Here is a 461,373-nt window from a genome sequence, read left to right on the forward strand (position 1 = left end):
CACGTCGCGGGCCGGCGGCCAGTGGGGCGACAGCTGCTCCCAGAGCGCCAGCGCGGCGCACTGCTCCCCCACGATGGACGACGACCGCCGTCCGTGGACGCGCGCCATCTCGGCGAAGGCGGCGACGGCCTGGGCGCGGCGGCCCGGATCGGCCAGCGGGATGACCGGCACCAGGTTGGCGCCTGCCCAGCAGACCGCCTCGAGCCGCCCGACGCCGGGAAAGCCCCATGCCTGGCCCGCGGCGGCGCCGAAGCCGGCGCGCGCCGCGATCTCCAGGCGAGCGGTGGCGAGCACGGACGAGACCGGGTCGACGGCGCAGACCGCGAGCGCCTGTGCCAGGTCCGCGCGAGTCAGTGCCCGTGCGGCGTCGGGCCGTCCGTCCGGCACCCGATTGTCCTGTTCGTCCGGTTGCGGCGGCCCGTCGGGGCGCGCTCCGGCAGGTACCGGGGTGCGCCAGCGGGCCATGCTCTGCTCCGTTCGAATCAGACTCTTCAGTAGTTCCTGAGCCTGCTGTTCCGCTCCGGCTCAGCTCACCGAGACGACCGGCGGACCGGCCTGCACATCATTCTCCGGCGAAGGCATCGCATCCGCGATCCGCATGGCCTCCTCGATGAGGGTCTCGACGATCATCGCCTCGGGGACGGTCTTGATGACCTCTCCACGCACGAAGATCTGGCCCTTGCCGTTGCCGGACGCGACACCCAGGTCGGCCTCGCGAGCCTCGCCCGGGCCGTTCACGACGCAGCCCATGACGGCGACGCGCAGCGGGACGGTCATGCCCTCGAGGCCTGCGGTGACCTTCTCGGCGAGCGTGTACACGTCCACCTGGGCGCGGCCGCAGGAGGGGCAGGACACGATCTCGAGCTTGCGGGGACGCAGGTTGAGGCTCTGCAGGATCTGGTTGCCGACCTTGACCTCCTCGACCGGCGGGGCGGAGAGGGAGACGCGGATCGTGTCGCCGATGCCCCTGCTGAGCAGCGCGCCGAACGCGGTGGCCGACTTGATCGTGCCCTGGAACGCCGGGCCCGCCTCGGTGACGCCGAGGTGCAGGGGCCAGTCGCCGCGCTCGGAGAGCAGCTCGTAGGCGCGGACCATGATGACCGGGTCGTTGTGCTTGACCGAGATCTTGAAGTCGTGGAAGTCGTGCTCCTCGAAGAGGCTCGCCTCCCACACCGCGGACTCCACGAGTGCCTCCGGCGTCGCCTTGCCGTACTTCTCGAGGATGCGCTTGTCGAGCGACCCGGCGTTGACGCCGATGCGCAGCGAGACGCCGGCGTCCTTGGCCGCCTGGGCGATCGCGCCCACCTGGTCGTCGAACTTGCGGATGTTGCCTGGGTTCACCCGGACGGCGGCACAGCCGGCGTCGATCGCCTGGAAGACGTACTTCGGCTGGAAGTGGATGTCCGCGATCACGGGGATCTGGGACTTCTTCGCGATGATCGGCAGCGCCTCGGCGTCGTCGGAGGTCGGGACGGCGACGCGCACGATGTCGCAGCCTGCCGTCGTGAGCTCCGCGATCTGCTGGAGGGTCGCGTTGATGTCGGTGGTGGGCGTGGTGGTCATGGACTGCACGCTCACGGGTGCGTCACCACCCACCTCCACCTTCCCGACCTTGATCTTCCGAGTCTTGCGGCGGGGGGCGAGGACCGGCGGAGGGGCTGCGGGCATGCCGAGGCTGATTGCGCTCACGGGTTCAGTATCCCTGCTTCAGGAGGTGCGAAACGTACATCGTGTCCGGCGTCACGTGATCCGCACCGGATCCACCAGGTCCGCCACGATGAGGACGCCACCCACCCCGAGCAGGATGAGGAAGACCACATAGGCCACTGGCGTCATGCGGGCGACGTCGGCCGGGCCGGGCAGGACTGCCGCCCCGCGCACCCGGGCGAGCGTGCGCTTTCCGCCCTCGTAGAGGGCGTTGACCAGGTGCCCGCCGTCGAGCGGCAGGAACGGGATCAGGTTGAAGACGAAGAGCGCGATGTTGAGGCTCGCGAGCAGGCTGAGGAAGAACATCACCCGGTCGAGGATCGCCTCGTCCAGCGCCATGATCTCGCCGCTGATCCGCGCGACGCCCACCATCGACTGGATGGAGTCCTGCGAGCGCTCCTCCGACGTGAACGCCTGGGTGGCTGCGTCCGCCACACGAACGGGGAGCGTCGCCACCATGGTCATGGTCTGCCAGGTCTGGTCGCCCACTGCAGGCAGGACGCTGGAGATCGGCTGCGGCTCCCGCACCTGGAGCGGGGAGAAGCCCACGAAGCCGCCCTCCGCCACCACCGGCTCACCGCCGGCGTCGAGGACCGGCGCGCCCCGCTCGTCCACGACGGGGCGGTCGGCAGGCGCCGGGGTGACCTCGAGGGTGGTGCGCTCGCCGTCACGCAGCACCAGCACCTCGGACTCGCGCCCGGCGGAGTCGTTGATGAGGCCGACCAGCTGCTGCCAGCTGTGCACCTCGGCGCCGCCGAACGACACGATCTCGTCGCCCGGCTCCAGCCCGGCAGCGACGGCGGGTGCGGCGGGCTGCCCCTCGCAGTCGTCACCGGAGGCGGTCGACGTGACCGACGCCGGCACGCACTCCGAGAGCTGCGCGACCGTGGTGGAGACGGTCATCGCCCCGTACCCGACGAGGATCACGCCGATCAGGACGGTCGCGATCACCAGGTTCATGAACGGCCCGCCGAACATCACGATCAGCTTCTTGGGCGTCGAGAGGTTGTAGAAGGCCCGGTGCTCCTCGCCGGGGCGCACCTCAGCGACCGAGGCGTCGCGGGCGTCGGCGACGAGCTCGCTCCAGAACCCGGTGCCGCGGCGCGTGCCGGCCGGCGCCGGCGGCATCATGCCGACGAGGCGCACGAACCCGCCCAGCGGGATCGCCTTGATGCCGTACTCCGTCTCCCCCTTGGTCCGCGACCAGAGGGTGGGTCCGAAGCCGACGAAGTACTGGCTCACCCGCACGCCGAACTTCTTGGCGGGGATCATGTGGCCCAGCTCGTGCAGGCCGACGGAGACGATGACGCCCAGCAAGAGGACGAGCACACCAACAATGTGCGGAACGATGCTCACCGCACTGAGACTACGGCACCTGTAGCTGCCCTCGGAAGGCAGCGCACGTCTCCCCCGCGACGGCCACCCGACGTTCACCTCCTTTCGGATTCATGGTGATTCGTTGAAACATTGGTTACTGATCATTAACCTGACGCTCATGTCGGTTTCGTCGATCCCTGGGTCCCGGGAGCTGCACCCCCACGGCCCGCACGCCCTGGCGGAGAGCCTCACGTCGATGTTCCAGACCGACGCCTGGCCGGCCGCCGACGGCGACTCCCGCGTCGCCAGACAGCTCCGTGAGATCGGGGTCGACGTCAGCGCGATCTGGGCGGCGTCCCGCTGGAACATGGGCGAGGACGGCGAGGCGCCGAACCGCCGGCACCCGCTGCCCGGCGACCCCCGCGGCCCTCAGACCGCCGCCGCCCTGACCGCCGTCGTGCACAGACCCCGCGCCGCCGCCCTGCTCGGGGTCTACCTGTGGTCGCAGGCGAGCGACGCCCTGCAGTACACGTTCCGGCACGGCCGGATCATCGTCCCGCTCCGCGCCTTCGTCGAGACCTGGGCAATGTGCCGCGACCGCGCGCCCGACGACGTCTGCCGTGCCGAGGGCGACGCCGTCGCCGTGCTGCTCCGCACCCTGATCACCCAGATGCACACGTCGGCCGCCCGGAGCGCGGGCGACCTCGGGCGGGTGGCCGACGCCGCGACCCAGGCGGGCGAGCGGTGCACCGACCTGCTCAGGGCCGCCCGCGCGATCCCCGACCCGGCCTCCCCGTTCCGGCTCGCCCTCGTACCGCAGGCCGTGACCCGCATCCGGTACTTCCGCGCCCTGGCCGCCGCCGCCCGGGCCGCCGACGAAGCGATGGCCGGCGAACCGGCCCGGCTCGCCTCGGCGCTCGACGGTCTGCGCGCCGCCGAGACCGACCGGCACCTCAACTACATCCTGGCCAGCGAGCTGCGCTCCTACCGGATGCACCTGACCGAGCTGCAGCGCAACCTCGACGCGACCTGGCTCACGCTCGACCGCCTGCGGACCGTCTACATCTACCCGTTCGGGCTGCGGGACATCAGGCCCGCCGCGGCCGTCGCGGCGATCCGCACCCTCGCCGAACGCGACGAGCGGCCCCGGCTGCTCGGCGTCCAGGCGCTCGCGGTGCGCGGCCGGCTCAAGATGGACGACGTGTGGGCGAGCGTCGACCGGGCCGCGCGCCCGTACGGCGGGGTGTCGCTGTCGATGCCGAACGTGCAGCTGGAGCAGCCCGACGGGTCGTTCATCGCCGAGCTGTCCTGCGACGTGCGCTTCACCGAGTTCGGCAACCACTACGTCCGGTTCCGCTACTCGGCCCGCGACCAGTCGCCGCAGCAGGTCCGGGACGCCCGGTTCCGGCTGTCCAACCTGCACGCCGACATCCGGGTGCGCTGGATGACGCCGGACGGGTCGCCCGTCGACGTCGACCACGGCGACGGTCCCCCGCCGGAGCGGCTGTTCGACCTGGCCGACCTGCTCCAGCGCGCCACCGCGGACCTGGTCCGCGCGGGCACAGAGATCGCCCAGGGACGCGCGCACGTGGTGACCACCGTCTACGAGGCGAGCCGGGGACGCGGGCCCGCCACGTCCCCGGCGGAGCGCACCCCCGTCACGATGGGCGACGAGCTGCTGGCCGCGTTCGGCTCCCAGGTGCTGCTCCAGCCCGTCCCCTACGGCACGGCGACGCTCTGCGACTGGACGCTGCGCCAACGCAACCCGGTGCTCCTTGAGGGGGTGCGCCACCTTGGCGACGTCGTGGCGGTGGCCACCAACTCGACCACCGTCGCGCTGGTCGGCACCGCGCACTTCAAGATCTCCCAGTACGGCTCGCTCGCCGAGTTCGTCGCCAGCCTCAACGGACTGTTCAGCGCGTGGAACGCCACGCTCGCGGACCACCTGCGGCTCGTCGCGGCCATGCTCGCCGACCACGACGTGAACAACGGCGCCGATCTCGCGGAGCGCAAGGAGCGGCTCACGCGCGAGCAGCTGCGCCTGCACGAGTTCGCCTCGGAGGTCCGCACCACGCTGACGACCATCACCTCGCCCACGTTCCTCGCCTCCGCCCTGGAGTCCAGGATGCTGAACCAGCTGCTGCAGGCGTCGCACTTCGAGCAGCAGGCCGCCGTCGTCACCGAGCGGCTGCGTGAGCTGCTGCAGGAGCCCATCGCCGCGCGCCTCGCGGCCCTGGAGCGCCTGCACGGTGACCGGGAGCGGGCGGCGGAGGCGAAACGCGAGCGCGGGCGCCGTCGGCTGATGGACGGCACGCTCTCGGCCATCACGGTGTTCGCCGGCGTCTACGCGCTGATCGGCACCGTCCAGGTCGCCCTGGACGCCGAGCTGATCAGCGGCCTCCAGGCGGTCGCGGCGACGGCCCTGGTCACCGTGGGGGCCCTGGTGACGGGCATAGCGGTGTTCAACTGGACGAGAGGCCGCTGAGCCGGCGGCCCGCCCACCCAGCGATCGGGCCCGAAACATCGGAGACTCTCGGGCCGAATGGCGGGTAGAGCAATCCGGCCAGAGCCGCTACCGCGCCAGCAGGCGCTCGCTCAGAGCCCACAGCCGTTCGGCCGAACTCGGGTCGATCGAGTGCGACACGACGTCGGCCGTGATCTCCTGCGCCGTGGGCGGCGGCTGGTTATCGTCGAGCTGCGAGACGTCGCTGTTGTTCAGGTAGACACCCCCGATACCGGCCAGCAGCGGGCTGGTGGCTCCGAACACGATGGTCGCCGCGCCCTGGGCCTCCGTCTTCTTGCCGTGCTCCGGGTCGATGACCGGCCGGCCGGCGTCGTCGATCAGGCCCTGGGCCCGCTGCGCCTGAACACCCGTCGCGCTGTTGAACGACGTCGTGGCGATGACACCGGGGTGCGGCGCGAAGGCGCGGATGCCGTCCCCGGACCACCGGCGGTCCAGCTCGACCGTGAACAGCACGTTCGCCGTCTTGGACTGGGCATAGGCAAGGCCCGGGTCGTAGCCGCCGCGCGTGAAGTTCGGGTCGTCCCACAGGATGTCCGACATCCGCTGCGCGCCCGACGTCGTGGTGACCACCCTGGCGCCGCCGGCGGCACGCAGTGCGGGGTGCAGCCCCAGGGTCAGCTGGAAATGACCGAGGTGGTTGGTGGCGAACTGGGCCTCGTAGCCACGCGCGTCCCGCACGATCTCGGCGGGAGCCGGATAGCCGGCGTTGTTGATCAGGACGTGCAGCGGCCGGCCTGAATCGAGGTACCGCGCGACGAATGCGTCGATCGACGCCTGGTCCATGAGGTCGAGCCTGCTGACCTCGACCCGGTCGATCCCTGCGACCGCCGCAGCGGCGCGATCGAGGTCGCGCGAGCCGACGGTGACCGACGCCCCGGCCTTGGTCAGTTCCCGGGTAGCCACAAGGCCGAGGCCGGAGTGGCCGCCCGTGATGATGACGTTCTTGCCGGTCAGGTCGACGCCGGCCAGCACGTCGGCGGCGGTAGAGGCGGCCGTGAAGCCGGTTCCGATGGGCTGTTGCTTGGTCGTCATGGCGAAATCCTTCGTTCGGCGGTTCGGCGGTTCGGCGGTTCCCGGTCAGGCCGCCGCACGCTGGTCGGCCGGCCGACGGCGCAGGGGTGCCTGCTGGAGGGCCGGCGGGTCGTAGGCCATGTCGAGGCGCCCTACGTCGGTGCCTGGCGGGACGATGGCGTCGATCCGGTCGAGGACCTCGTCGGTCAGGGCCACCTCGACGCCCGCGAGCGCGCTGTCGAGGTGCTCCATGGTGCGGGGGCCGATGATCGCCGACGTGACGCCCGGGTGCGCGATGGCGAAGGCCATCGCGAGGTGGTTCAGCGGGATGCCGACATCCTGGGCGACGGGGACGAGCTGCTCGACGACGTCGAGACGGCGCTCGTCACGCAGGTGCTCGAACCCGTACCGGCCGCGGTGCGTGTCGTTGGCCTGGCCCTTGCGGTAGCGGCCGGTGAGCAGGCCCCCGGCGAGCGGGCTCCAGACGAGGGCGCCCATGCCGTACTGCTGGGCGACCGGCAGCACGTCGCGCTCGATACCCCGGTTCAGGATGGAGTACGGCGGCTGCTCGGACCGGAAGCGCTCCAGCCCGCGCCGTTCGGCGACCCACTGCGCCTCGACGATGTCGGCGGCGGGCATGGTGGACGAGCCGATGGCCCGCACCTTGCCCGAGTTGATCAGGTAGGTCAGCGCCGCCAGCGTGTCCTCGACGTCCGTCTCGGGGTCGGGGCGGTGGATCTGGTAGAGGTCGATGTGGTCGGTGCCCAGGCGGCGCAAGGAGTTCTCGACCTCGGCGATGATCCAGCGCCGGGAGTTGCCGCGGTGGTTCGGGTCGTCGCTCATGGGCAGGTGCACCTTGGTGGCGAGCACGACCTCGTCGCGTCGGCCCTTGAGGGCCTTGCCCACGATCTCCTCCGACTCGCCGTGCGAGTAGGCGTCGGCCGTGTCGATGACGTTGATCCCTGCGTCGAGGGCCTTGTGGATGATCTTGATCGAGTCGTCGTGGTCGGTGTTGCCAACGGCTCCGAACATCATCGCGCCGAGCGCGTAGGGGCTGACCTTGATGCCGGTCCGCCCGAGGGTGCGGTACTGCATGGCGTCCTCCTGGGGCTCCTGATCTGGTGAGCGCTCCTGCGATGCCGTAGTCTCGGACTAAGCGGAACGCTCTTCCAGAACTATATGGAAAGCCATTCCGGATAGCAAGAGATCGGAGCGAAGTGACCCAGAACACAGCGCCGCGTGCACTGCGCGCCGACGCGCAGCGCAACGTCGACGCCCTGCTCGAGGCAGCCAAGACCGCCTTCGGCACGTCGGGTGTCGACGCGCCGGCGAAGGAGATCGCCGACCTGGCCGGCGTCGGCGTCGGGACCCTGTACCGGCACTTCCCCAAGCGCTCGGACCTGGTCAAGGCCGTGTTCCAGCACGAGGTCGACGCCTGCGCCGCCGCCGCCCCCGCCCTCGCCGAGGGGCACGAGCCGGTCGAGGCGCTCGAGAAGTGGCTCCACCGGTACACGGAGTTCCTGGTCACCAAGCGCGGGCTCGCGTCGTCCCTGCACTCGGGCGACCCCGCGTTCGACGCCCTGCCCGCCTACTTCCTCGGGCGACTGGGCCCGGCGCTCGGCTCGCTGCTCGACGCAGCGACCGAGTCCGGCGAGATCCGCGCCGTCGCCAGCCCGAAGGACCTCCTGTACGCCGTCTCGAAGCTGTCCCTGCCCATGGAGGACGAGGGGCCGGACCACGGCCGGCGCATGCTCGACCTGCTGGTCGACGGGCTGCAGTACGGGGCCAAACCCGTCTAAGGTGGGCCGACATGGCGCGGGGCGCCAGGGCGAGAGCCCGGCTGAGAAGCACCCGTGAACCTGCTCTAGGTAATTCTAGCGAAGGAACGCCTCATGGGTCCTGGTCCTGCTCTGCCCGACTCCGTCGCGCGTACCCGTCCGCCCGGCCATCCGGTCGTCGCGCTGACGATCGCCGGCTCCGACCCCTCCGGCGGGGCCGGGATCCAGGCCGACCTGAAGACTTTCGCGGCCCTCGGCGGCTACGGCTGCGCCGTGCTCACGGGGCTGACGGCGCAGTCCACGACCGGCGTGACCCGGGTGCTGCCAGTGCCCGGCGACATGGTGACCGCGCAGCTCGAGACGCTGTTCGCCGACGTAGCCGTGGACGCCGTGAAGATCGGCATGACGACGGACGCCGACGTCGCCCGGTCGATCGCCGCGGTGCTGCGCGAGCTGCGGTCCGCCGGACCAGCGCCGTACGTGGTGCTCGACCCGGTGATGGTCTCGACGTCGGGCCACCGGCTCCTCGCGCCCGAAGCCGAGGCGGTGCTGCGCGACGAGCTGCTCCCCCTGGCCGACCTGATCACGCCCAACCTGCCCGAGGCCGCTGTGCTGCTCGGTGTCGAGCTGGCCGGGGACGCCACCGAGGCCGCTGACCAGGCCCGCATGCTGCTCAAGCTCGGCGCCCAGCTCGCCCTGGTCAAGGGCGGGCACCTCGACACCGCCGAGTCGGTGGACCACCTCGCGGGGCCGAACGGTGTCGTCGCCCTGGCCGCCCCGCGGATCGCCACCCGGAACACCCACGGCACCGGCTGCACGCTCAGCTCGGCGTGCGCCGTGCTGCGGCCGCTGCACGACGGGTGGGAACCGGCGGCACGCGCCGCGAAGGACTACCTGACGGGGACGCTCAGTGCGGCTGACGACCTGGTCATCGGCGGTACCGGCACGGCGCCGGGCCCCTGGCGCGGGCACGGTCCGGTCGACCACGCCTTCGCCGGCAGGAGCGCCTGACCGCTCGCCCACGCCATTGTCTGCGGGCCACGCCATCCTCCGCGTCTGATCGGCTCAAGCGCAGAAGATGGCGTGGGCCGCCGAAGATGGCGTGGCAGGACGGCGGCGGGCGCCGACGACGCTATGCCGACGTGAGGATCTCCTGGGCGCGGACACGGGCCCAGGCGTCTGCCTCGAGGACTCCCTCGACCGACGCAGCGGAGCCCGCCCCGGTCGTTGCGTGCGCCTCCACGACGGCGGCCACCGTGTCGACGATGTCGAGGAACCCGATGGCACCGTCGTGGAACGCGTCCACGCACACCTCGTTGGCCGCGTTGTAGACCGCTGGGAAGGTCCCGCCCGCCTCGCCGACCTGCCGGGCCAGGCGCACGGCGGGGAAGGCGTCGTCGTCCAGCGGCGCGAACTCCCACGTGGCGGCCTTGGTCCAGTCGATGGCGACATCGACGTCGGCCAGGCGCTCCGGCCAGGACAGACCGAGGGCGATCGGCACGAGCATCCGCGGCGGCCCGGCCTGGGCGATGGTGGAGCCGTCAGCGAACTCGACCATCGAGTGGATCATCTGCTGCGGGTGCACCACGACGTCGATCGCACTGAACGGCAGGTCGAAGAGCAGGTGCGCCTCGATCACCTCGAGCCCCTTGTTCACCAGGGTCGCCGAGTTGGTGGTCACCACCCGGCCCATCGAGAAGTTGGGGTGCCGCAGGGCCTGCTCGGGCGTGACGTCCCGCAGCTCGGCCCGCGACATGCCCCGGAACGGCCCCCCGCTCGCGGTCACGACGAGCTTGCGGACCTCGGACGCGGCACCTGAACGCAGCGACTGGGCGATGGCGGAGTGCTCCGAGTCCACGGGCACGATCTGGCCCTCGTGCCGCACGGCGGCCTTGACCAGGGCGCCCCCGACCACCAGCGACTCCTTGTTCGCGAGCGCCAGCGTCGATCCGGCGGCGAGCGCGGCGAGCGTGGGGCGCAGACCGACCGACCCGGTGATCCCGTTGAGCACGACGTCGCTCCCCCGGCCGGCCAGCTCCGTCGCTGCGTCGGGCCCGGCGAGCACCTCGACGCCGTCGGCCCCGGCGTCGCGGAGCAGCACGGTCAGCGCGGGACGCGCGGCGGCGTCGGCCACGGCGACGGCGCGGACACCGAGGGTGGCCGCCTGCCGGGCGAGCGCCGGCAGGTCCGAGCCGCCTGCGGACAGGGCGTCCACGCGGAACCGGTCGGGGTTGCGCCCGATGACGTCGATGGCCTGTGTACCGATGGAGCCCGTGGAGCCGAGGAGGGTGACGCTTCGCATGGGCCTCATCCTGTCAGCCTTCGTGCGGCTGCTCGGCACGCCCCCGGCCGAACATCCGCCAGCCGCGGACCACGCCGCGCGGGTCGGGAACAGCGGCGTCAGCGGCCTCGAAGCCCGCGTCGTCGTCGAGCGGGACGACGTGCAGGCCGAAGTCCGCGAGGATGACCGGGATCGCGCGGATCGCCGCGCGGTCCTTCTCGCGGTCGCTCTCCGACAGGTCGTCCCAGGGCCGCAGGTCCGGGTGCAGACGACGGACGTCGTCCCGCTCGGGCCCGTAGGCCCAGCCGGCGGCGAGCTTCTCCGCCGTCCATCGTGCGTGCTCGTCGACCGCCCGCGCGTCCACCACGGGCTCGGGGATCCGGCCGTGCTCGGCGTCGCCGGCGGGCGCGACGGTGCAGCCCATCTGGCGCAGCCGGTCGGGGATGGCCCGCACCTGGGCCCGGTTCGCGGCCCGCAGGTCGTCGGACAGGTCCGCCCACGAGACCATCGCAGGGGTGCTCTGCCAGGCGACGCCCCGCGCACGCTGGTTGCGCAGGTAGGTCAGGTGCGCGGACACGGCCATCAGGTCGTAGACGTCGTCGTGCACCAGCGCACCGGGCGCGGTCGCCTTGCGCAGCAGCGTGCCCGGCTCGACGACGTCGAGCCGCCCCCCGAGGTCGTCGAGGATCGCCCCGTCGTGGGTGCCGAACAACCCGCCCAGCCCCGCGAGCCGGTTGAGACGGAGCACCACAGCGCCCTTGCCGGCCCGCCAGAGGTCGCTGTCCCGCAGCGCGTTCCGGAGCGCGTCGCCGTCGTCGTCGTGGCACACGTAGACCCGCTGGGGCGCGCCGAGGGCCCGCACCTCGGCGAACGTCTCGACAGGGACGAGCCGGCACGCTGCGCGCACGCCGGGCCAGCGCGCCCGCAGCGCGCGGGCGGCCTCCTGCGCGCCGGGCCCGACGAGGCTCACCGTGAGGGGCTCTCCGCCGGAGGCGATCTCGACGCTCCGCAGGCGCGCGAACGCGACGACGAGCGCCCGGCCGAACGTCCCGTGCCCGACCACCGAGATGTGCGGGGCGGCACCGCGGGCGACCGTCTGGTCCCGCCGGGCCAGCGAGCGGGCGACCAGCTCGCCCAGCGTGAAGAAGTCGACGCCCGGCTGCGGGTGGCTCAGATGGCGGGCCTGCAGCGCCAGCGCGAGCTCCGGGTCGCTGACATGGGCGTTCAGGCGCAGCCCTGGCAGGGCAGGGTCCCGCTCCGCGCGGCTGGCGACCGCCACCGTGAGCACGTTGACGCCTGGCTCGTCGTCCTCGCCCTCGCACGCGTACAGCACGGCGGCACCGGACACTCCTGCGTTGCGCAACGACTCGGCGTCCCCCGCCGCCGTGCGCGCGACGAGGGTGCCCCGCGCCGCGAGCGCCGCTGCGATGACGCCGGCCGTCGGCGTCCGCCCGACGACTATCGCGTGCCCGCGCAGCCGGCGGGTGCGCATCAGCGCGAACTGGTCGGCGAACAGGGAGCGCACGGCCTCGAAGACCGCGGAGCCGGTGGCGACAGGGGCGAGGAAGCGTGCCGCCTGCAGCTGCCAGGGCAGGTCGCCGCCCTCGTTCGTGGCCTCGGCGCCGAGCACGAAGAGCTGGACGGAGTAGTAGACGACGTCCCACCCGGTGGTGCCCCAGGCGAAGCCCGGAGAGGTCCGGTAGATCCAGAAGCCCCACAGGCCCAGCCCGAAGGCCACCCCGAACAGCACGGCGAAGCTCGCGCGCACCCACGACCGGCGCACGCGCAGCCGGCGAGGTCCGCCGCGGGGAAACACCAGCTCCGGAGCCGCCATCTCGTGCCTCCCTCATCCGACCCGCCAGGGCACCTGACGGTGCATTTCAGGCTGAAGGTCGCTAGCGTCATGACCAGCGGCGACACTACACACCGGGGGTACATTTCTCTCCGGTCCGCAACATTCGCCGAGGAAAGGCTGCGGGGGCAAGGATGACCGACCGGAGAGCCCGCGGCCTGCTGCCCACCGCCCGAGCGTCCGTGGCACCGCGCACCGACCGGTACGACGGGTTCCTGTCCTACAGCCGCGACTCCGACGGCGAGTTCGCCCCGGACTTTCACGCGCAGCTCCTGGAGTTCGACAAGCGCGACGGCGTGCCCGACCTCAACATCTTCCTGGACCGGACCGGCCTGGCGAACAACCCCAGCCTGTGGGACGCCATCGAGCGGAAGCTCGAGCGCTCGGACTTCCTCATCCTGTTCGCCTCGGAGGGCGCCGCCAGCTCCCACTACGTGGCCAAGGAGGTCGCCTGGTGGCTCGACCACCGGGAACCCGAGACCCTCTTGGTGGCGTTGACCAGCGGCAAGATCGTCTGGAACCAGACGGCGAACGAGATCGACACGATCAGCACCACGGCGTTGCCTGCGCCGCTCGCCGAGCGGATCGACCACGAACCCAAGTGGACCGACCTGACCCGGCTGCGCCAGCGGCGCAAGTTCGGGCGGCAGCACCCGGACCGGGCCACGGCGCTCGCAGAGCTCGTCGCCCCGCTGCGCGGCCCGGACGTCAGCACCGAGGAGATCCTCAGCGCCCATATCGCTCGGCAGAGCTCGGCCGGTCTGCGCAGCCGTCTCGCGATCACGGCCCTCGGCGCCATGCTGGCCGTGTCCGTCGCCGCGTTCGGGTATGCCGCGCAGGAGGCGTCCCGCGCGAACGATGCGGTGAACGCCAACGCCGCCCACCTGCTCGGCGCGACGTCGCACGTCGTGCACCAGGACGACCCTGCGACGGCGCAGCTGCTGGCGGTCGAGGCGGTCGGGCGGCTCCGGGACGGGCAGACCCGCACCGCGCTGTTCAACGCGGTCACGGCGAACGAGCCCGCCGACCCGTACCTGCTGCGCACCGTGGACGTGCCGGAGGAGACCGAGCTCGCCGACGTCGCGCCGACCAGCACCGGCGTCGTCGGGCGGACGGACACGGGCGACCTCGTGCGGTGGAACCCCGACGACGGCGAACCCGCCGTCCTGCGCGGCGACCGCACCCCGTTCCGCACGGTGACCGGCTCGGGCCACCCTGGACCCTTCGTCGCAGGGAGCGCGGACGGCATGGTCGTGGCCGCTGTGGACGACCTGGGGGTGACCGTCGGCCGGTTCGGGCCGCTGCCCGATGGCAGCACCAGCCGCCAGACGCACCTCGACCTGCCGGGCGCGACGGCGGTGGCGGTCACGCCGGAGGGCGACATGCTCCTCATCGCGTGGCACGACGCCACGACCGGCGCGAACCGGATCGGCAGCATCAAGCTGGCCGGACGCGACCTCACGGTGCTGGAGTCCGACGCCGGGTCGCAGCGCCCCCACGAGCAGCGCCTGGCGTTCCACGCCAAGGCGGACACGGACCTGGCGGTCACGTCCCTCGCCGTCGGCTCCAGCCGCACCCTCGCCGTGGCGGACGCCGCGGCGGGCACCCTCGAGGTGCGCAGCCTCGACACCCTGGAGCCGACCGACGAGAGGACCGTCGACCTGCCCGACGGCGCCGTCCCGTCGCCGTCCCTGCAGGACTGGGCGACCCTCCGCTCGGACGCGAAGGGCACGACGGTCACGGTGCACCGCTGGGCCGACGGTTCCGTGCGCACTGCCGACTGCCCGGTGCCGCGCGTCTGGTCCGACCCGGAGGTGGTCGCGATCGACGACGAGGCCACGCGCGCCCTGGTGGCGACCGACAGCGGGCTGGTCGCGTGCGAGATCTCCGGGGACACCGACCTGCGGCGGACCTGGCACCTGTCCGGCATCCGGCGGACCGGCCCGCCGGTCCTGATCGGGACGGACCGCGTCGTGGCGGCGTCGGACGGCCGGATCGCGCTGTGGTCCACCGCCGGCACGCACGGTGACGTGCCGCTGCCGAGCGCGGCCGGCGCTGCAGCGGCCGCGCGGACCACGACCGCCGGGGAAGCCGGCACCGACGGCCCGGCGGCGGTCCTGGCCACCTACCGGGACGGCTCGACGGGGCCTGCGAGCAGCGCGGCGTCCTGGTCGGACGGCACCGTCACCATCCACGGCCACGGCACGGTGACGCTGCCCGCTGGGAGCCACGACGCCGGCCGGCCGCTCCTGCCCGTCTGGCTCGACCAGGACCGGCTTCTGCTCGTCACCCCCGACGGCAACGCCTACCGGACCGACGGGGGCACCACCGCAGGGTACGAGGCGGGGTTCCGCGACCTGGTCGCGCCGGGTCTCGACGGGGGTGACCCGGCCTGCGCCACCATCGTCAGCGCCGAGCGAGCGCGCCAGGACATCCTCCTGGTCGACGCGTGCTCGGGCCTGCACCTGCTCGACGCCGGGCTCCAGGAGCGCGCCGTGCACGTCCCGGGGCCCCTCGGCACCACGCCGCGCCTCGAACCCGAGTGGGCGGCGCCCGGCCGCGTGGCGATCGCCGACGACGGGAGCCAGGTGGCGGTAGCGCCGCGCGACTTCTCGCTACGCGTGGCCGACCTCGACGCAGCGGTCCGGGGCGAGACGGACGTGTGGACGGTGCGCGGCAGCAGCGTCGCCCAGGTGCACATGATCGGCGGCACCGAGGAGGAGGCACTGCCGGTCCAGGACACCGCGCAGGCGCCCGGGCCGGACCAGCTGGTCACGCTGGGTGTGGACTCGGCGGTGCGCCTGCGGTCGGTGACCGGTCCGGGTGATCCGGAGGTGCTCGACCTCACCGGCACCTACGGCGACGTCATGGCGGTGCTGCCAGGGCCGAACCTCGTGGCGCGCAACCGCGGCCCGGCGCTGGCGTTCTTCGACATCGAGACCGGCCAGAAGGTCGGCGAGCTCGCCACCAGGCTGTATGCGCCAGGCGGCGAGGTGGCGCCGAGCGACGTGCACGCCGCCGACGGCCAGCTCCTCGTGGTCCAGGACCACGGTGTCACCACCGGCTGGACCTTCTCGGACGACCAGATGATCGCGCGGGCGTGCGCGATGGCGGGGCGGGAGGCGACGACGGCGGACATGCCGGACGGCGTCACCCTGGACGACGCCCCGGCCTGCGCCACCTGACAACGCCGTCGAGTGCTGGATATCTGCTCCTCGATGATGCACAGAGGCGCAGACAACCAGCACTCAACGGGGGGTCAGGACTCGAGACGCTTGGCCTCGTTCTCCGTCTCGTCCGCCTCCTCGTCGCGGCCCTCCTTGCGCAGCACGCTGGTGAGCGAGCGCATCGAGACGGCGGCGTCGGACTTCGCGAGGTCCGACGACGTCCCGCGCAGCTTGCCCCACAGGTTCATCGCCTCCTCGGCGACCTCCAGCACCTGCGAACGCTCCTTGCCGCCGATCGCCGACGTCGTGAACGTCTCCAGCGCGTGCTCGAGCACCTCGCGCTGCTTGGTCGGGTCGTCGTCGTCCAGGCTCTTGTACAGCTGGACGGCTTCGCCGAAGAGCTTCGTCGTCGGCTTGTCCTGCTCCTTCGTCGCGGCCTGGCTGCCGAACGACAGCAGCGCCACGGCGAGCTTCGACACGGTGCTCCCGGCCTCGCCGGGCAGCTTCTCCGCGCCCGAGGCCACGAGCTGGTGCAGCCTGGCGGCCGTGCGCGTCTCGAGGTTCTCCTCGCGCTCCGGGGTCTCGTCCTGCTCAGGGGCTTTGTCCTGCTCGGAGGCCTTGTCCTGCTCGAGAGCTGCTGCCGGCTCGGAAACCGCCACCTGCTCGGTTGCCGCCACCTGCTCCGGGCCCCCGTCACGCTCGACGACGTCCAGCGCCGTCTGCGGCGTCACCTCGGGCGTCGTCTCCCCTGCTGCGGTGACCTCTGCTGCGGTGACCTGCGCCGCCTGTGCCTGCTGCGGCATTGCGTCCGTGCTCACTCGTTCCTCCTGTCCACGGTGCGACGAAACTACCAGAACGAGCGTTCAGTCCGGTATGCACCGCAACGCGGCCACGACGGCGTGTACGCCTACCTCGCGACGGCGCGCACCCAGTACCGTCAGCCGCCATGGAGACCTGGTCCCGCGCCGCCGCCCGCGACCTCCTCGGGGAGGCCCGTACGCGGCATGCCCTGGGCACGGACGCGCTGACCGAGCGCGGTGCCGCCCCTGAACGCGTACGGGTCGCGTACCGCGCCGTCCGGGACGCCCGGGTGCTGGCAGAGCTCGCCGAGGTTCCCGTCGACCGGATCCGCGAGGTCAGCACCGGGCGGGTGCGGGTGGGGCCGGTCGAGGCAGCGGGGTTCCGCACGGTCGCCCATCTGCTGGGAGCGACCACCCAGGAGCTCGACGCGATCGGCGGCGTCGGGCCGAAGACCGCCCGCCTGCTCCGCGAGGCCGCCCGGCAGATCTTCGACGCCGTCGACGAGGCCCTCACCTTCCGGATCGAGCCGGACCCGGACGATCCGCTCGTCACCGACCTGGTACGCGCTCTGCACACCCACGAGCAGGTCGCCCGGTTCTTCGACGCCTGGGGCGAACGGACCGACGTCGACGTCCCGAAGCTGGCCCGCCTGGCCGAGGTGGGAGCCGTGCGCGCCACGCTGGTCAAGCGTCTCTTCGCGGGCCGCGAGCGCACAGCGGCGGCAGACACCGCGCTGGCCGTGCTCCGCGAGACGGTGGACGGGCTGGACGCCTCCGGGGTCACCGACGCCCTGCGACGCCTTGACCGCACGCTGACCGGCACGTCGGACGCGGAGGTCTGGCGGGACTACGAGGCCCGTGCCGCCGCCTACTACACAGCGCTCGGCGAGCTCGTCGACCTCGGTATCGACGTGGAGGCGGCAGAGGGCTACCTGCCGGAGGAGGTGGTGGACCAGGTCACGGCACAGGACCTGGACACCTCGCTCCTGACGGTCTCGCTGCGCGGGTACCAGGCGTTCGGCGCCCGGTACGCCCTCGTGCAGCGGCGCACCATCCTTGGCGACGAGATGGGGCTGGGCAAGACCGTCCAGGCCATCGCTGCGATGGCGCACCTCGCCGCGCGCGGCCGGCGGCACTTCCTGGTGATCTGCCCCGCGAGCGTCGCCGCGAACTGGGCCCGTGAGGTGGCCGCGCACTCCCGGCTCCCGGTCCGGGTGCTGCACAGCGACGAGCGCGACGCCGGCATCCGCACCTGGGTGGCCGACGGCGGCGTCGGTGTCGTCACGTTCCCGCAGCTCGGCCACCTGCGCGCCGAGGGACTGCCCCGGCCGGCCCTGCTCGTGGTGGACGAGGCGCACTACGTGAAGAACCCGCAGGCCCAGCGTTCGGAGCGGACCGCGGACTGGGCCGGGGCGGCCGAACGGGTGCTGTTCATGTCCGGCACGCCCATGGAGAACACCGTCGACGAGTTCCGCAACCTGGTGCACTACCTCAAGCCCGACGTCGCGGAGTCGATCGACCCGGCGGCCGGCCTGGCGGGCGCCGCGGCGTTCCGCCGGTCGGTCTCCACGGTGTACCTGCGGCGCAACCAGGAGGACGTGCTCACCGAGCTGCCCGAGCTGGTCCAGGTCGACGAGTGGGAGCGGTTCGGCAAGCACGACGGAGCCGCCTACCGGCGGGCGGTGCTGAAGCGGTCGTTCGCGGACATGCGCCGGGCCGCGTTCGTCCAGGCCCCCGAACCGACGGCGAAGCTGGTGCGGCTGCGCGAGATCGTCGCCGAGGCGATGGACAACAACCGCAAGGTGGTCGTCTTCTCGTTCTTCCGCGACGTGATCGAGACGGTGCTGGCCGAGCTCGGCCCGCTCGCGATCGGGCCCATCACCGGTTCCGTGCCTGCCGGACGGCGGCAGGAGCTGGTCGACGAGTTCACCCGGGCGCCGGAGCCGAAGGTACTGGTGAGCCAGATCGAGGCCGGCGGCGTCGGGCTCAACATCCAGGCGGCCTCCGTCGTGATCCTGTGCGAGCCGCAGGTCAAGCCCACCGTCGAGGCGCAGGCCATCGCGCGAGCGCACCGGATGGGCCAGGTCCGCACCGTGCAGGTGCACCGGCTGCTCGTGGAGAACAGCGTGGACGAGCGCCTCCTGGAGATCCTCGGCACCAAGGCGGAGCTGTTCGCCGAGTACGCCGGCCGCTCCACGGTGGCCGTGACACCGGGCGCGACCGACGTCGCCGACGCCGAGCTCGCGCGGCGCATCGTCGAGGAGGAGCGCGTCCGGCTGGCCGGGCAGGCCGCATAGGACCGGTTTTGCTCGCGGCCGGCGCCGCGACCTGTTGGGATGGACCCATGCCCACCACTGCCCTGAACCGGGGCCCCGTCCAGGCCGCTGAGCGATCCCCCGCGCCAGACCTCGCGCGCGGCTTCATGCTCCTGCTGATCGCCGTCGCCAACACTCCGTTCTACCTGTGGGCCGGCGAGACGGCGGGGCTCACGTCCCACCCCGTCGACGGCTCGATGGCCGACAAGGTGGCCGCCTTTCTGATCATCGTTCTCGTGGATCTGCGGACCTACCCCATGTTCGCGTTCCTGTTCGGTTACGGGATGATGCAGCTCTACAACCGGCAGGTGTCGTCGGGCACCTCCGAGGACGCTGCCCGTGGGCTCCTGCAGAAGCGCAACTGGCTGCTGCTCGCGTTCGGGTTCGTGCACGCGGCGCTGCTCTGGATGGGTGACGTGCTCGGCGCGTACGGCATCGCAGGGCTGCTCATGGTCTGGCTGTTCTTCCAGGTGAAGGACCGCACGCTGATCGTGTGGACGGGGGTGTTCGGCGGCCTGTTGACGGTCGGCACGCTGCTCGCCGTCGTCGGGGCGTGGTTCACCGCACAGCTCCCCGCCGACGACCCGGTGGCCGAGGAGCTCGCTTCCGGCCTCGCGTCGTCCACCGGGGCGATGACGTCGACGTCGTACCTCGCTTCCATCCCTGAGCGTGTGCTGTTCTGGGCAGCGGGAAGCGTCGGCCAGGGCGTGCTCATGCTCGTGGTGCCGATGATGCTGCTGCTCGCGTTCTGGGCCGGGCGCCGCCGCATCCTGGAGAACCCGGGCGAGCACCTGCCGCTGCTGCGCCGCGTGGCGGTCGTCGGTATCGCCGTCGGTTGGCTCGGCCCGCTGCCGTCGGCTCTCGACCACGTCGGCGCCCTCTCGGTTCCCGACCATGCCGCCTGGGTCTTCATGCCCGTGCAGATCCTGACGGGCTTCTTCGGCGGCCTCGGCTACGTCGCGCTGTTCGGCCTGATCGGCCACCGGGTCGCCCGGCGCCGCAGCGGCGTGCCGTCCCGCAACCTGCTGGTGACGGACGGGCCGTTCGCGGGCGCGGTCGAGGCGGTGGGCAAGCGGTCACTGACCTCCTACCTGCTGCAGTCCGTGCTGTGCGCGCCGGTCCTCGCCGCGTGGGGGCTCGGGCTCGGGGAGCACCTCAGCTCGTGGAGCATGATGCTGTACGCCGTGGCCGTCTGGGCGCTCACGGTCGGGTTCGCCGTCTGGCAGGAGCGCACGGGCCGCCGCGGGCCGGCCGAGGTCGCACTGCGCAGGCTGACCTACGGCCGTCCGCGGCCGGCTCCCGTGCAGGTCTGACGGCGGACGGGCCCGCACGGGAGGCAGGGTTACGCGCGGAACGAGTCCACGGCGTCGTCCTCGCCGTCGCCGTCGGTGTCCACGGAGATCGTCTGCGTTCCGCCGGCGGTCTCCAGGACGACGTCGGGCCGCCCGTCACCAGTGGTGTCGTACAGCTCGACGTCGGGGACTCCGTCGGCGTCGTAGTCCTCGAACTGGGCGTCCACCACGCCGTCGCCGTCGGTATCTGCGGTCTCGACGTCCGTGATGCCGTCGCCGTCGAGGTCGTGCTTGCCGGGCTTGTCGGCCAGGAACTCGGACACGTGGGACTCCTTGCTCGGAAGTGCTGCTCTGGGTGCTTCCCCGATCATGCACCACGCGGGGCGATGCCCTGGCGACGCCCGGCTGCCGGACACCGAGATTTCACCTCTTTCCCCTCGCGGGTGAAATACCCGGAAGCATAGATTCAGCACATGCCGATCCAGGTACGCGAGACGCGCCATCGCGCCGTGCTCCTCACCGCCACAGCCGCCGCCACCGCATGTGCTCTCGCCCTCGCTCCGGGGACCGCCGTCGCGGGGGTCGCACCCGGCGCCGGCACCGACCCGGGAGCTCCCGCGCAGGCCTGGTCGGTCGACCTCACGACCCTCGACGCCGACGACGCGGGGGTGCGTCACCAGAGCGGGGCGCTACGCCTCGAGCCGTCCGGAGCGGGTGCCTCGGTCTCGGCATCCGCGGAAGCCGGAGCTGAAGCCGGCGCCGGGGCCGGCCCTGGCACGCACCGGGAGGTGTCGGGCCAGCTCGTCGCCGAGCCGATGGCCCTCACCTCCCCCGCGAGCGCCGTCGCGGCCGACGTCGACGCCACCGCGCCGGAAGGGACCTCCGTGCTGGTCGACGTCCGCGGGCGGCTCACTTCCCAGGGACCCGACTCCTGGACCGAGTGGGTCCCGGCCGGCTCCCCGCTCCCTGCGCCGGCCGAGACGGTCCAGGCCCGCGTGACGCTCGTCGGCGAGGCCCACGTGAGCCCGGCAGTGCGGGCCGTGACGCTCACGCCCGCCGTCTCCCGGTCGCGGTCCCTGCAGGAGGCGGAGACCGAGGCAGCGCCTGCGTCCGGAGAGGACACGTACCGCGTCTTCGCCACCCGCGAGGGCCTGGTGGGCGGGACCACGGCGAACGGGCACGTCATCAAGCCACGGGACCACTTCGTCGCGCTCCCGTCGCGGCGCGGCCTGTCGGCGAAGAACTCGGGGAGCTACTCGGTGCGGGTCTGTGCCGCCAGCACCGGGCGGTGCGCGTACGCGCCGGTCTGGGACGTCGGCCCGTGGAACACCACCGACGACTACTGGAACCCTGCGGGGACCCGTCAGTCCTGGGCCGATCTGCCGCAGGGCCGGCCACAGTCGCAGGCCGCCTACGAGGACGGCTACAACGGCGGGCTCGACGGGTTCGGCCGCCGGGTCGCCAACCCTGCAGGGATCGATCTCGGGGACGGCACGTTCTGGGACGGCCTCGGGCTGACCGACAACGCCTGGACCACCGTGACCTATCTCTGGACCGGCTCAGGGCCCAAGGGGATCGTCCGCACCAGCGGTGGGCCGCTGACCGTGCGGTCCGGTCCCGGCACCGGCCGCGCCGCCGTCGGGCACGCGGGCAACCACGCGAACGTGGTGATCGAGTGCACCGCACGCGGCACCACCGTGACCGGCACGTTCGGCACCACCAATCTGTGGAACCGGATCGGACCGGGCAACTGGGTCTCGGACGCCTACGTCAGCACCGGTTCGGATGCGCCGGTGGCGCCTGCCTGCTGACCTGCGTGTTTTCCTTCCGCGCAGACGTCGGGGCATGGAAGACTGCCGCCGGAGCGAGCCACGCAGGTCCCGGGTGGCCGCGAGATTCGATGGAGGATGCTCGTCTCGTGAACGCGACCGGAGAGTTCGTCGCAGACTTCGCCGTTGCGATGATCGCGGGCCTGCTCGTGGTCATGATCGTGGCCATCTGTGCCACGATCTGGCGGCCGGGCCGTGGCCCGGGCCCCACCGTGGTGATCGTGGCCAGCGCAGCGCTCGGCCTGGTGCTGGCGGTCGTCTCGCTCGTCCTGCACGACAACGTCTGGCTGATCGGTACGGCCGCGGTGCTCGCCACCGGGCTGCTCGGCGCCTGGCTCATCGCGCTCCGGTCGGACGGCAGCAGGAGCCGCTGAGCGGCGCGGTCCGCCGACGGGTCACTGGTAGCCGCGGATCTCCTTGAACGCCGCGCGGATCGAGGTCTGCGCCGCGTCGAAGACCCGCCCGCCCGTCAGCGTCGCCACCGACTCCATCTCGCGGACGTACCGCTCGTCGTCCCCGAGCATGACGATGAATGTCGGCGTGCCGAGGGACCCGCTGCTGCTGGCGCCGAAGTCCGCCTCGAACGCGTCGAGGCCGAGGCTCGGGTCGTTGTTCTCCCCGTCCGTGATCAGCACGATCGACGTGTAGTAGCCCTCTTCCTCCGCCTGCGAGCGTTCGACCAGTGCGTACGCCTCCGCCAACGCGGCGTAGATGGCCGTCCCGTCGCCCGCGGGCACGAGGTCGGACACGTGGTCGCGGAGCGGGCTGAGCTCCTGGGGGTCAAGCTCCGGGTCGGCGAGGCTGAACTGCGCAGGATCCCCTGGGGTGGTGTCGTACGGCAGGATCGTCACGCGCTCCCCCTGCCGGAACCGCGCGAACTCCCCGGTGATCGACGTGTCGTTGCCCGTGAGGTCGCCGAACGCCTGCCGGAGCTGGTTCATGGGCGCTCCCGACATGGAGCGCGACGTGTCCAGCAGGTAGATGGTGTGCGCGGGGTCGCGGTAGTCGCGCAGGTAGTTGTCGATCAGCCCGTTGGCGGTGTTCAGGTCTTCCGGCAGCGGCACGGGGACGGGGTCCATCGACGGGACCGAGTCGTCGTCGGGCACCCCGCTGTCCGTCGCCGTGCGGCGGTGGGTCGTCCCGGAGATGCGCTCCTGGGTGTCCTGGGCCGTGAGCCACTCGGTCATCAGGTCGTAGGCGTCCTGCTGGTCCGGGGACAGCAGCTGGACGGGGTAGTCCGCGTACACCGTCCGCTCCGGGTAGATGATCACCAGGTCCTCGGCGAGCGCTCCGGACCCCGCCAGGGCGATCAGCTCGGACTCGTAGTTGACTATCGCGTCCGCCTCGTCCTGGTCCGCGACGAACTGCTCGGTGAGCCACTGGGAGCTCCCTGCGGTCCGGACGAGGCCGGAGAACAGGTCGCCTGCTCGGGCGGGATCGACGTCCTCGAGGTTCAGGTCGTCGCCGTTCCGGTCGAACCCTGACGCGACCCCCACGAGTGCCGAGAAGCCCGAGTTCGACGTCGCCGGATCGGTCATGAAGAAGGACACGGAGCCTTCGGCGGCGCGGTCCGCGATCTCGTTCCAGGACACCGTGCGGTCCTGGGTCCAGCCGAGCCGCTGGGCGACCGAGCTCTTCACGCCGAGCACGACCGGCGAGCGCATGGTCTCACCGCTCTGCGTCACCCACGGCTCCTCGGACGCCTCCGCGAGGGCTCGCTTCTCGTCCCAGAGGAGCTCCATGTAGTCGTTCGACGAGAACCACGCCAGGTCGCAGTCGGTACCGCCGGCTGTCCCGCACCGCGCGCCCCCGTTGACGATGGCGTCGGCACCCTGCAGGGTGCCGACGTACGTCGGTTCGAGGGTGATGCCCGTAGCGGCCTCGAGGTCCGACATGAGCTCGTCGTCACCCATGACGTCCGCGAGCTCCGAGCCGGCGAGGACCCGGAGCGTCACCGGGTTCCGTGGCTGCTGGTTGATCCAGAACACGATGATCGCCACCACCGCGACCAGCCCCACCGCGAGCCCTGCCATGAGCGGTGTGATGCGGACGCCATCCTTGCGAGCGTCCCGCTTCGGCTCCGTCTCCACGTCGTGCCCTTCCCGACCAGACCGGCGGGCCCGCCGGAGCTCCGGCTACGCCCTGACGGCACGATCGTGGCATATGGGGCGGAAGGTGCACTCCGGATGCGCGGCCGGCACCAACCGTTCATCCGATCTTCATGTGGTGCTTGCCCGGCCTCGCCGCAGCGTCAGCGCCAGCCCCACCGCCGCGACGCCGACGACCGCGGCCGCCAGCGGGGGCACCGCCGTCACGCCCGAGCCGGCCACGACCAGCGACCCGAGCCCGGCACCGACGGCGATACCTCCGTTGAACAGCACCGGGATCAGCGCACCGGCGAACGAGCGTCGCTCCGGTCCGGCGAGCCGCAGGATCAGCGTCTGGGCGAAGGGCGGCATGCCGCCCGAGACGACTCCCCACGCCACGACCACCGCGATCCCGACCGCCGGGTGCACGCCCACCACGCCGAGCCCCAGCACGGTGAGTGCGGTTGCCGTCACGCTCACCACGAGTGCCGGCCCGCTCCGGTCGCCGAGCCGCCCCGCCAGGACCACCCCCGCCGCCGAGGCGAGCCCGAAGACGAGCAGCAGCGTGCTCATCCCGCCCGGCAGCGCGTCTGCGGGCGGCTCCGTCAGCCGGGTGATGTAGGTGTACGCGCCGTAGTGGCCCACCAGCACCAGGGCGACCAGCGCGGTCACCGCCAGCAAAGGCCCCATGCCCCCTCGGGGCGCACCGGCGAGGGCTCCGGCAGGGGTCGCAGCGCCGTCCGGCGGCGCGTCCGGTGGGGTCGCACGCGCGACGACCAGCCGGACGGCGACCGCACCCAGCAGGCCGAGCACCGCGAGCGCCCAGAAGGCGGCCCGCCAGCCGGCGGCGTCGGCGACGAGCCGCGCCAGCGGCGTCCCCACCACCATCCCGAGGGTCGCCCCGCCGAGCACCACGGCCACCGCGCGCCCGAGGAGGCGGTCGGAGACCAGGTCTGCGACGTGCGCGTTCGTGGTGGCCCACAGCAGCCCGACGGCGGAGGCCCCCAGGATGCGCGCACCGACCGCCAGCTGGAACGTCGGGGCGAGCGCCGTCAGGGCCGACGAGAGTGCGAGGACGGCCAGCCCGCCTGCGATCACGGCACGCCGGTCCCGTCCGCGCGTCAGCCGGACGAGCGGGAAGCTCAGGACCACCACGACCGCTGCCCACACGGAGACCAGCAGCCCGGTGCTCGACTCGGCGACGCCCAGACCGGTGCTCATCTGCTCGAGGACGGCGGTCGGCAGCATCTCGGCCGTGACCATGAGGAGCGTCCCGCCGCCCAGCACCAGCAGGGAGGGCCAGGGCAGGACGTCGGCGGATGACGACGGACGGGTGCTCTGGGGCGGGTCCGCCGCGACCGGCTGGGCTGGGGTAATACCTGTTGTCTCCATGTCGGCAACGCTAAAGTTTGACACTGGTGTCAATGTCAAGCGCTACCCGGAGGCAACCATGAAGATCGGTGAGCTCGCCGCGCGGACCGGCGTGACGACGCGGCTGATCCGGTACTACGAGCAGCAGGACCTGCTCGAGGCGGACCGCGCGCCCAACGGCTACCGCACCTACACCGAGGCCCACGTGGAGCGGGTGTCCCGCGTGGCGGGCCTGGTCCAGGCCGGTATCCCGACGCGGCTGGTCAAGGTGCTGCTCGACGCCGAGCTCGCTGCCGCGTGCGACGAGCCGACCTGCCCGCGCGAGGTGGCCGAGCAGCTCGCCACGGAGCTCGTCGGCGTCCAGGCGCGCATCGACTGCCTGACCCGGAGCCGGGACTCGATCCGCTCGTTCCTGAAGGCGACCCAGAACGAGGTGCTGCTCCGGGAAGCAGAAGAGCCCGCGGTCGCCGTCTGACCTGTAGGCAGGCAGACCGCGACCGCGGGCTTCTCGGAACCGGAGGAATCATTCCACCCCGAGCAGGACCTCCACCGCACGGCTCAGGAACGCGTCCACCGAGGCCTCGTCGTAGGCGTCCGCACCGCGCGCCCGTCCGAACGTCGCCGACCGGATGTCGCCGGCCGTCAGCGGCTCCTGCCGGTCGAAGTACCCGATGAGCCGGTCGCACAGGTCGTCGACGTCGTCCTTGTCGTAACCCTGCGAACCCCGGTCGGCCGGCGCGAACTTCTCGCCGTCGGGCCGCCCCAGGCGCCCGTACAGGGAACGCGCGCGCTCGGCGAGCGCGTTCATCCACGCCTGCTGACCGTGCGCCGCCGCATACTCGGCGCGCTGCCGGGCGATGAACGCCGCCTCGAGCCGGTCGAGCGCCGCGTCGACCTCGTGGGTGTTGTACCCACCACGCGTCAGGTCGAACGTGGACGCCTGGATGTCGGCGCTGGTCAGCCGGTCCATGGTGCGTCCTTCGTACGCCTGTCGGGCGTGCTCGAAGAACTCGTCGACCTCGTCCTTGTCGTACCCGGTGCGCATCGCGGGAACGCTGTTGAACATCCCACTCACTCGTCGTCCTCCTCAGCCGCAAGCTGCCCGCAGGCCCCGTCGATATCGCTCCCGCGGGTATCACGGATCGTGGTCGGGATCCCGTGACCGCGCAATCGTGCCACAAACTCGTCCTCGACCTCACGGTCGCTTGCCGTCCAGATCGAACCCGGCGTGGGGTTGAGCGGGATCGGGTTCACGTGCACCCAGCCGCGGCCGCGAGCGTTGAGCTTCTCGCCGAGCAGGTCCGCCCGCCATCCGTGGTCGTTCATGTCCTTGATCAGCGCGTACTCGATGGACACGCGACGCCCGGTGACCTCGAAGTAGTTCCGCGCGGTGTCCAGGGTCTCGTCCACGCTCCAGCGGGTGTTGATCGGCACCAGCTCGGAGCGCAGGTCGTCGTCGGGCGCGTGCAGCGACAGCGCGAGCGTCACCGGGATGCCCTCCTTGGTGAGCTTCTGCATGGCCGGCACCAGGCCGACCGTCGAGACCGTGATGTTGCGGGCCGACATGCCGAAGCCCTCCGGCTGCGGCGCCACCAGGGCCCGCACCGTCTCGATCACTGCCTTGTAGTTGGCCAGCGGCTCGCCCATGCCCATGAACACGAGGTTGTTCAGCCGGGTGACACCGCCCGGGATCTCGCCGTCGGCCAGGGACCGGAACGCCGCGCGGACCTGCTCGAGGATCTCCGCGGTCGAGAGGTTGCGGGTCAGGCCGAGCTGGCCGGTGGCGCAGAACGGGCAGGCCATGCCGCAGCCCGCCTGGCTGGAGACGCACAGCGTGGTGCGCTGCGGGTAGCGCATGAGGACCGACTCGACCTTGGCCTCGTCGAACAGGTGCCACAGGGTCTTGACCGTGGTGCCGCCGTCGGCCTCGAGCTTGCGGGTGGGCCGCATCAGCTCGGGGAACATCGTGGTCGCGAGCGCCTCCCGGGACTTCGCCGGGAGGTCCGTCATCTTCGTCGCGTCGCTCGTGTAGTGCGTGAAGTAGTGCGTGGCGAGCTGCTTGGCGCGGAACGCCGGCTCGCCCGCCTCGACGACGGACGCCACCCGCTCCTCGGGAGTCAGGTCGGCGAAGTGCTTCGGCGGCTTGCCGCGGCGCTTCGGTGCCATCTGCAGCGGGATGGCAGGGGTCTCGTCCGAGGGTCGGACGACAGGCTGGGCAAGGGGAGTTTTCATCAGGCAACCACCGAGAGCACGAGATAGACGAAGGGCGCTGTGATAATCATCGAATCGAGGCGATCCAGCACGCCCCCGTGCCCCGGGAGCAATGAGCCCATGTCCTTCAATTCTAGGTCACGCTTGAGCAGCGATTCCGCGAGATCGCCCACAGTCGCAGTGATGGCGGTCATGACGCCGAGCGCGATGCCGAGCACAGGGCTCTCGCCGAGCCCGTACACCGCTCCCAGCACCCCGACCGCCGTAGCCAGCACGATCGAGCCGGCCAGGCCCTCCCACGACTTCTTGGGGCTTACGGTCGGCGCCAGCGGATGCCGGCCCAGCATGACTCCGGCGATGTAGCCGCCCGTGTCGTTGGCGACCGCCAGGAGGATGAACAGCACCACCCGGATCTCGCCGTCGGGCTGCGCCAGCATCAGGACCACGAAGCCGGCCAGGAACGGCAGGTACGCGGCGGCGAAGACGGAGGCGGCGGAGTCCCGCACCGCGCTGAGGCCGGAGCCGTCGAGCGCCCGCCAGACCACGGTCGCCGCCACCGTCAGGACGAAGGCGACGAACAGCGCCTCGGCGCCGCCGCGGTACGCCGAGACGATCATGCCGGCGGCCCCCACGAACAGGGGCACCATCGGCAGCCGCAGCTCCCGGCGCGCGAACGCCTGACGCAGCTCCCACAGCCCTGCCCACATCAGGAGGACGACGAGGAGCACGAACGGCTCGGGCCGCCAGTACAGCGACGCACCGACGATCCCGAGCAGGCCGACGCCGACCAGGATCGCGGCAGGCAGGTTACGGCCGGCACGCGACTGCTTCGGGACCGGCGCGGACTCGGGCTCGGGCTCAGGGCTCACAGCGATGTGCGCATTGTCTCGCTCTGTTCTGTCTCGAGGCGGTGCGGACATCAGACCTCGAGCAGCTCGCTCTCCTTGCTGGAGAGCAGCTGGTCGATGATGTCGACGTGGCTCTTGGTGAGCTTGTCCAGCTCCTTCTCCGCGCGCGTGACCTCATCCTCGCCGGCCTCGCCGTCCTTGACGATGCGGTCCAGCGTCTCCTTGGCCTTGCGCCGGATGTTGCGCACCGACACGCGCGACTCCTCGGCCTTCGCCTTGGCGAGCTTCACGTAGTCGCGGCGGCGCTCCTCGGTCAGGGAGGGCAGCACGATGCGGATGGCGTTGCCGTCGGTCGCCGGGTTCACGCCCAGGTCGGAGTCGCGCAGCGCCTTCTCGACAGCGGGCACCGAGCTCTTGTCGAACGGCGCGACCAACACGGTCCGCGCGTCCGGGATGTTGAACGACGCCAGCTGCTGCAGCGGCGTGGGCGCGCCGTAGTAGTCGACGGTGATCTTGCTGAACATCCCCGCGTTGGCGCGACCGGTGCGGATACCCGCGAAGTCCTCCTTGGCGACCTCGATCGCCTTCTCCATCTTTTCCTCGGCTTCGAGGAGGGTCTCGTCGATCACCACTGCTCCTGTCATTCGTCTACGGGTGGTGCCGGGGCCACTCTACGGACACTTTGCCCGGCTACCGAAAGGATCGCGCGCTTCGCGGACCGTGCCGACCCGCGGGAGTGAATCAGCGTGAGGTGATCAGCGTGCCGATGGGCTCGCCGGCCAGCGCACGGGTGACATTACCTTCGCCCTCCATGCCGAACACGCGCATCTGGACGTTGTTGTCGCGGCACATGGCCAGCGCCGTGTCGTCCATGACGCCGAGCCGGTTGACGAGGGCGTCGGTGTACGTGAGGTGGTCGAGCTTCTTCGCGTCCGGGTTGCGGCGCGGGTCGGAGTCGTACACGCCGTCGACCCCGTTCTTGCCCATGACCACCTGCTCGCAGTGCGTCTCCAGCGCGCGCTGCACCGAGACGGTGTCGGTGGAGAAGTACGGCATGCCTGCTCCCGCACCGAAGATGACCACGCGGCCCTTCTCCATGTGCCGGATCGCGCGCAGCGGGATGTACGGCTCCGCGACCTGGCCCATGGTGATGGCGGTCTGCACGCGCGTCTTGACGCCGGCCTGCTCCAGGAAGTCCTGGAGTGCCAGGCAGTTCATGACGGTGCCGAGCATGCCCATGTAGTCGGCGCGGGCCCGGTCCATGCCTGCCACGCTCAGCTCGGCGCCACGGAAGAAGTTCCCGCCACCGACGACGATGGCGACCTGCACGCCGTCTCGCACGGCCACGCCGATCTCCTTCGCGATGCGCCGGACCACGTCGGCGTCGAGCCCTACGCTGCCGCCGCCGAATGCCTCGCCCGACAGCTTGAGGAGCACACGCCGAGCCGGCCTGCCCTCCATGTCCACCGCGAAGTCCTGGGTCGCCTCGTCGCTCACTGGTCCGTCACCCTTCGGTCGTCACTACCGGGACACTGGCTCTTCCGGAATACTGCCCGACTCGCGGGCAACACACCTCTGCGCGGGGCAGAAGCGTCCGGACCGGCCTCGAGCCCCCTGGTGCGAAGTGGAGCCGAACCGGCTCTACACCGCACCAAAAGTATCGAAGTCGCACCGGGCTCCCGAGGAGCCCTGTGTGCGGGCCGGCCCGTGAGGGACCGGCCCGCGTATGCGTCGGCCCGGCCCGCGCCGAAGCGCGGACCGGGCCGACCAAGCTGCGTCAGGAACCGACGCGGAAACGCACGAACGCGGTCAGGGAGCCGTTCACGGCGGCGACGTGCTTGCCGACCGTGGTCTTCGGGTCCTTGGCCAGCGGCTGGTCGATGAGCACGACCTCCTTGAAGAAGCCGTTCAGACGACCCTCGACGATCTTGGGCAGCGCGGCCTCCGGCTTGCCCTCGTTCTTCGAGGTCTCCAGAGCGATCGCCCGCTCCTTCTCGACGACGTCCGCCGGGACGTCCTCACGCGTGAGGTACTTCGGGGCCATCGCGGCGACGTGCTGCGCGACGTCCTTGGCGACCGAGGCGCCTGCCTCGTCGGTGACGACGAGGACACCGATCGACGGCGGCAGGTCCTTGGCCGTCTTGTGCAGGTAGGTCGTGACCTTGGGGCCCTCGACCCGCGCGACGCGGCGCAGGACGATCTTCTCGCCCAGCGTGGCGCCCTGGGCGGCGATGAGGTCGGCGACGGTGCCCTCGGCGGAGGGAGCGGCGGCGGCCGCGACCTCGTCGGTGGCGCCGGCGGCGGCGGCAGCCTCGAGAACGGCCTCGGCCAGCGAGATGAACTTCTCGTTCTTCACGACGAAGTCGGTCTCGGCGTTCAGCTCGATCATCGTGGCGACCTGACCGGCCGCCGTGTCCTCGACCTTGACGGCCACGAGGCCCTCTGAGGCGGTGTTGCCCTCGCGCTTGGCGGCGCGGGCGAGGCCCTTGGTGCGGATGATCTCGATGGCCTTCTCGGCGTCGCCGTCGGCGGTGTCAAGGGCCTTCTTGACGTCGAGCATGCCTGCGCCGGTCCGCTCACGCAGCGCCTTGATGTCAGCGGCGGTGTAGTTCGCCATTGTTCTGGTCCTCCGTGCAGTCGTGTTGTTCGTGGGAGGTCTAGCGACCCGAGGGGCGGTGCGCTGACCGGGCCCGGACGAACCGGGCCCGGTCAGCGCAGCACGTCACTTCTCGGTCTCGGCAGCCTCGGCGGCCTCAGCAGCCTCGGGAGCGGCCTCGGCGGCCTCGGGAGCAACCGCTGCGACAGCCTCGGTGGCCTCGGGGGCGGCGGCCGGGGCGTCCTCGACGGGCGCGGTGACCTCGGGGGCCGGAGCCGGAGCGGCCTCGGCGGCCTCGGCGGCTTCGACGACCTCGGCGGGAGCAGCCGGGGTGGCGGCGTCAGCAGCCTCGGCGGAGGCCTCGGCGACGGTGCCCTCGTCGGTCGCGGCCGGGGTCTCGACGGTGCCCTCGGTGCCGGCCAGGAGCTCGCGCTCCCACTCGGCCAGCGGCTCGGCGGCGGCCTCGGCCTCGGCACCGGTCTTGCTGCCACCGGAGTGGCGCTGCATGAGGCCCTCGGCCACGGCGTCCGCGATCACGCGGGTGAGCAGCGTGACGGAGCGGATCGCGTCGTCGTTGCCCGGGATCGCGTAGTCGACCATGTCGGGGTCGCAGTTGGTGTCGAGGATCGCGACGACGGGGATGTTCAGCTTGCGCGCCTCGTCCACCGCGAGGTGCTCCTTGTTCGTGTCGACGATCCACACGGCCGAGGGAACCTTGGCCATGTCACGGATACCGCCGAGCGTGCGCGCGAGCTTGTCCTTCTCGCGGCGCAGGACCAGGAGCTCCTTCTTCGTGAGGCCCGAGGCCGCCACGTCGTCGAAGTCGATCTCCTCGAGCTCCTTCATCCGCTGAAGGCGCTTGTGCACGGTGGTGAAGTTCGTGAGCATGCCACCGAGCCAGCGGTGGTTCACGTAGGGCATGCCGACGCGGGCAGCCTGCTCGGCCACCGGCTCCTGTGCCTGCTTCTTGGTGCCGACGAAGAGGATCGAGCCGCCGTGGGCGACCGTCTCCTTGACGAAGTCGTAGGCGGTGTCGATGAAGCCCAGCGACTGCCGGAGGTCGACGATGTAGATGCCGTTGCGCTCCGTGAAGATGAAGCGCTTCATCTTCGGGTTCCAACGGCGGGTCTGGTGTCCGAAGTGGACACCGCTCTCGAGGAGCTGGCGCATGGACACGACGGCCATGACACGTCCTTTCGGTGCGGCCCGAGATCAACTCGGGTCCTCCGCACACATTTCTGGGCGACCCCGGGTGATACTCCCCCTGGGCCGCGGTTGGGTTGGTCTGGCACCGTCGTTACCTCGGTGCCCCTGACGCCACGCCGTGCCCGACGCCGACCCTGAGGGCCGGACCGCTGCCGGACGCGACTTGCTGTGACGCGCGTTGTCGATCGGGTGCTCTCCCAGCTGGGCAGACTGTCAGCGAAGCTGTCCGTGTGCCCGACGGGAGTTCATGCCGGTCGCGGGTGGAAGTCTACCCGACCAGCCCTTGCAACGAGGACCTGGCCACCGCACCGTGACTGTGACGTCGCGCGCTGCCCCCGTCGCACCGGTTCCGGCGAGCTCTCGGGGGCCGGCCGGGACGACGTCGGAAGCTCGACCGGGCGATGCAGAGCCCCTCGTCACGGCACCAGTACGCGGCGAGCGCGACCACAGGAGGCACCTGGGCTCACCCGTGCACAGCCGGCCGTCGCACCCCTTTCGGCACATGCCGGCCCCGGTGATGCTCGCTGCATGACGCCTCCTCCCACCCCGGCCCCCGGGCGGGTCCTCGGCCGGGCCCTCTCCACCCTCCTGACCGTGCTGCTCACGGTCATCCTCTCGGCCCCCTTCGCCGTGACCGCACCCGCCGCCGCCGTGCGCTCCGGGCCCGACGTCGCGCTCCGCGCGGGTGTCGACATCGGGCCGGCCGGTGGCAGCGGCAGCGGTGTTGGCGCCGGCTCTACCGGCTACGTGCCGCCCGTCGCGGGTGTTGTTCCGCCGTCCGGCGTGGAGCGCAGGTTCGACCCGCCCGCTGAGGACTGGGGAGCGGGGCACCGCGGAGTCGACCTGACCGCCCCGCACGGCTCGCCCGTGCTGTCCCCCGGCCCGGGTGTCGTGACGTTCGCCGGGCAGGTGGCGCGGCGCGGGGTCATGGTGGTCACCCATCCGGACGGGCTGCGCACCAGCCTGGAGCCGGTCGCCGCGTCGGTCCCCGTCGGGACCGCCGTCGCCGCCGGCACGACGATCGCCGTGGTGGAGGGTGGCGCGGCAAAGGGCGGGCGCCCCGGCGAGGACGGGCACGCGGAGGGCGAGCACCCGAGCGGCGGCACGACGCCGAGCCACTGCGCGCCCCGGTCCTGCCTGCACTGGGGTGTGCGACGGGGCGAGCGCTATATCGACCCGCTGTCCCTGCTGTACCGACCGCCGATCGTGCTCCTACCGGACCGCTGACGCCGGGCGCGGACGCCGGCAGCCGACGCCGGGCGCTGACACCGACCGCCCAGCGGCGTCGGCGGGTCCGGCCGCTCCACCGCGTCCGCCGAACCGCAAGTGTTCACCCGCCACGCTCAGGCGCGCGGGAACGCCTGGGCGTAGACGCTGCGCAGCCGCTCGGCGTCCACGTGCGTGTAGCGCTGGGTGGTCGCGAGATTGGCGTGGCCCAGCACCTCCTGCACGGCGCGCAGATCCGATCCGCCCTGCAGCAGGTGCGTGGCGGCGGAGTGCCGGAGCGCGTGCGGTGCGACGTCGTCAACCCCTGCCTGCGCCGCGAGCCGGTGCACGGCCTCGCGCACCTGACGCTGGCCCCAGCGCCCGCCGCGCTCCCCCACCAGCAGGGCGTCGCCGGTCGCGGCCGTCGCCAGTGCGGGCCGCCCGTCGGCGAGCCAGGCCTCCACGGCGCGCGCCGCCGGGATGCCGAACGGCACCACCCGCTCCTTGCCACCTTTGCCGAGCACGCGCACGAGCCGGTCCCTCGAGTCCACGTGGCCGACGTCGACGGACACCAGCTCTCCCACGCGGATCCCCGCGCCGTACAACAGCTCCGCTGCGACCCACGAGCGGAGGGCCACCGGGCGGTTCGCCTCGTCGGCGTCGTCGGCTGCGGCCCTTGCGCCGTCGAGCAGGGAGCTGGCCGCGTCCACGTCGAGCACCGTGGGGAGGGTGCGCGGCACCTTGGGGCTCGCCAGGCGGGCCGAGGGGTCCACAGGGACGAGCTCGGAGCGGTGCGCCCAGCGCAGGAACGCGCGGGCGGAGGCGCCTCGGCGGGCGAGGGTGGAGCGGGCGAGCCCTCGGTCGGACTGGGACGCGAGCCACCCGCGCAGCAGTGCGAGGTCGATGGCATCGAGCCGCGTCGTGCCGTGCCGCATCGCGTACCGGAGCAGGTCGGTCACGTCCGCCACGTAGGCACGCCGCGTGTGGGCGGAGTGCCCACGCTGCGCGTCGAGGTACCGGGCGAACCGCGACACGGCGTCGGACAGCTGCTCGGGCAGCCGCGGCAAGCCGGACAGGTCGGTTAGGTCCACGTTTGCCAGTGTGCAGCTCGGATGCCGCCCGACGAGGAAGGCGCGCCGCCGTTCTCGCCCGTGCCTCCTGGCTCTGCGAGGATATCCGGGCGGACGAGCACAGGAGGGGCGCGACGATGCGTGCTGTACAGGTGACCGAGTTCGGCGGGCCCGAGGTACTGAAGGCCGTCGATCTGCCCGAACCGACGGCGGGGCCAGGGCAGGTGCTGATCGACGTCACGCGCGTCGGCGTGAACTACGCCGACACCCATCAGGTCGAGAACTCCTACCAGACGCCGACCAGGCTGCCGCACGTCCCAGGTGGCGAGGTCGTCGGGCGCACGCAGGACGGCAGGCGGGTCGCCGCACTGCTGACCGGCGGCGGGTACGCCCAACGCGCGGTCGCCGACGAGGCCATGACCTTCCCCGTGCCCGACGACGTCGACGACCTCACCGCGCTGTCCATGCTCGTGCAGGGCACGACCGCCTGGATCCTGCTGCGCAAGAACGCGCACCTCGAGCCCGGCGAGTCGGTGGTCGTACACGCTGCAGCGGGCGGCGTCGGCACCATCGCCGTGCAGCTGGCCAAGACGTGGGGTGCTGGCCGGGTCATCGCCACGGCGAGCAGTGACAACAAGCGCACCCTGGCCCTCGAGCTCGGCGCCGACGTCGCCGTCGAGTCCCGCGCGGCCGACATGACCGCGACCCTGCTCGACGCCAACGGGCGCCGCGTCGACATCGTGCTCGACATGGTCGGCGGCACCACCACAGACCAGAGCGTCGCGGCGCTCGCGCCCTTCGGCCGCCTGGTCTTCTATGGCATGGCCGGGCGCACGCCGCCCAAGCCCATCGAGCTGCGCAACCTGCTCGGCCACAGCAGCACCGTTGCGGGCATGTGGCTGCCCCACGTGTTCAGCCTGCCCGGCGACATCTATCGCACCGCCCTGAACGAGCTGTTCGACCTTGCCCGAACGGGCCGGATCCGAGCCGTCGCGGGCGGTGAGTACGCCCTGTCCGACGCCCGTGCCGCACACGAGGCGCTGCGCTCGCGCGGCACCGTCGGCAAGCTCCTGCTCGACCCCGCAGGCTGACCGCAGGCTGGACGCCGAGCCCGGCTCACCGCTTGCGCCAGCCACCGTCCTTCTGCTCGGCCAACCCCATGAGCTCCAGCAGCCCGAGCGCGCCCGTCGTGTCACCGAGCGCGAGCCCCGCCGCACGGGCGATCGAGCGCTCGTGCGCCGCCTTCCGCACGGGCAGCGCGTCAAGGACCGCCTTGCCGGCGGCGTCGAGATCGTCGCCCGGCCGGGCCTCGCCACGGCGCTCCGGCGCACTCTCGCCCAGGTCCCCGACCAGCTCGGCGGCCTCCGCGGCGTCCGTCACGCACACGGCGGCACCGCGACGCAGCAGCTCGTGGCAGCCGGCGGAGGCCATGGACGTGACCGGTCCAGGCACCGCACCCAGGGGCCGCAGCAGCGACACCGCGTGGTTGGCCGTGGACAGCGCACCGGAGCGGACCGACGCCTCGACCACCACCGTGCCCGACGTGAGCGCTGCGATCAGCCGGTTGCGCTTGAGGAACCGCTGCTTGCCAGGCACCGACCCGGGCGGCACCTCGCTCACCACAGCGCCCCGCTCCATGGTCCGCCGCAGCAGGTCGGTGTTGCTCGCGGGGTAGAGCCGGTCGACACCACCCGCCAGAAAGGCAACGGTCGGCGCCCCGGAGACCAGCGCGCCGCGGTGCGCCTCCGCGTCGATCCCGTTGGCGCCGCCGGACACCACCGTGAACCCACGGTCCGCCAGGCCACAGGCCAGGGCCCGGGTCACCCGGATGCCGTAGTCGGTGCACGCGCGGGATCCGACGAGCGACACCGAGCGCACCCCCAGCCGCGTGAGGTCCGGGTCGCCGCGAACCCACAGGGCCAGCGGCGCGCCGGCCCCCAGCCCGGCGAACCCGGTCGGCCAACGAGGGTCGTCGGGGGTCAGGAACGTGCCGCCGTACCGGCCGAGCATCATGAGCTCGCCGGCGGGGTCGAGCCGCTCGAGCCGGGGCGCCCAGCGTCGGACGGCCGCCACCACCAGACCGGCAGCTCGCACCCCGGACGTCGGCGTCCCTGCCGCCGGGCCCTCGGCGGCCGGCCCGAGCAGGCGGCCGGGAACGTCGGCCCGGCCTGCCCGGCCCACGCCGTGACCGGGTCCTGGCGCCGCACCCAGCGAGCCGACCCCGAGCCGCCGGAGCGCGGCGCCGGCCTGGTCAGGTGCCTGGGCGGCGCCGACCAGCCAGTCGAGCGCGCCGACCGGCCCGAGGTTGCTCACCAGGGCTCCGGCGACCGCATCGCCCGGTTCGGCGATCCTGCTCCACGCGGCCCGCGCCAGCACCGGATCGTCCACGTCGAACCCGAGGCCGGCCCGGGGCAGGTCGAAGAGCGGTTCACCCATGGTCGCCTCCCGTGCGCAGCAGCAGCGCGTTCCCGACGTCGGACACCGAGGGCGCGCCGCGCCCCGCGAGGTCCGCGATGGTCCAGGCCATCCGCAGCACCCGGTCGACGCCCCGCAGGCTGAGCCGTCCGTCGGTCATCGCCCGTTCGATGGGGCCGAGCAGGCCCGGGTGCGGCCTGAGCAGGTCACGCAGGAACCGCCCGGGCATCTCGGCGTTCGTGGACCATGGCGTGTCGGCCAGCCGCGCCCGTGCGGCCTCCCGCGCCCCGAGCACCCGAGCGGCCACCGACGACGTCGCCTCGGACGTACCCTCGAGCCGCTCGACCCGGTCGACGGGCTGTACCTCGACCTGCACGTCCACCCGGTCCAGCAGCGGACCGGACAGACGCGCGAAGTACCGGCGTCGCACCGTGGGTGAGCAGCTGCAGTCCAGGCCCTTGCCCACTGCCAGCCCGCAGGGGCAGGGGTTGGCCGCCAGCACGAGCTGGAACCGAGCCGGGTAGCGCGCCGCACCGCCCGACCGGTGGATCACGAGCTCGCCCTGTTCCAGCGGCTGGCGCAGGGTCTCCAGGACCTTGCTGCCGAACTCGGGCGCCTCGTCCAGGAAGAGAACCCCTCGATGCGCCCGGGACACCGCCCCGGGACGCGGGATGCCGGAACCGCCGCCCACCACGGCCGCCTGGGTGGCCGTGTGGTGCGGGTCCTCGAACGGCGGCCTGCGGATCAGACCGCCACCCGGGTCGAACGTCCCCGCCACGGAGTGCACGGCGGTGACCTCGACGGCCTCCCGGTCCGTGAGGTCCGGAAGGATCCCCGGAAGGCGAGACGCCAGCATGGTCTTGCCTGCTCCCGGCGGCCCGACGAGCAGCAGGTGGTGGCCGCCGGCGGCCGCCACCTCGAGGGCCGCGCGCGGGCGCTCCTGCCCCATGACGTCGGCCAGGTCGCCGGGCAGCCGCGCGGGCAACGCGGAGCGGGCCGGCTGCACGGTCACCACGTCGCGCACCAGCTCGGGCGGCCCACCGTGCAGCGCGACCACCTCGGCCAGGCTCGCGGCGCCCACCACCCGCGCGCCCGGGACCAGCCGCGCCTCGTCGAGATCCCCCGCCGCGACCACCACGTCCGTGTACCCCGCGTCCACGGCCGCCGCCACGGCGGGCAGCACCCCGCGCACCGGCTGGAGACGTCCGTCGAGGCCGAGCTCGCCCAGGTGCACCACCCGGTCAAGACCCGTCCGGCGCAGCCCTGCCGACGAGGGCCCTTCCGCGCCGGCAAGGACCGCCACGGCGATCGCGAGGTCGTACGCGCTGCCCTGCTTGCGCAGGGACGCGGGCGACAGATTGACCGTTATCTTCTTGACGGGCCACGACAGGCCCGTGCTGGTCACCGCTGCACGGACGCGGTCACGGGACTCGCTCAGGGCGGCGTCCGGCAGGCCCACCAGCGTGAACCCCGGGACCGACGCCGCGAGGTGCGCCTGCACCTCCACCACGTGGCCCTGCATCCCGACGAGCGAGACGGCCCGCGTGGTAGCCGTCCCCATCAGGCCACCGACTCGAGATGCTCGACGACGGGGCGCCCCTTGGCCTGCAACGTCACCGCCACCACGTCGATCCGGACGGCACCGAACCGGGTGCGCACGTCCGGCAGCACCGGCACCGCGCTGCCAGGTCCTGCCTCCTCCACCAGCCGCGCCGCGGCGAGCTGCTCCCGGAAGCCGGTGAGCCACTGCCCTGTCAGCCGCTTGATGCGGGCGAGCTTGCGGGGGGTCACCGCCTCGGCGGGGTGCCCGAACCCGTGGCCCGACCGGGTCTTGACCTCGATCACCACGAGCACGTCGTCGTCGAGCGCGACGATGTCGAGCTCCCCGTCCTTGCCGCGCCAGTTGGTGTCGAGCACCTGCCAGCCGCGTTCTTCAACGTGCCGCAGCGCTACGCGCTCGCCGTACCGGCCCACGCCGTCCTTCTTCGCCATCGCGTCCACCTCCGTGACCAGCCTTGGTCACGGCAGGGGCGTTCGACGGCGCCGCCGGCTCATCTGTGCACAGCTCGACCGTCCACAGGTCCGAGGTCGTGGTCGAACCCTTGGCGTCCCGTCACGGGGGTCTGCACCGGCCCTCGACGAGTTTCAGACGGACGGCCTCAGAGCGACAGCTCTGCCTTGGCGAGCTCCTCGACGTTCACGTCCTTGAACGTCACGACGCGCACCGACTTCACGAAGCGCGCCGAGCGGTAGACGTCCCACACCCAGGCATCGCCGAGCCGCAGCTCGAAGTACACCTCGCCCGCGGCCGACCGCACCTGGAGGTCCACCTGGTTGGCCAGGTAGAACCGGCGTTCGGTCTCCACCACATAGGCGAACAGGCCCACCACATCGCGGTACTCGCGATAGAGCGCGAGCTCCATCTCCGTCTCGTAGTTCTCGAGGTCTTCGGCGCTCACGACGACATCATCCCACCGACGCCGCGGTTCCGGGCAGGTTCCACGATCTGCGGTGCTGCGGCGTCGGCCCGTGCAGCCCGAGGGCGTCCATGTGGGCCTTCGCGCTGTAGCCCTTGTTCTGGTCCCACGCGTACTCAGGGTGCCGCTGTGCCAGCTCCACCAGGATCGCGTCGCGCTCCACCTTGGCCAGCACGCTGGCGGCCGCCACCGACGTGCAGGTCATGTCGGCCTTGATCAACGTCCGCACCGCAGGGTCAAGGACTCCGTCGTCCGGCGCGTCCGCCGCCGCGAACAGATCGAGCGACGGGGTCGTGAGCCAGTCGTGCTTGCCGTCCAGCACGACGACGTCGACGTCGCCGCACAGCAACCGCACCTGGGCGAGGGCCCGGCGACCGGCCTTCCGGAGTGCCGCGATGATGCCGATCTCGTCGATCTCGGCCGGCCCGGCGTGGCCGACGCCCCAGGCCACCGCCCAGCTCCGCACGGCCGGCGCGATGGCCTCGCGCGCGGCCGGCGTCAGCAGCTTCGAGTCGGCGACCCCCTTCGGCCCGGTGCGGGTCGCGGCGTCGACCACCACCACACCCACGCTGACCGGGCCCGCGAGGGCGCCGCGCCCGACCTCGTCCATGCCCGCGACGAGGCGGGCTCCCGAGGCGAGGAGCGCTCTCTCCTGCCGCAGCGTCGGCACCGTGCGCACCACCTACTTCTCCGCGGGAGGAGCGTCCGGTACGCCGTCGAAGACGTCGCTCGGATGGTTGTGCCAGTTCAGCCGGTCCAGCGGCCACACGGTGGCGAACGCCGTGCCGACGACGTTGTCGATCGGCACGAACCCACCACCCGGCTTGCCCCGGTTGTAGCGCGAGTCCTGCGAGTCCTGGCGGTTGTCGCCCATGACCCACAGCATGTCCTCCGGCACGGTGACCTCGAACGGGTCCTGGCTCGGGACAGAGCCCGGCTTGATGTACGTCTCGTCGATGGGCGTGCCGTTCACCGACACCCTCCCCTCGGCGTCGCAGCACACGACCTTGTCACCGGGCAGCCCGACCAGCCGCTTGATGAGGTGGTCCCCGGTGTCCTGCGGCAGCAGGCCAACGGTGGTCAGGAACGAGGTCGCGGCGTTGCCGATCGGCCCACGGTCCGGTGCGGGGTAGGGCGGCAGCCAGTCGCCCGGGTCCACGAAGACGACGATGTCCCCGTGCTTCAGGTCGAACGGGCCGGGCGTCAGCCGCGAGGCCATCACCCGGTCGCCCTCGGTCAGCGTGTCCTCCATGGAAGCGCTGGGGATGTAGAACGGCTGCACCAGCAGGGTCTTGATCAGCCACGACAGGATCAGCGCGCTGACCACGATGATCCCGATCTCCTTGAGCATCGCGACGAAGCCCGACTGCTGCTTCCGCGGCTCGCGACCGTGCGCAGTCCCACCCCGACGATGCGCCCCGCTGTTCTCCCACGGATCTGCTGCGCTCAAGGGCGTCCCATCGATAGGGGTGGGCGGCGCCACCCGGTCGAAACTCGTCACGAGGGTAACTCTGTCACCTCGAAGCGTCCGCGGCGAAATGGTCCGCTGGCGAACCGGTGCCCCGGCAGATATCCCGCTGACCGGGGCAGTTACGACGACGGCCGCCATCCCCGATGCGAGGGTGGCGGCCGGCGTCTGCTACAGGCTGGAGCGCTCAGGCGCTTCAGCTCTCGCGCTTCTCGCGGATCTTCGCCTTCTTGCCGCGCAGCTCGCGCAGGTAGTAGAGCTTCGCACGGCGCACGACGCCGCGGGAGACGACCTCGATGGACTCGATCGAGGGCGCGTGCAGCGGGAACTTGCGCTCCACGCCGACACCGAAGCTGACCTTGCGGACAGCGAACGTCTCGCCGATCCCGCCGCCGTGGCGGGAGATCACGACGCCCTGGAACGCCTGGACACGAGAGCGGTTGCCCTCGACGACCTTGACGTTGACCTTGACCGTGTCGCCGGCGCGGAACTCCGGGATGTCGGATCGCAGCGAGGCTGCGTCGATCATGTCGAGCTTCTGCATTGTTCTCTCCGGGCCTGCCACAGGTCAGGCGCGAATATCGTGGGCCATGCACCGGCCTACTGGCCGACACGGTCCCGGAAGGGTGAGGACGGAAGGTGCGGCTTGACCCGGTCAGGGGCGGTTGCCCGCCCCGGCCGTCCCCTGTGGCAGAGACCTGACCGGCGACGCACCAACGGGCAATTCTGCCACACGAACGTGCGGACCGGCGCCCCGAGCAGGTGTGACGTCAGGCGCGCGCCCTCAGGCCCGCGCCAGCTTCCCGTCGTCGTGCGGGTCGGGCACCCAGCCGAGCTCCGCGAGGAGCGTCAGGTCGTGCTTGTCCAACGCCGCGACGGAGAGCCCGGCGATCATGTCGGGCCGCAGCCGGGCCGTCCGTTCCAGTGCGCGGTCCCTGCGCCAGCGCTCGATCTTCGCGTGGTGCCCCGACAGGAGCACCTCGGGGATCTCGAGGTCCGCCCAGGACGGCGGCTTCGTGTACACGGGGTACTCCAGCAGGCCCGCCGCACCGTGCGACTCCTCCACCAGGGAGTCCGGGTTGCCGACCATGCCGGGGATCAGCCGTGCCACGGCCTCGATCATGACCAGCGAGGCGACCTCGCCACCGTTGAGCACGTAGTCACCGATCGAGAGCTCGTGCACGGTGACCCCGGCGTCCCGGTAGTGCTGCGCCACCCGCGCGTCGATGCCCTCGTACCGCCCGCAGGCGAACACGAGCTGCTCGGCCGACGCCAGGTTCTCGGCGTGCCGCTGGGTGAACACCTCGCCCGACGGCGTCGGGACGATCAGGTGGGCACCCGTCACCTCGGCGTCCAGGACCTCGTCGAGCGCGAGGCCCCAGACATCGGGACGCATGACCATGCCGGCTCCCCCGCCGAACGGGGTGTCGTCGACGGTGCGGTGCCGGTCGGTGGTCCAGTCCCGCAGGTCGTGCACCCGCAGGTCCAGCAGGCCGCGCTGCCGCGCCTTGCCCACGAGCGACAGGTCGAGCGCCGCCAGGTAGTCGGGAAAGATGGAGATGACGTCGACGCGCACGTCAGTCGTCTTCCCGGTCGACGATCGCTGCGTCGGCGTCGCGGGCCAGCAGCCCGGCGGGCGGGGTCACCACGACGCGACCACCCTCGACGTCGACCACCGGCACCATCGCCAGGACGAACGGGACCAGCGTGCGCACGGTACCGCCGCCGGGCAGGGCCTCCTCGACCAGGAGCGACTCGTGCGCCGGCATGTACTCGAGGGAGATCACCGTGCCGACCACCGTGCCGTCCTCGAGCTCGACGCGCAGGCCCGCGAGCTCGTGCGGGTACCAGGCGTCCTCCTCATCGGAGACGTCCGCCTCGACGACGAGCTCGGTCCCGCGCAGGTTCTCGGCGGCGGTCCGGCCGCTGATCTCGGCGAACGTGACCAGCCACCGGCCCTGGTGCTCGCGCGAGTGGGTCACGGTCAAGGGGCCGGCGTCGGCCGGCACGGTCTCGAGCCGCTCGCCGACCGCGAGCCTGGTCTCCGGGTCGTCCGTGCGCAGGTCGAGGGCGACCTCGCCCTTGAGCCCGTGCGCCTTACTGACGCGAGCCACGGTCAGCTGCATGTCTCTCCTCGAAGATGAAGGGGTGGGTCTCGACAAGCTCGACCGCCGAGACCGGGCGACCACCGGACCGGGCGACCACCGACCGTCCGGCGACGAGCAAGGCCCGGTCCGCGTGCGGACCGGGCCTCGTCGTCGTACAGGCGGGATGACGATCCCGCAGCGCAATGCTTGTCAGCGCCGGTCGACGTCCACGACGTCGACCCGCACCGGACCCTCGGTGGCAAGCGCACCGATCACGGTGCGCAGTGCGCGCGCCGTGCGACCGCCCCTGCCGATGACTCGGCCGAGGTCGTCGGGGTGCACGCGGACCTCGAGCAGGTCACCACGGCGCAGCGTCTTCGCGGAGACGCGAACGTCTTCCGGATTGTCCACGATGCCGCGCACCAGGTGCTCGAGGGCCTCCGGGAGCATCAGGCCTCGTCGCCCTCGGCCGGCGCAGCCGGAGCCTCGGCGGCAGCAGCAGCAGCCTTCTCGGCAGCCTTGGCCTTGGCCTTCTCGGCATCGGCGTTGACGGCCTCGATCGCTGCGGCGGCGTCGACCTTCTCGCCCTTGACCCGCAGGGTGCCCTCGGCACCCGGCAGGCCCTTGAACTTCTGCCAGTCACCGGTCACCTTGAGCAGTGCGGCGACCTGCTCGGTCGGCTGTGCGCCGACGCCGAGCCAGTACTGTGCGCGCTCCGACTTGATCTCGATGAGCGACGGCTCCTCGGTCGGATGGTACTTGCCGATCTCCTCGATCACACGACCGTCGCGCTTGGTGCGCGAGTCGGCGATGACGACACGGTAGTACGGGGCCCGGATCTTGCCGAGGCGCTTGAGACGAATCTTGACAGCCACGAAGTGGTCTCTCCTGGTTTCTATGGGATGGTCCGAGCACCGCGACGTGGGGTGAAGCAGTGTGTGGGACCGAGACGCAGCCTGGCCGGGTGAGAGGGGCCCGGGCACGCCGAGTACCTGCATATTGTGCCAGACGGCGGGGGCGCCCACCAACCGCGTGTGCGTCACACCCACCAGCCGCTGCGGGCGGTCCTCGCCGGGGTCAGCGGGCGGTCGGGTAGACCGTGCCCCTTAGCACCACCGCGGTGGGGTGGCGCAGCACCTCGATGTCCTCGCGCGGGTCCGCCGGGTACACCACGAGGTCGGCGCTCGATCCCTCGACGACGGCCCCGAACCCCAGGTAGTCACGGGCGCGCCACGACGCCATCGCCACGACCTCCGCTGCCGGGAGACCTGCGGCGACCAGCTCGGCGCACTCGTCGGCGATCCGGCCGTGCGAGATGGTTCCGCCGGCATCCGTGCCGACCAGGAGCTGCACGCCTGCCGCGTGCAGGTCCCGCACCTGCTGGTACCGGTTGGCGTACATGGCGCGCATCCGCTCGGCGTACACGGGGTACTTGCCGTCGGCCTGCGCCGCGATGCTCTCGAACTGCCCGACCTGCAGCAGGGTCGGGGTGACGGCGATCCCACGTTCCGCTGCCACCGCCATGTGCTCGGCGGTCATGCCGGTGCCGTGCTCGATGCAGTCGACGCCCGCGGCCAGCAGCCCGTCGATGGTCTCGGTGGCGAAGGCGTGCACCGTCACCCGCGCTGCCTCGGCGTGCGCGACGGCGACGGCCTCGGCGAGCACGTCGTCGGGCCACAGGGGGCGCAGGTCGCCGTCGGCCCCCAGCGTGCGGTCGATCCAGTCGCCGACGAGCTTGACCCAGCCGTCGCCGCGGCGAGCCTGCGTACGCACGGCGTCGGGGAGCAGCTCCGGCGACTCGAGCTCGAGCCCGTAGTTGCGCAGGTACCGCTTGGGGCGCGCCAGGTGCGTCCCCGACCGCAGCAGGTGCGGCAGGTCGCTACGGTCGTGCACCCAGGCGGTGTCCAGCGGCGAGCCGGCGTCGCGGATCAGCAGCACCCCGGCGTCGCGGTCGGCCACCGCCTGCTTCTCGGCCTCTTCCACGGGCACGGCACCGTCGGCGGCCAGCCCGATGTGGCAGTGCACGTCGACCAGGCCCGGCACCGCCCAGCCCTCCAGCACCTGCATGTTCGTGCCCTGCGCCGACGGGCGGGTCAGGCTGACTCGGCCCCCGCGGACCCAGATCTCCTCGGTCTCGCGGTCGTCACCCAGCAGGATGCGTCCGCGGATCGCAGCGGTCGGACCTTCCAGCGCAGACATCCGGCTCCTTCGTTCTCACCGATTCACCCTGTGGACACGCCCTGCCCCCCGCACGACCAACGGCCTACCCCCACCCGCGGACCGACGACCACCTGCCGCACCCAGCGGCAAATGTCACCGGCCCAAGAACTTCTCCAGGCCCGGCGGCAGCTCGATGTTGCTCAGGTCGGGCGCCTCGTCCTTCTTGGCGGCGATACCGAACGACGAACCAGCCGGCGCAGACGGCGTGCTGGCGGGTCCACCGCCGAGCGCACGCTGCATGGCCTCCTTCTCCTGCTGGGCGCGCTTGGCCGGGTTCCCGGACTTGCCCTTCTTGCCCTTCTTCGGCGGCGCCGTCTTGCCACGGGACTTCTTGCCCATGCCCATACCGGGGCCGCCGGGCATCGCGGGCATGCCGCCCGGCCCCATGCCGCCGCCCTTGGACATCTGCCGCATCATCTTCTGGGCGTTGTCGAACCGCTCCAGCAGCTGGTTGATGGCAGTCGTCGTGGTGCCGGAACCCTTGGCGATCCGGGCACGCCGGGAGCCGTTGATGATCTTCGGGTTGTCGCGCTCGGCCGGCGTCATCGAGTGGATGATCGCCTCGATGCGGCCCACCTCACGCTCGTCGAACTGGTCGAGCTGGTCACGCATCTGGGCCATGCCCGGCAGCATGCCGAGCATCTTCTTCATCGAGCCCATGTTCTTCAGCTGCTGCATCTGCACCAGGAAGTCCGCGAGCGTGAAGTCCTCGCCGCTGGCGACCTTGGCCGCCATCTTCTCGGCCTCGCCGGCGTCGAACGCCTTCTCGGCCTGCTCGATCAGGGTGAGCACGTCACCCATGTCGAGGATGCGGCTCGCCATGCGGTCGGGGTGGAAGACCTCGAAGTCCGTCAGCTTCTCGCCGGTGGACGCGAACATGATCGGTCGCCCGGTCACCTTCGCGACCGACAGGGCGGCGCCACCTCGGGCGTCGCCGTCCAGCTTCGAGAGCACGACGCCGGTGAAGTCGACGCCGTCGGCGAAAGCCTTCGCGGTGTTCACCGCGTCCTGGCCGATCATCGCGTCGATGACGAACAGGACCTCGTCCGGGTTCACCGCCGCGCGGATGTCCGAGGCCTGCTGCATCAGCACCTCGTCGATGCCGAGGCGGCCGGCGGTGTCCACGATCACGACGTCGTGCTGGCGCTCCTTCGCGTAGGCGACGCCGTCCCGCGCGACGGCGACCGGGTCGCCGATCAGGGGTGCGTCGGCCGCGGGGTCGTCCGCCTCGCTCGTGTTGCCGGGGTGCGGCGCGAACACCGGGACGCCTGCGCGCTCGGCCACGACGGAGAGCTGGGTCACCGCGTTGGGACGCTGAAGGTCGGCGGCGACCAGCACCGGGGTGTGGCCCTGCCCCTTCAGGGCGTGGGCGAGCTTGCCCGCGAGGGTGGTCTTACCGGCACCCTGCAGACCCGCGAGCATGATGACGGTGGGCGGCGTCTTCGCCAGCGTCAGCGGGCGCGTCGCACCACCGAGGATGTCGACGAGCTCCTCGTTGACGATCTTGACGACCTGCTGGGCCGGGTTCAGCGCACCGGACACCTCGGACGACAGCGCGCGCTCGCGCACCGCACCGGTGAACTCGCGCACCACTGGTACCGCGACGTCGGCGTCGAGGAGGGCGCGGCGGATCTCCCGCACGGTCGCGTCGATGTCCGCCTCGGAGAGACGGCCCCGCGTGCGCAGGTTCTTGAACGTCGAGGTAAGCCGGTCGGACAGGGAATTGAACACGGACACAGCCTAATGGAGTCAGCTGACGTCGCGTTCATCCGGGCGAATCCGACGGGTGACCCGGGCGGCGACCTGGACCGTCGGATCAGACCGGTGACGGCAGCTGCGCGAGCGCCCGCTCGGTGAGCCCGTTCACGAGCTGCGCGCGCCAGTCGGTCCACGACTTCGGCCCGAGCGACGTGGTGTCCGCCTCCGTCAGGGCGCGCAGCACCTGGAGCAGGTCGGGCCGATGGTCCACCGCCTCCAAGAGCTCGGCGACCGTCGCCGGGTCGTCGGGATCGGCCCTGGTGGCCAGGTCCGCCAGGGTGAGATGGTGCCGCACGAGGCGCGTGACGTCGTCGACCACCGGGCGTGCGAAACCCGCGCGGCCCAGGATGCGCGGCACCCTGAGCGCCCCCTCCACCGAGTGGTCGGGCGCATCGCGGACCTTGCCGATGTCGTGCAGCAGCGCGGACAGCAGCAGCAGGTCGCCGGTGGCGACGCCGCCGCGCGGCCCGGATCCTGGCGGAGGGCCGGGCAGCCCGCGACGTAGCCGGGCGGCCTCTGCCGCCGTCTCCACGAGGTGCCGGTCCACGGTGTGCCGGTGGATCGCTGCACGCTGCGGGCGGTTGCGGATGTCTCCCCACTCCGGGATCCAGGTGGTGACGACCCCCGCGAGGTCGAGCACCTCCCACACCGCGACCTGCGCCTGGCCCGCCGCGAGCAGCGAGAGCAGGCTCTTGCGCGCGGGCGGCGGCCACGGCTCGGGCAGGGGCGGGCACTGCTCGAGGCTCGCGATCGTGACGGGCGACAGCACGAGGCCAGTCCGCGCCGCCGTCGCGGCGGCCCGCAGGGGCAGGAGGGGGTCCGCCGCCGGGCGCGCGCCCACGGCGAGCACCAGCTCGCCGTCGTGCTCCACCAGGCCGTCGCCCACCACCCGCAGCCGGGGAGGCGTGCGGCGGCCACGCACCATCAGCGGCTTGCCGACGCCCACCGGGCGGGTCAGCGCCTGCCGGGCCCGCCGGATCGTCAGGTCGAGCGCGTACGAGATGGTCCGGCCCGACTCCGCGAGCCCGGCCAGGAGGTCGTCGCCGTCGTCGTAGCCCGTGTGCTCGGCGACCTCCTCGAGATCCGCGAGGAGCAGGCGGCTGGTGCGCCGGCGGGTGACCACCTGCAGGGCGTCGCGCACGTCGAGCAGGTGGGTGGCCGCGGCGTCCACCGCACCGTGCGGCCGGTCCGTGAGCCAGGTCGCGGCCAACGCGGAGAGCAGGACCGCGTCCCTGATACCGCCGCGCGCCTCCTTGAGGTCCGGCTCGATGAGGTAGGCGAGCTCGCCCGCGCGCTGCGCACGGTCGCGCGTGGAGGTGATGAGCTCGGGCAAGCGGCGTCGGGCCGCGGAGCGCCAGTCCTTGAGCACCACAGAGGCCGCCCGGTGCACGACGGAGGCGTCGCCGGCCACCGCGCGCACACTGAGCCAGCCGATCACGGCGGGCAGGTCGCTGGCCGCCACCTGACGGCACTGGCTCAGGGACCGCACCGCGTGGTCGAGGTCCACACCGGAGTCCCACAGCGGGTACCAGAGGCGCTCGGCCACGCGCTGCAGGTCGTCCGCGCTGTGCGAACGGCCGTCGTGCACGAGCACGAGGTCCAGGTCGCTCAGGGGGCCGAGCTCGTCGCGCCCGAGGCTCCCGACCGCCGCGAGAGCTATGCCCGTCGGCACGACGTCCCTCGTCGCCTCCGCGAACAGCACACCGAGCCGGTCCGTGACCCGCTGCCCGACGGCGGACCGCCGGGCCTGGCCCGAGCGGCCAGGTCCGGTCAGGTCGGCCGCGATGGTGAGGAGCTGCTCGCGCAGGCCCCGCACCCCGTCCGCGGGGCGCGGAGCCTGCGTCTGCTCCCTGGCGTCCTCGGACACCGGGTCACGTGTCATGCGTCGTCGACCGCCCCCGGTCAGAGTGCTGCGTCGCCGTGCTCGCCGGTGCGCACGCGGGCCACGTCGTCGACCGACACGACCCAGACCTTGCCGTCGCCGATCTTGCCGGTCTGCGCTGCGCCGACCATCGCGTCCGTGACCGCCGTGACGTCGGCGTCGGCCACCAGGACCTCGACCCGGACCTTTGGCACGAGGTCGACGGTGTACTCGGCACCGCGGTAGACCTCCGTGTGCCCCTTCTGCCGGCCGTAGCCGCTGGCCTCGCTCACCGTCATCCCGCGGACACCGGCACTCTCCAACGCCGTCTTGACGTCGTCGAGCCGATGGGGCTGGACGATCCCCGTGACGAGCTTCATGCGCGTACCTCCCTAGCAGTCGGACGCTGCACCGTGATCACGGTCAGCGCGCCTCGGTGATGGTGGAACCCGAGTTCTCGTAGGCCGTCTCGCCGTGGACCGCGAGGTCGATCCCGCTGACCTCCGCCTCCTCGGACACGCGCCAGCCGAACGGCCTGATCGCGAGGGCCAGGACCAGCGTGACGACGGCGGAGAAGATGACGGCGATCAGAGCGATGATCACCTGGACAGCGAGCTGGCTGGCACCGCCACCGTAGAACAGACCGCTCTCCGTGGCGAAGAAGCCGATGGAGACCGTGCCCCAGAGGCCCGCCACGAGGTGCACGCCGACGACGTCGAGCGAGTCGTCGAACCCGAACCGGTACTTGAGGCTGACCGCGAAGGCGCACAGGCCACCGGCGATCGCGCCGACGACGACGGAGCCGACCGGGCTCAGCGCACCGGCGGCAGGCGTGATGGCGACGAGGCCTGCGACCACACCGGACGCGGCACCGAGCGAGGTGGCGGAGCCGTCACGCAGCTTCTCGACGACCAGCCAGCCGAGGATCGCGGCACAGGTCGCCGCGGTGGTGTTCACCCAGGCGAGGCCGGCGAACCCGTCGGCGGTGAAGGCCGAACCGCCGTTGAACCCGAACCAGCCGAACCACAGGAGCGCTGCGCCGAGCATGACGAGCGGCAGGTTGTGGGGGCGCATGGGCTCCGACCCGAAGCCCTTCCGCTTGCCGATGACCAGGGCCAGCACGAGGGCCGCCGCACCGGCGTTGATGTGCACGACCGTGCCACCAGCGAAGTCGATCGGCGTCGCGATGCTCGCGAACGGGCCGTCGGGCGAGAGCAGGCCGCCGCCCCAGACCATGTGCGCCATGGGGAAGTACGCGAGCGTGACCCACAGCCCGACGAACACGAGCCACGAGCCGAACCGCACGCGGTCCGCGATCGCCCCCGAGATCAGGGCGACGGTGATGATGGCGAACGTCGCCTGGAACCCGACTCCGACGATGGCCGGCACGCCGAAGTCGTCGATGATGAACTCACCGGCGTCGTCGTAGATCGCACCCGCGAGACCGAACTGGTCGAACGGGTTGCCGAAGATGCCCGCGACGTCGGCCCCGTACGACATCGACCAGCCCCACAGCACGTAGATGACACCGGTCACGGCAATGGCCCCGAACGACATCATCATCATGTTGAGCACGGACTTGCCCCGGACCATCCCGCCGTAGAACAGGGCAAGGCCGGGAGTCATCAGGAGCACGAGGGACGCTGACATCAGCATCCACGCTGTGGCTCCGGTGTCCAGTTCCATATGACGATCCTCTCTTGGCCAGCTCGGAGTGCTGGGCTCGCAACACAGTCGCGAAGGACCGTTTCACCGGACACACCTTGGAGTTACGGGCGCGTGAAGCAGGCCGGAGGAGGGTAAACGTCTCGTTTCACACCCGGGGTGGCAAAGGGGCGGGGCGAGACGTTCCGTGGCTCAGCCGAGGATGCCGTCCACGAACTCGTCGACGTCGAACGGCGCCAGGTCGTCAGGGCCCTCGCCGAGGCCGATGAGCTTGACAGGGACCCCGAGCTCGCGCTGCACCTGCACGACGATCCCGCCCTTCGCGGTCCCGTCCAGCTTGGTCAGCACGATGCCCGTGACGCCGGCGACCTCCGCGAAGACCCGGGCCTGCGAGAGGCCGTTCTGCCCGGTGGTCGCGTCCAGCACCAGCAGGACCTCGCTCGGCGCTGCGACCTTGCTGGAGACCCGCACGATCTTGCCGAGCTCGTCCATGAGGCCCGCCTTGTTCTGCAGGCGCCCTGCGGTGTCGACCAGCACGACGTCGATCCCCTCGTCGCGCCCTCGCGCGACCGCCTCGAACGCGACCGACGCCGGGTCGGCGCCCTCCCGGTCGGAGCGCACCGTCGGCACCCCCACGCGGTTGCCCCACGTGGTGAGCTGGTCGGCGGCGGCGGCCCGGAACGTGTCGGCGGCGCCGAGCACGACGCTGCGGCCGTCCGCGACCAGCACGCGGGCGAGCTTGCCGACCGTAGTCGTCTTACCGGTGCCGTTCACCCCCACCACGAGAGTCACGGCGGGCAGGTGCGTGCCGTCCTCCGCGGTGGTCGGCTCGGTCCGCAGCGTGCGGTCGAGCGCCGGGTCGAGGAGCGCGACGAGCTCGGAGCGCAGCAGGTCACGCACCGCAGCGGGCTCCCGCACCCCCAGGACGCGAACCTTGGTGCGCAGCGCCTCCAGCAGCTCGGTGGTGGGGCCGGCGCCCACGTCCGCGAGGAGCAGCTCCTCCTCGATCTCGTCCCAGTCGTCCTCGGTGAGCGAGTCGCGGGACAGGACGGATAGCAGCCGGGCACCGAGCGGCGAGCCCGAGCGCGCGAGCCGGTCACGGAGGCGCACCAGACGGCCGGCCGTTGGCGCGGGCTTCTCGAGGACATCGCGGGCCGCCTCAGGGGGCTCGACCGTCGTACTCGGCTCGACCGCCACCCCTGGCTCGTCCGCCGCCTCCGGCTTCGCTGCCGGCTCGCGCTCGACGGTCGCCTGACCGCCACCCTGGTCCTGGGTGCGCCTCCGGCGTCGGGCGACGAGAAGGCCGGCGATGCCGCCGCCACCCGCGAGGACGACGACGGCGGAGATGATCTCGATCCAGGGAAGCTCGTTCACGCCCCAGATTCTTTCATCCCGCGGGCGACGGTGCGGGCACTCCGGTCCGGCGTCGCGTCGGCTCGGTCAGGACACCTGGCTGGACGCCGTCGTCAGGGCCGGTTCGGGTCGGAGTGCACCACCATGAAGAACGACCAGGCGGGTGCGGCCGGGTCGTCCGGGCGGGCGGCGAACTCTTCCAGCAGATCCTTCATCCGGGTGCGGAACTCCTCCATCTGCGGCGGTGGCAGACGTAGCGCCATCCTGGTGCCCTCGGCCTCGGTCGCGGGCACGAGGGCGAGCTCCTCCAGGAACGCGTCGAGCATCGACCGGTCCAGCGCGGGCGTTTCGAGGTGCCAGCTCTTGTGCGTCGCCAGGTACGGGATCTCTCGCGCACCCCGCGCTCCGCGCCGTTCTTCCTGCGCCTCCAGGAACCCGGTGCGGACCAGCGTTCTGATGTGGTGCAGCACGCTGGCCGGGTCTCGGCCGAGGATCGCCGCGATCTCCTTGTTCGTGTGCGGCTCCCGCACGCAGATGCGCAGGATGCGCAGGCGCAGGGCGGAGGCGAGCGCCTTCGCCTCCGCGTCGGTCGCCGTCCGGCGTTCGGTCATGGACAGCAGCCTACTGAAGAGCGGGCAGCCCGTTGACGGGCCGACCCATGAGTGATTGACAAAACTCAATCACTCATGCAGGGTGCCGCTATGCGCTTCACCTACCGGGGGTCCGCGGATCTCCCGCCACGCCCACCGGGGCCCGAACAATCGAGGTCAACCATGCCGAACCGTCCCGGAACGACCGGCGGGACCGCCGCTCCCGAGAGCCCCGAGGAACATGCGGATGCCCCGCCGAACCGGCGGACGGGGTCCTGGGTCAGCCCCGTCGAGGCTCCCCCGGAGCCCGGGGAGAGGGTGAACGACTACGACAGCTTCGCCGAGGCATACACGGCAGAGAACGAGACCAGCCTCCTCAACGCCTATTACTCGCGCCCTGCGATCGTGGACCTGGCCGGCGACGTGGCGGGCCGCCGGATCCTCGACGCCGGCTGCGGCGCCGGCCCTGTGGCCGAGGCCCTGCGCGAGCGGGGCGCCGTCGTCGCAGGCTTCGACTCCAGCGCCGAGATGCTGGCCCTGGCCCGGCGGCGGCTCGGCGACGGTGTGGTGCTGGAGCGCGCCGAGCTGGGCGGCCCGCTGCCCTTCGCCGACGCCGGGTTCGACGACGTCGTCGCTTCCCTGGTCCTGCACTATCTGGAGGACTGGACGACAGCCCTGGCCGAGCTGCGGCGCGTGCTGAAGCCCGGCGGCCGCCTCATCGGGTCCGTCCACCACCCCTTCGTCAGCTATCTGACGGCACCGCCCGGAACCGACTACTTCGCGACCCGCTCCACCTCCCAGTGGTGGGAGCTCGGCGGCACCAAGAACCTGATGACCTTCTGGGACCGGCCGCTGCACGCGATCACCGACGCGTTCACCGCGGCAGGCTTCCGGATCGACGTCATCAGCGAACCGGCCCCGGGCCCCGGCGCCCGCGAACAGTTCCCCGAGATCTTCGCGCAGAAGGAGTCGGGCAAGTTCCTGTGCTTCCTGTTCTTCGTCCTCACGAAGGCATGACCTCCGCCCGTAGGCGCGGGCCGCCGGCTCAGGAGCCAGGTCACAGACCAGTTCCGAAGCACGCTTCCTAGCTCGCGGCCTGGGCCGGGCCTTCCTCGACGGCGGGCTCCTGGGCGGTGCTCGGCACGTTCTGCACCGGCCGCACGGCCCTGAGCTGCCCGGGCACCAGGTTGGTCGACTTGAGCGGCACCGTGCCGAGCGGCACGTGCAGGGTCTTCTGCGCCTGGTCCCGCGCTCGGCCCAGCACGTCGGTGAGCTCTTCGGCGTCGACATAGCCCGGCTTGGACTCGATGGTCGCCGCGAAGAACTCGGACATGCCCATGTCCACCGGCGAGGTGTCCGGCCGGACGACCGGCGGCTTGCCGACCCACACGGACGGAGCACCCACTGCATGCGTGGCGACGGCGGAAGCCCCGAGGCGGCGACCGTCCTTGCGCCGCTTGGCGTCACCGCGAAGATGCGCGATGCCGGACCAGAACCACTGGAGGAAGGAGACCTGCTCGGTCTTGTTCGAAGGCGCGTCCATCTGGCTGGCGACGACGAAGACACCGACCGCCAGAACCAGGCACACAACGAGCAGAATGACCGACCACCACATGGTCCTATTGTGTCGTGTGTTGTCCGGTCCTGCCGTGCAGACGGCTGCGACACGCCGCGCAACACGCACGCGAAGGCAGGGAGAAATCCCTCACACCTGAAAATTTCCGGCTGCGAGGTGCAGAAATTCACCCTCAGGCGGTGCCTGTCTCGCCTGAGCCTGCGGTTCCGCTCCGGGCGCGTGCCTCGTTCCTCGGCCCACACCCTGCGCTGCACGCCCGGCTCAGGCTCTATCTGTTCCGCCTGAGCCTACGGTTCCGCTCCGGGCGCGTGCCTCGTTCCTCGGCCCACACCCTGCGCTGCACCTCCGGCTCAGGCGGTGACCGTCTCGCGGTCGCCCATGCGCTGGCTGATCAGCGTCGTGACCCCGTCGCCCCGCATCGTCACGCCGTAGAGGGCGTCCGCGACCTCCATCGTGCGCTTCTGGTGCGTGATCACGATGAGCTGGCTGTCCTTCTGCAGCTCCTTGAAGATCTCGATGAGGCGGCCGAGGTTGACGTCGTCGAGCGCCGCCTCGACCTCGTCCATGATGTAGAACGGGCTGGGCCGGGCCTTGAAGATCGCCACGAGGAACGCCACAGCGGCGAGCGAGCGCTCGCCGCCCGAGAGCAGCGACAGCCGCTTGACCTTCTTGCCGGCGGGGCGGGCCTCGACCTCGATGCCGGTGGTGAGCAGGTTCTCCGGTTCGGTGAGCGTCAGCTTGCCCTCACCACCGGGGAACAGTCGCGGGAAGATCTCCAGGAACTTCGCGGCCGTGTCCTGGAACGCCTCCGCGAACACCTGCTGCACCCGCTCGTCGATGTCGTCGACGATCTGGAGCAGGTCCTCGCGCGACTTCTTCAGGTCAGCAAGCTGGTCCACGAGGAACTGGTGCCGCTCCTCCAGGGCCGCGAACTCCTCCAGCGCCAGGGGGTTCACCGCACCGATCCGCGACAGGGCCTTCTCGGCCTTGGCCAGCCGGGCCTCCTGCTCCTCGCGGACGTACGGGACCATCCGGTCCGGCTTCGGCTCGCCGGGAGCCTGCTCCTCGCCCGCGGCGTTCTCGCCGTCGGCAGGGTCTTCCTCCGGCTCGGCTCCGGCGGCCGCGACGACCACGGCCGTGGCAGCGGGGTCGTCCGGCCTCAGGCCCGCCTCGTGCAGCGCGCGCGTGCGCGCGATGAGCGCGTCCTCACGCGCCGCAGCACCGCGCGGCAGGGTGGGATCGCCCTCGTACCGGATCGGGTTGCCCTCGTCGTCCCGCTCCACGACGGCACGGCGCCGCCGTCCGCGGACCGCCGCGTCGCCCTCGTAGACCGGGACCTCCTGGTGCGGGCCGAACTCCTCCATCAGCACGTCGGGATCCATGCCCAGCTCCTCGGACGCACGCGTCTGGAGCTGCTCCAGACGCAGCACCTGCTGCGCGCGGGCGACCTCGTCCCGGTGGGCGACGTCGGTGAGCTCGCGCAGCTCGCCCGTCAGCGACTCCACGCTCCCCCGCACCGCGAGCAGCTGCTCGGAGCCCGCGGCACGGGCCTCCTCGGCCGCCGCCTTGTCGGCCACCGCCCGGTCGAGCGACCGCGCGATCGCCTCGAGCGCCACCGCCACCGCCTGCTGCACCTGCGTAGCGCGCGCCGCGTCCTGCCGCCGCAGCTCCTCGCGCTCGGCGGCGCGGGCGCGGGCCGTACGTTCCTGCTCGGCGGCCGCCGCCAGCGACTGCGCTCGGCCGGACACCGCGCGTGCGCGCTCCTCGGCGGTGCGCAGGGCGAGCCGGGCCTCGGTCTCCCGCGCCCTTGCCGCGGTGGCGGCAGCAGCGGCCGCGTCCCGCTCGGCCTGCACCGCGTCGATCGAGCCCTCCCCGTCGGAGGGCTCCTCCTCGGCGATCGTCAGGCGCTCGACGAGCGCCTCGAGCTCGATCTCGTCCTCCTCGCGGCGCGCCTGTGCCTGCTCCAGCGCGGCGCGGTGCCGGTCGGCCTCGGCCTGCGCGGCGCGCGCGGCAGCACCGAGCGAACCGAGCTGCTCGGCGGCAGCGGCACGCGCCGCGTCCGCCTCCCCGAGCCGGGCGATCGTCTCGTCGTACCGCTCCTGCGCCGCCGCCCGCTCGGCCCGCGCACGCTCCAGGTGCGCCGAGCCGTCGGTCTCCCGTGCCGCCGCGTCGTCGCGGTCCGCCTTCGCCTGGTCCAGCGCCGACTGCAGGTGCAGCACGCTGGGCGCGGCCGCCGAACCACCCCAGGCACGCGCGGTACCCAGCAGGTCACCGGCCCGGGTCACCGCGACCACCGGCTGGTCGCGCACGAGGGCACGCGCCCGCGCCAGGTCGTCCACCACGACGACGTCGCGCAGGATCGTCAGCAGCGCGGCCGACGCGGGGCCCGCCACCTGCACCACCTCGGTGGCCCATCGAGCTCCCGGGGGAAGCTCGGCGTCCGGGCGGCCTGCGTCGCGGGCGGCCGTCCGGTCCGAGCCGACCACCAGGCTGGCGCGGCCGGCGTCCTCGTCCCTGAGCAGCCGCAGCGCGTCCACCGCTTCGTCGACGCCCGCGACGGCGACGGCGTCCGCCACCGGGCCGAGCGCGGCGGCGACCGCGTCCTCGAAACCTGCCTCGATGCCCAGCAGCGCGGCGACGGAGCCGAGCACACCCGTCTGGTTGGCCGCCAGGAGCGTGCCCGCACCGTCCTTGCGGTCAAGGCTCAGCTCCAGTGCCTCGACCTTGGCGGCCGCTGAGCTGCGGTCCCGCTGTGCTGTCGTCACCTGCTCCTGGAGGTGACGGACCTCGGCCTTCGCCAGCTCGAGCACCTCGGCGGCCGCCTCGTGCGCGACGTCGAGGCCCTCCTCGCCGTCCTCACCACCGCCGACCTCGGACTCGAGCGCCCCGAGCTCGCGCGAGGTGCCTGCCACCCGCTCCTCCGCCTCGAGCAGGGCGTCTCGCAACCGGTCCAGCTCGGACTGTGCGGCCTCGACCCGGCTGCGGCGCGCCGCGACCTGGCCGGCCAGGCGGGCGAGGCCCTCGCGACGGTCCGCGGCGGCCCGCAGCAGGCCGGCGTGCGAACGCTCGGCGGCCTGCGCGGCGGCCTCGGCCTCGGCGCGTGCGTCGACGGCGGTCTCCACCACCTCGTGGGCCATCTCGACCTCGGTGACCAGCTCTTCCTCGCTCGCCCGGGCGCGTGCCGCCTGCGCCTCCAGGTCGTCCGGGTCCTGGCCCTGGTGGGCGGGTTCGGCGGTGCCGAGCAGTCGAGCGCGCTCACCGGCAAGGGACTGGAGGCTGCGCAGGCGCTCCCGCGTCTGGGACAGGGCGAACACCGTGTCGCCGGCCTGGCTGACCTGCTGCGACTCGGCCGACATCGCCGCCTCCAGGCGGGCCAGCCTGCCGCGCGCCTCGGTCAGCGCCGCCTCGGTCTCGGCCTGGCGCTCCTTGAGGGACCGCTCGTCCGCGCGCTCCTGCTCGAGCTGGGCGGTGAGCTGCGCGAGGTCGTCGGCGAGCAGGCGGGACTTCGCGTCGCGCAGGTCGCGCTGCACCGTCTGTGCCTTGCGGGCCGCCTCGGCCTGCCGGCCCAGCGGGCCGAGCTGACGCCGCAGCTCGGCGGTCAGGTCGCCCAGCCGCGCGAGGTTGCCCTGCATCGCGTCCAGCTTGCGCAGCGCCTTCTCCTTGCGCTTGCGGTGCTTGAGGACGCCGGCGGCCTCCTCGATGAAGCCGCGCCGCTCCTCCGGCGTCGCGCGCAGGACGGCGTCGAGCTGACCCTGCCCCACCACGACGTGCATCTCGCGACCGATCCCGGAGTCGCTCAGGAGCTCCTGGATGTCCAGCAGGCGGCAGCTGTTGCCGTTGATCGCGTACTCGGAGCCGCCGCTGCGGAACAGCGTGCGGGAGATCGTGACCTCTGTGTAGTCGATCGGCAGCGCGCCGTCGGTGTTGTCGATGGTCAGGGCCACCTCGGCGCGGCCGAGCGGCGCGCGCCCGGACGTGCCCGCGAAGATGACGTCGTCCATCTTGCCGCCACGCAGCGACTTGGCGCCCTGCTCGCCCATGACCCAGGAGAGCGCGTCGACCACGTTGGACTTGCCGGAGCCGTTGGGGCCCACCACGCAGGTGATGCCCGGCTCCAGCTCGAGGGTGGTCGCCGACGCGAAGGACTTGAATCCCCGGAGCGTGAGCGTCTTGAGGTGCACTCGGTGAGCCTAACTGGGTAGAGGGGCTGAACGTCGGACCTCCGACGGGTGTATGCCGAAGGAGAGCGTCCGCCCAGCCCACGCGGTGTCTACCGCGCGTGCCGGACGGACGCTCTCGTGAGGCGTGCGTCGTGAGGCGTGGGGGCGGGTCAGCCCAGCTCGGGGAACCAGAGCGCGATCTCGCGCGCCGCGGACTCCGCCGAGTCGGAGCCGTGGACGAGGTTCTGCTGCACCTTGGTGCCCCAGTCGCGGCCCAGGTCGCCCCTGATGGTGCCGGGGGCCGCGTCGGTCGGGTTGGTCGCGCCGGCCAGCGAGCGGAAGCCGGGGATGACGCCGTCGCCCTCGGCCACGACCGCCAGGACCGGGCCCGACATCATGAACTCGACCAGGGGCCCGTAGAACGGCTTGCCCTCGTGCTCGGCATAGTGGGCGGCGAGCAGCTCGGTGGTGGCGTTCTTCAGCTCCACCGCCCGCAGCGTGTAGCCCTTGGTCTCGATGCGGCGCAAGATCTCGCCGGACAGGCCGCGGCGGACGCCGTCCGGCTTGACGAGGACGAGGGTGCGCTCGGCCACGGGCTGCGTCGAGGCCTCCGTGGGCAGGGTCTTCTCTGCGACGTCGGTCATGAAGCAACCCTATCGGGGACCGGCGCATGCCCGGTCCCTGAACGCGTCAGACCCCCAGGTCACCGGGTGACCTGGGGGTCTGACGCGTCGGGCGTCCGGGTCAGCCCATGTTCGGGGCGGTCTCCGGATGGGCGGCGTCGTACTCCGCGCGTTCCCTGTCGACGCGCGCGCCGAGCCGCAGCGCGTAGATCCACAGGACCACGAAGATGCCGCCGACGAGGTACATCATCGGCACCAGCAGCCCCATGGCGAGCACCGGGATCTGCGCGACGGAGCCGGCAGCCCGGCCGGCGGCCGAGCCCTGGGCCCGCGAGAGGATCACGAGCACCAGGGCGAGGACGCTACCGAGCACCCAGATCACCGCGCTCGACTCGATGCGGAGCGGCCCGCGCCCGAAGTCGGAGTCGCGCAGCGCCCACACCGCCATCGTCGCGAACAGCACGAGGAACACCTCTAGCAGCAGCGTGGTGGACGTGAACTGCACCAGCGCGGACTTCTTGGGCTTGATGCGGTCGCCGGGGGCGGGTCGGTCCTTGCTCACCGGTCCAGGATATCCGTCTCCTTGCCCTCCACGACCGCCTCGCCGCGCGCCACCATCCCCGCCTCACCCGAGAGCTTGATCTCCTTGAGGAAGAGCGCGAGCACGAGGCCGACCGCGACCAGCGGCACGAGGTACCAGAACGCAGGCGCGAGGGAGTCAGCGAACGCGTCGACCACGCCGCTGCGCAGCGGCTCCGGGAGCTGGTCGACGATCGAAGGCGTCAGGCCAGAGGTGCCGCCCGCCGGCGCTGCGCCCTCCGGCAGCCCGCCGAAGACGCCTTCCAGGTTCTCCGAGAGTCGCGAGGTGAACACCGTGGTGAACGCGGCGGTGCCGACAGCAGCGCCGATCTCACGGAAGAAGTTGTTCGACGACGTCGCAGTGCCCAGCTCGTGCGGGTCCACCGAGTTCTGCACCGCGAGCACGATCGTCTGCATGATGAGGCCCATCCCGGCGCCGAGCACGAAGATCATCGCGCCGAACAGCCACAGGGACATGCCGCCCTCGAGACGGGTCAGCCAGATCATGCCCGCGATCGTGATGACCAGACCCGCGACGGGGTACATCTTGTAGCGGCCGGTCCTGGAGATCGCGAAGCCCGAGGCGATGGAGGTCAGCATCACGCCGGCCATCATCGGGAGCATCAGCAGGCCGGACTCCGTGACGCCGGCACCCGCCGACATCTGCAGGAACGTCGGGAGCATCGCCATCGCGGAGAACATGCCCATACCGAGCACCAGGCCGATGAGCGTGGTGATCGTGAACGTGCGGTTCTTGAAGAGCCGCAGCGGGATGAGCGGCTCGGACACGCGGTTCTCGATGAACACGAACAGGCCGACCACCACGGCGGTGCCGACCAGCAGCCCCAGGAGCATCGGGTCGGACCAGTCGTAGCCGTCGTTGCCGAGCGACTCCCAGCTCGTCAGCAGCACGATGCCGGTGGTGCCGAGCGCCATCGTCAGGATGCCGCCCCAGTCGGTCGGCCGGGTGGTGCGGTGCGAGGGCAGCTTGAGCGCGAAGTAGGCGATGAACCAGGCGGCGATGCCGATCGGCACGTTGATCCAGAACGTCCAGCGCCAGCCGGGGCCGTCGGTGAGCCACCCGCCGAGCAGCGGTCCGGCGACGGCGGAGATGCCGAACAGGGCACCCATGGGGCCCATGTACTTGCCGCGGTCGGCCGCGGGGATGATGTCGGCGATGATCGCCTGCGACAGGATCATCAGGCCACCGCCGCCGAGGCCCTGCACGGCGCGCCAGGCCACGAGCGACTCGAACGTCTGGGCCATCCCGCCGCCGATGGACGCGACGACGAAGAGGGCGACCGCCACCAGGAACGGCCAGCGGCGCCCGTACAGGTCACCGAACTTGCCGTACAGCGGCATCGCGATGGCGATCGCCAGGATGTAGGCGGTGATGACCCAGCCCTGGTGCTCGACGCCGTTCAGCTCGCCCACGATGGTCGGCATGGCGGTACCGACGATGGTCTGGTCCAGCGAGGACAGGAACATCGAGGCCATCAGGGCCCCGAAGATCAGCCAGATCGTGCGCTGGTTGAGGACTACCAGCGGCTTGTCCGGCGCCGTGGTGACGGCATGGCTCATGAAGGGTGCCTTTCTGGGGAGCAGGTCGAGCTGGGGAGATCAGTGGGGCGGGTGAGTCGGGATCAGGAGCCGAGGTCGTCCGCGACGAGGTCGGTGAGCTGCGCGACGGCGGCGGGCAGGTGGTCGGCGGGACCGCCGGTGTACCCGGTGTGCTCCCAGGCGACGAGCGCCGTGCGGATCATGAGCAGGACGAGCATCGTGAGCAGCTCGTTGTCGGCGCTGAACGGCCTGACCGCCCGGCGTGCCTCGAAGAGCTCGACGAGCTGGCTCTTGTGCCGGTCCATCCAGACCACGTGGCGCTGCAGCAGGCGTGGCTCCTGCTGCAGGAGGTCCATCGCCCGCACCGTCCTGCCATGCGTCTCCGCGTCCGGCGTGAGCAGGGAGGCGACCAGGGCCTGCAGGTCGGACAGCAGCCGGCCCGTCGGGCCACCGTCTACGAACGTCCTGACGTCGTCCTCGGACAGGCCCGCGTCCTCCGCGCCGAGCACCGCGTCGTCCTTGGTCTCGAAGTAGTTGAAGAAGGTGCGGGCGGAGACGCCCGCCTCGGCGCTGATCATCTCGACCGTCACGGCGTCCAGGCCGTGCGCCGCGACCAGCTGCTGTGCCGCGTCGATCAGCGCCGCTCGCCGGGCCTGCTTCTTGCGCTCGCGCAGGCCCTGCTCGGCAGGTGTCCCCTCGAGGGCGGCGGCAGGCTCACGCAGGTCCGGGCGCGGCGCGCCGTCGGAGGGCGCAGCTGTGTCGCGGGAGGGGGCTGGGACCATGCGCTAATTCTTGCACTGCACGCAAAAATTCATCAACTGCAAAAAGCTGAGACGGCGGTCACACCTCGCCGAAGCCTGCGTCGATCATCTCCACGACCGTCGCCACCGCTTCCGCGGCCCGGTCCCCCGTCGCCTCGACGAGCAGCTCGCGGCCCTGCGTGGCGCCGAGGGCCATGAGCTGCAGCACGCTGGAGGCGTCCACGCCGTCGATCGTCACGGTGGCGCCCAGCTCGGCCACCTTGCGCGACACCAGCGCAGCGGGCCGCGCATGCAGACCGAGCGGGTTGCGGACGGTCACGGTGCGCGAGTTCTGCGCCTCCCCGTCCGACGCGGCCTCGCTCGCCTCGGGCGCCTGCGTCGCCTCGACCGGTGCGAACATCCGGATCGACGCGTTCGCCGACTCCAGCACCGCGCCCAGGTCCGCGCCGCCGTGCGCCGTCACGGCCGCGGCGACGGCCCCCTCGACGAACGGCGCGCGCGCCAGCACCACGCGCTCGGTCAGGGACTCGTCCAGCTCCAGCACCGCCTCGACGGTGAGCACCGACGACCCGAGGTCCCCGAGCACCACGACGCCGCCGCCGTCCGCGCCACCGGAGACGTCGCCGGGGGCGTTGCCGGCCAGTGTGGTCAGCACCTCCGCGAGGGCCTTCTGTACCGCGTCGAGCGAGGTGCCCAGCCCGCCGTCGGGCCCGCCGCCCACGCCGCGGATCAGGACGTCGGGCGCCATCTGCTCCGCGAGCTCCGTCACCCCTCGCGCCAGCTCGACGGAGTGGGAGACGAGGACGAGAGCGACCCGCGCCGTCATGCTGCGCCGCGGGGGTCGGCCGGCGTCGGGCCCGACAGGGCTGCGGCCATCGCCGCCCCGAGGACCAGAGCGGTGGACCGCGCGCCGGGGTCCTCGTGCCCCGCACTGCGTTCACCGAGGTAGGAGGCGCGGCCCTTGGTCGCGATCAGTGGGATAGTGGCCGTCGCCGCCCTGTCGGCGGCCTCGGCCGCCGCCCGCAGGACGTCCAGCTCCGAGCCGCCGTCGCCCGCCGCCGCCTCGGCGGCCTCGACGGCCGCGTGCCACGCGTCGACCATGGTCTTCTCCCCCACCGTCGCCTTGCCGCGCGAGGACACGCCTTCGAGGGCGGCCTCCAGCACGGCGACGACGGCGGGCGGGTCGATCTGCGGGCGCCCGGACACCTTGGCCGCTCGCAGGTAGGCGGTGCCGTAGAGCGGACCGGAGGCACCGCCGACCGTCGACATCAGCGTGGTCGCCACCAGCTTCAGGACGTCACCGACCGTCCGCTCGTCGGCGGCCGACGATTCGGCCGCCACGTCGTCGAGCCGTACCACCACCGCCTTGAAGCCCCGGTCCAGGTTCTCGCCGTGGTCGCCGTCGCCGATCTGCCGGTCGAGCTCGGTCAGCTCGCCCTTCGCGTCCGCGATCGCATCCGCCGTGCGGCGAACCCATCGCTCCGCCCAGTCCGCGTCCAACGCCATGTCCTTCAGCCCTTCCTGTTTCACCACCGGAGTGCTGCAGTGTTCACCGGCGCGTCCCAGAGGGTCTCCAGCTCGTCGTCCAGCCGGAGGACGGTGACCGATGCCCCCTGCATCTCGAGGGACGTCACGTAGTTGCCCACCAGCGATCGGGAGACCGTCACGCCACGCTCCTCGAGAAGGCGCCGCGCTCGACCATAGACCACGTACAGCTCGGACAGCGGAGTGCCGCCCATACCGTTGACGAACAGCAACACTCGCTCGCCGCGGCCCAGGCCCAGGTCGTCGGCGACCGGTGCCACCAGCATCTCCGTGACCGCGTCGGCAGCAGCGGCAGGCACCCGACGGCGGCCCGGCTCACCGTGGATCCCGATGCCCACCTCGATCTCGTCGTCGCCCAGGTCGAAGCTCGGCCCACCCACGTGCGGCACGACCGGCGCCGCCAGCGCCACACCCATGGAGCGCACGTTCGCGATGACGCGCTCCGCGACGGCGGCGACCCCGGCGAGGTCGGTGCCCCGGTAGGCGGCAGCACCCGCGATCTTCTCGACGGCGACCGTCCCGGCCACCCCGCGCCGTCCGGCGGTGTAGAGCGAGTCCTCGACAGCGACGTCGTCGTTCACGAGCACCGACGCGACCTCGATGTCCTCCTCCACGGCGAGCTCGACGGCGGTCTCGAAGTTGAGCACGTCGCCCGTGTAGTTCTTGACGATCGTCAGCACGCCGGCGCCGCCGTCGGCCGCCTGGATGGCGGGCAGGATCTGGTCGGGCGTCGGGGACGTGAACACTGCGCCGGGGACGGCCGCGTCGAGCATGCCGTCGCCCACGAAGCCCGCGTGCAACGGCTCGTGCCCTGAGCCACCACCGCTGACCAGTCCCACCTTGCCCGTCACCGCACCCCCCGCGCGGCTGACGAACACCGGCGCCGGACTGAGCCGGACCAGGTCGGAGTGGGCCAGCGCGAAGCCGGCCAGGGAGTCGGCCACGGCATCGGCGGGATCGTTCAGCAGCTTCTTCACGGTGACCTCCTCGCGGGGCTGTTCGACCCGGCGACGGAGCCAGGCCCGCACACGAGTCCCCTGAGGTTCATGTAACACCAGAAGGTCGCCGGGAGTACAGCACCCACCCGCTTTGGTTGTGAGCGCGATCGTTGCACCTAGAACGGACAGGTAGCCGCAACCATCGCGCCCACAACCATGCTGACGATCAGCCGCGGCCGACCAGGATGCGGGTGTCAGCGACCGTGACGACAGAACCGGTGACGAGGACACCGGTGCCGACGCCGCCCCCGTGCTTGTCGTTGGCCTCGACCAGGTCGGCAGCGAGCTGCAGCGCCTCGTCCAGGCGGCCTGCCACGTGCACGCGCTCCTCACCGAAGACCTCGCGGGCCACGACGGCGAGCGTCTCCGGGTCTGCCGACCGCTCCGAGGAGTTCCGGGTCACCACGACCTCCGCGACGGTCGGCTCCAGCACGGACAGGAGACCCTCGGCGTCCTTGTCCGCCATGACGGCGACGACGGCGACGATGTGCTCCAGGTTGAACGACTCCTCCAGCGCGTCCACCACGGCTTCCGCACCGGCGGGGTTGTGCGCGACGTCGACCACGACCGTAGGGCTGGTCCGCACCACCTCGAGGCGACCGGGCGCGTCGACGTCACCGAACCCCGCCTCCACGATCTCGGCACCGAGCGCACGCCCGCCGCTGATCAGGGCTTCGGTGGCCGCGAGCGCCAGCAGCGCGTTGTGCGCCTGGTGGGCCCCGTGCAAGGGCAGGAAGATCTCGGTGTAGACGCCGGCCGGCGTGCGCAGGTCGATCAGCTGCCCGCCGACGGCGACCCGCCGGTCCACGACCTCGAGGTCGACGCCCTCCCGGATCAGGTGGGCGCCCACGCTCTGGGACCGCGCGAGGATGGGTTCGAAGGCGGCGTCCTGCTGCTCCGCGATCACCGCGACGGCGCCGTCCTTGATGATCCCCGACTTCTCCGTGGCGATCTCGTCGAGGGTGGAGCCGAGCCAGCGCTCGTGGTCCATGGCGATGGGGGTGATGACGGCGACCTCGCCGTCGACCACGTTGGTGGAGTCCCACGTGCCGCCCATGCCGACCTCGATGATCGCGACGTCGACGGGCGCGTCCGCGAAGGCGGCGAACGCCATGACGGTGAGCACCTCGAAGAAGCTCAGGGGTGGCCCGCCCCGCTCCTGCGACTCGCGGTCCGCGACGCCGATGTAGGGCGCGACGTCCTCGAACACCTCGACGAACCGCTCCTGACTGAGCGGTTCGCCGTCCACGGCGATGCGCTCGGTGACGCTCGTCAGGTGCGGGGACGTGAACCGGCCGGTGCGCAGGCCGTGCTCGCGCACCAGACGCTCGACCATGCGGGCGGTGGAGGACTTGCCGTTGGTCCCGGTGACGTGGACGGTCCGGTAGGCGCGGTGCGGGTCGCCGAGCAGCTCCAGGACACGCTCGACGCGGGCCATGGTGGGGTCGATGTCGAATTCGGGGGCTCGTGCCGCGATCTCGCGGCGTACTGCTTCAAAGGCTTCGTCCACGTGACGAGGATAGGGTTCCGGAATCAAGGTTGCCGATCTCGTGCGGGGGCTCAGCAGGTGTCGGACGAGCAGCAGACGTCGAACGTGTCGGACGACCTGGTGGCCCGGTGGCTGGGCTTCGAGGAGATCTTCAGCCGAGACAAGTACGAAGGCGGGCCCTCGCCCTGGCCGGTTTCGGCTGCCGGGAGTGTGTCGGAGCCGACACCGGGGTTGCTCGAGATCAGCGGCTCCTCGCGTCCGCAGGTCGTAGTCACCGCCCCGCATGCGACGAATCACGAGCGGAACGGCACCGGGAAGGTCGCAGATCGTGGCACGGGCGGACTCGCTGTCCTGCTCGCCCAAGTGACCGGCTGCACGGCGCTCATCGCGTTGGGCACCCCGGGGGATGCTAACTATGACCAGGACCATCCGCTGAAGGAACGGCTGGCCGAGCTCCGGCCCATGGTGGTCATCGACCTTCACGGGATGCGAAGCCGCGCTGAGTCCGATGTTGATCTGGGCACGGGCACCGGTACGGCTCCACCCGCGGTGGTCTCCGCACTGGACAACAGTGACCTGCGGGTCACGGTCAACCAGGTCTTCGACGCCATGCGCCCGACGACGGTGACGTCCTTCGCGCAGTCGCTCGGCATCCCCGCGGTGCAGGTGGAGATCGGAGCGCATCTGCGGCCGCCGTCCGGTGAGGCTCCGGCACTCGCTCGCCTTGTCGCCGCCCTGATCGCCGCCGTTGAGCGGGCCGGTTCCACGGCGTCCTGCGCCCTGACGACCGTTCCGGTCCAGATCGCCTCTGGGCTGCCAACCGCCGTCGTGCACCCCTCCATGCTGTCCGGGACGGCCGGTCCGGTTCCTGTCACGGTCACCGCCGACGGGGTTGACGCTGTGGCGTGGGCGTGGAGCGCGGCAGCCGACGGGATCCCCGAGTTCGCCAGGGCCCTTGCACCCGGTCAGATCGGGATGAGCCGACGGCTGCGTTCCGCCGTGGACGATGCCACGACAGTTTCGGTGCAGGTACCGCCGGTCGTCGTGCTGCGGACCTACTCAGCGCTGGTCGACGACATGCCCGACGCCGGCGAGGTGCAGGTCAGCCCAACCGATGTCGAGCCGGGCACGTACCTCCTGGTGCAGGGTGGAGTCACCGCCTGGGTACACGCAGTACCGCGTGACCATGTCCGGCCGGGCACCGTCCGACTCGCCTACCAGCTTCGCCTACTGACCGCCTCGGGCGGTGCGGCGGACAATGCCCGCGTAGCTCTCGTCGCCGCGGGGCCTGACGTGGTCAGGCACCGCCTCCCCGGCAGGCGTCTCCAGCAGACGAGCGAAGCTGTCGACCGCACCATGGAACGGCTGTGGCGCGCGATCTTCCGGGCACCCGCGTTCTCAGCCCGTGTGGTCCAGGCACACGCTGGTGACGACGGGGCGTCGATCGTCACCCTGCATCCAGCTGTCTTCGACCGCATCGGCATCGAGTCGGGCCAGCAGGTGCTCGTCCGATGGGGAGGGCGCGAGGTGGTCGCACTCGCCGTCGCGGACCACGATCCTCCGACGTCCGGCTCACCCACCGCGTCGATGAAGAAGGTGCAGCGGGTCAACCGGTTGTGGCCAGACCTGCCGGAAGGGATATCGCCACACGTCACCGTCCGCATGTCAACACGGTTACGCGACCAGCTCGGCGCACCGGTGGCCACGGTCGTCACGGTGCGCCGGCGAATGCGGCCGGTTCTCGTGCAGAACCTCAACTCGTTGGTCGTCCCGCTGGCGAGCCTGGTGCTCGCGGGCGCGGCACTGCCCGACCCGCACTGGCCCATCTTGGGCCTCGGCACGGCGCTGATGTCCGTGTTCGCACTCGCCCGCCTGCGCATCCCGCAACCGCGGAGCCGAGCACGCGTGGACGAGAACTGGGTGGAACGGATGCCCGGAGCGGTCGAGCCACCTGGTCCGGACCCCCGGCGGGCGGTGAGAAAGTAAGCGGGTGACCGCCCAGCACCTTCCCGGAGACACGGCCTTCTTCGAGGAGTGGAACTACCGGCAGCCCGGCACACGCCGCTCCTTACCGCGCGCGCGGGCCGTAGGCGCGGCCCTCGGCGCATGGGACGGTACGCCGCCCGTGCTCGTCATCGTGGGGTCCAAGGGCAAAGGGACGACGGCCGTCCATGCGGCCGCGACCCTGTCGGCAGCTCGTCTCGGAGGCGGCCGCCCGGCGCATGTCGGCCTGGTGACCTCGCCTGGTCTGCGAACCAACCGGGAACGGATGCGGTTCGACGGCCTGGCCATCTCTCCCGACGAGTACGAGCAGGTCGCCGGGTCGCTCGCCCGAGCTCGGGCGTCAATCCCCCAGCAAGGCGGGGGGTACCTGTCCCCAACGGGGGCGTTTACGGTCGCAGGTGCCTCCTGGGCCGCAGCCCGGGGCGCCGACGCGCTCGTGCTGGAGGAAGGACTCGGCGGGCGGTCCGACGAGGTGAGCCTGTTCGATCCTCAGGTGGCTGTGGTGACGAAGGTGTTCTACGAGCACGGCGAACAGCTCGGGCCCACGCTGGACGACGTGGCACGCGACCTGCTCGGTGTCGTCGGGCCCGCAACGCGGACGATCGTGACTGTGCCTCAGGACGACGTGGTTACGGCGATCGTCGAGGAGACCGCCGCGAGGTTCGGAGCGGAGCTCGTGACCGTGACCGCCGACTCGCCGGCCCCGGCGCCGGCGGGACTCGCGCCGATCACCCGGTTGAACGCTGTGGCCGGAGAGGCAGCGGGGCGCGCACTGGCTTCGGCTCTCGGCTGGCGCATCGACGACAGCCAGGCCCGTGCAACGCTGGCGGGCGTGCGGGTGCCAGGTCGACTGAGCCGGCATCAGGTGGGCGACGTCCACGTGATGGTCGATGGCGCGATCTCGCCGGATGGCGTGGCGGCCACGGTGGCGGCTTATCTCAGGTGGCACGGCCACCTGGACACCGTGGTGGCCAGCTTTCCCGATACGAAGGACGTCGATGCGTGCTTCGCCGAGCTGCGCGGCTTCCAACGCGTGATACCGGCGCGAGCGGACAGCTACCTGACGTTCGCCAAAGCCGAGATCCTCCATGAGGAGGTGCTGGACGCGCGGACTGCTCTCGCCCTGGGTCTGGCGACCGCACGCGCGATGACCGGCGGATGCTTGATCGTCGGCACTCAGTCGTACGTCGGCATCGCATTGGACACGCTGAACGCGGAGACCGAGACGGCTTACATCCGACCCGCGACCTGAACCCGTCGCGACAACTCCTCTGTCCCTCTGTAGGGTCATCTCAGACCTATGAGAAGGCGAGACCCCTGACGCAGGGGCTCGCCTTCTTTTGCCGTCCCACTGCTCCGAGGATTCGAACGTGCCCAAGCCTGCGCAGACTGAGGCGAACAACATTCCGCTGGGCTGCAACGCCTACGTCGACGAGACCAAAGCGCGGGGATACGTGCTTGCCGTCGTGTTCGTGCCGGCACGTGACGTACACAAGCTACGCGCCACACTGCGCAGTCTGCGGGCAGCAGGCAGCCGAAGCATCCATTTCCACAAGGCGAACAACTCTCAGCGAGCCGCCGTCATCGACGCCCTGGTGACACATGAGGTAAAGGCGCTGATCATCACGAATCGAACCCACCCAAGGACACCTCCACGCGAGGCATCGATTCGTGCTCTTGCCCGGCAAGCGGTCCAGCTCGACGTGTCGCTCATCGTCCTTGAACGAGACCAGACAGTCGAACGCAAGGACCGCCGCTGGCTGTTCGAGGAGCTGAACAAGACCACCGTGCGTTACGAGCACCGCGACCGACACGAAGACGCACTGCTCTGGGCAGCGGACGCGATCGCGTGGTGCTGGCAGCACGGCGAACCGTGGAAGCAGCGGACGAGGTCGCTCATCGCTCAGCACGTGGACGCCCAGAGCCTGCTGCCGAGCAATCCGTAGACAGCGCGAAGCCCGGGCCACCCGCCTAATCGGGCAGGCTCCCGGGCTCACTTCTCAGGGCTATTGCCCATCGCACTTCATATAGTACTAACGCCGCTGGGCTGTGCAAGCCCTCCTGAGCAGGTCGACGTCGACGCGACCGCCCTCCGCAGGCAACAGAACACTCCACCCGCTTTCCGCACATCACACACCGTGTTGCGGCATTTCACCCCCTACAGAACGATGACACCGCAGCGTCAGCAGGCGATGCTCCGGGTTCGTCGTGGGGAAGCGGCAGCATGAGGCGAAACAGCAGGGTCCAGCGCGCGATTGTCGTCGGGACCATGGCGTTGACCGCGGCATTCACCGTCCCGGCGGCAACGGCCACCACTGTTCCGGCGGCCGAGGACACCGTCGTCATCGGCCAGCCGGAGACGAACAGCACCGGGCATACTCCTGCGAAAATCCGCACAGCGACCCAGACCGCCGTCGACCGTTCGGCCGGCGCCGCCACGGCGCTCTCGGAGGTCCGCGGCTATGCCGGTGTGGCGGTGGACTACGAGGCAGCGACGGTGACGATCTCCTGGAAGGGCGCCGCGCCGCCCGCTGTCGGCGCCTTGGCCGAGCAGGTTCCAGAGGGCGTACTGGTCGAGGTCAGGCGGACAGCGCTGAGCGGGGCCGACCTGCACGCCGCCAGCACCCGCCTGCTGGACAGCCAGCGCTCGGCAACGTCAGCACCTACCGTGCTCACCGTCCTGCCGGCGGACGACTACGCAGGGCTGGTGGTCGAGGTCAGCGGCGAGCCTGCCGCCCCTGGTGCGGAGGCCCTGGAGCAGCGCCTGGAGCGGATAGCGGGCGTGCCGGTGCGGCTCCAGACGATCCACCACGTCGTCGAGACCACTGCCGGCAGCCGCCGGGACGACCGGGCGCCGTGGTACGCGGGCGGGGCGATCGCCGCCAAGGACGGTACCGACTACTGCACGACGGGCTTCTCGATCGTCACCAAGGCGGGCGACCGGCGGATCGTCACCGCCGCGCACTGCAACAAGAAGGTGGGCGACGTGGTCCGCAACGGTGCGGGTAAGCGTCTCGGCACGGTCACCCACCGGGCCCCGGAGGTCGACGCCCAGCTCATCGATCCCGTCGGCGAACCCGAGACGGCGGGCGCGGTCCTTGGCGGTCCGTGGGACGCGACCCGCGCCCATGACCGCTACCAGTTTCCGGTCGCCACCGTGCAACGGCCGGCCGTCGGGCAGCACATCTGCGGCTCCGGTGCCGTCACCGGCGAGCACTGCTCGACGATCCGCGCCACGGGCATCGCGTGGACCTGCGGCAAGAAGACCTGCCACGGGTTCCGGGCGAGCCGCGACGACGGCGGCGTCGTGGTGGGCGGAGGCGACAGCGGCGGGCCGATGTACACGGTCATCGATGGCAAGGCCCACGCCCGCGGGATGATCGACGGCGGCTCGAACCGCCGCAGCTGCGGCAAGACGTCCGTGTCGACCCAGTGCTTCTCGTACGTCTACGGCATCCCGATGGTCGACATCCTGAAGCACTGGGGCGCCCGCATCGACAGCTGAGAGGCGGCGGCCGTGTTGAGTGCTGGCTATGTGTTGGGCAGTCCCAGCTCGGGCAACGCACAGCCAGCACTCAACAGCGACGGCGGGGTCAGGCCTTGGCCACCGACACCGCGCGCTCGGCACCGGACGCCCCAGCGGTCACCGTGAACGACGTCGCCAGCGTCTCGCGCGACACCAGCTCGCGGTGCTCCTCGACGGCGGCGACCCACTCGGCAGGCACCGTCAGGTCGAGCACGATCCGGTCGGCGACCTGCAGCCCCGCGGCCTTGCGCGCGTCCTGCACGTCGCGGACGACGTCGCGGGCGTAGCCCTCGGCGCGCAGCGCGTCGTCGAGCGCGAGGTCGAGCACCACGAAGCCACCGCCCGACAGCACGGCGGCCGCGACCTCGGCAGACTCGGCAGAGTCACCGCCGACCACCGTCGTCAGCTCGTACTCGGTCGGGAGCAGCTCGACGTCGCCGCCGTCCGTCGCGACCACCACCGCGCCGACGGGGGTCTTGGACCAGGCGCCCGACTTCGCCGCCTTGATCACTGCCTGCACCCCGCGTCCGAGCCGCGGGCCGGCAGCCCGGGCGTTGACGGCGAGACGCTCCATGATGCCGAACTCGGCGGCCACCTCTGGCGAGAACGCGACCAGGCGCACCTCCTTGACGTTCAGCTCGGTCTCCAGCAGCCCGGTGAACGGCGCGACACCGTCCGGGTCCGCGACGGCCACGACGAGCGACCGCAGCGGCTGCCGCACGCGCAGCTTGTTCGCCTTGCGCAGCGCCAGCGTCTGCGACACCACGGCCCGCGCGGACTCGACGGCGGCGACGAGGGCGTCGTCGGCCACGAGGGTCTCCCCGACGTATCCCGAGGTCTCGACGGACTCGGCCAGGGTCGGCCAGTCCGCGAGGTGCACCGAGCGCTCACCGGTCAGGCCGCGCCAGACCTCCTCCGTGAGCAGCGGCGCGAGCGGCGCCATGACCCGGCACAGCACCTCGAGCGCCGTCGACAGGGTGTCGAAGGCGTCGGCGTCCTCGGCCCAGAACCGGTCGCGCTGCGTGCGCACGTACCAGTTGGTCAGGGCGTCGAGGTACTGGCGCACGGTGTCGCACGCGCCAGCGATGTCGTAGGTGTCGAGCTGCTGCGTCACGTCCGCCACCAGCCCGCGCGTACGCGCCAGCAGGTAACGGTCCATGACGGGCAGCCCGGCCACCCGCTCGGCCGTCAGCGGCTGCGCGGAGTAGCCCGCGCCGCCGTTCGCGGCGTTGGCGTACAGCGTGAAGAAGTAGTACGTGCTCCACAGCGGCAGCAGGACCTGGCGCACCGCGTCGCGGATGCCCTCCTCGGTGACCACGAGGTTGCCGCCGCGCAGGATGGGCGACGCCATGAGGAACCAGCGCATCGCGTCGGAACCGTCCCGGTCGAAGACCTCGTTCACGTCCGGGTAGTTCTTCAGCGACTTGCTCATCTTGCGGCCGTCGGAGCCCAGCACGATGCCGTGCGAGACAGCCGTCTTGAACGCGGGCCGGTCGAACAGCGCCGTGGACAGCACGTGCATCATGTAGAACCAGCCGCGCGTCTGGCCGATGTACTCGACGATGAAGTCGCCGGGGAAGTGGTGCTCGAACCAGTCCGCGTTCTCGAACGGGTAGTGCACCTGGCCGTACGGCATGGAACCGGAGTCGAACCAGACGTCCAGCACGTCCTCGACGCGACGCATCGTGGACTGCCCTGTCGGGTCGTCCGGGTTGGGGCGCGTCAGGTCGTCCACGAACGGGCGGTGCAGGTTGGGGTTGCCGTCCTTGTCGAGCGGCAGCCGCCCGAAGTCCCGCTCCAGCTCGGCGAACGACCCGTAGACGTCGATCCGCGGGTACTCCGGGTCGTCGCTCTTCCACACCGGGACGGGCGAGCCCCAGAACCGGTTGCGCGTGATGGACCAGTCGCGCGCGTTCTCCAGCCACTTGCCGAACTGGCCGTCCTTGATGTGGTCGGGCACCCAGGTGATCTCCTGGTTCAGCTCGCCCATGCGGTCCTTGATCTTGGTGACCTCGACGAACCACGAGGACACGCCCATGTAGATCAGCGGCTGCCGGCAGCGCCAGCAGTGCGGGTAGGAGTGCGCGTACTGCTCACGGCGCAGCAGCACCGTGCCCGACGACGTCCGCCCCGCCTCGTCGTCGGCCATCCCGCGCGTGCGGGCCTTGAGGTGGTCGATGATCGGCGCGTTCGCGTCGAAGACCTGCAGTCCCGCGTACTCCTCGACGGGGAAGGTGAAGCGGCCGTCCGCCCCCACGGGGATGACGGGCTCCACGCCCTCGCGGTCACTGACCTGCTTGTCCTCCTCACCGAAGGCACCGGCGTTGTGCACGAGGCCCGTACCGTCGGTGGTGGTGACGAAGTCGGCCTCGACCACGCGGTGCGCGCCCTCGTGCCCCGCGAAGTACGAGAACGGCGGGGCGTAGGCGGCGCCCAGCAGGTCGCTCCCCTTGAGCCGCCCGACGACGTTCGGCGCCAGCCGCTCACCGTCAGGGCCCTCGTCGCCGAGCTCTCGCGCGTAGGCCTCCACGCGTGCCTCGGCGAGCACGTACCGCTGCGGGGTGCCGGTGAACGACGACTCGACGATCACGTAGTCGACGTCCGGCCCCACCATGACGAGCAGGTTGGAGGGCAGGGTCCACGGCGTCGTGGTCCAGATCAGCAGGTGGTCGCCCACGCGGAGGGCCTCATCACCGGCTGCCGCGCCGTCGGGCACCTCGGTCACCCCGAACCCGACGGTCACCGCCGGGTCCTGGCGCTGCTGGTACACGTCGTCGTCCATGCGCAGCTCGTGGTTGCTCAGCGGCGTCTGGTCGTTCCAGCAGTAGGGCAGCACGCGGAAGCCCTCGTAGATGAGCCCCTTGTCGAACAGCGACTTGAAGGCCCAGACCACGCTCTCCATGAACGTCGGGTCGAGGGTCTTGTAGTCGCCCTCGAAGTCCACCCAGCGGGCCTGACGCGTCACGTACGTGCGCCACTCGTCGGTGTACTTCAGCACGCTGGAGCGGCAGGCCTCGTTGAACTTGTCGATGCCGAGCTCGACGATCTCGTCCTTGGTCTTGATCCCGAGCTGGCTCATGGCCTCCAGCTCGGCCGGCAGGCCGTGCGTGTCCCAGCCGAAGCGGCGCTCGACGCGCTGTCCGCGCATCGTCCGGTAGCGCGGTACGACGTCCTTCGCGTAGCCGGTCAGCAGGTGACCGTAGTGCGGCAGGCCGTTCGCGAACGGCGGGCCGTCGTAGAAGACGAACTCGTTGCTGCCGTTCTCGCCGGCCGGTCGGGCCTCGACGGACGCGCGGAACGTGTCGTCCTTCTCCCAGTACGCGAGGATGTCGCGCTCGAGATCGGGCAGGCTGGGCGACGCGGGGACGGTGCCCTCGGCGTCGCTGGGACGGTGCAGCGGATAGGCCATGGTTCTTCTGGCTCCTGGCGGTTCAGCGTTCGGCAGCAGGTGGACTTCGGTGTTGCTCTGCTGCGAGGACGCCGCACCTGGGTGCGCCGCGGTACCACCCCGCTTGACGCTCGCCACCGCAGTGGCGCGCATCCGCTCGTTGACGGCTGTGACGGGCCTACCCGTCCGGTTCTACTGGGGGTCCCGCTGCCCGACGGCGCTGGGGCGACCTGTTCTTCCGGAGGCTCACCGGTGATGGCCGGGTCGATGCCTGTCAGGCAATCGTACCGGGCGGCGGCAACAGGAAAAGCCCGCCGTGCAACCTGATCGCACCCGGTGTGCGTCCTGAGGTCATGAGCGAACGTGGCCCACATCACATGCCCTACGGAAATAGTATGTGCTCTACAAACGATTGACGCTGGAGGCCTGATTCGGCCACTTCACAGACCTCCAGGAGGATCGACCATGGCAACACTGCTGCACCTCGACGCGAGCATCCAGGGCGAGAGTTCCGTCAGCAGGCAGCTGACCGCGCGCGCCGCAGATGCCTGGCGCGCCGCGCACCCCGGTGGGACGGTGACCTACCGCGACCTCGGCGCCGAGCCCGTGCCGCACTTCGACAGCACGGCCAACCTCTGCCGCCAGCTCCCCCCGGAGCAGCACACTCCCGCGCAGGCGGAGGCGTGGGCCCGGATCTCGCAGCTCGTCGGTGAGGTCGCCGCCGCCGACGCCGTGCTGCTGGGACTGCCGATCTACAACTACGGCGCCCCGAGCAGCGTGAAGGCGTGGGTGGATCACCTGATGGCGCCGGGCCTCTCCATCGACGCCGAGTCGGGGAAGGGGCTGCTGGGCGGCCGGGACTTCGTCGTCATCGTCTCGCGCGGCGGCGGCTACGCCGAGGGTGCCCCGCGTCACGGCTGGGACCACGCGACCGCCTGGCTCCCCCACGGTGTGGCGATGGTCGGGCTCGAGCCGCGATTCATCACCACCGAGCTGACGCTCGCGCACGTCAACCCCGCGATGGCCGGGCTGGTGCCGCAGGCAGAGGAGAGCCGGCGTCAGGCCGAGGCCGCCGTCGACGACCTCTGGGCACGCGCCACCGCGCTCGCCTGAGCACCTGCTCAGCGCGTAATTTCCCACGTCACGGCCTCGCGCTCCCGTACGCTGGGAGTGCGAGGTCGTGCCGACGAAGGGAGCTGCCGTGGACGAGTCGCCGGTCCTGGAGCAGTCGGCACGTCGTTCGGGCGCGCTGATCGACTACCTCGCGCGCCATCTCAGCCGACGGTCCGAGTCGGCGCTGGCCCCGCTCGGTCTGCGCACCAGGCATCTCGTCGCCCTCACGGTGCTCCGCGACCGCCGCGACATCACCCAGCGCGACCTCGCCTCCGCCCTCGTGCTGGACGGCACCAACGTCGTCGGCCTGCTCAACGAGCTGGAGGGCAGGGGCCTGGTCGAGCGGCGCCGTTCGACGGAAGACCGCCGTCGGCACGTCGTCTCCCTGACGGAGGACGGCATCAGCCTGCTCTGCAGGGCGGAGACCGCGTTGACCGCCGTCGAGGACGAGGTCTTCCAGACGCTCACGGCCGAGCAGCGCGCCCAGCTCCACGAGCTGCTCGTGGCCGCCACCTCGTCCGCGTCGGCGCGGATCTGCTGACCGGCCACCGTCACGGTCGCGGGACAGCGGCAAGAGCCGACTGTCCCAGCCACCCCGGCAGCTCCCTGCGCGCCTCGACCGGCCCGTCCAGGGTCACGTCCTGCCCGCGCAGTGCGCCCTGCCACGACAGGTCCCCCCGCCACACGCGCACCAGGGTGCGCAGTGCGGCCGACACCGTCACCGTCGTCTCGAAACCGGGGTCGTAGTCGCAGATGTCGACCTCGCCGTCCCGCACCACGAGCCACCAGCGCGCGACCGGCGCGGGCACGCCGTCGAGCCGGAACGCGACGACCGTGCGCTCGCGCGGCCAGGCCGCCACGGGCACGGTGCGCCGCATGTCCCACATCAGCAGGTGCGGGTCAAGGTCGGCTTCCCCGAGCCCGCCGACCCACCGCGTGCCCCAGCTGCCCAGACCCTCCACGAGCGGGCGCAGCTCCTCACCGGCCTGCGTGAGCCGGTACCCAGGGTGGCCGTCCGCCTCGTAGCGCCGCACCACACCGGCGCGCTCCAGCGAGCGCAGGCGCTTGGCGAGCAGGGCCGGCGACATCCTCGGGTTCCCGCGCCGCAGCTCGTTGAACCGGGTGCTGCCCGCCAGCAGCTCGCGGACCACCAGGAGGGTCCACCGCTCGTCGAGCACCTCCATGGCCTTGGCCACGGGACAGAACTGGCCGTACGTCGTCATGACGCCTCCTCGCCGTGCCCCCGGCAGCTCAAGTCAACGCTCCGTCAGGCCCGTGCACCAGTACAGATCGCGAACCTCACCCGGTACAGACACAGCACTGGAGGAGGTGCCGCTCGCGGGCGGACAGTGAGAGTCCCCAGCCAGTCCAGACAAGGAGCAGTCCCATGACCGACACCGCCGTCGTCCCGCCCGACGTCCTCACCGCCGTCCGCACCAAGCACCGTGCGCTGTGGGCGCTCGGCAACTACCCGGCAGTCGCCACCGAGGTGATCCCCAGCCTCGGCGCCGTCCTGGTCGAGGCCGCGGGCGTGCGGCCGGGCGACCGCGTGCTCGACGTCGCGGCGGGCTCGGGGAACGCCGCGATCCCCGCCGTGCTCGCCGGTGCTCACGTCATCGCCTCGGACCTCACGCCGGAGCTGTTCGATGCCGGACGTGCGGCCGCAGCGGCCGCCGGCGCCGAGCTCACGTGGGCAGAGGCCGACGCCCATGCCCTGCCCTACGCAGACGCGGAGTTCGACACGGTGCTGTCCTGCGTCGGGGTCATGTTCGCCCCGTTCCATCACGTCGCCGCCGACGAGCTGCTCCGCGTGACGCGTCCCGGCGGGACGATCGGGCTCATCGCCTGGACGCCTGCCGGGTTCATCGGCCAGATGTTCGCCGCGATGAAGCCGTTCGCACCCGCCCCGCCGCCCGGCGCGGAGCCGCCACCGCTCTGGGGCGACGACGCCCACGTGCGCGCGCTGCTCGGCGACGGTGTCACCGCCGTGCACACGGAGGTGCGTTCGCTGCCCGTCTCACGGTTCGCGTCCGGCGCGGAGTTCCGGGACTTCTTCAAGGCCGCGTACGGCCCGACCATCGCGGTGTACCGCAACGTGGCCGACGACGCAGCGCGCACCGCCGCTCTCGACGGGGCGCTGCTGGACCTCGCCGCCCGGTTCCAGGACGCCGACGGCGCCATGGGCTGGGACTACCTGCTGCTCACCGCCACCCGCGGCTGAGGGCTCAGCCCACCGACACGTTCACGGTGTGCCAGCCGGTGGCCCCGTCCGGCGCGGGCGGGGCCTCCGCGTCGGTCTGGACCAGCCCGTTCGCGTCGGTGGCGCGCACCGCGACCGTGTGGTCTCCGGCGTCGAGGTCCAGCGAGACCCGCCACTGGCGCCACGTGTCGGAGCCCACCGTCTCGGCGAGCTCCGCGGGGACCCAGTCGCCGTCGTCGGCCCGGACCTCCACCGCGCTGATGCCGGTGTGGGGCGCCCACGCGACGCCGGCCACCGTCACCGCGCCCGGCGCCACCGAGCCGCGCGGCACCTCGATGCGCGACTGCACCTTGACCGGGCCCAGCGCCGACCAGCCGCGCGGCGTCCAGTAGCCCTGGTCGGCGTCGAAGGTCGTGACCTCGAGCGAGGTGACCCACTTGGTGGCCGACACGTACCCGTACAGGCCGGGCACCACGAGCCGGGCGGGGAAGCCGTGGTCCACGGGGAGCGGCTCGCCGTTCATGCCGATCGCGAGCAGGTTGGCCCGGTCCGGATCCTGCAGCACGTCCAGCGGCGTCCCTGCGGTGAAGCCGTCGTCGCTGCGGGAGAGCACCATGTCAGCGCCCGCCTGCGGCTTGGCGCGCTCGAGCAGAGCCCGCAAGGGGTACCCGAGCCACAGGGCGTTGCCGATGAGGTCGCCGCCCACGGGGTTGCTCACGCAGGAGAGGGTCACGTGGTGCTCCTCGAGCGGCAGCGCGAGCAGCTCGTCCCAGGTGATGGTGAACGGCTCGTCCACCATGCCGTGCACCTCGAGCGACCACTCCGCCGGGTCGAGCTGCGGCACCCGCAGGGCCGTGTCGATGCGGTAGAACTCCGTGTTCGGGGTGATGTACGGGGCCAGGCCGTCGAGCTCCAGGTCCGCGCCGGCGGGCACGGCCGGCGCGGTCGTGTGCGCTGCGGGCAGGCGGATCTTCTCGCGCACGACGTTCACGGCCGCCGCACCCGCCGAGACGACGCGTGAGCCCGCAAGGGCCAGCACCGTCACGCCTGCGGCGATCCCGGTGACGGCAAGGAACCCGCGCCGGTCGACCGTGCTCCCCGGGTCTGCGCGCAGGTCAGCAGCCGGCCGCAGCCGTGCCATGGCCTGCCGCAGCAGGATCATCGCGCCACCGATCCCGACGATGCTGGGCAGCGCCCACAGCGGCGTCGCGTCCGGGCGCAGCATCGCGACGATCGCCCCGACCACACCGACGGCCGCGATCAGCAGCGCCCCCGACGGCGGACGGCGCAGCTCCAGCCGGCCCGCGAGCGCCGCGCCGAGGGCCAGCACCACGCCCATCGACCCGAGCAGCACCGCCTTGTCGCTGGTGCCGAACGTCTCCACGGCGAAGTCCTTGAGCCACGGCGGCACGGCGTCGATGACGGCGGCACCGCCGGCGAACAGGGTGCTCGCGCCGGGTGCGACGAGGGCGGCGACGAGCTCCGCGACGGCCAGCCCCGCTGCGCCCGCGAGGACACCGGCCAGGGCGGCCCACCACGTGTCGTGCGGGGAGCGGTCGGCCCGCACGCTCACGGAACTCTCGGTTGCCTGGGTCATGCGCCCAGCGTGGCACGCGGCGGCGGGTTCATCGGCACCCTGGAGCCGACTGTCATGAGCCTGTAAGGACAGGCGGCACGGGACCTCGCCTGCGCATCCTGTCCAGGTGACTTCGGTCGGTTGGCCACCCCGTCCAGGTGACTTCGGTCGGTTGGCCACCCTGTCCAGGTGACTTCGGTCGGTTGGGATGAGATCGGTCGGTTGACTGACCGATCTCATCCCAACTGACCGAAGTCATGACGGGCAACCCAGCAACCGACCGAAGTCACCAGGCCAGCTCACCAGCAGACCGGCGTCGGGCGCGGGTTCAGACCCCCGTGCCGCGCACGATCTTCGAGTTGTGCGCCTGCGCGCGCGGTCGGATCGTCACGAGGTCGATGTTGACGTGGTCGGGGCGGGACAGGGTCCAGGCGATGGTGTCGGCGACGTCGTCGGCCGCCAGGGGTGTGTAGCCCTCGTAGACGGCGGCAGCCTTCTCGGCGTCGCCGCCGAACCGGACCAGCGAGAACTCCTCCGTCGCCACGGCACCCGGCGCGACCTCGATGACACGAACGGGTTCGCCCGCGATCTCCCAGCGCAGCGTCTGGGACAGCATGTGCTCCGCGTGCTTGGCGCCCGTGTAGCCGGCGCCGCCCTCGTAGGCGCCCTGGGCGGCGGTCGAGGTCACGTTCACGACGTCGGCGACGCCCTTGTCCGCGCCGGCCTCGCGCAGGAGGGGCAGCACGGCCTTGGTGACCCGCAACGTGCCGAGCACGTTGATCTCGTACATGCGCCGCCAGTCGTCGAGGTCGGCGTCCTCGACGCGATCCAGCCCGAACGCGCCGCCCGCGTTGTTCACCACGGCATCGAGCCCGCCGGTGGCGGTGAGGTGGGTCGCGAGGTCGGCCACGGCGCCGTCGTCGGTCAGGTCGATGACGTAGACCTCGCAGCCGGTCTCGGCGGCGAGCGCGTCCAGGCGGTCGGCGCGGCGCGCGGCGGCCACGACGTCCCAGCCGTCGGAGCGCAGTCGGCGCACGGTGGCGGCTCCGATGCCCGACGACGCCCCGGTCACCAGGGCGCGGCGGTTCGGCGTGGGTTCGGGGCCGGTCTTGGGGGCGGTGCTGTCGCTCATGGCCGCACTGTAGTGCTTGCCCCTCAGCGGAGCAGGCCGGCCGCGTACCCGCCGAAGAACGCTGCGACGAGCCCTGCCACGACCAGGATCGCCACGATCCACACCCACGGTACCCAGCGCGGCGGGCCGTGCTCCTCGTGGCCCTGCGGCGCGCTCACCTGGTCGGACTCCGGCGGGGTCTCGCCCGGCTGGAGGTTGCCGCTGAGCGGCATGGTGCGGCCGTCCGGCTCCGGGTCGGGGTTGTGCGCTGCCTGGTTCTCCGGGTCGTTCGTCATGGCGGACCTCCCGTGCCGTCGCGGGTCGTCTCCACCGTAGGCACGCCCGATTCCAGTCGCGCGCCGGGTAGGCCCGACAGGTCTCGGCGGGCGGTCCGGCGCCCGACGCCGAGAGCGAAATCGGCAGGGGCTGCCCGAACGCGCCGGTGTATCGTGACGACCGGGTCGCGGGCCCTGCTTTGGCCCGCCGATGCGGCTCTCACTGTGAGCCGCTTCCCGCCTGGACGCGAGATGGCGCGTCGCTGCTCACCCCATGGCCGTTCGTGGTCGTGGGCTGTTCGTCGACCCTTGGAGCCATCGCGTGCATCCCCACCGCGTCCGTCCTGCTCGCGCGTTCGCACTGCCCGCCCTTGCCGCCGTCGCGGCACTCTCGCTCGCCGCCTGCACGGCCACCGCCTCCGGCGAGACCGGCGCCGGGGGTGCGCCGCCGCCGGGCGGTTTTCCCGTCACCCTGGACAACTGCGGGTTCGAGACGGAGGTCGAGGCACCGCCGGAGCGCGTGGTGACCATCAAGTCGTCGACCACGGAGATGCTGCTGGCGCTCGGCCTCGGCGACCGGATCGTCGGGTCGGCCTTCCTCGACGGGCCGGTACCCGACTCGCTGGAGACCGTGCCCGCCGTCGAGGAGCCGTTCGCCGCCGAGGCCCCCGGCTCCGAGGCGACGCTCGCGCTGGAGCCCGACCTGGTCTACGCGGGCTGGGAGTCGAACCTGACCGCCGAGACCGCGGGCGACCGCGAGACGCTCGCAGGGCTCGGCGTCGCCACGTACGTCTCCCCCGCCGCCTGCAAGGAGGACGGGTACATGCCGGACCCGCTCACCTTCGAGACGGTGTTCGACGAGATCGAGCAGGTGGGCGCCCTGTTCGGCGCCGAGGAGGCCGCCACGCGGCTCGTGGCCGAACAGCGGGCAGGGCTCGACGCCATCGAGCCCGACGACCGTGGCCTCACGGCGCTCTGGTGGTCCTCCGGCGACGACACCCCGTACGTGGGTGCAGGCATCGGAGCGCCCCAGATGATCATGGAGGCGGCAGGGCTGACCAACGTCTCGGCCGACGTCCACGACACCTGGACGTCGCTCGGCTGGGAGAACGTGGTCGAGGCCGACCCCGACGTCCTCGTGCTGGTCGACGCCGCGTGGAACCCCGCCGACGCGAAGATCGAGGCGCTGAAGTCCAACCCCGCCACCCGCGAGATGACGGCGGTCAAGGAGGCTCGCTACGTGGTGGTGCCGTTCCCGGCCACCGAGGCAGGCGTGCGCAACGTCGACGCCGTCGCCTCCGTGGTGGACCAGCTGGCGGACCTGGACCTGTGAGCCGACGCTGGTCGAGCCCGGCGAGACCCGGGCTCGCCCTGCCCGTCGCCGCTCTGGTGCTGATCGTCAGCATCGGTGTCGCGGTGACCATCGGGCCGGCGGACCTTGCGCTGTCGGAGGTCGGCAGATCGGTCGCGACGCACCTCGGGCTCGGCGGTGTGCTCGGGCTAGAACCGCTGCCGACCCTGCGTGACGGCATGGTGTGGCAGCTGCGGATGCCCCGCATCCTCACCGCAGCCGCCGTCGGCGCGGGCCTCGCGGTGTGCGGCGCGGTGATGCAGTCGCTCACGCGCAACCCGCTCGCCGACCCCTACCTGCTGGGGCTGTCGTCGGGCGCGTCGCTCGGCGCGGTGCTCGTGCTGCTCGCGGGCGTCCCGCTGCTGCTGCCGGCCGCGGCCTTCGTCGGTGCGGTCGGGGCGCTCGCCCTCGCGCTCACCCTCGCGGGGGCGCTCGGCACGATCACGCCCACCCGCACCGTGCTGGCGGGCCTCGCGATCAGCCAGCTCTGCGCGGCGGCCGTGTCGTTCGTGATCTTCTGGTCGGCCAAGGGCGACGCGTTCCGCGAGGTGCTGTCCTGGCTGATGGGCTCGGTCGCGTCGGCGACATGGACGTCGGTGGCGGTCGCGGGTGGCGCGGTCCTGGTGCTCGGCACGCTGCTGTCGCTGACCGGCTCCGTGCTCGACGCGTTCACGTTCGGGGACACGGCGGCCGCCGCCCTCGGGGTGTCCGTCAACCGGGCGCGATGGATCCTGCTGATCGGCGTCGCGCTCCTGACGGGGGCGCTCGTGTCGCAGAGCGGGTCCATCGGCTTCGTCGGGCTGATCCTTCCGCACGCCGTACGGCTGTTCACCGGCGCGCGGCACCGGCTGCTGCTGCCCCTGTCCGCTCTGGCCGGTGGCTCGTTCCTGGTCTGGGCCGACACCCTGGCACGCACCGTGTTCGAGCCGCGTGAGCTGCCGGTCGGGATCGTCACGGCCGCGATAGGCGCCCCGGTCTTCGCCCTCCTCCTCTGGAAAGGAAACCACCGTTGAGTGCCGGCTACTCGCCCGTCCGGGCGCCCACGACCGGGCGAGACCCCGGCACTCGACCGTCGGGGCTGGGGGCCGGCCGGGTCTCCTGGGAGATCGACGGGCGGCTGGTGCTGGACGACGTCGGGGTGCTCGCCCCGGCCGGCGCAGTCACGGGGCTGCTCGGGCCGAACGGGTCGGGCAAGTCCACGCTGCTACGGGTCCTGGCCGGGGCGCAGCGCGCCGGGCACGCGGCGTCGCCGTCGGGCCCCGGGCCGGCCATGACGTTCGACGACGCGGACCTTGCTGCGCTGCCGCGCCGCGAGCGCGCGCGGGTGCTCGCGCTCGTGGAGCAGGACGCCGGCACGGATCTCCCGCTGTCCGTGCTCGACGCCGTGCTGCTGGGCCGCATACCGCACCGTTCCCTGCTGGCGGGCGACTCGGACGCCGACCGGGCCGCTGCGCACGCGGCCCTCGCGGCTGCCGGTGCCGACGAGCTGGGCGACCGTGAGGTCGGCACGCTGTCGGGCGGTGAGCGCCAGCGCGTGCACATGGCCCGCGCCCTGGCACAGCAGCCGCGGCTGATCCTGCTCGACGAGCCGACCAACCACCTGGACATCGCTGCCCAGCTCCATGCCATGCGGGTGCTGCGCGACCTCGCTGCGGACGGCGTGACCGTCGTCGCCGCCCTGCACGACCTGAACCTCGCGGCCTCGACCTGCGACCACCTGGTCCTGCTGGACCATGGCCAGGTCGTCGCGGCCGGGCCGGTCGCCGAGGTGCTCGTCCCGGAGGTGCTGGAGCCGGTGTACGGGGTGCGGGTCGACGTGCTGACGCACCCGCGCACGGGACGACCGGTGCTCTCCTTCGATCGCGCTCGGGACCAGAACGGCGCCCGAGTGCCTCCCGGGCTGACGGATCCGCAGACCTGAACCATGATGGGAGCCATGGCCGCTCCAGATCTCGTCGTCAAGGCAGGCAAGGTTCTCAACCCGTGGGTGCTCCGCATCGCCGGACGCGTCCCGCCGTGGGTCGTGCTGCACCATGTGGGCCGCAGGTCCGGCACGAGGTACACGACCCCTCTGGTCGCGTTCGCGGCCCGGCCAGAGCAGGAGATCCTCGCCGTGCTGCCGCTGCCGTGGGGCTCGGGTACCGACTGGGCCCGCAACACGATGAGCTCCGGGACGGTCCGGCTGACGCGGGCGGGCTCGGAGTTCGTCGTGAAGGACGTACGGCTCGTGCCCGCCTACGAGGCGGTCGGTTGGCTCGCATCGGTGCCCGCGAAGCTCCTGTCGGCGGCCGGCGTCGAGGAGTGCCTGGTCGGGACGCTGCACCCGGCCTGACGTCGCTGGTCGCCGCAGTGTCGTCGGAGGGTCCGGCGCGGGAGTATGTTTCGCGTCGTGAACCTGCGCACAGCCACACTGTCTGATGCCACCGCGGTCGCCCGGGTGCACCACACGACCTGGGTGACGACCTACGGGGAGATCCTCCCGCCCGAGTTCTGGGCGACGGCCACGCTCGAGCGCCGCACGTCGACGTGGGAGAGATGGCTGGCGAACGGCGCGGCGCCCCTCGTCGCCGAGGTCGACGACGAGGTCGTCGGCATCGCGATGTCCGGCGACGCCGTGGAGCAGGACGACGTGCTGCCGATCCGCGGTCGGCAGCTGTACCTGCTGTACGTCCTGGCCGCGCACCACGGGACCGGCATCGGCCAGGCGCTGCTGGACGCCGTCGTGCCGCCCGGTACCGGCGCGCAGCTGTGGGTCGCCGAGGACAACCCGCGCGCCCGCCGCTTCTACGAGCGCAACGGGTTCGTCACGGAGGGCACGCGGATCGTCGACACGAGCACCGCTGACCTCGCCGAGGTACGCATGGTCAGGTAGTCGGGTTACCGTTCCCTTCATGTCTGACTTCCACATCCGCGCCTCGACACCCGACGACGCCGTGGGCGTCGCCGCGGTGCACTGGACCACCCGGCGCGCGGCCTTCGGCGAGCTCCTGCCGCCCGAGCACTGGGAAACCGAGACGCTCGGCACCCGCACAGAGGGCTGGATGCGCATCCTGGCCGCCGGCAACAAGGCCCTGGTCGCCGAGGTGGGCGACAAGATCGTCGGCTTCGCGATGAAGAACCCGTCCGGGCCGCACCTGGGACACGGGCCCGCCCGGGCGATCGAGCTGCACGAGCTGTACGTCGACCCGAACTTCCACGGCACCAACGTGGGCCACGCCCTGCTGGAGAACGCCCTCCCGCCAGGCACGCCCGCCCAGCTCTGGACGTTCGCGTCCAACCCGCGGGCGCGCAAGTTCTTCCAGCGTGCCGGCTTCCTGCCCGACGGCATCACGGCCACCGACCCGGACACCCACGTGCTCGAGGTCCGCCTGGTGCGCTGACCGGGCGTGGCGGGGCCCAGCTGGGCGTAGGCCAGCGGTGCTTGATCGGTAGAACGTCAGGAGATCGGTTCCTTGAGGAGCCGATCTCCTGACGTTCTACCGATCATTCGATCGCTCGGCCATGTCCGGCAGAATCCGCTCGATCACGTGGGCCGGGGCGTGCCAGGATTGCGGGCATGACCAGCGCACACAGCGTCGAGCTCTTCGAAGATCCTGCCGCCGTGCTCGAGGTGGCGGGCGAGCTGCTGGCCGCGGACCCGGTCGTCTGGAGCGTCGTCGCGTCGGTGACGCATCACGCGGCCCGGTCGTTCGCCCCCGGCGCACCGCGGCCGGAGCACCCCATGTGGTGGGCGGTGGTGCGGGACCCTGCCGACTCCGTCGTCGCGGTGTCGATGCGCACGATGCCGCACCCGCCGCACACCGTGTGGGTGCCCGCTCTGCCCGACGACGCCGCACGGCTGCTGGCCAGGGCCGCCCTCGACCGGACCGCTCGGGCCGGTGACCCGCCGCTGACCGCCGCGAACGGCCCCGTCCCCGCGGTCCGGGCGTTCACCGACGAGGTGCTGCGGACAACCGGCGGGACCATCCGTGAGGGCATTCGGGACAGACTGTGGGAGGCGAGGCGCGTCACGCCGCCCGCACCCGCGCCGTCGGGCCACGCGCGCCGCGCCACGCCGGACGACCTGGACCTGGTCACCGCATGGTTCGGCGTGTTCCACGCGGAGGCCGACGTCCAGGCGGGACGGACGCCGGACGCCGAGCCCCTGCGCATCGAGGGTGCCCGGCGCTGGATCGGCGAGGGCGGCGTCTGGCTGTGGGACGTCGACGGCGAGGTGGTGCACCTGACCGGGGCACGGCCGCCGTCGTTCGGCGTGGTCCGGATCGGCCCCGTCTACACGCCGGCCGAGCATCGCGGGCGCGGGTACGCTCGCGCCCTCGTCGCGGAGGTGGCCCAGCAGGTGCTCGGCGTCGGCCACCGGGTCTGCCTGTACACGGACCGGAACAACCCGGTCTCGAACCGGGTCTACGAGTCGGTCGGGTTCGAGCCGGTGCTCGACCAGGTCAACCTGGTCGTCGAGCCGGCGGCGGCACCCGTGACGAGCTCGGCGACGGGTTCAGCGGCGGGGAGACGCTGATGGGACGCCGGGTGGTCATCTTCCACGGGACCAGGGCCGAACCTGCCTGGATCTGGTACCCGTGGCTCGCGGACCGGCTGCGCGGGCGCGGGTACGACGTCGAGACCCCGCACCACCCCGGGACCAACACGGAGCCGATCGCTACCTTCCTCCCGAAGGTGCTCGCCGCGCACTCCTTCGACGCGGACACCGTGCTGGTGGGCCACTCGGGCGGGGCGGCCCTGCTGCTGGCGCTCCTGGAGCGCCTCGAGGTGACCGTGGCCCAGGCCGTGCTCGTGGCCGGCTACTCGACGCCACCGAACGACGCGGACGAGCCCGTGCTGCAGGACCGCTACGACTGGGACGTCATCCGGTCCCGCGCCCGGGAGCTGGTGTTCGTCAACTCCGTGACCGACGAGTTCGGCTGCGACGCCGAGCAGGGCCGGGCCATGTTCGACCGCCTCGGCGGGACGCTGGTGGTGCGCGACGACGGGCACTTCGTCTCGGAGACGTTGGAGATCGTGGACCGGCTGATCCCCTGAGCACAGGTGCTGGACACCCCGGAACCGACCGAAAGCTGCTTGCGTGAACCCGATCCCGTTGCACCCGACGACCGACGCTGCCTTGGCACGACTGGACGACGCCGACCCGACCCTGCATGACCTGGTGAAGGCGGTCGCGGAAGAGCCCGGGTGGGTGGTCCGCGATCTCGTGGCCGCGGTCGAGGACGAGGACGGAGACCGCGACACCCGGACCCGGCTCCGACGGGCGGAAGTGCTGACGGCGGCCGGGCGCGAGGCAGAGGTCTTCGGGGACGACCAGGTGCGCTGCGAGTACCTGCTGCTGGGCGCGATCGCTGCGCTGGGCGACGACGACCGGTTGGCCAGAACCCGCGCGAGGTTCCACGAGCTGATGGGGGATCGGGCGTTCGCCGAGTACCTGGACCTCGTCCCTCGGCCACGACCCGCGAATGCGCCTCGTCCGCCGCTGGTGCTCCTGGCGGGGCTGCCCGGCACCGGCAAGTCCACGCTCGCCGAGTCGTTGGCGACCGTGCTGCCGGCACCGGTCTTCTCGATGGACTGGCAGCTCGGCACCCTGGTCCCGTTCGGCGTCCTGCGCCCTGACAACACCGGGCCGCTGGCGGAGCTGACGCTCATCGCGGCGGCGGCTCGTCAGCTTCAGCTCGGACTGGGTGCGGTGGTCGATGCCACGGGCCATACCCGCGCGTTCCGCGCGCGGCTCGAGTCCCTTGCCGACAGCCTCGACGCACGGTTCGTCGGCGTCGAGTGCGTGTGCTCCGACGCAACGGCCCACCAGAGCCGGGTCGAGGGTCGGGACCGTGGCATTCCCGGCTGGCCGGCGACCGTCACGTGGGCGCACCTGCAGCGGATGAAGGAGCGCTGGGAGGACTGGCACGAGCCGCACCTGGTCCTGGACACAGCAGCCGTGTCCCCGGAGACCGGGCTGCGACGGATCCTCGATCTCATCGCGCACGCCGACACGTGCACGCCAGGCAGCTGGCCAACGCATCGAGCCCGGAGGATCCTAGCCATCGAAAGCTGAACAGTCACCGCTGGGCGGCTACCCAGTGGGCCAACGGCTCACGAACCAGCGCGGGAGCCTTGACAGTGACGGCGTGTGGACACGCATTGTCACGCCAGGCCTAGCAGATTGAGTATAGAAAAATCATGTCAGATCAGAACAAGGCTGCCGTCACGCAGTTGGTGGAGGGGCTAGGAACGAATGGCAGCCCTGGCGCCTTTGATGTCCTTCACGACGATGCAATATGGACCGTCATGGCGGACGCCGACACCTTCCCGGTCTCCGGCGACATGCCAAAACTCGCATTCATTGAACACATGAGAGGGTTCCACGAATCACTCCCCAATGGCATACACGTGTCAGTGACCAGTGTGATTGCAGATGAAGCCAACGCGTCCGTCGAGGCAACTTCGAACGCTCTGCTCGCCAACGGAAATACCTTCAATCAGGTATATCATTTCGCGTTCGAACTCAAGGGTGGCAAGGTCGTGAGAGCAAGAGAATACATCGATACTGCCCGCGCGCTGTCCGCGTTTTCCCAGTAAAAGCACCCTGCCTGGCGGCACGACGACAACCGCCGTCGGTGACGATTCCGATCACCTGATATCACCAGGGTCCGCATAGACGCGCTCGGCCTCGGACCCGATGCAGACGTAGCTGCCGTCGAGCAGCTGTGCATCGACGGCGAAGCCGACGGAGGCTGGTATCACGAGGAAGGCAATGTGATACAGGGGTGGCTCGCATCCTGAAAGCAGATCGGCCGACGAGCGCTCGTCCTCAGAACGCGCGACGGGCTGCTGGGCGAATGCCGACATCCACGAGGCGCTTCTCGCAGTTGGCCCAGGTGGCTGATCACCGTCAGGATGGAGCAATGACCGAAAGACTCTGGCTGACAGGCGACCAGGAAACCGATCAGCTGCTGAGCGACGACCCGTTCGCCCTGCTGGTCGGCATGCTCCTGGACCAGCAGTATCCGATGGAGCACGCCTTCGCAGGCCCTCGCAAGATCCGCGACCGCATGGGCTCGTTCGACGTGCACACCATCGCCGACGCCGATCCGGACGAGTTCGTGACCATGGCGACCACTCCCCCGGCGATCCACCGCTACGGGCGGTCCATGGCGGGCCGCGTCCAGGACCTCGCGCGCACCGTCGTCGACGAGTACGACGGCGACGCCGCGAAGATCTGGACCGCGCCCGGCGCCGACGGCGGCGCCCCGACCGGCCGCGAGGTGCTGAAGAGGCTCAACGCCCTGCCCGGCTACGGGGAGCGCAAGGCCAAGATCTTCCTCGCGCTGCTCGGCAAGCAGCGCGAGATCCGGCCGGAGGGCTGGCGCGAGGCGGCCGGCGAGTTCGGCGAGGAGGGTTCACACCGCTCGATCGCCGATGTGACGAGCGCAGAGGCGCTGCTGGAGGTTCGCGCGTTCAAGAAGGCACAGAAGGCCGCGGCCAAGGGGGCAGGCTGAGAAGAGGCCACCGAACCGTCCAAACCCGGCGGGCTCAACCGGGCAAGACCTCGACGTAGCGTCTTGCCTCCTGATAAAAGGCCCAGTCCGACATCGCATGCAGGTGTTCGAACGCCTCGGCCAGGTCGGCCTCGTCAGCCGCACCGAAGCTGACGAGCTGAACCACGAAGCCGGGACCTTCCGCAACACATTCGAGTGCGGTCTCGCCGCTGTCGAAGGGCAGCTCGTGGCATTCCTCGAACGTGAGGCCGCTCGTGGAGCGGTCGTCGTCCACCGTTGCGGTCGAGCTGACATGAACCTCTTCGCCGTCCGGCGTCCGGTACACCGCGACGGAGGATCCTTCACCAATGGCGATGTACTGCTCCTCGTATCCCGGTCCGGCCAACGTGTACGGCACGCCGTGCGCCGCGACGCGCTCGTGGAAGTCACCGGCCGTGGCGAGAGCGAACCAGGCTGCCGGGACCAGTGCCGGGCTCAGCAGCACGGCGACCGCGACGAATCGGCCGGCCTTCCCGATTCTGGGCTGCCCGGCGGCCGCCGTCGCACCCGCTATGACCCCTGTCGCCAGCATCGCGACGCCCGGACCTACCGGCGAGGGTGACGCGGCTTGGAGGTACCACCCGGCCAGCAGTCCACCGGCAACGACTGGAGCCAACGCGCCGACCGCTGCTCGTCCGCCGGCCCTACGCACGACGGCGCCGCAGGCGAGACCCAGCAGAAGGACGCATATGCCAAAGGCAAGCACTCCTGGCAGCAACGACGATGCGCCCCAGGCCAGCAGGATCGACCACACCCCGACAGGAACCAGGACCAGCCCGCAGATCAGGCCGACGGACACGGAGGCCCATATGGCACGGGCGGCGCCCTGCCCGTCGGAGCCGAGACCAGGCGCATCAGGGCCACGCTCAACCGGGCGATCCACTTCGGGCACACGAACCTCCGCACCATGTGAGGGACGCTGAGTCTGTCAGGGACGGGCTCGCATGTCGCCGAAAGCCGGTGCCTGATCCGCACATGCGCGTCAAGCCGCAGGCACGCGCGGCGCGGTCAGGTCGCCTCTCGGACCATTGCCACGGCCTGCTGCATCCCGTACCGGGATGACAGCAGGTCGAGTAGCTCGTCGATGCTGCGGGCCGGGTTGGTGTAGCGGGTGCTGATCTGCTCCAGGGCGCGCAGGGCTGTACCAGGTGCGATGGAGACCGAGTCAGCCGCGAAGCGTGCAGCGGTCACGACGGTGATACCGCCCGGCAGCAGTTTGGCCGGCAAGTCCTTGACATTGTCACTGACGATAACGCCCGCGCCACCAACAACTGCGGCGGCGACCAGGTGTTCGTCGTCGGGATCGGGTAGACCGTAGGTACCCTCCAGCGGTTCCCAGCCAGAGATGCACGAATCGTCAAAGGCCCACCCCATCTGGTCGATCAGCCGCCGGGCCGCCGCTTCTGCCTGCTCCGGCATAGCGCCGCGGCGCACCCGCTTGTCCGCCTCAACGCGGACGAGCTCGTCGAGGATGGCCCGCGACCAGATGGGTCGGTACAAGCCCTCAGCGGCCATGCTCAGGAGGAAGTCCCGCTGCAGACTCGGCCACAGCACCGAGGTGTCCAGAAGAGCTGTGAACACGAGTCACCCCCGCCGTGCTGCCGCCGCGACCTTCCGCGCCTCACGCAATCGCTCGATCATCTCGGCAGGGTCGTCCTCGTCATCGGTGTCCACCGACGTGGCGGCCAGCATCGCGTACTGGCGCGCCCGGCGCCGCTCACGATAGGCGAGCACGTCACTCAGCAGAAGGCGACGACGGTTCCCGTTCCGCTCGGCTGCGAGCTCACCCGACTCGATCATCCGCACCACTGTGGGGCGAGAGACTCCCAGCAGGTCAGCCGCCTGCTGCGTCGTCAGTTGCGGCTCCTGCGGAGACACTGTGACCGCCTTGCCCGCCGCGAGCGCCTCGACCACTTGCACCAACGCCCGGTACACGGTTCCGGGCAGCTCGATCTGCTCACCCTCACCACCGCCTACAAGCAGGAACCGGCGAGCAGGCTCGGTTCCACGCCTGTCGGCGTGCGCGGCAAGGAAGCTGAGCACCTCGGCCGCGCCGAACTCGGACTCCTCCGGGACGTACGTCTGCGATGCCAGCTCTGCGCTCATAGTTCCTCCTCGGTGGCCGTACGAACGTATCGTACCTGGTTTCGTAACGTTCGAATAGCGGGAGAGCAGGAAGACGTGTTCAAGAAGGCACAGAAGGTCGCAGCCAAGAACCCCGGCTGACCCCAGGAGCCCGACTGGCCCGTCGGCCCGGTGCGCCACCGGGCCGACGGGCCAGCTACCGAACCCCTACTTGCCTGTGCTGTGCAGGGCCTCCTCCGGGGCCGGGGACGGAGACGGGGCCGACGACCGCTCGGTCGGCACCGGGGACGGCTCACCGGTAGGCGCGGGCGCAGGTGCGGGCTCGGACTCAGCAGGGACGCTGGGTACCGGCGTCGGCTCGGCAGGGGCAGCCGACGGCTCACCCGCCGTGGACGGCTCGGCAGGAGCGGCCGACGGCTCGTCCGACGTCGAGGGCGTCACGGACTGTTCAGCGGGAACGCTGGGCCCCGGCGACGGCTCGGCGACCACCGACGGGGCCACGGACGGCTCCCCGGACTCCGAGGCGTTGGCCGAGGTACATGCGGTGGCCAGCAGCACGACGGCGAGAGCGCTGCCCGCAGCGGCCGCGCCTCGTGCGGTGGCGCCCCAGACGCCTCGACGACGGGCCGAGCTGCTGGTCCTGGACGAGAGAGAATTCGATCGGTAGAGAGTCACAGGTCGGTCAGTGTGCGCCGGGACGGACCTCATGACAGTGCCGGGACGTGACGAGGCCGACCCGCGCGAGGTGTCATGCGTGGTTCGGTGCCGGACACAGACCGTTGAGCACGCCCACGCCCGTCACCCGCCCCCTGGAGACTGCCCTGTCCGCCCACACCGAGCCACGCGACCTCGATGCAGGCCCACTCACCCCGGCGCAGACCGAGTCGCTGTTCGTCGATCACGCACGTGCGGTGCACCGGTACGCGCGGACCCGGCTCGATACGGCCGAGGCGGAGGACGTCGTGGCGGAGGTGTTCGCGATCGCCTGGCGCAAGGGCGAGGTGCCCGACGACCCGAGGGCCTGGCTGTTCGCCATCGCCCGTCGGGTTCTCGCCAACCAGGTCCGGGCGGAGCGGCGACGCACGGCCCTGGCTGAGCGCACGCTGCGGCATCCGACGGCGCCACGTCCTGACGCCGCCCGTCTGGTGGACGAGCTCGACGTGCTGCGCCGGGCGCTGACGCTCCTGCGGCCTGCCGACCGCGAGGTGGTCGAGCTGCTGGCCGCGGCCGAGCTGAGCACCGCGGAGATTGCCGGCGTGCTCGGCTGCACCACGGCATCGGCGGCCACCCGCGTCTACCGCGCGCGACGTCGGCTGCGTGCCGCCTACCGCACCGTGACCGAAGGTCAGGAGACCTGACATGAGAAGGAAGAACGACGCCCTGACCCGCGCCAGGCAGGCCCTGAGCCAGGTCGATGCCGAGCTGGACCTCGGTCACGCCCGGTCGGCCGCGCTGGCGCGCGCCGACTCCGGCCCGGACGCTCAGGCGGACGCGGACGCGCACGCTCACGCGGACGCGGACGACGCGATGAGGTCCGGCGTGGAGATCCTCCCGCACGGACAGCGGCCGGCGCTCCCCCGCCGCCGCACGGCGGCGTGGGCGCTGGTCGCCACGGTGGCGCTGCTCGGCGGTGCCGGGCTGGGGACCGCCGTGCTCTGGCCGGAGCCGAACGGGTCAGTCCCGGGCGCACCCTCCCCCGCATCACCCTCGCCAGGGCCTGGCCTGTCGACCACCGCCCCTGGCGTCGGGCCGACCGACAGCCCGCGGGAGTGCGCATCGGTTCCGCCGGCGCCGGGCCCCACGCCGACGACACCGGGGAGCTCCGGACCGCCGAGCAGCGCGCCGGTGCCGTCGAACGGCTGCGACGCCGAACTGTCGCCCTCGCCCTCGAGCGGCCCGACCGTCGGCACGGACGACATCGGCCCGTAAGGCACCCGGGCGGACGACCCGTCACCCGAAGCCCCGATCGACACCCTCGCCGGGAGGATCGACCGGAGGCTGACGCCGGAGGCACAGAGAGCCGACGGCCGCTACCGCCGCCGGTAGGCCGTGGCGAGCACCGACACCGTGACCTGCTCCGGCAGCTCGCCGTCGACGGCCAGCTCCGCCTCCGTGACGTGGCGCGCGCTCGGCGTCATCAGCACCAGGTCGACCGCCTCCTGCCGGGTCAGCGGCGTCGTGTACTCGACCTCCAGCGTGCGCGCGGGCTCGAAGTACGGGTCCAGTGCCTGGTGCAGGCGCCGCTCCTTGTCCGGGTCCACGGTCACCATGTGCGTGACCTGGCTGCGCAGCTCGGCCAGGTGCCCGCCGAAGGGTCGCACCACGACCAGGACGCCGCCCGGACGCAGCACCCGGTGGAACTCGGCCGGGTTGCGCGGCGCGAACACGTCGAGCACCACGTCGACCTGCTCGGACGCGATCGGGAACGGCCGGAAGACGTCCCACGTCGCCGCCGCGGCCCGCTCGTGCGCCCTGGCCGCCACACGCAGCGCGTGGGCCGAGGTGTCCAGGCCCAGGCCGACGGCTTCGGGCAGCGCGTCGAGCACTCCTGCAAGGTAGTAGCCGGTACCGCAGCCGACGTCGACCACCGTGGCGGGGCGCGCGGCGTCGGTCGCGAGGTCGGCCACCGCGTCGCGGACCGGCGCGTACCGCCCGGCGGCCAGGAAGTCACGCCGCGCCCGCGCCATCGGCCCGTCGTCACCGCTGGTCGCCGGTGCCCCGGTCAGCAGGCCGACGTAGCCGTGGCGGGCGAGGTCAAAGCTGTGGCGGCGTGGGCAGCGCAGCACGCCGTCACCGGGTGACAGCCCCGCGCCGCAGGACGGGCAGCGCAGCAGCGGCAGGATCGGGACGAGGGCGGCGGGAAGGGATACGGGCACGTGCACTCCTGGCGGCGAGGTGGGGGCAGATCGGGTCAGACCCGGTCCTCCGGGACCGGGTTCGCCGCCCGGCCCTCGGTCGACAGGAGCAGGACGACGGCGTCGGGCCGCAGCCCGATCGCCTCCCGCCAGCCGGGTTGGCCCAGCACCAGGCGGGCCGCCGCGAGGGTTGCCGCACCGCAGGGTCCTGAGTCGACGCCGAGCCGCGCCAGGTCCTCGACGGCGCTGGCCGCCTGGTCGTCGGAGACGGTGACCGCGCCGTCGAGCCCGTCCCGCAGTACCGGCCACGCGAGCGCGGAGACGGTGCCGCAGTTGAGTCCGGTCATGATCGTGTCACCCGTCGGTGCAGTGACCCGCTCGCCCGCACGCAGCGACGCGACCAGGCCGGCTGCGCGGTCGGGCTCGACGGCGAGCAGCGTGCCGCCGTCGGCCCCGGCGCCGCCGTAGTGGCTCACCACTGCCTGCGCCAAGGAGCCGACCCCGACGGGCACGACCACCAGGTCTGGCGCGCCAAGGCCCAGGGCGGCCAGCTGCGTGTCGGTCTCGAGGCACAGCGTCGCGTAGCCGTCGACGATCCACTGCGGGACGTCCGTGTACCCCGGCCAGGACGTGTCCTGCACCAGGATCGACGCCGGGTCGGCGGCGGCCTCGGCCGCCGCACGCGCCACCAGGTCGTCGTAGGCACCGTCGACCTCCACCGCCTGGGCACCCTCGGTCGCTATCGCCTTCTTCGCGGCCTCGGTGATGCCCTGCGGGTAGTAGATCGTCGCGGCGGCACCGATCAGCGAGGCCATGTGCGCGACGGCGCGACCGTGGTTCCCGTCCGTGGCCGCGTACAGCCGGACGTCACGGCCCCGGACTGCCGCGCGCACCGCGTCCACGGTGAGCTCGGTGATCCCGAACCGCTCCCCGACGGCGCGCGCCGTCGCGTACGACGCGCCGAGCACCTTGAACGCGGGCAGCCCGAGCCTGCTCGACTCCTCCTTGACCAGCACGCGCCCGACGCCGAGCTCCGCCGCGAGACCGGGCAGGTCCCGCAACGGCGTCCGCTGGTATCCGGGCAGGGTGCGGTGAAAATCGATGGCGGGCATGTGGTCGATTGTCCCCGACAGCGCCACCGAGGGCCGACCGGTCAGAGCAGACCGACCGCGGCGAGCGCCGTCGCGACGATGCCGGCGAGCGTGCGCACGTGGTTCCACGCGGTCCAGGGCCGCCAGTAGGCACGCCATCCGGCGGCCTTGTCGTGGGAAGCGAGGAGCCGGTTGTTGAGCGGTACGTTCAGGGCAGCGGTCACTCCGAACGTGCCGATCAGGTAGACCGCTGCGGCCGCGAGGACCCATGCCCCGCCGTCCCGGCCCTCGACGAGGCCCCAGATGCCGGTGCCCGCCGGGACGAGGAGCGCACCGAAGAAGACCGACATGAAGGCGGGCAGCAGCGCGGTCTCGTTGATGCCGCTCATCGCGGCCCCTGCGGCTTCGTCGGAGGCGCGGCCGAGGCCGCTCATGACGAACGACGAGAAGGCGAAGAACACCCCCGCCGACAGCCCGAGGAGCAGCACTGATGCCACGGTGAAGATCGTCCAGACCATCAGAGCCTCCCGGTCGGCGCAGCAGCGCGGCGCACAGCAGCAACTCTTGCACGAGGCCCGCGCATGTTCCAGGTGTTACGGGCAGCACCCGGTGCGCCGTTCGATCGGCTCGTGAGACGGTTCGCCACGCTCCGATAACAGATCGGGCACACCGGACACTTTTGCCCCCCGGGGTGTCGGTGTGCCGTGGAACACTTCGAGTCATGCTCGAACTTGCCACCGGAACCGGACTCGCCTTGTCGGCGGGCCTCAATGCCTGGATCCCGCTCATCTTCCTCGGCGTGCTCTCCCGCTTCACGGACCTCGTGTCGCTTCCGGGCACCTGGGACTGGCTGGAGAACGGCTGGGTGCTGGCGATCCTGACCGTCCTGCTGGTGCTCGAGTTCGCCGCGGACAAGATCCCGGTGCTCGACTCCATCAACGACGTGGTGCAGACCGTCATCCGGCCCACCGCCGGCGGCATCGCGTTCGGTGCCGGGTCGATGTCGGAGACGACGACGGTTACCGATCCCAGCACGTTCGTGCAGTCCGGCCAGTGGATCCCCATCGTCTCGGGCATCGTCCTCGCCCTCGGCACGCATGCGGCGAAGGCCGGCGGCCGCGTGGTCGCCAACACCGTCTCCGGCGGCACCGCCGCCCCCGTCGTGAGCGCGGCGGAGGACGTGACGAGCATCGGCCTCGGGTTCCTGTCCGTCCTCGCCCCGCTCGCGATCATCCCGGTGATGATCCTGTTCGTGATCGGGGTGATCATGCTGATCCGGAGCCTGATGAAGCATCGCCGCGCCCGCGCGGCGGGGCATGCGGGTGGAGAAGGAGATGCCTACTACGTCTGACGTGCGCACCGTCCAGCGTGCCCGGCTCACCTCGGTGGGCCTGGGTGCTCTGCAGGCGGCCGACGGCGGTGGCGTGCCCGGCGTCGTCGCCCGGCTGGGTGCCGTCCAGTCGCAGGAGCTGCACTCGTCGGCATGGGGCGTCGCGCAGCGTCTGGCGCGGCCTGCCACGCTCGCCGAGGTACAGGCCGCTCTGGCCGACGGCACGATCCTGCGGACGCACGTTCTGCGCCCCACGTGGCACTACGTGGTGCCCGGCGACCTGGCGCCGCTCATGACCGCCACCGCGCCACGGATCCGCCGGGCGATGCTCTCTGCGGAGAAGCCGCGCGGCTTCGAGCACTCGCTGCTGCCCCGCCGGCACGCGGTACTCGCGGAGGCGCTGGCGCAGGGGCCGCTGACCCGCAAGGAGATCCGCGCCGTGCTCGCCGAGTCCGAGGGCACGCCGCTGGACAGCTGGCATCTGGGCCAGGTCATGGCGCACGCCGAGCTCGACCTGCTGGTGGCGAGCGGCCCGATGCGGGGCAAGCAGGCGACGTACCGGCTGCTGCCGGAGCAGAAGGTATGGGACGAGCACGAGGCGGTCGTCCACCTGGCCCGCTCCTACGTACGCGGGCACGGCCCGTGCCGCGCGGAGGACGTCGCCTGGTGGGGCACCCTGACCAAGACGGCGGCGCGCGCAGCGGTGGCCGACGCCGGGCTCGTGCGCCACGAGCTGGCCGGCCTGACGCTCTGGGCCGACGGCGACCTGCCCGATCCAGCACCGGCCGGCACCGTGCGGCTGCTGTCGGTGTTCGACGAGCTCTTCTGCCACGACTTCAAGGGCTGGCCCGCCCTGAGCCGGGACGGTGTGCCGAGTCGTTGGCTGTACGCCGGCATCGTGGTGGTGGACGGGATGATCGCGGGGGCCTGGTCCCGGGTTCTCAAGGCGCAGAGCGTGGAGATCACTGTCGAGCTCACCGAGGAGCCGACCCGTCAGGTCTGGGCCGCGATCGAGAGGGAGGCCGAGCGCTACGGGCAGTTCTGCGGGCTCGACCCGATCCTGACGCGCGGCCAGGTGGGCAAGGGCACGATCGGCTGACGCAGCCGAGGTCAAGGGATCGCTGAGCAGACGCGTGACGGCGCACAGGGGTGGCGCAGGTCGAGCCGTAGTCGGCAGACTCCGCGTATGACTCGTATCGCCGTCGAAGGCCAGGCCACGCGCACGCACCCCGCGGAGCGTGGCACCGTCAACCTGCACGTCGCGTTCTCGGGCACCCTCCGCAACGACGTCGTCGACCAGGTGGCCCGCACCCACACCATCCTCGTGGAGCAGGCAAGGGCGCACGTCGCGGCGGGTGCCGCCGACAAGTGGGACTCGGCCTCCGTGCACTCCTACGTCTACGACGACCGGGTCAAGAGCTCCCAGGCGGGCGGCAAGCAGCGCGTCCGGCGGTTCCGGGCCTCGGCACGCCTGTCGGTCACGTTCCGCGACTTCGAGGCGCTCTCGACGTGGCTGGGCGACATCATGGACGTCGATGGTGTCGAGATCGACCGGGTCGCCTGGACGCTGACCGACGAGACGCGCAGGACGCTCCAGGCCGAGGCCCGGATCGAGGCCGCGGAGGAGACGGTGGTGCGCGCGCAGTCGTACGCGGACGCGCTGGGCCTCGGACCGGTCGCGCCCGTCGCGATCTACGAGGCGGGCCTGCGTGGCGGCGGCAACGGTGGCGGCAACGCCCCGATGTACGCGATGCGCGCCGGGACCATGGGCGAGGCGGGCGGTAGCGCGCACGTCGAGCTCCAGCCCCGGGACATCGACGTCGACATCACGCTCTCCGCGGACTACGAGGCGGGCGTGCCCGCCGAGGGCTGAGGCAGCACGCCGGCGGCACGCAGCCGCCGAAGCACCAGGTCGTGGGGCACGGCGAGCGCCGTGCCGCGGTGCCCCACGGTGGTGGTGGCCGTCAGCAGCGAGTTCAGCAGGGCTTCCTCGACCGCGTCCATGGTCGCGGCGAAGACCGGGTCAAGGTCGCGGTCGTCCACCCGGCGCGCGGGCAGGTCCGACGTCGTGCCCGACGGCGGAGCGCCCGGCGTGCTGAACGCCAGGGCGTAGTCGCCGCTGCCGCCCGCGAAGTCCGAGCCCACCCGCGCCATCGCGAACACCGCCCGGCGTGCGACCCGGCCCAGCTGCCGAGCGTCCAGGGGCGCGTCGGTGGCGACCACGATCATGCAGGAGTTGCCGTCGGGCTCCCCCGCGGACGTCGCCGGCTCGCCGGCGGCGTCGGCCGGGATCGGCACGCCGCACACGGTCAGCGTGCCCGAGAAGTTGGACTGCACGAGGGCTCCCACCGTCCAGCCCTCGACGAGGCGCGACGACGTGCCGACCCCGCCCTTGAACCCGAGCGCCATGGTCCCCGTCCCGGCCCCGACGCAGCCCTCGTCGGGTGGACCGGACGTGGCGCCGTCGAGCGCTGCGAGCACGTGCGACTCCGCGACGGGGCGTGCGCGGATGTCGCTGAGGCGACCGTCGTTGGTCTCGCCCACCACCGGGTTGAGGGTGCGCGTCTCCTCGTGGCCAGGCCGCGCGAGCACGTGCGTGACCAGGGCGTCTGCGGCGCGAAAGGCGCTGAGGGTCGCGGTCAGGAGGATCGGGGTCTCGATCGCGCCGAGCTCGGCGACCTGGGTGGCGCCGACCAGCTTGCCGAACCCGTTGCCGACGAACAGCCCGCAGGGCAGGCTGCGCCTGTCCGGGTCGAGAGCGTCGGGGACGATCGCCGTGACCCCGGTGTGGAGGCGGGGTGCGTCGACGATGGTGGTGTGCCCCACGCGTACCCCTGGTACGTCGGTGAGGGCGTTGTGCCGCCCGGTGGGCAGCGTGCCCACGACGATGCCGAGGTCGCGCGCGCGGCGTGGGCGTTGTCCGTTGTCGCTCATACCCCCAGCATCGACGATCAGACGGACTTTCGAGTCAGCTCACGCCCGGCCAGGAAGGTGATCGGCGCGGGCACAGACGCGGGTAGGACCGACGGCGCGCCGCACCTGCACCTTGCACAATGACAAGGTGCGCCTCGACGACCACACCTGCCGCTCCCGCTTCGCCGCGGCCCGGCACGCCTACCTCGCTTCCGCCGGTAGCGACGGCGTGCCGCACCTCGTCCCTGTGACGTTTGCGCTGGTCAAGGCCCGCAGCAACACCGCGGCCGACCCGTCGACCGGTGACGAGATAGTGGTCGCCGTCGACCACAAGCCCAAGACCACGCGCGACCTGAAGCGCCTGCGCAACCTCGCGGAGAACCCGCGGGTCGCGTTCCTCGCCGACCGGTACGACGACGACTGGGCGCACCTCTGGTGGGTGCGCGCCGACGGCGTCGCCGCGATCGAGCACGACGGCGAGCCCCGCGAGGCGGCGCTGGACGCGCTCGCCGCGCGGTACCCGCAGTACCGCGAGCACCGGCCGGACGGCCCGCTGATCAGGGTGCGGGTGGCCCGGTGGTCCGGCTGGGCCCATGACTGAGCCCCGCCGGACCGTCGGTCATACCCACTGGACGAGCTGCCACACGATCCCGTTGGGGTCGGCGAACTGGCAGTAGCGCTCGCCCCACGGCTCGGTCTCCGGCGGTGTCACGACCTCCGCGCCGGCGGCGGAGATGCGGGCGAACTCGGTGTCGAGGTCGTCCACGACGAACGCGATCAGCATCCCCTGGCCGGCAGGTCCGGCGATGCGCTCGGGCTTGAACGTGCCGAGGCCGACGCGCAGGAACACGATGTTGACGCCGGCCGTGGGGTGGTCGAGCGACACGAACCCGTCGTCGGACATCGCCTCGGTGAAGCCGAGGTGGGTCTGGGCGAACTCGGCCGACGCGGCGACGTCGGACACGTTGAGGGACAGGGCGGTTCCGGTGATGATCAAGCGGGCTCCTCGCATCGGGACAATAACCTTGTACGGCGTACAACGTAGGATGATTGCAAAATGTTCCCGGCCCGTCACACCGATTCTGGAGACCCATGCCCCGAGAGCTGATCGACCTGCTCTGGCGGGACCACCCGTCCGCCCCGCAGGGCGGCACGCGCGGCCCGCGGTCGCGCATCACGACGGGGGCCGTGGTCGACGCGGCACTCGCGCTGGCCGACGCCGAGGGCCTCGCCGCAGTGACGGTCCGGCGCCTCGGCGACGCCCTTGGCATCTCGACGATGTCCGTGTACACGCACGTGAACGGGCGCGACGACCTGCTCGTGCTGATGGCCGACGCCGTCTACGCGCGCATGCCGCTGCCCGGCTACGGGACGGCGGGCTGGCGCACCCGCGTGCGCCGGGTCGCAGACGCTAGCCTGGCGCTCCACCTCGAGCACCCCTGGCTGCTGGAGATCGAGGACGACCGCACCGCGTTCGGCCCCGGCACCATCGCCAAGTACGACCACGAGCTGCACGCGCTCGACCCGTTGCACCTGGACGACGTCGCGCGGGACGCCGCGCTCACCTTCGTGCTGGATTTCGTGCGCGGCGCCGCACGCGCACGGCGGCGCGGCCCGCGAGCCGACGAGCTGCCGCAGGTCTGGGCACGGTGGGCCGGGCGGCTCGCCGAGTACCTGGGCGACGACTATCCGCTGGCCCAGCGGGTGGGTGGTGCCGCCGGCGAGGAGATGAACGCGCCCTCCAGCCCGGCGCACGCCTGGGAGTTCGGCATGGCGCGTGTGCTGGACGCGCTGGCTCGGGCAGCCGCCGAGCCGGGCGCGTAAGAAGCCGGTAACCAGGCCGTAAGGGTTGTTCGGCGAGCGACGCGCCTAGCGTCGACGCATGAGCACACTACACCGCGGTACCGTTGCCGCTATAGCCCTGACCTGCGCCTTTACCCTCGCTGCGTGCGGCTCTGCCGAGGAGCCGGGCGGCGGCGAGATGTCCGAGGACACCATGTCGGAGAGCCCGATGGACGAGATGTCGGAGTCCCCCATGGACGACGAGATGTCCGAGTCGCCGATGGACGACGAGATGTCCGAGGACGAGATGATGTCCGACGCCCTCGACTTCACGGCCTCCACGGCGAGTGGCGACACCTTCGAGGGCGCCGAGCTCGCGGGCAGCCCTGCCGTCGTCTTCTTCTGGTCCGAGATGTGTGACACGTGCGCCGACACGGCGGCAGCCCTCGCCGACGTCGACGGCGTCGAGCTGCTCTCCGTCGCCGGCGAGGACAGCGACCCCATGGACGACCCGCTGGCCGAGGTCGGCGGCGTCACCCAGCTCGAGGACGGTATGGGCGACCTCTCCTCGCACTTCGACGTGATGGCCGACGGCGACGTCGTCCTGATCGATGACGAGGGTACGGTCACCCACCACGGCCCGATGGACCCGATGGAGCTCCCGGACGAGGTCGCCTCGCTCACCATGTGACCCACCCGTTGAGTGCTGGATATCTGCGGGTTTTCAGCTCGGACCCACAGACATCCAGCACTCAACCGGCCTGGTCCTCGGAGCGGAGGCGGGGCTCCACCCGGTTGGCCGGGTTGACTCCCGACTTGTCCGCGTAGAAGGCCCTGATCACGTCCATGTCGGCACGCACGTCCCCGGTGAGCTGGATGCTCGGGCCGAGGCCTGCGACCTTGGCGACGCCGTCGACGTACCCGAGCGTCACGGGGAAGCCGCTCTTGAGCGCGATGCGGTAGAAGCCAGACTTCCAGTAGCCCGAGCCGGCGCCACGGGTGCCCTCCGGTGTCACGACGAGGTGGAACTCCTCGCCCCGTTCGACGGCCCCGAGGATCTCCTCGACGATGCTGGCCGGGTCGTTCCGGTCGACGGGGATGCCGCCCAGAGCACGCATGAGAGCGGCCAGGGGGCCCTTGAACCAGGAGTCCTTGATCAGGAACCGGATCTTGAGGTCCATGTCGAAGGCGATGGCCAGCATCAGGAAGAAGTCCGTGTTGGACGTGTGCGGCGCGCCGATGAACACCGTGGGTCTGGTCGGGGCAGGCTCCGACCGCATCCGGTAGCCGGTACCGGCCCAGATGATGCGGGCGACGGCCCGGCGGATGGTGCGTGACATCGTCGTCCTCGAATCAGGGCGGACAGGGTGAACCTCGGGCGAAAATCGCAGAAGCGCAATTCTGACAGATCCAGCGGAGGGTCACCGACCTGTCCGGGCTGCCCACGGCAGGCGCAGCAGCGGGCGCACGCTGCTGCGCACCAGGTGCAGCAGGCCTCGCGAACCCGCCGACTGCTCGTCGAACAGCATGAGCGCCACGTGCGCCATCGCCGTGTCGGACGCGGCGACGGCGCGTGTGGCGACACCCGCCCAGAGCGGGGAGCGCATGAGCTGCTGCGCCAGGTAGCACTCCCGGTAGTGGCGCCCGAACCGACGCCTGTGGGCGCTCTCGAACCCGGTCAAGGCCGCGGCGAGGTCCGCGCCCTGCCAGGACCCGCCCGCTCGGTCGAGCGCTCCGAGATGTTCGGCGAGCTGCACCCCTCCCGCCATCCCGTAGAAGATGCCCTCTCCGCTGAGCGGGTTGATCGCCGCCGCGGCATCGCCCAGCAGCACGGCGGAGCGCCCAGGGGCCGTCATCGGTGTCCGCGCGGCGGCGTGCGGGAGCTGGTGCGCGGCGACCCGCTCCACCCCGGACACGGCGAACCCGCGCCGCTCCAGGTCCTCGACGTACAGGTCGAAGAGGTCGCGCAGCGAGCGCCCGTGCCGCTTGGTCTGCCGCTTCAGATGGTCCACCGGGATGCCGACGCCGAGGTTCGCGCCGTCGTCGGGCAGCGGGAAGACCCAGCCGTAGACCGGCAGGAGCGTCTCCAGGAAGTCGAACCGGAGGGTGTCGCTCACGGGCTTGTCCGGGTGGGTGACCGTCCCGTACGCGCGCATGGCGATGTGGGTGTGCCGCATCGAGGGCCGGGCGATGCCCATCGCCCGCCGGACCCCGGAATAGGCGCCGTCCGCGCCGACGACCAGGTCGAACGTGGCCTCGCCGGAGGACAGCCTGACCCGTTCGCCGCCGCGCGCCTGGTCCTGCGCGGCGGGCGCCGGACCGGTCTGGGTCATGCCCTCGAACGACACGCCCTCGCGGACCTCCGCACCGGACTCGCGCGCCGCGTGCAGGAGCAGGTCGTCCAGGGCGAGCCGCGGGGTGACGTAGCCGGCGAGGTCCCGACCCTCCATGATCGGGCCGCGCGCAACGGCCTCGACCCCGCCCGGACCGCTGATCGCCACCGACATCGGCATGTGGAACTGCTCGAGCCGCTCCGCCAGGCCGAGCCCGTCGAGCACCCGCCTGGCCCCGGGACCGAGTCCGTCGCCGCAGGTCTTGTCACGCGGGAACGTGGCCTTGTCGACCAGCGTCACGTGCGCGTCCGGCACCTCGCGCCGCAGGGCGATCGCCGTTGCGGCACCGGTGGGACCACCGCCCACGACGAGGATCCGAGGTGCGTTGTTGCCGGCCACGCCGACGACCCTAGACCCGCTCCGAAGTGCGGGCCAGAGCAGGTGCCGACGTCAGCGCTTGGGCCTGCGGTCCGGCGTCACGTCCTCGGCGGTGCCAGGGATCGTCTTGCCCGTCGCGTAGGTGCCCGGAGCGCTGGTCGACGACGAGGCGCCCGGCGTCGCACCGCCCGGCGTCGAGGTACCGCTGCCCGAGCCACCCGACGCCGTGTCCCCCGTGGTGCCCTTCACCGGCCGGTGCTTCCGGAACCGCTGCACGGCCTTGTAGAGGGTGACGCCTGCGATGATGATCGCGATGGCGTCGTCCCCGAGGCCGAGCGGCCCCAGCACGCTCTCCGACAGGAGGTCGATCGGGCTAGCCACGTAGCCGGCGCCCGCGATGAACGTGAAGATCTCCTGCCAGGTGAACTTCCTGGGATCCTTGCCCCGCTTGCTTTCCTCGCCCATGCCCGGAACGTAACGGAGAACCGGACGACTCGCCAGGGATGTACGAGTCGTCCAATTCGTGACGTCCGACTCAGGTGCCCGGCTCTGGCCGGTCAGACGTCGATCGGGCGGCGGTCCTCCACGAGCCGCGACGTGTACCCGGCCGCCACGAGCCGGTCGAACGCGCCCATCACCTCGTCGGGCACCTCCTCCTCGTGGGCGATGAAGCCGAGGTCGGCATACAGGGTGAGGCGCTGCGTCTCACCGACGAGCATGTCGACCACCCGGACGGCATCACCGATCGTCTCGACGTACGCGTCGAGGTCCAGGGGCCGTGACACGCACAGCACGTCGACGTCCGGCCACACGACCCGGCAGGTCGCGAACGCACGCCGCTGCTGGTACGGGTGGGAGACGAGCAGCACGGAGGACGGCTCGACCTGGAGCTCGGCAAGCAGCTTGCGGCTGTACTCCAGGTTCTCGCTGGTGTTGGTGGCGGACGGCTCGACGAGCACGGCGTCCGCGGGCACGCCACGTGCGATCGCGTGGTCGCGGTAGCCGAAGGCCTCCCCCTCGGGGAAGGCGTCGACGGTGGTGGGTGCGTTGGCACCCGTGAAGACGATCTGCCGGAACAACCCTTCGAGGTAGAGGTCGGCCGTGTAGTCGGCCACACCCAGGTCGTGACCGCCCAGGCCGATACAGACGTCGACCGGTCGCGGCTCGTGCTGCAGGTCATGGAACGCCCACAGTGTCTGTACGTCCTCCCGCGCTTCGGCGGGGATCATGACGTTCGGCATATGACGACCATATTGCTCAAGGGAATCGCGGGCACAACCTGAGTTGGGATGCACGCCCGAATTCTGGGGTAATTGCGCGCAATGTCACAACCTGCGAGAGCGTTGTGACAGCGCCATCTACCTGTGCTTTCGCACCCCCCGCGCAGACCCCCCATACGGAGCCAAGGTAGTGGACGCGACGAACCACCCCTAGCGGGCAGCGTCGTCGTCACCCTCCCCCTCGCCTGCCCGCTCGGCGGCACCGACCCCGACGACGTCGTCCTCGAGCTTGCCCGAGAACAGGTCGTAGTACTGCAGGTGCAGGTGGTAGCCGGCCCCCAGCGCGATGCGGCGGATCATGCCGAGCGTCGGCTCGACCTGCCCGGACTCGATCCGGCTGATCGTCGACGTGGGTACGCCAGCCAGCACTGCCAGTGAACTCATGCTGAGCTCTCGCTCGGCTCGGATCCTGACAACGATCTGGGCTGCTGTCGTGAGCAAGGCGCCCTCCCGTCGACGCTCGGCCATCGAAACGTGCCATGACGCACGACAGGGCCCGCCGGAAAGTAGAGATCAATTTTCCGGCAAGCCCTGTAAGACAGACTCTATACGTCTATGCCCGTCGCGGCTCATCGACAGGGCATGTGTCGCATGTTTCCTCCGGGGGTGCCACACCGACACGTTGGCCTACTACCCTCAGCCCTCATGGGTACTGCGAGCTCACCGGGTGACGGCGCCGTGGCCCGGCAGGCCGCCGGGCACGGGTCGGCTCGTCGCGGCCAGGCGGCGCGCGGCGTGCGCGCCCTTCTCCAGGAGCATCCCGGGTGGGTGCTGCTGCGGTCGAGGAACGCCGCCGCCGCCGTCGTGCTGCTGGACCGCAACCTCGGCGCGTCCCGCCGCAGGCTGCCCGTCGAACAGCTCGCGACGAGGATCGACGACGATCTGCCCGAGCTGCGCCGTGCGGGCTTCGAGCTGCCGTACTCCGGCTACTTCTACGTGTCCGAGTGGATCGACGAGGGCGTGCTCGTCCGGCGACGGGCGGCGCAGACCGCCGGAGAGCCCGACACCGAGACCCTCGAGCTGTCCGACGGCGCGCTGCTCGCCATCCGCTTCGTCTCCCGGCTGAGCAAGCCCCACCCCGCTGTGACGCCGTCGCGGCTCGGCACGGTGCTCGACGGCCTGCACACGCTGGCCGCCGACGCCGACCCCGACCCGGAGGCCCGGCTGGCCGCCCTGCTGGAGCAGCGCGCGGCTCTCGACACCCGGATCGAGCGCGCCCGCCGGGGTGACGACGACCCGCTGCCGCCCGACGCCGCCGCCGAGCGTGCCCGCGAGATCCTGGCCCTGGCCGGCGACATCCCCGCCGACCTGGCCAGGGTGCGCACGGAGCTGGAGCGCACGGACCGCGAGCTGCGCCGTCGGCTCCTGGAGTCCGACGGCTCGCGCGACACGTTCCTCGACGACATCTACCGCGGCGTGGACCACCTCGCCGAGTCCGAGGCCGGGCGCGGCCTGGTCGCGTTCCGCGAGCTCCTGCGGCAGGCGGAGCACGCGGCGCAGGACGACGTCGGCCGCGTGCTCGACACCGTCCACCTGGCCCCAGCGGAGGCCTCCGCGCTGCGCCGCCTGCTGCCCACCCTGCAGGACGCCGCCGACGAGCTCACCGACACCATGGCCGTGCTGCGCCGCGCGCTGCAGCGCATGGTCCGGTCCGGCGAGCTCCCGGCAGAGCGCGCCCTGCGCCGTCTGCTCGGCGAGGCTCAGGACGCCGCCCTCGCAGCGGCCCCCGACCTCGCCCCCGGCGCCGAGCTGCGGCTCACGCTGCCGCTCGGCGCCGTCACGCCCCGGTCGGTGGGCGGCTTCCAGCCGCACAACCCCGGTGGGGAAGACGTCGAGGCACCGCACGCAGCTCCCGCCCTGCCGCCGCGGGCCGTCTCGCTCACGGCGCTGCGCGCACTGGCCCGCGACTCCGAGATCGACGTGGACGAGCTGCGCGGGCACGTGAACGAGCGCGTCGCGGCCGTCGGCCGCGCCACGATCGCGTCCGTGCTCGCCGCGCACCCCGCCACCCAGGGGGCCGCGAGCGTGGTCGGCCTCCTGACGCTCGCCGAGCAGCACGGCGTGGCCACCGGCAACGACGAAGACGTGAACTGGCGGTCGTCGCGCGGCGTCGCGCGGCGGGCCGTACTCCCCCAGAACCAGTTCGAGGAGCATGTCCCGTGACCGAACCCAACGCGACAGGGCCCGGCCCGACCCGGCCCGGATCGACAGACCTCCGCAGCGCGCGCCCCGGGCGCCCGGCCGGCAGCGGTACTGCGGCGCCGTCGGGTGCGGAGACCAGCGCGGGCGGCGACGCCGGCACGGGTGTCCACCTCTGGCCCGGCGACCACGGCACCCTGCCCGCGCCGGCCCGCCTCGCCCTCGCCCGGCTCGTGCGCGGGCCCTACCTTGCCGCCGAGTCGGACCCGGACACCTGGCGGTCGCTCCTGACGAACGAGGACGTCGTCCGCGAGCGCCTCGCCGACCAGTACCTCGATCTGGTGATCGACGCCGAGGCGCAGGTCGCGTTCGTGCGCGACGTGCCGGCCCCGGACGCGCCCCAGGTGGTGCGCGAGCTGACGCTCACGTTCCTGGACACCGCGCTGCTGCTGCACCTGCGCGCCCTGCTGCTGGACTCGGCGGACGGGCGGGTCGCGATCAGCCGTGACGAGGCGGCCGACCATCTCGGCAGGTACCGCCGGCGCGGTGGTGGTTCGCCCATGGACTTCACCAGGCAGCTGGACGCGACCTGGGCCCGGCTGATCGAGTCGGGCATGCTGGAGCCGCTCAGCGGGGACCGCTGCGTGGTCTCGCCGGTGCTCCGCACGGTGTTCGGCGCCGACCAGGTAGCGGCGCTGAGCGCCGAGTACGCACGACTGGCGAAGGAGAGCGCATGAACACGGCCCACCCCGGACAGTGGCGCCTCGCGCGCATCGAGCTGGTCAACTGGGGCACGTTCGCCGGGCACCACGTGGTGCCGGTGCCCCGCGAGGGCTTCCTGCTCACCGGCCACTCCGGCTCGGGAAAGTCGTCGCTGGTCGATGCCGTCGCAGCGGTCCTGACCCCGCCGGAGCAGCTACGGTTCAACGTGGCCGCCGCAGGCACCGGCGCAACGGAGCGCGAGGCGGGCGACCGGGACGTGGTCTCGTACGTGCGGGGCGCGTGGCGGCACCGGACCGACGAGAGCACCGGCGAGGTGGTGGCCGACCACCTACGGCCGGGCGCTACCTGGTCGGGTGTCCTGCTGCGGTACTCGAACGGCACCGACGCGGCCGACGACACGGTGACGCTGGTGCGCCTGTTCCACCTCACGCGGGGCTCGTCCACCCCGGCGACGCTGCACGTGGTGGTGCCCTCCGACGTGGGGCTGCTGGACTTCGAGCGGTACGTCCGCTCCGGACCCGACGCAGCGGGCGTGACCGCCGCCTGGCCGACCGCGACGGTGAGCGAGCGGCACGGGCCGTTCGCCGCCGCGTTCACGCAGGCGCTGGGGATCGGTTCGGAGCAGGCGCTGGTGCTGCTGCACCGCACGCAGTCCGCCAAGAACCTGGGCAGCCTGGACGACCTGTTCCGCGGGCACATGCTGGACGAGCCGAGCACGTTCGACCTGGCGGCCCAGGCGGTGGACCAGTTCGCGGACGTGGCACGTGCCTATGCCGACATCGAGACCTCGCGCCGGCAGATCGAGCACCTGGGCCGGCTGGCGACCCTGACCAAGGCGTACGACGAGGGCTCGTCGGCGGGTGTCCGCGCCGCGACGCTGCGGGGGTCCCTCGAGACCTTCAAGGACGCGTGGAAGCTCGACCTGGCGCACGGCGCCCTCGCGGAGGCGCGGGCCGCTGAGGAGCGCGCGCAGCACCACCGCCAGGCGGCCGACACCGAGGTCGACGTCGCGGCGAACACGCACCAGCAGGCGGTGAACGTGCTCGGCGCCAGGGGCGGGCAGGCCCTGGCCACCCAGGCGGACCGCCTGCAGCGCGCCGGCGAGATCGCCGCCCTGGTCCGCACGCGCCGTGGTGAGCTCGCCACGGACCTGCAGTCCGTCGGCATGACCATGCCGGAGACGTTCGGGGAGTTCGCGGCACTCAAGGAGAAGGCGCGGTGGGAGCTGGGCGGCTCGAAGCCGCTGACCACCGGCGCCGTCCCCACCCTGACGGGTGCCCTGCCCGCCGTCACGGCGGGTCAGGTGTCCGCGGTCGCCACGGGTCCGGTCCCGTCCGTCGGCGCGGGGACCACGACGGGGGCGGTGCCCTCGGTCGCGACGGGTGCCGTGTCCACCGTCGGCCGGTCGCGCGTGCCCGAGGCGCTCGACGCGACGATCCGGGAGACGCTGGCGGCGCGCTCCGCCGTCGGGCACCGGCACGAGGCCGTCGCGACACGGATCCAGGCGGTGCGGCAGACCCAGACGAACGTGCCCGCCGAGCTCGCCGCGGCCCGACGGGCCGTGGCGGAGGCCGCGGGGCTCGACATCTCCGTGCTGCCGTTCGCGGCCGAGCTGCTGCGGGTCCGGGAGGAGGACGCCGACTGGCGTCCCGTGCTCGAGGGGATCCTGCGGCCGCTGGCCACGCTCGTGCTGGTCGCCCCGGCGCACCGCGCGGCCGTCGCCGGAGCCGTCGAGGCAGGGCCCGGCCTGCGCTACCGCGTGGTCGGCGTGCGCAACGACGCGCCCCGGTCCACCGACGCGGCGTCGCTGGTGCACAAGGTCGAGGTGAAGGACGGCCCCATGTCGGGCTGGCTGCACCGGCGCCTGTCCGAGCAGTACGACTACCTGTGCGTCGACGACCCGTCGGGGCTCGACCGGCACGAGCGGGCGGTGACCCGCGAGGGCCTGGTCAAGCACGGTCCGGAAGAGATCGAGCAGCCGCTGCTGCCCGGCGTCGAGGACTGGGCGCTCGGCTGGGACGCCGACGACCGCCTCGACCAGCTCCTCGAGCTGGCTCGCGAGACCCAGGCCCGCCTCGCGGAGGCCGACGGCGCGGTCGCCGACGCCGTCGCCGAGCAGCGCGAGGCCGTGCGCCGCCAGCTCACGCTGCGGCACGTGGCCCGCAGGGAGTGGCGCGAGGTCGACATCGAGACCGCCGAGGCGGACCTGACCGACGCGCAGGCGTCGTTCGACCGCCTGCTCGACGGCACCATGGACCTGCTGCAGGCGTCCCAGGACGTCGCGGCGGCCGAGACCCGGCTGGACCAGGCCAGGACCGCCGCGGCGGAGGCTGCCGACACCCTCGCCGAGGCCCGGGCCCACCGCCGCTCGCTGGAGCGCGTGGTCGCCGAGCTCGGTGACGCCCCGCCGAACGCCATCCCGCTCGCGCACCGCGAAGAGCTGGAGAAGCGGTACGCCGCCGTCCGCACGACGGTGACGCACGAGGTGATCGACGACGTCTCGCTCACCGTGTCCCGCACGCTGGACGCGGAACGGGAGGCAGGGCTGCGCACCTCTGGTGCCGCCGAGCGGGAGATCGTCGGGCTGCTGGCCGAGTTCCGTCGCCGCTGGCCCGCCATCACCCGTGACCTCACGGCTCAGGTCGGCGACCGCTCGCGGTACCTGGAGGTGCTGGAACGGATCCGCACGTCCCGCCTGCCGGAGCAGGAGGCGCGGTTCTCCGACCTCCTCACCGACCAGGCGCGACGCGCGCTGCGGAAGCTCGCGGCCGAGATCCGGCAGGCGCCCGCCGCCATCCGCGAGCGGATCGTCGGGGTCAACACGTCCCTGCGCCGCTCCCCCTTCGACACCGACCGGTTCCTGGAGATCCGCGTCAAGGAGCGCCGCCCCGCGGCCGTCGAGGAGTTTCTCGCGACCCTGGACGCACTCACCGGGGACACCGAGCCCGAGTACGAGGTGCTGGAACGGCTGGTCCGCCGGCTCGGGTCGAGCGATCACGCCGACCGCGCCTGGCGGTCCCTGTGCCTGGACACACGGCGCCACGTGCACTTCACCGGCGTGGAGGTCACAGCGGGGGGCATCGCCCTCGCCGTGCACGACTCGTCCGCCGGCCTCTCCGGCGGTCAGCGCCAGAAGCTCGTCGTGTTCTGCCTGGCCGCTGCCCTGCGCTACCAGCTGGCCGGAGCCTCGGACTCGGGCACGCCCGCGTACGGCTCGATCCTCCTGGACGAGGCCTTCGACAAGGCCGACACCGCCTTCACCCGGACCGCCATGGACACGTTCGCGGCGTTCGGGTTTCACATGATTCTGGCCACGCCGCTCAAGCTGCTGCAGACGCTCGAGGACTACGTGGGCGGCATCGGCCTGGCGACCTGTCGCGAGATGCGGGAATCGCGCGTGGACGTGGTCCTGCTGGAGTCCCCGCTGCCCGACGTCGACCCGGTCCCCTCGGCCACCCGGGGCGGCGGTAGCGGCGCGGGCTCGCCGGGCGGGCCGGTACCGGCCGCGCCACCCGCGCCCGCGCCCGCGCCCGCGCCCACCAGGGCGACCCCGCCATCGGCCTCGACGCCTGGCACTCCTGTCCCGGCCGCCGAGGCGGGAACGACGACGCCGCCGCGCGGGCTCCCCGCGGTACCGCCGCCTCCGCTGCCTCCGACCCCTGCTCCCGCCCCGGAACCGGCCCCGGCGTCGGGCACCGGTGACGAGGGCGAGCCCGAGCCGGACTGGTCGGTGACCGTCACCGCCGAGGACCGGGACGACCCGTCGCCGGTGGCGCGGATGACGTCACGCCGCCCGTCGCTGTAGCCGGCCACGAGCCGGTCAGCTGGCCGGTCCGGCGTCCGCCCGGCCGTCGGCGAGGCCGCGGGCGTAGGCCTCTGCCGAGCCCTCGCGGAACAGGTCGTCGGCACTGCTGCGGACCAGGACACGGGCGCCCGGACCGTCGTCGGCGGTGACGTGGTGGCCCATGCCACGCACGACGGCGACGGCGCGCCCTGTCGACTTGCCCCGGACCAGCTCGGTGGCGGCGGCGATCTCGTCGACGACGGCGGTGACCGTCACGTTCAGCGGGCGGCCGTGGGCGTCGACGCTGCCGCGCAGGTCGTCGGTGGGCGCTATCCCTGCGCAGCCGATCGCGATGTCGACCAGGGCGTCGCGCCAGGGCCGGCCGGCGGTGTCGGTGACGACCACGCCGATCCGACGCAGGCCCAGGCGCTGCGCGAGCGCGGCGCGGATCGTGCGGGCCGAGACGTCCGGGTCCACGGGCAGCAGCAGGACCGTGCCCTCCGGGGTGTTGCTCGCGTCCACGCCCGCCGCGGCCATCACCAGGCCGAGCTTGTTCTCGACGATCCGCAACGGCGGCAGACCTGGACGCTGCCGCTGGGCGACCACGCGGACGGTCTCGTCGGTGATGGCCTGCTCCCGGTCGGCAGCGGCTATCACCCGCCCCTCCGCCTTGGACACGATCTTCGACGTCACGACCACCACGTCGCCGTCGCGCGGCCGGTCCGGCTCGTCCTGACCGGTCAAGAGGTCGGCGACGAGCTCGCCGAGGTCGTCGCCGGGGCTGATCTCTGGCAGCCCGTCGGGGGCCCAGATGCTGAGTCTCTCCACGGGGACCATCCTCACACCACGACAGTTCAGCCGGGTGCGGTAATCTGCCAGGCGGCCAAGCCACATATGTCCGGTTCGTGCGGTGATCTCCAGGGGGAAGCGTCCGGTGTTGCACGACCCACCCGCCCAGCGGACGGTGCCCGTACCGGAGCCGGCGGCCCTGCGGCCCGGCGAACCCCGCACCATCGGGCCGTTCCGGGTCCGGAGCCGGCTGGGCAGCGGCGGCATGGGCGACGTCTACCTCGGGACAGCGCGCCGCGGACAGCAGGTGGCCATCAAGCTGATCCGGGGCGCTCAGCTCGACGACGACGAGTTCCGCGCGCGCTTCCGCCGCGAGGTGCGTGCCGCCGCCAAGGTCCGCAGCCGGTTCATCGCGAACCTGATCGACGCCGACCCCGACGCGGAGCTCCCCTGGCTTGCCACCGAGTACGTGCCGGGGCCGACCCTCGCGCAGGCGCTGGCCGCCCAGGGGCCGCTGTCGGAGGCGGACGTGCTGCGCCTGGTCGCGGGCGTCGCGGAGGCGCTGCACGAGATGCATCGCGTCGGGCTCGTGCACCGGGACGTCAAGCCGGCCAACGTGATCCTCGGACCGGACGGTCCGCGCCTGATCGACCTGGGCGTGGTCGCCACCGTCGACGCGACGCGGCTGACGCTGACCGGGCAGCCGGTCGGCACGCCGGTGTACATGGCGCCGGAGCAGGCCTCCGGCAGCCGTGCGACGTCTGCCGCCGACGTCTGGGCGCTGGGTGCGCTGGCCTACTACGCCGCCACCGGCAACCGGCTCTTCGACGGCGACCATCCCGCTGTGGTGCTGTACCGGGTCTCGTCCGAGGAACCCACCTACGGCGACTGTCCCGCGTACCTGCGCCCGTTCCTCGACGCCTGCCTGGTCAGGGACCCGGCCGGACGCCCGTCCCTCGACACGATCCTGCGCTCGCTCGGGGTGCCCGACCCTGCCGGTACCACCCTCCTCACCCGACCGCCGAGCCCGCCGCCGGGTGTGGCACGCGGCGCCAGGCGACGGAGGCGGCGCAGCCCCCTCGTCGTCCTCGGTGCGGTGGCGGCCGCCACGGCGCTCCTGGGCGCTGCGGCGTTCGGCGCCTGGACCGTGCTCACCGGGGGCGACGAGGAGCGCAACGCCGTCGGGCAGACGCAGGTCACGGGCACGCCCGCACCGCAGGAGTCCGGCGAGACCACGCAGCCGGGCGCCGGGCCCGTGACGGACCAGGCGGACGCGGACGAGGACGGGAGCCAGGGCAGCCCCTGGGCTCTGGGGACCGAGCAACGCCTGGCCGACGACTCGTGCTGGCTCGTCAGCGTCGACCAGGTGCAGGGGCGGCTGGCCACGCTGACGCTCTCGTGCGACCAGGTGGGGACGACCACGTACCGGTATCCGACGCCGAACCGGTGGCTCCGGGTCTACGCGATCGGGCAGGACGGGACCGTCGAGCGCACCGAGCCGGCGGACGCCACCGCGCAGGACACGTTCTGGACCCTCGGCAACCTCGCCGACCGGGCGCCGGTGACCACCACCGTGACCCTGCCGGACGTCGGGCCGCTGGCCGCCGTGGCCGTGCAGAACACGGACAGCGTCGGCTGGTACTGGGCGGCAGCTCCCTGACGCACCGGTCGGTCGCCGGTCACCGCACCAGCTTGGGCAGCACCTCGCGGCCGAACGTCTCGATCCACTCGCTCTGGTTGCGGCCCACGTTGTGCAGGTAGACGCGGTCGAAGCCGAGGTCGAGGTACCGCTGGATCGACGCCCTGTGCTCGTCCGGGTCGGCGGAGATCAGCAGGCGCCCCTCGAAGTCCTCCGGGCGCACCATCCGCGCCAGCTGGGCGAAGTCGTGCGGCGAGCGGATGTCCGACCGGGGGAACCGCATGCCGCCCACCGGCCACTCGGTCAGGGCGTTGGCGACCGCTTCCTCGTGCGTCGGCGCCCAGGAGAGGTGCAGCTGCAGCGCCTTGGGCATCTGCGCCGCGTCCCGGCCGGACTCGCGGGCGCCGTCGGCGAACCTCGTCAGGAGCGACCCCATCCGCTCGAGGGGGGCCGCCTGCGTGATGAGCCCGTCGGCCGTCCGGCCGGCACGGCGGGCGGTGACCGGACCCGCCGTCGCGACCAGGATCTCGGGGGCCACCTCCGGCATCGTCCACAGGCGCGTCGACTCCAGCTTGAAGTACGTTCCCGAGTGCTTGACGTCCCGCCCGGCCAGCGATCCGGCGAACAGCTTCTTGATGATCTCGACGGCCTCGAACATCCGGTTGATCCGCTCGGCGGCCTCGGGCCAGTAGCCGCCCACCACGTGCTCGTTGAGCGCCTCGCCCGAGCCGACACCCAGCCAGTGCCGGTCAGGGTTCATCGCCGCGAGCGTCGCCGACGCCTGGGCGACCACCGCGGGGTGCCACCGGAACGTCGGCGCCGTCACCGGCCCCAGGTCGCCGGTCGTGTGCTCAGCCGCCGCGGCGAGCACGTTCCACACGAAGCCCGCCTGCCCCTGGTGAGGGGTCCATGGCTGGAAATGGTCCGCCGCCATGATGCCGGAGAAGCCGTGCGCCTCGGCGAGGGCCGCCAGCTCCACCGCCGTCCGGGGCGCGAACTGCTCGAGCATCGCGGCATAACCGATGGTCACCACGCAGACCAGCCTACGGCGTCGGGCTTCCTGGTCAGTGGCTCGCCGTGAGCACCCGCTACCGAAGCTCCGGGAGCCGGCCGTGCTGCCGAAGTGTCCGCAGGGCACCCAGCGTGACGATGCCCCGCCACTCCACGGTCTGACCGGGCGACCAGTGCTGGAAGTCGAAGTCCCAGCCGCCGTCCTCGAGCTGTTCCCCCTCCAGCCGGTCCAGCTCCGCCGAGATCTGCCCTGAGGAGAACAGCGCCCGGCTCGGCGACCCCGGCCTCGCGGACAGCTGCAGCGGCGTGAGCTTCTCGTCGCTCTCCCCGCCGTCGACGGCGATGGAGCCGTCGTCGCGCAGGGCAGGCCGCAGCCGCTCGACGGCGGTGGCCGCCCGGTCCGGCCGGGGCACCGCGTCGAGGAAGTTCAGCGCGAACAGGACGGTGTACCCGTCCACGGGGGCCTCGCCCTCCAGCTGGTCCCAGCACCAGGTCGTCGCGGCGTCGAGCCACGGATGGTTCAGGCCGAGCTCCCACAGGCGAGCGGCGATCGCGAACGTGAGGAACCCGTTCTCGTTCGGCTGCATCCACGGCGCCGCCGGGTAGTCGGCGGCGGTCGGCAGCACCTGCGGCACCCGCCCGTCCGGCAGAGCGACCGAGGCCAGCCAGTCGGCGGTCTCCCGGACCAGCCGTCCGACTGCCGGGTCGGCCGCCGTCCCCAGCTCTGCAAGCACCTCGAGCGCTGACAGCGCGCCCGAGACCTGGCTGTCGGGCCCGCGCAGGTCCGGCTCCAGGGCGTGACCCCATCCGCCGTCGTCGTTCCGGTAAGGACGCAGGGCGTCCAGGACACGGCTGCCCGGTGCCTCGTGGAAGAGCACCGCGAGGCGGTGCCGCTCCAGCAGCCGGGCGTCGTCGTAGATGAACCGCTCGGCGGCTCCGACATCGATACTCGTCGTTGTGCTCATGCCTCCGACGCTAAGCGGCGGTCAGGGCGGCGTCTTCCAGAAATCGGACGGGTGTGCGGCCGGTCAGCCGGCGCACCTCGTCGGTCATGTGGGCCTGGCTCGCGTACCCGGCGAGCGCCGCGCGGTCCGCGAGCGGGGACGGCACACCGGAGGAGAGGCCGATCAGCCGCCGCAGCCGGGCCACCCGGCCCAGCATCTTGGGCCCGTACCCGACGGCGGCGACCGTGCGGCGGTACAGGTGCCGCTCGCTCACGCCCAGGTCGTCGGCGACGCCGGCGATCCGCGAGCCGGGCGCACCGAGGCGCCGCGCGGCCGCCGCGACGAGCCCGTCCCGCTCCGCCTTGCGGTGCAGCACGGTGCGCGCGAGCAGGTCCAGCCGGCCCGCCGGGTCGGCCGTGCTGAGCGCCTCGGCGAGCGCCGGGCCGACGTCGGGCCACACGTCGGCCAGCGGCACGCGCTGGTCGCGCACCTCCGACGCCGGGAGGCCAAGGACGGCGCCCGCCGCGCCGGGCCGGAGCCGGATCCCGCTGGTGCGCGACGCCGGGGTCACGCCTGGCACGGTCACGACCGGGCCGGTGTCGGCGCCGACCACCACCAGCTCCCCGTCGAGCCGGACCAGGTCGACGCAGCCGTCGGGGATGATCAGCTGCTCGTGACCGGGTGGCACCTCGTGCTCCCACAGGCAGGCCACCACCGGCAGCAGGCCGGTCGGTGGGGCGAGCTCACGGTAGGTCACCAGAACCACGCTACGCGGACCCCCTGACACCGGCGCGTGTCGGATGCTCACGTCGCCCGGGTGGCCTGAGCTTCTGGCGTCTCGGGGTACGGCCGCAGGGCGGGCCGGATGTCAGTGGCCGGTGGCAGAGTCGTGGCGTGCCCCACGTACCGGCTCGCCCGAGCCGTCGAACCGCCTTCTCGCGCGACGAGCGCAGCACCCCGTGGCGCCGTCGTGCCCTGCGGGTCGCCGCCGTCGCGGTCCCTGCCGCGCTGCTGGCGGCCGGGGCCTCGTCGTACGCCGCCGTGGTGACAGGGCAGCTGGCCGCTCAGCCGGCCCTGGACACCCTGATCGTGCTCGCGGCGGTGAGCGCGGCAGTCATCGTGCTGGACGCCGTGACCTGGCTGGTCGTCCAGCGCGCCGTGGCCCGCGCTGAGGCCACGCTCCGGTCCGACCTGGCCGCAGCGGCCCTCGGCCAGCCCTTGGCCGCGCTCGAGGAGCAGGCGGTGGGCGAGCTCCTTGACCGGGTCAACGGCGATCCGGAACGGCTCACGCGGGCGATCAGCGGTATCGGCATCACCCTGGGACAGGCAGCGATCAGCCTGGTGGTCGGGTGGGTGGCCGCCGGCCTGGTGTGGTGGCCGGCCTGGGTGGCGTTCCCGCTGGTGGCGGCCGCCGTGCTGGTGTTCGCCCGCCGGTCGGCGCGGCCCTTGCGCGACCTGAGCCGGCGCAGCTCCGAGGCGGCCTCGGACCACATGGCCCAGCTCGAGGAGGCGGTAGCCGCCCGGGACGACCTGCGCACCGCCGACGGTCAGCGGTACGTGCTGCGTCGGTACGCCGAGCTCGCCGCACGCCAGATCCGGCTCCGCGAGGAGTGGTCGGTGGCGTTCTCCCGCGTGCGGCTGCGCACTGAGCTGCCGCTCGACGCCCTGGTCGGCGCCGTCCTCGTGGGCGGGGTGTGGGCAGTCACGGGCGGCACGCTCGACGTCGCGCGGCTGGTCGCGCTGTGGCTGCTCGTCACGGGGTTCGTCGGACGGGTCGACGTCCTTGGCCGCCTGCTGCCCCGGCTCGAGGAGGCGATCGGCACGTTCCAGCGGGTCCGCGACCTGCTGGCCCGGGCACAGGAGCCCGTTGGCGGGGCGCCCTTCCCCGGCAGCAAGGACACACCCGGGCCGGCCGCGACCGCCCGGCCCACCGGGGTGGACGTCGAGCTGCGCGATCTCACCTTCGCGTACGGCGGCGGGTTCGCCCTGGGCCCGATCTCGCTGACGATCCCCGCTGGCAGCACGTGCGCGCTGGTCGGCCGGACGGGCTCGGGCAAGACGACGCTGACCAAGATGCTGTCCCGGGCGGTCGACCCGCCCGTCGGGAGCGTCTTCCTGGACGGCCAGGACGTCACCGGCCTGGACGTGCACGAGCTGCGCACCCACGTCGGTGTCGTCGGCCAGCGCACCGAGATCCTGGCCGCGACCCTCGCCGACAACATCACGCTCTGGGCGCCGGTGCCGGCGGAGCGGGTCGAGGAGGCGGTGGACGCGCTCGGCCTGCGGGCCTGGGTGAGGTCGCTGCCGCACGGTCTGGACACCCGTCTGGGTGCCGACGGCGTGACCCTGTCGGCCGGTGAAGAGCAGCTGGTCGCCTTCGCGCGGCTCCTGGTCCGGGACGTCGAGGTGGTCGTGCTCGACGAGGCGACCGCGCGGATGGACCCGGCGACGGCAGAGCGGGTCACCCTGGCCACGCAGGCCCTCCTGGAAGGGCGGACGGCGGTGGTCGTCGCACACCGGCTGCCCACCGCGCGGCACGCCGACACGGTGGCCGTGCTCGACGGCGGGCGGCTCGTGGAGCACGGGCCGTGGGACCGGCTGGCGGCGGCGGGCGGGCACTTCTCGCGGCTGGTCGCCGCGGCCGGGCTCGGTGACGCAGACACCGGCGGGCCGACCAGGCAGACCCAGCCGGCCCGGAAGGCCGGCCGGCCCGCCGACGGCGAGCCCGGTCGACGGGCTCCGGACCCGACGAGGGACGACCCACCGGTCCGCCCGTCGATGGCGCGCGCCGTGTGGAGCACGCTGCGCGCCCGTCCCCTCGGCCTGCTGCTCCCGGCCGTCGTGTGGGAGCTCACGGACTACCTCACCTCGACCGGGCTCGTCGTCGGCTGGCTGTGGGCGTCGCTCGTCGTCGACCTGGAGGAGGGCTCGGCGCCCTGGCTGCTGGCGTGCGCCATCCTTGCGGCGGTGGTCGCCAACACGCTGCTGCCGTTCACGGTCCGTCTGACGAGCGCGCGCTGGTGGGCGGACTCGCGCCTGCGGCTGCGGCTCGCCGTCCTGCGCGGGCAGACGGCGCAGCGGCGGACGGTCCGCGACGCCCCCGGTGAGATCGCCGCGCGGGCGCAGGAGGAGTACCGGCTCACCGGCCACACCCAGGCGTGGCGCGAGCTCGTCACGGCACCGATCACGCTCGGGCTGCTCGTGGTGCTGAGCGACAGCCTGCTGGCCGGCGCGATCGGGCTCGCCATGGCGGCCGTCATGTGCGCGGCGCAGGTGCTGGGCAGCCGGTCGGTCGCGGCCGCCGCCCGGCAGGCGGGCGACGCCGCGGCGGAGCTGGGGCGCCTGCTCGGGTCGGCCCTCGACGCCGTGCGCACCGTCAAGCTCTCTGCCTCGACCGGCGGAGTCCTGGCCCAGGTGGCACGGGTGGACGGGCGCCGTGTGCTGGCGTCGCTGCGCGAGGAGCGGACCGATTTCCTCGTCGGGCTCGCGCCGTCCGTGCTCAGCCGCATCGCGACGGTCCTCGCGTGGGCCCTGCACCTGAACGGCACGTGGTCCCTTGCCACCACCCTCCTGGTCAGCACCTCGATCGGCACCTTCAGCTGGATCGGGTACGGGCTGGGCCAGCTCGTCACCAGCGCAGCCTCCGCCCGCCGCTGGGTCGAGGTCACGTCCCGGTACGCCGGCACGGAGCGGCTCGCCGACGTGCCCGACGACGTCGACCTGTTCACCGGCGCGGCGATCCCGGCAGGGAGCACCGCGCGAGCCGGGCACACCAGGACCGCACCGATGGCAGCCGCCTCCCCGGCGGCGGACGGCCTGCGCGAGCTGCGCCTCGACGGCCTCAGCGCGACACACGACGACGGCACCGTCGGCGTGGCCGGTGTGGACCTCGTCGTGCGGCGCGGCGAGCTGGTGCTGGTGGTCGGTCGCGTCGGATCCGGCAAGTCGTCCCTGCTCGGGGCTCTGTCGGGCCTCGTCGACGTCGGCGGACGGCTGACCTGGAACGGCACAGCGGTCACCGATCCGGAGACGTTCCTGCGCCCGCCCCGCGTCGCCCACGTCGCCCAGGTGCCGCACGTCGTGTCGGGGACCCTCGCGGACAACGTGCGGCTCGACCACGACCGCCCCGTAGCCGGCCCGGTCGGGGCGGCGGGGCTCGACCACGACGTCGCGGAGGCGGGCGGCACCGACACCCTGGTCGGGCACCGGGGGCTACGGCTCTCCGGCGGGCAGGTCCAGCGGCTCGGCCTGGCCCGTGCCCTGGCCACCGGCACCGACCTGCTGCTCGTCGACGACGTCTCCTCGGCCCTCGACGCCGTCACCGAGGCAGAGGTGTGGTCGGGCCTGCGGGCCGCGGGCACCACGGTCCTCGGCACGACATCGCGCGCCGCGACCCTGGCGACCGCTGACCGGGTGGTGGTGCTCGACGGCGGCCGGGTTGCCGCCGTCGGACCGTGGCGCGACCTGGCGCCACGCTGGTCCCACCTGGCCGGCTGACACCGGTGGAAAGGTGCATCTCGGCTTGCTCGAATCTGGGACACTGGTGCGCATGAGCACTCCTGCCTCCTCCAGGCCGACGGACCCGGCCGCGACCACACCCGCCCTCGACTCTCCGGCCACCTCGGTAGCCGGGGCCGACGTCGTACGCGCGGTGGTCAAGGAGGTACCGGACAAGGTCAGCGCGGACGGGCTCGAGACCAAGTTCGACGAGCGCTGGACCGCGGAGCGGACCTTCGCGTTCGACCGCACCAAGACGCGCGACGAGATCTACTCGATCGACACCCCGCCGCCCACGGCGTCGGGCTCCCTGCACGTGGGTCACGTGTTCAGCTACACGCACACCGACATCGTGGCGCGCTACAAGCGCATGCGCGGCCTCGAGGTCTTCTACCCCATGGGCTGGGACGACAACGGCCTGCCGACCGAACGGCGCGTCCAGAACTACTACGGCGTGCGCGTCGACCTGTCGCTGCCGTACGACCCGGACTTCACGCCACCGTTCGAGGGCACCGGCAAGAGCGTCAAGGCCGCCGACCAGGTCCCGATCAGCCGCCGCAACTTCGTGGAGCTGTGCGAGCGGCTGACGGCCGAGGACGAGAAGCAGTTCGAGCAGCTGTGGCGCCGCCTGGGCATCTCGGTGGACTGGGCGCAGACGTACCAGACCATCGGTGACAGCTCGCGGGCCACGGCGCAGCGCGCCTTTGTGCGCAACCTGCAGCGCGGCGAGGCCTATCAGGCCGAGGCGCCAGGGCTGTGGGACGTCACGTTCCAGACCGCGGTGGCCCAGGCCGAGCTGGAGGCCAGGGACTACCCCGGCCACTTCCACAAGGTCGCCTTCCACCAGGCCGACGGCACGCCCGTCTACATCGAGACCACGCGGCCGGAGCTGATCCCCGCCGTCGTCGCGCTCATCGCGCACCCCGACGACGAGCGCTACCAGCACCTGTTCGGCAGCACCGTGACGTCGCCGCTGTTCGGCGTCGAGGTCCCCGTGCTCGCCCACCACCTGGCCGAGCCGGACAAGGGCGCGGGCATCGCGATGTGCTGCACCTTCGGTGACCTCACCGACGTGCAGTGGTGGCGAGAGCTGCAGCTGCCCACCCGCTCGATCATCAACCGCGACGGCCGCATCACGCGCGAGGTGCCGGAGTGGCTGGCGGCGGGCCCTGGCGCCGAGCTGTTCGAGGCAGAGGTCGCCGGCAAGACGACCTTCAGCGCCCGCAAGGCGATCGTCGACGCGCTCACCGCGTCGGGCGACATGCCGGCCGAGCCCGTCGCCACGCAGCGCAAGGCGAACTTCTTCGAGAAGGGCGACAAGCCCCTCGAGATCGTGACCTCGCGCCAGTGGTACATCCGCAACGGCGGCCGGGGCAAGGAGCTGCGCGAGGAGCTGCTGGCCCGCGGCAAGGAGCTCGACTTCCACCCGGACTTCATGCGGGTGCGGTACGAGAACTGGGTCAACGGCCTCAACGGCGACTGGCTCGTGAGCCGCCAGCGCTTCTTCGGCGTCGCGATCCCGCTGTGGTACCCGGTCGACGCGAACGGCGAGGTCGACTACGACCACCCGATCGTGCCTGCCGAGGAGTCGCTGCCGGTCGACCCGACCTCGCAGGCGCCCGCCGGCTACACGGAGGACCAGCGCGGTCAGGCCGCCGGCTTCGTCGGTGACGCCGACGTCATGGACACCTGGGCCACGTCCTCCCTGACCCCGCAGATCGTGGGCGGCTGGGAGCAGGACCAGGATCTCTTCGACCGCGTGTACCCGATGGACCTGCGCCCCCAGGGCCAGGACATCATCCGCACGTGGCTGTTCTCCACCGTGGTGCGCTCGCACCTGGAGAACAAGGTGCTGCCCTGGAAGAACGCGGCGATCAGCGGCTGGATCCTCGACCCGGACCGCAAGAAGATGTCGAAGTCCAAGGGCAACGTCGTCACGCCCATGGACCTGCTGGTCGAGCACGGCTCGGACGCGGTGCGGTACTGGGCGGCCTCGGCTCGGCTCGGCACGGACGCGGCGTTCGAGGTGGGGCAGATGAAGATCGGCCGCCGTCTGGCGATCAAGGTCCTCAACGCCTCGAAGTTCGCGCTGTCGTTCGGTGGCGGCGCGGGCAGCGAGATCGCGCTCGACCCTGCGGCCGTGACTGTCGCCCTCGACCGGTCGATGCTGGCCGGCCTCGCGGATGTCGTCGAGCAGGCCACCGCTGCGCTCGAGGCCTACGACCACACGCGCGCGCTCGAGCTCACCGAGACGTACTTCTGGGCCTTCTGCGACGACTACCTCGAGCTCGTCAAGGACCGCGCCTACGGTGCGGGCGCCGATTCGGCGAACCTCTCCCCCGAGACGACGTCGGCTCGCACCAGCCTGGCGATCGCGCTCGACACCATGCTGCGGCTCCTGGCGCCCTACGTCCCGTTCGCCACGGAAGAGGTCTGGTCCTGGTGGCGCGAGGGTTCGGTGCACCGCGCGGAGTGGCCCGTCGCGGAGCCGCTGCGGGCAGCAGCCGGCAACGCCGACCCGACCGACCTCGCGGCGGCCGGTCATGCCCTTGCCGCGCTGCGCAAGGTGAAGTCCGAGGCCAAGGCGTCGATGCGCACGCCGATCGTGGCGGCGTCGCTCGCCGTGCCGGCCGGTTCGCTCACCGCCGTCGAGACCGCGGTCGACGACATCAAGGCCGCAGGCCGGGTCACCGGGGTGCTCGACCTCGTGACCGCCACCGAAGGCCAGGGTGACCAGGCGGTCCAGGGCGGGATGGTCGTGACCTCGAGCGAGCTGGGCGAGGCCCCGCCCCGTAACAAGGGCTGACCGCTGGTTCCGCCGAGGTAGTCCTGTGGCGACATAGTCGCCACCGGGCTACCTCGGCGGTCCGTTCCGGTCAGTTGAGCATCAGTACCACTGCGTCGCCCGCCTCGGCGGCCGCGCCGTAGAACGCGGTGAGCTCCCCGTAGGCCAGCGCCAGGCGCTCGGCGTCGGTCTCGGCGGCGTGCTCGCCCGGGTCCGGGCAGACCTCCTCATCGCAGACGTGGGCGGCGTCGGCGAGCGGCGCCAGGGTGTCGAACGAGGTGCCGACAAGGAACGCCGCGGCCTTCTCCACGTCCTCCGGACCCAGGTAGCGCACCGGCGTGATTCCCTCGGCCGGGCCGAGCTCAGCGCCGCCCTGCACCGGGTCGACGGGCATCTCACCATGCACCCGCAGCACCGTGTGCAGCGGGCCCCAGACGGTCCCGATGCTGAAGTACTTTGCCTCCTTTGCCGGAAGATCCATCTGCACCCATTCGCCGGCGAGCTCGTCGATGTGCTCCAGCGCCCAGGTCAGATCGGTCCGTGCCTTGTCGAAGTCGTCGGCGGCAAGCCGCGCGTACTCACAATGAATCATCCCCATGGCCCGTGACCGTACCGATAATGCGTTTCCGTGTGTATGGGCAAAACGGACACATTCCTGCGCAACATTTTCCCATACACGGTAAATCGGAAATTCCATACGGACGGCTGCCCGTTCTGGGGTTTTAGTCCCCGGAAACTGGCCGAGAGTTCACACCGAATTCACGCGCGGACTCAGGTCGGGGTTCAGGTCAGCCGTCGATCGTCTCCCGACATGCTCGCCAGTGCCTCCGTGGGCGTGCCGTCGTCGCGCCAGCGCAGCGTCGCGGCGACGCCGTCCATGAGCTCGACGGAGCCTTCGGGCGCGAACGTCAGGCCGGCGTCCTGCCCCACCGCCGCGCGCACGAGGGCCACCGACGCGGGCAGCTCCTCCATCTGCTCCGTCACGCCGACGGCCTCGAGGTCGGACCGGGACCCCGCGATGTGCATCGGGTCCGGCCCGATCCAGAGCTTGCGACCGTTCATGGGCGAGTTGCCGGTCCCGTACTCCTCAGCGAGGACCAGCTCCTTGACCTGACCGCGGGCGAGCACCGCCACGACGTCGTCCACCGACGTCACGGCGTTCGACTCACGGCCGAGCTCCTGCCGGAGCTCCGCCAGGACGCGTTCGCGACGCCGCTCCCGGTAGGAGTCGAGCGCCTCGGCGACCCGCTCGGCGAACGCGCCCTGGTGCACGCCACCGCCGCTGCGACCGCCGCCCGACACCTCGACCACCTTCTCCGCCGTCGGCGACGTCAGTGCGGCACGCGCGAGCGGCACCGCGCGCTTGTCCCCCGTGAGCAGCACGAGCTCCGGCCGCGTCTCGGCCACCTGACGCTCGATCTCGGCGGCGACGGCGGCCGCGTTGCGGTCCCACGAGTCCTCGGCGCGAGACTCGATGCGTGCACGCTTGACCTCGTTGGACCCGGACTTCTCGATCTCGTCGTGCGGAGCCTGGAACGTGCTGTGCACCTTGCCGCCCTGCCCCGCGCGAAGGAAGTCGGCGCCCTGCCGGTCGACGGCCACCTTGAGCAGCTCCACGGACTCGTCGGCGGCGAGCGCTGCCTGCAGGAGTGCGGGCACCGGCGCCCACGAGCTCGTCGTAGCGGTCGGCGGGTTGTTCACCACGCGGTCGACCAGCACGCCCGTGTCGTCCGCGATGACGACCCGACCGTGCGGTCCCGGGACCCTGGTGGGTCGTAGCACCACCTCTTCGACCGCGTCCAGCACGGCGGCCGGCGCACCTTGCTGCGCCAGGTCCTTGCGCGCCGCGTTCCAGCGGCCTTCGACGTCACGGTCGGCGGCCTGCTCGGACGGCGTCGCGTCCAGGTGCAGGGTCACAAAGGGGCCCTGGTGGCCGAGGAGGGGTTTGAGCCAGTCGATCTTCATTCGAACCTCCGCGTCTCCCGCCGAGGTCGAAGGGATGCCCTACCGCACGACCCCGCCCCGGCGTTCCCTCCAGGAAACGACGGATCGCGGGCGCGCGCCACCCCCACGCCGGAATTACCTGTGACCTCCACACCAAATACGCGCCACCCGAAGTCGACCACTTACCCAAGCAAGGTAAAGCCACGTCAAGTGATGGTCACCTTCAAGCGTATGTATCCACCTCAGGGAGGTTGTCGCCCTTGTGCAGCGCGGCGATCAGCTCGTGGTGGCGAATCACTTCGCTCACGATGAACTGGCGGAACTGGACCGCGAACTCGGGGTCCAGGCCGGACTCCTCGGCGATGGCCGTGAGCCGGGCGATCTGCTGCTGGTCGCGCGTCGGGTCTGCCGGCGGAAGGCCGCCGACCGCCTTGAGCTCCCCGACCCGTCGCGTCATCTTGAACCGCTCGGCGAGCAGATGCACGAGTGCCGCGTCGATGTTGTCGATGCTCCCGCGGAGCCGGATGATCTCGGACGGCACCGGAGCGCTGGTCGGTTCGTTGTCAGACACAGGAAAAGGCTAACCGCCCTCGGGCGCCATCGACGAAGGCCGCCGGCCACGACTGTTCCGACCTGCAACGTAGATCGGCTACAGTCTCCCGAGCAGGCACGCAACTTGGTGAAGGCCCAGAACTCTGGCTTCACCTCTTCAAGACTTCAACGGAGAGCAGAAGATGACACTCGCCACGTCGCCGGCCTTGGTGGAGGTGCCCGAGAGCACCAGCATCAACACGATCCTTGCGGACCGCGTGGCCCGCTCCGGGGACGAGGCACTCATCGAGCGGCGTGACACCCCCGACGGCCCGTGGACGGTGGTGTCGGCGCGGCAGTTCGAGGACGAGGTCCTCGCCGTCGCGCGCGGTCTCGTGGCCCGTGGCATCGAGGCAGGCGACCGCGTCGCGATCATGTCGCGGACCCGGTACGAGTGGACGCTGCTCGACTTCGCCATCTGGGCCGCCGGCGCCGTGGCCGTGCCCGTCTACGAGACCTCGTCGGCCGAGCAGGTCCAGTGGATCCTGTCCGACGCCGACGTCCGCCTCGTCGTCGTCGAGTCCCGCGCGCACGCCGACACCGTCACCAGCGTGCGGCCCGGCCTGCCCCGGCTCGAGGACATCCTGCTCATCGATGAGGCGGCCGTCCTCGACCTGCGCAAGGCGGGTACCAACCTCTCCGCAGGCATCGTCGCCGAGCGTCGTGACGCCGTCCGGCGCGACGACCTCGCGACCATCATCTACACCTCCGGCTCCACCGGTCGGCCGAAGGGCGTCGAGCTCACGCACGGCAACTTCGCGCACCTGACGATGAACGCCGCCGTCGGGATCCCGGAGCTGCTGCAGGCCGAGAACGCCCGCACGCTCCTGTTCCTGCCGCTCGCGCACGTGTTCGCGCGCTTCGTCGAGGTCGCGACCATCGCGGGCCAGGCGGTGCTGGGGCACGCTCCCGACATCAAGAACCTCGTCGCCGACCTGGGCTCGTTCCGGCCGACGTACCTCCTGGCCGTTCCGCGCGTGTTCGAGAAGGTCTACAACAGCGCGGAGCAGAAGGCGTCGTCGGCCCTCAAGGCCAAGATCTTCAACTGGTCCGCCCGGGTTGCCGAGAGCTACTCGCGAGCCATGGACGTGCCGGCAGGCCCGGGGCGCGCGCTCAAGGCGCAGCACGCGATCGCCGACAAGCTGGTCTTCAGCAAGCTCAAGGCCACCATGGGCGGCCAGCTGCAGTGGGCGGTCTCCGGCGGTGCGCCGCTCGGCGAGCGTCTCGGCCACTTCTTCCGGGGCGCGTGCGTCACCATCCTGGAGGGCTACGGCCTCACGGAGACCACCGCCCCCACGACGGTCAACAGGCCCGGCCAGATCGTGATCGGCTCCGTCGGCCCGGCGTTCTTCGGCACGGACATCCAGATCGCCGACGACGGCGAGGTGCTGCTGCGCGGCCCGCACATCTTCCGGGGCTACCGCAACCAGCCGGAGCTGACCGCCGAGGCCTTCGCCGACGGCTGGTTCCGCACCGGCGACCTCGGCCGCCTCGACGAGCACGGCCACCTGCACATCACGGGCCGCAAGAAGGAGATCATCGTGACCGCCGGCGGCAAGAACGTCGCCCCGGCAGTGCTCGAGGACCGTCTCCGTGCCCACCCGCTCGTGAGCCAGGTGGTGGCGGTCGGGGACCAGCGGCCGTTCATCGGCGCCATCATCACGCTCGACGCCGAGATGCTGCCCGGCTGGTGTGCGGCGAACGGGCTGCCGAAGCTGTCGGTCGACGAGGCCAGGGTGCACAAGCGGGTCCTGGCCGAGCTCGACAAGGCCGTCGACCACGCGAACGAGGCGGTCTCGAAGGCGGAGTCGATCCGGAAGATCGTCGTGCTCGACATCGACTTCACCGAGGCGAACGGCTACCTCACACCGTCGATCAAGGTGAAGCGCTCGAAGGTGATCGCAGACTTCGCGAACATCATCGACGCCATGTACAGCACCCGGACGCCGAACGCCCACGTGACCACGGCGCGCTGAACGGCCTGCACGCTCACCACGGTCGATAAAAGGTCAGGTGGTCGGTACCCCGGGGTACCGACCACCTGACCTTTTGCCGACCATCCACGAGAGCCCGGCTACGCGCTCTTCTCGCGCGGCTGGCGACCCCGCACGGGGTTCTTCCGCGGCACGACCGTCGGGTTCACGTTGTCGAGCACCACGTCACGCGTGATGACCACGCGCTCGACGTCGTCACGGCTCGGTACGTCGAACATGACCTGCTGGAGCACCTCTTCGAGGATGGCTCGCAGCCCGCGTGCTCCGGTTCCGCGGAGCAGGGCCTGCTCGGCGATGGCGCCGACGGCGGGCTCGTCGAACTCGAGCTCCACACCGTCGATCTCGAACATCCGCTTGTACTGCTTCACGAGCGCGTTCTTCGGCTCGGTGAGGATCCGGACCAGCGCATCGCGGTCCAGCGGCGAGACCGAGGCGATGACGGGGAGGCGACCGATGAACTCGGGGATCAGCCCGTACTTCTGCAGGTCCTCCGGCCGCACCTCGGCGAACAGGTCCTCGTCCACCGCGATGGACTCCATGGGGGCGCTGAACCCGATACCGCGCTTGCGGGACCGGGCGGCGACGATGTCGTCCAGCCCTGCGAACGCACCGGCCACGATGAACAGGACGTTCGTGGTGTCGATCTGGATGAACTCCTGGTGCGGATGCTTGCGCCCGCCCTGTGGCGGCACCGAGGCAGTGGTGCCCTCGATGATCTTCAGGAGCGCCTGCTGCACACCCTCGCCGGAGACGTCCCGCGTGATCGACGGGTTCTCGGCCTTGCGGGCCACCTTGTCGACCTCGTCGATGTAGATGATGCCCGTCTCGGCCTTCTTGACGTCGTAGTCGGCGGCCTGGATGAGCTTCAGGAGGATGTTCTCGACGTCCTCGCCCACGTAGCCGGCCTCGGTGAGGGCGGTCGCGTCAGCGATGGCGAAGGGCACGTTGAGCATCTTCGCGAGGGTCTGTGCCAGGTACGTCTTGCCCGTGCCCGTCGGGCCGATGAGCAAGATGTTGGACTTCGCGATCTCCACCGGGTCCTGGTCGTCCGGGCTGATCGACCGACCGGCCTCGCCGGCCTGGATGCGCTTGTAGTGGTTGTAGACGGCGACGGCCAGGGCGCGCTTGGCGGGGTCCTGGCCGATGATGTACTGCTCGAGGAAGTCGAAGATCTCGCGCGGCTTGGGCAGCTCTGTCAGCCCGAGCTCTGCAGCCTCACCGAGTTCTTCCTCGATGATCTCGTTGCACAGCTCGATGCACTCGTCGCAGATGTACACGCCCGGCCCGGCGATCAGCTTCTTTACCTGCTTCTGCGATTTGCCGCAGAAGTTGCACTTCAGCAGTTCCGCGCCGTCACCGATTCGCACCACTACCTGTCTCCTCGCCTTGTGCACCCTCACGGAGTCCCGCACAGGCCGGTTGACCCAGCAGATCCGCAACGTCGAGCGGTCTCAGATCCATTCCACACCACAGGTGGCCTGTTGTCAGCCCGGCGACCCGGCGGGTCGCACGACCGACTTTCACCACTTCATGACAATTTTGTCATGTTCTACGCAGCGTGTCCCACCATGCCCGACGCCGGGGCTCGTCGTCCACCGGTATTGGTGGCTTGCCCCGGCGCCGGGATGCGGTCCTGGCGAACCGACCGGAGAGGTCAGCGCGTCACGACCGCTACGGGCTTGCGCGACTCGAGCACCTCGTCGATCAGGCCGTAGTCCTTGGCCTGAGCCGCCGTGAGGATCTTGTCGCGCTCGATGTCGTCGCGTACCTGCTCCTGCGTCTTGCCCGAGTGCGTGGCAAGCGTCAGCTCGAGCCACTCGCGCATGCGGATGAGCTCGTTCGCGTGGATCTCGATGTCCGAGGCCTGCGCGTAGCCGCCACCCTCCATCGCGGGCTGGTGGATCAGCACGCGCGAGTTGGGCAGTGCGAGACGCTTGCCCGGCTGGCCGGCGGCCAGCAGGACCGCAGCGGCCGACGCCGCCTGCCCCAGGCAGACGGTCTGGATCTGCGGCTTGATGAACTGCATGGTGTCGTACAGCGCCGTCATGGCCGTGAACGAGCCACCGGGCGAGTTGATGTACATCATCACGTCGCGGTCCGGGTCCTGGGTCTCCAGGACCAGCAGCTGCGCCATGACGTCGTCCGCTGACGCGTCGTCGACCTGGACACCCAGGAAGATGATGCGGTCCTCGAACAGCTTGGTGTACGGGTCCTGGCGCTTGAAGCCGTACGGGGTGCGCTCCTCGAACTGAGGAAGCACGTACCGGGAGGACGGCATGGCACCGGCGGTAGCGAAAGGCAGCCCCGCGCCCGAACGGGCGCGTGCGCCGGCAAGGCGCTCTGCGGCTGCGACGAACTGGGCTTCAGGACTCACGATGGTCTCCTCGTCGATCAGGTCTTGATGAGTTTCCGGGCGGTCAGCTGGCCATGCCGCCGCCGCCGGCCAGCGCAGCACTCTCGACGACGTGGTCGACGAAGCCGTACTCCAGCGCCTCGGAGGCCGTGAACCAGTTGTCGCGGTCGTTGTCCTTGATGATCTTCTCGATCGGCTGCCCGGTCTGCTCGGACGTCAGCTCGGCCAGCACCTTCTTCATGTGCATGATGAGCTGCGCGCCGATCCGCACGTCGGTGGCGGTACCGCCGACACCGCCCGACGGCTGGTGCATCAGCACGCGTGCGTGCGGCGTGATGTACCGCTTGCCCTTCGTGCCGGACGACAGCAGGAACTGCCCCATGGAGGCAGCCATTCCCATCGCGACCGTCGCCACGTCCGGCTTGATGAACTGCATCGTGTCGTAGATCGCCATGCCGGCCGTGATGGAGCCGCCGGGCGAGTTGATGTAAAGCCAGATGTCCTTGTCGGGGTCCTCGGCCGCGAGAAGCATCATCTGCGCACTGATCGCGTTCGCGTTCTCGTCGCGGACCTCCGACCCCAGCCAGATGATGCGTTCCTTCAGCAGCCGGTTGTAGATGGAGTCGTTGAGCCCGAAGCCAGCACCCTCCGTCCGCGCTACCGGCCCAGCATCCATCCGCAGCAGATCGTTCACGTCCATCTCCTCGGTTCTGACTCTCGTCTTTGGACCACGTCCTACGACGTCGTGTCGCTCGACCCTAACGTGCCCCCGCCCGCCGGAACTCCTGATTCGGAGCCCTTTTCGCCTACAGCGCATCGGTGCTGCCCACAGCGAAGTCGGGGGGAACGCGGACGGCGGTCCGCACCCTCTGCGCGAGGGCGCGGACCGCCGTCCGGCGTCATGCCTCAGCCCTCTCGGGCCCGGCGTGCGTCAGGCCTTCGCGGGCTCCGACGACTCCGGTGCGGAGCCCTCTGCGTCCTCCGTCACCTCGGCGTCCTCGGCGTCGGCGACCTCCTGGGCCTGCGCCATGGCGTCGTTGAGCGCGGCCTGGGCGTCGTCGGCCTCTTCCGAGCCGATGAACTCGCTCAGGTCGACGACGTTGCCGTCGGAGTCCTTGACCTCGATCTGGCGCAGCGCGACCGCCAGCGCCTTCGAGCGTGCGACCTCGCCCACCATCGCGGGGATCTGGCCACCCTGCTCGAGGGTCTGGATGAACTCGCTCGGCTCCATGCCGTACTGCTGCGAGGCGCTCACCAGGTACTCGACGAGCTCGCCCTGGCTCACCTGCACCTTGAGCTTCTCGGCGAGGGTGTCGAGCAGGATCTGGTTCTTGATCGCCTTGGTGGCGTCCTCGGTGACCTCTGCGCGGTGCTCGTCGTCCTCCAGGCGGCTCTCGGACTCGAGGTGGCGGTGCACCTCGGCCTGGACCACGCCGGTCGGCACGGGGACCTCGACGGTCTCCAGGAGCTTCTCCATGAGCGCGTCACGGGCCGTGACGGCCTGGTTGGAGGTCTTGATGCCTGCGACCTGCGTGGTGAGGTCGGCCTTGAGCTCCTCGAGCGTGTCGAACTCGGAGGCGAGCTGGGCGAAGTCGTCGTCCACCTCGGGCAGGTCACGCTGCTTGACCGAGGTGGCGGTGACGGTGACGTCCGCCTCCTTGCCCTCGTGGTCGCCGCCGGCCAGCGGCGCCTTGAACGTGGTGGTCTCGCCGGCGGACAGGCCGGTCAGTGCCTCGTCCAGGCCCTCGAGCATGTTGCCGGAGCCGATCTGGTACGAGACGCCCGACACGGAGTCGACCTCCTCGTCGCCGATGAGGGCCTTGAGGTCGATGACGATGTAGTCGCCGTCGACGGCCGGGCGGTCCACGCCCACCAGGGTGCCGAAGCGCTCCCGCAGAGCGTCCATGCGCTCCGCGACGTCATCCTCCGTGACCTCGGTCGACTCGACGGTCAGGTCGACGTCGGACAGCTCGGGCAGCTCGATCTCCGGCCGCACCTCGACCTCGGCCGTGAACTTCAGCTGGCCCTCGCCGGCCTTGGCCGGGACGTCGGTCACGTCGATCTCGGGCTGGGCGAGCGGACGCAGGTCGGTCTCGCCGAGCGCGTCACGGTAGAAACCGGAGAGGCCGTCGTTCACGGCGTGCTCGATCACGGCGCCCCAGCCGACCCGCTGGTCGATGATGCGCGGGGGCACCTTGCCCTTGCGGAACCCGGGGATGTTCACCTGCTCCGCGATGTGCTCGTAGGCGTGATCGATGCTCGGCTTGAGCTCGTCGTAGTCCACCTCGACGGTCAGCTTGACCTTGGTGGGCTCCAAGGTCTCGACGGCGCTCTTCACTTCGATGGTCTCCAGAATGTCGGGGGTGCGCGCACGCCGGCGTACTGCGTCCCGGGGTGGCGCGGGGATGCTCATACTCTGTTGCTGCTGCTCGCTGACAGCCATGTGCGACGGACGCACGGGCAACCCGTCAATGGTACGCCCCACGACCACGGTCGCCGAATGCAAGCCGGTGGCGTGCCGCACACGTCCACCCTCCCACGGCCGCCGTCGTCCGCCGCCCGTGTTCGCCCTGGGCGTCAGCGGTCAGCGGCCCATCCCCGCGGTGAGCCCCGCGACGATCTGCCGGGTCGCCACGAGGAACAGGACCACGAGCGGCAGCGTGGCGATGACCAGGCCTGCGAACAGCGTGGACCACGACGTCTGGTACTCCCCGAAGAACGTGGTGAGGCCGACCGGCAAGGTGTACAGGTCGCGGTCCCGCACGAGGATCAGCGGGTAGAAGAAGTCGTTCCAGATGGGCACGAAGCGGAAGACCACCACGGTGGCGACCGCCGGCCGTACGAGCGGCAGGAGCACCGACCAGAAGGTGCGCAGTGGTCCTGCGCCGTCGATGCGGGCGGCGTCCTCCAGCTCGACCGGCAGCTGGCGCAGGAACGTCGCGAGCACGAAGACCGAGAACGGGATCGACACCGCCGAGTAGACCAGGATCAGGCCGGTCCGGGTCGAGGCGAGCCCGATCGTGTCGAGCAGGTAGAAGATCGGCACGATCATGAGGAAGACGGGCATCATCAGGCCCGACACGAAGACCTGCTCGATCGCCTCCATGAGCCGTGAGCGCGACCGCGCCAGCGCATAGGCGGCCAGCAGCGACACGACGGTCGACAGGGCGACGGACGCGGTGGTGACGAGCACGGAGTTGAGGAAGTAGGTCGAGAACGACGCCTCGACCCACGCCTCCCGGTAGGCGTCGAACGACGGGCTCACCGGCAGGCCGAGCGGCTCCGCCACGAGCTCCTGATCCGTCCGGAACGAGTTCCAGACCATGATCAGCAGCGGAACCAGCGCGACGGCGGCGTAGCCCCACAGGACGACGTGCACGCCTGCGCGCCTCACGTCAGCCTCCGCTCGACGCGGCGGAACCACCGGGTGAACAGGACCGACACCCCGACGATCACGACGAACAGCACGATCGCCACGGCGGACGAGATGCCTATCGCGTTGGACGCTCCCGAGTTGAAGGCCGTGCGGTAGAAGAGGAGCGACATGACGTCGGTCGCGCCGGCCGGGCTGCCGCTGGACCCGCCCAGGGCGTACGGGATGGGGAACGCCTCCATGGAGAAGATGAACGTCAGCACGCTCACCGTGCCGATCACCGGCAGCAGCATGGGCAGCGTGACGTGCCAGAACCGCTGGCGGGAGGTGGCGCCGTCGAGCATCGCTGCCTCCTCCATGGTGGGGTCGAGCGAGCCGAGCGCGGCCCCGTAGATCAGGAGCGGGAACCCGACCCACTGCCACGCGGTCACCAGCACCACCACCCACAGGGCGGTGTCCGGGTCGCCCAGCCAGGGCTGGGCCACCGCCTCCAGGCCGACCGCGCGCAGCACCGCGTTCACCGGGCCGAACAACGGCGACAGGAGCAGAGACCAGAGGTAGCCGACGACGAGGGGCGAGACCAGGTACGGCATCGTGTACAGCACCTGGAAGAGCCTGCGCAGCCGGTCCCGCTTGTGCAGCGCGTACGCCAGCAGCAGGCCCACCGAGTTCTGCACGACCATCGCGCCGGCGAACAGGAGCCCGTTGTGCGCGAACGCACGCGGCAGCTGGCTGCGGTACGGCTCGGTGGTCAGCAGTGCGACGAAGTTGTCCAGCCCCACGAACGCCTCCTGCGCGGTGCCGCGCCAGGAGAACAACGAGTAGGTCAGGGCCGTCGCCATCGGGTAGAGCACGAAGACGGCGAACAGGGCAGCAGCGGGCAGCAGGAAGAGCAGTGCTACGGGGGTGGGCAGCGCCGCTGTACGACGGCGGGTCACTCGCCCGGCGTCCACCAGGCCGACAGGCCGTCCTGGATGATCTTCGCCGCGCCCTCAGCGTCGGTGTCGCCGAGGAACAGCTTCTGCCCCGCCTCGCCCATGAGGTCGGTGCCGACGGGGTCGCCGTACCGGTAGTCCACGAGCAGCAGGTACGGCGCGGGGTTCTCCTGGTACAGGTCCCACATCTCCTGCTGGAGCGGGTCGGAGAACTCGACGCCGGGGATCGGCGAGAACTGCTTGAGCTCGTCGGCGACCAGCTGCCCGAACTCGGGCGTGGCCAGCCAGTTCAGGAGCGTCTGGGTCTCCTCGGGATGCTCGGTGGTGGCGGAGAGGCCCCAGCTGCCGTCCGCGTACCCCGCGGTGACGGGGTGGTCGACGGCCGACCCCGGCGGCGGGGGCACCTGGAACACGCCGAGCTCGAGGTCCGGGTTGGCCTCCTGGAAGAACGCCTGCTCGTACGAGCCGCCGGCGAACATCGCCGCCTGCTCGCTGGTGAACAGCACCTGTGCGTCCGTGTACGCGACGCCGGTCACATCGTCGGGCATGTACTTCTGCAGGTCCTTGAGCGTCTGGACCGAGTCGACGTACGCCGGGTCGGTGAAGTCGGTGTCTCCGTCGCGCAGGGCCTGCTGGAAGTCGGCGCCGCCGTACTGGGCGGCGGCCAGGGCGTCGTGCACCGTCGGCACGAACCACCCGTCGCGCGCGCCGACCGCGAGGGGTGTAACGGAGGCCTCCAGGAGCGTGTCGTTGATCGCCAGGAAGTCCTCCCAGGTCTCGGGCTCCGCCAGGCCGTTCTCCTCGAAGATCGCCGTGTTGTAGTAGACCTGGATCGTCTGGGACGCGAGCGGCACGCCGTAGACGGCGCCGTCCTCACGGCCGCGAGCGCCGTCCAGGATGGCGTCGTCGAAGTCGCCGAGCGCCGGGACGAGGTCCTCGAGCGGCTCGAGGTTGCCGCCCTCGACGAGCGGCTGGAGCAGGCCGTAGGACCGCACCTGGGCGATGTCCGGCCCGTCGGAGCCGGTCAGGCCGGTGCGCAGGATCTGGTCGTACTCGGTGTTGAGGTGGGCCTGGAAGGTCACCGTGATGCACGGGTTGGCCTTCTCGAAGACGTCGAAGATCTGCTCGTACGTCTTGACGTCCTCGGTGCGCCAGGACCAGACGTCGAGACCGACCGCCTCGCCGTCGCACCCCTCCCCCGCTGCCGCACCGGGCTCAGGGCTGCCCGACGACGGCGCGCAGGCCGCGAGCGTCAGCGTCACGAGGGCTGTGGTGACTCCTGCGAGGGTGGTTCGGCGGTTCATGCGCCGGACGTTTCCTCCCCGCGGTCGGGGTGTCAAGCATTTCCGCCGAATCGATATGTCGTGTCCTCACCGGAAATTGGTGCGATCGTGGCCATATCCGTGCCAGAATTCCCCCGCTACCGGCTTGTTCGACCATCTCTTCCACAGCATTGACGACGACGTCAAACCCCTGGAGATCCGAATGTCGCACCGTGCTCGCGTGTTTCTCGCTGCCACAGCCGTGACCGTCACGCTCGCCGCCTGTTCGTCGGGGGGCGCCGACGACGGCGGCGGCAGCCTCGTCGGTGAGGGCACCGGCGCCGACTGCACCATCGGGTCGCCCGTGCCGGTGGGCGCCGCGCTCAGCCTCACGGGCGGAGCAGCCAGCTACGGCGAGTCGCAGCAGAAGGGCCTCGAGCTCGCCGCGGAGCAGCTGAACGCGCAGGGCGGGGTCGAGTACGAGCTGACGGTCGAGGACGACCAGACGGACCCGCGCCAGGGCATCGCCGTGTTCGAGCAGTTCACGGCGGAGGACGGCGTAAGCGTGATCATCGGCCCCACCCTCTCCAACGGCGGCTTCCAGGCGCAGCCGGTCGCGCAGGAGGAGGGTGTCCCGGTGCTGGCGATCTCGAACACCGCCGACGGGATCACCGAGCAGGGCGACTACATCTTCCGTGACTCGCTGACCGAGGCCCAGGTGATCCCGCAGACCGTCGCCAAGGCCAAGGAGGCCTACGGGGCCGAGAGCGCTGTCGTCATGTACAGCAACGACGACGCCTTCACGGAGGCCGGGTACGAGGTGTTCGCCGAGTCGCTGGACGCCGAGGGCATCGAGGTCGCCGAGACCCTCGAGTTCTCGACGTCGGACACCGACTTCCGCGCCCTGCTGACCGAGGCCAAGTCCGCCGACGCGGACCTGCTGGTGGTCTCCGCCCTCATCGAGGCGGCGATCCCGCTGGTCACGCAGGCACGTGAGCTCGGTATCGACGTGCCGATCGTGGGCGGCAACGGCTTCAACAACCCCCAGCTCATGGCCGACGCCGGCGACGCCGCCGAGGGCGTGGTCGTCGGCGCAGCGTGGAACTCGGCGTCCGACAACCCGGAGAACACGGCGTTCCTCGCCGACTTCGAGGAGAAGCACGGCACGCAGCCCGACCAGTTCGCGGCCCAGGCCTTCGCGGGCCTCATGCTGATCGACACCGCCGTGCGGGCCTCGTGCTCGGGCGAACGGGACGCGATCAAGGAGGGTCTCGGCACGATCGACGGCGTGCCGTCGGTGCTGGGCGAGCTGACGATCAACGACGCACGGGACGCCGAGCACGAGGCAGTGGTGCAGATCGTCGAAGACGGCACGTTCGCCGTGCTCGACTGAGCGCACCGCCACCATGCAACAGCTGCTCAACGGGCTCTTCATCGGCTCGATCTACGCGCTCTTCGCCGTCGGGTTCGCGCTCGTGTTCGGCATCCTCGACCGCCTCAACCTGGCTCATCCGGCGGTGTTCGCGGCGTCGGCCTTCATCGGTATCGAGCTGGTCACCGTGGGAGGGCTGCCCTTCTGGGCGGCCCTGCCCGCCGTCGCCGTCGTGGGCGCGCTGCTCGGGCTGATCGTGGAGCGGGTGGCGTTCCGGCCGCTCAAGGGCAGGGCCGACGCGCACTTCGCCGGCCTGATCTCGTCCATCGCGGTGGCGGGCATGCTGATCGCGCTGCTGCAGTGGCGGTACGGGGCCGAGACCCGCCGCTTCCCCGCCGACACGTTCCCGGCCACCCGGTTCGACGTGCTCGGCGCCCAGGTCACGCTGCTGCAGGTGGTCATCGTCGGTATCTGCCTCACGCTCGTGGTGGGGCTGACCTGGCTGGTCGCTCGCAGCCGGCTCGGCCGCGGCATGCGAGCCGTCGCCGAGAACCCGACGGCGGCGCGCGTGCTCGGCGTGAACGTCGACCGGGTCACCGCGACGACGTTCGCGATCTCGGCCGCGCTCGGGGCGGTGGCGGGTGCACTGTTCGCGATGAACGTGAACTCGGCGCAGCTCGGCATGGGGTCGGCGATCGAGCTCAAGGGGCTCGCGGTCATCGTGGTGGGCGGCATGGGCTCCCTGCCCGGTGCGCTCGTCGGCGGGATCCTGCTCGGGGTCGCCGAGGTGTTCGCCGTGCAGTACCTGGGCTCCGCGTGGCGCGACCTGATCGCGTTCGCGCTGCTCTTCGGGATCCTGCTGCTCCGCCCGCAGGGGCTGTTCGGCGGACGTCGGGCGCGGCAGGTCTGATGTTCACCGAGTCGACGGTCACCTTCATCGCGCTCGGCGCGATCTTCGCCTTCTCGTTCTACGCCGTGCTGAACGCGGGCCAGCTCAGCCTCGGCCAGGCCGGCTTCGCGTCGGTCGCCGCCTATACCTCCGTGCTCCTCGCGCCGGACCCCGACGTCGTCGGCGACCTGGCCGCCCTCCTGATCGCGCTGGTCATCGGCATGACGGCGGGCACGGTGGCCGCCGTCGTGCTGGGGCTGCCGACCATGCACCTGCGGGGCGTGTTCCTCGCCATCGCCACCCTCGGGTTCGCCGAGGCCGTGCGCATCTTCCTGCTCAACGCCGAGTGGACGGGCGGCGCGCAGGGACTTTCCGTGCCCAAGATCGTCACGCCCGCGATCGCCTGGGTGGTGCTGGCGATCGTCGCCTACTGGTTCTGGCGGTCCGGCCCCACCCGGTACGGGCGGGCGCTCGAGGCCATCCGCGAGGACGAGCTCGCGGCCGGCGCCATGGGGATCGACGTGGGCAGGCACCGCCTCGGGGCGTTCGCGACGGCCGGTGCGGTGGCCGGGCTCTACGGCGTGCTGTGGGCCTACACCGTCCGCCTGGTCGCGCCGGCCGACTTCGGGTTCACCGCCGCCATCGACGGGCTGGTCACCGCCATGGTGGGCGGCACGACGATGTTCGTCGGACCCGTGGTGGGCAGCGCGTTCCTCACGGTCATCCCCGAGATCCAGCGCGCCCTGGGCGTCGAGGCCGGCTGGATCCGGCCGTTCGTCGCAGGCCTGCTGCTGCTCGTCGTCATCCTGTTCCTGCCCGGCGGGCTGGCCGGGCGGATCCCGCGGCGCATCCGGGTGCCCGACCTCGACGCCGGCGGGAACGACGACGCCGACAGCGCCGGGGCCAGCGGCGGCGCCAGCGCAGAGCTGCGCACCCGCGAGCACGCCCCGCTCGGCGACGTCGTCGCCCGGCTGACCGGGCTGAGCAAGGACTACGGCGGCGTGCACGCGGTGCGCGGCGTCGACCTCGAGATCCGCAGCGGCGAGCTGCTCGGTCTGATCGGGCCCAACGGCGCGGGCAAGACGACGCTCGTGAACATGCTCAGCGGACTCGTCGCGCCGTCGTCGGGCGAGGCGACCGTGCTGGGCGTGACCGCTGGACGCGCCCCGGTGCACCGCGTGGCCGCCGCCGGCGTGAGCCGCACGTTCCAGCACTCCAAGCTCTTCGACCGGCTCTCCGCACTGGAGAACGTGCTGGTCGGCGGGCACCTCGTGACCCGGCCGACCCTGCTGCGACGGATGCTCTGGCTGCCGTCGGCGCGACGCGACGAACGGGCGGCGCTCGCCCGTGCCGCAAGGTGCCTGCGCCGGGTCGGCATGCTTGAGGCTGCCGCCACCCGCGCCGGCGCCCTCTCGTACGGGGACCAGCGGCGGCTCGAGATCGCCCGGGCGCTCGCCGCCGACCCGAGCCTGCTCATCCTGGACGAGCCCGCCGCCGGCATGAACCAGGTGGAGGCCGGCGAGCTCGCCCACCTCATCCGCTCGCTGGCCGACGACGGCCTCGCCGTCCTGCTCATCGAGCACAACGTCGGGCTCGTGCGGCAGGTCTGCGACCGCGTGGTGGTGCTCGACTTCGGCGAGATCATCGCCACCGGCGCACCGGCACAGGTAGCGGCCGACCCTCGGGTCGTCGAGGCGTATCTCGGGACGGAGGCCTGACATGACCGAACCCGTGCTCGAGGTCGAGCACCTCTCGGTGCGGTACGGCCGCGTCGAGGCGGTGCGTGACGTGTCGTTCAGCGTGGCGGAGGGCTCGCTGGTGACGCTCGTGGGCGCGAACGGCGCCGGGAAGTCGACGATCATCAACGCGGTGTCCGGCATCGTGCGGCCGCACAGCGGTCGTGTCCGGTTCCGCGGGGCCGACATCACGCGCACGCCCGCCCACAAGCTGGTGGCACGCGGCCTGGTCCAGGTTCCCGAGGGCCGGCAGATCCTCGCGTCCTTGACGGTGGCCGAGAACCTCGCGATGGGCGGCTGGCACCGTGGCCGGGGTGCTGCCCGCACCATCGACGAGATGTACCAGCGGTTCGGGGTGCTGTCCGAGCGGCGCGACCTGCCCGCAGGCACGCTCTCCGGGGGCGAGCAGCAGATGCTCGCCATCGCCCGGGCGCTGGTCGCGGAGCCGGTGCTGCTGCTCCTGGACGAGCCGTCCATGGGCCTGGCACCGCTCGTGGTGAACGAGGTGTTCAGCGTCGTGGAGCAGATCCGCACGACCGGCACCACCGTGGTCCTTGTCGAGCAGAACGCCCGCCGGGCCCTGCGCGCCGCCTCCGACGGCTACGTGCTGCGCACCGGCGAGGTGGTGCGCTCGGGTCCGGCGGCAGAGCTGCTGGCCGACGACGAGGTGGTGCGGGCATACCTGGGCACTGCCTGAACCCGATGCCTGATGCTGCGCACTCCGCCTGGTGGATGTGGCTGCCGGACCGCGAGATCTCCCGGGCGCAAAGCTGGAGGATGCGCATCGGACGACGCTCCCGCAGCGCTAGCCGGGGCACGTACTGCCGTTCGGTGGATGACCGTCAACGGTCCAGCGCCAGAGCAGCGTTCACGAGGCGAGCACGGCGCGGAACGCGCCGTGCTACCTAGAAGTCGTCCGGCGTCCGGATCCGGTCCCGGATCCACGCCCCGGCTTCCTTGAGCCGGTCGGTCCCGAACGAGCCGCCCGAGCAGGTCCCCTCCCTGAAGACCGCGCCGGACCGGTGGTCGTCCGAGAAGTTCCAGTTCACCCAGCTGATCTTCTTCGACTCCGCCAGGTCGAGGTACCGCTGCGTCATCGCGAAGTCGTTGGCGCCCTCCCCCGCGCTGTTCTGCGACCCGAACTCCGTGATGAACACGGGGATCTGGTCCGCGGCCCTGGAGAGCGTGTCCAGGTACTCCTGGTCGTGCGTCGCTGCGTAGAAGTGGAACGTGTACATCACGTTCGAGGCGTCGACAGGGTTGTTCACCACCTCGGACTCGTCCGACCCGTCCGACTCGCCGAGCGAGGACCACGCGCGGGTGCCCAGCAGGACGACGGCGTCCGGGTCCTTGGCCCGGATCACGGGGACGATCTGCTCGTGGTAGCTCTTGATGGTCTGCCACGAGACGCCGTTGGGCTCGTTCGCGACCTCGTAGATGATGTTGTTCTTGCCGCTGTTCCGCTCTGCGATGGCAGTGAAGAACGTCGTGGCGCGCTGCAGGTTGAAGTGCGGGTCGCCCGGATCGAGCATGTGCCAGTCGACGATGGCGTACATCCCGCGTGCCGAGAGCATGTCGATGTAGTCGTTCACGAGGGCGGTGAACCGTGCCGGGTCGGTCTCGTAGCCGCCCTCCTGCACGTAGGTGGAGATCCGCACGACGTCCGCGTTCCAGTCGTACGCGAGAGTGTCGAGCGAGGCGTCGGTCACGCACTGGGAGTACCACTGGGTGCCGTGCGTGCTCATCCCGCGGAGCTGGATGGGGGCGCCCTGCTCGTTGCACAGGTTGACGCCGCAGACACTGAGCTGACCGTTGGCCGCGACGGGGGTCCCCGCTTCCGGTTCCGGCTCGGGATCCGGAGTCGGATCAGGTGCCGGCCCGCCGTCGCACGCGCCGTCGTGCGTCCAGAGCGTGGGTGTCGACACCGGGTCCCACCCGGCGCCCGGGTGCGCGGTGTGCCCCATGGTCGCGGTGTAGCCGCTTCCCTCGTAGGTGACCCGGTCGCCCGCTCGGTAGCTCGTGCCCTCCGCCCAGGCCGGTGCGGAGCACTCTGCGGCCACTGCAGTGGCCGACAGGACCGGCACGAGGGCGGTTCCCGTCACCAGCATCGCGGCAGTGACGAGGGCAATGATGATCGGTGCGCGGCGGAAGACCATGATGAGACCACCTCAGTTCGCGGACGGAGCCGTGGCAGGCCGTGGCGACGTCGCCCACCTGCTGGTCGCACGGACGCTAGCAAGGTGCGTGCGCGGGCGGCATCGGGGATTCCCACACCGCGCCGTGGGGAGGCGACGCCCGGGGAAGGTGTCGCGGAATGACATAGTGTCGGCCCGTCCCCTCCGGACCATCCCGATCCGGTTCCCGCACCCGAGGTGGGCCCATGACTGTTCCTCTCACCCTGCGCACGCCCCCGCGTGGCGCCGACCAGCCGCAGCCCCCGGACCGTGCGGTCCTCGACGCGGCCCTCGAGCGGCTGGAGGACGCCGGCGGCGGCGCACCCGACCGGGAAGACGCCGAGGTGCTGCTGCACGCGCGCGGCGCGGACCTGGACCGGCTCCTCGCGGTCGCCGGCGCGGTGCGCGACACTGGCCTGGCCGAGGCCGGCCGCCCCGGCGTCATCACGTACTCGCGCAAGGTGTTCGTCCCGCTGACGCACCTGTGCCAGGACCGCTGCCACTACTGCATCTTCGTCCAGTCGCCCGGCAAGCTCGCCAAGGCAGGCATCTCGCCGTACATGGACGCCGACGCCGTCTTGGAGGTCGCCCGGCAGGGCGCCGAGCTGGGCTGCAAGGAGGCGCTGCTCACGCTCGGCGACCGCCCGGAGAACCGCTGGCCGGTGGCCCGGGAGTGGCTCGACGACCACGGCTACGCCTCGACCCTCGACTACGTGGGCCACATGGCCCGCCTGATCCTCGACGAGACCGGCCTGCTGCCGCACCTCAATCCCGGCGTCATGTCGTGGGCCGAGCTGCAACGGCTCAAGCCGGTCGGCCCCTCGATGGGCATGATGCTGGAGACCACGTCCTCCCGGCTGTGGACCGAGAAGGGGCAGGCGCACTTCGGCTCCCCCGACAAGGACCCGGCCCTGCGGCTGCGTTTGATCGAGGACGCCGGCCGCTCCCGTATCCCGTTCACGTCGGGCATCCTGCTCGGCATCGGCGAGAACTACGCCGAACGCGTGGACTCGGTCCTCGCGCTCCGCGACGCGCACGCCCGGCACGGTCACGTGCAGGAGGTGATCGTCCAGAACTTCCGCGCGAAGTCGGCCACGGCGATGATGGGTGCGGCGGACCTGGACACCCAGGAGTACGCGGCCGCCGTCGCCGTGACCCGTGTGCTGCTCGGCCCGGGCATGCGCGTGCAGGCGCCGCCCAACCTGACCGACGCCGCCGAGCTCCAGCTCCTGGTGCGCGCAGGCATCGACGACTGGGGCGGCGTCAGCCCGCTGACGCCCGACCACGTGAACCCCGAGCGGCCCTGGCCGCAGATCGAGGACCTGGCCCGCCTCACCGCCGAGGGCGGGTACGCGCTGCGCGAGCGTCTCACCGCGCACCCGCACTACCTGCGCGAGGCGCGGGATGGCGCGGACTGGCTCGACGACCGCCTCCGCACCCGCGTCCTGTCCCTCGCCGACGACTACGGTCTGGCCCGCCACGACGCCCTGCTGGGCGCCTTCCCCGCCAGCTCGACGAGCGGGCCGGGGCCGGCCGGGCGGCTGGCGCGGCTGATCGAGGACGTCGCGAGCGATCCGGACGGGGTCGACGACGGCGCGTGGGTCGAGCTGCTGGGGGCCGACGGCGCCGATCTCGAAGAGCTGGCCGCCCTCGCGGACCAGGTGCGCCGCGAGCGGACCGGTGACGCCGTCACCTACGCGGTGAACCGGAACCTCGACGCGTCGCTCGGCCTCCCGCGCGAACGGGTCGTGGAGCTGGCGGCGGAGGCAGTGGCCCTCGGCGCCAGCGAGGTGTGCGTGCAGGGCCTGCCGCCGACGGCGTCGGGCGCGGACGGCTACCTCGACCTGGCCCGTGCCGTGCACGAGGGCGGGCCCGGCCTGCACCTGCACGCCTTCCGCCCCGCGGAGCTGGCCGACGGCGCCGCCCGCGCCGGCCTGTCCCTGGCGGACTGGCTGACGATGCTGCGCGAGGCCGGCGTCGACACCGTGCCGGGCACGGGCGCTCGCATCCTGGACGACCGGGTCAGGGCCCTGCTCACGGGCGGGACCGACATCCCCGCCGAACGCTGGGTCGAGCTCGTCACCGCCGCCCACACGGCGGGCCTGCGGTCCACCGCGACGATCGTGTACGGGCACGTCGAGTCCGCGCGCGACCAGGTGCGGCACCTGCGCACGCTGGCCCGTGTGCAGGACGCGACCGGCGGGTTCACCGAGCTCATCCCGATGCCCTGGCTGCCGGTCGAGTCGCCGGTCCCGGTCCCCGGCGCGCGCCGGGCGACCCCGCGCGAGAGCCGCGCGCTGCACGCCGTTGCGCGTCTGCTGCTCGCGGGGCGGATCGACCACGTCCAGGCGGCATGGACCAAGCTCGGGACGCGCGGGGCCCAGCTGGTGCTCGCCGGCGGCGCGGACGACCTGGGTGGCGTGCTGCTCGACGGCGTCCTGGACCCGGACGCCGGTCCCGAGCAGGGCCGCGAGCTCTCGGTGGCGGACGTGCAGCGGCTCGCCGCCGAGCTGGGCCGGCCCGTGCGGCAGCGCACCACCACCTACGGCCAGGTGGGGTGACGGGCACGGGCCAGCGGACGGGCGCGGCCGCGCCGACGGACGTCGAGGTCGCGGTCGTGGGCGCAGGGCTCGCCGGGATCGGCCTCGGCTCGCGGCTGCGGCGAGCCGGGCGCACCGGTTTCACGGTCCTCGAGCGGGCCGACGACGTCGGCGGCACCTGGCGCGACAACGTGTACCCGGGAGTCGCGTGCGACATCCCGAGCGCCCTGTACTCCTACTCCTTCCTGCCCCAGCCGGCCTGGTCGCGGGTGTTCGCGCCCGGCGCCGAGATCCACCGGTACGTCAAGGACGTCGCACGGACCGAGGGTCTGATCCCGCACCTGCGCCTCGGCACCGCGCTCACGGGCGCCCGCTGGCACGACGACGAGGCGGCGTGGCACCTGACGACGTCCCGTGGGCCGCTGACCGCCCGGGCGCTGGTGACGGCCGTCGGCCGGCTCAGCGAGCCGCGCGTACCCGACCTCCCGGGGCTCGGCACGTTCCCCGGCCGCGTGTTCCACTCCGCGCGGTGGGACCGGGATCTGCCCGCCGGGCTGCGGGTCGGCGTGGTCGGCACGGGCGCCAGCGCCGTCCAGCTCGTGCCGGAGCTGGCGCACCGGGCGGCGTCCGTCGTCGTGCTGCAGCGCACGCCGCCCTGGGTGCTGCCGCGCGGCGACCGGGCGTACGCACCCGGCGAGCCCCGACCGGACCGGGCAGCGCTCGCGGAGGAGGCCGACCGGCTGTTCGCCGCGCGACTGGCGGGCACCGCGGCGGAGGCCGAGCTGCGGGAGCGCGCGGAGGCGCACCTGCGCGCTCAGGTGCCGGACCCGGCGCTGCGCGCGCTGCTCACGCCCGACTACGCGGTGGGCTGCAAGCGCGCCCTGTTCAGCGACGACTGGTATCCGGCCCTGCGGGAGCAGCACGTCACGCTGGAGCCGAGCGCCCCGGTGGCCGTCGAGGGATCAACGCTGGTCGCGGCGTCCGGCGCGCGGTACGACGTGGACGTGCTGGTGCTGGCCACGGGGTTCGAGACGACGCGGCCACCGTTCGCGCACCTGGTGGCGGGCCGCGACGGGCAGACGCTCGCCGAGCACTGGGCGGACGGCATGACCAGCCACGCGTCGACCGTCGTGCACGGGTTCCCGAACCTGTTCGTGCTGGACGGCCCCAACGCAGGGCTCGGCCACCACTCCGCCCTCGAGGTGATCGAGGCGCAGATCGGCTACGTGCTCGGCGCGCTCGACCACCTGGACCAGGTCGGCGGGCCGCTGGAGGTGTCCGCGGCGGCCGAGGCCGCGTACACGCGCGAGATCGACCGGCGCGCCGCCGAGACCGTGTGGCTGCGCGGCGGGTGCCGCAGCTGGTACGTGGACGAGCGTTCGGGGCGGCTCACCCTGCTGTGGCCGGGCCGGGCGGCGGAGTTCCGCGAGCGGTTCGGCGAGTTCGACCCGACCCTGTTCCCCCGGCCCGTGTGCGCCCAGCCCGGATGAGCAGCTGGCATCACCCCGGGGCGAGCCCGTTCTGGTAGGCCCAGACCACCGTCTGCAGCCGGTCGCGCGTGCCCACCTTGGCCATCGCGCGCCCGAGGTGGGACTTGACCGTGCTGGTCTCGACCACCAGCTCCTGCGCTATCTCCGCGTTCGACAGCCCGCGGGCCAGGTGCCGGACGATCTCGGCCTCCCGGGCCGTGAGGTGTTCCGCGACGTCCGCCGCCGGGGTGGGCGGAGCCTTGCGCCGGGCGAACTCGGTGATCACGCGCTGGGTCACCGCCTGGTCGATGAGCCCGTGCCCGTCGGCGAGCCGCCGGACGGCGTCGATCAGCTCCTCGGGCTCGCTGTCCTTGAGGATGAACCCGGACGCCCCTGCCTCAAGGGCGCCGAACACGTACTCGTCGAGGTCGAAGGTGGTCACGACGAGCACCGCCGGCGTCGTCGCCCCCGGCGTGCCGGGGGCGACGATCTCGCGGGTCGCGGTGAGGCCGTCACCGCCCGGCATGCGTACGTCCATGCAGACGACGTCGGGGTGGTGCCGGCGGGCGAGCTCGACCGCCATGGTGCCGTTCGAGGCCTCGGCGACCACCTCGATGTCGTCGGCCTGCTCCAGGAGGAACCGGAACCCCGCCCGGACCACCGCCTGGTCGTCGACGAGCATGACCCTGATCATCCGTGTTCCCCTTCGGTGGGCATGGGGTGTTCTTGGCGCTCGTGGTGCTTCTGGTGCTCGTGGTGCAGCGGGAGCGTCAGCAGCACCCGCCACCCGCCGGACGGCGGAGCGCCCGTGGTGAGCGTCGCACCGACCAGCTGCGCGCGCTCCCGCATGCCGACCAGGCCCATCCCCTGCCGGGCCGAGGTGGTGACCTGTGCGCCGACGGGCGGGTTGACCACGCCGAGCGAGACCTCCCGCTCCGTGAAGCGGACGGTGATCCGCACCGGCGCCCCGGGGGCGTGCTGGCGGGCGTTGGACAGCGATTCCTGCGCCACCCGGTAGAACGCGGCGTCGGCGATGGGCGCGAGGTCTCGCGGCGGGCCCTCGCGGACGAGGTCCACCGTGTCGCCGAGCGCGCGCGCCGTCCGCACCAGCCCGTCGAGCGCACCGAGGCCGGGTGGTGGTGCGTCGTGCGCGTCGTCGCCGGGCCCGCCGGAGCCCGGACGCTCGCGGAGCACCCCGACGATCAGCCGGAGACTGTCGAGCGTCTCCTTGCCCTGCCCCCTGATCCACGCGGTGCCCTTCTTCGCGGCCTCCGGGTCGCTGTCGATCTGCCGCTCGACGGCGGCGGCCTGCACGACGAGGCCGGACAGGTGGTGGGCCGCGACATCGTGCAGCTCACGCGCCATGCGTGACCGCTCCGCGAAGATCGCCGCCCGGGTGGTCGCCTGCTGCGTGCGCTGCAGCTCGGCCGCCCGCAACCGGAGCAGCTCGATGTAGTTGCGGCGGGTCGCCACCGCACCGCCGATGAGCGCGCTGACCAGGTACACCACGATCCCCGCGGCCAGATGGTTGACGAGCGGCACCAGCAGGCTGCCGCCCGAGACGAGCGCGGACGTCCCGGCCACGACCACCCCGAGCGGCACCGCCATGCCCGTGATCGCCAGGGCACGGCGGGCCGGTACCAGCGTGCCGACGGTGTAGGCGGCGATGGCCACCGGTATGCCGCTCACCGACAGCTCCGGCGGGGAGGCCGCGATCACGACCACCTGGAAGGCGACGACGAGGCCGAGGCAGAGCAGCGGGCGGACCCGGCGCAGGGCGAGCGGCAGCGCCTGGGCGCACGCGGCGACGGTGAGCACCATGGACTGGGTCGAGGTGACGACCAGGTCCTCGGCCTCCAGCGCGGTCCGGAACAGCATCAGCAGGAGGCCGAGCGTCACGAGCAGCACGAGCACCGCCAGGAGGCTGTCCCGCGCCAGGACGCTGGTCAGGCCGATCCGGGTGAGCAGCGCGTCGAGCCGGCCGACACGCGGCGGTACGGGAGCATCGTCGAGCACGGTGTCACCGTCGGTCGTGGGCATCGGGTCAGTACGATACAGACGGCGCCAGCAGGCGGAGCTCGAAGGCGAGCCAGGCGGTCCCGGCCAGTGCCAGCACCACGAGCACGGTGCCCGTGATCCGGCGCCAGCCGTGCCGGTGCCGCACGGCGCCGACCACCTGCATGACCGCCGGGACCAGGCCGAGCACGCCGATCCCCTGCAGCACCTGGATCTGGCGCAGCGAGAACTCCGAGACGTCCTGCAGGCCCATGGCGGTCATCACCGTCACGGTCCAGCCGACGAAGGCGAGCACGGTGCTGACGGAAGCGATCTTCGTGAGGACGCGGGTGACGCGCCCGGTGCCCTGCGGCAGCGACTGCTTGCGCACCCGGCGGCGGATCGCGCCGACCGGCCAGGCGACGGCGGTCACCAGGAGGATCAGGAGCGACACCCCGAGCACCGGGAGAACCACGGCCTGGGCCCGTTCCGGCTGGGCCGGCAGCATGGCGAAGGCGCCCCCGAAGGTGATGGCCTCGACCTTGTCGTCGGTGACCCGCATCGCGAGCGTGCTCTGGCCGCCGACCTCACGCCAGACCCAGGGCTCGATCTCCTCGTACAGGGCCGGGTTGGCGCTGCCGGGGCCGGGTGTGATCAGCAGCCGGCCGTCGTCGCGGGCCGTGACCTGGGTGGTGCTGAAGACGTCGAGCGCCGCGAGGAACGTGCTGTGCATGGTGCGGGAGCCCACGTAGCTGCCCTCGGCGATGGCGGCGTGCTCTGCGGCGGTCTCGGTGGCGCTGACCGCGCCCGACGTCGTCCCCGCGGGGAAGTAGCGGTCGGTGAAGCCGTGCATCAGCGAGTCGCGCAGCGCGAGGCTCGCGTAGCCGCCGTCGGGGCCCGTGCTGTTCAGCGAGACGAAGATCCCCGCACCCTCCTGCGGGTAGATCTGCAGGTGCGAGTGGAAGTACTGCGTGTCACCGCCGTGCCCGACGATCCAGCGCCCGTTGCGGCTCTCGTCGAAGAACCCGAGGGTCATCCGAGGAGCGGCTGCGAGGTTGCCCAGGGTGCTCTCGTCGAGTGCCGGGGCATGCATCAGGTCGAGCGTCTCGGGTTCGAGCAGCGGCTTGCCCGACGTCGGCTCGCCGAGCTGGGCCAGCATGAAGCGCGCCATGTCGGGCGCAGAGGCGCTGAGCGCGCCGGCGGGCGGCGCCCCGACGATCTCGAAGGACCCGGCGGCGTCGGACGACGAGGGGTACCCCTGTGACATCCGGTCGCTCAGCCCGGGCGGCAGCGGCTGCTCGAAGGACGACGACGTCATCCCGGTGGGCTCGAGGATGTTGCGCTGGACGTACTCCTCGAACGGCACGCCGCTGACCTGCTGCACCACGTAGCCGGCGAGCGCGTTGCCGTAGTTCGAGTACGCGGGGACGGTCCCTGGCTCGTAGACCTGCTCGGGCGGGGCGGTCGCCAGGGCGTCACGGAGCACCGGTGACTCGTCGCCGAAGCCGATGAGGCCGGTGACCACCTCCTCGAAACCAGCGGTGTGGGTCAGCAGGTGCCGGAGCGTGATCGGCTCGTCGAACCTGCGCGGGACCTCGAAGTCGAGGTACTCGGCGACGTCGGTGTCCAGGTCCACGTCGCCGCTCTCGACGAGCTGCATCACGGCGGTCGCGGTGAACAGCTTCGACACGGAGCCCGGGCGGAACACCGCCTGCTCGGGGTCGACCGGCACGGCATCGCCCCCGGTCGTGCCGGTGTCGGAGTGGCCGTAGCCGCGGGTGGTGACGATCTCGCCGTCGTCCACCACGGAGACGACGGCGCCGGCGATGCCTGCACTCTCCAGCGCACCGGGCAGCATGCCGTCGAGCCAGGCCTCGACGTCGGCCTGCCCCAGGGTGTGCTCGCCGGCGGGGGCGGAGATCTGCGGGGGCGGCGCGGGCTCGTCGGCGGACGCCGTAGGGACGGCTGCCACCGCGGCGGGTGCCCCCGCCGCGAGGGTCACGGCGAACAGGCCCGCGGCGGCCAGGGCGGCGACGGCTCGTCGGCCGCGCTGCCCAGGGCGGACCGCGAGGCCGCCGTCCGGCCGCTCGGTGGTGGTGTGGTCGTCTGTCGGAGACATCGTCGCGCTCCTCGCGCTCGGCAGGTGTTCGGGCTGGTCCGGAGGCTTGTTTCCGGACGACCCAAGCCTGTCGGGACGCGACCGTCACCACATCGGGCGCGAGTGCCCACCTGGTCTACGACCTTTGGCGGAGGTGTGTGGCTGGAACGTGCTACCTCGGGAGCCCGACCACACCTGCATCATGCCGGCGCGGAGCCCGCCCCCGTCGACGGGCCCTGACCTCAGTGGGCCGCGTAGCCGCCGTCGACCAGGTGGTAGCTGCCGGAGATGAAGGACGCCTCGTCGCTGAGGAGGAAGAGCGTCAGCGCGGCGACCTCCTTGTCGGTGCCGAGCCGCTTCGTGGCGTGCTCGTTCTCGAGCGCGGTCAGTGCCTCCTCGCTGAGCGAGGACCGCACGAGCGGGGTGTCGATGAAGCCGGGGCCGACGGCGTTGGTCCGCACGCCCTGCTCCGTGTACTCGAGGGCGGCCACCTTGGTCAGCCCGACGAGCCCGTGCTTGCTGGTCACGTAGGCCGCGTTCTCCGCGATGCCCACCGAGCCGAGCACGGAGGCCATGTTCACGATGGCTCCGCCACCCGCGGCCACCATGGCGGGCAGCTGGTAGCGCAGGCCGTAGAAGACGCCGTCGAGGTCGACCGCCCGCACGCGGTCCCATGCCTCGATGTCGTAGTCGCCGATCTTGGCGGGCGGTGCGCCGATGCCCGCGTTGTTCACGGCGAGGTGCAGCGCCCCGTACTGCTGCACGGCGAGGTCCACCGCGGCGCGGGAGTCGTCGGCCTCGGCGGTGTTCTGTTCGAACGCCACCGCCGTGCCGTCGGCGGCGGTGATCTCGTCGACCACCTGCTGCGCGCTGTCGAGCTTGATGTCGGTGACGACGACGGAGGCGCCCTCGGCAGCGAGCTGCCGGGAGATCTCCGCACCGATGCCGCTGCCGCCGCCCGTCACGATCGCTGCCCTGCCCTGGAACCTGTTCCCCGTCGTCATGCTGCTCACTCCTCGGCGCTCTGGTCCGACGGCGCGCGCCGTCCCTCCAGTTCTAACCCGCAACGGGCTCGGTCACCCGCTGGCGCCGTCGGGCCGGGTCGAGACGGCTGCGGGCCCTGCACGTGGACGGCGGCGCAGCGATACCCCAGGATGGCGGCGTGACCCCGCAGACCATCGCCACCACCGACTACCACACGGCGGGCGAGCCGTTCCGGATCGTGGCGGAGCCGCCCGTGCCCCTGCCTGGCGACTCGGTCGCCGACCGCAGGGCCCGTGCCCTGGCCAGCCCCGCCGCCCAGGAGCTGCGCCGGATCCTGTGCTCGGAGCCGCGTGGGCACGCCGACATGTACGGCGGCTTCATCGTGCCTCCGGACGACGACGGCGCCCGGCTCGGCGTGCTGTTCTGGCACAAGGACGGGTTCTCGACGGCCTGCGGGCACGGCACGATCGCCCTGGGGGCCTGGGCCGTGGACACCGGCCTGGTCGCGGCGCCCGACGACGGCGCGGTCGACGTGGTGGTCGACGTCCCGTCCGGCCGGGTCACCGCACGGGTGCACAGGGCAGGGGGCCGTACGGTGGGCGTCGACTTCGTCAACGTGCCCAGCTACGTGCTCGCGCGCGACCTGGCGGTGCCCACCTCGCGCGGCGTCGCGTCCGTCACCCTCGCGTACGGCGGCGCGATCTACGCGAGCGTGGACGCGCGCAGCCTCGGCCTTTCGGTCGACCCGGAGAGCTACGCGGACCTCATCGCCGTGGGCCGCGAGATCAAGCGCGCGCTGGACGCGGACGGGCGCGCAGCCCACCCGACGGACCCCCGCCTGGGCGGCGTGTACGGCACGATCCTGCACGAGGAGCTCGGCCCCTCCGACGGCGCCCCTGCCGACGACGGCACCGACGTGGTGCGCCAGCGCAACGTCACGGTGTTCGCCGACGGCCAGGTCGACCGGTCGCCCTGCGGCTCGGGCACGTGCGCCCGGCTGGCGGTGCTGGCCGACGAGGGCCGGGTCGGCGTGGGCGGCGCGACGCTCCTGCACGAGTCGATCGTCGGCTCGACGTTCACCGGCGCCGTCGTCGGCACCACCCGGGTCGGCGACCTGGCCGCCGTGCTGCCGATGGTCACCGGGATGGCGTACCGCACGGGCGAGCACCGGTTCGTCGTGGACGACGCCGACCCCCTCGTGCCAGGGTTCGTGCTGCGATGAGCGCGCCCGTCGTCCTGGACGCCGCTGCCGTCGCCGCGGCGTGCCCGCCCGCCGGCGCCGTTGCCGCCCTCACCGCGGCGCTGCGCGGCGGGCTGGACCCCGCCGTCGACCTGCCGCGCCAGGCGGTCGGGCTGGCGGCCGGCCAGCTCCTGCTCATGCCGTCGGACGGCGGTGGCGCCCTGTCGCACGTCGGCATCAAGGTCGCCTCGGTCGCGCCCGGCAACCCCGCGCTGGGCCTCCCCCGCATCCAGGGCTCGTACCTGCTGCTCGACGCCGCGACGCTCGGCGTGGTCGCCGTGCTGGACGGCCAGGCGCTGACCACGCTCCGCACGCCGGCGGTGTCCGTGGCGGCGGTCCTCGGCCGGCTGCTGGAGGGGTCGGCCCCGCTGCGCGTCACCGTGCTCGGCTCGGGGCCCCAGGCGCACGGCCACGTCGCCACGCTCGCCGGCGCCCTGGCGGGCCGCCGCGAGCTCGCCCCCGTGACCCAGCTCGTCCGGGAGCCCTCCCGGGCCGCTGCGATCGACGGGGCGCTGGTCGCGCGGCTCGGCACCCCGGCGTCGGACGACGCGCTGCGGACCGCCGACCTCGTCGTCTGCGCGACGTCCGCGCGGGAGCCGCTGTTCGACGCCGACCTCATCGCAGGCACGGCGGTGGTCGTCGCGGTCGGCTCGCACGAGCCGGACGCCAGGGAGCTGCCGGCGGAGCTCTGTGCCCGAGGCACCGTCGTCGTCGAGGACCCCGGCGCAGCCCTGCGCGAGGCGGGCGACGTCGTCCTGGCGATCGCCGACGGCGCGCTCCGCGCGCAGGACCTGGTCCCGATGCGCGACGTCGTCACGGGCGCAGTGCGCCCCGACCCCGCGCGCCCGCTGGTGTTCAAGAGCACCGGCATGTCGTGGGAGGACCTGGTGGTGGCCGAGGCGGTGCTGGCCGGCGCGCGCTGAACGAGCGTGACATCGAGCGCCTATCCTCCGGACATGAGCCGGCGGCCACGCGCGAGCCTCGGCAGGGTGCTCGACGATCTCGGAGCCACCCTGCTCGACGTCGTGCGCGAAGGCCCCGACGCCGAGCGCGAGGTGGGCGGCCTGGTGATCCACGACCCGCTCGACGAGGCCGCGTACCCGCCGCACGCGCTCGTCCTCGGGGTGGGCCTGGCGGCACCGGACGACGTCGTGGCGCTGCTGCGCCGGATGGGCGAGCACGGCGCGACGGGGCTGGTCGTGCGGGAACCGGTCCCGGCGGCAGCCGCCGTGCTCCACGCCGCGGACGCGAGCGGCGTCGCGCTGCTGAGCCTGAGCCGCGGCGCGACGTGGGCCCAGCTCGCGGCGCTGCTGCGGACCGTCCTGGCCGTCGGCGACGTGGGCGTGGACGACGCGGAGTCCCTGGGCGGGCTGCCGTCGGGAGACCTGTTCGCCGTGGCGAACGCCGTCGCGGCGCTGCTGGACGCGCCGGTGACCATCGAGGACCGCAGCTCCCGCGTGCTCGCGTTCTCCGTGCGGCAGGACGAGGCCGACGACTCGCGTGTCGAGACCGTCCTGGGCCGACGGGTGCCCGAGCGCTACGCACGGATGCTCACCGAGCGGGGAGTGTTCCGGGACCTGTACCGCAGCCCGGACCCCGTCCGGGTGGATCCGCTGCCGATCGGGTACGCGGGCCTGACGATGCCGCGCGTGGCCATCGCGGTGCGCGCGGGCGACGAGGTGCTGGGGTCCATCTGGGCCGCGATGGACGCCCCGCTCGACGACCGCCGGATCGCCTCCCTGCGCGACGCCGCGAAGCTCACGGCACTGCACCTCCTGCGGGTGCGCGCCGGCTCCGACGTGCGTCGCCGGCTCCGCACCGATCTGCTGAGCACCGCACTGGAGGGCGGCCCCGGCGCCCGCGGGGCGCTCGAACGGCTCGGGCTGGGTAGTCAGGCGGTGGTCGTGCTCGCGGTCACGGCCCGGCCCGACGACGCCGAGCGGTCCGTCGCCGGCGACGTCGTCGAGGCGAACGAGCGCGAACGGCTCTCCGACGCGTTCGCGCTGCACCTGCAGTCCGCGCACCCGGCGTCCGCGGCGGCGCTGATCGGTGACGTCGCCTACGGGCTGCTGCCCTCCGGGCCCGACGGCGAGGAACGGGCCGAGCGCATAGCGCGGGCGTTCGTCGAGAAGGTGGGACGGCGGACCGCCGCGGTGGCGGCCGTTGGCCCCGTCGCACCGAGCGCCGGCGGTGTGGCTCGGTCCCGCGAGGTGGTCGACCGGGTGCTTCGGGTGCTGCGCGTGGCCGACCCGCGGGATACCGACGGGCCTCGGGTGGCCCGGTTCGCCGACGTCCAGGCGGCGTCGCTGGTCCTGGAGCTGCGCGATGTGGTCGCGGCCCGCGGGGACACGATCGCGGGGCCGCTCGCCAGGCTCGTCGACTACGACGCCGAGCACGGCGCCGGCCTGGTCTCGACACTGCGGGCCTGGCTGGACGCCTTCGGGGACGTGACGGCGGCGGCCGCGGCGGAGTTCGTCCACCCCAACACGTTCCGCTACCGGTTGCGCCGGGTGGCCCAGGTGGGTGGGATCGACCTCGACGACCCGGAGGCGCGGTTCGGCGTGATGCTCCAGCTCCGGGTGCTGGCACCAGGTGACGGCTCTGGGTGCTGACCCCTGACGGCCCTGGTGGTCGGGGCCCTGGTGGCCGGCCGCGCTGTCCAAGAAGGTGGTCCGGGGGCATCGGGAGCTCCTGCGCCGAACCGCACGTTGCGCGTCTACCACGGCAGGCAGCCGCCCCGAACCGCAACCTGCACGTCCACCACCCCGGGCGGCGGCGCCGAACCGCAACCTGCACGTCCATCACCCCGGGCGGCGGCGCCGAACCGCAACCTGCACGTCCTGGAGAACCTCGAACCGAGGGTTACTGGTCCATCGGGGCCCTCATGGACCAGTAACCTTCGGCTCGGCATCCGCCTGGACCTTCAGGTTGCGGTTCGGCACCCGCACATCAGCATCCGGACGCGCAAGTTGCGGTTCGACACCCGAGCACCAGCAACCAGACGCACAAGCTGCGGTTCGACACCCGAGCACCAGCAACCAGACGCACAAGCTGCGGTTCGACACCCGAGCACCAGCAACCAGACGCCCCACATCGCGAGCTAACCCAGCGGCACCCATTCCCTCGCGGTGGTGAACTCGTCGAGCAGGTCCGGGAGCGGCGTCACGCCGAGGCCCGGGCCTGTAGGCACGGCGATGTGGCCGTCGTCGAGCACGAACGGCTCGGTGATGTCGGTGCGGTAGAACCGGCCGGACCCGGAGATGTCGCCCGGCAGCGTGAACCCCGGCAGGGCCGCGAGCGCCGCGTTGGCCGCCCGGCCGAGCCCGGTCTCCAGCATGCCGCCGCACCAGACGGCGACGCCGTGCGCGACGGCGAGGTCGTGGATGCGCCGAGCCTCCAGGTACCCGCCGACGCGGCCGGGCTTGATGTTGATGATCGAGCAGGCGCCCAGCGTGATCGCGGCGGCGGCGGTCTGTGCGGAGACGATCGACTCGTCCAGGCACACCGGTGTCGTGATGCGTCGGGCGAGCTCGGCGTGGCCCAGCACGTCCTCCTCCTCGAGCGGCTGCTCGATCAGCAGCAGGTCGAACGGGTCCAGCCGCGCGAGGTGGCGGGCGTCGCCGAGGGTGTAGGCGGTGTTGGCGTCGACCTGTAGCAGCACGTCGTCGCCGAACCGCTCCCGCACGGCCCGGACGGGCTCGACGTCCCAGCCGGGCTCGATCTTCAGCTTGATCCGCACGTACCCCTCGGCGAGGTAGCCGTCGACGGCGTCGAGCAGCGCGGGGACCGTGTCGTGGATGCCGACGGACACGCCGCTCGGCACCCGGTCCGCGACGGCGCCCAGCTCGCTCGCGAACGACCGGCCCAGGGTGCGCAGCTCGGCGTCGAGCACCGCCATCTCCAGGGCTGCCTTGGCCATGCGGTGGCCCTTGATCGGCGCGAGCGCATGACCGACGTCGGTCGCGGCGATGCCGCCAGGGCCGCCTGTGCCGCCCGGCCGCGGAGCGGACTCCTGACGTCGGGCCAGCGCGGGCAGCAGGAAGCGGCGCAGCACCTCGGCGGCTGCGTCCACGAACTCCGAGGAGTACAGGGGCTCGGCCATGGCGACGCACTCCCCCCACCCCTCTGCGCCGTCGGTCACGGCGCGCAGCAGGAGGATGTCGCGCTCGTGCTCCGTGCCGAACGACGTCCGGAACGGTGACACGAGCGGCATGGTGATCCTGCGCAGCTCGACGCCCTGCAGCTTCACGGGTGTTCTCCTTCGGTCGGGGTGTGGATCAGGTAGCCGCGCTCGCGGTCGTAGCCGACGCTGTGTCCTGAGCCTGCCGCACCGGCAGACCCGGCGGCCAGGTATGGCCCCAGGCGCTCGCGTACGCGCAGCCGCCACTCGTGGGCGGCTGCCGGGTCCGCCACGCGCAGCCTCTCGATGTCCGGTGGCACCGGCACGACGGCGGCCGGCACGACGGCGGCCGGCACGACGGCGGCCGCCGCGCCGGCCCACCCGGAACCGCCGGAACCACCGGAACCACCGGAACCGCCGGAACCGCACGCGGCGACCACCGCCGGCGCCCGCAGGTCCCAGCGGACCAGCACCCGGTCGGTGTCCTCGTCGCCGTTGATGGCGTCGGACATGGGCCCGTAGAAGTTGGTCAGGTACTCGGCGGCCCGGCCCGCGAGCTTGTTGATGTTGAAGTGCGCGTTGCGCGCCACCAGCGGGTCGTACGTCCAGGCGATCTCGTCCACGCCCAGGGCGAGCGCCCACGCGCGCTGGTGCACCTTGAGCGCGAAGCCCACGCCCCTGCCGCCGGTCCCCGGCGTCACGCCGGCGATGTGGCTGTGCAGGGAGCGCTGCTGCGGCGCCGCGTGGAACGCCACGCAGGCGCCGACCAGCGCGCCGTCGCGGAATGCGCCGCCCACATAGCTCTGTGTCTTGCTGAAGGCCCGCAACAGCTCCGTCGATACCGACGGCTTGCCCCAGATCGTCGTGAACAGGTCGCCGACGGCGGCCAGCTCGGCCAGGCCCGACACCTCGCGGACCGTGACCCCGGCGGCCCGGGCGGCCGCCTCGGCGTCCCGGGCCGCCTGCGCGGTGAACGGGTCGCTCACCGCGCGGCCCCCGGCACCGACTCCGGTACCGAACCCGGCACCGAACCCGGCACCGAACCCGGCAGAGGCTCCGGCACCGACTCGGGCCCGGCCGCCTCGGGGACCTGCTCCGCGACGGCGGCCTTCGGCGTGGCCCGGGCGCCGAAGTGGAGGTACTCCTCGCCGGTCGCCAGGGAGTAGAAGGTGACGGGCGCCCACGTCTGCATCCCCTCGGGCCGCACGACGTACAGGCCTTCCGAGACCGCGAGCAGCGGGTACTCCTCGACCGGCTCCTCCTGCAGCTCCGCGAGGGGGCCGAGCAGCTCGGTGCGCAGCCGGGGTCCGGCGTCGCCGTCCAGCACGTCCATGCGCACCGACTCCCGCCGGTAGGTGCCGAGGTATGGCGTGATGTCCGTGGCGACGGGCTCCGCAGGGGGCGCCAGCGACTTCGGCATCTCGACGTCCGCGAGCTCGGCGAAGATCTCCCGGTAGAGCTCCTCGTACAGGTCGCGCGTGTTGCCGCCGTTGGTGAGCAGCGTGACGGCGAGCCCGTCCGATGGCAGCATCCGCAGGAACGCCGCCTGCCCGATCGTGTTCCCGTCGTGCCCGACCAGCCGGCGGCCGTCCCACCCGAACCGGATCCAGCCCAGGCCCCAGGAGTCCCCGAGCGAGTACTTGTCGGGCAGGTCGGCGTGCAGCTCCGCCATGTCCACCGCGCTCCGGGCGGACAGCAGGCGGGTGCCGTCTGCCGCCACGCCGCCGGTCAGGTGCAGGCGCGCGAACGCGAGGACGTCGGCGACCGGCGCCGTGATCAGCCCGGCGGGGCCCATCGGTCGCGGCAGCCCCCACACGGGTGCGACGTGCTGCACACCGCCCACCTCCACGTGGCCGACGGCGGCGGCGTGCAGCAGCGCCTCCTCCGGCAGCGTGACGGTGCGCGGCAGGCCGAGCGGGCCGAACAGCTTCTCCCGCATCGCCGCGTCCCACGTCGTGCCGGTGACCTGCTCGATGATCCGGCCCAGCACCGAGAACCCGGAGTTGCAGTAGGACCAGGTGACGCCGAGCGGGTGGTTCTGGGGGGCGTCGGCGAGCAGCGCCACGTACTTCTCGATGGCGTCGTCGCCACGGCCCGTGTCCGTGAAGATGTCGCCGTCGATGCCGCTGGTGTGCGTGAGCAGGTGTCGCACGGTCACCCCCGCCGTCACCTCCGGGCTCGACAACGCAAAGTCCGGCAGGATCGCGGCCACCGGGGTGTCGAGGGCGAACGCCCCCTCGTCCACCAGCATCATCACCACCGTCGCCGTCCACACCTTGCTGATGGACCCGATCTGGAAGATCGAGTCCACGCCGGTGGGCTGCCCCGTCGCCGCGTTGAGCACTCCGGTCGCCGCCCGGACGACCTCGTCCGGGCGGCCGCCCACGCCCACACGGAGGATGCCGAGCTGCGCGCCGGGCACGTCGTGCTTCTCGGCGAGGGCCGCCAGGCGCCGCTCCCAGTGCGCGGCGTCGATCGCCGGGCGCGCGCGGTCGCCGTCGAGCACGTGCTGGTCGAGCCAGGCGACGATGCGGCGGCCGAAGTCCAGGCGGTGCGAGGGGCGCCCGGCGAGCGGGAAGATGTGGCTGCCGCCCGGGTAGAGCACGAGCCGGGTGGCCACCCCGCGCTCGCGCAGGGCGGTGTGCCACTGCTGCGCCTGGCCCACCGGGCAGCGCAGGTCGTCACCACCGTGCAGCACGAGGGTGGGGGTGGACACCCGGTCCACCCGCGTGAACGGCGACATCTCGGCCAGGCCCGCGGCGCCGGCGCCCCAGGGGAAGGTCCCGAGCTCGTGCTCGCTCATGAAGTGCGCCTCGTCCGACGTGCCGCCCATGCTGGACAGGTCGGCCACCACCCCGCCCGCCACCGCTGCCGCGAACCGGTCGTCGTGGGCGGTGAGGTAACAGGTCATGAACCCGCCGTAGCTGTAGCCGCCGACGGCGAGCCGGTGCGGGTCCGCGATTCCCTCGGCCACCAGGGCGTCGACCGGCTCGAGGAAGTCCTTGGCGTCCGCGGTGCCCCAGCCGCCGAACACGGCGTCGTAGAACCCGGCGCCGTACCCGTCGCTGCCCCGCGGGTTGACGAGCAGCACGCCCCAGCCACGAGCCACCAGGTCGTGGTGGTACAGGTGCATCTCGTCGGCCGCACCGTTCCACGCGTTGTGCGGGCCGCCGTGGATGTCCACGTACAGCGGGCGGGGGCCAGGTCCGGCCTCGGCGTCGTCCTGCGGGGCATGGCAGAGCCACGCCTGCACGCGCGTGCCGTCCGAGATCTCGAACCAGCGCTCCTCGCGCACGTACCCGACGGCGTCACCGAGCGAGGCGCCGAGGTTCGTCACGGTGCGTTCGCCGCCGTCGGAGGCTCCGAGAGCGACGGTCACCACCTCGCCGAACGAGCCGGGCGTGGTGAGCACGACGGCGGCCGTGCCGTCCGCGACGGAGAGCCCGGAGACCACCCGCCCCGCGCCGCCGAGGACGAGCCGCGGGGTACCGCCGGCGAGCGGCACCGAGTACAGGTGGGTACACCCCTGGTCCCGCACGCAGAACAGCACGTCGTCGCCCATCACGACGGGCGCGGCGCCCGGGTAGGCGGGCGCGCCCGCCATCACGTTGCGGTCCAGCGGGGCGGCCAGGTCGACGACGTCGCCGGCTCCCGCACCGCCGCCGTCGAGCGCCACCCGCAGCAGGCCCGCGTGGCCGCGAGGTGCGCCCGGGTAGCCCACCACCAGCAGGCCTGTCCCGTCCGGGGTGAACGAGACGCTGCCGGCATGGCCCTCTGCCAGCGCGACCAGGACGGCCGACGCCTTGGGATCGGTGACGTCCACCGTGTGCACGGCGGCGACCGCGTCCAGGTCGGACGCGCCCGCCGGTCGGGCGGTGTACGCGAGCGTCACGCCGTCCGGGTGCCAGCCGACGGCGCCCACGTGGGCATCGCCGTGCGTGACCTGCCGGACGGATCCGGTACCGCCGTCCGAGCCGGCCGGGACCGCCACCATGTGCGCCTGCATCCGCAGGGTGGGCAGCAGGCCCGCGCCGTCGACGGCGTAGCCGAGCCCGTCCGTGACCAGCGGCCGGGCCGGGTCGGAACCCGCCGGGTCGACCGGTGCGACGAACGCGATCCGCGCGCCGTCCGGGCTCCACACCGGCGCGCCGGCGCCGAGCGGCAGGTCGGTCAGGGCAGTGGCCTCGCCGCCTGCCGCCGGCAGCGTCCACAGCTGGGCCGGGCCGTCCGGGTCGGTGCCCGCCCTCAGGAAGGCGAGCGTGCCGCCGTCGGGCGACCAGGCGGGCGACGTGTCGGCGCGGCCCCGGGTGAGCCGGCGCGGCTCGGCGCCGTCCGGGCCCGCCAGCCAGATGCTGTGCACGGCGGTGTCCGCCTCCGTGTCCAGGGTGCGCACCACGTACGCGAGCGCGCCGCCCGGCGCGAGCGCCGGCTGGGACGGGACGGCGATCGTGGGCAGGTCCTCGAGGGTGAGGTGACGGGTCACGTCGTTCTCCTAGTGGTCCGGGTGGAATCGATGGCGCGTGCGGTCAGGGGGCCGGCCAGCGGGCTGGTCGCGGGGCTGGTCAGCGGGCGGGGCACGGCTGCCAGCAGGCTGCGCGTGTAGTCGTGCCGCGGGTCGCCGAGCACCTGGGCGGTCTCGCCCTGCTCGACGACCCTGCCGCGATGCAGCACCGCCACCTGGGTGGCGACGTACCGCACGACGGCGAGGTTGTGGGAGATGAAGAGGATGGACAGGCCGAGGTCCCGCTGGAGCTCGCGGACCAGGTTGAGCACCGCCCCCTGGATGGAGACGTCGAGGGCGGACGTGATCTCGTCGGCGACCACGACGCGCGGCCGCGCCGCCAGGGCGCGGGCGATCGCCACGCGCTGCCGCTGACCACCGGAGAGCTGCCCCGGGTAGGCCCCGGCCCGGTCGGGGTCCAGGTGCACCTGCGTGAGCAGACGCTCCACCTCGGCCCGGACCACCGCACGGGCCGCCGCCGGCGTCCGGGCCGTTCCGCGCTGGCGGGGCACCGCCTCCGCGACGCTCTCCCCCACGGTCATGCGCGGGTCGAGCGAGGAGGCCGGGTCCTGGAAGACCAGCTGCACCGGGCTCGGGCCCGCGGCCCGACGGCGTCCGGCCACCGGCTCGCCGTCGAGCAGCACCCGGCCGCCGTGCACGGGAACCAGGCCGACCGCGGCGCGCGCGAGCGTCGACTTGCCCGAGCCGGACTCGCCGACCAGCCCGACGATCTCGCCGGGCGGCACGACCAGGCTCACCCCGTCGACGGCCGTCGTGGCCCGGCGACCGGTCCCGTAGCGCACCGTCACGTCGTCGAAGCGCAGCTCGCTCATGCGGTCGCCTCCTCGGGGACGGTGGCAGGGAGGCCCTCGTCCGGGTGCCAGCAGGCCACGCCGTCGACCAGCTCGGGGTCCTCCGCGCGGCACCGGGCGTCGGCCAGCGGGCAGCGGGGCGCGAACGGGCATCCGGCCGGCACGTCGGCGGGGTCCACCGGCCGCCCGGGGATCACGGCGAGCGGGCGGTCCAGGTCCGTCCCCAGGTGGGGGACGGCGGCGACGAGCGCCCTGGTGTAGGGGTGGCGTGCGCTGGTCGCCAGGTCGGCGGCCGGCAGGTCCTCGACCACCCGCCCGGCGTACATCACGAGGACACGGTCGCAGACGTCGGCCACCACCGACACGTCGTGACTGATCAGCAGCAGCGCGACGGCGTCGCGCTCGCGCACCTCGGCCAGCAGGTCGAGCACCTGGCGCTGCACGGTGACGTCAAGGGCCGTGGTGGGCTCGTCGGCGACGATCAGCGCGGGGCTGCCCATCAGCCCCAGCCCGATCATGGCCCGCTGACGCATCCCGCCGGAGAACTCGTGCGGGTACTGCCCGGCCCGGTGCTCCGGGTCGTCGATCCGTACGGAGCGCAGGCGCTCGACGGCGCGGTCGCGTGCCTGCCGGCGGCTCAGCCGCAGGTGGTGGCGCGCGCCCTCGGCGAGCTGGCCGCCCATGCGGCGCACCGGGTTGAACGACGACACAGGGTCCTGGAAGACCATGGCGAGCTCCGTGCCGAGGAGGGTCCGGTGGTCGCCGGAGAGCAGGTCCCTGCCCTGGAACGACAGGCGCCGCGCTGTCACGGTCGTGGGCGGCTCGAGGAGCCGGGCGACGGCGAGCGCCGTGAGCGTCTTGCCCGACCCGGACTCCCCCACCACCCCGACCGCCTCGCCCCGCGCCACCCGGAACGTCACGCCGCGCACCGGCCGCACCCGGCCGGCCGCGGTCGGCACGGTGACCACGAGGTCGGCGACGTCGAGCACGGTGTCGGTCCCTGCCTCGTGCTCGACGCCGGCGGACGGCGCGGCGTCCTGCCCCGGCACGCCCCCGCTGTCGGGCCGCCGCCGGGTGCGGAGGGCGCCGCCGGCCAGGAGCGAGACACCGCCGATCGAGTCGATGCTGAACGTGCGGGCCACGGCCTCGCCGGTGAGGTTGAACGCGAGGCCTGCCATGACGACGGCCAGCCCGGGTACGAGCGCGGCGAGCGGGTCGAGGTAGATCCGGTCGAGGCCGTCCTGCATGAGCCGGCCCCAGTCGTAGGCGGGGGCCTGGACCCCGAGCCCGAGGAAGGACAGGCCGGCGAACGAGAGCAGGGCTCCGCCGGCCCCGATGGTCGCGTTGACCACGAGCGGCCCGCCGACGTTGGGCAGCACGTGCCGCAGCAGGATCCGCAGCCGCCCGACGCCCGCGAGCCGGGCAGCGGCGAGATAGTCCCGCGTCGCGACCCCCGCGACGAGGGTCTGGCACAGCCGGGCGAAGGCCGGCGCCCCGGAGAGCCCGATGGCGAGGACCGACCCGACCTGCCCGACGCCGAAGATCACGGCGAAGGAGAGGGCGAGCAGCAGGCCGGGGAAGGCGACCGCGATGTTCACCCCCGCGGTGACGAGGCGGCCCGTGCGGGGCCCGAGCAGCAGGGAGGCCGTGCCGAGGAGCAGGCCGACGCCGACGGCGAGCGCCGTGGCGGCGAGCGCGAGCACCACTGACAGGCGGGTGGCCACCAGCGTGCGGAACAGCAGGTCGCGGCCGAGGTTGTCGGTGCCGGCCCAGTGGTCGGCGGACGGTCCCTGGAGCATGGCGGCGGTGTCGACGGCCTCGGCGGCGTCGCCCCACAGGAGCGGGGCCAGCACGGCGGTCGCGAGCACGAGCGCGAGCAGGCCGGTGCCGGTCAGCCCGAGCGGGGTGCGAAGGGTGGCCGGGACGCGGAGCCCCGGGCGGCGGAGCGGGGCGGGCAGGCGGGCGGGCATCAGCTCTCCCCGATGGTCGAGCGGGGGTCGAGGACGGCGAGCGCCACGTCGACGAGGGTGTTCACGATCAGTACGCCGACGCCGTACACGAGCACGGTGCCCTGGACCAGGGGGTAGTCCTTGGCGAGGATGGACTGGACGATGGTGCTGCCGAGGCCTGGCCAGGCGAAGACGCTCTCGACCAGGACCGTGCCCGCCACCAGCTGGCCGAGCAGCAGGCCGCCCAGGGTGAGGCTCGCGGTGACGGCGTTCGGCAGCGCGTGGCCCAGGTGGACCGCGACCGGGGGCAGGCGCTTGGCGCGTGCCGTGCGGACGTAGTCGGTCTCGAGCACCGCGAGCATCTCGACGCGCACGATGCGCGCCAGCACGGCGGCGGGCCCGGTCGCGAGCGCCAGGACGGGCAGCACGTAGGACGCGGCGCCGTCCTGTCCCGCGATCGGCAGCCAGCCCAGCGTGACGCCGAAGACCCACACGAACGCGACGGCGAGCAGGAAGTCGGGGATGGTCGCGAGGAAGACGCTGGTGCCCGCGAAGCCGAGCTCGGTGCGCGGCGCCCGGCCGCGCCGGGTGGCCACCGCCACCGCGACCCCGACCGGGACGGCGACGAGCACGGCGGCAAGGAAGGCGAGCAGGGCGAGGGTCGCCGTGGCGGGCAGGCGTTGCGCGATGGTGTCGGCGACGGGGAGCTGGGAGCCGAACGAGGTGCCGAGGTCGCCGGTCAGGAGGTCGCGCAGGTACGTGGCGTACTGCACCCACAGCGGCTGGTCCAGACCGAGCGACGCCCGCCGCGCCGCCACCAGCTCCGCCGACGCGGTGGGGCCGAGCGAGGCACGCACGGGGTCGCCGGGCACCAGGTGGATCATGAGGAACGCGGCGGTGACGAGCACCCACAGGGACACCAGCAGCCGCCCGGAGCGCCGCACGGCGAAGCGGAGCCAGCGGTGGTCGGCGAGCCTGGCGGGCAGGGCGGCTGTCGGCGTCCGGGTCGTCATCGGCGGCTCGTCCTCAGCCCAGCACGCGGATGCTGGTGGGCACGATGGACCCGGTGCTGAGGAACTCCGCGCCGTTGCCGTAGATCTTGACGAGGCTGTTGGCGAACGGCGTGACGTTCGTGGCCTCGACCAGCGCGGTCTCCGCCGCCAGCCAGGTGTCGCAGCCCTCGGCTCCCTGCATGGTCGTCGCCTCGCCGACGGCGGCCGCGTAGTCCGGGTTGTCGATGGCCGCGAAGTTGGTGCCGCCGTCGGCGACCGCCGGACCGGACAGGAAGCCGACGAGCTGGTCAGGGCTGCTGACGTTGATGGGTTCCCAGGCCACGTCCCACGCGCCGGTGCCGAACAGGATCTCGGACAGCTCGGTGGTGTTCTTGCCGGTCACCTGGACGTCGACGCCCAGGTCGGTCCACGCCGCCGTGGCCAGCTCAGCGGCCGACGCTCCGCCGGTGCCCAGCGCGGTGTCGTGCAGGAACGCGATGGTCAGGGGCGTGCCGTCCTTGGCGCGCACGCCGTCGTCGTCAAGGGTCCAGCCGGCGTCGTCGAGGGCGGCAGCCGCCGCCTCCGGGTCGTGCTCCGGCAGGGCACCCGTGATCGAGTCGCCGGTGCACGCGGCCGGGCTGACGGTGGCGAGGGTGGTCGGGGCGGTCCCCTTGCCCGAGGTGAGCACCTGCTGCAGCTCGGCCAGGTCGAGCGCCTGGGCCAGGGCGGCGCGGACCGCGGGGTCCGCCGTGACGTGGCCCTCTGCGTGGTTGTACCACTGCTCGCCGAGCACGCCCGCGGACTCGGCGGAGTAGAGCCCGGCCGCCTCGAGCCGCTCGGTGTCGGGGCCGATCACCTGCACGGCGTTGACCTCGCCGGAGAGCAGCAGGTTGGCCGACGTCGTCTCGTTGGCGACGATCCTGACGTTCACCGAGGCAGGCGTGCCCGCCTCGTTCGTGGTGGCGCCGTCCGGGCCCCACGTGTACCCCTCGCGGACCGTGTACGTGTAGTGGTCGTCCGGTGCGGCCTCCTCCAGCACGAACGGGCCGGTTCCGGCCGTGCCGGCCGCGAGCGTCGTCCGGTCCGCCAGGCCGGAGTCGCAGACCATGGCCAGGCTCGACAGCCCCTCCAGCAGGAACGGCGCGGGGGCCGCGAGCTCGAGGGTGAGCGTGTCGCCGTCGGCCGACGCCTTGACGCCCGCCGGGAGGAACGCGCCGAGGTACGGGCTCTCGTTGGCCGGGTCCGCCACATACTCGATGTTCGCCGCAGCGGTCCCGGCCGTGAACTCGGAACCGTCTGCGCAGGTGACGTCGTCCCGCACCGTGAAGCTCGCCGTCGTGCCGTCGACCGACCACTCGTCGGCCAGCGACGGCACGACCTCGGTGGACCCGGGGTCCACGGCGACGATCGTGTCGTACGCGAGCCGGCTCATCCCGATCACGGAGCTCACGGCGGACGCGTGCGGGTCCAGGCTGCCCGGGTCGGTCGCCAGGGCGAGCGTGAACGTCCCGTCGGTGGCGAAGCCTCCGTCGGACACGGCGTCGTCGCCCCCTCCGGAGCAGGCGGCGAGCACGGTCGAGGTCAGGGCGAGCGTGAGCAGCAGTGCCGCTGGACGCGCGGCCCGGCCGGACGGGGCGGTCAGGGGTTTCACGGGAGTCCCTCTCGTCGGATCAGATCTGCGCCCGCGCGACCGCGCGGCCGTAGTGGATGAACGCGGCCCTGCCGGTGCCGTCGTCGCCGAGGAAGGCGTAGACGGTGTGCACGCCGTTCGGGGCGTCGACAGCGATCAGCGCGTCGTCGGAGTAGCGCACCAGCTCCGTACGGACCGCCTCCTCCCCGATCTCGGCGAGGATGTCCTTGGGGGTGCGCTCGAGCCACACGCGGCCGTCGCCGTCCCGGCTGATCGCCAGGTCGTAGATGGTGTCGGAGTACGTGCCGACGCACCGGACATGGTCGACGGCGCCCGGCTCCGCGGGCAGCACCGGCCGCTCCGCGAGAGTGACGCCGGCGAGCTCGCTGGTGAGGTGTCGCACCACATCCCGGTAGAGCCCGAAGATGTCGCCACCGTTGGTCAGCAGGGCCACCGCGACCTTCGCGCCGGGCACCACCCGGAGGAACGCCGCCTGTCCGATCGTCCCGCCGTCGTGCGAGACGACCGTGCCGCCAGCCGTGCGGGAGATGGTCCAGCCCAGGCCCCACGCGTCGCCCATCGAGCCGAGGTCCGGCACCGTCACCTGCTGCTCCTGCATGGCGGCCACGCTCCGCTCGCTCAGCACGCGCGTGCCGTCCGGCGCCACGCCGCCGGCCAGGTGCATCCCTGCGAACGTGACCAGGTCCCGTGCACGCATCGCGAGCATCGAGCCCGCTGCCGCGTTGGACCGCGCCAGCGCCCAGACCGGCGCCGCCGTCCAGCCGCCGTCCGGGCCCTGGACGTGCCCCACCGCCGCCCGGTGCAGGATCGCCTCGTACGGGCTCGGCGCCACGTGCGTCAGCCCAAGGGGCTCGGCCAGGAGCTCGGTCAGCGCCCGGTCGTACGGCCTGCCGTGCAGCACCTCGACCAGCCGCCCCAGCGTCGCGAAGCCCACGTTGTTGTACGAGAACATCGCGCCGGGCGCGAAGAGCTGCGGCAGGTCGTGCAGCTCCGCCAGGTACTTCTCTATCGCGTCGTCGCCGCGGCCCGTGTCGGTGAACACGTCGCCCTCGAACCCCGCCGTGTGGCACAGCAGCTGACGCGTCGTGATCGCGGCGCTCGCCGCGTCGTCCCCCACCCGGAACTCCGGGAGGTACGTGCGCAGCGGGACGTCGAGGTCGAGCGTGCCGTCGTCCACCGCCCGCATCAGCAGGGACGTGGTCCAGAGCTTGGTGATCGAGCCGATCTGGAACACGGAGTCGGTGGTCGCCCCGACCCCGGTCGTGGTGCTGAGCACGCCCGCCGCTGCATCGACGACCTCGCCGTCGGACAGCACCGCGACGCTCGCGCCCGGCACCCGGTGCCGGGCCACCAGATCGGCAAAGTGTTCGTCAAGCCAGGTCGAGACCGAGTCGAGAGAAGTCATTGCGTCAGGCTATGGAACGCCCGGCACGTGGTGTTCGTCCGGCCGGACAAGGAGGCGAGGGAGCAGTTGTGCGGGCCGACGAACCGCGTGGTCACACAATCGGCGTCGCAGGAGTCGAGTCATTGTCCGCTGCATCACGCAGCGCCGAACCTGTGGAGGACACGTCATGACCTCAGCTCTCAAGAGCCTGCGCCGCGACTTCGGCGGCGACATCATCGAACCGGGCGACGCCGGGTACGAGGCGGTGAGCCGCACCAGGCTGGCCGGCGGCAGCCCCGCCTACGTCCTACGCCCGAGGACGGTCGGCGACGTGCAGGCGGCCGTCAGACATGCGGCCGGCTCGGGGCTCGCGCTCTCCGTGCGGGGCGGAGGCCACAGCTTCGCGGGCCTCGGCACCAACGACGGCGGCGTCGTGATCGACCTCGGCGAGCTCGCCGACGTCGAGGTCCTCGACGTCGACCGGCACCTCGTGCGGATCGGTGGCGGCGCGACGTGGGGCCAGGTGGCCTCGGCGCTGACGCCGCACGGCCTGGCGATCTCCTCCGGCGACACCAGGAGCGTCGGCGTCGGCGGGCTGACGCTGAGCGGCGGCATCGGCTGGAAGGTCCGGAAGTACGGCCTGGCCATGGACAACGTGGTCGCCGCCGAGCTGGTCACCGCAGACGGGTCGGTGGTGACCGCGAGCGCGCAGGAGAACCCGGAGCTGTTCTGGGCGATCCGCGGCGGCGGCGGCAACCTCGGGATCGTGACCGCGTTCGAGTTCGTGGCGCACCCGACGACCGAGGTCTACTTCGGCAAGATCACGTTCCCCGCGGCCGAGGCCGTCACCGTGCTGCAGGGCTGGGCCGACTACGTCCGCACGGCGCCGGAGGAGCTCACCTCCATCGCGAACCTGGCCAACCCGTTCGCGGGCGGCCACGAGGCGCCGGTCGAGATCCACGTCGCGTTCGACGGGGACGACCCGGAGCTCGCGGCCCGCGCGCTCGCCCCGATCCGCGGGCTCGGGACGGTCGTCGAGGACGACGTCGCGCTGCACGCCTACGCGGACGTGCTCGTGGACGGCGCCGCCGTGCCGCCAGGGATCCAGCTGCTCGCCCACGACGGTTTCGTGGACCGGGAGTCGGTGCCGGAGGTCCTGCAGATCCTTGCCGAGGTCGGGACGTCGCCGGGGTCGCCGTCGATCGCCGTCCGGAGCGTGGGCGGCGCGGTCTCGCGCGTCGCCGACGACGCCACGGCCTACGCGCACCGCCGGGCGGAGCTGTTGGTCGCCACCATCGCCGGCGGGCCGACGCCGGTCGTCGAGGCCGCGCGCCCTGGACTGGCCGCGATCTGGGACAAGCTGGCGCCGCACCTGAGCGGCGCGTACGCGAACTTCCTGCTGTCGACCAGCGACGACGACGTGGCCGCCGTCTACCCACCGGCGACGTACGCGCGGCTCGCGGCGGTCAAGGGGCAGTACGACCCGAACAACCTGTTCGCCCACAACCACAACGTGCGGCCGGAGTAGACCGGCCGGATCGACCGCCTCGGGTGCCCGCCGCCGCCCTGACCTGGGCGGCGACGGGCCGTTGTGACTTAGCCCATATCGAATGGCCGGTCAAGCGGAAGCCTGGCGAAGGGGACGGCCGTAACGCGATTGTGACTTTCCGGCCGTCGGGGGTTACTGTCGATCCCGCTCCGGGGAATTCCGCGAGCTCTCGAAGCGGACGCCGAGCCCTGTCACCGCCGCGAGATCTGCACCAGCCAGATGACAGGGACGGGGGAACCACCGTTTGCGGGCACCATCGGTGCCCTTGGGGTGAAGCCGCACAGCACGCAGTACCGCGGCCGGGTCATTCTCCGATCCGAATCCGACAGCTCACCTCGTAGGCGCCGGGAGAACTGAACGTGACCACACGCATGCCCGGGCGCCATCGTGCTGCCCGCAAAGCCATCACCCCGCTGACCCCGATCTCTCGCGCCGCAGCCCGCGGCCTTTCCGCGACCGCCCGCCGAGGTGCGGTCGTCGTCGCCGGATCGGGCCTGGTCGTCTCCCTGCTCGGCGTTCCTGCGAACGCCGCGCCGGCGGAGGAGCCCAGCACGAACACGGCAGAGCTCAAGGCCGTGCAGGACGCCGCGAAGGAAGCGGCCGCCGCCGAGGTGACAACCGCCGGGCTGACCACCGCACAGGTGGACACCGCTCCCGCCGTGAAGGTCGCCTCCGACAGCGAGTTCACGCTGGAGACCGGGACGATCGAGGTGACGCCAGCTCCGGAGCCGGAGCCGGAGCCCGAGCCCGAGCCGGAGCCCGTCGTCGAGGCAGAGCCCGTCGAGGCGGAGCCCGCCCCGGCCGAGGAGCCCGTGGAGGAAGCCGTCGAGGAGGCCGCCCCGGCCGCCGCCGCAGGCTCCGACGTGGTCGCCATCGCCAAGCAGTACCTCGGCGTGCCGTACGTCTGGGCCGGCAGCACCCCTGCCGGGTTCGACTGCTCCGGCTTCACCTCCTACGTGTACGCGCAGATCGGCATCGACCTGCCGCGCACGTCCTCGGAGCAGCGCTACGCCGGTACCGAGGTCTCGGCCGCCGAGGCGCAGCCGGGCGACCTCATCTGGAGCCCCGGCCACATCGCCATCTACGCGGGCGGCGACATGCAGATCGAGGCGCCGGTTCCCGGCCAGACCGTGCACGAGTCGCAGATCTGGCAGGACAGCCCGGTCTTCATCCGCGTCAGCTGAGCCTGAGCTTCACCCGCTCCACCACGAAGGGCCCGCACCGGCACGGTGCGGGCCCTTCGTGCTTTGTGCCACACTCTCGCCGCCAGGCCCGCGCCGGTGGCAGGATCGCCACCATGAGCGCCCCCGGTAGCGTCGAGACCAACGCCCTGAACACCATCGACGAGTCCGAGCGGCGCGGGTCACCACGCAGCCTCTTCTGGCCGTGGTTCGGGGCCAACGTATCGGTGCTGGGCCTGGGTTACGGCTCCTACCTGCTCGGGTTCGGCGTCTCGTTCTGGCAGGCGACGGCGATCGGCGCGGTCGGCATCGTGGTGTCGTTCCTGTTCTGCGGGTTCATCTCGCTGGCCGGCAAGCGTGGTTCGGCGCCCACCATGGTGCTGTCCCGTGCCGCGTTCGGCGTGCGCGGCAACAAGCTCCCCTCCCTGCTGTCGTGGATCCTCACCGTGGGCTGGGAGACCGTGCTGGTGGCGCTGGCCACCCTCGCGACCTCCACCGTGCTCGGGGCGCTCGGCTGGGGCGGCGGGACCGTCACCAAGGTCGTGGCGCTCGTGGTCGTGGCGACCATCGTGGTGGCCGCGGGCGTCTTCGGGTTCGACCTGGTGATGCGGCTGCAGGTGATCATCACGGTGCTCACGGCGGTGCTCACGGTCGTGTACATCGTCCTGGTGGCCGACCACGTCGACTGGGCGGCGGTCGCGGCCATCCCCGCGGGCGGCGCACCCCAGGTGATCGGCGGGCTCGTGTTCATGATGACCGGGTTCGGCCTGGGCTGGGTCAACATGGCCGCCGACTACTCGCGCTATCTGCCGCGCTCGGCGTCCGGCCCGCGGATCGTCGGCTGGACCACCCTCGGCGCGTCGCTGGCCCCCGTGGTGCTGCTGGTCTTCGGCCTGCTGCTCGCGGGCTCCGACCCGGTGCTGAACGAGGCCATCGGCGCCGACCCGATCGGCGCCCTCTCCACGCTCCTGCCCACCTGGTTCCTCATCCCGTTCGTCGTGGTGGCGCTCGCCGGCCTGATCGGCGGCGCGGCGCTCGACATCTACTCCTCCGGCCTGGCCCTGCTGTCCCTCGGGCTGCCCGCACCGCGCTGGGTGGCTGCCGCCATCGGCGGCGGCCTCATGATCGTCGGCGCGGTCTACGTGGTGTTCGTCGCGGACTCGTTCATCGGCCCCTTCCAGGGCTTCCTCATCACGCTGGGTGTGCCGGTCGCCGCCTGGTGCGGCGTGCTGCTCGCCGACATCCTGCTGCGCCGCCGCGACTACGCCGACGCCGACCTGTACGACCCCGCCGGCCGGTACGGCTCCGTGAACTGGCCCGCCGTGGTCCTGGTGCTGGCGGGCACCGGCATCGGCTGGGGCCTGGTGACCAACACGTACGCGCCCTGGCTGGCCTGGCAGGGCTACCTGCTCGGCCCCCTCGGCGGCGTGGAGGGCAACTGGGCCTGGGCGAACCTCGGCGTGCTGGTCGCCCTGGCCATCGGCTTCGTCGGCACGCTCCTGCTGAGCGCCGGCGCGGTGCGCCGCCAGGAGGAGCGATGACGGTGCCCGACGCCGCCGCCGTGCCGCCGGGGCCGGACGCCGCCCTGGTCGTGATCGACATGCAGGACGTCTTCGCCCGCCCGCCCAGCCCGTGGGCCTCCCCGGACTACCCGGCCGCACTCGCCGGGACCCGGCGCCTGCTCCCCGCCTTCGCCGGGCGCACGGTCCTCACGCGGTACGTCGCCCCCGCCGTACCCGACGGCGCCTGGCGCGCCTACTTCGACCGCTGGCCGTTCGCGCTCGTGCCCGAGGACGACCCGCTCTACGAGATCGCCGACCTCGCCGACGTCGCCGCCGCCGGGGCGCCCGTGGTCACCCGCACCACGTTCGGCAAGTGGGGACCCGAGCTCGACGCCGCCACCCGCGGCGCCGGCGAGCTCGTGCTCGCCGGCGTGGCCACGGACTGCTGCGTCATCTCGACCGCGTTGGCCGCCGCGGACGCGGGCCGCCGGGTCCTCGTGGTCGCGGACGCCTGCGCCGGCTCGACGCCGGAGGAGCACGAGCGCGCCCTGGGCGTCATGCGGCTGTACGCGCCGCTGATCGAGGTGACGACGGTCGCCGAGGTCCTCGCCGCCGGCTGACGGGGGCGCCGACGGACCGGCAGGGCGCACCGAGCTGTTGTGGTGGGTGCCAGGTGGGCTGAACTTCGTTCACCTGTGGCACTCGAATGCATGCTGAGGTGAACAGTTCAGCAAGCGTGAACTTGCCAGGCCCACGCCGAACAGAATTCAGCAGACCTGACACCCACCGCCTTGGTCCACCTCATCCTTCCGAACGACCCTCGTCCACCGGGTTCGTCGTGCGGGCCCGTCGGCCGGGGAGGAACCATGCGACTGCTGCCGGAACGTCGTCGGTCCGGCAGCAGCCGCATGGTGGTCACCAGTACTTGGGCAGCTCGAAGAAGTCGTCCCCGTCGAGCTCCTCCACGGACTCGTCGGCGAGGCCTTCCGCGATACCCGTGACCCCCGCCAGGACGACGGAGGTGAGCATCCCCTTCTGCTTCTGGCCCCAGTCGTCCGACTGCCCACGGACCTCGAAGAGCACCGACTTGGTGCCGTTCAGCGCGAACGCCGAACGGGCCTGGCCCGCATAGTCGCGGTCCCAGGTGTAGCCGTCCGCGACGAGCGGGTGGACGTACCGGACGACGCCGCCGAAGAACGGCGAGGTCTCGGCGTTCCCCTTGCCTGCGTGCTCCTGCATCGCGTTCGCCCCGGCCAGGGCCAGCCGGCGGGAGCCGTCCTGGTCCAGCAGCGGCCAGTCGGCATAGCGCGGGTTGCCGTCGACCTCGGAGCCGAGCGGCGGATAGTCGAGCGACACCGTGACGTACTGGCCGGTCTCGTTCTCCTGGTTGCACGAGCCCATGTGGTGCAGGTCGACGAAGCCGTCCACCTGGCCGAACTCGCCACGGAGGTCCTTGTACAGGTCACGCAGCGCGCGGGACTCGTTCGTCAGGTACATGCCCGGCTCGGTCTCGTCCGTGGGCAGCGTGGCCGGGCTGGGCTCCGCGTCGAGGTCGGCGCTGAAGTCCCTGTTGATGTCGAACCCGCCGGCCCGGTCGCTGTAGTAGTACGGCGACGCGGCGCCCTCGAGCGCCGGGTAGGTCTCCTGGACCTCGTCCCACGTGAACGTGTTCTGGCGCTGGTTGAGCTCGCCCCCGTCCGGGTTGAACGTGGGGACGGCGACCAGCGTGACCCCCTCGCGGATCGCCTGCGCCTCGGCGGACCCGCTGCTGCCGAGGGTCTTCAGCAGGCCGAGGAGAGCCTCGGTGCCGACCTTCTCGTTGCCGTGGATCTCGCTCGTGACCAGCAGGACGCGGTCGCCGGTGCCGACACGCGCCGCATAGAGGTCGCGGCCGGAACGGCTCTGGCCGAACACGTCGACGTCCACCCGGCCGTGGCTCGTGGACTCGATCTGGTCGAGGCGCTGGCCGAGCTCCGCGTAGCTGGTCCACCCGGAGGTTGCCGGGTTGCTGAGGTTGCCACACTCCGCGTTGCCGTTCTGAGCCTGGGCGGGAGCCGACAGGGCGGTGAGCCCCAGCCCCGCGACGAGAGCGGTCGCTGCGAACGATGAGATGACTGTCCGACGTGTTGACATGGATCCCCCGGTTTTCGATGGTGCGGCAGATCGTTCACGGCACCGCCAGGGCGCCGGTCCTACAATTCGGTCACTTTCGGGCGAGACATCATTACGGTAGGTAAATACCTCACATGTGACAAGCAGGGCAAACTGTTTTCACCCGTCAACAGTTGGCTGCTGCTCGGCCTCGACCGTCTCCACCACGACCCCCGCGTCCCGGTACCGCCGCAGCACCTCCTCGTCCTGCCCGTCGGTGACGAGGGTCCAGCCGGCCGGCAAGGGCGCCCACGCCGGCACAGCGCCGCGGTCGAGCTTGGTGGAGTCCGCCAGCACCACGGTGCGGCGGGCACGCCGGGCGGCGACCTCCTTGACCTGCGCCTCCAGCGCGGTGGCCTCCCCCACGCCGTCCAGGGGGTCGACGGCGTCCACCCCGAGGAAGGCGACGTCGACCATGAACCGTTCGAGGGCCACCGTGGTCAGCGGCCCCACGAGGCCGTGGCTCTTGGTCGTCACGCTGCCGCCGATCACCACGACGTCGAGGCCGGGCGAACCGGCGAGCAGCAGGGCGACCTCGAGCCCGCGGGTCAGGACCGTCAGCCCGGACCTGCCGCGGAGGTGCTCGGCGAGCTGACCCGTCGTCGAGCCGGCGTCCACGAAGACGGTCCCGTCGTCGGGCACGAGCTCTGCGGCGCGCCGGCCGATCGCCACCTTGGCAGGCATCTGCACCCGCATCCGCTCGGCCAGGGCGCGCTCGTGGAAGCTCGACTCCGGGCTGGCCCCGCCGTACGTCCTGGTGACGAGCCCCTCGGCGCCCAGCCGGGCGAGGTCGCGGCGCACCGTCGACTCGGAGATCGCGAGCGCCTCCGCCAGGTCCTCCACCCGGGTGGTGCCGCTGCGGATGAGCGCCAGCAGCTCGTCGTGGCGGGCACGGGTGCTCTGCCGCATCGACTCCGACCCCGCGGGTACGCTCACGCGTCCGGCCGGTACGCGGCGCGGATGCCGTCGACGAACGGCGCGTACTCCACCGCCGCGAGGTAGGCGGAGCGCATGGTCCCCGCGTCGGCGACGCCCTTGCCCGCGATGTCGAAGGCTGTGCCGTGGTCCACCGACGTGCGCAGGATCGGCAGGCCGACCGTGACGGAGATGGTCCCGTCGAAGTCGAACGTCTTGGCCGCGATGTGTCCCTGGTCGTGGTACTGCGACAGGACGCCGTCGTACCGGCCGGTGAGCCCGTGGTGGAACACGGAGTCGGCGGGTATGGGGCCCGCCACGTCCAGCCCCAGCCCTCGCGCGTCCTCGACGGCGGGCGCGAGGTGGACGATCTCCTCGTCGCCGAACGCCCCGTTCTCCCCGCCGTGCGGGTTGATCGCGGCGACGGCGAGCCGGGGCGACGGGACGCCGAAGATCTCCAGCGCCTGCGCGGCCCGCTGGATCGAGCCGAGCTGGGTCTCGCGCGTGATCTTGTCGAGCGCCTTGCGCAGCGACAGGTGCCGGGTGGCGAAGAAGATCCGCAGATGGTGCCCGGGCTGGTGCGTGTTGCGCACCACGAACATGGTGTCCTGCTCGGTCACGCCGGTCAGCGCGCCGAGCATCTCGGTGTGCCCGAGGTGCTCGCTGCCCGCCGCCCAGATGGCCTCCTTGTTGATGGGCCCGGTGACCACGCCTGCCACCGCGCCGTCCAGCGCGGCCTGGGTGGCGGTCTCGATGGCGACGACGGCGGCCCGGCCGGCTCGTGCGTCCACCTCTCCCCAGGCGGGCAGGTCGGCGCCGAGCACCCCGACGTCGAACACGTCGACGACGCCTGCGCCCGCCGGCTCGGTGTCCCACGAGCTCACGGACCGCAGCTCGACGTCGAGCCCGAGCGCGGCCCGCGCCCGTTCGAGCGCGCCGAGGTCACCGACGGCGATGCCGTGGTGCCCTGGGTCGCCTGCGTGCTGCGCCAGGGTGGCGAGCGTGATCTCCGGGCCGATGCCGACGGGGTCACCGACGGTGAGGGCGAGGACGGGTCGTGTCATGGCGTTCTCTCCTAGCGTGTTCATCAGATCCTGCTCTGCGGGACGGCGGTCCGTACCCAGCGGGCTCGCTGGGCAGCGGCCCGAGCGAGGTGGTCGAGACATCGCACGGCGGCGTCGGGGCCGCCGACGAGCCCACCCTTGGTCGCGATCGGCAGGCCGTCCCACGGTCCGCCGACCACCTCACCGGCCACGGCCAGCGGCACCACCTCGTCCTCGACCGCGATCCCACGGCCGCCGAGGGCGGCGAGCACCGCCGCCGTGATGTCTCCGCCGGTCGTGTACAGCCCGTTGACGGCGCGCGACTCGAGCGCGCGCCGGGCGATCCGGCCGAGCGCGGTGGACAGCGCGGCCGACTCGGCGGGGCTGAGCCCGACGACGTCGTGGTCGGCGAGCGCCGTGGCGAGCAGCACGGTCGTCCCGGTGCCTGCTCCCTCCAGCGCGTCGACGAGGCGGCCGGCCGTGGCGTCGATGTCGGGCACCGGGCCGCCCGCCGGGCGCACGACGACGACGTTCCGCTCGGCGACCAGGCGTTGCAGCTGTGCTCGCGTGAGCTCGGTGGCCGAACCGGAGACGGCGAGCAGCGGCGCTCCGGCGGCCGGGCCGACGGGCAGCAGCGCTCCGGCGAGGGCGAGCGATCCCGGGCCGGGGTCGACGCCGACCCACAGGAGGTCCGGGTCGGCGGCGGCCACCGCGGCGGCGGCCCGTGCCACGCGGGCGAGGTGGTCCGTGGTGAGCGCGTCACCGATGACGACGTCGGCGCCCGCGGCGTCACGCACCGCCGCCTCGAGCCGTTCCTCGCTGCCGGTGACCACAGAGAGCGGCACCAGCGACGTCGTCAGGCCGGTCCCCCGCCGCAGGGCGTCGGCGACGGACGACGAGCGCACCGGCGAGCGGACGTCGCGCGCGAGCTCCGTCTCCTCCAGGCGCACGCCGTCGAGGAGCTGGTTGCCCTCGACGGTGTGCCTGCCGGCCGCCGGGTGCGCGGGCAGACAGAGGCCGACGACCCGCCGGCCGGACAGCTCGCGGGTGGCGGCGAGCACGGCCTCGGTGGCCGGCCCGACGTTGCCGCGCAAGGTCGTGTCGATCCGCGAGCTGACCAGGCTGACCGGCCAGCCGGCGCGCACCACCCGGGCGGCGACGTCGGCCGCCTCGCCCGGGGACGCGTGCCGGGTGTCCGTCGTCGCGACGAGCACGTCGAACCGGCTGTGGAACTCGGCGATGGCCTCCCAGTGCTCGGACCGGCTGACCGTCACGGCCCGTCGGCCGGCGCGGGCGAACCCCGCTGCGGCCGCGTTGGCCCCGGTCAGGTCGTCGGCGACGACGAGGATGTCCGCCATCCTCAGCCCACGACCAGGCTCAGGATGAACAGCAGCGGGATCGAGCCCAGCCACACGGCGGTGGTGATGCCCGACCAGCCCTTGAGGGCGTCGGTGCCCTCGAGGCCGGTGAACCGCGTGACCACCCAGAAGTAGGAGTCGTTGAAGTAGCTGAACACCATGGATCCCGCGGTGCAGGCCATGGCGGCGAGCAGCGGGTCGATACCGAGCGGCTCCAGCAGGGGCGCCGTGACCGAGGCCGCCGTGATCATGGCGACCGTGCCGGAGCCCTGGGCGATCCGCACCAGCGAGGCGATGAGGAACGGCACGAGGAAGGCGGGCAGGCTCAGGGACGCGATGGCCTCGGCCAGGGCGTCACCGACGCCCGAGTCGCGCAGGACCAGGCCGAACCCGCCGCCCGCGCCGGTGATGAGCAGGATGAGCCCGGCCGACGCGGCCGCCTCCGAGAGCCACGTGTGGACCTTGTTGCGCGGCGTCCAGCGCGGCAGCAGCACGTAGACCGCGAGCAGGATCCCGATCACCAGGGCGATCACGGGGTTGCCGATGAACGCGAACGGGACGGTCCACGACGACACCTCGTAGTCGCCGCTCAGCGCGCCCTGCTGGTTGCGGTCGACGGCCGCCGTGACGGTGTTGGCGACGATGAGCAGCAGCGGGACCAGCAGCGGCAGCGAGCCGACGAACGCGCCGACCTTGTGGGCAGGCTGCCCGGCGGGGGGCTCGCCGAGGGCGGACGCCGTGCCGGCGTCGTCGTCCCCCGGCCGCTCGTCCCCGGGCTGCTGGTCGCCGGTCCCCTGGTCGCCCACCTGCTGGTCGATTCCCTCGGAGCTGCCGGAGCCGCCGGAGCTGCCAGAACTGCCGGAGCCGCCGGCGAGCGCCGCCGCCCGGCCGTAGACGGCCTCGCGCACGGCGGGCACGATCCTGTCCTCGAGCTGCGGGCCCACCCAGCGGGCGTACAGGATGACGACCGGCAGGAGGATCACCGTGAACACCAGGCCGGTGACGATGACGAGTCCGAGGTCGGCGCCGAGCAGGCCGGAGACGGCGAGCGGCCCCGGCGTCGGCGGGACCATGTGGTGGGTGAGCGTCATGCCGCAGCCGAGCGCGAGCGCCAGGGCGACGTAGCCGCCACGCTTGACCCGCGCGATCGACCGGGCGAGCGGGTTCATGATGACGTAGCCGGAGTCGCAGAACACGGGGATCGACACGAGCGCGCCGACGCTGCCCATCGCCCACTCCTCGCGGCCCTTGCCGAAGGCCCGGAGGAACGCGCGGGCGAGGCTGTCGGCGGCCCCGGAGACCTCGAGAATCTTGCCGATCCCGACGCCGAGGCCGATGACGAGGCCGATCGAGGCGAGGGTGTTGCCGAATCCGGTGGTGATCGAGTTGATCGTGTCGAGCAGCGGCTGCCCGGCGACGGCCCCCGTGACGACGGAGGCGAGGATGAGTGCGACGAACGCGTCCAGGCGGGTACGCAGCACCACCACGATGATCGTGGCGATGCCGAGCAGGAGCGCGAGCAAGAGTTGGAGATCCACGACAGTCCTTCCTTGGACCGAGGTCGGCGTCGTCGTTGACGCCGACAGGTGATCGAACAACGCAAGTATGCTCCGGCTCGCTGCGCGAATCAAGCAGTCAAGTTGCACAGACAACGCAGAACTGAGGCAGGCGGCATGATGTCCACGTCGCGTCCACGGGGACGGCGAACCCGAGCGCCAAGGAGCTTGACCATGACCATCACCAGGATCCGCGCCCAGTGGGAGCGGCACGACGAGCGCTTCTCGGCGGTCAACGGGGACGAGCACGTCAAGGTGCTCTTCGACGAGGGCAGCTGGCTCGAGGGACCCGCCTACTCGCCCGCCTGGCGCACCCTGCTGTTCAGCGACATCCCCGACGACAGGGTGCTGGCACTCGACGAGGCGACCGGCCAGGTCGGCGTCTGGCGCAGCCCGGGCGGATACGCCAACGGCCGCACCGTCGACCGGGCCGGACGCATGGTCCAGTGCGAACAGGGCACCCGCGCGGTCACGCGCACCGAGCCGGACGGTTCCGTGACCGTGCTGGCCGACCGGTGGCAGGGCAAGCGGTTCAACAGCCCCAACGACGTTGTCGAGCGCAGCGACGGGACGGTCTGGTTCACCGATCCGCCCTACGGGATCCTCAACGACTACGAGGGGCACCGTGCCACGCCGGAGATCGACGGCTGCCACGTCTACCGCCGCGACCTGGACGGCTCGGTCACCCGGGTCGCCGATGACTTCGAGCGCCCCAACGGCCTCGCCTTCTCCGCCGACGAGCAGACGCTCTACATCGTCGACACCCGCCACCAGCACCTGCGCCGCTTCGACGTCGGACCTGACCTGTCGCTGTCCGGCGGCGAGGTGCTCGGGACGTCCGACGCCGGCGGCTACGACGGCGTCCGGGTCGACGACGGCGGCAGGCTCTGGGTGGCCGCCCACGACGGTCTGCACTGCTTCGACCCGGACGGCACGCTGCTCGGCAAGCTGCTGCTGCCGGAGGTGTGCTCCAACCTCACCTTCGGCGGCCTCAAGCGGAACGTCCTGTACGTGACGGCGACGAACCTGCTGCTGTCGCTCCGCGTGACCGTGACGGGCGTCCGGTAGGTCGCGTCATTGGTCCTCTTCGAGAATGCGATCTGGCTTGGATAAGTGGTCTGGGCCATGCCAGATCGCATTCTCGAAGCGGACTTGCTACTCACCCACCGGCGTCGGCGTCCCGCCGGTGATCCGGACCAGTCGCGGAAGGGCTCAGCCCCAGAACACGATCTCCGGGTACGCGGCTGACGGACCGTCCAGGAGCGGGGTGTCCTTCCCCTTCAGGTGACGGTCGAGGAACGCGCCCACGTAGGCCGTGGTGACCTCGACGCCGCGGGCGCCGCCGACCGTGCCGCTGACCGGCAGGCCCAGCTGTTCGAGGAACAGCATCTGGTCGGTGAACGACCCGTGGTTCGCGTAGCGCAGCTGCAGCCACAGCTTCGGGCCGTCGAGCCGGGCGAGGTTGTCGGCCCAGTTCGGCGCGTCGCCCTCGTCCCCGCCGAGGTGGTGGTTGCCCTTGCCCAGCATGAGGAACGCGTCGTCCTCCCCCGACTCGGGGAAGTCCACCTGGAACGTGCCGTCCAGGTTGACCCCTGCGTCCACCCGGGGGTCGTCGACCAGCAGGGCCGCGGCGGTCGAGCCACCGAGCGAGTGGCCGGCGACGCCGATGTGGCGCGCGTCGATCGTCGGCCCGTGCCGCCAGGTCCGGCCGTGCGTCAGCTCGTCCAGCACGAAGCTGATGTCCAGGGCGCGCCCCCGGGTGACCTGCGCGCCGAGCTCTCTGCTCGACGGCAGCTCGCAGAGCAGGCAGCCGGCGACCCTGCCGTCGGGGAACTCCACCCCCTGGGCCTCGTACGTGTGGTCGACTCCGGCCACCACGTAGCCACGGGACGCGAGCTCCTCCGCCAGCGCCGTCAGCGACTCACGGCTGAGGCCCGCACCGGGTGACAGCACCACGAGCGGCCGCTTCCCTGGCAGCGCACGGGCCCGGTCGTAGGAGTGCGTCCGGACGGTCGTCAGGAGGTCTGGCGCCACGGGGAATCCCGAGGCCTCGATGATCGCCGCGGAGACCGGCTCCGTCGTGTACGGCGCGGGCTCGCCCTGCGGCACCGCCGGATACCAGAGGGACACCATGAGCTCGCGGTGCTCCTCGGGCCGCCACGGGTCCGCGCGCTCCTCGTCGACGAGGTGGACCGGCGCCATGCCGACGGGGAACGGTCCGGTGGGCTCGGGCAGGGCGAGCTGCTGAGCGTCGTCGGCCGACGGAACGCCGGCCGACGCCGGGCGGGCGGGAACCGTGCCGGCCGCTGCGCTGGGCGCTGCGACCGCTGCGCCGGCCACGAGGACAGCGGCGAGGAGGGCTGACGGAACCAGGCGTTGGGGCTTCTTCATGCCTGGGTTATTTCACGGCCTGACCAGCGAAGAAAGGGTTCTCGGGCGGTTCAAGGGGAAGACCAGGGAACCCCCTGAACGGAGTCGTCGGAGGAATCGGGGTTGTCGCTGATTTATCGGGCCGCCCACACCGACCGGCCCGATAAAGATGTGCGGCGCCGTCCGGGGATCGGAAAGACTCGCACGGTGAACCAGGTCCAGGAGATCGCGCGACTCGTCGACGACGCCCTGGGGGCCGAGGCCATCGGCACCTACCTCCACGGGTCGTCGCTGACCGGCGGCCTGAAGCCCGCAAGCGACGTGGACGTGCTCGTCTGCTCCCGGCGGACCCTGACCGTCCAGGAGCGGCACGCGCTCGTCCGTGCGCTCCTCGCCATCTCCGGCTCCCGGAACGCCGCGCGCCCGGTCGAGCTCGCGGTGGTGGTCCAGGACGACGTCCGGCCGTGGCGCTACCCGCCGACCTGCGACTTCATGTACGGCGAGTGGCTACGCCCCGACCACGAGGCCGGCCACGTCCCCCGGCGGGAGCCGATGCCCGACCTCGCGGTGCTGATCACGCAGGTTCTGGCCGGCGACCGTCCGCTGGCCGGGCCCGCTCCTGCGCAGGTCCTCGACCCCGTACCCCACGCCGACGTCGTGCGAGCGAGCCTCGCGGGACTACCCGGCCTGCTCGACGAGCTGACGGACGACGCGCGCAACGTCGTGCTGACCCTCGCCCGCGTCTGGGCGACCCTCGCGACCGGCCGCATCCTGTCGAAGGATGCCGCCGCAGAATGGGCCCTCCCGCACCTGCCACCCGAGCATCGCGCGGTCCTCGAGCACGCGCGCGGGCTCTACCTCGGCGCCACCTATGCCGAGGAGGCCTGGAGCAGCGCTCTGCTGGCCCGGGTACGCCCGTACGCGGACCGGGTGAGCGGCGAGATCGAGCGGCTCGCGCGGGCTCGGCAGTGACCGCAGGACGTCGGTCGGTCAGGTGCGCCGGGCGCTCGGCACCGCTCTCACCAGCCCCTGGTCCGGGCTGACCCGCAGGGTTTCCGCCAGGGTCGGGCCCTGGCCGACCCTGCCGTCGACGATGTCCTGGACGTGCGAACGGAAGTGGGGGCACGCGGTGATGTCGTGGGCGCGGCAGCCGAGGGCATGGCGCGTCATCTCGCGGGACAGCTCCATCTCGGCCATGCGCTGCTCCAGGTCGGCGATGTGCGCCTCGAGGATCACGTGCCGGTCGTAGGCGCCGCCGTCGAGCAGCACGCGGATCTGCTCCAGGCTCATGCCTGCCGCCTTGCTCCGCATGATCGTGGCGACGCGGAAGGCGTCGTCGGCGCCGTACCGGCGGCGGCCGGCGCCGTCCCGGGCGGGGCTGAGCAGGCCCATGGACTCCCAGTGACGCAGCACGTGGGTCTCCAGACCGAACCGGGCGGCCAGGTCGCCCACCGACCAGACCGGCTGGTCGCCGGAAACAGGGGTTGACTTCATGTGGACATGAAGTCACACGCTGGGCACTGGCCGCAAGCCGCCGTGGTGGCGTTCCAGTACGCGCTCAGTTCCCCGCGGACACGGCCGCGCAGGGCAGCTCGACGCGGTCCCGGGCCACGGTGGCTCCACGCCTGACCAACATCGTGCGAGCGGTCGACGTGCCGGACGCCGGTCACTGGCTCGTCGAGGAGAACCCCGAGTTCGTCACCGCCGAGCTGCTGCGATTCTTCGGCGAATGACGAGTATTCACCCGGCGGCCCGAATGGTGAACGGCTGATACCACGGGCTGTCGGCACCCTCCAATCTCCGCTTCGGGGAGGGCCGAACGCACTTTCCGTATGCTAGGGGCGTTGGGATCGGGTGGAACGCCGCAATGCCCGGGTTATTTCGGGCATATCTCGCGAAGGTTCCTCATGGCTTATTTAACCCGTATCCCCTGCCGACAGTTCGCTGTGAACTGCTGCGTTCCAGCACTTTCACGAGCGACCAGCGATGCGTAGACGGGAGGGCAGCGTGACCACGAGCGACCTGCGAGTCGACGACTGGGTCGTGCATCGTCCCAACGTCGTGCGTTCGGTCGCTGCCCGCGTGCCCGGCATCGACGCAGAGGAAGCGGCCAGCCGCGCCCTGGAGAAGATGGTCCGGCTCGTGTCCACCGGCACCACCATCGACGACCCCGCCCCCTACTGGCGGCGCGCAGCGGTCAACGAAGCCATCTCCATGACCCGCGAAGCAGGACGCACCCGCCCCGTCGAGGACGACACCCTCGACGGCCTGGCACCCCCTGTCGCCGGTGCAGAGCTCGACGCGGAACGTCAGGCCGACGTCAGCATGCTCCGCTCCGCCCTGTCCGACCTGGGCGACGACGACCGGCAGATCCTCCTGGAACGCCACGTCCACGACAAGGCCGTCACCGATATCGCGAGCGGCCTCGGCGTGCGCCCCCACGCCGTGACCATGCGGCTGCGCCGCGCCGAGGAACGCCTCGCCGGCGCGTTCGCCGCCGCGCACGCCCAGGGCGTCAACGAGCCCGAGTGCCGCACCACCCGCGCCGCGATGCACGACTACCTCAAGGGACGCCTGCTGCCCCGGCGGCAGCGGCGCCTGGAGGTCCACATGGACGGCTGCGCGGAGTGCACGCGTGCGTTCATCGACGTGCGCGAGGTCTCCTGGATGCTGCGTGACCTCGGTCAGCACCTCATCGCCGGCGGGCTGGTCACCGGGGCGGCCGGTGCCGGCGTCGTCGGCACCGCTGCCGTCGGCACCGGGACCACGGGTACTGGCACCGCTGGTGCCGGGGCCAAATCGCGGTCGTTCGGGAAGAAGGAGACCGCGGTCGCGGCCGGAGTCCTGGCCGCCCTCGCGATCGGCGGCGGGGCCATGGCCCTGATCGCCAACCAGAGCGAACCACCCGTCCAGGCCATCCAGGACACCGGAACCGTCGCCGAGCCGCCCGGTGCGCCGAACCCGCCGGAGCCGGCCCCGCAGGACAAGCCGCCGTCGATCCCGCCGGCCGACCCGCAGCCGCGCCCGGCGACGACTCCCAAGGAGGACGCCGCCCCGGCACCGGACCCCGTGCCGCCGCCCGAGCGCGAGGTGCCCGCTCCGGAGCCCGAGCCGGAGGACGCGCCCGTGGTGCCGGCGCCGGCACCGCGTCCGGACCCGGCGCCCGTCGCCGAGCGTCCGGCCCCGCAGGAGCCCGCTCCTGCCCCGGCCGCCCCAGCTCCTCGACCCGAGCCCGAGCCAGAACCAGAGCCGCCGCCCGCGACGACGCCGCCGCCGCCCGCAGCGGATTCCGGCGGCCCGCCCGGCAACCCGGACAACCCCAACGGCAAGGGGCCGACGAAGGACAACGGGCAGGGTCCTGGCAGCAACAACGGCCAGGGGCCTGGCAGCAACAACGGAAAGGGCGCCGGCAGCGACAACGGTCGCGGACCGGACCGCGGCAAGCAGTCCACGAGCTGGTTCTCCGTGCCCGGCCTGGCGAGCGTGCCGGGCGCCCTGCTGGGCAGCGTCGCACTGAAGCGGCGTCGGCGGCGACGGAGCGCCACGCCGTAGTCAGCCCGGGCTGGTCACGATCCTGCGTGCCCACGTGTCAAGGAGGTGTCTACTCAAGGAGCCGCCATGACCGCACGTACGACCACCACGACGCCACAGCGATCCTGGCGCCGCATCGCCCTCGGCGTGCTGCTCGCCTGGATGGTGCTCTCCTTCACCATGGGAGCACTGACCAAGTTCTACTGGGGCGAGACGTTCTTCGGCCCCTCGTACGCGGTGAAGTTCGACGGCTGGGGCTACCCGGACTGGTTCCGGTTCGTCGTGGCGACCGGCGAGCTGGTCGGCGCCGCGCTGCTGCTCGACCCGCGGTGGCGGTTCCTCGGCGCCGCCATGCTGTTCACGATCACCGCCGGCGGCAGCCTGACCCACCTGATCAACCAGGACCCGCTCGGCCACTCGATATCGGCACCGCTCCACATGGTGCTCGCCGCCCTCGTGGCCTACCTCGCCAACCCCGACCTCGTGAAGCAGCTCTTCTCGCCGCAGCGGACGTGAGGGCCATGCCCAGACCCTCGTCGACCTGCTGAACGACGGCTCGGACCAGCCCCACGCCGACCCGGAGGAGGCCGCCGCCCACCTGCGGCCGTACCTGGTGCGGGTCCCGGCACGGACGTATGGTCGAGACGAGCCGCGATCGACGACTCACCGCGCGACTACTACGTCAACGTGCACACGCCGACGTTCCCCGGGGGCGAGATCCGGGGGCAGCTCACGCACTGAGGCGTCGGCCGCCGCTCGCCGTGATCTCGAGGAACTCGGCCAGGAGGGGCGCTGCCGAGATGTCCTGCGCCGTCCGGCCCAGGACGAACGGCGCGCGGCGAGGGCCTGGGACCGTGTGACCGCCGCCGTGGACCGTCAGCAGACGGACCGGTGGGCGGCCTTCCTCGCGGAAGTCGGTCTGCTCGACCCACGTCCTCGCCCGGTGCTGCCCGCCCGTCGGGAGATCGGCGACGACCGGGTCGCCCAGGATCCCGTTACGACGCGCGAGGTACCGCGCCGTCTCGGGTGCCGACCTGCCCACCCCGTCCACCTTGAGGAAGCGGCGCACCCACGCAGGGAACCGGCCGCCCTCGTAGGGGACCACCGGGTCCCTCGTGCCGTGGATCAGCAGCACGGGCGTGGGCACCGGTTCCGGGTCGGACGCCGGCGCGAGGAAGCTCTCCGGCACCGGCATCGTCGCTGCGACGATCGCCACCCCCGCGAACAGCTCGGGCGCCTCGTGGAGCAGCCGGAGGACCATCTGGCCGCCGTTGGAGTAGCCCGCCGCGTACACGCGGCGCGGATCGATGTCGTGCGAGGCGACAAGGTCGGCGATGACGCGGCGGGTGAAGGAGACGTCGTCGACGTTCTCGACCCGCGCCGGGAACGCGCTCTCCTTCCGGGCGTCGTTCCAGTTCCGCTGGTACCCGTCGAGATAGGCGACCACGGCCGCGCCACTCTCGGCCAGCGCGTCGAACGAGCCGCCGGTGAAGCGACGGTGCGCGACCCCTGTCTGCTTGGAGCCGTGGAACACGAGCAGCAGGGCCCGACCGGGGGCGGCCGCGCCTTCCACCAGGCTGAGGGTGCGGCTGCGGCCGCCGACGTCGATGCTCATCGGCACGGTGGTGAGGGTCATGGTTGGCAGCGTAAACTTTGACATCATGTCAAGGTCAACCCCTCGCCAGGAGCCGCGATGATCATCGGTGAGCTCAGCGCCCGGAGCGGCGTCAGCCCTCGGTCGCTCCGCTACTACGAGGCGCAAGGGCTGGTCACGTCCACGCGCACGGCGAACGGGTACCGCCATTTCGACGAGGACGCCGTCGAGGTCGTCCGCACGGTCCGGACGATGTTCCAGCTGGGCTTCTCCCGCGAGATGGTGCTCGCGATCCTCCCGTGCGCGACCGGCCAGCACGACGAGGTCGACCGTGACGCGGTACGCGGGAGCGTGGCCGCGATGCGGGACGACATCGACGAGCGCATCCAGGAGCTCTCCACGACGCGCGAGGCGCTGACGCAGTTCCTCGATCAACGCTGAGCCGGTAGGGGCAGGAGGCCGGGACCGGCCTCGGCCTCAGGGTACGACGAAGCCCACCAGCACCGACGTGCACCGATGCTGGTGGGCGAGCTCCGTACCGGAACCGTTCAGCCGTCGTGGTCGGCCGCCGCGACCATCTTCTGCCGCTGTTCGCCGAGACGCTCGATGCCGAGCTCGACGACGTCGCCCGCACCCAGGTACGGGAACCGCCCCGACAGAGCGACCCCCTCCGGCGTACCGGTGTTGATCAGGTCGCCGGGCTCCAGCACCAGGTACTGCGAGAGGTGGTGCACGATCTGCGCGACGGAGAAGATCATGTCCGCGGTGCTCGAGTCCTGACGGTGCTCGCCGTTGACCCGTGACCAGAGACGCAGTGCCTGCGGGTCGTCGATCTCGTCGGGGGTCACGAGCGTCGGGCCGAGCGGGTTGAACGTCTCGGCGTTCTTGCCCTTTGACCACTGACCGCCGCTGTGGCGGAGCTGCCAGTCGCGCTCGGAGACGTCGTTGCTGACCACATAGCCGGCCACGTGGCGGAGCGCCTCCTGCGGCGAGCCCAGGTACCGAGCACGCTCGCCGATGACCACGCCGAGCTCGACCTCCCAGTCCACGGCCTGCGCCCCGGGTGGCACCGCGACGTCGTCGAACGGGCCCACCACCGTGTTGGGGTGCTTGAAGAACAGGATGGGCTCGGCCGGGGGCTCGGCCCCCGACTCCGCCGCGTGCGCGGCATAGTTCTGGCCGATGCACAGCACTGCCTGCGGCCGCGCGATGGGCGCTCCGATGCGCAGGCCGGCGGCGCCCTCGAGCTCGGGGAGCGTCCCCTGGGCGAGCGCGGTCCGCGCCAGCCCTGGGCCTCCCCCGGCGAGGAAGTCCCCGTCGATGTCCGTCGTCACACCGCGCAGGTCGTAGAAGCGCTCGTGGTGCAGGAGCACCGGCACCTCGGCGCCGGCGGCGCCGCGTCGCTGGAATTGCATACCGTTCCTCGTCTCAGGGATCAGTGGGTGTACGGGCGGGTTCGCTCGACCTCTGGGTTCAGCTCGACGCCGAACCCCGGTGTCTCGGGCACGCGCAGGCGGCCGTTGACCGGCACCGGCTCGTTCAGCAGGAGCGGCGAGAACATGGGTACCACCTCTTCTGCGCTCTCGTGCATCATCAGGAACTCCGCGAACGGGCTGTTCGTGCGCGTGACGACGAAGTGGTAGGAGTACACAGAGGATCCGTGGGGCACCACCAGGGTGCCGTGCGCGTCGGCGAGCGCCGAGATCTTGATCAGCTCGGTGATGCCGCCGCACCATCCGACGTCGGGCTGGATGATGTCGACGCCGGTCTCGAGCAGCTGCCGAAAGCCCCAGCGGGTGGCCTCGTGCTCGCCCGTCGTCATCAGCATGCCGGGCGGGAGCTGCTTCTTGAGCTGTGCGTACCCCCAGTAGTCGTCGGGGATGAGCGCCTCCTCGATCCACTTCAGGCCGAGGTCGGCGGCGCGGTGTGCGAGGCGGGTGGCGTACTCGACGTCGAGCGACATCCAGCAGTCGTACATCAGCCAGAAGTTCGGGCCGACCTTCTCGCGCATGTCGGCGAGCAGCGCGATGTTGCGCTCCAGCCCGTCCTCGCCCTCGGCGGGTCCGTGGTGCAGCGGCATCTTGCCGCCGATGAAGCCGAGCTGCTGGGCGATGTCGGGGCGTGCGCCGGTCGCGTAGAACTGGAGCTCGTCGCGGACCGGCCCGCCGAGGAGGGCGTAGACGGGCTCCTGTCGCAGGCGGCCGAGCAGGTCGTACAGCGCGAGGTCGATCCCGCTGATCGTGTTGAGCACGATCCCGCGGCGGCCGTAGTACAGCGTCGACCGGTACATCTGGTCCCAGATGCGCTCGATGTCGGTGACCGGGCGTCCTTCGAGGAAGCGCGCGAGGTGGTTCTCGACGATCCACGCGCCGATCTCTCCGCCGGTGGTGACGGCGAAGCCCACGGTGCCGTCGTCGGCCTCGATCTCGATGACGAGCGTACCGAGCACGTTGATGCCGAAGCTCTGCCGCGACTGCCGGTACTCGGGGTACCCCGACATGGGTGTGGCGATGTGGTCGTCGATCCAGTGCTTGCCGCCCTGGTCGTGATAGTCGGCGCCCTTGCCGCGGACGACGAAGGCGCGGACCTCTCGGATGGTGTGCTGCATCGTGATAAGTCTCCTTGACGGATGCGGCCCCTCGGGGCGGTTGACAGGGTCGGGCAGGTCAGCGGTCGAGGCGCACGATCACCTTGCCGGCGGCGCCCGTGCCGCCGGCGAGCCGCTCGAACGCGGCCGGTCCCTCCGAGAGCGGCACCTGCACCGAGATGAGAGCGGAGGCGACGTCGCCGGCGGTACCGATCCAGGCGGCGGCGTCCCGGAAGTCGGCGGCGCTGTAGGTGAAGCTGCCGACCAGGGTGCGTTCCGCGGTGCTGACGAGGAAGGCGTCGAGCGTGAGCCGGGGCGCGCCCATGCCGACCAGGCACACGGTCGCCCCGATGCGGGTGGCACGTAGGGCGGTCGCGACCGTTGGTTCGATGCCGACGGCGTCGATCGCCGCGTCGAACGGGCCTCCCGCGAGCGCCTGGGCCTGTTCGACGGCGTCGTGCGCGCTGCCGTCGACGGTGCGGGCGCCGATGCGTTCCACGAGCGCGCGGCGGCCGGGGTCGACCTCGGTGACGACGACGGGGCCGGCGTCGGCCATGCGCAGCGCCAGCACGAGGGACTGGCCGATCGGGCCGCCGCCGGTGACGAGGACGCGCTGCCCCGCCGTGACCCCGGCGCGCCGCACGGCGTGGACGGCGACGGCGAGCGGCTCGATCAGCGCCCCGTGCTCGATCGGCAGGCCGGCGGGGAGCGGCACCACGTTGCGCACGGGGACGGCGACGAGCTCCGCGAACGACGAGACCCAGGTCGGGTCGACGCCGATCACGCGCTTGTCCGGGCTCATCTGCTCGCGCCCGGCGTACTCCCCCACGTCGCTCTGCGGGATGACGACGGGGTTGAACGTCACGGGGTCACCGACCTCCAGCCCGGACTCCTCGGCACCCGCGCCGAGGGCGGCGACGACGCCGGAGCTCTCGTGCCCCATGACCTGCCCCGGGTGGCGCCGGCCGTTCTCGCCCGTGTAGCCGTGGACGTCCGACCCGCAGATGCCGGTCGCCTGCACACGGATCAGCACCTGCCCTTCTCCGGCCTGGGTGTCGGGCCGCTCCTGGACCTCCAGGTACCCGATCCGCTCCAGCACGAGTGCACGCATGTGTCGTCCCCTTCTCTCGTCTTCCGAACGGGCACGCTCAGTGCGCCGCTGTACGCTCTGCGATCTCGACGGCCCCGCGGCTGAGCCGCTTGGCCAGCAGGATCAGCACCGACCCGAGGAGCGCGATGCCGCCGAGCACGAGCATCCCCGCCCCGTCGCCGAGCCGTTCGTCGACCGCGGTCTTCAGGACCGGGGCGATGAAGCCGCCCAGGCTGCCCACCGCGTTGATCAGCGCGATCCCCGATGCCGCGGCGGCACCGATGAGGAACGACGTCGGCAGGGTCCAGAAGATCGGCTGCACCGAGATGAACCCCGCCGCACCGATCGACAGGCCGGCGAGCGCGAGGACCGGGCTCTCGAAGAGCACGGACGCGCCCATCCCGACGCCGGCGGCGGCGAGCGCGGCCGCCGCGATCTCGCGGCGGCGACCGGTGCGGTCTGCGAGCCGCGTGAGCAGGAACGTGGCGACCACCGCCGCCACCCACGGGATGGCCGTGAGCAGCCCGACGCGGAGGCCGACGTCCTGGCCGACGAGCGCCGAGACCTGGGTGGGCAGGTAGAAGCTCACGCCGTACACGCTCGCCTGGATGGTGCAGTAGATCAGGCAGAAGAACAGCACGACCGGGCTGGTGAGCGCGCGCAGCGCACCGCGGGGCGAGTGCTCCGACTTGTCGCGGTCCTCGGACTCCAGCGCGGCCACCAGCGATGCTCGGTCTTCGTCGGACAACCAGCGCGCGTCGGCGGGCCCGTCGTCGAGGAACGCGATGACGACGAAGCCGATGAGCACCGTCAGCGCCCCGGTCACCAGGAACATGAGCTGCCAGCCGTGCAGGCCGCCGAACCCGTCCAGGTCGAGCAGCAACCCTGACATCGGGCCACCGAGGATGAAGGCCAGCGGTGCGCCGAAGTAGAAGTAGCCGTTCACGCGAGCCCGGTGCTGCACGGGGATCCAGTACGTGAGGTAGAGGATCACCCCGGGGAAGAAGCCGGCCTCCGTGATGCCGAGCAGGACGCGGAGCACGTAGAACGTCGCCTCGTTGTGCGCGAACATCATCAGCGCGGAGACGATGCCCCAGCTGATCATGATGCGTGCGAGCCACGCCTTCGCGCCCACGCGTCGCATGATCAGGTTGCTGGGCACCTCGAAGACCGCGTACCCGAGGAAGAAGATTCCCGCACCGAGCGCGTACGCCGCCTCGGAGATACCCGTGTCCGCCTGGAAGGCGTCCTTCGCGAACCCGAGGTTCGAGCGGTCGAGGAAGGCCAGGATGTACATGAGCAGAAGGATCGGCAGCAGGCGTCTCGTGACCCTGCGCACGATGCGCGCAGTGGCCTGTGAGTGCGCCTGCGACTCGACTGAGGGCTGTGCCATGACGATCTCCGTTGATGTCGCGGATGGACGGTCCCGATCTAGTTCATGTGGATGAACTAGGGTTCATGTGGGTGAAAGCCGGTGGAGTATGGCATGCACCCACGGGCACGTCAAACATGCCCGACCGCTCGTGCTCAGCGGCCCGGTCCTGTGATTCAGCGTGTGGGAAGGCCGATCGCGGCGCGGATATCGATCGCGGCCTGGGCGAGCGAGGCGTAGAACGTCAACGGCCAGCCGGACGGCGTCCGCTGGGTCGGCAGCGTGATGCTGAGCGCCGCAGCGATCCCTGTCTCCCGCTCCCACGTGAGCGGCACCGCGACACAGCGACAGCCCTCGACGAACTCCTCGTCGTCGACGGCGTAGCCGACGTCGGACGTTCGCTCGAGGACCTTCATGAGCTCGTCGACGTCGGTGACGGTGTGCTGCGTGAGCCTCGGCAGCACCACCTCCGAGAGGCGACGCCGGGCGTCGTCGGGCTCGAGCGTGCTGAGCAGCGCCTTGCCGATGCCCGTCGCGTGCGCGTGGAGCCGCATGCCGACCGTCGACACCATCCGCATCGGGTTCGGCGAAGGGCTGATCGCGATGTAGACGTTCTCGACGCCGTCGAGCCGGGCGAGCTGCACCGTCTCCCCGGTCTTGCGAGTGAGCGCGTCCATGACCGGCTCCGCGGACTCGGCGAGCCCGCGATGCCCGTCGTACCGCTGCCCGAGCTGCCAGACCTTCAGGCCCAGCGCGAACCGGCGCGACACCGCCTCCTGCGAGATCCAGCCCTCGGCCTCCAGCGTGCGAAGCAGGCCGTGCGCACTCGACTTCGGCAGGCCGAGCCGGGCGACGATGTCGTTGAAGCTGACCGAGCCGGAGGCCGCGACGTACTCGACGATCTCGAGTGCCCGGGCCGCCGACTTCACGGGAGCCACATCGTTCGGGACCACGTCGCGCGCCATCTGGCGATCGTAACTGCCCGCGTGGGTCACGGTGCCGACACCAGTTCTGGCCTGGCGAACCAGAGGCTCACCAGGCCAGATGTGTCGGGCTGACTGGATTCGAACCAGCGACCCTCTGCTCCCAAAGCAGATGCGCTACCAAGCTGCGCCACAGCCCGTCGTCCACGGATGCCGTACGTCCGCGTGACCCGCGCGAACACTCCGTACGCACGTAGTACAGATCGTAACGGATCCACACAGGTAGGTCCGGCTCATTCCGCCCCCTGCGGCGGCTCGGCCCTGCACCCAGTGCCGCAGGCCGGGCCGTGACCGCCAGGCGTCAGAGATCGTCCGGCGGGATCGGGTCGGCGAGAAACGTCTCGATCGCGTCCTTGGTCGGGACCACGGTGACGTCCGAACCAGAGAACAGGTGCACCAGCGAGTAGGCGATGTCCCGGACGGCGACGTTCGACCGGTTGGACGCCTCGCGCAGCACGCTCATCGCCGCTTCGTCCTCGATCCCGTAGATCACCATGAGCACGCCCTTGGCCTGCTCGATGCCCGACCACTGCTCGGCCGACGCCTTGATGGACGCCGTCGCCTCGCGTGCTGCGGCCTCCCGCTGCACCTCCGTGACGTCGATGAAGTACCCGAACAGCTCGGTCACGCGGCCAGTCGCGAAGGCACGCCGGCCTTGACCGGTCACGGCCAGGGTGCGGGCCCTGCCCTTGGCATCCAGGATGCGGTGCACCGAGCTGAACGGCTCCCCGGTCTCGGCAGCACGCCGCAGGACGCCGTCGACCCGGTCGCGGTCGTCGGGGTGCTTGTGCGACAGGATGAGTGGCGTCGTCGGCACGATCTCGCCCGGCTCGAAGCCGTGCATCTCGTACACCTCGTGGGACCACTCCCAGCTACCCGTCGCCAGGTCCAGCTGGTATCGCCCGACCGGCGGCTTGAGGCCTCCGGCGAGCGCCTTCTCGAGCTCGTTCTCCAGCGGCGATCGGCCGGCTGAGGGTGCAGTGGTCACGAAGGTCCTCGGGGGCTAGGTCGTGCGGCCGATGCCCTGGTGCGGGACCCAGGACCTGGTGCAGCCCAGAATATCGCGCCGCAGGAGGTTGCTACGGAGCCAGGCCGTGCCGGTGCGGCGCGGCCTGGCTCCGTAGCGGCCCGCGATCAGTGCCGAGGCGCTCCCGGCGCCGCAACGCCCAGGATCTCGGCCACGTCCGCCGCGGAGCCGCCGGTCGAGGCGAGCTCGACGATCCCCCGCGCGACGTCGCGTACTGCGACGTTCGTGTGGTTGGAGGATCTGCGCAGCCGCTCGAACGCCTCGTCGACGTCGATGTCCAGGACGAACGCGATGATGCCCTTCGCCTGTTCGATGGGAGCGCGTGTCGCGGCGGATGCGCGGATGGACGCCGATGCCACCCTGTCGGCCCGTGTCTGGACCGCAGCGGTGACATCGACGAAGTAGCCCACCAGCTCGCACACATGGCGCGTCTCGGGATCGAGCCGCCCCTGCCCGACCACCGTCAGCGTCCGCTCCCTGCCACGGGCGTCCATGATGCGGTGGACGCTGCTGAACGGCGCACCCGTCACCGCGGCGCCCTCGAACATCCGCGACACGCGCGGGCGGTCGTCCGGGTGCTTGTGCGCCAGGACGAGCGTCATGGTCGGCACCACGTCACCGGGCTCGAAGCCGTGGATGCGGAACGTCTCGTCCGACCACCACCACTGCTGCGTGGCCAGGTCGTACCGGTAACGCCCCGTGAGGTGGTTCGTGCCGGGCGTGAGAGCACGCCCGGTATTCGTTGGTTCTGCGGTCATGCAGCGGCCTTCCTCGTCGCTACCTGCGCCGATGAGCCGCTGCCTGACTCCCCCTGACCGTATCCCCCAAGCGTCTCCGCCGAAAGCCCCGAGCCGAAAATCCTCTACCTGACCCGAAGCTCACCGCGAATCTGGACCTGCGGCGCTACCCGTCCCCCAGCGTCGAGGCGCGCACCACCAGCCGCGGCGCCAGCCGCTCGACGCCACGTGCCGGCTCCCCCTCGATCGCCGCGATCAGCAGCTCGGCAGCACGCTGCCCGAGCCGTTCGAGCTGCATGTCCACGGTGGTCAGCGGGGGCCGGCTCGCCAGCGACATGACCTCCCAGTCGTCGTAGCCGGTCACGGCGACCTCGTCGGGCACCCGTAGGCCGCGCTCCCGGAGGCGGTCGCAGCCGCCGCGTGCGAGCTGGTCGGAGGCGAACACGATCGCGTCCACGTCGCCTGCTCCCCCGGCTCCGCCCTCGGAACGTCCACCGGCCGAACCCCCCGCCGGCCCCAGCACCAGGTCGACGGCGCGCCGCCCCCACTGCTCCGACCAGTCGCCGTACAGCGGCGGCCCTGCGAGCTGCAGCCCGCGCGACCCGAGCTCCGCGACGAGGGTGTCGTGTCGCACCAGGGAGGCCGCCTGCTCGGCCCGTCCGCCCACGTAGGCGATCCGACGGCGGCCGCGCTCGACGAGATGGTCGACGAGGAGCCGCATGCCGGCGGCGTCGTCGGGCACCACGGAGGCGTCGTCAGGGTCGGTGGACGGCGCGAACGCGTACACCACTGGCATCGGGACCCGGATCGGCTCGCGGGGTTCGGTGGTGCGGCCGGTGACGATGATCCCGTCGACCCGCCGGGCCACGAGCGCGCGCACGTGGTGCTGCTCGCGCACCGGATCGTGGCGGGCAGTCGCGAGCAGCGCCGAGAGCTCACCGCCGACCAGGGCGTTCTCCGCGCCGAGCACCACGGGCAGCGAGAACCGGCCGGCGGAGTCGGTGCTCAGGAGGCCCACCGTGAAGCTGCGCCGGGCCGACAGCGAGCGCGCGCTGGCATCGGGCACGAAGCCGAGCCGTTCGGCGGCCTCGCGCACGCGTGCCCGGGTGCTCTCCCGCAGGGAGCCGTTGCCGTTGAGCGCCTTGGACACCGTGCTCGGCGCCACCCCCGCCAGGGCCGCCACGTCGGTGATCCGCACGACCGATCCCCGCTCCATCACGCACCAGCCTCCTGGCCTCGTTGTTTCTGAATTTTCCGTCAGTAGCGCCCGCCACGACCCGTCCAGCCGCGGAGGAACGAGCACCAGCGTACCTCGCCGCCCAGTTCAGCAGCGACTTTTGGCCTGATCTCGCCCAGACCTTTGACGCTGGCGGCGACCGGTCCGTACGATCAGGAAATCGGATTCCTGATTTCCGTCTCAAAGGAGAGCTGATGACGACCGTGACCCCCAGTGGCACCACCCGGGGCCCTGCCGAGCCCTCCAGCGACGCCCGCGTCCTGCTGCGTCCGCTCGCCGTCGGGCAGGCGACCATCGATGCGGGGCTGTGGCGCCGCACCGCCGATGTGAACCGGTCCGCCGCGATCCCCGAGGGCCTCGAACAGCTCGCCAAGGCCGGCAACCTGCGCAACCTGGAGATCGCCGCGGGCGAGGCCGAGGGCGAGGCGATCGGCCCGATCTTCGCCGACTCGGACGTCCACAAGTGGCTCGAGGCGGCCGCCTGGGAGTACGCCCGCGAACCCGACGAGCAGCTCCTCGCCGACCAGCTGCGGGTCACCGCGCTGCTCGCGGCCGCGCAGGCCGACGACGGCTATCTCGACTCCGTACCCATGCTCCGCAAGGTGCCCCGCTACAGCGACCTGCCCTGGAGCCACGAGCTGTACTGCGCGGGTCACCTGTTCCAGGCGGCGGTCGCCCAGGTGCGCGCGACGGGCCACCGTGAGCTGCTCGACGTCGCCGTGCGGCTCGCCGACCACCAGGTCGCGACCTTCGGCGACGGTGAGGGCCAGCTCCGCGAGGTGGACGGCCACCCCGTCGTCGAGATGGGCCTCGTCGAGCTGTACCGGGAGACAGGCACGCGCGCGTACCTCGACCTGGCTCGGTGGTTCGTCGAGGCACGCGGCACGGGCATCATCGAGGCCCACGGCCACGGGCCGACGTACTACTCGGACCGGGTCCGGGTGCGCGAGGCCACCACGGTCGAGGGGCACGCAGTACGTGCGGTGTACCTCAGCGCGGGCGCGGCCGACGTCGCCATCGAGACCGGCGACGCCGAGCTCCTCGCCGCGCTCGACACCCAGTACCGCTCCATGGAGCGCGAGAAGCAGTACGTCACGGGCGGCCTCGGGTCGCGCTGGGAAGGCGAGGCGTTCGGCGACCCGTACGAGCTCCCGACCGACCGCGGGTACGCCGAGACGTGCGCCGCGATCGGCGGCGTCCAGTGGGCGTGGCGCATGCTGCTCGCCACGGGCGAGGCCCGGTACGCCGACCAGATCGAGCGGATGCTCTTCAACGGGTTCCTCGCCGGCGTCTCCCTCAGCGGCACCGAGTACTTCTACGTGAACCCGCTCCAGCTGCGCAGCGACGCCCACGCCGACGAGAACCGCAGCCCGGCCCACGGCCGCCGCAGCTGGTTCGACTGCGCGTGCTGCCCGCCGAACATCATGCGCACGGTCTCCAGCCTGACCGGCTACCTCGCCACGGCGGACGGGCCGAGTCTCCAGCTCCACCAGTACGCGCCCGGCACGGTCACGGCCCCGCTCGACGGCGGCACGCTGCGCCTGCGCGTGGAGACCCGCTACCCGGACGAGGGCCGCATCGCGCTCCACGTCGAGGAGGCGCCCGACGGCGAGACGACCCTCGCGCTCCGGGTCCCCGCCTGGGCCGACGGCGCCACCGTCGACGGCGAGCCCGCGACCGCCGGCACGTACGCGCGGCTCACGCGCCGGTTCGCGGCCGGCGACACCGTGGTGCTCGACCTGCCGATGACACCGCGCCTCACCGTCGCCGACCCCCGCGTCGACGCCGTCCGGGGCTGTGTCGCGATCGAGCGCGGGCCGCTGGTGTACGCGCTGGAGCAGCCGGACCAGGAGGACGGCGCGGTCGTCGACGACCTGCGGATCGACGTCGCCGGTGCTCTGTCCGACGAGTTCCGCCCGGACCTCCTGGGCGGTGTGACGGTGGTGCGAGCCCGCGGCGCCGTCGTGCCCGGACCTGACGAGGAGGCGACGACGCCGTACCGGTCTGTCACGGAGGCGGCCCCGGCCGCCGGCCGTGAGGTGACGCTCACGGCGGTGCCGTACTACGCGTGGGCCAACCGCGGCCCGCAGGCGATGCGGGTCTGGGTCCCCACCCTCTGACCCACCGAGAGGCAAGGGAGAGGAGAGCGATGGAGCTCACCAGACGCCAGCTGCTCGCACTGGCCGGCGCGGCGACGGCGACAGCCGCGCTCGCCGGCTGCGGCGGGACGCTGCGCCCGCCCGACGTCGAGGCCGCCGGCTTCGGCGAGAACGCGAGCGGGACGCTCAACCTGTGGTGCCGGTCGGACACGGTGAACGGCACGCAGGCCGTCGTCGACGCGTTCCACCAGGCCCAGGACCGGATCCGGGTGACGCTGACCCCGATCCAGAACGGGCAGTACGTCACCAAACTCGCGACAGCGATCCGCGGCGGGCGCGTGCCCGACGTCGTCGACATCGACGACATCTACTCCACGATGTTCGCCTACCGCGACGCGTTCACGGACCTCACGCCGCTCATCGAGGACCTCGGCATCGGGGACGCGCTGAGCCCGGGCCACCTCGCGCTGAGCACCAAGGACGGGCGCCACTACGGCCTGCCGTTCATCGGGGACTTCTCGGTGCTGTTCTGCAACACCGAGCTGTTCGAGCGGGCCGGTCTCGACGTCGCGCAGTCGACGGCGGACTTCGCCGGGATCCTGGACGCGGCCCGCGCCATCACCGGTCTGGACGACGGCGTCTACGGCTGGTCGTTCCCGGGCAACGCCTCGGGCGCGCTCGGGTTCACCGTCCAGCCGCACGTCTGGGCGACCGGCCGCGACCTCATCCAGGGCGAGGTCGGCAGCCAGCGCGGCGACATCGTCGGCAACGACGCCCTGCGCCGCACGCTCGACCTCGAGCGCACGCTGTGGGCGGAGCAGCTGGTCCCGCCGGGCAGCTTCGCCGACGACGCCTCCCGCTGGTCGGCCGACTACACCGCCGGACGGCTCGGGATGTTCCCGGCCGGCTACGGCGTCGTCGTGCCGAATGCCGAGCAGGAGCTGCTGGACCGCACGCAGGTGGTGCTCCTGCCCGGCCCGGACGGCGGGCGGGCGTTCTTCGACGGTGGCGACAACCTCTGCATGCTCAACGGCGCGCGGAACCCGTCGGCGGCGTGGGAGTTCATGAGGTTCGCCGTGTCCGTCGAGCAGCAGTCGCGGATGCCGGAGGGCTTCTACTCCCCCGTCCGCTCCGACGTCGTCACGCCGGAGTTCCGGGAGAGCTACCCGTTCGTCGTCCCGCCGCTGGAGTCGTTGGACACCGGCTACGCGCCGACGACACTCGCCTACAACCTGATCTACAACCAGCAGGACGGACCGTGGTTGCGCATGTTCCGCTCTGCCGTCTTCGACGGGGAGGTCGATGCAGCGATGCAGGAGGCCCAGTCCACGTACGACCGGATCCTGAAGCAGGCCCAGGCATGAGCGGGCACGCGGCCAAGGCCCCGGGCCAGATGCGCGACCCGCGGCGCGGCACCCTCACGCACCCGCGGCGCACCGGCCTGGCGCTCATCACGCCGGCGGTCGCCCTCGTCGTCGTCTTCGTGTTCGTGCCGCTCGTGGTGGCGGGCTACATCTCGCTGACGAACTTCCCGCTCATCGGCGACTACCGCTTCATCGGGTTCGACAACTACGCCTCGGTGCTCGCCGACCCGACGTTCTGGGACGCGCTCGGCTACACCCTGCTCTACACGGCGATCGTCACGCTGCCGATCCTGCTGGTCGGGTACGGGCTCGCCGTGCTGGTCCGGTCGAACCGGCGGGGCGCGACGCTGCTGCGCACCATCTTCTTCGTCCCGTTCGTCATCGGCCTGACGACGCTCAGCTTCCTCATGCTGCTGGAGGCCCAGCCCAACAGCGGGATGGTGAACGTGGCGCTCAAGTGGCTCGGCATCACCGACGGTTCGACGGCGTGGCTCGTCAACGGGCCGCTGGCCACGGGCCTGCTGTGCGTCATGGTCGTCTGGGGCGCCTCGGGCCTGACGATGGTGCTGCTGATGTCCGGCATGCAGGGCATCCCGCGCGAGGTCTACGAGTCCGCGGAGATGGACGGCGCCTCGTGGTGGCAGCGGGAGGTGCAGATCACGGTGCCGATGCTGCGCCGGACGATCGCGATGACCGTGATCCTGTCGGTCATCGGGTCGTTCCTGGCGTTCACACAGTTCTACATCCTGACGCAGGGCGGGCCGGGTTCGGACACGACGACGATCGTCATGGCCATCTACCGGCGGGCCTTCGTCCAGCTCCAGCTGGGCGCCGCCACCGCGATGTCGCTCGTCCTGGTCGTCATCACCGGTCTGGTCACCGCGGCCCAGTTCTGGCTGCTGCGGGAGAGGAGCTGACATGGCTACCGTCACAGAGGTTTCCGCGACGCGTGGTGCGCCCGCTGTACGACGTCGTCCTGCTCGTTCCGCCGCGCCTTTGCCGGGGGCGGGCGGGCCGGAGCGGGACACGCGCGTGAAGCGCACGCTGTATGTGGTGGGCGGCACGCTCGCGGCCCTGGTGTTCCTGGTGCCGCTGGTCATCGCATTCGTGCGGGCGGGGCAGCCCGGCGACGTCATCGTCGCGGCCCCGGACGCGCGGTTCTTCGAGCTGTCGTGGGTCAACTTCCAGGCGGTCGTGGACCAGCCGGAGGTGTGGCGCGGCATCCTGAACTCGGCGATCGTCTCGGTCTCGACGGCGGTACTCACCGCCGTGCTGGCGACGCTGGCCGGGTACGGGTTCGCCAAGTTCCCCTTCCGGGGGCGCGGCGTGCTGTTCGGACTGGTGCTCGTCACGCTGATGGTCCCGTTCCAGGCGATCCTCACGCCGCTCTACCTGCAGATGAACGTCATGGGGCTGACGGACAGCCTGTTCGGGCTCGTGCTGTTCTACACGACGGTGAACCTGCCGTTCGGCATCTTCGTCATGCGCAACACGTTCGCGGCCGTGCCCGCTGAGCTCGAGGACTCGGCGCACGTGGACGGGGCCGGGACCCTGCGGATCCTGGTGTCGGTGCTGCGGCCGCTGGTGATTCCGGGGACCGCTACTGCCGCCCTGTACGCGTTCCTCGCGTCATGGACGGAGTTCCTCGGGGCGCTGACGTTCCTGACCGACTCCAGCCTGTACACGCTGCCGGTGTCGCTGGTGAACCTGCAGCAGGGTGCGTACGGGCAGGTGAACTTCGGGCTGCTCGCGGCGGGATCCGTCATCGCGATGATCCCCTGCGTGATCCTGTACGTGGCGCTGCAGCGGTACTACGTGGCGGGACTGGCGTCGGGATCGGTGAAGGGGTGAGGGCCTAGGTCCGTTGCCCGACGGCGGTGCGTGTCACGCTCGCCCATGCCACTCGGTGGGCGCGAGGTTTGCTAAGGTATCGACCGCACCGTGGTTCCAGCCTCGGTCGCGCGGGCGTAGCTCAATGGTAGAGCCTTAGTCTTCCAAACTAATTACGCGGGTTCGATTCCCGTCGCCCGCTCTCCATGCGAGAGCGCAGGTCAGAGCAGGTTTCTGGCTTGCGCTCTTCGCACTCCCGGGAGCATGGAAGGCACTCTCCGTGCCCTAACGTGCCCTTAGTTGGTAACAACTGGGGCCGGAGCGGAGCTACCCCGATGCCCACCTCATCGACCGTCATAGACACTCACCCGGGCCTTTCAGGCACACCTGCGGGTATGAAGACGCGACGACGCGGCCGCCGCGCCGCGTACGGCAACATCCGCGAGACCCGCCCCGGCCGCTGGCAGGCCCGCTACACGGGTCCCGACGGTCGTCGACGGCCGGTCGGCACCTTCGACAAGTACGAGGATGCAAACGCCGCCCTGGCCAAGGTTCTCGCCGACGTTCACCGCGGCACCTATCGTGAGCCGGAGACCGGTGATGTCCCGCTGCGCGAGTACGCTCGGACCTGGCTCTCGATCCGTGAGCTCAAGCCGTCCACCCGCGACGGCTACGTGGGCCTCCTGGATCGGTGGATCCTCACGGCGCTCGACGTCCCTGGCACAGGTCGGCAGATCAATCTCGGCGATCTCCCGCTGCGCGCGATCACACACGGTGTCGTCTCCGAGTGGTATGTCGCGCTGAAAGCGGCGACAGCCGCCTCGGCGACAGCCTGGCTTTCGAGGCAGAGGAAACTTGCCGACGCCGCCCATGTACGAGCGTGGGCGCGGCTGAGCGCGCGCCCCGTCAAAGAATCTGGCCGGATGCCCGCTGCACTGTGGCAGGCATGGCGCGATGCCGGTTCGCCACGCGTGGCGAAGAACGCCGTGCGAGCGGAGGCGGTAACCGGCCGGACACAAGCTGCGCATGCCTACGCCCTGCTGCGGACCGTCTGCAGCGACGCGGTGCGCGACCGGCTCCTCGACGCCAATCCCTGCACGATCCGTGGCGGCGCCCAGACGAACCCTGCCGAACGCGTCATCCCGGCCGGAAGCGTCGTTGATGCCATCGCCGCCGCGTGCGTCGGCGGCTCGGAGCGTTACCGCGCGGCAGTCATCGTGGCGGCTTGGTCTGGGCTGCGCGCTGGGGAGCTGTTCGCGCTGCAGCGCAAGAGCGTCGAGCGGACAGGGGCGGGCGGGGTACGACTCCGTGTGACCCGGGCACTCGTAGACGTCAAGGGAAAGCCGATCTCCTTCGGCCCGCCGAAGTCAGAGGCGGGCAAGCGTGGCGTCCACCTACCGCCGCCCGCCGCCCGGGCCCTCCTTCTCCATCTGGACAAGTTCACTGACCCGGATCCAGACGCACTTGTCTTTGCTACGAGCACCGGGCGACCGCTCCGCGGCGGTCAACGAAGCCAGATGTTCTCGCGGGCCAAGTCCCGTGCCGGGATGCCACCGGAACTGCACTGGCATGATCTGCGCCACCTGGCCGCGACCCGTGCAGCTGAGGCCGGTGCGACGCTGGCCGAGTTGATGAAGCGGCTCGGCCACTCCACGGTCGCAGCCGCCATGGTGTACCAGCACGCGACGGATGACGGGGATGCGCGCCTTGCGGAGCGAATGGCTGCACTCGATGCGGCTCAGCAGGCACCGAACGTTCTCGCGTTCCCGGCCTGACCTACGGGCGGTGCCCGGCGAAGTCGTTACCGGGCACCGCCTGTGCACCTCATAGTGACGTTCCAGACGAGTCGCTGGAGGTGCATGATGAGTTCCACCCCCATCAATTCGAGCAAAGCCGATCCGTTGGTGAGTGCCGCCCAGGCCGCTCAGGTCCTCGGTGTGTCCCGATGGTGGCTCGGCGAGTTGGTCCGCCGCGGACGGCTGGGGCCTTGCGCACGGATAGGCAATCGCATTCGCGTGCGCCAGTCTGTCCTGGATGCCTACCGGGCCGAAAAGGTCGGCGACGCTGGCGATCCATGGCTCTCGTACGAGGGGATCGCAGACTACCTCGACGTCTCGCCGTGGACTGCCGGCGAACTGGTTCGCCACGGCGAGATCGAGGCGGCGCGTATCGGTCGGCGGGTACTTGCCAAACGCTCGGCGGTCGAGGCCTACATCGAACGATGCACAACGTAGTGCGGACACCGACGGGGCGCCGATGTTCTGCTCGGGTCGGTGGCTATGGAGGCGAGAACGGGGAGCCGAAGCCGAAATGGGGACGGTGCCGAAACCTGTTCAGGCGGGTGACCGGGCGGCCCATGTGCGCTCAGTTGTAAGCGTCGTCGGATCGGTGCCGTCGTACGGAACGGCACCGATCCCGCGGTCAGTCGACAGTCGGCGGCAGGACGGCAGCGGCGATCTTCTCCGCGATTACCTCGACGCTGTCACGTGCGGTCTCGAACCCCGCGAGGTCCGGCAGGAAGCCGCTGTATTCCGCGACCTCGTCGAACGTGACGTTGTCGAGCACCGGGATCAGAGTCGGCTTGTGGAGCAACGCGCCGAGCTCCCGTTCGGTCCAGAAGCGCCCGGCCAAGTACGCCGGCGTAAGCAAGGCGATCCCACAGCGAGCTGACCGCACTCCCACGTCCATCTGGCGCGACTGGGATACACCAGGCTTGATCGCGACCTCGTCGAACCACACATCGACGCCCAGAGCGGTCAGGGCTGCGTAGAGCGCCGTCCCGACGTTGTGGCCGTCGATTCGCGCGTAGCTGAGGAACGCGTCGTGGTCACGCTCGGGGAGCGCGGCCACACGCTCTTGGACCCGGTCGGCCAGCACCCGCTCGGAAGGGGTGTAGGTCGGGCCAGACGAGCCGCCGGAGCGGAGGCGTCGGTTCAGTTCAGTGACTGCCGTGCGGTTCCGCGCGTCGGCCTGACGGTTCTGGGTGTTGACCTGCCGGTTGTGCGCGTTGACCTGCGTGATCTGGCGGTTGTGCGCGTCGACCTGTCGCCGGGCCTGCCGGTTGTACTCGTTGACCCGCCGCTGGTTCTCGCGGTCAACGCGATCGAACTCGGTCTGAACCCGACGGACAGCCTGCCGCTGAGCCGCGCGTGCCTTCTGCTCCGCTGCCCGGACCTGAGCCCGGAACTGTGCAGCGTTAAATCGAGCCACGTGAATACTGCTCCCGTCTCGCACGGCAGCCGACTGTCGCGGTGCGAGAGGTCGACGGTTGACGACCACTCGCACCCGCGACGTAGTGTCTACCTGTTCCGGCAAAGAACCTGGCGACCCCGCGTCGACCTTGACCCGAATCGGTCAACGGTTGGCCGGGGTCGTCGTGCGCTTACAGTTCAGGACGCTACACCTAGTGCCTGACACCCGCGGGGAGCACAACCTGTTGTGTTTCGCCCGTGTCGCCTGAGGGCGGGGCGCATCTTGGCGCCCATGGGCATGCTTCTGCCCGATGGTGCTGGATTACCGAGATCTGGCCCGCACGCAGCAGGTGCGGTTGGCCGAGCAAAACGGCCAAGAGAGTCTTGTCGTCAGGGTTCGTGGACCGGCGCCAGTGCTGATCCTCGGGGTCGCTCGCCTCGGCATCGGGTATTCGCTGAGACACTATTGGTGAGCCTTCCAGCGCCCGAGGCGCGCTGTCATGCGAGCGTCACAAGCCCGGCGCGTCCGCGCCGGTGGATGGTCGCGGATGCGGTGGTGCCGGCACAGCGGGCCGGACTACTCGGCTGCCCGAGCTGGTCGCGGGGTTAGCGTGGTCCGCGGTCACGTGACTGGCGGTCCAGGCATCCTCGGCCTGGCGGAGTCCGTCACGGACGGCCTCAAGGAGCCCGGGGCGCATCGGGGCAGGATTTGCCCCAGCTCGGAGGGCACCGGTGATGAGGCTCGTGAGCCGGCTCGCGGGGTCCGCGTGCTGGAGCACTCCCCACACGAGAGGTGGGTGCCACGCTGCGAGAAATGCCGCGGCGGCGGCAGTGGTCGCGAGCATGGGCCGTTGTTCGGCCGGCGCGGCACGGTAGGTGCGGACCAAGGCTTCGACGCGGTCATGGCGGGGATCTCCGTCGAGAGCGGAAGCAAGCACGGCATCGCGCACGGTGACGTCTGTGGTGACTAGATGTGCCAGCGACTGTAGATGGGCCGGGTCGTCGATGCGGCCAGCAGCAATATGGTCCAACGCGGCGACGGCAAGATCTGCGCGCGTGGCAGGCGAGACGGTGGTCAGATACTTCGCCTTAGCCCGGTCCAGCGGCCCGAAGAGCGGTTCGGGAAGGGGCGCGACTGAAGCGAACAGTTCCTCGCGTGACGCTGCCGGGGCGCGCATGCCCAGACCGACCATGTCGGGTGAGGCCTGTGGGATCGGGAGGGCCGAGCTCCACGGACCAGCCGGGTCCTCGACCGACCGCCAGGTGCCGTCGAGGACCTGAACAGGCGTCGAAGCCACCTCGAGAGCATCCTCTATCTGCTCGGCAAGGAGTTCTGCGCGGTCGTTCCCGTGGGGGCCATACCCGACGACGAACACATGCGCGACAGGCTCGGCGTCCTGCATGTTCCTGCGGAAGGAGGCGACGACGCCGCGCGTATCGATGCCGTCTTCCCACTGGAACGCGCCGTGCGCGATCGCCCGTTTGTCGGTCCCAAAGAACCCCACGACCACATGGTCGTCGGTGAGGTGGTGGCCGATCGTGAAGGGGATCTGCGCGACGTAGTGGCCGATCGATGGGACCTTGATGGTGGACATGGCTCGCTCCTTGTCGTCCTCTTGCCTGTGACTACGAGGTGCGCTCTCCGCGTCGCGGATGACATGCGTCGTGCATGCTTGCGGCCCGTGACCGCGAGGGTCACGGGCCGCTCGTTCACGCGACGGTTTCAGAATCCAGGTCCGGGAAGGTCGGGACGTGCCTCGCCTCCTGGTCCCGGTGGCTTCGACGGCGGATCGGGACTCGACTTTCCGGATTCGGCTCGTTGGGGCTTTGAGACGCGGAGGTTCCTGATCCGGCGCCGGACGGCATCTAGGTCCTCCCGGCGGGCAAGGGTGTTGTCGATCGACACGTCGGGGTCGAGACAGTGATCGGTGTTCGCGGTGAGCCCGGCGGCTCGTGCGTGGTCGGTTATCTTCGCCAGGCCTGCGGTCAGATCCCGGTCCAAGCCGAGCCCAGTCGGGTGGACCACCAGCTCCGGGGAGCCCCAGACGCTGGGACGTGCGTCGAGACGGCCCAAGACGTGGCTCGGGTTCGCCCGGAAGTACTGGTTGACCCGGACCTCCTGCCCACGAACGAGCTGGACCGACGTGGGTAGGAATGTGTGCGAACGGATGGGTGCGCCGAAGTGGCGACGCATGATCAGCAGGTCGACGACGGCGTCGTTGCCCGGGTTCTCCCGCAGCGCGCCGGACGGCATGCGCAGGGCTCCGACGAGCTCGCCCAGCTCGGTCAGGAGGCGACGACTATCGACGTCGGCGTCGTCCAGCACGTCGCGGGAGACCAGAGCGATGGTGTAGCCGCCGGGCTCGGTGTTGGCCAGGCAGCCGATGATTCCCAAGATCTGCTCGATCCGGCGATCGCTGCCAACCCCGGGCCGGTGCAGCGCGACGTCGGTGTAGGCGGGTACGGCGATAACGACGTCGAATCGGTCATGATCGGCGTTCCGATCCCAGGTGCGGAGCAGAATCCCCGGGTGTGGGGCCTGGCCCGGCAGCCCGGGCCGCTTGGGGATCGTCGCCGCCAGCCCCGACAGGGCACCTGGATCCATGCGTCGCTCGAACACCGGGACGCCGGCGAAGGTCTCAGCGTCCTGCCCGATGGTGAGCATCCGACCACCGCTGATACCAAGGTCGCGCAGCGCCGCCCAGACTCCGCGGGCGATGAGTTCGTAGGCGCGTGAAGCGTCGGTGGTGTCGTGGTCGTGCATCGCAGTGATATCCGCACGAGCAGCGGCTTTGCCATGCTCGTCGTCACCGTAGACCTGATCGAGTGCCCGCTCGAACAAGTTCGGCTTGGCGTCGTCATCGAACATCAGATTCCCCCTCGGGGCAGCGGGCGTCTACCCAGGACTTGCAGGGACGACCTGATGTGCTCCTCGACCGCACGGCGGGCAGCGACGTCCTCGGCGAGCCAGGACTCGAAGTCGGCGGCACGGTCGAGGATCGGGGTCGGTTCGGCGGCGTCTTTCCAGGCCTCCTCCTTGCCGAACCTGGGCTCTCCAGGCCACAGCGTGACCTTCGTCGGGCGGTCCTCGGTCAGCGCTGTACCGGACTGGCCGACCCAGTCGTGCAGCCGCCGCAGCGACTCGGCGAGCTCGCGGTGCCAGGCGACAGGCGCAAGCGCGGACGCCTCGGAGTCAAACGAGGCGAGCCAGGCCGTGTGCAGGGCGGAGAGCTCCCAGCGCAGCACGGCGTGCCGATGCCACAGCGGCGGGATGTGCGTGGTCCCGAGGCCGTAGTCCCGGCGCAGCCAGTCGACCCACTCGTCCAGAACCTGCCAGTAGATCTCCGCTTCGTAAGAGGTCAGCGCCCGTAAGTTCATCGGCTGCAACGGGATCGGGGCGTCCGGACCGCTGCCCGACGCCAGCGAGCCGGGCTGGTCGTCGCCATCCTCGTCGTATTCCTCGCCGGTGAGGGCCGCGACGTCGCCGGGGAGCCCGAAAGCCTTCGAGAGGTAGGCGTCCAGAAGCGATTCGGCGTCGGACGCGATCCCCTGCTGGGTGGCGTCGAAGTCCTCGCGGCCCCTGCCGTCCGGCTTCGCGCGGTACGACTCGTCGCCGCTGGAACCGTTGGTGTTCTCGTTCATGACACTCGCCGCCCTCACGCTGTCCGCGCAGCGGAGGCGCGCTCGGGCACGATCAAGCCCGCGACGATCGGCTGGTCGTCGCGCATACTCGTGGACCGTGCGGCCTTCTTCCTGGCGCGGGTCAGCCGGGTGCGGCGCAGGGTGTAGACGGCGTTGACGGCGTCGTGCCCGATCCGGCTCGCAATGAACGACGGCACGGCGGACCGGCCGTCCTTCAGCCGGCCCGACGCGATGAACCAGTCCCCGAACCGGAACCGGTTGTGCAGCACGTCGGCGATGCCTGCGAACCCGACCAGGTCGCAAGCGACCGGGTTGGTCTTGACGTACTCACCGTCCTCGGACCTGCGACGGGGTGGGAAAACGTCCACGCGGACCCGTACGTAGGCCGTGCCGTTGACGGCGCGCCGCAGACGCGGGTCTCCGGCGAGGCGGCCTACCAGGCTCATGGACATCGGAATCGGGGTCGACATGGCTACCTCCTGAGATCCGTTTGCCCACCGGTCGACGGGCATTCTCAGAACTCAGGTGCGTAGGCCATGCCAGGTCAGTCGGTGGTTGTGGAACGACCTCAGGCAAAGCCCGTGGTGAACCAGGGGCTCATGAGTGCGCGAGCTTCACCTCTCGCGGCGTCCGCGCTTGAGGTTCGCGAACGGCATGGTGTCGTACTGCCGTCGGAAGCCGGCGATGAGTTCCGACTCCAGGTTCTCGGCTCGGTCTGCGGTCGTGGTCTTCCAACAGACAAGCAGTTGGTCGCTGTCGGCGAGGTGCCAGATGTAGCGGCCTCCCCAGTGGGCAACGGGTTCGCCGGATCCGTGGCGGCGGTACTCGTCCAGACGCTTCCGCAGTGTGCGGCGGCCCTTGATGCCGCCTGTCGCCGTTCCGATGTAGACGACCGGTGTCCCGGTGACCCACTTCCGGTCCAGCTTCGTCCGGATGACGGACGGGTCGCGCCCCTTGAACCAGCCTGCGGGGTTGACCTCCAGGAACTCCGGCTCGTCGCTTGCTTCTCGAATGATGACGTAGGCGCCTGGTTCGTCCGGGACTCTGGACGTCGGAAGGTCTGGAAACGGCACGAAGCCGAGAAAGCCAGCTTCGCGCAGACCCGCTGTCGTCCACTCCACACGACCAGAATAGAGCCGACGACGCAGGTCACGAGACCGGCCGGTCGTGATCGCTGTGTGCGTCCTCGAACGCGACCCGGCCGGCCGTTAGCTGGCCGGCGTCCGACCGCCTCGTCCACGGCCGCAGAGTCGCGACGATCGGCGGGGACGAACGGAGCAGCATCAGGCCCTGCCCGAACGGCAGGGTGCGGATCACCTCGGGCGGCATGACCGGCACGCGGCGCAGGGACCGCTGGACGGAGCGGGCCCCGTCAGCTCCGATGGTCCAGGAGTCGGTGATCTCGTCCTTCTCGCCGAGGAGAGCGGACAGGTCGCGCAGGTCGGAGGCCGACGACGTCCCGCCGAGGACGACCTTGACGATCGAGGAATCCCAGATAGCCGCGGCCGACTCCGCTCCCCACTGGTCGCGCGCCTGCGCCAACGACTGGAAGACCGGGATCGTGGTGATGCCGGTTCCTCCACCGTCGGCCATCAGGAACCGCAGCGACGGTAGCGGGGTGATGTTGCCGATCTCGTCCAGCGCCAGGAGAAGGGGCGGGTCCAAGCGCTGCCCCGACGAGCGGGCGGCGAGGCGCCGGGCCGTCTCAGTCAAGTCTTCGATCAGGGCGGCGACGAGAGCCGACGAGGCGGAGGCGCCCGAACCGGTAGCCAGGAGGTAGAGCGTGCCCCGCTCGCGCAAGAACGTCTCGGGGTCGAACCGTTCGTCGGGGCCGGGCGAGACGGCGGCGAGCACGGACGGGTCCGCGAGACAGGCCAGGGCTTGCCCGACGCCCATCCAGAGGCTGTCCCGGGTGCGAGGGTCGCCGTTGATCATCCCGTCCAGGCCATCGCCCCACCCGTGTGCGGCGCCCGGGTGGCCGCGCAGGATCGCGACAGCGTCGGCCGCGGCAGCTGGCGACAGGGACCAGATGTACAGGTCCTTCGCCGTGCGCCCGGCGAGGGCCGCGGCGTGGAGCATGGCCTGGAGGGCCCCGCGTGTGGTGTTCTCCCAGAACCCGCCGTTGTCCACGCCCTTGCCGCCGAGCCCGGTCTCCTTCGCGAGGCCGGCCGCGCGGACCATGGCTCGGCGCGGGGTCTCGCAGCCGCGGATCGGTGACCAGCGCAGCCCTGCGCCGACATCGTCGGCCAGGCTCTGCGGGTCGAACACCGCGACCGGGCCGATCGTCTTGCGGGCTGCGATCGTCACTGCGAGCGTGTCAGGCCGGGTGCTGGTAGTTACGACCGCGCCCGGCGCGTCGAGGACGGCATTGATCACCAGATGCAGCCCCTTGCCCGAACGGGGTGGACCGAGCACGAGCATCGAGTCCTCCACCGACGCCCACAGTTCACGCCCGTGGGCGTGACCGAGGAGGTAGCCAACGTCGGACGCCATCGCCTTCTCGAGCGAGGGGCGCAATGTCGTCGACCGCTTCACCAGGGCGCGGCGGGAGGCGGAACGGGCCAGGTCTGAGGACGACGCCAGCCCGGCTGTGTGGTTGGTGTGGGCCGACGGCGTCCGCAATCCCTTCGCGAGCCGCCATACGAACCAGATGACGATCACGGCTGCAACGATCATCACGGTGACGGCGAACCAGTAGACGAACGAGTTCAGCCCCGCCGCGCCGAGGACGGTGCCCGGGTGTGCCGGGTCGGTGAGGACCTTCAAACCGGCCGCCGCGCCGCCGTCGGGCATGGCGTGGCCGGTGAGGAACGCAGCGACGTTCCCCGCGATCCGCAACACCGCCGACAGCATGGTCAGCGCGGCCAGGGCAATCAGAGCGAGGTTGGTCAGCTCTTCTCCGCCGTTGCGGGTGCTGTTCGTGGTGGACACGTCATCTCCCGAGGTGCGGACCTTCGGCATGACCACGGAAGCCGTGGTTGAGGTCGTCCGGGCCCGGACCGGAACGACTGGGTCTGTTGAGGGCGTCATGGATCGCTCGGAGGCTGGGTGGTTCGTGATCGGCCTGGTTGACGTAGATCTCGCGGGACTCCTCACCGATCGCGACGACGTCGCCAACCATCGCCCGCAGCGCAGCTGGCAGCGTGAACCCGACGCCGCCGCGGTCGTCGGCGGCCAGGCGTGTGATGACCACGGCGACGGCGACCTGCTCCCCCGGTGTGTACCCGCCGGCCTCGAACCAGCCCGACGACAGGCGCCCGGTCCCGGTGGGTGTCCCTGACGGTGGCTCTGTGGGTGTGAAGTCCGGTCGTGACGGCTCCGCCAACTGCGCCGGTCGTGGGCCGAGATAGGCCAGCCGGTCGCGGGTGACGACGTCGGTGAAGATGCGTCCGCCGTCGTGCAGGACGACGTGCAGGGGACCGTCGTTCGTGGTCAGGAGTTGGTCCAGCACCCACGGCACATCCGAGCGGCCCAGCCGCACCTCTGGGGCGACCCCGCCTGGGCCGGGCGGAACCCACGGCTCTTCGTCGACCGTCACGGTGATGTGCCCGTCGTTGTCGACGTCCATCACGACGCCGACCGGTCGGGCATTCATCGCCTTAGCCCATCCGTCAGTGCCGCCGAGGCAGTGCGGCCCGGGTGTGGTGCGCGACGGGTCAACCCGTCGTCTACCACCGCAGCGTGAGCCGAGGCGGCGGGCGAAGGCGTCGTCGGACCGGAGCGCCGCCCGGGCCCCTTGCGATCGAGCGTGCGGTCCAGGCCGGGCGGATCGCCGTCGGGCACCATCTGCGTGTCCAAGCCGTCGAGGATCTGCAACGCGATCATCCGCACTCTGGCCGCGGTCTGCTGAACCGCCGTGACCGGGTCGACGCCCTTGGCCCGGGACGCCCAGGTCGACACATACGGGACGGTGTAGTCCGACGAGTCGACGCCGTGCGCCGCCAGGACGAACGCAGCCACGGACTCCGCCTCGACCTCCGCGATCCCGCGATGGGCGGGCACATCCGGGTCTTTCGGGTCGTGCCCGACCAGGTGGCCAACCTCGTGACTCAGCGTCTTTGTCCTGGCCAGCGGTTCCATGTCCGCACGGACCAGGATCCTGTCAGGGCCCCACATCGTGACGCCGTTCGCGCCACCGATCTCCGCAGCGTTCGCCACATCGTCGAGTCTGAAGTCCTTTGCCCGGATCAGCGCCGCGAGCCCGTCCCACAGCCCGGGCGGTGCTTCACCGTGCAGTAACTGCGGCGCCGGCACCTCGGGCAGGTCGGGGCCGTCAGTGAACTCGGCCGGAAAGACGTGAGCCGGGCGAACGCCCACCATCCGTGTGGCGACGGCCTCCCCTGCCTCGGGCTTCTCACCCGTGGCCAGGCGGCGGACCGAGCCGTCGTCAGCGACTGCGACTCGTGCCGTGGTCGGAGCGAGGATCTGGAACGAGCGTGCGCCGCGCACCACGTTCCGCCCCAGTTGCTGCCACTGGCGGTAGCCAGCCACGAATCGCGGATACGGCTCGGGCAGCAACCCCTTCTCGTACGCGGCAAGGCTCTGCGTATACAGCAGCAGGCAGTTACCGAAGCTATACCGGCGAAACTTCGCGGCGAACACCATCGCACGCTGCCAGTCCTGCCCGCTGACGAGTGACTCGACGGCATCCGTGAGCGTCTCGTGCAGAGCGTCGAGTTTCGCGTTGCGGTCAGCGATCTTGTCGTCGGACGTCGGGTCGTTCCTGCGCATCGGTCCTCCCAGTGGGTCTCTGGGATACAGGTGCACAAGGGGTCCCGGCGCTGGCTGTTCGTGGCGGCCATATGGGTCCTGCAACAAGTTCAGAGAAGCAGGTCACCGACTGGGGCTCCCTGAACCTTCACTTGGTAGAAGCTTCAAGTCGGCCAGGAATATTCGTTCGTACTTGTGTCCACCTCAGCACCGATAGAATCAAGCGAAACGGACTGGGGATGCAGATGGGGAATCTTGGTGGTTATCAATCGATGGTCACGCTAGTGAAGTCGCTCGGAGGTCCTGCGAAGGCCGCCACCCTCGGCATAGCTGTCGTCGGCGCGGCTGGCTACGGGGTCATCCGCCTCGCGGAGGCGGGAGGCAAGAAGCTGGTAGACGCGTCCAAGAACACACTTGCGAACCGACGCGCTGGTTCGCGGCTGATCGGGCAGTCGTTCATTGTCCACACAGATGGCGCGGACGACAGCGGGCTTGAATTCTATGTTGGTTCCGAGTACATCGTTCTCGAGCACGATGACGATGCGCTCCTCATCGAGCTGATCGGAGCGCAAGACAACCCACACGCGGTCTCTGGCGCGTTTCTGTCCACAATCTCGGATTTCCCTATTTCGAGGTCGGACGGGTCGAGCTGAGCTCCCAGCGCCGCTGTCGGCCCGATCCCTGGCCACTCGCGCCGGCCGGCATGCTGGAGCACCTTCTCGTTGTCAGTTCGCGTCTGCGCGGCGTCAGCGCGGTGGATCCAGTCGCCCAGCAGGTTGTCGTCGAGAATCCTCGGCGTAGGTCCATCCACATAACCCCACCCTCTGCGCGAGCCAGGAACGACGGCGCTGGGGGCACAAGTCAGATCAGGTTGGCGATGCGTTCGCCGCCATACGCCCTGCTGTATCGAAGAGCGCGAGCTCCGCGTCATGGAGTTGCAGGGCCACGTGGTAGGCCTTGCGGCCGATCTTCCACAGACCCTCGCCAAGCCCAAGGTACGGTAGCCGCGCAGTCTCCGCGGCGGTCAGGCCCAGGGCCTTCGCCGTCGGGCCGAGCTGGTCGTCCTCCTGGCGGTAGATGATCCGGGTCTCGGCGTTCGCCAGGAGCGACGTTGCAATCGCGCGGGCCGCGGAACCTTGGTCGCCGACGTTGTCCAGGTCGCTCAGCTTGTGGAACACGAGCAGGTTCGCGATGCCGTAGTGCCGGGCCAGGCGCCAGTGCGCGTCCATCCGGCGCAAGAGCGCGGGGTATTGCATGAGACGCCAGGCCTCGTCGTAGACGACCCACCGCTGCCCACCGTCGGGGTCGGCCAGCGCGCTCTCCATCCACGCGGACGCACAGGTCATGAGAACCGACAGGGCGGTGGAGTTCTCCGCAACGCGCGACAGGTCCAGGGACAGCATCGGCAGGCTCGGATCGAACGTGACGGTCGAGGGGCCGTCGAACATGCCCGCCAGGTCGCCTGCGACGAGGCGGCGTAGGGCGTGGGCGACCGGCCGGCCGTCCTCCCGAAGGCGACCGTCAGGGTCGTCGTCTCGATGCGGTTGCAGCAGGTGACCGACGACGTGTGGGAGCACCGCGACGCGGTCGGCCGCACGGACTGCGGCGGCAAGGGCGACGTCGATCGTCGTGTGCTCGACCGGCGACAACGGATGCCCGAGGGTCGTCTCCACCAGAGCCCCGAGAAGCGCTCGGCGACGGGAAGCGACCTGGGCGCCCCATTCGTCGTCGGACACCGACGACGGGCGAACGCCCGGGTCCATCGGGTTGAGTCGGGCTGCGAGGCCCGGCCCGAGCTGGATCGCCTTCCCCCCGACGGCCTCGGCGATGGCGGTGTGCTCGCCCTTCGGGTCGCACGGGACATAAACCCGACGACCGAACGCGAGCGACCGCAGGTACAGCGCCTTCGCGAGCGCAGACTTGCCCGCGCCGACTATCCCCGCGACCACGACGTTCGGCGCCGTGATGCGGCCCTGCTGGTACAGAACCCAGGGGTCGTAGGTGAAGGAGGATCCGGAAGGGAGCATCTGCCCGACGAACACCCCACCTGCGTCGAGGGCGGACTCGGCCAGGAACGGGTAGGCGGCCTGCCAGGTCGCTGAGGTGTCCTGATGCTTCGGGACCCGCAGGCCGATCGGGCTGCGAAGCGCGGCAGGGCCTGGCTCACCGTTCTTCGGCAGGTAGCGAGCCGGCGCCTCACGGACCGACGACGGCCGTGATGTCGTGTCAGTCTGCAGAGCCTTGAGCGCCCGGCGTCGTTCGTGTCGTGCCCGGCGGGATTGGCCAGCCGGCGTGAACAACGTCGCCGTGTGGATGCGCTCCTGGTCAGGGCTCACAGGCCCGGTCCGTCCGTGGTCCGGAGCGTGATCCTCGAGGTGCCGTACGGCGCCAAGGGGTCGGTCGTGGTCGCATCGGGCGGCAGCGGACGGGCGACGCCCGATGCGGGTACAGCCGACGCGGGCGGCTGCCAGGTGATGCGGCCCGCGGCATTCATCGCAGCATTCAGATGGGAATGGACGTGCTCGAGTTCGAGAAGCGCGTCGCGAACGTGGGTGTGCACAGCCCGGACGTCGGCCTGGCCCTCCAGACCCGATCCGGCTTGGCCCTGCGCCTGCGCGACATTCCGCGTATGGACGGCCGCGATCTGCTGGGCGACCTGAGACAGGGAGCGGACGACCGCGAGGACGTCAGCCAGGACCGAGTACGCGTCCTGGGGGCGCTCGGTGCGCACGCCGTCCGGTCCGGGCGGCTCGTCCTGGTGGTCGAAGCGGACAGTCGCGTGCGCCAGGGCACGGACAGCTTCGGTAGCTGCGTCGGCGTCGGCGAGGTGGTCGCTGAAGGTCGACATGGCGTGCCTCCTTCGAGGGTCGAGACGGCTCGATCACAAGGTGTGCGGAAGGTGCCGGGCTACAGCGCAGGACCTGGCGGACGAGACCCGCGATCGCTGGCATTCGGAGGCGGAATCGCCGGCCCATGCATATTGCGGCGGCGTACGTCGGCTGCCGGCCGGTCGACCGCGGCGAACTCCTTGAGCAGGCTCGCGTGCCCGAGGCTCAGGTTGTAAACGAGGGTGTAGGGACCGCTGACGGCGGTGCGGTCGCCGTGGAACGTCACGACGTCCTCTTGCACATCACCGTTGGAGATCGCCGCGTTGACCGTCTCGTCGCCGTAGTCCCACTGGGCAAGGTGCTCTATCGCGACGTCGACGCCGTGCGCGGTGATCATGTCGCACAGGTCGTAGCCCTCGGAGTCCTGCATGAAAACGATCTCGAAGTAGCGCGCCGGCGGCCAAGCCGGCGGCGGCTCGTCGATCTCGGTCGCGACCATGAACCCGAGCTCGGGGTCGTCCTCTGGCTCGGAGATCTCTTCCCACCGCTCGATCAGCTCGGTGCGCGCCACTTGCGGCCTGGAGCCCGGTCCGAGTCCGTGGTCGAGATCGGTGGGCGACTCGTTCGGGTCAGGCTCCTCCGTCAGGAGGGCGAGCTCATCCGAGTTCTCGTACGCGGCCTCCGGGACCCATGAGGAGAACAGCCCCCGGTTGTCCGACGGCGTGCTCGGGTGCTGCATCGTGTACCAGTACGCTTCCCCGGCTGCGCCGAGGAAGGTCGCCAAGGTCCGGATCATCGCACCGACGTCCGGGTGATCGCCGACACCGGACCGCAGGTCCGAACCCTCTACGGGTTCCCTGCCGGGGTTGCTGGTGTCGGTGATCCGGTACCAGTAACGCTGCCGGAACCCGCGATCTGGCAGCGGCTCGGGCTCGCGGCCTTTGTAACGGACGTCCAGACGCAGCGTCCCAGCGTGACGAACGGCGTGGATGTGGTCGGTAGTGCTCATGCCACACAGGTGCGTCGGAGCTGTCTCGAGCCACCTCATCGAACGAGCGCTCGGCCATCAAGCAGGCGATGGGGGTGCGCTAGGGTCGCGCCGTGACCGCGACCTCAGCCCCACTCCCTGACACCGAGAGAGGGAACCTGCTGCTCGGGCACGTCCTGGCCGCTACCGGGGTCAACCCCAAGAACGTGCTGGCGATCCGCCACACGTTCACCTCCCACGGGCTTACCGGGCCAACGGCCCTGACAACCGAGAGCGTGCTTGAGTACACGCGCCGACAGGTCGTAGGACGGTTCGGGGCGACGCAGCCGCGCCTCTGGCTGACCTTCGTCCACGATGGCGGCGCCCGGTCTCGCTTCATCGGCACGTTCACCAACAACGGCGAAGCGGTGGCCGAGCGGACGGCGGATCACCTGTGCTTCGACTTGGAGCCGTCGGAGTTCCTCGGATCGCTGCGTGACCGACTCGTCGTCGAGTGGAGCGGCATGCGCAGCTGGTTCCGCCGTGGTGAGCTCGCTGCACTCTTCCCCCTCGTGGAGATCGCAGACCCCGCCGAGGTGCCATTCCCTGGCTTCGACGCAGTGCGCATCGACTTCGCTACGCTGCGGAAAGTCGTCGAGGACCGCCGCTACCGCTCCTGGCAGGTCGCCCTCGGGTCGGTTCAGGGCATCTATCTCATCGCCGATTGCCGCTCGGGCAAGACGTACGTCGGCAAGGCCGATGGTTCCGAGCGCATTCTGGGCCGCTGGGCCGCTTACGCCCGCACCGGACACGGCGGCAACATCGGGCTGACGGAGCTCCTCGGCGCCGAGCCTGACCGCAGCCACGACTTCCAGTTCAGCCTGCTGCGTGTCTTTGGTCCCAGCACCCCGACGGCCGAGATCGACGCAGCCGAGGAGCACTACAAGAGGGCACTCTTGACCCGGGAGTTCGGGTACAACCGCAATTAGGCAAGTCGGCGCAACCGGGGCGCCGGCGCGGCAAATCGGGTGGCAGGGCTCAGTAGGTGCTTCTGCGTGGTGTCCGGCGTGGTCACTGGGCCAGCGTGCGGGCGAACCGTGTCTACAGCGATGCGACAGCTGACGCCGAGAATGCTGCCGCTTGCTGCCCCCACAACCGTCGCGTCTCGCATCCGGCTTGGATCGCGGCCTGCTCGACGGCCGCGACGTCGTGCTCAAGCTCATCGACATTGGTCGCGGATACCGTGATCAGCCCGGTGGCTCGCAACACCCCGTGCCCGGCCGCGAGATCGGCTTCCTGGGTCACGACGTCGCCGTACTCCGCGGTCTGGGTGACGTCCTCGACCTGGCCAGCTTTCGCGCGCTGGGCCGCCTCGGTGACGTGGCCAGTCTTCTTGCGGCGCAGGTCCCGCGCCGCAACGTCCGCGCGGACCGGTTCGTAGCGAATCGCGAAGGTCCGCTGCACGCCGCTCGTCAGGAGCAGCGGGGCGAGGAACCCTGGGTATACGGCGCTCTGCGGCCACTGCGAGATCCACAAAGTGCAGTGCCATGCGGCGTCCGACCGCAGGGCACCCCACGTCTCGGTGACAGCGACCGGGCCCGCCGTGCTCACCTCCCGCCCGAGGTCCGGAGTCCGCTCCAGGTACGGCGCGACGGTCGGGTCGTACGCCGTGCGCAGTCGCATCGCGAGACCCGTAGGGCCGAGCGGGGCCGAAGGCGTCAGTTCCGCCGCCCGAAGGGCAGTCGCCAAGGTCTGTGTCTCCTGTCGCAGTACCGCCGCAGCGCCGCGGAGTCCACCGCCAGCGGTCCGGATCGCCCGCCCAGCGGCACGCAGGTCGAGAGTCAGGGAGACCGTCGTCTCGTGCCTTTCCGCCGTCGGCCCGGCACGGTCGATGAGCTCACCGTAGATCCGGGCGGGCAGCGACCCGTCGTCGGCCCCGTTCGCACGCCACCACTCGGTCAGAGATGCCCCGGAGCCGGCAAGCGTGCGCTCGGTGACGGTCAGCGCTGCGATCCGTCCAGACCGGCAGGTGGTCGCGAGCACACGTCCCCATGCTGCAACGCGGCGCGCCTGGTCGGCAGAGTCCAGCATCGTGAACGACGACGCGGTCACCGGCACGGTCACGGTGAGCGTCGCCGCATGCGGGTCGTGCACCAGCGCGGCCCCCGTAACTGTGTCGACGACGAGGCGCAGAGCTGCGGCGCGGCCCGGCAGCGCGAGGGTCCCCGCGGAGCGCGGGCGGTCGATCCGCGCCCGGAACTCGAGTTGCCCTGTCAGTGATCGCCACACCCACGCGAGGCCGATGGGAAGCCAGGCGACGATCGGCTGTCCACCGATCGGCACGAGCGCGATCCCGGCGCACAGAATGGCCAGCGGAAGGACGGCGACGACGGCGTCCCCGCCCAAGTAAATCGCGCCCACCAGAGGCAGCACTCCGATGGCGAGGGCCGTGAGCTGGGCGGCGGTCAGGCCCAGGAGCAGGGTTCGCTTGGAGAGTCGGGAGAACTTCACCGACGTCAGCTGGTTGTCCGACGGCGTGGTGGCGGGCGCGGTCATCGCTTCCCTCCTCGGTCAGGAAGCACAGTAGGCACGTCTCGCCCTGGTGCTGTTGGCGGAGGTCCTGCAGGGGTCGTCCGAGGTTGTCTCGTGCCCGACGAGGTCGTGGGCGTCTGGGCCGCGCCGGTCTGCTGATCGGCCGCTTGCCCGGCGGCGGACCCTGCCTTGGGCCCGGCCGTAGCGGCAGCCTTGGCGACCTGCGCTCCCGCGACAAGGGGGACCGCGACGGCTGCTGCAGGTCCTGCCGCAGCAGCGGCGCCGCCTACGGCGCTGCCGCCCGCAGCGGAACTGCCCGCACCGCTCCCGGCCGCCTTGGCGCCCATTGCCCCCATCTGGCCTGCCGATCCAGCGGCTCCCGACGGTCCATTGCCCCCGGCACCTGACGCCTTTCGACCGCTGGCGTCGCCAGCACCGCCGTCGGGCCCAAGTACCTTCTGTACGCTCCGGGCGCCGAGACCACCAGCCACAGCGGACCCGCCTGTGACGGGAACTGGCCGGTTCAGCGCCGCCTTCGCCTCCTGCTCGATCGACATCGCGTGGTACATGTCGAAGCCCATGAACGCGATCGCTTTATATGTGATGTACGGGGCGAACCCTGCCACGAGCAGCAGTGCGACCCCGGCGAGCTTGTCCGCCAACCCGGCGAGGTCCCCGGAGACGGGCGACGCCGTGAGCGTGGTCGCAAGGAGGAAGACGACGACCAGCACGAGCTTCGAGACGATCAGTGCGACGACGAACTGCGCCCACCGGGCCACCCACCCTCGGGTCGCGTCCCACGACGCCCCGGCTAGCGCGAGCGGAGCGAGCGCGACCGACAGGAGCAGCAGTGCCTTGCGCATGAGCAGGGAGAACCACACGATCAGCGCAGCCCCGGCCGCGAGCCCCGCGAGGAACAACGACAGCAGCGCGCCGGCCATGGGCGCGGCGATCGTGCCCGCCACAGAGAGTGAGCCGGCGACGGCGAGTTCGGCGCCCATGGCCTCCATCGACGTCCCGGCCGCAGTGACCATCGCGAGACAGATCTGATCGGTGATCTCCAGGAGCAGCGCGGTGAGCGTGACGACGACGAAAGATCCGAGCACGCTCTTGGCGAGCCCGCTCAGCGCCCGGGCGAGCGCACCAGGCTCGCGCCGGAGCATGCCGCTGATGAGCTGGAGCAGGAAGAACGCCAGCATGAGGAAGACCGCCACGCCGAACACGAGGTCGTAGACGCGTGTGAACTCCCCGGTGCGCAGGTCGACGAACGTCGTGGACTCCATCAGCGTCCAGACGCTCCGGATCAGGAAGGACGCGACGTCGCCGACGCCGTCGGCGAACTGACTGACGATACCGAGCGCCACGGAGCCCGCTTGGGTGGCGACGCTGTCCGCCGTCTCTTGGCAGACGGTGGAGACGATCGGAGCAGAGCAGATGTCTGTAGGAAGCCCCTCGAGTTGTCCGTTGGGCAGCGTGCTTGTCGGCCAGATGCTCGGTGTATGGCCGCTGATGGCCCAGCTCTGGTAGGCCTGCTGTAGCTGAGCGTGCATCGAAGTTGTCGCTTTCCTCGATCATGCGCGGTTCTTGTCATGTGGCCGGGAGGACTGGTGAGATCCCGAGGTGCTCCTTGGGATTGGCCGGCATAGGTCCTGTCCGATAGGTGTGAGCGGCCCGACGGGACGACGCCCGATGTCCGGGTGCGGCCGGATGCCCTGCGATCAAAGGCTGGGCGGTCCCGTATCTGGGCGTGGGGCACGAGGCGGAGCTGGGGTGACGGGCGGTAGCAATGTCCGAGAGGTTCGGGGCGCCGGGCGACCGGTGTGCGATGCCGGTCGGCCCGGCCTCTCGACGGGCGTGGACGCTTCCTTGACGGCTACGACTATTGCGTCGGTCAGCCGCCGCTCCTCGAGGCGTGCCGAGCACAGTGCCTCGGCGTTGGCGAGGCGTTCGTGGGCGTCCTCGAGCGCATCGGTGATCCGTTGGCACTCCTCCACGACGTGCAGGGCCTGGCCCACCTGCCGGATGCGCGCGATCCGTGAGGCGACGTTGCTCGCCGCGCGCGGTAGCAGGGCCAGTGCCCGGAAGATGCTGCCGCTGGGGCGCGGTTGTGTGCTGCCAGCCCAGAGCCACTTCTTGATCGGCGTCATCCACAGGGCGTCCTGCTCGTCGATCAGATCCCCGATCCGCAAGGTCAAGTAGCTCCTGGCTCGGTTTCCTGTTGCGACGACGATCGTCGGACCGTGGGCAGCGTTGAACCGGTCACGGGTGCCTTCCCACACCCCGACATGGCCGCGTTGAGCCTGCGGGTCTTTCAGGAAGTTGGCATCGAGTCCCGCGGTGCGTGCCTCCAGATCAAGGGTTCGCTCCAGGGCGTCGGCGTTGCTGCGTGCGCTGTACCGCTCGGTGGCCAAGCGCGCGACGGTCCGCATGTGACGCAGAGCCTCTGAAGCTGCCAGGAGGACCTGACCGGTCTCGCGGATCGGGAGGTACAGCACTCGTGACGCAGCGGCCATGTCCACGCTCCGCTTGCTCTTGGAAACCGACAACCGAATCCACGTCGTGTGCTCCTGGACGGACACGCGCACCACCTGGATGCTCGATGCTCCGCGCCGGGCGATCCCGATCGAGGCCACATCCCGGCCGGCCTCCGGCTCCCGCAGCTCGAACTTCTCGCTCCCGGCGATCAGCTGCCATCGCGCGTGGAAGGCGTTCAACGCTTCCTGGGCCGGGGAGTCCAGCGTCCCGGCAACGTCGATCGGGCCAGGTACGCGCGCAGGGTTGTCCGCGTCGACATCGGAGTGGGTGGGTGCGGGGTGGTTCCCGGTCGGCTGGTTCGACATCGCAGTTCTCCCTACGTGGGTCCGGCGGAAGGGGTTCGGGCGAGCGCTAGTGACTGCCGTTCGCACAGGCGCCAGGTCTCGCACCCGGCTTGGATCGCGGCCTGTTCAAGGGCGGCGACATCGTGATCGAGCGCGTCGAGGTCGGGTGCGCGGACGGTGATCAGGCCGGTGGCGCGCAGGACGCCGTGTCCGGCGGCGAGCTCTGCTTCCTGGGTCAGGACGTCGTCGTACTCGACGACCTGGTTGACGCCCTCGATCTGACCGACGCGTGCCCGTTGGGCGGCCTGCGTGATGCAGTCAGTCTTCTTCCGGCGCAGTTGGCGGGCGGCTGGACAAGTACAGCGCTCCAAGTGACACCTTCGATAGATGCCTACACAGATGTCCATGGCTCACACCTGCTGTCCGACGGTCCAGAAGAAGTTCACAGCAGCCACAGCTGCCCCGCAGAGAACGGCCGCACCGAGCGCGACGAGCACGCCCGTCTTGCCACGTCCGGCGAGCTGCGGGTTGGAACTGTTGGCGCCGAACGCCCAGACGATGGCCGAGATGATCACGCCGAGCACGGCGCAGATCAGCCCGACGGTCATCAGCGCGCCGACGATCGTCTGGAGGGCATCGATGCCGGGCAGGCCGTTGGTGTTGGGGTCGATGTCGATCATGGTCGTCCGCCTTTCAGAAGTGGTTGCCGAGCTTGAGGAGCCACCCGCCCCACGCCAGCGCGCCCCCAGTGAGGGCCGCACCGCCGAGGGCGACGAGAACTCCGGTGCGGGCCTTGGCGATGGTCTGCCACGACCCGGACGAGGCGGCGACCGCCCACACGATCGATGAGCCGATCAGTACGGCCACGGCAGTCAGGAGTGCGAAGGTGAGCAGTGCACCGACAACGTCGCCGAACGCCGTGCCTGCAACGGCCGAGAAGTCGGGAGCCACGTTCTTGTTCATCGTTCATCCCCTGTGGTGCAGGCCGCTGGCGCGGCGTCGGTGAGGTTGTCGAGGTGGTGCACTCGGGACCACCGCTCGAAGTCGACTGCAGGGTCGGCGAACCGTCCGGGATGTGTCTCCAAGTGGAGGTGAGGCCCCGTCGCTGCGCCGGTGGAGCCGACGGCGGCGATCTGTTGGCCGGCCGAAACCGGGTCGCCGTCGTGCACGAGCACCGACCCGTCCAGCAGGTGTGCGTACGCCGTCGCGACGGGTTCGCCGTCGATCACGTGGTCCAGGACGACGACGTTCCCGCCACGGGCGCTGTGGGTAACGTCGGCAACGACACCGTCGGCAAGCGCGAGGACGGGTGTCCCCGCCGGGGCTGCGTAGTCGGTACCCGCGTGCAGGAGCTCGGTGCGGTAGACCGGGTGGATGCGGTACCCGTAGCCGGACGTGCGCGTCCAAGTCCCAGCCGGCAGCGGGAACACGATCCGGCTCGTGGGATGGAGCGCCGCGACGGCCGGGCTCGGGCCGGCGGCCGCGGCAGGCTGAGTGAGTGCGTCGAGGATCGCCTCGGCGACGGGCTCGTAGGCGACGTACCGGTCCGGGTAAGCCGAGACCTCCACCGCTTGTGCGGCGGCGCCCCTAGGCAGTGACGCCCAGCCCGGGATGTCCAGGAGCCCGCGCGGCGATCCGTGGTTCGGGCCATCGGCCCCGCCGAAGAAGGCACGCGCCTGGTACTCGGGGTCCATCAGCTCCGCTACGGAGCCCCAGCCGGAGACCGGGCGCATCTGGAACAGCCCGAGGCTGTCGTGGTCGGACCCGACACCGTCGTGGGGGTAGTCCGCGGAATCCGGGTAGACAGTGTTGGCGAGCATCCGTAGCCGGGACTCGGTCAGCGCCGCCATGAGGGCGACGACTATGCCGTCTCGCCCTACGCCCTCGGTGGTGCCGCCGATTCGCACGATCGTGGCAGCGTGGCCGAGCTGTGTGGCGTCCAGCTGGACCGTGGTCCCATCGGCCATGGTCGCGGTGAGGCTCTCCGGTATGTCTGTGACGGAAGGGCCGCACGACGGCGGTCGCGCAATCGCGGTCACAACGGCAACGGCGAGCAGGATCACAGTCGGGCCGAGCAGCAGGACCGGGACGACGAGGAACGGCAGCATCTTGCGCATTGGTCGGCCCTCAGCCCAGAGCCTTGCCCGGAGCGCCCAGGCGCAGGAGCCAGCACTCGTCGTCGGGCGGGCACACGACGAACATCGTGAACGCCACCGGACTACGTGCGACCTCCGGATGGCCAGCGACCTCCCCAGATCGGTGCCGGATACCTTCGACGGTCACCGCGGTCGTCCCAGGAAGCAGGCCGGAGACCTCTCCGGTCGCGACGGCTTGCGTCCACGTGGTGGGCACAAAGGCGTTGGTCGTCTCCAGCTGCTGACGGGTCCGGTACTCCCCCAGCCGCTGCCACCACGAGCCGTCGGGCAGGTAGGCGGGGAGGTCTGCCAGAAGGCCGGGCGTCTCCTGCCCAGTCAGAACGGCCACAGCAAGGATTTCGCTGGTGATCGCCTCGGGCGTGTCGGTTGTGGTGTCCCAGTCAAAGAGCATCGAGGCGGTCCTACGGGCGAAGGCGACCGGGTCCGACGTCGCTGCCTGGCCCGTCGATGTTCTCGTCTCTCCGACGCTCTCTTCGGCGCTATCGGAGGCGGGACTTGTAGGCACTGATGCCACGGTGCTCGGGTCGGTAACGGCCGGACTGATGGTTCTTGAGTTCCCGGGTACGAGGAATAGCACCACCGCGATCAGCACCGCCGCCACGCCGAGGAAAACAAAGCCAAGGGGCATTCGATCGCGCAGGAGGTGCGTGGTCATGGCCGGGCTCCGAGCGGGATGATCTCCGCCAGCCCGCCAACGGTGTGCACTGCATCGTCCTCGTGGTCGGGCTCCGACTCGTCGACGGTCGCAGCGGCCTCGCGCGCCACGCGCATCTGCTCGACCAGCTCGGTCAGCCTCCGCTGGACGGTGCAGAGCGTCTCCCAGTCCTTCGCCAGCAGTTCCGGACCGAGGACCGCGGGGTCGTGCTCGTCCAGGAGCCGCGCAATCCCCTCCCATGCCGTGCCCCAGACGCGCAGCTTGTACAAGGAGATCCGCGTCCCCTCGCGGCGCGGCGCTGCTCCGCACGCCGCACCGGGCTCGGTCTCGTCCGGGGCCGCGTCGTCTGCGCCCACACCTCCGAGATCGCGAATGAGGGCTTGGATCTTCTCCCACTCGGGCGCGACCTGGCCGCCGTCCTCGATCCGGTCGACTGCCTCCGCAGCCAGAGCCTGGACCTCTTCGGGCCAGGTCGGGTCGATGGCGAGATCCATGAGCTTGCCGATCCGCTCCATGGCCTGCCACGACTTCTTCCCCGTCGCCAGCAGCGCCGCCTGGTCGCGCAGGTCGCCCGGCCCGCCCACTTCGCCGGGAACCGCAGGTGCCGTTGACTCAACGGCTCCCACAATGTTCGAATCGCCCGCCTCGTCCGAGCGGGCACTACCGTCCGGAGCCGTGGATACGCCGTCGACTGCGAACCGCGAAGTCTCCTGGCGACGCTGCGCTTCCTGCCGCAGCGCCTCCTTGAACTCGCGGTAGAGGGTCGCCTGCTCGGTACGTGTGTAGGCCTGACGCAGCACATTCTCGTCGTGCTCAGCGAGAAGTCTGGTCGCGCCGTCGGACAGGCCCGAACGGACCCACACACGCACCTTCGTCCACCCGAGCTGCTTGACCACCTCCAGACGCCGCCACCCGCACACCAGCACCCGCCCGGGGGTGATGGTGATCGGCTGGACCAGCCCGAGCTGTTCGATCGATGCCCGTAGCGCGTCGAGGTCGCCGAGCTCCTTGCGGTGCCGGACGCCGACGGTGATCGCGTCGACGGCGACGTCCAGGCCGCCGAGTGGCTCGTCCTCACGCATGGCGCACCGCCGGGACCGGCGCGGTCAGCGCGAGGGCCGACAGGAGGCGGGCGTCGGCGAGAAGGTCGATGGGGCGGGCACCGAGCATCGCCCGCCGCAGGAGGCCGTCGTCTCCGACGTCGCCGAGCAGGATGCGGCACAGGCGTGCCCAACTGCGGTGGTCGACGTCGAGCAGGTGCAACGGGGTCAGGTCCCGGCGCAGCGAGTCATAGGCGGCGCCCGCGTTGCCCGTCTCTCGCAGCCGGTGGCAGACGTACTCGAGCGCGACCCGCGCATCCTCGGGCGGCCACCCGGACCACGAGAGCAGGGTGCGAACTGTGATCATCCCGATCCGGACGTCACGGTCCGAGATCGTCTCGCGGGCCGACGTCTCGACCATCCGCGAACGGGGCGACTCGGCCGCCAGCTCGTCACGTTTCTCGCCCGCGAGGCGGTCGACGACGGCGGGAACTGCATAGTCGGACAGCTCGCTGAAACGTGCGGCGTCGTGGTCGCCGGAGCTCATCAGCCGCCGGGCGTGATCGATCGAGCACAGGAGCCGATCCGCGCGGTCCGCAGCCTGCAGGGTGCGCTGGACCGCGCGGGTGACCACACCCCACGGGTCGTCGGCGTCCAGGGTTGACGGGAGGCGGAGCACGTCGAACGCGGCGGTGACAGCGTCACCGGGGTCCTGTCCGTGGCGGCGCGCCAGGAGCGCGTACTTCAGCTCGCAGAACCGAAGCAGCGCGGGAACCTCGGCGTGCTTGCTCCAGCCGTCGGGACCGGCGGTGAGGATCGCGACGAGGAGGCGCCGCAGCCCCTGGGGGTGGGCGAACGACGGCAGGTCGCGGCCAGCCGTGAAGGTCTGCGCGCTCATGACAGCCCCGGGCCTTCGTGGGCTACGCCCTGGTGGGGCGCAGACGCCGGGGTACCGAGGTTCCGCAGCCGGCGGACCCCGCGGGCCGGGAGCCCGCGAGTCCAGCGGATCAGTCGCGCCTCCAGGTCCACGCCCTGCATAAGCCGTTCGGTGACCTTCGAGTCGTGGTGCAGGTCCGCCGCACGGGTCCAGCGGACTCTGCGCGCGTTCGACGAGTCCGCCGCGGTCGTGTGGTCGTGCCGGGAGGGGTCGCCGTGCACGGCGAAGGGATTAGGCCCGTCGGGGACGGATGCCTTTGCGATCCCCGTGCGAGAGACGGGCGTGTGCTGGTCGTTCATGAGATCACCGCCGTGGGAGGCTCCGGACGGCGTGCGCCGCCCGGGACTGTCGGGTGGGGCGGTCGGCCGCTGGCCGACGGTGCGACACGCGGGTGCGCGTGCCGGAACGCGGAACGGATCGCTGACTCGGCGACCCGAGCGGGGACGCCGACATGCAAGGCGGCGTTGCCGAGAGCTGCGAGGGTCGGTCCCAGATCGTGTCCTGCCTCGACGGCTCGGCACGCCGCCCAGAACAGGCGCCGTTTGCGACCGTCCTCGGGGTGCGCGGCGACCCACGCCGCCAGCCGCTCCGGATCAGAGACGCCCTCGGCGTCCGCGGTGAACGCCGGAGCCTGGCGAGGGCGAGGCGGCTCGAGAAAGGCGCGCAGGTCGGCGCCGTCGACCGGCGTCGACACGCGGCTGGCGATCGCGGCGACCAGGTAGACGCCTGCGGTCCCCTCGTCGTACACGACACGCGACGGCGGGACGACGACGTAGCCGCCGTCCGAGCGGAAGTCGACGTGAGCCCTGGCGCAGGTCCAGCACGCCTGCTCGCGCGTGTTCGGGAAGTAGGCGTGCAGGCCGCCCGACGGCGTGCGGACCGTGAACGCCCAACCGGCCGTCAGCCCTCGCGCCAGGGACGCGTCGAACGAGGGTCGCCCCGAGGCACCCTCATGCAGGTCGACGTCGACGACGTCGAAGCCCGAGGCGCGGCCGGCCGGGATCGCGAGGTTCGCGTCGGGCCACCGCTGCCACATCCGCTCCACTTCGGCCAGATCGGTCGTGGCGTCCTGGAACCCGTGCCGCGTCAGCGGACGCTTGCCGCCCGGCACGCACGGGAAGACGGGCACGCCGGCACGTACCAGCTGCGTGGCGACCTCTGGTGCCGACGACGCGCCGAACGAGGCGACCACCGCGCGGATCCGGCGGTCGAGTTCTGCGGGCTGCGATGCGTCCATGCCCACCACGCTGACACCAAGAATCGGTCAAAACCGCATGCGGGAAACCGCATGCGGAAACAGCGCCGATGGCATTAGGGCAGGTCAGAAGCGCGCCAGAGTTTCCACCGACCGACCGAATCGGGCGTACTCCGGTGGCTGGTTTCGCCGGATCCCCCGTGCATCCGCGGGATCGCTGGGCACAAGCGACCCGAGTCGGCCGCGTGGCACCGTCGGCCACCGGGAGTACGCCGGATCCGCTAAGTTGACCCCCACCAGCACATCGAAAGAGGCCAACGCATGACCACCGCGACGAACCGCCGAGCAGGGAAGGGCAGTTCCATCCGGTGCCTCACGACGTCAACCAGCGGTCGGGATTGAGTCGGTGACCAGGACGGCAACTGAGTTCGCGGACGACAAGGGGCATACCGACTACCCGCTCCTGCACCCACGGTACTCGCCGCAATCGACAGTCCCGTGCGTCGACTTCAGCCCGTGGCTGCGTGAGCAGTTGACTCTGGGCGACAGCGAGGCAGTGATTGCCTGGTACCTCCAGGTGGTCCAGGCTGACCCGCCACTGGTGATCCCTATGGAGCTCGACCTTGAAACAGGTGAGGTGCGGACCGACGATCCTTACCAGGACACGAGCCCGGAGTGGACCTCTGCCGGAATCGCCGCCGCGCGTGAGGTCCTTGATCTTCCGCTCGATGGGCTGATCGGCATTGGCCAGGCGGCCGGGTTAGACCTGCGGATCTCCCTACTGATGCACCTGCCGCATGGACAACGCCTGGGCCCGTCCGCTCTGCTCCATGCACAGCCCGACAGACTTGCTGTGATGATGGCTCCCCACGAGGTGCGGCTCGCTGACGCGTTAGGGACTGTCCACGCGGTGAACAACGTCATCCGCGAACTGGCCCGCGAAGACCAGGAGATCGGAATCGCTCCGATCGTTGCGCCTTTGTCCCTCGAGCAGATCCAGCCTCCCGAACGAGGCCCCACGCCAACATGCGTGGCTGCATTGCCACTTGCAACACGTTCTCACCTGCTCGACTTGTCGATGCGTACCCGCTCCAACCGTCCAGGCACCGAGGAGGCATACGCAACCTACTACGACACGCGACTGCTTGGATGCGACGAGGAGCAAAGCCTGAACGCGATGCTCGACGCCGGAATCGTAAGCGAGGTCGATGATCGCGACGTGATCTGGCAGACGAAAGCAACGTCATTGACTGCCGCCCAGCTACGGGAGCTGCTGGGTGCTGCGGGCATAACACACCCGAAGGGCGGCACGAAGGCCCGCCTGGCCAACCTAGCCTTGCCTATCGCCGAACGTGTGCTGGAAGTCGTCGGTCCGACACGCGTCGTGGAAATGACCTCCGAAGGCCGAGCTGCGGCCGAATGGATCGCCAAGCGCGCTGATGACACCAGATGGATGTGGGCCGCGTGGGCGGCTCTGCGCCAACCTAAAGGCTCGCAGACCGACCAAGACTGATCTACGGGTTCAGAAGCCGAACGCCCTGTCCGCGAGTAGGCGGCACGGCCGGTATCGTCACGCGCGTGATAGGTGTCTTGTATGTCGTGGTGTGCGCCGCCGGAGCCGTCCGTCAGTTGCCGGAGCGGTTCCTCCCACTGATCGCCGAGCGCGGCTGGGACGTGCACGTTCTGGCGACGGAGCGCGCCGTATCGGTGTTCCCCGAGGCAGTCAAAGAGATCGCCGACCTCACAGGCCGTCCCGTCCGCACCGACTTCCACACCACAGTCGGGTACTCGCTACCGGATCCTGACGCAGTGATCGTCGCGCCGGCGACGTACAACACGGTGACGAAGTGGGCGCTGGGTCTGGCCGACTCCTACGTCCTGACGCGGTTGGCTGAGCAGACCGGCCGAGGTGTGCCGATCGCCGTCGGCCCTTACATCAACGTCGCCTTCGCGAAGCACCCGACCTACGAGAGCTCGCTGGAGACGCTGCGCCGCTGGGGCGTCCGAGTCGTGATCGGGCCGGACGAGCCGCACCAATCGGGAGTCGGCGCGGCCGAGATTTTCCCGTGGGCCAGCCTGCTCGACGCCGTCGAGACCGGCGGCAGCTGACCGTCCCGACTGTGGGCCAGATTCCGGTTGCTCAGCTGGCGTTCATCCAGGCGCTGAACCGAGCCAATGGCTCGTTCGCGTGCCGGTGGGCGCGTACGAGCATTCGCGTCACCTCGCGAGTCGTCGGATGGTGCCGCGTCTGCTGAGGCGCGAGATCCCGGGCCCGTTGCAGGCACGCCAGGGAGGCGTCGTATCGCGCCTGCCACAGGTAGGCGCGCGCGAGGTCCATGAAGTGGTGCGCGGCACGGGTGGGCGCGAAACCGGCTGGGATGTGCAGCCCCTCTGCAAGCGTGAGTGCGCGTGGGCCGTCGCCGAGCTCGATCGCGCCGGCAACATCATGGAAGTTCGTGTTGGTCGGCCCGAACGCAAGGTTGCGCCATAGGTGGTCGGTGTCTTGTGGAAGTCGCCTGGCGATGCCGCTCGCTTCGGCGATGTGCTCGGCGGCGAGGCTCGCATCCCCGGCTCGGGCGGCAAGGATCGTTGAACGCAGGTGGAGCGATCCGGTCATCCGCAGTGCCGCGTCCTCTGCGAGGTCGGGTTCGAGTGCGGCCCGGGCTCGTTCGGTCAGGCGCAGCCCGACGTCGTACGTGCCGTACCGGAGCATCGACGACGTCCGGGTGTGGGCAGCCAGCGCGGAGACCAGCGGACTGCCCCAACGGTCGCCGATCCACGAGATCCGGTCAGCGGTGATCGTGGCCAGATCGTCGTAGCCGGTGGCGTGCAGGATCGAGAGCGTCGGGTGCAGGACCGTCGTCGCCGCGTCGAACAACCTCGCGCGCTCGCTCGGTGCGTCGGTGGCATGCAGGGCCGCGGTGATCTCCAGCAGTACGGCCGGGATCCGGGTCAGCGCCTGCACGTTCCGGTCGGCCTGCCGCAGGTGCGCGATGGCGACGGCGTCGACCATCAACTGTTCAGCGGGCCGCGGCGCGGCCTCCAGCTCGGGCGGCAGGTCCCAGTAGTTCAGCATGCTGCGCACCACCGGGATCAGCTCGTGGATCCGGTCGCGCTGAGGTCCCTCGCGGTCATAGGGCTGACCGTTCAGCACGGTGACGTCGACACCGAGCGGCTTGGCGACTGCCGCGACCAGAACAGGGGTCGCGTCCCGGGATCCCTGCTCGATCTTGCGCAACAGGGACAGCGAGACCGCCGCCTTCTGCGCGAGCGCCAGCTGCGTCAGTCCCCGCTGCTTGCGGTAGAACGCGATCCGCCGACCGATCGAGTCCTCGTCGTCCATGTCTGCCGTCCTCATCGGGTGCCTTGCTCTACGAGTCTTGGCCAGCCTGCGCCGCACGAGTGACACGGTTCGGTGTCACCAGTCGCCGTGCGCCCCACGCATTGATTTCCTCGCAGGCTAACGCGCCACCGCATCACCAAGACAGCCCCAAGCGCCGGTGTCACAGGACTGTGTCACTCCGTTTCCCGCCGCAGGCCGACTGTGGAAGCACAGGACCTCCGCGGTTGGCGGTCGTCCCACGAACCACGGCACGAGGGGAAGACCGATGGAAACGATCCACGACACCACTCTGCGACCCGGCGACCGGAGGACGCCGCCGCCGACCCTGTCCACGACCGACTTCGGATCGGGGCCGCGTCTGGTGGCGCTCGACATCGACGGGACCCTGTTGCGGACCGGGCAGCCGCCTTCGGCGCAGGTTATCGCCGCGGTCCGTGGCGTCGTCGACGCCGGGCACAACGTCGTCCTCGCGACGGGGAGGTCGCTGGCTGGCGCACTGCCTGTGGTCAAGCGGCTTGGCCTACGGGCCGGCTGGGTCGTGTGCAGCAACGGTGCAGTCGTCGCCCGCGTGACACACCGGCGCGGGCTGACCGTCGAGCAGACGCTCACGTTCGATCCGGTGCTCGTCCTGCAGCGGGCGATGGCCACGTTCCCGGACGTGTACCTGGCGGTCGAGGACGTCGGCCGCGGCTGGAACGTCAACGTCAGGTTCCCCGACGGACTGCTCAACGGACGCCAGCACGTCGTTCGCCGCGAGCGCGACCTGTGGGAGGCCCCCGTCGTCCGCGCCGCACTGCACGCGACCGACATTGGCCCGCTCGCCACAGACCTCGGGTGGCTCGCCGTCACCGCGACGCCTGCAGGACCGCACTGGGTAGACGTAACGCCCGTCGGGATCTCGAAGGCCACTTCGCTCGAGAAGATCCGCTTAGCCCTCGGACTGGCCCGCGGCGCGACGTGGGCGGTAGGCGACGGCGCCAACGATGCCGACATGCTCCGCTGGGCGGGAACAGGCATAGCGATGGGGCATGCCGGCGACGATCTCAAGGCTCTCGCCGACGACGTCACCGGCACGATCGAGGACGACGGCGTCGTGCCGATCCTGCGACAGGTCGTGGCCTGGTGATCGCGACCACGGGGATCGCGGAGTTGGCCCGCGAGGTGGAGCGGGCGTTGGTAGTTCTCCCGCGACGCGTGACCGTCGTGGTCCACGTCAAGCAGGACGACGGCGGGCCGACACTCTCGGCGTGCGACGTATGGGTCGTCCGCGACGGTCGTAGTCCCATCTGGTCTCGCCACCGAGAACTTCCGGCAGGGATCGGGCTCACCATGCGACAGGTCGAGCACGCGGTGCTCGCGGCGGGGCACGACTTCGCCCGCACCGATCTGGGACTGCGTGGGGCCTGGAGGAAGGCACGTGCGAACACGTACCTCCTGCGTCTCCGCCGGTCCTGACAGCTGGGACAGATTCGCCACATCCCGGGGCGGTCGGTTCGAGGTGACACATCTTGTGTCACAGGTGCCTGACGACGAGCATCCGATCCTGTGGCCGAATGTTCTTCCGGCGTAGTCTGTGAACTCCCCCGAACTGCGAGCGCTGGGACTCTGATGGACGACGAGCTGATCGGCAAGCGAATCGCGACCCGCCGCAAGGACCGCGGAATGACCCAGGTGGCGCTCGCCCAGGCGGCGTCGGTCAGCCTGTCGCTGCTCCGCAAGGTCGAGCAGGGCAACCGGGACTGTTCCCAGGTCACGCTGGCGACGGTTGCCCGCGCTCTCGGAGTTGACGTCGGCGCACTCTCCGGACAGCCGTACGACACGGAGGAGCCGCGACGAGACCGCGTCCATGGGCGGATCCCGGCCCTGCGACGCGCGCTCAACACTTGGGATCTTCCGCTCGACCTGGAGCACCGCCCGCGGCCGATGAGCGCCCTGGAAGCGGACGCGAAAGAGGTCGTGCGCGAACTCCAGCGCGGTCGCAACCGACAGCTCGCCGAGATCCTTCCTCCGCTACTGAGCGAAGCGTTCGCCATGGTCCATGCGACGGACGACGAACGGGAGCGCGAGTCGCTCGGCAACGTCCTCCTTGCTTACGCGCACGCCGCCCATACCGTCGCCCATCAGACGGGTTACGAGGACCTCGCGGCGCAGGTCGAGGATCGTATCCAGTGGATCGCGTCGCTCACGTCCGACCCCGCAGCCAAGGGTTTCGCTGCTTGGATGCGCACGACGTCGATCATGCGCGACGCTCTCTATGAGCCCGGACTGCGCCTGTTGGACACGGTCCGCTCCGACATCGAGCCGACCGGGCGGGACGACGATGCCGCTCTGCTGACGACTGGCTCGCTGCACCTGCGCTCGTCGCTCCTCGCGGGACGAGCGGGCAATCTCGCTCTCGCGATGGATCACGTCGAGGAGGCACGTCAGATTTCGGTCCGGCTTCCCGCCGACACCGACAACGACTGGCAGCACATGGCCTTCGGACCCTCGAACGTCGCGATCTACCGGGTCGCCTCTGCCGTCGAGGCCGGGGACGGTCCGCGGGCGCTCGCGCTGGCCGACGAGACGCGTCTGCCGGACCACATGATGACCCGCTTGCCCACGCGAGTTGCGCACCATCACACGGACCTCGCTCGTGCGTACTTCTGGCAGGGCAAGCACGACAAGTCGCTAAAGAGCCTCATGGTGGCGAAGAAGGCCGCGCCTCAGCAGACCCGGCACCACCCCGCCACGCGCGAGGTCGCCGGCCTCCTGGTCCGCGCGCACCGCCGGTCGAACGAGCCGCTCGCGCGATTCCGCGCCTGGCTTGGCCCCGATCCCGAATGGTGACCGGTCAGTTTCCCGACAGCTGAGTCGTCCGTCGTCTGATCGCATCCATGCGGTCGGAGGTTTCCTCCGGCCACTCGTCCCCCCGCTGCTCCAGGATCTCGTTGGCGAGATCCTGAGCACGCTCGGGATGGTCGTCGGCGAGCTCGAGCATCGCGATGCTGACCTTGAGGACCTCGCCAACGGGGTCGACGCCGGTGCCGATGCGGTATGCCTCCCTGGCGAGATCGAGGTCCCCGGCCACCACAGAACGGGCAATCGTCAGTTCGGTGACATCAACGATGGCTGCGGTAAGGATCGCGTCGCGGTGCTCGCCCTCGGTCGCCCACAGCCACCTCTCCGGTCTCCCGGACACCGTGAATGGTCGCCCGCGCACCAGCCGCAACGCGGTGACGAGGTCGTCGAGCCCGGCTGCCCCACGGCGGTAGGCACGGGCTCTGAGGCGCAGGAACAGGTCGGCGTCCACGAGACAACCCTCGATCCGGAACCGATGGGGTGGTCGCTTCTCGGAAGGCCGGCCACCCTGGCCCATGGGAAGCCACGGCGTGCCGTCTGGGCGGTTGCCGAGCCAGGCGCGAGCATCGCTCAGCTTGCTCCGGACGTTGGTGGTCTCCACGCCGGCCATGGCGGCGATCTGGGACGCGATGACCCCCTCAGGGTGCAAGGCGACATACCCGACTACGGCATAGATGGTGGGCACCTTGCCTGCGACCGTGGTGGTCGGCCCCGCGCCCCACACCTTGACGGGACCGAGCACCTTGACGCGCGGTCGGGTGCACTTCGCGTCGGCCCAGTCGGCAAGGTCCTGGTCGAGGGCGGGGTCGGCAACGTCCAGTCCGACGTCATCCCCGACAGTTTCATCCGACGTCGTCGCCTCTGGCAGGCGCACCACGGGCGCGAGACGTGCCAGATCCTCGCGCGTGTCCGCCGTTTTCTTCAGATAGTCCGCGTCGGAGCCCGGTAGCAGGGACCTGGACCCGGCAGGTTCGTTCGGGTCCTCCGGTCGGGCGTCGACGACTTCGGCACGTGGGGCGCCGGCCTCGTTGACGAGTGCCCGCCAGCCCCGTGCGCTCGGGTCGACAGGAACGGCGACGTCACGCGAGTCGTCCATGAGCCGTGAGAGCTGGACGGACGCGTCGAGCTCTTCCTGTCGCAGGTGTACGGCCTCGACCTCGACGGCAAGTCCCGGGACGACGAGCCACCCGTTCTCGATCGTCAGCACCGGCCCGGCCAATGGCTCGCCGTCAGGCTTCCCGACGAGGAGGATCGCCAGCCCGTTGCGCCCGGGGTCGCCCGAGATGACATTGGCCAGGTCCATCAGTTCGCCGGCGCGCGCGGCCTCGGCAACGACGGCGTGGTACCACTCGATGTCCTCACTGTTGACGTCGCTCTCGTACGCCTCGCGCAGTTCGTCGGGGAACCGAGCCAGTGCCGAGGCGTCGTCGTGCTCCTCGACCTGAAAGCCGGACAGCCCGCGAGCGCCGGGAGCTACGGGGCCGATGACGTCGGTGGTGAGGTTGATCGTCCAGGGGTTCAGGGCCAGTTCGGCGACGATGTGTCGTGCGAACCGAGCCACCGCTTCGGAGTCACCGGTGACGGTGGTGACGCGGAGTCGTTCAAGGTCGAGCAGCCAGGCGTGCCCGGCGTCGTCGGTCCCGATGGTGACGAGCATCGGATACGGCACCATCTCGCGGCATTCGTCCGGTGCACCGTCCAGTGGCGCCGACCAGCGCATGCCGTTGCCGGTCCAGGGGGCAGGGAGGTCAGCAGGTTCGGCGAGGTGCAGGATTGCGGTGTCGTCGGTGAGCTCGACGGCGATCAGCGCGGGACGCTGCGAGGTGAGCTGCTTGAGGTAGGGGCCGCCCAGCTGCCGCAGCAGCAGGTCCAGCCGATGTAGGTCGGGCACTCGTCGGGCGCCGAAGATCCGTGCCGTGGCTGCGGCCGGGACGAGTTCTTCTGGGATCGGAGGTATCACTCGGCCTGGACGCCGTTGCCGGGCCTGGCGCAGCCGCCCCCGCAGCACCACACCGGCAAGACCGGCTGCGAGGATTCCGGCACCGGATGCGATTCCTGGCACCAGCCACGATGCTGCCGCCGAGGTGGTCTCGGTCTCCGTCTCCCTCTCGGTCCCGGTCGCGTCGGGTGGCGTCTCAGAAATCGTCCCGGCTGTGTCATCCCTGGTGGACGGTTCTTCGTCAAAGGGCGCGGTGAAGTGCTCGCCGCCGGTCACCGAACCGTTCGGCTCCTGCGGCGAGGACCGGACGTCGTCGGACACGACCTTCGCCGCACTGGGCAGGGTGACGACCCACCCGGGCTCGATGTGGTCGGGGTCAGTGAGGCGGTCGCCGTCGGGTTGAACGGTGGCGTCCGATGCCGCAGCGATCTCCGGGTAGCGGTTCGCGTCGCCAAGATGGGCCTGGGCGATCTCGCTGAGCGTGTCGCCTGGCTGCACCGTGTACGACGCCTCTCCCCCGCGCACGTCTGCAACGGGCCGGGCGGGCTCGGTAGTTGGTGTGGGTAGGAGGATCGTTGCCCCGGCGGCGAGCAGTCCGGGCTTGGGCCCGATGACCTCCCGGTTGAGGTCGTAGATCTCGGGGTAGCGGCGGCCGTCGCCGAGCCGCGACAGGGCGAGTCCCCAGAGCGTGTCGTTCTCCCGCACGATGTACGGCTCGAGTCGCGACGCGGGAGGCGGGGCGGTGTCCGCGGGGACGGGAGCCTTATCGGATGGCCGCGCGCCGGCGTCGTCGCTGCCCGATTCGGTGTCGGGCATCGGCCCGCGCCCGTCGGCGTCAGGCACGCCATCTGGCACGGGATCAGCTCCGTCGACGAGCGTCGCAGCGACTGCCGCGGACGGCTGGGCGAATGCGGTCTGGACGGGCAACAGCGTCAGGAGCACCGCGACGAGCCGCCCCACCACCCCTGCCGGGACCGGCACAAGATGCGGACGTCGGAGGCTACGGGCCTGGACGACAATCTCCGTGGTCACGGCCCAGGCGAACCAGAGACAGAACACCCAGGCGCCCACATAGAAGAGCACAAGGGCAACCCGCTGGAGGTCGCCGCCGAACAGAACGATCTCGGCTCCGGTGCGCGTGAGTAGCCAGTCTGGGAAGACCACCGGGAAGGTGACGACCAGCAGAACGGGCAGCGCTGCGAGGATCGCGAGGATGACGACCGCCGCTCCGAGCGCACGCATCCGGGTGCCGGCCGTCGCCCGCGCGGGCGCGATAGGCGGTAGTTGGCTCATCCTTCGGCTCCTCCTACGACGCGAATCAAGCGGGCCGAGGCGGTGGCCTCGACGGGAAAGGGACCGAAGCCGAGCATCCCGAGGACCACCGGCGTGTAAGAGTCGTTGACGACGACGTGGACCTGATCGTCGTCGACCCACACCGTCCCGTCGACGCCGACGTCGGCGAGGTACTGATGGGCAGCGGTGACAGCCTGATCGGGGTCGACGGCGAAGCCCTGGCTCGCGACGACAGCGGCGGTGTCGAGTTGCTGACCGCCGGTGCGAGCCGCCTGGGCGGCGATCCCGAAGGCGCGTTCCTCTGCATGGAGCTGCGCGCCTCCATCGAGCACGAGCCCTACGATCACCACGAGCGCGAACGAGACTGTCGCGAACCACGCGGTCACGGACCCTTTCTCATCGTGTCGCCGCAGGTAGACGGTTCGCTGAGTCGACGGCGCGGTTCTTACGCCTCGCGATGCGGCCTCCAGGGGGTGCGATGCAGTTCTCGTGGCACTCATGGTGCTGACCTCCACGAATCGGTCGGAGACATCGCCTGGCTGCTGACCGTGGTCGACGGAGTGTCGAACGGCAGGTCCCACAGCCGCACCGTGCAGGACACCGCCACGGTGATGGACGAGGGCGTCCCCGGTTGGGTTGCGTATTCGGACAGGTCCACGGCAACGTCGGTGTCCGCGCAGGTGAGTTCTTGGTTGGCCAGGCTCGCCGTGGCGACCTGTTGCGCCCGCGCTGCGACATTGCCTTCGCGCGTCATGGACGCGGACCGGGCCGCGTCCCAGGCGGCAGTCTCGACCGCCTGCTGTGACGTCACGACCCGGGCGGCGAGCAGGACCAGAGCGAGCAACAGTGCGAACGCGGGCGCCCCAACGGCGAGCTCGACCGAGGCAGAGCCCGCTTCGGTGTAGCGGCGACGGTTGCTCATGACGCGCTCCGCTCAAGCGGCACCACGTGTTCAGCCGGCATCGACGCCTGCGCCGAGACCGTCGGGATCCAGAACGGGATCACCGAGAACGGCTGACCCTCGATCCGCACGACAGCACGCTCGCCATCCCGGTCTGCCGTCACGGTCCAGGTGGACAGCGCGACGTCGCCTGTCTGGCCCAGGAACGACCCGGCGGCGGCCTGCCCGTCTGCCGCGGTCCCGTACTCGCTGGAAGCGGCCATTGCCCCTTGGCTCGCGGCAGCGAGCACGACTTGGCGGGCGTGGTAGATCATTCCGGCCTGGACGCCGAGAAAGGTCAGGAGCAGGACCGCAGGCAGCACGATCACCAGCTCAGCGGTTGCCGAGCCCTCTTCGTCGGGCCGCTCGCGGCGCCCACAGCGTGGCCGGGCGCGCCGCGCGTGCCGTACCGGCGATCTCATCAAGTCACCCGTTGGGGCTGACGATCTTGATGACCTCGCCGTTGACGAACGTCGTGATCGCGGCGATGACGATCCCCGCGAGGAGGAGCAGGGCGACGGTAAACACGACAGTCTCCGTCGTGTACCCGCCCTCCTTCTCATCGCGCGACATCGACTGGTAGCGGTCCCGGACCGCGGTGTACGCCACCACGAGGGTGGTCCACAGGTGCAGCATGGCGGTGGTTCCTCTCACGGGCCGACGAGCGGGCTCGCCGGGTCTGGGGATGCGATGCGAGGACCTCCTTCTGGGGTTCGAGCTGTCGTCGGGTGACGAAGTTCAGGTGTGCAGGACGATCCGCAGGACGGCGGGCATGACGATCAGCGCGACGAACACCACCCCGAGCAGCGCGGCGGGGATGGACATGCGCTCGTTGTCGGCGTTGGCGCGGGTGACGTCGTCGGACAGGATCGCCGCGCGCAGCGACGTGGTGCGTGCCCGCAGGGAGCCCCAGGCAGCAGTGCCTTCCTCGCCGGCGTTGCCCAGGATGTCGGCGACGTCGTTCAGCTCGGGCAGTGCGAGCTCGTCGGCCAGGCTCTTGAGCGCATCCCACGGTGGGATGCCGGACCAGCGGGATCGGCGTAGTTCCTCGTCGAGCCGTATCCAGACCCAGTGATCGCCAAGCGCGGCGGCGTGCTCCATGGCCTGCCTAACCCCGGAGCCGGAGGCACGTTCGATGGCAACAGCATCTACCCACGAGGTCAGCTCGCTCCGGAAGACAGCCCGAGCTTCGTTGGCCATCGCGGTGATCGAGTAGTTCGGGCCGAAGAACAGCACGACGGCGAGCGCCACCGCCCCGGCGGCAGTCACAACGGCGGGTAGCCGCAGGCCGACCATCCCGAGGACCCAGGAGGCCAGCGGTGCCAGCAGCAGTCCGCAAGCGGCCTGGACCAGCTTGTCGCCGTAGAACCGGGCGACGGGAATACGCAGGAGAGCGAGCTCGCGGTATGGCGTGCGGTACCAGGCGGTGTCGGGCAGAACGCGTTGCCCCCAGAGCCCAACGCGCTCGATCGCGTCCGACGGCGTCCCGGTCGCCGCGGGTCGCCGGGTCACCGAGGTGGGTGGGGCCAGCGCGGCGAGGCTCTTGGCCGCGTCGACCCGCACCGGCGCAAACCATGCGATCGCGAGTGCCGTGATCCCGTACACGATCAGGGCGCCGGCCACGACAGAGCCGATCAGGCTGGTCATGAGATACCTCCCCAGGCGGCTGCGTGCTGGCGGGCCGCCTCACGACGGACCTGCGCGCCCAAGCTCCGTGCGTGCTTCTTGCCCGTGGCGATGCGCTTCATCCAGACCAGCGCGGCCAGGTATCCACCGACGAGCACGACCAGGAGGACCTGACCGAGAGGCGTCTGGTAAGGGGCGATGTAGTCCCCGGTGAACGCGAGGAACCCGAGCACCGTGGCGGAGATGATCGTGACCCATCGAGCCGTGGCGCGAGGCTTGGCACGGTCGGCCTCGATCTGACGTCGGGCTCGGACCTCGGCGGCGACGGTCTCAGCCAGCTCGCCGAGCACGATGGCCAGGCCGGTGCCGCGTCGGCGGGCGGCTTGCAGAAGGTAGATGGTCATGTGGTCAGCGGTGGCGTCGTCAAGGTCGTCCGCGAACGCACGCAACGCGACCTCGGTGTCCCACCGGGCGGTCAGCCGGGACACGAGCCGACGCACAGGGTCGGCGATCGCGGGTGGAGCCGAACGCTGCGACACAGTGAGGGCCTGCTCCAGTCCTTGGCCGACGGTCAGCCGGTCCGACAGCGACCGGGTCCATTCCTCGAGGGACTCGAGTCGGGCGATGGCGTCGACCTGGCCGCGGTTGGACAGCAACGCAGGCAGTCCGACGACGGCGACCGGGACGGCGACAACGGCGATCGGCCACTTCCAGATCGCCCACACCAGCAGTCCGGCGACCACACCGAACCCGAGGAGAGCCCAGGTGCGGCGGGGAACCTGCGTGAGGCGAGCCAGTCGGTGCCGGACGGACGGAGATGCGTCCGGTATGAGATCCCAGCGGCGCCACCCGGCGACGAGCAGGAAGATCCCGAATGCGAATAGTGCTCCGGCGAGCATCGAACCGACCAGGGAACCAGGCACGTCAGACCACCCCCAGATGCGGCGAACTCCCAGCTTCCTGACGGACGGTGTAGGCGGTCAGGTCGAAGCCGTGCCGGGCGAGCGGGCGGAAGCGATCTGGCAGGGTGCCGGGAGACAGCCGGTCGTCGCCGTCGGTTCGGTAGACCTGGGTGGTGGCGAAGGAGCCGATGGTGTCGCCAGGCTCGATCGCGACGATCTCGGCGACGCGGCGGCGTGGGCGGCCGTCGTCGCCCTCAGCGCCGGTGAGCTCCAGGTGCACCACGAGGTCGATGGATTCGGCGAGCTTTGCCGTCGCCAGCGTGGCGTCCCATTGCGGGCCTTCCTGCATGGCGCAGGTAACGAGCTTGCGGATCGCGGCGGTGGCGTCGCGAGAGTGGGTCGTGGCGAGGGTGCCGGTGCCGTTCTCGGTGACCTGGATCAGCGGGACAATCTCCCTGCCCCTCACCTCCCCGACGAGGACACGGGAGACGTTGAACCGGACGACGTCCCAGACGGCCTGCATGAGGCTGTACTCGCCGGCCTGGCGTCCGTCGGCGCCAGGTTCGCCGGTGCCGGGGCGGGCCTCCCACGCCCAGGTCCGAGGGCGGTACTGGTGCAGATGCAGCTCGTACTCCGACTCGACAGTCGCGATCCGCTCGCGCGGCGCGATCTCGTTCGCCAGCGCGCGGAGCAGGGTGGTCTTGCCAGCGCCGGGTGCGCCAGTGACGAGAATGGAGAGCTTGGCACGGACCGCGGCGGCGAGCAGGGTGGCGGCGGTCGGGTCGTCGAACAGCCCGCCGTCGACCAGGTCTGGGAGGGTGACGCGGACGAGTCGGTGGCGCCGGATGGTGACCTGCGGTCGCGGGGACACCCAAGCGACCGCCGCGAGACGAGACCCGTCGTCGAGCCGCAGGTGCAGCGATGGCTGGGCCTCAGAGAACGCACGGGCGTTGACCTCCGAGCGCGAGGCGAGGAAGACGAGGTAGTCGATGAGCTGCTGATCGGAGTCCGCCACGGGCGGGCCCTCGATCACCGTGCCGTCGGTGAGCTCCAGCTCGACGTCGTCGTACCCGTTGATGTTGATGTTCTCGACACGGTCGTCCTCGATCAGCGGCTGCAATCGACCCAGGCGGAACAGCGCGTCGCCCACCGCTCGGGCCAGGTCCGCTCGCTGCGGGCCGGTGAGGGTGGCGCGGCCGACATTCGCCCACTGCGTCATCGTCTCGTCTATCTGGTCCGCGGTGTGAAAGTGGGCCAGCTGTTCCTGGTCCGCGCGGGACAGGTCGCGGTTCTCCGCGACCGCGCGCGACAACCGCTCTGACACCTGGCCCCGAAGGACGTCCACGAGGGCCCAGTCGACGTCGGGGGCGTGCCGGAGCGAGCCGGACGGCGATCGGTGGTCGAAGCCAGAAGATGTGGGCAGCTTCGGGGCGACGTGGTGATCGTACGACTGCCAGCCATTCGGCAGACTGACGGGGGTTGCGTGGCCGTTCGTCGGCGGCGTGGTGGTGACGGTCCACGGGTTCGCGGGCTCCCGGCGCGATGGTGCGAGCGCCGGCGGCACGTGCTCCGCGAAGAGTGGGAGTGCGGCCGGGCTGACCTTGACCTCATCGGCGGACGTCGTGGGTTTCGGGCTGGTGCTCGGTGGTGTCGTCACGCGATCACCTCCTGTCTCGGGCGGTCGTCGGGTTCGTCGGCGGTCAGCCGAAGGCGCCCGGCCGCCGATGTGATCGTCGAGGCCGCCGCACGCAACGACCGCAGGTACGCGGAGGTCTCGAACCTCCGCGGTGGGACCCCACCCTGGTGGTAGACCGCGGCCCCATCGGGGTCCCAGGCGACATGGGTGACGACGGGCAGCCCCAGCGTCTGGGAGACCTCGCGGGGCGTGTAGGGGCGTCCCTGCCCGACGACGACCAGGCCCGCCTGCCGCCACAGCCCTTCCTTGACGACCTGCTCGGCCCAGGCCCGCGCCCCGCCGAGGGCTGGCAGATCCGATCGGACAACCAGCAGCGACAGGTCCGCAGCGGAGAGCAACGGCGTCGGCGAGCCGGGGTAACCCAGCGGGCCGGCGTCCACCAGGACGTCCGTTCCCGCATCGCCGAGCTCAGCGAGCGCTCCAGCCAGCGGCTCCCACACGCCGCGCAGCACCGGCGCCTGCGCGTAGGAGCGCAGCCCGGCGACGAAGCGGACCTCGGTCCCGTCGATCGGGCGCGCGACCTCGCGGAGAGCGTCGGCCGTGGCCAGCGGAGACAGGGCCAGTTCAACCAAGCCCGTGTCATACGGCCGAGCACCCTGGAACCACCCGGTCATCAAGGCCTGGGTGCCACGCGGGTCCGCCTCGACGAGGAGTGCCGGACGTGGCCACGCCAGGGCCAGGCCCAGGCACGTCGTGGAGACGCCCGGAGCGCCGCTCGCCGAGCAGAGTGCGATGACTGTCATTCATCCTCACCACTCTCGTCGGCAATGCTGTCCGGGTCGCTGTCGTTCCCGCCCGAGGAGGGCAGCCCGGCATCGTGCACGACCGTTGCCCGACCGTTGGCGATGGCGACGGACAGGTCGACGGCGTCTGCGTGCGGGACCAGCACGTCGACCACTCCCCCGCCGGCACTCGTGTGTACGGCCGCAACCTCCCCGGCGGAGTAGGTCGGATCGGCGTCGGACGCCGTCGGCGGGGCGACGACGACGCGGACCGTGTCACCGGGCGTCAGGGTCACGCCCCCAGCCTGCTGGGCAGTGAACGTCACCTGGACGACCGTGCGCCCCGCGGGCGGGAACTCCTCCTCGGAGACATCCGCTGGAGCGAGGACTGAGCCTCTCGGGACCGCCGAGGTCAGGCGTTGTCCGATCAGGGCTTCCGCCTCGGTGCTGGAGACCGATGCGACCGAGGAGTCCAGCGTCACAGGTACGACGCGAAGGTCGTCGGCCGTGATGACGTGATATCTGTCCAGGTCCGATGCCGCGATGAGGACCTGTTGTGTGGTGGACGCTGCCATCCACACGATGAGCCCGACCAGCGCGCCGATGACCAGGGCGCCGCCTCCGACCAGGGTGGTCCAGGCGCGCCGTCGGACCTTGGGCGGTGGCGCAGCGGGAGGCGGGGCGGACACCGGCCCTTGGCCGGGATCCGTCTTCTTGGGGGTCGTCGTTGACATTTGTTCGCCTCCCCTGGTGCCCGTCAGCTCACGAGCACCTGTCCCTCTGCGACGACGATGCGCGTCTGGGCCACCAGCGGGTCCAGCGTGATCGTCCCGGACTGACCGGCCCCGGCCCACTCCACGACCCAGGTCGTGGTGGCTGTGACCGCGTACGCGCCGTCCGGCTCGAAACCGGACTCGCGCGTGAAGGTGTGCCCGCAGTCCGGCGACGGGTCGCCGCCGTACTCGGGTGTGTACGGCGTTCCCACGCCGCACGAGATCGTCGTGCCGTCGCCGAGGTTCCAGCGCACCTTGTCCACCCGGGCCGTGGCTGTGACCGTGACGCCGCGGACCGTCGCGGATTCGGTCGCCGGCCCGAAGGTCGTGGCGCCCGGGTCATCAACCCAGAACCACACCGGCACACCGGCAACAGCGGTTGCCGGTGGCTGCGGAGCGATCCCGATCTGGACGGCCTTGAGGTTCATCTGCGCGACGGCTCGCCGGGCGACCTCCCCCGGAGTCGGAGGGGGCGGGCCTGCCGCCGGGGCGTCCGGCGAGTAGAGCAGGGAGACCTGCTCTCCCGCAGCGTCGAAGCACGGGTAGACCGCGCCCGTGTCCGGGCCCCGATCAAACATCTCTTCGAAGTGCTGCCAGACCGCGCTGCCTTCCTCAGGTTGCGGGCTGAGGGGCGTGGGACCGATGTAGCACTGGACGTCCTGCCGCCAGTAGCCGTGGTCCGACGTGCACGGGACCGGCGCGTCGCCTTTGAGGCAGGCGGGCGTGCCCTCGTCGTTCTCGCGGGGTGGCGGGCCGTCGTCCGAAGCGCCGCCGGATGGACCAGCGCCGACGGCCTTGCCCGCGCCTCCGCCGATGATCTCTGGAGTACCGGGAGCCGTGATCCAGATGTCGCACTCTCCCGTCCGTGGGTTGACGTACTTGCAATGGCCGCCGGCTTCCGGGACGTCCGCTGCTGCCGTGGAGCACACTCCGAAGACCCCCGTCAGGACGAGGGCGGCGCAGGCGTAGAGCCTCATTGCCCAGCGCACGGTTCCTGCTCCAGAGTCTGGGCGTCCGTGACTCGCCACCCGTCATCGGGGTTGGTGTCGTAGGCAGAGTTGGTGACGGTGAGCCGGTCCCAACCGCGGTCATTCCGGCCCGAGTCGACCTGAGAGGCGCCTGACTGATCGACGATGTCCAGATCCGTGACGTCGAAGCAGACATCGACTTGCGCTGACGGGACGGAGCCGTCCGAAGGCTCCAGCGTGACCGTCTGCGTGACGAGTTCGACGACCTTCAGATCACCGGTCTGGTGCCAGCTGTCGTCGGCCCACTGCTGAAACTGTGCCTTCAGACGTTGGAGTTCCCCCGTGGCGGCGATGCCATCGAGCGGAGTGAGGTCCGTGGGATTCTTCGCGACGACGTCGGTGACTCGGTAGTACTCGCGGACCAAGGCCTCGGCATTCGCGGCCGCGAGCTCGGAGTCGGTGGCTGGGCTCGGTGACCCGGCAGGCTGTGAGGCGGTGTCCGTCGGCGTGGGTGACGGTGTCGGGTCCGTGGCGCTCGTGCAGCCGGTCACAGTGAGCAGCACGCCGGCTGCTACTGCGACAAGGCGTCGCTCGATCCGCATAACGGTCTCCTTCGCCCCCTGACGCGGCCGTGCGGCTCGCGAAGGATGTTGCCCGTGTCGGGCCTTCTGTGACGCGGGCAACGGTTTCCAGGGTGCACTGAATCCGGTTCCAATGCCACCTCATCTAGCGCGACCGGGGCGAGTGGAGCGGTGCCAACCGCTCGGGCGTCCCGCCTCGGACTTGGTCCACGGTGCCACGGGCGGGGCCGGAAAAACGCATAGTGTTCGGGCCTGATCAGAACCGCATTGGGGCGTCCGCGCAGGTCAGAACCGCGCCATCGCACTCGAAAGCGACCTACGCCACGAGAACAACCTCGCCACCCGCTACCGCGACTGGCTCCTCACCGCTTGACTCGGATAGGGGCATCAGACCCTCCGTGGCGCCCATGCGTGAGTGAGTCAGCGGCGTCAGTAGATAGCGATCGCGTCGACGATGATGGCCGGTCCGACGATGTAGGTCTGCACGTCGTCGTCGGACATCTTCGGGTCGAGGGCGCAGAACCTCTGGGCGAGCTGGTCGCTGACCGTGGCCATCATCACTCGGCAGGTCGGCCGCGCTGTTCGACCACCTCGCCACACGACTAACCCCAGCGCAGTGCGCGACCGGTTCGTCGTCGACGCCGACCTGCTCGTCCTGGCCGACGACGCCACCAGCCAGGCAGGGACCTGCCGACCGACCGCATCGCCGCCCACCTGACCGACCTGGGCTACCTGACCAGCGACGACCGGCCAGTCCCCGAGCACTACCTGCACCAGTACGAGAACAACACGCACGAGGTCCTCGTGAACGTCAACCCGGACCTCGTCCGGCGCGGATACCACAGCCCGTCAGCCCCGTAGCAGCGGCCCTGGATCAGGGTGCCCTTACTCACACGCGACGACGCACGTCGAGCGGCGCTTCACCCACCGATGCGTGCAAGCGCGGGGCGCGAGGATCACAATGCAACTGCACGACAGCACCAAGGCTTCGGGGGCCGGTCGTCCGGCGGATCCGGGTGTACTTCGGGTCGTCGCCAGCCCGCGCCATCCCCGTTGAACTGCGGCAACATCGGTCCTGCACGATTGGCGTGTCAGTGTGCCGGAGTAGGCTCAGCACGCACGTCCGACGACCACCGTTGTCGGACTGGTGTGCGTTACGAGACGATCAGAACGGGAACGATGACGACGACGAACGATGTGGACGCAGGGACCGAGCGCGACGGTGCACTGGCGCCTGACTCGATGACGGAGTCGCAGGTGCATCACCTGGACGAGGGGTACATCGTCGACTTCCTGCACAACGTCCCCATCAAGGACACGGCGAAGGAACGCGTGCGGCAACGGATCCTCCGCGTGTTGTTCCACGAGTACGCCATCACGCCGGACGACATGGAACGCGACTTCCAGGTCCAAGTGAACACCGGGACTCGGAGAACGCGGAAGAAGGTCGACATCGCCGTCTTCGCTCCGGGATCGGCGCACACCGAGGCCAACCTCCGGCGGGTCGTCGTGTGCAAGCCCGAGCCAAAGCGTGGCAAGAACGTCGTCAAGCTCCGTGATCCCGAGCAGATGAAGACCGAGGAGGACGAGCTGACCGCGCTGCTCGGGGCGGAGGACTACCCCGAGCGTCTCGACGCACTCTGGACGGACAACCTCGACTTCTTCTTCCTGCACAAGAACGTCACCCGGTTCGGCGCGACCTACGAGGCCCGCACCGACTGGCCGCAGGCCGACGGCACGGTCGGCAGCCGGAACGTTGTCTCACACCAGAGGCTGCGGCGCGCCGAGCCCGAGATGCTCAAGGTGACGTTCCGCCGCTGCCACAACTACATCCACGGCAACTTCGGCATGGCCAAGGACAGGGCGTTCTGGCAATTCTTGTACCTCCTGTTCGCCAAGATGTACGACGAGCGCGTGGTGCGTGACGGAGGTACATCGCGGTTCTACGCGTCGATGACCGAGCCGTACGACGACGAGGGTCGAGCGCAGATCCGCAAGCGGGTTCTCGAACTCTTCGAGGACGTCAAGAAGCAGTACGCCTCGTCCGGCCTGTTCAGCGCCAGAGACGAGATCACACTCGACAATCGGGCGCTGGCGTTCATCGTGGGCGAGCTTTCGCCGTACGACCTGAGCGCCACTGACATCGACGCGAAAGGTCTTGCGTACCAGGAGATCGTTGGCACCAACCTACGCGGCGACAAGGGCCAGTACTTCACACCCCGGGGTGCTGTCCGACTCATGGTCGAGATCCTGGACCCGCAGGAGGACGAGACCGTACTCGACCCGACCTGCGGTACAGGAGGCTTCCTGCACGCCACCCTGACGCACCTGCACCATGCAATGCAGAAGGAGGACGGCACGCTCGGACTGCCGGACACGCCCGAGCAGAGCGAACGGTACCGGGACAAGCTCCGTCGATACGCGGAGCATCATCTCTTCGGGGCCGACTTCGACGAGGACCTGGTTCGCGCGACGTCCATGAACATCATGACTCTCGCGGACACCCCAGGGAATGTCTACTACATGGACTCGCTCGCCTTTCCCGCCGGGCCGTGGCACGGCGTGGCAGAGGCGCAGCGCCGCATCCCTCTTGCCAAAAACGGCGCCTCCGGCGTCGTCGACGTCCTACTCACCAACCCACCGTTCGGCGCAGACATCCCGGTTAGCGACGAGTCGGTACTCGGCAACTTCACCGACGGCGTAGCCAAGGTCTGGGGGCGGGACAAGGCGACGGGCGAACTGCGACCAAGCGTCAATACTCGGCCGGGATCCATGGCGCCCGAGCAGTTGTTCGTGCAGAGAGCCATCGAATGGGTCAAGCCGGGCGGCCGGCTGGGTATCGTCCTCCCGAACGGAATCTTGTCCAATCCTGGGCCCGCCGACGAGGGCATCCGAAAGTACATCCTGGAGCAATGCTGGGTGCTCGCGAGCGTTGAGCTTCCGGTCGAGACGTTCATCGTCGACGCCAACGTCAACATCCTCACTACGCTGTTGTTCCTCAAGCGCAAGACGACCGACGAGACGATGAACGAGTCCCTCAACGGACCCGTCTCCTATCCAGTCTTCATGGCGGTCGCTGAGAAGGTCGGCTTTGACCGGCGCGGCAACGAGCTCTACAAGCGGCACCCGAACGGCGACCTCGTGATGGAGGCCTTCGAGGAGTCCGAATACATCACCATCGATCATGAGCGGCGTAAGCGACGGATCAAACGCAGTCGACCTGTCGTCGACAATGACTTGCCACTGATTGCCGAACGGTATAGAGAGTTCCGCAAGGTCCACTCGATCCCAGGCTTTGACCCTCGCGGCTCGCGGGAGGCTCGCGCGTGAAGGTCACTAGCTTGACGACCCCTGTCCGCTCGGACTGGTTTGGTGATCAGGGATTCCGTCTCGATGCGACGCCGTACCTCTCGGGAGCCCTTGAGGCGCGCAAGCGCCTCGACGCACTACCCAACACGATGCGTCTCGATCGAGTGACGTCGGGGCATGACGGCGGCATCTTCAACGGTCCAAAGTTCAGCAGGATTTATCTAGACAACCCGGAGCACAGCGTTCCGTTCCTTGGAAGCACGGACATGCTAGAGGCAGACCTCAGCTTTGTGCCACGCCTCAGCAAGGTGATTGCCGAACGGCTCAACTACCTAGAGGCTTCCCCGGGCATGTCTCTAATCTCATGCTCAGGGACCATCGGTCGCATGGCCTATGTCCGGTCTGACATGGCCGGATTCTGGACGTCTCAGCACGTGATGAAGGTGCAGCCCGATTCCACGATGATTCCGTCGGGATATCTGTACACGTTCCTGCGGAGCCGGTTCGGGATCCCGATGATCGTGTCGTCCGCATACGGGGCGATCATCCAGCACATCGAACCCCACCACATTGCTGACCTCCCCGTGCCGCGGTTCGGTGGCGCTCTGGAGCAGAGGGTCCACGAGCTCGTAGAGGAGAGCGCGAGGCTTCGTGCATCTTTCCAGGCCAGGCTCGCGGCCTCCACGCAAGACTTCTTCGAGAGCGTCGGGCTGGCCAACCTTGCCGAGTACCGGTGGCATGAGCAAGAGCGTGACCTCGGTTTTGTCGTCGACGAGCTCTCGCCAGTGTCGTTGCGAGCGATCAACCACGGCAAGAGGGCGAGCGCGCTCAAGGCTCAGTTGGCGTCCGTGCCGCATCGAACCCTCGGAGAGATCTGCGCTGGCGGTGTTCTGAGTAGAGGTGAGCGCTTCACCCGGATCGAGACCGGTCCAGGCGAGGGCCTGCGCTTCGTCGGCCAACGTCAGGCATTCTGGATCCGGCCAGAAGACCGTTGGATCAAGGCACCGCCGTCCGCAAGCTTGCTTGTCGGGGACGAGACGATCGTCGCAACCGCAAGGGGTCTGCCGAGCGAGAACGGCCTCTTCGGGCGGACGATCCTGGTGACAGGTGCTTGGACGGAGTATGCCTACACGGAGGACTTCCTCCGCATCGGGAGTGGTGACCCGGGGGTGAGCGGGGCCTACCTCTACGCCTTGCTCCGCTCGCCGTTAGCCTTCCGGCTCTTCCGCAGCATGCTTTCGGGGGCGGGACCGCAGAATGTCCATCCTTCGTTTCTTGCGGGACTGCCCATCCCCATCGCATCGCGCGACGATCACGACCGCATCGCTGAGACGGTTCGCGAGGCGTACCGCGAACGCGACCGTGCGGACGAGCTGGAGGACGAGGCACTGGAGTTGTTGACGAGAGCTGTCGAGGGGGCCGAGGTCTGATGGCGAGGATCGTCCAGATCGGTCCGCCCGTGAACGACGCGGAACGGACGGTCATCGCGCACCTGCGCGACCACGGGCCGGACGACTGGACGGTAGTGCATTCCCTGGAGATCCCGGCCCGCCGGGGAGACCTGTTCGAGCTGGACCTGGTCGTCGTGACAGGCCACATGGTCTACGTGATCGACGTCAAGGGCACCCGGGGCCGTATCGAAGTGCACGGGGACAAGTGGCTTCCGGCTGGCAGGGCGGGATTCCATTCACCCCTGCCAAAGGTGCGGGCGAACGCAAAGAGGCTCAAGTCTCTGCTCGAAGAAGCCGACCCAACTCTGTCGCGTGTGTACGTCGGCGGCGCAGTCGTGCTTCCCGCGCCGGATGCTCGCCTCGTCGACCGCACCCCGCAACAACAGGACGCAGCTTCAACCGTTCACCTGGACCACCTCGTCGAGTTCCTTGCGGACGCGTCGCAGGTTCCGATTGGGCATCGACCTGTTGACGCCGACATCTCGGGTCACCACGATCGAATCGTCAGCGCCGTCGAGGGCCCGGCCCGCGCACCATCGGGCCCGTTGCAGTTCGGTAACTGGCACGTGCTGGAGACTCTGAGCGAGACCCAGCACGCACCAGGTGTCGATGTGGTCGGCGAGTATCGCGCCAAGAACGCGAACGCGGTCCAGGGCTCGGGCACCGTGCGGCTGGTGGTGCGTCAGGCTGATCCGTACGCCGAGACCGCGGTCCGCGAGAAGCAACAGAAGCAGATCGGCGTCGCATACGAGGCGCTCGGAAAGATGCCGTCCCACCCGAACATCGTGGGGGTTCGCGATTTCTTCCCTGACCAGGAAGATCGGGGCTTCGTCACGGTCTACGACGACGTGCCGGGCCATGGGCTCCGCCTGCACCTTGGTGAGCGTGCCGCCGACCCCCTCACACTCGATCAAAAGTTGCTCATCCTCCGGCAGGTACTGCAAGGCCTCGCGCACGCTCAGGCGCGCAAGATCGTGCACCGGTCGCTGAGCCCGTCCACGATCCTGGTGACGCAGGACGGGCGAGCGATGCTTACGGGATTCGACTACGCGAAGACGGCGCAGATGCGATCCCATACGGTCCGGATGGACGCGCTAGCTGCTGCTGATGTCGCCTATGTGGCTCAGGAAGCCCAGGTCGACGCGACGAAGTTGACCGCGAAGGCCGATATCTACGCCGTCGGTGTGATCGGCTTTGAACTTTTCACCGGACGCCGGCCGTTCGAGTCGACCACGGCCCAGGCTCAAGCAGCCGGAATCCTGCCTGAGCAGGACCTCATCCGTGCAGACGTCCCCGCATCGCTGCGGCACTGGCTGAGCTTGCTCTGCGCCACTCAGCCTGAGCAGCGCCCGAACGCGAGCGAGGCACTGCGACGTCTCGAACTCGTCGTTGGTGAGATGCGCAGTCCGCGGCGACGGGTCGGTGGCGGGGGAAGCCAACCGCCCGACGTGGGAAGCAGTGCGGCGTCGGACGATGACGAGCGGCGGGATGTCGGGTTCTGGAAGAATCTGCCCCGCGACTACGCGCTGGACAAGTACCTGGTCCGGGAGCGTCTTGGCAAGCCCGGCGGGTCGGGCGTTGCATACCGCGTCTTCGACACGATGCGAAACGTCGACCGAGTACTGAAGTTGATCCTCCAGGAGGAGGAGCACCCGCGAGAGCGTGCGCGCCGCGAGGCTGCGGTACTGGAGCGCCTCAGCAAGTCCGAGGACCCGCACGTCGTGAAGATGATTGATGTGAGTGTGCTGCCGCCACCGTACTCGCATCCCTATCTCGTCTTCGAGCACGAGGAGGGCAAAGACCTCGGCGAGATGACTCGGGGCGGCATGATTACCGTGGGCGACGTCCTTCGGATCGGTCGTGACGTAGCCGCTGGCCTGAGGTACTTGCACGGACTGAGTGTGTGGCACTGCGACGTGAAGCCGAGCAACCTGCTGTGGACCGAGGACGCGGTCAAGTTGATCGACTTCGGCATCGCCAAGACGCCTGACACCACCCAGGGGCACACAGCCAGCACCCCTCGCTACACACCGCCGGATCTGGCCCAGGTCCCGGCGGGACCGGATGGCTACGTCGACCGTGATCTTTACGCACTGGGCATCACCCTCTACGAGGCGCTGACGGGCGGCGCCTATCCGTGGGAGCCATTCACCAGCCCGCCACCCGGCAAGCCCGCGCCCGACCCTCGGCGGCTGTACAGCTTGCCTGAACCTGCCCCGGAGGGCCTGGTAACGGTGATCCTCAAGGCGGTATCACCGTTGCGCAGTGAGCGGTTTACCAGTGCTCACGAGCTGCTAGAGGCGCTGGACGGGGTCATCACAGCACCTCAGTCACTTGTAACTGCCAAGGCGGTCGATGGCGGGCCGACCCAGCGGGGCGAAGCGACGCCCTCAAGTGTGAACCGCTTCGTGGAGCACCTGCAGACGCTGTACAGCCAAAGCCATCGGTCCAACCGTGGCACCCGCGGTATCGACGACCGCGCATACCAGGTGTACGTCAACACGGCGCTGGATGAGGCGCTCAGGCCCGCAGTATTTGCCGGCCAGCACGGGCTCGTCATCGTCACGGGAAACGCTGGTGACGGCAAGACAGCATTCTTAGAAAGCTTGGAAGAGCACGCGCTCGACCTGGGTGCACAGTTCGATGCAAGGCTACCGAATGGCTCGGTGTTCACCCTCTCGGGTCGGCGGTTCCGCACAAACTACGACGGCAGCCAGGACGAGGAGAACGTCCGAAGCGACGACGTCCTGGTCGAGTTCTTCAGCCCGTTTGCGGGCTCGTACGACCTGAGTGTTCCGAGAGACGAGACACGGCTGATTGCCATCAACGAGGGGAGGCTGGTCGACTTCCTGACGCATCACCGTGACAGATTCGAAGCCCTCGCGCGCGAGGTGGACGCCGGACTTCGCGGCGAGCAGGCACCGGGTTCCGTCGCCATCGTGAACCTGAACCTTCGTGACGTCACCGTCCAGACCTGCGATGATGACGGCGTTCCCCAGCTGGGTTCCTCCATCCTCGAGCGGATGCTGACCCGTATGACGGACAGCCGGTTCTGGGACGCGTGCGACAGCTGCCCCCTTGTGCGGTCCTGCTATGCCCGCCACAACGCCACAACGATCGCGCACCCGGTGCTTGGGCCGCAGGTAGCGGATCGTCTGCGGCGCGTGTACGAGCTCGCGCAACTGCGAGGACGGCTCCATATCACCGTCCGGGACCTGCGTTCGGCCCTCGCCTACACGCTCACGTCCGGCCGCAACTGTGCAGAGATCCAAGACCTCCATGAGTCGGCCGACGACAGGGCCTTGCTCGACAGCTACTACTTCAACGCCTACCGAGGCGGTGACGCCACTTCTGAGAACGACCGCCTTCTGGTGCAACTTCGTAACGTCGACGTTGCAGGTCCAGCGCAGCCGGTCCTGGACCGTCGTCTGGCCAGCGAGGGACCCCTGGATCGGCTGCTCATCGACGCGAGTGATCGGCCGTCGTCGGACCGCATGCTGCTTCGCGCAGTGTACGAGCGGGTTGTCGAGACCGGCAGCCCGCGCGAGTTGATGATCCAGTTCGTCGCGACGGCGCGGCGCTTGCTCTACTTCGAAATGCGCGACGTCGACGACGCGGTCCGTATGCTCCCCTACAACTCGGCGCGTGCGTTCCTCGACCGGCTCATGGGCGGGCCGCCGGACCTCGACTGGTTCCTGCGCGCGCTCAACCGCAGCGAGGGCGTCGTCTCGCAAAACATCGCTGATGAGAGCCTCGTGGTCCGTGTTCGTGACGTCTCCCAAGGAACCGTACGCAGCCTGCGACGTTTCCCTGCGACCGGGTTCACCGTTCGCGCCGTCGGCAGCTCCGACAACCCGTACGTTGAGAGCCGTCCTACAGCGCTGCGCCTTACCTACGTTGACCCCGATCGGCCGGGCACCACGGCTGCCGGACTCCAGATCGGGCTCGACCTCTTCGAACTTCTGGGTCGCTTCGACAAGGGTTACCAGGCAACCGCAGACGACGATCAGGGTTACGCACTCGCGCTGTCCGTCTTCAAGAACCAACTCGCAGCGGTTCCGTACCAGGAGGTCGTACTCACCATCGACGGATCTGTCATGCACACCGTCCGACGCTCCGAAGACGGCGTGCTACATCTGACAAAAGAGCAGGGAACCGCTGCAGTGGTAGAGGAGCTCGAATGGCACTAGATGCGAAGGACCGTGCCTTCCGGTACGACGGGATCAGCCGCGTCGACTACAAGTCACTCAACATGGATCGAGTCCTCACTGCCTTCCTCGGTCGGCTGAACTGGAGCGGTGCACCGAGTGTCATGAGCCGGGCGTCGGACCTGAATGTCGACGACTACACATGGATCCTCTTGAACGATGTCGAACGCTTCCGCGGCTTCGGTGACGACGAAGATGTGACCCGGCGCTGGGTCTCGACTCACCTCCTCGACCTTGTGAACCGGGGTCGTTCGACTGAGCAAGTCGCCGGCCCGCGACCTCTACATGGCTACGCATACCGCCTACGCAACAGCCGGCGATCTCGACCGTACGGTGCCGATGAGCAGCTCTACGAAATGCTCTCGGCGAAGCAGCCCGCGATCGATGCCCTCCGCAACTTCTTCTTCACGGAGCAGGCCGGTGCTGACGCAGGCGGCGCAGCCGACATCGACGTCGAGTCTCAGGCTCTGTTGAGCATGGTCGAGGCCACGAAGAACCAGGCCAAGGACCGCGGGGAACCAGCAACCCGTAAGCCGCTGCAGATGCTCTGCCGTCAACCTGCGGAGACGATGGCCGATGACGTGATGCGGCTGCTCCTGCACCGACATTTCATGCCTCGAACGGTCCTTGTCGAGCATCTCAAGGTCCTGCTCTCCTTCCACCTCGCGCTCTACCACCTGCGCATGATCAAGCTCGTCCCGAGAGCCGTCCGCGAGGCTGGAGTCTCGCCCTCGTGCACTCGTGGTCATCCTCGAGGAGAAACCTGCCCGTACGCCGTGAACTTGTTCGCTGATGTCGTCGGCGACCCGATGTCACCTGTTGCCATGTTGGCGAACCGGAGCGCGTCCGTTTGGTACGGCCGAGTCCCTCAGTTCGTCCGCGGGACTTTCGCGCTACTGAAGCTCGCCGACTTCGCTGAGGACCTGCGCCGCAGGAACAAGCCACTGCCCGGAACCGGGCGTTCGGAGCTGGCCGCGGTAGACGTCGCATCGCTACTCACGAAGAAGTACGAGAGGGAGCGGGAAGGCTTCTTCGACATGCGCGTACGCCGGATCCTCGACGACGAGGAGAAGGACCAGCCTCTCGGCCCCGAGCTGAAGACGATCCTGGATCTCGGCCTGAACAGTTTCGACACCTACCTTGAGTTGATCATGCACTACCGAGGCCGGTTCCAGCGCAAATACCTCATGGAGTGCCTGGACTCCCTGCTCATGAAGGGTCGGCCAGGACAGCTTGTCGCCCAGCCGCGTGGCACACGGGCCGAGCGCCGCTTCGTCCTGGACTCGCGTCTCCTCGAGGTCTTACTCCAGGTGTCACTCGTCCGCCCCGACGAGCGGGGTGTCACACGGACACACCCGATGCGCGTCGACGAGGTCCTCGCGGTCCTTCGCAACAGATATGGGATCTTCATCGATGAGTTGCCCAGCGCCGACGGCTTCGAGGGCGCGGACCTCGCCGATCAAGCCGTTTTGCGCACCAACGGCGTCGCGTTCGTAGATCGGCTCCGGGAGATCGGCTACTACCGCGACCTCTCCGACGCCTATCTCACACAGACGGTCACCCCTCGATATGTCATCGGGAGTCCAATCGAAGGGAGTTCTCGATGACCACGGCGACGATCGGTTTCAGCGAGTCTGGCACCACCGAGGTGCGCTCCGCGCTTGAAGAGGTTCTCGTTCCGCGTCTGCTGGAACTGCTCTGTGCAAGAGAGCCGGGGCACTGCATGCGAGTGACGGAGCTCGATGCTGAGCTGTCCGCCCGGCTTGCCCGCCGGCTCCGTTCAGCGTCCGAGCCGGGGACGGTGGTCTGCGTCCTCGGAACAGAGACAGACCTGCAAGGCGACCGTGCAGACGTCGTCGTTACTAGCACAAAGCTCGTCGAGCTTCGAAATCGGCCAGTGGACGCGGCCGGCGGGCCATTGCTCGTTTTCGTGCCCCCGGGCACCAGAGCAAGCGCCGAGGACTCGTTCGGCGTAGCAACGTTCGAGGAGCATCGTGTCTCGGACGCCTACGAGTCCGTGCGCGAGGCGCTCGTCGAAAGGGTGCCCCCTCGGCTCCGCAACCCGCTCGAAGAACTCGGCGCACTCTTACGTGAGAAGGCCGACGGCAGGGCCAGCGACCGTGCCTGGGTCCAGTACCTCTTGACAATCGCGGCGAACGACTATGAGCAGACCGCCGCCGGTGCCGCGTTGTACTGCTTTGGACTCGTGCCAGACCTCGAAGCCTTTACATCCGACGCAAACCTCGCCGAGCGTATTCGTCGCAATCGGATGCATGTCGACGACCTGACAAGGCCGGAACTTGGCGAGCAGCAGCGTGTCGTCACGTTGGGACTTCCGGATGCAGCCTTTGTTGCGCGGCTCGCCCAGTTCGCAGGACACGTCGGGCTTGAGAACCGGAAGGACTGGACCCGGCGCATCATCATCGACCGCGGCAACCGAGACCTGACGTTCGACCGCTGGCCCGTACCGGCCAACCGGGAAGTCCTAGTCGACATCGACGTTCGAACCGTCGGCCTGCCAGACGCGGGTGACGATCCTCGTCACCTCGAGCAGTACCCCGTCCTCGACTCCCTCGCGGGTCAGCCGTACCTTGTAGCCGGTCCGCAGGGGGCTAAGGAGGTTGAAGTTCGTTTCACCGTCAGCCCTGCGCTTACGGCGGCTGATGGCCTCCTCCGGCTGCGCGTCGAGATGGTCTCCGACGACGGCGGCCCCGTCGGACGCTCGATCTCCGTCCAAGTCGGAGCACGCCCGAAATCTGAGTACAAGGCGACGATCAAGAATCTGCGCGCGACCTCCTTGGACGAAGGGTGGCACAAGATCACCGTTCACCCCGTGGCTGATGCAGACCGCCGCATCAGCGTGCGCACCATGCCGAACGGTAACCCAGGAGGCGTGAGCAGCCCGTTCTGGGTCGTCAATGCCGACGAGACTGAAGTGGTCCCCGAGATCCGGAGCACTCGCTACGAGAGCGTCGCTCACGCACTCGAGCAGATGGCCTTCCAGCGGTCCGTCGAAGGTCGGCTCGGCGCCGATCTCATCCCCGCCTCGATGGTGTGGTCGACAGGGGGTCGAGGCGGAATGTACGACCAGGCAACCGTCGATATCGAGCGCGGCGGGAAGGCCGAGGTCCGGTTGTCCCGCACGCTCACTTCGATCGAGCGTGCGACCCTCGGTGCGCCCCGAGAGTTAGGTCTATGGCAGGTTGCCACCAGGAGCGACGGCAGCCAGGCAACGACGCGTCGCGACGACGCCGGCTGGGTCGTCGATCTTGGGCCTGCACCTCTCGCGGCCTTCGAACGCTTCCTGGAAGCTCGCGACGATCTATTCGCGAAGGTGGCAGGATCCGCAACCGGTGACCCTGATGAGCCCATGCCGATCGTCGAGACAGTCGACGTTAATGGCGTCGCAACTGAAGCTCTAGCGTACGCAACGGCCTACTACCATCTCCTCAACGCCCAGGGAGAATGGGCCCGGCAGGCGCCTCCAACCCAACAAGGGCGGGCGCTGCGGGCGCTTGCAGGCCTGCAGCAGGTTGATGCAGTCGCAATCAGCCATGTAGATGCGCTGGGTTCGGTGAACCGCATCTTGCTCCTAGGCCCAACGCACCCTCTGCGAGTCCTGTGGTTCACGACCTGGACAGCGATGGGTGCCGAGTGGCGCGTCGATCTTGAAGGCAGGCCAGCGGCGGCAGCCGAGGAGGCTATGAGGTCGTTCTTCGGGAGGATTACCAACCTCGGCCTCCCGTTCGCGGTGCCGCGGCAGGACGGCCGGCTCCTCGCGTCAACCGGACATTTGACCCCGTTCTGGGCCGCGTACGTCCCGAGTGGCACCGGAGACTCGCGGACGCTCCTTACGCAAGTTGCTGCAGCCCTTGGCGTACCTGATGCTCCCCGCCCGCCGTCCTCGTCAGATGTCTCGGGCCCAGTGCTTGCCGACCGTGTCGAGAAGTACGTGCGCCAGCATCCGTATGTCCGGACGCTCGTCGTCAACGTCGTCAATGCGGGCGACGGTGCATTGATCGCCGAGACACTCCTGGAGCTGCAGCGGCGACCCCTCACCAGAGACCTTGCATACGACATCCGCCTGTGCGTCCACAACACCGAGACGCCTGGAGTCGGCGAGGCACTTGCGGAGCTGACCAGGACCGACAGCCGATTCACTAGCGACGAGGCTGAGGCGTTCGCCGCGCGTCGCGGGTCTCGAGGGCCGAAACTCACCTACTCGGTGACGTCGCTGGAAGAGTTCGAGAGCAAGCCCGGCGACTTCGAGGCCCACCTGTCGGTGCTGGTTGACGCATTCGACGGCGAACAGCACGAGTCGTCGGCGATGCGCGAGATAAGAGGAGCGCCCGCAAACGGCCTTGTTCAGCAGGCTGATACCGCGTTCGAGGATGACGGGACGACCGTCACCTGGCGCAAGACGCCCGTCTTCCCCCGTATCGGCGATGCGCAGCCTCGGGATCTACTCGCGGTGCTTCCGCGGTGCCTGGCGACTGCAGCCGCCACCGTCGCCACGAACGGCTCGGCAGGACGAGTTCCTAGCACCACGCTCAGCCTCGACGGCAAGCAGCGATCGCTCCTGCACCAGGCGCACGAGATGAGCGACTGGGTAGTCATCGTGGACCGGACCCTGGGCTTGGAGTACTTCGACCGTGCGCAGGAACACGGGATGCCCGACTACGTCATCGACTACGCAAGCGGCCGGACTGGTCTTGGCTACCAGGTTCTCGTGAGCTCACGGAAAGTGGATGAGCTTCGAGCCATGCTGAAACCAGTCGTGGCGGACCATGGAGTCAGCGTGGAAGACCGGCACATACAGACGTTCTTCGAACAACTTCGTCTCCTGTCCGGCACCCTTGCCTTCAAGATCGCGTCGGTCGCTCGAAACCAGCGGACAGAGGTCCTCGGACTCGCGCTAGCGCGGCTGTTCCTCGACGGACAGCAAGCTCTCGACGACCAGCTGGTAGTGCCCCTCGATGCCCACCCCGAGCTGTACGCCGAGGCCCGGCGCATGGCTCGCGGAACCGACCAGTCGCTGCGCCGCACCGACCTGGCGCTGTTCAGTTTCGACGCCATGACCCGGACGATCACGTGTCGCCTTGTCGAAGTCAAGGCCTACACATCGGTCCCGGACCTGACTACCTACCAGCGGCTGCAGACTACTATCAAGGAGCAGCTCCGGACCTCCGAGGAGGTCCTTGCTACGCAGTTCGACCCGCATCGCGCGGAGCCAGATCGGGTCGACCGCACGGTGAAGAACCTCGAACTTTCCGCGATGCTGCGCTTCTACTTTGAGCGGGCCGAGCGCTACGGGAGCGTCAACCCATCAGTCGGTACGCACGCCCGGCGGCTGCTCGAGACCCTTGACGATGGCTTCACCCTGGCATTCCGTCGGGCCGGGCTCATTTTCAACCTCACGGGAGCCGGCGGGGAACTGCACGAGGTCGACGGTGTTGAGTATCACCACGTCGGCCGAGACGAAGTCGACGAACTCCTCGGCGGGCTGGTAACCGTGCCTGTGCGGCCTGGCGATCGGCCAGCCGCCGAGCAAACAGCCGAGATGCGCGACGCCTACCTCACGCGATCCCGGCGCGATCCAGCGGCATTCCGAGCTCCAACGCTCGACCCGATGCCTGAGGGTGAGCGCGTCGAGAGTTCCCCCGCTCAGCCGACCGGAGACCGGGCGGTAGCGACGGAGTCTGTGCCTGCCGTACAGGCAGACACTGGGCAGCTCCGTGCGGAGACAGGCACACTTGGAGATGTCGTTGGCGCACTCGACGCGGCGAAGGTTGCGCAGGACGCGCCTACAGCCACGGGGCAGGGCTCTTCTGGATCCGCCGGTTCGGGCGAGGCCAAGATCGTCGTCCACGCGGCGACCTCAGGTGCGGATGGCGAGGCGGCGGCGCTACAGCCGTCGATACTCGTGGGCGTAACCGGGCCCACTCCTCAGTGGGGCATGCTCGGCGAGGCTGTCGATGGACGGAAGGTCGGCGTCGACCTCAACGAGACCCATACCATCAGCCTCTTCGGCGTCCAAGGGGGTGGCAAAAGCTACACGCTCGGTTCGATCATCGAGAGCGCCACCCTCCCGAGCCCGGGGATCAACCACCTACCACGCCCGTTGTCGACAATTGTGTTCCATTACAGCCGTACGCAGGACTACGCCCCCGAGTTCAGTTCGATGGTCGGAATGAACGATGTTGACAGCCAAGTTGCAGCGCTAAGAGAGCGCTACGGTGCCGAGCCCGCAGCGCTCGATGATGTCCTGCTCCTTGCGCCCAGCATGCAGGTGGACGAACGCCGGGCCGAGTTTCCCGGGATCCGCGTGGAGCCCCTCCTGTTCTCCTCCACCGAGCTGCAGGCCTCGCACTGGACGTTCCTGCTTGGCGCTGTCGGTAACCAGGCGATGTACATGCGACAGCTGAAGCAGATACTGAGGGCGAACCGAGCCCGATTGAGCCTCGACACCGTCCGGCAGGCCGTGGAAGCATCGTCGATGGCGGACAACCTCAAGGAGCTGGCACAGCAGCGACTCGAGCTGGCCTCGGAGTACATCGACGACACTGTCCGTATCTCCGACCATGTGCGCCCTGGCCGATTAATCATCGTCGATCTTCGTGACGAGTACATCGAAAAGGACGAGAGCCTCGGGCTCTTCGTCGTCCTCATGCAACTCTTCGCGGAGGCCAAGGACGAGGGCGGCCGATTCAACAAGCTCGTCGTGTTCGATGAGGCGCACAAGTACATCGACAGCAATGAGCTTGTCGACATCCTTGTCGAATCCGTCCGCGAGATGCGGCACAAGGGCATGAGCATCCTCGTCGCCAGCCAGGACCCGCCCTCCGTCCCAGTGTCGCTCATTGAGCTATCCGACCACATTGTCCTTCACCGGATGAACTCGCCCGCCTGGCTCAAGCACATCCAGAAGGCGAACGCCGCCCTATCTGGACTTCGCCCCGAACAACTTGCGAACCTCAAGGCGGGCGAGGCCTACGTCTGGGCGAGTAAGGCAACGGAGTCGTCGTTCACGCGCAACGCGGTTCGAGTATCTCTGCGGCCGCGGGTGACAAGGCACGGGGGTGCGACCAAGACGGCGACATCATGATCGACAGCTGCTGCTGCGGTCAGGACAAGCCGTGTCACGGTTGCACACGACACGATGTTCGGTCCTACGAACGTGGTAATCCAACGAGGAAGCGCCCGCTGGGCTCACCTCCGGACGCGCCGCTGGCTGCAGGGCTCTTGCCCTCCTGACGACGCACGAGCGTGACGACCTGGACGGCCGGCCTCTACGCGCAAGAGCACCAAAGACATCCTGCGCTGCCTCAAGCGAGCCATCGCCCGTCAGGTCTGGCACCTCTGGTCCACCCCGAACCCGTGCCCGACATCGACCAACGTCCGCTACGTCAGGACAAAGGCCTGCTCCCGCGCCACGCCGCCGATCTGTTCGGCGTCTGGCCCGCCATCATCTCCACCCTCAAACGCGGTAAGAGCCGCAACGACGGCCTTGCAACCGCCTACCGCGAATGACTCCTAGCCGCTTGACACGAGATAGGAGCATTACGCGCGCTACGGACCTACCGAGTCCAGGTGACCATGGCGAGGCCACGGTCTGCTGCACCGACGACGAGGTCGCGCCACCGGCGGAACGGGACCGACCATCTCGACGACCTCACCCTCGGACCGCTCCCAGGCTGCTGGAGCGCGCCCGAGGAGCATCTTCTGGTGCGTGCCCCATACCTCGAGATCGGGGTCGAGCTGCCGCATCCGGAAGCCGTAGAGCTCGACCTGCTTGGGGCTGGACCATCGAATCGGTCCGCCGGCGCGCTCGGTGACGTCGGGCACGTCAGTGTCGCCGTGCAGTGCTTCCATCGGGAGGCTCGAACTCATGATGACGTGCTGGAGCTCGCGCCACCATGAATCCAGGTCGATCACGTCGGGATCCTCACGTTCGTCGTCGTCCCACGCGACCTGGCACAACTCAGCGGTGCGGGCGATCATCGCATTCGGGTCAGCGAGCAGGTTCCGAACTTCGGCTTCGGCGGTCCGCCAGAAGTAGTGACTCATCCCCACGACGGCGACCGTAGCCGGGGACTCCGACAGTCACTCTACGAAGCGTGGACCGCTGCGTTGCGGCCGGCGACCTCGTACGCGGACGGTCCAGGATTTGCGAGGCCAGCCCAGTTGCCGAACTCCGGTACGTCGATCCAGTACGTGTCGCGAGCCATTCCAACGAACTCAGTGACAAGTCGGCGCATGGGCGTCGTTGACCTGTCGACCACGGCCAGGTCTCCAGTCCCGTCGGGACGCACTTCGGCCTGCACGTCAAGAACGGCCTCGTCCTCAGTAAAGGTGTCGGTGTCGTTCGGGTAGGTGTAGTCGACGGTGATCCAGCGCCAGAGGCGCCCTTCCGTCCAGTCGTAGTCGATCTGACGCCACAGGCTGTGTGCGGGGGTGTAGAAACTTGCGCGCACGCGACCGGAGGTTCCGATCCCGAGGACCCATCGCGGACGCGGGACGCCTTGCGTGTCGCGGTCCGCTGCGTCCACAACGTCGATGCCAGTGTTGGAATGGTAGCGGCCACTTGCGGTGTCGACGTCGAGCCATTCGTGTCCGAGCGCGGGACGACGGGTGATGTCGTTCCATCTTTCGGTGTAGAACACGTCCTGCGTCATGAGAGGTCTCCAACATCGGGGTGTGTCTCGTAAGTTCGGATGCGTACGCCCTTCTCAGCAGCGTACTTCGTGACCTCGGTGGGCGTCCGCTTCCCCTGCGGCGGCACGCCGAGGAACAAGCGACCACGCAACGGCCGTCCGAGTTCGCCGGTGCTCAGCTTGCGCCGGTTGCCTTCGGTGTCCGCGACGATGAGGTCCGCCCGATACGGTTCATACTTCTCGACTGCCTCGTCGATGTACTTCTTTGCAGTCTTCAACGTCACGTCTGAGAATTGAACGTGCTTGAGCGACACGACCTGCCTGTGCGCGAGCCCGTCGACGCGAAAGTCCGCAATCTTCTTTCCAGTCTTCAGATCGATGTTGCGAACGGTCACCTCGATGGCTTGGAAGTGGTGGGCCGCGGCGTGGTGGTAGGCGCAGCCTCGCAGGATGGTGCGCATGTATTCGGGCACCGACAGGTTCCGTGAAGCGTCCTTGTAGAAGTTCGCTTTGTCGATCTCAGTGCCGGTCTTCGGGTAAGTGGCCCAGATCTTCTGCCATCGCTCCTCCTCTGCGGAGCTGAGCCTCTCGATCGCCACTTGCAGGTCGTCGCTGATGGGGTCGAGCTCGTCCATCTCGCCCTGCAGGTGGGAGGGAGCCCAGCTTCGACCGCCGCTGCGCCAGTAGTCGGCCATCGCCGGTGTGAGCGCACCCGAGACGGGTCTGCCAGCCGTTGTGTCGGTGACCGCCTGCTGGGCCCAGGCAACGCCGAGGAGCTGAGCACGCCGGAGCTGCTGGGTCGCGTTGAAGAGCGTCCGCCGCGCCGCGCCGATCCCTTCGGCGGCGGTCCGTGCGTAGTTGTCCTCCGGCGCGTGGAGCATCAGCGTGTTGCTCCACCGGTCGCACTCGTCGATCCAGTGATGCAAGGTGCGCTGGTCTGTGGCGATCCCCTGGTCGAGTTCAGTGACCAGAGCTTCGGCGAGGCGTTGCAGGTCAGACTGGGCCACTGGCCACCTCCTTCGTTCCGGGTTCGTGCCCGGCGATGGCCGTGGTCACCCCAAGTGAGTGTCGTTCAGACCTGCTGAGCGAACTTCTCGCAGCGGTCCGCGGCAGCGAGCAGCGCGGCGGACGCCTGCTCGGCGGCGCGGCGTGCTTCCTCAAGAACGCCAGCGATCTCGACGTCGGCCTTGGTCGAGGTGCCGGAGATGAGACTTTCGACCTTGGCAATGTGCCCGGAGAACCTGTTCTGGAACTGGCTCAGACTCCCGCCCGCGGTCTTGGATTCGCTGGCGATCTGGGCGAGCTGGGCCTTGAGATCGGTGACTTGCGACATGACGAGGGTCCCCTTCTATCGGTTCTTGCGGCGGCCGGTACGGGCCAGGAGGATGACGCCGGTCAGCCCGGCGAGCAGGAGCAGGATCGTGGCGAGGATCGCATCCAAGGTCAGCCACATGACAAGGACGATAATGAGCCCGATGCCCGCGACGACTGCCGTCGGGACGAGGCCGCGACGTCGCGCCAGGACCCCTGCGAGGCAGACCGTGATCGTCGCTCCGAGCGTGGCGAACACGTTGGCGCCGACCGCGGAGAGCACCACCCAGGTCAGGATGGTCACGACCACCACGACCGCCACGCTGACGAGTCCGGTTCGACGCGAGGCCGCCTGCCCCCGAGCGACGGCCAGCGCGGCGGACGTGTCGGTCAGGCCGGATCGGATCTCGGTCATGACAGAACGGATCGATCCAGCATCCTCGACCTGTGCGACGAGGTCGGTGCTCCCGGCTCCCTCCGGCTGAACGTCCGCCTGCTCCAGGACTGTCCGGGCGTGCTCCTCGAGCGCGGGCAGGTCGGCGGCGAGCTCGTCGCGATCGCTCTCGGCGCTGGCGACTCGTTCTCGGGCCGCGACAAGCTGCTGGTCGCGCTCCTGGTCGCGCTGTCCGATCTCGTCCTCTGCCTGGGCGAGGGCTGCGGCGAGATCGCCGAGCCCGGACTGGTAGCTGGCCCAATCGTCAGCGACGTCAGGCGCCTGGGCCGCAGCCCACGGGTTTGAGGCGGTCATCGGACGCCACCTTCGGGATCCTCGGAGCGGATGTGACGCGCGACGTGCTCGACGTCGTCGGCCGTCAACGGCGCGAAGGGCACCACCTGGACGGGCTCTGGTCCAATGCCGTCCCAGACCAGCGCCCGCGCGGGCTCGGACGCCCAGGTCAGCAGCGGCATGCCCAGGGCGGAGCGGACGCCGTCGACGGGGTGGCGCAGGAAGAGGTACCCAGTCAGATTCGCGTGGTCGTACCCGAGCACGTCGGTCACGGCGTGCAGGCGATTCCACCAGCCGAACGTGACGATCCCCGCGGCTGGCCCGCGGCGTACGACGTCGTCCAGCGCGGCGGCCGGGGTCTCGAACAGGCCGGGCGGGGCCTCCTTGAGACCTGGCAGGGCGTGCAGACCGATCGTCACCAACAGCGTCGGCCCGTCGACTGCGTCGGAGGCGATCTGGGTGCGCAAGTCCATGATCCGGCCCGTGACGGCCTCAGGACTCTTCAGGTGCTCGACGTCAGCTCCGGCCGCCCACAGCACCTCGACCAGCGCTCTCGTGCCTTCTTCGGCCACCGCGTCACTGGCCCGACCCGCCGCGACAGGGGCCAAGAGGACGACCTTCGGCCGTGACTCCGGCGGTGCGGCCAGGATCGTGGAGAGCACCAGGCCGGTCAGGACGCCCACGCCCTCGGCCGGTCCGTCGCCGAGCACGAGCACTCCGGCACCTGGTTCGGGTCGCACGGGAATCGCAGCTGGTGTCTCGGTGACCGCCACCGGCAGGCCGGCCCACGCCGCGACGCCGTCCGGTCCGGTGACGGGCAGCTGCCGGGCCAGCGCGGTAGGCAGGTGGGCGGGCTGGGCCAGGTGGAAGACGCGCGGAGGGACGGCGTCGGAACTGCCAGCACGCTGCCACAAGTCGCCGCGCAGAGCGGCGAGGATCTCGTGGTCGGCGTAGGCGACCTGTGCGCGCAGGTTGTCGTCGGGGGCGCCGTAGTTCGCGTTGACGATGACTTGCCCGCGGAACTCCAGCTGCGCGGCGGCCAGGTTCCCAGGCCCGAGGATGACCTGGGAGTCGGCAGCCGTGGTCTTCAACGCCAGGCGCACGGGGATCTGCCCGAGGATCGCGTCGCGTTTCGCAGTCAGCCGCGCGGTCCCGTCCAGGGTCTGGGTCGCCAGGATCAGGTGCACCCCGTAGGCACGCCCGAGTCGAGCCAGCCGTTCCAACAGGGTCACCGCCTCGGTGGCCAGGTCATCGTCGCCGTCGACCAAGACCTGGAACTCGTCCAGGACCACCAGCAGACGCGGTGGTCGGTTCGGTCCGGCCGGCAGGTCGGAGATGTCAACGGCGTCATACGCCTTGAAGACCTCCGAGCGGCGCGCCAGTTCTTCGGTCAGGTGCCGCAGGACCGCGACACCGAACGTGCGGTCGGCATGGATGCCCAGGACCTTGGCGTGCGGCAGGAAGACGTCCCGGCCCGTGGCTGGGCCGAGGCGGGCGAACTCCACACCGTGCTTGAAGTCCAGCAGGTACATCTCCAGGTCGTCTGGCGAGTACCGGGCGGCCAAGCCGTGGATCACGGTCAGCAGCAGGTTCGACTTGCCCTGCCCGACCGCGCCCGCGACCAGCAGGTGCGGCAGCGGCGGGTTCGCCGACCGGAGCCGCACCACCACCGGGTCGGCGTCCGCGAACCCGATCACCGCCTCGAGGCCGTCGCCGACCGGCGTCCACCAGCGGCCACGAGGCGGAAGGGTCTCGGTGAACGGGATCGTAGGCAGCTCGGCTGCCTCGGTGCGTGCGACGACCGCGTCGCACACCGCAGTGATTTGCCGGATCGGGTCGTCGCGGAGGACCGGGACGCCCGGAAGCTGATCGGCGACGAGCAGGTCGCCGGTGGTGACGATGGCGTCCAGATGGTCCAGCAGCAGGTCCGGGTCGACGCCGGGCGCGGCGTCGGCGGAGTGGTCGAAGGTGACCAATAGTGTGATCCCGCGGCTGGCGCCGGAGGCGGCGAGCCGCAGCAGGTCCTGGTTCGACCGTTCGTCGATCCCCCGCGGGTAGTCCAGGACGACGACAACCCGGTGCGGGTCCGCCCGCCGTGACCGAGCCTGCAGTTCGGCGAACCTCGTCAAACCTGCCTGTGCCATCCGCGTCGCCCGCGCTGAAGACGTCTCGACCAGGCTCGACAACATCGGCCGCAGACCCGAGAGGTCATGCACCGCCGGGGCCACGACCTGAGGAAAGCGACGGGTGACGCCCCCGAGTACGCCGACCGTGCCAGTGACCTGCGGATCGAACGTCTCGACTCGCACGCCGAACGGCTCCGAGGCAGTGGCCAGCCGCAGCACGGCCTGCTGCACCACCTGCAGCGCCGCCTCCCGGTCCTCGGGCTGCCAGGTCTCATCATCCACGGCGGGCATCACCGCCCAGCCAGCCGTCCCGAGCAGCGGGAGCACGACCGGGACGTCAGTCGCATCCAGAACGCCGACACGGACGCTGCCCGGCCAGTGTGCTCCGGCCGGCGACCCGCCTGCGGCCCACACCTCGTCGCTCGGATCACTGCCTGCCGAACCTGGGGCGAGGCGGTCCGCGGCCAGCCGCAGGCCAGGAGCCATTGCCGTGTACGCCTCCCCCGCTGCCGCGGTCTCCGGACCAACCGATGCATCGTCGGCTCGCTCGACGTCGTTCAGCGCTCGGCGTGCCTGGGTGACTTCGGAATCCATGACGTGCTGCCCGTCGATCCCGAGCTGCCGGGCCGCGCCCGCCAGCGCACGCAGCTGCGCCTCCAGCTCGCGCACGGATCGCGCGTCCTGCACCGGGGTGACGCCTGCGGCTTCCGTGCTCGCCGGAACCTGGTGACTCACGTGCCCAACCGCCCCCTCGTGTCGTCTCCCTGCCACATGCCGGGCCAAGGGTTCCACACGACTGTTGCCCGGTCGATGCGAACCGCGCAGATTGCCGGTTGTCGTCCCTAGATTGCCCTGGCTCGGCTGGCAGTCATCGGCGGATGATCGCGGTTGCGGTCCTGTGTCGAGAAGGTGACACAACCTGTGGCACTTGCGTCGCACCTGATCACGGGATCGTTCTGTCAGGGATGGTGCTCTCGCCGGAGGCTTGGGGAGCGAATTCAAGGGGGGTTGATCCGTGCCTGGATCTCGTCGTGTGCGCCCAGCCGCTCGGCAGAACTCATGGCGCAGCTTTCTGACGCGCCTCGGTCTGATGGTCGCGCCATTCACCGTTGCCGGAGCCGTGGCGGACTCGTGGTCTGCCGTTGTCGCCGGGCGGCTGACGGCCGACCCCAGCGCTGCGCACCTCGGCGGGTTCGCGGCGCTCACTCTGGCCTCGATGGTGCTGAGCTGGGTGACGGGGCTGGTGTGGCGTCACTGGACGGCGCTCGGCGAGGCCCGCTTGCGCGGGAACCTCCTGTCTGCGGTGTTGCGCCGTCCGCTGCCTGTGCTTGAGGACGAGGCTGTCGGTGCGCTCCTGGAGCGGGTGGACTCGGACCCGGCGACGTTGTTCCGCGCCGCGCGCCGGCTGGGATCAGGAATCTTGGGCTCGGTCGTCGGCGCGGGCGTGGCATGGGTGACGGCGGGGCTGATCTGGTGGCCCTCCTGGTTCGTCTTCCCCCTGGCGGCAGCGGCCGCATGGTGGGCAGCGCGGGGACGTACCAGCCAGGTCCGTGCGGCGTCGTCGGCTGCCGAGGAGTCGTGGTCGGCAGACTCGGCACGGTTCGAGGAGTTGCTCGCGGCATCCGACGACCTTCGCACGAGCGCCGGCCAGGGTTTCGCGCTGCGGCGGTACGCCCGACAGGCGGCGGACACGCTGGGCAAGACGACCGCGGTGCGGTGGGTCGCGAGCGTCGTCGGCGTGCGGCTGGCCGTGGTGCTGGCGGGGCTGACCGGAGCGACGGTGCTGGGTGGGGTATGGGCGGTAGGTGCCGGACATCTGGACACGGCGCGGTTCGTGACGCTGTTCCTCCTGGTGTCGTCGTTCACCGGTCAGGCGCACCAGCTGCTGTCGTCGATGCCCGACGCCCAGGAGGCCCTGGGCACGTTGACGCGTGTTCGCGGGCTGCTCGCTTCCGTTCCCGAGTCGTCGGCGGGCGCCCGTCTCACCTCGACCGGTCCGTCTGGCGATGCCGCGCCTGCCGGGATCGAGGTCGCCTTCCGGGGGCTGACGTTCGCCTATGGCACGGGCGGTACCGACGAGTTCACGCTCGGGCCGGTGGACCTGACTGTCCCGGCGGGCCAGACGCTGGCGATGGTCGGTCGGACCGGCTCGGGCAAGACGACCCTGACGAAGATGCTGTCCCGTGCCGTAGAGCCTCCAGCCGGGACGGTGTACCTGGCCGGAGTAGATCTGACCACGCTGGACCTGGACCACCTGCGCGCCACGGTGGGAGTGGTCGGGCAGCGCACCGAGATCCTCGCGGCCACCCTGCGAGACAACCTGACCCTTTACCAGCCCGTCCCGGAAGACCGGATCGAGTCCGCGATCGACGTGCTGGGCCTGGGCTCGTGGGTCGCGTCGCTACCCAACGGGCTGGACACCGTTCTGGGCCACCACGGTCGGCGGCTGTCGGCCGGCGAAGAACAGCTTGTCGCGTTCGCCCGTCTGTTGATGCGTGACGTCCGGGTGATCGTGCTGGACGAGGCGACCGCCCGTATGGACGCGCACACCGCCCGCACCGTGACGACTGCGACCCGACGGCTGCTGGCCGGTCGGACCGCGATCATCGTCGCGCACCGTCTGGCCACGGCCCGGCACGCCGATGCCGTCGCGGTTCTCCACGACGGACGGGTCGTCGAGCACGGTTCCTGGGACGACGTCGAGGGACGTGGTGGACGGCTCGCGGCGCTCGTCGCTGCCGACGGTGGCCAGGACGATCCGCCGGAGAGCGTCGAGTCAAGTGCAGCACGCGACGTTCCCGAGCCGAACAGCCGAGAGCCGCAGGCCCCGACGTCGGGCACCGCCTCGACGGACGGGCCGGGGTGGGGACGTTTCCTGCGTCTCGCGATCCGCACCATGCTGGCCCGGCCGCGCTGGTGGGTGGTGTCGGAGACCGCGTGGTGGCTGCCCGAACTGATCGGGACCGGAGGCGTGCTCATGGCCGTGGTCTGGGCGCACGTGATCACCGGCCTCGAGGACGGGCAGCAGCACTGGAGCGCAGCGTCTCTCTTCGTTGTCGCCGGACTGGCGATGCCGTTCCTGCGGCTCGTCAGCGCCCGCCCGGGAAGTTTCTGGTGGAGCGAGTCCTACCTGCGCATCCGTCTGGCCGTCCTGCGCGGGCAGCTTGAGCACGGTGCAGGTTCCACGGCTCAGCGAGGTGCGTCCGGGGAGACCACCGGGCGGGCTGCCGAAGCTGGACGGCTGACGTTCTATGCCGGGCAGATGCGCGATCTCTGTCTCGACGTCCTCAACGTCGTGATCCTGGCCGCAGTCACCCGCTCGTGGCTGGCCGGAGCGATCGGTGCCGCCGTCGTGATCGGCTGCGCCGGAACCGCCTGGATCGGCAAGCGAATGCTGCGTGACACCGCGGCAAAGGCCCGCGAGACCCGGGCGGCATTCGCACGCGGCCTGGCGTCCGTCCTGGACTCGGTACGGACGGTCAAGCTGTCCGGCGCCACCCATGCCGCGCAACGGCATCTTCAGGACAGGGACCAGGAACGGGTGCAGGCCGGAGTCCGGGAGAGCTGGGCCGACTTCCTGGTCGGGCAGCTCCAGACACTCCTGGCCCGCGCGGCCACGATCGCCGCCTGGGGGCTGTACGTCGCCGGGGTCTGGCCCCTGTCCACGACGCTGATCGTCATTGCCGCGCTGGGCACCTACACCTCGCTCGGTTGGGTCGTCGCCAATCTCCTCAACCGCGCCGCACCGACCCGTGACTGGACCGACGACGCCCGCCGCTTGGCCGGCACCGACGACCTCGCTGCGATCCCCACCGACATCGACCTCATCGCGGGGACCCACGACGACACCCCGCTGGCACGACCCGTGGCACCGCTGCAGGAACTGCGGCTGGCGCAGGTCCGTGCCGTGCATCCGGACGGGACCATCGGTGTCACCGGCGTAGACCTGACTGTTCGCACCGGCGAGATGGTCGCCGTCGTGGGCGCGGTCGGCTCCGGCAAGTCGTCCCTGCTCGCCGGCCTCGCCGGGCTGTGCCGACTCTGTGGGCAGGTCACCTGGAACGACCAGCCGGTGCACGACGCGGCGATGCTGTCCGGGACCGGGATCGCCTATGTTGCACAGGTGCCAAGGGTCGTGTCCGGCACCATCGCGGAGAACGTCCACCTCGACCACGACCGCGAGGTCCACGCAGCACTGCAGGCAGCGCAGATGGAGGACGACGTCACGGCCGCAGGCGGCGTCGACACCGTCGTCGGGCACCGTGGGCTGCGCCTGTCCGGCGGGCAGACGCAACGGCTCTCGCTCGCGCGCGCCCTGGCGGCGCGCGCCGACCTGCTCGTCCTGGACGACGTCTCGTCTGCCCTGGACGCGACCACCGAAGCCGACCTCTGGAACGATCTCGACGCCGAGAATGCCACGATCATCGCTGCCACATCTCGGCATGCCACCCTCGCCCGCGCCGATCGCGTCGTCGTCTTGCACGCCGGATTCCAGGTCTCCGTCGGGCGGTGGGCCGACCTACGGCACCGGTGGGGGCACCTCGCCGGGTGACGCGACGACGGCACGAGTACCGCCCGTCGTGCTACCGGTCGATCACCGCGAGAAGCTCTTGAGCGAGACCCGGGTTGCCAGCGGCGATGAACTTGCGACGTTCGCCCATGGTCTTGTTGATCTCGGCAAGATCGTTGAGCCCGTAGTCCAGGGCGATCGGGGCGCCGTCAAGGTCGATCGTCGTGCCGCCAGCGGCGTGCAGGACGTAGTGGCCTGGCGACAGGTCCCAGGCGGCGAAGCCCTTGGCAAACTCGACGGTAGCGTCGGTGAAGCCGGCGGCGACGTGGCACAGGCTGATGGAGCCGAAGTCGACGCCGATCCGGCCACGGGCCTTGCCGTCAGATCCCGGTGCACCGAGCGCCTCGAAGAAGCGGTGCTGACCCGCGAGCGGGGCGAAACGCTCTGCTGGACGCATGAAGTAGTTCGTCACGAGAGCGGTGGTCAGATCGGCGTCCGACGGGCGGTTCAGCGGGTGCTGGTCGCCGTCGGTGGTGATCATGTAGGCCTGGTCGGTGCCGTCGTCGTGCAGCGCTGCGACGTAGAGGCGGACGTGGTGGAAGATGTCGCCGACCACCGCCACGACGGGCCGTCGGCGTGAGCGGGAGTAGACCAGGATGTGGGTGTAGCCGTGCAGTGCCCGGACTGCGAGCTCGCTGGTGTCCAGCGGGTCGACGAGCACGCACAGGTCCGGGTCGGGGTCGCCGCCGATGAGCTGGGGCTCGTCTTCCTCCGAGGCGTAGATGAACGACGGGAGGAACTCGGCAAGGCCCTCCTGGTAACGCTGGTGCGCCCACAGGTCGTGGTCGGACAGGAAGTTGCCCTGGTGGCGCAGGTTCTCGTTCTCGCCACGGTCCCTGCTCAGGGCGGCTTCGACCAGACGGGGGCGGATCTCGGACAGGAGTGCGTCGACCAGGTCGACGACCTGCCGAGCCAGGTTCGGCAGCGGGCTCTCAACGGTCATGGGTCGCCTTCTATCGCAGTTCGAGCGGGGGTTCGATCCCGGGCGGGCTCATCGTCGCAGCGATGAAGACGGCCTCGAAGTCCGCCGCGCGCATGATCGCCGCGCCGGTCAGGTCATCAAAGCTCGCCACGGCAAGGCCGCGGTCCTTCGTCATCGCGCCGAACACGGCGAAGTACAGCTCGGCGCCCGGGTAGCGGGCGCGGACCTGGCGGGCGAGGTAGCCGATCACGTCGGCATGCTTGACCTCGAAGTCGCAGATCACGATCGTCGGCGCGTCACGGGTGTCGGGGAAGAACGAGGCGTCGTCCAGGTCGATGCCGTCGCGGACCTTGTTGCAGCGCATGTAGCCGATCGGGCAGCGGGAGAACCGGGCCGATGACAGGAACGTCGCCATCACCAGGCCTGCCTCGTTCACCCCGAAGCAGATGTCCACCTCCAACCGCTTGCCGACGTTCTTGATCTGCACCGCCAGGCGCTCGACCCCGTACCCGAAGGTCGACCATTCAAGGTCCAGGAGCCGGCCCAGCTGCGGGTTCGCGAGCGGGAAGACCTGGATCTCGGGATTGCCGTACTCGATCGTGGGCACCGTCAACGTGAACTCGCGACCGACCTGGTGCGGAGTCGTCGTCCTGGACGGCTCTCCGTGTACGGTGTCAGGTCGCGGCGTGCCGTTCGTGGCGCCAGCACGTGATGGTGGCCGGCCGACTGCCACCTGCTTGAGCGCCAGCTGGTCCTCGATCGGAAGGCGCTCGTAGGCCTCCGCGATGAGCCCGGCGGGATCGAGCAGATCCTCGGCGACCCCGAGGGGTCCCTTCCCGTACGCGACGCACAGGACCAGAAGCCCCGACATCGACGGCGGAGATCCCTGTCCCCGACCCCGCGCCCAGGACTCCCACGCATTGATCGTGGTGCCGCCCAGGCTCGTCTGATGGCCCGTGACCTCGTTGTACCGCGCAGCCGCCTGGTCCTGGGACAGGCCCGCCGCATAGCGGTGCGCCTGCAGACTCGGCACGTCCGGATACTCCGCCATCAACTCGATCGCGGCGGCCCGCACGGACCCCAGCTCCGACCACAACCGCTTCCCGTGCGCGGCCAGCTCGCGGCCACGTGCCTGCGGCGAGACCTTGGCTCTCCGGGAAGGAGACGTGCTCATCGGGCCAGACGACGAACTCATAGCCTCTCCCCCGTGACGCCACCAGAACTGGCGTCACCTTACCCATCACGATGGGCAATGTCAGTGTGAACGGTGCGTTTCACCTGGTCAGCCGCACCCAACAACCCGACCGTCAGCCGATTGCTCAGCAGGTGTGCCGCTGACCCCCGCGCTGCGAAGGTTGAGCAACACCGCGTCGGACGGCGCCAGCCGACTCAGTGACACAGGAGTGTGTCACTCGAACCCTGGTGATCGATCCGAAGGTGGACCATGGCGGCCCGCAGCACCCGCGGACCGGGAACCGATGGACGGCGACGCCGCCCGCGCCTCGAAGGGGAAGCGATGACCGCACAGCACGTAGTGGGAGTTGTGCGGTGAGCGTGCCCGGGCCGGTCGCAGTTGGCTACGCCGCCGCCAGCAGCCCGGCGGAGATGTATCGCCAGCACGAGGTGATCGAGGACCACGCGCGCGCCGAGGGCCTGGCTCTGGCACAGATTGTCACCGACGCGCGCGACGCACTCACCATCGGGCAGGTGGTCGAGGCCGCCCGACACCACGACGCCTCCGTGGTCCTGGTGCCCGCTGACGCGGCCCTTGCCGACGCCCGAAAGGGCCTCAACCAGCAGCTCTCCGAGTATGGGGCCGCTTGCGTCGTCATCGGAGGCGTCAGGGCACCGACACCAGAGGGAGCCAGCGGATGAGCACACGCACAGCCGTCGCCACAAGGTCGCTCGTGGCGCTGGACATCGACGGGACCCTCTTCGACGTCCACGGCCGGTGCACGGCCACAGTCCGTGGGGCGATTGACCTTGCCCGCGCGGCCGGGCACCACCTCATTCTGGCGACCGGGCGCTCGCTGGTAGGCCTGCTGCCCGTAGCCCGAGACCTTGGGCTGACCGACGGGTTGACGGTCGTGTCGAACGGGGCGCTGCTCATCCGGCTCGATCCGAGAGCGCCCGGCGGCTACCTCGTCGAGGACTCCCACCTGTTCGAGCCGCGCCGCGCCATCCGTCGTGCCCAGGAGTTGAGGCGCGGGGTCGTCGTCGCTGTCGAGGACGTCGGCGTCGGGTGGCGAGTCTCACGGCGGCTGCCCGACGGTGCGTTCAACAGCCCGCAGCACGTCACCTCCATGGCCGACCTGTGTGCGACTCCGGCCTCCCGCGTCGCTCTGATCGGCTCGGGCATCCGCAGGTTCGTCGATGCCATCGCGACAACCGGTGTCACTGTCGCTTCGGCAGGTTCGGACTGGCTCGACGTCGTGGCCCCTGGTGTGTCCAAGGCGACCACCATGGAGGAGGCGCGGCAGCGTCTCGACGTCGCCAAGGCGGCAACGATTGCCGTCGCAGACGGGCCGAACGAAGTGCCGATGCTGCTGTGGGCGAGCACGTCCTATGCCATGGCGCATGCACCCACGTGGGCGCGGAGTGCCGCCGAGGCGACCTGCGCATCGCAGAACGACGACGGCGCTGCCGAGGTGCTCCGGCGCCTGGTCCCGGATGTCGCGCTGGACGCGGGTCTGCCGCCCCTGGCCGCGCAGTTGGCCGCCGCGGTCGCCACGGCGCCTGGCCCGACCGTCCTGCGCGTGTGGCACGGCGACTCCTCGGCGCTGCGCGCCGCCACCGCTTGGGTGCACGACGCGGGCGCCTGGCGCGCCCACGCGCCCATCCCGGCTGCCGCCGAGGTCACGATGCGCGACGTAGAGAACGCAGCTACCGCGGCCGGACTCACGTACCCGGTCACGGATCTCGGGCTGCGCGCACGTTGGCGTCGTTCGACGCTCGGCGACGGGCCATCGTCCTACGAGCTCGCCCTGTTACGCGCCTGACCTGCGCCCCAGGCCCGCAACCAGGACGGTCCCGGCCTGCGCATGCATCTGGACGCTACCGTCGCGGTGTAAGAGTTGACCCGTGACCAACGACCCGGATGTGCCGATGACCAAGGTCCACGGCGAGCGGACCCTCTACGACAATCCCTGGGTGCGACTCGTCCAGGTCGACATCGAGCCACCCGACGGCCGCCGGTTCTGGCACCACGTGATCCGCCTGCAGACGGTCGCCACCGCTATCGTGCTCGACGACACCGACCGGGTGCTCCTGTTGCGCCGGCACCGGTTCGCGACGTCCCAGATCGGCTGGGAGGCCCCGGGCGGCATCGTCGGACCGGCGGAGTCCACCCAGGGCGCTGCCCTGCGGGAGACCCTCGAGGAGACGGGCTGGCGACCGACCGGACCGGGCACGAGGATCGCCGCGTTCCAGCCCATGCCAGGGATGGTGGACACGCCCCACGAAGTGTTCGTCTTCCGGGGGGCCGATCGTGTGGGTGAGCCCACGGACCTGGAAGAAGCGGCTCTGATCGACTGGGTGCCTTTGCCGCGCGCACGCGAACTGGTTCAGACCGGCGAGATCCTGGGTTCAGCGACGATCATCGGGCTCCTCGCGGTGAACGCTGACCAGCCCGAGCCGTAGCTCGAGCGAAGCGATCCTGCGCAATTGGCGCGTCGACGACGCCCGCGTCGCGAGGTCATGGGCGACCTCGAGGACCGTCTTCGCCTCGGTCTGGTGCCCCGCAGCCAGCAGCGAGTGGCACAGGTCGACGTTCGCTTGCGCCGCCGCACGAAGATGCGTGTCTCCGAGGCCCTCCAGCGCGTACCGAAGGTTCGTGATCGCGTCCTCGTCACCGAGCCGTGCCAGCGCTGCACCACGCCACCGGGCCAGGCTCCGGTCGTCCAGCACGACGTACGGTGCGTCCGGGTCGAACCCGTCTGGGGGGAGCAACCTGGCCGCCTCGTCGAATTGAGTCAGGCTGGCACCCTCATGGTCCGTGATCGCAGCGATCTCACCCGCGACCGCATGCAGCCACGCCCGGACCGTTGGTGAGACCGACCGGGCTCCGATCTCGACGGCATGCTCGGCAAGTTGCAGCGCGTCACCGGTGCGCTCCGCGTCGACGAGCACGTACGCCTGCTGTGCGATGGCATGGACCAGGTCTGCTGACACGGCGCTCTCGCGACCCGCGTCCTTGGCCACCTCGTGAAGCCGCCAGGCACCCTCGAGATCACCGGCATCGAGGCGCACCCAGCCCGCCAGCGAGGCCGCGTCGCTGTAGACGCTCGCCAAGTCCGCCCTGACGCCTGACCGGATGCTGAACGACCGCAGTGAGGCGATCCGGTGGAGGTGCTCGCGGAGGAGCTTGCTCGTCTGTACGCCGGCCCGACCGGGGTCGTAGATCCGGATCTCGTCCGTCCTGCGTGCAAGGGCCAGCACGTCCCCCGCGTCGAGCGACGACGCTCGGGACAGCCACACGGTGAAGTCGTCGCCATCCGGTTCCTTCGCTGCGACTGACCGGCCGCGGGCGGTGGGATAGAACCCGAGCTCGGCGTCAGTCTCGATCCCGAGAACCACCCGCAGTGCGACGCGGTAGTGCTCCGAGGGCCATCGGACGACCCCGCGCTCGTACCTTGCGACCACGTCGGCATCGAAACTCGTCGACCGTCCGGAGCCCTTCCAGATGTGCTCGTTGACGAGTTCAGCAAGCTCGGTCCGGCTCATCGGTCGTCCAGAACCCGACGGCGAGGGATGCGCTTGACGGGCCGAGCGCAGCTGGAAGTTCGGCTCCGGCACACCGTCCCCCCTCGACGTTCCACCTGGTCATCAGCGCCACGTTCCAGATCGCCGGTCAGACTGCCCACCCCGGGAACGTGCCGCATCCGCGACGGTAGTTCAGGTCGTCCCGACATGCCCGGTCTGACCGGTGTGTCACGACCAGCAAGTGCACCACCCGACCGAGAGGAGGTGAGAAGCACATGACCGGTACCGCGACCCACAAGGCCGATCTGGCCATCGCGTCGGCGGACTCCCCCGCCCGCCGCGACTTCACGTGGCAGAGCACGGACAGCGACCGCAAGGCGTTGTCGATCGTCCGCACTGCGCAGTCCAGCCCCGTGTGGATCCAGGCGAACAACTGAGCCGCGCTGGTGCGGGGCCACCGGCCCCGCACCACCGTCCTGAAGAAGGAGGCGAGATGAAGTACGAACTGTCACCGACGTTCAAGGTCACGCGGCTCGACGAGAAGTCGCGGGTCTTGGTGCACGCAGGTACCGGCGACGCGCGCGTTCACCTGGCGCTCGAAGGCCCTGAGTCCCAGCCGCTCGTGCAGTGGCTCCTGGGCCAACACACCGCGCGAGCCGACGACGCACTCGCTACCGATGCCGCAGCCACACTCGGGATGAATCTGGAAGACGCCCGCGAGCTCGTCGCGCATCTCGTCGACAACGGGGTTTTGACTTCGTCGACGTCCGTAGACACCGCACGTCGGCACATCGAGGTCTGGGGCCAGTACGGGTGGCGCGACGCGGCGGACTTCCACCTGGCCACGACGGGCCTTCGCTTCATCCCCGACCAAGTCGACGGCCTGTCGTACGAGGACTACTTCTCCCGGATGGTCGATGACACTGAATCCGCAGGGGAACAGCCTCACCCGGCGATCTCCGTCGAAGGGCCTCGCGTCACCTCACCCGACGAGTGCACGTCGACCACGTCGCTCGCGGAGACCCTGACGCGTTCCAAGCCGATCAACCGTTTCGTCGGTGACCCGGTCGCACTCGCCGAGTTCCTGTCGCCGCTGCGCGAGGCGTTCGGCGTCCAGCGCACCGTCGGAGGGCTCCTCGGACCTCACCACTTGCGCAGCTACCCGTCCGGCGGTGCCCGTCATCCGTTCGAGGCGTACGTCGTGTCGAAAGGACTCGCAGACTTGCCGCAGGGCGTCTACTACTTCGACCCGATCACGAACGAGCTCGTCGTCAGGGGCACACCCGGTGACGCGGCTCAGATCGACACGGCCTGCTTCGGCAAGGGCGGCATCGTCTCTGCGGATGCCGTCATCGTCCTGACCTGCCGATGGCTGCGGCACAGCTGGAAGTACCGGTACGCCCGCTCTTACCGGATGCTCATGCTGGAGGTCGGGCACATCGTCCAGGCGGTTCACCTCGCGATGCGCTCGCACGACGTCGGCGTCTACCACTGCCCGTCGATCAACGACCTCCTCTTGCGCCAGATCCTCACCCTCGGCGACGACTGCGCAGAAGGACCCGTCTACGCCCTCGGACTCGGACACGAAGGAGTGCGCTGATGACCACGATCCACCTCGCACGGACGCTGACCGTGCGCCCGCACCACGACGACAAGAGCACGTTCGAGATCGCATGGGGCGAAGGGAGCCAACGCGAGTCGTTTGTCACCGGGTCCGCGTCGCTGGCGGCTGTCGTCGCAACTGGCCCTGTCGAAACGCGGCTCGAGGACGAGGTCCAGCGGTACGCCACCGAGCTGGGTCTCCCGACTGCCGACGCAACCGGGCTGCTGAGCCACCTCCGCGAGTACGGCCTCTACCAGGACGATCCCGACGCCCTGAGCACCGGCGAGCGCCGGTGGCTCGACGTCGCCTGGACCGACGCGCTGGACCTGCACCTGAGCAGCCACGACGCGATGTGGGTACACGACTACACGGGCAATCCCAAGGTCATGACCCGGTTCTTCGTTGACCGGCGTCTCGACCCGACAACCCCACCGCCTCCTCGCCGTGAAGTTCCCGGCGGAGAACGTGTCGTCCTGCCGCCTACCAAGTCTCTACCGGAGCGGCTCAGCGTCGTGCAGTCGGCGCGGCGCACCACGCGCCAGTTCAGCGGCACGAGTCTCGACCTCGGCGACGTGGCGACCATTCTGAGGTGGACGTTCTCGCCGCACTTCACGGACGAGGAGCCGCCGCTGCACACCACTCAGACGTACAGCCGGGGCGCCCCGTTCTTCGCGTATGTCCTCTTCGCGGGTGACGGGGCGCCGTCGGAGGTACAAGCGGACCACTCTGCCTACGTCTACGACCCGATCGGAGACGCACTTGTGCATCAGGCCGACGCACCGGTCGGCGCGTGGTCCGAGCTGCTCTGGCGCCAGAACTACGCCGACGGTGCGCCGATGCTCCTGGTCGTCTGCGTCGACTGGATCCAGTACATGTGGAAGTACCGCATGTCGCGCGCCTACCGGTGGGCGTACATGGAGTGCGGCGGGTTCATGCAGACTGCGCTGACTGTCGGGACCGGTCTGGGCCTGCGCACCTTCCAGACCCCGGCAGTCGACGATCACGCGTTCACCGAGCTGCTCTCGCTTGACGACGCCGAGGCCACGCCGCTCTACATGGCCGCCTTCGGTAGGCGGGGCCCGCAGCAGTGACGAACCGGCCCGACACCGACGCTCCTGCAGGTCGCGCTCGCACCTACCAGGACGCCAGGCCGCCGTACCCATCGCTCGTCGCGGACTTCGTTCGCCGACGCGTTGGGAGGGTCCGGACGGCTGCCGACGTCGGGTGCGGCACCGGTCTGTCCACGACCGTGGTGCGCCTGATGGCTGACGAGGTCGTCGGTGTCGAGCCGGACCATGCGATGCTCAGTGTCGCGCGGGGTCACCACGGCAGTGCCATCCGTCTACAGCTCGGCTCCGCAGAACGGACTGGGTTACCGGACTCGAGTGTTGATCTGATCGTTGCTGCATCCAGCGCCGAGTGGTTCGACCAAGTCGCTGCGCAGAAAGAGTTCGGACGTGTCCTCCGCGCGAACGGGTCGGTCTTGCTCATATGGCACCACCGGATCGTTCTCGATGCGGAGAGTCGCGGATTCGACATGCTCTGGACTCAGCTGGCCGGGCCGCGCCTCGGTCCATATCCCGAGGACATCGACGGGATAGTTGTCCCGGCGTTCCTGCAGGGGCGAGTCCATCGCTGGGAACGCTCGGACTGGCACCTGTTCGATGCCGATCGTCTGATTTCCTTCGCACGCTCATCCGTCTACTTCCAGCGCGGGCAGACGAGGTCAGGTGCTGACGCGCACCTGCGCGATTTTGTGGAGGGCGCCGGAGGTCAGATCCGGCTTCCCTTCCGCACCGTCGCCTACCTCGGTCGCCTGTGATCACCGATCGACTGACCGGTCGCGCGACCCCGCTGATAGCGTTTCCGACGACTCATCCCACCAGCACAAGGAGACGAACGTGCGTTCGCCGTTCAGAGCTGTTCCCGCCAAGGTCGACCTGCCGTCGATGGAGCGACGGATCATCAAGTGGTGGGAGTCGAGCGAGACATTCTCCAAGTCGCTCGAGCAGACGGCCGATGGTCCTCAGTGGGTCTTCTACGAGGGCCCTCCGACAGCGAACGGTACGCCCGGCACGCATCATGTCGAGGCGCGGGCCTTCAAGGACGTGTTCCCGCGGTACAAGACGATGAAGGGCTTCAATGTGCCCCGCCGTGCCGGCTGGGACTGCCACGGTCTTCCCGTCGAGCTCGCAGTCGAGAAGGAGCTCGGGATCAGCGGGAAGCCCGACATCGAACGGATCGGCATCGCCGAGTTCAACGACCGCTGCCGCGTGTCCGTCCAGCGGAACGTCGGCGAGTTCGAGGCACTCACCCAGCGCATGGGCTACTGGGTCGACATGACCCAGCCCTATCGCACCATGTCGCCGGAGTACATCGACAGCGTGTGGTGGGCCCTGAAGAAGACCTTCGACAACGGCCTGCTCTCCGAGGACTACCGTGTCGCTCCCTATTGCCCGCGATGCGGCACGACGCTCTCGGACCACGAGGTCGCCCAGGGGTACGAGACCGTGAAGGACCCCTCGGTCTACGTTCGGTTCCCCGTCAAGGGAGGGGCGGCCGGCCACGAGGGCGCTGAGCTGCTGATCTGGACGACAACGCCGTGGACCCTCGTGGCCAACACGGCAGTCGCCGTGCATCCCGAGGTGACCTACGCGCTGGCCCGCACCGAGTCCGGGACCTTCATCGTCGCCGAACCCCTCCGAACCGCGGTGCTCGGAGAGGACGCCGAAGTCCTGGCGACCTTCCCTGGCAAGGATCTGGCAGGACTGCGGTACGAGCGGCCCTTCGACCTCGTCGATATCCCCGACGCGCACGTCGTAGTGCTTGCGGACTACGTCACGACCACCGACGGTACGGGTCTGGTCCACCTGGCACCCGCCTTCGGTGCTGACGACCTTGCCGTCTGCCGCGCCAACGGATTGCCGATCGTGAATCCCATCGGCACCGACGGCGCCTTCCTGCCAGACGTCCCGCTGGTCGGTGGTGTCTTCTTCAAGGACGCCGACCCGATCCTCATCGACGCACTCACGTCCAGCGAACGGCTCTTCAGGCACAAGGAGTACGAGCACCCGTACCCGCACTGCTGGCGTTGCCACACCCCTCTGATGCATTATGCGCAGTTGTCCTGGTACATCCGCACCACGCAGATCAAGGACCAGCTCCAGGCCGAGAACCAGGCGACGAACTGGTACCCGGAGCACATCAAGAACGGCCGGTTCGGCGACTGGCTCGACAACAACATCGACTGGGCGCTCTCACGGTCCCGCTACTGGGGCACCCCACTTCCGTTGTGGCGCACCGCCAGCGGGAAGATCATCGCCGTCGGGTCCCGCGCCGAGCTTGCCGAACTGACCGGCCAGGACTTGAGCGACCTCGACCCGCACCGCCCGTTCATCGATGACATCACGATCACCCATCCCGAGACCGGCGAGACCGCCTACCGCGTCCCCGAAGTCGTCGACGCATGGTTCGACTCCGGTGCTATGCCGTTCGCCCAGCTCGGCTACCCCTACGTCGAGGGCAGTGTCGAGGAGTTCGAGAAGAACTACCCGGCTGACTACATCTGCGAGGCGATCGACCAGACGCGCGGGTGGTTCTACACGCTCATGGCGGTCGGCACGCTCGTCTTCGAGAAGTCGCCATACGAGAACGTCATGTGCCTGGGCCACATCCTGGCCGAAGACGGACGCAAGATGAGCAAGCACCTGGGCAACATCCTGCTGCCCATCCCGCTGATGGATCAGCACGGAGCCGACGCACTGCGCTGGTTCATGCTCTGCTCGGGCTCTCCGTGGTCTCCTCGTCGCGTCGGTGACACCGCACTGGAGGAGATCTCCCGCAAGTTCCTGATGACGTACTGGAACACGGCCACATTCTTCAGCCTCTACGCCAGCCTCGCCGACTGGAAGCCTGAGTCAGCGGCACCCGCACAACAGCGACCGGTCCTCGACCGCTGGGCCCTCGCCGGGGCGCACCAGCTCGCGCAGGCCGTCGGGCAGGCGATGGAGGACTACGACACAGCGGGTGCCGGCCGCGTCATCGCCCAGTACGTCGATGATCTGTCCAACTGGTACGTCCGCCGTTCACGGGCCCGATTCTGGAGCGGCGACCAGAACGCACTGACCACCCTCCACGAGTGCCTCGACATCCTGACACGGGTGGCCGCACCGTTCATCCCGTTCATGACCGAGGAGATCTGGCGCGAGATTGTTGCCCCCGGCATGCCGAACGGCCCTGAGTCCGTCCACCTCGCCACGTGGCCCGAACCGGACGCCACCCTGATCGACGACGGCCTGCTCAGCGCCGTCGAGACCGCTCGCCAGGTCACCGAATCGGGCCGCGCGGCCCGGAAGAACAGCGGCGTCAAGATCCGCCAGCCTCTCGGGCGAGCGCTCATCAGCCTCCCCGTCGGCGTCGCGCTCTCGCAAGAGCTCCTCGACGAGGTCGCGGACGAGCTCAACGTCCGCACGTTCGAACCGCTGTCGGCTGCAGACGCCGTGGTCGACTTCGCGGTCAAGGCGAACTTCCGCTCGCTCGGCAAGCGGTTCGGCAAGCAGACGCCGCAGGTGGTTGGCGTCATCAACGCAGCGGACCCCGAGAAGCTGGCCCGCAGTCTTCGGGAAACGGGCGAGGCGAGCATCGAGTTCGAGGGCAGCCCTGTGGTGCTGACGACCGACGACATCACGATCAACGAGGTCCCCCGGACCGGGTGGGTCGTCGAGACTGCCAAGGACGTCACCATCGCGCTGGACACCGAGATCACACCAGAACTGCGCCTGGCAGGCCTCTCGCGCGAGGTCATCCGCTTTATACAGGACGCCCGGAAGAAGTCTGACTTCGAGGTGGCAGACCGCATCGAGGTGCACTGGACGGCGACCAGCCCCGACGTGCGCGAGGCGATCAACGCACATCAGGACGAGATCACCAGCGCAGTCCTGGCGACGAGCTTCGTCGAGGCACCCGCCATGGATGGATTCGCGGCCCATGAGGAGTCGGAACTCGGATTCGCAGTGACGATCCGGAAGACGGCGTCCTAGCGAAGTCACGCAGCAGTTCGGCGTCCTTCGGTGCACCGGAACGATACGGCACCGGCGTGACACACGACTGTGTCAGTTCGACGTATCGCGGTCGGCCCACGGTAGTGGTGGGCCGGCCGCATCCGTCGGTCCGCACCTTGCACTGGGGAGCGACCGATGGACCGCAGCCTGCTCACGACTTCCGCGCCGCCGTTCTCTGCGCGTACCGGCCCTCGTCCGATCCCGCTGCTGCACGTCCCGGCCTGCGGCGTCCGAGTCGTCCTGGGGCTCGGCGCGAGCGTCGTGATCGACCCCGGACCGGACGAGCGGGCACGCCGGACCGGTCTGACCCGAGCGATGGCCAGTAGCGCCCTGATCGTCGTGGCGTTCCTGATCACCCTGGCAACGGCCCCGTTTGCGTCAGCGGGAGGTCACCTGTGGCTCCCGCTGGCAGCACTCGGACTCGCCGCCGTCGGCCGGGTCCTGCGCCCGCCGCACCACATCATCCCGCGCGCGATGCTCGCCCAGCTCAGGTGGCTCGACGCCGTCGAGCGGCACGACCAAGCACTCGCGCACAGGATCGTCTGGGGCGGGGTCACGAATCAGCACATGATGGCGGACCGTTCCGGCACGACTGCGGTGCGACCGGAGCCACGACGGGCTCCGAGCGCTCGACGCTGTCGACACCGCGACGTACCGTAGACGTACATACGTTCGGTCTGGCGAGAGTGGCGAGGAGGCACGGTCATGGCAATCCCGACGTGGGCCGCTCACGAGATGACGCATAACACGGGGTCGGGAGCACTGCCGGCCTCAAGCATCCCGGCCTACCTCCGCGACGGTGACGACGCCACGTACGACGACGGGCCCTCGGTCCCGATCTTCGAGACGACACCGACAACCAAGGCGGCGAAGTGGATGTGCCGCCGAGGGAACCGCGCCTGGGGGCTTCCGCTGGCGCTCCTTGCCGCAGGCGGGTACGCATTCCTGGCCACCTTCCTGTTCGGGCTCCATCACGTTGCCGTGTGGGGGCTGCTCGCACTGTTCGCCTGGAACGCCGCCAAGTTCGCATTGGTCGGTACCTGGCTACTTCTAGTCGGCCTGGCGAACGTCGCCCGCGTGGCGCATCGTGGGCTTGGCGTGGGATCGCAGCGGGTCGCTCCGCCTTCCTGGTGAAGTCCCGCGCCTACGCTGTGTCGATGAGCCAGCATCACGATCTGACGGAGCCAGCGTCAGGCAACTCGATGCCCGACGGCCCGACCGATTCCTCTCGGATGACGGGGAGCGAACTGCTCGTCGTACGCACGTCGCTCGGCATGTCCCGTGCAGAACTTTCCCGTGTGCTTTCCGTCAATGAGAACACTGTGCGGCGCTGGGAGTCCGGAAAGGGCCTGATTCCTGCGCGACTGCGCGATGAGATCAGCGCTATCGAAAACGCTGCGGACGAGGCTGTTAATTCATTGGTGGCGGAGCTCCGATCCATGGCCGCACCTCGAGTCGTGCTGCGCCGGGAGCAGGAGGCGAAAGGTGAAGATCGGCTTGATCCTGCGGGCTACGGTAGCGGGTGGTATCGCTCTGTCGTGGGCAGAGCGATTCGCGAGGTTCCCGGTACGAGAGTAGGAACCGCCGATGAATTTGCAGATTTAGATGCACAACAAATCACCAAATAGACACCCTCAACAGGCCGGGATGGATTGCGTCAATGGGTGCAATAAAATAGAATGGGATTAACGCCACGGGGAGTAGCCCCGGGCTTTCGGTTAGGAGCCGATCATGTCCCACAACACCATCGAGAAGGCAACCGAGTTCGCCAACCTCGACCCGAAGACGCTCGCCCTGGAGGTGAACGTCCGCTCGGAGGCAGGGCTCACGCCCGAGTTCATTGCTTCGGTCCACGAGCACGGTGTGCTCGTCCCGATCCTGGTCCAGCGCACCGACGACGGGCAGATGCTCGTCCGCGCCGGGCAGCGACGCACCCTGGCTGCCATTGAGGCCGGGCGCGAGACGATCCCGGCGCGGATCGTGAACGGCGACGGCGACGAGGCCCGTCGCATCATCGAGCAGGTCGTGGAAAACGACCAGCGCGCCAACCTGCGCGACAAGGACCGCGCCGCCGGGTTCCAGCAGCTCGCCCTGCTCGGCGTGCCCGCCGCGACCATCGCCAAGAAGACCGGCCACACGAAGGAGACCGTCAACACGGCGCTGACCGTGGGGAAGTCGAAGTTCGCCGTCGCCGCGCAGGGGAAGTACGACCTGACGCTCGACCAGGCCGCGACCATCGCGGAGTTCGACGCGCTGGGTGACCGTGAGGCCGTCAAGGCCCTCACTGCGACGGCGGTCAAGGAGCCCGGCCAGTTCGCCCACACCGCCCAGCGGCTGCGCGACGAGCACGAGCGGGCCGCGAAGAAGGCCGTCGTCGTCGCCTCGCTGACCGACGCGTGCGTGCGGGTGATCCCGGTCCCCACGCACGACGACAAGACCGTGAAGGTCCTCGGAGACCTGACCGACGCTGACGGGACCGTCCTGTCGGTCGAGTCGCACGCGGGCTGCCCCGGGCACGCGGCGTATGTGCGCCCGTCGTATGGGCCGGAGGTGTACACAGCGGTGTTTGTGTGCGACGCATGGAAGGCCAACAAGCACCTGACCCTGCGGGTGACGTCGTCGGGCCAGCCGATGGACGCCGAGGCCACCGCGAAGGCCAAGGCCGAGCGTGCCGAGGTCATCGCCAACAACACGGACTGGCGCTCCGGCGAGACGGTGCGCCGTCAGTGGCTGGCCGAGTTCGCGCAGCGCAAGAACGCACCAAAGGACGCCGCTGCGTTCATCTCGACTGCGCTCGTCACCGAGGCAAGCGCGATCGAGAAGACCGCGCTGTCCGGGCACGCGCTGGCCGCCGAGTGGCTGGGCGTCGGCGGTACGTTCGGCGGCCGGGACAAGGTCCGCGACCTGATCGCCAAGGCGTCGCCGGCCCGGGCACAGCAAATCGGACTTGTCGTCGTGCTGGCCGCGATCGAGGACCGCACCGGCGTGCAGACCTGGCGCAAGGCGGGCCGGGAAGCTGCCTACCTCGGCGCGCTGGAGTCGTGGGGCTACACGCTCTCGCCCGTAGAGCAGATCGCCCGAGGCCCGAAGCACGAGCCCGCCGCGCCGTCGGTCCCGGCGAAGGCGAACACCACGGCGCGCGCGAAGTTCGACAACGCCAAGCCCGCGCCCAAGGCGGCGCCGAAGCCGGTCACGAAGGAGACCACGACAGCCTGATCGCTCGCTCTCCGAAGGCCCGGGACGTGTCAGCGTCCCGGGTCTTCGGCGCGTCCGCGCTCGCTTCGCCGTCCGCCCCGCACCGTCGCTCTCACCTCAGCTCCGCACCACACCATTCCGCCCGCCCCACAGGCCGCCCCCCACTGCCTCTACTCTCACCGCCACCCGCCACTCCCTCATCCCGCCACCACACCTCCGACCCGCCACCAGCCCTTCCTCACCATCACCGGCATCACACTGTTTGCATTCAGGCACGAAGGGTGGCGAGTTCCCCGCCAGTCGTGCCTTCGGGACGACCGACAAGAACGCCGTCGACTGGGACCACCTCATAGGGCGCCCACTTCCAGCACTGTGCGGGTGGTCGATGGCTCGGCCTCCGCTCTCGTGGCGACCCGGCAGCGGATTGACACCACTACGGACGCTAGCTGATCTCGGGCGTCACATCGACGTCGAACTTGAGGAGAACCGGCCGTCCGTTGGTCATGCCCAGGCAGACCGGCCGGCCACGCGGCACACGGCCTTGCTTCCAGATGGCGGCCAGGACTTCCTGCTCGATGACCGGGTCTGTCTTGCCGTCGGCGAAACGCGCCATGATCCGACGAGCTTCGTCGCGCCCATCAACGGAGATCTCGATGCGAACAAGCGGCATGCCACGACCGTACCGACCGAGCCGGTCACGATCCGAGCCATTTTGCGCTACACCGATCGGTCTCCGCGTCGGCAAACACCTCCAGGCACAAGCTCAAGCTGGGCCGTGAGGAGCCGGTCAACAATCTCTTGGGCAGTGGACTGTGGTCTGATGACGATCTCTCCGGCGACGCGGAGACGGTCGTCCTTCGCCCACCACTGCGCCATGAGCTCGGGCGTGAACTCCGCAGCCTGGGGGCGGCCGGCGTGCCTCCGAAGTGTCTCGTCGAACGGCACATCGAGATACGCAACCACACTGATGCCCTGGTGGTCGGCGACGAGCTTCCGCAGCATGTCGCCGTACCGCGCCTCGTGCATGATGCCCTCCACGACGACGCTGTACCCCGAGTCGAGTGCGTGGCGGGAAAGGGTGTCGATCATCGAGATGTTGACGGCGCCCGGTGTGTCCTTCTCCCACAGCAGCTTCCGCCGCACGTAGTCCTGCTCGACCAGTGCTGTACCGCGGCCCATCCGCTCACGCAGATCACGCGCGATGGTGGTCTTCCCTGACCCGGAGGGGCCGCGCACGATGACAAGGCGCGTCGAATCGTGGGCGGTCACAGGATCTCGGCCCCCTGCAGCGTGTCGGTGAGAAAGTCGTACGCGGTGGTGCGGGCGCTGCAGGGAAAGTCGTGGCGCCCCGAACGGACCTCGACGCGTGCGTGCCCGACCCCACGTTGGGTGAGCCGGTCCTGGATACCCACGGCTCCGCGGCTCCACCGATCGTCGTCCGTGGCGAGGACGAGGTACCTGCACTGGTCCGCCAGGGCGATGACGTCCTCGATGTCGTGCTCGGACGCGAAACCGGGGACGACGAACTCGGCCTGGAAGCCGACGGCGCGCGCGAACGACTCCCGGTACGGGACGCACCCGCAGTTGGAGACGCTGCTCCGGATGCGCCGGTCCCAGGCGGGTGCCCAGATCGCGGCCCGACCGCCATAGGAGTGGCCGAGGAACCCGACACGGTCGGGGTCGGCCTCGGGCAGGGTCGCCACGTAGTCCAGCGCGAGGCTGATCTCCTGCAAGCAGGCGGCCAGCAGCGTGCGCCCCACGACGATCCGGCTGGACTGCTCGAACCAGGTGACATTCTGCCCGTCGGCCCAGTTGCGGTCCTCGAAGCCGATCGCGTCCGGTGCGATCGTGACGAACCCACGCTGGGCAAGCTCCACCGCATACACCTGGTCCGGGTCCCCCCGCAGCCCGCAGACCTCGCTCTTGCCGAGGTCGAACTGGCCGGCGTGCTGGTGATGGCAGAACACCACCGGCGCGGGGCGCATCAGGCCGTCCGGAACGCAGACGTAAGCAGAGGCACGTCCAGCCGGGACATCGTAGGAAACCAGGCGCCGGACGTAACCGTCGCAGGCGACCTCTTCGTCGATGACCGGGCGCAATGGTCCAGGTTCATCGACCGGTCCGAGGACCCGCCGCAGCGACGCACGTGTCAATCCATCGACAGTCACGACATACATCCTGCCCCGCACGTGTGGGTCTGCTGCGGCAACTCTCCGCCAGCCCATTGCGCTCTAGCCACCGGCTCCACCAGACCCGGACCGGTTCAGTATCGGCGTCGTGAACATCACGCCCGCCAACCAGCCAGCCACGGCCTGCCGCCGGCGTCCTGATGTCGTGAAGTAGCCGGCATTTCGGAGGTGCGAGTCGTACACTTGTTCAATGACGCTCACGACGGCCTCGCCGTTCACCGGCCGGTTCGATCAGTTCCTGGAGGGTGGTCTGAGAGGGCTCGACATCAGCCCCCAGGAGCACGACATGGTTGTGCGCCGTTACCAGGGCTTCGCGAGTGTGCTCGACGCGACCTGGGCGACGACACACAGCGCGAACAAGGTCTTCCCCCAGGGATCGTTCGCGCTTGGAACCGTTGTGCGCAACGTGAAGCGTGGCAACAACCTAGACATCGACTCGGTAGCGGTGCGCGGCATCGCCAAGACGTCGATCTCGCAGCAGGACCTGAAGGCCGAAGTCGGGGTCGCAGCGCGATCCTTTGCCGCTGCGAAGGACGACGGATCTCCGAGGGTCACTGAGGACTCCCGGTGCTGGACCATCGAGTGGCCGACCATGCACATGGATGTCCTCCCGGCAGTCCCTGACCCCGAGTGTGACGAGGGTGGCGTGCTCATCACGGACCGGACGGTCCGAACCTGGCTCGCGTCCAATCCCATCGGGTACAAGGACTGGTTCCACGACCTGATGCGCCAGGAGTACATCGAGAAGCGGGCCGAGTTCGAGGCCAAGGAGCTCGACGTCGACGAGGTTCCGCAGTGGCAGATCCGAACGACCCTGCAGCGGACGGTCCAGGCGCTCAAGCGGCATCGCGATGTCTACTTCAAGTCAGACGCAGGCTGGGCGCCCTCGTCGGTCGTCATCACCACGCTCGCGGCACGGGCCTATCGAGGCGGCGGCGATCTCAACGACGTACTTCGAGAGGTTACGAGCGGCATGCCCAACTACCTGAGCTGCATCAGCAACCAGTGGGTGCTGCCGAACCCCGCGCAGGCGGACGAGAACTTCGCGGAGTACTGGAGCAATGCCGACGCCGACAGGTTCTTCCAGTGGCACGCGGACGTGACCCGCACGTTCGGTGGGCTCAGCTCGAAGTCAGGTCTGCACGCGTCACTCTCCGAGATGGAGCGTGCCTTCGAGTGGTCGTTCGCGGAGGCAGCAAGCGACGTCGGCCGCAGGCTTCACCAGGCTGGGGCAGCCGGCTCGCTCCGCGTCGAGAACGCCGGCCGCCTGTCGGTAGTGACCGGTGTTGCAGCGAGTGCGCCCGTCCGGCCGCACACATTCGCTGGTGGCAATGGCGCGTGAGCTCAACATCGCGGCGCAGGCATTGGAGCTGCGTCGGCGGTATCCCACCAGTTCGGTGACCCTGCGCCAGCAGCGACTCACATGGACACACGTTGCCCAGCCGACGGAGTGGTGTCGTCAGTACACGGTACGGCTCGACGCTGACCCTCACGGCTGGCCGACGGTATGGGTACTGGCGCCGGACCTTGAACCTGACAGTAAGGGCCGACTTCCACACGTTTACCCCGACGGTAGCCTCTGTCTCGCGACTCCCGGACAGTGGCGCCGCGACATGTTCTTCACGAGCACGTTCGTTGCGTGGACCTTCGAGTGGCTCGCCTTCTACGAGATCTGGAGCGCGACTGGACTGTGGCACGGCGACGGAGGTGACAACCTTGATGAGAAGGCCCAGAACCGGATCCTTCACTACTACGATGTGCCAGCCCGTGCCGCGGTTGCCAGCGCGATCCAACTACCGCCGGCCCGGCGTCCGGCTGCTCGCAGGCGACGGTGACAGGGAAAGGCGATTCTCGATGACCGAGCTAGGCGCTGAGGGCGGTGACTTCCGACGTCTCGTCGTCCGAGAACTCCAGGCTCTCGAAGAGGACATCCTCTGGACTGAGAAGGCTCACTTCTCGGCCGCAGAGCTCCACAGCTGGGTGAACGTGACAGTCGGACTCGGTGCGACGATCCTTGCAGCGGTGGCCGCTGCTGCAGTCGTGGCCGAGGTCGGTCCATGGCTCCCAGGCGTGTCGGCGCTGCTCGCCGCCGTTGGATCAGGGGTGCTGACCTTTCTCAAACCGAAGGACGCCTCTGGCGCGCACCTCTACGCCGGACGCCGGCTCGGAGCCCTCCGCGTGAAGGTCCGGCAGACGGTACATCTGGACTGCGATCCTGCGATAGCACTCGCCCCTGCGGAACTCCGGCGCATCGTCGAGGACCTGGCCGCGGAGAAGGCGTCGATCGACAAGGACGCACCCGGCACCTCCGGAATGGCGTTCAAGGGCGCCAGACGAAAGATCGATGCCGGTCACTTCGAGCATGCCGTAGCGGACCCTCCCAAGTCGTAGAGGTGCATCGCGCCCAACGGCAGTGCCCGCGTACCTCCTCCCTGAGGAGGTACGCCACCGTGACGATGTCGATCCGCAAGGTCAGCGCTGGGCACGGCTACGCCTACCTCCTGAAGTCCGTGGCCCGTGGCGATGGCAACCGCACCGCCCCGGACCGGGTGACCCGCTACTACCTGGAAGCGGGCACTCCCCCGGGATACTGGATCGGCTCGGGCCTCGCCGCGCTGGGTGAGTCGACGACGGAACCCGGCCAGGGCACGCCGTCCGGCACCATCGATCTCGGCGACCCGGTCACGGAGAACCAGCTCAAGAATCTGATCGGCGCCGGCCGCCACCCCCTCACCGGGGAGCCGCTGGGCCGCGACTACCGCGAGTACAAGCCCGCCGTCCAGCGGATCGCTGAACGCGTCGCCGCCCTCGACCGCGGCCTGGACGAGCGGGAGCGGGCCGCGGAGGTCGCAAATATCGAGTCCGAGGAGCACCGAGTCGGCGACAAGCACGCCGTGGCAGGGTACGACCTGACGTTCTCCGTCCCGAAGTCGGTCAGTGTCCTGTGGGCTCTTGCGGACGCGAACACCCAGGCACGGATCGTCGAGGCCCACCACGCGGCGGTGCGTGAGACGTTCGACCTGATCGAACGCGAGGTAGCAGCCACTCGCCGGGGCACGAACGGCATCGAGCAGGCCGGAATCGACGGCGTCACCGTCGCTGCCTTCGACCACTGGGACTCGCGCAGCAACGACCCGCAACTACACACGCACGCCGTCGTCTCCAACAAGGTTCGAACCAGCGACGACGGCGTCTGGCGCACCTTGGATGCGAAGCCGCTGTTCGAGGCGACTGTCGCACTGTCCGCGCACTACAACGCACTGCTGCGCGACCGGCTCACGGCCACGTTCGGCGTCGAATGGGAACTGCGCCCACGCGGGGCAGACCGGACACCACAGTGGGAGATCGCGGGGGTCGATGAGGACCTGATCGGCGAGTTCTCTGCCCGGTCCTCGCAGATCAACGCCTGCACCGACGAACTGATCGATGACTACACCGCCCGGCACGGCCGCCGACCGTCGAGCACGATGATCGGGCGCCTGCGCGCGCAGGCCACCCTCACGACACGTCCGGAAAAGGTCCTGCACTCCCTGCATGACCTCACCGCAGGTTGGCGACGTCGGGCGGCGCGGTTCACGTCCGACGGCAGCCCGGCCGGCTTCGCCCGACGTCTCATCACAGGATCAGCCGGACGCTGTTACACGGCCGATGACGTTCCCGAGGACGCGATCACCACGGCCGCTGCGCAGACGTTCGCGACGGTATCGGACAAGAAGTCGACCTGGACCCACTGGAACTTGTGGGCCGAAGCCTCCCGGCAGGCGCTCGGCTGGCGGTTCGCCTCCGCCGCTGATCGTGGGGTCGTCACTGCGTGGATCGTCGAGATCGCCAAAGCCGGGTCGATCGAGCTCACGCCAGGTGACCTCGCGCCGACCCCAGCAACGTTGCAGCGCCCGGACGGGACTACCCGGCTGCGACCCCGGCACCACACCGTGTTTACATCCACCGAGGTATGGGAAGCGGAACAGCGGCTCCTCGACCTTGCCGAGCACCACGGCGCTCCACGCCTGTCCCGCTGGGACCTGGACGCGGCTGTTGGGCGTCCCGACCGCGGGCGGACGCTCACCGGCGAGCAGACTCGTGCCGTCACCGCTGTCGCCATGTCTGTGCGGACGGTGGACCTGCTCATCGGACCCGCCGGAGCGGGCAAGACGACCACGATGCGCGCCCTGGTTCGCGCATGGACGAGAGCACACGGGCGCGGGTCAGTGGTGGGGCTCGCGCCGTCAGCTGCAGCGGCGAAGGTCCTGGGACACGACGTCGGACTGCGAGCGGAGACAACAGCGAAGTGGCTCCACGACGCGGCCCGCGACCGGGCCGCGCTTGCGAAGGGGCAGCTGGTCATCGTCGACGAGGCCACACTGGCTGGGACCCGCACGCTTGCCGCGCTCGCCAACGCCGTCGAACAGTCTGGGGCAAAGCTGCTGCTGGTCGGTGACCCGGCCCAGCTCCAAGCGATCGATGCCGGCGGTGCGTTCTCGATGCTGGTCCGTGCTCGGACAGACGCGCCAGCGTTGATAGGACTGCACCGCTTCGTCCACGGGTGGGAGAGGACGGCGTCACTTCTGCTGCGCGACGGGCGCCCCGAGGCGGTCGCCGCCTATAACGACCACGACCGAGTGCACGAAGGCACGTCCGAACAGGTGGCCGACGCCGCCTACACCGCGTGGGCGTCCGACGCCGCCGACGGACGCGCTTCGGTACTTGTCGCCGATGCCCTCGAAACCGTCGCCGCTCTGAACCGCCGCGCCCGCGCCGAACGAATCCTTGCCGGTCAGGTGGATCCTCGTCGCGCCGTCGTCCTCGCGGACGGGACCGAGGCGTCCGTCGGCGACGTGGTGATCACGCGCCGCAACGCCCGTCGTCTCTGGACTGTTCGCGGCGGGTTCGTCCGCAACGGCGACCGCTGGCGGATCACCAGCGTGCGCCGCGATGGATCCCTCGAAGCCCGGCGTCTCTTCCAAGGGCGTGGCGGGAGGGAACGTTTCGGGCCGGCTGTCGTCCTGCCCGCGGCATACGTGGCCGAGCACGTGGACCTCGGGTACGCGGTCACCGCTCACCGGGCACAGGGCGTGACAGTCGAGACCGCGCACGTCGTCGTTACCACGAAGACCGCGCGGGAGAACTTGTACGTCGCCCTGACCCGCGGGCGCTTCGCCAACCACGCGTACGTCGCCACGGACGTGACCGATGACGACCACACGCCGCCGTCCGAGCTGACCGGACGTGCCGTGCTCTACAGGGTGCTCGCGAGGTCTGGCGCGGAGCTGTCCGCGCACGAACGACTCCGCGACGAGCAAGAACGCTGGGGCGGACGCGAGCGGATCGCCGCGGAGTACGAGCACCTGGCCGACCTCGCACAGCGACCTCGCTGGGAGCAACTCGTCCTCACAACACTCACCGGTGCGGGGAAGCTGACCACCACCGAGGCCGCTGCAGCGATCACCACCGACGCTTTCGGACCCCTCTGCCGCAGACTCCGCCATGCCGAAGCACTCGGACACGACGTCGAACGACTCCTACCGGCTGTCGCTGCCCGTGGCACGCTCCTGACCGCCAACGACATCTGCGCCGTCCTTGGCCACCGGCTCGGCCGGGCTGCGTCACGGCCCGGCAAGGGCGAGGTCCGCCTCCTGCCTGGCGGCGTGCCGGAGGCGCAAGGCGAGATGGGCGACGACGAGCGCGAAGCGCTGGATGCGCGAGCGCGGCTCCTTGAGGGGTCGGTTGAAACTGCCACCCGACTCAGCCCCGAGGCGCGGCACGCGCCGTTCTCCAGCGCCGGTCGTGGCAACGTGGCTACCGGCATCGGGCTGTAGACGCCGCGTCGCTACGTTGCGATCGAGAACGGCCGACGACGCGATCCCACCACTCGCGAAGCCCGTCGGATGGCTGCCCCTTTGATTGATCTCGTACGGGCCGCACCGGGCGGCTGTGCCTTCGGTCCCGGTGTTCAGCGGCGGCGAGGTACGGGCTCTCGTCGGGGAACAGAGTTCGCCTTCAAGACGTGCGCTGCAGCGCGCTGCTGGATCCCGAGCGCCTTGGCTCGCTCCGCTTCCCGTGCACGCATGCCGTCGTTCTCCTCCGCGAGCGCTGCCTGTGCGGCAGCGGATCGTTCCTCGGCCTTCAGTGGCTTGCGGACGGTCACACCGGCGTCGGTCAGCATCGTCAGGTCCAGCGTCCACGACCGGTTGGACCGCTCCTCCCAGACACGGAACGCCTCGGAGATGTGTGCGTGGGTCTGCGTCTCGCTCATCCCCGTCACCGCCCGGAGATGGATGAAGGCCGCGTCCGCTGTCCCGACGACCTGCGCTCGACCGTAGTGAGTCGCGTGATGGCAGTCGGTACACAAGCAGATCAGCCGGGCCAGCCGTTGCGTGCCCGTCGTCGAATCGAAGGCCCAGCGTTCGTGAGCCTCCAACCAACGTCGTGTCGCCCGATCCTCGCCGGACCCGCAGCTCTCGCACCGCATTTCCGCGCGGCGGGTGATCATCCGGCGCAGGCGCTCCCAATCCTTCTCGGACACGCACGTGCGGACGTTCGTGAACCAGCAGCTCGACGGCACGAGGTCGACGAACAGCTCTGATCCGAGCAAGCGATCCTCACCAGGAAGGAGATCGGGGACGTCGGGCAGGGCCTCCCAGCGCGCCAGTGCTGCGATTCCTGGACGTGGCGCGAACCAGCGCTTCGCGCCCGGGGACCAGCGGGCTCCGGCCTCCTTCGCCTCGTCCTTCTGTGAGTACGGGACGTCCAGCCAGATCCGTTCCATGAGCGCACCTCCGCGACGCGTCGTGGTTCCCTTGGAGCGATCGTAGGGCGGGACACCCACACGACGACCGGCTGGAGCCTCCGCCCCCTGGGGACACACTCCGGACGACCGACGCGCTTATGCGGATAGCGGGCCGCCCACGGCGTGTCTATGCCTGGCACACCGTCACACTGGGTGAGGTTTGGCCCTTCGGCGGCCGATGTCAGAGGCCCGGAGTACCGTTCGGCGCGTGACCGCCACCTCTGCGAACACGCAGGTCAGTGAACAGGACGTCGTGCTGCGCCGCCTCGCGGTCGGGCTCTTGGACTATCGCGATCGGCTCGCCGCCCCGGGAAGGGATGTCGTCCCCTACCCGGCGAACCTCCAGGGGGCCCTTGACTCGATCTCGCTCCTCGCGCTCCGAACCGGGACGCCGGCCCCGGCCAGCGTCGTAGAGCTGTTGGAATGGTCCGAGCAGCCGCTGGGTATGTGGCCCACGGTGCTCGTCGATCCGGACAGCGATGCTGCGGACGAAGCGCTGTTGTGGTTCGGCGAGCCGCAGGAGGTGTGCCTCGAACTCGGAGCCGCGCGCGGCGACGTCGTAGCCGACGCACGAGAGTCCAAGATCATCACGGCAGTCCGTGACCTCTGCAGAGCAGCCGGAGCGCCAGAGTCCTACGTCTCGTTCCGGCGCTTCCTCATCGAACACCCCGTCGTGGATGTACTTGCGCTGGAGAGAGCCAAGGCGGCACGTGAGCTCTTCCGCCTGGCGAGCCACCTCCAGGCGTCGTACGAGGCGCCACTTCCCGAGTGGGTCAGCGGCGGGAGCGTAGAGACCTGCGGCACGTGCGGCAGCGTGTTGCACGTCCGATCTCGACAGGGCGACCGGATCTGCGTCGATCCGTTGTGTTCGCACAAGACCCGCGGCGGCGCCCGGTTCGCACCGTCCGAGACCCTCGTCCTGCGGCGGGAGATGCAGAAGTACGTCGGTGGTCCGGGACGTGCCGAGGTACGCCTCGCTGAGCAACTCGGCAGGCTCCGCGTCCCCAACGATCTGTGGCCGGATTTCGACGCCTACGACCTTCGCGTGTTCAGCGACTCACCATGGGCCGTGGACGTCAAGGCATGGCGGCATCCGACGCTGCTCGCAGCGCACCTGGACGCGCGTCCCCCTGCCCGCCCCAAGGATGCGGCCGAGATGTTCATCGTCATCGCCGACGAAGTTGCCAAGGGCGGCTACGTCGGAACGCTCCGAGCGTGGCAGGAAGGCTCAGCCTGGGATGGCATCACAGTGATCTCGCAGCGGAAGTTCATCGAGAAGGTGAAGCAGAGGATCAGCCTAGGAGGCGGTCGATGAGAGACGTCCAGCGCATCCGAACGAAAATCACTGACGACGTAGTGGCGGCTGTCGGTCGCGATGGGCTCGGGATGGAGCCGCACGACTTCTTCGACGTCGAGGTCGCGCTCTTCACGCTCGTGACCGTGGCGCCGGGCCAGATTTCCGACGGAGTCCCTGCCCTCCTTGACGGGCACGGGTCGATCCGTACGCTCGGCAACCGGGCTGCCCTCGATGCCAAGGTACGAATCTCGAATGCCCGGTTAGTCGTGGGAAAGCCCGTCAGCCCCTATCGATGGGCCAAGGACCTCGCTGCGTACCGTGACCTGCCGCAGCGTGTTCGCGGGTTCAAGATCGACGAGGACGGCGTCGTCACTCGCCACGAGGCGTGTTCGGTTGCAGTAGGGCGCTTCACGGTGCTCGAGGACCTCCTGACGAAACCACTCCCGTTCGCGCTAACCCGGAACAAGGTCGCAGGTGCCGGTCGATACAAGATCGCGTCCACGACACGACGACTCTCCGTGGACATCCGCACCGACCTACCGTTCCCTGTCGCGCGGGCCTCATACCCGGACGACGAGCGTCGTCCGAGAGGGCCGCTGACGGTCACGTGGGCCGATCTTGAAGCGACTGCCAAGAACATGGACCATGCGGACGCTCTTGCAGGCCGCGTCTCCAACGACTGGCTGGGCCGCATGCAGAGGTCGGCGGTCAAGGTTCGCGGGCTCGATCACACGTTCTCGAAGGCAACGGATGTAACAGTCGACGGCGTGCTGCACATGGCTGGCATGGTCAGCGCTGGGAAGACAACGCTCATCCAGGTCCTGGCGATCTGGGCAGCACAGAACGGCTACCGGACGACAGTCGTTCTGGGAGACAACTCAGCCGTGCTGGACATGGTTGCGGACCTAAACCACTACGTTGCAGGGGCGGCCGCTCCCGTTCTCGGGCAGAGCGGGCGCGAGCGGCACTTGAAAGCTCTCCACAAGCGCAAGCCGCCCGCGACCGGCGAACTAGTGCCGCAGGATCGCGAGAGTTTCGAGTGGACGAGCACCGCCTGCGCGCTCGCGGCGCTGGTCGATACTGACAAGCCGCTCGGGGTCTCGGAGGCACCGTGCGAATCGTTGATCGAGTACGACGAGAAGAAGGACGACGGCAGCAAGCGCGCATGGCATCAGGGACCGAAGATGTTGTGCCCGCTTTGGCACGGATGCCAGCGACACGAGGCATCCCGGTCACTCGTGGATGCCCCGATATGGGTAGCCACCCATTGGGGCCTGACCTATTCCCGACTGCCAGCAGCGATGAGCAAGCAGCAGATGCGGTATCTGGAGGCCGCGTGGCGACGCAGCGACCTGTTCGTCGTCGATGAGGCTGACCGCGTGCAGACCGGACTCGACGGTACGTTTTCGCGCAGTCAGCCCCTGTTCGGACGTGGCCGAGACGCGTGGGTCGACCAGATCTCGACCGACGTCACCACCCACCTGCGCAACACGGCACGCGGTGAACGCAAGCACCTCGACGTGCGGAACTTCACGGGCGACATGCACCGGGCACAGGGCCTGGGCGACATCCTGTACAACCTCATGCAGAGAGACGCGCAGTCGGGCGGCGTAAACCTCAACGCATGGATGGGGCCGGAGTACTTCACCTCGTGGACACTGTCGGCGCGTCTGTGCTCCGATCTGACTGGCTACGATCCCCGCAAGGACGACCCCACAGAACCCACTGGTCCGCCGCCGTCGTACGAGGTTCTCCGTGCTGGCTTCAACGCGTACATCGACACACCGCATGCTGAAGCCGACGGTCACGAGGATCCGATCGCATCATCTCTGGCAGAACTGAACCACTTCCTCCTCGTCGAGACCGACGAGGAGCGGCGTTCCGCAGGCTTCCGGACCTGGGTCGAGGGGCTCGACAAGCTGCCAGGGCTCGAAGCCGGCGGGGTTGTCCTCGGCGACGCCAGAACCGTCGCGATGAGAGTCGAGTTGTGCATGGTTGCAGCTCTCTTCTCGCACTACCTCAACCAGATGCTGTACGGGTGGCCGACTGTTGCTCGACTCCTTGAGCTCGACGGCGACGCCTATCAGCAGTCGCCCCGCGACCTGCGGCCGCTGATCCCGGAATCTCCGATGGGCACCGTCCTCGGGTTCCAGTACGTCGCACCGCAGCGGACCGACGGCGATGCTGCTGGCGAGCTGCACTTCTTCGAGGCCACGGGGATCGGCCGAGCGCTGCTGCTGGAACTGCCCAACCTGTTCCCCGCCGAAGGGAGAGGGCCAAACGTCATCCTCCTTTCCGGCACGAGCTGGGCAGGGACTTCGCCGAGGTACCACATCGATCACCAGGTCGACGCGATCCTGGAACCCGAAGCGTCAATCCTTGCCGGCATCGAGCAGTCGGAATTCGAGGTGTTGCTCCAGCGTTCGAATCCGTCACAACGGCTATTGCGCGTCTCGGGCGTGCCCGGACCCGCGCGCCTGGATCTGCTGCGGCAACTCGTCGGCTGTCTCCTGCGTCCCCACAGCACCGGCAAGAGCCAGATCGAGCAGGTGATCGACCAACTGCCGGAGAAGCGGAAGAAGATTCTTCTGCTGGTCGGGTCCTATGCCGAGGCGCAAGTCGTTCATGCGGCTGTCGAGCAGCACTCCACACTGCGGGCCCGCTATCTGGTAAGCGATTCCTCCGCCGACGACGCCTGGTTGACAAACGCAGCCGGACGTCTCCCGCGGGGTGACGTCGCAACTTTCGGCCAGTCCGACGACGACGTCCTCATCGCGCCACTACTCGCCGTCGAACGCGGGCACAACATCCTCAACTCGGACCGCGTCGCGGCCATCGGAGCAGCGTTCTTCCTGGTGCGGCCACATCCCTCGCCCCAGGACATCGGCTGGGTCACCCAGAGCCTCAACCATCGCGCAATGCAACGAAGGACGAAGGACGTCTTCCATGAGTCGTTCGGTCCGAATCGGCTCGCCATGCACAGCAGGGACCGTCGCCGCCGTGACCAGGGGATGTGGCGCGGTCTGCTGCAGACGGAGATCGTCTACTCACGCCTCTACGACAAACCTCGGGTTCGAGAGGCGCTCATCTGGACGCAGATCGTCACGATGTGGCAGGTCATCGGACGTCTCGTCCGGGGCGGCCAGCCCGCACGGATCTACTTCTGCGACGCCGCGTTCACACCAGGCGCCGAACGAGGACGCAAGGACACCGCGGCCACGAGCATCCTCCTGGGCATGCGTGAAGCGCTCGGCAAGTACTGCTCCGAATCGTCGACCGAGCGCGACCGGCACCTCGTCACAGACCTCTACGGTCCGCTCTACCGAGCACTGACGAACATGAAGGGAATCTGATGCCGACGTACGACCTGCTGCGCACTACCGCATTCGAGGTGCCGGCCGACGGCCTCGGGATCGCGACGCATGTCGCGGACCTCCCGAAGGCCTGGCTCGATCCGCTTCGGGAACTCGCACGTAGGGCATCGGGAAAAGAACGAGCTAGCGTCCCGATCCGGTCTCTCAACGGAGCACTTCAAGCGCTCGTGCCCGACCTCGGTATCTGCCTCTCGTACGCCGGACACAACACCTCGGGCGACAACCCGTGGCTTGTCTCGGCCACCCCGCTGCCGGTCGAGCGTCTGATGCCCGTCGTCTGGGCATGGATCCGGTCGCTCCAGAACCCGAACGTTCCCGACTACCTCGTCGCCGAGGCCATCGAAGCTGTCAACGCCGCGCCGCTGATCTCCCGCGTTCGGGCAGTCGCGGACTTCTCCGATGCCCCGGGCACCGCACTCCTGCGAATCCTTGAGACGCAGGCAGCAACCCTTCTGACAATCCCTGGCTCAAGCCTCGACCTCGACGGTACTCGGCTCGAGTTCGTCCGCTGTGGCACCTCAGGTGGGGAGGCCGGCGAGATCATGTCGTGGCCGCCCCTGACCAGCAAGAAGGACGACGCCTACTCGATCGTGGTGCGAGCTTCAGCCCAGACCGTACCCGGCAAGGAGCAGCCACTCCTGTACGCCCACTTCGGCGTCCGCCGATGGATGCGGCGGACCCCGTTCATCGTTCCGGGCAACGCGACCAGCGTCTACCTCCGAGCAGCGGTGCCCTACATCGAGAACGCCGATGGCCGAGACAACTTCGCCATCGCGAAGGCAGAGAAGTACGCCGAGTACGTCGACGGTACCTGGGTCCGTGGTTTCCGTTGGCGCGGCTCACTGGTCAACGTCCTCGACGGCGCTGGCGTCGTCGACAAGCTGCCCGCGGTCGAGCAGCTTATGACGGACCCGGAGATGTATCGAAGTAGCGTCACGGCCCCGGCCGTCGTCCCGTACCGCCCCGGCCGAGACAGTCGGAAGGAGACCGTCAGTGCCGGCGTCAACGCCTACGACCGCAACACGCTTCTCGACTGGGTAGGCGCCCGACTCGGCACCGCGAAGCTGCTCCCGCCGCTTCCGCGGGCAGCCTTCGATCCTCAGCGGAAGCAGGTCGAGAAGAGAAACGGGAAGCTCAAGCGAGACAGCGTCGTTCCAAGCCTCGCGGCCACCGTCGGCCCTCGTCTAACGATCGAGCTCATGACGACGTCGGACACCTCGACGACGCTTGCGCTCGAAGCCCTGCGGGACCGCCTGCCAGCCGAGATCACTCTCGACGCTCCCGTCATCCTCAATTCGGACGCAGGCTTTGTCGAGGTCCTGGTTACTCAACCCGCAGCGCGGGGGCCTGTCACCTCGCCCCTGGAGGAGCCGGTCAGTCGCCGGTCGCGTCGTGCCGCAGAGGCTCGCGCCCGCGATATCGCGAGCCGCCTTCCAAACGTAGGTTCGCCAACGATCACCATCGCCGAGATCGAGGCCGCCGCAACCTTCGGCATGGGCAGCAGGATGCTCGGGCGCGACCCCAAGAACGCGATCCGCCACGGGCTGGCTCGGACTGGGCGCATCAGCCAATTCGTCAACCCCGCCAGTGAGGACCCCGAGTCGGCGCCAGCGTCCGATGCGATCAGGTTTACCAAGGCGATCGACGACGCGTTCCGGCAGCTTGGTGTGCGCCCGTCACCCTTCGTCGTGCAATCGCCCGCCGGGACGGAACTAAGGCCAAGGTGCCTGGCGCTAACGATGCTTCGGCGCAACAAGAGCAGCGCCCGCGAGCAGAAGGTCTTCCTTCCCGTGGCAGTGCTCATGGACGTCGATGGAACGAACATCCGAGTGCTCACTGGCCGCGACAAGGACCGGGCCTGGCGCCGCCTGCATGAGGCGATCCCCTTGATCGGGCGGACTGCAGGCGGGCCGAACCCGCTCATGACGGAGTTCGATGTGGAGTCCTTCTTCAAGGAGGTCATCGACGACGTCTGTACCGAGGGTGGTCCCGTCCTGCTGCTCACCCACGCGCAGAAGCTCCGGCGCTATGCCTGGCCGCACCTGCAGAATCCGCGCATCGGCATCGACGCCCTGGCGTTCGACGGTGAGACCCGGTCCATCACCGACTATCCCGGGCTTCGCCATGTCCGCGTTCGGGTCGCTGAGGGGTACGAGACTCCTCAGGCATACGGATTCAACGAGGACCAGGAGGGCGCCGAAGCCGTCGGCAAGTCCCGGGGCCTCTGGCAGTTCGGAAGCGATCGCCTCTACGCCAGCACGGCGGCCAAACCGGTTACGGACCAGACGCCCAAGGGCATCTCGAAGCTGCCACGGCCCGGGGAAGACGCAGGCATGGTGCACAAGACCGTCTTCAACCCGCAGCTCGTCGAGCTATACGTGGCTGCGATCCAGCCGGGCGACGAGCCGGTGCACTGGGCTGCCCTCGCGCACGAACTCAGGGACGCGAACCCGTACTTCGCCAGCGAGCACGTCCTGCCGTGGCCCATGCGGATCGCCGAACAACTCGGCGAATACATCTCACCGGTGCACGTGGAGGTCGAAGACGAGAGCGACAGCGGTTCGTTCGAGCAAGGAACGCTCTTCTGATCTGCGGCGGGCCACCTCCTGCTCCCGTATGCACACGAGCCGGCCCGTCGCGGACCACTGCACCTCATCCGCACGTGAATGCCACGTGCACCTGCCCCCCGATCTGGCCCAATGTCGAGTTCTGTCCGCCACGACACTCCGACCACCGGAAGGCACCGTGCCACTAACTGATGAGCAGAAGGCCGCCCGAGCCGCAAGGCGCCAGATGGCGAACGCACTCAAGGAAGAGGCTCGCGCGCACCGCGACGAAGTGCGCCGTCGCGAGTGGCGCGAGAAGAGTATGTATCTCACCCGGGAGGAGGCGGCCGCTGGTCAGCCATGCCGCGGGTGTGGTCTGCCCGTGATTGACAACCTCGGGGACTGGCCCGGGACGATGTCGCCTGAGGAGCGCGACGAGTACGCCGCCGTGAAGACTCGGTACGAAGAGACGCATCCAGACTGTGGCTCCTACAGTTGGACGATGGCAGGCTCGCGGTCGAGGCACTGCGGCTTCTGCTGCCCGCCGATCCCGTTCTCCGACTCACAGCTCGCGGATGTCGCACGCATATTCATGAGTTCGAAGCCACGCGACGAGGACCTCGACATCTGGGAGCGCACACTCACCTGCGGGCACCGCATGCGGCGACCTGTCCACCACACCAACTCCGGACCGGACTTCTCGACCGAGCGGTGCGAGGAGTGCGAAACTACGCGCGGCGTGGTGTCTTCGGAGAAGGTCGTGGAGGCTGCCGCGCGGAAGTCCGAAGCCCAGCGCAAGCGCGACGAGCAGCTCGATCGAGCCGAACTGGAGCTAGCAAAGGCAGAGCAAGCCGCGAAGGAAGCCCACCGAAAGCTCGATGAACTTCGGGCGGGTAGCACTGACGAGTAAGTTGCGAGCACGTCGCCCCCACCTCTGGTCGAGCATCATGCCCCGTCAGCCCCGAGGCGCGGCTCACACCGTTCTCCAGGTCCGGCCATGGCTCCGGGGCTACTGGCATCGGACTGTAATACACCGCGCCGATGATGCGCGGGGGTGTCCCTGACGAGCACGACTGGTTGGCTGCACACTGGGGCCATGCGCCTTGATCCCACAGAGACGTTCGCTGGCGTACCTGCCCGGCAGGTACGCGACGCGCTGCGGCGCTGCGCCCATGACGACCAGGTCAACCCGGACTGGATCGCCTGGGCCGCTCGCTGCCCGGAGGAGAAGACCCGGAACTTCGTGGACGCGCTCATCGAGCGTGGGCTGATCGTCCGAGACGCTCGCGACGAAGAATGGGTCGAGGTGACCGAAGAAGGGCTGGCGTTCGCTCAGGCGACGCTCACCACCATTACCCGCAAGACTGCAGAGCGTGTCCTGGGCGAGCTTCTCGAGCGAGTGCGAGATGTGAACCACGATGAGGACGAACCGTTCCAGGTCGCGGAAATCGTCGTGTTCGGTTCCTACCTCACTGACGTCGAACGGCTCGGAGACGTGGACGTGGCGATCGAGATCGTGCGTGTCGGGCCGCTCCCACCGGGAGCTAACGTGTTCGCACCCCACGTTCCGGTGTGGCGTCGGCTGCAGAACCGGTCCCGCACGCTGTCCCTTGTCCACTTGGGTCAGCACCGCGAATGGCTCGCAGACAAACCGCACCAGGTCGTCCTCACCGCGCCCGAAGTTGTGGAACGAAGCGAGGCGTACCTGCGCTCGCTCAGGGCATCGTCGTGAGGGTGGAGGTGCCCGAGTCGCAGTCATGACCGGGGCGAACCGCGACGATGGGAGTTGTTCGCGCTGCAGCGCAAGAACCTCGAGCGGGCGGGGGCGGGCGGAGTACGACTCCGCGTGACCCGGGCACTCGTGGACGTCAAGGGGAAACCGCTCGCCTTCGGGCCGCCGAAGTCAGAGGCGGGCAAGCGTGGCGTCCACTTCCCGCCGCCCACCGCCCGGGCACTCCTTCTCCAGTTGGACAAGTCCACTGACCCGGATCCAGACGCACTTGTCTTTGGTGCGAGCACCGGGCGACCGCTCCGCGGCGGTCAACGAAGCCAGATGTTCTCTCGGGCCAAGTCCCGTGCTTGGGATGGCGCCGGAACTTCACTGGCACGACCTGCGCCACCTCGCCGGTCGCCGTCCCTGCGAGGCCCGGCCGGGTGGTGGACTACTCCTCGGCCGGGGCGTCGCCGTCGGCGACGAACGTGGCATGCGCTGCGACGATCTTCCACCCTGCTCGGTCGTCGTACGTCCACGTCCGGGTGTAGCGCATCCGGGCGGCCAGACGCTCACCGCCGAAGGTGCCCTCGAGAGCGCCGAGGAACAAGGTGACCCCGGTGCGGGCAGTCACCAGCACTCTGAGGTCCTCTTCCTCGACGCGACTCATCACCTGATAGCCGGATGCGTGCGCATCCAGGTCGTCCCGCTTGGACAGGACGCCCCCGTCCGGCCCGGTGAACAGAGCCATGTCGTCGATCAGGCCATCCAGGGTGTCGACGTCGGACGCGAGCTGGGCGGCCTGCAGGCGCCTCTCGGCTTGACGGAGGCTTTCAGCGTGGTCGGCGGTCATCATGGACACAGCGTGCCGAGCGGACATGCCCCACACCAGGAGATTCGCTCACGGCAGACGCCGCGGACCATGATGGCTACGGAGGTGAGAACGGGGACCGTTTGGAGCCCTGTTTGAGGAACGCTAGGTGCTCGGAACTGAGATTGTGGAGCCGAGTTTCAGGAGCGATCGGCGGGGGTCCGGGATTCCGCCGTGGGGGTCGATGATGGTTCCGTCCCGGCCGCTGTCAAGGCCCTGCGGCCCCTGCGGGGTGGCCTGCGGCCAGCCTGGACTCCGTCCGTGTCGTCACGCTCGAGCAGGGAGCGGCGCAATCCCTCATCGTGCGCGTCCCGGCGGGCGTCGGGTTCAGAACGGCGGGTCGTCGGGGTCGCGGTCCTCGTCGATGGCGGTGCCGCCGGCGCCGGGCTGCCAGCGGGGGTTGATGCTGCCGTCGAGCAGGAAGAAGTCTTCGGGCCAGGGTGCGAGGAATCCGTGCTCGTCCCACCAGCCGACGTAGTAGTCGGCCGCGGCGCGCTGGTCGTCGTTCCAGTGCTCGGGCACCGGCGAGAGTGAAACCATCACCGGTCTTGGGCCGGGGTGTCAGGGCTGCGAGAGTGCGCGAGACGGTAGGAGTCGGTGCCGGTCTCGATGATGGCGCCGTTGAACGTGAGCCGGTCTACGATCGCGGCGCAGAGGCGTGGGTCGGTGAAGGTCTTGGTCCAGCCGGCGAATGACTCGTTCGAGGCGATCGCGACCGAGGCTTTCTCCTCGCGTTCGGTCAGGACCTGGAACAACAGCTCGGCGCCGCGCCGGTCGAGCTCCATGTATCCCAGCTCGTCGATGCAGAGCAGGTCGACGCGTCCGTAGCGGGCGATGGTCTTGGTCAGGACCATGTCGTCGGCGGCCTCGGCCAGCTCGTTGGCGAGCTTGGTCGCCAGGGTGTACTTGACCCGGAAGCCGTTCATCGCGGCCTCCGTGCCCAGCGCGATGAGCAGGTGGGACTTGCCGGTCCCGGAGTCCCCGATCAGGCAGAGCGGCTCGCCGCGGCGGATCCAGTCGCACTTGGCCAGGGTGTTGACCGTCGCCGGGTCGATGTTCGGGTTGGCCTCGAAGTCGAACTCCCGCAGTGTCTTGATCCGGGGGAACGCGGCGGCCTTGATACGGCGTTCGGAGCGGCGGCGGGCGCGGTCGTCGCACTCGGCCATCGAGAGTTCGGCGAGGAACCCGCGGTAGGTCATCTGCTCGCGGGCGGCGGCGTCGGAGTTGGCTTCGAAGTGGGTGCGGATCGTGGGCAGGCGCAGCATCCGGCAGGCCTGGTCGATCGCGGCGTCGGCGGCTTCCTCGGTCATGCCGCGGCGCCGGGGCGTCGCCTTCTTCTCGGCCTTGGGCGTCGTGGCAGGTGGGGTCTGGGTGGCCATCACGGGCTCTCTTCCGGGTCAGTCGCCGGCCTGGTCGCGGCGTCGTCGCCGGCTGGGTAGCAGGTCGTCGTACTTGCTCATGTCTGGCATCGGGCGGGTGTCGTCGGGCAGGGGCTGGTGGCGCAGGCGTCGTTCGGTCAGCGAGGTCACGTTGCCCACCTGCCGGGCCAGCTGTGCCCGGTCGGGAAGCGGTGTTGGTTCGCCGGTGCGATGCTCCTCGGCGGCCTTGCGCGCTTCGAGGGCGACGGCGTCGGCGGTCATCGCTCCGACGGCCAGCGCGGCGGTGAGCCCTGCGACGACGTGTTCGTGGGCCATGTGCCGGTGCAGCAGCAGGACCTCGATCAGCGCGCGGGTGCCTTCGGCGTCGCCGTGCGCGCGGCGGACCGCGTCCCACCAAGCGTCGTGGACTGCGGTGAACCTGCCTGCGGCGCGTGCCTGTTCCAGCGCGGTCGCCCCGGGCATGGCGCCGGGCTTACGGATCAGGGCTTCGAGGTAGTGGTCCAGGTCCAAGCGGGCCTCCATCTTCCCCGGCAGTCGTTCGTGCCGGGCGATCTGGGTGCGGCCGTCGTAGACGGTCAGGTCCGAGGCGCGCAGCAGGATCGAGACCTTCCGGCTGGCGAACCGCACGGGCACCGAGTACCGGTTGGTGCGCACGTTGATCTGGGCGTAGCGGTCCACCCTCTGGTGGGACCACTTTCCGGTCTCGAACTCCTCGTCCGGCAAAGGTGCGAGCAAGGGCTGTTCGATGGCGAACATCTCCCCGACGGTCCGGGCCCGTCCGCCGATGCGGCGAGCGTCGTCGGATCGGTCCCAGGCGTCGACCATCTCGTTCAGCTCGGCCAGGGTGGCGACCTTGGGGACCGGGACGAAGTGGTTGCGGCGGAACCAGCCGACCTGGCCCTCGACCCCGCCCTTCTCGTGAGCGCCCTCCAGGCCGGGCTGGCAGTAGAACGCGTCCAGGCCGTAGTGGGAGCGGAACAGGGTCCAGCGTTCGGTCTCCTTGCGTGCCCTGGAGAAGCCCAGAACCTGAGCGATGGCGGCCTTGAGGTTGTCGTAGCGGACCTTGCCGACCGGCAGACCACCGAGGACCCTGAAGGCATGGACGTGTCCTTCCAGGAACGCCTCCTGCCCGCCCGAGGCGAAGACCTGGTGCGCCGCCTTGCCGGAGAACGACAACCGGAAGGAGAACAGCGAGCAGACCACCAGCTTCCCGGCCAGCTCGATCGTGACGTCACCGAAGTCGACCTCGGCCTCCGCGCCGGGCACGTGGGTCTGCGGGACGAACAACCTCGAGGGCCCCAGGCCCGCCTCGATCCGGACCTCCTCACGACGCATCGCGACGTACTTCTTGACGATGAAGTACGAGACGTCCGCGTCGTGCTCGTCCCGCAGCCGGTCGAAGATCCGCTTGGCGGTGTGACGCTGCTTGCGCGGGGCCTTCAGGTCCGCCCGCAGCCACTGGTCGACCAAGGGTTTGAACTGGTCCAGCCGAGACCCGCGGTCCGGCAGCGGGCGCCTGGGCTGCGGGAAGGCCGAGTCCAGTGCGGCCTCGACCGTCTCGAACGCGACGTGGTATTTGCGCTTCAGCGCACGCTTGGTCGTCCCAGCCCGGTAGTCCCGCCGGATCTGGGCGAACAACTGTGCCCGCGACTGCGCGGCCATCGATCGATCCGTCCGCTGCCCGATGCCCCCGCCGTCTCATCGTCCACCCGCCGATGGCATCGCGCGCGGCCGTTCCTGAAACTCGGCTCCACGAACTTCCGTCAGGACCGACCGTTCCTCAAACTCGGCTCCAAACGCTCTCGGAACTCACCTCCGTAGCCACCATGACTACGCCGACGCCGCGCGTCAAGTCGGAGCCCAGACGATCAAGGTGCCGCGGCTGTGTGCAGAACGTCACCTCAGCGGTGAGCTCGAGGTCCTGGTCGTGCGGTTCAGCCAAGACACCCTGCACCAGGCCAAACCCGGGCAGCGACCAGGTGCTCACGATCGACGACCTCGACGTCGCCCGCGAGCACATCCCCGCGCCGACGGCCTGCAGGTCCTGACCAGCACCCACCTCGCCAAGGCGCACGATCTGTCGGCGTGGACCATCACGGACCTCGGCAACGAGCGCCACCTCGTCCAGCATCCCGACCTGGCCGCCTGGTTCGCCCACCAGAACATTGGTGTTTATCGACCATTTTCATCGCGAATCCGACCCAGAGGCCGTACACATGGTCGGCGAGGGCCTGCGGCGGGTCGATACCGGCGACTCCATGCGGGCCCGCCCCCGCCCGTGGTCTTTCTGCCGATAGGTGTCGATCAGCGCCTCGGCGCCGGGCGATGCGCGCCGAACAAGTCGGCGCGACACCGGCGACGCGGTCGTCGCCGAAATGCACCAGAGCGGGATGACACAGGCCTGGCCCCCGCATCCCAGGCAGCAGGTAGTCCACCCGGATACGCCAGTGGCATGCGCTTCAGCGAAGTGTCTGGGTACCGATGACGGACAGCAGGTGCAGCTTCTCGTAGCTCTCGCTGCCGGGGATTGCGGTGTAGACCAGCAGTGCTTGGGCCTGTTCCGGGTCGACCAGCCGCTGGCACGTGAGCTCGAGGGCACCAACCTCGGGGTGGACGAAGTGCTTGACCTCGTGGGGGCGAACCCCGATCTCGTGGTCATCCCATACCCGTCGAAACTCCTCGCTGCGATCCAGGAGCAACTCGGCCAGGTGCGCTGCCCGGGAGTCGGGACCGCGGAGAGTGACCATCTCGCGCAGCCCCGCGACGTACATCCGGGTCAGGAACGGACGCTCCGCCGGCGCGTAGATCTGCCGGGCGGCGGGATCGGTGAACCAGCGGAAGCCCGAGCTGCGGGCGGGCCCGGTGTACTGGGTCGTATCTCCGGTGAGCGCGGCGCCCATCGGAGTCTGCCGCAGGGTCTCGCCGAGCTCGGTGACGATCTCTGCCGGTGTGTCGTCCAGCCGGTCGAGCACCCGCAGCAGGCCCGGGCTGATGTGCTCGCTGTAGCCACCTCTCGCAGGCGGGTTGTGCCCAGCGAGACGGAACAGGTGGTCGCGCTCGTCGATCGACATGTGCAGCCCCTGCGCGATCGAGGCGAGCATCTGCTGCGACGGCTGCGGGCCTCGTTCCCGCTCCAGACGGGAGTAGTAGTCGGCCGACATGTTGCACAGCGACGCGACCTCCTCGCGCCGTAGCCCGCTGGTCCTGCGCCGTTGGCCGCGCGGCAGGCCGACGTCTTCCGGTTGCAGTGCCTCTCGCCGGTTGCGGAGGAACTCCGCCAGCCCGGTGCGATCGATCATGACGCTCCTCCGTCTCGAGTACTGCCTCGTTTCTAGCGCTTACGGGCAGAGGTAGCCACGGCTTCTCGATCCCCCACTCCGAGCGGAGAGGCGACCGGGCGATCCTGTGATCGAGAGGTCCTGGATAGGCCTGTGCCGTGAGCCGAGAATCGAAGCCGTAGCCCGAGCACCCAGTTAACACTCAAGGAGTGAGCCCATGGCACGCACCCGAATCGACATCACCATCCCTGACCTGTCCGGAAAGCGCGCCCTCGTCACCGGCGCGAGCGACGGGATGGGGTTGGGGATAGCCACCCGGCTGGCCGCCGCCGGAGCGGAGGTGATCATGCCCGTCCGCAACCCGCGCAAGGGCGAGGCCGCGATTGCCAAGATCACGCAGGCGACACCCGGCGCGAACGTGTCGCTGCGCGAGCTCGATCTGTCGTCGCAGGAGTCGGTCGCCGCTCTGGGCCACACCCTGCGCGACGAGGACCAGCCGATCCACCTCCTCATCAACAACGCCGGCGTCATGACCCCGCCCGACCGGCAGACGACCACCGACGGGTTCGAGCTGCAGTTCGGCACCAACCACCTCGGCCACTTCGCCCTCGTCGGGCACGTGCTGCCCCTGCTCCGTGCCGGCCGAGCCCGCGTGACCTCACAGATCAGCATCGCCGCGAACCAGGGCTCCATCAACTGGGATGACCTGAACTGGGAACGTTCCTACAACGGCGCGGGTGCGTACAGCCAGTCGAAGATCGCGTTCGGACTCTTCGGCCTCGAGCTCGACCGGCGCAGCCAGGCGAACGGCTGGGGCATCACGAGCAACCTGTCCCACCCCGGCGTCGCACCGACGAACCTGCTCGCCGCACGCCCAGAACTCGGCCGCTCCCAGGAGACACCACGGCGCAGGCTGATCAGCTTCCTCTCCGAGCACGGGATCATCATGGGCACCGTCGAGACGGCGAAGCTGCCCGCCCTCATGGCCGCGACCTCACCCGACGCCAGGCGCGGCGGGCTCTACGGGCCGAGCGGGCCCGGGCACCTCGGCGGCCCGCCGGCCGAGCAGAAGATCTACTCCCGCCTGCGCAGCGCGGACGAAGCCGCACGCATCTGGGAGGTCTCCGAGCAACTGACCAAGACCGCCATCCCAGCCACCTGACGTCCCCCGCGCCGCTCGATACCGCGGCTGGCTCTGGTGACGAGCGCGGTCTTTCCGTGCAGGTCGGTCATGCGCCGGCTCCGCCGTCGACGGGGATGATCGCGCCGGTGACCATCGCGGCGCGATCGCTCAGCAGCCACGCAGCGACCTCGGCGACCTCACGGGGCTCGGCCATACGACCCATCGGGGTCGCCGCGTTGTTCGCCTCGATGATGCCGGGGGTGGCTTCGTCCCAGGCCTGCATCATTTCGGTGGCGGTGCCGCCGGGGGTGATGCCGTTGACGCGAATGCCCTCGGGCGCCCAGGTGACGGCGGCCGTCTCGGTGATGCTGTTCAGCGCTCGCTTCATCGCCCCGTAGGCGGGAAGGAACGGGTTCGCACGACGGCTGCCGATGCTCGAGGTATTCACGATCGCCCCGCCTCCGGACTTGCGCATGAGCACGACCTCGGCGTTCATCGCGGTCCAGTGCGCACGGAAGTTCACTGCGAACTGCTCCTCGACGTCGTCGTCGCTCGTGGTGTCGAGCGGGCCTGTCTGCTGTTGCATGGTGCCGCCATTGTTGAAGGCACCGTCGAGGCGACCGTGCAGCTCCTCGACCCGGCTGACGGCCGCACGGATGCTGTCCCGGTCCGCGAGATCCACCGTGACGGCATCGGCCGTGCCGCCGTCGGCTCGGATGTCAGTCACGATGCGGTCCAGGGTGGCGGTGCTACGGGCGGCGAGGACGACGGCTGCGCCGTCGTTCGCGAAGAGGCGGGCGGCCGCCGCGCCGATGCCACGGCTGGCACCGGTAATGAAGATGACCTTGTCGGCCAGCGGGCCGACCAGCGAGGTGTCGATGTTGTGTGTCATGGCTCCAGCGTCGGCTGGTCGCCGATCCGGATGCAGGCACAATCAGTACCAGCCTCCGTCTCCGCACGGCGCGCACACTTGGGGCATGAACAAGCAAGACCTCGCTGCGTTCCTCCGCAGCCGACGCGAACGGCTGCACCCGCAGGACGTCGGCCTGCCCTCTGGTCCCCGGCGTCGCACCCCGGGTCTACGCCGCGAGGAGGTCGCAGTCCTCGCGCACATCTCCACCGAGTACTACGTCCGCCTCGAGCAGGGCCGCGCGCCGCGCCCGTCGGCCGACGTACTGGCCGGGATCGGCCGAGCCCTGCGGCTCACCGACGCCGAAGCCGACCACCTGCACACCCTCGCCGGGACCGCGCCGAACCGCACCAGCTTGCATCGGCGCGACGTGCGCCCGAGCATCCTCGCGCTCCTGGAGCGGCTCCCACATACCGCGGGATTCGTGATGTCCGCTGCATTCGACGTGCTCGCCTGGAACGATCTCGCCGCGGCGCTCATGGAGAACTTCGCCGACCGCAGCCCCGAGGACCGTAACCTCGCACGGCGGGCCTTCTTGTCCCCGCCTTCCGCTGAGGAGCCGTTGTACGGGATCTCGGACGCCACCGAGTTCCGGCAGCAGCTCGTCATGGAGTTGCGCGCCACTCTCGCCCGCTATCCCTCCGACCCTGCCATCACCGGACTCATCGACGAGCTCCGCGCTGGCAGCACCGACTTCACCCGCCTCTGGGATCGCAACGACGTGCAGCCCGCGCCCATGCTCACCAAGACGTTCCGGCACCCGATCGTTGGAGAGATTACTCTCGACTGCGACACCCTCCACCTCGCCGACCGCGACCAGCACCTCGTGCTCTACAGCACTCCCGCAGGCTCGGCTGCTGCTGAGTCCCTCGCCTTCCTGGACGCGCTCGGCACTGAAGGGATCAAGTCGCACGGGCTCTGATCTCGCTCGGCAAGAGGGCCGTCATCACAGTGGGAGCCCCGCGGTACGCCCAGCGCGGCGGGACAGTTCGGCGAAAGCGTCACGCAGCGCAGGGGGACCGGTGACTTCGATCTCCGTGTCGAACCGGGCCAGCGTGGCGGCCAGGGCGGCCCAGGACCACGACCCGATCAGCAGCCTGGTCCGGTCGGGGCCGAGCTCCTCGACGAACCCGTCGCCGGCGAACGGAGCCACCTTCGCGGCGGGCAGCTCGAGGATCGCCTCGCCCTGACATGGCCACTCGTTCGTACTCCCGGACCCTTTGAAGCGGGCGGACAAGAACGTAGCAACATCGCCGCCTGGCACCTGTCGGGGTGTGAAACGCGGCCCGTTCGGAATGCGGAGGGTCATCCGGTCGACGCGGAAGATTCGCCAGTCGCTCCGTTCCGGGACCCATCCGACGAGGTACCAACGCCCCTGATGGACCACGAGGTGGTGGGGCTGTATCCGCCGAGCCGGCTGCGGGACGTCGCCGTCCGGTCGTCCTGGCGAGCGGTAGTCGAACCGCACTTCCTCCAAGGATCGGATGGCAGCGCTCAGCGCGAGCAGCACATCGGTGCCCGCCTGGACGCTGCCCCCGTGCCCGGCTGAGTCGACCGCAGTGATCTCCAGGGCGTCGACGCGCTGCCGCAACCGCGAGGGCAGAACCTGACGAACCGTGGCCAGGGCTCGTGCGGCAGCCTCTTCGATGCCTGCTCCGGTCCCTACGGCGATCCGCAACGCCACGGCAAGCGCGACCGCTTGTTCGTCGTCGAACAGCAACGGCGGCAGCTCACTACCTGCTTCGAGCCGGTAACCGCCATCCGGCCCCCTGACCGCTTGGACGGGGTAGCCGAGCTCGCGCAGCCGGTCGACGTCGCGGCGCACGGTTCGTTCGCTGACGCCGAGGCGGTGGGCGAGCTGCTCCCCGGGCCAATCCCGGCGGGCCTGCAGCAAGGACAGCAGGGAGAGCAGGCGACCGGAGGTCGCCATCGAAGTAGCGATCGGCATGTTTACCACCCTGTCACGAGTACCGGACGTTCCCTGACCGGAACTAGTGACAGATTCAGCCTCATCGCCGGAAACCTCCAGCGACGACTCTCAGCTGAGAAGGACCACAGCACCATGGCAATCAACACAGTCGCCCACCTGAACTTCCAAGGCCAGGCCCGCGCCGCCCTCGAGTTCTACCACTCCGTCTTCGGCGGACAGCTCACCGTCACGACCTACGGCGACTTCGGCATGCCCGCCGAGCTGCCCGGCGCCACCAACGTGGTGTTCGGCCAGGTCGTCGCCGACAACGGCTTCCGAATCATGGCCTATGACGTCCCCGGCCCGGACGCACCTGTCGCCCAGGGCACGCCCACAACCCACCGCGAGAACGGCGTCACCATCACCAAGGAGCCGTTCTTCCTCTCCGTCCGCGGCGAGACAGTCGACGAGGTCGGCGCGCTGTGGGAGGGACTGGCCGAGGACGCCACCGTCATCGAGCCCTACGCGCCGGCACAGTGGGCGCCCGCCTTCGGGATGCTGACCGATCGCTTCGGCATCACCTGGATCCTCGACGTCGCGGCCGAGTACACCCCGGCCTGACGGCTCTCCCCCGACACTGCCCCGGGGTGCGGCCCAACCGGGCCGCGCCCCGCCCCCACCACCCTGGTGACCTGCCAGGGAGACGAGCACCATGCAGGAGGCAACCATGCACACTCGACCACTCGGACGCACCGGTATCCAGGCCAGTCCTTACGCACTGGGCACTATGCGGTTCGGGCAAGCAGGCAACCCGGACCATGACGAGTGCGTACGCATCATCCACCGCGCGCTCGACGCCGGGATCAACATCATCGACACCGCGGACGTCTACGGGGGTGGCGATGGTGAGTCCGAACAGATCGTCGGGAAGGCTCTTCGGGGCCATCGCCGGGACGAGGTGGTCCTGGCCACCAAGGTCAACGGCCCCATGGGGCCGGGACCCAACCAGCGTGGCAACTCCCGCCGCTGGATCGTGTCGGCCGTCGAGGCGTCCCTGCGCCGGCTCGGTGTCGACCACATCGATCTGTACCAGATCCACCACCCCGATCCAGACACCGACATCGAGGAGACCTTGAGCGCGCTGACCGACCTGCTCAGCTCGGGCAAGGTGCGGGCCATCGGTCACTCCAACCTGCCCGCCTCCGAGATCGTCCAGGCGCAGTGGGTCTCCGAGGAGCGTGGGCTGGCCAGGTTCCGTACCGAGCAGCCGCACTACTCGATCCTTAACCGAGGCGCCGAGCGGGAGATCTTCCCGGTCTGCCAGACCTACGGCCTGGGCACCCTGATATGGAGCCCGATGGCGATGGGGCTGCTCACCGGCCGCTACCGCAAGCGCGGCGGCGAGACGGCGTCCGCCGCCCACCTGCAGTGGGTGCCGGGGCACATGACCGACGAGCGCAAGCTCGACGCCGTCGAGGCACTCCTGCCGGTCGCCGAGCAGGTCGGGATCCCCCTGCCCCACCTCGCGCTGGCGTTCGTCACCGCCCACCCCGCGGTCACCTCGGCGATCATCGGGCCTCGCACGATGGACCAGCTGGACGACCTCCTTGCAGGGGCTGCCACCGTCCTCGACGACGACCTCCTCGACCGGATCGACCAGATCGTGCCACCGGGAACCGACGTAGGACCGATGGACCTCGCGTACGCGCCACCACCCCTGCAGCGTCCCGAGCTGCGCCGCCGCGCCGCCGACGACCGTGCCGTCGCCTGACCATCCGGGCGGTAGGACGAGGCCCCAGGGCATCGTCAGTGAAGGGATGAACGCATGAACGAACAACCGCTGCTGATTCCGGACGCCGCAGGCTGGCGAGCATGGCTCGACACCAACGAGCGCTCCTCGGACGGGGTGTGGCTGGTGCTCGCGAAGAAGGGTGCGGCCTCTCCGACGGCCGTCACGTACGCCCAGGCCTTGGACGAGGCGCTGTGCAGCGGCTGGATCGACGGCCAGAAGCGACGACGGGATGCCGGTACGTTCCTCCAGCGGTTCACGCCGCGGCGGCGTGATTCGATCTGGTCGCAGCGAAACGTCGGGCTGGTGACAGCCCTGGCCGAGCAGGGCCGAATGCGACCACGGGGCCAGGCAGAGGTCGAGCGGGCCCAGCTCGACGGCCGATGGGAACGGGCCTACGCGGGTTCGGCGACCGCGGAGATGCCCGAGGACCTTGCGGCCGCACTTGCCGCATCCCCGGGCGCCGCCGCGCGCTTCGCTGCCCTGACTGCGGGCGCACGCTATTCGCTGCTCCTGTCGATCATGACAGCCACGCCGGCCATACGGGACCAACGTATCTCTGCCCTCATCCGACGACTCGACAGCGCCGAACCCAACGGTCGCATCGCAGGTCGCGACAGCAACGGGCGTGGAAGAAATTGAAGCCCCCTCCGCCAGGACAGCGGTTGTGCCCCTGATAGTGGTGCAACGCGGTCGGCGTGATCGTCTCGAGGAGACGAAGTGCGGCCACCGCGTGATCCTTCGAGTGAACGTCTCAAGCACTCTCGAACGGAGCATCACGATGACCGCACCGTCTACTATCGACCCCGCCGGTCCTGACAACTGGGATGGATCCGCCACATCCCGGGTGACGGACATGGAATCCTCAGCCTGGCTGCCCCTCGGGAGTCGTGTCGAGAACGATCGTCGCCCTACCTCGTCGCAAGCCAGGGCCGCCGAGAACCGGGGACGATTTCATCGTTGTCAGAGGATCGGACGGTCGAACGGGGCGGGCTCGTCAAGTCGGTGGAGCATGAGTGCGATGGTGAGCCGTGCGCGTCCGGTCCCGGTCTTTGGGTCGTAGCCGAGGATGGTCGGTAGCCGGTTGAGGCGTTCGGTGATCGTGGAGTGGTGCAGGCCGGAGACGGCGGCAACCCTGCGCAGGCTACCGCCGTCAGCTACTGCGGCGAGCTCGTCGGTCGTCCACCGATTCTTCAGGGCGCGGCGCACGCGGTCGAGTTCATCGGCGCCAATGCCGGCGGCAGAGGGTTGCAACGGCACGAGCAGGGATCCGAGGCTGTCCGCCTCGAACGGCCGAATATTGTCGCTGAGCCGGAGAGCTACAGTGGCACGCCACCACGATTCGTGTATCCCGTAACCGTCGGTAGCGGTCCCGATGCCGCCCGCCTGATTCCACGTGAAGCCGCTCCGTGCGATGACGCCGCGCACACGGCCCCATGGAGTCTCGACCAGCGTCTGCGGCCAACCCGGTGGTGGCAAGACGTCCAGCGGGAGCGCAAGGGTTCGGAATACGCCGTTGGGCTCGAGCCTCAGCTTCCCGAGCGCGGCGGTTCGAGAGCCGAGATCCTCGCCTGGAAGCGGCGGTGAGAGCAGAATGGTCACTGCCGAGCGCGATGCACCGTCCTCGACCTGCATAGCGCTCACGGCGAGCGCGAGGGCTAGCCGATCGAGCACCATCGATGCGGTCGCTACGCTCGCCTCGTTGAGTTCCATCCAGACGATCGCTCCGTCCGCCGTCTCGGAGACGATCGCTTCCATACTCCTCGGGGTAGGCGTCCCCTCTGAGCCGGACGGCAGGAACGTACGAGCTTGACCGTCCTTCTCGTACCCGACTTTCGTTCGCGCGAGGACGGCGGCTTCCTTCAGCAGGGCAGTCGTGCCCGCACGGGCGCTCACGAGTCGGTCGAAATACTCGATCACGCGCAATGCATCGCTCGCCGCCGGATCGAGGTCGACCAATTTGCCGAACAGCTCCCTCATGGGCCCCTCCATCCCGGCGGCCGAGCGGCGCCGGAGCGACACATCCCCGTGTACCCCGCGGCTCCTCCGTGCCTTTCTCGGACGATACACCCGACAATCGTCGGGGTCTTGGCCTGGAAGTGCGTTCGAGCGTCGGTGTACCAGACCTGAAGTGACTGAGACGATGGATTCACGATCACACCGGCGTGATCATCTGAGGAGACTCGATGAGCGAGATGAAGGCGTTTGAAGCGGCGACGACGGCCCCTCGGACGAAGCGGATCCGGCCCGCAGCGCCGCAGAGCGTGAGCGAGCAGGCGCAGCGAATGCTCTCCTTGCCGGACGCGATGTCCACACCGTCGTACCCGGATCACACCGACACATCGGGTTGGCTCGCTCTGGTCGAGTCGATCGACAACGTGGTCCGTCCGTTCTACGAGGTCACGATGCCGCCTCGTGAGTCATTCACAGTGACCGAGTCGCGCGTCGGGCAGATCTCGAACTATGTGATCCGTCCGCTGCATGTCGCCGAGGAAGCGAGTACGCCGATCTTCATCGAGATCCACGGCGGCGGACTCTACGCAGGCGGCGGGGAACTGGCATGGATGGCCGGAGCTGCCCACGCGGTCGACCGAGCGGGCCTCACCTGGGCGCCCGACTACCGGATGCCTCCGCTGCATCCGTTCCCGACAGCGCTTGACGACCTGCTCGAGGTCTATCGTGCAGCACTAGAGCTGTGCCACCCATCGCAGATCCTCGTCAGCGGCGCATCCGGTGGCGGCAACCTGGCGGCCGCACTGATCTTGCGGATCAAGGATGCCGGGCTTCCAGTACCGGCAGCACTCGTGCTCCTCACGCCCGAAGTCGACCTGACAGAATCCGGCGACTCATTCCTGGTCAACGACGGCATCGATAATCTGCTCACCTCACTCATGCCGGTGAACCTGCTCTACGCGAACGGCGTCGACCTCGCTCATCCACACGTTTCTCCCCTGTTCGGAGATCTGAGCGGCTTCCCCCCGACGCTTCTGCAGAGTGGCACGCGCGACCTGTTTCTCTCGAACACGGTCCGCATGCACCGAGCGCTTCTGGCGACCGGAACCGAAGCGGAGCTTCACATCTGGGAAGCGATGCCGCACGGTGGATTCGGCGGCACCACGCCCGAGGACGACGAGCTCAGAGCTGAGGTCCGCAGGTTCGAAGCCATCCAGCTCGCACGCGCTTCCGCGACCCCTCGTGAGGACTACGAGGCGAGCTGACGCAGCGGCGAACGCGCGCAAACTCGTCCATCCGATACCCGTTCCGCGTGCACGTCCTGCACGTGTTTTAGACGGTCGCGGGGGATGTCCATATCCAGCGGTACACGCCGCCAGTTGAGGGAAGGCAGAGCATGCCCAGTTATCGCCTCACCGACAACGTCATCGACCTCGTCGGCGCGCCCAGCCGAATCGTCATCGACGGCCGAATCGCACCAACCCGAGTCCTTTCAGAACTCCGCTATCAGCTCCCGAACGCATTCACCAAGTTCATCGTTGACAACGCGGCCGGCGTGCGACTTCGGTTCCGAACAAGCGCCACGCGGCTCGAACTCACGGGCCGGGTGTACCGATCCGCCTACGTAGGCACCCCGCCGCTGCCCGCCGTATTCGAACTCGTCGAGGATGGTGATGTCCGCGCGACTCGCCAGGTGGAGGACGGCGGCATTGCGAACATCGATCACCTCGAGAACACCACCGAGTACGTCGATGCCGGCAACACCACCGTCATCTTCGACGGACTGCCCGCCAAGGACCGCGTCGTCGAGATCTGGCTGCCAAACACCGCCTCCATCGAACTCCACGAGGTCATCTCGGACGCCCCCATCCAACGGGCCGAGATCGCCGATACAGTGCGGTGGATCCACTACGGGTCATCGATCAGCCACATGACGATCCCCGGGGGACCCACACGAACGTGGCCCGCTATGGCCTCGCGCATCCTTGGTTGGGACGGTACAAACCTCGGATTTGGTGGCAACGCCATGCTCGACCCGTTCGCCGCGCGCACCATCCGCGCCCTGCCGGCCGACATCATCACCCTCAAGCTCGGAATCAACGTCGTCAACTACGACGCCATGACAGTCCGCACCTTCGCGCCCGCCGTGCACGGATTCCTCGACACGATTCGGGAGACACAGCCGCACACCCCCATTGTCGTGATCTCGCCGATCGCGTGCCCCGCAGTCGAGGATCGTCCTGGCCCGACCGGGGTGGACGCCGAGTTCCGGGTGACCGCGGCTGAGGGCGAGCCGGCGCACGGCGACGACTCCCTGACGCTCCAACGCATCCGACGGATACTGGAAGCGATCGTCGCCGATCGTTCACCTACGGACTCGGCGCTGGTCTACTTGGATGGTCCAGAGTTGTTCTCGCAGGCGGACGACATCGCAGGATTCACCGTCGACGGGATTCACCCCAACCTTGGCGGAGCAGAGTTGATCGCCCAGCGGTTCGCCAAATTCGCCGACCAAACATTTCCACAGCTGGCATTGTCGCGACCATGACGCGAGCGCGCACGTTCGCAGATGATATGGCGTGAGGCGATCTCACCCTACGGTCAAGAACGAATTCGACGTTGTTCGGACGACGTACGTGCTTTCTGCCGAGTGTGTCTCCTCATAGCAGCAGCCGGGGCGTTGGCGGCGACGTTTCCCAGGACACGGACGCAACACCGTCGAGTTGACGAACGCGCCCGAAACAGAACTCGCGCAAGAAAGATCCCAGCGTCGAGGACGCATACGTCCCGGCGAACAGGCCACCCATGCCGCCGTGGCGGGAGGACACACTGATCCCGACCACGAATGTCGCCGCCCGCGGAGCTCGGGCGGCGGACCAGTGGCGGTCGGCCAAGCACGGCGGGAATCTCCAGGTCCTGACCGGCCCGGGCAGGTATCCCGAATGGGCCTCGCCCGTGGAGCCCGGTGCCCTGTACGGACCCAGCTGACCCCGGGCACCTCGGCGACCCGCCGGCCGAGCAAGCGATGTACGGGTGACTGCGCAGCACCGAGGAGGCCAAGCGAGTCTGGCAGGTCTCGAAGGAACTCACCGGGGTTCAGATCGAGGGATAGCACAGAGCTCGACCCTGGCAGGGCTGCTCCACACCGGCCCTGCGAGCTCCCTGACGAACTCGTTCGCGTCCGTGGCACTGGGCACCAGCGCCGCAGGCGCGTTTCTTGGCTTCGGAGCCCGCCAGATACCCCCCGCCGCTATTGAATGAACGTTCATTGACACCAGTCGCTGCGCGATGCCATGATCACGCTAATGAACACTCATTTATTAGTGGAGGCGTGGTGAACCGTAGTCCTGCCTCACCGCACTGGAGCCCGGAACAGGTCGGTGACCTGAGTGACCAGGTCGCTCTGATCACCGGCGGCAACAGCGGGATCGGGCTCGAGACCGCCCGCGTGCTCGCCCGTCACGGCGCCCACGTCCTGCTCGCCGGCCGACGTCCGGACACGCTCGATCACGCTGTCGCCGAGTTGCGTGCCGACACCCCCGGTGCGCGGCTCGACACGCTAGTGGTCGATCTGGGCTCGCTGGCCTCGATCGCCGAAGCGAGTGCGCCACTGGCCGCGGGACGGACGATCGATCTGCTGATCAACAACGCCGGCGTCATGAACATCCCCGATCGCCGCACGACCGCCGACGGCTTCGAGCTGACCGTCGGCACCAATCACCTCGGGCACTTCGCTCTCACGGCCGAACTTATGCCGGCACTGCGTCGTGCCCGGGCCGCTCGCGTGGTGACCGTCAGCGCGCAGGCTGCGACGTGGCGTTCCGGGCAGCTCGACGACCTCCTGAGCGAGCAGCGTTATCGCGCTATGCACGCCTACGCCAAGTCCAAGCGCGCAAACATCGTCTTCACCCAGGAGCTTGCCCGCCGGCTCAGCGGGATGTCGATGACCGCGGTGGCCGTGCATCCCGGGGTGGCCATGACCAACCTGCAGCGGCACTCGGCCGGCCTGCTGTCCCGGGCGGTGATCGCGATGACCCGCCGCACCCTCATGGGATCACCAGCCGGTGCGGCGTGGCCTTCGCTCTATGCGGCGACCATTCCGGACATCACAAGTGGGGGCTTCTTCGGCCCGGCAGGCCGTGATCAAACCTCGGGCACACCAAAGCCGGTGAAGTTGCCCCGCGACATGGGCTCCCTAGCAGAGGGCGCCTGGCTGTGGGCCGAGAGCGAGCGACTGACGGGCATCCGCTTCGAACCTCATCCGACATGCCGGGCGGACGACCGCCGGTTGAACCCAGGAAAGACCACCGACCGATCATGACCACGTACCCGGTCCTCGACCTCCAGGTCCAGGGTATCGACGCCGCGGTGCTGGACGCTCAGCGTCGTGCCAATTTCTTGATCGCACAGATGCCGCATCCGGACATCCGCACGCCCGAGGGGCTCGCTGCACTGCGGTCCAGCACCACGAACAATCCCGGCACCACGGAGCTCAGCCCAAAGGAGCGCCAGGTCGAAGGGCCCAACGGCCCGGTCCGGCTGCGCGTCTTCGTCCCGCCGGCGCCACGCGCCGCGCTCCTTCGCGTCCACGGGGGCGGCTGGGCCGCCGGAGCACCCGAGGACGACGACGTCGTCAACGACCGCATCGCTCGAGACACGGGCACGGTCGTGGTCAGCCCCGAGTACGGGCTGGCTCCCGAGGTGACCGCCGCCGACCAGATCCAGGAGGTGGCGCACGTGGCCCGCTGGCTCGCCAAGCACGCAGCGGACGAGCTCGGAGCGAGCACCTTGCTGATCGGCGGCATCTCGGCCGGCGCTCACCTTGCCGCGACAACCCTGCTGGCCTTGCGCGAGACCGGCGACCCCGCCTTCGCCGCCTTCGCCGGCGCAATCCTGGACTCCGGTGTCTACGACCTAGGTATGTCCCCTGGCGCCGCCACCGCGACCGCGAACTCACTCGTCCTGACGCGCTCCTGGTTGGACAGCCTGGCCGACCTGGCCTTCCCAGGCTTCAGCCGTGACCAACGGCGCTCCCCGCGCTGGTCACCAGCGCTAGCCGATCTCAGGGGTTTCCCGCCGGCCCTCGTCACGGTCGGCGACCTGGACCCGTTGCGCGACGACTCGATCATCCTCGCGGCCCGCCTGCAGCTCGCGGGAGGGAGTGCTCAGCTGGACATCTGGCCCGAAGGGGCACACGCGTTCAGCAACATGGGGACACCGCTCGGCGAGCTCGCGACCGGACGCACCGTCGCCTGGATCAACGACCTCCTGACGCGTTCCACCACCTCCCCCGCCCCCGGTGCCACGACCCCCGAGGATCCGGCGACGGTTGTGCACCGGTTCGTCACCGAGGTCATCAACGGTGGAGACATCGACGCCGTCGACGAACTCTGGCACGAGAACCTCAAATGGCATGCGGGCAGCGCCGGCGACCTGGAAGGACTCGACGCCTACAAGGAGTCTCTTCGTGGGGCCGTCGGCAGCGCCTTCACCGCGATGCACCTGACCGTGCACGAGACCTTGACCATCGACGACAAGGTAGTCCTCCGCTTCACCAACAGCGGCACCCACACCGGGCCCTTCCTCGGCGTGGACGCGACCGGGCGCGATGCCGAGTGGCTCGGCATCGCCGTCTACCACGTACGCGACGGCAAGATCGCAGAGGCGTGGTTCGGCGAAGACCTGCTCGGCATGCTGCTCCAGCTCGGTGTACGCACCCTGCCGCACTGATCGAGCCCGAAGAACCTCCACCCGGTGGCTCCGGCGATCCGGCAGATCTCCAGGCGATTGAATGAAGGTTCATTAAGGTATGGACATGGCGCGCACCAGGGACCCCGAGGGCAAGCGCCGGCAGCTCCTGGATGCCGCGCTCGCCGAGTTCTCCGAGCATGGCATCGGAGGCGCTCGCGTCGATCGCATCGCCGCTCGCGCGGGAGTGAGCGCTGGGCTGGTCTACACCTTCTACGACGGAAAGGAAGGACTGTTCGAGGCGGTCTACGACACCATCGTCGAGCAGGTCGTGTCCGGCATCCCCATCGACGTCGACGACCTGGCGGAGTACGCCGGACGGCTCTACGACGGCGGTCTCGAGCATCCAGAAGTCATGCGGTTCATGACCTGGTACCAGCTCGAGCGTGGCCATCGACAGTCGGAGACCCGCGCCACCGTGGTCGAGTCCATGACCGAGAAGGTGACGGCCATCGAGGACGCGCAGCGCCGCGGTGTGGTGACCGACCGGCAGGACGCGGCCGAGCTGCTCGCGCTGCTGCTCACCATCGCGAACATGTGGCAGCTTCAAGGCGAGGACGTTCGCCGCCTCGTGCCTCGTGCGGAACGACGCCGGCTCGTCGTCGACGCTGTCCGACAATTGGTCGCCCCCGCACCAGCACGGGACAACTAGGCAGCCGACTCGTGGACCGTCGACGATGCGGCCACCGTGCCGTCTCTATGATCACCTCGCCTGGCTACGCGCCCCTCCAGCTGCGCCGCGGAGGAACTGGCCCACCGCGGTGTCGGTGAGCTCGTCGAGTCGCCCGGCAGACACCATGTTCGTGTTGACGAGCATGGTGATGCCATTGACCGTGGCGTACAGAATGAGCCCGAGCTCTTCCGGCTCGCCGGATTCAAGGACGTTCTGGGCCTGACCCTCGCGGATCAGCTCGACGATCGGCTCGAACGCCGCCTCGGCAGCGCGTGCAGTGCTCGATGCGCCCTGGCGCTTGGTCGAGTTCATCAGTTCCAGCAACGCCGGGTTCTCGATCGCGAAATGGGCGAACGCGGACACCGCGCTGCGCGTGCGCACCGCGAACCCATCGCTCGCATCCTCCACGGCGCGCCGGATGCTCTCACCCAACCGGGTGAACCCAGCCTCCGCCAACGCATCGAGCAGCTCCTGCCGATCGGCGAAGTGCCTACGCGGAGCCGCATGGCTGACTCCGACCTCCCGGGCCAGGTCTCGCAGGGACAGCTGGGCGGCACCGTGGGTGCGCACACCGTGCTCCGCCGCATCGAGCAGTGCGGCCCGAAGGTCCCCATGGTGATATCGCCGTTGCTCGGACTGGTCGTTCATAGCCGACATGCTACGCGAGTAAAGTAGCCATTGACAACACTGTTGACAGTGACTACATTTCTTGGCATGGCTTCGTTCACCTTCGCCGACGTCCCACCGATGACCGGGCGCACCGTCGTCATCACCGGAGCCAACAGCGGCATCGGCCGCGTGACCGCCTCCGCCCTGGCGCAACGGGGCGCGCGAGTCGTCCTGGCCGTACGCAACCAGGACAAGGGGCTCGCTGCGGCCGCCACGATGGCCGGACACACCGAGGTGCGCAGCCTCGACCTGGCGGACCTGTCGTCCGTCCGGGAGTTCGCGCACACCTTCACCGAGCCCATCGACCTGCTGATCAACAACGCCGGTCTCTCGCTGCCACCGCTGGAGCGCACAGCCGAGGGGTTCGAGCTGCAGTTCGGGACCAATCACCTCGGACACTTCGCTCTGACCAACCTGCTCCTGCCCCAGGTCCGCGAGCGGGTCGTAACCGTCGGCTCGCTCGCGCACCTCATCGGCTCGATCGACTTCACGGACCTGAACTGGCAGCGGCGGCGCTACCGCGCCTACCCGGCGTACGGGCAGTCAAAGCTCGCGAACCTGCTGTTCGTCCATGAGCTGCACAGGCGACTGACCGCCGCCGGCTCGTCGGTGATCTCGACCGCCGCACATCCAGGCATCGCCACCACGAACCTGATGAACGCCGACGGCCGAGGGCTGCGGTTCCGTGCGGAGAAGGCCCTGATCAGCAGGGTCTCGCACACCGCGGAGGCAGGCGCCCTGCCGACGCTCTACGCCGCGACCGCGGATGTCCCCGGCAATGCCTACGTCGGCCCTGACCGGCTGCTGGGGCTGCGCGGCGCACCGGCGCCCGCCAGGCGCACCGCGAAGGCGCGCGACACCGACACCGCCCGCCGCCTGTGGGACGCCTCGGAACAGCTGACCGACACCACCTTCCCCCTCCCCAGCGCGAGCACCGAAAGAACACCCGCACACGACACCCACCACCACTGACAAGGAAGAGAAGGCACCACTCATGACCCTGGAATCCGACCGCGCCGAGATCATCGAGCTCTTTGGCCGCTACGCCGACATCGCAGACACGAAGAGCTTCGACGAGCTGCCCCGCCTGGTCCACACCGACCCGTTCACTGTCGACTTCCAGTCCGTCGCAGACGTCCCTCCGACAGAGACAGCCCTCGACGACTACGTGCAGATCCTCCGCGGGTCCTTCGATCCGTTCATCGCAACCCACCACGCCATCACCGGCCACGTCATCGACATCGACGGCGACAGCGCGCGAGCCCACGCGCACGTGCGCGCCGAGCACTGGGTCCCGGACGAGGTCGCCGACGGCGGACCCAACCGCTGGCTCGTCGTCGGCTTCTACGACAACGAAGCAGTCCGCACCGAGAACGGCTGGCGATTCAGCAAGGTCAAGCTCACCGCCGCCTACCAGGAAAACCCACACCTGCTCGCCCAGACCTCCTGAGACCCTCGAGCCACGTAGTCGGCCCGGGCCGACCAGCAGACGTCGAATGTCCTGCGTCTGGTGGACGTCGCTCGAGGATGACGAGGGTGTCTCGGCCGGTGTCGGGATGGTCTGCACAGACCCGGTCAGGACCGGCCACCCGTCCGACGTGGAGGGTGTCGCAGTCAGCTGACCGGGTACAACACCGGCGGACGATCGGGATCGACGACCGGTGCGAAGTCGACCTCTCGGTCGCCGATCAGGAACCGGTACCGCCCCAGCCGTGTCACGTCCGGGTCGTCGTTCAGATAGTCGACGAGCGTGGCCCGTTCATCCGCGTCCAGCCACCGCGGCGGGTCCGATATGGCGATGAATCCGCAGACCCGGGCCAGATCCTGCAGGAGCTGTCGCTGATCCTGCGACAGGAGGCTGCGTCGGCTGCGGAAGTACACCACGTCCGGGTCGAGGTCGATGAGCGGCTTCTGCCAGAGCCGGTGCACCGTCGTGACCAGCGCGTTCCGGGCCAACGCGTCCGACGGGTCCGACGTGGCGTAGTGGTCCCACAGGGGTGCGACGTCCGGGCCGGTCCGGATCGCGTCGAGAACTCCCAGGGACGGGATCGGCAGCGCCCCGCTGCCGAGCAGGTAGGCGTCGTCACCGGCGACGTCCCGGATCAGCTCGAGCGCCGACCGGTACACCTGGTCGCGACCGATCCCGGCGGAGTGCCGGACCCCCGGGGCGGCCCCGGCATTGATGAAGTCGAGCTTCAGGTAGGTGAAGCCCCAGTCGTGCACGACGCGCCGGATGGTCTCGGCGACATGGTCGCGCGCGGCTTCGAGGCTGAGGTCCAGTGCCCAGTAGGGCCCACCCCAGTTGTACCCGGCCACGGCTGGGTCGCCGTCGACGTCGCGGAGGATGAGCTCCGGCCGGTCGTGCGCGAGCCGTGACTCCGGTCGGACGATGAAGGGGGCGATCCAGAGGCCTGGGCGCAGGCCGGACTCGGTGATCCGGCCCGCCAACGCGCGCATGCCCGAGGGGAAGCGGTCGTTGGGTTGCCAGTCCCCCACCATCTGCTCCCATCCGTCGTCGATCTGCGCCACGTCGAACGGGAGCTGGCTCAGGTCGGCCAGGTCCTTGGCCAGGATCTGCTCGTCGATGTCCTCGTAGTAGGCGTACCAGCTGCACCACACGCGGCCGGCGCGCTGGTGCCTGCGCCCGAACCGTGCGATCAGCTCGTCGCAATAGGCATCGAAGACCGCGCCTTCCTCCCCGTAACCGAGGAACCATCCCGCGTGAGGGCTCTCGTACCAGCCGGAGACGGTGTCGGCGTCGGCGGACAGTCGCGGCGTGTCGTGACCGAGGGCACCGAAGAGCAGCACCATGCCGTCCGCTCCCCGCAGGGCGATGACCCCGGACGAGTGGTGCCCGCTGGGGTCGTCCCACAGCGGATCGTCGGCGGTGACCCGGCGCCTCTCGTTCTCGATCCGCAACGGGGGCCCGTCGAGCGGGCTCCACCCGCAGGGACTCCACGAGTTCTGCCCGTGCCGATAGACCTCGGCGTCCGACATCCCGTGCAGGACCGCCACCCGGCCGGCAGGCAGGATCACCCCGTGCCGGGTCGGCCGGACATCGGAACCACCACTGTGCTCCACGGCGAACGTGCGTCCATCGATCGTCACAAGCTGAGCCATGCGGTCTCCTTGAAGGTGCGCTGGCGCGCCAGGGCCCGGTGCCCCGACGCGCCGGCACGTCGAATCGTCTGAGAAGGGGTGTTGAGCAGTCAGAACGAGATCAGTCGAACAAGGCGTTCACGCTCTCGTTAGCGGTCTCCAGCGTCGGCGCGGCCTCGCCCTGCCCCAGCGCGATGCTCTGCATCGCGTCCTGGACGATCTGGCTGATCTCGTTGCCGTGCTCGGTCACCGGAAGGAAGAACGTTCCGTCGGGCTCCGCCGCGGTGTCGGTGAAGACGCTCACGTCCACCCCGCTGGCCTCCCGAGCGGCGAGCGCACGCTCCGAGGACTCCTGGATGGCGGGAAACACGACGCCCTCGTCGGCAACGATGTTCTGGCACTCGGGAGAGGCCAGGAACTTGACCCACTCCCAGGCCGCCTCCGGGTGCTCCGTCCCGGCGTAGATGGCGTCGGACAAGCCGTTGATCGCGCTCTTGCGCCCCTCGGGGCCGACAGGCAACGGCGCGAACGTGAACTCGAGCTCGCTCGACGTGTACGAGTTGATCGCCCAGGAACCGAGGGTGGTGACGGCGCCGCCGGAGTCCGCCATGACGGTGTCCCGGCTCATGGTCGACTGCACGTCCAGGGAGGGTGCGTAGCCCTTCTCGATGAGCGAGCGGTACCACGCCAGGGTCTCCGCGAGCGCCGGGTCGTCGAAGTGGAACTCGCTGCCCCACATCGTCTCGTCGAGGTAGCGGAAGCCGTTGCTGACGGCCAGGTTTCCCCACCCGTTCTGGCCCTGCGAGCCGTCGGCCCACTCCGGGAGGAACCCGTGGACCTCGACGTCGTCCTTGTCGAAGTCCGGGTCGAGGCCGTTGCGGCCGCTGGAGTCGATCGTCAGCTGCGCGATGACCTCCTCGAACGTGCCGCCGTCGGTCGGCTTCCAGGTCAGGTCCTGCATCGTGGCCGGGTCGATGCCCGCGTCCTCGAGCATCTCGTTGTTGTAGACCAGCGCGATGGTGTCCCAGTCCTTGGGGAGGCCGTAGCGCGCGTCGTCCTTCACGTAGATGTCGGCCAGCCCGGCCACGTACTGCGTCGTGTCGACCCCGTCCTCGTCCACGAAGGGCTGGATGTCGAGGATCTGGTTGTTCGTCACGAACTGCGGGTAGTACGAGGCCTGGTTCGTCCAGACGTCGGGCGCGCTCCCGGAGGCCAGCTGCGTGGTGAGGTTCTGCCAGTACTCGTTCCACGCGGTCTGGGAGATCTCGATCGCGATGTCGGGGTTCTCCTCGGTGAACGCGTCGGCGCACGCCTGGTAGGCGGGCTGCTGCAGGTCGTCCCACAACCAGTACTGCAGGGTGACCTGCTCGCCTGGCCCACCGCTCGAACCGTCGCCGGTACCGCAGGCCGCCACCGACAGGGTGAGCGCCGCGGCGCTCGCCAGTCCGATGGCTCGGATGTTCTTGACCATGACTTTTCCTCTCGTCGGACGGCGGGTGCCGCGTCCGGTTGAGCTACTTGGTTCCGGTGAAGTTGAGGTTGTCGACCAGGCGTCTGCCCACGAAGACCAGCAGGATCAGGACCGGGACGACCGTGAGGGTCGACGCGGCCATGAGACCGGTCCAGTCAGGCTGTGTGTTGGGCGACTGCTGGAGGAAGATGCCGAGGGCCGCGGTCATCAGCCGGACGTCCTCGTCCCGGCCGACCAGCAGCGGCCACAAGAAGTCCTTCCACGCCCAGACCGCGGTGATGAGTCCGATCGTCGACAGCGGCCCCCGGCTCATCGGCATGATCACGCGCCAGAAGATCGTCCATTTCCCGGCGCCGTCCAGCAGCGCCGCCTCCTCGACGTCGTGCGGGATGGACAGGAAGAACTGGCGCAGGAAGAACAGCGCGAACGGGGTCATCAGCACGGTGGGTGCGACCATGCCGAAGAACGTGTCGAGCAGCCCGAGATCTCGGACCAGCACGAAGTTCGGCAGCAGGGTGAAGATCCCGGGCACCATCAGAGCGCTGATGAGCACCCCGAACAGAAGTTCTCGCCCCGGGAAGCGCAACCGCGCGAAGGCATAGCCACCCATCGCGCAGAACAGGGTCTGGAAGACGGTGATCAGCACGCAGTACACGGCCGAGTTCAACGAGTAGCGCAGGAAGTCGACGTGCACGCCCGATCCGCCCGCCGCGCGCGCCTCCTCGACCGTGGTGAGGCCGAGCACCCGGGCGAAGTTGATGAGCGTGGGATCGCTCGGGAACAGCTGGCCGGACTGGCTGAGGATGTCCGCGGCCGGTGTCAGGGCCGTGCGGATCATCCAGAAGAAGGGGAACACGGTGGCCAGGACCACGAGGCCGAGGATCGCCCAGGCCGCTATGCGTCCGATGCGGTACTGGCGAGCCGCTGGAAGAGTGACGATTGCCATGGGGTGCCCCTACACGAGCTCGGATCGTGACGCCCGCAGGAGGCGCATCTGGACGGCGGTCAGCAGGCCGAGGATCACGACGAGGACGATCGCCAGCGCCGCCGCGTAGCCCATGTCGAAGAACTCGAACGCCTGCTGGTAGATGTAGTAGTAGATGACCCGGCTCGCGTTGACCGGCCCGCCCTCGGTGGTGACGGCGACCGTGTCGAAGATCTGGAACGAGCCGATCAACGAGACCACCAGGACCAGCGCCAGGATCGGACGCAGGAGCGGGAGCGTGATCCGGGTGAACACCCGCCACTCCCCGGCCCCGTCGATCGCCGCCGCCTCGTAGAGATGCGCCGGGATCTGCAGCATTCCCGCGTAGAACAGCAGCGCCGTGTAGCCAGTGAAGGACCAGGTGTTGATCAGCGAGATGGTGGGGATCACCAGGTCCGGTGAGGTCAGGAAGCCCACGGGCCCGACGCCGAGGTTGCCCAGCAGGCTGTTGACGAATCCAAGATTCGTGTCGAGCAGCCACATCCACAGGAGCCCGACGGTCACGTTGGGCACCAGCCACGGCACGAGCAGGACCGTCCTCAGCATCACCGACCGGGTGAGGCGATGCAGAAGGGCAGCGATGAACAGTGCCGCGACCGTCTGCGTGACGATGTTCAGGACGACGTAGTAGAACGTCACCAGCATCGAGTTCCAGAACTCGGAGTCCTGGATCAGCTTGGCGTAGTTGTCCAGGCCGACAAAGGTCGGTGACCCGAGCAAGGTGTAGTCGGTCAGGGACCACCAGATGCCCCTGACCGTTGGATAGAGGTAGAAGATGGCGAAGCCCACCAGGACGGGGGCGACGAACAGGGGCGCGACCCGCCGGTCGTCCCGGTGCTTCCTCGCCGCAGGCTTGCCGGCCGGTCGAGACGGGCCCTGACCCGTCCGGTGGGTCCGGCGCGGCGCCGATCCTGCGTCGGTGTCCATACCTCGGTCACCGACTGGTTCCTGCCGCGTGGTTCTCGTTCGCACCTGCGGCCTCCATCTCTTGATTCGGTCCATGCGGGTGAAGACCGGTAGGCACAGGTCAACTACCGGAGATGACGATGCGGTCGACGTCCGGGGCCCAGCCGCCGGAGTTCGCGAACCGCACCGTGTTCGCCCCGGCGGCCAGCGTCACGGGCACCGTCCGGGTGCCGACCACGTCCCAGCCGCCCGTCGGGCCGAACGAGATGACGTTGGAGTCGGCGCCGTTGACGCTGATGCTCGCGGTTCGCTGCTCCGCCGTCGTGTAGTGGATGGTCAGCTGTCGAGCGCCACCCGGACCGCCGTCGACGCCGGTGAACGTCAGGGTGCCGCCGTTGCCGAGGTATCCGACCTTGCTGTCCCCGGAGCACGCGCCGCAGGCCGCGACCGTAGCCCCACCCTGCAGCAGGTTCCCGCTCGCCTCCGCCTCGTGCGACGCCGTGCTGCCGGCGCCCGCCTGGACGGTGACCTCATCGGAGAGGACGTTGTAGCCGGTCGCAGGGTCCCAGGTGCCGATGTTGGCGAACCGGACCGAGTAGGCCGGGTTGACCCGCAGGCCAGGCTCCTGGTCGGGCAGCCACAGCGACAGCCGGTAGCTGCCGGCCGGTACGTCTGACGGGACGGTCAGCGACGGGCTGATCCGCACCTCGCCGCCCGAGGCCCAGTCCCGGGGGTCCGCAGGCACCGGCAGCGCATAGGTGCCGCCGGCGCCATCCAGCACGGCGAAGACCGGTCTGCTGTTGTACGGCGCGGCCCAGCCGTCGTTGCGCAGGTCGATCCGCAGGTCGAGCTGTCCGCCGGGGTGGACCGTGTCGGGAAGGTCCGCGTCGAGGAGCCGGAAGCGGTAGCCGAGGTTGCGCTGCAGCGTGTCGAAGCATCCCTGATCGCGGTAGTTCTGGATCACGTTGGGCTCGTAGTCGATGTTGAGGTACGAGAAGTGCATCATCGGCATCTCGTCCAACGCCGTCTGGCAGTCCGCACGCGGGCTGTCCACGTTGCAGGTCTCGCCGCCGACGACGTGCTGCTCGCCGACCTCTGCGATGAACGCCTTGTCCTCGGCGACCGGGGTTCCGTCGCGGCCCCACGTCCCCCAGTCGTCGGGTTCGCTGGCTCCGAAGCAGTCCTGGTGGTTGCCGATGCGGTCGCCTTCGGTGGCGGTCAGCATGGGTAGCTGCTGCCGCACGTCGCTCGGATAGCGCAGTGCTACCTGCCGGTTGGCCGGGAACGTCGACAGGATGTTCTTCAGGATGCGGTTCTTGGCGTCGGGGTCGAGGTCGTACCCGTGCGTGGAGGTGTGCCACTCACCCCAGGCGCCGACGACGCCGGCCTCGAACGACGAGATCACGTCGCTGTACTCGGCGAAGACAGGCTGCAACTGGTCCAGGTGCGTCGCGATCCAGCTCTCGCTCGCGTCGGGCTCGGCGTCCGGGTACGGCCCCATGTTGTAGGCGACCCGCAGGATGATCTTCACCCCACCGGCACGCGCGACGTCGAGCCCCGCGGCGAGGTCGCCGAGGAACGACGAGGAGATCGACGACGTCCGGAAGGCGTCCAGGTGGATGTAGCTGTGCAGCACGGTGATGTCCTGGTCCCGCGCGACAGCGACGTCGGCCGCGGTGAGCCCGACGACCTCGACGCGGTGGTAGAACCCGCGCTCCGGGTTCGGGAAGACGCTGGTGTCCTCGGCGTAGGACACGGACGAGGCCGAGGGCGGTGGCCCTCCGCGTGGAGGTTGGGCCGCTGCGGCCGAACCCGCGGTGACAGCGGTGATGAGGGCAAGTGCCATGCCCAAGGCAATTCGCGCGTGCGACGGACGCATGAGGGTGTCCTCTCCATTGAGGCGGCCGCGCCGAACGGTGCAGCCAGGCGGGTCTCGGTAGTGCCTGCCGCGACCCTAGAGAGGACTGGCTTCATTCGTCAAGAGTCCACCGTAAGTTTTGGAGAAGTATTGCGTTATTACTCCCAGACCAGGTTCTCGTCGAGCGGAGCTTGATTACCTCAGGCGGGCGTCAGCCCGCGACCCGCCTCGGCGCCACCGGTTGCAGCAGCCGCTCCCCGAACGAGTGAGCGTCGACCTCGTCGATACCGAGCCGGACTGCTCCGAGCGCGACGCTCTCGTCCCCGAAGATGGAGACCCGGACCTCGGGAGGTCGCATGCTCAGCTTCTCGAGCTCGGCGTTGAACTGGTCCAGGATCACGTCCGCCGACCTCGAGACGCCACCACCGAGAACGACCACCTGCGGGTCCAGGGCGAGCACGAGGGCGGCAGCACCGACGGCAAGGTCCTTCACGTACCGCTTGACCGCAGTCTGGGCCTCCTGGTCGCCGTCACGGCAGGCCGCGAGCACCCAACCGAGCACCTCGTTCGGCTCGATGCCGGAGGGAAGCGACCCGCAGCTCTCCAGGTGAGTCACCGAACGCTGCCACCGCACCGGCAACAGCCAGCCGATCTCACCGGCAGCTCCCCCGAACCCGCGACGCACCTTTCCCTCGATGATCAACGCGGCGCCGGTGCGCATCCCGGCAAGGACGTAGACGATGTCGTCAGCGTCCTGGGCGACACCACGCCACCGCTCGGCCATCGCCGCCAGCTTGCAGTCGTTCTCGACCTGGATCGGGCACGAGAACCGGTCGCTCAGGTGCCCGATCGGGTCGACGCCGGACCAGCCGGGCATCGGGGAGAACAAGGACGTCCGACCGGTGCTGTCCACCGGGCCCGTGACACCAACGGTCAGGGCCCAGATGTCCGTGGCCGTCATGGCTGCGGTCTCGAGACATTCAGCGATCGTCGCGTCCATGGCTGCGAGCCGAATGCTGGGTTCGTCCTCGGGCTGGACCAGATGCCGCGCTGAGGCGACGACGTTGCCGTCCAGGTCGGTGATGAGCGCCAGCACCTTGTGGCCGCCTACATCCACGCCCATGACGTGGCCGACCGTGGCGTGGAACCGGTACCGGCGAGCCGGGCGGCCGACAACGCTCCCGGTCGGCTCGATGACCTCCACCCAGCCGTCGTCGACCAAGCTCCTGACGATGACGTCAGCGGAATGTCTGGACATCCCTGTTTGGGTCGCGAGCGTGCTCACAGTCACGGGCGACGACCCCCGAAGCGCATGCACGATGCTCAGCGAGTTGAGTTCACGCAGGCGGGTCAAGTCTGCGGCGGCTGGCACCCGATTACGCACTGCCGCCTCCTCTCGTCGCGCCTGGCCATCTGCGCTCAACCCTAACGCTGCACGGACGATCCGAAAGGCACGCTGGCACGGCCAAGGTCCTGGGCGCGACGCCGCACCCCACCACAAGAGCAACATCCCGACGCGGTGGGCCCGGGCTGATGGTCCCCATCGCGAGCGGAGAGGTGATCTGGCGATCCTGTGATCGGGAGGTCCTGGATACGTCTCCGCCGTCCCCCGAGGATCGATGCCATGGCCCACGTGGCCCCAAGTAGCGAATCGTCAGCCAGCCACGTCCCCCGATAACGCTACGTACCGCATTAGAAAGAAATGGGCAGGTAAGACTTCCGACCCTGGAGAAGGCCATGAACCTGACGAGGACGACCACCCACCGAGCGGTTGCCACAGCCGCAGTGGCGTTCGGCCTGGCTTTGACCATGCCAGCAACGGCAACCCTGGCCCACCCCGGCCATCCACCAACGACCGGCGTGACGGCAAATCCCGAGATTGCTCATTACGGCGGCAGCTGGGAGCAGCTCGCGTCCATCGCGGGCGGGCCACGCCAGGAGCACGGCGTCGCGGCACTGAACGGAGAGGTCTACGTGGTGGGCGGCATCCGACCGGATGACTCAGGATCGATGACCACCGTCACCGACGTCGAGGTATACCACCCGGCGCGCGACACATGGGAGCACGCCGCCCCGCTGCCCGTGGCGATGAACCACCCCAACCTGGCCGCCATTGGCGGACGGCTCTACGTGCTCGGCGGCCTGTCCGGCGGGGCATCGTGGGAAGCACTCGGCGACAGCTTCGTCTACGACCCCGCCGCCGACCGCTGGCGCGAGCTGCCCCCGATGCCGGAAGGAACGGAGCGCGGCAGCAGCGCGATCGGCGTCCGCGGCTCCACCGTGTACCTGGCCGGCGGTATGCGCACCCTGACGCCGGGCCCCGGTGGGCTCCAGGACACGGTGGACCTCGTACAGTCGTATGACGTCGTCACCGGCCGGTGGCGCACACTGCCATCGCTGCCGGAGGCGCGCGACCACGTCGGCGGTGCTGTGGTCGGGAAGATGCTCTACGTCGTCGGCGGGCGCGACCGCGGCCAGGTGAACGTCCGCGACAGCGTGTACGCGCTCAACCTGATCACCCATCGATGGTCCGCCCGAGCTCCGATGCCGACCGCTCGTGGCGGCATCGCCACCGCCGTTGTCGGTGACACGATCTATGCGTTCGGCGGCGAGGGGAACCCTGACGATTCCACGTCGATCTTCGACCAGGTCGAGGCCTACGACACGAGCCGCAACCGGTGGACCGCACTCGCCCCTATGCCTGTCCCCCGGCACGGGACCGCCGCGACCAGTATCGGCGGCACCGTCTACATCCCGGGAGGCGGCGACCACGGCGGCGGCTCCCCCATGGACGTGAACGACGCGTTCCGACCCCGACTTCGCTGACCTGGCGCCTGAGAGTGTGACGGTGCGGCCGGACGCGGCACCATCGCACAGTTCTCTTGGTGGGATCGCACAGTTTTCTTGGTGGGCAGGGAGGCGTCACGCTTTCGGGAAGACGGTCCCGGTGAGCCGCTCGGAGATCTCCCAGACGCGGGCGGCGTCCGCGGAACTACGCAGCGGGCCGTACATCTTCTGTTCGGCGGGCGGCCCGCCGAGATTGCCGGGGCCGCTAGGGCCGTAGAGAGCGCCGGGCCTGGATGCGGGATCGGTCGCGGCCACGAGCGCGGGCAGCTGGGCGGTCTCGACAGTGCCGAGCAGGATGCCGCGGGCCGAAAGCGTGCGGATGAGACGGATCCCCGCGGTGTCCTGGCCGCGATCGATCTCGGGACGGGCTGCCAAGAGGCTCGTGGGCACGACGCCGGGATGGGCGACGTTGCTGGTGATGCCCCAGCCGTGGGCCCTGCTGCGGCGCTCCAGCTCGAGGCCGAACAGACCGAGCGCGATCTTCGACTGCCGGTATGCGTGCATGCCGTGGTAGCCGCGTTCCCAGTTCAGGTCGTCCCAGTTGATGGCACCGGTGCGCACGGTGACACCAACCTGCGACGTCACGCGTGCCCGACCGGCCTGGAGCAGCGGCAGCAGGTGACCCGCCAGGGCGAAGTGGCCGAAGTGGTTGGTGCCCAGCTGCAGCTCGAACCCGTCAGTGGTGGTCTGCCGGCTGGGCGGCGTCATGACACCCGCGTTGTTGATCAAGAAATGAATGGGGCGCCCCTCCCCGCGCAGGGTCTCTCCTAGTGCTGTGACCGAGGCCAGCGAGGACAGGTCCAGGCTGCGCAGCGACACCCGTGCGCCCGGTACGGCCCGACCGATCCTGTCTGTTGCGGCCTTGCCCTTGCGCGGGTTGCGCACGGGCATGATGACCTCCGCGTTGGCCGCAGCCAGCCGGGCGGCGATCCCTAGACCGATGCCGTCGCTGGCGCCGGTGACTACGGCTCGTTTTCCGGTCAGGTCGGGGATGGTGATGTCGATGGTTCGGCGTGCCATGGTGGTTCGCTCTCTCGCGTGTCGTCGTGCGGGGTCCGGGCGATGCGGGTCGGGGTGCGCGTGCTAGGCGGGGGCGCCGCCGCTGACGAGGAGGTGCTGGCCGCTGATCCAGTGGGCAAGAGGGCCGGCGAAGTACTCGGCGGCGTCGGCGACGTCGTCGGGCGTGCCGAAGCGGCCTTCCAGGGGGCGCATGGCCGAGAACATGGCGCGCATCGGGTGCTCCTCGGGGAGCTGGGTGAAGACGCCGGCACCCTCGATCGCGGTCGGGATGATGGAGTTGACCGTGATGCCCCGCTTGCCGACCTCCTGGGCAAGGACCTCGACGGTGTACCGGGCGGCCATCTTGCTCGAGCCGTACAGACCGACACCGGGATTGGCCAGGGCGGTGGTGCTGGAGCCGACGTTGATGATCCGGCCGTGGTCGGCGACGTACCGGGCGGCCTTCTGCAGCGTGAAGAAGGTGGCCTTGGCGTTGATGGCGAAGAGCCGGTCGAACTGCTCCTCGGTCACCTCGCTGATCGGCTGGTCAACGATCTCCACCCCCGCGTTGGCGACCACGATGTCCAGCTGCCCGAAGGCCTCGACGGACTTCTGGAACAGACCCTCCAGCGCGTCCAGGTCGACGACGTCCGCCTGGACGGCGACAGCCCGTGTGCCCAGCGCCTGGATGTCCGCCACCGTCTGGAGCGCGGCCTCCTCGCTGCGTGCGTAGTTGATCACGACGTCGGCACCGCACTCCGCGTAGCGCAGAGCGATAGCACGCCCGATCCCGCGCGCCGAACCAGTCACCAGCGCTACCTTGCCCGACAGATCAGTCATCATCCGCTCCTTCATTCCTCAGGTCTTCTCTTCCTCGGATCCGATATCGGCCCTTGCTTCAATCCTCGGCGGACCGCGCTCACGTATCCAGGACCTCTCGATCACAGGCTCGGCAAGTCACCCCTCGAACCGCGATCAAGAGATCGATCTGCCGTGGATCCGCCTGGCAAGCGACAGAAACGAGAAGGAACGACAAAGGGGCATCATGTTTGATCGCACTGCACTGGCGGAGTTCCTCCGCAATCGGCGTACGGCACTGCAGCCGGAAGACGTTGCCTGATGCGGGGACTGCGCCGTCGGACGAGCGGGCTGCGGCGTGAGGAGGTGGCGTCGTTGTGCCACTACCTTGATGTCCAAGTCACTGCACGGTCCGCTTCACCGGACCGGACCGTCGCCCCTGTTCGAAGAGTCCTGCGCTACAGAGCCCTCCGTGCCGAGCAGCCCTCCGAGCACCAGGTCAGTCATCAGGTCGTGGTCGTCGGCGTCGTCCGGCCGCCCCACCCGCCGCGCCAGCGGTGGCTGGCTGTAGAGACTCGACGGCGCCGTGATCAGGAAATGGAACAGGTACCACGGCATCGGTCGTAGGTCCCCGCGCTCGACGAGCCGCGTGAAGAGCGGCTTGATCCCGTCGAGCCACGGCGCCATCAACTCGTAGAGATACGCCAGGCGCGGTGACTCCACCCGCGCCTCCTGGTCCATCAGTCCGGCGAAATGGGCGGACCGCGACAACGCGCGGTGCAGTGCCCGCACAGCGGCGACGAGGCGCTCGAGCTCGTCCTTGCCGTCGTCGACGAGCGCGGCGGCGACCTCGGGACGCACCTGGTCGAAAGCGTGCTCCACCACGACCTTCCAGAACGCCTCCTTCGAGCCGTAGCGGTCCGAGATGAACGTGTGCCCCATCCCCAGGTGGGCGTTGAGCTGCCGCAGCGACACCGCCTCATAGCCGTGCTCGGCGAAGGCTTCCAGGGCTCGATCGAGCACCTGCTCCAGCTCCGGCACCGCTTCATGGGCGCCCGGCCGGCCCGGTCCCCGCCTGCGACGTGACGTCTCCATCTGTCCTCCAAGGGAGTCTGAACAGGTTCCGACAGGAAATCCAACACCTGCCTGATTATGCTGGCAAACACGAACGCGGTCACTACACCTAGGACCGGGCATCACAAGGGAGCGGATGATGACTGATCTGTCGGGCAAGGTAGCGCTGGTGACTGGTTCGGCGCGCGGGATCGGGCGTGCTATCGCTCTGCGCTACGCGGAGTGCGGTGCCGACGTCGTGATCAACTACGCACGCAGCGAGGAGGCCGCGCTCCAGACGGTGGCGGACATCCAGGCGCTGGGCACACGGGCTGTCGCCGTCCAGGCGGACGTCGTCGACCTGGACGCGCTGGAGGGTCTGTTCCAGAAGTCCGTCGAGGCCTTCGGGCAGCTGGACATCGTGGTCGCCAACGCGGGGGTGGAGATCGTTGACCAGCCGATCAGCGAGGTGACCGAGGAGCAGTTCGACCGGCTCTTCGCCATCAACGCCAAGGCCACCTTCTTCACGCTGCAGAAGGCCGCCCGGTACGTCGCCGACCACGGCCGGATCATCAACGTCGGCTCCAGCACCACCGCCCTGGCCAATCCCGGTGTCGGTCTGTACGGCTCGAGCAAGATGGCCGCCCGGTACACCGTCGAGGTCCTTGCCCAGGAGGTCGGCAAGCGGGGCATCACGGTCAACTCCATCATCCCGACCGCGATCGAGGGTGCCGGCGTCTTCACCCAGCTCCCCGAGGAGCACCCGATGCGCGCCATGTTCTCGGCCATGCGCCCCCTGGAAGGCCGCTTCGGCACGCCCGACGACGTCGCCGACGCCGCCGAGTACTTCGCCGGCCCTCTTGCCCACTGGATCAGCGGCCAGCACCTCCTCGTCAGCGGCGGCGCCCCCGCCTAGCACGCGCACCCCGACCCGCATCGCCCGGACCCCGCACGACGACACGCGAGAGAGCGAACCACCATGGCACGCCGAACCATCGACATCACCATCCCCGACCTGACCGGAAAACGAGCCGTAGTCACCGGCGCCAGCGACGGCATGGGCCTGGTCATGGCCTCCAGGCTTGCCGCCGCAGGGGCGGAGGTCATCATGCCCGTACGCAACCCCCGAAAGGGCGAGGCCGCCGTGGCCACGATCGTGCAGAAGATCCCGAGCGCGACCGTCAAGCTACACAGTCTGGACCTGTCCTCACTGGAATCCGTCGCCACCCTCGGCGACACCCTGCGCGCGGACGGCCGCCCCATCCACCTCCTGATCAACAACGCCGGCGTCATGACCCCGCCCGACCGACAGACCACCACTGACGGGTTCGAGCTACAGCTCGGCACCAACCACCTCGGCCACTACGCCCTGGTCGCCCATCTGCTCCCGCTGCTGCGCGCCGGCTACGCCCGTGTCACCTCGCAGATCAGCATCGCCGCGAACCAGCACGCCATCAACTGGGACGACCTGAACTGGGAACGCTCGTACAACGGCGACCGCGCCTACTCCCAGTCGAAGATCGCGGTCGGACTGTTCGGCCTCGAGCTGGAGCGCCGCAGCCGGGCGGATGGCTGGGGCATCACGAGCAACCTCTCCCACCCCGGAGTAGCCCCGACCAGCCTGCTGGCACCACGACCAGAGGTCGGCCGCACCCGGCCAACGCCACGGCTCCGGCTGATCAGGGCACTGTCGGCCCGCGGCATCTTGTTCGGCACTGTCGAAAGCGCCCCGCTGCCCGCCATCATGGCCGCGACCGACCCTGCCGCCAAGCCCGGTGCCCTGTACGGACCCAGCTGGCCCGGGCACCTCGGGGGCCCGCCAGCCGAGCAAGCGATGTACGGGCGACTGCGCAGCACCGAGGAGGCCAAGCGAGTCTGGCAGGTCTCGAAGGAACTCACCGGGGTTCAGATCGAGGGATAGCACAGAGCTCGACCCTGGCAGGGCTGCTCCACACCGGCCTGCCAGTTTCCTGACCAACCGCGTCCGTGGCGCTGGGCCCTACGCCCAACGCCACGGACGCATTTCTTGGCCTCAGGACCGTCGCGGCCACGAGACGATCGGTATCCGAGTTCGGTGCGGGCGGCACTGATGTCGTAGGAGCGGTCGCGACCCATGTTGGCCATCAGCCAGTCGTCATGTACATCATCACGCCTGACCGTGAATGAGTGCTTCGACCATCTGGATCATTCAGCATCCTGACCCTTGCCGAAAGCGGTCAGGGCTGCCGGATCACGGATTCCACGACGGCGTCCAGCGGAGCCGGACGCTCGCGGGGCCGGAGCACAGCCGTCGTGGGACGGTCCGGCACGGCGTTGACGACAAGCTCGTCGACAGCATCCTCCAGGAGCTCGATCACCTCTGGCAGTGCCCTGGCGACGTCCGACGAGCTGGCTTCGGCCCGGTCGTAGGCCGCGGCGATGAGGTGCTCCGCGGCGTCCAGGAGGACTTCCTTCCGGCTGGGCTCGGCGAGGCCAAGCCTGACGGCGCCGGACATCACGGTTTCGAAGCCCGTGGCTATCTCGTCGATGCCATGGTCCTGGACCAGGCCCCGTGCCTGCATGACCGGGATGATCCGACGCAGGGCTCGCCCGGGGAACGAGTCCGGGTCGGCCGAAGGCCCGGGCAGGTCGAGCCAGTACGGCGCCAGGTCCGGGTTGTTCACGAAGGCTGAGATCTCGCGCCGCACCACATGCGCCGCGCTCAAGTACACGGCCCCGGTGCGCAGGTCGTCCGCGAGCTCGGCCAAGAGCCTGGCCTTCTCAAGGCTCAGGACGGCATTCAGCAGTCTGGTCTTGGTCGGCCAGTACAGGAAGACCGTTCCCTTGCCGACGCCGGCACGCGCGGCCACGGCATCGACCGTCGTCTGCCCCGCGCCGTCGAGTCGGAGCTGAGCCCGTGCCGCATCCAGGATCTCTTCCGCACGGTCCTGCGCCGGACGCGCCATCGTCACTCCTCTTCTCGGACTCGCATCATCGTAGCCGCGGGTTCTTGACTTCTGAAGCATTGCCAGTCAAGAATAACGGAGACATCATCGAAGGAGAGGGACTGACATGAACAAGCCGCGCGCACTCGTTGTCGGAATGGGGATCGGAGGGCTGGCCACAGCCCTACGTCTGCACGAGATCGGCTGGGAGACCGTGCTGGTCGAGCGGGCGCCCGAGCGCCGGGCCGCCGGGTACTTCATCGGGCTGTTCAACACCGGCCGCGCCGCGGCGGACCGGCTCGGGGTGCTGGATGCCATCGGCAACCGGACAAACCCTGAGGGGATCAACTACGACGTCGAACGGGACGGACGCCGCAGGCCCGGCCTCGGCTTCGGCGACCTGCCCGGCGAGCCGCGGCTCCTCATGCGTGGCGACGTCGAGAACGCCCTGTACGACACCGTCAAGCTGCTCGCCCAGATGCGGTTCGGCACCACGCCGGTAGCCATCGACGAGAAGCCTGACGGCGTCGACGTCACCCTGCGCACCACTGACACCGGAGGTGCGCAAGAGCAGAGCACGGAGACCACCGAACGATTCGACCTCGTGGTGGGCGCCGACGGGCTGCGATCCACGGTCCGCCGCCTGGCCTTCGGCCCGGACACCGACTACCTGCGACCGTTCCACCACATCATCGCCGCCACCGTCCTCAAGGAGCCCGTGCCCGGCTTCAAGGCCTCGGACGGCATAGTCGTCGCGGAGCCGGGCCGGTCGGCGTGGGTGTTCCCGTTCATCGACCACAAGCCCGCCATGATCTTCAACTACCGCACCGACGACGAGGACGCACAGTTCCGCCGCCCGCCCATCGAGTCGCTGCGCCGCGCCTTCGGACCCGAGCCGACCGGACCCGTGCTGGGCAACCTCCTGGACCAGTTCGAGGCCGCCGACGACTACCTCTTCGACTCCACCCACCAGGTCGTGATGCCGAGCTGGCACACCGACCGCGTGGTCCTGCTCGGCGACTCCGCCTGGTGCGTGACCCTCTACTCCGGGATGGGCGCCTCCAGCGCCCTGGCCGGCGCCGACTTCCTCGGCACCGCCCTGCAACGCAACCCCGGCAGCCCCGCCCGGGGCCTGCGCGAGTGGGAGAACCGGCTGCGCCCGTTCATGGCCACCCACCAGGAGATCGGACGCCGCGACCTGGTGATGTTCGTGCCCCAGACACAACGAGACAAGAACACCCGAACGATGAGCCAGACCCTGCTCGGCACGCCGGCCGGCAAGCGGCTGATGCGACGGGTGTTCGCAAGCCAGTTCCACGAGAAGTCCATCGACATCGCCGCCGCCTGAACCAACGCCGTCTCGCTCGCAACAGAGTGCGCGACCGCCCAGGAACGGCCCGGCCGCAGCCCGATCATGGAGGAACAGTGTTCGACATGGGAGATCCCACCGACCAATGGAGCCATCCAGGACCCTCCAGCCCGAGCCAAGTGCCCGGTCGGATGGCACCCATGCCACAGCGGACAGGTCAGGCCGGCGCGGAGTGCCTGGAAGAGCTGTCGGGGCTGACGAACCTGGCGAAGATCACCAGCAGTCCGGATCCGCAGGCCCACTACGCCGAGCTGCGCACGCAGTGGGGTTCGGTAGCGCCGATCGAGATCGAGCGCAAGGGCGACACCGTGATCTCGGGCTGGCTGGTCCTGGGGCACGCGGAGAACTGCCACGTGATGCGCGACGAGCTGCAGTTCAGCAGGAACGCCGCCAACTGGCGGTGGAACTACGACGACCTGCTGCCGCCCGGTACGGCGATCGGCGCCTTCACCCCGGCCGAGCCGCGTCCGACTGCTTTCTACCACGACGACACGGAACGTCAGCGGCTGCGCGAGCCGCTGGACGACGCCCTCGAGGCGCTCGACGAGCGGGCGGTACGAGACCAGACGACCTACATGTGCGAGAAGGTCATCGAGCGGATGGGCGTGTCCGGGGCGGGGGACCTGGTCAGGGCGTACTGCCAGCCGGTCGGGTTCCTCGCGATGACCACGACGCTCGGGTTCGACCTGGAGACCGGCGGTCGGCTCATGACCGACGCCGCGACCGTCGTCGACGGGGACGGTGACGAGGTGGCCGCGGCCCTGACTCGGACGCTTGACACCGTCATGGAGCACATCGGTCGGGTTCGGCAGGACGGCGGTCAGGGCTTGATCACGCACCTCGTGAGCCACAAGAACTTCGCGCACGACGTCGAGATCGCGACCAGTGCGATCGTGCCCGTGTCCGGGGCGGCGATCTTCCTGACGGCGTGGATCACGCAGACACTGCACCAGGTCCTGGCCGACCGAAAGTTCGCCGCCCGCGTCTCAGGGGGCCGTATCACCCTGGACGGCACGCTCGACGAGGTCCTGTGGCACAGGTCCCCCATCAGCCACTCCCCCGCCCCGCGCTACGCACGCAACGACGTCGAGCTCGGCGGGCGGCTGATCCGGAAGGGCGACGCCTTGGTGATGGGGATCGCCGCGGCGAACGCTGACCCCGCTGCGCACACCGACGACCAGCGGGACAAGATCGACAACCGCTCCCACCTGTCCTGGGGCACCGGACCGCACGCCTGCCCGGCACCCCGGCTTGCCCGGCTGATCGCCCGCACCGCCGTCGACCACCTCCTGCGGCACATGGACATCACGCTGCGCGTGCCCGATGGTGGCCTGCCCTGGGCGTCCTCGCCGTGGGTGCGGCACCCCACGCAGCTACCGGTGACGTGGCACCGCGCCGCCGACCATGGTGCTATCGGATAAGGCCGACCCAGTAGACGCCTACCGCACCGATCCCGAGGTACACCATCACGATCCCTGTCAGGCGGCGCGGGCCAGCACGGCATCGGCCACCACGTCCGGGGCCTGTTCCGGGATCCAGTGCGAGACACCCTCCAGCTCGACGAACCGGTACTCGCCGGTGACGTGCTCGCCGCACCGGTCCACACCGGCCCGGCCGATGGCACTGTCGCCGGTGCTCCACACGAAGGTCGTCGGGACGGGGCACGGCGGGGCGCCGTCCCTCAGGCCTCCGGCGCGGTACCAGTTCAGGGCTGAGGTGAGCGCAGCACGGTCGGACAACGGCTCCGCATACACGTCGGCCTGCTCGGCAGGCAGCATGGCCCGCAGGCGCGCCGCGCCGTCGGCCAGCAGGGCGTCCTCCGCCACACCCTCGGTGCGGAAGAAGCCCATGTACCGCGACCGCTGCTGCTGGTCGGGATCGTTGGCGATGGCCCAGCCGAACGCCGACAGGTGCGGCACTGACAGCGCGGTCAGGCTCAGGACCCGTTCGGAAGCCTTGCCGGCGAGCAGCCAGGCAACCGCCGCGCCCCAGTCGTGCCCCACGACGTGCGCACGCTCGATCCCGAGCGCGTCGAGCACGCCGACGGCGTCCGCCACGAGGTGGTGCGGTGCGTACGAGGCCACGTCGAGTGGCCGGGCACCCGGCGAGTAGCCGCGCTGGTCCGGTGCGATCGTGCGCAGCCCGGCGGCGTGCAGGCGCGGTACGACGGCGTCGAACGCCCGGCGTGACTGCGGGAACCCATGCAACAGCAGCACGGATGGGCCATCCTCGGGCCCTGAGACGTCGACGTCGAACCTCAGCCCGTCCAGCGTGATCTCCATGCCGGGGACGATACGCGCGCCCCTCCACAACGGACTGACCTGAGCCTGGGATTGATAGGGCCTGGCTCAGCACAGCCTCGGTTCTTAGCATCGAGAACTGCTGCACACACTCCGTCTCACGCCAAAGGAACACCTCATGGAACTTGGGCTCCACTACTTCACGTTCACGCACCCGGAGTGGGAGACCACCCTGGCCGACCGTCTCACCGAGACCGCACAGATCGCCGACGAGGGCGGCGTAAACCTCCTGACGGTCATGGACCACTGGTTCCAGATGCTGCAGGCAGGCGGGCCGTACGAGCCCATGCTGGAGGGATACACCTCCCTCGGGTACCTCGCCGGCGTGACGAAGAACGTCCGGCTGAGCCTCCTGGTCACCGGCGTCACCTACCGGCGCCCGGGCCTGCTGGCCAAGACGGTCTCCACGCTCGACGTGCTCTCGCGAGGCCGCGCGATGCTGGGCATCGGGGCGGCCTGGTACGACCGTGAGCACGTCGGCCTCGGCGTGCCGTTCCCGTCGACGGGCGAGCGGTTCGAACGTCTCGAGGAGACCCTGCAGATCTGCCGGCAGATGTGGTCGGACAACGACGGAGCCTACGAGGGCAAGCACTACCAGCTCGCGGAGACGATCAACCTTCCGCAGCCGCCGCGCGGCACCGTCCCGGTCATGATCGGCGGGGGCGGCGAGCAGAAGACGCTGCGGCTGGTCGCCCAGTACGGGCAGGCCTGCAACCTGTTCGGCGGGGCGGGCGACGAGGCGCTGGAGACGGTCAAGCACAAGCTGGAGGTGCTGCGTGGCCACTGCGACCGGCTCGGCACCGACTACAACGCTATCGAGAAGACGATGCTCTACCAGGGCGACGCGGTGGGCGACGTCGACGCGTTCCTCACGGACGTGGAGCGGTACAAGGCAGCGGGCATCTCGCTGGTCGGGCTGATGCCGACGGCCTACGAGAACCCGGTCCCCTGGGCGACCCGGCTCGTCCAGGACATCGTGCCGCGGCTGAAGCAAGTCTGACCGTAAGGTCCTGCACTCCCTGCGTGACCTCACCGCAGATTGGCGACGTCGAGCGGCACGGTTCATGCCCGACGGAAGCCCGGCCGGCTTCGCCCGACGTCTCATCACGGGATCGGCCGGACGCTGCAACACAGCCGACGACGTTCCCGGGGACGCGATCACCACAGCCGCCGCGCAGACGTTCGCGACGGTATCGGACAAGAAGTCGACCTGGACGCACTGGACTTGTGGGCCGAAGCCTCCCGGCAGACGCTCGGCTGGCGGTTCGCCTCGGTCGCGGAGCGCGGGGCCGTCACGGCTCGGATCGTCGAGATCGCCAAAGGCGGGTCGATCGAGCTCACGCCAGGTGACCTCGCGCCGACCCCGGCGACGTTGCAGCGCCCGGACGGGACTACCCGGCTGCGGCCCCGGCACCACACCGTGTTTACCTCCGCCGGGGCATGCGAGGCGGAGGAGCGGCTCCTCGACCTTGCCGAGTACCACGGCGCTCCACGCCTGTCCGGCTGGGACCTGGACGCAGTTGTTGGGCGGTCCGACCGCGGGCGGACGCTCACCGGCGAGCAGGCTCGTGCCGTCACCGCGGTCGCCACGTCTGGGCGGACGGTGGACCTGCTGGTCGGGCCCGCCGGAGCGGGCAAGACGATCGTCCCATCCCAGAGCGGGCACAGCTCGGGTCGCTGCCTTCCGGTCGACTCCGAACACGACATTCGGATCTTCGGGAGGTTGTGGGAAGTCGACCATGGCGTCAGTGGAGCACTCGACCCTGACAGCCAAGGTCGAGCATTGTGAGCTCATTCCTCCAACGGCCTACACGACTTCTGCCGTCGGTGTCGCCGAACTTCCCGTCTGACCGCGCTGTCGGAGTCTGCCGGTACGGTCTGCGGCGCCAGCCAGTTCGGACGGCGCCGGCAGATTGATCATCGAACGCGAGGGGGAAGCATGACGTCAGGGATGTCCTGGACGGAGATCAGGGACGTGGGGCCGCACATCGAGAAGTTTTTCGGTGTCTCGTGGGACCGGGTCCTGGCCGGGCTCGTCTACGGGCTCGCTAGCGGCTGGCTCTGGTGGGCAATGCTCACGTCGACTCGTCCGCGATCTCCCCTTGACGGCTTGAGCCGGCTACTGGAGACGCTGTCGATCACGCCTCCCGAGTGGATCAGCGATGGCGCATCGTGGTTGAGCCATCCGGCACGTGGGGGCCTCGTCGTTGTTCTCGCGGTCGGCGCGGGCCTGGTTGCCACGATCTACGCTCGGACGCAGAGCACCGGTTCAGAGATCGCATGCGTAATCCTGACCCTGGCTGCCTTCCAAGGGGGAGGCTGGACCGCGCTGATGATCGTGGTGGTGACCGTCGTGGCCCCGGTGGCGCTGTCGCTGTTGTTGGTTGCAACGCAGCACTCTTCGAAGAAATCTGCGGGCGAGCGCCCTTTCGAGGAATTGCTCGGGCACCACACCGCGTCCACGTCGGTCGCTGGGGCGCTCAGCTCATCCATTCCCTTCTGGCTAGTCCTGTTGGCACCGCTCGCTGTCGTCGCCATCGCTGTTCGGTGTCTCCGCGCAGATCGTGCCATTGACGAGGCCGGGGAGCTGTCCCAGAGCGCGCTTCACCGGCTTCGGACCGGTTCGGCTGCGGACCAGCGGGCGGCGGCACAGTCGCTGATCGTGGCGGGTGCCTTGCTGTCGGATCCACACGATCACCGGGCCCGGCAGGAGTCGGCTCTCATGCTCCGCCTGATGCTCAATGGGCCGACCGGCGCGGCGCCCGTACCTCCGCAGCGCCTTCTATGACGGGTCGCCGGCGGGTTTTGTTCCTGGGCGGTTCATGCTGGGATGCGCTGGTGACCGCAGACCCGAATGACAGGATCGAGTGCCTCGAGTGCGGGAGGTTCTTCCGGTCGGTCGCGCGGCACGTGAGCTGGGCGCACGAGATGACCGCCGACGAGTACCGCGATGCCCACGACCTGCTGCGGGGAGATCCGTTGGAGGCGCCGTCAGTGACCGAGGCGCGTAGCGAGCGGAAGAAGCAGGAGCTCGCAGAACACCCCGAGGCGCTAGCGAAGCTGCTGTCGATCGGGTTCAAGCCGGGCCACGACATTCCTCGCCCCGAGAAGCGCGTCCAGGATCGAGCCGTCGCGCACCGCAGGACGCTCTCGGAGGCGGACTGGATGGCTCGCCTGGCGCAGGTGGGCTGGTCGTCGTGGGCGGACGCGGCCGTGTGGGCGGTGGAGAACAACCAGAACTGGGACGGTGTCGCGGCCCACCTGGGGCTGGCCGCGGGAGGGCACGTCCGGGAGCGTGCGGCGACGGAGGGCGTGAGTATCCCCGCGCGAGTCACCGACAAGCAGTGGAAGATGCTGGGGCGTTGCCGCATCTGGGCGGACGAGCATGGCTCGCTGTACCGGGTCAACGACAGGGCGACGAACAACTGGCTGTCGAACGAGCGGGTTCATCTGCGCGGCGGGTACCGGTCCCGGGTGCATGACCTGCTCGACGAGATCGACCCGCATTGGGACCTGCCGCCCGCCAGACGCCCGCTTCCGGCCTGCAGCGGCGACGGCTGTTCGGCGACTGCACTGTCGGTCTCGCATGGTCTGTGCAAGACCCACTACGCGCGGCACCTCGCCAGGCGCGAGCGCGACCAGCAACGCGCCGACGGCGTTCCCCTCGTCCAGTGCCTGGAATGCGGCGATCATTTCCGTGTCCTGTCCGTCCACCTGATCACGGTGCACGCCCTGACCGTGGCGCAGTACACCGAGCGCAGCCGCCGCAGAGGTGCCCTCGGCCCTGAGGTCGAGATCCCGTCCATCTCGCCGGTGGTCGCCGAACGGCGGCGCGCTCGTTCCGAGACCTACTGGCAGTCGAGGCTCAGCGAGGCGGGCTGGTTCACGTGGCAGGACGCCGAGCGGTGGGCGCGGGAGAACAACGTCGGCTGGCGGCAGGTCGCCGAACGAGTCGGCACCAATTACGCCAACACGCTTGAGCAGGCCGCTGCGGCAGGGGTCCAGATCGACTTCCGCAAGAAGCGCCTGCATCCCACCGCGCTCCGGATGCTCGAGGAGTGCCGCCGACACGTACAGCAGCGGGGATCGCTGTGGGACATGGAGCCGGGGCCTCTGGCGTTCTGGCTCGACCGGCGCCGACGCTCCGACGCGGCCGGGCAGGCGTCCCGGATCAACGAAGAGCTGGACCTGATCGACCCGCAGTGGCGTACCGGACGCAAGAAGATCGAGGTGCCCGTCTGCTCCGAGCCGGACTGCCGCGAGCACGCCCACCGGGAGGACCTGTGTAGGCGGCACCGGCAAATGGCCCGCTACCTCGTCGTCAAGGAGAAGGAACGCGCCGCTCGTGCCGAGGCACTGGCGCGAGGCGAGGATCTGGGACCAAGCGGCGACGCGGTACGGAAGGTCGAGGCCCTGGCCGACGACGCGGACGCGGCCTGGCAGCAGCAGCTCGCCGACGCGGGCTGGGGCGGCTGGGACGACGCCGTCGCATGGGCGATCGCGCAGAACAAGGACTGGCGGGCGATCGCTGAACACCTCGGCACGGCGATCGACCTGACCCGCGTCAAGGGCCGCGCGATGGGCGCCCACCTGCCGCCCCTGCTCACCGAGCAGGGCCTCGCGATGATTCAAGCGGCGCGGGAACACGTCGCCGAGCACGGCACCGTCAGCGGCGCGACCGGCAACCTCGCACGCTGGCTGACCGTGCAACGCACCCAGGTCCGCGCCGGACGACAGATCCGCGCAGCGATACTCCTGGACCAGATCGACCCCGACTGGCTGACCGCCAAGGGCAAGTTGGGCGGCGCCCGCCCTGGAGGCGGACGCAAGAAGAAGGTACGGCCCCCGTGCACCATCGACGGCTGCGACGCCCCGGTCGTCGCGCGCGGCTGGTGCAGGACGCACTACAACCGCTTCCGCTACGCGGAGCAAGAACGCGCGAGCGCCGAATAGGCCCGCCGCTCAGGCGGGGGGCGAGCGCGCCCATCAGGCGAATCCCGCCGCGTGAGCCGCTTCGACAGCCGGGAACCCGCCATCGGGTCCGTGCCCTTAGATGCCCTATCTCCCGCCAACGGGTACCGATTCGTGCACCACGGACTCCGAATCGACCCCGCAGACTCCTACGTCCGCACTACACTAGTTGCAGGTCAGCCGGGCAAACCGGCTGGTCGCAGCACCCCAGCCGATCGTACGGCGGGTGCCTTCCAAACTAATTACGCGGGTTCGATTCCCGTCGCCCGCTCAGAGTGCGGAAGCCCAGGTCAGAGAGTGTTTCTGACCTGGGCTTCGTGCATTCTGGCGGGCTGGAAGCGGCGCCGGCTGGCCCTAAATGGCCCTAAGTCGCTCGCGGCAGGGCCAGGAGCCGGAGCCACAATGTCCGCTTCACCCGATCCGCAGGGCACTCCCCCTGGGGGCTCGCGCACACCTCGAAGCATGACCAAGCGTCCCCGCCGCAGCATCCGACGCGCCTACGGCAACATCCGGCAGCGCGGCCCGAACCGCTGGCAAGCCAGGTACACGGGGCCCGACGGCGTGCGCCGCCCGATCGGCACATTTGAGTCCGAGAAGGCCGCGAACGCCGCCCTGGCCCGCGTGCTCAGCGACGTCTACCAGGGCACCTACCGCGAGCCCGAGACGGGCGACGTGCCGCTGCGCGAATACGCGCAGCGCTGGCTCGCCACGCGGGACCTGAAGCCCTCCACCCTCGACGGCTACGAGCGGCTGCTGCGGCGCTGGATCCTGACGCCGCTGCCGAGCCCGGGCGGTGGGCGACAGCTCGACCTCGGCGCACTCCCCCTGCGGTCGCTGTCGCACACCATGGTGAGCGAGTGGTACGCGGCACTGTTGGTGGCCACGGCGGCGTCTGCTGCCGAGTGGCTGGCCCGTGGTGGCGGGCCGAGCGACGCCGCGCATGTGCGGGCGTGGGCACGTTCGACTGGCCTGCCGGTGGGCGACTCCGGGCGGATGCCGGCGGCGGTGTGGCAGGCGTGGCGGTCCGCTGGGGAGCCGCGTTCGGCGTCGGTCGAGTCGCGGCATGCCGGGACGGTGACCGGCCGCACCCAGGCGGCGCACGCCTACGCGCTGCTGCGGACGATCTGCGGTGACGCCGTGCGCGACCGGCTCATCGAGGCGAACCCGTGCAGCATCCGCGGCGCCGGCCAGACCCGGCCCGCGGAACGCGTAGTCCCCGGTGACACCGTTGTGGATGCCATCGCGGCAGCCTTCGACGGGCCGTCCGAGCGGTATCGCGCGGCCGTGATCGTCGCGGCGCACTCCGGGCTACGGGCGGGTGAGTTGTTCGCGCTCGAACGCCAGCACGTCGAGCGGACGCCGCAGGGTGGCGTGCGCCTGAACGTGCGGCAGACACTCGTGGACGTGCCGGGCAAGCCCGTCGCGTTCGGCCCGCCCAAGTCCGACGCTGGACGCCGCAAGGTGCACCTGCCGCCAGAGGCAGCGCGAGCGCTCCTGGTCCACCTGGACCGCTACACCGGGCCTAGTCCTCGGGCACTGGTGTTCGCCACGGCAGCCGGGCGGCCGGTGCGTGGCGGGAATCGCTCGTCGATGTTCTCTCGCGCCAAGAGGCGTGCTGGGGCGCCTCTTGAACTCCGCTGGCACGACCTGCGACACCTCGCGGCTACTCGTGCCGCCGAGGCAGGGGCGACGCTGGCCGAGCTACAGCGGCGGATCGGGCACTCGACGGTCGCTGCCGCGATGGTCTACCAGCACGCCACCGACGATGGCGACGAGCGGCTGGCTGCACGGATGGCCGAGATCCAGGCGGCGAGGCGGGCGTCGAATGTAGTGGAGTTCCCTGGGCTGAGCGGGTGAGGGTGCCTGCTGCTGCCCGGTGCCCTTCTATGGGGCCGGGCGGCGGCGGGTGCTTGGGGGGGGTCGTGCACACCTACCTGTCGATGACCGCGATCGGACAGGAGTCAGAGATGGATGCCCAGGGTGTGCTGCCGTTTGCCATTGACGATCCGCTGCTGACGGCGGCCGAGGCCGCCGGGGCGCTCGGAGTGTCTCGCTGGTGGTTCGGCGAGCTGGTGCGCCGGGGACGCATCGGACCATGCGCGCGGATCGGTGGCCGACTACGGGTGCGGCGATCGGTGCTGGCCCGGTACCGGGCCGAGCAAACGGGCGACCCTGAGGACCCGTACCTGACCTACGAGGGCATCGGTGCTTATCTCGGTGTCTCGTCGTGGACGGCCGGGGAGCTGGTGCGGCGTGGGCTGCTTGCCGGTACCCGGATCGGGCGGAGGATCGTGGTGCGGCGGTCGGTTGTGGACGCCTACGTCGAAGCCTGCACGCGGTGATCCCCGGGCCGGGGGCGTCTTCCCTGGTCGTATGGTCCTGCCAAATTGGCAGAACCATAATTGTTCTTTTTGTTCTCCTGTGCCGGAGCGGGCTGTAGCGAATGTGTCGTTCGGGTAGATACCCAGGTCACACGGTGGTGCCAAATTGGCACCACCGCGGCTGTCCGGATTAGCCCTGACGCTGGCGTCAGCCCGGCGCCTATCGCGTGGCAAGCCGGAGCGAACCCGCAGGTCGCGCGGTGGTGGCAATTTGCCACCACGCGCATGTCCGGGTTAGCCCGCATACGTCTGCACCTGCCTGCCCCATGCTGCCGATTGTGCACGCCACCCGTACCTGTCGATGTACCACCTGACGTCCCCCACGCTGCTCTCCCAGGTACGTCCCGGGTGGGGGGACATGGCGGTGAACACCGCGAACGCATGTCCCCCAGCTCGTGGATATTGCTCACAGGCGGAACGTGTTCGTGCGTGGGCGTCGCCCGACGGCTGGGCCAGTCGGCTCCGCACGCTGGCCTCCACCGGGCGGACTGCACGCGAGTACATATCCATGCGTCGATGGTGACAAACAAGCGCACGCTCTGCGCACACCAAGTTCGCCGCACACCAGGGTGTGCGGCCGTATCCGCGCAGGTCAGATGCGCACACCACTTCCAGCGCCCGCCGGGCGATGGGCGCGTATGGGCTGAGCCAGCACTCTGGTAATCGGGACTGACACCCGCCACTCGCTGGTGGGAGGATCCCTCCATGGCGGACCAGGAGCTACGTAGGGCACTGCACACGTTCGCGGTCTATCGCCATCGGTTCGAGGAGGGACAACCCCCCGTCCTTGAACCGGGAGGGGCACTTCTCGCCGACGAGACCGTGTGTTCGCTCGAACCCCCGTACATGCGCGCATGGTTCGCGCTTACGGTGGTGGAGAACCACGTCCAGGCACTGGATGCGCTGTGGCGTGACAACCAGTTCGCTAACGCTGGCCCGGCATTCACTCTTGCGCGCACGCCGTTCATTGGCGCCTGCACGGCCTATTGGATCTTGCAGCCCGACAGCTCCGAGGAGCGAGTGATCCGAGCCTTGCGTGTCGTGCACAAGGACCTGACGGACAGCCAGGGTCGGTTCAAGGACTTTCTCAACGATCCGACGTTGCAGGGACAGGACCACAAGGATGGACGCAGACTCGCGAACGAAGGACTCAAGGACATGCAAGAGCGTGTCTCCAGGGTGCGCTCCGCCCTAGCCGAGCTCGGAGGATCGACCAAGTTTGTCGAAACCGAACTGGTCATGGAGACGTTCGAGGCCATGGGTGAAACAGCCGGAGACCCGTGGACCAGGCTTCTTGGGTTGGACACTTGGCGTCGGGCAAGCGGCGCTGCGCACGCCCGACGGTGGGTGGTCGCCGGAATCGGTGAGCAGTACACCGATCCGTACGGCAGGAAGATCGAACGCTCCGCGTACGAGCGCAGCGACCTAGCTCGGCTTGTCGTCACCACCGCCCACATCTACGAACAGGTCTGGAAGCGCTGGGATGAGCTGAACCGTAGCGGTGGACCGCGCCCGTTCGGGTGACATGGGAGCTGGGCGCCGTACTAGGACAGCGGAGCGTCCTTGGCCTTGCGCCCTTGGCGTGCCGCCCTTGCTTGTTCGAGACGTGCGGGCGACTGGAAAAGGTCATCCAGAACCTCGTTCATGAGAACGAGCACTAGCCGCGTGTCCTCCTGCGTGTACTCGGCGTCAAGGTCGCCGTGCGCGATCTCGTTGCCGTATTCCCGAATCTCGTGGGCAACCTCTTTGATGTGTGGACGGATCTTGCCCAGCTCGGCGAGCTTCTCGATCTTGGTCGCGATCCCTTTTACCGTCACACCTTCATGTTTGGCCGAGGCCTCGATAACCGCGCGAGCAACAGCCAGTGCGCCGCGCAATGCACCTTCCGAAAAACACAGCCAAGCCTCAGTGGCTGCTGCGCCTATCGGCTTCGGGACGTCGGGGAAAGTGTGGCGTTCGGAATGTGGAGGGGACCACTTTATTCTGGAGTCTTCCGGCCACGAGCCCGATCTTTCAAAATCAACGTTGCGCATCCAGCTTCCAACGCACAGATGGCGACAGTAGTCGCACACAAATGCGGCGTTTACCCGTTGGTAGTCGACGGCGATAGCATTGTCCACTACTTCAGGACCGTGAGGCGTCATATTTGAATGGACGCCGCACCAGCCGCACACCGTTGATGTCATGGCGAAACGATACAAGTGGGTACTCGTCCGGGCGACGGGATTACGGGGTGACGACAGGACATCACCCCCCGGCAACGACGAAGCCCGCACCCTGGAGGATCCTGAGCCCCGGCTCAGGTCGGATACAGGCTCCCTGTCGTTGCGCAACGGATCGGCCCCACGGCGTTACCCACGCCAGGACTTGCCATCGTCGTACGACACTTCCCAGGTGTAGTCACGCCCGCCCGGGAGCTCCCAGGGCTTCGGCTCGGCGGTCGTCAACTCCGCCTCGGCACTGGCCGCGCGCGGCTCGTCGGCAGCAAAGACCTCTTCCCAGCTGGGCGCACTCATGCCGTCAACCCCGCCTGTGCGGACGACACCAGGAGCCCGCGGAGCGCGGTTGCCGCGCCGTCGTCGTCAATCGTGCCGGTAACGACATCGGCCACAGCCAGCACAGGCGCGGGAGCATGGCCCATCGCGTACCCCTCCCCCGCCCAAACCAACATCTCAATGTCGTTCTCACCGTCGCCAATTGCGACAGTGCGGTAGTGCTCGACGCCCAGGCGTTCACGCACCTTCTCCAGCGCCGTTGCCTTAGAGACGTTCGGTGGGGTGACGTCCACCCAATCTGGCCGTGTCAGTAGTGCTGTCAAACCGAGCGCGCTCAGGGCGGGTACCAGCCGCGCCGCGTCCGGCCCGAGGATCGCCAGCCGGGGCGATGGCGAGGCCCAGAGATCCGCCAGGCGGGCAACGCCCTCCTGCCTGCCGTTGAGTTCGCCCCTAGGGAATGCTCGGCTCACGCGATAGCCAACGCCCACAGCCTCGGCCGCGATGCGCACGTTCGGTTGCAGTCGAGCGGCCACGCGTACGGCACTCTCGGCGTGTACCGGCAAACACTCCACCACGGCGTAGGAGCCGCCCGACAGGTGCGCCGTCGTGGCCCCGTTCGACGCCACCAACCACGCATCATCGAGCCCGAGCTCCCGGGCGACAGGGAGTGCACCAGCGAGCGAGCGACCGGTAGACAGCACGACGTGATGACCAGCGCCGCGCACAGCCGATACCGCTTCGCGCACGGCTTGCGTGGCCGGTGATCCGGTGCGGACCAACGTCCCGTCAATGTCGCACGCCACGAGCAACGGCGCAGTGGCGTCGGCGGCCCGCAAGAGTTGCTGTGCAGTCATTGAAGTCACGCGCAGGACGCTAGAGGCGATCACACCATCGCGCGAGCAACTTGCTCAGAATTGCTCGGAATCGCTCCCGAGCCGCTCGGCCACGGTCTCTAGCGCCCGGTCGAGCAGCGCCCGCGCCTTCCGGTCGTAGTCGGCCGACACGGCCAAGGTCTCAAACACCTTCGTGTAGAACTCCACCTCGGGCGGCTGGGCAAGGTTGAGCTCTGCCGAGAAGGTCTCGATGGTCACCAGGTCTTTGTCTTGAACCCAGAACCCGTGCTGTGGTGCTACCGCGCAGAATGTTTCAAACGGGATGATGCCGAGGCGGACGTTGGGGAGCATTGACAACGAAATAATCCGGCCAATCTGCCCGAGCATGACGCCCGGAGGGCACAGCGTGTAGAGCAGAGTCGCCTCGGTGAGAATGAAGCGGAACTTCTTCGATGTGTCGCTCAGGACCTCCTGCCGCCGCATACGGGCCTCTACCGCAGCTCCGATGTCCTGAACGTTCCCGAACTGTCGCGCACTCTCGATGAATCGGGATCGGGCATACTCCGGGGTCTGCATCAATCCTGGAATGTACACAGGGCAGAACGCCCGGAATAGTCGGGCCTGTTCCTCAGAGCGCGCATGCTTATCCTGGAACGACGCCAGCCCACCCTTGAGCACCCGGCGCCACTCTGCGTGCCGCGTCTCAAGCGTGTGGAGGGCAGCCAGCAGACCCTCTGTCTCGTGCTCAGCATCGCAGGCGCCACACCATGCGCGGATGTCGTCGTCCGACGGCGTCTGCTTGGCGTGCTCGATCTTGGAGACCTTGGACGGCTGCCAGGACAGCGAGACAGCGAGCCCCTGACCAGTCAGGCCAGAGGCTCGCCGCAGCTCTCGCAGACGCCCGGCCAGCTCGTTCCGTGCGTCGTTGACATCACCGCTACTTGAGGTGTTGCGAGGCAAATTCGTCTCTCGTCATCGCGCGATGCCATGCGGCGTCACGCCAGTAGTTAAGTTCGACCACAACAGCCGGCTCTTCAATCAGCTCGAACCCCAGGAGGTTGTCCCGATCGCCAAAGTGCATCTTGGCAACCGTCCGAGAATCGAACAGCCAGTAGTCGAACGTGGGTAGCTCGTTGGCGTTGTCGCGGAGGAGATAACGGATGTCTTCGCCCGCGTCGTTGTTACACTTGGAGAAGGTAAGACCGAACCGGCTGTAATCCGAGAGCGGGAGCGACACGACGCGAACACGGCGGTACACCTTGCCGTCGTCGGTATCCTTGCGAATGTCAATCAGCCAATCGCTCAGCCAATCAGGGTTTGCATCACCCGCAAGGAATCGGCGCATTGGTTCACGCTCGCTCGGGACGTTGTAAGCCTCACGCACTTCCAGCCGAAATGCCGTGTGCTCGAACGTCTCGAACAGATTTCGCCACTCGGGGCCGATCAGTATTAGGTCCGTCACTGAGCCTGCTTCGCCTTGTGCTCCAAGTACATCTCCAAGATCTCGACGGGCACCTCGACGATGTCCTCGTGGCCCGGCACCGTACCGACGTCGGACAGTGCGGCGCTGTCGGTCACCTTCCAGCCCTGCACTAGGAACGTCTCACGGTCCGTGCGGTCGGTGGCGAACAGCGTAGGCGAACCGTCCTTGCCTGACTGCGGGTCCTTGCCCAGGAAGCGTGCGCGCATGGTGGTATCTCCATTGCTCGAAAACGGGGTGGACTGCCCGTCAAGGGTCGCCCGGCTCACAGTGGCCCGTCAAGGCTCCCTGTGATGTCACGCAACCCCGTTCACGCACTCGTCGAGCCGTTCAGGCAGGCGTCATCTCGCGCGGCTTGGCTCCACTGCTGCTCCAGATCTGCTCGGGCGAGTTTGTGCTCAGCCTCGCTGAGCAGAGCACCGCATACAAACAGCAGGATCAACTTGCACTCAGCACCACTGTCGCTCGGCGCGCGATAGCCACCACTCTGTCCACAGTATCCGCATTCGATAAGACGTCCGCGTACCGAAGCTGCCGCGCCGAATAGGCGAGCACCAATGCCCAAAACTCGCGCTCGCTCGCACGGGAATCCGCAGCCCATGCCAGAACCTCTCGGAACCAAACCTCGCAGGGATGACCTCTACCGAAGTCGGGCGTACCGAACGTTTCCGCAATCTCAATCGGGCCAGGCCAGGAGGCACCCCGAATCGGAGAATCGGGATGGACCAGAGTCGAGATGAGCATCGTAACCGGGTCGAGAGCAGCTCCTGCAAAGGTCGCGCTATCGAAATCGATCAGAACACCCTGGTCGTTATCGATCAGAATGTTCCCGGGGTGCAGGTCCCCGTGCCGTGCTCCCACGCGCACTGTAGCCGTCAAAGTTCCCGAAGGGACTTCGACGCCATGCTTGCGCAACAGATCCGAAAGCGAATCCCAGGCCAGGAGCGACACACAGATCTCTGAAACCGGGAGGGTCCTCGACTGATCTGCGATCCCACGTAGGGCATCCCACACGGGCCGGGCAAGATCAACAGCACGAGTCGGATCTTCGCCAAGTACCGACATTAGAGAATAGGTAGTCGGTCCTGCCACCTGCAGTACATTCAAGCACGAACCGGCCATCAGCCCAGATAGCGTCGCCGTTGTCGACGTTGTGACCCCACGAGGCAACAAGTCTGGTAGACCACCGGGCACGGTCGCCTTATTGACACGCTTGGCAATCACCGTGGCAATGTGACCCTCCGCCCTGTGGAGCTCGCACCGCCACACCTTCGCGCCCGTCAAGCCGCCTGCAAGCGGAGTAACTCGAATGGAAACCGCTCGATACTCGAACGCCAGGCGCCTTAGTGCGCGGTTGTCCAAACGGTCAGGCCCGTCAGACTCCAGAAAGATGACCTCGACATCCTCAAGATCCTGCAGCAGCTTTCGGTACTCCTCGACATGCCGCTTGAACTCCAAGGACTGATTCTTCTGCAGGACCGTGACCCGATCGATCGGATCCGAACCCTGAGCCGGCAACTGTCCGCCGCCCTGAAGCGCATCTTGCAAATGCGGAATTGTTGCGAAGCCAGTGAATACGATGAGCCGAGCGTCTGGGTATTTCGAGCGGACAATTCGGAGAAGCTCGTCACCCAGTTCATCTGAGGCGGGTTGTCCAGCTATAACCGGCAGTCGGCGATCAAGCACAAACAAGTCGACGAGTTCCGAAGAGGTATTTATGTATTCAAGAACGGGACCGATCGATTCGAAGCTACGAGCGTCAAACCGTGACGCTTCTAGAATCGAAAGCGAACTCTCTGCCTGCTGTGGATCGTCTTCCACGAGAACGGCGATGGGGTTAGGCATCAGGGCGCGCCCCGCTCAGCGAGAAAGACGCGGTTCCACTGATACCCTCGAGGCCGAACGCGAGTCCTAGGCGATCTGCCACCGTCTGGATTAGTGCCAGTCCCTGGCCTTGGTGTGCCATCTTTGATGAGTTCCCTACTTGAATCACGTCAGACAGTGAGAATCTGTTTCCTTTGAACGGGTTGGTAACTCGTATCCAATAGTTACGTTCCGTGAATCCCCAAGTCACTTGAACTCGGACTTCTCCCGCCGCATCGACCGACGCGTCAATCGCATTCTGAAAGACGTTTTGTAGAAGCACCGAGAACAACCCCTCATCGGTCTCGATATCAACGCCACCGTCAGCCACCGCAGGATCAACCGAGGGGCTCCCCTGAGCGTCCGGCCAATTCTCCAGCAATAGGTGTGGAAGGCTGAGTCGCCGCACGTTGAGTTCCTCGCCTGATTTTATTAGAGCAACCAGACCGTCGATCCGACGCTGTAGTTTACGCACAGCATCGTTCGTCCTGCTATTCCCGAAATTCGGGATCTCGCTGTCGGCCGCGAGACGTATCCAACCAACCGCTGGCGAAAGCTCGTGCCTTACGAGAGCCGCAATATCAACGTGCGACGACGTAACTACACCCGCTGTGACACCACCATCCTCTCCCCGAAATTCCTCCGCAACACCCACACCCGCCGAGGTGGACGTGCTCTGCCTCATTTCCAGAACCTGGATCAGAAGCCTGCGCACCTGTGGAACAGACTCGATCTGCAGTGCTTGCATAAGTTCTCTGGTCGTGATCGCATGCGGATGAAGTACAAGCCATCCGACAGCCCTTGCACGATCGGTCGGCGCATCCGAATTGAGCCCTATAAGCTCTTCAGGCATGTCAGCTCTCATCTATTCCGCCATGTTCAGCATAGAAGGACGAACGACGAGCAAATGCGTCGCGTCCACCTTCCATGAGACGGGTTATCTGATTGACAATATCCTCCGAGTCGAACGCACCTTGCACGTCCACCGTTGCAACAGTGCCGTCACTTTCTAAAACGATAACGTTGTCTGCCGACCCCAATACCGGAATATTCGCATTGTGTGTTGCGACAATCGTCTGAGCTCCACTAAGCCGGCGCGCATCGAGCCCGGTGACGATGTTGGTCACCAGAAATGCGTTGTCGAGATGGTCTTCGGGCTGATCCAGGATCAGGGTACGCTCTCGCTCCGACAGAATAATCGGTAGGGTGACAGCACATTTCTGCCCTGTGGACAATCTATCGACGCTCTTGTCTACCATTCCGTCTCTTAATCGGAAGTCCACTCGGTCGGAAAGACGCAATCGGGCGAGCGATTCGAGCGTCTCCTTCTCATTCAAGCCGTCAATCAGCTTTTGTGACCTCTCTTCAGTGATGCTAGCGACCACCGAAAGGCTTAGTGCGTCGCGAGACTCAATCATTTCCAGCAGCTGCCGGGGCAGCACTCGATCCGACACCGCATCGATAAGCGCCGTTCGGGTGCCGCTCCCCTTCAGCGCCTCTTGTAGGAATCCACGAAATCCGCTCGCATCGGCCAAGTGGTCGACAACAATTACCACATTATTAGCAATCTGCGCGGTGGTCGATCTTGCAACTTCGGCGCGAGTCCTGTAGAGGGTCTCTTCAGCACGCTCCACCGCATCCAGCTGCTGCCTGCGACGCTCAGCCAATGCGGCGTATCGTGCATTCAAAGCATGCATTTCACGGTCGTTTTCGTCGAGAGCCCTTAATACGGCTTCGACATTGCGCAACTGCGAGGTGATCTGGCCGAGCCCCGCCTCAGCCTCCTCAAGTTCTTCTCGGATTGGGGCTGCCGCCTCGCGAGCTCTGATGTTACTTTCGCGGACGTCAGCCTGTGTCGCGTCGATGCCTGCATGGACAACGCGCAAACCGTCGAAGACATCACGAGATGACGACAAAACTCGATCAAAGGCACCACGAGTGGCCGGATCGACAGGCAAACTTTCTATCCGGTCAGCCATCGCCGCCAGTCGGTCCGTCTGACGGTGGTTAGATTCTAACAAATCGACAATTTCGGAAAGACTAACCTCAAAACGCTCGAGCTCCTGCCCAGTCCGAATGACGCGCTCCTCAGCATGCCTAAGGACTTCACGTTGCCGAGAGAGCTGCTCCGTGCTTCCTCCGAGGATCGCGGTTTCTTGCGACAGCAACAACTCACGGTCGGCGATAAGTCGGCTTCGCTTCTTTGACTCCTCAGCGCGATCTTCCAACTCGACACGGACGTCATATAGATCACCCGTCAGAGTTCCAATCTCGCTCTGCACCGGAAGTTCAGCGACGGCGCCCGTACGGAGATCAAGGAGGTTGAGCCGGCTTGCCGCATCGGATGCAATTTCCTCAAGCTCGTTCTGTCCGAGAACGAGGGCCGTTCGAGACAGATCAGACCGCTGCCCTCCGCCTTTGGCGTCAACGACAAGATGACGCGCGCCGCCATCGCTCGATTCAATATCGAGCACCACTTCTCCCGTTCCAAGCACCGCGTCAAGAAACGCCTGACGTTGGCGTTGTGTGCCCGGACGTTGCTCAGCATGTTGAACCCCGAGGGCGTGCCGCAACAGTTCGAGGAGCGTGGTCTTACCCACCCCCCTGGGGCCGATCACGACATTCAACCCGTCGCTTAATGAGACATCCAGGCCCTTGAGAAATCCGCCGGTAACCCGGATTCGCGATATCCACATGCTTCTACGCCCTCCTCCTCTTAATGCTGAAGAGCGCCGAGCAGGACGGCCCTCGGGATCGAGATTATCGGACGGATGCCCCGATCGGGGACCGTCTGTGGTGGTCATGGGTTCGAGCTTCGCGTGTCCGTGCGGACGGAGCCTGTATCGAGGTCCGTCGTCAGGGATCTCGACGTGACACGCTTGACTCATGGCACAGGTCACCTGCCTTCACGCAGAATCTGCGTCGAGGCGATGAGGACCGGGGCGATCAGTGCCGGGGCACCAGGCTGTTGTGGTCCCTTCGAGCCGGATCAGCGCCGCGTCAACGCAGGCACCTTTACAGCGCAGGGTCACTGGAGGACGGATCGATTTATCGTAGGATCCGCGCGCTTGCATCGCTAGATGTCTGGTAGCAATCGAGCAAGCACGTCAGACAGTGCGTAGCCCAGGCACCGCAAAGCCCACCAGCCGCTCGACGTCCCACGCACAGTAGACGCCACGATCGCTTGGGAGAGCTCGACGCACTCGGCGCACGTGGGCCAGCTCCGCAGGACCACCACGGTTCCGAGCGGCACAGCGCAGGCCAGGCCGGCGATGCTGGTACCAACGTCGTAGGTCGACACGGTCCACTTCGCCGGCCGCGGCTGCTCGGGTACTGCGAGGCCCGCGATGTCGTCCTCGCGATGCCCGAGCCCAGACAGCTGCCGGACGTCCCGCCGCCGCCCTCGACCAAGACGTACACCATCAATCCGGCTGTAGTTCTTGGGCTGCTGCATCCTAGGACGTCCAGGCCGATCACGGGCGACCCCAAGTCCCCCGTCACCCCTGCACCCCACACCACCCTGGAATCGAGAAGCACCTCGGGCCCCTTCATGATCGACCAACGTCAGACATCGACGAACCCTTCGCCAGTCGATTAAGCAGTTCGGACGCCGCGTACTGCCACAATGGGTGAAGTAGTCCGAAGAAGCGACTGACCTCGTCCAAATTTCGTTACGCTCACCAGCGTGAACAGCAGCAGCGCATGGTCGGATCCGAAAATTGCCCTGGATGGATGGGCCGGCGCGGCTGGTGGCGCCATCATATCGATCGCGATCGCGCTCGTGGTGCTAATCGTGACCGTAAACCAGGAACGAAAGCATTTTCAGGTGCAGCTTGAGCGAGATCGCGATCGAGCCATCGAGGACAGGCGGCTTGAAGCGTTCGGTGGTCTGTGCGGCGCACTGAGCGACTTCGGAACGATGGATCAAAACATGACCGCGACGCGAACCAGGTTCCGCGAGGTTGCCAAGGCGTTCCATCTGTGGGCGCTCTATGTGCCGCTGGAGCACGACGACGTGGTCAGGGCAGTTGCACGAGCTCTCGGGACAATCCGCCAGGAGGCCGCACAGTCGTGGAAGCTTGGCCGCGGAACGGCCAAGTACGCCCAAGTCCAATTCGACACCGGCGACGGCTACGGCGCCATCACCTGGATCACGTCCCAAGGACGTCGATGGCACCTGGATGAGGTTCAACGGGTCAGACTTGCCACTAAGTTTATGAACCGGTTTCCTGATGTCGGCGATGACAACTTCGAAATGAGCGATGCGGGCTGGCCGACTGAGCAGTAACCCGATTAACGCATCGACCGTGTGAACCACCGATCGAACCCGGCGACTCTATGCATTCCAGTTTGCAATCGCTCTGAGGGGTGAGGGCTGCGGCACGGTTTAGTGGCACTCGCACGGTCTGAGCGCGATGCTGAGATATAAGATCGTGCATGAAGTTCTACCAAGCTGGCTTGACATATCCCGGTAGAGAGATGCGAGCCGAGGTTCGACCGCTGGACCCGATGGCACGCGCAAGAACGGCCGCGGTGTCCACCGTCGATGCCCACTTCGGGTCACGCAGACCATCCTCTGCAAGCAGTTCAGTTAGATGAGCCAGCACCTTGCGTATAGCTACGGGAGAAGCCTGCACCCGCCTGACGCACTCATCGATCCCGTGCTCGGTAGTCAGCGTCGTGACGGTCTCCACGATCTCGACGGCGATGGCCCCTGCGGCTGCGGCTCGACGCTCTTCGTACGCGGCACGCCGACACGCCTGCGAGCACCAATTCGCAGGCCTCCCCGTTGCCCTGACCGGGATCAGCCTTCCACACCGAGGACACATGCCCGAGACGCCTGCACGGTGCCCAGCCGGACCCCGCTCGGTGAGTGCACGGGACTCGATAGCCCCCAGACCTCCAGACCCTTTGTCTACCCTCACGCAGGTCACCCACTTTCGTACGGACGGAACCGCTCGCGGCTTGTGCAAGAGGTGTGTGGCCTTCGTCGGGGCGGTCCGCGGGACCCGCTGTCAATCCGCTCAACTGCCCTAGCCGCGCAGCCGTGTCAGTCGCGCCGCCGTCTCACGCGGTTAGCGTCGTCGCGTGCTCGTCCGTCTCTGTCACGGCTCGTCGGCCGTGTCCGTGCTGCCAGGTACGGCAGGAACCTGGCGGCGGGGTCCCTCCGCAGGACGCGAGCAATCTCGCCGGGCGTGCGAAAAGTCCGCCACCCCGAGGGGGATAACTCAACGGCTACTTCGGCTGAGCCTGCTCCCCCGATCTGCAAGAGGCGTGACCCGGTCTCGGGCGGTTCTGCGGGACCCGCCGTCTGTCCGCTCGCCTGCCCTTGCCCTGCGTCCGTCGCGCCGTTGTGTCCATCGCGCGCTTACGTCGTCGCGCGCGTGTCGGTCGTTACGTGCCCGTCGTTACGTGCCCGTCGACCGTGTGCCTGTGCTGCCAGGTACCCCGAGGCGAGGAAGCCGGATCCCTCCGGGTTTGCGCGCAACACCCCTGGGGCATGCGAATAGGCCGCCCTCCCCGGGGGATGACGGCATCATCGCTCTGGCGCTATGCGCCGATCTCGGGCGGCAAGCTCTGGAACGTCCGACACGGTGGCCCCGTTCATGGCCGGGCTCTCCCCCGCGGTCCACTCCCGCTTACAGCGGACTGGGATTGCCCCACGATCACCAGAACTCGATGCCGCCCACCCCGCCGACGAGGTCAGACCAGAACGCGATGCGGCGGTGGTGGGTGCGGCCCGTCGCCTCACCGAGAAACTCGTAGGCGCAGTAGCTGGCGAGATCAGTTCCGTAGTAAATGACGTCGGTCTGGTAGGCAGAGAACACCGGCGCGCCACTGGGCTCCGGTGCTGCTGGGATGTAGCGGTGGCCGTAAACCGGCACGAGCTGCGGCGCCGTGGTCAGGTGGTGCCGGGCGACCTCGATCGCAGCGGCCTTGGTCGCAGGTCGTTCGCCCCAGGCCGGCATCCAGAAGGCGCGCTCGACGTCGTACAGGACGCCTTCGATCGGCCATGCAAGGCTGTCGCGGATGGTCTGCTCGTCGCCAGTCCAGTCGATCCAGCCCTCGGGGGTAACGTGCCGCAGGACGTCTACGTGGTCGCGGTTGAACGTGAAGCCGTAGGTGGCTTGGATGTCGAGGATCTGGTCGCTGGTCAGCCCGGGGCCGAACTCGAGCCGCGATCGGCGCAGGATCCTGATGGCGAGGTCGGCGACGGGACTCACGGCGTTGATGATGCCAGCCCCAGCCATCGATCGGTGTCCCGTGCTTGAGGCATTGGCCGTGGTCGGTGCGCGAGGCCGCGCGACCAGTTCTGGCACCAGCGTAGGCCCAGCGGGCCGGCCCTTATTGGCCTTTAATTTCGCCAAGCTGGCCCTACTTAAGGCCAATAAGGGCCAGCACCCACTGCCCCACTGCAGCATTACAATAAGTTCAGGTCAGCGGCCGTTTTCGGCCGGTTGGCCCGCATCATCCGTTTGCCATCCGGCAAGGCTTCATTTCCCAACACCTGCACTCAGGATATGGAGGAACTGCTCGGTGAGCTGTGCACCCGATCCCTGCTGAATTTCGACAATGAGCCCAATCACTGCTGCCGTCAACGGCGCCAGGTACGCCAGACTCTGCCGGACGGTCTGTACCCGGTATAGCGCTCCCAGGTCGCGATAGCTCCCGCCCGCTCGGCGCACCGTCAACAGGTCGTAAGCGAGAGCGACGACGCTCAGGTATACGACGACCTGAAGCGACGCGTACACCCACAGAGCGGACGACCCGGTGCCGAGTGCCTTACCTAGCAGGCCCGCCGAAAGCGCCGATACTCCATACACGGCAGCGAGCATGCCGGATCGCGCGAGGCCGTGAGGTCCGGGCAGGAGACGGTAGACGGCACCGAACGTAAGCCCGAGCACGGTCCAGCTCGCGATCTGCAGCACCAAGCCAAGGCCGACGACATTTAGGAGGAAGCCTCCTGAGTCGGTCCCGGCCTCGTCGATAGCGTCGGACAGGAAGAAGAGCGTCGGGACGATGCCGACGATCATGCCGTAGGCAGCCGCAACTGCCGCATTCCACCGCCACGAGTCGTGCGGGCCGAGTGCGAACAAACGGACTGCGTGCGCGCGCGACTGTCGACCGAGCCGAAGAAGTTCCGTACGGTCCGCAGCATCTGTGGCCGGCCTGGGTGCCCTCTTGGCTAAGCCGATGGCTACGGAGAACGTAACCAGCCAAACAGGTAAGGAAACGTCCGAAATCGAGTAGTCCGCCGGGCCTGCCAGTGACGCGAAAATCAACGCCAGGAGCGTGAGCATAGACTTGGTTGGGACGTACTCGTCGTCTGCTCCCTTGCTTTGGTCCAGTATCAACAACCCAGCGAAGCAGCCCAGGAGTATGAGGGGAATCGACGACAACACGAATGTGTAGACACCGACGTCGAGCCCAGCGGCCAACGTTCCTGGCGTGCCCTCCGGGTCCAGGTACGCCGAGGCGCTTGCCCATCCAACCTGGACACCAAACTGCGCAACGACAGAGAGGATCGCCCACATCCCAGCCACAAGGCCCACGCGGCGCCGGAGAACAAGGGCGCGACGTCTGACCGGTAACTCCAGTTCCACAGGTAGAACTACGACGGCCGAACTCCAGATTCGCACCACCACGACCATCAAGACGACAGCAGCAAGCACGACCGCGACCAGCGTCGCCCACTCCGACGAGTGGGTCCCCCCGACGAAACTCCTGGCCACTTGAGCGCCCCCCGCAAGGCCAACGGCGACAACCGCGATACCGCTCAGCACGAGCCGCCAGGAGCGGTTCCAGCGTCCGGCCTGCATGAGGCAGATGGCGGCGCCAGCTATGGCAACGACGCTCAGCACTCGGTCCTCGACCGAATCCCACATCGCGGAGTAGAAAACGTAAGAGGCGGTCAGCAATGCAAGACCCATGAATACTGCGACGCCAACGTTCCGTGTGGCCCCACCACACCGCCTGAGCAATACCGCAAAGACGCAAGCAAGCAGCAATGACGACCAAGCCCACGCCAGCGGTCCTACCGAGATTATCCCAACCAGTAACTGGCCAGTGGACAGCTCCGTCGTCGCGCCCGGGATGACCGTCGCCCAGGACTCCAACACCTCCGCTTCAGTAAGGGGCACCCGGATGACAATGGGACCTGAATCGCTATGAGCCTCCCATGTTCGCCACCTCGTCGCGCCGTCCGTCGTAATTGCGGTGGGCAAAGGGCTGGCAACAATGCCAACGCGATCGTTCGGGACACCGACGACGACATTCGCCGCGGCAGTATCGACACACGCCCAAGCGGACACTCGGCCGCCACACAGATCGATCCGCAGAAGCAAGTCGGCACCGTCAAGCGACGTCGACACAACAGGCGGCGTCTCAGAGTCCCGAAACACACTCGCTGCCCCGGGGCTGTCCAGCTTCACCTGAGTCGACGGTGACACGACGCGCAGGGATCCATGTGCCTCGTCCCAGTCGTAATCCGACGCCGAGAAGAACCGGTCGAACGCGACCAGTCCGGGACGGTCACCCGCGCCGCCCGCAAAGATGCACCCGGTCGGATCCGCCTCCCCGAGCACCTGGCGCCACGAGCTGGGAACGTTTTCGACGGTCGCATCCATGCTCGCTGTCACCGAATTAGGGATGTCCTCGCCAATCGACACCCTTAACGGGTCGACGTCGGCGCTCGCACCTTGAGGACACACGCCATACCGCGTAGAGCTCGAGTTCTCGCCCCAAAGGTGCCAGCCCGCCGAGAAGCCGCCAACCAATCCAACGAGCGCAAAGATCGCCGCGATCACCCTAGACCTGGTCACAGTGTCCAACCGTAACGTTCCAGACAATTGGCCTCGCGGCCGCGCCAGCGCAGCGGGGTACCAGGACGCCCTGGTCCTGCTTAGCGGGCCAAGCAGCATCCTTGAGCCACGGTTGGTAACCGGTGGGGCTACTCGACTCGACCGCGATGGGGTCATCGACCGCGTCGACGAGCAGACGGCGCGCCCCTTCAAGACGAACCCCCTGACCCGCCAATCGGGCCCCCAGCCGTCACCCGCGCGAGCCGGGTTCGACGGAGGCGGCGAGGCTGGCCCTTATTGGCCCTAACTCCCGCCAAACTGGCCCTAGTTAGGGCCAATAAGGGCCAGTCCCGACCCCACACGGACCCACTCCAGCATTACAATAAGACCAGGTCAGCGACCATTTTCGGCCGGTTGGCCCGCATCATCCGATCGCCATCCGGCAAGGCTTCCAAACTAATTACGCGTGTTCGATTCCCAGCCAGCCGCCATTAGCCGAGCGTCAACCGGACTTCCCAGCCCTCGGCGCTCGGAACAACGACGGCAGTGACGTCGGACCAGCTCGGGCTTCCCTCGTTCCGCCACTCTTCGATCCACAGGGAGAGGACGCGGGCGGCGTCAGGGCTTCCCGTTGTAATCAGCTCGTCGTCGGTGAGGAACGCCGCACCGCCCTCGGTGGCCGCACCGATGCCGGCGAAGCGGTCGGAAAGCCCGGCCGTAGCCAGCTCGGCGGGGACGGTGGCATACAGCCAGGCCGTGAGATCGTCGAGATCCTCTCCCGTGACCAGCGGTGTGGCCGAGGTGTGGGGGGCAGACCTGAGCCGATCCAGTAGCAGGTCTGCCGCTCCGGGAACCCCGCGTAGTACAGCGCTGCTGAGCCACCACGGTTCGGCACCCTCAGGGACGTGTGACGCGTCGACGTACCGCAGCGGCAGCCCGAAGAGGGTGACGGGCTCAGGGTGCATCTCGATATACCCACCGCGCCGCACTGCCGTCGGGAGACCCCCAGTAACGGTGATGGCGACGATCGCGTGCGCCCGGGCAAGGCGCGCGACCTTGACCGGCGCGACGATTACGGCGTCCTCACCGATCTGGTCGATCCAGGCCGACGGGATCACGTGCGGGGTGGCCCACGCGACGAGACGGTCGTACGGCGCTCCGGCCGGGTCGCCCGCGTATCCATCGCCGTTGGTCACCGTCGCCGTCGTCACGCCGGCCGCTTCCAGGCGAACCTGGGCCCGGGGTACGAGGTCGGCGAAGACCTCGACCGATCGCACCAGCCCATCTGAGCCAGCCAGATTGGCGCGCAGCGCGGTCGTGTACCCGGACCCGGTGCCGATCTCCAGCACCCGGTGTCCAGGACGGACATCAAGGTCTTCGAGCATCTGTTGGATCGATGTGACACTGGACGACTGCGGGAGCGTCGACCCGTCAGGCTCGATCACGAAGTGGTCGTAGTCGACAGCGGCGACGGCATCGGCAACAGCGGCGGTCATAGGCGGCTCCTTCGAGGCGGGGCAGTTAGAGCCCGGGGGCTCGTCAATAATCTTGGTACCCCGTGCGCATCGATGCGCACCGAACCCGCTCACACTCGCCCGCTACGCGGCACACGCGTTGCATCAGGCTCACGCGTGGCACTTCCGTGGCACGAACTAGATCGGAATCTCGGCCGTGCAACCCTTCGGGCTACCACGCCAAGATCCAGCAGATGCATCACCCCGTCACGGTCGCGTACTCGCGCTCCGTGGCGATGCCCCTTGCACTAAGGGCACCGCCACGGACGCCTTAGCTCACGCCGACGTCGTTGCCGCTGTTGGCAGCCGGAGGAGGGTGACAAGTCCGGTCACGGCTTGTGCAGTTCCCAGCACGAGCGCCGCGATAGTTGCGCTGGTCAGGAAACCGCTGGTGCCGGTCTCATCGAAGTGCACACCAAGCACATAACCACTGTGGAGTGCCGCCGCAACCAGAGTGATCCCCGAGACGAGCAGGAACATACTCAGGCCCCGCAGACGCTTCTCAGTACCAGACATGTTGACTCCCTTTGCATCACGGGTTAACGCGGCAGCAATTGTCGCTGCCATGGTGTCCAGGCGGGAGAGTCGGTGGCGTCATATTCGACGAGGGCGACGCGCAGGCGGCACTGGCCGACCTGGAACACCTTTCGGGGCGAAGACTCGCCCGAGCAGCATGTGGGCGAAGCCAGGATTACCAGCGCTCTGGGCGGCGAACCCGGACACTCCCGACGCCCGTCCGATCGGTTGCCCTTCGATCGTGTCCTGGCCGCATCGACGCGACGAGCGTTCCCGGGGGTCACACCCCAAGTCTCCTGCTCAGCACAGGCACGCCGTCGCCCTCCAGATCCTCCAGTACCTCGCGCCGTCCCGCCATCGCCATGACCAGGGAGAGCAGCGGACCGTCGGCTGCAGGCCCGTCGCCTGTCCGGAACTCGGCGTCAGTGGCGGTCAGCCGGAGCCCTTTGACGAGCGACCTGCTGTTCACCGCGAAGTCCTTGGCCGCGAAGAACTGCGCGACCATGAGCAGGCCTTCAGCGTCCGGCTTGTGCTTCAGGCCGAGGGGCCGGCGAATATCCTCGGCGTGCACGATCAACTCGCCCAGCCCAGCCACGCTCTCCTTCCGAGGAAGCGCAATAGGCCCGACGGCGGCGTAGCGCTCCAGGGTCTGCACGGATGAGTCCCTGCGGAACTCCTCCAGCCGCCGCTGGTTATGAAGGTCAGCATCAAAGCGGGCACCAGCCATGCTGCGCAGCCAGCCCCAGAACGTCAGCCTCGAAGCAGCGCCCAGGTGCGCGACGACGTCCTCGATGTCCCAGTCGCCGCACAGCGTCGGCGAGTGCCACTGCTCCGGCGTCAGCATGCGCAGGTCTGTGATGAGCGCCGCGTGCTCCCGCTCCTGGATCTCGGACGGTCGTGTCATAGCGGGCAGCTTATGGGCGGGTGCACCTCCAGCCGCTCTGTACGCCGGGTTTCCCCGGTAGGCATTGGCCCCGGATGCCCGCCCGCCAAGAAGCGAGCACGGTGACCAGCCCGGCGAGCGAGCAGCCCACGATGAGGCCACCCAGCTACGGGCCTCAGAACGATGACTCACTCACGGTTCGGGGATCTCCAGCCCGAAGCTCACCGGATCGACGGTGTCCGGGTCAGGGCCACCGCGACGGCCGGTGTCGAGGCCGTCGATCGCCGCCAGCTCGTCGCCGGTGAGCTCGAAGTCGAAGACAGCGAAGTTCTCGGCGATGCGGTTCGGGTTGGTGGACTTCGGTATGGCAGAACGGCCCCGCTGACCGTGCCGGCGCAGCATCACCTGCGCCGGTGACTTGCCGTGCTGCTTGGCGATCGCCTGGATCGTGCCGTCCTCGAGCACGCTCTTTCGCTCCTCGCCATAGCCCGGGTAGAACGTGATGCCGCCGATCGGCGACCATGCCTGGGTCAGGATGCCGCGTGCGGCGTCGGCCGCCTGCACGTCGGGCTGCGAGAAGTACGGGTGCAGCTCGACCTGGTTGACCGCCGGAGTGACGGTCGCCGACTCCATGAGGGCATCGAGGTGGTGCGGCATGAAGTTGCTGACGCTTATCGCGCGGACGCGACCCGCGGCCAGGAGCCGCTCGAGCGCGCGATAGGCCTCACGCGTGCGCTCGTTGTCGCGGCGCTGTCCCGGCTTCTGGGACTGGTCTAGGTGGGCGGTCAGGGGACGTTGTTCGGTCGTGCACAGGTTGCGGTTCGGCGGCCGAACCGCAACTTGTGCGGCTGTGGAGCCGTTCGGGGTGCCGAACCGCAACCTGCGTGTCTGTCTCGGCGGCGAGCCGAAGGTTACGAGTCCATACGGGGTCTGGGGCACGTGTTCCTTGCGGTTCGGCACCGCCGACGACCAGTAACTTGCGGCTCGGCACCGCCGACGACCAGCAACTTGCGGCTCGGCACCACCGAGTGGCCCACGAGGCACCGAAGTCGCGGTTCGACGCCCTCACCGGGTGCCACGGGCTCACGGTCGGCGGCCCGATGGCGCCACGCGCACCAACTCCACCCGGTCCAGCCGTAGCAACCAGGAACGACCTCCCAGGACATCTCACCCGGGCTGTGAGGATCGTGCACATCTGAAACAGGTGGGGCGGGGCAGGCGCTCGCCTGGTTGACCCCAGCTGCGGTGACGACCGTCGGGTACGCGCCAGGTCGGCGACGGCAGCGTGCGCGTGGTCCCTCCCTCAGCGAAGGTATTTATCGATAAACCACGGGGCCTCGTCGAGGGGCGCCACCGGCGCGAGCCGCGGACCGTCACCATCAGGCCCCCACCACGGCTGGCAACGAGGAGGTCTTGTCGCGCCATCGACTTTAACGTTAAAGTTCGCTCGACCGGATCGCACTCGTGCAAGGGAGCACGCAGATGACTCGAAGGTTCGCACCCCCGTCGTTCAGCTGGTCCACCAAAGACGTAGGTCACCTTGAACGCCGGCTACCGGGGCAGAACGGGTAGGCGATCTGAGGCCAGACAGGTCCCCTACCGGACACCACCGTGACAGGGCTGCCCACCCGGTCACCTGTCATGCGCGAGGGACGGCGTGGTGCCGGTCCTCGTGTTCGAAGACATCGAAGTCTGAACGAGAGGCAAGTCAATGGTGATGGAATCTCAGACAAGGCCCGCCCACCTGATCCGACGAGCACGACAACGGCTCGCGGCTGCGACCGCGACCGCGGCGGTGACGGGAGCGTTGCTCGTCGCGCCGTCCGCTGCCGCGCAGGCGGTCAGCGCTGACCCGTGGGTGAGTGAGGTAGCGAACAACCCGATCTCGGATGTCTACCGCTTCACGGTGCCCCGCGCAGCGGTGGCCGAGGCGACCGGCATCGGGGACGGCCCCGTCGCGGTGCAGGGGAACTTCGGCCCCGGCAAGGCGTGGACCGACCTCAACATGGGGACCAGCGGATCGAACCTGACCGCCACGCTCGGCCCCCTCGAGCCCGGCCTGTACTACTACCAGTACGCCGCGCGCCCCGCTGTGAACCAGGACGCGGTCGCCTTCCGCAACCCCGGCGCGCCCCAGGAGGTGACGTCGAAGCCCACCTACAGCACCATGTTCGTCCCCGGACCGGGTGCGGAATGGCTCGACGACGTGGCCGGCGGCGGCGAGCTCGAGACGGTCGAGTACGGCAAGGGACCGAACCGCGAGAAGGAAGCGCTCGTGTGGACTCCCCCGGGCTACGACGCAGATCGTGCGGAGCAGTACCCGGTGCTGTACCTGCTGCAGGACGAGGGGCAGAGCTACCGCGAGTGGGTGGAGCTGGGCCGGCTCGGCCAGATCATGGACAACCTCACGCTCGACGGGGACGCCGAACCGATGGTGGTCGTCATGGGAGACGCCGACGCACCGGGCCCCGCAGGCGTGACGAAGGAGCTGCTGCCCGCCGTCGAGCGTGCGTTCAACGTCTCCGACGAAGGGTCGGGCCGCGCGATCGCGGGAATCGGCCGCGGCGGGGAGCTGGCCCTGAGCGCCGTGGTCGCCACGCCGCGAGAGTTCACCGGCGTCGGCTCGTTCTCGGGCGGCTACGACAAGGCGCTCTCGCGGGGCAAGGCCAAGCAGATCAACGGCTCGACCGACGTCATCCGCCTGTACGCGGGTAACGTCACCGACCCCGCGTACAACGACACGGTCGCACTGGCCGACACGCTGACGAACGCGGGCGTGGAGTTCCAGTCCGACGGGTCGGACCCCGTGACGGGCGGCACGTGGGACACGTGGCAGAAGAACCTGCACGACTTCGCCGGGCGCATCTTCCAGGAGGCCGACGACGAGGGCCCGAGCGAGGGCCACCTGCCGTTCGTGAAGCACGAGCTGCCTGCGGCGGGCACGACGCCGACGCCGTGGGTCGACGAGAACAGCGTCGTCACCTTCGAGCTCGGCCCCGAGCTCGCCGACGCGAACAACATCACCGTCTGGGGCAACTTCGGTCCGGCCGGAAGCTGGCCGCGCACCCACATGGTCAAGCAGGCCGACGGTTCGTGGCGGCTCTCGCTGGCCGTCGAGGGCGGCTCCTACTACTACAAGTTCGTGGTCGACGGCGTCGACCACAAGGACGCCAACAATCCCACGACGGTGCGCTCGGAGCCGATGTGGAGCACCTTCACCGCCGAGGGCGACACGATCCGCGGTCAGTACACCGCAGAGGTGCCGGCCGAGGCACGCGGCGAGGTCAGCGTCATGAGCTACCCGAGCACCGCAGGCGGCGGCGAGCAGCGCTCGGCGAACGTGTGGACTCCCCCGGGCTATGACGCGGACCGTGCCGAGGAGTACCCGGTCTTCTACCTGCAGCACGGTGGCGGGCAGACGTGGAGCGACTGGGTCGAGGTGGGGTACGTCCAGCGCATCCTGGACAACCACTACCTGCGGGGCGACATCGTGCCGATGGTGGTCGTCATGGCCAACGGAAACGGCGTGGACTTCCCCACGGAGATCACGACGCGCATCGTGCCTGCCGCCGAGGAACAGTTCAACATCAGCTCCCAGGGTGACCAGCGCGCTCTGGCGGGCCTTTCGATGGGCTCGGGCCACACGCTCAGCACGCTCTGGGCACACCCGGGCGAGTTCGGCTACATCGGCGCCATGTCGGCGTTCGGTGCGCCGCCGGCCAGTGCGGACGTCGAGGCCATCAACGAGGACACGGAGCTGCTGCGCGTCTACTCGGGTGACGTGCAGGACTTCACCTACGGTGCGACGTTGCAGCTGATCACGGCCATGGAGAACCGCGGGGTGAACCACGAGTTCGCGCCCATCGTCCCGGGTCCGCACAGCTGGGACGTCTGGCAGAAGTCGCTCATCGACTTCCTCCCCCGGCTGTTCACGGAGGGTGCCGACGCATAGCGGCGCGAGGGCGCCAAGCACGGTGCGGTCGGCGGGTCACCCCGTCGGCCGCACCACCGCAGGTCGGTACAACCGGCTGCAGACATCGCCTGTCAAGCGTGCTTTACTTGCTACACACGTCAAGCACGCTTGACACCCAGCGGAGGCGAACGATGACCGGTCAGCCCAGCACCACCCCGGCCGCGCGGCGCGCACCGGTCTCCCACTACGTCCTGGCAGGCACCTTCGCCGCCGCCGCGACCATCGCCGTCGCGCTCCTGGTCGGCGCGACCAATCCGGGCGACTTCTGGCTCGCTGCAGGCATCGGCGCGATGTGCACGGCCTATCCCGCGCTCTCGCTCGGGGCGCGGATCTTCGTCTCCGGGCACACGGTCACGGTCGACGCGCGCGGCGCGGACAGTGCCGAGTCGCTCTGGCTGAAGCAGGCGGGCGCCGGCGCCTTCCTCGACGTGCTGGTGGCGACGATCGTGGGCGCCGTCGTGCTCATGCTCGGCAGGTTCGAGGTGCCCGCGCTGCCCTTCCTGCTCGCCCTGGTCGGGCTCAGCGTGGTCGACGCCGGCCTGCGCTACGCCGTGATCCGGCACCGCTCGCTCCGGTGAAGAACGACCTGGCGGCCCGCAGGCTGGAACGCGAGTGGACCCAGGCCGACCTGGCGAGCGCTCTCGGCGTCTCACGCCAGACGGTGATCTCGATCGAGCGGGGACGGTTCGACCCGTCCCTCCCCCTCGCCTTTCTCATCGCCCGGGCCTTCGACTGTGCGATCGAGGACGTCTTCACGCCGGACTGAGCCGACACCGGACGCCCCCGTCGCGCCGGCTCCGGCGGGCGCGCGCGTCGAGGGCCACCGGGATCATGCGCATTACTCACCGAGCCCCCGCGCGGCCGCGACGCCCGCAGTTCCAGCGCTCCTCGATGCGCGGGAGGTTATAGAGCGCATCATCATCCCGATCTGCTGGTGGGTTCGATTACCCGCCTTGACCGCGGCAGGGACGACGCCGAAGGCTGGCGCTCACGACCTGGCAGCGGCGCACGCCATGTGCACCCGGCCACCTGTTCTCAAGGGAGAGAATCGTGAACCGACCCCGTATGACGGGCCGCGCCCCCTGGGCCGCTACGGCGAGCCTTCTGGCCGTCGCCCTGGCGGTGACCGCCTCCGCGTCCGCATCCGGCGCCGAGGCAGAGAGCGAGCCGTCCACCTTTCCGGAGTTCAGCTATGTCGGCACGGCGTTCGACAAGAGCGACCTGGAGTACAACCCGACGAACGAGTTCATCTTCCCCAGCGTGATCCGCGCTGCGGACTACTTCGCCGAGCCTCTCGGGACCTACTACATGTACTACGCCCCGCACGAGCGGCCCGGCGGCATCGCCCTCGCCTACGCCGACTCGATCGACGGCCCGTGGACCGAGTACGAGGGCAACCCGCTCATCACGAACAGCTGGCCGCCGCACTACGGCACTGTCAGCCACATCTCGTCGCCGCATGCCGTGTGGGTGGAAGGCGAGCAGCGACTCTTCCTGTACTTCCACGGCGAGAACACGATCACCAGGTACGCCACCTCGGTCGACGGCATCCACTTCGAGTACGGCGGCACCGCGGTCCAGCGGGACGAGACCACCGGCCGGGAGACGTCGTACGCGCGCGTCTTCGAGCAGTCGGTGCCGCGGCTCGGCACCCGCTACCTGATGCTGTTCATGGACAACCCGGCGAACGCGCTGCCCGGCCAGGACGGACCCGTTGCCCGGCGGATCCGCTGGGCGGTGTCCGACGACGCACGAAGCTGGACGATCCAGCCCGACCCCATCGTGACACCGCGGGGCATCGAGGAGCCGAACGCCTCGGGGCCGTTCTTCCTGCGCTGGGAGGGCCGGAACCTGGTCATTTTCCACGCCAGCGACGGCAACATGCACGCAGTGGACGTGGGCGAGAACTTCGACCAGGAGATCCACCTCGGCATGGTCCACGACTCGATGGCGGAGGCCCCTGACCTCGGCCGATCGGCAGCCCCGACCTTCTACTTCGACGACCGCACAGCGCACATGTACTACGAGGCCGGCGGCCGGCTGACCGCGACCATCGGCCACGCCGTCGCCGCCCTGGACGAGCCCGTTCCCGCACGGGAGCTGGACTGCACGGTCGACCGGCCGGTCCTCTGGGCGCCGAACCGGCAGCTGGTGGACGTCACCGTCGACGTCGACCTCCCTGACGGGATCCTGGGGCCGCGAGCGTTCGAGCTCGTCAAGGTCTCCGGCGGCGGCGAAGGGGACGTGTCCGGATTCGTCACCGGAACGCCGTCGGTCGCCGGGCAGCTGCGCGCCGAGCGAGAGGGCGACGGCAGCGGCCGGGACTACACGCTGACCTACGCCGGTCACGACGAGCTCGGCCGCGCCGTGGGCTGCACCGTCGACGTCACCGTTCCGCACGACCTCGGCCGCTGAGCGGACCTCGCCGTCGATGGTTCGACGGCGAGGCCGCTTGCCGCCAGGTCTCAGTACAGGATGGACGCCTGCTCGCGGGGCCAGGCGAGGGTGGCGTAGATCTGCACCATGGCCGCCTGCTCCAGCAGCTCGGTGTGCTCGTCCCCGGCGTTGAACAGCCCGGTCGCGGGTTCGCGCTCGGTGCGCCACTGGTGGTCGGCGTAGTCCGCCATGGCGTCCCGGTACGTGGTGCCGCCGGTCACGGACTCCAGGAGGAGGAGGTTCTTGAACCAGATGGAGTTGAAGAACATCGGCTGGCCGTCCAGCCGCCCCTCGGTGACGTAGAACCGGTAGGACGCCGCCGCGACCGCCTTCGCCTTCTCCAGGTAGCGCTCGTCACCCGTCGCCTCGTACAGCAGGGTGAAGGTGCCCAGGGGGACGCCCTGGTTGTACGACCACTGCGTGCGGTCGATGGACCCGTCGAGCTTGATGTTGTCCCAGTAGAGGCCGTTCGGCGCGAGCAGGTGCTCGTCGGTCCACCCCACCATCCGCTCCGCCCAGTCGAGGTAGTCCTGCTCCCCGGTGATCATGTACAGGCGGGTGGCGAGCTGAGCGCCGGGCATCGTGGAGACGGTGTTGCGGTCGGAGCTCCAGTCGGCCTGGGTCCAGAACACGCCTCCGGGCGCCGGGTGCGACGGGTCGGTGTCCCATCCGGAGACCACGAGCTCGAAGATCTCCTCTGCACGCCTCAGCGCCGCCTCGTCGCCGGTCGCCAGGTGCTGCTGCACCTTGGCGAGCGCGACCCACTCGTTGTCGTCGTAGAACATGTCGCCGCCACCGCCGTAGGGTGCGCGCGGGTACGAGTCGTAGCCGGGCAGCCCGGTGGTGCCGCCGTCGGCATTCCAGAAGTGCTCCTGCCCGCGGGCGACGTCTGCGAGGTCGTCCTCGAACGATCGCCCCAGGACCCCGGGCAGCCCGGTGAGGTCGAGCACCGCGACGTGCGCCTGGGAGTGCGGCCACTCGAACGAGTAGGTGCGGTCCTCGGCCCCGCTCGGGTACCGCTCGCGGTAGAGGCCGGAGCCGTCGCCCGCGGCCATGTGCTCCTGCATCGCGTCGTACGACGCGACCGCCCGCTGCACCTGCGTGCGCTGCGACTCCGCGGGGGCGTCGCCGTCCCGCGCGCCGGCTGGGGACGCCGCCCCCAGCGTGCAGGCCAACGCGACGACCGTAGCGGCAACTCTGGTGAACCTCATCGTTCGCTCCTTCGTTCGGTGGTGCTCGGTCCTTCGGTGGATGTCAGCGCTGTCATCCTTGCGGGCGAACGTCACGGCATCATCCTCGATTCCCTTCGTCGCACCCTGCGACCGAGGAGGCCCCGGCGATCTCGCCTGCCAGGTGCTCGGCCGTGGACAGCGTGGTGGTCAGGCGCAGCCTCGCGAAGTCTCCTTCGACTCGGGTCTCCTTCGACTCGGATCGGTCCACAGCGACCTGAACGCCTGGCGGCGATGTTATGGGATTCGGAGCGAACCGGTCAACGACGCACCAGCGGCATCCGCGTGGCCTATCTCGACTTCGGCGACACGCTCGAGTCGAGCATGGAGGTCTGGATCAACGGACGAAAGGTCGGCGGCGACGTGTCCACGAATCCGACCAAGGCCACCCCCGAGTCCGAGGCCTCCGATCGGTCCTGAGCCGCTGTGACCGCGGCACTACGATCGACCATGTGCGACTGTTCGAGAACCTGACCGCCACGCACGAACCTGCCTGGCCGGAGCTGCGCCGCCTCGTCAGCGAGGCGTCGGTCACCGCAGAGATCCTCGCACCTGACGAGACGACCAGCCGCCGCACGCTCGAACAGCTCCAGGTCACGATCGGTTCCTTCCTCGGCGCCGTCGTCGTGCACACCGGCGGACTCCTGGTCGACCACGGCTGGCTGCGTGTCTACGGAAGCCCGCGGCCGGGCGACCCTGGCCGCTTGCCTGGCCTGGCCGCGACGAACGACTTCCCACCGGAACCCGAGGCGACCTGGTTCCCGGCACACGGGCTCGTCGTCGCCCATGACGTCCTGGGCGGCACCTTCGTGCTCAACGGGAGCGCCCCTGCCGCCGTCGGCCGACCCGGAGGGCAGGGCGAGATGATCTACCTCGCACCGGACACCCTCCAGTGGGAACCGCTCGAGGCCGGCTACGCCGCCTGGCTCGCGTGGGTGCTCGACGGCGGCCTGGCCGACTTCACGGAGGGACTGCGGTGGGAAGGGTGGGACGCCGAGACCAGCAGCCTGGGTGGCGACCGCGGGCTGGGCCTCTTTCCCCCGCTCTGGTCCAGGGAGGCCCACGAGGATCTCGGCGCCACCAGCCGCGCGGCCGTACCCATGGCCGAGCTGGTCGACTTTGCCCGGTCGAGCGCCGCCCAGATCGATGGTGCCGATCTCGGACCACTGGGAACCTTCGACGGCAGCGTGACCGATTCCCGGTGACGTCCGCGCACGGCGAGGTGCCCGACCGCGCTTCACCTGACGCCGGTACGCTCGCTGCCATGGCGAACAACCCGGTCGACGTCGAGATCGTGCAGGTAGCCACGACGTTCGATGCCGTGCAAGAGGCTGAGGCTCTCGCTTCATCAGCCGTCGAGGCGCGGCTCGCGGCCTGCGCGCAGGCCGAGGGTCCCGTCACGAGCGTGTACCGCTGGGACGGCGCAGTGCAGAAGGACGAGGAGTGGCGCGTCACGTTCAAGACGACCGCCGCCCTGGCCGACCGGCTCACCGAGTACATCGTGCGCAAGCACTCCTACGATGTCCCGGAGGTCCTGGTGACGCCCGTGACCGGCGGACACCAGCAGTACCTCGAGTGGGTCCGGAGCGAGACACAGGAGTGATCCTGCGCGTGGTCGATCCGGACCAACCGCACGACCGCAGTTGTGTTCACGGGTGGAACGAGTCCGGCCCCGGTACCAGGCGCCGGAACTACAGCTCCTAGAGGCGCACCCCGGACCTGCACCGATGCTTCGACCGGCCGGTCGACGTCGGAGACGACTCGGAGGGCGCGTTGAGGCGGCCCGACCCGCCCGTGTGAACCGTTTAAGCAGGTGCGATTCCTTTGACAGTGGGCAAGCGCTTACCCTACCGTCGGTGACGCCGATTTGAACGATTCAACTCGGTTGTTCGATGACATCGTGGCGATGGAGCCCGCTTGCCGTCGCCGCGCCTCGCCAGACCCTCGGCCGTGCCCTAAACGGCCGAGCCACCTCACTGAGGAGCGAAACAATGTCACTGCGAAGAAGAACAAGAGTGGCGCTCGTCGCCGGGCTCTCCGGTCTCGCCGTCGTCGCATCCAGCGCCGTCGCGCTGAACACCGCCTATGCCGACCCGGTCCGTTACGAGGCCGAGGACACGGTGGCCGTCTGCGACGGCGTGATCGAGTCCAACCACGTCGGGCACTCGGGCAGCGGATTCTGCAACACCGACAACGCCGTCGGTGCCACGGTCGAGTTCAGGGTCGACGCCGCCGCAGCGGGCGCGATGACCCTGGTGTTCGGCTATGCCAACGGCGGGACGGACAGCAGGCCGGGAGAGGTCCTCGTGAACGGCGGCTCGGTGCGGACCGCGCAGTTCGGCGCCACCGGTGCCTGGACGAGCTGGGCGACCCAGACCGTCACGGCTCAGCTCGACCCGGGCGCCAACACCGTCCGACTACAGGCCACCGGCGCAGCCGGTCTGCCGAACGTCGACTACCTGGACGTCACGACCGGCGGCTCCGAGGAACCCGGCGGCGACGGCGTCTACGAGGTCGAGGCGCTCACCCGCGGCGTGACCGTCGTGCCGTCGGAGGGCGGCAACCTCGTCAGCTGGCGCCTGCTGGGCACCGACGACGAGAACGTGGCCTTCAACGTCTACCGCGACGGCCAGAGGCTCAACTCGTCGCCGGTGGCCGGTGCCACGAACTACCTCGACACCAGCGGCGACGGGAACTACTCCGTCGCGGCTGTCACCGGCGGCTCCGAGGGGCCGCGCTCGGGCGCCGAGGTCGAGCTCGGCTCCGGCGGCTACCTCGACATCCCGATCGACCGGCCCTCGAGCAGCTACGAGGCCAACGACGCCAGTGTCGGCGACCTGGACGGAGACGGCGACTACGAGTACGTCGTCAAGTGGTATCCCGCCAACGCCAAGGACAACTCTCAGTCCGGCTACACGGACAACACCCTCATCGACGCCTACACCCTGGAGGGCGACCGGCTGTGGCGGATCGACCTGGGGCGCAACATCCGCTCCGGGGCCCACTACACGCAGTACCAGGTGTACGACTACGACGGTGACGGCGATGCCGAGATCGCCATGAAGACCGCCGACGGCACGCGCGACGGCCGAGGCGCCTTCATCGGCAACGCCGGCGCCGATCACCGCAACAGCGGCGGCTACGTCCTGTCGGGACCGGAGTACCTGACCGTCTTCGACGGCCGCACCGGCGGCGCGGTCGACACCGTCGACTACCAGCCCCCGCGCGGCAACGTGTCGAGCTGGGGCGACAGCTACGGCAACCGGGTCGACCGCTTCCTGGCCGGCACCGCGTACCTGGACGGGGCCACGCCGTCCATGATCTTCGCGCGCGGCTACTACACGCGCTCGGTGATCTGGGCCGTGGACTTCGACGGCCAGAACCTCTCGACCCGTTGGGTCTTCGACTCCGACGTCGAGGGCTCGCAGTACCGCGGCCAGGGCGCGCACAGCCTGTCCATCGCCGACCTGAACGGCGACGGGCGCCAGGACGTGGTCTACGGGGCGATGGTGGTCGGCTCGGACGGCAACGCGCTGTGGAACTCCCGGATGGGCCACGGCGACGCGCTCCACGTCTCGGACTTCGTGCCCAGCCGCGCGGGTCAAGAGGTGTTCATGGTGCACGAGAGCAGCAGCGACCCGTCGTCCAGCCTCATCGGCTCCAACGGCTCGGTCCTGTTCCAGACCAGCCCCGACGGCGACAACGGCCGCGGCGTCGCCGCGAACGTCACGACCGCCAGCCCTGGGGGCGAGTTCTGGTCCTCGAACGTGTCGGACCTGCGGAACGCCTCAGGAAGCTCCATCGGCGCCAAGCCGAGCTCGGCGAACTTCCTGGCCTGGTGGGACGGCGACGGCGAGCGCGAGCTGCTCGACGGCACCCACATCGACGACTACCAGAGCGGGCGCCTGCTGACAGGCTCGAACGTGGCGTCGAACAACGGCACCAAGTCGAACCCGTCGCTCTCGGCGGACCTGTTCGGCGACTGGCGCGAAGAGGTGGTCTGGCGGACCGGTGACTCCTCGGCGCTGCGCGTCTACGCCACGCCGCACAGGACGAACCTGCGCATCGCGACGCTGATGCACGACGTGCAGTACCGCGTGGCGATCGCCTGGCAGAACACCGGCTACAACCAGCCGCCGCACCCGAGCTTCCACATCGGCAGCGAGGTGAGCAGCTACCCCTGGCCAGACATCCACACCCCGTAGCCGGGCCACGGCTCCAGATCCGGGCGGGCGGACCGTGCGGTCCGCCCGCCCCGACGGCCTGCGCCTGGATCCTCGAGGGAGGCGTGACTCGACTACCGTAGCCGCCGTCGGGCCGGCCCTACGGCCTCAGCACACCCCGCACCGCGTCGGCGACGGTATGGAAGACCGGGTCGGGTGCTTCCTCTGCGGTGTGACGAACAGCGCCGGTCCACGCCGTCGGCAGGTCCTCTCCGAGCGAGGTCCTGCGCTGGAGCTCGGCCGAGAAGGCGCCGATCGCGCGCCCCGTCGCCGTGTCGTCGTGCCCCGCCGCCCTGCCCGCTGCCTCGACGGCCCGCACGACGAGCTCCTGGTCGGCCTCGTGGTCGCTCTCGCACGTCTCGCTGAACGCCTTCAGGCCGGCTTCCCACGACGTGCTCTCACTCTCGACGGCGTAGGGGTACCACGCTCGGGCAGCGGCGCGCAGGGCTCCGCCCGCCCCTGCCCCGATCTCGTCGGCGACGCGAGCAGCGACGGCGGCAGCACCGGCGCCGTCGCGGAGCGAGACGGACGTCGCGTCGTCCGGTGCATCGGCGCGCTCTCCCGCCGCTGCGATCGCTTCGTACGCGGCACGCACGCAGCCCGCCTCGAGCTGCGTCGGGCCGGGCACCTCGGCCGCCCGTGCGACGTCGGCTCCCAGGGCATCCCTGCCGAGGGCATCCGGGTCGATTCCGCGCCGGAGCTCGTCCCCGTGCGCTCGTGCGGTACCTGGTTCAGTGCCCATGTCGCCTCCTGAGTTGGTGCGCCGACCGTAGGTGCCCCAACCCGCCGTGCGGTTACCGTGCGTTGTCCTGGAGATGAACGAGACGCCCCTTCCCGAGCGCGCCCCGCTCCCCTACCAGCGGCGCTTCTTCAGGTAGGCAGCGAGCTCGTCGTACGCGCCGGCGTCGTTGCGGGTGAGCGGGGCCCGTGCTTACGTCGACAGCATGAGAGAAGCCGACGGCCGGACCCGCAACGTCTTCGTGCTGGGCATGACCGACCTGCAGCGCGAAGAGCTGGAACGCATGCGGCACGCCGCGCGCTACACGTTCCGCTCGCTGCTGGACTACACCACGCTCGTCCGCGACACGGACCACGACTTCGATGCGCTGCTCGACGAGGCGCGTGCCCAGCTCGCCGACTTCTCCGGGCCGATCGACGCCATCGTGTGCCACTGGGACTTTCCGAGCTCGCTCCTGGCGCCCGTCCTGTCCCACGAGCAGGGCATCCCCGCCCCGTCCGTGACGAGCATCCTCAAGTGCGAGCACAAGTACTGGAGCCGGCTGGAGCAGCAGCAGTCGGTCCCCGAGGTGGTCCCAGGGTTCGCCGCGTTCGACCCGTTCGCGGACGACGCCCTGGACCAGGTGGACCTGCCTTATCCGTTCTGGGTGAAGCCGGTCAAGGCGCACTCGTCGAACCTCGGGTTCGAGATCCACGACGAGAAGGAGTTCGAGTCGGCCCTCGACGAGATCCGGGCGGAGATCACCGACGTCGGTGACGCCTTCAACCAGGTGCTGCGCCGGGTGGAGCTCCCGGAGAGCCTCCGGGGGGCGGACGGGAACACCTGCCTCGCCGAGGAGGTCATCACCGGCATCCAGGCCGCCCCGGAGGGCGTGGTCGCGCGGGGCAGGTTCAGCGTGCACGGCATCGTCGACATGCACAGGGACGGCTCCGGGCACAGCATCGACCATCTCGACTACCCCGCCGTGACCGTCCCTGCCGAGGTGCAGCAGCGGATGGTCGACACCGCGGAACGGTTCATGCGGCACATCGACTACGACGACGGGGCCTTCAACGTCGAGTACATGTGGAACAAGGAGGCCGACCTCCTGCGGCTCATCGAGGTGAACACCCGCATCTCCCAGTCCCACACCGAGCTCTTCCTCAAGGTCGACGGCACGTCCAACCACGAGGTCGCCATCGACGTGGCGCTGGGCGAGGACCCTGAGATGCCCCACCGGCAGGGCCGGTTCGCCGTCGCCGGCCAGTGGCACATCTTCCACGACGCCGACGACGACGCGGTCGTGCGCAGCGTCCCCGGCGAGAAGGAGCTGGCCGCTCTCGAGCGCGCCCTCCCGGACACGAAGGTCACCCTGTACGTGGCGCCAGGTGACCGGCTCTCCGACCTGCCGCACCAGGACAGCTACCGGTTCAAGCTGGGCAGCATCTACCTCGGGGCCGACGACCACGAGCAGCTCGCCGACCGGTACCGGCAGGCGGTGGACCTGTTGCCCTTCGAGCTCGACCCCGTCGCGGAGGAGGGCCCTGGATGAGGACAGTCACCGACCTGCCGTACGAGGTCGAGACCGTCGAGAACGTGTTCATCCCGCTGCGCGACGGTCAGCAGGTGGCGGCGCGGATGTGGGCCCCCGTCGACGTCGCGACGCACCCCGTCCCCGCCGTCGTGGAGTACATCCCCTATCGCACCAGGGATGCCACCCGGGGCCGGGACGCGTACAACCACCCGTACATCGCCGGGCACGGCTATGCCTGCCTGCGGGTGGACCTCCGCGGCAGCGGTAACTCCGACGGGGTACTGGTGGACGAGTACCGCACCCAGGAGCTCCAGGACGCCGAGGACGTGATCGCCTGGCTCGCGGAGCAGCCGTGGTGCGACGGCAACGTCGGGATGATGGGCATCTCCTGGGGCGGTTTCAACGGCCTCCAGCTCGCGGCCGTCGCGCCACCCGCGCTCAAGGCGGTCGTCAGCGCGTCGGCCACGGACGACCTGTACGTCGACAACATGCACTACATGGGCGGCTGCCTGCTCGCGGACAACCTGTCGGAGGCGACGGTGATGTTCGCGTTCAACAGCCTGCCGCCCGACCCCGCCGTCGTCGGCGACCGGTGGCGCGAGATGTGGCACGAACGTCTCGAGGGCAGCGGGCTGTGGCTGGAGACCTGGTTGCGGCACCAACGTCGTGACGACTACTGGAGACCGGCGTCGGTCCGCGAGGACTATTCCCGGGTGCGGTGCCCGGTGATGGCCGTCGGCGGCTGGGCCGACGGCTACACGAACGCCATCTTCCGGCTCCTGGAGAACCTCGACGTCCCCCGCAAGGGGCTGATCGGTCCCTGGGGGCACCGGTACCCGCACCTCGGCGTGCCCGGCCCGGCCATCGGATTTCTCCAGGAGCTGGTGCGCTGGTGGGACCACTGGCTCAAGGGGTTCGACACCGGCCTCGAGGACGAGCCGATGCTGCGCGCCTGGATGCAGGACAGCATCCCGCCGAGCGCCTCCTACGAGGACCGGCCCGGCCGCTGGGTCGCCGAACCGAGCTGGCCGGCTCCCGGGATCGAGGACCGGGAGTACCGGTTCACACCCCACCACCTGTCGCCGGTGGGTGGCCAGGTGGTCCCGGAGCGGGGCGACACCGACCACCAGCGGGTGAGCCTGCGCTCTCCGCTCAGTGTCGGGATGTTCGCCGGCAAGTGGGCCTCCTATTCGGCGGTGCCGGACCTGCCGTACGACCAGCGTGAGGAGGACGGTGGCGCCCTCGTGTTCGAGACGGAGGAGCTCACCGAGCCCTTGGAGATCCTGGGACTCCCCTGCGTCTCGCTCGAGGTCTCCGCCGACCGTCCGGTGGCGCAGCTCGCCGTCCGGCTGTCCGACGTCGCCCCGAACGGGGAGGCGACCCGCGTGACGTACGGCGTGCTGAACCTGACGCACCGCGACGGCAGCGAGAACCCGCAGGCGCTCGAGCCCGGCCGCACCTACCCGGTGACGGTCCAGCTCAACGGCATCGGCCAGACCCTGCCCGCCGGGCACCGGCTGCGGGTGTCGATCTCGACCTCGTACTGGCCGTTGATCTGGCCGTCCCCCGAACCGGCGACCGTGACCATCGCGATCGGCAGCAGCGCGCTGCACCTGCCGGTCCGCCGCCCCCGCCCCGAGGACGATCTGCTCCGGCCCTTCGGAGCCCCGGAGGCCACCGAGGAGGAGGAGACGACGGTGCTCGCCACCGGGGAGCACTCGTGGCGGGTCACGAGAGACCTCGCCACCGACGTCTCGACGCTGGAGATCGTCAACGACCAGGGCACCTTCCGGATCGAGGACACCGGCACGGTGATCCACCGCGACACCCGCGAGTGGTACAGCTTCCGCTGGAACGACGTCGCCTCCGTACGGGGCGAGACCCGCACCGTCCGCCGGTTGGAGAACGGCGATGACTGGCGCGTCGAGGTGGTCACCCGCACCGTCCTGACCTGCACGGCGACCGATTTCCTGATCAACGCCCAGCTCGACGCGTACGAGCTGGACGAGGAACAGGGACACCCGCGCGTGTACGCGCAGAACTGGCAACGACGGATCGCCAGGGACCTGGTCTGAGGAGACCTACCTGGACGGCACACCCAGGGAGTCGACGAACCGCGTGCTCACGGCCGAGATCTGCGACCGCGCCTCGTCGTGGGAGATCGTCGGGACGCCTTCACCCGGCTGCGGGCCGTAGTCGGCAAAGTAGGCGTGCACCGCGCCGTCCACCACCGTGGAGCTGCTGCCGTTCGGCAGGTTCGCTCGGGAGGCCTCGACCTTGTCCGGCGTCGAGAGTCCGTCCCGAGAGCCGTCGAACGCCCAGGCCTACGTTCGAGCATGAGCGTCTGGATCCGAGACGGGCATCAACGCCCTACCGCGGAAGGCCCTCGTCCTGCCCCGAGTCGGCGAGCGTCACTCCACCCACGCCCCAGTTCTCACGCGGGACCTCCTGGATGACCACCCGGATCGTGTCGGGCCTCATCCTCCAGAGATCACCCTTGCTCATGCAGGTGTTTACCTGCATATTAGAACCATGCCCACGCAGCAGGACGCACTCGACCCGGTGTTCAAGGCCTTGGCCGACCCCACCCGGCGACTGCTCCTCGACCGGCTCCGCCTGCAGAACGGGCAGACGCTCACCGAGCTCTGCAGCAGCCTCGAGATGGCACGCCAGTCGGCGACCCAGCACCTCGACCTGCTGGCGCAGGCCAACCTCGTCGTCGTCGTACGGCGCGGGCGGGAGCGCCTGCACTACCTCAATCCCGCACCGATCCATGAGATCGGAGAACGCTGGATCGCGGCGTACGACGCGCCACGACTGGCAGCCCTGAGCACCATCCGAGACCGAGCAGAGGAGTACGCCATGACCGAGACCACGAGCGTTCCGACGTACGTCTACGTCACCTACATCCAGGCGAGCGCCGAGCAGGTGTGGAAGGCGCTGACCGACGCCGACCTCACCGCGCAGTACTGGCACCACGCCAACGTGTCCGACTGGCAGGTCGGTTCGCCCTGGGAGCACCGCAGGGTCGACGGCTCGGGCACCGTCGACGTCGTCGGCACCGTGCTCGAGGCGGAGGCGCCGACGCGACTCGTGCTGACCTTCGAGGACTCCCCGGACGAGGACCGGGCCGACGGGCCGTCGGTCGTCACGTTCCAGGTCGAGCCGCAGGGCGACGTCGTCCGGCTGACCGTCACGCACGAGAACCTGCCGAACGTGGAGATGCTGAACGGCATCTCGAGCGGCTGGCCCGCGGTGCTGGCCAACCTCAAGACGCTGCTGGAGACCGGCAGCGCCATGCCCACGACGCCCTGGGTCAAGGGCTCCTGACCTGAGCCCTGCCGGAGCCGGCGACCGCACTCGACGATCTGGAGGACAGCCATGAGCGGCTTGCTGCTCGAGAACAAGAACGCCGTCATCTTTGGCGGCGGGGGTGCCATCGGCGGCGCCGTCGCACGGGTGTTCGCCAGGAAGGGGGCGCGCGTCTTCATCGCCGGCCGGACGCGGGCGAAGCTCGACGCCGTGGCGCGCGACATCACAGCCGCGGGAGGGGAGGTCGAGGTCGCGCAGGTCGACGTCTTCGACCCGGAGGCGGTCGCGGAGCACGCCGACGCGGTCGCCACGAGAGCCGGCAGCATCGACGTCGCCCTCAACGCCGTGAGCGTCATGCACGACCAGGGGACGCTGCTGGCGGACCTCACGCTGGAAGAGTTCATGCGGCCGATCGACGGGTTTCTGCGGACGCTGTTCGTCACGACCAAGGCAGTGGCACGACACATGGGCGGCGAGCGCCCTGGCGTCATCCTGAACCTGTCCGAGCCGGGCGCCAAGCTCGCCGCGGCCGGCATCCTGGGGCACGGCGTGAGCGCGGCCGGCAAGGAGGCTTTCTCGCGGCTTCTGGCGGCGGAGCTGGCCCCGAGCAACGTCCGGGTGATCGACCTCCGCCCGCATGCCGTTGCGGACGCGCCGGCAGCGGGCTCGTACACCGGACGGCTCTTCGAACCCGCTGCCGCGGCGGCCGGGCAGTCGGTCCAGGAGTTCCTGGACGACGGCGGAATGGTGCAGGGAACGCTCCTCAAGAGGCTGCCCACCCTCTCCGAGATAGCTGAGACCGCCGCGTTCCTGGCGTCGGATCGCGCTGGACCCATGACCGGAACGGTCGTCAACCTGTCGGGCGGTGCCCTGGTGGACTGAGCGCGGTAGCTATGGTCGTGGCATGGGTAGAACAGACCAGGCCAGCCTCCTCGTCCACGTCGACATGGCGACGGCGTTCGCCGCGCTGACGAGCCCCGACGCACTGCTGAGCTGGCTGCCTCCGAGAGGGATGCACGGCCGGTTCGAGCGGTTCGACATGCGCGAGGGCGGTTCCTACCGCCTCGTGCTGACGTACGACGACGCGTCCGACGCTCCCGGCAAGACCTCGACCGATGAGGACGTGTCCGACGTCCGCATCTCGCAGATCGTGCCGGGAGAGCGGGTCGTGCAGCACATCGACTTCGAGTCGGACGACCCGTCGTTCCACGGAACGATGCGGATGGAGTGGAGCCTGCGCGGCGTCGACGAGGGGACCGTGGTCGAGATCGTGGCGCGGGATGTTTCGCACGGTGTCCGCGCCCGCGACCACGCCGAAGGACTCACGTCGTCCCTGGCCAACCTCGCGGCGTACCTCGAGCCATAGGGCGGTCGAACAGGTCCCGGCGTACGGCCGTCAGTACGGGCACGTGCTGCGGCGGCGTTCCTGGCGTCAGACCGTGCCTGCCCCATGACCGGGACGGTGGTCGACCTGACCGGCGGTGCCCTGGTGGACTGAGGCTCCGGCCCTGCTCGCCGCCGCGCGGCGCGCCTTGAGGAAGCCGTCGATCGGCCAGACGGCCGAGACGGCAACGACCAGGAAGGCAAGCGTGACGGCGAGCCCACCGCCCGCGGAGAGGATCTCGGGCCACTCGTCCCACCCGGTGCGCGCGAGGAACTCGTGGTTGAACAGCCGATCGTCCGCCAGTGCCCATGCCAGGGGAATCGCGAACGCGAGGCTCAGAACGGCGGAGCCGGCGGCGAACCCGTAGCTCCAGCGCCCACGGAGCCTGATCCAGAAGCCGAGCTCGAGCACCAGCAGCGCGATCAGGTACCACTGCAGCCACGCCCACGTATCAGGCTGGAACAGCGGGGTCTTCTCGCCCTCGGCATCACGGAACGGCAGGAGGACGGGGTGGCCGAGGATCCCGAGCGCGAACAGAGCGACGAACGCGAGGTTCAGGACGACGTCGCCGCGCGTGTCGTCGCCGGGCGGCTCCGTGACGACGGGCAGGGAGTCCGGCGTCCACTCCATGATCGGCTTTCCGCCGAGAGCGCGGTCGAGCACGGCGAAGACGAGCGTGACCCAGAAGACGAGGTGCACACAGAGCGCGATCAGGACGACCACGGTCGACCCGATGATCTCGCCGATCGGCTTCTGCGCGAGGACCTGCGCGAACGGGAAGGCCAGCGCAACCACCGGGATGACGGTCAGTGCGAGGACGCGGAGGATCCGCTTCCAGACGGGAAAGAGCCGCGGACCGATGAGGTACTGCGGACGGTCCAGGTAGGTGGCGACGAGCACGTCCGGGTCACCGAGCTCGACGAGCGCGAGCCGCTCCGCGTCGGCCGGGTTCGCGCCGGCGTCGATCCGCGCGTCGACATCGTCGCCGATGCGTTCGGCAAGCTCGCGCCGGAGGCTGTCACGCTGCGACTCGGGGGCGCCTCGTGCCGCCGCGTGCAGGTACCGATCCGTCAGGGTCGGGGTGGTCATGTTGCGTCTCCTTCGTGCGAGGTCTTGCCGGTCGTGAGCTCACGGATCACTTCGTCGAGGCGGACCCAGTCGTCGGCGAGGACGCGCGCGAGCGTGTCGCCCGCGGCGCTCGTGCGGTAGAACTTGCGCGGCCTGGTCTCGCCCGTGTCCCACTCGCTGGTGAGCAGGCCCTGCTTCTCCAGGCGCCGCAGCAACGGATACAGCGTGTTCGCATCGACCGCGATCCCCCGGGCCTTCAAGGAGTCGAGGAGCGCGTACCCGTAGCTCGGCGCCCGCAGCGCCACGAGGCAGGCGAGCACCACGGTGCCCCGGCGCAGCTCCTGCAGGTGGCTCGCCGCGATTCCCTCGCCGAGTGGATCTGTCATGCGTCACACCATACTGCGTCACACACACTATAGCCACCCACACAGCCCCCGACCGGGCACCACGGAATGACGAACGTAGGCATGGTCGCTCTCCGAGGATCCGGAGAGCGACCAGGCCTACGTTCGTCTGATCTGCACCGGGCCGACAGGCCCGGCGTACGGCCGTCAGTACGGGCAGGTGCTGCGGTACTCGACGATCGCGGTGCTCGACGACGGCGCCGGGCACAGGAACTGGTCGTAACGCAGGTCGTCGTCGACGAATCGCTTGAGCCAGGACAGCGAGTACTTGGCGATCGTCGTGTTGTCCGTGTTCGGCGCGAAGTGGCTGGCGCCACGCAGCTCCAGATAGGCCTTGTCAGCAGAACCGGGCAGGGACTCGTAGAAGGGCTCGGCGTGCGACCGGACCGACGCGATCGAGTCGTTCTCCGCGCCGACGATGAGGGTCGGCGTGCTCACCTCCGGCCAGGTCTTGTCGGTGTTCCACGGGGTCAGCGGGATGGCGGCCTGGAGTGACGGGTCGTCCTTGGCCGCCTCCAGCGCTCCCCCGCCGCCCATCGAGTGGCCCATGACGGCCAGCCGGTCGGCGTCGATCCGGTCACTGACGGCGCTGCGCGTCGTCAGGTAGTCCAGCGCGCTCAGCAGCTGGTCCCCGCGGGAGGAGGGCTGGTCCGACGTGGTCCGCGTGTCGATGGTGAAGACGACGAACCCCTGCGACGCGAGCCTCGGGCCGAGCCAGGCCATGCTCGACTGGGAGGCGGTGTAGCCGGGCGCGACCGCCACCGCTCCGAACGTACCGGCCGCTGTACTGGTCGGGTAGTAGATGGTGCCGCCACCGAAGCCGGTGACCGTCCATCGCGAAACACTGCGTTCCGCGATGTCGAACGAACCGCGCCGAGCCTCGATGCTCGACACGGTCGGATCGGGACCACGTTCGTAGGGATTGTCGACGGCGTACGCGACCGGCAGGCCGACGACGGCGGTGCCGGCGAGCAGCAGCCCTGACGTGAGCGCTACACCGACCTTGCGGATCAGATGCCTCATGAATCGCCCCTTCGAGATTGGTGAGACAACAACTGACCGAACCGACGATAAAGTAGCTCTACCAAGTGGTCAAGACATTCCGGAGATTGATGCACGAGCCATTGACTAGGGTCGACCACGTGAACGACGAGCGTGTGGACGGCCGGAAGCTGCGCTTCGAGCACCGGCGCGCCGAGGTGCTGCGCGCGGCGACCGAGCACGCGCTCGACCACGGCCTGGCCAACCTGTCGCTGCGCAAGGTGGCCCAGTCGGTCGGCGTCAGCCACGCCACCCTGGTCCACCACTTCTCGACCAAGGACGAGCTGGTCGCCGAGATCGTCGACCTGGTCCTTGCCCAGTCGCTCGCACTGCCCGACCTGGCCGACGACGACCCTGAACCGCTGGAGACCATCTGGCGGCGGGCGACGTCGGACGAGGGGCGCCGCTACGTCCGGCTGTTCACCGCGATCACCGGCCATGCCATGCACGACAACCCGACGCTGCGCGACGCCGTGGCCCGGTCGATGCAGCAGCGCACGTCCCTGCTCGCCGCTGGACTGGTGCGGCACGGCTGCCCGGAGGCGGAGGCCGCAGCGCTGGCCACGTCGATGCTGGCCACCCTGCGTGGGCTGCTCGTCGACCTCCTCGCCACCGACGACGAGAAGCGCGTCCGGGCGGCGTTCGAGGACCTGGCCGGGGAGCTCGGACGGCGCAGCGCGCGCTGGCCGCCGCCGGACGTCCAGAGCTGAACACCGCTTGACCTTGACCCGAGGTCAAGGTGGAGGCTCACGGCATGACAACCTCGAGCTCCACCCCGGCGGTCAAGTCCGCCTGGACGGGCATGGTCCCCATCGACGACACGGCCCTGGCCGTCACGGACTCCGGCGGCTCCGGCATCCCCGTCGTCTACCTCAACGGCTCGTACGCCTCCCAGCGGCACTGGAAGCGCGTGATCGCCGACCTCGGCAGCGGATATCGGCACATCAGCTTCGACGAGCGGGCCCGCGGCCGGTCAGGGCAGTCGGCGGACTACTCGTTCGAGGCGTGCCTCCGCGACATCGATGCAGTCCTCGCTGCCCGGGGTGTCGACCGGGCGCTGCTGGTGGGCTGGTCGTACGGTGCGCTGCTGGGAGTGCACTGGGCGAGCCGTCACCCGGAACGCGCCTTGGGCGTGGTCGGCGTCGACGGCCCGTACCCGGTCGGCTGGACCACCGACGCCGAGCACGAGGAGATCTGGAAGGTGTTCCGCAGGATGAAGCCGATGCTGCCGCTGGCCCGCCGGCTGGGCATGGCCGCGCGCTTCTCCGGCGAGCAGCACGTGGAGGTCGCCATCGAGGCCCACCTGCTCCACGCCGCCGCCGCGCCGATCCTCGAGAAGGTCTCGGTGCCGGTCCGCTACGTCGTCGCGTCCGGGGAGGCGGTGGGCAGCCGGGACGACCTGCAGGAGCAGATGCGCAAGGCCCTCGACCCGCTGCTGCTCCGCAACCCGAACCTCGAGGTGGGCGCGAAGGTCACCAGCAACCACGGCAGCATCCTGCGCAAGGACTCCCCGGCGGTCGCCGACGTCGTGCGCGGGCTCGCAGCCTCCACCCGGACGCAGGACAGGCCCGGGCGATGAGCGGCAGGGCGAGCGGCGGCATCACGATCGGCCAGGCTGCGGCGTTCGCGGGCGTCACGATCAAGACGGTGCGGCACTACCACAAGCTCGCGCTGGTCGAGGAGCCGGAACGAGACAGCTCGGGGTACCGCCGGTACGGGTCGGACGACCTGCTGCGCCTGGTGCAGGTCCGGACGCTGGCCGCCGCCGGCGTCCAGCTCGCCGACATCAGCACGCTGCTCGACGCCGACGCCGAGGGGTTCGCCGCGGCGCTCACCGGCGTCGAGCAGCAGCTCACCGACCGGATCGAGGACCTGATCGAGCGCCGCGACACCCTGCACCGGCTCGCCGACGACCGGGCGCTGCTGCCCGACCGCGCCTGCGCGGTGCTCGACCGGATGCCCGGCCTCGGCTTCGACCCCGCCTACGTCGCCGGCCAGCGCGAGGCGCTGGTGCTGTTCCGAGCGCTGGTCCCTGAGGGCTTCGACAGCTTCGTGACCCAGCTGGAGCACCGGCTCGACGACCCCGAGTTCGTGCACCTGACCCAGCGCAGCTGGGACGCGCTGTCCTGGGACCCGGACGACCCGCGGATCGCGGAGCTCGCCTCGGCGCTGGCGGACAACCTGCTCGCCAAGCCAGACCTGCTGGCGGTACCGGCGGGATTCCAGGCCCGGACCGACACGGCCGCGCGGTACGGGATGGTCAACTCGCACGGACAGGAGGAGTGGCCGACGTCGGCCAGGCTGACCGCGCTCGTCGAGGACAAGCTCCGTGCGGCGGGCGTACCGGTCCCCGTCGACGGCGGCTGATCGCGCCGGCCGGCAGGCGTCGACCGCCGCCGGCCGACCGGGGGTCAGTGACCGGAGGTGTCCCCCGTCTCCGGCGACACGGCGAGCCGCGTGTTCCACGGGTCCGCGAAGCGGAGGGTGTCCCCGTCGTCGGCGGTCGGGATGCGGTGGAACCTGAGCCGCTCGGCGAGGGCCTCGACGTCGGCCCGGCCGGGGACGAGGATCCGCACGTCACCCAGCCCGAGGGACGCGGCGCGCGGTGCCGCGCCCGCACTGCGCCAGGTGTTCATGCCGATGTGGTGGTGGTAGCCGCCCGCCGAGACGAACAGGGCGGAGTCCCCCAGCTGCGCGGTGACGTCGAACCCGAGCGTGTCGACGTAGAACTGCCGCGCGGACGCGAGGTCACCCACCTGGAGGTGGACGTGCCCGATCGCGGCGGAGGCACCCGCGTCGGGCACCTCCGGGTCGTGCCAGCGCCGCAGGAACTGGTTCGGGTCGAGGTACTCGCTCGCCATCGCCACCGTCCCGTCCGGGTGGACGGTCCACTCCTCGCGAGGGCGGTCGCGGTAGAGCTCCACACCGTTGCCCTCCGGGTCGGTGAAGTAGAACGCCTCGCTCACCAGGTGGTCGGCGCTCCCGGTGAAGGTCTGCGGCACGCGCTGCGCCATGGACGCGAGCGACGCGGCAAGGCGCCGCTCGTCCTCGAAGAGGATCGCCGTGTGGTAGAGCCCTGCGCCGCTGGGATCCGCGCCCGGCAGGTCCCGCTCCTGGCGCAGCACCATGATCGGCACCCCGCCACGACCCAGCGTCGTCGTGGCACCGGCGTGGTCGAGGACGTCGAGCGTGACGGCCTGCTGGTAGTAGTCGGTCATCGCGTCGAGGTCGCGCACGAGCAGCTCCACGGTGTTCATCCGCGTGCCGTCGGGTGCCGCCCCCGGCGTGGCGACGTTGCTCTGCCGCCACGCCGGGACGATGTTCTGCGTGCTCATGAGATCAGGGCGAGGCCGCCGCCCCAGGAGATCTTCTCGGCACCCGCGAGGGTCATCTGCAGCAGGCCGATCGCCTCCAGCTCACGCGCCCGCTTGAGCGAGCCGGCGTCGACCCCGCGCAGCCCGGCGGCCGTGACCAGCTCGACGACGGTCTGCTTGGCGGTCTCGTCGTCGCCGGCGACGAGCACCGTCGTCGGCACGGAACCGATCTCGCCGGTGGCGAGGGTGGCGCCGAAGTTCGTGTTGAACGCCTTGACGACCTTCGCGCCGGGGGCGGCGTCCTGCAGCAGCCTGGCCGACGACGAGTCGGCGGGGACCACGAGGTCGTCGAAGGTGGCGAAGTCGACGGGGTTGGTCACGTCCACCACGATCTTGCCGTCGAACCGGTCCGGGTAGGCGTCCAGCACGTCCGCCACGGCCCCGTAGGGAACGGCGAGCACGACGACGTCGCCCGTCACCTCGTCACCGACCGTGCCGGCGGTGCCGCCGAGGGGTCCTGCGACCGCGCGGGCCTTCTCGGGGTCGCGGGCCAGCACCTGGATGCCCGTGCCGCCCTTCGCCGCGATGCCCGCGACAACACTGCCGAAGTTTCCTGCTCCGATGACGGTGACCGTGGTCATGTCCACTCCCAAGATAGTTGTTCCTACAACCAACACTGGAGAGTGTCGCACCCATTACTTGTTGCGTCAACCAAACGGTAGGATGGGCTCGTGAAGCAACGCGTACCCCGGATGAACGATCAGGAGTCGGCGGCCTGGCTGGGCCTCACCGCCACCCTCCAGCTGCTGCCGGCCGCGCTCGACCGCCAGCTCCAGCGTGACTCCGGGCTGACGCACTTCGAGTTCGTCGTGCTGTCGAGGCTGCAGCTCAGCCCGGAGCCGACGATGCGCATGACCGCGCTCGCCGAGGCCACCGTCGCGACGCTGCCGCGCCTCTCCCACGTCTGCGGGCGCCTGGAGAAGCGCGGGCTCATCGAGCGCTCCCCCTGCCCGGAGGACCGCCGCGCCACCAACGTGCGCCTGACGAGCGAGGGCCGGCGTGAGCTGATCCACTCCGTCCCCGGCCACATCGCCACCGTGCGGCGGCTCGTCATCGACGCGCTCACGCCGGAACAGCTCGACGCGCTGGCCGAGATCATGGGCACGATCAACACCCGCCTGGCGTCGGAGCCGACAGACCCGTAACGCGCCCGGACCCCGCCGACGCCGGGACGCCGGCGCCGGGCGCCGGGCGCCGGGCGTCGGGCGCCGGGGCGTTCGGACGTTCGGGCGTCGAACGTAGGTTTGGTCGCTCTTTCGACCCTCAGAGAGCGACAATGTCTACGTTCGTCCGGCGATAGAGCGACGATGTCTACGTTCGACCCTCAGAGAGAGCGACGGCGCCTACGTTCGGCAACAGCCGAGACGCTGACGGCGCGAGGGAGGCTGACAGCGCGAGGGGGTTGTGTTGCACAGAGCAGAGCGGCCCGTGGCCGAGGCCCTCGGCGGCGACGGCGCGGCGGGCCGGGCGCGCGACGTCGTCTCGGCGGTGGCACGGGAGCACGGACTGACCGGCTCATGGACCCGCGTGCCCGCCGGGGAGCAGTCCATCGCCTTCGCGCTGGACAGCGGAACCGCGCGGCACTTCGTCAAGGTCGAGGACCGGACCTCTGCCGAGCGCGTCGACGCCGCAGCCGCGCTGACGGACGTCGCCGCACGCAACGGGGTTCGCGTGGCCCGACCGCGCGCAGCGCGACACGGGGGCCATGCGATCCCGGTCGAGGGCCTGGTCGTCTCGGTGGCGGAGTGGCTCCCCGGGCGGACGCTGTCCGCACCCGTCAGCCCCAGCCAGGCCGCACAGCTCGGCACCGCTCTGGGCCGGCTGCACCAGGCCTTCGCCGCTCTCGCTCCCCCGCCCGTCGCGGTCACCGCCGTCGAGGAGGACTGGCTGCGCTGGGACGACGGGGCAGTCGTGACCGGCTGGGAACGAGCCGAGGCCCTGGTCCGCGAGCGGGGCGACGACCCGGACAGGTTCGACCGGGTCGCGCTGGCCGCGCTGGCCGAACGCCGCGGCTGGCTCCCCACCCTCGACCGGCTGCTCACGACCTGTCCGCCGCTCACCCGGCAGTGGGTGCACGGTGACTTCGCGGCACCGAACCTCCTGTTCGACGGCGACCGGCTCGTCGCGGTGGTCGACTTCGCCAACGCTGCCCCGCACCTGATCGCCTACGAGCTGGGCCGCATCGCCTTCGGCCCGGAGGTCGCGCTCTCGCCGAACGGCCAGGCGCTCTCGGCGACGGTGCTGGACGCCTACGCCACGGCGAACCCCGCGGCAACGGAGGCCGACGTCGTCCAGGCCGAGGCGTGCGCGTTCGTCCAGCTCGCCCGCAGCACCTACCCGGTGAGCGCACGCTACGCCGGAACCGGCCGGTTCCGGGCGGACCTCGACGACTTCTGGGTACGCCGCCAGGAAACGGCCCGCCTCCTCCACACCCACCTCGGCCCGGCCACCCCGGCCCGGCGTCGAACGTAGGCTTGATCGCTCCTTGAGCCCTCAGAGAGCGACCATACCTACGTTCGTCGGGCGGCAGAGCAACCAGGTCTGCATTCGGCCCCCGACCCGTGGACCAGGACGGCTCACACCGTGCGGACCGCCGCGCGACGGCGCATCTTGACGTAGTTGCCGCAGCCGGACATCGAGCACCAGCGCCTGGCGTGGTTGCGGGAGGCGTCGTAGAACGCCCAGCGGCACGTGTCGCGGGCACAGACCTTGAGCCGCTCCCAGTCGCCGGCCGCCTCGCACCGGCGGACGGCGTCGAGCACCCCCGCGATGCCCCGCTCGAACCCGGTGCCGGATCCCTCGAGCCGGATCCCGCCGTCGGCGTCGAACGTGGCGCGCAGCGGGATGCGGCCGAGCTCGGCGTCGAGCTCCCGGCGGGCGGCCGGATCGGCGTCGTGCCCGGCATGGGTCAGCAGGACGGCGCGCAGTCCTTCCCGGATACGGCGGGCGGCAGCGACGTCGTCCGCCGTCGTGCGAGCGCTCGTCGGGGCGAGGCCGCGCACCGCGAACCAGTCCCGCAGGGCCGTCGCGCTGTCGAGGCTCTCCGCGTCCTCCTGCGGCTCGTAGCTGTTGACGAAGTCGCGCACGACCGTGGCGGCAGGTGGCGCCCACGTGTCGAAGTCGTTCTCGGCAAGCTCCATGACACCAGCGTAATCACTTGACCGGTGCGGTGTCATCGACCACCATGACACCGGCTAACGTCCGACGATGGTGTACGGAGGCACGATGACGACGGCTCGCGCGGACACGGTGCGGCAGGCGGGGCTGCTGGTGGTCGTACTCGGTCTGCTCACGACGCTCGGCCCGCTGTCGATCGACCTCTATCTCCCGGCGTTCCCCGCCCTGCAGCGGCAGTTCGGCGCGGACGACGGCGCAGTCCAGCTGACCCTCGCCGGCATGACGGTCGGCCTCGCGCTCGGGAACCTGGTCACCGGGGCGTGGAGCGACCGGGTGGGCCGCCGTCGGCCGCTCCTGGTCGCGACGTCGCTGCACGTGGTGGTCACCTTCGCGTGCGCGGTGGCGCCGACGATCGAGGCCCTCACCGCCCTGCGCGTGATCCAGGGCGTTGCCGCCGCAGGCAGCTCGGTGCTCGTCCTCGCCATAGCGCGCGACGTGAGCGACGGGCCGGCGCTCGTCCGGCTCGTCTCCCGCATCACGCTCGTCACGACGACGGTCCCGCTGCTCGCGCCGGTCGCGGGGGCGGCCCTGCTCCCGCTGGTCGGCTGGCGTGGGATCTTCGCGGTTCTCGGCGTCTTCGCCGCCCTGGTCCTGGCCGTGACGGCCGCTGCCGTCCCGGAGACGCGCCGCACCCTCGGCAGCGACGACCGGTCCCCGCTCTCGCGCGCGCTCGCCGTCCTGCGCGACCCCGGGTTCCGCATCGCGACGCTGCTCGGCGCGATGACCTACGCGGGCGTCTACGCCTACGTCGCCGCGTCGCCGCTCCTGCTCCAGGGCGTCCACGGCATCTCGCCGACGCAGTTCGCTATCGTGTTCCTCGCGAACTCGCTCGGTCTTGTCGTCGGTGTCCAGACGAGCGCGGTGCTGCACCGGCGTCGGCCCCACGCACCGGTGCTCGCCGGGTTCGCCGCCCTCACCGCCGTCGCGGCGATCGCGATCGTCCCCCTTCAGCACGCCGGCGCGGGCATCGCTGGCCTGCTCGGGTGCCTGTGGCTCTTCGTCATGGGGTGCGGCGGCTGCTTCGCCGGTGCGGCCGGCCGCGCGCTGCGCGACCAGTCCGCGCAGGCCGGTACCGCAACCTCCGTCTACGGCTTCAGCACCTTCGCGGCAGCCGGTCTCGTCGCGCCCGTCGCGGGCGCGATCGGGCTCCGGGACGCCACACCGACAGCGGCCGTCCTGGCCGCCACGGCCGTCGTCGGGACGACGGCGGCAGTCCTGATGTTCGTCCGAGACCGACCGTGACCCGTCCGACCCGTCAGGAGACCCGCACCATGTTCGACCTGCCCGGACTTCGTCGCCACGTCCCGCTCGCGGTCGCGCTGGGGGTGGACTCGATCGGTACCGGGATCAGCGGGCCGCTCCTGCTGCTGTTCCTGACCCGGGTCGCCGACCTTCCCCTGGCGCAGGCCGGGCTCACGCTCTCGGCCACGTTCGCCGTCGCGCTGGTCGTGCCAGCGATCGTCGGCCAGGTGGTGACCCGGACCGGTGGCCGGAACGTCCTGCTCGCCGCGCAGGTCCTCCAGGCGGCCGGTCTCGCCGGGCTGCTCGTCGCCCGCGACCTTCCGGCGGTCGCCGCCTGCACCCTGGTCGCCGCGATCGGCCAGCGAGCCTTCTGGTCGTCCGTCTTCGCCGTCATCGCCGACGCCTCCGACTCCGGGCCTGCCGACGACAAGGACCGCTGGTTCGCGCTGACCAACATGGTGCAGAACACAGGCTACGCGCTCGGCGCGCTGACGGCGGGCGCGCTGCTCCTCATCCCGGGCGACCTGCCCTACCTGCTGGCCGTCGGCACCAACGCCGCCTGCTTCGCGGTCTCCGCGCTCCTGCTCCTGGGCTACCGGCCGAACCGTCAGGAGCACACCGAGACTCCTGCCGCGACACCGGCCGCACCGATCCGGGCCCATCGCATCCCCTCCTGGCCCTACCTCGGCCTCATCGGCGTCGGGGCACTGTTCGCCTTCTGCAGCACCATCCTCGGGTCCGGGCTCGGGGTGTACGTCGTCGACGGCCTGGCCGGGCCCGCCGCCGTCGTCGGCCCGCTGCTCGCGATCAACACGGTGCTCAGCGCGTTCGGGCAGGCACCGGCGGTGCGCCTCACCCGCCGGTACTCGCGGGTCCGCGTGATGGTCGTGGCCGGACTCATCTGGTGCGTCTGGGGGCTGTACACGGCGGCGCTCGGGATCGCTGCTCCCGCGACGCTGATCGTGCCGGGCCTGGTGCTGTCGGTCCTCGTCTACTCCGTGGCCGAGCTCCTGCACGGGCCGCGCTCGATCGCCTACGCCGCCGACGCCGCGCCGGCCGGGCAGCGCAGCACCTACCTCTCGTGGTTCCAGTACAGCTTCGCCATCGCCAACATCGCCGCCCCCGGGGTCTTCGCCGCCACCTTCACCGTGGACCCCGAGCTGCCCTGGGTCGTCACCGCGGTGGTCGCGCTCGTCGCCTGCGTGGGCCTCGTGCTCGTCGCGAAGGCCCTGCCGCCGCAGGCCAGGCGCCCGTGACCGGCGCCGGGACCCGGCAGGCTTCTCCCGACAGCAGACCGTGACGGACTCGTCCGCGAGCCCACCGTAGGCTCCGCGTGTGGTGAGGAACAGGCAGCCCCTCGGGCGGGCGTTGAGGAATGTCGTCGTGGCCAACGTCAGCTCGAGCCTCGGCGACGGCATCGCGAAGGTGGCGGCTCCCCTGCTCGCCGCACGGCTGACCGACGACCCGCTGCTCGTCTCCGGCATCGCGGCGGTATCGATGCTGCCGTGGCTGATCTTCTCCATCCCGGCCGGGATCCTGCTGGACCGGATCGACCGGCGGCGCGCCATGGCACTCGCCAACGGGGTCCGGACCCTGCTCGCGGCCCTGCTCCTGGTCCTGTTCGCCACCGACACGCTGACCGTCTGGTGGCTCTACGTCGTCATGTTCACGTACGGGGCGTTCGAGACCGTGTACGACGGCGCGCTCCGCGCCGTCCTGCCGTCGGTCGTCGACCGGCCCGACCTGCCACGGGCGAACTCGCAGGTCGAGGCGGGCGAGATCGTCGTCGAGCGGTTCCTGTCCGGTCCGCTGACGTCGGCGCTGTTCGCGGTCTCGGTGGTGGTGCCGCTCGGCATCAACGTGCTGACGTACGCCGTCGCCGGCGTCATGGCCCTGCTCCTCCCCTACGCGGCCGCCGGCGCCCACCACACCGACCCGACCGGCGAGCCACGCAGCGCCTGGTACCGGCAGTTCACCGACGGCTTTCGCTACATCGTCGGCAACCCGATGCTGCGCACGCTCTGGATCATCAGCGTGGCGATCGCCCTGTGCTTCTCCGCCGCCACGGCGACGATGGTGCTCTACGTGCTGAACCGGCTCGGGCTGCCCGAGGCCTGGTACGGGGCGTTCATCCTGGCCGGCGCCGTCGGCTCGCTCTGCGCAGCGGCGCTCGCCGACCGGCTCAAGGTGCGGTTCGGCGCCGGGCCCGTGATGGCCGTGGCCCAGACCCTGTCGCTGGCGTCGCTGGTGCTGATGGGCGCGGTCCCCGTGCTCGGCGTGGTCGCCTTCGGCTACCTGTTGTCGGCCGGCGGCACGACCGCGTGGAACATCCTGGTCATGTCGCTGCGCCAGGCCGCCGTCCCGAGCCGCCTGCTCGGCCGGGTCCACGGCACCTGGCGCACGCTGCTCTGGGGCACGATGCCGCTCGGCTCGTTGCTGGGCGGGCTGCTGGGCCGGATCGACCTGCGAGCGCCGTTCCTGATCGCCGGCGGCCTCGCGACACTGATCGCGCTCCTGTCGTTCCGGTTCCTGGCGGGGCTGCCGAACCCGGAGGACCTGGAGGAGGAGGCCTGACCCCTGCCCCGGTGGCAGGTCCTGCCTGCCGGGGAACGCTCCGTCGTCTGCTGGTCAGCCGATGGAGAACAGCGGGCCCGTGATGGTCAGGCCAGGTTCCTGGCTGAACACCCAGAAGAACGCGAGCGCCGCGCCTGCGAGCGCCATGTCCTTGTTGAACTGGATCATCTCCATCTGCTTGGCCGTCGGGTCGGTCTCGCGCCAGAACCCGTGCATCATGAACGCCGTCGGGAGGAGAAAGACGACGAGGAGCAGCGCACCCAGGTCTCCCCAGACGCCGAGCAGGACGGACAGTCCGCCGAGGAGCATCAGCACGCCGGTGACGAGCGTTGCCGGCTTGGCCATCGGTACGCCTCGGGAGGCCGCGTATCCGGCCATGCTGTCCGTCTGGGTCAGGTGGCCGAGGGCGCTTCCGAGGAAGAGTGCGACGAAGAGCACTCGGGCAATCAGCAGTACGACATCCATGGTCGCCTCCGGTCGAGGACGTATGTGCTCACGCTTTCTTCACACTTTATGACCCGACGGTCTCGCGCGTCGAGGGCGGCGGGGCCGGAGCTTCCTCGGTTCCGAGCGAGGTCGGAGCGGTGACCTTGCGCAGCGCACCCCAGAGCACGCCGCCGATCACGAGCGCTGCACCGACCGCGGTCGCCGGCTCGACGTCCTCGCCCAGCAGGACCGCCGAAGCGCTGAGTCCCACCACGGGGACCAGCATCGAGAACGGCGCGACGACGCCTGCGGGGTGCCGGGCCATGAGCCACGTCCAGATCCCGGATCCGACGAGCGTCCCGATCAGCACCGTGTAGGCCAGCCCGACCAGCGCCGGGACCAGGTGCGGTCCGGGTACGAACGCCGCGGCGATCACATCCGGCCCTTCCACCACCAGGGACAGTGCGAACATCGGCACGGGCGGCACCACCGACATCCACAGCGTGAGGTGGAGCGGGTTGGCTGCCCTGGCCCGCGCGTTGGACACGTTGCCGATCGCCCAGCCGAACCCGCCGGCCAGCACGAGCAGGAACGGTGCGAACGCGGCGGCCTGCGCCTGGGACCAGCCGACCACTGCCAGGCCCAGCGTCGCCACGCCCAGCCCCACCAGCTGCCGTGCGGACACCCGGTCCCGGAACGCGACCGCACCGAGCAGCACGGTGAACGGCGCCGACGACTGCAGCACCAGCGACGCCAGCCCGGTCGGCATCCCGACGGCCATGCCCCAGTACAGGAACAGGAACTGCAGGGTGCCGAAGCCGATGCCGTACCCGAGCAGCCAGCGCACCGACACCTGCGGACGCGGTACGAGGAGCAGGGTGGGGACGGCGATGATCGCGAACCGGAGCGCCACGAGCAGGAACGGCGGGAACTGACCGAGCGAGGCGTCGATGGCGATGAAGTTGAGACCCCACATGACCGCGACGGACACGGCGAGCAGGCGGTGCGAGATCGGCATGGCCCGAGTCTGTGCGGCGGCGGCTCTGAAGGACAAGCGAAACCTTCTACAGGTCCTTGTAGGTTGACTTCATGGATGTGGAACCTCGCCGTCGCGGTCACGACCTGTCCCGCATGGACCCTCGTCACCTCGACCTGCTCCGCGAGCTCGCCGACCGGCGCTCCGTGACGGCGGTCGCCGAGGCGACCCATCGGACGCCGTCGGCCGTGTCGCAGCAGCTCCGCACGGCGCAGCGTGAGCTGGGCGGGATCCCGCTGGTGGAGCCGCACGGCCGGGGCGTGCGGCTCACCGAGGCGGGCAGGCTCCTGGCCGACGGCGGTCGCGACCTCGCGCGGACGATCGCCCAGGTGCAGGCCCGATGGGACGCGTACCTGGGCTCGGCGTCCGGCACCGTGCGGCTGGCGGCGCTGCCGAGCGCCGCGACGGTCCTGCTGCCCGGCGTGCTGGGCCGGCTCGCGGGCACGGCGGTGGACCTGGAGTGCACCGACATCGACATCGCCGAGTCGGAGTATCCGGGGATGGTCGCCGACCACGACGTCGTCGTCGGGCACAGCTTCACCGGGCCCGTGCCCGCCGGAGCTGGACACCTGGTCACTGCGGCCCTGCTCCGCGAGCCGCTCGACATCGCCATGCGGGCCGACCACGTGCTGGCGACCAAGGCGCGGGTCACGGCTCAGGACCTGGTGCTCCACGAGTGGTACGGCGTGCCGCTCGGCTACCCGTTCGACGACCTGCGCATCGCCGTCGAGACAGCGACCGGTACTCCGGTCCGGGTGGTCCAGCGGCTGCGCGACAACCGGCTGATCGAGGCGCTCGTCGCGGCGGGCGACCGGGTGGCCGTGCTCCCCCGGTTCAGCACCACGCCCGGCGCCGGAATCGTCCTGCGGCCGGTGCACGGCATGGACGCCGCGCGGTGGATCGTCGCCATCCTGCGGCCCGACCGGGCCGAACGGCTCGCCGTCAGGACGGTGCTGGACGCGTTGCGGGCGGCGGGCCGGGCCGTCGCGGGCCGATGACGGTCCTGTGCCGGCGCCCCGAGCCGCACTCCGGGCCGCACTCCGGGCCGGCGGTCAGGACCCGAGCGGGTCGCCGGTGGGCGGCGTGTCACCGCGTTCGGTCGCACGGTCAAGCGTGCGGTCCGGGAGCCAGACCGTGAAGGTGCTGCCGCTCGCCCCGTGGTCGGTGTGCTGCAGGTGCCCGTCGTGGCTCTCGGCGACCTGCCGGGCGATCGCCAGCCCCAGCCCGGAGCCGTCCGGCCGCTCGGCGTACCCGGCAGCCGGCTCCGCGCCGTCGGCCGACCCGGCAGCGGCCCCGTTCCCGTTGTCGCCGCGGTAGAACCGGTCGAAGATCCGGTCCCGCGCCTCTGGCGGCACACCAGGGCCCTCGTCCGCCACGGCGATCCAGGCCCAGCCCTGCCTGCTGCCCACCCCCACGGTGATCGCGCTGCTCTCGGGCGCGAGCCGCACCGCGTTGGACAGCAGGTTGTCGACCGCCCGGCCCAGCGCGTTCGCGTCACCGTAGGCGACAGGGCCGGGATGGGTCCGTTCGACGATCGCCACGCCCCGCCGCTCGGCGACCGCCCGGTTCTCGCGCACGGCGCCCTCGGCCAGCGCGGCGAGGTCGACCTCCCGGTCCGCGAAGGCCTCCGACCGGAACCGCGCCGTCGCGAGCAGGTCCTCCAGGAGGCGGGACATCCGGCTGGTCGCGCCCAGCACGACGGCGGTCGCCTCGGCCCGCTGCGCCCGGTCGGCCTGCTCGTTGCCGAGCACCGCCTCGACGTTCGCCTGCACCACCATCACGGGGTTGCGCAGCTCGTGGGACACGTCCTCGATCAGGCGGCGTTCGGCGCTGAACGCCCGGTCGAGGCGGTCGAGCATCCCGTCGATCGTGTCGGCGAGGGTGCGCAGCTCGTCGCGCGGACCGGTCGCGCCGATCCGCCGGGACAGGTCGGTCGCCCCGATCTCCTGGGCGGTGCGCGTGATCGCCTCGACCGGCCGCAGCGCCCGGCCGGACACCCACCAGCCGACGACGACGCTGAGCAGGAACATCACCGCGAGCGCCACCGCGGAGTAGTCCCGAAGGGTCTGCAGCGCGCTGTAGTTCACGGCCTGCTGCACGGTGTCGAGGTCGGCCGCCTGGAAGTGCTCGCCGGACTTGTAGGCGATGCTGCCGTCGGACTTCTTCTCGAACCGTTTGACCGTGACGGGGTCGAGGGGCGCCGCGACGATGCTCTGGGACAGCGCGAAGTAGATGCCGGCAAGGATGAGCGCGGTGATCCCGAAGAGCGTCGCCGAGTAGGTCAGGGCCAGGCGCATGCGCACGGTGCGCGCCCAGCCGGGGAGGCCCCGGAAGGTCATGTGAGGACGCCCTCGACGCCGACGGGCAGCTCGCGCAGCCGGTACCCGCGGCCGATGACGGTCTCGAGCGCCGGCTCCTCGCCGTCGACGGTCAGCTTGCGCCGCAGGGTGCCGACCGTGACGCGGACGGTCTGGGTGAACGGGTCGGCGTTCTCGTCCCACACGTGCTCGAGCAGCTCCTCGGCGGGCACCACGTAGGCGGGCCGGTTCATCAGGTAGCGCAGCACGGCGAACTCCTTGCGGGTCAGCGCCAGCTCGCGGGCGCCGCGCCACGCCAGCTGCCGGGCGGCGTCGAGCCGGATGGGCCCGTGCACGAGCACCGCAGCGGTCTCCCGTGTCTCGCGGCGCAGGAGCGCACGGATGCGGGCGGACAGCTCGATGATCGCGAACGGCTTGACCAGGTAGTCGTCGGCGCCGACGTCCAGGCCGGTGACCCGGTCGGTCAGGCGGCCGCGCGCGGTCAGCATGAGGATGCGCGGCGGGTCGCCCTCCGCGAGGGGGATCTGACCGGCGCGGATCTGCCGGGTCAGGTCGAAGCCCGTCCCGTCGGGCAGGGTCACGTCGAGCAGCACGACGTCGTACGGGTTGAGGCTCAGCTTGTCCCTCGCGGCGGCGCAGGTGCGCGCCTGGTCGACGGCGTAGCCCTCGCGGCGCAGTGCCACCTGCAGGGCACTCACCAGGCCCGCCTCGTCCTCCACGATCAGCAGCCGCACAGCAGCACGGTAACCGTCCGGCGCCGGGACCGACAGGCTCTGCCAGTCCCCCTTTCGGTCGGCTTTCGCTCGGGTTTCCCGCAGTTTTCTCTCGTGTGGGCTGAAGTCTGTGTCATGGAAGAGCCGATGGAACAGCGCAGACCCGCCACCCAGGACATCCCCGCCGTCGCCACGCACCCGCCGCTCCGCCCGGCCGCCGCCTTGCTCGAACGGGCGCTGATCGAGGTCAAACGAGTGATCGTGGGCCAGGACCACATGGTCGAACGCATCATGGTCGGCCTCCTGTCCCGCGGTCACGTGCTCCTCGAAGGCGTTCCGGGTGTCGCCAAGACGCTCGCGGTGCGCACGCTGGCCACCGTGGCAGGAGGCTCCTTCGCCCGCCTGCAGTTCACGCCGGACCTCATGCCGTCCGACATCGTCGGTACCCGTGTCTGGAAGACCTCCCGCGAGGACTTCGACGTCGAGCTCGGCCCGGTGTTCGCCAACCTCGTCCTCGCCGACGAGATCAACCGCGCCCCCGCGAAGGTCCAGTCCGCGCTGCTGGAGGCCATGGCGGAGGGACAGGTCAGCATCGGCGGGCGCACCTACGCCCTGCCCGACCCCTTCCTCGTCCTCGCGACCCAGAACCCGATCGAGAGCGACGGCGTCTACGCCCTGCCGGAGGCCCAGCGCGACCGGTTCCTGCTCAAGATCGACGTCGACCATGCCGACGAGCTGGAGGAGCTGACGATCGTGCAGCGCATGAGCGCGGCTCCTCCGCGTGCCGAGCCGCTGCTCGACCCCGCGATGGTCCGCCAGCTCCAGCGGGAGGCCGACCAGGTGTTCGTCCACCACGCCGTGGCGCAGTACGCCGTCGCGGTGGTGATGGCCACCCGCAAGCCCCACCAGTACGGCCTGCACCACCTCGACGGCGTGCTGGAGTACGGCGTCAGCGCGCGCGGCAGCCTCGGCCTCATCGCCGCAGGACGGTCGCTGGCCCTCATGCGCGGGCGTGACTACGTGCTGCCGGCCGACCTGGTCGACCTGGCGGGTGACACCCTCGGCCACCGGCTCGTGCTCACGTTCGACGCGGCGGCCGACGGCGTCGACCCCCGCACGGTGATCGAGGCGGTCCTTGCGGCCGTGCCGCAGCCGCGCGTGGCGCCGGCCGAGGAGGAGGTGGTCGTTCGATGAACGAGTCCGCGCGCAGGTTCCGCCGGCTCGAGCTCACGGTCCGACGCCGCGTGGACGGGCTGCTGCAGGGCGACGTCGACGGGCACGCGCTCGGTCCCGGTTCCGACCCGGAGGAGCTCACGCAGTACCGCGCCGGCCAGGACGTGCGGCGCATCGACTGGAACGTCACCGCCCGCACCGGCGAGCCGCACCTCTGGCGCACCCGTGCCCAGCACGAGCTGGACACCTGGCTCCTGGTGGACCGCAGCCCCAGCATGGCCTTCGGCACCGCCCTGACCGAGAAGGTCGACGTCGCGGAGCAGGTCGCTGCCGCCGTCGGCCTGCTCACCGCCGCGCCGGGCAACCGGGTGGGCATCGGCCTGCTCGACGAGGCCGGCCTGCGCTGGATCTCCCCCCGCCCCGGGCGTGCCGCGGCGGCCACGCTGTCCCGGCTCGACCCGGCCGGCCGGGCGGGCAGCCCCCAGGTCCCGCTGTCCGACGCCCTGCGGGGGCTCGGCGCACGCGCCCGGCGCCGCGGACTGTGCGTCGTCGTCACCGACCTGGTCACCCCGGCCGGCGAGGTCGAGCGCCCCTTCGAGTGGGAGGCAGCCCTCCGCCGGCTGACCGCCCGGCACGACGTGATCGTCGTCGAGGTGGACGACCCGCGCGAGCGAGAGCTCCCCGACGTCGGCGAGGCAGTGTTCATCGACCCGGAGACCGGGCTGCAGCGCGAGATCTCCACCTCCGACCCCGAGCTGCGGCTCGCCTACGCCACCGTCGCCGCCCAGCACCGCGACCAGACCGCCGCAGCCGTGCGCGCCTGCCGCGCCGAGCACCTGCGCGTGAGCACCGACCAGGACTGGGCGGCGGTGCTCGCCCGGTTCGTCAGAGACCGGCGCCGCGCCGCCGCCCGCCGCACCCGGAGGACACCATGACCTTCACCGACCCCCTGTACCTGCTCGCCCTCGTCCCCGTCGCGGCCCTCGCGCTCGCCTACGTCCTGATGCAGCGCCGCCGCACCCGGTACGCCGTCCGCTTCGCCACCCTGCCGATGCTCGACCGGGTGGCCCCCGCCCGTCCGCGCTGGCGACGTCACCTGGCCACGGCCCTGGTCCTGCTCGCGCTCGGGACGTTCGCCACGGCGGCGGCAGGACCCCAGATGCGGCTGCGCGTGCCGTACGAGCGAGCGACGGTCATCGTCGCCATCGACGTGTCGGGCTCGATGGAGGCGCAGGACGTGCCCCCGGACCGGCTGACCGCCGCCAAGGAGGCCGCCGTGCAGTTCGTCAACGAGCTCCCGGAGACCGTCCAGGTGGGGGTGGTGGCGTTCTCCGGCCGGGCAGAGCTGGTCGCCCCCGTGACCGACGACCGCGTGCTCGTCGAGAGCTCCATCGACGCCCTCGAGGCCGGCGGCGGCACCGCCATCGGCGAAGCCGTGTTCTCCGCCGCAGAGGAGGTCGTGCGCCAGGCGGCCACGAGCGGCACGACGTCGGACAGCACGACCGCGCCGAACGAGACCACCGACGACGCAGGCACCGAACCGATCCCGGCCCGGCTGGTCCTGCTCTCCGACGGGTTCAACACCGCCGGACGCAGCCCCGCGGACGCGATACCGGAAGCGCTGGAGGCCCAGATGCCGATCTCCACCATCGCCTACGGCACCCCCGACGGCGTCCTCGGCAACGGGCTCGGCGCCCGGTCCGTGCCCGCCGACGACGACATCCTGCAGAGGCTCGCCGACGAGACCGACGGCCACTTCTACCGCGCCGAGAGCGGCACCGAGCTGGACCAGGTCTACGAGGACATCGGCTCCGCCATCGGCTGGCGCACCGAGACCACCCTCGTCACCACCGCCCTGGTCCTGATCGGTCTGGCGCTCGCGATCACCGCCACCGCCCTGTCCCTGCGCTGGTTCTCCCGGTTGGTCTGACACCTTTCGAAGGAGCGTTCCCTTGCAGAACCCCGACCCGTTGCTCAATGGTTCACCGACCGGGATGGGCCGGCCCGCCGGCCCGCGCCACTTCGTCGTCGGCGCGCCCGCCGCCCCACCGCCGCCGCTGCCCGAACCCGCCAGGGGCCTGCTGGCCCCGCCACCTGTCCTGCCGGCCGTCCCGACGGCCGGCCCGCAGGCTGTCCCGCAGGCTGTCCCGCAGGCTGTCCCGCTGGCAGGACGGGGACCCCTCGCCCCGGCCGGGCCGCCGTCCCTCGAGCCCGGGTCCCTGCCCCCTGCGACGGGCCGCCGGCCGCGCCCGTTGCTGACGATGGCCACGGCGCTGGCCCTTGGCGCCCTGCTCGGGTCGGCCACGACGGGCCTGGTCACCGGTCTGGGTCTCGCCCAGGAGGAGGCCGCGGCACCGGCGGTGGTGGACCAGGGCACCGGCACGACGACGACGGCGAGCGCCGCCCAGCGCGCCCTGCCCAGCGTCGTCCAGGTCCGAGCCGGATCACGCGGCGGGTCGGGCGTCGTCATCGACGGCAACCATGTGGTCACGAACGGGCACGTCGTCGTGGGCAGCGAGACGGTCGAGCTCCTGCTCGACGACGGGAGCTCGGTGACCGGCCGCGTGCTCGGTTCCGACGAGCGCAACGACATCGCCGTGGTCGAGGCGGACCTCGGCAGCGTCCCCGCAGCCGCCCTCGGCCGCAGTGCCGGGCTGCAGATCGGCCAGCCGGTCATCGCCGTCGGATCGCCGCTCGGGCTCACGGGCAGCGTCACGGCGGGCGTGGTCAGCGCCGTCGACCGCAGCTCCGGCAACTATCCCGGACCGATGATCCAGACCGACGCGTCGATCAACCAGGGCAACTCGGGCGGGCCGCTGGTCGACCTGCGCGGCCAGGTGGTCGGCATCAACACCGCCATCGCCACCGTTGGCAGCTCGGGGAACATCGGGATCGGCTTCGCCGTGCCGATCGACCGTGCGGCGGAGGTCGCCGGCCGCATCATCGCGAGGGCGTGACCCGAGGTCGGGTCGGCAGTCTGGCGCGAGGTCGGCAGCCTGCTGCCGACCTCACGTCGCCACCAGACGGGTCAGAAGGTCGCGTGCTCCACGGTGACCGACGACGCGCCGCGGAGCGGCGCCACCTGCTCGGCCTCGGCGTGCAGCGCCCGGCGGTGCGGCTCGGCGAGCGAGGCGAACGTCGTGACGGCGAGAGCGAGCCGCCGGCCGCTCTTGCGAGGGCGCCAGATCCCGGCGATCACGCCGTCGACGAGCAGCGTGCCCGGCTCGCCGACGGTCTTCCACACCTCGCGGTGCCACCGCTGGTCGAGGATCGACTCGCGGTCGTGCAGCTGGGTGTAGGGGTCGCGGGGCGGGAGCAGGCGCACGCCCGTCGGGGACGGCGGCGACCGCAGCGTGTCGAGATCGGCCGTCCGGATCCATGCCGTGCTGCCCCGGTCGCTGTCCGCGTCCGTGAGCCGTACCGGCGTCAGCTCGCCCTCGACCGCGTCCCACCACGAGTCGGTGTCGCGGACCTGGAGGCCGGTCCACGCCGCGAAGCCCGCACGGGTCGACGGTCCGTAGCAGTGCAGGTAGCGGCGCAGCAGCTCCGCGCGTGCGGTCGTGGGGTCGACGTCCGGCAGCGGGTGGCCCAGCCACTCGTCGACCAGGACGAACGGCGCCTTGTTGCCGGAGCGCGGCGCGAAGCACACGACGCCCTGCAGCGTCAGGACCCGCAGGCAGAAGTGGACCACCCCCTCCCCCAGCGGCTGCCCTGCGGCGTAGGGGCCTTCCGCCGTCCACCGGCGGCGCTGCTTCGCGGTGAGCCGGCCCGCGACCCGCCCGGCGAGCTCCGCGCCCAGCTCCTGGACGGCGAGCCGGCGTCCGGCCAGGACCTCGCGAATCTCCGTGCGGGTCAGCTCGGCTGCCTCGGTCAGGCTCAGGCCGAGCGCATCGAGCGCCGGCGCCACCCCGGGCAGGAAGCGGCGCAGCGCCTCATCGGACGGCGGCAGCACGCCCGTGGTGAAGGTCGCCGCGTCCGCAGTGGGGACGTAGAACGGCGCACCCCGCACGGACCAGGTCTGCAGCAGGCTCTTCCGCTCGGCGACGGCGTGGTCGACCGCCTCCCGGGTCGCTCCCCGCACCCTGGCGTGCAGGGCCAGCAGAGCCGACCCGGGCGGACTGTTCTGGATGCCGCAGTCCGCAGCGGCGTCGGGCAGCGCGTCCTCGCCCAGCCGCTCGGTGAGGTGCTGGGCGGCCAGGCGACGGGCGACGACGTCGGACACCGGGACCCGCTCGGTCACCGTCCCAGGCTAAGGCGAGGCCCGGCCCCACGTCCGGCGGCCCGACGTCAGCCGGCCCAGGTCTCCGTGAACAGGCCGCTGTACGCGTTCAGGGCCGGCTGGCCGCCCAGGTGGGCGTAGAGCACCTGGGCGTCGGCGGGGATCTCGCCGCTGGTGACGAGGTCGATCAGCCCGGCCATCGACTTGCCCTCGTAGACGGGGTCGATGATGACGCCCTCGAGCCGGCCCGTGAGCCGGATCGCGTCGAGCGTCGACTCCACCGGGATCCCGTACTTGTCCCCGGCCCAGCCGGGCAGCACCGTGATCTCGTCGTCGCGCAGCGGCCGCCCGACGCCGATGAGCTCTGCCGTGGCGCGCGCGATCCGGGCCACCTGGTCGCGGGTGTCGTCCAGCTTCGCGCTGGCGTCGATCCCGATCACCCGGCGGGGCCGGCCGCCGGCCTCCTCCAGTGCGGCGAAGCCGGCGATCATGCCGGCGAGGGTCGATCCGGTGACCGCGCACACGACGATCGTGTCGAAGAAGACCCCCAGGTCACGCTCCTGCTGCTGGACCTCGTACGCCCAGTGCGCGAACCCGAGACCGCCGAGGCGGTGGTCGGAAGCACCCGCAGGGATCGCATAGGGCGTGCCACCGCGCTCCTTGACGTCGTCGATCGCCCGCGTCCAGGAGTCCTTGAACCCGATGCCGAAGCCCGCCGGGTCGAGCCGGACCTCCGCGCCCATGATCCGGCTGAGCATGATGTTGCCGACGCGGTCGGCGACGGAGTCCGGCCAGTCGACCCAGTTCTCCTGAACCAGCACCGCCTTCAGGCCCAGCGACGCGGCCACCGCGGCGACCTGGCGCGTGTGGTTGGACTGGTACCCGCCGATCGACACGAGCGTGTCGGCGCCCTGCGCGAGGGCGTCGGGGACGATGTACTCCAGCTTGCGGGTCTTGTTGCCGCCGTAGGCGAGGCCCGCATTGCAGTCCTCGCGCTTGGCCCAGACCGCGGCACCGCCGAGGTGGGCGGTCAGCCGCGGCAGCGGATGGACGGGGCTCGGCCCGAAGGTCAGGGGGTGGCGGGGGAAGTCGGACAGGGCCATGGTTACTCCTCGTCGACCGGCTGGTCGGTGGGCTCGTCGGTGGGCTCGTCGGTGGGCTCGTCGGTGGGCTCGTCGGTGGGCAGGGTGTACCAGGTGTCGAAGGCGACAGCCGCCGCCTGGTCCGCGTCCCCGGCGGCACACAGCCGGATCAGCTCGTCGTGCCGGGCGAACGACGCGCGACCGCCCAGCGAGGAGAACCGCAGACGTTCCGCGCGGCGCAGCACCGGCGTGAACTGGTCGAGCACCGACGCCAGGGCCCGGTTCGCCGCCACGGCCACCGGTACGTCGTGCAGCGCGTCGTCGGCACGCAGCGCCGCCTCGACGTCGCCCGCCTCGATCGCCGCGCGGAACTCGCGGTTGGCCGCGCGCATCGCATCGAGGTCGGCCTCCGTGAGGCTCCGCACCGCCTCCCGTACGGCGACCTCGTGCATCGCCGCGACGACGTCGCGGGCGCCGCGCACGTCCCGCAGGTCCAGCGAGCTCACCGTCGTCGAGCTGCCGGGTCGGGCCACGACCAGGCCGGCCTCGGCCAGACGCAGCAGCGCCTCGCGCACCGGCGTGCGGCTGACGCCGAGCCAGGCCGCGAGATCGCCGTCGCGCAGCTGCTCGCCCGGCGCGAAGCTGCCGTCGACGATGGCGTCGCGGAGGCGGGCGTAGACGTCGTCACGCAGAAGACGGCGGCCGATCGGGGGCGCGCTCAGGGGAATGGGCATGCAATATATTACATAGAGTGTGCGGTGTTCTGGCAAGCGGCAGGCCCACACGGGCGGGCTCCGCCGTCAGCGCGACCGCGACCTGTGCCGCAGCGCCCCGCCGGGCCGCGAGCCGGTGCGCTCGCCGTCCTCGATCACGGGGGTCCCACCCACCAGGACCCACGGGATGCCCGCGGCCGTCAGCCGCGGCTCGTCCGGCGTCGCGCGGTCGGCGACGGTCGCGGGATCGAGGACGACGACGTCGGCCACGAAGCCCTCGGCGATCCGGCCCCGGTCGTGCAGGCCGAGCCGTGCGGCGGGCCGGGCGGCGAGGTGGACGATCATCTCCGCGAGCGACAGCACGCCCTCCTCACGGACGTAGCGCCCGAGGTAGCGCGGGAAGGTGCCGTGGGCGCGGGGATGGGGCTTGGCGCCGACGAGGATCCCGTCGCTGCCCCCGGTGTGCCGACGGTGGCGCATGATCTCGCGGACGTTCTGCTCGTCGCCGACGTGCTGCAGGATGCTCGTGCCGAGCCGGTCGTCGACCAGCAGGTCGAAGAAGACCTCGGCGGGCCGCCGCCGTTCGTCCGTCGCGATCCGGGCCACGGTGCGGCCCACCCGGTCGCCGAGCGCCGGGTCGCGCACCCCGGCGATCTCGATGGTGGCCCAGTCGACGGGCACGCCGTGGCAGCCGTCACTGCCGACCACCTCGACCTGGTGCGCGATCCGTTCCCGCTCCCCCGCGTCGCGCAGCCGCGCGAGCGTCGCCTCGGGCCCGCCGACCGCCGCGCGGCTCGGGAGCAGCGCCGACAGCGTCGTCGAGCCGGGCAGGTACGGGTAGGAGTCGAGGGTGATGTCGACGCCGTCGGCGAGCGCCCGGTCGACCAGTGCCAGCAGCTCGCCGGCCCGTCCACGGTTCTCAGGAAAGTTCATGGTCGCGTGCGTGAGGTGCAGCGCGCACCGGGCCCGCCGCGCGACGTCGACCATCTCGGCGTAGGCGTCCAGCGCGCCCGCGCCGTAGGACCGCTGGTGCGGCGCGTAGAAGCCGCCGTGCCGCGCGACCACCTCGGCCAGCGCGACGAGCTCGTCGGTGCTCGCGAACGCGCCGGGCACGTAGGTGAGCCCCGACGACAGACCGAACGCGCCCTCCCGCATACCCTGGTCCACCTGCGCACGCATGGCGACGAGGTCGGTCGCGGAGGCCGGCCGGTCGCCCGTGCCGATGACGTTCATCCGGATGGTCCCCTGCGGCAGCAGGTAGGCGACGTTCGTCGCGCTGCCGCGGCGGTCGATCTCCGCGAGGTACCCGGCCACCGACCGCCAGGCGAGGTCGACCTCTGCCGGGGTGCCGTTCCAGCCCGCGATCTGCTCGCGCACCGTGGCCATCGTCGCGTCGGTGACGGGCGCGTACGAGAGCCCGTCCTGCCCCACCACCTCGGTGGTCACGCCCTGCGAGACCTTGGCGCGGTGGTCGCCGTCGGCGAGGACCGCGAGGTCGGAGTGGGCGTGCATGTCGACGAAGCCGGGCGCGACGGCCAGCCCGTCGGCGTCGACCACCCGCGCGCCGGCCGCGTCGATCCGCCCGCCCACGCCGACGATCCGCCCTGCACGCACCAGCACGTCGCCCAGCACGGGATCCTGCCCGCTGCCGTCGACGATCAGGCCGCCGCGCAGCAGCAGCTCGTCGCTCATCCGGGCCTCAGCGCGGGTCGACACGGACGAGCTCGCGGATGCCGCGAGCCTCGAGCGCCGCCGGGTCCGCTGCGGTCGCGCTCGTCACGACGGCGAGGGCGACCCCGTCCTCGCGCAGCGCGTGCCAGCGCTCGAAGACCGCCCCACCCGGCCCCAGTGCGGCCCGGGAGCGCGGCACGTCGTCCGCGTCGACGTCGACCACGACGGCGACGTCGCGGACCGGCACGCTCGCGCGCCCGGCGTCGCGCCGCGCCGCTGCGACCACCTCGGCGAAGCGCCGGCCGAGTGGCTTGACCTGGTTGTCGACGTCGAGCAGGCCGAGCGAGTACTCGAGGTCCTTGTAGTCACCGAGGTCGCGCGTCACGTCGTGCGAGCACCACCAGGTGATCGCGAACAGGTCCTCGGTGGTGAGCGCCGCCTCGATGGTGCGCTCGCAGAACTCGGGCATCTCCGCCTCCGCGAGGTTCATCGAGGGCGCGCCGACCTCTTGCAGCCAGACCGGCCGCCGGAGGTCCGTCGCGAAGGCCTTCGACAGCTCCATCAGCCACTCGGCGTGCCGCACCGACTGCGGCGACAGCGCCCCGTAGGTCGCGGCCGTGCCGTTGAAGATCCAGGAGTGCGCGGTGGTCATGTCACCGAGCCGCGAGGCGTGCACCGGCTGGAACGGGTGCTCGTCCCGGTACCAGAGGTGGTCGTTCTCGCTGTGCACGATCACGTGCAGCGGGTCGCGGTCGCGCGGGGCGTCGAGCAGCGAGCGGAGCCAGTGGGTGACCTCGGCGGGCTTGGCGGGCATGGCCGCCGGGTTCGGCCGCTGGAACTGGTTGAGCTCGTTGCCGAGCGTCAGTCCCATGAAGTTGGGCCGGTCGCGTACGGCGTCGTAGACCGCAGCGACGAGCGCCGCCTGCGCGTCGATCGCCGGCTGGTCGGTGAACATGTTCCCGGCGTGCCAGTTCACGAGCCAGGCGGGCACGAAGTCGAACCCCGACATGTGCCCCTGGATGACGTCGACGGCGACGTCGAGCCCGAACTCGCCGGCGAGGTCGGTCACCAGGGCGATGTCGTCGAGGGCCCGGCGCCGGACGAGGGTGCGGTTGGGCTGCAGCACGGGCCAGAGCGGGAAGACGCGGACGTGGTCGACGCCGAGGCCCGCGATCGCCTCGAAGTCCGCACGCACGGCGTCGGGCTCGATCGCCATCCACTGGAACATCCAGTCCTTCGACGGCGTGTAGTTGACGCCGAAGCGCGGTGAGTTCGTGTTCAAGTCGCTCTCAATTCCGTGTGCAGTGCTCAGTCTTGGCCGTGGACGACCGATGGGGCCGTCGAGGTCGAGTCGCGGATCATGAGGCGGCGGCCGCCTACCGTCTGCGACGTGACGCCATCGCCGCGCACCAGGCGCTCCAGGAGGCCGACGGCGGTGCGCGCGCTCTCCTCGACCGGCGCGTCGAGCGCGGTCAGGCGGGGACGCACGAGGGTCGAGACCCAGGAGTCCTCCCAGGCGACCACCGAGAGCCGCTCCGGGATGCTGACCCCGATCTCGGGGGCGTGGGCGACGATCTCCGCCGCCATGACCTCGCTGTCGACGATGATCGCCGTCACGGGGCCGATCCGACCCAGGAGGTCGGCCACGGGGTCCTCCGCCTCGGCGTCCCACACGGCGTAGGACGGCTCGATGCCGTGCCCGGCGGCGGCCGTCGCGAAGCGCGCGTCACGGGCACGGGTGTGGGCGAGGTTGGGCGCGTCGTTGACGCGGGCGACGCGGCGGTGGCCGAGCTCGGCGAGGTGAGCGAGCACTGCCTCGAAGGCGGCGTCGTCGCGCACCGTCACGGCGGGCACCGTCGCGTCGATGGGCGCGCCGAGCACCACGGCGGGCGCGGCGAGCCGGCCGATCAGGTCGAGCCGCGGGTCGTCCGCCCGGACGTCGACGAGCAGGAACGCGTCGACCCGCTGTTCCGCCCACCACTCGCGGTAGACGCGGGCCTCGTCGTCGACCCGCACGAGCGTGAGCGAGAGCGACCAGCCGATCTCCGCGAGCGGCTCGGTGAGCCCAGCGACCAGCCGCATGAAGAAGGGGTCGCGGCCGAAGGTGTCGCTCGCGCGGGCGATCACCAGGCCGAGGCTCCGGCCGCCACGACCCGAGACCTTGCGGCTCGCGTAGTTGGGGCGCCAGTTGAGCTCGTCGGCCGCCTGCCGGATCCGCGCGGCGGTGGCCGCCGAGACGTTCGGCCGACCGTTGAAGACGTGCGACACCGCAGAGGGGGACACGCCTGCGCGGCGCGCGACGGCGGCGATCGTTGCTCGTTTCGGGGGCGTTTCGGTCACGGCCATGAGACTAGGGGGTTGACCCCCCAAAGTAAAGCGGTATACATTCACCGCCAGTCACATTGTGTACCGCTTTACAAGGCTCGGCACGCGGACGTGCCCCGCCGCCTCGATCGACACACCGTCGTTCCAGATCGACAGTTCCAGGAGGCCCCGTGACAGACGGCATCAGCAGGCGCACGTTGCTGGCCGCAGCACTCAGCGGCGGGATCGTCACGCCTCTCCTCGCGGGCTGCGGGGCGCTCGTGCCCGCGTCCAGCGGCCCGAGCGCGCTGACCGTGCACACCCAGATCAGCGGCGCGGTCGCCGGGGCCCAGACGTTCTCGGACGTCGTCGCGGCGTACCAGCGGGACACCGCCCGCAAGGTCGCCCTGCTGAAGAACGGGTCCGACCTGCCCATCGTCTTCGAGACGAGCACCCTCGCGGGCAAGGAGGCGGACGTCGCGATCGTCAACATGATGGGCCGGACGCTCGCCTGGACGCCGGAGGGCGCCACGGTGCCCGTCGGCGACTACGTCGACGACTGGGGCCTGCGCGACCTCATCATTCCCGAGGCGCTCCAGGAGTGGACGGACGAGGAGGGCCGGCTGCGGGCCTTCCCGTTCACGCGGACGAACTGGCCCGTCTCGTTCAACACCAGGCTGCTCGAGGAGGCAGGCGTCGGCATCCCGACGACGTCGGACGAGCTCATCGCCGCCGCGGACGCCCTGCGTTCCCAGGGCATCGGCCCGGTCACCGTCGGCGGCTCGGACTGGAGCGGCCAGAAGATGTTCCTGCAGATCCTGCAGGGCTTCCTCACGCAGGACGAGGCGCGCACCGTCTTCTCGACGGGGAAGATCTCCGAGAGCCCCGGCGCGATCGCGGGCGTCGAGCACTTCGTCGAGCTGCGCGACGCCGGGGTCTTCGTGGACAACGTCCAGGGCTACACGTCCGACTCGGAGCTCACCCAGTTCAACACCCGGAAGGCCGCCATCGTGCCCGCGATGTCGTCGGCCCTCGCCCTCGTCCCCGCCGAGCGTGCGGCAGAGGTCACCGTGGGCGGCTGGCCCCGGCCGTCGAGCGGCGGCGTGCTCGACCACCCGAGCGTCATCAAGAGCTACAACGGCCACGGGATCTGGATCAGCCGCAACGGCCTCGAGAAGCTCGACCTCATCAAGCCGTTCGTGCAGCACCTGTACAGCGAGCAGGTCACGGACAGATTCATCCTCGAGTCCGGGCGCGACATGAGCCGCGTCACCGACACCGTCAGCACGGACTTCCCGCTCGTCGCCCAGGCGTCGCAGCTGACGGACACCGAGGTGTCCGCCGTGATGCTGCCGGACCTGCTCATCCCCGACGCCGTGTTCGAGCCGATGATCCAGGCGACGGCGCTGGCCTACGGGTCGGCGTCGGCAGAGCGGATCATCGACGCGTTCGAGCACTCCTACCAGGCGGCCTGACCGTTCGAGCTGGGAAAGGACCCACCACCATGACCGCCCTCCTCGACGCAGGCCCCCGCGACGCCCCCGACGCCGGCCCGCCCGACGCCGTGGCCAGGCCCCGCCGTCACGGGTCGGTGCGCGACCGCTTCCCCGGCCTCGCCCTGCCCGCCCTCATCTGGTACGCGATCTTCATGATCGGCCCGGTGGTCGCGATGTTCGCCATCGCGTTCCTCTCGTGGCCGGGCATGCTCGCCACCCCCGAGCCCGCCGGCCTCGACAACTTCGCCCGTGTCTTCGCGGACGAGACGTTCTGGGCCGCGACCACCAACTCCGCGATCCAGATCGTCGTCGGCCTGCCGATCATGATCGGCGTCGCCTTCCTCCTGGCGTTCTATGTCGTGCAGAAGCCGCGCGGCCACCGCCTGCTGCGGTACCTGCTGTTCATCCCCGCCCTCATCTCCGCCCCCGCGACGGCGATGGTGTTCTACGCGATGCTCAACCCCGACGGGCTGGTCAACGGCGCGCTCCGGCCGCTCGGCCTCGAGGGCAACGAGTGGCTGGCCGACCCGACCACCGCGCTGGGCGCCATCATCGCCGTCGAGCTGTGGAGCGGCATCGGGTACTCGGCGGTGCTCATCGCGTCGCGCCTCGACGGGGTCGAGCAGGAGGTCGTGCAGGCAGCGCGCCTCGACGGCGCCGACGACTGGCGCCTCGCCTGGCGGATGTACTGGCCGATCGCCCGCGACTTCATCGGCGTCGTCGCGATGCTGCAGTTCCTGTCGATGCTCTTCAACTCGGCGCAGACCGTCCTGCTGCTCACGCAGGGCGGGCCGGAGAACGCGACCACGACGCTCGCCTACCTCATCTACCGCAAAGCATTCGTCGAGGCGGACCTCGGCTACAGCCAGGCCGTCGGCGTCATCCTCTTCGTGATCGGGCTCGTGGGGATGTGGGCGATCCGCCGCACGCTCCGCGCCACGCACTGATCCCCGATCTCGAACCGCCCAGGAGGCCACCCATGGCTCAGCGCACCGCCCTTCCCCTGCGCGACCGCATCGGCTCGATCACGAGCGGAACGCTCGCCTGGATCTACGCCGCGCTGCTCGTCGTCCCCTTCTACTACTTCATCGTCTCGTCGTTCAAGACGAACGAGGAGATCTTCGAGTCCCCGCTCGCCCTACCGAGCAGCATCGACCTGTCCAACTTCACGACGGCGATCCACCAGGCGGACCTCGGCCTCGCGGTGGCGAACTCCGCGCTGACCACCGTCGGCGCGCTCGTCCTCACGCTGCTGCTCGCCCTGCCCGCCGCGTTCGCCCTCGCCCGGGCCACCGGCCGGCTCGGCAAGATCGTCGAGAGCGTCTTCGCGCTCGGCTTCCTCATCCCGTCGTTCGCCGCGCTGTTCCCGACGTTCCTGCTCGCCGCGGCGCTCGGCCTCTTCCACACGCGCACGTTCATCGTGTTCCTCCTGCCCGCGACCGCGCTGCCGCTCTCGGTCATCATCCTCACGTCGTTCATGCGGACCATCCCGCGCGAGCTCGAGGAGGCCGCCTCGATGGACGGCGCGTCCTCGCTGCAGGTCCTCCGGCAGGTCTACCTGCCGATCTGCGTCCCGGGGATCGCCACGGTGGTGCTCCTCAACTTCCTCTCGTTCTGGAACGCCTACCTGTACCCGCTGATCCTCATCGGCCCGGACACCGCCCAGCGCACGATCCAGGTGGCGCTCCCGACGCTCAAGGTCGACGCGGGCACCGACTACGGCGTGCTCATGGCAGGCACCCTGGTGACCCTGCTGCCGGTGTACCTCGTCTACACGGTCCTGCAGCGCCAGATGCAGCGTGCCCTGCTCTCCGGAGCGGTCAAGGGATGACGCCCACCCGCCCGGCGGCCGGGGCCGCCTCGCTCCCCCGCGCCACGCGTATCGGCCAGGTCAACCAGCGGCTCAAGGGCTGGGAGGCGGTGCGCTGGGTCGACGGCGCGCCTCGCGTCACCGACGTGCTGCGGCGCGAGGTCGACCGCTGGGGCGGCCTCGGCGCGATCTACGGCGTCCTGCGCGCGGACCCCTGGTCAGCGGTGCACTGGGGCAACGGCATCCCGCCGGAGCGCAGCGCCGAGGCGTACGCCGCCGTCCAGGACCACGTGACGGCGTACGGCGACGGGATCCCCGTGCTGTTCGTCGAGGAGGCACCGCACGGGCTCATGGCGCTCGGCGGGACGACCGTGCCCGTGAACCTCGCGCTCGGTGCGGGCATGGACGCGGCGCTCACCGAGGAGCTGGGCGCCGCGGTGGCCGCAGAGGCACGCGCCCGCGGTACCCACGTCGCTCTCGTCTCCGGCCTCGACGTGCTGCGTGACCCGAGGTGGGGACGCGCGGAGGAGTGCTTCTCGGAAGACCCTGCCCTTGCCGCGCTGCTCGTCGCGGCGACGGTGCGCGGCATGCAGGGCACGACGTCGGTGCGCGACCCCATCGACACGCAGCACGTGGCGGTCGTCGCCAAGCACCTCGCGGCCCAGGGCGCAGGCATCGGCGGCCGCAACGGGTCGGGGGCGCCCGTCGGCCGGCGCGAGCTGGGCGAGACGCACCTGCGTCCCGCCCACGCGGCCGCGCGCGTCGGCGTCGCGGGGTACATGGCGGCCTACAACGACGTCGACGGCATACCCTGCAGCGCGAACGAGGCCCTGCTCACGGGAACGATCCGCGAGCAGTGGGGGTGGGACGGCATCGTCATGGCCGACGGCACCGCCATCGACCGGCTGCGCGACAGCTCGCCCGACCCCGCCACCGCCGCAGCCCTGGCCCTGCGCGCCGGCGTCGACCTCAGTCTCTGGGACGAGGCGTTCACCCACCTGGACGAGGCGATCGACCGTGGCCTCGTCGCCGAGGCCACGCTCGACCGGGCCGCCGACCGCGTCCTCGCCCTCAAGTGCCGGCTGGGCCTGTTCGGCGAGCCCGTGGCGGGCGTCCCCGTGGAGCGCGACGTCGTGGCGCTCGCGGACCGCGCCGCCCGGCAGGCGGTGGTGCTCGTCGACGACGGCGGCCTGCTGCCCCTGCGCGCCGGCGCGACGCTCGCCGTCGTCGGCCCGAATGCCGATGACCTCGAGGCGCAGCTCGGCGACTACACGCCGCCGCGGCCCGTCCCGGACGCCGGTGCCTCGACCGTGCGCTCCGCACTCGTCGCGCGGTTCGGCGCGGACAGCGTTCGCTACGCCCGGGGCAGCGACCTTCGTGGACCGCTGGACGACCCCGGCGCCCTCGACGACGTGCGGGCCGCCTGCTCGGGAGCGAACGTGTGCGTCGCGGTGCTCGGCGGGTCCAGCCGGCGCACCTACGAGGACGAGTTCGCCGACAACGGCGCGGTCAAGGGTCCGGCGAGCGACACGACGAACGGTGAGGGCGTCGACCTGTCGTCCGTGGCGATCGCCGCGGCGCAGCTCGCGGTGGTCCGGGCCGCGCGGGAGTCGGGTACGCCCGTGATCGGCGTGGTGGTGGACGGCCGGCCACGAGTCCTCTCCGAGCTGCGCACGCTCGTCGACGCGCTGGTCGTGGTGCCGTTCCCCGGACCGCGCGGTGGTGAGGCGGTCGCCGCCGCGCTCTGCGACGGCGCGGCCTCCGGCCGGCTACCTGCGACGTTCCCTGCGGCCGACGGCGTCCTGCCCGTCGCGCACGACGAGCGGCTTGAGACGGCGCGCGGCTATGTCGACGCCGAGGTGGGGCAGGCGCTCCGTTTCGGCACCGCGCAGGTCGACGGCGTGACCGTCCGGCTGGTCGGGGCGGCTCCGTCGGTCGGCGCCGCCACGCTGGCCGAGCCGTCGACGAGCCCCGGGCGGCGCCCCTCGACAGGCTCGGGAGGAGGCGGCGCCGTCGCGCACCTCGCGGTCGCGGTCACCAACGCCACCGCCGACGACGTCTCCCTGTCCGTACCGTTGTATGGTCGCCGGCACGAGCCGGGTGTCCGGCCGCGACGGCGTCAGCTCCTCGCGGTGCAGCGGGCGACCGTCCCTGCGGGCAGCACCAGCACGATCCCGTTCGAGCTCGGCCTCGACGAGCTCGGATCGTGGGCGACGGGCGAGCCGGTCGCCACGCCCGTCCTGGTCAGCGTCTGGTGCACGCCGGAGGCGGACCCGCCCGCCGACGCGCTGTCGGTCCGAGTCGTCGACGAGAGAGGCACCACCCCATGGGAGCGATGACGCCCACCCTCCTGGACCCCACGATCACGACGACGCTCCGGGAGGCCGCCGACCGCGTGCGCGCCGCGTCGGGCACGCGCGTGGGCGACCTGGTCGAGGACGCGCTGCTGCGCACCCTGACCGACACGATCACCCTCGGCGAGGACGGCACCGCGTTCGTCATCACCGGCGACATCCCCGCCATGTGGATGCGCGACTCGACCACCCAGCTGACGCCGTACCTGCGCTTCATCGGCTCGTGCCCGCCGCTCGCCGACCTGGTCGCAGCGGTCGTGCGGCGTCAGCTCGCCTGCCTCGACCACGACCCGTACGCGAACGCCTTCAACGACGGACCGACCGGTGCCCACTACGCGCCCGACGACGTCTGCGACGACCCGCACGTCTGGGAGCAGAAGTACGAGATCGACAGCCTCGCTTACCCCGTCACGCTCGCGCACACCCTCTGGCGTGCGACGGGCCGCACCGACGTCTTCGACAAGTGCGCCCACCGGGTGCTGCGGACGATCACCCGGCAGCTGCGGGTCGAGCAGGACCACGACACGTCCGCCTACCGGTTCCAGCGCGACACCGACATCCCGACCGAGACGCTCGCACGCGACGGCCGGGGCACCGCCGTCGGCCGGACGGGCATGACGTGGAGCGGGTTCCGTCCCTCCGACGACGCCTGCACCTACGGCTACAACGTCCCGGCGAACCTCTTCGCCGCGCAGGCGCTGCTCGCGATCGGCGACATCGCCACAGAGGTGCTCGACGACGCCGCGCTGGCCGCCGACGCCCGGGCGCTCTCCCGCGAGCTGGTCGCAGGGGTCAAGAAGTTCGGCGTCGTGGACGCGCCCTCCGGTCCCACGAGCGACGGGGCCAGGGACGGTGCGGCGCCAGGCCGTGGGCGCATCTACGCCTACGAGGTCGACGGGCTCGGCGGCGTGCTGTGCATGGACGACGCGAACACGCCCTCGCTGCTGTCGCTCCCGCTCATCGCGCCCGACGTGTTCGACGAGGCCGTGTGGCGCGAGACCCGCGACGTCGTGCTGAGCCCCGCCAACCCGTACTACTTCAGCGGAACGGCGGCGAGCGGCGTCGGTAGCCCGCACACCCTGCCGGGCCGCGTCTGGCCGATCGCGCTCGCGGTCGAGGCGCTCACCGGCACGCCCGAGGACCGCGTCCGCGTCCTGGACCTCCTCGCGCGGACCGACGGGGGCACCGGGCGCATGCACGAGGCGTTCGACGCGTCGGACCCGACGGCATTCTCGCGCCCGTGGTTCTCGTGGGCCGACTCGATGTTCTGCGAGCTCGCGCTCGCCGTCGCGGACGAGGCGGCCGACGTCGGCCGGGAGCGCGGGGTCAGCGGCGCCTGAGGCCGCTCGTCGGGGCACCGGCAGGTGATTCGCTGGGTGCCAGGTGGTCTGGAGCCACCGCGACCGGTTGGTCTGGTCATCTTGACCAGACCAACTTGCTACGCGACCATGAACGTATGACCGTCGTGAACGTTCAGGAAGCAAAGACCCATCTCTCCCGGCTGATCTCTCGTGCCCAGCACGGCGAAGAGGTCGTTGTCGCACGCTCCGGGAAGCCCGCTGTCCGCCTGATCCCGGTGGAGCCCGTTGCTCAGCGCACGTTCGGTACCGTGCCGGTCGCCATCCCGGACGGGTTCTTCTTCGAGCCGATCGACGAGGAGGAGCTCGCCGCATGGGAGTGACCTACCTCCTCGACACCCATGCGTTCGTGTGGCTGCTCGGCTCACCCGACCGGATCGACGAACCACTGCGAACCGAGCTCGGATCCACTGCGAACCGGCTCCTTGTCTCAGCAGTGTCTGCGATGGAGGTCGCGACCAAGGTCCGGCTCGGCAAGTTCGACGAGGCCGGCTCCCTGGTCAGTACGTGGGAACGCCGGGTAGACGACATCGATGCGGAGTCACTGGACCTCACCACCGCACACGCCCTGCATGCCGGATCGATGCCCTGGACCCATCGAGATCCGTTCGACCGCTTGCTCGCCGCCCAGGCAATCGTCGAGAACGTGGTCCTCGTGACCAGGGACGTCGCGTTCGACACCCTCCCAGCGGTCCGCACTGCCTGGTAGACCCAGTAGCGCACGACGCTGGTGTGTCTAGTTCCTCGGCTCGAACGGCGTGAGGCTCCCGAGTCATCGTGGTCTTTCACCCTGTCGATCGCCTGGATCCTATCGAGCCGCACTACCCCGTCGCGGCTGGCCGGACGGCTTGCCCGCGCCTAGAGCGCGTCCTGGTACGGGATGACCACCCGGTTGATCACGAGCAGGCCCGCCGCCGCCACCGGGACGGCGACGAGCGCGCCGAGGATCCCGCCCAGCGACGCTCCCGCAAGGGCCGCCACGATGACGAGCACGCCGGGCAGCGCCACGGCGCGGCTCATCACCCGCGGTGCCAGGACGTACGCCTCGACCTGCATGTAGACCAGCAGGAAGGCCGCGACGACGATCGCCCCGACCGGGCTCACCGTCAACGTCGCGAGCACGACGAGGGTGGAGCCGATGACCGTCCCGACGACGGGTATGAGGGCCGCGATGAACGCGATGACGGCGAGGAGGATCGGCGCGGGACTGCCCGCGAACACCGTCAGCAGCAGGGTGAACGTGGCGTTGATGGTCGCAAGGAGCAGCTGGCCGGAGACGTAGCGGCCCACGGAGTCCAGCACCTCGTTCAGGAGTGATCCGGTTTCCAGCCGCCGGGACCCCGGCACGAGCCGCAGGACGGCGGAGACCATGGTCGGCAGCGTGACGGCGAAATAGATCGTCAGAGCCGTGACGATGATGATCGCGGTCACGCCGTTGACCAGCCCGGTGCCGACCTGCAGCACGCCGCCGGCGATCGCCGTCAGCTGCCGGGGGTCGGTGAGCAGCCCGGTCAGCGACGACAGCAAGCCGTTCAGGTCGAGTGCGACCAGGTTGTCGGTGGTCCAGACGTACCAGGCCTGGTCGGGAAGGTCGCGCAGCGTATCCACCAGCTGGGCGCCGAAGATCCCGACCTGCTGGGCGGCCAACGGCAGCACCGCGACGACGACGAGCGCGATCACGATCGCGGATCCGACGATCGCGACCGTCGCGGCCGCCCACCGCGGCAGGCCTCGCGAGGTGAGGTACCGGATCGCGGGCTCCAGGGCCAGGGCCAGGAACAGGGCGAGCCCCACGTACACGAGGACCGTTGCCACGGCGGCCAGCGCACCCAGCACCGCAAGGCCTGCACCGACGCCGAGGGTGGCGAGCATGGCGTAGCCGAACGGGCGCGCCGGTAGACCGATGACCGCGCCGGCCTTTCCCCCGGCGGGAAGGCGAACAGCCCGCTGCGGCCCTACGGACGTGGCAGGGTCGTGTGCGGCTCGCGGCTTCCGTGCTCTCGGCGGTCGCGGCACGGCGGGGCGTTGCGGCAAGCGGGCCATTGCGCTCCATTCGGGTCCCAGGTGTCCGTGGTCAACACCTGGCGCACCACAGCCTTCCGGAAGGCGGCCCGCTTGTCGCCGTATGGCCGACAGGTTCAGGGCCGGATTCAATGTCTCGCGACCTGCCGGCCCCTGTCGGGCGACTGAGGGGTTCTGCCCGGGCCTCCCACTCGGCGGGCGGGCGTTGGATGGTTCCGACAAGAGCACTGAGCCCGTGCCGCACCGCTCGGCACGGGCATGAAGCAAGGAGAGGCACCCATGCGTGGAGTTGTCATGTACGCGCCCGGCGACGTCCGCGTCGAGGAGCGCGAGGACGCGAAGATCGTCGAGCCGACCGACGCCGTCATCCGGGTGACCGCCTCGTGCATCTGCGGGTCGGACCTCTGGCCGTACCGCGGGGTCGAGGCGCTGGACGGCCCCACCCCGATGGGCCACGAGTACATCGGCATCGTCGAGCAGGTCGGTGACGACGTGCGGAACATCAAGGTCGGCGACTACGTCGTCGGCTCGTTCGTGGCCTCCGACAACACCTGTGAGATCTGCCAGGCGGGCTACCAGTCCCGCTGCATCCACAACGTGATGATGGGATCGGTGGGCACTCAGGCCGAGCTCGCCCGCATCCCGCTGGCCGACGGCACCCTCGTCGCCACGCCGGGCACACCCGACGAGGACCTGATCCCGTCGCTGCTGGCCGCCTCCGACGTGCTGGGCACCGGCTGGTTCGCCGCGGTGGCCGCCGAGGCCGGTCCCGGCAAGACCGTCGCGGTGGTCGGCGACGGCGCCGTGGGCCTCTCGGCGGTCCTGGCCGCCAAGCAGCTCGGCGCGGAGCGCATCATCGCGTTCAGCCGTCACCCCGAGCGGCAGGCACTGGCCCGCGAGTTCGGCGCCACCGACATCATCGAGGAGCGTGGCGACGCCGGAGCCGCGAGGGTCAAGGAGCTCACCGGCGGGTACGGCGCCCACGGCGTCGTCGAGGCGGTGGGCACCGAGGAGTCGATGTGGCAGGCGATCCGCTCCTCCCGGCCCGGCGGCTATGTCGGCTATGTCGGCGTCACGCACGGCGTGGAGCTCAACGGGCTGGACCTGTTCTTCACCGGCGTGCACCTGCACGGCGGCCCCGCCCCGGTGCGCCGGTTCCTGCCCGAGCTGATCCAGCTCATCTGGGACCGCACCATCGACCCGGGCAAGGTCTTCGACCTGACCCTGCCGCTCGACCAGGCGGCAGAGGGCTACAAGGCGATGGACGAGCGGCGCGCCACGAAGGTGCTGCTCACGCTGTGAGCCGACCGCTGCGGGTGGGGGGTTGCGCCGGAACCTCCCGCCCCAGCGCGCGCGAATCTATCGTTGAAGCCATGAGCACCAAGGACGAGGTGCGGGAGTTCCTGGTCTCCCGCCGTGCGAACGTCACCCCGCAGCAGGCAGGCATCCCCGACTTCGGCGGGGAGCGCCGCGTGCCAGGGCTGCGCCGCGAGGAGGTCGCGATGCTCGCCGGCGTGAGCCTCGACTACTACACCCGGCTGGAGCGCGGGAACATCCGCGGGGCGTCCGAGAGCGTGCTGGGCGCCATCGCCCGGGCCCTCCAGCTGAACGACGCCGAGCGCGAGTACCTCTTCGACCTGGCCCGCACCGCGCCCGCCTCCGCCGCCGCACGTGACCGCAAGCCCGTCGCGCAGTCCGTACGGACCTCGGTGCAGCGCGTGCTCGACAACATGACCGTCCCCGCGATCGTGCACAACTCCAACCAGGACCTCGTCGCGGCGAACCTCATGGGCCGGGCCCTGTACGCCCCGCACTTCGACACCGACGGCACACCGAACATCGCCCGGTTCATCTTTCTCGACAGCCGAGCCAGGGACTACTACGTCGACTGGCCAGAGGCGCGGCGCACCGCCGCGGCGATCATGCGCCTGGAGGCCGGTCGCGACCCGCTCAACCAGGAGCTCACCGCCCTGATCGGCGAGCTGTCCACCCGCAGCCCGCAGTTCCGCGAGGACTGGGCAGGGCACGACGTCCACGAGCACCGCACCGGGGTCAAGTCGTTCCGCCACCCCGAGGTCGGGCCGATCACCGTCGCTTTCGACGTGTTCGCGATGCCCGGGGAGGCGGGGCTGCAGATCGTCACCTACAGCCCGCCACCGAACACCGACTCCGCGGAGAAGTTCGCGCTGCTGGCCAGCTGGGCCACCACCCAGGAGGCCGAGCGCTCCCCCGTCGCGAACCCGGTGAACGGCTGACCGTCCGTCAGTCCCAGCGGAACAGCAGGGCCGCCGTCACGACTCCGATGACGGTCGCGACACCGAGACTGATGAGGTGGGCCGGATCGACCGCGGCGCCGACCCAGGCGGCGGACAGCGCCGCGACGGCGGCTCCGAAGGGCAACCGTTCACCGACCGCCGCGACGGCGTCGGGCAGGCTGCCGGGGCCGCCGAACATGCCGCCGAGGGCACCGAGGGCGAAGAAGGTGATGAGCCCGATCGCCACCGCGGAGTTCGGGGTCGGCGCGACGGCGGCGACGATCATGCCGACGGCGTACATCGCCGCCATCGCGAGCCCGTAGACCGCGAAGGCGGCCCCGAGGTCCACCGGGGGACGCGCGTCGAAGGCGAGGAACGCCACGGCCAGCGCTCCCGCGAGCCCGACGAGGGCCTGCAGCACGCTCACGACGACCTGGGCGACCAGGACCATGGCCGGCGAGGCCGGGGTCACCGCGAGGCGGCGCAGGATGCCGGAACGCCGGTAGTAGGCGAGGAAGCTGGGCATGTTGATGATGCCGATGGTGGCAAGGACCATGGTCAGCACCAGCGGCAGGACGTAGACCTCGAGGGCGGTGAGCCCGGCGACCACCACCTGGTCGCCGGCCGACCGGGCGCTCATCACCAGGATCAGCAGGGGCAGGAGGATCGGCACCACCAGCCCGGAGGTGTCCCGCACGACCATCTTGGCCTCGCACACGACGAGGGTCAGCCAGGCGCTGACGCCTGGTCGGCGGGCTTCGATCACGGTGCTCATTCGGCTTCCTCCAGCTGCTTTCCGGTGAGGGCGACGAACGCGTCGTCGAGGTTCTGCGCGCCCGCCAGCGCGACCAGGCCGGCCGGCGGTTCGACGGCGAGCACGCGCCCGGCGTCGAGAAGGGCTACACGGTCGCAGAGCCGCTCGACCTCCTCCATCGCATGACTGACGAGCACGATGGTGACGCCCTCGTCGCGGAGGTGCTCGATCGTCGCCCACATCTGCCGCCGGGCCCGGGGATCGAGGCCCGTGGTGAGCTCGTCCAGGATCAGTACGCGGGGGCGTCCGGCGAGGGCCAGTGCGATCGAGAGCCGCTGCTGCTGCCCGCCGGACAGCTTCTCGAAGCGCACACCGCGCTTCTCCTCCAGGCCGACCAGCTCGAGGAGCTCACCGGACGGGCGCGGGTCCGGGTAGAAACTGCGGTAGAGGCCCGTCAGCTCCGCCACCGTGAGCGCGCCGTGCAGGTAGGCCTGCTGCAGCTGGACGCCCAGCACCTGGCGCACCTTGCCGCGGTCGCGCTGCGGGTCGAGGCCCAGGAGCGTGACGCGCCCGCCGTCGGGCTTGCGCAGTCCCGCGATCATCTCGACGGTGGTGGTCTTGCCCGCACCGTTGGTGCCGAGGATGCCGAACACCTCGCCGGGGTCGATCCGCAGGCTCACGTCGTCGACCGCTGTCTTGTCGCCATAGCGTTTGTGGAGGTGCTCGGCGTGGATCGCCGGTTCTCGACTGCTCATGTCTCGACTGCTCATGTCAAGCGACGCTATGTGCGAGGCACCGGCGCCCGCGCGTGCCGATGGTCAGGGATGTGATCCATGACTTTCGGCACCGGCAGGGCCGGCACCGGGCCCATAGGGTGGCTCACATGCGGCGGCTGGGGACGGACGAGTGGTCGGCACTGGTGATGCTGGCCGTGGCGGTCGCGGTGGGCGGACCAGCGCTGTTCGGGGCGGTGGACCCGATCATCCCGCGGCCCTGGTGGATCGCGCTGTTCGTGGTCCTGTTCGTCGCGCTGCTGCTCGCCATCGTCCGCGAACCGTCGGACCTGCTCCGGAACTGCCTGTTCGCCACGGCGGTCGTGGCCTCCTGGGCGGTGGTGCTGACCGTCCCGCACATGGGCCTCCTGCCGGTCGTGCTGGTCATCATCGCTGCCGTGAGCGTCTACGTCGTACCGCTCTGGGCGGGGTTCGTCGTCGTCGGCCTCAACACCGCGGTCCTCGCGCTCTTCATGGCTTTCGGGAACCGAGAGTCCCTCGACACCCTGATCACCCTCGGCTTCTACCTGCTGATCCAGGTGGCGAGCATGCTGAGCTCGTCGACCCTCATCCGCGAACAGCGGCTGCGCCGGGAGCTGGGCCAGGCGCACATCGACCTGCGCGCGGCGTCAGTGCTCCTGTCGGAGTCGGCCCGCACCGCGGAGCGGCTCCGGATCTCGCGCGACCTCCACGACCTCATCGGCCACCAGCTCACCGTGCTCACGCTGGAGCTGGAGGCAGCACGGCACCGCGAGGGCGAACAGGCGCGCGAGCACGTGGAGCGTGCGAACCGGGTTGCCCGTGACCTCCTCGCCGACGTGCGCCTGACGGTGAGCGAGCTGCGGACGGCGTCGTCGGACCTGAGCGGAGCACTCCACCAGGTGGTGAACGACCTGCCCGGCCTCGCGGTGACGGTTGACGTCGAGCCCGACGTGCAGGTCGACGAGGAGCAGGCAGCAGCGCTCGTGCGGGCGGTGCAGGAGATCGCCACCAACACCTTGCGGCACGCCGACGCCAAGGAGCTGTGGATCGAGGTGGCCGCACGCCCGCACGGCGTCGTCCTGACCGCCGTCGACGACGGCCGCGGGTACCGCGAGCTGGTGCCCGGAAACGGGCTGCGCGGCCTCACCGAACGGTTCGAGGCGCTCGGCGGGGGCGTGCGGTTCGACGGCGACGACGGCTTCCGGATCACGGCGACGGTGCCGGCATGACCAGGGTGGTGATCGTCGACGACCAGACCCTCGTGCGGCACGGCATCAGGACGCTGCTGGAGATCGCCGACGTCGACGTCGTCGGGGAGGCCGACGACGGCCAGGCCGCGCTGGAGGTCGTCGCCGACACGACGCCGGACGTGATCCTGCTCGACCTGCGGATGCCCCGCTACGACGGCCTCTGGACGCTCCGCCGGCTCGGCGAGCTCGGCATCGACATCCCGGTGCTGGTGCTCACCACCTTCGACGACGACACCCTCGTGCTCGACGCCCTGCGCGCCGGCGCGCGCGGGTACCTCCTCAAGGACGTGACGGTCGAGCAGCTCACCCGGGCGGTGCGCACCCTGGCCGACGGCGGGACGCTGGTCGCCCCGTCGATCACCGACCGGATGCTGCGCGCGATCCGGTCGCTCCCGTCCGCCGCCGGTGACGACGTGCCACCCGTCCAGCGGCTGACCGCGCGCGAGCTCGAGGTGCTCCGGCTCATGGCGGAGGGCTACACCAACCGCGAGATCTCTCGCGCGCTGTCCCTGGTCGAGGGCACGGTGAAGAACCACGTCTCGACCATCCTGCTCAAGCTCTCGGCCCGGGACCGCACCAACGCCGTGCTCAGGGCGCTCCACCTGGGGATCCTGGGATAGCGCTATGGTCCCCAGGGTGCGCATCGAGACCGACGGACGCCCGGCGACGGCCACGGAGCTGTTCAGCACCTACGGCCACTTCACGGCCATGCAGGTGCGCGGCGGCGGGGTCCAGGGCCTGGCGAACCACCTGGACCGGCTCGACGCCGCACAGCGCGAGCTGTTCGGGCGGCCGCTGCCGGCCGACCGGGTGCGTGACCTGGTGCGGCACGCTCTGGCCGCGACGACCGACGCCTCCGTGCGTGTGATCCTGCGCGACGCCGAGCAGGTCCAGGTGTCCGTCGGCGACCCGCACCACCCGCCCGCGGCCCCGCAGCGGCTCCGGTCGGTCCCTTACCTGCGGCCGTTCGCCCACCTCAAGCACCTGGGCGGGTTCGCGCAGCTGGAATGGGCCCGCCGGGCCCGGCTCGACGGGTACCACGACGCCCTGCTCACCGCACCCGACGGCGCCGTCGCCGAGTCGTCGATCGCGAACATCGGGTTCCTCCAGCCGGACGGCGTCGTCGTCTGGCCGGAGGCTCCTCACCTGCGCGGCACCGCCATGCAGCTGGTCGAGGCCACGACGCCGTCGGTCCCTCGGCAGGTCCGGTCCGACGACGTCGCGGGGTTCGCCGGTGCCTTCCTGGTCAACTCGCTGGGCGTCGTCGCCGTCGCGTCGATCGATGACGTCACGCTGCCCGACGCCGGACCGCTCCTCGGCGGCGTCGTCGAGCGCCTCGCCGCGGTCCCTTGGGACGAGGTCTAGGAGCTCCGGCCCGTCCGCCGGGCGCGGTGCGGGTGAGTGGCGCCGGGGCAGGGTGCACCCGAGGCGCACCTGCCAGGTCTGCTGAACTTCGGACTCGGCAGCCCGGAACCCGGCGGCTCAGGCGTCTCCGGGGTGCGCCGCCTCGAACCTCTGCCGCGCCTCGGCGATCTGTTCCTGGTGCTCCTCGGACCAGTTGACCAGGGCCTGGGTCGTCCCGAGCAGCGTGCGCCCCAACGGCGTGAGCACGTACTCCACGCGGGGCGGCACCTCGGGGTAGACGGTGCGGAGGACCAGTCCGTCGCGCTCGAGATTGCGGAGTGTCACCGTCAGCATCCGCTTGCTGATCCCGTCGATCTCCCGGACGAGCTCGCCGAACCGGAGCGTCTTCTCGTCGAGCAGGGCGATCACCAGCAGGGACCACTTGTCGGCGATCCGGTCCAGGATCTGCCGCACCTGGCAGTCCTCACGGACGTCCCACTGGAAGGGGTCCCGCTCGAACCTGCACGCCTCCGACCCGGCCTCGGTTCCTTCGAGGGAACCGGGTGACGTCAAAGTGCCTTCTTGTGCCATCTGCTGATCGTGCCCAAGGATCGTCATGGTTACAAGTGGTAACCATGAGGGACCGAGCGAGGAGATCCTGGTGACAGATGTCAGTGCGGCCGTACGGCCGGCACCGAACGTGACACGAACGGGCTGGGGAGTGCTGGCCGTCGTGTGTGGTGCGCTCTTCCTCGAGGGCATCGACATCGCGATGCTCAACGTCGCCGTCCCGGCCATCGCCGACGACATCGGCCTGGCGACGACCGACGCGCACTGGGTGATCAGCGCCTACGTGCTCGCCTACGGCGGCTTCATGATCCTCGGCGGCCGCACGGCGGACCTCGTCGGCCGACGACGGACGTTCCTGGTCGCGCTCGCGATCTTCATCGCGTTCTCGGGTCTTGGCGGCCTCGCCGACGACGCCTGGGTGCTGATCGTCGCCCGGTTCGTCACCGGAGCCACGGCGGGGTTCATGACTCCTGCGGGGTTCAGCCTCCTGACGACCAGCTTTCCCGAGGGCCCGCTGCGCGACCGGGCGCTGGCGATCTACGGCGCCATCGGCGCGGGCGGCTTCACCCTCGGTGTGGTGGCCGGCGGCTTCCTCACCGACGTCGGCTGGCGCTGGGTGTTCTTCGCACCCGTCATCGTCGGTGCCGCGCTCTGGGTGGCCGGGCGGGCGGTCATCCGGCCGGACCAGGCCACCGAACGCGCCAGGGGCGGGTTCGACGTCGGTGGCGCCGTCACGCTGACGTCCGCGATGGTCGCTCTCATCTACGGCATCGTCACCATCGGCGAGGGCCGGGACGTCGCCATGGGAGTCGTCTCGTTCATCGCCGCTGGGGTGCTGATCGGTGCCTTCGTGGCCATCGAGCGCCGCGTGGCGGACCCGCTGCTCCGCCTCGCGGTGCTGCGTGAGGGGCTGCTGCTGCGATCGAGCGCCGCCGGGCTGCTGTTCATCGGCGCGTTCTTCGCGTTCCAGTTCCTGATCACGCTCTACCTGCAGGAGTTCCAGGGGTGGTCGCCGATCGCGACAGGGCTGGCGTTCGCGGTGATGGGGCTGGACATGATCCTCGCGCCGCTGGTCACCCACCGGCTCGTCAAGCGGTTCGGGAACGCCCCCGTCATGGTGGCAGGGCTGCTGGCGGGTGCTGTCGCCTTCGCACTGGCCCTGCGCCTCGACGACAGCTGGGGATACCTGGAGCTGCTGCCGTCCATGCTGCTGATCGGCGTGATGTTCGCGCTGGTCTACGGCCCGCTCACGGCAGCGGCCACCGCGGGCCTCGACGAGTCCGAGCACGGGGTCGCCGGCGGCGTCGTGTACACGGCGTTCCAGTTCGGGGCGGCGCTCGGGGTCTCGGCGGCGACGATCATGCTGGTCGGGGGGCACACCGGGGCGGCGGACCCCGCGGACTACCAGCGCGCTCTGCTGGTGCCCGCCGTCGGCGGCGCGCTGGCGCTGGCCCTTGGCATCGCCACCTGGATCCGTGGAAACCGGGTGATTCCCGGATAAGTTCACCGGCCTGCCAGGACGCGTTCATCGACGCGTGGCCGAGGGGCCCGATCGTGTCCGTGCGCCGCGGTCTGACCGCGGCGTGCCGGCGCGTCCCCGCCCGGCTCCCTCCTCACCTGAGGTTCTGCCATGAGAGCAACGGCCACGATGCGCCGATGGTCCCGTCCCCTGGCCGCTGTCGTCGCGGCCGCCACCCTTGCCACCGCCCTGCCGTCCGTCGCCCAGGCGGACGAGCTCACCCTGACCGACACGGTCGAGGACCTCGGCCCGGGCATCAGCCTGCGCCACCTGAAAGCGGTGGACGAGGGCGGCTGGTACGACTCCCGCTTCCTCACCGTCGACCTCGCGGAGGACGCGGTCAGCACCGACCTGCTCACGGCCGGCCCGGTCTCGTCGGGCGGCCCGCTGAGCGGCGCCGCCAACCGTGCGGGCGCCGTCGCAGGCGTCAACGGTGAGTTCTTCGACATCGGCAACAGCAACGCCGCGCTGGGCGGCGAGGTGCAGGACGGTGTCCTGCGCAAGTCCGCGGACATCGGCGGGCGCTCGCACGTCGGCGTGAGCCGCGACGGGATCTCGCAGCTCGTCGACCTCGCCGTCGACGCGAGCGCCGACCTGGCGGGGGCTCCGCACGAGGTCCTGTCGGTGAACGCGGCGAACGGCGGCGGCGTGCCGGCGAACGGCATGGTCGCGTACACCCCCGTGTGGGGCGAGTCCAGCCGCAACCGCGCATTCACGGGCGTCACGGCGGACCGGATCGCCGAGGTGATCGTCGTGGACGGCGCCGTCGTGTCGGTCGACCCGTCCGGTCCTGCGGGCTCCGGCCCGATCCCGGAGGGCGGGTTCGCCCTGGTCGGGCGGGACGGCGCTGCCGACGCCCTGCGCGCGCTGCGCGAGGGCGACCCGGTGGGGCTCACGTACGAGCTCGCCGACGACCTCGCCCGCACCATGGAGTTCGCGCTCGGCCACGGCGGCACCATCGTGTCCGACGGCAAGGTCGTCGACGGCCTGGCGACGTCGGTCGCCCCGCGCACCGCGCTGGGGTTCAGCGACGACGGCCGCACGCTGGTCCTGGCCACCTGGGACGGCCCCGGCGGCACCGGCAGGGGCGGCGTCGGCGTGGACAAGGCCGCGCGCGACCTGGTCCGGCTCGGCGTCGACACGGCGGTCAACCTGGACGGCGGCGGGTCGACCACGATGGTCGCCCGCGCCCTCGGCCACCAGGACGCGACGGTCCGCAACGTGCCGTCGGACGGGCACGAGCGCAACAACCCGAACGGCGTCGGCGTGTTCGTCGCACCGGGCGACGGACGCCTGCACGACCTGCTGGTGGAGCCGGCCCCCGGCGCCGCCTCGGCGGACGGCGACGTGAAGGTCTTCCCGGGCCTCCACCGGACCCTTGTGGCCACGGGCGTGGACGACCACGAGACCCCGGTCGAGGTCGACGAGGCCTCGGTGCGCTGGCAGGCACGCGGGGCGTCGGTGCCCGGCGGGCGGCTCGAGGCCCCGCGCGAGGGCCGCGACGAGATCACGGTCAGCGCCCGGTCCGGCCGCGAGCGCGACACGCTCGACGTCCGGGTGCTCGGCCCGCTGGACGACGTCGAGCTGTCGACCGACCGTCTGTCGATCGCCGACGCGGCGCCGTCGTCCGCCGTGACCGTTGCCGTGACCGGACGTGACGGGCAGGGCTTCACGGCCCCGATCGAGGCGGGCGACCTCGAGCTCGACTACGACCGCGACGTCGTGCGGGTGGAGCCGGCGGCCGGTGGCCTGCGGATCACCCCGCTCACGGATGCCGCGACCGTGCTGACGGTATCCGTGGCGGGCGAGTCGGTGCAGCTGCCGATCACGATCGGCGTGCAGAACGTCACGGTCTACGACTTCGACGACGACGTGCTCGCGCGCTGGCGCAGCAACAGCACCCGGGCGACGACCTTCTCCGCCCACCCGGACGGCCTGCGGGTCGACTTCGACGGGATGCGCAACGTCGGCATCGCCACGACGTCGGCCGCCGTGCGGGTGCCGGTACCCGGCCAGCCGCTGCGCATGCGGGTACGCGTCAAGTCCAGCATCTCCGTGCCGAGCGGGCTCACCTACCTCGCCTACGTCGATGCGGCGGGCAAGAGCGGCGGGGTCTACGGCACCGGCCTGACGCCGTCGGACGACTGGCAGCAGGCCACGTTCACCCTCCCGTCGACCACGGCCTACCCGATCTCGGTCACCGGATGGCAGGGGATCAACACCAACGCCGCGCAGCAGAAGCCCGGCACGTTCGTCCTGGACCGGATCGAGGCCGACGTCCCGACGTCGATCGAGCTGCCCCCGCGCCCCGACCTGGAGCCGGACCCGCTCGTCTCCGCCGACGGCGAGCCGCTCGACGGCCGCGACGCGTGGCAGTTCGCCACTCTGTCCGACGTGCAGTTCACCGCGGACAGCCCCGACCTGACCCAGGTCGCCACGAGCGCGCTCCACACGATCCGCGCCACGAACCCGGACCTCGTCGTCCTCAACGGCGACATCACGGACCGGGGCCTGCCCCAGGACATCACCCTGGCCCGCGAGGTGCTGGAGGACGCAGGCTGCGACCTGGTCCCGGTGGGCGAGGAACCGCCGTCGGACAGCACGCCGGACCCGCGCGCCGGCACCGTGCCGTGCTACTACGTGCCGGGCAACCACGAGTCCTACGGCCTGAACAACACGCAGGCGACGCTCGACCCGTTCGTCGCCGAGTTCGGGCAGCCGTACCGGACGTTCGACCACAAGGGCACCCGGTTCGTGCTGCTCGCCAGCGCGTACGGCACGCTGCGCGGCACGGCGTGGGACCAGCTCCCGATGGTCCGTGACGCCCTGGCCGACGCCGAGCGGGACCGCTCGGTGAGCAACGTCGTCGTCTTCGCCCACCACCCGGTCAAGGACCCCGGCGACACCGGAGACAGCCAGCTCGGCGACGGCAACGAGGTAGCGCTGGTCCAGAACCTGCTCACCGCGTTCCGCGAGCGCACCGACAAGGGTGCGGTCATGGTCGGGTCGCACGCCCAGATCGCCGACGTACACCGGGAGGAGGGCGTGCCCTACGCGGTGCTGCCCTCGTCGGGCAAGGGCCCGTACGGCAGCCCGGACCGGGGTGGCTTCACGGGCTGGGTGAGCTGGTCGGTGGATCCGCGCGAGAGCGCCGACGAGCAGTGGGTGGAGGCCGATGTCCGCGCCTTCGCGCAGTCGATCGCTCTGGAGACGCCCGAGACACTGGAGGTGGGTGCGTCGGCGCAGCTCAGCGGCAGCATCGTGCAGCCGAACGGCGTCGCGCCGGGCAGCAGGGTGGTGCCGCTGCGCTACCCGATGTCCGTGCACTGGAGCGGATCGCGGAACCTCGCGATCGGTACCGGTGAGCGTGCCGTCGAGTCGGCCCGCCGGGCAGGGAAGGTGGCGGTGCTCGACCCGGAGACCCGGACCCTGACCGCGCTGCGCCGCGGCGAGGTGACGGTCTCGGTCACCAACGACGCGATGCGGCCGTACGACGGTCCCGCTTCGCTCGAGCCGGTCACGACGTCCGAGGCGATCGAGGTGGTCCCGGCGGAGGGCGACGGGCCGCGGGTGGCGGCGGAGGCTCCCGTGTTCACGGAGCAGCCGGTCGGCACGCACGGTCAGGTGCAGCAGGTGACGATCACCAGCACGGGGACCGCGCCCGCGCGGATCCGTTCGGTCAAGGTGGCCGACGACGAGCGGCGCAGCCCGTTCCGGGTCGACCGCGACAGCTGCTCGGACCGGAAGCTGGCCCCCGGCCGTACCTGCACCGTGTGGGTGCGGTTCGACCCGGTGCGCCCGGACGTGACGTCGACCGCCGAGCTGCGGATCACCACGAACGGCGCAGAGCGCACCGTGACGGTGCCGCTGACCGGCACGAGCACCAGGCTCACCTGGGCCGTGCCGGAGGACGGACCGGCCCGCCACTGAGCCGAGGCGGGCGGGCGCCGTCGTCCGCCCGCTTCGCTCCGCTTCGCTGCTGCAGCGAAAAGGTCCGCCTCCAGAATGCTGTTGGGCATGTTTCCCGCGTCGAAACCATGCTCAACTGCATTCTGGAGGCGGGCCTCTCTCCGCTTGCGGCCCTTTACCCGCAGAACTCGTTCAGCTCGAAGTCGTGCACCACCGTCCGGCCCTTGACGATGCGCGCGTTCTTCGACTCCGGCGGGTACCCGTCGGCCGAGCTGAGCAGCGTCAGCCGGTTGTTCGAGACCCCCATCCAGCGGGCGTAGCCACCCTCGGGACCGGTCACCAGCGTGACGTCGTGCTCCGACCCGTCGATGACCACGAACGCACCCTCGAGCGGGACCGTCTCGTCGTCACAGGTGGCGCCCGTCACCGTGCCGGCGATCTTGCCCCAGCTCGCCGGCGGCGTGACCGACAGCGACACCTGCGCCCGCGGCTCGTCGTACGGCGTGCTGCCGTTGGCGACGACGGCAGAGGTGTAGGTGCCCGGCTGGTCCACGCGGCTGCTGTCGAGATCGACGTACACCTTCGCGGACTCGCCCGGCTCCAGCGTGAACGCCGGCGGCTGGACGTCGAGCCACGGCACGTCGACCGTGGCGTCGCCGGTCACGTTCAGCACCGTGTGCATGTCCGGGAAACCGAGGTCCTCGACGGTGCTGGGCTCGGGGGTACCGCAGTCGTCGGACGCGATGTACGACGGCGCGGTCTCCGGCTCGGCGTTGGACCCGATGAAGAACTCGCCGGCGCTGACGACCTCGACCACGAGCGTTCCGGTCGCGGTGCCGGTGACCGGCACGTCCACCATCGTGAGCTCCTGAGCCTCCAGGGTCACGTCGGCCGTGCCGATCTGGGTCATGTTCGCGTAGACGAAGTCCCCGTCGAGCTCGTACAGGTTGACCGTCACGTCGGTGTCCGCCGAGGCGAGCTCCACGCCGAAGGACACGTTCGTCACGGCGAACTCACCCTCGATGTCGAAGTCCTCGAGCGTGAACGTGCGCAGCCACTGCGTCTGGGTCCCCACGCAGCCCACCGAGTTGCCCATGGTGACGTCCTGCGACGACGAGTGGGTGATGGTGGTCCCCTCACCGGCGAGGAGCGCCGGCGGGACCGACGGCGTCACGGTCCTCCCCGGGCGCTTGCCGTTCCGGACCAGCCCGTCACCGTCGTTCGCGCCGGCCGTCGCCCTCGAGCCGCCCTCGGCGCCCGACGACACCGTGCTCACCTCGGTCACGTCCTCGGTGGCGCCCTTGATGACGCTGCTGCCGGACGCCGACCCGAGGATCTCGAAGTCGGACGACGCGGGAGCCACCTCGACGTCCGAAGGCGCCGTGCCCTCGTTCGTCACGGTGAACGAGCCGGACCTGGTGCCGCCCAGCCGCACCTCGCGGGAGAGCTCGCTCGGCGAGACCGTCAGGAGCGGTGCCGCGAGCTCCACGTCCTGGCGCGTGACCGTGTCGGCGACGACGGTCACTGCCGATTCGGCGGCCGTGTAGTCCTTGGCCGCGTACCCCACCTGCTGCTCGCCGGTCTCGATGGTGAACAGCGAGTAGTACCCGGCGCCGACGCCCGGGTTCTCCGGGTCCGTGGACCGCGTGCTCCGGTCGGCACCTGCGGTCACGGTGGCGCCGTTGACGCCGTCACCGGTGTTGAGGTCGTTGACGAACCCGGCGACGAGGCCGCCGTCGACGGGCTCGCACGCCCCGACCGAGACGTTGTCGACCTGCCACCACAGGCCGAAGACGGCGTCGCCGTAGTGGAACCGGATCCGTACGTCGGACTCGCCGCTCGCACCGGGGAGCGTGACGAGCGTGCGTCCGACGGCGTCGGAGGTCTGGTGCAGCACGGTCTCCCAGGTCTCCCCGCCGTCGACGCTCAGGTCCACGTCGGCGAAGTCCTCCCAGGCTCCGTACGACTGGTCGAACGTCAGGAGCGGCGCGTCGAGGCCGGTCAGGTCGTAGGACGGTGAGGTGAGGGTCGTGTCCTGCGCGCCGTCCTCGCCGTAGCCGTCGCTGTTCACCTCGGCGAACAGCCCCTCGCCTCCGGTCATGTTGCTCGCCTCGAACGCGTCGTCGAACGTCCAGACCTGCTCGGTGCCTGCCAGGTCCTCGACGGTCCAGCCCTCCGGCACGCTGCCGGACTCGAACTCCTCGACCCCTGCGCCTGCCCCCGTCAGGGCGTATCCGGGGGCCGTGCACTCATCGAGCACGGGCGGCGCCGGGTCGGCCTCCACCGGCTCCGTGCCCACCTCGACCTCCTGCGTGAACGTCCCGTACCCGGTCACGGACGGCCGGACGACGAGCGTGTGGGTCGACGACTGCGGCACCTCGAACGAGTACTCGCCGGTGAACGGGTCCGTCCACGCGGTGACGCTGCTCGGGGCGCCCTGCACGGAGACCTGGGCGTCGAGCGGCCAGCCGTGCCCGGAGCCGTCGGTGACCGTGCCGCTCACCGTGGTGGTCGGCGCCACCTCGAGGGTGACGTCCAGCGTGGTGGTCTCGCCCTCGACGACGTCGGCCTGCCCCGAGCCGTCCAGGTAGCCGAAGACGGAGAAGCTCACCTCGTGGGAGCCCTCCTCCAGGCCGAGGCGGTAGGTACCTTCCGCGTCGGTGGTGTCGGAACGGTCACCGGAGGTCACGCGGACCCCGCCGACCGGCTCGCCGTCGGGCCCGGTGACGGTGCCCGCGAGGAACCCGTAGCCGTCGATCGGTGCGTTCCCGACCAGGGCGGGCACGTCGAGCTTGCCCTCGCCCCACACGTTGTTGTCGGCGGTGGTGCCGCCGCAGGCGTCGTCGGCCACGTCGGCCGAGGTCTGGTCCAGGAGCTGCTCGGTGGCCTCGATGTCGCCGACCAGCACGGGGGCGGCGCTCCACAGGAGCGCGACGGCGCCCGCGAGGTGCGGGGACGCCATGGACGTCCCGCTGAACTCCGCGTAGTCGCCGCCGGGTACGGAGGACCGCACCTCGTCACCGGGCGCGGCCAGGTTCGGCTTGGTCTCGCCGTCCTCGCCAGGTCCGCGCGAGGAGAACACCGCGATGTCTCCGCTCTCCCCGAACGCGCCGGCCGCGTAGGTGGCGACGTTGGCCCCGGGGGACGACGTCGACTGGCAGCCCGCCTCGCCCGCGTTGCCCGCTGCCCACGCGCCGAAGATGCCGGCCGCCTCCCAGGCGGCGATCTCCTCGGACATGAAGTCGTCGATGGCACCGGGTTCCTGCTGGCCCCACGAGTTGTTCACGATGTGCGGGCGCTGCGACGGGTCGGGGTCCGACCCGTCGGTCCGCGTCGGCGCGAGGATCCACTGGCCGGAGGCCAGGAGGTCCGCGTCCGAGCAGCTGGCGCAGCCGTTGGCCGCGATCCAGTCGGCGTCGGGCGCGACGCCGATCTGGTTGCCCTCGCCGTCGTCGCCCACCATGGTGCCCATGACGTGCGTGCCGTGGGCGTCGCCGTCGCAGGGTGCGCCGTCGCAGGCGCCGCTGGCGTCGAACCAGTTGTAGTCGTTGGTCAGGCCGTCGGAGCCAAGGTAGCCGCGGTAGTGCTCCAGGAGCGCCGGGTGCTCGACGTCGACGCCGGAGTCGATGTTGGCGACGGTGATGCCCTCGCCGGTGTACCCCATCTCCCACACGTCAGGGGCCCCGATGGCGTCCAGCCCCCACTCGGTGGCGAGTGGCGCGTTCCTGGTCGGCGCCTTGCGCTCGACCGGCTCGATGGGCTGGGCGGCGAACCGCTCGTGGACCTGCTTCACCTCGCGGCTGGCGGCCACCTGCTTCGCGAGCTCCGCCGTGCCGTCCTGGACGAGGATCGCGTTGCTGATCCAGTAGGACTCGTAGTCGACGCCCGCCGCCTCGAGGTCGGCGACGACGTCGGCCTGCGCCGCCTTCGCCGTGCCGGTCAGGGCGTCGTAGACGTACTGGCCCCGCTCGGCCCAGTCGGCGATGTCCTTGGCCGGCGCCAGGTCCGGCGCGTCGGCGAACCGGATCCAGAAGTCGGTCGACTCCTTGGTGTCGAACCGGGTCTGCACGGCGGGCGTGATCTTGTCCGCCGGGCGCTCCGGGACGTCGGTCGCCACGGATGGTTGTGTGCCGGCAGGGGTTGGCGTACTCGCGAGTGCAGGTGTCACGCTCACCGCTGTTGCCAGGAGCGCTCCGACCGCTGCGAGAGCGATCGGCGCGCGTCGATGTGGCATGCGACTGTGCATTCTTGCCTCCGGGGTGCAAGCGCCCCACGCGGGGCGCAACCACTGGCCCACGAGCGTGTGCCACGTCACACTCTGCGAGGTCAGGGGTGAAAAGGGCAACGAAAGTCGGCTCGGGGCCGGTGGCCGGAATGACGGGCGTCGCCGGTGGCGTTGGCAGGGCATGGACTTCAATCAGCAGATCATCGACGCTTTCCGCGCCAACGCCGGCGAGGTCAACGAGCCCATGCAGTTCGGCAAGAGCCTCGTGCTCGTGCACGTGCCGAAGAAGGACGGCAGCGTCCGTGTCGCGCCCCTCGCGGCCATCCAGGAGGACGGCGCCTGGCACATCGTCGGCTCCGCCGGAGGCTCCCCCAAGAACCCCGCCTGGGTCTATGGCCTCCGTCGCACCGAGCAGGTCGACATCGAGGTCCCCGGTGAGCCCGTCACGACCGTGCAGACCAAGGTCGAGGAGCTGACCGGCGACGAGCGCGACGCCATGTGGGAGCGCTTCAAGGAGCTCTCGAGCGGCTTCGCGGGATACGAGAAGACGGCGGAGGGCCGGGTGTTCCCGATCTTCCGGCTCGTGGGCTGACATGCTCGTGGGCTGACATGCTCGTGGGCTGACATGCTCAGGGAGCGGTCGCAACGGCCGGCCGCTCCCCGAGCACGTTCGACGACGACGCCAGGAGGCCCTCATCAACCCCTTTCAGCGAGTACTGGTCACCGGCGCCGCGGGGCGCATCGGCCGCGGCGTCCTGGACGTGCTCGCCCGGGAGTCGGTGGCCGCCACGGCGCTCGTCCTCGAGGATCCGGACGATCTCCGCGCCGACCGCGTGGTCGTCGGTGACGCCCGGTCACCGGAGGTCGTCGCGCGGGCGATGGAGGGGGCCGACGGCGTCATCCACCTGGCAGCGATCCCGACGCCGCTCGACGACCCACCCGAGGCGGTCTTCGGGATCAACACCCTGTCGACCTTCACCGTGCTCGACGCGGCGGGGCGGACCGGTGTCCGGCGCGCGGTGATCGCGAGCAGCCAGGCCGCCTCGGGCATCCCGTTCGCGGCTCACGAGCAGCACCCTGCCTACGTGCCGGTCGACAACGACACCCCCGACCAGGCCGCAGACCCGTACGCGCTGTCCAAGCGGGCGGACGAGCTGACGGCCGACATGATGGCCCGGCGCTACGGGATGCCGGTCGTCGCGCTGCGGTTCCCGTTCGTCGGCGGCATGGACGAACGGCTACGCGCCAAGGCCGACGCCGTCGCACGGGACCCGGCGCTCGGTGCGCGCAGCCTGTGGGCGTACCTGGAGACCCGGGACGCCGCGGAGGCGGCGTGGCTCGCGCTCCGCTGCCCCACCGACGGCGCCGTGGTCATCCACGTGGCAGCGCCGGAGACCCTGGTGCCGGTGCCCACCCTCGAGCTCCTGAGGCGGTATCACCCGGACACCCCGGTGCGCCGGCCGATCGAGGGCCGTGCCGTGCCCTACGACCTCACGGCCGCCGAGCAGGTGCTCGGGTTCCACGCCCGGCATCACGTGGTCGGTACCCCGTAGGCGACGGGTCAGGCCGGCGCCGCCACCGGCTCGGCACCGTCGGCCGCCTCGGCTACCCGCTCGTCCCGCCCCGCGCGGGGACGCACCCAGCCGTTGAGGGCGGCGTGCCACCCGAGCTGCACCCGGGTCTCCACCTCGGCGAGATCCATCAGCGCCCGGACCCGCCGCTGCACGGTCCGCAGGGACGTGCCGAGCTGCTTCGCCACCGCCTGGTCCGTGAGACCCGCGAGCATGAGGCCGAGCACCCGCGCGTCGTCGTCGTCGACCTGGTGCGCCACGTCGCCTGTCAGCCCCGCCGTGCCGAGGAGCAGCGGCGTCGCGCGCTCCCACACGTTCTCGAACAGGGCGAGCAGCGCGTCGAGCAGGGTGCTCTCGCGCACCAGCAGCGCGCCGACGACGTCGCCCGACGACGTGAGCGGCATGAGGGCGAGGCGGCGGTCGACGATGATGAGCTTGAGCGGGACGCGCTGGGCGAACCGCACCTCCTCCCCCGCCTCGGTGGCGTCGACGGCCTCCTCCACCGTCACCGCCTGGCTCTCGAGCATGCCGCGCTCGACGATCACGCGATACTGCACGCCGCGTGCGACGGCCTGGTCCTCGGCGGAGTTCTCCTGGCTGGACGTCACGACCACCGGTGGGCGCACGAACGCGTCCACGCACTCGCGCGCCCCGAGCTGGAGCTGCTCGAACCGGTGCCGCACCGCGTCCTCGCCCCGGATGACGTCGACCACGTCGGTGGGTCCCCGGCCCGCCGCGGACACCCGGTAGACCTCCTCGAGCCGGCCCAGCTCGACCTCGGCATGCCGTACCTCGTCCTGGCGCCGGGCGAGCAGCGCACCGAGGGCGATGGCGGGCGGTGCGGCAGCGAACCGCCGTTCGTCGCCCGTGATCCGGGCGGCGAGCCCGTGCTCCTCGAGCCGTCGCAGCAGTCGGTGCGCGTCACCGAGGGACGTCCCGAAGGCGCTGAGCGCCGCCGCGAGGTCGGCGACGGACGCAGAGGGCATCGCGACGAGCTCGCTGTACGCGAGGGTCTCGTCAGGGGTCAGTCCGAGCACGTCGCCGAGCATGGCACTCCTCCGTCAGGTTGATCAGCGCACCACTCTGGCGGAGTCGCGCCATGCCGTAAAGCCGCCACGATGTGCCTCTTGTGACGTGTCGCGCCCGCTGGGAGGGTCCACCACCATGAGATCCCGAACCCGGCGCGCTCTGTCGGCCGCCACCAAGGCCGCCGCGGCAGTCACCGCGTCCGCCCTGGTCGCTGCCGTGGTCACCACCGCGCACGCGTCCCCAGGCCCCGCCCCCTCACCCGGCGACACCCCACCCGGCGCCGGCAGCAGCACGCCTGCCGCCGCTCCGGACACCCCCGCCCTCGCCGACGGCCGCACCACGGTCACCCTGGTGACCGGCGACGTCGTCGACGTCGGCACCACCGACACCGGCGCCCTGACCGTCGGGGTCGAACCGGCAGACGGCGGCGCCGTGCGGACCCAGCAGGTCGGCGACCACTTCTACGTGGTCCCGGACGCTGCGCTGCCGTACCTGGCGGCCGGCACGCTCGACCGCCGGCTGTTCGACGTGACCGCGCTCCTTGAGCTGCAGTACGACGACGAGACCGCGGCCGCCACGCCGCTCATCGTCGAGCGTGCCGGCGCACGCTCGCGCACGGCCGAGCTGCCCGGCGCCACGCGGACCCTGGCCCTGCCCAGCATCCAGGCCGACGCCGTGACCGCGGACAAGGCCGAGGCGACGGAGTTCTGGGCGGCCGTGGCTTCTTCCCCCGACGGCCGGACGGCGACGCGCGGTGTGGCGGACGACGGCGCGTTCCGCGGCGGCGTCGAGAAGATCTGGCTCGACGGCAAAGCCGAGGCGACGCTCGACCGGAGCACCGCACAGGTCGGCGCGCCCGAGGCGTGGGCGGCCGGCCTGGACGGCACCGGCGCGTCGGTCGCCGTCCTGGACACGGGCATCGACGCCACCCACCCCGACGTGGCCGACGCGATCGGCGCGACGCAGTCGTTCGTGCCCGGCGAGGACGTCACGAACGACGTCCAGGGGCACGGCACGCACGTCGCCTCGACGGTGCTCGGGTCGGGCGCCGCGAGCGATGGCCTGTACCGGGGCGTGGCGCCGGGCGCCGACCTGCTGGTCGGCAAGGTGCTGGACAAGGACGGCTACGGCCTCGACTCCTGGATCATCGCGGGCATGGAGTGGGGCGCTGCCCACGCGGACATCGTCTCCATGAGCCTCGGCGACTCCAGCCTGAACGACGGCACCGACCCCATGGCGCAGGCGCTGAACGCGCTGAGCGAGCAGACGGGTGCCCTGTTCGTCGTGGCGGCGGGCAACAGCTACGCGGAGGGTTCGCTCGGCAGCCCCGGCACCGCTGACGCCGCCCTGACGGTCGGCGCGGTGGACGACGGCGACGTGCGCGCCGACTTCTCCAGCTACGGCCCGCGCGTGGGCGACCACGCGATCAAGCCGGACCTCACCGCGCCCGGCGTCGGCATCGTCGCTGCTCGCTCCCAGCAGTCGGGCGGCGACGGCTGGTACGTCTCGATGAACGGCACCTCGATGGCCACCCCGCACGTCGCGGGCGCGGCGGCGATCCTCAAGGGCGCAGAGCCCGAGCTCACGGGCGAGCAGCTCAAGGCCGCCCTGGTGTCGTCGTCGGCCGACATCGACGCCCCGGCGTACGAGGTCGGCGCGGGCCGGCTGGACGTCCCGGCCGCGCTCGACGGCGTGGCCGGCTCCGGCGACGGGTTCCTGGGCTTCTACGGCTGGCCTCACGACGGTGACGAGCCTGCCACCAGCGCCATCACCTACACCAACAGCACGGACAGCGACGTCACGCTCGCGCTGAGCACCGACGTCGTCGGCCCCGACGGCGAGCCGAGCGACCTGGTCACCGTGTCCGACGCCGAGGTGCTGGTCCCGGCCGGCGGCTCCGCCGACGTCACGATCAGCGCCGACGCCGACGACGCAGCACTGTCCGGCAAGTACAGCGGCGCCGTCGTCGCGACGGACACGTCCGGTGAGGTCACGGTCCGCACCGCCGCCGCGCTGATCAAGGAGGAGGAACGGTACGGCCTGGACATCACCGCGCTGGACCGCTCCGGCGAGCCGGCCACCGGCTACGTCGACTTCTACCGCTACGGCGACCAGTTCGTCAGCACCCTGCCGATCGACCCCACGACGGGCGAGGTGCCGACGCAGCGCCTGCTGCCCGGCGTCTACTCCGCCACGGCGTTCCTCGACGTCGAGGGGTCCGAGGGGACGGGCTCGACGGGCGTCGCGCTCGTCGGCGACCCGCAGGTGGTCGTCGACGACGCCGACCAGGCGCTCGTCCTCGACGCCCGCGAGGCCGTCGAGCTGACCCTCGACACGCCCCGGGACAGCGACGTCGCGCACCGGCGGTTCCAGTTCTTCAACGACTCCGGCATCGGCGGGCTGTACTCGACGTTCGGCGCCACCTATGCCCTGCCGGCCGACGTCGACTCGTTCTACGCCGCCCCGACGGGCGCCGTCGACAGCGCCCACTTCGACTTCGGCGTGCGGTGGCGGGCCATCGAGCCGGCGCTGGACGTCGTGGCCCGGCGCCCGGCGCCGACCGCGGTCGACCCCGTCTACCAGGCCGGGTCGGCCCGCCTCGACGGCCGGGTCGAGCTACGCTCCGTCGCGGCCGGTACGGGTACGGCCGCCGACTTCGAGGGCCTGGACGCCGAGGGCAAGGCGGTGCTCGTCACCCGCGACGACGCCGTGCCCGCCGAGGAGCGGGAGGCTGCCGCCCTGGCGGCCGGCGCCGCGCTGCTCGTGGTCGTGAACGACCGGCCGGGGCCCCTGGTCGAGTACGTCACCCAGGGTGACCTGCCCGTCGTCTCGGTGACGTCCGCTGAGGGCGCGAAGCTCCTGCCGGCCGCCGCCACGGGCCGGCTCACGCTGACCGGCTCGGCGCAGGAGTTCCCGTCGTACCTGTACGACGTGTCCAAGAGCTGGCCCGGTGAGATCCCGACCGACCTGGCGCTGGCGCCCACGAAGCGACAGCTCGCCACGGTGGAGAGCCGCTACAACGACACGGAGGAGCGGCTCGCCGTCGACGACCGCGCCGACTGCCGCGACTACCAGTGGCCGCCGTGCCTCTCCGTGCCCGCGCTGCAGGCCACCGCGACGGAGCGGACCGACTACGTCTCCACCTACGACGACGTCACCTGGTACGAGAACGTGCAGCACGAGAGCACCTGGGAGCAGCGCGGTATCCGTCAGGCCTACGAGCCGCGGAGCACCACGGTGCGCGACTGGTTCGCCCCCGTGACGGCACCCCGGACCGGTGACGGCTACTGGGGCCCCTGGCAGAGCGGCGACTGGTTCGCGGTCAACGTGGCCCCGTCGGGCGGCCAGAACGGCATCACCGGCGGTTTTCCGTGGGGCGAGACCCCGGTGACCTCCCGGCTCTACCAGGGCGACACCCTGGTCAGGGAGAACATCGGCCAGGCCGTCCAGACGACGGTCCCGACGGCCGACGGCCCGCAGGAGTACCGGTTCGAGATCGACACCGAGGCCGCCGACGACGCGCACCGGTACTCGACCAGCACGCGCACGTCGTGGACCTTCGTGGCCGACCAGGCGGACGACGCCGTACCGGGCCAGCAGGGCACGCCACTGCCCCTGGTGCAGCTCGACTACTCCGTTGACACCGCCCTGGACGGCACCGTGCGGGCAGGCTCCACCGTCCCGTTCGCGGTGCGGCCGTACACCGTGCCCGGTGCACCCCGCGCGGGCTCGATGGCCGGGGCCACGCTGGAGGTCAGCTACGACGGCGGCGCCACCTGGTCGTCGGTGAAGCTGAGCAAGGACGACGAGTGCTGGGAGGCACGCCTCCGGATCCCGGCACGCGGCGCCGACCTGGTCTCGCTCCGGACGAGCGCTCGGGACGACGCAGGGAACGCGGTGACCCAGGAGATCGTCTCCGCGTTCGGGATCTCGGGCGGGCGGTAGGCCTCCTGCGGCGCCGGGGAGACAGGTAGCAGGCGGGCCGTGTTGCTGGGAGCAGACAACGTCTACTCCCGGCAACACGGCCCGCTGGCTGTTACTCGCCGGCAGCCGCCGGTGCGGCCTTCGGCCGGGTCGTGGCCGGGGGCACGTCGCAGACGGTGCCGTCCGCTGGGAGCACCCCGTCGATCAGCGCCGCGTCCACGGCGTCGTCGACGCACGGGCCGCTGGTGCGGTAGGACGTGTGCCCGACGCCCTCACGGGTGAGCAGGACGGCGTCCTCCAGACGCTCGGTCATGGCCTCGGCCCAGTGGTGCGGGGACACGTTGTCCAGGCGGCCGCCGACCACCAGGATCGACGGGGCGCCCGCACCGGTGAGCTCCTGCGTGAACCGGTCCTCGTTCTCGACGGGCCACAGCGCACAGTTGAGTGCGCTGTAGGCGGCCCGGCTGCCCAGGCGCTCGCCGCGTGCGGTGATCCGCTTCGCCGCGGCGTGATGCTCGGACAGCTTGTCCAGCGCCGGCCAGTCGGCGCAGCGGACGCCGGTGTGCGGCTCCTGGAGCGTCGCGAACGGACCGCCGAACGGCGCGACCGTGCCCAGGGTGACCAGGTAGTGGAGCGGCGTGCCGTTGCCCTGCTGTGCGGCGGTCAGGCCCGCGGTGAGCAGCGGCCAGACGTCGCGGTGGCCCGCGGCGAGGCGCACGCTCTCGAGCGTCATGGCACCGTCGAGCGTGCCGCCCGGCGTGAGGCCCTCGGTCGGCGGAACCTCCAGCGGCTCGGCCTCCAGCTCGGCGATCAGGGCGTCGAACGCGGCCTCGGGATCGCCGCCGCCGAACGGGCACACGTCCGCGCCCTCGGCCCGGCACGTCTCGAACCACGCGTCGAGCGTCTGCTCGTTGGACCGGGCGACGTCGTCGAGGAGCCGGAGCGGATCGTTCAGCCACAGGTCGGTGTCGACGGGGGCGTCGATCACCATCTGCCGCACCCGCTCGGGGAACATCGTGGCGTACATCGGGCCGACCACCGTGCCGTAGGAGGCGCCGTAGAAGGTGATCTGTTCCTCCCCGAGCGCGGCGCGGACCTGGTCGAGGTCGCGGGCCACGTTGTCAGTGGACAGGCTGGCCAGGAACTCGGGGCTCTGGTGGTCCAGGCAGCCGTGCGTGAACGTGCGGGCGTCGGCGAGGAGCCTGCCGAACCGCTTGCCGCCCGGGACGGTCGGGTCGCGGTCCTCGGCGGCCTGGTCGGCCCGCTGCTCGTCGGTCAGGCAGCGGACGGCGCCCGACGCACCGACCCCGCGCGGGTCCATCCCGACGACGTCGAAGCGCGCCACGACGTCGGGCGAGTACATGCTGGTCGCGCTGTCGGGGTCGATGGATGCGACGGTCTCCGTGGCCGGCACGCCCGGGCCGCCCGGGTTGATGAACAGGCTGCCGATGCGCCGGTCCGGGTCCGTCGCACGGTGCCGCGTCACGGCGAGCGGGATCTGCTCGCCGTCAGGGTCGGAGTACTCCAGCGGCACCTCGACGGTGGCGCAGTCGAGGTTCTGCCCGCACTCCTCCCACTCGACGGGGTCAGGGGTGGGCGCCGAGACGGCCGGGGCGTCCTGGCCGCCGGCCTGCGACGCGGCCATCGCCATGCTTGACGTGCTTGACGTGCTGGCACATCCGCTCAGCGCCAGTGTCGCGGCGACCAGCACCACGACGACCCTCCGAGCGGGGGGCGGGACAGCAGCGGTCTGTCGGGTTGTTCGAGGCATGGAACCGACGCTAGGCATTTCACCCGCCGCGCGCCTCCGCCGACAGGTCGGAGTCACCCCACCAAAGGAGGAATGTTCGCGCGGGAGCTGCTCATCCCAGTCGATCCGGCTGGTCGAGGCCGGCGTCGTGCACGAGCAGAGCCACCTGCACCCGGTTGTTGAGGTCGAGCTTGGCGAGGATCGCCGACGCGTGGGACTTGACGGTGGTCAGGCCGAGATGTTGGCGCGCTGCGATCTCGGCGTTGGAGCGCCCTGCGCCGATCTCGACCGCGATCACGCGTTCGCGCTCGCTGAGCACGTCGAGGCGTCGACGGGCGGCGGCGCCGCGGCTGTCCTGCCCCGATTCCGCGACCCGGGCGATGAGCCGTCTGGTGACCTCGGGCGAGAGCACCGGACGCCCCTGGGCCGCGTGCCGGATCGCGACGACGAGCTCGTCCGGCGGGGTGTCCTTGAGGAGGTACCCCGCTGCACCGGCCCGGAGGGCGCGCAGGACGTGGGCGTCGGCGTCGAACGTGGTGAGCATCATGACCTGCGGGGCGGGCGACCGGCTGCGCAGCATCTCGGTCGCGGTGAGCCCGTCGGTGCCAGGCATCCGGATGTCCATCAGCACGACGTCCGGGCGGTGGCGCCGGGCCAGCTCCACCGCCTCCGCGCCGTCGCTCGCCTCGGCCACCACCCGCAGGTCGGGGGCACCGCTCAGCATCATCGTGAGCCCGAACCGGACGACCGGGTCGTCGTCGGCGAGCAGGACGTCGATGGTCGGCCGGGTGCTGGCGGGCACGTCGTCGGCAGGCACGTCGTCGGCAGGCACGTCGTCGGCAGGCACGGGATGCGTCACGACGGCCAGGGTAGGCGCAGCCGCACCCGCCAGCCGCCCGGGCCCGTCGGGCCGTACTCGAGCCGTCCGGCCACGAGCCGGGCGCGCTCCCCCAGCCCCAGCAGCCCTGCCCCGGAACCGTCGGGGTGCGGCGGCGAGCCCGCCGGTGGCGATCCCTGCGGCGGCTCGTTCGTCACCTCGGCGGTCACGTCCTCGCCGGGCCGGCCCGCTATCCGCACGACGACGGGCGCGCCGGGAGCGTGCTTGCGCGCGTTGGTCAGGCCCTCCTGCACGAGTCGATAGAGCGTGCGGCCCTGCGTCTCCGGGAGCGTCCGGTCGCCGGCCGTCACTCCTGCCTCGTCCCGCAGCTCGACCGGCGTCCCGGCCTGGCGCGCCTCGTCGACCAGCTCGAGGACGTCCTCGACGGCGGGCAGCGGCAGCTCTCCCACCGGGGCGCGGAGCACCCCGATCACCTCGCGGAGGTCCTGCAGGGCACGGTGTGCGTTCTCGCGGACCACCTCGGCCGCCCGCGCCACGTCGTCGGCGGGGGCGTCCCGGGAGTAGGCCAGCGCGCCCGCGTGCACGCTGAGCAGCGAGAGCCGGTGACCCAGGACGTCGTGCATCTCCCGGGCGAGGCCCGCACGAGCCTCGTGCTCGGAGTGCTCGGCCCGGAGCCGCGCCTCGACCTCGGCGGCCGCTGCCCGCTCCCGCAGGGACGTGACCAGCGCCCGGCGGCTGCGCACGGACACCCCCCACGCCACGGTGGCGACGTGTCCGAGAGCGATGATGGTGAACATGGTGACCGGCGGGATCCCCGGCTCGGGCCACAGGACCTGATAGGTGCAGAGCGCCGCCAGGCTGATCGCGCACACCGCCGCCGAGGCCCGGACCGGGCGGTGCACGGCCACCGTGAACAGTGCGGCGATCGCCGCGCCGGCGACCGACTCCGAGAACGAGCTCGACACCGCCAGCACGACGCCGATCGCCACGGGGAACCGGCGTCGCCACCACAGCGCGACGCAGCCCAGCAGCCCGGGGACCCAGTCCACGGACACGACCCAGACGGGCACGGCCCCCGGCTCGCTGGCCCGGAGCAGCACGGTGAGCAGCCACAACGCCGCGGCCAGCACGACAAGGGCTGCGTCGACCAACCGGTCCCGCACCGCCTGCCGTGGCACCGTTCGCCGGCTGTCCGTCGTACTCATCGCCCCGAGCCTATGCCGACTCCGGGCCGCGGCTCAGGTCGTCCGCGACTCCTCGACGGCTCGCCCCACGCCGTCGACCACGGGCGTCACGCGCCGTCCGAGTGCGAACGCCACGGCCACGATCCCGAGGCAGCCGGCCACCATCACGCCGATGAAGCCACCGGCCCACCCGCGCTCCAGCAGCAGGCCCGCTACGACGGGACCGGCGATGGTGCCGCCCTGGAACGAACCGGAGCCGATGGCGTTGTAGCGACCGCGCAGGTGCGCCGGTGCCATCTCGTTCGTCAGGGCGGGTAGAGCGGACTGCATCAAGGTCTCCCCCAGCCCGAAGAAGGCATGGAACACCAGGACGATCACGACGGCCGCCGTGCCGCCGGGCACCAGGCCGGCGACACCCAGCAGGAGCCATGCCACCACCCACACCACGGCCATCAGCGCGAGCGCCCGCGTGCGGCGCCGGCCCCGGACCCGGTTCATCACCCAGAACTGCAGCGCCACGATCACCACCGTGTTGACCACGAACGCGAAGCCGATCGCGCGGGTCGACACCTCGGCGACGAGTCGGGCGAAGGCCGGGAAGCCGCCCTCCATCTGCCCGTATCCCACGAAGGCCGCGAGCAGCCCGAGCGCGGAGAGCCAGAGCACCTCGGGCCGGCGCAGGATGGCGAGGTACCCGTCCGCCGCGCCTGCGTCGTCCGGACGGTCGACGCGGCCGTGCAGGTGGCGGAGCGGCCCCGCGAGCACGACGACGGGGACGACGAAGGTCGCCGCGTTGACCAGGAACGCCATGACGAAGGTGCCCGGCCGTTCGACGTCGACCACGAGTCCGCCCACCACGCCGCCCACGCCGACGCCGAGATTGAGCAGCGCGAAGTTCACGCCGTAGTACCGCTGACGCAGGTCGCCCTCGACGACCGTGGCGACGAGCGCGTTGACCGCCGGCCACCCGACGCCGAGCTGCACGCCGAAGAGCGCGAGACCGAGCGCGGCCACCACCGGGACGGTGGCGAACGCCAGCACCGTGTACCCCGCGACGGCGAAGAAGAGGCCGGTGAGCATGACGCGACGGGCGCCGTACCTGTCGACGAGCGCGCCGGCCGGGCCGGTCACGAGCAGACCGACCACGGCGATGAGGCCCATGAGGGTGCCGGACAGCCCGAGGGAGAAGCCCCGCACCTCGTGCAGGTAGATGATCGTGAACGGGAGCGTCAGTCCGCGCCCGAAGAACTGCACCACCACGGTGGACAGCAGCCAGCGGCCGTCACGGGGCAGCTCCGACCAGAAAGCGAGGGCGCCGGAGCGTGGAGAGGATGTCACTGCCTGATCTTCGCCCGGGCGAGGCGGGTGCGGAAAGCGGATATCGGACACTGTGGTGCGCGCGACACGCCTGCCGTGCGGCGGGTGCCATCGATCGAGGGCGCCGGAGCGAGGGCCGGGGGTGACATCACGAATTCGAGGTCGGTCACTGTGCGTAGACGATGTCTACTCGGGGCAACGCACCCCGAATTCGTACTGTCACCCCCCGGCCCCTCAGGCGACCGTCCGCCACGCCTCCGCGAGCGCGGCGACCGACGGCCAGCGCGCGCCGCGCTCCGGATGCATGGCGCGGGCGGCGACGGCGAACCGTGCGTCGGACCCGGCCCAGGCCGCGCGGGACTTCGTCGCGTCGTCGCCGAGGAACGTATGGGCGAGCGCCCCGAGCGCGACGACGTTGGTGACCTCGTCGATCGGAGCGCCGAACCGGTACTCCTCGGGCGACATGAAGCGCGTGGACCCCCACATCCGACCCATGCGGTTGACCACCGGCCCGCGCTCGTAGAGGTCGAGGTCGCACAGGGTGACCCGCCCGGTGCCGGCGTCGAGCATCACCGAGCCGTCGTACAGGTCGACGGCCACCCACCCCCGCGCCGCCGCGTGCACGTGGAAGTCGTAGAGCTGCTGGACGGCGTCGACCCGGGCCTCGAGCGGGAGGGAACGGACGACGTGCGACCGCTCGTACTGTCTGCCGACCGGCGTCGCGTCGGTCCAGTCGAACACGAGGGCGTGCCCCGCGCCGACGTCGACGGCCTCCCGCAGCGTGACGAGGGACGGATGGGCGAGCGCCCGGTACACCTCGGCCGACCGACGGAGGCTCGCGACCGCCGTCTCGACGGCGCCGTCGTACCGTGCCGTCGGTGCGCCGGCGTACTTGACGAACACCCGGCCCGCCGGACCGTCGACGCCGAGGCAGAGGTTGCCGGAGTCCTGCTGGTCGAGCACTGCGAACACACGGCCCCAGCGCGCCGTGAACGACAGGTCGTGCGGCGCGCGGAGGCGCACGGGCATTCCGTCGAGCTCGGTCTGGATCACGCGCTGGAGCGTAACAACCGGCTCAGGCCGGACGACCGGTTTTTTCCGCGTCCTGACCGCGCTGGTGGCCGCGGCGGGCGTCACGGTCGAAGATGCCGATGATCTCGCACGGCCCGCCCTCTGCGCCGATCGCGTGCGGGAGCATCGTGGGGAACTCCGCCGCCTGGTTGGTCTCGACCCGGAAGCGCCGGTTGCCCAGGAGCAGGGTCGCGGTGCCGGAGATGACCACCAGCCATTCTCGGCCGGGATGCGCCCGCAGGCGCGAGGGGCTGTCCGGCGCCGGGTGGGTCATGCGCTGCCGCACCACGGTCATGCCGGGTTCGGCCTTGAGCGGCCACCGCATCGTCTCGTGCGACCCGTCGATCGTGGGGTTGGAGATCACGTCGTCGGTTGCGGTCTCGACGAGCTGGTCCAGCGACGTGTCGAGGGCACGCGCCAGGACGACGAGCTGGTCCAGCGCCAGGCGGCGCTGGCCGTTCTCGATGCGGCTGAGCGTCGACTGGCTGACCCGGGCGCGGGTCGCCAGCTCCTCCAGGGACCAGCCCTGTGCCACGCGCAGCGCGCGAATGCGTTTGCGTACCAGGCTGTCCAGCTCACCATTTTCTTGCGTCATAGGCAAGATGCTATGCCCCTGCTGCAAATCCCGCCTAGCGTCGTCGGTGTCCGGCCCTCGACCCGGGGCCGCCACGGAAAGGAACAACCCATGCCTGCGACCAGTTCCGCGTCCACCATCGGCGGACTGCCCCCGGAGACGCTCGACGCCGTGGTGATCGGCGGTGGCGCCGCCGGTCTGAACGGCGCGCTGATGCTCGCCCGCTCGCGCCGCTCGGTGGTCGTGATCGACAGCGGCACCCCGCGCAACGCGCCCGCCGCGGGCGTGCACGGGCTGCTCGCCCTTGACGGCACTCCCCCGGCCGAGCTGCTGGAGCGGGGCCGCGCGGAGGTCCGCCGGTACGGCGCCACGGTCGTGACCGGTGAGGTGATCAAGGCCGCCCCTGCCGAGCCGTCCGCGGTCGGCGACCCGCGCTTCACCGTCACCCTGGCCGACGGCGCCACGCTGCACGCTCGCCGCCTCCTGGTCGCCACCGGGCTGCGCGACGTGCTGCCCGACGTCCCCGGCCTGGCGGAGCACTGGGGTCGCGGCCTGGTGCACTGCCCCTACTGCCACGGGTGGGAGGTGCGCGACGAGCCGATCGGCGTCCTCGCCACCGGCCCGGCCTCCGTGCACCAGGCGCTGCTGTTCCGCCAGCTGACCGACGACCTCGTCTACTTCACGCGCGGCACGCAGCTCGACGACGACGCCCGGGTGCGCTTCGCCGCCCGCGGCATCCGCGTGGTCGGGACCGCCGTCGAGCAGGTCGTGGCAACGGACGACGGCGGCGTCGCGGGCGTGCGCCTCGCGGACGGACAGCTCGTGGCCCGGCGGGTGCTCACGGTCGCGACCACCATGCTGCCGCGCACCGAAGGGCTGGAGGACCTCGGGCTGCCGACGGCGGACCTGCCCCACGGGATGGGCCGCCACGTCGCCACCGGCATGGCCGGGACCACCGACGTGCCGGGCGTGTGGGTGGCCGGCAACGCCAGCGACCCGTCCGCCCAGGTCGGCGCGTCGGCGGCGGCCGGGGCACTGGCCGGCGCCCACCTCAACGCCGACCTGGTCACCGCCGACACCGCGGCAGCCCTGGCGTGAGCGGGCACACAAGCCGGTGGGCCCCACAGAATCCTGTGCGGGCCCACCGGCTCGGTCGAGACGTCGACAACGGTCAGTCGCAGGCGTCGCACCGACCGGTCGCGGGCAGCTGCATGTAGCAGCTCGGGCAGCTCGCGGGGGCGGCGTCGGGCGCGTGCGCGAAGGTGTTGGTCTGCGTTCCGGAGAACCCGGCCATCAGGACGCGCTTGTACCCGCCTCCGGACTGCTGGACGTCGACGAAGCCCTTGTTGAAGAAAGCGGTCGCCTCCTGGCCCGGGCCGGGCGAGACCGCCACGTACGAGCGGGAGGACGGGATCCAGATCCGGGTCTTGTCGAGCCCCTCGGCGATCTCGCGCATGGCGGGGCGGTGCACCTGCGGGATCGGCAGCGCCTCGAGCGCGGCCTCGAACGTGTCGAAGTCATCGCGGCTGGTACCGGTGAGCGCGACGAGGCACGTCTTGCACACCTTGAACTTCTGCCTGTCGAGCTCGGTCGCGGGCTGCAGGGCGGCCAGTCGATCCTCGGACAGGTGCTGGCAGTCCCTGCCGTGCAGGACCTTGCCGTAGGGGACCCGGAAGAGTAGCTCTACCGGGATCTCTGCTCCTGCCACTGCAGGGGTCTCGCTGGACGTAGTCACCTCTCCAGTATCGCCCCTGAAAGTCACCTGTGGGGACACCAGTTTTCCCCCACCCCGGCGCGAGGAAGAATCGGCGGCAGCCGACGCCTACCGCCGGGCCGCGCGTCACGCCGACCTGGCGGCGGCCACCGGTCCCCGCCCTCCGCTGTCCGAGGTGGGCAGGTCGGCCGAGGCCAGGAGCGCGAGCTTGTCGGCGTCGCTGGACCCGGCCTCCGGGTGGAACACGACGAGCATGAGCCCCTCGGCCCCACCGATCTCCAGCCGTTCCCTGTTGAGGGTGAGCTCCCCGACCTGCGGGTGGTCGAACCGGATCGGCGTCCCGCGCTGTCCCCGCACCTCGTGTCGGGCCCATAGCTGCCGAAACCGGGGACTGGTCAGGGACAGCTCCTCGGTGAGCTCGATGAACCGGGGATCGTCGACGGCGTTGCCGACGACCTGCCGCAGGTTCGCCACGAAGCACTCCGTGACGTCCTGCCAGTCCGGATGGAGGTTCTGCTGGTCCTGGTCCAGGAACAGGTCCCTCAGCTGGTTGCGCCCGGCCGCGAAGCCGGGCGAGAGCGCTCTGGCGAGACTGTTCGAGGCCAGGACGTCGAAGTACGGCCCCTCGATGAAGGCAGGCTGGACGAGGGAGTCCAGCAGCTTGAGCGCACCTTGCGGCGGCGTCTCCTCACGCGGGTGACGTCTGCGCTGCCTCGGCGCCTCGGCGACCAGCGTCTGCAGGTGCGCCACGTGGGCGTCGTCGAGCTGGAGCACGCGCGCGAGCGACTCGAGCACCTGCAGGGACGGGTTGCGGTCGCGGCCGCGCTCCAGCCGGAGGTAGTAGTCGGCGCTGATGCCGGCGAGCATGGCGACCTCCTCGCGCCGCAGGCCCGCCACCCGCCGCACGCCGACGTCGGGGATACCCGCCTGCGCGGGTGTCACCAGCTCGCGCCGGGCCCGCAGGTACGCGCCGAGGGCGTTGGCCGACCCGCTCATGGCGTCCGCCCGTCGATCCGCGACGCCGACAGAGGGGGCCCTGCCACACCCCGGGCTCGAGAGGGCTCTGGTCCGGAAAAGTTGCCGCGCATAGCGTCTGCAACGGCTCGCTGGGGCCACATATTTCGTGAGGGAGAGACATGACCATCGCACTGATCACCGGGGCCAACAAGGGCATCGGCTACGAGACGGCCAAGCAGCTTCTGGCACTCGGGCACGTCGTCT

General features: G+C 70.2%; 405 protein-coding genes, 2 tRNA genes, 2 pseudogenes and 1 riboswitch (2 of these 410 running past the window's edge). Of the genes and pseudogenes, 177 read left to right on the top strand and 232 right to left on the bottom strand.

Annotated elements, in window-relative coordinates:
• From ACFS27_RS21655 to ACFS27_RS21665, 3 genes are all read right to left on the bottom strand, one after another.
• Positions 1–465, bottom strand: the start of a protein-coding gene (locus tag ACFS27_RS21655) for a GNAT family N-acetyltransferase (protein WP_377187321.1). It extends 495 nt beyond the left edge of the window; the window shows 465 of its 960 coding nt (coding positions 1–465); the start codon lies at positions 463–465; the stop codon falls past the left edge of the window.
• Between the two features lie 60 nt (positions 466–525).
• Positions 526–1,668 carry a flavodoxin-dependent (E)-4-hydroxy-3-methylbut-2-enyl-diphosphate synthase gene (gene ispG / locus ACFS27_RS21660; protein ID WP_377191120.1) on the bottom strand — a complete coding sequence of 381 codons (1,143 nt, stop codon included), beginning with the start codon at positions 1,666–1,668 and terminating at the stop codon, positions 526–528.
• Positions 1,669–1,740: 72 nt separating this feature from the next.
• Positions 1,741–3,063 (bottom strand): M50 family metallopeptidase, encoded by a 1,323-nt coding sequence (locus tag ACFS27_RS21665; protein ID WP_377187324.1) that lies wholly within the window; start codon positions 3,061–3,063, stop codon positions 1,741–1,743.
• A 139-nt stretch (positions 3,064–3,202) separates the two neighbouring features.
• On the opposite strand from ACFS27_RS21665, the gene ACFS27_RS21670 reads away from it, so the two are divergent.
• Positions 3,203–5,509, top strand: coding sequence for a hypothetical protein (locus ACFS27_RS21670; protein ID WP_377187327.1), 2,307 nt, complete (start codon positions 3,203–3,205; stop codon positions 5,507–5,509).
• Between the two features lie 87 nt (positions 5,510–5,596).
• On the opposite strand, the gene ACFS27_RS21675 is transcribed toward ACFS27_RS21670, so the two are convergent.
• Positions 5,597–6,580: an SDR family NAD(P)-dependent oxidoreductase gene (locus ACFS27_RS21675; protein WP_377187330.1), complete on the bottom strand. Its 984-nt coding sequence runs from the start codon at positions 6,578–6,580 to the stop codon at positions 5,597–5,599.
• Between the two features lie 45 nt (positions 6,581–6,625).
• On the bottom strand, positions 6,626–7,654 hold the full coding sequence (locus ACFS27_RS21680) for an aldo/keto reductase (protein WP_377187333.1): 1,029 nt from the start codon (positions 7,652–7,654) through the stop codon (positions 6,626–6,628).
• A gap of 122 nt (positions 7,655–7,776) precedes the next feature.
• Between ACFS27_RS21680 and ACFS27_RS21685 the strand changes: the two genes are divergently transcribed.
• Positions 7,777–8,358 carry a TetR/AcrR family transcriptional regulator gene (locus ACFS27_RS21685; RefSeq protein WP_377187335.1) on the top strand — a complete coding sequence of 194 codons (582 nt, stop codon included), beginning with the start codon at positions 7,777–7,779 and terminating at the stop codon, positions 8,356–8,358.
• Between the two features lie 93 nt (positions 8,359–8,451).
• Positions 8,452–9,348 carry a bifunctional hydroxymethylpyrimidine kinase/phosphomethylpyrimidine kinase gene (thiD, locus tag ACFS27_RS21690; RefSeq protein ID WP_377187338.1) on the top strand — a complete coding sequence of 299 codons (897 nt, stop codon included), beginning with the start codon at positions 8,452–8,454 and terminating at the stop codon, positions 9,346–9,348.
• Between the two features lie 121 nt (positions 9,349–9,469).
• Here thiD and dxr read toward each other — a convergent pair whose 3' ends face one another.
• Positions 9,470–10,639 (bottom strand): 1-deoxy-D-xylulose-5-phosphate reductoisomerase, encoded by a 1,170-nt coding sequence (dxr, locus tag ACFS27_RS21695; RefSeq protein WP_377187341.1) that lies wholly within the window; start codon positions 10,637–10,639, stop codon positions 9,470–9,472.
• A 13-nt stretch (positions 10,640–10,652) separates the two neighbouring features.
• Positions 10,653–12,452, bottom strand: coding sequence for a RyR domain-containing protein (locus tag ACFS27_RS21700; protein WP_377187344.1), 1,800 nt, complete (start codon positions 12,450–12,452; stop codon positions 10,653–10,655).
• Between the two features lie 152 nt (positions 12,453–12,604).
• Here ACFS27_RS21700 and ACFS27_RS21705 point away from each other — a divergent pair, with 152 nt between their 5' ends.
• A complete protein-coding gene (locus ACFS27_RS21705; RefSeq protein WP_377187347.1) occupies positions 12,605–15,655 on the top strand; it encodes a hypothetical protein in 3,051 nt (1,016 codons plus the stop codon).
• Positions 15,656–15,729: 74 nt separating this feature from the next.
• Here ACFS27_RS21705 and ACFS27_RS21710 read toward each other — a convergent pair whose 3' ends face one another.
• Positions 15,730–16,455: a hypothetical protein gene (locus ACFS27_RS21710; RefSeq protein WP_377187350.1), complete on the bottom strand. Its 726-nt coding sequence runs from the start codon at positions 16,453–16,455 to the stop codon at positions 15,730–15,732.
• Positions 16,456–16,583: 128 nt separating this feature from the next.
• Between ACFS27_RS21710 and ACFS27_RS21715 the strand changes: the two genes are divergently transcribed.
• Both ACFS27_RS21715 and ACFS27_RS21720 read left to right on the top strand, forming a co-directional pair.
• On the top strand, positions 16,584–18,734 hold the full coding sequence (locus ACFS27_RS21715) for a DEAD/DEAH box helicase (protein WP_377187353.1): 2,151 nt from the start codon (positions 16,584–16,586) through the stop codon (positions 18,732–18,734).
• Positions 18,735–18,781: 47 nt separating this feature from the next.
• On the top strand, positions 18,782–20,065 hold the full coding sequence (locus ACFS27_RS21720) for a DUF418 domain-containing protein (RefSeq protein WP_377187356.1): 1,284 nt from the start codon (positions 18,782–18,784) through the stop codon (positions 20,063–20,065).
• A 29-nt stretch (positions 20,066–20,094) separates the two neighbouring features.
• Here ACFS27_RS21720 and ACFS27_RS21725 read toward each other — a convergent pair whose 3' ends face one another.
• Entirely contained in the window at positions 20,095–20,367 is a 273-nt protein-coding gene (locus ACFS27_RS21725; RefSeq protein ID WP_377187359.1) for a hypothetical protein, read from the bottom strand.
• 150 nt (positions 20,368–20,517) lie between these two features.
• On the opposite strand from ACFS27_RS21725, the gene ACFS27_RS21730 reads away from it, so the two are divergent.
• Both ACFS27_RS21730 and ACFS27_RS21735 read left to right on the top strand, forming a co-directional pair.
• Positions 20,518–21,855 carry a hypothetical protein gene (locus ACFS27_RS21730; protein WP_377187362.1) on the top strand — a complete coding sequence of 446 codons (1,338 nt, stop codon included), beginning with the start codon at positions 20,518–20,520 and terminating at the stop codon, positions 21,853–21,855.
• A gap of 107 nt (positions 21,856–21,962) precedes the next feature.
• Entirely contained in the window at positions 21,963–22,247 is a 285-nt protein-coding gene (locus ACFS27_RS21735; RefSeq protein WP_377187365.1) for a hypothetical protein, read from the top strand.
• A gap of 21 nt (positions 22,248–22,268) precedes the next feature.
• On the opposite strand, the gene ACFS27_RS21740 is transcribed toward ACFS27_RS21735, so the two are convergent.
• On the bottom strand, positions 22,269–23,963 hold the full coding sequence (locus ACFS27_RS21740; RefSeq protein WP_377187368.1) for a vWA domain-containing protein: 1,695 nt from the start codon (positions 23,961–23,963) through the stop codon (positions 22,269–22,271).
• A gap of 129 nt (positions 23,964–24,092) precedes the next feature.
• Complete coding sequence (locus tag ACFS27_RS21745) at positions 24,093–25,352, bottom strand: MFS transporter (RefSeq protein WP_377187371.1); 1,260 nt, start codon at positions 25,350–25,352, stop codon at positions 24,093–24,095.
• Positions 25,353–25,410: 58 nt separating this feature from the next.
• On the opposite strand from ACFS27_RS21745, the gene ACFS27_RS21750 reads away from it, so the two are divergent.
• Positions 25,411–25,806 (top strand): MerR family transcriptional regulator, encoded by a 396-nt coding sequence (locus ACFS27_RS21750; protein WP_377187374.1) that lies wholly within the window; start codon positions 25,411–25,413, stop codon positions 25,804–25,806.
• 48 nt (positions 25,807–25,854) lie between these two features.
• Here the strand turns inward: ACFS27_RS21750 and ACFS27_RS21755 are convergent, their stop codons facing one another.
• The 7 genes from ACFS27_RS21755 to rpsB all read right to left on the bottom strand — a co-directional run bounded on the left by ACFS27_RS21755 (position 25,855) and on the right by rpsB (position 32,171).
• Positions 25,855–26,397, bottom strand: coding sequence for a DivIVA domain-containing protein (locus ACFS27_RS21755; RefSeq protein WP_357471144.1), 543 nt, complete (start codon positions 26,395–26,397; stop codon positions 25,855–25,857).
• A gap of 5 nt (positions 26,398–26,402) precedes the next feature.
• Positions 26,403–27,497: a 23S rRNA (adenine(2503)-C(2))-methyltransferase RlmN gene (gene rlmN, locus ACFS27_RS21760; protein WP_377191122.1), complete on the bottom strand. Its 1,095-nt coding sequence runs from the start codon at positions 27,495–27,497 to the stop codon at positions 26,403–26,405.
• A gap of 65 nt (positions 27,498–27,562) precedes the next feature.
• Positions 27,563–28,417: a phosphatidate cytidylyltransferase gene (locus tag ACFS27_RS21765; protein WP_377191124.1), complete on the bottom strand. Its 855-nt coding sequence runs from the start codon at positions 28,415–28,417 to the stop codon at positions 27,563–27,565.
• A gap of 44 nt (positions 28,418–28,461) precedes the next feature.
• A complete protein-coding gene (gene frr / locus ACFS27_RS21770; protein WP_377187377.1) occupies positions 28,462–29,019 on the bottom strand; it encodes a ribosome recycling factor in 558 nt (185 codons plus the stop codon).
• A 112-nt stretch (positions 29,020–29,131) separates the two neighbouring features.
• Complete coding sequence (pyrH, locus tag ACFS27_RS21775) at positions 29,132–29,851, bottom strand: UMP kinase (protein ID WP_377191126.1); 720 nt, start codon at positions 29,849–29,851, stop codon at positions 29,132–29,134.
• Between the two features lie 316 nt (positions 29,852–30,167).
• Positions 30,168–31,007, bottom strand: a complete 840-nt coding sequence (gene tsf, locus ACFS27_RS21780; RefSeq protein ID WP_377187380.1) for a translation elongation factor Ts — start codon at positions 31,005–31,007, stop codon at positions 30,168–30,170.
• A gap of 105 nt (positions 31,008–31,112) precedes the next feature.
• Positions 31,113–32,171, bottom strand: a complete 1,059-nt coding sequence (gene rpsB / locus ACFS27_RS21785) for a 30S ribosomal protein S2 (RefSeq protein WP_377187383.1) — start codon at positions 32,169–32,171, stop codon at positions 31,113–31,115.
• Positions 32,172–32,720: 549 nt separating this feature from the next.
• On the opposite strand from rpsB, the gene ACFS27_RS21790 reads away from it, so the two are divergent.
• Positions 32,721–33,419, top strand: a complete 699-nt coding sequence (locus ACFS27_RS21790) for a M23 family metallopeptidase (RefSeq protein WP_377187386.1) — start codon at positions 32,721–32,723, stop codon at positions 33,417–33,419.
• A 116-nt stretch (positions 33,420–33,535) separates the two neighbouring features.
• Here the strand turns inward: ACFS27_RS21790 and ACFS27_RS21795 are convergent, their stop codons facing one another.
• Positions 33,536–34,489 carry a tyrosine recombinase XerC gene (locus ACFS27_RS21795; protein WP_377187389.1) on the bottom strand — a complete coding sequence of 318 codons (954 nt, stop codon included), beginning with the start codon at positions 34,487–34,489 and terminating at the stop codon, positions 33,536–33,538.
• Positions 34,490–34,605: 116 nt separating this feature from the next.
• Here ACFS27_RS21795 and ACFS27_RS21800 point away from each other — a divergent pair, with 116 nt between their 5' ends.
• Complete coding sequence (locus ACFS27_RS21800; protein WP_377187392.1) at positions 34,606–35,559, top strand: quinone oxidoreductase family protein; 954 nt, start codon at positions 34,606–34,608, stop codon at positions 35,557–35,559.
• Between the two features lie 25 nt (positions 35,560–35,584).
• Here the strand turns inward: ACFS27_RS21800 and dprA are convergent, their stop codons facing one another.
• The 18 genes from dprA to ACFS27_RS21890 all read right to left on the bottom strand — a co-directional run bounded on the left by dprA (position 35,585) and on the right by ACFS27_RS21890 (position 52,383).
• Positions 35,585–36,904: a DNA-processing protein DprA gene (gene dprA, locus ACFS27_RS21805; protein ID WP_377187395.1), complete on the bottom strand. Its 1,320-nt coding sequence runs from the start codon at positions 36,902–36,904 to the stop codon at positions 35,585–35,587.
• Entirely contained in the window at positions 36,897–38,444 is a 1,548-nt protein-coding gene (locus tag ACFS27_RS21810) for a YifB family Mg chelatase-like AAA ATPase (protein ID WP_377187397.1), read from the bottom strand. The genes dprA and ACFS27_RS21810 overlap by 8 nt, the downstream gene beginning before the upstream one ends.
• A complete protein-coding gene (locus ACFS27_RS21815) occupies positions 38,444–38,875 on the bottom strand; it encodes a YraN family protein (protein WP_377187400.1) in 432 nt (143 codons plus the stop codon). Before ACFS27_RS21815 ends, ACFS27_RS21810 begins: the two co-directional genes overlap by 1 nt.
• A gap of 167 nt (positions 38,876–39,042) precedes the next feature.
• Positions 39,043–39,342: a DUF2469 domain-containing protein gene (locus ACFS27_RS21820; protein ID WP_253869462.1), complete on the bottom strand. Its 300-nt coding sequence runs from the start codon at positions 39,340–39,342 to the stop codon at positions 39,043–39,045.
• A 7-nt stretch (positions 39,343–39,349) separates the two neighbouring features.
• Positions 39,350–40,039: a ribonuclease HII gene (locus tag ACFS27_RS21825; RefSeq protein ID WP_377187403.1), complete on the bottom strand. Its 690-nt coding sequence runs from the start codon at positions 40,037–40,039 to the stop codon at positions 39,350–39,352.
• Positions 40,040–40,042: 3 nt separating this feature from the next.
• Positions 40,043–40,810 (bottom strand): signal peptidase I, encoded by a 768-nt coding sequence (gene lepB, locus ACFS27_RS21830; protein ID WP_377187406.1) that lies wholly within the window; start codon positions 40,808–40,810, stop codon positions 40,043–40,045.
• A gap of 214 nt (positions 40,811–41,024) precedes the next feature.
• A complete protein-coding gene (gene rplS / locus ACFS27_RS21835; RefSeq protein WP_377187409.1) occupies positions 41,025–41,372 on the bottom strand; it encodes a 50S ribosomal protein L19 in 348 nt (115 codons plus the stop codon).
• Between the two features lie 240 nt (positions 41,373–41,612).
• Positions 41,613–42,404 (bottom strand): tRNA (guanosine(37)-N1)-methyltransferase TrmD, encoded by a 792-nt coding sequence (trmD, locus tag ACFS27_RS21840; RefSeq protein ID WP_377187412.1) that lies wholly within the window; start codon positions 42,402–42,404, stop codon positions 41,613–41,615.
• 1 nt (position 42,405) lies between these two features.
• Positions 42,406–42,954: a ribosome maturation factor RimM gene (gene rimM / locus ACFS27_RS21845; RefSeq protein ID WP_377187415.1), complete on the bottom strand. Its 549-nt coding sequence runs from the start codon at positions 42,952–42,954 to the stop codon at positions 42,406–42,408.
• Between the two features lie 171 nt (positions 42,955–43,125).
• On the bottom strand, positions 43,126–43,365 hold the full coding sequence (locus tag ACFS27_RS21850) for an RNA-binding protein (RefSeq protein WP_377187418.1): 240 nt from the start codon (positions 43,363–43,365) through the stop codon (positions 43,126–43,128).
• Positions 43,365–43,790 (bottom strand): 30S ribosomal protein S16, encoded by a 426-nt coding sequence (rpsP, locus tag ACFS27_RS21855; RefSeq protein ID WP_377187421.1) that lies wholly within the window; start codon positions 43,788–43,790, stop codon positions 43,365–43,367. The genes ACFS27_RS21850 and rpsP overlap by 1 nt, the downstream gene beginning before the upstream one ends.
• Before the next feature lie 202 nt (positions 43,791–43,992).
• Positions 43,993–45,114, bottom strand: a complete 1,122-nt coding sequence (locus ACFS27_RS21860) for an amidohydrolase family protein (protein WP_377187424.1) — start codon at positions 45,112–45,114, stop codon at positions 43,993–43,995.
• 114 nt (positions 45,115–45,228) lie between these two features.
• Complete coding sequence (ffh, locus tag ACFS27_RS21865; RefSeq protein WP_377187427.1) at positions 45,229–46,866, bottom strand: signal recognition particle protein; 1,638 nt, start codon at positions 46,864–46,866, stop codon at positions 45,229–45,231.
• Positions 46,867–46,951: 85 nt separating this feature from the next.
• The gene (locus tag ACFS27_RS21870) at positions 46,952–48,775 is read right to left on the bottom strand and encodes a [protein-PII] uridylyltransferase family protein (RefSeq protein WP_377187429.1); all 1,824 of its coding nucleotides are present in this window, start codon (positions 48,773–48,775) and stop codon (positions 46,952–46,954) included.
• Between the two features lie 20 nt (positions 48,776–48,795).
• Positions 48,796–49,134, bottom strand: a complete 339-nt coding sequence (locus tag ACFS27_RS21875) for a P-II family nitrogen regulator (protein WP_253869471.1) — start codon at positions 49,132–49,134, stop codon at positions 48,796–48,798.
• Positions 49,135–49,177: 43 nt separating this feature from the next.
• Positions 49,178–50,440: an ammonium transporter gene (locus ACFS27_RS21880; RefSeq protein WP_377187432.1), complete on the bottom strand. Its 1,263-nt coding sequence runs from the start codon at positions 50,438–50,440 to the stop codon at positions 49,178–49,180.
• 171 nt (positions 50,441–50,611) lie between these two features.
• Entirely contained in the window at positions 50,612–51,793 is a 1,182-nt protein-coding gene (gene ftsY / locus ACFS27_RS21885) for a signal recognition particle-docking protein FtsY (RefSeq protein ID WP_377187435.1), read from the bottom strand.
• A 92-nt stretch (positions 51,794–51,885) separates the two neighbouring features.
• Positions 51,886–52,383 carry an ArsR/SmtB family transcription factor gene (locus ACFS27_RS21890; protein ID WP_377187438.1) on the bottom strand — a complete coding sequence of 166 codons (498 nt, stop codon included), beginning with the start codon at positions 52,381–52,383 and terminating at the stop codon, positions 51,886–51,888.
• 162 nt (positions 52,384–52,545) lie between these two features.
• Here ACFS27_RS21890 and ACFS27_RS21895 point away from each other — a divergent pair, with 162 nt between their 5' ends.
• Entirely contained in the window at positions 52,546–53,379 is an 834-nt protein-coding gene (locus ACFS27_RS21895) for a class I SAM-dependent methyltransferase (protein ID WP_377187441.1), read from the top strand.
• Positions 53,380–53,446: 67 nt separating this feature from the next.
• On the opposite strand, the gene ACFS27_RS21900 is transcribed toward ACFS27_RS21895, so the two are convergent.
• The 10 genes from ACFS27_RS21900 to ACFS27_RS21945 all read right to left on the bottom strand — a co-directional run bounded on the left by ACFS27_RS21900 (position 53,447) and on the right by ACFS27_RS21945 (position 65,674).
• Positions 53,447–53,977, bottom strand: a complete 531-nt coding sequence (locus ACFS27_RS21900; RefSeq protein ID WP_377187444.1) for a hypothetical protein — start codon at positions 53,975–53,977, stop codon at positions 53,447–53,449.
• Positions 53,978–54,288: 311 nt separating this feature from the next.
• Entirely contained in the window at positions 54,289–58,119 is a 3,831-nt protein-coding gene (smc, locus tag ACFS27_RS21905) for a chromosome segregation protein SMC (protein ID WP_377187447.1), read from the bottom strand.
• A gap of 149 nt (positions 58,120–58,268) precedes the next feature.
• Entirely contained in the window at positions 58,269–58,742 is a 474-nt protein-coding gene (gene ndk / locus ACFS27_RS21910; RefSeq protein ID WP_377187450.1) for a nucleoside-diphosphate kinase, read from the bottom strand.
• Positions 58,743–58,842: 100 nt separating this feature from the next.
• Complete coding sequence (locus ACFS27_RS21915; protein WP_377187453.1) at positions 58,843–59,283, bottom strand: DUF4233 domain-containing protein; 441 nt, start codon at positions 59,281–59,283, stop codon at positions 58,843–58,845.
• Positions 59,280–60,881 (bottom strand): MDR family MFS transporter, encoded by a 1,602-nt coding sequence (locus tag ACFS27_RS21920; RefSeq protein ID WP_377187456.1) that lies wholly within the window; start codon positions 60,879–60,881, stop codon positions 59,280–59,282. The genes ACFS27_RS21915 and ACFS27_RS21920 overlap by 4 nt, the downstream gene beginning before the upstream one ends.
• 62 nt (positions 60,882–60,943) lie before the next feature.
• A complete protein-coding gene (locus tag ACFS27_RS21925) occupies positions 60,944–61,642 on the bottom strand; it encodes a TetR/AcrR family transcriptional regulator (RefSeq protein WP_377187459.1) in 699 nt (232 codons plus the stop codon).
• A 58-nt stretch (positions 61,643–61,700) separates the two neighbouring features.
• Positions 61,701–62,447 carry an HPr family phosphocarrier protein gene (locus ACFS27_RS21930; RefSeq protein WP_377187462.1) on the bottom strand — a complete coding sequence of 249 codons (747 nt, stop codon included), beginning with the start codon at positions 62,445–62,447 and terminating at the stop codon, positions 61,701–61,703.
• Positions 62,444–63,127 carry a dihydroxyacetone kinase subunit DhaL gene (gene dhaL / locus ACFS27_RS21935; RefSeq protein WP_377187465.1) on the bottom strand — a complete coding sequence of 228 codons (684 nt, stop codon included), beginning with the start codon at positions 63,125–63,127 and terminating at the stop codon, positions 62,444–62,446. The genes ACFS27_RS21930 and dhaL overlap by 4 nt, the downstream gene beginning before the upstream one ends.
• 20 nt (positions 63,128–63,147) lie before the next feature.
• Entirely contained in the window at positions 63,148–64,143 is a 996-nt protein-coding gene (gene dhaK, locus ACFS27_RS21940) for a dihydroxyacetone kinase subunit DhaK (protein ID WP_377187468.1), read from the bottom strand.
• Between the two features lie 187 nt (positions 64,144–64,330).
• On the bottom strand, positions 64,331–65,674 hold the full coding sequence (locus ACFS27_RS21945; RefSeq protein WP_377187471.1) for a bifunctional folylpolyglutamate synthase/dihydrofolate synthase: 1,344 nt from the start codon (positions 65,672–65,674) through the stop codon (positions 64,331–64,333).
• A gap of 57 nt (positions 65,675–65,731) precedes the next feature.
• Between ACFS27_RS21945 and ACFS27_RS21950 the strand changes: the two genes are divergently transcribed.
• From ACFS27_RS21950 to ACFS27_RS21965, 4 genes are all read left to right on the top strand, one after another.
• Complete coding sequence (locus ACFS27_RS21950; protein WP_377187474.1) at positions 65,732–67,639, top strand: hypothetical protein; 1,908 nt, start codon at positions 65,732–65,734, stop codon at positions 67,637–67,639.
• Between the two features lie 283 nt (positions 67,640–67,922).
• Positions 67,923–68,909 (top strand): hypothetical protein, encoded by a 987-nt coding sequence (locus ACFS27_RS21955; protein ID WP_377187477.1) that lies wholly within the window; start codon positions 67,923–67,925, stop codon positions 68,907–68,909.
• A 118-nt stretch (positions 68,910–69,027) separates the two neighbouring features.
• Complete coding sequence (locus ACFS27_RS21960) at positions 69,028–69,603, top strand: hypothetical protein (protein WP_377187480.1); 576 nt, start codon at positions 69,028–69,030, stop codon at positions 69,601–69,603.
• A gap of 278 nt (positions 69,604–69,881) precedes the next feature.
• Entirely contained in the window at positions 69,882–71,162 is a 1,281-nt protein-coding gene (locus tag ACFS27_RS21965) for a hypothetical protein (RefSeq protein WP_377187483.1), read from the top strand.
• Positions 71,163–71,250: 88 nt separating this feature from the next.
• Here the strand turns inward: ACFS27_RS21965 and ileS (ACFS27_RS21970) are convergent, their stop codons facing one another.
• A complete protein-coding gene (ileS, locus tag ACFS27_RS21970) occupies positions 71,251–74,592 on the bottom strand; it encodes an isoleucine--tRNA ligase (protein ID WP_377187486.1) in 3,342 nt (1,113 codons plus the stop codon).
• A gap of 444 nt (positions 74,593–75,036) precedes the next feature.
• Here ileS (ACFS27_RS21970) and ACFS27_RS21975 point away from each other — a divergent pair, with 444 nt between their 5' ends.
• The gene (locus ACFS27_RS21975; protein WP_377187489.1) at positions 75,037–75,684 is read left to right on the top strand and encodes an FMN-dependent NADH-azoreductase; all 648 of its coding nucleotides are present in this window, start codon (positions 75,037–75,039) and stop codon (positions 75,682–75,684) included.
• An 88-nt stretch (positions 75,685–75,772) separates the two neighbouring features.
• A complete protein-coding gene (locus ACFS27_RS21980) occupies positions 75,773–76,225 on the top strand; it encodes a MarR family winged helix-turn-helix transcriptional regulator (RefSeq protein WP_377187492.1) in 453 nt (150 codons plus the stop codon).
• Between the two features lie 10 nt (positions 76,226–76,235).
• On the opposite strand, the gene ACFS27_RS21985 is transcribed toward ACFS27_RS21980, so the two are convergent.
• Positions 76,236–76,907 carry a winged helix-turn-helix transcriptional regulator gene (locus tag ACFS27_RS21985; protein ID WP_377187495.1) on the bottom strand — a complete coding sequence of 224 codons (672 nt, stop codon included), beginning with the start codon at positions 76,905–76,907 and terminating at the stop codon, positions 76,236–76,238.
• Between the two features lie 164 nt (positions 76,908–77,071).
• Here ACFS27_RS21985 and ACFS27_RS21990 point away from each other — a divergent pair, with 164 nt between their 5' ends.
• The gene (locus ACFS27_RS21990) at positions 77,072–77,905 is read left to right on the top strand and encodes a class I SAM-dependent methyltransferase (protein WP_377187498.1); all 834 of its coding nucleotides are present in this window, start codon (positions 77,072–77,074) and stop codon (positions 77,903–77,905) included.
• A gap of 4 nt (positions 77,906–77,909) precedes the next feature.
• Here ACFS27_RS21990 and ACFS27_RS21995 read toward each other — a convergent pair whose 3' ends face one another.
• From ACFS27_RS21995 to ACFS27_RS22005, 3 genes are all read right to left on the bottom strand, one after another.
• Positions 77,910–79,481 (bottom strand): molybdopterin-dependent oxidoreductase, encoded by a 1,572-nt coding sequence (locus ACFS27_RS21995; protein WP_377187501.1) that lies wholly within the window; start codon positions 79,479–79,481, stop codon positions 77,910–77,912.
• 307 nt (positions 79,482–79,788) lie between these two features.
• The gene (locus ACFS27_RS22000; protein WP_377187504.1) at positions 79,789–80,592 is read right to left on the bottom strand and encodes an SDR family oxidoreductase; all 804 of its coding nucleotides are present in this window, start codon (positions 80,590–80,592) and stop codon (positions 79,789–79,791) included.
• Positions 80,593–80,615: 23 nt separating this feature from the next.
• The gene (locus ACFS27_RS22005) at positions 80,616–80,867 is read right to left on the bottom strand and encodes a DUF6480 family protein (RefSeq protein ID WP_377187507.1); all 252 of its coding nucleotides are present in this window, start codon (positions 80,865–80,867) and stop codon (positions 80,616–80,618) included.
• Positions 80,868–81,168: 301 nt separating this feature from the next.
• Here ACFS27_RS22005 and ACFS27_RS22010 point away from each other — a divergent pair, with 301 nt between their 5' ends.
• The 10 genes from ACFS27_RS22010 (at position 81,169) to ACFS27_RS22055 (ending at position 88,779) form a co-directional block, all read left to right on the top strand.
• Complete coding sequence (locus ACFS27_RS22010) at positions 81,169–82,179, top strand: putative F420-0 ABC transporter substrate-binding protein (protein ID WP_377187510.1); 1,011 nt, start codon at positions 81,169–81,171, stop codon at positions 82,177–82,179.
• Positions 82,176–83,210, top strand: coding sequence for a putative F420-0 ABC transporter permease subunit (locus ACFS27_RS22015; RefSeq protein WP_377187513.1), 1,035 nt, complete (start codon positions 82,176–82,178; stop codon positions 83,208–83,210). The genes ACFS27_RS22010 and ACFS27_RS22015 overlap by 4 nt, the downstream gene beginning before the upstream one ends.
• A gap of 65 nt (positions 83,211–83,275) precedes the next feature.
• On the top strand, positions 83,276–84,118 hold the full coding sequence (locus ACFS27_RS22020) for an ATP-binding cassette domain-containing protein (protein WP_377191128.1): 843 nt from the start codon (positions 83,276–83,278) through the stop codon (positions 84,116–84,118).
• 15 nt (positions 84,119–84,133) lie between these two features.
• Entirely contained in the window at positions 84,134–84,529 is a 396-nt protein-coding gene (locus tag ACFS27_RS22025) for a nitroreductase family deazaflavin-dependent oxidoreductase (protein ID WP_377187516.1), read from the top strand.
• A 57-nt stretch (positions 84,530–84,586) separates the two neighbouring features.
• A complete protein-coding gene (locus tag ACFS27_RS22030; protein ID WP_377187519.1) occupies positions 84,587–85,069 on the top strand; it encodes a GNAT family N-acetyltransferase in 483 nt (160 codons plus the stop codon).
• A 19-nt stretch (positions 85,070–85,088) separates the two neighbouring features.
• A complete protein-coding gene (locus tag ACFS27_RS22035) occupies positions 85,089–85,577 on the top strand; it encodes a GNAT family N-acetyltransferase (protein ID WP_377187522.1) in 489 nt (162 codons plus the stop codon).
• Positions 85,578–85,753: 176 nt separating this feature from the next.
• The gene (locus ACFS27_RS22040; RefSeq protein ID WP_377187525.1) at positions 85,754–86,713 is read left to right on the top strand and encodes a GNAT family N-acetyltransferase; all 960 of its coding nucleotides are present in this window, start codon (positions 85,754–85,756) and stop codon (positions 86,711–86,713) included.
• On the top strand, positions 86,713–87,234 hold the full coding sequence (locus ACFS27_RS22045) for an alpha/beta fold hydrolase (RefSeq protein WP_377187528.1): 522 nt from the start codon (positions 86,713–86,715) through the stop codon (positions 87,232–87,234). The genes ACFS27_RS22040 and ACFS27_RS22045 overlap by 1 nt, the downstream gene beginning before the upstream one ends.
• Before the next feature lie 43 nt (positions 87,235–87,277).
• The gene (locus tag ACFS27_RS22050) at positions 87,278–88,255 is read left to right on the top strand and encodes an AAA family ATPase (RefSeq protein WP_377187531.1); all 978 of its coding nucleotides are present in this window, start codon (positions 87,278–87,280) and stop codon (positions 88,253–88,255) included.
• Positions 88,256–88,380: 125 nt separating this feature from the next.
• The gene (locus ACFS27_RS22055; protein WP_377187534.1) at positions 88,381–88,779 is read left to right on the top strand and encodes a nuclear transport factor 2 family protein; all 399 of its coding nucleotides are present in this window, start codon (positions 88,381–88,383) and stop codon (positions 88,777–88,779) included.
• Between the two features lie 51 nt (positions 88,780–88,830).
• On the opposite strand, the gene ACFS27_RS22060 is transcribed toward ACFS27_RS22055, so the two are convergent.
• On the bottom strand, positions 88,831–89,049 hold the full coding sequence (locus ACFS27_RS22060; RefSeq protein WP_377187537.1) for a hypothetical protein: 219 nt from the start codon (positions 89,047–89,049) through the stop codon (positions 88,831–88,833).
• A gap of 56 nt (positions 89,050–89,105) precedes the next feature.
• On the opposite strand from ACFS27_RS22060, the gene ACFS27_RS22065 reads away from it, so the two are divergent.
• Positions 89,106–89,699, top strand: a complete 594-nt coding sequence (locus ACFS27_RS22065; protein WP_377187540.1) for an HhH-GPD-type base excision DNA repair protein — start codon at positions 89,106–89,108, stop codon at positions 89,697–89,699.
• Between the two features lie 34 nt (positions 89,700–89,733).
• On the opposite strand, the gene ACFS27_RS22070 is transcribed toward ACFS27_RS22065, so the two are convergent.
• The 3 genes from ACFS27_RS22070 to ACFS27_RS22080 all read right to left on the bottom strand — a co-directional run bounded on the left by ACFS27_RS22070 (position 89,734) and on the right by ACFS27_RS22080 (position 91,844).
• Complete coding sequence (locus tag ACFS27_RS22070) at positions 89,734–90,183, bottom strand: hypothetical protein (RefSeq protein ID WP_377187543.1); 450 nt, start codon at positions 90,181–90,183, stop codon at positions 89,734–89,736.
• Between the two features lie 563 nt (positions 90,184–90,746).
• Complete coding sequence (locus ACFS27_RS22075; protein WP_377187546.1) at positions 90,747–91,319, bottom strand: PIN domain-containing protein; 573 nt, start codon at positions 91,317–91,319, stop codon at positions 90,747–90,749.
• Between the two features lie 3 nt (positions 91,320–91,322).
• Positions 91,323–91,844 (bottom strand): helix-turn-helix domain-containing protein, encoded by a 522-nt coding sequence (locus tag ACFS27_RS22080; RefSeq protein WP_377187549.1) that lies wholly within the window; start codon positions 91,842–91,844, stop codon positions 91,323–91,325.
• A 190-nt stretch (positions 91,845–92,034) separates the two neighbouring features.
• Here ACFS27_RS22080 and ACFS27_RS22085 point away from each other — a divergent pair, with 190 nt between their 5' ends.
• The 3 genes from ACFS27_RS22085 to ACFS27_RS22095 all read left to right on the top strand — a co-directional run bounded on the left by ACFS27_RS22085 (position 92,035) and on the right by ACFS27_RS22095 (position 93,752).
• A complete protein-coding gene (locus ACFS27_RS22085) occupies positions 92,035–92,490 on the top strand; it encodes a hypothetical protein (protein WP_377187551.1) in 456 nt (151 codons plus the stop codon).
• A 112-nt stretch (positions 92,491–92,602) separates the two neighbouring features.
• Complete coding sequence (locus tag ACFS27_RS22090; RefSeq protein WP_377187554.1) at positions 92,603–93,181, top strand: RNA polymerase sigma factor; 579 nt, start codon at positions 92,603–92,605, stop codon at positions 93,179–93,181.
• A 1-nt stretch (position 93,182) separates the two neighbouring features.
• On the top strand, positions 93,183–93,752 hold the full coding sequence (locus ACFS27_RS22095) for a hypothetical protein (RefSeq protein WP_377187556.1): 570 nt from the start codon (positions 93,183–93,185) through the stop codon (positions 93,750–93,752).
• A gap of 101 nt (positions 93,753–93,853) precedes the next feature.
• Here ACFS27_RS22095 and ACFS27_RS22100 read toward each other — a convergent pair whose 3' ends face one another.
• The 3 genes from ACFS27_RS22100 to ACFS27_RS22110 are packed head-to-tail and all read right to left on the bottom strand — an operon-like array spanning position 93,854 to position 96,287.
• Entirely contained in the window at positions 93,854–94,699 is an 846-nt protein-coding gene (locus tag ACFS27_RS22100) for a methyltransferase domain-containing protein (RefSeq protein ID WP_377187559.1), read from the bottom strand.
• 35 nt (positions 94,700–94,734) lie between these two features.
• The gene (locus tag ACFS27_RS22105; RefSeq protein WP_377187562.1) at positions 94,735–95,790 is read right to left on the bottom strand and encodes a diaminopropionate ammonia-lyase; all 1,056 of its coding nucleotides are present in this window, start codon (positions 95,788–95,790) and stop codon (positions 94,735–94,737) included.
• Between the two features lie 41 nt (positions 95,791–95,831).
• Entirely contained in the window at positions 95,832–96,287 is a 456-nt protein-coding gene (locus tag ACFS27_RS22110) for an anthrone oxygenase family protein (RefSeq protein ID WP_377187565.1), read from the bottom strand.
• 203 nt (positions 96,288–96,490) lie between these two features.
• Between ACFS27_RS22110 and ACFS27_RS22115 the strand changes: the two genes are divergently transcribed.
• The 3 genes from ACFS27_RS22115 (at position 96,491) to ACFS27_RS22125 (ending at position 98,972) form a co-directional block, all read left to right on the top strand.
• Positions 96,491–97,120, top strand: a complete 630-nt coding sequence (locus tag ACFS27_RS22115; RefSeq protein WP_377187568.1) for a DUF4126 domain-containing protein — start codon at positions 96,491–96,493, stop codon at positions 97,118–97,120.
• A complete protein-coding gene (locus ACFS27_RS22120; protein ID WP_377187571.1) occupies positions 97,104–98,198 on the top strand; it encodes a winged helix DNA-binding domain-containing protein in 1,095 nt (364 codons plus the stop codon). Before ACFS27_RS22115 ends, ACFS27_RS22120 begins: the two co-directional genes overlap by 17 nt.
• A gap of 87 nt (positions 98,199–98,285) precedes the next feature.
• Positions 98,286–98,972: an SIMPL domain-containing protein gene (locus ACFS27_RS22125; protein WP_377187574.1), complete on the top strand. Its 687-nt coding sequence runs from the start codon at positions 98,286–98,288 to the stop codon at positions 98,970–98,972.
• Here the strand turns inward: ACFS27_RS22125 and ACFS27_RS22130 are convergent.
• Entirely contained in the window at positions 98,942–100,033 is a 1,092-nt protein-coding gene (locus ACFS27_RS22130; RefSeq protein WP_377187577.1) for a P1 family peptidase, read from the bottom strand. The two genes, ACFS27_RS22125 and ACFS27_RS22130, sit on opposite strands and share 31 nt — an antisense overlap.
• 127 nt (positions 100,034–100,160) lie before the next feature.
• Between ACFS27_RS22130 and ACFS27_RS22135 the strand changes: the two genes are divergently transcribed.
• Positions 100,161–100,613, top strand: coding sequence for a TIGR03668 family PPOX class F420-dependent oxidoreductase (locus ACFS27_RS22135; protein WP_377187580.1), 453 nt, complete (start codon positions 100,161–100,163; stop codon positions 100,611–100,613).
• A gap of 18 nt (positions 100,614–100,631) precedes the next feature.
• Here the strand turns inward: ACFS27_RS22135 and ACFS27_RS22140 are convergent, their stop codons facing one another.
• Positions 100,632–101,009 carry a VOC family protein gene (locus ACFS27_RS22140; RefSeq protein WP_377187583.1) on the bottom strand — a complete coding sequence of 126 codons (378 nt, stop codon included), beginning with the start codon at positions 101,007–101,009 and terminating at the stop codon, positions 100,632–100,634.
• A 95-nt stretch (positions 101,010–101,104) separates the two neighbouring features.
• On the opposite strand from ACFS27_RS22140, the gene ACFS27_RS22145 reads away from it, so the two are divergent.
• Together ACFS27_RS22145 and ACFS27_RS22150 are read left to right on the top strand one after the other, a co-directional pair.
• Entirely contained in the window at positions 101,105–101,836 is a 732-nt protein-coding gene (locus tag ACFS27_RS22145; protein WP_377187586.1) for a TetR/AcrR family transcriptional regulator, read from the top strand.
• Positions 101,837–101,894: 58 nt separating this feature from the next.
• On the top strand, positions 101,895–102,485 hold the full coding sequence (locus tag ACFS27_RS22150; RefSeq protein WP_377187589.1) for a redoxin domain-containing protein: 591 nt from the start codon (positions 101,895–101,897) through the stop codon (positions 102,483–102,485).
• A gap of 61 nt (positions 102,486–102,546) precedes the next feature.
• On the opposite strand, the gene ACFS27_RS22155 is transcribed toward ACFS27_RS22150, so the two are convergent.
• From ACFS27_RS22155 to ACFS27_RS22175, 5 genes are all read right to left on the bottom strand, one after another.
• Entirely contained in the window at positions 102,547–103,134 is a 588-nt protein-coding gene (locus ACFS27_RS22155; RefSeq protein ID WP_377187591.1) for a 1-acyl-sn-glycerol-3-phosphate acyltransferase, read from the bottom strand.
• A gap of 81 nt (positions 103,135–103,215) precedes the next feature.
• Positions 103,216–104,526, bottom strand: a complete 1,311-nt coding sequence (locus ACFS27_RS22160; RefSeq protein WP_377187594.1) for an NAD(P)/FAD-dependent oxidoreductase — start codon at positions 104,524–104,526, stop codon at positions 103,216–103,218.
• Positions 104,527–104,577: 51 nt separating this feature from the next.
• Positions 104,578–104,970: a DUF1232 domain-containing protein gene (locus tag ACFS27_RS22165; RefSeq protein WP_377187597.1), complete on the bottom strand. Its 393-nt coding sequence runs from the start codon at positions 104,968–104,970 to the stop codon at positions 104,578–104,580.
• Between the two features lie 92 nt (positions 104,971–105,062).
• On the bottom strand, positions 105,063–105,746 hold the full coding sequence (locus ACFS27_RS22170) for a YdcF family protein (RefSeq protein ID WP_377187600.1): 684 nt from the start codon (positions 105,744–105,746) through the stop codon (positions 105,063–105,065).
• 189 nt (positions 105,747–105,935) lie between these two features.
• On the bottom strand, positions 105,936–106,253 hold the full coding sequence (locus ACFS27_RS22175) for a helix-turn-helix domain-containing protein (protein ID WP_377187603.1): 318 nt from the start codon (positions 106,251–106,253) through the stop codon (positions 105,936–105,938).
• Between the two features lie 177 nt (positions 106,254–106,430).
• On the opposite strand from ACFS27_RS22175, the gene ACFS27_RS22180 reads away from it, so the two are divergent.
• Genes ACFS27_RS22180 through ACFS27_RS22190 form a run of 3 tightly spaced genes read left to right on the top strand, consistent with a single transcriptional unit; the run spans position 106,431 to position 112,452 of the window.
• Positions 106,431–107,948, top strand: a complete 1,518-nt coding sequence (locus ACFS27_RS22180; protein ID WP_377187606.1) for a DUF3375 domain-containing protein — start codon at positions 106,431–106,433, stop codon at positions 107,946–107,948.
• Positions 107,945–108,661 carry a DUF4194 domain-containing protein gene (locus tag ACFS27_RS22185; protein ID WP_377187609.1) on the top strand — a complete coding sequence of 239 codons (717 nt, stop codon included), beginning with the start codon at positions 107,945–107,947 and terminating at the stop codon, positions 108,659–108,661. Before ACFS27_RS22180 ends, ACFS27_RS22185 begins: the two co-directional genes overlap by 4 nt.
• Positions 108,658–112,452 carry an ATP-binding protein gene (locus ACFS27_RS22190; protein WP_377187612.1) on the top strand — a complete coding sequence of 1,265 codons (3,795 nt, stop codon included), beginning with the start codon at positions 108,658–108,660 and terminating at the stop codon, positions 112,450–112,452. The genes ACFS27_RS22185 and ACFS27_RS22190 overlap by 4 nt, the downstream gene beginning before the upstream one ends.
• Positions 112,453–112,467: 15 nt before the next feature.
• Here the strand turns inward: ACFS27_RS22190 and cofE are convergent, their stop codons facing one another.
• Positions 112,468–113,259, bottom strand: a complete 792-nt coding sequence (gene cofE / locus ACFS27_RS22195) for a coenzyme F420-0:L-glutamate ligase (RefSeq protein WP_377187615.1) — start codon at positions 113,257–113,259, stop codon at positions 112,468–112,470.
• Between the two features lie 109 nt (positions 113,260–113,368).
• Between cofE and ACFS27_RS22200 the strand changes: the two genes are divergently transcribed.
• Positions 113,369–114,880: a protein kinase domain-containing protein gene (locus tag ACFS27_RS22200; protein ID WP_377187618.1), complete on the top strand. Its 1,512-nt coding sequence runs from the start codon at positions 113,369–113,371 to the stop codon at positions 114,878–114,880.
• 19 nt (positions 114,881–114,899) lie between these two features.
• Here the strand turns inward: ACFS27_RS22200 and ACFS27_RS22205 are convergent, their stop codons facing one another.
• From ACFS27_RS22205 to ACFS27_RS22215, 3 genes are read right to left on the bottom strand one after another with little or no spacing between them, the layout of a single operon-like run.
• Positions 114,900–115,892 (bottom strand): TIGR03557 family F420-dependent LLM class oxidoreductase, encoded by a 993-nt coding sequence (locus tag ACFS27_RS22205; RefSeq protein ID WP_377187621.1) that lies wholly within the window; start codon positions 115,890–115,892, stop codon positions 114,900–114,902.
• A 55-nt stretch (positions 115,893–115,947) separates the two neighbouring features.
• Positions 115,948–116,835 carry a hypothetical protein gene (locus ACFS27_RS22210; protein WP_377187624.1) on the bottom strand — a complete coding sequence of 296 codons (888 nt, stop codon included), beginning with the start codon at positions 116,833–116,835 and terminating at the stop codon, positions 115,948–115,950.
• 10 nt (positions 116,836–116,845) lie between these two features.
• Complete coding sequence (locus tag ACFS27_RS22215; RefSeq protein WP_377187627.1) at positions 116,846–117,571, bottom strand: DUF6597 domain-containing transcriptional factor; 726 nt, start codon at positions 117,569–117,571, stop codon at positions 116,846–116,848.
• A gap of 137 nt (positions 117,572–117,708) precedes the next feature.
• Between ACFS27_RS22215 and ACFS27_RS22220 the strand changes: the two genes are divergently transcribed.
• The gene (locus ACFS27_RS22220) at positions 117,709–121,311 is read left to right on the top strand and encodes an ATP-binding cassette domain-containing protein (protein ID WP_377187630.1); all 3,603 of its coding nucleotides are present in this window, start codon (positions 117,709–117,711) and stop codon (positions 121,309–121,311) included.
• A 52-nt stretch (positions 121,312–121,363) separates the two neighbouring features.
• Positions 121,364–124,117 carry a valine--tRNA ligase gene (gene valS, locus ACFS27_RS22225; RefSeq protein ID WP_377187633.1) on the top strand — a complete coding sequence of 918 codons (2,754 nt, stop codon included), beginning with the start codon at positions 121,364–121,366 and terminating at the stop codon, positions 124,115–124,117.
• 70 nt (positions 124,118–124,187) lie between these two features.
• On the opposite strand, the gene ACFS27_RS22230 is transcribed toward valS, so the two are convergent.
• The 3 genes from ACFS27_RS22230 to ACFS27_RS22240 form a co-directional block, all read right to left on the bottom strand.
• Entirely contained in the window at positions 124,188–124,694 is a 507-nt protein-coding gene (locus ACFS27_RS22230) for a DUF1877 family protein (protein WP_377187635.1), read from the bottom strand.
• Positions 124,695–124,879: 185 nt separating this feature from the next.
• A complete protein-coding gene (locus ACFS27_RS22235; protein ID WP_377187638.1) occupies positions 124,880–126,061 on the bottom strand; it encodes a baeRF2 domain-containing protein in 1,182 nt (393 codons plus the stop codon).
• A gap of 202 nt (positions 126,062–126,263) precedes the next feature.
• Positions 126,264–126,611 (bottom strand): chorismate mutase, encoded by a 348-nt coding sequence (locus tag ACFS27_RS22240; RefSeq protein ID WP_377187641.1) that lies wholly within the window; start codon positions 126,609–126,611, stop codon positions 126,264–126,266.
• A 163-nt stretch (positions 126,612–126,774) separates the two neighbouring features.
• Between ACFS27_RS22240 and ACFS27_RS22245 the strand changes: the two genes are divergently transcribed.
• Positions 126,775–128,607 carry an AMP-dependent synthetase/ligase gene (locus ACFS27_RS22245; protein ID WP_377187644.1) on the top strand — a complete coding sequence of 611 codons (1,833 nt, stop codon included), beginning with the start codon at positions 126,775–126,777 and terminating at the stop codon, positions 128,605–128,607.
• A 98-nt stretch (positions 128,608–128,705) separates the two neighbouring features.
• On the opposite strand, the gene clpX is transcribed toward ACFS27_RS22245, so the two are convergent.
• The 7 genes from clpX to ACFS27_RS22280 form a co-directional block, all read right to left on the bottom strand.
• Entirely contained in the window at positions 128,706–129,995 is a 1,290-nt protein-coding gene (gene clpX / locus ACFS27_RS22250) for an ATP-dependent Clp protease ATP-binding subunit ClpX (RefSeq protein ID WP_253869590.1), read from the bottom strand.
• Positions 129,996–130,279: 284 nt separating this feature from the next.
• Positions 130,280–130,999 (bottom strand): ATP-dependent Clp protease proteolytic subunit, encoded by a 720-nt coding sequence (locus tag ACFS27_RS22255; protein WP_377187649.1) that lies wholly within the window; start codon positions 130,997–130,999, stop codon positions 130,280–130,282.
• A 43-nt stretch (positions 131,000–131,042) separates the two neighbouring features.
• Positions 131,043–131,678 (bottom strand): ATP-dependent Clp protease proteolytic subunit, encoded by a 636-nt coding sequence (locus ACFS27_RS22260; protein ID WP_377187652.1) that lies wholly within the window; start codon positions 131,676–131,678, stop codon positions 131,043–131,045.
• A 231-nt stretch (positions 131,679–131,909) separates the two neighbouring features.
• Positions 131,910–133,316: a trigger factor gene (tig, locus tag ACFS27_RS22265; RefSeq protein ID WP_377191130.1), complete on the bottom strand. Its 1,407-nt coding sequence runs from the start codon at positions 133,314–133,316 to the stop codon at positions 131,910–131,912.
• 246 nt (positions 133,317–133,562) lie between these two features.
• Entirely contained in the window at positions 133,563–134,372 is an 810-nt protein-coding gene (locus tag ACFS27_RS22270) for a carbohydrate ABC transporter permease (RefSeq protein WP_377187655.1), read from the bottom strand.
• Positions 134,369–135,289 carry a carbohydrate ABC transporter permease gene (locus ACFS27_RS22275; RefSeq protein WP_377187658.1) on the bottom strand — a complete coding sequence of 307 codons (921 nt, stop codon included), beginning with the start codon at positions 135,287–135,289 and terminating at the stop codon, positions 134,369–134,371. Before ACFS27_RS22275 ends, ACFS27_RS22270 begins: the two co-directional genes overlap by 4 nt.
• Positions 135,286–136,590: an ABC transporter substrate-binding protein gene (locus tag ACFS27_RS22280; protein WP_377187661.1), complete on the bottom strand. Its 1,305-nt coding sequence runs from the start codon at positions 136,588–136,590 to the stop codon at positions 135,286–135,288. The genes ACFS27_RS22275 and ACFS27_RS22280 overlap by 4 nt, the downstream gene beginning before the upstream one ends.
• A 199-nt stretch (positions 136,591–136,789) precedes the next feature.
• On the opposite strand from ACFS27_RS22280, the gene ACFS27_RS22285 reads away from it, so the two are divergent.
• Genes ACFS27_RS22285 through ACFS27_RS22300 form a run of 4 tightly spaced genes read left to right on the top strand, consistent with a single transcriptional unit; the run spans position 136,790 to position 141,242 of the window.
• Entirely contained in the window at positions 136,790–137,941 is a 1,152-nt protein-coding gene (locus ACFS27_RS22285) for an ABC transporter substrate-binding protein (RefSeq protein WP_377187664.1), read from the top strand.
• Between the two features lie 13 nt (positions 137,942–137,954).
• Entirely contained in the window at positions 137,955–138,830 is an 876-nt protein-coding gene (locus tag ACFS27_RS22290) for a branched-chain amino acid ABC transporter permease (protein ID WP_377187667.1), read from the top strand.
• Entirely contained in the window at positions 138,830–140,527 is a 1,698-nt protein-coding gene (locus ACFS27_RS22295; RefSeq protein WP_377187670.1) for a branched-chain amino acid ABC transporter ATP-binding protein/permease, read from the top strand. The genes ACFS27_RS22290 and ACFS27_RS22295 overlap by 1 nt, the downstream gene beginning before the upstream one ends.
• 1 nt (position 140,528) lies before the next feature.
• Entirely contained in the window at positions 140,529–141,242 is a 714-nt protein-coding gene (locus tag ACFS27_RS22300; RefSeq protein WP_449301744.1) for an ABC transporter ATP-binding protein, read from the top strand.
• Positions 141,243–141,450: 208 nt separating this feature from the next.
• Here the strand turns inward: ACFS27_RS22300 and ACFS27_RS22305 are convergent, their stop codons facing one another.
• A complete protein-coding gene (locus ACFS27_RS22305; protein ID WP_377187673.1) occupies positions 141,451–142,701 on the bottom strand; it encodes a cellulase family glycosylhydrolase in 1,251 nt (416 codons plus the stop codon).
• A gap of 224 nt (positions 142,702–142,925) precedes the next feature.
• Between ACFS27_RS22305 and cofG the strand changes: the two genes are divergently transcribed.
• Positions 142,926–145,280: a 7,8-didemethyl-8-hydroxy-5-deazariboflavin synthase CofG gene (gene cofG, locus ACFS27_RS22310; RefSeq protein WP_377187676.1), complete on the top strand. Its 2,355-nt coding sequence runs from the start codon at positions 142,926–142,928 to the stop codon at positions 145,278–145,280.
• On the top strand, positions 145,277–146,749 hold the full coding sequence (locus tag ACFS27_RS22315) for a flavin-containing monooxygenase (RefSeq protein WP_377187679.1): 1,473 nt from the start codon (positions 145,277–145,279) through the stop codon (positions 146,747–146,749). The genes cofG and ACFS27_RS22315 overlap by 4 nt, the downstream gene beginning before the upstream one ends.
• 10 nt (positions 146,750–146,759) lie before the next feature.
• Here the strand turns inward: ACFS27_RS22315 and ACFS27_RS22320 are convergent, their stop codons facing one another.
• From ACFS27_RS22320 to ACFS27_RS22335, 4 genes are all read right to left on the bottom strand, one after another.
• Complete coding sequence (locus ACFS27_RS22320) at positions 146,760–147,422, bottom strand: response regulator (RefSeq protein ID WP_377187681.1); 663 nt, start codon at positions 147,420–147,422, stop codon at positions 146,760–146,762.
• Positions 147,419–148,768: a sensor histidine kinase gene (locus tag ACFS27_RS22325; RefSeq protein ID WP_377187684.1), complete on the bottom strand. Its 1,350-nt coding sequence runs from the start codon at positions 148,766–148,768 to the stop codon at positions 147,419–147,421. The genes ACFS27_RS22320 and ACFS27_RS22325 overlap by 4 nt, the downstream gene beginning before the upstream one ends.
• A 4-nt stretch (positions 148,769–148,772) precedes the next feature.
• Positions 148,773–150,842 (bottom strand): serine hydrolase domain-containing protein, encoded by a 2,070-nt coding sequence (locus ACFS27_RS22330; protein ID WP_377187687.1) that lies wholly within the window; start codon positions 150,840–150,842, stop codon positions 148,773–148,775.
• A 221-nt stretch (positions 150,843–151,063) separates the two neighbouring features.
• Positions 151,064–151,825: an SDR family NAD(P)-dependent oxidoreductase gene (locus tag ACFS27_RS22335; protein ID WP_377187690.1), complete on the bottom strand. Its 762-nt coding sequence runs from the start codon at positions 151,823–151,825 to the stop codon at positions 151,064–151,066.
• 158 nt (positions 151,826–151,983) lie between these two features.
• Here ACFS27_RS22335 and ACFS27_RS22340 point away from each other — a divergent pair, with 158 nt between their 5' ends.
• Genes ACFS27_RS22340 through ACFS27_RS22350 form a run of 3 tightly spaced genes read left to right on the top strand, consistent with a single transcriptional unit; the run spans position 151,984 to position 155,657 of the window.
• Complete coding sequence (locus ACFS27_RS22340) at positions 151,984–153,027, top strand: proline racemase family protein (RefSeq protein WP_377187693.1); 1,044 nt, start codon at positions 151,984–151,986, stop codon at positions 153,025–153,027.
• Entirely contained in the window at positions 153,024–153,968 is a 945-nt protein-coding gene (locus tag ACFS27_RS22345) for an ornithine cyclodeaminase family protein (RefSeq protein ID WP_377187696.1), read from the top strand. The genes ACFS27_RS22340 and ACFS27_RS22345 overlap by 4 nt, the downstream gene beginning before the upstream one ends.
• A 33-nt stretch (positions 153,969–154,001) precedes the next feature.
• Positions 154,002–155,657, top strand: a complete 1,656-nt coding sequence (locus ACFS27_RS22350; RefSeq protein ID WP_377187698.1) for a PucR family transcriptional regulator — start codon at positions 154,002–154,004, stop codon at positions 155,655–155,657.
• Positions 155,658–156,145: 488 nt separating this feature from the next.
• Here ACFS27_RS22350 and menC read toward each other — a convergent pair whose 3' ends face one another.
• The 8 genes from menC to ACFS27_RS22390 are packed head-to-tail and all read right to left on the bottom strand — an operon-like array spanning position 156,146 to position 168,475.
• A complete protein-coding gene (menC, locus tag ACFS27_RS22355; RefSeq protein ID WP_377187701.1) occupies positions 156,146–157,294 on the bottom strand; it encodes an o-succinylbenzoate synthase in 1,149 nt (382 codons plus the stop codon).
• Positions 157,291–158,151: a GNAT family N-acetyltransferase gene (locus ACFS27_RS22360; protein WP_377187704.1), complete on the bottom strand. Its 861-nt coding sequence runs from the start codon at positions 158,149–158,151 to the stop codon at positions 157,291–157,293. The genes menC and ACFS27_RS22360 overlap by 4 nt, the downstream gene beginning before the upstream one ends.
• On the bottom strand, positions 158,148–161,648 hold the full coding sequence (locus tag ACFS27_RS22365) for a serine hydrolase (protein ID WP_377187707.1): 3,501 nt from the start codon (positions 161,646–161,648) through the stop codon (positions 158,148–158,150). The genes ACFS27_RS22360 and ACFS27_RS22365 overlap by 4 nt, the downstream gene beginning before the upstream one ends.
• Positions 161,645–162,499 carry an ABC transporter ATP-binding protein gene (locus tag ACFS27_RS22370; RefSeq protein WP_377187709.1) on the bottom strand — a complete coding sequence of 285 codons (855 nt, stop codon included), beginning with the start codon at positions 162,497–162,499 and terminating at the stop codon, positions 161,645–161,647. Before ACFS27_RS22370 ends, ACFS27_RS22365 begins: the two co-directional genes overlap by 4 nt.
• A complete protein-coding gene (locus tag ACFS27_RS22375; protein ID WP_377187711.1) occupies positions 162,496–164,448 on the bottom strand; it encodes a dipeptide/oligopeptide/nickel ABC transporter permease/ATP-binding protein in 1,953 nt (650 codons plus the stop codon). The genes ACFS27_RS22370 and ACFS27_RS22375 overlap by 4 nt, the downstream gene beginning before the upstream one ends.
• Positions 164,448–165,440, bottom strand: coding sequence for an ABC transporter permease (locus ACFS27_RS22380; RefSeq protein ID WP_377187714.1), 993 nt, complete (start codon positions 165,438–165,440; stop codon positions 164,448–164,450). Before ACFS27_RS22380 ends, ACFS27_RS22375 begins: the two co-directional genes overlap by 1 nt.
• 13 nt (positions 165,441–165,453) lie before the next feature.
• Positions 165,454–167,070: an ABC transporter substrate-binding protein gene (locus tag ACFS27_RS22385; RefSeq protein ID WP_377187717.1), complete on the bottom strand. Its 1,617-nt coding sequence runs from the start codon at positions 167,068–167,070 to the stop codon at positions 165,454–165,456.
• Positions 167,071–167,089: 19 nt separating this feature from the next.
• On the bottom strand, positions 167,090–168,475 hold the full coding sequence (locus tag ACFS27_RS22390) for a serine hydrolase domain-containing protein (RefSeq protein WP_377187720.1): 1,386 nt from the start codon (positions 168,473–168,475) through the stop codon (positions 167,090–167,092).
• 166 nt (positions 168,476–168,641) lie between these two features.
• On the opposite strand from ACFS27_RS22390, the gene ACFS27_RS22395 reads away from it, so the two are divergent.
• From ACFS27_RS22395 to ACFS27_RS22410, 4 genes are all read left to right on the top strand, one after another.
• Complete coding sequence (locus ACFS27_RS22395) at positions 168,642–169,982, top strand: FAD-binding oxidoreductase (protein WP_377187723.1); 1,341 nt, start codon at positions 168,642–168,644, stop codon at positions 169,980–169,982.
• A gap of 224 nt (positions 169,983–170,206) precedes the next feature.
• Positions 170,207–170,361: riboswitch (cyclic di-AMP (ydaO/yuaA leader) on the top strand.
• A gap of 1 nt (position 170,362) precedes the next feature.
• Positions 170,363–171,187: a C40 family peptidase gene (locus ACFS27_RS22400; RefSeq protein WP_377187726.1), complete on the top strand. Its 825-nt coding sequence runs from the start codon at positions 170,363–170,365 to the stop codon at positions 171,185–171,187.
• A 113-nt stretch (positions 171,188–171,300) separates the two neighbouring features.
• Entirely contained in the window at positions 171,301–172,725 is a 1,425-nt protein-coding gene (locus ACFS27_RS22405; protein WP_377187729.1) for a purine-cytosine permease family protein, read from the top strand.
• Positions 172,722–173,306: a cysteine hydrolase family protein gene (locus ACFS27_RS22410; RefSeq protein WP_377187732.1), complete on the top strand. Its 585-nt coding sequence runs from the start codon at positions 172,722–172,724 to the stop codon at positions 173,304–173,306. The genes ACFS27_RS22405 and ACFS27_RS22410 overlap by 4 nt, the downstream gene beginning before the upstream one ends.
• Before the next feature lie 295 nt (positions 173,307–173,601).
• Here the strand turns inward: ACFS27_RS22410 and ACFS27_RS22415 are convergent, their stop codons facing one another.
• The 5 genes from ACFS27_RS22415 to ACFS27_RS22435 all read right to left on the bottom strand — a co-directional run bounded on the left by ACFS27_RS22415 (position 173,602) and on the right by ACFS27_RS22435 (position 179,691).
• Positions 173,602–174,819, bottom strand: a complete 1,218-nt coding sequence (locus ACFS27_RS22415; RefSeq protein ID WP_377187735.1) for a M14 family zinc carboxypeptidase — start codon at positions 174,817–174,819, stop codon at positions 173,602–173,604.
• A 138-nt stretch (positions 174,820–174,957) separates the two neighbouring features.
• Positions 174,958–175,773, bottom strand: coding sequence for a DeoR/GlpR family DNA-binding transcription regulator (locus ACFS27_RS22420; RefSeq protein WP_377187737.1), 816 nt, complete (start codon positions 175,771–175,773; stop codon positions 174,958–174,960).
• Entirely contained in the window at positions 175,770–176,816 is a 1,047-nt protein-coding gene (gene pdxA, locus ACFS27_RS22425; protein ID WP_377187740.1) for a 4-hydroxythreonine-4-phosphate dehydrogenase PdxA, read from the bottom strand. Before pdxA ends, ACFS27_RS22420 begins: the two co-directional genes overlap by 4 nt.
• A 23-nt stretch (positions 176,817–176,839) precedes the next feature.
• Complete coding sequence (locus tag ACFS27_RS22430) at positions 176,840–178,153, bottom strand: four-carbon acid sugar kinase family protein (protein ID WP_377187743.1); 1,314 nt, start codon at positions 178,151–178,153, stop codon at positions 176,840–176,842.
• A gap of 2 nt (positions 178,154–178,155) precedes the next feature.
• Positions 178,156–179,691 carry a GntP family permease gene (locus tag ACFS27_RS22435; RefSeq protein ID WP_377187746.1) on the bottom strand — a complete coding sequence of 512 codons (1,536 nt, stop codon included), beginning with the start codon at positions 179,689–179,691 and terminating at the stop codon, positions 178,156–178,158.
• A 192-nt stretch (positions 179,692–179,883) separates the two neighbouring features.
• Here ACFS27_RS22435 and ACFS27_RS22440 point away from each other — a divergent pair, with 192 nt between their 5' ends.
• Positions 179,884–180,777, top strand: coding sequence for an SMP-30/gluconolactonase/LRE family protein (locus ACFS27_RS22440; protein ID WP_377187748.1), 894 nt, complete (start codon positions 179,884–179,886; stop codon positions 180,775–180,777).
• A 144-nt stretch (positions 180,778–180,921) separates the two neighbouring features.
• On the opposite strand, the gene ACFS27_RS22445 is transcribed toward ACFS27_RS22440, so the two are convergent.
• Complete coding sequence (locus tag ACFS27_RS22445; RefSeq protein WP_377187751.1) at positions 180,922–182,100, bottom strand: alpha/beta hydrolase family protein; 1,179 nt, start codon at positions 182,098–182,100, stop codon at positions 180,922–180,924.
• A gap of 186 nt (positions 182,101–182,286) precedes the next feature.
• Between ACFS27_RS22445 and ACFS27_RS22450 the strand changes: the two genes are divergently transcribed.
• The gene (locus tag ACFS27_RS22450) at positions 182,287–183,051 is read left to right on the top strand and encodes an aminoglycoside adenylyltransferase family protein (RefSeq protein ID WP_377187753.1); all 765 of its coding nucleotides are present in this window, start codon (positions 182,287–182,289) and stop codon (positions 183,049–183,051) included.
• Positions 183,052–183,069: 18 nt separating this feature from the next.
• Here the strand turns inward: ACFS27_RS22450 and ACFS27_RS22455 are convergent, their stop codons facing one another.
• Positions 183,070–183,573, bottom strand: a complete 504-nt coding sequence (locus ACFS27_RS22455) for a MerR family transcriptional regulator (RefSeq protein WP_377187756.1) — start codon at positions 183,571–183,573, stop codon at positions 183,070–183,072.
• A 119-nt stretch (positions 183,574–183,692) separates the two neighbouring features.
• On the opposite strand from ACFS27_RS22455, the gene ACFS27_RS22460 reads away from it, so the two are divergent.
• From ACFS27_RS22460 to ACFS27_RS22475, 4 genes are all read left to right on the top strand, one after another.
• Positions 183,693–183,812 (top strand): alpha/beta fold hydrolase, encoded by a 120-nt coding sequence (locus tag ACFS27_RS22460; RefSeq protein WP_377187759.1) that lies wholly within the window; start codon positions 183,693–183,695, stop codon positions 183,810–183,812.
• Positions 183,813–184,086: 274 nt separating this feature from the next.
• A complete protein-coding gene (locus ACFS27_RS22465) occupies positions 184,087–185,631 on the top strand; it encodes an RNA polymerase sigma factor (protein ID WP_377187762.1) in 1,545 nt (514 codons plus the stop codon).
• A 66-nt stretch (positions 185,632–185,697) separates the two neighbouring features.
• The gene (locus ACFS27_RS22470; RefSeq protein WP_377187765.1) at positions 185,698–186,126 is read left to right on the top strand and encodes a DoxX family protein; all 429 of its coding nucleotides are present in this window, start codon (positions 185,698–185,700) and stop codon (positions 186,124–186,126) included.
• Between the two features lie 138 nt (positions 186,127–186,264).
• Positions 186,265–186,351: a CHRD domain-containing protein gene (locus ACFS27_RS22475; RefSeq protein WP_377191134.1), complete on the top strand. Its 87-nt coding sequence runs from the start codon at positions 186,265–186,267 to the stop codon at positions 186,349–186,351.
• Here the strand turns inward: ACFS27_RS22475 and ACFS27_RS22480 are convergent.
• Positions 186,341–187,246: an alpha/beta hydrolase family esterase gene (locus ACFS27_RS22480; RefSeq protein WP_377187768.1), complete on the bottom strand. Its 906-nt coding sequence runs from the start codon at positions 187,244–187,246 to the stop codon at positions 186,341–186,343. The genes ACFS27_RS22475 and ACFS27_RS22480 overlap by 11 nt on opposite strands.
• Positions 187,247–187,303: 57 nt before the next feature.
• Between ACFS27_RS22480 and ACFS27_RS22485 the strand changes: the two genes are divergently transcribed.
• Positions 187,304–187,645 carry a MerR family transcriptional regulator gene (locus ACFS27_RS22485; RefSeq protein ID WP_377187770.1) on the top strand — a complete coding sequence of 114 codons (342 nt, stop codon included), beginning with the start codon at positions 187,304–187,306 and terminating at the stop codon, positions 187,643–187,645.
• A 107-nt stretch (positions 187,646–187,752) separates the two neighbouring features.
• Here ACFS27_RS22485 and ACFS27_RS22490 read toward each other — a convergent pair whose 3' ends face one another.
• The 9 genes from ACFS27_RS22490 to ACFS27_RS22530 form a co-directional block, all read right to left on the bottom strand.
• A complete protein-coding gene (locus ACFS27_RS22490) occupies positions 187,753–188,619 on the bottom strand; it encodes a fumarylacetoacetate hydrolase family protein (RefSeq protein ID WP_377187773.1) in 867 nt (288 codons plus the stop codon).
• Between the two features lie 20 nt (positions 188,620–188,639).
• Positions 188,640–189,812, bottom strand: a complete 1,173-nt coding sequence (rhmD, locus tag ACFS27_RS22495) for an L-rhamnonate dehydratase (RefSeq protein WP_377187776.1) — start codon at positions 189,810–189,812, stop codon at positions 188,640–188,642.
• 58 nt (positions 189,813–189,870) lie between these two features.
• Positions 189,871–190,902 carry a zinc-dependent alcohol dehydrogenase gene (locus ACFS27_RS22500; protein WP_377187779.1) on the bottom strand — a complete coding sequence of 344 codons (1,032 nt, stop codon included), beginning with the start codon at positions 190,900–190,902 and terminating at the stop codon, positions 189,871–189,873.
• Positions 190,903–190,939: 37 nt separating this feature from the next.
• Positions 190,940–192,274, bottom strand: a complete 1,335-nt coding sequence (locus ACFS27_RS22505) for an MFS transporter (RefSeq protein WP_377187782.1) — start codon at positions 192,272–192,274, stop codon at positions 190,940–190,942.
• A 155-nt stretch (positions 192,275–192,429) separates the two neighbouring features.
• Entirely contained in the window at positions 192,430–193,218 is a 789-nt protein-coding gene (locus tag ACFS27_RS22510) for an IclR family transcriptional regulator (protein WP_377187785.1), read from the bottom strand.
• 84 nt (positions 193,219–193,302) lie between these two features.
• Positions 193,303–193,376: transfer RNA gene (locus tag ACFS27_RS22515), tRNA-Pro, on the bottom strand.
• Between the two features lie 161 nt (positions 193,377–193,537).
• Positions 193,538–194,224, bottom strand: a complete 687-nt coding sequence (locus ACFS27_RS22520; RefSeq protein WP_377187788.1) for a PAS and ANTAR domain-containing protein — start codon at positions 194,222–194,224, stop codon at positions 193,538–193,540.
• 146 nt (positions 194,225–194,370) lie between these two features.
• Positions 194,371–195,021, bottom strand: coding sequence for a PAS and ANTAR domain-containing protein (locus ACFS27_RS22525; RefSeq protein WP_377187790.1), 651 nt, complete (start codon positions 195,019–195,021; stop codon positions 194,371–194,373).
• A gap of 145 nt (positions 195,022–195,166) precedes the next feature.
• Positions 195,167–196,216, bottom strand: coding sequence for a LacI family DNA-binding transcriptional regulator (locus ACFS27_RS22530; protein ID WP_377187793.1), 1,050 nt, complete (start codon positions 196,214–196,216; stop codon positions 195,167–195,169).
• Positions 196,217–196,431: 215 nt separating this feature from the next.
• Between ACFS27_RS22530 and ACFS27_RS22535 the strand changes: the two genes are divergently transcribed.
• The 7 genes from ACFS27_RS22535 (at position 196,432) to ACFS27_RS22570 (ending at position 203,764) form a co-directional block, all read left to right on the top strand.
• Complete coding sequence (locus tag ACFS27_RS22535; RefSeq protein ID WP_377187796.1) at positions 196,432–198,357, top strand: glycoside hydrolase family 127 protein; 1,926 nt, start codon at positions 196,432–196,434, stop codon at positions 198,355–198,357.
• A 29-nt stretch (positions 198,358–198,386) separates the two neighbouring features.
• Entirely contained in the window at positions 198,387–199,700 is a 1,314-nt protein-coding gene (locus ACFS27_RS22545; RefSeq protein ID WP_449301750.1) for an ABC transporter substrate-binding protein, read from the top strand.
• Positions 199,697–200,617 carry a carbohydrate ABC transporter permease gene (locus ACFS27_RS22550; protein ID WP_377187799.1) on the top strand — a complete coding sequence of 307 codons (921 nt, stop codon included), beginning with the start codon at positions 199,697–199,699 and terminating at the stop codon, positions 200,615–200,617. Before ACFS27_RS22545 ends, ACFS27_RS22550 begins: the two co-directional genes overlap by 4 nt.
• A gap of 1 nt (position 200,618) precedes the next feature.
• Complete coding sequence (locus tag ACFS27_RS22555; protein ID WP_377187802.1) at positions 200,619–201,551, top strand: carbohydrate ABC transporter permease; 933 nt, start codon at positions 200,619–200,621, stop codon at positions 201,549–201,551.
• A gap of 110 nt (positions 201,552–201,661) precedes the next feature.
• Positions 201,662–201,732, top strand: a tRNA-Gly gene (locus tag ACFS27_RS22560).
• A gap of 193 nt (positions 201,733–201,925) precedes the next feature.
• Complete coding sequence (locus tag ACFS27_RS22565) at positions 201,926–203,305, top strand: tyrosine-type recombinase/integrase (protein ID WP_377187805.1); 1,380 nt, start codon at positions 201,926–201,928, stop codon at positions 203,303–203,305.
• Positions 203,306–203,392: 87 nt separating this feature from the next.
• Positions 203,393–203,764, top strand: a complete 372-nt coding sequence (locus tag ACFS27_RS22570) for a helix-turn-helix domain-containing protein (RefSeq protein WP_377187808.1) — start codon at positions 203,393–203,395, stop codon at positions 203,762–203,764.
• Positions 203,765–203,951: 187 nt separating this feature from the next.
• Here the strand turns inward: ACFS27_RS22570 and ACFS27_RS22575 are convergent, their stop codons facing one another.
• From ACFS27_RS22575 to ACFS27_RS22615, 9 genes are all read right to left on the bottom strand, one after another.
• A complete protein-coding gene (locus tag ACFS27_RS22575; RefSeq protein ID WP_377187810.1) occupies positions 203,952–204,764 on the bottom strand; it encodes a toll/interleukin-1 receptor domain-containing protein in 813 nt (270 codons plus the stop codon).
• Positions 204,765–205,230: 466 nt separating this feature from the next.
• Complete coding sequence (locus ACFS27_RS22580) at positions 205,231–206,316, bottom strand: hypothetical protein (protein ID WP_377187813.1); 1,086 nt, start codon at positions 206,314–206,316, stop codon at positions 205,231–205,233.
• A 128-nt stretch (positions 206,317–206,444) separates the two neighbouring features.
• Positions 206,445–207,590 carry a hypothetical protein gene (locus ACFS27_RS22585; RefSeq protein WP_377187816.1) on the bottom strand — a complete coding sequence of 382 codons (1,146 nt, stop codon included), beginning with the start codon at positions 207,588–207,590 and terminating at the stop codon, positions 206,445–206,447.
• Positions 207,590–208,363: a hypothetical protein gene (locus ACFS27_RS22590; protein ID WP_377187819.1), complete on the bottom strand. Its 774-nt coding sequence runs from the start codon at positions 208,361–208,363 to the stop codon at positions 207,590–207,592. Before ACFS27_RS22590 ends, ACFS27_RS22585 begins: the two co-directional genes overlap by 1 nt.
• Positions 208,364–208,377: 14 nt before the next feature.
• Entirely contained in the window at positions 208,378–208,833 is a 456-nt protein-coding gene (locus ACFS27_RS22595) for a single-stranded DNA-binding protein (protein ID WP_377187822.1), read from the bottom strand.
• Positions 208,834–208,977: 144 nt separating this feature from the next.
• Positions 208,978–209,484: a hypothetical protein gene (locus ACFS27_RS22600; protein ID WP_377187825.1), complete on the bottom strand. Its 507-nt coding sequence runs from the start codon at positions 209,482–209,484 to the stop codon at positions 208,978–208,980.
• Between the two features lie 28 nt (positions 209,485–209,512).
• A complete protein-coding gene (locus tag ACFS27_RS22605; protein WP_449301752.1) occupies positions 209,513–211,294 on the bottom strand; it encodes a type IV secretory system conjugative DNA transfer family protein in 1,782 nt (593 codons plus the stop codon).
• A 1-nt stretch (position 211,295) separates the two neighbouring features.
• Positions 211,296–211,958: a hypothetical protein gene (locus ACFS27_RS22610; RefSeq protein WP_377187828.1), complete on the bottom strand. Its 663-nt coding sequence runs from the start codon at positions 211,956–211,958 to the stop codon at positions 211,296–211,298.
• Positions 211,955–213,094 (bottom strand): ArdC-like ssDNA-binding domain-containing protein, encoded by a 1,140-nt coding sequence (locus ACFS27_RS22615; RefSeq protein WP_377187831.1) that lies wholly within the window; start codon positions 213,092–213,094, stop codon positions 211,955–211,957. The genes ACFS27_RS22610 and ACFS27_RS22615 overlap by 4 nt, the downstream gene beginning before the upstream one ends.
• Positions 213,095–213,312: 218 nt before the next feature.
• On the opposite strand from ACFS27_RS22615, the gene ACFS27_RS22620 reads away from it, so the two are divergent.
• Positions 213,313–213,726, top strand: coding sequence for a hypothetical protein (locus ACFS27_RS22620; RefSeq protein ID WP_377187834.1), 414 nt, complete (start codon positions 213,313–213,315; stop codon positions 213,724–213,726).
• A 213-nt stretch (positions 213,727–213,939) separates the two neighbouring features.
• On the opposite strand, the gene ACFS27_RS22625 is transcribed toward ACFS27_RS22620, so the two are convergent.
• Genes ACFS27_RS22625 through ACFS27_RS22635 form a run of 3 tightly spaced genes read right to left on the bottom strand, consistent with a single transcriptional unit; the run spans position 213,940 to position 216,910 of the window.
• On the bottom strand, positions 213,940–215,409 hold the full coding sequence (locus tag ACFS27_RS22625; RefSeq protein ID WP_377187836.1) for an ATP-binding protein: 1,470 nt from the start codon (positions 215,407–215,409) through the stop codon (positions 213,940–213,942).
• Positions 215,406–215,921: a hypothetical protein gene (locus ACFS27_RS22630; protein WP_377187839.1), complete on the bottom strand. Its 516-nt coding sequence runs from the start codon at positions 215,919–215,921 to the stop codon at positions 215,406–215,408. Before ACFS27_RS22630 ends, ACFS27_RS22625 begins: the two co-directional genes overlap by 4 nt.
• 59 nt (positions 215,922–215,980) lie before the next feature.
• Complete coding sequence (locus tag ACFS27_RS22635) at positions 215,981–216,910, bottom strand: hypothetical protein (RefSeq protein ID WP_377187842.1); 930 nt, start codon at positions 216,908–216,910, stop codon at positions 215,981–215,983.
• Between the two features lie 185 nt (positions 216,911–217,095).
• Between ACFS27_RS22635 and ACFS27_RS22640 the strand changes: the two genes are divergently transcribed.
• Positions 217,096–217,857 carry a GIY-YIG nuclease family protein gene (locus ACFS27_RS22640; RefSeq protein WP_377187845.1) on the top strand — a complete coding sequence of 254 codons (762 nt, stop codon included), beginning with the start codon at positions 217,096–217,098 and terminating at the stop codon, positions 217,855–217,857.
• A gap of 112 nt (positions 217,858–217,969) precedes the next feature.
• Here the strand turns inward: ACFS27_RS22640 and ACFS27_RS22645 are convergent, their stop codons facing one another.
• The 12 genes from ACFS27_RS22645 to ACFS27_RS22700 all read right to left on the bottom strand — a co-directional run bounded on the left by ACFS27_RS22645 (position 217,970) and on the right by ACFS27_RS22700 (position 228,244).
• On the bottom strand, positions 217,970–219,424 hold the full coding sequence (locus ACFS27_RS22645; protein ID WP_377187848.1) for an SCO6880 family protein: 1,455 nt from the start codon (positions 219,422–219,424) through the stop codon (positions 217,970–217,972).
• Positions 219,421–220,764: a conjugal transfer protein TrbL gene (locus tag ACFS27_RS22650; protein WP_377187851.1), complete on the bottom strand. Its 1,344-nt coding sequence runs from the start codon at positions 220,762–220,764 to the stop codon at positions 219,421–219,423. Before ACFS27_RS22650 ends, ACFS27_RS22645 begins: the two co-directional genes overlap by 4 nt.
• Before the next feature lie 354 nt (positions 220,765–221,118).
• Entirely contained in the window at positions 221,119–222,240 is a 1,122-nt protein-coding gene (locus ACFS27_RS22655) for a hypothetical protein (RefSeq protein WP_377187854.1), read from the bottom strand.
• Between the two features lie 11 nt (positions 222,241–222,251).
• The gene (locus ACFS27_RS22660; RefSeq protein WP_377187857.1) at positions 222,252–222,590 is read right to left on the bottom strand and encodes an SCO6880 family protein; all 339 of its coding nucleotides are present in this window, start codon (positions 222,588–222,590) and stop codon (positions 222,252–222,254) included.
• Positions 222,591–222,629: 39 nt separating this feature from the next.
• A complete protein-coding gene (locus ACFS27_RS22665; RefSeq protein ID WP_377187860.1) occupies positions 222,630–222,899 on the bottom strand; it encodes a DUF6112 family protein in 270 nt (89 codons plus the stop codon).
• A gap of 13 nt (positions 222,900–222,912) precedes the next feature.
• Positions 222,913–223,182, bottom strand: a complete 270-nt coding sequence (locus ACFS27_RS22670; RefSeq protein WP_377187863.1) for a DUF6112 family protein — start codon at positions 223,180–223,182, stop codon at positions 222,913–222,915.
• Entirely contained in the window at positions 223,179–224,336 is a 1,158-nt protein-coding gene (locus ACFS27_RS22675) for a M23 family metallopeptidase (protein WP_377187865.1), read from the bottom strand. Before ACFS27_RS22675 ends, ACFS27_RS22670 begins: the two co-directional genes overlap by 4 nt.
• 10 nt (positions 224,337–224,346) lie before the next feature.
• The gene (locus tag ACFS27_RS22680) at positions 224,347–224,766 is read right to left on the bottom strand and encodes a hypothetical protein (protein WP_377187868.1); all 420 of its coding nucleotides are present in this window, start codon (positions 224,764–224,766) and stop codon (positions 224,347–224,349) included.
• A 260-nt stretch (positions 224,767–225,026) separates the two neighbouring features.
• Entirely contained in the window at positions 225,027–226,112 is a 1,086-nt protein-coding gene (locus ACFS27_RS22685) for a ParB N-terminal domain-containing protein (RefSeq protein ID WP_377187871.1), read from the bottom strand.
• On the bottom strand, positions 226,105–226,968 hold the full coding sequence (locus ACFS27_RS22690) for a hypothetical protein (protein WP_377187874.1): 864 nt from the start codon (positions 226,966–226,968) through the stop codon (positions 226,105–226,107). Before ACFS27_RS22690 ends, ACFS27_RS22685 begins: the two co-directional genes overlap by 8 nt.
• Positions 226,965–227,306: a hypothetical protein gene (locus ACFS27_RS22695; protein WP_377187877.1), complete on the bottom strand. Its 342-nt coding sequence runs from the start codon at positions 227,304–227,306 to the stop codon at positions 226,965–226,967. Before ACFS27_RS22695 ends, ACFS27_RS22690 begins: the two co-directional genes overlap by 4 nt.
• Positions 227,303–228,244 carry a bifunctional DNA primase/polymerase gene (locus ACFS27_RS22700; protein ID WP_377187880.1) on the bottom strand — a complete coding sequence of 314 codons (942 nt, stop codon included), beginning with the start codon at positions 228,242–228,244 and terminating at the stop codon, positions 227,303–227,305. The genes ACFS27_RS22695 and ACFS27_RS22700 overlap by 4 nt, the downstream gene beginning before the upstream one ends.
• A gap of 364 nt (positions 228,245–228,608) precedes the next feature.
• Here ACFS27_RS22700 and ACFS27_RS22705 point away from each other — a divergent pair, with 364 nt between their 5' ends.
• Both ACFS27_RS22705 and ACFS27_RS22710 read left to right on the top strand, forming a co-directional pair.
• Positions 228,609–229,715: a hypothetical protein gene (locus ACFS27_RS22705; protein ID WP_377187882.1), complete on the top strand. Its 1,107-nt coding sequence runs from the start codon at positions 228,609–228,611 to the stop codon at positions 229,713–229,715.
• A 65-nt stretch (positions 229,716–229,780) separates the two neighbouring features.
• Positions 229,781–230,311, top strand: coding sequence for a flavoprotein (locus ACFS27_RS22710; protein WP_377187885.1), 531 nt, complete (start codon positions 229,781–229,783; stop codon positions 230,309–230,311).
• A 31-nt stretch (positions 230,312–230,342) separates the two neighbouring features.
• Here ACFS27_RS22710 and ACFS27_RS22715 read toward each other — a convergent pair whose 3' ends face one another.
• Complete coding sequence (locus ACFS27_RS22715) at positions 230,343–231,545, bottom strand: helix-turn-helix domain-containing protein (RefSeq protein WP_377187888.1); 1,203 nt, start codon at positions 231,543–231,545, stop codon at positions 230,343–230,345.
• A gap of 265 nt (positions 231,546–231,810) precedes the next feature.
• On the opposite strand from ACFS27_RS22715, the gene ACFS27_RS22720 reads away from it, so the two are divergent.
• The 3 genes from ACFS27_RS22720 (at position 231,811) to ACFS27_RS22730 (ending at position 234,374) form a co-directional block, all read left to right on the top strand.
• Positions 231,811–232,671 carry an HAD family hydrolase gene (locus ACFS27_RS22720; protein ID WP_377187891.1) on the top strand — a complete coding sequence of 287 codons (861 nt, stop codon included), beginning with the start codon at positions 231,811–231,813 and terminating at the stop codon, positions 232,669–232,671.
• Positions 232,668–233,000, top strand: a complete 333-nt coding sequence (locus ACFS27_RS22725) for a hypothetical protein (RefSeq protein ID WP_377187894.1) — start codon at positions 232,668–232,670, stop codon at positions 232,998–233,000. Before ACFS27_RS22720 ends, ACFS27_RS22725 begins: the two co-directional genes overlap by 4 nt.
• Before the next feature lie 153 nt (positions 233,001–233,153).
• A complete protein-coding gene (locus ACFS27_RS22730) occupies positions 233,154–234,374 on the top strand; it encodes a helix-turn-helix domain-containing protein (RefSeq protein WP_377187897.1) in 1,221 nt (406 codons plus the stop codon).
• A 4-nt stretch (positions 234,375–234,378) separates the two neighbouring features.
• On the opposite strand, the gene ACFS27_RS22735 is transcribed toward ACFS27_RS22730, so the two are convergent.
• The 13 genes from ACFS27_RS22735 to ACFS27_RS22795 form a co-directional block, all read right to left on the bottom strand.
• Positions 234,379–237,618, bottom strand: coding sequence for a LysM peptidoglycan-binding domain-containing protein (locus ACFS27_RS22735; RefSeq protein ID WP_377187900.1), 3,240 nt, complete (start codon positions 237,616–237,618; stop codon positions 234,379–234,381).
• On the bottom strand, positions 237,615–238,004 hold the full coding sequence (locus tag ACFS27_RS22740) for a pilus assembly protein TadG-related protein (protein ID WP_377187903.1): 390 nt from the start codon (positions 238,002–238,004) through the stop codon (positions 237,615–237,617). The genes ACFS27_RS22735 and ACFS27_RS22740 overlap by 4 nt, the downstream gene beginning before the upstream one ends.
• 110 nt (positions 238,005–238,114) lie before the next feature.
• Positions 238,115–238,540 (bottom strand): TadE/TadG family type IV pilus assembly protein, encoded by a 426-nt coding sequence (locus ACFS27_RS22745; protein WP_377187906.1) that lies wholly within the window; start codon positions 238,538–238,540, stop codon positions 238,115–238,117.
• Positions 238,537–238,980 carry a TadE family protein gene (locus ACFS27_RS22750; protein WP_377187909.1) on the bottom strand — a complete coding sequence of 148 codons (444 nt, stop codon included), beginning with the start codon at positions 238,978–238,980 and terminating at the stop codon, positions 238,537–238,539. Before ACFS27_RS22750 ends, ACFS27_RS22745 begins: the two co-directional genes overlap by 4 nt.
• Before the next feature lie 4 nt (positions 238,981–238,984).
• On the bottom strand, positions 238,985–239,212 hold the full coding sequence (locus ACFS27_RS22755; RefSeq protein ID WP_377187912.1) for a hypothetical protein: 228 nt from the start codon (positions 239,210–239,212) through the stop codon (positions 238,985–238,987).
• Positions 239,213–239,296: 84 nt separating this feature from the next.
• A complete protein-coding gene (locus ACFS27_RS22760; protein WP_377187915.1) occupies positions 239,297–240,205 on the bottom strand; it encodes a hypothetical protein in 909 nt (302 codons plus the stop codon).
• The gene (locus ACFS27_RS22765; RefSeq protein WP_377187918.1) at positions 240,202–241,107 is read right to left on the bottom strand and encodes a type II secretion system F family protein; all 906 of its coding nucleotides are present in this window, start codon (positions 241,105–241,107) and stop codon (positions 240,202–240,204) included. The genes ACFS27_RS22760 and ACFS27_RS22765 overlap by 4 nt, the downstream gene beginning before the upstream one ends.
• Position 241,108: 1 nt before the next feature.
• Entirely contained in the window at positions 241,109–242,743 is a 1,635-nt protein-coding gene (locus ACFS27_RS22770) for a CpaF family protein (RefSeq protein ID WP_377187921.1), read from the bottom strand.
• Complete coding sequence (locus ACFS27_RS22775; RefSeq protein ID WP_377187924.1) at positions 242,740–243,525, bottom strand: hypothetical protein; 786 nt, start codon at positions 243,523–243,525, stop codon at positions 242,740–242,742. Before ACFS27_RS22775 ends, ACFS27_RS22770 begins: the two co-directional genes overlap by 4 nt.
• Entirely contained in the window at positions 243,522–244,238 is a 717-nt protein-coding gene (locus ACFS27_RS22780; protein ID WP_377187927.1) for an SAF domain-containing protein, read from the bottom strand. The genes ACFS27_RS22775 and ACFS27_RS22780 overlap by 4 nt, the downstream gene beginning before the upstream one ends.
• 23 nt (positions 244,239–244,261) lie before the next feature.
• Positions 244,262–245,266: a hypothetical protein gene (locus ACFS27_RS22785; protein WP_377187930.1), complete on the bottom strand. Its 1,005-nt coding sequence runs from the start codon at positions 245,264–245,266 to the stop codon at positions 244,262–244,264.
• Positions 245,251–245,847: a hypothetical protein gene (locus ACFS27_RS22790; protein WP_377187933.1), complete on the bottom strand. Its 597-nt coding sequence runs from the start codon at positions 245,845–245,847 to the stop codon at positions 245,251–245,253. Before ACFS27_RS22790 ends, ACFS27_RS22785 begins: the two co-directional genes overlap by 16 nt.
• 408 nt (positions 245,848–246,255) lie before the next feature.
• Positions 246,256–246,381 carry a hypothetical protein gene (locus ACFS27_RS22795; RefSeq protein ID WP_377187936.1) on the bottom strand — a complete coding sequence of 42 codons (126 nt, stop codon included), beginning with the start codon at positions 246,379–246,381 and terminating at the stop codon, positions 246,256–246,258.
• 624 nt (positions 246,382–247,005) lie between these two features.
• Between ACFS27_RS22795 and mads2 the strand changes: the two genes are divergently transcribed.
• The 6 genes from mads2 (at position 247,006) to ACFS27_RS22825 (ending at position 262,324) form a co-directional block, all read left to right on the top strand.
• Complete coding sequence (gene mads2 / locus ACFS27_RS22800; RefSeq protein ID WP_377187938.1) at positions 247,006–249,156, top strand: methylation-associated defense system DNA methyltransferase MAD2; 2,151 nt, start codon at positions 247,006–247,008, stop codon at positions 249,154–249,156.
• Positions 249,157–249,167: 11 nt separating this feature from the next.
• Positions 249,168–250,565, top strand: a complete 1,398-nt coding sequence (gene mads5, locus ACFS27_RS22805) for a methylation-associated defense system restriction endonuclease subunit S MAD5 (RefSeq protein ID WP_377187941.1) — start codon at positions 249,168–249,170, stop codon at positions 250,563–250,565.
• The gene (mads6, locus tag ACFS27_RS22810; protein WP_377187943.1) at positions 250,565–254,776 is read left to right on the top strand and encodes a methylation-associated defense system protein kinase MAD6; all 4,212 of its coding nucleotides are present in this window, start codon (positions 250,565–250,567) and stop codon (positions 254,774–254,776) included. The genes mads5 and mads6 overlap by 1 nt, the downstream gene beginning before the upstream one ends.
• Positions 254,767–256,401: a methylation-associated defense system protein MAD7 gene (gene mads7 / locus ACFS27_RS22815; RefSeq protein WP_377187946.1), complete on the top strand. Its 1,635-nt coding sequence runs from the start codon at positions 254,767–254,769 to the stop codon at positions 256,399–256,401. The genes mads6 and mads7 overlap by 10 nt, the downstream gene beginning before the upstream one ends.
• Entirely contained in the window at positions 256,398–261,899 is a 5,502-nt protein-coding gene (gene mads8 / locus ACFS27_RS22820) for a methylation-associated defense system ATP-binding protein MAD8 (protein WP_377187949.1), read from the top strand. Before mads7 ends, mads8 begins: the two co-directional genes overlap by 4 nt.
• A gap of 272 nt (positions 261,900–262,171) precedes the next feature.
• Positions 262,172–262,324 carry a hypothetical protein gene (locus ACFS27_RS22825; protein WP_377187952.1) on the top strand — a complete coding sequence of 51 codons (153 nt, stop codon included), beginning with the start codon at positions 262,172–262,174 and terminating at the stop codon, positions 262,322–262,324.
• Positions 262,325–262,363: 39 nt separating this feature from the next.
• On the opposite strand, the gene ACFS27_RS22830 is transcribed toward ACFS27_RS22825, so the two are convergent.
• From ACFS27_RS22830 to ACFS27_RS22855, 6 genes are all read right to left on the bottom strand, one after another.
• Complete coding sequence (locus ACFS27_RS22830) at positions 262,364–262,861, bottom strand: DUF1877 family protein (protein ID WP_377191140.1); 498 nt, start codon at positions 262,859–262,861, stop codon at positions 262,364–262,366.
• A 41-nt stretch (positions 262,862–262,902) separates the two neighbouring features.
• Entirely contained in the window at positions 262,903–263,469 is a 567-nt protein-coding gene (locus tag ACFS27_RS22835; RefSeq protein ID WP_377187954.1) for a hypothetical protein, read from the bottom strand.
• A complete protein-coding gene (locus tag ACFS27_RS22840) occupies positions 263,466–264,455 on the bottom strand; it encodes a hypothetical protein (RefSeq protein WP_377187957.1) in 990 nt (329 codons plus the stop codon). The genes ACFS27_RS22835 and ACFS27_RS22840 overlap by 4 nt, the downstream gene beginning before the upstream one ends.
• Positions 264,456–264,520: 65 nt before the next feature.
• The gene (locus ACFS27_RS22845) at positions 264,521–264,781 is read right to left on the bottom strand and encodes a hypothetical protein (RefSeq protein ID WP_377187960.1); all 261 of its coding nucleotides are present in this window, start codon (positions 264,779–264,781) and stop codon (positions 264,521–264,523) included.
• Positions 264,782–264,796: 15 nt separating this feature from the next.
• The gene (locus tag ACFS27_RS22850; protein ID WP_377187963.1) at positions 264,797–265,507 is read right to left on the bottom strand and encodes a hypothetical protein; all 711 of its coding nucleotides are present in this window, start codon (positions 265,505–265,507) and stop codon (positions 264,797–264,799) included.
• A complete protein-coding gene (locus tag ACFS27_RS22855; RefSeq protein ID WP_377187966.1) occupies positions 265,504–268,347 on the bottom strand; it encodes an FtsK/SpoIIIE domain-containing protein in 2,844 nt (947 codons plus the stop codon). The genes ACFS27_RS22850 and ACFS27_RS22855 overlap by 4 nt, the downstream gene beginning before the upstream one ends.
• Before the next feature lie 355 nt (positions 268,348–268,702).
• On the opposite strand from ACFS27_RS22855, the gene ACFS27_RS22860 reads away from it, so the two are divergent.
• Complete coding sequence (locus ACFS27_RS22860; protein ID WP_377187969.1) at positions 268,703–272,164, top strand: ATP-binding cassette domain-containing protein; 3,462 nt, start codon at positions 268,703–268,705, stop codon at positions 272,162–272,164.
• A gap of 31 nt (positions 272,165–272,195) precedes the next feature.
• Here the strand turns inward: ACFS27_RS22860 and ACFS27_RS22865 are convergent, their stop codons facing one another.
• Both ACFS27_RS22865 and ACFS27_RS22870 read right to left on the bottom strand, forming a co-directional pair.
• A complete protein-coding gene (locus ACFS27_RS22865; RefSeq protein ID WP_377187972.1) occupies positions 272,196–273,125 on the bottom strand; it encodes an inositol monophosphatase family protein in 930 nt (309 codons plus the stop codon).
• Positions 273,126–273,135: 10 nt separating this feature from the next.
• Complete coding sequence (locus ACFS27_RS22870; protein ID WP_377187975.1) at positions 273,136–274,278, bottom strand: hypothetical protein; 1,143 nt, start codon at positions 274,276–274,278, stop codon at positions 273,136–273,138.
• A 374-nt stretch (positions 274,279–274,652) separates the two neighbouring features.
• On the opposite strand from ACFS27_RS22870, the gene ACFS27_RS22875 reads away from it, so the two are divergent.
• The 3 genes from ACFS27_RS22875 (at position 274,653) to ACFS27_RS22885 (ending at position 276,743) form a co-directional block, all read left to right on the top strand.
• On the top strand, positions 274,653–274,979 hold the full coding sequence (locus ACFS27_RS22875; RefSeq protein WP_377187978.1) for a hypothetical protein: 327 nt from the start codon (positions 274,653–274,655) through the stop codon (positions 274,977–274,979).
• Positions 274,976–276,103, top strand: a complete 1,128-nt coding sequence (locus tag ACFS27_RS22880; protein ID WP_377187980.1) for an HAD family hydrolase — start codon at positions 274,976–274,978, stop codon at positions 276,101–276,103. The genes ACFS27_RS22875 and ACFS27_RS22880 overlap by 4 nt, the downstream gene beginning before the upstream one ends.
• Before the next feature lie 82 nt (positions 276,104–276,185).
• A complete protein-coding gene (locus ACFS27_RS22885; RefSeq protein ID WP_377187983.1) occupies positions 276,186–276,743 on the top strand; it encodes an NUDIX hydrolase in 558 nt (185 codons plus the stop codon).
• Here the strand turns inward: ACFS27_RS22885 and ACFS27_RS22890 are convergent.
• Entirely contained in the window at positions 276,690–277,826 is a 1,137-nt protein-coding gene (locus ACFS27_RS22890; RefSeq protein ID WP_377187986.1) for a hypothetical protein, read from the bottom strand. The two genes, ACFS27_RS22885 and ACFS27_RS22890, sit on opposite strands and share 54 nt — an antisense overlap.
• 254 nt (positions 277,827–278,080) lie before the next feature.
• Here ACFS27_RS22890 and ACFS27_RS22895 point away from each other — a divergent pair, with 254 nt between their 5' ends.
• From ACFS27_RS22895 to ACFS27_RS22935, 9 genes are all read left to right on the top strand, one after another.
• Positions 278,081–278,242, top strand: coding sequence for a hypothetical protein (locus ACFS27_RS22895; RefSeq protein ID WP_377187989.1), 162 nt, complete (start codon positions 278,081–278,083; stop codon positions 278,240–278,242).
• Between the two features lie 56 nt (positions 278,243–278,298).
• A complete protein-coding gene (locus ACFS27_RS22900; protein WP_377187992.1) occupies positions 278,299–279,405 on the top strand; it encodes a SagB/ThcOx family dehydrogenase in 1,107 nt (368 codons plus the stop codon).
• Complete coding sequence (locus tag ACFS27_RS22905) at positions 279,405–280,499, top strand: nitroreductase family protein (protein ID WP_377187995.1); 1,095 nt, start codon at positions 279,405–279,407, stop codon at positions 280,497–280,499. Before ACFS27_RS22900 ends, ACFS27_RS22905 begins: the two co-directional genes overlap by 1 nt.
• Positions 280,496–281,230, top strand: a complete 735-nt coding sequence (locus ACFS27_RS22910) for a class I SAM-dependent methyltransferase (RefSeq protein ID WP_377187998.1) — start codon at positions 280,496–280,498, stop codon at positions 281,228–281,230. The genes ACFS27_RS22905 and ACFS27_RS22910 overlap by 4 nt, the downstream gene beginning before the upstream one ends.
• 79 nt (positions 281,231–281,309) lie before the next feature.
• Positions 281,310–284,447 (top strand): isoleucine--tRNA ligase, encoded by a 3,138-nt coding sequence (gene ileS / locus ACFS27_RS22915; RefSeq protein ID WP_377188001.1) that lies wholly within the window; start codon positions 281,310–281,312, stop codon positions 284,445–284,447.
• A 156-nt stretch (positions 284,448–284,603) separates the two neighbouring features.
• Positions 284,604–285,128, top strand: a complete 525-nt coding sequence (locus ACFS27_RS22920; protein WP_377188003.1) for a hypothetical protein — start codon at positions 284,604–284,606, stop codon at positions 285,126–285,128.
• 45 nt (positions 285,129–285,173) lie between these two features.
• Positions 285,174–285,602, top strand: coding sequence for a hypothetical protein (locus tag ACFS27_RS22925; RefSeq protein ID WP_377188006.1), 429 nt, complete (start codon positions 285,174–285,176; stop codon positions 285,600–285,602).
• Between the two features lie 23 nt (positions 285,603–285,625).
• Positions 285,626–286,096 carry a helix-turn-helix domain-containing protein gene (locus ACFS27_RS22930; protein ID WP_377188009.1) on the top strand — a complete coding sequence of 157 codons (471 nt, stop codon included), beginning with the start codon at positions 285,626–285,628 and terminating at the stop codon, positions 286,094–286,096.
• 103 nt (positions 286,097–286,199) lie between these two features.
• The gene (locus ACFS27_RS22935) at positions 286,200–287,684 is read left to right on the top strand and encodes a ParB/RepB/Spo0J family partition protein (protein WP_377188011.1); all 1,485 of its coding nucleotides are present in this window, start codon (positions 286,200–286,202) and stop codon (positions 287,682–287,684) included.
• A 421-nt stretch (positions 287,685–288,105) separates the two neighbouring features.
• On the opposite strand, the gene ACFS27_RS22940 is transcribed toward ACFS27_RS22935, so the two are convergent.
• From ACFS27_RS22940 to ACFS27_RS22950, 3 genes are read right to left on the bottom strand one after another with little or no spacing between them, the layout of a single operon-like run.
• Positions 288,106–288,333, bottom strand: coding sequence for a hypothetical protein (locus ACFS27_RS22940; protein WP_377188014.1), 228 nt, complete (start codon positions 288,331–288,333; stop codon positions 288,106–288,108).
• Positions 288,334–288,380: 47 nt separating this feature from the next.
• On the bottom strand, positions 288,381–288,932 hold the full coding sequence (locus tag ACFS27_RS22945) for an AAA family ATPase (protein WP_377188017.1): 552 nt from the start codon (positions 288,930–288,932) through the stop codon (positions 288,381–288,383).
• On the bottom strand, positions 288,929–289,648 hold the full coding sequence (locus ACFS27_RS22950; protein ID WP_377188020.1) for a dienelactone hydrolase family protein: 720 nt from the start codon (positions 289,646–289,648) through the stop codon (positions 288,929–288,931). The genes ACFS27_RS22945 and ACFS27_RS22950 overlap by 4 nt, the downstream gene beginning before the upstream one ends.
• A gap of 394 nt (positions 289,649–290,042) precedes the next feature.
• Here ACFS27_RS22950 and ACFS27_RS22955 point away from each other — a divergent pair, with 394 nt between their 5' ends.
• The 3 genes from ACFS27_RS22955 to mobF all read left to right on the top strand — a co-directional run bounded on the left by ACFS27_RS22955 (position 290,043) and on the right by mobF (position 295,668).
• A complete protein-coding gene (locus ACFS27_RS22955) occupies positions 290,043–291,194 on the top strand; it encodes a nucleotidyltransferase domain-containing protein (RefSeq protein WP_377188023.1) in 1,152 nt (383 codons plus the stop codon).
• A gap of 512 nt (positions 291,195–291,706) precedes the next feature.
• Entirely contained in the window at positions 291,707–292,243 is a 537-nt protein-coding gene (locus ACFS27_RS22960) for an SLATT domain-containing protein (protein WP_377188026.1), read from the top strand.
• 65 nt (positions 292,244–292,308) lie between these two features.
• Positions 292,309–295,668, top strand: a complete 3,360-nt coding sequence (mobF, locus tag ACFS27_RS22965) for a MobF family relaxase (RefSeq protein WP_377191142.1) — start codon at positions 292,309–292,311, stop codon at positions 295,666–295,668.
• Between the two features lie 134 nt (positions 295,669–295,802).
• Here mobF and ACFS27_RS22970 read toward each other — a convergent pair whose 3' ends face one another.
• A complete protein-coding gene (locus ACFS27_RS22970; protein ID WP_377188029.1) occupies positions 295,803–296,618 on the bottom strand; it encodes a DUF5710 domain-containing protein in 816 nt (271 codons plus the stop codon).
• A gap of 229 nt (positions 296,619–296,847) precedes the next feature.
• Between ACFS27_RS22970 and ACFS27_RS22975 the strand changes: the two genes are divergently transcribed.
• The 5 genes from ACFS27_RS22975 to ACFS27_RS22995 all read left to right on the top strand — a co-directional run bounded on the left by ACFS27_RS22975 (position 296,848) and on the right by ACFS27_RS22995 (position 305,588).
• Complete coding sequence (locus ACFS27_RS22975) at positions 296,848–297,954, top strand: pPIWI_RE_Y domain-containing protein (RefSeq protein WP_377188032.1); 1,107 nt, start codon at positions 296,848–296,850, stop codon at positions 297,952–297,954.
• Positions 297,951–301,289 (top strand): pPIWI_RE_Z domain-containing protein, encoded by a 3,339-nt coding sequence (locus ACFS27_RS22980; RefSeq protein ID WP_377188035.1) that lies wholly within the window; start codon positions 297,951–297,953, stop codon positions 301,287–301,289. Before ACFS27_RS22975 ends, ACFS27_RS22980 begins: the two co-directional genes overlap by 4 nt.
• Entirely contained in the window at positions 301,289–303,898 is a 2,610-nt protein-coding gene (locus ACFS27_RS22985) for a pPIWI_RE module domain-containing protein (RefSeq protein ID WP_377188038.1), read from the top strand. Before ACFS27_RS22980 ends, ACFS27_RS22985 begins: the two co-directional genes overlap by 1 nt.
• A gap of 205 nt (positions 303,899–304,103) precedes the next feature.
• Positions 304,104–304,766: a hypothetical protein gene (locus ACFS27_RS22990; RefSeq protein WP_377188041.1), complete on the top strand. Its 663-nt coding sequence runs from the start codon at positions 304,104–304,106 to the stop codon at positions 304,764–304,766.
• Between the two features lie 186 nt (positions 304,767–304,952).
• Complete coding sequence (locus ACFS27_RS22995) at positions 304,953–305,588, top strand: hypothetical protein (RefSeq protein ID WP_377188044.1); 636 nt, start codon at positions 304,953–304,955, stop codon at positions 305,586–305,588.
• Between the two features lie 430 nt (positions 305,589–306,018).
• Here the strand turns inward: ACFS27_RS22995 and ACFS27_RS23000 are convergent, their stop codons facing one another.
• The 6 genes from ACFS27_RS23000 to ACFS27_RS23025 all read right to left on the bottom strand — a co-directional run bounded on the left by ACFS27_RS23000 (position 306,019) and on the right by ACFS27_RS23025 (position 311,116).
• The gene (locus ACFS27_RS23000; protein ID WP_377188047.1) at positions 306,019–306,423 is read right to left on the bottom strand and encodes a nuclear transport factor 2 family protein; all 405 of its coding nucleotides are present in this window, start codon (positions 306,421–306,423) and stop codon (positions 306,019–306,021) included.
• Between the two features lie 342 nt (positions 306,424–306,765).
• Entirely contained in the window at positions 306,766–306,960 is a 195-nt protein-coding gene (locus tag ACFS27_RS23005; protein WP_377188049.1) for a hypothetical protein, read from the bottom strand.
• Between the two features lie 17 nt (positions 306,961–306,977).
• Entirely contained in the window at positions 306,978–307,817 is an 840-nt protein-coding gene (gene istB, locus ACFS27_RS23010) for an IS21-like element helper ATPase IstB (RefSeq protein WP_377188052.1), read from the bottom strand.
• 18 nt (positions 307,818–307,835) lie between these two features.
• Positions 307,836–309,479 carry an IS21 family transposase gene (gene istA, locus ACFS27_RS23015; protein ID WP_377188055.1) on the bottom strand — a complete coding sequence of 548 codons (1,644 nt, stop codon included), beginning with the start codon at positions 309,477–309,479 and terminating at the stop codon, positions 307,836–307,838.
• 118 nt (positions 309,480–309,597) lie between these two features.
• Positions 309,598–309,948 carry a hypothetical protein gene (locus ACFS27_RS23020; RefSeq protein ID WP_377188058.1) on the bottom strand — a complete coding sequence of 117 codons (351 nt, stop codon included), beginning with the start codon at positions 309,946–309,948 and terminating at the stop codon, positions 309,598–309,600.
• Positions 309,949–310,276: 328 nt separating this feature from the next.
• A complete protein-coding gene (locus tag ACFS27_RS23025) occupies positions 310,277–311,116 on the bottom strand; it encodes a helix-turn-helix transcriptional regulator (RefSeq protein WP_377188061.1) in 840 nt (279 codons plus the stop codon).
• A gap of 196 nt (positions 311,117–311,312) precedes the next feature.
• Here ACFS27_RS23025 and ACFS27_RS23030 point away from each other — a divergent pair, with 196 nt between their 5' ends.
• Positions 311,313–312,257, top strand: coding sequence for an SDR family oxidoreductase (locus ACFS27_RS23030; protein ID WP_377188064.1), 945 nt, complete (start codon positions 311,313–311,315; stop codon positions 312,255–312,257).
• Between the two features lie 67 nt (positions 312,258–312,324).
• Here the strand turns inward: ACFS27_RS23030 and ACFS27_RS23035 are convergent, their stop codons facing one another.
• Positions 312,325–313,110, bottom strand: coding sequence for an SDR family NAD(P)-dependent oxidoreductase (locus ACFS27_RS23035; RefSeq protein WP_377188067.1), 786 nt, complete (start codon positions 313,108–313,110; stop codon positions 312,325–312,327).
• A gap of 85 nt (positions 313,111–313,195) precedes the next feature.
• Here ACFS27_RS23035 and ACFS27_RS23040 point away from each other — a divergent pair, with 85 nt between their 5' ends.
• The gene (locus ACFS27_RS23040; protein WP_377188070.1) at positions 313,196–314,050 is read left to right on the top strand and encodes a helix-turn-helix transcriptional regulator; all 855 of its coding nucleotides are present in this window, start codon (positions 313,196–313,198) and stop codon (positions 314,048–314,050) included.
• A gap of 24 nt (positions 314,051–314,074) precedes the next feature.
• On the opposite strand, the gene ACFS27_RS23045 is transcribed toward ACFS27_RS23040, so the two are convergent.
• Positions 314,075–315,076, bottom strand: coding sequence for a helix-turn-helix transcriptional regulator (locus ACFS27_RS23045; RefSeq protein WP_377188073.1), 1,002 nt, complete (start codon positions 315,074–315,076; stop codon positions 314,075–314,077).
• 114 nt (positions 315,077–315,190) lie between these two features.
• Between ACFS27_RS23045 and ACFS27_RS23050 the strand changes: the two genes are divergently transcribed.
• The 3 genes from ACFS27_RS23050 to ACFS27_RS23060 all read left to right on the top strand — a co-directional run bounded on the left by ACFS27_RS23050 (position 315,191) and on the right by ACFS27_RS23060 (position 317,468).
• A complete protein-coding gene (locus ACFS27_RS23050; RefSeq protein WP_377188075.1) occupies positions 315,191–315,658 on the top strand; it encodes a VOC family protein in 468 nt (155 codons plus the stop codon).
• A gap of 106 nt (positions 315,659–315,764) precedes the next feature.
• Complete coding sequence (locus ACFS27_RS23055) at positions 315,765–316,808, top strand: aldo/keto reductase (protein ID WP_377188078.1); 1,044 nt, start codon at positions 315,765–315,767, stop codon at positions 316,806–316,808.
• Between the two features lie 54 nt (positions 316,809–316,862).
• Positions 316,863–317,468 (top strand): YdeI/OmpD-associated family protein, encoded by a 606-nt coding sequence (locus tag ACFS27_RS23060; protein ID WP_377188081.1) that lies wholly within the window; start codon positions 316,863–316,865, stop codon positions 317,466–317,468.
• Between the two features lie 321 nt (positions 317,469–317,789).
• Here ACFS27_RS23060 and ACFS27_RS23065 read toward each other — a convergent pair whose 3' ends face one another.
• Entirely contained in the window at positions 317,790–318,806 is a 1,017-nt protein-coding gene (locus tag ACFS27_RS23065; RefSeq protein WP_377188084.1) for a helix-turn-helix domain-containing protein, read from the bottom strand.
• A 206-nt stretch (positions 318,807–319,012) separates the two neighbouring features.
• On the opposite strand from ACFS27_RS23065, the gene ACFS27_RS23070 reads away from it, so the two are divergent.
• Positions 319,013–320,044 carry an alpha/beta hydrolase gene (locus tag ACFS27_RS23070; protein ID WP_377188087.1) on the top strand — a complete coding sequence of 344 codons (1,032 nt, stop codon included), beginning with the start codon at positions 319,013–319,015 and terminating at the stop codon, positions 320,042–320,044.
• A gap of 131 nt (positions 320,045–320,175) precedes the next feature.
• Positions 320,176–321,327 carry a GDSL-type esterase/lipase family protein gene (locus ACFS27_RS23075; RefSeq protein ID WP_377188090.1) on the top strand — a complete coding sequence of 384 codons (1,152 nt, stop codon included), beginning with the start codon at positions 320,176–320,178 and terminating at the stop codon, positions 321,325–321,327.
• Between the two features lie 125 nt (positions 321,328–321,452).
• Here the strand turns inward: ACFS27_RS23075 and ACFS27_RS29770 are convergent.
• Positions 321,453–321,598 (bottom strand): annotated as a pseudogene (locus ACFS27_RS29770) (IS1380 family transposase); the annotation flags it as partial.
• 512 nt (positions 321,599–322,110) lie between these two features.
• Between ACFS27_RS29770 and ACFS27_RS23080 the strand changes: the two are divergent.
• The 3 genes from ACFS27_RS23080 (at position 322,111) to ACFS27_RS23090 (ending at position 325,179) form a co-directional block, all read left to right on the top strand.
• Complete coding sequence (locus ACFS27_RS23080) at positions 322,111–323,100, top strand: oxidoreductase (RefSeq protein ID WP_377188093.1); 990 nt, start codon at positions 322,111–322,113, stop codon at positions 323,098–323,100.
• Positions 323,097–324,509, top strand: coding sequence for an alpha/beta hydrolase fold domain-containing protein (locus tag ACFS27_RS23085; RefSeq protein ID WP_377188095.1), 1,413 nt, complete (start codon positions 323,097–323,099; stop codon positions 324,507–324,509). The genes ACFS27_RS23080 and ACFS27_RS23085 overlap by 4 nt, the downstream gene beginning before the upstream one ends.
• A gap of 85 nt (positions 324,510–324,594) precedes the next feature.
• Positions 324,595–325,179, top strand: a complete 585-nt coding sequence (locus ACFS27_RS23090) for a TetR/AcrR family transcriptional regulator (protein WP_377188098.1) — start codon at positions 324,595–324,597, stop codon at positions 325,177–325,179.
• 51 nt (positions 325,180–325,230) lie between these two features.
• Here the strand turns inward: ACFS27_RS23090 and ACFS27_RS23095 are convergent, their stop codons facing one another.
• Positions 325,231–325,848 carry a TetR/AcrR family transcriptional regulator gene (locus ACFS27_RS23095; RefSeq protein WP_377188101.1) on the bottom strand — a complete coding sequence of 206 codons (618 nt, stop codon included), beginning with the start codon at positions 325,846–325,848 and terminating at the stop codon, positions 325,231–325,233.
• A gap of 66 nt (positions 325,849–325,914) precedes the next feature.
• On the opposite strand from ACFS27_RS23095, the gene ACFS27_RS23100 reads away from it, so the two are divergent.
• Both ACFS27_RS23100 and ACFS27_RS23105 read left to right on the top strand, forming a co-directional pair.
• Complete coding sequence (locus ACFS27_RS23100) at positions 325,915–326,841, top strand: oxidoreductase (RefSeq protein WP_377188104.1); 927 nt, start codon at positions 325,915–325,917, stop codon at positions 326,839–326,841.
• 22 nt (positions 326,842–326,863) lie between these two features.
• Entirely contained in the window at positions 326,864–327,319 is a 456-nt protein-coding gene (locus tag ACFS27_RS23105; protein WP_377188107.1) for a nuclear transport factor 2 family protein, read from the top strand.
• A 164-nt stretch (positions 327,320–327,483) separates the two neighbouring features.
• Here the strand turns inward: ACFS27_RS23105 and ACFS27_RS23110 are convergent, their stop codons facing one another.
• From ACFS27_RS23110 to ACFS27_RS23135, 6 genes are all read right to left on the bottom strand, one after another.
• Complete coding sequence (locus tag ACFS27_RS23110) at positions 327,484–328,989, bottom strand: glycoside hydrolase family 36 protein (protein ID WP_377188110.1); 1,506 nt, start codon at positions 328,987–328,989, stop codon at positions 327,484–327,486.
• Positions 328,990–329,089: 100 nt separating this feature from the next.
• Positions 329,090–330,439 (bottom strand): ABC transporter substrate-binding protein, encoded by a 1,350-nt coding sequence (locus tag ACFS27_RS23115; RefSeq protein ID WP_377188113.1) that lies wholly within the window; start codon positions 330,437–330,439, stop codon positions 329,090–329,092.
• A 43-nt stretch (positions 330,440–330,482) separates the two neighbouring features.
• Positions 330,483–331,385 (bottom strand): carbohydrate ABC transporter permease, encoded by a 903-nt coding sequence (locus ACFS27_RS23120; RefSeq protein WP_377188116.1) that lies wholly within the window; start codon positions 331,383–331,385, stop codon positions 330,483–330,485.
• 9 nt (positions 331,386–331,394) lie between these two features.
• Complete coding sequence (locus ACFS27_RS23125; RefSeq protein ID WP_377188119.1) at positions 331,395–332,351, bottom strand: carbohydrate ABC transporter permease; 957 nt, start codon at positions 332,349–332,351, stop codon at positions 331,395–331,397.
• Between the two features lie 100 nt (positions 332,352–332,451).
• Positions 332,452–334,086: a DUF4832 domain-containing protein gene (locus ACFS27_RS23130; RefSeq protein ID WP_377188122.1), complete on the bottom strand. Its 1,635-nt coding sequence runs from the start codon at positions 334,084–334,086 to the stop codon at positions 332,452–332,454.
• Between the two features lie 313 nt (positions 334,087–334,399).
• The gene (locus ACFS27_RS23135; protein WP_377188125.1) at positions 334,400–335,446 is read right to left on the bottom strand and encodes an ROK family protein; all 1,047 of its coding nucleotides are present in this window, start codon (positions 335,444–335,446) and stop codon (positions 334,400–334,402) included.
• A 551-nt stretch (positions 335,447–335,997) separates the two neighbouring features.
• On the opposite strand from ACFS27_RS23135, the gene ACFS27_RS23140 reads away from it, so the two are divergent.
• The gene (locus ACFS27_RS23140) at positions 335,998–337,014 is read left to right on the top strand and encodes a Kelch repeat-containing protein (protein ID WP_377188128.1); all 1,017 of its coding nucleotides are present in this window, start codon (positions 335,998–336,000) and stop codon (positions 337,012–337,014) included.
• A gap of 96 nt (positions 337,015–337,110) precedes the next feature.
• Here the strand turns inward: ACFS27_RS23140 and ACFS27_RS23145 are convergent, their stop codons facing one another.
• From ACFS27_RS23145 to ACFS27_RS23155, 3 genes are all read right to left on the bottom strand, one after another.
• The gene (locus ACFS27_RS23145; RefSeq protein WP_377188131.1) at positions 337,111–338,055 is read right to left on the bottom strand and encodes an SDR family oxidoreductase; all 945 of its coding nucleotides are present in this window, start codon (positions 338,053–338,055) and stop codon (positions 337,111–337,113) included.
• 63 nt (positions 338,056–338,118) lie between these two features.
• Positions 338,119–338,874, bottom strand: coding sequence for an SDR family NAD(P)-dependent oxidoreductase (locus tag ACFS27_RS23150; RefSeq protein WP_377188134.1), 756 nt, complete (start codon positions 338,872–338,874; stop codon positions 338,119–338,121).
• 375 nt (positions 338,875–339,249) lie between these two features.
• A complete protein-coding gene (locus ACFS27_RS23155) occupies positions 339,250–339,927 on the bottom strand; it encodes a TetR/AcrR family transcriptional regulator (protein WP_377188137.1) in 678 nt (225 codons plus the stop codon).
• A 118-nt stretch (positions 339,928–340,045) separates the two neighbouring features.
• On the opposite strand from ACFS27_RS23155, the gene ACFS27_RS23160 reads away from it, so the two are divergent.
• Complete coding sequence (locus tag ACFS27_RS23160; protein WP_377188134.1) at positions 340,046–340,801, top strand: SDR family NAD(P)-dependent oxidoreductase; 756 nt, start codon at positions 340,046–340,048, stop codon at positions 340,799–340,801.
• 63 nt (positions 340,802–340,864) lie between these two features.
• Entirely contained in the window at positions 340,865–341,806 is a 942-nt protein-coding gene (locus ACFS27_RS23165; protein ID WP_377188139.1) for an SDR family oxidoreductase, read from the top strand.
• A gap of 295 nt (positions 341,807–342,101) precedes the next feature.
• Here the strand turns inward: ACFS27_RS23165 and ACFS27_RS23170 are convergent, their stop codons facing one another.
• Positions 342,102–342,830 carry a TetR/AcrR family transcriptional regulator gene (locus ACFS27_RS23170; RefSeq protein WP_377188142.1) on the bottom strand — a complete coding sequence of 243 codons (729 nt, stop codon included), beginning with the start codon at positions 342,828–342,830 and terminating at the stop codon, positions 342,102–342,104.
• Positions 342,831–342,936: 106 nt separating this feature from the next.
• Between ACFS27_RS23170 and ACFS27_RS23175 the strand changes: the two genes are divergently transcribed.
• Both ACFS27_RS23175 and ACFS27_RS23180 read left to right on the top strand, forming a co-directional pair.
• Positions 342,937–344,157: an FAD-dependent monooxygenase gene (locus tag ACFS27_RS23175; RefSeq protein WP_377188145.1), complete on the top strand. Its 1,221-nt coding sequence runs from the start codon at positions 342,937–342,939 to the stop codon at positions 344,155–344,157.
• 161 nt (positions 344,158–344,318) lie between these two features.
• The gene (locus tag ACFS27_RS23180) at positions 344,319–345,599 is read left to right on the top strand and encodes a hypothetical protein (RefSeq protein ID WP_377188148.1); all 1,281 of its coding nucleotides are present in this window, start codon (positions 344,319–344,321) and stop codon (positions 345,597–345,599) included.
• Positions 345,600–345,656: 57 nt separating this feature from the next.
• Here ACFS27_RS23180 and ACFS27_RS23185 read toward each other — a convergent pair whose 3' ends face one another.
• A complete protein-coding gene (locus tag ACFS27_RS23185; protein ID WP_377188151.1) occupies positions 345,657–346,460 on the bottom strand; it encodes an alpha/beta fold hydrolase in 804 nt (267 codons plus the stop codon).
• A gap of 136 nt (positions 346,461–346,596) precedes the next feature.
• On the opposite strand from ACFS27_RS23185, the gene ACFS27_RS23190 reads away from it, so the two are divergent.
• From ACFS27_RS23190 to ACFS27_RS23220, 7 genes are all read left to right on the top strand, one after another.
• A complete protein-coding gene (locus ACFS27_RS23190; RefSeq protein WP_377188154.1) occupies positions 346,597–347,478 on the top strand; it encodes an LLM class F420-dependent oxidoreductase in 882 nt (293 codons plus the stop codon).
• A gap of 39 nt (positions 347,479–347,517) precedes the next feature.
• Positions 347,518–348,267, top strand: a complete 750-nt coding sequence (locus tag ACFS27_RS23195; RefSeq protein WP_377188157.1) for an AAA family ATPase — start codon at positions 347,518–347,520, stop codon at positions 348,265–348,267.
• 150 nt (positions 348,268–348,417) lie between these two features.
• Complete coding sequence (locus tag ACFS27_RS23200; protein WP_377188160.1) at positions 348,418–349,266, top strand: hypothetical protein; 849 nt, start codon at positions 348,418–348,420, stop codon at positions 349,264–349,266.
• A gap of 50 nt (positions 349,267–349,316) precedes the next feature.
• Entirely contained in the window at positions 349,317–351,431 is a 2,115-nt protein-coding gene (locus ACFS27_RS23205) for a MucR family transcriptional regulator (protein ID WP_377188163.1), read from the top strand.
• 480 nt (positions 351,432–351,911) lie between these two features.
• Complete coding sequence (locus tag ACFS27_RS23210; protein ID WP_377188165.1) at positions 351,912–353,306, top strand: site-specific integrase; 1,395 nt, start codon at positions 351,912–351,914, stop codon at positions 353,304–353,306.
• 83 nt (positions 353,307–353,389) lie between these two features.
• Positions 353,390–353,791 carry a helix-turn-helix domain-containing protein gene (locus ACFS27_RS23215; protein WP_377188167.1) on the top strand — a complete coding sequence of 134 codons (402 nt, stop codon included), beginning with the start codon at positions 353,390–353,392 and terminating at the stop codon, positions 353,789–353,791.
• A gap of 744 nt (positions 353,792–354,535) precedes the next feature.
• Positions 354,536–355,354 carry a hypothetical protein gene (locus ACFS27_RS23220; protein ID WP_377188170.1) on the top strand — a complete coding sequence of 273 codons (819 nt, stop codon included), beginning with the start codon at positions 354,536–354,538 and terminating at the stop codon, positions 355,352–355,354.
• 20 nt (positions 355,355–355,374) lie between these two features.
• On the opposite strand, the gene ACFS27_RS23225 is transcribed toward ACFS27_RS23220, so the two are convergent.
• From ACFS27_RS23225 to ACFS27_RS23265, 9 genes are all read right to left on the bottom strand, one after another.
• Positions 355,375–356,016, bottom strand: coding sequence for a DUF4145 domain-containing protein (locus ACFS27_RS23225; protein ID WP_377188173.1), 642 nt, complete (start codon positions 356,014–356,016; stop codon positions 355,375–355,377).
• Between the two features lie 165 nt (positions 356,017–356,181).
• Positions 356,182–356,346 (bottom strand): hypothetical protein, encoded by a 165-nt coding sequence (locus tag ACFS27_RS23230; RefSeq protein WP_377188176.1) that lies wholly within the window; start codon positions 356,344–356,346, stop codon positions 356,182–356,184.
• Positions 356,343–357,179: an HAD family hydrolase gene (locus ACFS27_RS23235; protein ID WP_377191144.1), complete on the bottom strand. Its 837-nt coding sequence runs from the start codon at positions 357,177–357,179 to the stop codon at positions 356,343–356,345. The genes ACFS27_RS23230 and ACFS27_RS23235 overlap by 4 nt, the downstream gene beginning before the upstream one ends.
• A gap of 54 nt (positions 357,180–357,233) precedes the next feature.
• The gene (locus tag ACFS27_RS23240) at positions 357,234–358,118 is read right to left on the bottom strand and encodes a helix-turn-helix domain-containing protein (protein ID WP_377188179.1); all 885 of its coding nucleotides are present in this window, start codon (positions 358,116–358,118) and stop codon (positions 357,234–357,236) included.
• Positions 358,096–358,620: a DUF6879 family protein gene (locus ACFS27_RS23245; protein WP_377188182.1), complete on the bottom strand. Its 525-nt coding sequence runs from the start codon at positions 358,618–358,620 to the stop codon at positions 358,096–358,098. The genes ACFS27_RS23240 and ACFS27_RS23245 overlap by 23 nt, the downstream gene beginning before the upstream one ends.
• Entirely contained in the window at positions 358,617–358,847 is a 231-nt protein-coding gene (locus ACFS27_RS23250) for a hypothetical protein (protein ID WP_108491251.1), read from the bottom strand. The genes ACFS27_RS23245 and ACFS27_RS23250 overlap by 4 nt, the downstream gene beginning before the upstream one ends.
• A gap of 229 nt (positions 358,848–359,076) precedes the next feature.
• Positions 359,077–360,483 (bottom strand): phosphotransferase, encoded by a 1,407-nt coding sequence (locus ACFS27_RS23255; protein ID WP_377188185.1) that lies wholly within the window; start codon positions 360,481–360,483, stop codon positions 359,077–359,079.
• Complete coding sequence (locus ACFS27_RS23260; RefSeq protein ID WP_377188188.1) at positions 360,476–361,354, bottom strand: hypothetical protein; 879 nt, start codon at positions 361,352–361,354, stop codon at positions 360,476–360,478. The genes ACFS27_RS23255 and ACFS27_RS23260 overlap by 8 nt, the downstream gene beginning before the upstream one ends.
• Position 361,355: 1 nt before the next feature.
• On the bottom strand, positions 361,356–363,197 hold the full coding sequence (locus tag ACFS27_RS23265; RefSeq protein ID WP_377188191.1) for an AAA family ATPase: 1,842 nt from the start codon (positions 363,195–363,197) through the stop codon (positions 361,356–361,358).
• A 989-nt stretch (positions 363,198–364,186) separates the two neighbouring features.
• Between ACFS27_RS23265 and ACFS27_RS23270 the strand changes: the two genes are divergently transcribed.
• Positions 364,187–364,789 carry a hypothetical protein gene (locus ACFS27_RS23270; protein ID WP_377188194.1) on the top strand — a complete coding sequence of 201 codons (603 nt, stop codon included), beginning with the start codon at positions 364,187–364,189 and terminating at the stop codon, positions 364,787–364,789.
• Between the two features lie 1,378 nt (positions 364,790–366,167).
• Here ACFS27_RS23270 and ACFS27_RS23275 read toward each other — a convergent pair.
• From ACFS27_RS23275 to ACFS27_RS23300, 6 genes are all read right to left on the bottom strand, one after another.
• Positions 366,168–366,725, bottom strand: a complete 558-nt coding sequence (locus tag ACFS27_RS23275) for a hypothetical protein (RefSeq protein ID WP_377188197.1) — start codon at positions 366,723–366,725, stop codon at positions 366,168–366,170.
• A gap of 270 nt (positions 366,726–366,995) precedes the next feature.
• Entirely contained in the window at positions 366,996–369,128 is a 2,133-nt protein-coding gene (locus tag ACFS27_RS23280) for a DUF6185 family protein (RefSeq protein ID WP_377188200.1), read from the bottom strand.
• 665 nt (positions 369,129–369,793) lie between these two features.
• Positions 369,794–370,798 carry a protein-L-isoaspartate O-methyltransferase family protein gene (locus ACFS27_RS23285; protein ID WP_377188203.1) on the bottom strand — a complete coding sequence of 335 codons (1,005 nt, stop codon included), beginning with the start codon at positions 370,796–370,798 and terminating at the stop codon, positions 369,794–369,796.
• A 294-nt stretch (positions 370,799–371,092) separates the two neighbouring features.
• On the bottom strand, positions 371,093–371,383 hold the full coding sequence (locus ACFS27_RS23290) for a hypothetical protein (RefSeq protein ID WP_377188206.1): 291 nt from the start codon (positions 371,381–371,383) through the stop codon (positions 371,093–371,095).
• Positions 371,384–371,612: 229 nt separating this feature from the next.
• Positions 371,613–372,236 (bottom strand): maleylpyruvate isomerase family mycothiol-dependent enzyme, encoded by a 624-nt coding sequence (locus ACFS27_RS23295; RefSeq protein WP_377188209.1) that lies wholly within the window; start codon positions 372,234–372,236, stop codon positions 371,613–371,615.
• 171 nt (positions 372,237–372,407) lie between these two features.
• Positions 372,408–373,094: an aldo/keto reductase gene (locus ACFS27_RS23300; protein WP_377188212.1), complete on the bottom strand. Its 687-nt coding sequence runs from the start codon at positions 373,092–373,094 to the stop codon at positions 372,408–372,410.
• An 838-nt stretch (positions 373,095–373,932) separates the two neighbouring features.
• Here ACFS27_RS23300 and ACFS27_RS23305 point away from each other — a divergent pair.
• From ACFS27_RS23305 to ACFS27_RS23320, 4 genes are all read left to right on the top strand, one after another.
• Positions 373,933–376,167, top strand: a complete 2,235-nt coding sequence (locus ACFS27_RS23305; protein WP_377188215.1) for an alpha/beta hydrolase-fold protein — start codon at positions 373,933–373,935, stop codon at positions 376,165–376,167.
• 152 nt (positions 376,168–376,319) lie between these two features.
• Entirely contained in the window at positions 376,320–376,766 is a 447-nt protein-coding gene (locus ACFS27_RS23310) for a hypothetical protein (protein ID WP_377188218.1), read from the top strand.
• Positions 376,763–376,954, top strand: coding sequence for a helix-turn-helix transcriptional regulator (locus ACFS27_RS23315; RefSeq protein WP_377188221.1), 192 nt, complete (start codon positions 376,763–376,765; stop codon positions 376,952–376,954). The genes ACFS27_RS23310 and ACFS27_RS23315 overlap by 4 nt, the downstream gene beginning before the upstream one ends.
• Positions 376,955–377,238: 284 nt before the next feature.
• Positions 377,239–378,603: a hypothetical protein gene (locus tag ACFS27_RS23320; protein WP_377188224.1), complete on the top strand. Its 1,365-nt coding sequence runs from the start codon at positions 377,239–377,241 to the stop codon at positions 378,601–378,603.
• 50 nt (positions 378,604–378,653) lie between these two features.
• On the opposite strand, the gene ACFS27_RS23325 is transcribed toward ACFS27_RS23320, so the two are convergent.
• On the bottom strand, positions 378,654–379,835 hold the full coding sequence (locus tag ACFS27_RS23325) for a glycoside hydrolase family 76 protein (RefSeq protein ID WP_377188227.1): 1,182 nt from the start codon (positions 379,833–379,835) through the stop codon (positions 378,654–378,656).
• A 303-nt stretch (positions 379,836–380,138) separates the two neighbouring features.
• Between ACFS27_RS23325 and ACFS27_RS23330 the strand changes: the two genes are divergently transcribed.
• From ACFS27_RS23330 to ACFS27_RS23345, 4 genes are all read left to right on the top strand, one after another.
• Entirely contained in the window at positions 380,139–380,273 is a 135-nt protein-coding gene (locus ACFS27_RS23330) for a hypothetical protein (RefSeq protein WP_377188230.1), read from the top strand.
• Between the two features lie 32 nt (positions 380,274–380,305).
• Positions 380,306–381,058 carry a DUF2625 family protein gene (locus ACFS27_RS23335; RefSeq protein ID WP_377188233.1) on the top strand — a complete coding sequence of 251 codons (753 nt, stop codon included), beginning with the start codon at positions 380,306–380,308 and terminating at the stop codon, positions 381,056–381,058.
• A 59-nt stretch (positions 381,059–381,117) separates the two neighbouring features.
• Entirely contained in the window at positions 381,118–381,456 is a 339-nt protein-coding gene (gene cutA / locus ACFS27_RS23340; RefSeq protein WP_377188236.1) for a divalent-cation tolerance protein CutA, read from the top strand.
• A gap of 412 nt (positions 381,457–381,868) precedes the next feature.
• The gene (locus ACFS27_RS23345) at positions 381,869–384,058 is read left to right on the top strand and encodes a rhamnogalacturonan lyase family protein (protein ID WP_377188239.1); all 2,190 of its coding nucleotides are present in this window, start codon (positions 381,869–381,871) and stop codon (positions 384,056–384,058) included.
• A gap of 118 nt (positions 384,059–384,176) precedes the next feature.
• On the opposite strand, the gene ACFS27_RS23350 is transcribed toward ACFS27_RS23345, so the two are convergent.
• Complete coding sequence (locus ACFS27_RS23350) at positions 384,177–384,818, bottom strand: hypothetical protein (RefSeq protein ID WP_377188242.1); 642 nt, start codon at positions 384,816–384,818, stop codon at positions 384,177–384,179.
• 202 nt (positions 384,819–385,020) lie between these two features.
• Here ACFS27_RS23350 and ACFS27_RS23355 point away from each other — a divergent pair, with 202 nt between their 5' ends.
• Both ACFS27_RS23355 and ACFS27_RS23360 read left to right on the top strand, forming a co-directional pair.
• The gene (locus ACFS27_RS23355; RefSeq protein ID WP_377188245.1) at positions 385,021–386,346 is read left to right on the top strand and encodes an ATP-binding protein; all 1,326 of its coding nucleotides are present in this window, start codon (positions 385,021–385,023) and stop codon (positions 386,344–386,346) included.
• A complete protein-coding gene (locus tag ACFS27_RS23360; RefSeq protein ID WP_377188248.1) occupies positions 386,343–388,403 on the top strand; it encodes a CocE/NonD family hydrolase in 2,061 nt (686 codons plus the stop codon). The genes ACFS27_RS23355 and ACFS27_RS23360 overlap by 4 nt, the downstream gene beginning before the upstream one ends.
• 6 nt (positions 388,404–388,409) lie before the next feature.
• Here ACFS27_RS23360 and ACFS27_RS23365 read toward each other — a convergent pair.
• Both ACFS27_RS23365 and ACFS27_RS23370 read right to left on the bottom strand, forming a co-directional pair.
• Positions 388,410–388,628: pseudogene (locus ACFS27_RS23365) on the bottom strand (alpha/beta hydrolase); the annotation flags it as partial.
• A gap of 70 nt (positions 388,629–388,698) precedes the next feature.
• Positions 388,699–388,809, bottom strand: a complete 111-nt coding sequence (locus tag ACFS27_RS23370) for a tautomerase family protein (RefSeq protein WP_377188251.1) — start codon at positions 388,807–388,809, stop codon at positions 388,699–388,701.
• Between the two features lie 51 nt (positions 388,810–388,860).
• Between ACFS27_RS23370 and ACFS27_RS23375 the strand changes: the two genes are divergently transcribed.
• The 3 genes from ACFS27_RS23375 to ACFS27_RS23385 are packed head-to-tail and all read left to right on the top strand — an operon-like array spanning position 388,861 to position 391,006.
• The gene (locus tag ACFS27_RS23375) at positions 388,861–389,658 is read left to right on the top strand and encodes an ArsR/SmtB family transcription factor (protein WP_377188254.1); all 798 of its coding nucleotides are present in this window, start codon (positions 388,861–388,863) and stop codon (positions 389,656–389,658) included.
• A 51-nt stretch (positions 389,659–389,709) separates the two neighbouring features.
• Positions 389,710–390,522 (top strand): SDR family NAD(P)-dependent oxidoreductase, encoded by an 813-nt coding sequence (locus tag ACFS27_RS23380; RefSeq protein WP_377188257.1) that lies wholly within the window; start codon positions 389,710–389,712, stop codon positions 390,520–390,522.
• A 22-nt stretch (positions 390,523–390,544) separates the two neighbouring features.
• Positions 390,545–391,006: an SRPBCC domain-containing protein gene (locus ACFS27_RS23385; protein ID WP_377188260.1), complete on the top strand. Its 462-nt coding sequence runs from the start codon at positions 390,545–390,547 to the stop codon at positions 391,004–391,006.
• Positions 391,007–391,072: 66 nt separating this feature from the next.
• On the opposite strand, the gene ACFS27_RS23390 is transcribed toward ACFS27_RS23385, so the two are convergent.
• The 3 genes from ACFS27_RS23390 to bdeA all read right to left on the bottom strand — a co-directional run bounded on the left by ACFS27_RS23390 (position 391,073) and on the right by bdeA (position 393,519).
• Positions 391,073–392,113 carry a permease prefix domain 1-containing protein gene (locus tag ACFS27_RS23390; RefSeq protein ID WP_377188263.1) on the bottom strand — a complete coding sequence of 347 codons (1,041 nt, stop codon included), beginning with the start codon at positions 392,111–392,113 and terminating at the stop codon, positions 391,073–391,075.
• A complete protein-coding gene (locus ACFS27_RS23395; RefSeq protein ID WP_377188266.1) occupies positions 392,110–392,478 on the bottom strand; it encodes a PadR family transcriptional regulator in 369 nt (122 codons plus the stop codon). The genes ACFS27_RS23390 and ACFS27_RS23395 overlap by 4 nt, the downstream gene beginning before the upstream one ends.
• A gap of 165 nt (positions 392,479–392,643) precedes the next feature.
• Entirely contained in the window at positions 392,644–393,519 is an 876-nt protein-coding gene (gene bdeA, locus ACFS27_RS23400; RefSeq protein ID WP_377188269.1) for a bis(hydroxyethyl) terephthalate hydrolase, read from the bottom strand.
• Between the two features lie 119 nt (positions 393,520–393,638).
• On the opposite strand from bdeA, the gene ACFS27_RS23405 reads away from it, so the two are divergent.
• Genes ACFS27_RS23405 through ACFS27_RS23415 form a run of 3 tightly spaced genes read left to right on the top strand, consistent with a single transcriptional unit; the run spans position 393,639 to position 395,904 of the window.
• Positions 393,639–394,247, top strand: coding sequence for a TetR/AcrR family transcriptional regulator (locus tag ACFS27_RS23405; RefSeq protein ID WP_377188272.1), 609 nt, complete (start codon positions 393,639–393,641; stop codon positions 394,245–394,247).
• Between the two features lie 44 nt (positions 394,248–394,291).
• Entirely contained in the window at positions 394,292–395,116 is an 825-nt protein-coding gene (locus ACFS27_RS23410) for an alpha/beta fold hydrolase (RefSeq protein ID WP_377188274.1), read from the top strand.
• Positions 395,113–395,904, top strand: a complete 792-nt coding sequence (locus ACFS27_RS23415) for a MerR family transcriptional regulator (protein WP_377188277.1) — start codon at positions 395,113–395,115, stop codon at positions 395,902–395,904. The genes ACFS27_RS23410 and ACFS27_RS23415 overlap by 4 nt, the downstream gene beginning before the upstream one ends.
• Before the next feature lie 44 nt (positions 395,905–395,948).
• Here ACFS27_RS23415 and ACFS27_RS23420 read toward each other — a convergent pair whose 3' ends face one another.
• Complete coding sequence (locus ACFS27_RS23420; protein ID WP_377188280.1) at positions 395,949–396,872, bottom strand: VOC family protein; 924 nt, start codon at positions 396,870–396,872, stop codon at positions 395,949–395,951.
• The gene (locus tag ACFS27_RS23425; RefSeq protein ID WP_377188283.1) at positions 396,869–397,492 is read right to left on the bottom strand and encodes an NADPH-dependent F420 reductase; all 624 of its coding nucleotides are present in this window, start codon (positions 397,490–397,492) and stop codon (positions 396,869–396,871) included. Before ACFS27_RS23425 ends, ACFS27_RS23420 begins: the two co-directional genes overlap by 4 nt.
• Positions 397,493–397,582: 90 nt before the next feature.
• Between ACFS27_RS23425 and ACFS27_RS23430 the strand changes: the two genes are divergently transcribed.
• The gene (locus ACFS27_RS23430) at positions 397,583–398,056 is read left to right on the top strand and encodes a MarR family winged helix-turn-helix transcriptional regulator (RefSeq protein WP_377188286.1); all 474 of its coding nucleotides are present in this window, start codon (positions 397,583–397,585) and stop codon (positions 398,054–398,056) included.
• 283 nt (positions 398,057–398,339) lie between these two features.
• Complete coding sequence (locus ACFS27_RS23435; protein WP_377188289.1) at positions 398,340–399,383, top strand: phosphotransferase enzyme family protein; 1,044 nt, start codon at positions 398,340–398,342, stop codon at positions 399,381–399,383.
• Positions 399,384–399,487: 104 nt separating this feature from the next.
• Here the strand turns inward: ACFS27_RS23435 and ACFS27_RS23440 are convergent, their stop codons facing one another.
• Positions 399,488–400,051 carry a CGNR zinc finger domain-containing protein gene (locus ACFS27_RS23440; RefSeq protein ID WP_377188292.1) on the bottom strand — a complete coding sequence of 188 codons (564 nt, stop codon included), beginning with the start codon at positions 400,049–400,051 and terminating at the stop codon, positions 399,488–399,490.
• A gap of 85 nt (positions 400,052–400,136) precedes the next feature.
• Between ACFS27_RS23440 and ACFS27_RS23445 the strand changes: the two genes are divergently transcribed.
• From ACFS27_RS23445 to ACFS27_RS23455, 3 genes are all read left to right on the top strand, one after another.
• On the top strand, positions 400,137–401,330 hold the full coding sequence (locus ACFS27_RS23445; protein ID WP_377188295.1) for a Bcr/CflA family efflux MFS transporter: 1,194 nt from the start codon (positions 400,137–400,139) through the stop codon (positions 401,328–401,330).
• A complete protein-coding gene (locus tag ACFS27_RS23450) occupies positions 401,327–402,586 on the top strand; it encodes an MFS transporter (protein WP_377188298.1) in 1,260 nt (419 codons plus the stop codon). Before ACFS27_RS23445 ends, ACFS27_RS23450 begins: the two co-directional genes overlap by 4 nt.
• An 82-nt stretch (positions 402,587–402,668) precedes the next feature.
• A complete protein-coding gene (locus ACFS27_RS23455) occupies positions 402,669–403,904 on the top strand; it encodes an MFS transporter (protein WP_377191146.1) in 1,236 nt (411 codons plus the stop codon).
• Positions 403,905–403,958: 54 nt separating this feature from the next.
• On the opposite strand, the gene ACFS27_RS23460 is transcribed toward ACFS27_RS23455, so the two are convergent.
• Positions 403,959–404,369, bottom strand: a complete 411-nt coding sequence (locus tag ACFS27_RS23460) for a DoxX family protein (RefSeq protein WP_377188300.1) — start codon at positions 404,367–404,369, stop codon at positions 403,959–403,961.
• 46 nt (positions 404,370–404,415) lie between these two features.
• A complete protein-coding gene (locus ACFS27_RS23465; protein ID WP_377188303.1) occupies positions 404,416–405,348 on the bottom strand; it encodes an EamA family transporter in 933 nt (310 codons plus the stop codon).
• A gap of 71 nt (positions 405,349–405,419) precedes the next feature.
• Here ACFS27_RS23465 and ACFS27_RS23470 point away from each other — a divergent pair, with 71 nt between their 5' ends.
• Positions 405,420–406,364, top strand: a complete 945-nt coding sequence (locus ACFS27_RS23470; protein WP_377188306.1) for a LysR family transcriptional regulator — start codon at positions 405,420–405,422, stop codon at positions 406,362–406,364.
• 54 nt (positions 406,365–406,418) lie between these two features.
• On the opposite strand, the gene ACFS27_RS23475 is transcribed toward ACFS27_RS23470, so the two are convergent.
• Both ACFS27_RS23475 and ACFS27_RS23480 read right to left on the bottom strand, forming a co-directional pair.
• Positions 406,419–407,705: a sensor histidine kinase gene (locus ACFS27_RS23475; protein WP_377188309.1), complete on the bottom strand. Its 1,287-nt coding sequence runs from the start codon at positions 407,703–407,705 to the stop codon at positions 406,419–406,421.
• A complete protein-coding gene (locus ACFS27_RS23480) occupies positions 407,702–408,418 on the bottom strand; it encodes a response regulator transcription factor (protein ID WP_377188312.1) in 717 nt (238 codons plus the stop codon). The genes ACFS27_RS23475 and ACFS27_RS23480 overlap by 4 nt, the downstream gene beginning before the upstream one ends.
• A 126-nt stretch (positions 408,419–408,544) precedes the next feature.
• Between ACFS27_RS23480 and ACFS27_RS23485 the strand changes: the two genes are divergently transcribed.
• The 4 genes from ACFS27_RS23485 to ACFS27_RS23500 are packed head-to-tail and all read left to right on the top strand — an operon-like array spanning position 408,545 to position 412,527.
• Complete coding sequence (locus ACFS27_RS23485) at positions 408,545–409,591, top strand: AAA family ATPase (RefSeq protein WP_377188315.1); 1,047 nt, start codon at positions 408,545–408,547, stop codon at positions 409,589–409,591.
• Positions 409,588–410,505, top strand: coding sequence for a DUF58 domain-containing protein (locus tag ACFS27_RS23490; RefSeq protein ID WP_377188318.1), 918 nt, complete (start codon positions 409,588–409,590; stop codon positions 410,503–410,505). Before ACFS27_RS23485 ends, ACFS27_RS23490 begins: the two co-directional genes overlap by 4 nt.
• Positions 410,502–411,500: a VWA domain-containing protein gene (locus ACFS27_RS23495; RefSeq protein WP_377188321.1), complete on the top strand. Its 999-nt coding sequence runs from the start codon at positions 410,502–410,504 to the stop codon at positions 411,498–411,500. The genes ACFS27_RS23490 and ACFS27_RS23495 overlap by 4 nt, the downstream gene beginning before the upstream one ends.
• A gap of 22 nt (positions 411,501–411,522) precedes the next feature.
• Positions 411,523–412,527: a S1C family serine protease gene (locus tag ACFS27_RS23500; protein ID WP_377188324.1), complete on the top strand. Its 1,005-nt coding sequence runs from the start codon at positions 411,523–411,525 to the stop codon at positions 412,525–412,527.
• 71 nt (positions 412,528–412,598) lie between these two features.
• Here ACFS27_RS23500 and ACFS27_RS23505 read toward each other — a convergent pair whose 3' ends face one another.
• The 6 genes from ACFS27_RS23505 to ACFS27_RS23530 form a co-directional block, all read right to left on the bottom strand.
• Positions 412,599–413,810 (bottom strand): winged helix DNA-binding domain-containing protein, encoded by a 1,212-nt coding sequence (locus tag ACFS27_RS23505; RefSeq protein ID WP_377188327.1) that lies wholly within the window; start codon positions 413,808–413,810, stop codon positions 412,599–412,601.
• Positions 413,811–413,857: 47 nt separating this feature from the next.
• Positions 413,858–414,892 (bottom strand): 1-aminocyclopropane-1-carboxylate deaminase, encoded by a 1,035-nt coding sequence (locus tag ACFS27_RS23510; RefSeq protein ID WP_377188330.1) that lies wholly within the window; start codon positions 414,890–414,892, stop codon positions 413,858–413,860.
• Between the two features lie 2 nt (positions 414,893–414,894).
• On the bottom strand, positions 414,895–415,605 hold the full coding sequence (locus tag ACFS27_RS23515) for a GntR family transcriptional regulator (RefSeq protein WP_377188333.1): 711 nt from the start codon (positions 415,603–415,605) through the stop codon (positions 414,895–414,897).
• 66 nt (positions 415,606–415,671) lie between these two features.
• The gene (locus ACFS27_RS23520) at positions 415,672–417,276 is read right to left on the bottom strand and encodes an N-acyl-D-amino-acid deacylase family protein (protein WP_377188336.1); all 1,605 of its coding nucleotides are present in this window, start codon (positions 417,274–417,276) and stop codon (positions 415,672–415,674) included.
• 7 nt (positions 417,277–417,283) lie between these two features.
• Entirely contained in the window at positions 417,284–418,537 is a 1,254-nt protein-coding gene (locus ACFS27_RS23525; RefSeq protein WP_377188339.1) for a glycoside hydrolase 5 family protein, read from the bottom strand.
• A gap of 26 nt (positions 418,538–418,563) precedes the next feature.
• Entirely contained in the window at positions 418,564–419,595 is a 1,032-nt protein-coding gene (locus ACFS27_RS23530; RefSeq protein ID WP_377188342.1) for a LacI family DNA-binding transcriptional regulator, read from the bottom strand.
• Between the two features lie 155 nt (positions 419,596–419,750).
• Between ACFS27_RS23530 and ACFS27_RS23535 the strand changes: the two genes are divergently transcribed.
• The 7 genes from ACFS27_RS23535 (at position 419,751) to ACFS27_RS23565 (ending at position 427,286) form a co-directional block, all read left to right on the top strand.
• Entirely contained in the window at positions 419,751–421,034 is a 1,284-nt protein-coding gene (locus tag ACFS27_RS23535) for an ABC transporter substrate-binding protein (protein WP_377188345.1), read from the top strand.
• 29 nt (positions 421,035–421,063) lie between these two features.
• Positions 421,064–422,002, top strand: coding sequence for a carbohydrate ABC transporter permease (locus ACFS27_RS23540; protein WP_377188348.1), 939 nt, complete (start codon positions 421,064–421,066; stop codon positions 422,000–422,002).
• A gap of 32 nt (positions 422,003–422,034) precedes the next feature.
• The gene (locus ACFS27_RS23545; RefSeq protein WP_377188351.1) at positions 422,035–422,886 is read left to right on the top strand and encodes a carbohydrate ABC transporter permease; all 852 of its coding nucleotides are present in this window, start codon (positions 422,035–422,037) and stop codon (positions 422,884–422,886) included.
• The gene (locus tag ACFS27_RS23550) at positions 422,883–425,204 is read left to right on the top strand and encodes a glycoside hydrolase family 3 protein (RefSeq protein ID WP_377188354.1); all 2,322 of its coding nucleotides are present in this window, start codon (positions 422,883–422,885) and stop codon (positions 425,202–425,204) included. Before ACFS27_RS23545 ends, ACFS27_RS23550 begins: the two co-directional genes overlap by 4 nt.
• Complete coding sequence (locus ACFS27_RS23555) at positions 425,201–426,559, top strand: glycoside hydrolase family 125 protein (RefSeq protein WP_377188357.1); 1,359 nt, start codon at positions 425,201–425,203, stop codon at positions 426,557–426,559. The genes ACFS27_RS23550 and ACFS27_RS23555 overlap by 4 nt, the downstream gene beginning before the upstream one ends.
• Before the next feature lie 116 nt (positions 426,560–426,675).
• Complete coding sequence (locus tag ACFS27_RS23560; protein ID WP_377188360.1) at positions 426,676–426,900, top strand: type II toxin-antitoxin system Phd/YefM family antitoxin; 225 nt, start codon at positions 426,676–426,678, stop codon at positions 426,898–426,900.
• Positions 426,891–427,286, top strand: coding sequence for a type II toxin-antitoxin system VapC family toxin (locus ACFS27_RS23565; protein WP_377188363.1), 396 nt, complete (start codon positions 426,891–426,893; stop codon positions 427,284–427,286). The genes ACFS27_RS23560 and ACFS27_RS23565 overlap by 10 nt, the downstream gene beginning before the upstream one ends.
• A 149-nt stretch (positions 427,287–427,435) precedes the next feature.
• On the opposite strand, the gene ACFS27_RS23570 is transcribed toward ACFS27_RS23565, so the two are convergent.
• Complete coding sequence (locus ACFS27_RS23570; RefSeq protein WP_377188366.1) at positions 427,436–428,449, bottom strand: AI-2E family transporter; 1,014 nt, start codon at positions 428,447–428,449, stop codon at positions 427,436–427,438.
• Between the two features lie 429 nt (positions 428,450–428,878).
• On the opposite strand from ACFS27_RS23570, the gene ACFS27_RS23575 reads away from it, so the two are divergent.
• Both ACFS27_RS23575 and ACFS27_RS23580 read left to right on the top strand, forming a co-directional pair.
• Positions 428,879–429,901, top strand: coding sequence for a zinc-dependent alcohol dehydrogenase family protein (locus ACFS27_RS23575; RefSeq protein ID WP_377188369.1), 1,023 nt, complete (start codon positions 428,879–428,881; stop codon positions 429,899–429,901).
• Between the two features lie 71 nt (positions 429,902–429,972).
• Positions 429,973–430,854 (top strand): helix-turn-helix transcriptional regulator, encoded by an 882-nt coding sequence (locus ACFS27_RS23580; protein ID WP_377188372.1) that lies wholly within the window; start codon positions 429,973–429,975, stop codon positions 430,852–430,854.
• A gap of 7 nt (positions 430,855–430,861) precedes the next feature.
• Here the strand turns inward: ACFS27_RS23580 and ACFS27_RS23585 are convergent, their stop codons facing one another.
• A complete protein-coding gene (locus tag ACFS27_RS23585) occupies positions 430,862–431,629 on the bottom strand; it encodes an ABC transporter permease (RefSeq protein WP_377188374.1) in 768 nt (255 codons plus the stop codon).
• Entirely contained in the window at positions 431,626–432,363 is a 738-nt protein-coding gene (locus ACFS27_RS23590; RefSeq protein WP_377188377.1) for an ABC transporter ATP-binding protein, read from the bottom strand. Before ACFS27_RS23590 ends, ACFS27_RS23585 begins: the two co-directional genes overlap by 4 nt.
• Before the next feature lie 128 nt (positions 432,364–432,491).
• Between ACFS27_RS23590 and ACFS27_RS23595 the strand changes: the two genes are divergently transcribed.
• From ACFS27_RS23595 to ACFS27_RS23605, 3 genes are read left to right on the top strand one after another with little or no spacing between them, the layout of a single operon-like run.
• Positions 432,492–433,592, top strand: a complete 1,101-nt coding sequence (locus ACFS27_RS23595) for a sensor histidine kinase (RefSeq protein WP_377188380.1) — start codon at positions 432,492–432,494, stop codon at positions 433,590–433,592.
• Positions 433,589–434,233, top strand: a complete 645-nt coding sequence (locus tag ACFS27_RS23600; protein ID WP_377188383.1) for a response regulator — start codon at positions 433,589–433,591, stop codon at positions 434,231–434,233. Before ACFS27_RS23595 ends, ACFS27_RS23600 begins: the two co-directional genes overlap by 4 nt.
• Before the next feature lie 16 nt (positions 434,234–434,249).
• Positions 434,250–434,978, top strand: coding sequence for an aminotransferase class IV (locus ACFS27_RS23605; RefSeq protein ID WP_377188386.1), 729 nt, complete (start codon positions 434,250–434,252; stop codon positions 434,976–434,978).
• A gap of 117 nt (positions 434,979–435,095) precedes the next feature.
• On the opposite strand, the gene ACFS27_RS23610 is transcribed toward ACFS27_RS23605, so the two are convergent.
• Positions 435,096–435,548, bottom strand: a complete 453-nt coding sequence (locus ACFS27_RS23610; RefSeq protein WP_377188389.1) for a winged helix-turn-helix transcriptional regulator — start codon at positions 435,546–435,548, stop codon at positions 435,096–435,098.
• Positions 435,549–435,618: 70 nt separating this feature from the next.
• Between ACFS27_RS23610 and ACFS27_RS23615 the strand changes: the two genes are divergently transcribed.
• Complete coding sequence (locus ACFS27_RS23615; RefSeq protein ID WP_377188392.1) at positions 435,619–437,028, top strand: MFS transporter; 1,410 nt, start codon at positions 435,619–435,621, stop codon at positions 437,026–437,028.
• 129 nt (positions 437,029–437,157) lie between these two features.
• Positions 437,158–440,976, top strand: a complete 3,819-nt coding sequence (locus tag ACFS27_RS23620; RefSeq protein WP_377188395.1) for a phosphodiester glycosidase family protein — start codon at positions 437,158–437,160, stop codon at positions 440,974–440,976.
• 154 nt (positions 440,977–441,130) lie between these two features.
• Here ACFS27_RS23620 and ACFS27_RS23625 read toward each other — a convergent pair whose 3' ends face one another.
• The gene (locus ACFS27_RS23625) at positions 441,131–445,072 is read right to left on the bottom strand and encodes a S8 family serine peptidase (protein WP_377188398.1); all 3,942 of its coding nucleotides are present in this window, start codon (positions 445,070–445,072) and stop codon (positions 441,131–441,133) included.
• A 289-nt stretch (positions 445,073–445,361) separates the two neighbouring features.
• On the opposite strand from ACFS27_RS23625, the gene ACFS27_RS23630 reads away from it, so the two are divergent.
• Positions 445,362–445,772, top strand: coding sequence for a nitroreductase/quinone reductase family protein (locus ACFS27_RS23630; RefSeq protein WP_377188401.1), 411 nt, complete (start codon positions 445,362–445,364; stop codon positions 445,770–445,772).
• A 124-nt stretch (positions 445,773–445,896) separates the two neighbouring features.
• Positions 445,897–446,733: an NAD-dependent epimerase/dehydratase family protein gene (locus ACFS27_RS23635; protein WP_377191148.1), complete on the top strand. Its 837-nt coding sequence runs from the start codon at positions 445,897–445,899 to the stop codon at positions 446,731–446,733.
• 8 nt (positions 446,734–446,741) lie between these two features.
• On the opposite strand, the gene ACFS27_RS23640 is transcribed toward ACFS27_RS23635, so the two are convergent.
• Positions 446,742–447,800 (bottom strand): hypothetical protein, encoded by a 1,059-nt coding sequence (locus ACFS27_RS23640; RefSeq protein WP_377188403.1) that lies wholly within the window; start codon positions 447,798–447,800, stop codon positions 446,742–446,744.
• Between the two features lie 115 nt (positions 447,801–447,915).
• Here ACFS27_RS23640 and ACFS27_RS23645 point away from each other — a divergent pair, with 115 nt between their 5' ends.
• Positions 447,916–451,725 (top strand): S8 family peptidase, encoded by a 3,810-nt coding sequence (locus ACFS27_RS23645; protein ID WP_377188406.1) that lies wholly within the window; start codon positions 447,916–447,918, stop codon positions 451,723–451,725.
• 91 nt (positions 451,726–451,816) lie between these two features.
• Here the strand turns inward: ACFS27_RS23645 and ACFS27_RS23650 are convergent, their stop codons facing one another.
• The 6 genes from ACFS27_RS23650 to ACFS27_RS23675 all read right to left on the bottom strand — a co-directional run bounded on the left by ACFS27_RS23650 (position 451,817) and on the right by ACFS27_RS23675 (position 458,459).
• The gene (locus tag ACFS27_RS23650) at positions 451,817–453,355 is read right to left on the bottom strand and encodes an alpha/beta hydrolase (protein ID WP_377188409.1); all 1,539 of its coding nucleotides are present in this window, start codon (positions 453,353–453,355) and stop codon (positions 451,817–451,819) included.
• 211 nt (positions 453,356–453,566) lie between these two features.
• On the bottom strand, positions 453,567–454,313 hold the full coding sequence (locus ACFS27_RS23655; protein ID WP_449301791.1) for a response regulator transcription factor: 747 nt from the start codon (positions 454,311–454,313) through the stop codon (positions 453,567–453,569).
• Positions 454,310–455,497: a sensor histidine kinase gene (locus ACFS27_RS23660; RefSeq protein WP_377188412.1), complete on the bottom strand. Its 1,188-nt coding sequence runs from the start codon at positions 455,495–455,497 to the stop codon at positions 454,310–454,312. Before ACFS27_RS23660 ends, ACFS27_RS23655 begins: the two co-directional genes overlap by 4 nt.
• 33 nt (positions 455,498–455,530) lie before the next feature.
• Positions 455,531–456,865, bottom strand: coding sequence for an MFS transporter (locus tag ACFS27_RS23665; protein ID WP_377188415.1), 1,335 nt, complete (start codon positions 456,863–456,865; stop codon positions 455,531–455,533).
• Positions 456,866–457,027: 162 nt separating this feature from the next.
• Positions 457,028–457,846 carry a hypothetical protein gene (locus ACFS27_RS23670; protein WP_377188418.1) on the bottom strand — a complete coding sequence of 273 codons (819 nt, stop codon included), beginning with the start codon at positions 457,844–457,846 and terminating at the stop codon, positions 457,028–457,030.
• Between the two features lie 22 nt (positions 457,847–457,868).
• Positions 457,869–458,459, bottom strand: a complete 591-nt coding sequence (locus ACFS27_RS23675; protein ID WP_377188421.1) for a helix-turn-helix domain-containing protein — start codon at positions 458,457–458,459, stop codon at positions 457,869–457,871.
• A gap of 90 nt (positions 458,460–458,549) precedes the next feature.
• Here ACFS27_RS23675 and ACFS27_RS23680 point away from each other — a divergent pair, with 90 nt between their 5' ends.
• Positions 458,550–459,536, top strand: coding sequence for an NAD(P)/FAD-dependent oxidoreductase (locus tag ACFS27_RS23680; RefSeq protein WP_377188424.1), 987 nt, complete (start codon positions 458,550–458,552; stop codon positions 459,534–459,536).
• A 73-nt stretch (positions 459,537–459,609) separates the two neighbouring features.
• Here ACFS27_RS23680 and ACFS27_RS23685 read toward each other — a convergent pair whose 3' ends face one another.
• Both ACFS27_RS23685 and ACFS27_RS23690 read right to left on the bottom strand, forming a co-directional pair.
• Entirely contained in the window at positions 459,610–460,173 is a 564-nt protein-coding gene (locus ACFS27_RS23685) for a hypothetical protein (RefSeq protein ID WP_377188426.1), read from the bottom strand.
• 105 nt (positions 460,174–460,278) lie between these two features.
• Positions 460,279–461,148 carry a helix-turn-helix domain-containing protein gene (locus ACFS27_RS23690; RefSeq protein ID WP_377188428.1) on the bottom strand — a complete coding sequence of 290 codons (870 nt, stop codon included), beginning with the start codon at positions 461,146–461,148 and terminating at the stop codon, positions 460,279–460,281.
• 140 nt (positions 461,149–461,288) lie between these two features.
• Between ACFS27_RS23690 and ACFS27_RS23695 the strand changes: the two genes are divergently transcribed.
• Positions 461,289–461,373: the beginning of an SDR family NAD(P)-dependent oxidoreductase gene (locus ACFS27_RS23695; protein ID WP_377188431.1), read on the top strand. Its footprint extends 602 nt past the window's final position; 85 of the gene's 687 nt are visible here — the first part of the coding sequence; its start codon is at positions 461,289–461,291; the stop codon falls past the right edge of the window.

The organism is Promicromonospora vindobonensis (genome assembly GCF_042685865.1).
Taxonomy (GTDB): Bacteria; Actinomycetota; Actinomycetes; order Actinomycetales; family Cellulomonadaceae; genus Promicromonospora; species Promicromonospora vindobonensis.

Bases quoted from the DNA above. Each gene is read 5' to 3' on its own strand.
- ispG (WP_377191120.1), bottom strand. From the start codon at position 1,668: ATGCCCGCAGCCCCTCCGCCGGTCCTCGCCCCCCGCCGCAAGACTCGG.
- ACFS27_RS21670 (WP_377187327.1), top strand. From the start codon at position 3,203: ATGTCGGTTTCGTCGATCCCTGGGTCCCGGGAGCTGCACCCCCACGGC.
- ACFS27_RS21675 (WP_377187330.1), bottom strand. From the start codon at position 6,580: ATGACGACCAAGCAACAGCCCATCGGAACCGGCTTCACGGCCGCCTCT.
- ACFS27_RS21680 (WP_377187333.1), bottom strand. From the start codon at position 7,654: ATGCAGTACCGCACCCTCGGGCGGACCGGCATCAAGGTCAGCCCCTAC.
- thiD (WP_377187338.1), top strand. From the start codon at position 8,452: ATGGGTCCTGGTCCTGCTCTGCCCGACTCCGTCGCGCGTACCCGTCCG.
- dxr (WP_377187341.1), bottom strand. From the start codon at position 10,639: ATGCGAAGCGTCACCCTCCTCGGCTCCACGGGCTCCATCGGTACACAG.
- ACFS27_RS21700 (WP_377187344.1), bottom strand. From the start codon at position 12,452: ATGGCGGCTCCGGAGCTGGTGTTTCCCCGCGGCGGACCTCGCCGGCTG.
- ACFS27_RS21705 (WP_377187347.1), top strand. From the start codon at position 12,605: ATGACCGACCGGAGAGCCCGCGGCCTGCTGCCCACCGCCCGAGCGTCC.
- ACFS27_RS21715 (WP_377187353.1), top strand. From the start codon at position 16,584: ATGGAGACCTGGTCCCGCGCCGCCGCCCGCGACCTCCTCGGGGAGGCC.
- ACFS27_RS21720 (WP_377187356.1), top strand. From the start codon at position 18,782: ATGCCCACCACTGCCCTGAACCGGGGCCCCGTCCAGGCCGCTGAGCGA.
- ACFS27_RS21730 (WP_377187362.1), top strand. From the start codon at position 20,518: ATGCCGATCCAGGTACGCGAGACGCGCCATCGCGCCGTGCTCCTCACC.
- ACFS27_RS21745 (WP_377187371.1), bottom strand. From the start codon at position 25,352: ATGGAGACAACAGGTATTACCCCAGCCCAGCCGGTCGCGGCGGACCCG.
- ACFS27_RS21750 (WP_377187374.1), top strand. From the start codon at position 25,411: ATGAAGATCGGTGAGCTCGCCGCGCGGACCGGCGTGACGACGCGGCTG.
- ACFS27_RS21755 (WP_357471144.1), bottom strand. From the start codon at position 26,397: ATGTTCAACAGCGTTCCCGCGATGCGCACCGGGTACGACAAGGACGAG.
- rlmN (WP_377191122.1), bottom strand. From the start codon at position 27,497: ATGGCACCGAAGCGCCGCGGCAAGCCGCCGAAGCACTTCGCCGACCTG.
- pyrH (WP_377191126.1), bottom strand. From the start codon at position 29,851: ATGGAGGGCAGGCCGGCTCGGCGTGTGCTCCTCAAGCTGTCGGGCGAG.
- tsf (WP_377187380.1), bottom strand. From the start codon at position 31,007: ATGGCGAACTACACCGCCGCTGACATCAAGGCGCTGCGTGAGCGGACC.
- rpsB (WP_377187383.1), bottom strand. From the start codon at position 32,171: ATGGCCGTCGTGTCCATGCGCCAGCTCCTCGAGAGCGGTGTCCACTTC.
- ACFS27_RS21790 (WP_377187386.1), top strand. From the start codon at position 32,721: ATGACGCCTCCTCCCACCCCGGCCCCCGGGCGGGTCCTCGGCCGGGCC.
- ACFS27_RS21800 (WP_377187392.1), top strand. From the start codon at position 34,606: ATGCGTGCTGTACAGGTGACCGAGTTCGGCGGGCCCGAGGTACTGAAG.
- dprA (WP_377187395.1), bottom strand. From the start codon at position 36,904: ATGGGTGAACCGCTCTTCGACCTGCCCCGGGCCGGCCTCGGGTTCGAC.
- ACFS27_RS21810 (WP_377187397.1), bottom strand. From the start codon at position 38,444: ATGGGGACGGCTACCACGCGGGCCGTCTCGCTCGTCGGGATGCAGGGC.
- ACFS27_RS21815 (WP_377187400.1), bottom strand. From the start codon at position 38,875: ATGGCGAAGAAGGACGGCGTGGGCCGGTACGGCGAGCGCGTAGCGCTG.
- rplS (WP_377187409.1), bottom strand. From the start codon at position 41,372: ATGCAGAAGCTCGACATGATCGACGCAGCCTCGCTGCGATCCGACATC.
- rimM (WP_377187415.1), bottom strand. From the start codon at position 42,954: ATGCAGCTGACCGTGGCTCGCGTCAGTAAGGCGCACGGGCTCAAGGGC.
- ACFS27_RS21850 (WP_377187418.1), bottom strand. From the start codon at position 43,365: ATGCTCCCGGAGGCCCTCGAGCACCTGGTGCGCGGCATCGTGGACAAT.
- ACFS27_RS21860 (WP_377187424.1), bottom strand. From the start codon at position 45,114: ATGTCTGCGCTGGAAGGTCCGACCGCTGCGATCCGCGGACGCATCCTG.
- ACFS27_RS21870 (WP_377187429.1), bottom strand. From the start codon at position 48,775: ATGACACGTGACCCGGTGTCCGAGGACGCCAGGGAGCAGACGCAGGCT.
- ACFS27_RS21875 (WP_253869471.1), bottom strand. From the start codon at position 49,134: ATGAAGCTCGTCACGGGGATCGTCCAGCCCCATCGGCTCGACGACGTC.
- ACFS27_RS21880 (WP_377187432.1), bottom strand. From the start codon at position 50,440: ATGGAACTGGACACCGGAGCCACAGCGTGGATGCTGATGTCAGCGTCC.
- ACFS27_RS21890 (WP_377187438.1), bottom strand. From the start codon at position 52,383: ATGACCGAACGCCGGACGGCGACCGACGCGGAGGCGAAGGCGCTCGCC.
- ACFS27_RS21895 (WP_377187441.1), top strand. From the start codon at position 52,546: ATGCCGAACCGTCCCGGAACGACCGGCGGGACCGCCGCTCCCGAGAGC.
- ACFS27_RS21900 (WP_377187444.1), bottom strand. From the start codon at position 53,977: ATGTGGTGGTCGGTCATTCTGCTCGTTGTGTGCCTGGTTCTGGCGGTC.
- ndk (WP_377187450.1), bottom strand. From the start codon at position 58,742: ATGACCGACGTCGCAGAGAAGACCCTGCCCACGGAGGCCTCGACGCAG.
- ACFS27_RS21920 (WP_377187456.1), bottom strand. From the start codon at position 60,881: ATGAGCCATGCCGTCACCACGGCGCCGGACAAGCCGCTGGTAGTCCTC.
- ACFS27_RS21925 (WP_377187459.1), bottom strand. From the start codon at position 61,642: ATGGTCCCAGCCCCCTCCCGCGACACAGCTGCGCCCTCCGACGGCGCG.
- ACFS27_RS21930 (WP_377187462.1), bottom strand. From the start codon at position 62,447: ATGACGGCGCGGGTCGCTCTCGTCCTCGTCTCCCACTCCGTCGAGCTG.
- dhaL (WP_377187465.1), bottom strand. From the start codon at position 63,127: ATGGCGTTGGACGCGGACTGGGCGGAGCGATGGGTTCGCCGCACGGCG.
- ACFS27_RS21955 (WP_377187477.1), top strand. From the start codon at position 67,923: ATGCGGTTCGACGGCCTGGCCATCTCTCCCGACGAGTACGAGCAGGTC.
- ACFS27_RS21965 (WP_377187483.1), top strand. From the start codon at position 69,882: ATGAGGCGAAACAGCAGGGTCCAGCGCGCGATTGTCGTCGGGACCATG.
- ileS (WP_377187486.1), bottom strand. From the start codon at position 74,592: ATGGCCTATCCGCTGCACCGTCCCAGCGACGCCGAGGGCACCGTCCCC.
- ACFS27_RS21975 (WP_377187489.1), top strand. From the start codon at position 75,037: ATGGCAACACTGCTGCACCTCGACGCGAGCATCCAGGGCGAGAGTTCC.
- ACFS27_RS21985 (WP_377187495.1), bottom strand. From the start codon at position 76,907: ATGACGACGTACGGCCAGTTCTGTCCCGTGGCCAAGGCCATGGAGGTG.
- ACFS27_RS21990 (WP_377187498.1), top strand. From the start codon at position 77,072: ATGACCGACACCGCCGTCGTCCCGCCCGACGTCCTCACCGCCGTCCGC.
- ACFS27_RS21995 (WP_377187501.1), bottom strand. From the start codon at position 79,481: ATGACCCAGGCAACCGAGAGTTCCGTGAGCGTGCGGGCCGACCGCTCC.
- ACFS27_RS22000 (WP_377187504.1), bottom strand. From the start codon at position 80,592: ATGAGCGACAGCACCGCCCCCAAGACCGGCCCCGAACCCACGCCGAAC.
- ACFS27_RS22005 (WP_377187507.1), bottom strand. From the start codon at position 80,867: ATGACGAACGACCCGGAGAACCAGGCAGCGCACAACCCCGACCCGGAG.
- ACFS27_RS22025 (WP_377187516.1), top strand. From the start codon at position 84,134: ATGGCCGCTCCAGATCTCGTCGTCAAGGCAGGCAAGGTTCTCAACCCG.
- ACFS27_RS22035 (WP_377187522.1), top strand. From the start codon at position 85,089: ATGTCTGACTTCCACATCCGCGCCTCGACACCCGACGACGCCGTGGGC.
- ACFS27_RS22040 (WP_377187525.1), top strand. From the start codon at position 85,754: ATGACCAGCGCACACAGCGTCGAGCTCTTCGAAGATCCTGCCGCCGTG.
- ACFS27_RS22045 (WP_377187528.1), top strand. From the start codon at position 86,713: ATGGGACGCCGGGTGGTCATCTTCCACGGGACCAGGGCCGAACCTGCC.
- ACFS27_RS22055 (WP_377187534.1), top strand. From the start codon at position 88,381: ATGTCAGATCAGAACAAGGCTGCCGTCACGCAGTTGGTGGAGGGGCTA.
- ACFS27_RS22060 (WP_377187537.1), bottom strand. From the start codon at position 89,049: ATGTCGGCATTCGCCCAGCAGCCCGTCGCGCGTTCTGAGGACGAGCGC.
- ACFS27_RS22065 (WP_377187540.1), top strand. From the start codon at position 89,106: ATGACCGAAAGACTCTGGCTGACAGGCGACCAGGAAACCGATCAGCTG.
- ACFS27_RS22080 (WP_377187549.1), bottom strand. From the start codon at position 91,844: ATGAGCGCAGAGCTGGCATCGCAGACGTACGTCCCGGAGGAGTCCGAG.
- ACFS27_RS22095 (WP_377187556.1), top strand. From the start codon at position 93,183: ATGAGAAGGAAGAACGACGCCCTGACCCGCGCCAGGCAGGCCCTGAGC.
- ACFS27_RS22105 (WP_377187562.1), bottom strand. From the start codon at position 95,790: ATGCCCGCCATCGATTTTCACCGCACCCTGCCCGGATACCAGCGGACG.
- ACFS27_RS22110 (WP_377187565.1), bottom strand. From the start codon at position 96,287: ATGGTCTGGACGATCTTCACCGTGGCATCAGTGCTGCTCCTCGGGCTG.
- ACFS27_RS22115 (WP_377187568.1), top strand. From the start codon at position 96,491: ATGCTCGAACTTGCCACCGGAACCGGACTCGCCTTGTCGGCGGGCCTC.
- ACFS27_RS22120 (WP_377187571.1), top strand. From the start codon at position 97,104: ATGCCTACTACGTCTGACGTGCGCACCGTCCAGCGTGCCCGGCTCACC.
- ACFS27_RS22125 (WP_377187574.1), top strand. From the start codon at position 98,286: ATGACTCGTATCGCCGTCGAAGGCCAGGCCACGCGCACGCACCCCGCG.
- ACFS27_RS22130 (WP_377187577.1), bottom strand. From the start codon at position 100,033: ATGAGCGACAACGGACAACGCCCACGCCGCGCGCGCGACCTCGGCATC.
- ACFS27_RS22145 (WP_377187586.1), top strand. From the start codon at position 101,105: ATGCCCCGAGAGCTGATCGACCTGCTCTGGCGGGACCACCCGTCCGCC.
- ACFS27_RS22150 (WP_377187589.1), top strand. From the start codon at position 101,895: ATGAGCACACTACACCGCGGTACCGTTGCCGCTATAGCCCTGACCTGC.
- ACFS27_RS22155 (WP_377187591.1), bottom strand. From the start codon at position 103,134: ATGTCACGCACCATCCGCCGGGCCGTCGCCCGCATCATCTGGGCCGGT.
- ACFS27_RS22165 (WP_377187597.1), bottom strand. From the start codon at position 104,970: ATGGGCGAGGAAAGCAAGCGGGGCAAGGATCCCAGGAAGTTCACCTGG.
- ACFS27_RS22170 (WP_377187600.1), bottom strand. From the start codon at position 105,746: ATGCCGAACGTCATGATCCCCGCCGAAGCGCGGGAGGACGTACAGACA.
- ACFS27_RS22175 (WP_377187603.1), bottom strand. From the start codon at position 106,253: ATGGCCGAGCGTCGACGGGAGGGCGCCTTGCTCACGACAGCAGCCCAG.
- ACFS27_RS22180 (WP_377187606.1), top strand. From the start codon at position 106,431: ATGGGTACTGCGAGCTCACCGGGTGACGGCGCCGTGGCCCGGCAGGCC.
- ACFS27_RS22190 (WP_377187612.1), top strand. From the start codon at position 108,658: ATGAACACGGCCCACCCCGGACAGTGGCGCCTCGCGCGCATCGAGCTG.
- ACFS27_RS22210 (WP_377187624.1), bottom strand. From the start codon at position 116,835: ATGAGCACAACGACGAGTATCGATGTCGGAGCCGCCGAGCGGTTCATC.
- valS (WP_377187633.1), top strand. From the start codon at position 121,364: ATGAGCACTCCTGCCTCCTCCAGGCCGACGGACCCGGCCGCGACCACA.
- ACFS27_RS22230 (WP_377187635.1), bottom strand. From the start codon at position 124,694: ATGGGGATGATTCATTGTGAGTACGCGCGGCTTGCCGCCGACGACTTC.
- ACFS27_RS22235 (WP_377187638.1), bottom strand. From the start codon at position 126,061: ATGAAGATCGACTGGCTCAAACCCCTCCTCGGCCACCAGGGCCCCTTT.
- ACFS27_RS22245 (WP_377187644.1), top strand. From the start codon at position 126,775: ATGACACTCGCCACGTCGCCGGCCTTGGTGGAGGTGCCCGAGAGCACC.
- ACFS27_RS22260 (WP_377187652.1), bottom strand. From the start codon at position 131,678: ATGGACGTGAACGATCTGCTGCGGATGGATGCTGGGCCGGTAGCGCGG.
- ACFS27_RS22280 (WP_377187661.1), bottom strand. From the start codon at position 136,590: ATGAACCGCCGAACCACCCTCGCAGGAGTCACCACAGCCCTCGTGACG.
- ACFS27_RS22290 (WP_377187667.1), top strand. From the start codon at position 137,955: ATGCAACAGCTGCTCAACGGGCTCTTCATCGGCTCGATCTACGCGCTC.
- ACFS27_RS22295 (WP_377187670.1), top strand. From the start codon at position 138,830: ATGTTCACCGAGTCGACGGTCACCTTCATCGCGCTCGGCGCGATCTTC.
- ACFS27_RS22300 (WP_449301744.1), top strand. From the start codon at position 140,529: ATGACCGAACCCGTGCTCGAGGTCGAGCACCTCTCGGTGCGGTACGGC.
- ACFS27_RS22305 (WP_377187673.1), bottom strand. From the start codon at position 142,701: ATGGTCTTCCGCCGCGCACCGATCATCATTGCCCTCGTCACTGCCGCG.
- cofG (WP_377187676.1), top strand. From the start codon at position 142,926: ATGACTGTTCCTCTCACCCTGCGCACGCCCCCGCGTGGCGCCGACCAG.
- ACFS27_RS22320 (WP_377187681.1), bottom strand. From the start codon at position 147,422: ATGATCAGGGTCATGCTCGTCGACGACCAGGCGGTGGTCCGGGCGGGG.
- ACFS27_RS22325 (WP_377187684.1), bottom strand. From the start codon at position 148,768: ATGCCCACGACCGACGGTGACACCGTGCTCGACGATGCTCCCGTACCG.
- ACFS27_RS22330 (WP_377187687.1), bottom strand. From the start codon at position 150,842: ATGTCTCCGACAGACGACCACACCACCACCGAGCGGCCGGACGGCGGC.
- ACFS27_RS22335 (WP_377187690.1), bottom strand. From the start codon at position 151,825: ATGACGACGGGGAACAGGTTCCAGGGCAGGGCAGCGATCGTGACGGGC.
- ACFS27_RS22345 (WP_377187696.1), top strand. From the start codon at position 153,024: ATGAGCGCGCCCGTCGTCCTGGACGCCGCTGCCGTCGCCGCGGCGTGC.
- ACFS27_RS22350 (WP_377187698.1), top strand. From the start codon at position 154,002: ATGAGCCGGCGGCCACGCGCGAGCCTCGGCAGGGTGCTCGACGATCTC.
- ACFS27_RS22370 (WP_377187709.1), bottom strand. From the start codon at position 162,499: ATGAGCGAGCTGCGCTTCGACGACGTGACGGTGCGCTACGGGACCGGT.
- ACFS27_RS22375 (WP_377187711.1), bottom strand. From the start codon at position 164,448: ATGCCCGCCCGCCTGCCCGCCCCGCTCCGCCGCCCGGGGCTCCGCGTC.
- ACFS27_RS22380 (WP_377187714.1), bottom strand. From the start codon at position 165,440: ATGACGACCCGGACGCCGACAGCCGCCCTGCCCGCCAGGCTCGCCGAC.
- ACFS27_RS22390 (WP_377187720.1), bottom strand. From the start codon at position 168,475: ATGACTTCTCTCGACTCGGTCTCGACCTGGCTTGACGAACACTTTGCC.
- ACFS27_RS22395 (WP_377187723.1), top strand. From the start codon at position 168,642: ATGACCTCAGCTCTCAAGAGCCTGCGCCGCGACTTCGGCGGCGACATC.
- ACFS27_RS22405 (WP_377187729.1), top strand. From the start codon at position 171,301: ATGAGCGCCCCCGGTAGCGTCGAGACCAACGCCCTGAACACCATCGAC.
- ACFS27_RS22410 (WP_377187732.1), top strand. From the start codon at position 172,722: ATGACGGTGCCCGACGCCGCCGCCGTGCCGCCGGGGCCGGACGCCGCC.
- ACFS27_RS22415 (WP_377187735.1), bottom strand. From the start codon at position 174,819: ATGTCAACACGTCGGACAGTCATCTCATCGTTCGCAGCGACCGCTCTC.
- pdxA (WP_377187740.1), bottom strand. From the start codon at position 176,816: ATGACACGACCCGTCCTCGCCCTCACCGTCGGTGACCCCGTCGGCATC.
- ACFS27_RS22430 (WP_377187743.1), bottom strand. From the start codon at position 178,153: ATGGCGGACATCCTCGTCGTCGCCGACGACCTGACCGGGGCCAACGCG.
- ACFS27_RS22440 (WP_377187748.1), top strand. From the start codon at position 179,884: ATGACCATCACCAGGATCCGCGCCCAGTGGGAGCGGCACGACGAGCGC.
- ACFS27_RS22445 (WP_377187751.1), bottom strand. From the start codon at position 182,100: ATGAAGAAGCCCCAACGCCTGGTTCCGTCAGCCCTCCTCGCCGCTGTC.
- ACFS27_RS22455 (WP_377187756.1), bottom strand. From the start codon at position 183,573: ATGAAGTCAACCCCTGTTTCCGGCGACCAGCCGGTCTGGTCGGTGGGC.
- ACFS27_RS22470 (WP_377187765.1), top strand. From the start codon at position 185,698: ATGACCGCACGTACGACCACCACGACGCCACAGCGATCCTGGCGCCGC.
- ACFS27_RS22480 (WP_377187768.1), bottom strand. From the start codon at position 187,246: ATGACCCTCACCACCGTGCCGATGAGCATCGACGTCGGCGGCCGCAGC.
- ACFS27_RS22485 (WP_377187770.1), top strand. From the start codon at position 187,304: ATGATCATCGGTGAGCTCAGCGCCCGGAGCGGCGTCAGCCCTCGGTCG.
- ACFS27_RS22490 (WP_377187773.1), bottom strand. From the start codon at position 188,619: ATGCAATTCCAGCGACGCGGCGCCGCCGGCGCCGAGGTGCCGGTGCTC.
- rhmD (WP_377187776.1), bottom strand. From the start codon at position 189,812: ATGCAGCACACCATCCGAGAGGTCCGCGCCTTCGTCGTCCGCGGCAAG.
- ACFS27_RS22500 (WP_377187779.1), bottom strand. From the start codon at position 190,902: ATGCGTGCACTCGTGCTGGAGCGGATCGGGTACCTGGAGGTCCAGGAG.
- ACFS27_RS22505 (WP_377187782.1), bottom strand. From the start codon at position 192,274: ATGGCACAGCCCTCAGTCGAGTCGCAGGCGCACTCACAGGCCACTGCG.
- ACFS27_RS22510 (WP_377187785.1), bottom strand. From the start codon at position 193,218: ATGGCGCGCGACGTGGTCCCGAACGATGTGGCTCCCGTGAAGTCGGCG.
- ACFS27_RS22525 (WP_377187790.1), bottom strand. From the start codon at position 195,021: ATGACCGCAGAACCAACGAATACCGGGCGTGCTCTCACGCCCGGCACG.
- ACFS27_RS22530 (WP_377187793.1), bottom strand. From the start codon at position 196,216: ATGGAGCGGGGATCGGTCGTGCGGATCACCGACGTGGCGGCCCTGGCG.
- ACFS27_RS22535 (WP_377187796.1), top strand. From the start codon at position 196,432: ATGACGACCGTGACCCCCAGTGGCACCACCCGGGGCCCTGCCGAGCCC.
- ACFS27_RS22545 (WP_449301750.1), top strand. From the start codon at position 198,387: ATGGAGCTCACCAGACGCCAGCTGCTCGCACTGGCCGGCGCGGCGACG.
- ACFS27_RS22550 (WP_377187799.1), top strand. From the start codon at position 199,697: ATGAGCGGGCACGCGGCCAAGGCCCCGGGCCAGATGCGCGACCCGCGG.
- ACFS27_RS22555 (WP_377187802.1), top strand. From the start codon at position 200,619: ATGGCTACCGTCACAGAGGTTTCCGCGACGCGTGGTGCGCCCGCTGTA.
- ACFS27_RS22565 (WP_377187805.1), top strand. From the start codon at position 201,926: ATGAAGACGCGACGACGCGGCCGCCGCGCCGCGTACGGCAACATCCGC.
- ACFS27_RS22570 (WP_377187808.1), top strand. From the start codon at position 203,393: ATGAGTTCCACCCCCATCAATTCGAGCAAAGCCGATCCGTTGGTGAGT.
- ACFS27_RS22580 (WP_377187813.1), bottom strand. From the start codon at position 206,316: ATGTCCACCATCAAGGTCCCATCGATCGGCCACTACGTCGCGCAGATC.
- ACFS27_RS22585 (WP_377187816.1), bottom strand. From the start codon at position 207,590: ATGTTCGATGACGACGCCAAGCCGAACTTGTTCGAGCGGGCACTCGAT.
- ACFS27_RS22590 (WP_377187819.1), bottom strand. From the start codon at position 208,363: ATGAACGAGAACACCAACGGTTCCAGCGGCGACGAGTCGTACCGCGCG.
- ACFS27_RS22595 (WP_377187822.1), bottom strand. From the start codon at position 208,833: ATGTCGACCCCGATTCCGATGTCCATGAGCCTGGTAGGCCGCCTCGCC.
- ACFS27_RS22610 (WP_377187828.1), bottom strand. From the start codon at position 211,958: ATGAATGCCCGACCGGTCGGCGTCGTGATGGACGTCGACAACGACGGG.
- ACFS27_RS22615 (WP_377187831.1), bottom strand. From the start codon at position 213,094: ATGCGCAGGAACGACCCGACGTCCGACGACAAGATCGCTGACCGCAAC.
- ACFS27_RS22620 (WP_377187834.1), top strand. From the start codon at position 213,313: ATGCAGATGGGGAATCTTGGTGGTTATCAATCGATGGTCACGCTAGTG.
- ACFS27_RS22630 (WP_377187839.1), bottom strand. From the start codon at position 215,921: ATGTCGACCTTCAGCGACCACCTCGCCGACGCCGACGCAGCTACCGAA.
- ACFS27_RS22635 (WP_377187842.1), bottom strand. From the start codon at position 216,910: ATGAGCACTACCGACCACATCCACGCCGTTCGTCACGCTGGGACGCTG.
- ACFS27_RS22645 (WP_377187848.1), bottom strand. From the start codon at position 219,424: ATGACCGCGCCCGCCACCACGCCGTCGGACAACCAGCTGACGTCGGTG.
- ACFS27_RS22655 (WP_377187854.1), bottom strand. From the start codon at position 222,240: ATGTCGAACCAGCCGACCGGGAACCACCCCGCACCCACCCACTCCGAT.
- ACFS27_RS22665 (WP_377187860.1), bottom strand. From the start codon at position 222,899: ATGATCGACATCGACCCCAACACCAACGGCCTGCCCGGCATCGATGCC.
- ACFS27_RS22670 (WP_377187863.1), bottom strand. From the start codon at position 223,182: ATGAACAAGAACGTGGCTCCCGACTTCTCGGCCGTTGCAGGCACGGCG.
- ACFS27_RS22675 (WP_377187865.1), bottom strand. From the start codon at position 224,336: ATGCGCAAGATGCTGCCGTTCCTCGTCGTCCCGGTCCTGCTGCTCGGC.
- ACFS27_RS22680 (WP_377187868.1), bottom strand. From the start codon at position 224,766: ATGCTCTTTGACTGGGACACCACAACCGACACGCCCGAGGCGATCACC.
- ACFS27_RS22685 (WP_377187871.1), bottom strand. From the start codon at position 226,112: ATGCGTGAGGACGAGCCACTCGGCGGCCTGGACGTCGCCGTCGACGCG.
- ACFS27_RS22690 (WP_377187874.1), bottom strand. From the start codon at position 226,968: ATGAGCGCGCAGACCTTCACGGCTGGCCGCGACCTGCCGTCGTTCGCC.
- ACFS27_RS22695 (WP_377187877.1), bottom strand. From the start codon at position 227,306: ATGAACGACCAGCACACGCCCGTCTCTCGCACGGGGATCGCAAAGGCA.
- ACFS27_RS22700 (WP_377187880.1), bottom strand. From the start codon at position 228,244: ATGGACGCATCGCAGCCCGCAGAACTCGACCGCCGGATCCGCGCGGTG.
- ACFS27_RS22715 (WP_377187888.1), bottom strand. From the start codon at position 231,545: ATGGACGACGAGGACTCGATCGGTCGGCGGATCGCGTTCTACCGCAAG.
- ACFS27_RS22720 (WP_377187891.1), top strand. From the start codon at position 231,811: ATGGAAACGATCCACGACACCACTCTGCGACCCGGCGACCGGAGGACG.
- ACFS27_RS22730 (WP_377187897.1), top strand. From the start codon at position 233,154: ATGGACGACGAGCTGATCGGCAAGCGAATCGCGACCCGCCGCAAGGAC.
- ACFS27_RS22735 (WP_377187900.1), bottom strand. From the start codon at position 237,618: ATGAGCCAACTACCGCCTATCGCGCCCGCGCGGGCGACGGCCGGCACC.
- ACFS27_RS22745 (WP_377187906.1), bottom strand. From the start codon at position 238,540: ATGAGCAACCGTCGCCGCTACACCGAAGCGGGCTCTGCCTCGGTCGAG.
- ACFS27_RS22750 (WP_377187909.1), bottom strand. From the start codon at position 238,980: ATGAGATCGCCGGTACGGCACGCGCGGCGCGCCCGGCCACGCTGTGGG.
- ACFS27_RS22760 (WP_377187915.1), bottom strand. From the start codon at position 240,205: ATGACCAGCCTGATCGGCTCTGTCGTGGCCGGCGCCCTGATCGTGTAC.
- ACFS27_RS22775 (WP_377187924.1), bottom strand. From the start codon at position 243,525: ATGACAGTCATCGCACTCTGCTCGGCGAGCGGCGCTCCGGGCGTCTCC.
- ACFS27_RS22780 (WP_377187927.1), bottom strand. From the start codon at position 244,238: ATGTCAACGACGACCCCCAAGAAGACGGATCCCGGCCAAGGGCCGGTG.
- ACFS27_RS22790 (WP_377187933.1), bottom strand. From the start codon at position 245,847: ATGCGGATCGAGCGACGCCTTGTCGCAGTAGCAGCCGGCGTGCTGCTC.
- ACFS27_RS22795 (WP_377187936.1), bottom strand. From the start codon at position 246,381: ATGGCCACGGTCAGCGACCAGCTCGCCCAGAGGTTCTGCGCCCTCGAC.
- mads2 (WP_377187938.1), top strand. From the start codon at position 247,006: ATGACGACGACGAACGATGTGGACGCAGGGACCGAGCGCGACGGTGCA.
- mads6 (WP_377187943.1), top strand. From the start codon at position 250,565: ATGGCGAGGATCGTCCAGATCGGTCCGCCCGTGAACGACGCGGAACGG.
- mads7 (WP_377187946.1), top strand. From the start codon at position 254,767: ATGGCACTAGATGCGAAGGACCGTGCCTTCCGGTACGACGGGATCAGC.
- mads8 (WP_377187949.1), top strand. From the start codon at position 256,398: ATGACCACGGCGACGATCGGTTTCAGCGAGTCTGGCACCACCGAGGTG.
- ACFS27_RS22830 (WP_377191140.1), bottom strand. From the start codon at position 262,861: ATGAGTCACTACTTCTGGCGGACCGCCGAAGCCGAAGTTCGGAACCTG.
- ACFS27_RS22835 (WP_377187954.1), bottom strand. From the start codon at position 263,469: ATGACGCAGGACGTGTTCTACACCGAAAGATGGAACGACATCACCCGT.
- ACFS27_RS22845 (WP_377187960.1), bottom strand. From the start codon at position 264,781: ATGTCGCAAGTCACCGATCTCAAGGCCCAGCTCGCCCAGATCGCCAGC.
- ACFS27_RS22850 (WP_377187963.1), bottom strand. From the start codon at position 265,507: ATGACCGCCTCAAACCCGTGGGCTGCGGCCCAGGCGCCTGACGTCGCT.
- ACFS27_RS22860 (WP_377187969.1), top strand. From the start codon at position 268,703: ATGGTCGCGCCATTCACCGTTGCCGGAGCCGTGGCGGACTCGTGGTCT.
- ACFS27_RS22865 (WP_377187972.1), bottom strand. From the start codon at position 273,125: ATGACCGTTGAGAGCCCGCTGCCGAACCTGGCTCGGCAGGTCGTCGAC.
- ACFS27_RS22870 (WP_377187975.1), bottom strand. From the start codon at position 274,278: ATGAGCACGTCTCCTTCCCGGAGAGCCAAGGTCTCGCCGCAGGCACGT.
- ACFS27_RS22880 (WP_377187980.1), top strand. From the start codon at position 274,976: ATGAGCACACGCACAGCCGTCGCCACAAGGTCGCTCGTGGCGCTGGAC.
- ACFS27_RS22890 (WP_377187986.1), bottom strand. From the start codon at position 277,826: ATGAGCCGGACCGAGCTTGCTGAACTCGTCAACGAGCACATCTGGAAG.
- ACFS27_RS22895 (WP_377187989.1), top strand. From the start codon at position 278,081: ATGACCGGTACCGCGACCCACAAGGCCGATCTGGCCATCGCGTCGGCG.
- ACFS27_RS22900 (WP_377187992.1), top strand. From the start codon at position 278,299: ATGAAGTACGAACTGTCACCGACGTTCAAGGTCACGCGGCTCGACGAG.
- ACFS27_RS22905 (WP_377187995.1), top strand. From the start codon at position 279,405: ATGACCACGATCCACCTCGCACGGACGCTGACCGTGCGCCCGCACCAC.
- ACFS27_RS22920 (WP_377188003.1), top strand. From the start codon at position 284,604: ATGGACCGCAGCCTGCTCACGACTTCCGCGCCGCCGTTCTCTGCGCGT.
- ACFS27_RS22925 (WP_377188006.1), top strand. From the start codon at position 285,174: ATGGCAATCCCGACGTGGGCCGCTCACGAGATGACGCATAACACGGGG.
- ACFS27_RS22930 (WP_377188009.1), top strand. From the start codon at position 285,626: ATGAGCCAGCATCACGATCTGACGGAGCCAGCGTCAGGCAACTCGATG.
- ACFS27_RS22935 (WP_377188011.1), top strand. From the start codon at position 286,200: ATGTCCCACAACACCATCGAGAAGGCAACCGAGTTCGCCAACCTCGAC.
- ACFS27_RS22940 (WP_377188014.1), bottom strand. From the start codon at position 288,333: ATGCCGCTTGTTCGCATCGAGATCTCCGTTGATGGGCGCGACGAAGCT.
- ACFS27_RS22950 (WP_377188020.1), bottom strand. From the start codon at position 289,648: ATGCGCCCCGCGCCGGTGGTGTTCTGCCATCACCAGCACGCCGGCCAG.
- ACFS27_RS22955 (WP_377188023.1), top strand. From the start codon at position 290,043: ATGACGCTCACGACGGCCTCGCCGTTCACCGGCCGGTTCGATCAGTTC.
- ACFS27_RS22960 (WP_377188026.1), top strand. From the start codon at position 291,707: ATGACCGAGCTAGGCGCTGAGGGCGGTGACTTCCGACGTCTCGTCGTC.
- mobF (WP_377191142.1), top strand. From the start codon at position 292,309: ATGTCGATCCGCAAGGTCAGCGCTGGGCACGGCTACGCCTACCTCCTG.
- ACFS27_RS22970 (WP_377188029.1), bottom strand. From the start codon at position 296,618: ATGGAACGGATCTGGCTGGACGTCCCGTACTCACAGAAGGACGAGGCG.
- ACFS27_RS22980 (WP_377188035.1), top strand. From the start codon at position 297,951: ATGAGAGACGTCCAGCGCATCCGAACGAAAATCACTGACGACGTAGTG.
- ACFS27_RS22985 (WP_377188038.1), top strand. From the start codon at position 301,289: ATGCCGACGTACGACCTGCTGCGCACTACCGCATTCGAGGTGCCGGCC.
- ACFS27_RS22990 (WP_377188041.1), top strand. From the start codon at position 304,104: ATGGCGAACGCACTCAAGGAAGAGGCTCGCGCGCACCGCGACGAAGTG.
- ACFS27_RS22995 (WP_377188044.1), top strand. From the start codon at position 304,953: ATGCGCCTTGATCCCACAGAGACGTTCGCTGGCGTACCTGCCCGGCAG.
- ACFS27_RS23000 (WP_377188047.1), bottom strand. From the start codon at position 306,423: ATGATGACCGCCGACCACGCTGAAAGCCTCCGTCAAGCCGAGAGGCGC.
- istB (WP_377188052.1), bottom strand. From the start codon at position 307,817: ATGGCCACCCAGACCCCACCTGCCACGACGCCCAAGGCCGAGAAGAAG.
- istA (WP_377188055.1), bottom strand. From the start codon at position 309,479: ATGGCCGCGCAGTCGCGGGCACAGTTGTTCGCCCAGATCCGGCGGGAC.
- ACFS27_RS23020 (WP_377188058.1), bottom strand. From the start codon at position 309,948: ATGCTGGACGAGGTGGCGCTCGTTGCCGAGGTCCGTGATGGTCCACGC.
- ACFS27_RS23025 (WP_377188061.1), bottom strand. From the start codon at position 311,116: ATGATCGATCGCACCGGGCTGGCGGAGTTCCTCCGCAACCGGCGAGAG.
- ACFS27_RS23030 (WP_377188064.1), top strand. From the start codon at position 311,313: ATGGCACGCACCCGAATCGACATCACCATCCCTGACCTGTCCGGAAAG.
- ACFS27_RS23035 (WP_377188067.1), bottom strand. From the start codon at position 313,110: ATGACACACAACATCGACACCTCGCTGGTCGGCCCGCTGGCCGACAAG.
- ACFS27_RS23040 (WP_377188070.1), top strand. From the start codon at position 313,196: ATGAACAAGCAAGACCTCGCTGCGTTCCTCCGCAGCCGACGCGAACGG.
- ACFS27_RS23045 (WP_377188073.1), bottom strand. From the start codon at position 315,076: ATGCCGATCGCTACTTCGATGGCGACCTCCGGTCGCCTGCTCTCCCTG.
- ACFS27_RS23050 (WP_377188075.1), top strand. From the start codon at position 315,191: ATGGCAATCAACACAGTCGCCCACCTGAACTTCCAAGGCCAGGCCCGC.
- ACFS27_RS23055 (WP_377188078.1), top strand. From the start codon at position 315,765: ATGCACACTCGACCACTCGGACGCACCGGTATCCAGGCCAGTCCTTAC.
- ACFS27_RS23060 (WP_377188081.1), top strand. From the start codon at position 316,863: ATGAACGAACAACCGCTGCTGATTCCGGACGCCGCAGGCTGGCGAGCA.
- ACFS27_RS23065 (WP_377188084.1), bottom strand. From the start codon at position 318,806: ATGAGGGAGCTGTTCGGCAAATTGGTCGACCTCGATCCGGCGGCGAGC.
- ACFS27_RS23070 (WP_377188087.1), top strand. From the start codon at position 319,013: ATGAGCGAGATGAAGGCGTTTGAAGCGGCGACGACGGCCCCTCGGACG.
- ACFS27_RS23075 (WP_377188090.1), top strand. From the start codon at position 320,176: ATGCCCAGTTATCGCCTCACCGACAACGTCATCGACCTCGTCGGCGCG.
- ACFS27_RS23085 (WP_377188095.1), top strand. From the start codon at position 323,097: ATGACCACGTACCCGGTCCTCGACCTCCAGGTCCAGGGTATCGACGCC.
- ACFS27_RS23090 (WP_377188098.1), top strand. From the start codon at position 324,595: ATGGCGCGCACCAGGGACCCCGAGGGCAAGCGCCGGCAGCTCCTGGAT.
- ACFS27_RS23095 (WP_377188101.1), bottom strand. From the start codon at position 325,848: ATGAACGACCAGTCCGAGCAACGGCGATATCACCATGGGGACCTTCGG.
- ACFS27_RS23100 (WP_377188104.1), top strand. From the start codon at position 325,915: ATGGCTTCGTTCACCTTCGCCGACGTCCCACCGATGACCGGGCGCACC.
- ACFS27_RS23105 (WP_377188107.1), top strand. From the start codon at position 326,864: ATGACCCTGGAATCCGACCGCGCCGAGATCATCGAGCTCTTTGGCCGC.
- ACFS27_RS23110 (WP_377188110.1), bottom strand. From the start codon at position 328,989: ATGGCTCAGCTTGTGACGATCGATGGACGCACGTTCGCCGTGGAGCAC.
- ACFS27_RS23115 (WP_377188113.1), bottom strand. From the start codon at position 330,439: ATGGTCAAGAACATCCGAGCCATCGGACTGGCGAGCGCCGCGGCGCTC.
- ACFS27_RS23120 (WP_377188116.1), bottom strand. From the start codon at position 331,385: ATGGCAATCGTCACTCTTCCAGCGGCTCGCCAGTACCGCATCGGACGC.
- ACFS27_RS23125 (WP_377188119.1), bottom strand. From the start codon at position 332,351: ATGGACACCGACGCAGGATCGGCGCCGCGCCGGACCCACCGGACGGGT.
- ACFS27_RS23135 (WP_377188125.1), bottom strand. From the start codon at position 335,446: ATGTCCAGACATTCCGCTGACGTCATCGTCAGGAGCTTGGTCGACGAC.
- ACFS27_RS23140 (WP_377188128.1), top strand. From the start codon at position 335,998: ATGCCAGCAACGGCAACCCTGGCCCACCCCGGCCATCCACCAACGACC.
- ACFS27_RS23145 (WP_377188131.1), bottom strand. From the start codon at position 338,055: ATGGCACGCCGAACCATCGACATCACCATCCCCGACCTGACCGGAAAA.
- ACFS27_RS23150 (WP_377188134.1), bottom strand. From the start codon at position 338,874: ATGACTGATCTGTCGGGCAAGGTAGCGCTGGTGACTGGTTCGGCGCGC.
- ACFS27_RS23155 (WP_377188137.1), bottom strand. From the start codon at position 339,927: ATGGAGACGTCACGTCGCAGGCGGGGACCGGGCCGGCCGGGCGCCCAT.
- ACFS27_RS23160 (WP_377188134.1), top strand. From the start codon at position 340,046: ATGACTGATCTGTCGGGCAAGGTAGCGCTGGTGACTGGTTCGGCGCGC.
- ACFS27_RS23165 (WP_377188139.1), top strand. From the start codon at position 340,865: ATGGCACGCCGAACCATCGACATCACCATCCCCGACCTGACCGGAAAA.
- ACFS27_RS23170 (WP_377188142.1), bottom strand. From the start codon at position 342,830: ATGGCGCGTCCGGCGCAGGACCGTGCGGAAGAGATCCTGGATGCGGCA.
- ACFS27_RS23175 (WP_377188145.1), top strand. From the start codon at position 342,937: ATGAACAAGCCGCGCGCACTCGTTGTCGGAATGGGGATCGGAGGGCTG.
- ACFS27_RS23180 (WP_377188148.1), top strand. From the start codon at position 344,319: ATGCCACAGCGGACAGGTCAGGCCGGCGCGGAGTGCCTGGAAGAGCTG.
- ACFS27_RS23185 (WP_377188151.1), bottom strand. From the start codon at position 346,460: ATGGAGATCACGCTGGACGGGCTGAGGTTCGACGTCGACGTCTCAGGG.
- ACFS27_RS23190 (WP_377188154.1), top strand. From the start codon at position 346,597: ATGGAACTTGGGCTCCACTACTTCACGTTCACGCACCCGGAGTGGGAG.
- ACFS27_RS23200 (WP_377188160.1), top strand. From the start codon at position 348,418: ATGACGTCAGGGATGTCCTGGACGGAGATCAGGGACGTGGGGCCGCAC.
- ACFS27_RS23210 (WP_377188165.1), top strand. From the start codon at position 351,912: ATGACCAAGCGTCCCCGCCGCAGCATCCGACGCGCCTACGGCAACATC.
- ACFS27_RS23215 (WP_377188167.1), top strand. From the start codon at position 353,390: ATGACCGCGATCGGACAGGAGTCAGAGATGGATGCCCAGGGTGTGCTG.
- ACFS27_RS23220 (WP_377188170.1), top strand. From the start codon at position 354,536: ATGGCGGACCAGGAGCTACGTAGGGCACTGCACACGTTCGCGGTCTAT.
- ACFS27_RS23225 (WP_377188173.1), bottom strand. From the start codon at position 356,016: ATGACATCAACGGTGTGCGGCTGGTGCGGCGTCCATTCAAATATGACG.
- ACFS27_RS23230 (WP_377188176.1), bottom strand. From the start codon at position 356,346: ATGAGTGCGCCCAGCTGGGAAGAGGTCTTTGCTGCCGACGAGCCGCGC.
- ACFS27_RS23235 (WP_377191144.1), bottom strand. From the start codon at position 357,179: ATGACTGCACAGCAACTCTTGCGGGCCGCCGACGCCACTGCGCCGTTG.
- ACFS27_RS23250 (WP_108491251.1), bottom strand. From the start codon at position 358,847: ATGCGCGCACGCTTCCTGGGCAAGGACCCGCAGTCAGGCAAGGACGGT.
- ACFS27_RS23255 (WP_377188185.1), bottom strand. From the start codon at position 360,483: ATGCCTAACCCCATCGCCGTTCTCGTGGAAGACGATCCACAGCAGGCA.
- ACFS27_RS23260 (WP_377188188.1), bottom strand. From the start codon at position 361,354: ATGCCTGAAGAGCTTATAGGGCTCAATTCGGATGCGCCGACCGATCGT.
- ACFS27_RS23265 (WP_377188191.1), bottom strand. From the start codon at position 363,197: ATGTGGATATCGCGAATCCGGGTTACCGGCGGATTTCTCAAGGGCCTG.
- ACFS27_RS23280 (WP_377188200.1), bottom strand. From the start codon at position 369,128: ATGGATGCGACCGTCGAAAACGTTCCCAGCTCGTGGCGCCAGGTGCTC.
- ACFS27_RS23285 (WP_377188203.1), bottom strand. From the start codon at position 370,798: ATGACCGCCGCTGTTGCCGATGCCGTCGCCGCTGTCGACTACGACCAC.
- ACFS27_RS23290 (WP_377188206.1), bottom strand. From the start codon at position 371,383: ATGGCAGCGACAATTGCTGCCGCGTTAACCCGTGATGCAAAGGGAGTC.
- ACFS27_RS23295 (WP_377188209.1), bottom strand. From the start codon at position 372,236: ATGACACGACCGTCCGAGATCCAGGAGCGGGAGCACGCGGCGCTCATC.
- ACFS27_RS23305 (WP_377188215.1), top strand. From the start codon at position 373,933: ATGGAATCTCAGACAAGGCCCGCCCACCTGATCCGACGAGCACGACAA.
- ACFS27_RS23310 (WP_377188218.1), top strand. From the start codon at position 376,320: ATGACCGGTCAGCCCAGCACCACCCCGGCCGCGCGGCGCGCACCGGTC.
- ACFS27_RS23325 (WP_377188227.1), bottom strand. From the start codon at position 379,835: ATGAGGTTCACCAGAGTTGCCGCTACGGTCGTCGCGTTGGCCTGCACG.
- cutA (WP_377188236.1), top strand. From the start codon at position 381,118: ATGGCGAACAACCCGGTCGACGTCGAGATCGTGCAGGTAGCCACGACG.
- ACFS27_RS23350 (WP_377188242.1), bottom strand. From the start codon at position 384,818: ATGGGCACTGAACCAGGTACCGCACGAGCGCACGGGGACGAGCTCCGG.
- ACFS27_RS23355 (WP_377188245.1), top strand. From the start codon at position 385,021: ATGAGAGAAGCCGACGGCCGGACCCGCAACGTCTTCGTGCTGGGCATG.
- ACFS27_RS23360 (WP_377188248.1), top strand. From the start codon at position 386,343: ATGAGGACAGTCACCGACCTGCCGTACGAGGTCGAGACCGTCGAGAAC.
- ACFS27_RS23370 (WP_377188251.1), bottom strand. From the start codon at position 388,809: ATGAGGCCCGACACGATCCGGGTGGTCATCCAGGAGGTCCCGCGTGAG.
- ACFS27_RS23375 (WP_377188254.1), top strand. From the start codon at position 388,861: ATGCCCACGCAGCAGGACGCACTCGACCCGGTGTTCAAGGCCTTGGCC.
- ACFS27_RS23380 (WP_377188257.1), top strand. From the start codon at position 389,710: ATGAGCGGCTTGCTGCTCGAGAACAAGAACGCCGTCATCTTTGGCGGC.
- ACFS27_RS23385 (WP_377188260.1), top strand. From the start codon at position 390,545: ATGGGTAGAACAGACCAGGCCAGCCTCCTCGTCCACGTCGACATGGCG.
- ACFS27_RS23390 (WP_377188263.1), bottom strand. From the start codon at position 392,113: ATGACCACCCCGACCCTGACGGATCGGTACCTGCACGCGGCGGCACGA.
- ACFS27_RS23395 (WP_377188266.1), bottom strand. From the start codon at position 392,478: ATGACAGATCCACTCGGCGAGGGAATCGCGGCGAGCCACCTGCAGGAG.
- bdeA (WP_377188269.1), bottom strand. From the start codon at position 393,519: ATGAGGCATCTGATCCGCAAGGTCGGTGTAGCGCTCACGTCAGGGCTG.
- ACFS27_RS23410 (WP_377188274.1), top strand. From the start codon at position 394,292: ATGACAACCTCGAGCTCCACCCCGGCGGTCAAGTCCGCCTGGACGGGC.
- ACFS27_RS23415 (WP_377188277.1), top strand. From the start codon at position 395,113: ATGAGCGGCAGGGCGAGCGGCGGCATCACGATCGGCCAGGCTGCGGCG.
- ACFS27_RS23420 (WP_377188280.1), bottom strand. From the start codon at position 396,872: ATGAGCACGCAGAACATCGTCCCGGCGTGGCGGCAGAGCAACGTCGCC.
- ACFS27_RS23425 (WP_377188283.1), bottom strand. From the start codon at position 397,492: ATGACCACGGTCACCGTCATCGGAGCAGGAAACTTCGGCAGTGTTGTC.
- ACFS27_RS23440 (WP_377188292.1), bottom strand. From the start codon at position 400,051: ATGGAGCTTGCCGAGAACGACTTCGACACGTGGGCGCCACCTGCCGCC.
- ACFS27_RS23445 (WP_377188295.1), top strand. From the start codon at position 400,137: ATGACGACGGCTCGCGCGGACACGGTGCGGCAGGCGGGGCTGCTGGTG.
- ACFS27_RS23460 (WP_377188300.1), bottom strand. From the start codon at position 404,369: ATGGATGTCGTACTGCTGATTGCCCGAGTGCTCTTCGTCGCACTCTTC.
- ACFS27_RS23465 (WP_377188303.1), bottom strand. From the start codon at position 405,348: ATGCCGATCTCGCACCGCCTGCTCGCCGTGTCCGTCGCGGTCATGTGG.
- ACFS27_RS23470 (WP_377188306.1), top strand. From the start codon at position 405,420: ATGGATGTGGAACCTCGCCGTCGCGGTCACGACCTGTCCCGCATGGAC.
- ACFS27_RS23475 (WP_377188309.1), bottom strand. From the start codon at position 407,705: ATGACCTTCCGGGGCCTCCCCGGCTGGGCGCGCACCGTGCGCATGCGC.
- ACFS27_RS23485 (WP_377188315.1), top strand. From the start codon at position 408,545: ATGGAACAGCGCAGACCCGCCACCCAGGACATCCCCGCCGTCGCCACG.
- ACFS27_RS23490 (WP_377188318.1), top strand. From the start codon at position 409,588: ATGAACGAGTCCGCGCGCAGGTTCCGCCGGCTCGAGCTCACGGTCCGA.
- ACFS27_RS23495 (WP_377188321.1), top strand. From the start codon at position 410,502: ATGACCTTCACCGACCCCCTGTACCTGCTCGCCCTCGTCCCCGTCGCG.
- ACFS27_RS23510 (WP_377188330.1), bottom strand. From the start codon at position 414,892: ATGGCCCTGTCCGACTTCCCCCGCCACCCCCTGACCTTCGGGCCGAGC.
- ACFS27_RS23515 (WP_377188333.1), bottom strand. From the start codon at position 415,605: ATGCCCATTCCCCTGAGCGCGCCCCCGATCGGCCGCCGTCTTCTGCGT.
- ACFS27_RS23520 (WP_377188336.1), bottom strand. From the start codon at position 417,276: ATGAGCGACGAGCTGCTGCTGCGCGGCGGCCTGATCGTCGACGGCAGC.
- ACFS27_RS23540 (WP_377188348.1), top strand. From the start codon at position 421,064: ATGACCGCCCTCCTCGACGCAGGCCCCCGCGACGCCCCCGACGCCGGC.
- ACFS27_RS23545 (WP_377188351.1), top strand. From the start codon at position 422,035: ATGGCTCAGCGCACCGCCCTTCCCCTGCGCGACCGCATCGGCTCGATC.
- ACFS27_RS23550 (WP_377188354.1), top strand. From the start codon at position 422,883: ATGACGCCCACCCGCCCGGCGGCCGGGGCCGCCTCGCTCCCCCGCGCC.
- ACFS27_RS23555 (WP_377188357.1), top strand. From the start codon at position 425,201: ATGACGCCCACCCTCCTGGACCCCACGATCACGACGACGCTCCGGGAG.
- ACFS27_RS23560 (WP_377188360.1), top strand. From the start codon at position 426,676: ATGACCGTCGTGAACGTTCAGGAAGCAAAGACCCATCTCTCCCGGCTG.
- ACFS27_RS23565 (WP_377188363.1), top strand. From the start codon at position 426,891: ATGGGAGTGACCTACCTCCTCGACACCCATGCGTTCGTGTGGCTGCTC.
- ACFS27_RS23570 (WP_377188366.1), bottom strand. From the start codon at position 428,449: ATGCTCGCCACCCTCGGCGTCGGTGCAGGCCTTGCGGTGCTGGGTGCG.
- ACFS27_RS23575 (WP_377188369.1), top strand. From the start codon at position 428,879: ATGCGTGGAGTTGTCATGTACGCGCCCGGCGACGTCCGCGTCGAGGAG.
- ACFS27_RS23580 (WP_377188372.1), top strand. From the start codon at position 429,973: ATGAGCACCAAGGACGAGGTGCGGGAGTTCCTGGTCTCCCGCCGTGCG.
- ACFS27_RS23585 (WP_377188374.1), bottom strand. From the start codon at position 431,629: ATGAGCACCGTGATCGAAGCCCGCCGACCAGGCGTCAGCGCCTGGCTG.
- ACFS27_RS23590 (WP_377188377.1), bottom strand. From the start codon at position 432,363: ATGAGCAGTCGAGAACCGGCGATCCACGCCGAGCACCTCCACAAACGC.
- ACFS27_RS23595 (WP_377188380.1), top strand. From the start codon at position 432,492: ATGCGGCGGCTGGGGACGGACGAGTGGTCGGCACTGGTGATGCTGGCC.
- ACFS27_RS23600 (WP_377188383.1), top strand. From the start codon at position 433,589: ATGACCAGGGTGGTGATCGTCGACGACCAGACCCTCGTGCGGCACGGC.
- ACFS27_RS23610 (WP_377188389.1), bottom strand. From the start codon at position 435,548: ATGGCACAAGAAGGCACTTTGACGTCACCCGGTTCCCTCGAAGGAACC.
- ACFS27_RS23620 (WP_377188395.1), top strand. From the start codon at position 437,158: ATGAGAGCAACGGCCACGATGCGCCGATGGTCCCGTCCCCTGGCCGCT.
- ACFS27_RS23630 (WP_377188401.1), top strand. From the start codon at position 445,362: ATGGACTTCAATCAGCAGATCATCGACGCTTTCCGCGCCAACGCCGGC.
- ACFS27_RS23640 (WP_377188403.1), bottom strand. From the start codon at position 447,800: ATGCTCGGCGACGTGCTCGGACTGACCCCTGACGAGACCCTCGCGTAC.
- ACFS27_RS23645 (WP_377188406.1), top strand. From the start codon at position 447,916: ATGAGATCCCGAACCCGGCGCGCTCTGTCGGCCGCCACCAAGGCCGCC.
- ACFS27_RS23650 (WP_377188409.1), bottom strand. From the start codon at position 453,355: ATGGCGATGGCCGCGTCGCAGGCCGGCGGCCAGGACGCCCCGGCCGTC.
- ACFS27_RS23660 (WP_377188412.1), bottom strand. From the start codon at position 455,497: ATGAGTACGACGGACAGCCGGCGAACGGTGCCACGGCAGGCGGTGCGG.
- ACFS27_RS23675 (WP_377188421.1), bottom strand. From the start codon at position 458,459: ATGACGCAAGAAAATGGTGAGCTGGACAGCCTGGTACGCAAACGCATT.
- ACFS27_RS23680 (WP_377188424.1), top strand. From the start codon at position 458,550: ATGCCTGCGACCAGTTCCGCGTCCACCATCGGCGGACTGCCCCCGGAG.
- ACFS27_RS23690 (WP_377188428.1), bottom strand. From the start codon at position 461,148: ATGAGCGGGTCGGCCAACGCCCTCGGCGCGTACCTGCGGGCCCGGCGC.